Raw genomic sequence first — 447,264 nt, 5'->3', positions numbered from 1 at the left:
GCAAAAGATCCCGACAATTGCGCTGCCCGCGTCGCGGCCCCGGCATCGCTGACCATGCCGGTCAGCAGCACATTGCCGTTGGAAAGCTGGACATCGATCTGTTCGCCAGGAAGCAATTGCTCAAGCTGGCGGCGCAGGCCCCCGATGTCCGGACCAACCGAGACGTCCATCACTGCGATGACACTCTCCTGCCGGTCGTAAAGCGTCAGGCTGGTGGTGCCGAACTGGCGGCCCAGCACGTAGATCTGGCGTTCGGAAATCGGCATCACATCGGCAATATCGGCGTTGCCTATCATGGCGCGTGCGATGGGCACGTCAGCACTTACCACCAGGCTGTGATCAACCGGCACTTCGAGAGTGCCAGCATGGACCGAGGCCTGAACCTGTTGCGCCATCGCCGTGGCGGCAAGCGCAATGGGCGAGATCGTTGCGAGGGCTATCGCGCAGGCTTTGCTGAACTTCATCTCATTCACCCCTTGCTCGACCGACCGGATAGCTGGTCGGCTGTGTACCGCGCACGATTTCCATGCGCGGGCCTTGCGGCACCGACACTGCGACCGGGGCCGATGCGGAACCGGCGCGCTTCGAACTGTCATCGTCGCGGCTGATATAGGTCGTCTGGGTCACCGGTGGCGGTGCCAGTGCGGTGGCGGGGATGTACATCGCCCGTGAACCGAGGTTGGCAGCGGTGACAGTGGCCATGCCAGAAGCCTGGCCATCCGGGCCAATACTCGCCAACTCAGTGATGCTGCGCAAGGCAAGGCTTACCGTGCCAACCCCCTGCGCCACCGCCAGACGCTGGGCATCGACCAGCGATACCGCGACTGTCGCCGTCTGGCTGACGCGTGGCTCGCCTTCGGTATCGTCAACAGTCTGATCGACTGCGAGAACCTGCACGTTTTCAAGGATCACGTCGGAGCGCAAATCCTCGTTGCGTGCTCCGCCGCCGGCGATGCGGCGCGTGAGGATCACATCAACCGAACTGCCGGGGACGACGAAGCCGGCGACGCCGCGGATCGCGTCAACGGGCAAGGATACGGCACGCATGCCAGCAGGCACCAGGGCAGCCAGTGTGGCCCTCCCGTCGGCGCCGCTCACCTTGCTGGCCAGCACTGGCTCGCCAGGAACAATCGGGCGTATTGCGACTCGGCGGTCCTGCAGGGCCGCGTCTACAGTGAGAAAAGCACCTTGCGGCACGGAGGCAGCAGGCCAGTATTGCAGGCGCAGGTTTTGATCCGACAGGGCAGTGCCGTATTCGAGCGGCTGGGTTGCCACTACGATCTGGACAGTCTCCTGTTCGCGCAGCGTTATCTGCGCCTCGTCCTGTCGCTGCTCCATGCCCGAGAACCAGGCATTGGCGATGATCACCGCGACTATGCCCACTACTGCTGCTATTACCAGCAAGACCCAATTGCGCCCCTGCACAACACCTCTCCCGATTATTGCATTCTTATGGGTGGGTTACCCGCAGCCGCATTGGCCGCGAGTAACCCGCATCTTGCTGCGGTATGCGGCATTAATTAGAGGGGAGAGGTTCTGAACCTTCGCCCTTTGCGTCGATCGTGTCCGCAGCATCGTCCATCGCATTCTGAATCGACACGGCAAGGCCCAGCGCCGCTGCGGCGATGCCAATGCCAACGATCGCCAGAATCAGCGCATATTCGGCCGCCGAGGCGCCTGATTCATCGCGCATGAAGGTCTGAAGAAAGGCTTTCATGGTAACCACTCCTGTTAATGCGAGCGAAGTCACCAGACATCCCCCGCCTATTGAAATCCGCCACGGCCAAAGCTGGCCGGACACAGGGAATGTCGGGCCACAACCGATGGGAAGCAATTAAGAGGATCACCGTGCTTTTCGGCGGAATTCCGGCGAGAACAGCGCCGAAACTAAGGAGGTTTACTAAGACTAATGACGTCAGCGGTCTGATGATCGGAGCAAATGGCGTGGTCGCTAATCGTCCATCTCACCCGCGCGAAAGGCCAAATGCAGCAGTTCGGGTAGCGAACGCACATTGAGCTTTCTCATCGCGTTGGAGCGGTGAATTTCCACCGTGCGTGGACTTATACCCAGATCGAAGGCGATGTTCTTGTTCGCCTTGCCGCGAGCAAGACCTTTTAACACCTGCCGCTCGCGCGGGCTAAGCTGTTCCATCAGGTGGCGGGCGTTGTCCCTTTCGATGTCCCCCTTCTGCTCCCGCGCCAGCCTCTCGCACGCGCTCCGCAGCGCAGTGAGCAGGTCAGCCTTGGAAAAAGGCTTCTCCAGGAAATCGACTGCGCCCTCCTTCATCGCGGCGACAGCGCTCGACACGTCGGCCTGCCCGGTCATGATGACAACCGGCATAACAGACCCGTTCTCGTGCAGCCGACGTTGCAGGTCGATCCCATTTGCATCACCCAGCCGAAGGTCGAGCAATAGGCAGCCTTCTTCGAGCTCGGGCAGCGCGGCCAGAAATGATGCGGCGCTGTCATGCTGCGTGGTCTGAAGACCTTCCGATGCCAGCATGAAGGCCAGCGATCTGCGGACCATCTCATCATCATCAACAATATGCACAAAGCGCCCGCCCATCAGGCAACCTGCGGCTTGTCAGTCGGCTGGGCAGGAAGTTGCAGCCGGAAGAGCGCCCCGCCCAACGCAGTGCTATTGTCAGCATCGATACTGCCGCCATGGGCCTCCACGATCTGGCGGCAGATGGTCAGGCCCACACCCATGCCGCGCGGCTTGGTGGTCACGAAGCTGTCAAACACACGCCCCTGCACCGAAGGGTCGATACCCGGCCCTGAATCCTCGATCGCAATCTCGATCATGCCAGCATCCAGCGCCCTCGCAGTAATGCGGACCTTGTGTGGTCGTTCATGATCGTCCTGCATCGCCTCGAAAGCATTGCGCACGATGTTGAACAACACCTGTTCGGCCTGCACATGATCGATCATCAGTAGCGGCAGATTACCGGGAACATCCACGTCGAGTTCGATAGTGCGGCGATAGCCATTGATGAGCGCGAGCGAAATCGTCGCATCAACCAGCGCTTCGACCGACACCAGTTCGGCCCCGGCTTCTGCGGGGCGCAGAAAATCCCGCAGTTGGTGCAGCAGGTGCCCGGCACGGACCGCCTGGCGGCTGCAGATATCCAGGACGTCAGTCACTTCGGCCAGTTCTTCGGCATCATCCCGGGCAAGCAACCTTTCGCGCGCGCCCGCGGCGAAATTGGCGATGCTTGTCAGCGGTTGATTCAACTCGTGCGCAATGGCGGCTGCCAAGGCGCCCATTGCCGATACCCGCGAGACGTGCGCCAACTCGGAAAGCATGGTCTGGATCTGCTGGCGGTCGGTCGCGTCAGCTTCGATCAGCCGCAGGAATCCCAGGAAATAGGGCTGACCTTCGATCATCGTCTCGCCAACATTCACTTCGACCGCGATGGCGTGGCCATTCTTGTGTCGCGCATTCTCGATCCGTGGGTTGCCGATAATGCGCCGTTCGCCGGTCTCATGATAGCGGGCGATATAGCCGTCGTGCCGCTCGCGGTGAGGTGATGCCATAAGGATCTTGAGGTTCTGCCCCACCAGTTCCTTGGGCGCATAGCCTATGTGGTTCTCGACTGCACGGCCCGCTGCGCGGATGATACCCTGCTGGTCGGCCAGAATGATCGCAATCGGCATAATATCCATGAACGAGCTCATCTGCGCGCTATCGAGCGCAAGCGGCAGATCGTCATCGATGAAAACTGTCATACTCCCCCAGTGCCACGGTTTTGTTATTGTGTGTGCCGCCAGAACACGTTTGTGGCCCGCCTGTGAATAGAACGCTGCCAGACTAATCGCAACTCGCCTCCGATTGACGGAGCTGTGTCTTTATGTCGCGTTGATCGGGCCATGAGGAACTGCCACTCAGCCAAGGCGATTGAGCGGCAGGGTGCTGTCAGTCCAATCGCAACGGTGCTGTCAGTCTAATCGCAACTCGTCTCCGATCGACATAACCGTGTCTTGATGGCGCGTCGATCAGGCCATGAGGTTCTGCCACTCGGCCAGGGCGGCCGAGCGGCGGGTCTTGTATGTCTGTCGGTCGATCAGGTGGCGTTCTTGATTGAAATGGTTGTGGACGTTGGCGTGAACCGAGGCGAACTTCTGTAAGCTCTTCATCTGTCGAAATCTCAGCATGGCCCGCTCTCGTCGTCGGAACGGCAGATGGCTGTTCTCCACCCGGTTGTTGGCCCAGCGTCCCACCTCCTGCTTGTCGGTGTTGCCGAGGTCGCTCATTGCCGCCCGGTACGAGCGCAGACCGTCGGTGGTGATCTCCGCCGGCGAGCCGTGGCGCTTCAGCGCCTTCTTCATGAACCGCAGCGCAGCTTTCTTGTCGCGGGTCTTCGTGACGTAGCTCTCGAGGATCTCGCCCTCCTGGTCGACCGCGCGCCACAGGTAATGCATCTCGCCGTTGATCTTCACGTAGACCTCATCGAGGTGCCACTTCCATTGCCGAAACCCTCGCATCCGGCTTACCCGCTGGCGCTGCACATCGGCTGCGAACAGCGGACCGAACCGGTTCCACCAGTGACGCACGGTCTCATGGCAGATGTCGATACCCCGCTCGAACAGCAGGTCTTCAACGTTCCGCAAGCTGAGCGGAAAGCGCACGTACATCATCACGACCAGGCGGATCACCTCAGGTGAAGAGTTGAAATAGCGAAACGGACTGGCTGCTTTCTTGGGTCTGGGCATCACCCTGCCCTACCCGATCACGCGCATTTCGCTAGCCGGTGCATTTGCTCTGACAGGACCAGAGCGCCTGCTCCATGAGGCCAGGGACAGCGCGACCATCCTCCTTCCTCTAGCGCTGCCGCTGCGCGGTGGGCGGCGCATGATCGCGCGCGGCGCTACGCCTGCCGCGCAGCCCGATCGGGTGCTGATTGCTGCCTTGCGCAAGGCGCACGCCATGCTCCGCACCGAGCGGGGTCTGCCGATACTCGGTGCCAGCCCGAGCTCTCCCTACGATCGCGGCATCCTGCGGCTTGCCTTCCTCGCCCCCGATATCCAGCAGGCGATCCTCGACGGACGCCAGCCGTATCATCTCAACCTTGAGGTGCTCAGGAACATCGCGCTGCCGCTGAGCTGGTCGCGGCAGCGCGAGGTGCTGCGGTTCGGGCAATAACAAAACGCCTGTTCCGGCGAGCAAACACCCTGATAGTGGCGATTGAGGCACCTGTTCGGGGGGTTTAAATACCCTGTTCGGGCGATTAACAGGAAAACGGCTTTTCGTGCCCTTTAAGCTACCGAAAAGGCGTTATTTTCTCAGGTAGAATCTTGCGCAAATTGCTGCAGATGGCCTGTATTCGGGCTCAAATTCACGTTTTTCCCTGTTCTGCCCTGTTTAACAGGCAAACCGGACCGATGCAGGTACGGCCGGAGACGGGCCGCGCAAATGCCGGCTGATATCGTCCAGGAGACGGCCACAATGATGTCGCTGTTACGGAATGGCCCACGCAAAGCCGCCTGTTCCGCGGGCTTGCGCGCCCTCCCTGAAACCAGAGACGAGTGCTGGGGGTGGGTGGCGGAGCGGGTGGGATTCGAACCCACGATACGCTTTTGACGTATACACACTTTCCAGGCGTGCGCCTTCGACCACTCGGCCACCGCTCCGCATGCCTGTTTTGGCAGAGGCAGGCCACTAGCCGCAGTATGAGCGGATGACAAGCGGGATAGGCCTTGCCTTCGCGCATACCGGTGGCACACTCCAGGCCATGAGCCGCCTTGCCCTTCTCTCCGCCGTTTCGCTGGCCTTTGCCACACCGCTGGCAGCACAGGAAAATGCCGCGCCAATTACGCCTGCCAACCCGGTAACGCCCGACAGCATCGTGGCGGCATCCACGCCGGAGGAATGGACCGAGATTGATCCCGGCGATCTGCTGGTGATGGTTCTGGCCCCCGGTGATGACGAGAGCCCGCGCTTCGTGGTGATCCAGCTGATTCCCGCGCCGTTCAGCCAGCCGTGGGTGGAGAACATCCGCACCCTCGCCCGCGCCCATTGGTGGGATGGCACCAGCGTCTATCGCGTGGTCGATAACTGGGTGGCGCAATGGGGTGATGTGAGCGAGGACAGGCCGCTGCCGGAGGGCGTGGTGTCGCCAGAAAGCGAGTATGCTTCTGTGCTTCCTCCAGCGCCAGAGTTCGATCAAGCGGTCTTTCCGCTCACTGCTATGCTCCGATCGATGTGGATCGAAGAATTTGTTACTGGTGAGATTGTCGAGGCACCAAATGCCGACGCTATCAAGCAAGCGATCGCACGCCAGAAGGGCGACAGCTATGCATTGGAAACCGCTTTTGTTGGTGGATGGCCCATGGGGTCGGGGCCCGATACCCAGCGCAGCACCACGGCTTGGCCCGTCCACTGCTATGCATCCGTCGGCGTCGCCCGCGATCTTGCGCCAGACACCGGCACCGGCTCCGAACTCTACGCCGTGATCGGCCATGCGCCGCGCCAGCTTGATCGCAACATCGCCGTGGTCGGCCGGGTGATCGACGGGATCGAGCATCTTTCCACGCTCAGGCGCGGCACGGGGGATGCTGGCGTGTATGAAAGCCGCGATCAGGATACGCCGATCCTCTCGGTCCGGCTTGCCAGCGAGACGGAGGAGGCCGAGCATTGGCGCTACCAGTATCTGTCCACCCAAAGCGAAAGCTTCGCCCGTTATGTGGCAGTGCGCGCCAATCGCAATGACGCCTTCTACACCGTGCCCGCGAGCGGCGTGGACATCTGCAACGTGCCGGTGCCGATCCGCCACATCGACCCCCTGACGGAGTAGAAGTGATGCAGAGCGGCGACCAGATCACCGTATCGGGCACATTGCTGGGCTGGCGCAACGATAGCGGCGTTCTGGCAACCTATATCCGCATCGAAGGCAAGGCGGCGGAGGAGATTTCCGGCCATGAACTGCTGCGCCGGATCGAAAGCGGCAAGCGCCGCGGCTTCGGATCGGTGAAGGTGGAGGTGAAGCTGGGCGACAGCGAGTGGAGCACTTCCGTCTTCCCGCAGGACTATGGCTGGTTCCTGCCGATCAAGGCGGTGGCCCGGCGGGCACAGGGTGTGGCGGAAGGTGACGAGATTACGGCGCAGCTGACCTTGTTATAAGCCCAGCAGGCGGGCAGGCAGCGCGAGGGGGAGAGGGATATGATGGACGGACGCGGCGGCCCCAAGGGCTGGCACACAAGGCGCGCCATGCTGCGCCGCACGGCGGGCGCGGGACTGGCGCTGACCGCATTGCCATTGGCCGGTTGCACCTCCGCCGCCGGCAGCGCGCCGATGAGCGCCGATGACTGGCCTTACCTGTCCGCAATGGTGGCGCGCTACCGCAGCCGGGGCATGATCGCCAATATGCTGGCAATGATCGGCAAGGGCGAGGAAAGCCTGCTGATCGGTGGCGGAACAGACCGTCTGGGCGGCCAGCGGCAAAGCGATGCTGACAGTATCTATCGCCTCTATTCGATGACCAAGCCGATTGTCGGCATGGCCGCCATGCTGCTGGTGGAAGAGGGCAGGCTGTCGCTCGACCAGCCGCTGGCCGAGATATTGCCCGCCTTTGCCAACATGCAGGTGCAGAAGGAATATGACGGCCCGATCACCGCCGATAATCTGGAGCCCGCCGCACGGCCGATCACCATCCGCCACTTGCTCACCCACACCTCCGGCCTGGGATACAGCTTTGTGGAGCAGGGGCCGCTGTCGCAGGCGATGAAGGCCGCAGGCGTGGTGACCGGGCTGGTTGGCCCCTACCCGCCAGCGGAACTGGCGCGGGGCACGCCGGTGACCAGCCTGACCGAATTCGCCGATCGCCTGGCCACTTTTCCGCTGACGCACCAGCCGGGCACGCAGTGGAGCTATTCCACCGGACTGGACGTGATCGGGCGGGTGATCGAAGTGGTCAGCGGGCAGGATTTCGAGAGCTTCCTGGCTGACAAGATTTTCGCCCCCTGCGGGATGAACAGCACGTTCTTCCGCGTGCCGGAAGACGCGCGCAGCCGGTTGACCGAAAGTTATGACGTGCGCGGGGAAAGCCCGGTCCTGCTCGATCCTGCGCAGGGCACGGTGTTTGCCGGGGATGACTATTTCCCCATGGGCGGCACCGGGCTGGTGTCCTCTCCGCATGATTATGACCGCTTCCTGCACATGGTCGCCAATCTGGGCGAGCTGGATGGAACGCGCATCCTGCCCGCAGCGGCGGTACAGCTGGGCACATCGGACCTGCGGCCCGATCCATCGGTTTCGCTGGGATCATGGGTGGAAGGATTTGCATTCGGCGCCGCTGGAAGGCTGGGCTGGGCTGGAATGGACAGCGCCTATGGCTGGGCCGGAAGCGCCGGGACGGTTGGTTTTGTGGACATGGTCAGCGGCCGGCGCTGCGCCATCTACACCCAGTACATGCCCGCCAGCACATGGCCCATCGCCGCCGATTTCGAGGAGGCGATTGCCGCCGACCTGTCACTGCAGGCAGGCTAGAGCCGCTGCATCAGTTCGATCCGGTTGCCGAAGGGATCGGAAATGTCGCCGCGCACATAGCCATCCAGCGGCTTGCCCGGCGCAAAGGACACTCCGGCACTTTCCAGTCGCTCGGCATAGGCCGGCAGATCGTGCACCAGCAGCGCGGGATGCGCCTTGCGCGCTGGCGCAAAGCCATGCTCCACGCCCAGATGAATATGCGCATCGCCGCTGGTGAACCAGCAGCCGCCATTCACCGCCAGATGGGCAGGTTTGGGTAACTCCGCCATGCCCAGCACGCCGACATAGAATGCCCGCGCACGCGCCTCACCACCAGCAGGCATGGCCAGCTGGACATGATCGAGCCCGGTAATGTGAGACATCAGACCCGGTCTGCCTGTGCCACGCTGTCGCTCGCCCGCAGGCTGCTGACAATGCGGGTGAGATGCGCCAGGTCCTGCACTTCCAGATCCACCTCATAGGTGTGAAACGGATCGTCGCGCTGGGTCAGTTCCAGGTTCATCACATTGGCATTGCTCTTGGCGAACACGCCGGCCATTTCAGCCAGAGTGCCGGGGCGGTTATACAGCACGACATGCAGCCGTCCGACCGCACCGTGAGAGCGTTCGCCCCATGACAGATCGACCCAGTCGACATCCTCGCCATTGGCCAGCTCAAGGCAATCGATGGCGTGCACTTCCACCCCCTGCCCCTTGCGCCTGAGGCCGACAATGCGGTCGCCGGGAACAGGATGGCAGCAGTCTGCCAGGCTGAAACCCATGCCCGCCGTCAGCCCCTTGATGCTGATGGCGCGCCCTTGTTCGGGCGGGGCTGGCAAATCGCTGGTGCTGCCGGGAACAAGCGCTTCCATCACTTCCCGGTCGGTCAGCTTGGCGGACCCGATGGCGAACATCAGGTCTTCCTTGTGATCCAGCTCCAGCCGTTCAAGCGCGGCGGAAATTGCCTTCTTTCCCACCTTGGCAGGCAGACGCTCGACAATTTCTTCGAACAGCTTGGTGCCGATTTCGGCAATCTCTCCGCGTTCCTTCAGCCGCACCGCGCGGCGAATGGCGGCGCGAGCCTTGCCGGTGACGACAAACCCCAGCCAGCTGAGCTGCGGCTGGGCGTGTGATCCCTTGATGATCTCCACCACATCGCCATTGTTGAGCGGTGTGCGCAAAGGCATGTGCCGGCCATTGATCTTGGCGCCCACGGTCTGCGCGCCAAGATCGGTGTGGACGGCGAATGCAAAATCCACCGCTGTCGATCCCTTGGGCAGCTGGAACAGCGCGCCCTTGGGCGTGAAGGCGAAGATGCGGTTCTGGTAAACCGCCAGCTTGGTGTGTTCGAGCAGTTCTTCGGCATCATGGCTGGCATCGACAATCTCGATCAGGTCGCGCAGCCAGCCCACTTCGCCATCGGGCCGGTCTTCCTGCTTGTACGCCCAGTGCGCCGCCAGGCCGAATTCATTGGTGCGGTGCATCTCGCGCGTGCGGATCTGCACTTCCACACGCATCGATCCGGCATGGATCAGCGTGGTGTGGAGCGAGCGATAGCCATTGGTCTTGGGGGTGGAGATGAAGTCCTTGAACCGTCCGGGCACCATCTTCCAGGTCTGGTGCAGCACGCCCAGCGCGCGGTAGCAATCATCGGTATCGCGCGTCAGCACGCGGAAGGCCATGATATCGGTGACCTGTTCAAAGCTCACATGGCGCTCGGCCATCTTTTTCCAGATCGAATAGGGGTGTTTTTCGCGCCCCCACACTTCCACATCCAGCCCGGATTCAGCCAGCGCCTGCTTGATCTTGAGCGCGATGGCATCAACCTGCCCGCCTTCGGTGGAACGGATCTGCTCCAGCCGGGCGTTGATGGTGGCATAGGCTTCTGGCTCCAGCTGCTCGAACGCCAGCAGCTGCATTTCGCGCATATATTCATACATGCCCACACGCTCTGCCAGCGGGGCATAGATATCCATCGTCTCCCGCGCGATGCGGTGGCGCTTTTCCGGGTTCTTGATGAAATGCAGCGTGCGCATGTTGTGCAGCCGGTCCGCCAGCTTCACCAGCAGCACGCGCAGGTCCTCGCTCATCGCCAGCAGGAACTTGCGCAGGTTTTCCGCCGCGCGCTCATTCTCCGGCATCTGCTCGATCTTGGAGAGCTTGGTCACGCCGTCCACCAGCCGCGCCACTTCGCTGCCGAAATTCAGCTCGATATCCTCGATCGTGGCCAGCGTGTCCTCCACCGTATCGTGGAGCAGCGCGGTCATGATGGTTGCCTGATCCAGCTTCAGGTCGGTCATCAACCCGGCAACTTCTACCGGGTGGCTGAAATAGGGATCGCCGCTGGCGCGCTTCTGGCTGCCGTGCTTCTGCACCGTATAGACGTAGGCACGGTTGAGCAGCGCCGCATCGGCATCGGGGTCATATTCAAGGACCCGTTCAACAAGTTCGTACTGGCGCAGCATATATTCAAGATAGTGCGCCATCGGGCAGAAAACAGGCAAGGGAAATCGCGGAGATGGGCGAGATTTCCACGGGCGCTTGACTGAATTGTAACTTAGAGGTTACATGTAACCCGTGGGTTACACGGAGATTCACGATGCGTATGAAAAACTTGCCAGCGAGCGATCAGGAAGCCGCCGAAATGGTTGGGCGCAGGCGCGCCCGCGCGCTGCTCTTGCTGGTGATTGCTTATGTGGCGATCCAGATCAACTTTTCTACCATTCTTGCCGATGTCGGATGGGCTGCCAAACCGGTCCAAGTGGTCGCGTGGATCATTCTTTCCAGTTCGTTTGTAATCGTCCTCTATACCGGCGGTAAATTCCCCAAATCCCGCCCCGGGTTGCTGCCCCTGATCGATGACGAGGTGACCCGGCAAAACCGCAGCAAAGCGATCGCCGCCGGCTTCCTGGCATCGGTTCTGACAACGCTCGCCCTCTTCATTTACAGCAATTTTGGTGAACTGATGTTGCGGCAGGCAACCCATCTGATCCTCACCTCAACGGTCAGCGTCGCCGCACTGCGCTTCGCTCTGCTTGAGCGCAAATCCTACCAGCAATGACCGAGGCGCTTACCAACACCATCCGCGATGCCCGCACTGCGCGTGGCTGGACTCAGGCTCAGCTGGCAGACCAGATCGGGGTCAGCCGCAAGACCATCAACACGGTGGAGAACGGGGTTTTCGTGCCCTCCACCATCGTCGCGCTCAAAATCGCCCGCGCACTTGAAGTGCCGGTGGAGGATCTGTTCGATCTGGAAGAGCAGCAAAGATCATGACCGCGCCGCAAAGCGCTCCGTTCACGATTGTGGATCTTGTGCAGGGCACCGAAAGCTGGCGGCAATGGCGCGCAGGCGGCATCGGGGCGTCCGATGCACCGGCCATCATGGGCGAAAACCCGTGGAAGTCCGCAAAGGACCTGCTGTTTGAGCGGCGCAATCCAGAACTTGCCCGGCGGCGGCAGACAGTCACCAGTGCCATGACCAGAGGGGTGATGCTGGAGCCAAGGGCACGCGCGGCCTATTGCACAATTCGCGGCGTGAATGTCCGGCCGCTATGCGCTCAAAGCCGCGCTCATGAATGGATGCGCTGCAGTCTCGACGGAATATGCGTGGACACGATGCAGGCGGTCGAGATCAAATGCGGTCCTGCCATTCATGCGCGCACCGGCCGCAGCCGCACAGTACCGCGCGCCCTGTACGGTCAGCTCCAGCACACGATGGCGGTGACCGGCCTCCTGAAAATGGACTTCTTCTGCTATCTGCCAGACCGGCCACCGATCCTTTTCAGCGTACCCAGAGACGCGAGCTATATTGAACGGCTGATCGAAAAAGAGGCGGCTTTCTGGAACGAGCTCTGCGCCTGACTGATCCCCTCGTTGCATCCTGGCCGCTGCTGGAACCACAGAAGGTTTCGACCATTTATCATGGACATGCAGCGCAAGAGGCCAACCATGTTCACGCAGCTCAATCCCAGTCTACCGGTTCAGGTTCTTGATCGCGGCCGCGGGCAGGCCGTCGGAATTATCGATTATGGCCCGGAACATCACCTGATCTGGGTCACCGCGCTGGACGAGAATGGCGAGATCTGGTGCGCCCCCAATCCGCAGGTTCGCTTTCAGAACAACTGGACCATGGGCCGCCGTACCGCACATTCTGCAACCAGTGTTGCGCAGGCCTGCACCTGCCACAATGACCACGCAATTGCAGGAGCGTCACCATGCTGAAGGAACAGGTCCGTGAGGATCATGACCGTAGCGAGCAGTTGCGCGGTGAACTGGAAGAATGGATTGGCAGCCGTGAATTCCCCTGTGTGGGGGCCAAATCGGCCATGGCGCGCGGCACGCTCAAGGTCGTGGCCGCGCGCGATATCACCAGTGCATGGAACGATGTGAAGCTGCACGATGAATTGCTGCAATGGGCCTACTCCTATCGCGATGATCCGGGCGGCCTGCGCAGCCTTGCAGTGGTGTTCCAAGGGCCCCGCGACCTGACCGAAGAACATTTCGAAACCGCGATGTGGGAACGCATCCAGTCATTGGCCGACAAGGATCACTGGCGCGGCCAGCCCTATGATCCCGGAGTCAGTGCCGATCCTGCCAACCCCCATTTCTCGCTCAGCTTTGGCGGTGAGGCGTATTTCGTGGTTGGCCTGCACCCCCATGCCTCACGCCCGGCGCGGCGCTTTGGACGGCCGACGCTGGTGTTCAACCTGCACGATCAATTCGAAAAACTGCGCGAGGAAGGACGCTATGAAGGCATGCGCAAGAAGATCCTCGCACGCGACGAACAACTGGCAGGCGATATCAACCCGATGCTCGCCCGCCACGGCGAAAGCAGCGAGGCGCGGCAATATTCAGGCCGCAATGTAGGTGAAGACTGGATTCCGCCTTTCGAGGACAAGCGCGCATGATGGACATGCAGATCATTCCCCCGCGCAGTGGCACAGCTTTCCTGCTCGCCCGCGGCCAGATGCTGGACGTGGTGGATGTCATGGGCTGCCAGGTTGCCGACCTGCTCGCCTTCAATGCGCAAGACACGCGCGAAGTCATCTCCAACGGGCGCACGTTCGATTATGAGGAAACGCTCAAGCTGACCACGGGCAATACGCTGTGGTCAAACCGTTCCAATCCCATGCTCAAGATCACCCGCGACGATGTTGGCTGCCACGATTTCCTGCTGACGCCTTGTAGTGAGGCGACGTTCACGCATTTCTATCCCGACAAGCCCGTGCACCGTGGCTGTTTCGGCAATCTGGCAGAAGCGCTGGAACCCTTCGGCGTGTCGCAAGACGCGATCCCCACCGCTTTCAATGTGTTCATGAACGTGCCGTTTGACGGCGAAAGCGGAAAGCTGTCGGTCGAGCCTCCGCCTTCGAAGAAGGGTGATATCCTGCGGCTGGAAGCGATGATGGACCTGGTAATTGGCCTCACCGCTTGTTCAGCCTATGCCTCCAATGGCGGCAACTTCAAACCGATCGGATACCGGGTTCTGTAAGCGCAAAAGTTGCAGATCACCCTGCCTCAGACAAATCCGGCCCGGGCTCATTCGTCGAGCGAAAAGCGCGCTTGGACTGGTCTGTGCTGGCGCCAGCTGCGCTTGTCGGACATGGACGAAAATGGATGAATCAGGTCCTGGAACGTGCAGTTCAATCAACCACACGGCGGGCAACCATGCATAGATATAGTCTTACAAGATGCCTGTTCGCCGCCAGCATCCTGGCGCTTGCCGCGCCGATCGCGGCGCAGGACACGCCGGACGGTGACAACTCCATCATTGTGACCGGGCGGCTGGATCGCACCGTCGACGGCAGCGAGGTTCGCGCCCAGGCGCGGGCGATCACGCCGCGCAGCCAGGCATTCGGCGATCCGCTGGCCCGCTTTCAACAGCCGATCTGCGCGGGCGTGTGGGGTCTCAACCCCGAAAGCGCGCAGCTGATCATCGACCGGATTTACTCCAACGCGGAAGAAATCGGCGTGGATCTGGAAGAGGAACCGGGTTGCCCGCCCAATGTGCTGGTGCTGTTCGTTGCCGATCCGCGCGATGAGCTGGATCAACTGCGCGAGGCGAGGCATTATCTCGTCTCCGGACTGTCCTTCTGGGAGAGCAAGCGTCTTTCCGAGCAGGAAGGACCCGTTCGCGCATGGAACGTGGTGACCACCCGGACGCGCGATGGCCAGGCCCGCATGGGTCGCCCACCCGTGTTCGACTCCACCGAAATCTCGCGCCTCAATTCCGGCACGCGGACCGATCTGGAACTGTCCGTGGTGATGATCGACAGCGGCGCAATCGCGCAATTGGACGGCGTGGCCGTGGCCGATTACGTGACCATGCGCACGCTGGCCCGCACCAGTCCGCCGCACGCAGATGCCGCCTATGGCACCATCCTGGCGCTGTTCGACAATCCCGCACAAGCACCCGAGCGGATCACCAGCTTCGACCTGGCCTACCTGCGCAGCCTTTATCGCAGCCGCGCCAACACACCTGGCAACAGGGCTCTTGGCGGCATTGGCGACCTGATGGACAGGGATGCCACGCGGGAAGAATAAGCCGCAGCCAGCAGAGCAGCAGGATTCACCTGCCCCGCGACACCCACCACACGGTAAGTTCTAGCTCCACGTCACCTCTGGCGGCAGGCTCATCAGGATCGCATCGATATTGCCGCCGGTTTTCAGACCGAACAGCGTGCCCCGGTCATAGACCAGATTGAATTCGACATAGCGTCCGCGCCATTCGAGCTGCTGGCGCTTTTCTTCTTCTGAGAACTCCTGCCCCATGCGCTTGCGCACGATATGCGGGAAGCTGTCGAGGAAGGCCTCACCCACATCCCTGGTGAAGGCGAAATTGCGCTGGAACTGGGCGTCATCGGCGCATTCCAGGTGATCGTAGAAAATGCCGCCCACACCGCGCGCCACATTGCGGTGGGGGATGAAGAAATAGTCGTCCGCCCACTTCTTGAACCGGTCATAATAGGTGGGATTATGCGCCGCACAGGCCGCCCGGAAACGGGCGTGGAAAGCTTCGGTGTCCTCATCATATTCAATCGGCGGGTTGAGGTCCGCTCCGCCGCCGAACCATGCGGACTGCGTGGTCAGGAAGCGGGTGTTCATATGCACGGCGGGGACATGCGGATTGGCCATGTGGGCAACCAGCGAAATGCCGGTGGCGGTAAAGCCCGGCTGCTCAACGCTTGCACCGTTGATCGTGCCGGCGAACTGCGGGGCAAACTCGCCCGATACGGTGGAGACGTTGACGCCCACCTTCTCGAACACCTTGCCCTTCATCACCCCGCGCACACCGCCGCCGCCTTCGGTGCCATCGTCGGTATCGCGGTCCCACGGCGTGAACTCGAAGCTGGCATCGCTGCCTGCCTCGCGCTCGATCGCTTCAAATTCTGCGCAGATGCGGTCACGCAGGGTTTCGAACCAGTTGCGCGCCTGATCGGTATAAGGTTTCCATTCCATGGAAGCGCTCTTGCCAAAGCAGGTGGCGCGCGGCAAGTGGTGCGCATGGTTCTTGTTTCGTTCGCCTTTGATTTTTGCGGGGAGGAGTTCCGCCTGGTGCCGGGCGAAACGGGCAGCCCCAAAGGCGGCCGCGCGCTGTTCTGGCCGCGCGAAAATGCCTTGCTGGTGGCAGATCTGCACCTTGAGAAATCGAGCTTTTTCGCCGGGCATGGGCAGATGCTGCCCCCCTATGACAGCCGCGAAACGCTGGAACGGCTGGCGCTGGCGGTGAAGGAAACGGGTGCACGGCGGGTCTATACGCTGGGCGATAATTTCCATGATGCGGCGGGCGCTTCCCGGCTGGAGCCGCATGCGGCGGGCATGCTCAGCGCGCTGACAACCGCGCTCGACTGGGTGTGGATCACCGGCAATCATGACGAAGGGCAGGATGCACAAGGACGGGCCGCGTGCGGCGGCACCTTTGTGGAGGAGCTGGATCTGGCGGGAATGGTCCTGCGCCATCAGGCCATGAAGGGGGAGACACGGCCAGAACTTTCCGGCCATTTCCACCCACGCCTGCAGGTGAAGGTGCACCATCGCCATATTCGCCGCCCGTGCACCGTGATCAGCAGCGATGGCGAAGGGTCCGGACGGATGATCCTGCCGGCATTTGGCGCGCTGACAGGCGGAATGAATGCAGCCGATCCGGCGATACTTTCCGCGATGCAGCCCGCCAGTGCCATCGATGCCGTGGTGCCTGCGGGAAGCAGGCTGGCCCGCTTCGCGCTGTGGCGCAAGGAGGCCTAGCTTTCACCCCTAGCGCGCCGCCGTGTTTGCCACTACATGGGGGCCAGAAATAACCTACAGGAGCATAGCCCATACCACGTCCACCCCGCCGCACGATGGCGCCGCCGGTCAAGTCCGGCCCCCGTTTCGACCATCTCATCCAATCCGAAAAAGTTCGCGTCATTGACGAAAATGGCGAGAACATCGGCGTCATGTACACTGAAGAAGCGATCGAACAGGCTGCCGAAGTCGGCATGAACCTGGTCGAAGTCTCGCCCAACGCAGACCCGCCCGTGTGCAAGTTCCTCGATGTCGGCAAGTATCGGTATGAGGCCCAGAAAAAGGCCAATGCCGCGCGCAAGACGCAAAAGACGCAGGACATCAAGGAAATCAAGATGCGTCCCAACATCGACGATCATGATTATGATGTGAAGATGCGGGCGATGAACAAGTTCATCGACAATGGCGACAAGGTGAAGGTCACGCTGCGCTTCCGTGGACGCGAAATGGCGCACCAGCACCTGGGCATGGACCTGCTCAAGCGGGTACAGGAAGACATGGCGGAAACCGCCAAGATCGAAGCCTATCCGCGCCTCGAAGGCCGGCAGATGCTGATGGTGCTGTCGCCCAAGTAACGGCGCGCACTTATTTGAAATCACCAGAGGGGCGCGGTCGCAAGATCGCGCCCCGTTCATTTTCGGCTCAGGCATGGCAGACCATTTTCGCTGGCCTTGCCGGGGAGGGTTTCATGAGGTGTCTATCTGCACTTGCAGCGATTGGCGTGCTTGGCGCAGCGCTGAGCTTGCTGTTTCAACCAGCAGCTGCACAGCAGGACCCATTTGCCGATAAAACCTTCCAGCGCATCTCCAGCGAACTCAGCCCCGCATATGGCAAAGGCGATTACCTTGCCGCACTGGCCATATTCGGTGATCCCGATGCCATAGCTGCAGACAGTCCGGCACGGTCCATCTGGCAGCAGTTCCGCCCCTCGCTAGACGGCTTTGTGGCGGACCGTGACATTCCCCGCTCCCGCCGTGACCCGCTGACAGCAGAAGTTGCCGCACGCTTTGCTGCGCTGGAGCGGCGCGAAGCCATTGCAGCCATCGTCGAGCACGCAGCCCGCACCCGCATCGTCATCATCAACGAAGCACATGACAACCCGCGTGACCGGGCCTTCGTCATGGATGTGGCCGAAGCGCTGCGCCCGCTGGGCTATACGCATTATGCCGCCGAGGCGCTGACCAACTGCTGCTATTCGCCGGAACAGGCCAAGGCACCGATCGATGCGGTGCGGCAACGCGATTATGCCGCCTTTGGCGATGGCTACTATCTGGCCGACCCGGCCTTTGCCTATTTGCTGCACCGCGTGCTGGTCGCCGGGTATGAGCCGGTCGCCTATGAATATGTCCCGCAAGCGGGTGAGCGCCCGGAAAACCCGAACGAGAGCATCGCCCTGCGTGAAGCAGCGCAGGCGCGCAACCTTGCCGCCGCGCTGGAAGCGGCAGGTCCGGACGCAAAATTCCTGATTCATGTCGGCTATAGCCATGCAGCCGAACGGCCTTTCTCCAAAGAGCAGGAATGGATGGCGTCGCGACTGAAGGCGCTGACGGGCATCGACCCGCTGACCATCAACCAGACCGACCTGTCCGAATATAACATGCCGCAGGAATATGCCGCGATCGGCATGGAGCAGGGCACTGCGCCGGTGGTGATCTTCGAGGGCGGCGAGCCCGCGCATGTCGGCTTCAACGCGGAATTGATGGACCTGCAGGTTGTCCATCCGCCCATCGCCGTGCTGGGCGGCCGGCCAGACTGGCTGGCGCGCACGGGTCGCGTGGCCTTTCAGCTTGGAGCAGACATGGTGCCCGATGAAGGCGTGCGGCTGGTGCAGGTGTTCCTGGCGCAGAGCGGAGCAGACGCCGTGCCGATCGATCAGGTGCTGATCAGACCGGGCGACGAGCCGCCGGTGCTCTATGTCCCGCGTGACTCACAATACCGGATCGTTACGCAGCAGGGTTAGCGATCGGCGCGCTCAGGCCGGTTCCCACAACTCCACCGGATTGCCGTCACAATCGTGGATACGGGCAAAGCATCCCACGCCGTCCATCTGTTCGCGGTGGGTGGCCTCTATGCCGGCTGCGGCCAGGCTCTCCACCAGATCGTCCAGTCCAGCAACGCGCAGGTTCAGCATCATCTGACGGTCCGTTTGCCAGTAATCTGTGTCTGCATTGAAAGCGGCGAAGACGGTGTGGCCGGCCTGCTGCTGCCATGTCCATTCGCCATCGGGCGTGGGACTGCCGCTGACCGTGGCGTTGAAACCAAGGTTGTCACGGTACCATGCGGCCAGCCGCGCCGGGTCTGCCGAACGCAGGAAGACACCGCCAATCCCCAGAACCTTGCCTTTGCTCATCACCCGCTCCTTGCCCGCGCCAATCAGTGCGGTAGGATGATAAGCCACTGCAACGGGAGGGCAAGCGCTAGCCATGACGGCCAGCCGTATCGGATTCTGGATCGGGCTGGCTGGCTTTGCCGCCACGCTGGTGCTGCCCGCGCCTGCCACCATGCCGACAGAGGCGTGGCATGTGGCAGGGCTGGTGGTGTGGATGGCCGCCTGGTGGATGACCGAAGCGATCCCGCTGACGGCCACCGCCCTGCTGCCTTTCGTGGTCCTGCCTTTTCGCGGCGGGGGAACCGCGCGCGAGGTGGCGGGCGATTATTACTCACCCATCCTGTTCCTGCTGCTGGGCGGGGCCTTCATTGCGCTGGCGATAGAGCGCACCGGGCTGCACCGGCGGCTGGCGATGTTCATCCTCAAGCTGGTGGGCGATCGCGGCGGCGCATCGGGCATATTGCTGGCCTTCATGATTGCCGCGGCGATCCTTTCCAACATCATCTCCAACACCTCCACCACGCTGATCATGATGCCGATGGCGCTGGCCGTGCTGGCTGGCGGCGGGGCATCGGGATTTGACGAAAACAAGATGGGTCTATCGGGCGCCCTGCCCATGGGCATCGCCTTTGCCGCCAGCATCGGCGGGCTTGGCACGATCATCGGATCGCCCACCAATGCCATTGGCGTGGCGCTGCTGAGGCAGACCATCGGGCTGGATGTCAGCTTTGCCCTGTGGGCGCTGTTCGGCGTGCCCATCGTGCTGCTGGGCATACCCCTGGCCGCCTTCATCATCAGCAAGGTACAGCAGGTTGCGCTGCATCCCTTCGATGCAGCTTCGGCGCGCCAGTCCATCGATCCGCACGGGCCGTGGACAATCGCGGAACGGCGTCTGGTACCGATCATCGCGATCACCTTTGTCGCCTGGATGACCCGTCAGTGGGTGGCCGAATATCTGCCCGAAGATTCCTATACCGACGGCACTATTGCCATTTTGGCCAGCTTCGCGCTGTTCATCCTGCCCGATGGCACCGGACGCCGCCTGCTGGTGTGGAGAGAGGCCGACCGCGCGCCGTGGGGCGTGATCATGATGTTCGGCGGCGGACTGGCTCTGGCCGGAGCCATGACCCGCACGGGTCTGGCGGAATGGCTGGGCAATGCCCTGCTGCCACTGGCGGGCGTCCCGCTGATCGTGGTGGCGCTGGCGCTGGTTGCCATGGTGGTGCTGGTCACCGAATTTGCCAGCAACGTCGCCACCGCCAGCGGGATCATGCCGGTGGTGGCCAGCCTTGCTGCGGCGCTTGGCGGAGATCCCCTGCTGCTGGCCCTGCCCGCCGCCCTTGCCGCCAGCTGGGGCTTCATGCTGCCCGCAGGCACCGGTCCCAATGCCATCGCCTGGGCTACCGGCAGGATCGCTTTGCCGCGCATGGTGGGCGCGGGAGTCATGCTGGATATCGCCGGGATTTTCCTGATCGTGGGCGTGTGCTGGGTGGTGGCGGGCCTGCTATAAGCGTGAACGCGCAGGGCAGTTCTGCCCCGCCGCTATTGCGCGTGGCAAATGCCACCTGCCTTGATGCTTGTTCTTTTCCCGCTCGCCAGTGCTGACCCTTGGGGACATTCAGGCGAAACTCCTTGCCCATGATTGTCCAGTGCAGCTATCAACCCGTTCATTCCGAAAAATCCGGATCAATCAGTCAGTCGAAGAAGGATAGGTGTCTCGTGCTCCGCAAATTCACATTGGTATTGGGCGTCGCAGCCTGCAGCGCGATGGTCGCATCCTGCGGCGGCAAGACCACGCCAACACCCACGCCTACTCCGACCAGCACTCCCACACCTTCGCCCACGCCAACGCCGACAACGGCACCAACGCTGATTGATTTCGCGCAGGATTTCACCTCGATCAGTAACCTAGTCTATATCTACGGCAATTTCACGCCCACCACTGGCGGTGCGGAAGTGTTCGCCGATGCCTCACGCCTCAGCGGCGGAGCAGGCGCGGTGAATTATGTCTTCTCGCCGGAATCGATTGGCTACGCGTTCACCGATCTCAACCCCGCAGCCAGTTTTGCAGGCGTTGACCGGACCACCACATCAGCCACCCTGCGCACCTATGTTAAGGGTGATGAAGCGCTGTTCCTGGAATTGCCTTTCCAGCACGTTCTGCGCGCAAGTTATGAGCGCAAGGATTCGATCATCAGCGGAACCACGCCGGGTATCCTGCGCAGCCGCCGCGTATCACTGTTCGCCAATCGCATCACCACCACCAATGCCATTTCCAGCGTACTGACATACACCGGCCTGGCCCATGCCGTTGGCGGTATACGCGGCACCACGCCAGCCGACATCGTGGTCTCCCAGAGCACAACTTTCACCGTCACGCCGACGGCGACCGACCCGACCCTGGCCGGTACAATCAAGCTGTTTGAGGACGTCAACAGTGTGCTGACGCAGAAGGCGGCACTGGCCTTTACCGGCACGGTGGCGGCCAACGGATCGTTCAGCGGCACAATCACCGACACCACCTACAACTTCACCGGCAATTTCGCGGGCGAGCTGGCAGGACCCAATCGCGAGGAAGTGATCATCGTGTTCTCGGCATCGCACACCGATGGCCGCAGATATGTGGGCAGCTATATCGGCGGTTAAGGGCAACAGGCCTGCGCAGGGAAACACCGAAACCGGCGCTGAGCCGGGAGGTTGCTGCGTTTCCAGCATGCGAACGCCTGTCGCGCGCCGGGCTGGCGGCAGAAATCCCTAGCGCCCGTCCAGACCGTGACGAGCGAGGAAGTCGTCGAGCAAGGCGGCGACTTCCCGGTTGTTGAGATCGGCGAAGGGCATGTGCGTGTTGCCGGTCAGCCCTTCATCCTCCAGCATCACGATCTCCGCCTTGCCCCCGCGCGCATTGATCAGCGCCACGAACTGGCGGCATTCCTCCAGCTTGGCGGACCACACGGGGGAGGCTTCGATATTGTCGCCCCAGACAAACTGCATGGGGATGGTGAGCAGGCGGGCGAACTCCTCCTCACTCACCTGCATCGGCCCAAACGGGCTGTCGGCCGTGCCCGGCCCCTCGCCCGGCGGGAACAGGAAGCCGGGGTTCTCATAGGCGACGATAGCGGCGATTTGCCCATCGTGTGCGGCGGCCAGCAAGGCGCGCATGCCGCCTGCCGATGATGTGACGACGATGGACGGGCCAATAATCCCGAACGCCTCAACCGCCGCGGCGGCCTCCAGCCGGATATTCTCCAGCCGGTCAAATTCATCGTAGCGCGCGCGCATCGCCTGATCGAAGGCGCTGCGGTTGTGGGTGGGGAACTGCACGCCGTCGAACCATTCCATCCACGCCGGACCAAAACGCCAGGAGGTGAAGTTCTGCTGATCGCGCCCGGCCATGGCGTTATATGTCTGGCTGTCACAACCCCAGTTCGCGCGGCCCACGCGCGGGCCATCCCACAACATCACCGGGTAACCGCGGCGCAGGAACAGGCTCTGGAAACCTTCCCCCATATCCCAGCGGTTCTGCCACACGAAGGTGCTGGAGGAATGCCAGAAGAACAGCGGCAGGGCCCGCGCATCCGCCGGTATCTGATACTCAACATAGCCGTGGTCACACGACTGGGTCGCCCCGCCCTCGTCCGAAACATCGGCGCCACCAACGCTGAAACTGCCCTGCCTCTCCAGCAGGATCGGGGCTCCTGCATCCTGTGCCTGTGCCTGTGCCTGTGCCTGTGCCTGGGCCTGAACCTGAGCGACCACCGCGAACAGCGAGAAGGCCGTCGCGGCTAGCACCAGCGAGCGGGCTTTCACCCTTTCCACTCGCGCCTTTCCTCGGCCGCGCGCAGCACTTCATAGGCGAGTTGGAAGGCCTGGAAGGCCTTGGCCGCCTCCTCATCGCCGGGGCGCACGTCGGGATGCACTTCCTTGGCCTTGGCGCGCCATGCCTTCTTCACCGCCTCAAATTCGACGTCGCTGTCCAGCTCCAGCACTTCCAGCGCGCGCATTTCATCCTTGCTGCGCGTGCCATCTCCGCTGCCGCCCCAGCCATAGTGCTGGGCCTCGGCATAGCCGGCGCTTTCCTGCTGTTCGGCCCGGGCACGCTTGTCCGCCTCTTCCTTGTCGAGACCTTCGAAATAGTCCCAGCCCTTGTTGTATTCCGCCGCGTGCTTCTGGCAGAAATACCACCGGTCGGGGCTGTTGGGGCTTTTGGGCGCGGGGCAATCGCCCCGTTCATTGCAATTGTGCCTGTCGCATATCCGCACATTCACAGCCTCTCGGCTGCCGGCATAGCCGCCCCAGCGGGGGAAACCCCAATTGTCTTTGCGGCGCGAACCGGCCATCAGATTAACCCTGTTTTGAGCATTGCGGGACTATAGGGGGCGCAAGGCAGCGTTGGAACCGCAAGTTCACAATCAACTGCATCCGTTACAAATACGTACAAAATGCTGCATTGCAATACGGTCTCTTGCGCCTATCTGCCAGTTACCAAGATACTATGCGAGGATCGACATGAGCAAGCAACTGGCCATTTCTGCTGCCTTTTCCATCCTTGCTATGTCGGCTTTCGCCCTGTTTGGCACGGCGCAACCCGCTGCGGCTGGTGACCATGGCCAGATGGTTGGCGGACAAATGACGGGCGCGAAAGCCCAAGCCTCCGCGCCCGCCATCGGACACTATGTCCCGGCCCAAGCATTCTTCGGGCCTCTTATCAGCGAATGATCAGTTGATCATGACCGTAACCGCGCGGCGGTTGCGGGCCCATGCACCTTCGTTCGATCCGGTTGCAGCCGGACGTTCCTCACCATAGCTGACCGTGCGCAGGCGGTTGTCCGCAACACCCAGGCTGACCAGGTAATTCTTGGCCGCATTGGCGCGGCGCTCACCCAGAGCAAGGTTGTAATCACGCGTCCCGCGTTCGTCGGCATGGCCTTCAACGGTGGCGCGCGCGTTGGTGTATTGCAGCAGATATTCGGCCTGGGCGCGAAGAGCCACTGCATCCTCACTATCGATATTGAAGCGATCGGTATCGAACAGGATCACGTCGCGGCCAGCCATGGCCTGCGAGAAATGCGCCTGGCTTCCGGCAACGGGGCCGGTGGGAGCAGGTGCGGGTGCGGGTGCCGGAGCGGGTGCCGGGGCGGTGGCTACGGGCGGCGGTGGAAGTTCCTCCGGAGCCTTCTTCGAACAGGCAGACAGAGCCAGAATACTGGTAGCTGCGAGAATGACGGCATGACGTTGCATTTCAGACTCCTCCAAAAAAGGATGTGGTGATTTTTGGACCCTACAGGGAAACAACGAAGTTACGGCAAAACCGGTCCCCAAGCCGGATCTGACGCTCCCACTGGGGTTTGCAGGCGGCGCTCATTCTCGCCGGTCAGATCGACCTGCCAGATGGAGGTTTCGCCTGAGCCCCGCTCAGTACGGAAGAACTGGATGATGCGTCCGTTGGGAGCCCATGTGGGGGCCTCGTCCTGCCAGCCATTGGTCAGGGTGCGCATGTTACGCCCGTCGGTATTCATCACCGCAATATGAAAATCGCCAACGATGTGGGTGAAGGCAATCTGGTCCCCGCGCGGGCTCCATTCAGGAGTGCCGGCGCGGCCAGAGAAGAAGGTGATGCGGCGCGCATTGCGGCCGTCAGCGTCCATTATATAGACCTGCTGCGTGCCCGAACGATCGCTTTCGAACACGATCTTGCTGCCATCGGGCGAATAGGAACCGCCCACATCGATGCCCGGTGAATCGGTCAGCCGCAAAGGCGTGCCGCCGGTGGCAGGAACGCGGTAGATATCGGTATTGCCCGCCACCGCCATCGAATAGAGAATATAGCGCCCGTCCGGGCTCCAGCGCGGCGCGAAGGTCGGATTGCTGCTCTGCGTCACCAGCGTCTGCCGCCCGCTGTCCACATCATACACATAGATGCGCGGATTGCCGTCCTGGTAGGAGAGATAGGCGATCTTCGAATAATCGGGCGAATAGCGCGGCGTCAGCGCGGTGGACTGGCCATTGGTGATGAAGCGGTGGTTGGCCCCGTCACTATCCATGATGGCGAGCCGCTTGGTGCGGTTATCCTTGGGTCCGGTTTCGGCGATATAGGCGATGCGGCTGTCAAAGAAGGGGCTTTCCCCCGACAGGCGTGAATAGATCAGATCTGCGCATTTATGCGCGGCGCGGCGCCATTCTGCGGGCTGGACCACCCAGCCCTCGCGCACCAGCTCATCCTGCAGGATCACATCGTACAGATAGCAGCCAACCGTCAGCCGCCCGTCGGCATTTGCGCGCACATAGCCATGCACCAGCATTTCTGCCGAGCGTCCGCGCCATGTGGCATAGGCCGGTGCAGTAATCTGCGGATAGGTGGGGCGCGGCAGGGCATCGGGGCCAACCGGACGGAACAGGCCATTGTTGCGCAGATCGTTGAAGACAACGCGCGCCAGTTCCTGACCCAGCGCGCCCGTGCCATTGGCATTGGCGGGGGTGGATACGTCCTCATTGGTGGCAAAGGCGGGGATGGCAATGCCCAGGTCCTGCCATGCGTCCGCAGTGACGGTGACAGAGATACCTTCCTCGGCATCGAACCCCTCTGCCTGCTCCACAGGAGGCAGGCTCAGTTCCTGAGCAACGACTGGCGCGGCGACAGACAGGCCAAGGCCGGAGACGAGAAAGGCGAGAGCGAATCTGAGCATTATTGGGCCAACCTGTTGTCGAAATTCGATGTCACAACCCGCCAGCCGGAATAATATTCCTCCGGCAAACGGAAGGGCGATGCCAGGCGTACGGCGCGAACAGCCTGTTCAGCATGGCGACCGGCCTGCGCCCGATTGCTGTCTGTCACGCCGGTCTGGCGTACAACTTCGGGATTGCCTGCAAGGCTCCCGTCTTCATTAAGCCGGAAACGCAGCACGGTGACAAGTCGTTCCACATCCACGCCAGAAGGCGGATTCCAGTGCGGCTTGAGCTGGCGGATGATCGCCTGACCGATCGAAGCCTGCTCTGCCGGTCCCACCGTGCGCGCTGGCGAGCCGCTGTCGCCGCTGGCATCGCTCATGCCCTGCAGGAACTGATCGTTCATCCGTGTCGCCTGGCTTGTGGGCTGAGGGCGCGGCTGAGGGCGCGGCGCCTGTGTCTGCGTGGCGCGCGGCGTGGGCGTGGGGGTCGGGCGTGTCACCGTGCGCTCTGTGCGCTGCGGCGTGGTACGCTGGACGGGCGGCGGCTTTGGCGGATCGGGGACGGGGCGCGGCGGGGTCACTTCCATGATCGGCGCAGGATCGGGAACCGGCTGGTCGGATATTTCGGGCGCCATCGATGCGGCCGGTTCGGCACTGGGATCGGGGGCTGTGGATGTCAGGCTGACATCAGTTGCCAGGCTCACATCGATGCGCTGCGGCGGTTCATAGGGCGCGCGGCTATCATCCTGCAGCATCAGCGCCACGGCCAGGGCAACGTGCGCTGCGCCTGCGACCAGAAGGCCGAGTTTCTCTTCACGGGAAAGATTGGCGAGAGTGGCCATACAAATCGTCGCCTATGGCGCGTTTGCTGAACCGCTGGTGACCAGCGATATCGTATTGAAACCCGCGCGGTTCAACTCGCCCATCACAGCCATCACCCTGCCGTAATCGAGCTGGCGGTCGGCGCGCAGGGTCACCAGCGGCGGCTCCCCGGCAACGCTGGCCATCACCGAGTCGAGCGCATCGGGCAGACCGCCGCGCTCCACCGGCACATCATCGATATAGATGAAGCCGGCCTCATCGATTGCGATGGTCACCTGATCGGGTTCCTGATCCAGCGGATTGGCCCGGCTTTCGGGCAATTCCACCGGGACGCCGCTGGCCAGTAGCGGGGCAGTGACCATGAAGATGATCAGCAGCACCAGCATCACGTCCACAAACGGGGTGACGTTGATTTCCGCCATCGGTGCGCGGCGGCTGGAGCGCCCGCGCCGGGAAGAGGCGTGCAGACCCATCGCCATCAGCTGTTTTCCATCTCGCGGCCAATGTTGGCATGCACACGGTCGGCAAAGCGCTGCAGACGGGCTTCAAAGCCGTTCACAACGTTGGAGAAACGGTTGTAGGCGATCACTGCGGGAATGGCGGCGAACAGGCCGATGGCGGTGGCGAACAGCGCCTCCGAAATGCCCGGCGCCACCACGGCGAGCGAGCTGTTCTGCTGCATGCCGATCTGGAAGAAGCTGTTCATGATGCCCCAGACGGTGCCGAACAGGCCGATGAAGGGCGCGACCGATCCGGTGGTCGCAAGGAAATTCAGCCGCTCCGCCAGCTTGTCTGCCTCAACCGCGGCCTGACCTTCCATCGCCTGCGCAATGCGGCCCATCGCGGCAGGGCGATCCTTCAGCCCTGACTTGGTCGAGCGGCGCAGTTCGGAAAGTCCTGCGGCAGCCACGCGGCCCGATGCATTGTCTGCCTTGGCGCGCGAAATCAGGTTCTCTGGCTCGTCAGAGGTCCAGAATTCCTGCTCGAATTTGGCTGACGAGCGCTTGAGCCGCCCGATCCGCAGCGAGAAGGAAAAAATGATCGTCCACACCCAGACGGAGGCCAGCACGAGGCCAAGAATCACCAGCCGGACGACAATATCGGCATCAAGAAACAGTTGCAGCGGATCAAGCCGCGTGGGGGCAATTGCACTGCCGGCAGCAAGGAGATCGAGCGTGGTCATGCATTATCTTTCGCAAAGAATTGATCGAAGGCAGCGCGCCAGCCATCGGGCTGGCGGCGCGGACGGCCGGTGGGGGAAACAAAGCCGACACGAATATTGATTTGCACCAGCAGATCCTCCCCCCGCAGAACATCCTGCGCCAAACGCACGCTGGCGGCCCGCAGTTCCACACATCGCGTTTGAACGACAAGTGAATCATCCAGCCGGGCGGGCGCGAAATAGCGAATATTGGCCTCTGCCACGGCATAGTTGCCCTCACCCGCATCCGCCGCCGCGCGCTGGTCTATCCCCAGCAGGCGCAACAGGCTGGACCGGGCCCGTTCGCAGAATTTCAGATAGTTGGCGTGATAAACCACGCCGGACAGGTCCGTGTCTTCATAATAGACACGCACCGGAAACAGGTGCTGCTGGCCACGAAAGCAGCCATCATCGGGTTGCGGATACTTTTCCATCTCCGCTGGCCGCATTAGCGGCGGGCGGAGTCATGCGGCAAGCGGCAATTGCCCTGCCCACCACTTCCCGGGGGCTGATTCAGCCCGAAATCATCCGGCCCAGCGGCCTGCCGCCAAACAGGTGCACATGCAGATGCGGCACTTCCTGCCCGCCGTTTGCGCCCACATTGGCCAGCAGGCGATAGCCCGGCTGCACCAGGTCCAGATCGCGCGCCACCGTGGCCACCGCGCGGATGAAACCGGCAATTTCCCGGTCGGAGGCCGTGGCGGCAAAATCGTCCCAGCTGACATAGGCGCCCTTGGGGATCACCAGCACATGGACCGGCGCCTGCGGGGCAATATCGTGAAAGGCGAGCGCATGCTCATCCTCGAACACCTTGTTGCAGGTAATCTCCCCGCGCAGGATTTTCGCAAAGATATTCGCCGGATCGTAAGGCTGCGTGGGATCGATCGCCATCACTCGCTCCGTGATGCCTTTTCCGCCAGTCCCGACACCCCTTCGCGGCGTTCAAGCTCGGCGCGGACATCGGCCAGAGACAGGCCGCGGGCATTCAGCGCCACCAGCAGGTGGAAGATGATGTCGGCTGCCTCGCCCACCAGATCCTCGTCACTGCCGGAAAGCAGCGCGATGGCGGCTTCAACGCCTTCCTCACCCAGCTTGCGGGCGATGACCGGCAGGCCGCGCGCATTGAGGCTGGCGACATAGCTATCCTTGGGCGCGGCGGTGATGCGCTCAGCGATCACGGCTTCGAGATGGGTCAGTATATCCATGCTGGCGGGATGCGAGCTAGCCGCGCCGCAGTCAAGACAGACAGTCAAGACGCCCTACTGATCGGCGCCATCGTCCTTGTCGCGCTTCACCGCGAAACGGCGGCCGATGATCAGGCCTGCCAGACCCAGTGCGAACAAGGTGAGGCTCGATCCTTCGGGAACCTGCGCGCTGCCACTGGCAGCTGCCGCAGGCGCGCTGACGAGTACCAGGCACAGGGCCAGAACAAGGAGGATACGGGCAAGCATGCGAGTGCCCCTCTGCCCCGCGCCGCCCTGACGCAATCGGCAGTGTGTTAACGTCCCGCGATGGCACCGATGCCGCTAAAAGTCCTAGCTGCGTGCGGGCAGGCCCGCGGCACGCAAGGCTGCATGCGCCTCGGCAATGGAATGCGTGCCGAAGTGGAAGATCGACGCCGCCAATACCGCGCTGGCATGGCCCTGCGTCACGCCTTCCACCAGATGCTGCAAATTGCCCACCCCGCCACTGGCGATCACCGGCACGGAGACCGCATCGGCGATGGTGCGGGTGAGCTTGAGGTCATAGCCGCGCTGCGTGCCGTCGCCGTCCATCGATGTGACCAGCAGCTCGCCCGCGCCAAGTTCGGCCATGCGGATGGCGTGTTCCACCGCATCAATGCCAGTTTCGCGCCGGCCGCCATGGGTGAAGATTTCCCAGTGATCGTGCACCCAGCGCGCATCGACGCTGGCGACCACGCACTGGCTGCCCATCTTCTCGGCAATTTCGCCGATCACTTCGGGACGAGTAACGGCGGCGGAATTGACTGCCACCTTGTCCGCGCCCGCCAGCAGCAGCGCGCGCGCGTCCTCTACCGTGCGCACGCCGCCGCCCACGGTAACGGGCATGAAGCACACTTCCGCCGTGCGCCGGACGATATCCAGCAGCGTGCCGCGCCCTTCGTGGCTGGCGGAGATATCCAGAAAACACAGCTCATCCGCACCGGCGGCATCATAGGCCTGCGCCTGCTCCACCGGATCTCCAGCATCCTTGAGGTCTACGAAATTGACGCCCTTGACCACGCGGCCATCGGCCACGTCGAGACAGGGGATCACGCGGATGCGGACGGTCACAGGATCGACACCAGAAACAGCGGCAAGGCGCGCGCGCCCATCAGCAGGGCCACGATCAGCACTGCCATCATCAGAAAATACACCCACGGATGCTCATCCAGTGTGATCGTCTTGCCGAAATAGTTGAACCGCCGGTCCCGCGCGCCGGTGAACACCGAATACAGCGCATAGAGCATCACGCCGGCCAAGATGATTGCGCCAAGATATGCCATTATGCCCGCTTCCTCATGCTCTTTGCGCCATGGCGATCGCTGTTGCCAGGTCCAGCCGCCCTTCAAACAATGCGCGGCCGGTAATCACCCCTTCGATCCCGTCATTGGCATGAAGCGCCAGCATGCGGATATCATCCAGCCCCTTCACGCCGCCGCTGGCGATAACCGGAATATCCACGCTGCGCGCCAGATCCACCGTGGCCTCTACGTTGCAGCCCTTCAGCATGCCGTCGCGGCCAATGTCGGTGAACAGCAGGCTGGCAACGCCGGCATCTTCAAAGCGGCGGGCCATATCGACCACGGGCACGTTGGACACTTCGGCCCAGCCCTCGGTCGCCACCATGCCATCGCGCGCATCAACGGCGACAACGATGCCATCTTCCCATTCGCGCGCCATGGCCTTGACGAAATCGGGGTCCTTCAGTGCTGCCGTGCCCATCACCACGCGGGCAACGCCAAGGTTGAACCAGCCCTCCACGGCCTCAGGCGTACGAATGCCGCCGCCCAGTTGCACGTATCCGGGAAAAGTCTCGATAATCGCTTCCACGGCCTCACGGTTTTCCGCCCGCCCGGCAAAGCTGCCGTCCAGATCGACCACGTGCAGGTGCTGCGCGCCCGCCTCGGCAAAGATCAGCGACTGCGCGGCGGGATTGTCACCATAGACGGTGGCGCGGTTCATATCGCCTTCGGCAAGACGCACGACCTGGCCGCCTTTCAGATCGATGGCAGGGAAAACGATCATTGCGGGTCCCATTCAAGAAAGCGGGCGAGCAGTGCCAGCCCGTATGCCTGGCTTTTTTCCGGGTGGAATTGCACGCCCAGCAAGTTGTCTCGCGCCACTGCGGCCACGATGCCGCCGCCGTGATCGGTCATGGCAGCCACGTGATGGCCGTCATCGGGCACGAAGTGATAGGAATGGAGGAAATAGGCCTCGCCCTCCTCGATCAGGTCCGCCGCACCCTTGTGCGCGGTCAGGGCGACATCGTTCCACCCCATATGCGGCACCTTGATGCGCGGATCGGTGCGTTCGATCCGTTTCACGTCACCAGGAATCCAGCCCAGACCCGGCGTTTCGCCATGTTCCAGACCGCGCGTGGCGAGCAATTGCATGCCCACGCAAATGCCCAGGAACGGCACGCCGCCGCGGATCACCCGCTCCTCCAGCGCCTCGACCATGCCGGGAATGGACCACAGGCCGTTCCTGCATGCCGAGAAAGCGCCCACGCCGGGCAGCACGATGCGCCGCGCACCGCGCACGATATCGGGATCGGCGGTAACGGCGATATGCCCGGCCCCCGCAGCTTTCAGCGCATTATGGACCGAGTGCAGATTGCCAGCGCCGTAATCGATCAGCGCAATTGCTTCAGACATATTGGTTTTGCGCACGCCCATCCGGGCGCGCGGTCCTCACTTTGCGGGCAGGCCAGCTGCCCCCGTTGCGGGCGGCCGGTCGGCCTTGCGACTGCAGGGCAGCCGGTTGGTAATACCTAGCCACCCAGCTGCCCCTTGGTGCTCGGCACCGCGCCGCCCTTGCGCGCATCAAGCTCCACTGCCTGACGCATGGCGCGGGCAAAGCCCTTGAAGATGGCTTCGCAGATGTGGTGGTTGTTCTGGCCATACAGGATCTGGATATGCAGCGTGATCCCGGCAGCCTGCGCCACCGAATGAAACCAGTGGTCGATCAGTTCGGTATCCAGCTCGCCCAGCTTTTCCTGCGTGAAACGTGCTTTCCACACCAGAAATGGCCGGCCGGAGATATCCAGCACAACGCGGGCCAGCGTTTCGTCCATGGGCGAATGCGCTTCACCATATCGGCCGATTCCGGCCTTGTCGCCCATCGCCTGAGCCAGCGCCTGGCCCAGCGCAATGGCGCTGTCTTCGGTGGTGTGATGCTGGTCCACATGCAGGTCACCGTTGACCTTCAGGGTGACATCTATCAGCGAATGGCGCGAAAACTGCTCCACCATATGATCGAGAAACCCGATCCCGGTGGATATGTCATACGCCCCCGTCCCATCGAGATTCACCTCGACGAGAATGTCGGTTTCGGCTGTTTTTCGCTCTATACGGCCTGTTCTCATGCAAAATGCCTATAGGCTGCGGGCCGTCTTTCGCAAGTAATCGCAGTGGATCAACTTGCCTTTGCGGCTTGACCAAGCGCCTTTCGATAGTCACCTAGCGGCAGTTATGAGCGACGATACGCCCGAAAGCCTGATCCCCTATGACGAGATCGTGCAGGAGGCCCTGCGCGCCGTAGTCGGCCGTGTGCTGGGTGAAGTGGAGCGTACGGGCGGCGTGCTGCCCGGCGATCACCATTTCTACATCACCTTCAAGACCGGCGCGCCGGGGGTAACCATCCGCAAGGATCTGCGCGAGCGGTTCCCCGATGAGATGACCATCGTCCTGCAGAACAAGTTCTGGGACCTGAACGTGACCGATCACGGCTTTTCCGTAGGCCTCAGCTTCAACCAGCGTCCGGCAGACCTGGTGATTCCCTTCGCCGCGATCACTGCATTTGTTGATCCGGCGGTCGATTTCGGCCTGCAATTCCAGGCCGCGGCCAGCGATATCGAACCCACCGATCATGACGAGCCTGAAAATGACGGCGGTGAAATCGTCGAAGACAAGCCCGATGGCGCCACTGCGGAAGACGGGTCCAACGTCGTGACGGTCGATTTCGGCCGGAAGAAGTAGGCGCGGTCGGCATGGTCCTGCGCAGCACAAGGCGAAAAGCAGGGCGCGGTGCCGCCGCCAGAACCGATACCATCAATCGTGATGAGACGGATCAGGCCGCAACGGTTCCCGGCCTGACTGCCAATCCGGCCACCAATCTGTTGATGGCCGATATCGTGATGCGCGCGGGCTCCTATGTCCTGCGCCGGTTTGTGGAACGCAGCTTCCTCAAGGGCCGCTATGGCACCGATGCAGCCCGCCAGATTGTCCGCAACAAATCGCTGTCCAGCACGCTGACATCGGTGGTGATCGCCAGGGTGGCCACGCGCTCTGTTCCCGGGGCAGCGCTGGTGGGCACCGGCATATTGGCAAAAACGCTGTATGAGCGCGGCAAGCGCCGCCGCGATGCGCGCATGCAGGGTAATAACGAGCTGCTTGATCGCACCGATACTTGATCAAACAGGCCCGCTTGCGGCAAGAGCGCATATGGCCGATTTCAAAAACCTCGCCCGCCGCGGGCTGATGTTCATCCTTTCCTCGCCGTCGGGCGCTGGCAAGACCACCATTGCAAAGAAGCTGCTGGCGCAAGTCGATGGGCTTGGCATGTCGGTGTCTGTCACCACCCGCCCGATCAGGCCGGGCGAAGTCGAGGGCAAGGACTACCACTTTGTCGACCGGGATACCTTCAGCCAGATGGTCGAGAACGGCGAGTTCCTGGAATGGGCGGAGGTGTTCGGCAATTGCTACGGCACGCCCAAGGCGCAGATCAAGGCTGGGCTGAAAGCGGGGCAGGATTACCTGTTCGATATCGACTGGCAGGGCACGCAGCAGCTGTACCAGCGGATGGAAGTGGATGTGGTGCGCGTATTCCTGCTGCCCCCCAGCATTGCCGAACTGGAAGATCGCCTGCGCTCTCGCGGGACCGACAGTGACGAGGTCATCCGCAGCCGGATGGACCGCGCCAAGGCCGAGATCAGCCATTGGGACGGCTATGACTATGTGGTCATCAATGACGACATAGAGAGCTGCTACGACAGCGTGCTGCACATATTGGAAGCCGAACGACTGCGCCGCGCACGCCAGACCGGACTGGTCGATTTTACCCGCAAGCTGATGGCTTAAAGGCCAGCATTAGAATCCGGCGTTAGAATCCGACGCTAAAATCCGGTACTCCACCGCAGGGCCAGGCCGCCATCGTCAGCCGTGCGGGCAAAATGGCCGGGGTCCTTGCGATAGAACAGGCTGGCGGTGGCATTGCCCAGCAGCAACGGCCCGCTCCACGCAATCTCCGCATCCAGCTCGCGTCCGCTGGGGGCCAGCGACAGGCTCCTGATGCCGTATTGTGCGGTCAGCGTCTCATAATCATAGGAGACCGGCAGGCTGAGGTTGAGCTGGCCATGTTCCACCCGCAGCGGCTGCGACAGGCGGATGGCCAGCGTATCTCCTGCGCTCAGCAGATTGCGCCGTGACAGGTCCAGCGCAAAGGCGCGGCTGGTCAGCTGAGAGCCGGGGCCCATGCTGCCGCCCATGCGAGCCTGCGTCCAGCCCTGGCGAATCTGACCGCCCAGCCGCCAGTTGTCCGCCAGTTGCCAGCCTGCGGAAAAGTCCACGAACAGGCTGTCTGCCCCGGCCAGCGCAAAACCTTCATGCAGGTGAGCGCCAAGGAAGGTCCGCTCCTCCCCCATCCAGTCCACGCCGAGCGCGGTTTCCAGATTGCCGAAGCGGCGATCGAACGACAGGCCTGCCCCCGCCACCGGCTGCTCGGCCCGGTAGCCGCGCATCTGTGCCGCGCGGCGCACCACCGCGCTGCTAAAGGACTTGCCGCTCTCGGCGCTGAGCGTGAGGCCCCATCCGCCAAGGTCCTGCCGAAGCGCGAAGGAGACATCGCTGCTGCGCGAGATGCCCGCATCGCCATTGCTCGATCCGGCGATCATGAATGCCGGTCCCTGGCGGGCCTGCAACTGGGAGACCAGTCCGTCCGCGCCCTGTGCATAGGCAAAACCAAACTGCGTGTTCTTGGCAATCTGCAATGTCGCCCTTGCGGCCAGCACGCGCGCCTGCGTCTCATCCTGCGGCGACAGGTCCAGCCTGCCCATGCGCAGCGGCCCATTACCGCGCGCATCGATGGAAAAGGCGACTGAACCGCGCTCATTACCGGCGGACAAATAGCGCTGCTGGCTGCCCAGCGCATCATGCAAGGGGCTGCGCAGGGCGGCGTTGCGCAATGTTCCGGCCAGATCGGTGGCATAGGCGCGGTCATATTCGTCAGTGATCACGGTGGGCAGTGATGCCGCGCTCAGCGCATCGCCCATGGCAGGGGACGCGGTGCCGCTGACATCCGCCAGCGCAATGGCGCTGACAGAGCCAGCCAGCGAGGTGGTGCCGATCGGCTGGAAGGCCGCGTTGATATCCAGAATACCCCGGCCATAAACGGCATCATCGCCTGTTGCCCCGGCATCGAATGCCGTGCGCAGGAGAATCTCGGCAATCTGCTGCCCGGTCAGATTGGGGAAGGCCTGTGCCAGCAGGGCCGCCGCGCCCGCCACTTGCGGGGAGGCAAAGCTGGTGCCGGAGTAGAGATAGACGAAGCCCTCGCTATCAACATAGAGCGTGCCATTGTCATAGGTGCAGCAAACGGCCTCCCCCCTGGCGGCGAGGTAGAACTGCGTGTCGGTTCCGGGCAGGTTGGAAAAATCCGACATCTGGTAATTTTCATCAACCGATCCCACCACGATCAGGCCGGAATTGCCCGCGCCGATCATCTGCCTGGCGAAATCATCCAGCTGGGCAAAGCCATCATTACCCGCCGCGATCACCACCAGCACGCCGGCGCTGGTTGCATCGCGCACTGACTGCTGAAGCGCGGCATTGGCTCCCCCCTCACCGCCCAGCGAGATGTTGATGATGCTGGCGCCATTGGCCACGGCATAGTCGATCGCCCTGGCGATGTCGGAATCGAGGAAGCCGCAGGTGGTGGCCGGGTCCTGCGGATTATCGCCTGCGCATGTCCCTGGCTCATCGGCCCTGATTGCCAGCAGGTTTGCGCCCCAGGCGATGCCCAGCACGCCGGTGTTATCGCGCGCGGCGGCGGCGACCATGGCGACATTGGTGCCGTGGTCGTCAGGACCGGACAGCGCATCGCGGCTGTCATACATATCCTTCGAAGTCGGCAGGATTCGTCCGGCAAATTCGGGGCTGTCGCTGTCTATGCCGGTGTCGATCACGGCAATGGTCACCCCGGCGCCATTGCTTCCGGCGTCCCATGCGGCATGGGCATTGTGTTGCTTCGGCCCGTCCGAACGGCGAAATTCGGCAGTGTTGTACAAGGTCGGCACGCTGATCTGGTTGAACCCGGATGGGGCGGGCGTGGGCGAAGGTGTTGGCGTTGGCGCTGGGGTTGGCGTCGGGGTCGGGGTCGGCGCGACCGGCGGTGCGACCACGGTGGTGCCGCTGCCACCGCCGCACGCAGCCAGCATGGTCACACCGGCAATCGTCAGACCGCGTCCGAAAGTCGCTGCAAATCCCGATTTGTGCTTCATGCCGACCTTTCCTGCGCTCGCACAACTTATGCGGACACATTCCTAATTCGCGCTGAACATGCGACTCCGCAGTTTCAATTGCAACGTTCTGCATCACACTTGCCCGCCGCGTCCATGCAAGCTAGCGGCGCTGGAACAGGATTTATTGCAGGGGAGATGGCCATGAGCGCCGATCTGGAAAATGCCATCGAACAGGCGTGGAATGCACGCGAGACCGTCACCACCGCCAGCCATGACGTGCGCGAACATGTCAACGCAGCGCTGGCCCTGCTCGACAGCGGCCAGGCCCGCGTTGCGCAGCCCGATGGCAATGGCGGCTGGCAGGTCAACCAGTGGCTGAAGAAGGCCGTGCTGCTATCCTTCCGCCTCAATGACAATACGGTTGTGGACTATGGCGCGGCGGGCGCTCCCGGCTTTGACAAGGTGCCCAGCAAGTTTGCCGGCTGGGATGCGAACCGCTTCCGCGATGCGGGCTTCCGCGTGGTGCCCGGCGCTGTGGCGCGGCAGGGCAGCTTCATCGGCAAGAATGTGGTGCTGATGCCCAGCTTCGTGAACATCGGCGCCTATGTCGATGAAGGAACGATGATCGATACGTGGGCCACGGTCGGCTCCTGCGCGCAGATCGGCAAGAATGTGCATATCTCCGGCGGCGCGGGTATTGGCGGCGTGCTGGAGCCATTGCAGGCAGGCCCGGTGGTGATCGAGGACGGTGCCTTCATCGGTGCCCGCAGCGAAGTGGCCGAAGGCGTGCGCGTGGGCCAGGGCGCTGTGCTGTCCATGGGCGTCTATCTGGGCGCATCGACCAAGATCGTCGATCGCGCCACGGGCGAAGTGCACCGCGGCGTAGTGCCTCCCTATGCAGTGGTCGTGCCCGGCGCGATGCCCGGCAAGCCGCTGCCCGATGGCTCTCCCGGTCCCTCGCTCTATTGCGCGGTGATCGTGAAAACCGTGGATGCGCAGACCCGGTCTAAAACCGGCATCAACGAGCTGCTCAGGGACTGAAACGGGCCGAATACCGTATAAGGTCCATGCCCCCAAAGCGGAACATCGCGCCTTCCCAACCGTAGAATCTGCAAGCAAATCGCAGAAATACGAAAGGGAAAACGCCATGAAACGCCAGGGAAACGAAGTCCGTATCGAGACCAATGAAGCGCGCGGCGGCTCGACCCCGCACGTGGTGCGCTGGGTGTTGGCCGCCAGCATGACGCTGGCGGTGATCGGCCTGTCCGCCGTGTGGATCATCCCCGCACTGAGCTGATGCACCGGTCGGGAGCGGCCGTCGTTGGCCTATCCCGCCGGTGTTTCAATAGGCGGCATGCCCGCCTGGCTGGCGGCATAGGCTTCCGCCGCGCGCATCACCCGCATCATGTTGCGGCTGGCGATCTTTTCCAGATCATTTTGTGAATAGCCGCGCCGGGCCAGTTCGGTGAACAGCGCGGGATAGCCGGAGACATCCTCCATCCCGGCAACCAGGCTGGGCCAGCCATCATAATCTCCGCCCACGCCGATGTGATCGATGCCGATCCTGCCGCGCAGGTAATCGATGTGGTCCGCCACTTCGGCAACAGAGGCGACCGGTTCGGGATGGTCCCGCAACCACTCCGCCATCGCCTGCGCAACCTTGCCCGGTTGCCCCTGCCACAGCCATTGCTGACGCGCGGTTTCGGCCGCCTGATCGGCAAGCCAGATGTTGCGCGTGGTGCTGACAAAGCCGCCGACAAAAGTGACCATCACGATACCGCCATTAACGGGCACCAGATCGAGCACATTGTCAGGCACATTGCGCGATTCCTGCGTCACGCTGCGGGCATTGGAATGGCTGAAGATGATCGGCGCGCGCGATTCCTCCAGCGCGTCCAGCATCGTCCCCTCGCTGACGTGGGCAAGATCGACGAGCATCCCCAGCCTGTTCATCTCGCGCACCACCTGCCTGCCGAAATCGGTCAGCCCGTCATGCGCGGGATCTTCATCCGCGCTATCCGCCCACTGCGTGTTTCGCGAATGGGTCAGCGTCACATAGCGCACGCCCAGCTCATCGAACTGGCGCAGCACGGCCAGGCTGTTGTTGATCATGTGCCCGCCTTCAACGCCCAGCAGGGAAGCGATCTTCCCCTCGGCCATTGCCGCCTCGACCTGGTCTGCCGTCAGCGCCAGCGCCATGGCATCGGCATTTTGGGCGATCAGCCGCTTGGTCACGTCAATCTGCTCGATCGCTGCCTGCACGGCCTCTGGTCCCGGTGTTGAGGCAGAGGTGAAGATGGACCAGAATTGCGCGCCGACATGACCTTGCCGAAGGCGCAGCAGGTCGGTGTTCATCATGCTGCCGCCGCCGTCCCCGGTGGAGCGCGTATCGGTGAAGTCGAACTCGGCAATCACATTGCCATAACGCCAGCGCAACTGGCCCGGCGTATCGTTGTGGCCATCCCACACCGGCGCAGCATCAAGCGCGGCTGCGGCGGTTTCTTCTGCGGTACGGGCATTGGCGGAACACGAAAGGCAGAGCGCCGCGAGAGCTGGCAGGGCATATTTCATCGGGAGCCTATCCTGTGTTTCCGATCGTCCCATTGCAGCTGGCAGCCGGCAGGAGGATCCGTGTTCATCGCCAGACAATACAAAACCGGCGGCCCTGTGGAAAGGACCGCCGGTCTTGTGTCTTGTACTTATCCGTTGGAGCGAATCAGAAAACGATGCTGGCTCCAACACCGCCGCCGACGGCATCTTCCGAGAAGCCGACGTTGGCGCCCAGACCGAAGCCACCTTCGGTGACGAACTGAGCGCGGACAGAGCCGGCATATTCGCCTTCAAAGGTACCGGCACCAAAGGCGATACCGCCCTGACCCGGCTCCAGGTTCATCGGAGCGGCATTCATGGCGAAGCCCATGGCCACACCCTGGAATGCCTGCTTGGAGCGATATTCCAGATTGCCTATGCGGCTATCGATCACATCGATGCGGGCATTCAGCGTGTTCACCGCGCTGGTGAGCTGGCCGAAGGTTGCCACATCGCTGGCAGCCACACCGTTCGAGACGCCCGTGATACGGCCATTGGCGCCGTTGAGGGTGATCGAACCGGCACTGACATTGCCATTGACGGTGACGATATCGCCATCGGTGGTGGTGATGTTACCATCCGAGGAGATATTGCCGCCTACCGCAAGGTCTGCACCGATCGTGGCGCCGCCGGTCACTGCCAGCGTACCTGCATTGACACTACCGGTGGTCGAGATCGTTCCCGAACCGGCATTGATCGAAGCGCCATTGGTGACGATGCCGCCATTGGCCGACGTGAGACCAGTGACGGTCAGCGTGCCAGCCATGGTGGAATTGCCAGCCACGGCAAGGTCAGCGCCGATGGTGGCATTGCCCGTGAGCGTGGCGTTGGTGGCAAACACGTCGCCGCCTGCAATCACATCGTTGACGGCGATCACATTGTTGAGCGCGCGCAGGTTGTTACCGGCGGTAACGTTGTTCCCGGCAGTCACGTTCACTGCTGCGTTTACGTTGTTGCCGGCATTCACATCGACGTCAGCGTTGACATCGTTGCCAGCGTTCACGTCGTTACCGGCGTTCACATCAACACCAGCATCCACGTCATTGACGGCGATCACGTTGTTGAGCGCCCGCACGTTGTTACCTGCGGTGATGTTGTTGCCAGCGGTCATGTTCACCGCAGCGTTCACGTTGTTGCCCGCGTTCACGTCGACCGCAGCGTTCACGTCATTGCCTGCATTCACATCGACATCGGCGTTCACATCATTGCCAGCGTTCACGTCGTTACCGGCGTTCACATCGACACCAGCATCCACGTCATTGACGGCGATCACGTTGTTGAGCGCCCGCACGTTGTTGCCTGCGGTGATGTTGTTGCCAGCGGTCATGTTCACCGCAGCGTTCACGTTGTTGCCTGCGTTCACGTCGACCGCAGCGTTCACGTCATTGCCCGCATTCACGTCGACCGCAGCGTTCACGTCGTTACCGGCGTTCACATCGACATCGGCGTTCACATCGTTGCCAGCGTTCACGTCATTGCCGGCGTTCACATCCACGCCAATTTCGGCGTTGTTCACGGCGATCACGTCATTGAGTGCGCGCAGATTGTTGCCAGCGGTAATGTTGTTGCCAGCGGTCATGTTGACCACTGCGTTGACATTGTTGCCGGCGTTCACATCGACAACGGCATTCACGTCATTGCCAGCGTTCAGGTCGTTACCGGCGTTCACGTCGACGACTGCGTTCACGTCATTGCCAGCGTTCAGGTCGTTTCCGGCATTCACATCGACGACTGCGTTCACGTCATTGCCAGCGTTCAGGTCGTTGCCTGCGGTGACATCGGCAACCGCGTTCACATCGTTGCCAGCATTCACATCGTTACCGGCGTTCACATCCACGCCAATTTCGGCGTTGTTCACGGCGATCACGTCATTGAGTGCGCGCAGATTGTTGCCAGCGGTAATGTTGTTGCCGGCGGCAACGTTGTTACCCGCAGTCATGTTGACCGCTGCGTTGACATTGTTGCCTGCGTTCACGTCGACAACGGCGTTCAGATCATTGCCCGCATTCACATCATTTCCGGCGTTCACATCCACGCCCGCAGACAAATCGACCACGGCGTCAACATTTTCGCCCTGTACGGTTGCCTGCGAGATGACCGAGCCATTCACGAGCACGTTATTGCCGACCACCACGGTATCCGTGACATAGGCGCTGGTGCCAACGAACAGATCGTTGGATGCCGCCACGTTGACCGCATTCACGTCACCGGTGAAGGTGCCGTTACCGGCATCATCCAGAGTGAAGGTGGTGCCGTTGACGGAATCGCTGACAGTCACGCCATCGTTGTTGACCACAACATTGGTTGAGGTGGTGCCACCGTGCAGGATGAGGTCGTCATTGGTGACCTCGATATAGCTGCCACCAGCCGCATTGTCGGCGTCGATTGTCAGCACGCCACCCACGCCCGACAGGCTGTTGGTTGCGATATTGCCGGTGTTGTTGATGCCGTTGGAGTTGCTGGCACCCGTCACGTTCAGATCGCCGCCCACGTTGGCGTTGTTGGTGATGTTGGCGTCATTGCCGGCGACCAGATTGTTGGTTGCACTGACATTGTTGCCTGCCGTCACATCAGTCGTGAAAGTGCCATTGGTGCCAGACACGTCGCCCGATGCGACCAGATTGGTGGCATTGACATCTCCGCCTGCATTCACGTCATTCACGGCGTTCACATCGTTGCCGGCATTGACGTCGACATCGGCGTTGACGTCATTGGCAGCGTTCACGTCATTGTCGGCGTTCACGTCGTTACCGGCATTGACATCGACATCGGCGTTGACGTCATTGCCTGCGTTCACGTCGTTACCGGCGTTCACGTCCACCACTGCGGACACATCGACAAGAGCGTCAACATTCTGGCCCTGGACCGTATTCTGGACGATGGCCGAACCATCGACGAGGACGTTCTGGCCCACCTGGACGCTGTTGGTCACATAGGCGCTGCTGCCAACAAACAGATCGTTGCCAGCACTCACATTGCCCGTCGTAGTGACAGAGCTGCCGCTCACGGCGCCGGTTGCACTGACAGTGGTCGCACTCACGGTGCCAAAGCTGCCCGATGCACCCGAAACGGTACCGATGGCCTGAACATTGGCACCCTGGACCAGATTGCCAGCGATAACATTGACGCCAGCGTTCACATCGTTGACCGCGTTGACATCGTCGCCCGCGTTCACGTCATTGGCGGCATACACAATGTTCTGTGCGTTCAAGTTGAGGGCATTGACGTCACCACCTTGGGTGAAGATGCTGCCGCTGCCGGTTTCGATATTGGCGCCGTTGGTATCAAGAGTGCCGCCGTTGTTGGGGCTGTCGCCAGCCGGGCTGGTCACTTCGACGGTCTGACCGCCAATCGTAACAATCTGCGCTTGGGCAGGAGCAGCAAAGGCAATTGCGGACAGTGCTGTACCGCAAAGTATCGATTTTCTGACGCTATTCATTTCAATCTCCAATACAAAAAGACACAGACCCTCGCTGGCTGGATTGCGTGATCCCACACCTTATTTTTCAACTGCTCTCATGCGGAAGCGCGTGCCCCAAAGCACCACGTCACCACAATCCGGCTGCTAGTTAACGATTGGTCTAGTCTCCCCCTGTTCCCCAGTTGCCTGCTTCAATAAGGCAAATCAACATAGTTCAAATCGAATCATATCATGAACCTGCTGTTATCCTCTAACTTTATCGTTCGGGTACGAGAGTCAAGGTTGGAGGGCAGAGAAGTCTTGAATCAAAACAGTTTGTTGCGATGGTGCTAACCAAGGCTTTGGCTCTGGGAAGAGGTCATCCTGAATTCAGGGTAAATGGGAATGGTAAACATGCGTAAAATAGGTGGCTTTGGAATTGCGCTGGCGGCATTTGGCCTGATGACTGCATTTCCTGCCCAGGCGGAAGGATTTGTGAACACACGCGGCGGCTGGCTGGCGCTGACACCCGAAGCGAAGGCGGCGTATGTGCAGGGCCTCAATGACAGCCTGAACTATTTCTTCGTCGACGATTCCCTGACCGAGGCACTGGCCAAGCGCGGGCGCACCCGCTGCCTGATCGAACAGCGGGTGAATGCTGCCGTTCTGGCCGCGCAGATCACCGCAGCCTATGATCAGGAACAATATGCGCGCTTCTCCCCGGTCGCAGTCTATATCCTGCAGATCGGGGATCTGTGCCGCCCCTACATCAACCGCGAACGGCAGGAATTCGGACTGGGGCCGCAATAGGCGCAAGGGAGGATAGCGATGGCGATCGAGGCAATCTGGAATGGCAAGGTAATCGCCCGCAGCGATGATACCGTGGTTGTGGAGGGCAATCACTATTTCCCGCCCGCGGCCGTTGATGCCGGGCTGCTCCATCCCAGCCAGACCACCAGCCACTGCCCGTGGAAGGGCGATGCCAGCTATTACTCGCTGGTGGTCGACGGCGCGCGCAACACCGATGCCGCGTGGTATTATGCCGACCCCAGACAGGCCGCGATCGAGATCAAGGACCGCATCGCCTTCTGGAAGGGCGTGGAAGTGCGTGAGGCATGAGTGAGGAGACTGATCAGATTCAGGCCGCCCCGGCGCTGATAGAGGCGCTGAACCTTGCCCCCCATCCCGAAGGCGGCTGGTACCGGGAGACATGGCGCGCCGATGCAGAGGCGGGAAAGCGGGCGCAGGCGACGGCGATCCATTTCCTGCTCGAAGCCGGACAACGCAGCCATTGGCACAAGGTCGATGCGGCGGAGATCTGGCTGTGGCACGCGGGCGATCCGCTGCTGCTGTCGCTGGCGGCAACCGATGCCGGACCGGTTCAGCAGGTCACTCTTGGCGCAGATATTCTGGCAGGCCACAGCCCGCAGCATGTGATCGCTCCGCATGAATGGCAGGCGGCCGAACCTGTGAATGGTCCGCATGGCTATACGCTGGTCAGCTGCGTGGTCGCCCCGGCCTTCGATTTCGCCGGGTTCACTCTGGCCGATGCCCATTGGCGGCCCGGCCAATGATCCGCACAAGCTTGTGATGCGTACGGCCCTGCGCTGGCTGCTGGCCATCTTCTATGCCTATACCGGCTATGCCCACATCGCCACGCCCGCTCCATTCCTGCAGATCATGCCGCCGATGATACCCTGGCCCGAGCAAGTTGTGCTGTGGACCGGTATTGCGGAATTGCTGGGTGCAGCGGCGCTGGCCCAGCCGATCTCCGCGCCATTGCGGCGGGCAGGAGCGATTGGCCTGGCGCTGTATGCGCTGTGCGTGTGGCCGGCCAATATCAATCACATGATGATGGACCTGGCTTCTGCCGATGGCGGCTTTGGCCTGGCCTATCATATCCCGCGGATGATCGCGCAGCCGCTGATCATCTGGCTGGCCTTGTGGACTGGCCGGGTGGTGGACTGGCCCTTCCGGCGCTGATCCACCGCTGATGTTCGAAGAATGAGAAGGAATTGCCGATGATCACCCTGCTGGCACCGATGCTCCTGGCCGCAGCTTCCGCGCAGGCAGCGCAGGGGGGAGAACCGGTTCAAACGGTCGATCCCTGCGAAATCGAGGGCATGTGCCGCACGATCACGCAATTCAGCTTCGAAACTCCCGATGGGGAAGTTGTGGAGGTTGATGCCGACATCACCCTGCCATTCCTGTCGCAGGGCAATGTGATGATCACACCGGGCGAAGCCATCACCATAGAACTTGTTGAGGTCGAAGGCCTGCTGGTCCCGTTCCTGATCAGCACGGGCGCTGCGTCACGCGATGGCAGTCTGGCCGAAAACCAGATCAGCTTTTCCTTGAGCGCAGTCGAGCGCGGGCAGATCATGCTCACCGTCCTGAGCAAATATCCCGCAGCGCTGGATTATGCGGCGCTGAAAGTCGCCATCGGCGCGGGGCCGGAGCGTACCAGCGTGTGCACGCTTCTGCCCGGTGTCGCGGTGTTCGAACAATGGCAGGAGCCGATCTACCAGATGGCCCTGTGGGGCTTTCGCAAGACCGATGATCATGGCTGCAAGATCATCGATCCCGAAGCAGAACCCAGCCAGACCGCATGATCCGAGGGCTGGCTGATCCAGAGCCCGGGCGCGCCTAGCCTTCCCAGCCGAACACATCTTCCACCCCCACGCCAAAGGTGCGGGCGATACGAAAGGCGCTTTCCAGACTGGGCGAATATTTGCCCAGCTCTATCGCAATCACCGTCTGGCGGGTGACGCCGATGGCATCGGCCAGCGCCTGCTGGCTCATCCCGCCATGCGCCTCGCGCAGGTCCCGCACGCGGTTGGTGATGGGGGGAGCCTTGCCCATCGATCACACCCCCCGGCGGAACAGGATGATCTGGAACACATATTCCGCCACCTGCGCCACGATCAGCGATCCGATGGCGAAGAAGAACAGGCGGTTGCCCTGCCCCCACCACAGATAATCGAGGATGCCGCACACCACGCCAACGCCCAGCACGATGCCCGACCAGTTGCCCGAAACCGCAATCGCCGCCCTCTCGCGCTCATCGGCAGGACGCTGCGCGTCGCGCGGCGAATAGATCGCCAGGACTACCTGCACCACGATTGAGCCGATGATCACCGCCGCCACGAACGGTACGAAAGCCACCAGCTGCACCTGCCCCGGCGCATCGGCCGGAATCAACCGGGCCAGACCGAGAAAAAGCAGGCCGTTGAGAGCCATGATCAGCGCCATCGCCCATGCGGATTTTTCCCTGAAGGACATTTGCGAACTCCTCTTTCCAATGTCGAATATCTTTAACATAGTCAAAAATATTCGACTGTCAAATTTTTTGTACATGGGGATTTGCAGTCGGGATGCTTCACATTGCGCTACAATTCTCGCTCCACCCCTGTTAGGGGCGCCGCCATGCTGACAATCAACGGCCTCACTGTGCGTCTTGGCGGACGTACCATCCTTGATCGCGCGACTGCCGCCGTGCCGCCCGGCGGGCGCGTGGGGCTGATCGGGCGCAATGGTGCGGGCAAGTCCACACTGATGAAAGCCATCATTGGCGAGATCGAGGGTGACGAAGGTTCCGTTGAGATGCCGCGCCGCACGCGGCTGGGATATATTGCGCAGGAAGCGCCCAACGGCAGCGCCACGCCGCTGGAAACCGTGCTGGCCGCCGATGTCGAGCGGCTGGAGCTTCTCGAAAAGAGCGAGAATTGCGAAGATCCTGAGCTTCTGGGCGACCTGTATGAGCGGCTGATCGCGATCGATGCCTACACCGCGCCTGCGCGCGCATCGCGCATCCTGATCGGCCTTGGTTTTGACGAGGAAATGCAGGAGCAGCCGCTCGACAGTTTCTCCGGCGGGTGGAAGATGCGCGTTGCGCTGGGCAGCCTGCTGTTCTCCCAGCCCGATGTGCTGCTGCTGGATGAGCCTTCCAACCACCTCGATCTGGAAGCCACGCTGTGGCTGGAGAACTTCCTCAAGTCCTATCCCGCCACGCTGCTGGTGATCAGCCATGAGCGCGACCTCCTCAACAATGTGGTCGATCACATCCTGCACCTGCAGGGCGGCAAGCTGACGCTGTATCCCGGCGCCTATGACAGTTTTGAGCGCCAGCGCGCCGAACGCGCCACCCAGCTGGCCGCCGCCAAGTCCGCTCAGGATGCGCAGATGGCCCGGCTGCAGGACTATGTGGCGCGCAACAGCGCTCGCGCCTCAACCGCGCGGCAGGCCCAGTCGCGCGCCAAGATGCTGGAGAAGATGCAGCCGATCACCGCGCTGATCGAGGACCCCAGCCTCAGCTTCGGCTTCCCCGATCCCGCCGAACTCAAGCCGCCATTGATCACGCTGGACCTGGCAGCCGTGGGCTACACGCAGGACAAGCCGATCCTGCAGCGTCTGAACCTGCGGATCGATCCCGATGACAGGATCGCGCTGCTGGGCCGCAACGGCAATGGCAAGACCACGCTGGCGCGCCTGCTGGCCGCGCAACTGCCGCCGATGGAAGGCGAGATCTTCACCTCGCGCCAGATGAAGGTCGGCTATTTCACGCAGTATCAGGTGGAGGAGCTTTCCAGCGACGATACTCCGTTGGAACATATGACCCGCACCATGAAGGGCCAGACACCCGGCGCTGTGCGCGCGCAACTGGGCCGCTTCGGCTTTTCCGGCGCCCGCGCCACGCAGATGGTCGGCAAGCTGTCAGGCGGCGAGCGGGCGCGGCTGGCGCTGGCGCTGATCACCTATGAAGCGCCGCATATCCTGATCCTGGACGAGCCGACAAACCACCTCGATGTGGATGCCAGGGAAGCGCTGGTGCAGGCGCTCAACGACTATTCGGGCGCGGTGATCCTGATCAGCCATGACCGCCATATGGTGGAGCTGACCGCAGACCGGCTGGTGCTGGTCGATGACGGCACCGCGCGCGATTATGACGGATCGATGGAGGATTACATCGACTTCGTGCTCGGCCGGAACCAGCCCAAGGGCGACGGCGCAGCGGGCGGCGCGGCCAAGCCTTCCAAGAAGGAACGCAAGGCCGCCGCGCAGGCAAAGGAACAGGCGTGGGAGCAGGCCAAGCAGGTCAAGGCGCAGATCACCTCTGCCGAGAAGGATCTTGCCCGCCTGACCGCCGAATGCGCCGCGCTGGATGCCGCGCTGATCGATCCCGCCGCGGCCACGGGCAGGCTCAGCGGCAAGTCAGCCGCAGAGCTGGCGAAGCTGCGCGCCCAGCTGGCCGCCCGGCTGGAAACTGCCGAAGCCGCCTGGCTGGAACTGGGCGAGCAGCTGGAAACGCTGACCTAGGTCGGCTCCGCCTCGACCGAGTAATTGATCGCGGCATTGCGGGTCTTCTGGAAGTCGGGGACGCTCATCCCCTTCATCGCCGCATAGACATCGATATTGCCCAGCCCGACCACCGGAGCGAGCTTCTCCAGATTGAAGAAGATCACGCCGTAATGGATCATGCCGATCCAATCGAGGTCGCGGATCATCGTCTTCTCCTCCTCGGTCAGCGCGTATTCCGCAGCCAGCGCCTCAAAATCATTCTTGAAGCGCTCCCGGAAGGCGGGCTCCACAATGCTGTGGAGGAAGTTGTTGATCCGCCACGCCTTGGCGCTGCGGGTGATGGTGAAGGGATAGGTTCCCTCCAGTTCCAGCGCCGGGGCGACATCCCAGTAGATGCGGCTGGCATATTCCTCCTTGCTCTCGGGGCTGGGATCAGGCTCTGCATCCTCGAACACCATGGAGGCGATGGAGGTCATCGAGGGGAGGAAGAAACTGCGGTGCAGTTCCTTCACCTTGGGTGCCAGCGCGCCGCGCATCAGCATCCACATCACGATTTCCGCGCCTTCCATGCCGCCCAGCCTGACCAGTTCGCCCACCGGCATGCGGGTCAGGCTTTCGGGATCATTGGCCAGCCGGTCCATGAACTCATGGTCCCATTCGACATTGTTGAAGCCGCAGCGCTCACCGTGCACCTGGTGGCTGAGCCCGCCCGTGCCGGCAATCGCCACCTTGATATCGGCGGGATAATTCTGGATCGCCCGGCGCAGACTGCGGCCAAAGTCCCAGAAGCGCCGCGCCTTGGGGATCGGCAGTTCCAGCACACCGCATTGCAGCGGCACGATCTTGCACGGCCAGCCCTCCTCATCCGAATGCGGCAACAGCACGGACAGCGGCGAGAATGCCCCGTGGTCCAGCCCCATGCCCTGCCAGTAGGACAGGTCGAAGTCATCGGCCACCATGCCGAAGGCCAGATGCTGGGCGAAATCGGGATCGCCCTTGATCGGCGGAATATGCCGCGGCCCGCCGCCCTCATCCGCCGCCGCATATTCCTCACCAATGCCGATGGCGAAATGCGAATAATGCTTCATCCAGAAGGAGGTCATGTGATCGTTGTAGACATAGACGATCACGTCCGGCTTCTTGTCCGCGAGCCACTGCTTGACCGGCTCGAACCCGTCGAAAATCGGCTTCCACACCGGATCGTTCTGTTTGCCCGCATCCTGCGCAAAGGCGATGGTGGGCGTGTGTGAAACGGCGAACCCGCCGACGATTTCAGCCATGATCTCTCTCCCCGATGAGCCGCCCTGGGGCGCTCGGAACTCTTGCTCATGCCCGGTTATGCCGGGCGGGGCTGGCAGTCTTTGCGCCGGGTCAATCACCCGCAACTGCGCGATCGCGACTTGACGGCCCCACCGCAAAGGCGCGATTTCATGGCCAGATTCAGGAGGAGCCCCAGATGAACAATCCCACACGTATCGCGCTCGACATTGCCCGGCGGGTGCTTGGCGAAGGTGGCCCGCGCGGTACACAGCATGAAAACATCCTGAGGCACATCGACGCGCGCCAGCCGCTCAGCCGCGATGCCAATGAGCTTTCCAGCGTGGCCGAATCGGGATGGGACCGGCTGGCCGACAGCGTTGCCAGGGTCGGCGGATCATGGCCCTTTATCGGCGGCTTTTTCCTGTTCCTGGCCCTGTGGGTGGGCGGCAACACCTTGTTGCTGGCAAGTGCGAAGCCGTTCGACCCCTACCCTTTCATCTTCCTCAACCTGATCCTGTCCATGCTCGCCGCAATCCAGGCGCCGATCATCATGATGAGCCAGAACCGGCAGGCGGAAAAGGACCGCGTGGCCGCCGCCCATGACTACGAGGTCAATCTGCGATCCGAGATCGAGATTCTGGCGATGCAGCAAAAGCTGGACCGGCTGCGCGGCGAACAGCACGAACTGATCCTGGCACGGCAGGCGCGCATGCTGGAAATGCTGGAGGCGCTGCTGGTTAAGTCAGAGCGCGGCTGAAGCTCAGCCGAAACTCCCGGACCTGGCCAGCATGACCGGCCTATTGGTGGATATAGACCGCCCGTTCGTGGCTGAACGCCTTGAAGCCGAAATAGCCGTGATAGCTGCCGGTGCCGCTCTGGTTCACGCCGCCGAAGGGCAGGTTGTTTTCCAGATAATGCGAGAACACGCCGTTGACGGTCACGCCGCCCGATGAGGTGCGGTCCAGAACCTTCTGCACATTGCCCTCGTCCGGGCTGAAAATATACAGCGCCAGCGGCTTGTCGCGCTCCTCGATATAACCGATCACCTGATCGAGCGTATCGTAGGTCATCACCGGGATAACCGGAGCGAAAATCTCTTCCTGCAGGATCTTCATCTGCGGGGTGACATTGGTCAGCATGGTGGGATGGATGGTCAGGTCGTCCTCATCCATCTGCCCGCCCACGGCCACGGTTGCACCTTGCGCCACCGCATCGTCGAACAGGCCCTTGACCCGGTCAAAGTTTGCCTTGTTGACGATCTGGGCGATGGCTTCCTTCTTGATCTGGCCATCTTCGGTGTAGAGGTTGTTCTGCACGTTGGCCTTGAAGCCTTTGACCAGCCGGGCCTGCTGATCTTCCTTCACGAAGACATAGTCCGGGCTGATGCAGGCCTGTCCGCCGTTGAACTGCTTGGCGCCCGCCAGCGCGGCGGCGATCTTGTCGATATCCGCGCCATCATCGACAATCACCGGCGACTTGCCGCCCAGTTCCAGCGTCACGCTGGCCAGATGTCTGGCGGCAGCGGCCATCACGATCTTGCCCACGCGCGTACTGCCGGTGAAGAAGATGTGGCTGAACGGCAGGTCGAGCAGGGCGGTGGCCACGCTGACATCGCCTTCGAACACGGCCACTTCGTTCTCGTCGAACACCTCGCGCACGATCTTCGCGGCGATGCTGGCGGTGGCCGGGCACAGATCGGTCAGCTTGAGCATGCAGCAATTGCCCGCCGCCACGGCGGCTGCCAGCGGACCGAAGGTGAGGCCGAGCGGAAAGTTCCACGGGCCCAGGATCAGGCACACGCCGCGCGCTTCATAGATGATCTGCGCCTTGTCATCGGGGTTGGTCGATGGCGTGACCTGCGTGGGCTTCATCCACTCATCGAGGTTGTCGATATTGCGCTGGATATTGGCGGTGACGTTGAGCACTTCGGTAACGCGAATTTCGCCCGCGGGCTTGCGCGTATCTTCCAGCACGGCAGCGACGATATCGTCCGCGTGGGCTTCCACTGCGGCTTTCAGCTTTTCCAGCTTGGCCTTGCGCGCCGCTGCCTTGGTCGCCTTCACATCCCATTGATGCGCCTGCTGCAGGGCGAAAACGCGGGCAATCTCAGCGGAGAGATCGGAAGCAGTCTGGGCGGTGCTGGACATGGGATTTCCTGTAGAAAAGTGAATTGAAACGGGCCGCATTGCCTATCCTCCGCTGCCCGGAACACAAGGTGGACCAAGTGCCCGGTGTCAGCGGATCGCCGGGAAAACGCCCCGGCAGACAGGCAATATAGGCAGCCTCAGTCTTCCTTGCCAGCCACGCCGTAATTGATCGCGGCATTGCGGGTCTTCTGGAAGTCCGGAACGCTCAACCCCTTCATCGCGGCATAGATATCGATATTGCCGATGCCGGTTACCGCGCCCAGCTTCTCCAGCATGAAGAAGATCACGCCGTAATGGATCAGGCCGATCCAGTCGCGCTCACGCACAAGGCGCTTCTCCTCATCGGTCAGCCCGGCGTCCGACATGCAGGCTTCCTCGTCCTCGCGGAACTGCTTGCGCACCACCGGATCGGTAAGCGAGTGGAGGAAGTGGTTGAGGCGGAAGCCGCGCACGCTGCGCTCGATAGTGAAGGGATAGGTGCCCTCCATCTTGTCCGCGCCTTCATAATCCCAGTTGATCCGCTTCAGCGTTTCGGCGGGAGCCTCCACCGGCGCATCGTTGGAAACCTCTTCCATGATCATCGTGGCGATGGGGCACATGGAGGGCAGGAAATAGGTCTTGTGCGTGCACTCCACCTCTGCCGAGAGCGCGCCGCGCATCATCAGCCACATCACGACTTCGGCGCCTTCCCAGCCGCCGCGGCGGGCCAGTTCGGCAATGGACAGGTCGAGCAGGCTTTCAGGGTCCTTCTCCAGCCGTTCCATGAACTCCATATCCCATTCGGGATTGTTGAAGCCGCAGCCTTCGCCGTGGACCTGGTGCGACAGGCCGCCGGTGCCGGCAATCGCCACCTTGATGTCTTCGGGATAGGACAGGATCGCCTGGCGCAGGCTCTTGCCGAATTTGTAGAACCGCCGAGCCGAAGGCAGCGGTACGGTCAGCACGCCGCACACCACGGGCAGGAGCTTGCAGGCCCAGCCATCCTGCTCGTTGTAATCGACCATCACCGACAGCGGGCTGAAGGCGCCATGATCGAGGCCCTTGCCCTGGAAATAGGACAGGTCGAATTCATTGGCGACCATCACCTTGGCCACGTGTTCGGCAAATTTGGGATCGCCCATGATGGCGGGAATATCGCGCGGACCACCGCCCTCGTCTGCCGCCTCGAACTTCGCGCCCACGCCCAGCGCAAAGTGGCTGTAATGGTCGAAGAAGGAGGTCATGTGGTCGTTGTAGATATAGACCAGCACATCGGGCTTCTTTTCGCGAAACCACTTCTGCACCGGCTCATAGCCTTCGAAGATCGGCTTCCAAACCGGATCATCCTGCTTGCCGCCATCCTTGGCGAAAGCGATGGTGGGAGTGTGCGATGTGGCGACGCCGCCGACGATAGTAGCCATTGTTCCGGGCCTTTCCTCTCGATCGCGCCGGTGTGCAGCGCTGATCCTGTCAATTTGTCCGTATAGTGCCATGTGGCCACGCCCGGCGACAAGTCAATTTTACGGATGCATGAAGTTTTCACATATCCGAAAGGAAACGGGCGGAGCGCCGTGAGACGCCCCGCCCGCAATTTTCCAGCTTGAGGCAACGGGCCACACAAGGCCCCCTGCCATCAGGCGATCAGCTCAGGTGCTTGGACACCGCAGCGGTCATCTTGAACATGGAGATCTGATCCTTGCCGATCACCGCGCCAAGCTTGGCATCGGGGTTGATCTGGCGCTTGTCCTTGGCGTCCTGCAGGTCGTTGGCCTTGATGTAGACCCACACCTTGGAGGTGACTTCAGCGCGGGTCATCGGACCCTTGCCAATCACGTTCTCCAGTTCGCCCGAGAGCGTTACCGGCTTGTTCAGCGCGTTGTTCTTTGCAGCCATAATACTTTCCTTCCCTTCAAAAAATCCTGCCGGGTGCAAGGGGAAATCAATCCTCGCCCTCGTCCTCGGCGTCCCAGTCATAATCACCGCCCTCTTCACGGGTGTAAGTCCCGGTCAGCAGCGTGACAGCGGTTACGTGGCCTTTCATGGCCGCTTCCAGTTCATCCCGGCTTGCACCCGGCATCAGTACCAGGGGCAGGTCAAGTGCGAAGAGCTGGAATACGTAATCATGCGGCTGGCTGCCCGTCGGTGGATCGGGCAGCAGCCATTCGGAATTGCCGAAGGAGTTCTTGCCCACGCGCGGCGGGACTTCCCCTTCAAGCAACATGCCTTTCTGGCCGGGCATGCCCCAGACCAGCCAATGGCAAAAAGGTTGTTCGCCCTTTGAATTAGGGCTGGGCGCATCGGGATCTTCCACCACCAGCACCAGTTCATGGCTTCCCGGCGGCGGCGCAGTCCATTCCAGCGGCGGAGCGACCGAATCTTCCTCGTCAGCGGTAAAGCTGGGATCCAGCGCCTCTCCATTGCGGAAGGCAGCCGACGACAAGGTGAAGCCGCCGCGGCCCAGCATGGCTTCATTGGCCAGCCGCGCCACCATAAGTTTTGCATGGCCTGCACGTGGCGAGTGCAGCGCCTTGCTCAGCCAGTCGGGCAGGTTGTCCGACATTATTCCTCCAGCATGCATCCGTTTGCGGATGCGGTAATTTACGCCCTGATACGGACAGTGAGTGCGCGATGTGCCGCCACACAAGCGCCTTGGCAAGGGCATCGGCCCCTTCTCCTGTAGAAGAATTGCGATTGTTCGTGATATTTCAAGCGTCTGGCGCGCGAACTTCACCCCTGCGGCCGTCCGCTTCATACTTGCCAGTGCGGCGGGGCGTCGATATCGTCGCAGCTGCAACTTCCCCGAGTGCGCGGCAAGACGGACAACCGAATCCATGAAAACTTCCAAGATCGCGTTGACCCTCGCCTGCGCAGCCATGGTGGCATCATGCGGGGGTACGTCCAGCGGCGGCGCGCCCACGGGCAATGTTCCCACGCCCACGCCTTCATCAACGCCCACGCCCACGCCCACATCGGGCACCTGCTCGCTGTCATCGCGGCAAAGCTGGACGCTGGCGCAGCTCAACGAATGGTACCTGTTCCCCGACCTGCTCGACACCACCGTCAACCCGGCGAACTATTCCAGCGTACAGAGCTATATCGATGCGCTGGTAAAGCCGGCGCGTGATGCATCGCGCGATCGTTACTTCACCTATCTGACCTCCATCGCGGAGGAGAACGCCTTCTTCCAGCAGGGGGCCAGCGCCGGTTTCGGCATCCGGCTGGGCTATGACACCGCTGCCCGCCGGGTCTATGTGATCGAAGCGTTCGAGAATGCGCCCGCACTGGGCCAGAACATGGATCGCGGCAGCGAACTGCTGGCCATCGGCACGAGCGAGGCGAATTTGCAGACGGTCAACTCGCTGATGGCCAATGGTGGACCATCTGCCGTGATCAACGCGCTGGGGCCGGATACGGCGGGCACCACGCGGGTGATCCGCATCCGCGATGCCAGCGGGATCGATCGCACCATATCGCTGTCAAAGGCCGAATATGCGCTGGACCCGGTATCCGATCGCTATGGCTTCAAGATCATCAACGATGGTGGCAAGAAGGTGGGCTATATCAACCTGCGCACCTTCATCGATACCGCCGGGCCGGACCTGCGCAGCGCCTATCAGTCCTTCCGCGCTGCCGGGGTGACCGAACTGGTGATTGACCTGCGCTATAACGGCGGCGGGCTGATCTCCATTGCCGAGTTCATGGGCGACATGATGGGGCGCGACAACGATAATCAGGTGTTCGATTACATCACCTTCCGCGCCTCCAAATCCGCCAATGATTCGACCTATCGCATAAATGCGCAGCCCGAATCCATCCAGCCGACCAAGATCGCCTTCATCACCACGCGCGGCACCGCATCGGCCAGCGAAATGGTCATCAACGGCATGCAGCCCTATCTTGGCAACACCAGCATCGCGCTGATCGGCGAGAACACCTTTGGCAAGCCGGTGGGGCAGATTGCCCTCGATCAGGCGGCCTGCGATGACCGGTTGCGGGTGATCGCGCTGCGGGTGGAAAATGCCAACCGCAATGGCGATTATTACACCGGCCTTGCCTCCACCATTCCCAACAGCTGCCGGGCGCAGGACGACCTCACCGCACAGCTGGGCGATCCGAATGAAGGCATGCTGTCGGTCGCGCTGGATTTCCTGGCCGGGCGCTCGTGCACACCGATATCGGGCGGCCCCGCCACCACGCAGGCGGTGGTCGATCGCGGCTTCCTGCAGCGCGAACAGCCCAATACCGCGCAGCGCAACGTTCCGGGCATCTTCTGACCGGACCGGCCGGCCTGGAAGGGGAACCCCTGATGGAACGGTCAGAAGGCACCGGACGAAGGATCGTCATCACCGGCTTTCGCGCCTTCCCCGGCGTGGCTGACAATCCCACCCAGCGGGTGATCGAATATTTCGGCGCGGTCAGGTCTGGCCTGCCGCACAGCACTTTGCTCAGCCTGCTGGATGTCGATTATCGCCGCGTGGTGCCGCAGATCGATGCGCTGCTGGCACAGCCGCCGCGCGCACTGATCCTGACCGGATACAGCAATGTCGCACGGGCGGTGACGCTGGAAAGCCGCGCCAGCGCCCGGTGCGCCGCGGACAAGCCCGACAATGCCGGATATGTCCCGCCCCCGGCCAATGCCGAGCAAGCTCCATTGATGACAGCCATAGATCTGGGCCGGCTGCAAAAAGTGCTGTCGCGGTCCAATGTCTCGGCCAGCATCTCCGCCGATGCGGGCGAATATCTGTGCAATTTTTCCTATCACTATGCGCTGCGGCAGATTGCCGACCGCGCTTTGTCCACGCAGGTGCTGTTCGTGCACCTGCCCGCCGTGCACGGGTCCGACCTTGCCGCCACCGCTGCCGGAACAATGCCGCTGGACCAGATGGCGCAGGCGATTGCCGTGATCGCCAATACGCTGACCGATTAGGCGGGAAGATCGATCGGGTGGGAGACTGATCTACCGGGCCGCTATTCGGCGGCCTCAAGCTCCTGCTCCGCGCCGCCGGAAAAGGGGTGCACATCGCTCCAGCCGCAGCCGATGCGCTGATCTTCGCCCCATTGCAGCGTGACGGTGAAGGGATAGGTCCGATCGCTCATCCCGTCCGAACAAGCGGCGGGCGTGATTGCCATGTCCACCGCCACCCCGTCAGCCTCTGCGCTGAAAGACAACCCGCCGCGCCCGGCAAAACGGGTCACCGGCAGGCGCTGGCCCTCGATGTTCTCGGGCGTGGTGTAGGTAAACAGGCCGCCTGAAATCTCTCCGCCCCAGAACGGCTCCGTGCCCGTCAGGCGGATCACCTCATCCTCACCGATACCGGCGAAGGGCTGATCGTCCTGCGCATTGCCGGGAATGGCCGCGTCATGGTCTGCCGAACAGGCCGCCAGCATCGCTGCCAGCAGGCAGGCTGCAATAATTCTCATGTCAGGTTCCACCTCAATGCAATGGCCCATACCAGCATGGCCATGGAAAGCGTGCAGGCCAAAGTGCGCACATGGTTCCACACCGTCCAGCGATCAAGATATTGCGTCCACATTGCCGCCCCCTGGGCCGTGCCGGGTGTCGCCGCATCCAGGGCATTGTTGAGCGGGACATTGCCGACGATCGTCACCAGCAGCATTCCCAGCAGGTAGATACCGGCCCCGGCTGTCATCTGCCATCCGCCCGCAGCCTTCAGATCGACAAGGCCCGCCACCGCCAGCACGGCGCACACAGCACTGCTGGCAAAGAACAGCGGCAGGAAGGGGGAGCGCAGGATGATCCGGTTGATGCTCTGCATCGCGGCCATGCCGCTATCGCCTGCCAGCGCGGCCAGCGACTGCATGAGGAAGGTGGAGAAGGCGAAATAAATTCCCGCCATCAGTCCGGCGGAAATGGCTGCTCCCCAAAGCAGCACGGTGATTGCCCCTTGCATGATTGATCCCCCTGTTCGCGTTTTGTGTCCCGGCACAAGCGTAGAGAGGGACGAAGCGGCCCACAAGCGCACGGCGCTTGCCATCCTCTTGCCAGCTTCGCGCCTCCCGCTATCGTCCCGGCTCTTTCAGGCAGAGGAACAGGGCATATGGCAAATTGGGGACGGCGCGTGGTCACGGGCCATGATGCGAGCGGCAAGTCGATCGTGCTGAGCGATGGCCGCCCGCCGCAAAACCACCCGATGAGCGGCCCCGACGTGGGCGCCGACTTCATCGAAATCTGGCACGAGGGCGATCCGGTGCCGCAACTGACCGCGCAGCCAGCAGCCGAACCGAACGAGCGCCCCTTCACCATCATGCCGCCATCGGGCCATCTGATGCGCTTCATCGAACTTTATCCCGCCAGTGCGGGCGGCCACAAAACGGTGATGCACCGCACCCGCACGCTGGATTATGCGCTGGTGATCGAAGGCGAAGTGGTGCTGCACCTCAGCGACAGCGAAGTGGTGATGCGTGCGGGGGATGTGGTGGTCCAGCGCGGCACCGATCATGCGTGGGAAAATCGCAGCGACGCGGTCACCCGCATGGCGTTCTTCCACATCGATGCACGGTTTTCAGAAGACTTGCTGGAGACATTGCCCCAGCCGCTTGAACTTATGGAATAGGGTTCCGGCCTGATCTGCCGAAACTTGTTTGCCGGATCTGGTAGTCGGGAGAGGCGGCGCTGGTGCGCTCAGCCGTCCTGCGCCAGGATCATCTGTTCGGCCTGTTCGCGCTTTTCGGCTTCGGCCTGCTTTTCCGCTTCGCGCCGTTCGGCACGGTCACGTTCGGCCTGGGCGCGATCTTCTTCGATCTTCAGCGCCTGATCGGCCATGCCCCGCCATGCCTTTTCAGACCGCAGAGCCCGTTCCCGGACATTGTCGAGCGTGGCAGAGGCAGCTTCGGCAGAAGCTTCATTCGCACGATCATCGTAGAATTGAAATGTCTGGGCCATGTTCGTCCTTAGGGCTGCAATCTGGGGCGGATAACGGGGTGGACGCGGCCTGTAGTACGTAAGCACTGTACCGGGCGCGCCGGAATGGGTGCCCCGGGCAGCGCATGGCGCCACCCGGGAAAGCCCGAATTCAATCAGTCGGCAGCCGACAGATTAACAGCCGATTCCTTGCCGTTACGGCCGGATTCGATTTCGTAGTTCAGGCGCTGCTCTTTATCGAGCGTGGTCATGCCTGCTGCCTGTACGGCAGAGATATGTACGAAGCTGTCAGCCGAACCGTCGTCAGGCTGGATGAAACCATAGCCCTTGTCGGTGTTGAAGAATTTTACGGTGCCAGTCTTTGACATGGGGTATTCCTTTCACGGAAACTAGTATCGGCAAGGACACGATTGTGTGATCCCGGCCATTCAAGGTTCAACCGGGCCGCTTTTGCGACCAGGAGGCGTCAAATCGTCCGATGAAAGGAAGTCGTCGTCTGGTTTACGCCGGGGCCGTGCGGTTGGAACCGGTGGGCAAGCGGCGGTCGTCAAATCTCGAAGTCCGTCGCAAATTTCGACGTCAGCACGGGGCTTCTAGCACGCATGGCCCGCTTTACCTAATTATCCTTGGAAACGCAGGTCAGGTCCGGCGGAAACGCGGGGTAAACGCCCCACATTTGCCGGAGATTTGCCGTAGATTTGCCGTAGATTTACTGGTCAAAGCGCCATCGCACTGCCATGCGCACTGCTGAACTTCAGGAGCAGAACAGATGGCCGGCGATGACGAGGACTATGTCTTTGATGAGGACAGCGGCGAATGGATGCCCGCTTCCCAGCTGGCCGCAAAGCAGGCGGCGGCAGGCCAGGTGGAGGTCCGCGATGCGGTGGGCAATCTGCTGGCCGATGGCGATCAGGTGACGCTGATCAAGGACCTTGATGTCAAGGGCGCGGGCCAGGTGCTGAAACAGGGCACGCTGATCAAGAGCATCCGCCTGACCGGCGACGCGCAGGAAATCGACTGCCGCTATCCGGGCATAAAGGGTCTGGTCCTGCGCGCCGAATTCGTCCGCAAGCGCTAGGCGCCGAAGTTACTGCCCGATTTACTGCCCGATTTACTGCCCGATCTACTGGGCGCGGCGCGCCTCCACTGCTGCCTTTGCTGCGGCTTCGAAGGCATCGCGTTCATCATCGGTCATCTTTTGCAGCACGCGCACCGAACAGCGCCCGGTGCCGGTGGGCGTGCGGGGGATCAGCAAGGTTTCCGTATTGCCGGTACACACGCTGCCCATGCCGCGCGTGTCGAGCGCAATCTGCATGGTGAAGTCCAGATCGTTGCAGGGTCCGATCGCTTCGAACAGCCAGTTATCGTTGGGGCCGGTTTCGATGTAGAAACGCTCTTCGCCATCCGGTCCGTCTTCCGCGTCGGAATAGGAATTGATCTGGCTGGTGAAGAAGCACTGGCGCGCCGAGCCATCGCCAGAAGCGCGCGTTTCCCCGTCCACCGGGGCGCAGCCAGCGCTCATCGCAATGGCGCCAAGGGCGATAAAGGACGCTACGGACTTGTTCATGGTTGTGGTTCCTCACACGATTGAAGCCAGAAGGTGCGCAGGGCTGCAATCTGCTTTCCATTCGGAAATATACGTAGAAATATGCCTGGAAATAGACTGGGAAAGTGACACAGGAACACTCTGATGATGCCAGGAAATGATCCCGCGATGACAGCCAGCCAGCTGCAGATCCTGGTCGATGCCGATGCCTGCCCGGTGAAGGAGGAAATCTACCGCGTCGCCCTGCGCCACAAGGTGCCGGTGAAGGTGGTCAGCAATTCGCCTTTCCGCATTCCCGAAAGCAAATGGGTCCAACGGGTGGTGGTGTCCGACGGGTTCGACGCCGCCGATGACTGGATTGCCGAGCAGGCCGACGCCCGCTGCATCGTCATCACGGCCGACATATTGCTGGCCGATCGCTGCCTGAAGGCGGGTGCGACCGTCATTGGCAACAATGGCAAGCCTTTCACCACAGGCTCCATCGGCGGGGCGATTGCCACGCGCGCGATCATGGCGGACCTGCGCGTGGGCGCAGACGGCATTGGCGGTGGCCCGCCCCCGTTCAGCAAGGCCGACCGCTCGCGCTTCCTGCAGGAGCTGGACAAGCAGCTGCACAGGATCGCCCGCCAGAACTGAACCTACGACCTGAACTTACGATTTGATGCCGGGTCCTGCCCGCATCAGGCGTATGGCGGGGCGAGGCATTCCGCCTCTATTGGAACAGTCATGGCCAAGAGCCAGAAGAAATCGAACCGCGAAGTGCGCAAGCCCAAGGCGGACAAGGGCCCCAAGAAGAACGCCTCTCAGCCCAGCACCAAGCCCGGTGGCATCAAGGGGCTGGAGAACATGAAGAACGGCTAGACCTTCTTCGCGCCTTCTTTCGTGCCGCCTTTGGCATCAGCCTTGGTATCAGCCTTGGTTCCGGCCTTGGCCTTGTGCTCGGCCAGCAGGCGGTCCAGCTCGGCGATGCGCAGGCGTTCCCTGGTGTCTTTCGCCAGGCCTTTGAGCCGGCAGGTCGCCCACAGCGCCTTGCGTTCGGATTCGAGCGCCTTGAGATAGAGATCGGCCATATACACTTCCTGATTGCGGGGTTGGCGGCGCCATAGCGCGCCCGGGAGCCGAGCGGTAGAGGCTGGTCGCTAGAGGCTGGGCGCTAGTTGAACCGGGCGTTGGTTGAACCGGGCAGCCCGCCCTGCCCGCTTCGCGATTGACCGGCGCCCGGCAAGCAGACAAGGTGACGCCATGTTTCCCGCCCTTGCCGTTGCCACCTTCATGGTCCTGCTCACCGTGATCATGCACGGGCTGGGCCTGCTCGGCCTGGCGCGCGTGTTGCGGATAGAGCGGGAGGAGGAGCAGCTCGAATCGATTTCCCCCGTCAGTGCGCGCGGAATTGCCTTCACCCTGGCGCTGGTGGTCGGCCTGTTCCTGCTGCACGGGGCGGAGATCTGGCTGTATGCGGCGGTGTACCTGGTGCTGGACGCGCTGCCCGATCTGCACACGGCGGTGTATTTCTCCACCATCACCTATTCCACCATCGGTTATGACGATGCCGGGCTGGCGCATGACTGGCAGCTGGTTGCCGCCATCGAAGGGATGAACGGTATCATCCTGATGGGCTGGTCCACCGCCTTCTTCGTCTCGCTGATCACCCGTCTTTCGCGCAAATAGGCGGGGCCATGATGACACGCTCACCGATCACCCACGCCGGTTTTGCCTCGCTCGCCGCGCTTGGCTCGCTGATCTCATTGGCCGCGATCACATCGTCCCCCGCCGTGGCGCAGCAACCGGGTGCCAGCTTCAGTCTGACGGTGACGCAGCTCAGCTCCACCAATGGCCAGCTGATCGTCTGCCTGTTCCGCGAAAAGGCCGATTTCCCCGAATGCGAAGAAGGCGACGGCACGTGGCGCCGCACCTATCCGATCACCGGAGCCACCACCCGCATCCAGGTGCCCCTGCCCGCTGCGGGCAACTATGCCGTGACGGTATTCCATGACGAAAACCGCAACGGCCGCCTTGGCCAGAACTTCATCGGCATGCCGACAGAGGGCGTGGGCGTTTCAGGCAATCCGGGCGGAATGCCGCGTTATGCCCGATCGCAGGTTCCGTTGGCCGCGGGCAGCACGATCACCATCCAGATGCGATACCTGTTTGATTGATCGGCCAAGAGACTGACACTCCGCAAGCGCGAGCAGACACACAGCCTGCCACGCGGGTGCAGATCGCAAAAGGGCGGGCCTCGTCAAAGACCCGCCCCTGCAGTGTAGCTCATGTAGCCTGGCAAATTCAGGGCCTGAAAGTCAGCCCCATGATCCACCCGCTAATCAAGCGGGCATCAGCACCGTGTCGATCACGTGGATCACGCCGTTGGAAGCATCGACATCGGTCGCAACGACGGTGGCGGTGTTGCCTGCGGCATCGGTCAGCACGACATTGCCATCCACCAGCGTGGCGGTGAGCGTGGCGCCATTGACGGTGGTGATGGCAAAGCCTGCATCGCCGGCACCTTCGATCGCGGCGAGCACGTCTGCCGCCAGCACTTCGCCTGCCACCACGTGATAGGTCAGGATGCTGGCGAGGGTTTCGGTGTCATTGGTGGTCAGCTCTTCCACCACGCCTTCGGGCAGCGCTGCGAAAGCTGCATTGGTCGGTGCGAACACGGTGAACGGTCCGGCGCCCGACAGCGTATCCACCAGGCCGGCGGCCTGAACGGCAGCGACAAGGGTGGAGAAATCTTCATTGCCGACTGCAACATCAACAATGGTTCCGGTGGCCTGCGAATTGGCGGTCTGATCCGCCATCGCGGCATCGTCTGCAACAGGCGCTTCAGCGGCTTCGCTGCATGCGGACAGACTGAAGGCGGCGCCTGCGAGCAGGGTCGTGAGGATATGTTTGGTCATTGTGGTCCTTTCCAATTGGGCCCCGAATGGATGAACCCAGCACAGGAAAGGTAAGAGCGCCCCGGCGCGTTTCGATATGGACAAAAGGACAGGGGCCAAAGGGCCGGGGTCAGCAGCGCCTCCCCCGCCCCTTATCGATGCCCCTATCAATGCGCGCTATCGATCAGATCACCTTATCGGGCGAGGGATCGTGCTTGTGCCGATCACCCTTGCCGAAATGACGTTCCAGCCGCTGGACCAGCGTGTTGGCTGCGATCCGTGCGGCGCTGTCCACATCGCCCGCATGGCCGGTTACGCCAATCGGCTTCTCGCCCTTGATCCGCGCCTCGATCATGCAGGCCTTGTCATCGCCGCCGCCCTTGGGGCCGTTCTCGTCGCGCACATGAACCTCAAGCCGCGAAAGCCTGTCCTCAAACCGCGCCAGCCGCTCACGCAACTGCGCCTCGATCCGCTCCGCCACGTTTTCAGTGCCCATGACCGAGCTATCGGAATTGAACTGGAACTGCATAGGTGGAAGTCCTCTCGGTTGTTTCTGTTGTTCACCCGAGATGGGGATTTCTGGGCGGGATGGAAGGGCTGGCGCACCCCGGACTTTGCAAAAATGCGCACCGCCACCTACGCCGCCCCCATGCTGACGCTCGATGGAATCATTTCCGACCGCGGATCGAAATACGCCGTATCCGGCGCGCCGTGCCGCTCGGGTGAAGAGGCCAAGGCGCTGATTGCCATGCTGTGCAAATCCAAGAAATTCGCCAAGGCCACGCACAACAGCTGGGGCCTGATTTGCGACGAAGGCCCGATCAAGAATGACGACGGCGAAAGCGGCGCGGGCATGATCATCCTGCGGATGCTGGAGCGCGAGGGGTTGCGCGATCATCTGGTGGTGGTGACGCGATGGTATGGTGGCAAGCATCTGGGCGGCGACAGGTTCCGCCATGTGCAGGCGTGTGTGGGGGTTTATTTTGAGGCGGTGCGGGAGGGGTGAGGTGGCTAGGGAGCAGGCGGGATTACTGCGACTTCTTCTTAGGCACCAAATTGCTAGTATGCCCTTGTTTTTCCTCGCGCGAGCCACGCCCTTTAGCGACTCTCGCATACATCCCTAAATCACTTATTTCACCTGCTGCGAAATCAAGCATTCTCCCCCTTATTTTCCTACTTGGCGCAATCTCTAACTGCTTGAGCAAAGAAAGAATCTCGGCGTTAGAAACCAAACGCTCAGTAAAATACCTTTTTAGCTCATCTCGAGATAATTCAAGCAGTTGATCGGTATTTTTATGGATACGCTGAATGCGCGACATAACGAGTTCAATCGTCAATTGCTTTCTTGAGGCCTTCGGCTCAAAATCAATTCCGTCACGGCGTGCGACCATCATCAGATCTGCGTTGGTAAGATCGCTTTTATCCAATCCCGCAACGGCTCCCTCTGGACCGAGCCATTCAACGAGTTTTTCAACTTTGATATCCGTCATGGGCACTCAACCAAAAACTCCACGGTCAAATTCTTAAACTGGCCGGACTGCTTGACTGCATTCGAGATGCCTATGTCATAAACTGGCACTCTCTGAGCTGCGGCTTGTCGAAGACCATCACCTTCGGTGACGTAATTTGTGTACATGCTGCCAGTTTGGCGAAGGCGATTAAATTCGGTCTGCTCAGACCCTTTCAAAGCCTCGCCCCACTCCCGACACATCATGCCAATCGCACCGGAAAATTCAGTAGGCGAGTAGTCAAAGCTTCCCACCGCTCCTTTTATCATCTCAACATCGTCATTCACATTGTTGATTTCGCCTTGTATCGTAGCCACACCGACCGATGATTGACGGTCTAACTTGACGGGCGACACGCAATAATCAGCTGCAAAAATGACTGACCTCAGAATGTCAGATACTTCTGGGTGACTATCTATCAAGATATAGTCATATTCATTATCGAGAGCCTTTAGCACATCATCCAAGACTCGAAGGTGCGCTAGAAGCGCCTTGTTATTCGCACGAATGTTGTTCGAGCTTGGAAGCTTGTCCACGGACACCGCAGACAAGCGCGGATCAGATGGAAGCAAATCTACTGAGAGGTTCCCGTGTTTCCACTCGTATAGATCAACGTTCGGCGTTAATTTAGACGCACTGTAGAGCTGCTGATATTTGTGAAAAAGAGTTTCACCGGACATAGAGCCATCATCGAACTGCTCAATCAGAGCAGGGAAAAACCGGCCAGTGATACCCCCCCTTTGATAATCAGCATCAACCACCAAGACTCTTTTCCCGTGGTAGCGAGCCAGAGCTGCTGCAATGTGATAGCAGCAGGTAGTCTTCCCCACACCGCCTTTCTCACTGATAAATGCCACGCGTCGCGCCACCTAAAATCTCCCAACTATCCACTCAAATCTAGCGCTTATCTTTCACGCCATCAGTTCCAATATTTAGACCACATATTTGCTAAATATCGCAATAACTATCGAAAATGGATCAGCTGTACTTCAGCCACTAATCCTCCGCCTTCACATACAATTCCCCGCCCTCATTAAACTTCGCACTCATCCGCTCCATCCCCGCTTTCGCCTCGGCCACCACGTCGCCCGCTGCGGCGATAAACGCATCGCTGGGCTGGTTCTGCTTGGCGGCGAAGTCGCGCACTTCCTGTGAGATCTGCATCGAGCAGAACTTGGGGCCGCACATGGAGCAGAAGTGGGCGGTCTTGGCGCCTTCTGCGGGCAGGGTCTGGTCGTGATATTGCTCGGCCGTATCGGGGTCGAGGCTGAGGTTGAACTGGTCGCGCCAGCGGAATTCGAAGCGGGCGCGGGACAGGGCGTCGTCGCGCACCTTGGCGGCCGGGTGGCCCTTGGCGAGGTCTGCCGCGTGGGCGGCCAGCTTGTAGGTCACCACGCCCACTTTAACGTCATCCCTGTCGGGCAGGCCCAGGTGTTCCTTGGGCGTGACGTAGCAAAGCATCGCCGTGCCATACCAGCCGATCTGCGCGGCGCCGATGCCGCTGGTGATGTGATCGTACCCCGGCGCAATATCGGTGACGAGCGGCCCGAGCGTGTAGAACGGCGCTTCACCGCATGCCTCCAGCTGCTTGTCCATGTTCTCCTTGATCTTGTGCATCGGCACGTGGCCGGGGCCTTCGATCATCACCTGCACGTCTTGCGCCCAGGCGCGCTTGGTCAGCTCTCCCAGCGTGTACAGCTCGGCAAATTGCGCTTCGTCATTGGCATCGGCGATGGAGCCGGGGCGCAGGCCGTCACCCAGTGAATAGGCGATGTCATAGGCTTTGCAGATCTCGGTGATCTCGTCGAAATGCTCGTACAGGAAGCTCTCCTTGTGGTGGGAGAGGCACCATTTCGCCATGATCGATCCGCCGCGGCTGACGATGCCGGTCACGCGCCTGGCGGCCAGCGGCACATAGGCAAGGCGCACGCCGGCATGGATGGTGAAGTAGTCCACGCCCTGCTCGGCCTGCTCGATCAGCGTATCGCGGAACACTTCCCACGTCAGGTCTTCCGCCACGCCGCCGACCTTTTCCAGCGCCTGATAGATGGGCACGGTGCCGATGGGCACGGGGCTGTTGCGGATGATCCATTCGCGCGTGTCATGAATGTTGCGGCCGGTGGAAAGGTCCATCACCGTGTCCGCGCCCCAGCGGATGGACCAGACCATCTTGTCCACCTCGTTCGCCACGTCGGACGCGACGGCGGAGTTGCCGATGTTGGCGTTGATCTTGACCAGGAAGTTGCGGCCGATGGCCATCGGCTCGGCTTCCGGGTGGTTGACGTTGCTGGGGATGATCGCCCGCCCGCGCGCCACTTCATCGCGCACGAATTCCGGCGTTACGTAGTCAGGGATTTCAGCGCCCCAGTCTTGCCCGTCCCGCACGTGGTTTCGCACCATTTCACGGCCGATGTTCTCACGGATGGCGACATATTCCATCTCCGGCGTGATGATGCCCTGGCGGGCGTAATGCATCTGCGAGAGGTTCTTGCCCGGCCTGGCGCGGTATACGGTCTTGGAGACATTGGGGAAGGCAGGCACGCCGCCGCTGCGATCAGGCCCAAGCTGGCCGTTATCCTCCGGCTTGATGTCGCGGGCGGTGTATTCCTCGATATCGCCGCGATCCAGCTGCCACTGGCGGCGCAGCTGCGGCAGGCCGGCGGCGATATCTATGCGCGCGGCGGTATCGGTATAGGGGCCGGAGGTGTCATACACGCGCAGCGGCGGCTCACCCGAGGAAGGCTCCAGCTCAATCTCGCGCATGGCCACTTTCAGCGGGCCGACATGGACCTTGCGGCTGCCCCGGATAGGTCCGGTGGTAACGCCGATTTCGAGGTGGGAGGGGATATCAGCCATGGGAAAAGTCTTTCTTGTACGAGGATATTGGCTTGTACGAGGATATTGGCTTGTACGAGGATATTGCGTGTGAAGCCGGAAGCTAGAAGCGCAGCATGGCCACGCAGATCAGCACGATGCCAATCCCGGCGGCCATCATCGCCCAGATGCGGTTGACCAGGCCCAGCAGCTTGCTGGCGAAATGGAGGTAGGAACGGCCCCAGCCGAGCAGGATGAACCCTTCAATCACCATGCCGCCACCCAGCACAGTAACCACCACGGACAGCCAGTCATCAGGCCGCAACGGATTGACGAGGTAGATCGCCGCGCCCAGTGCCAGCACCACGATGCCGGTCACGAAGCGCAAACCTTCGCGCTTCTCGAAATCTTCGAGCATGGCGGCCCAGCTGCCCGGAGATCGCAGCTCTCCAATGGCAGCGCCCAGCGCGTAAATCCCGGTAAACAGGGCAATCCAGGCGGAAATATCGGCAGTCTCGGCCATGCGCGCGTTCCTCTCCAGACAGGCAGGAGGATGGGCGGCCTTTGTCCCGGTTGCTGGCCGGGGCCACCCTTCCCTCCGCCCGTGCTAACGGGTTCAGGTTCAACGGGTCGGGCGGCGTTACACGCCCCTCTCAGTCACATGACTCCCCGGGGATGGGAGGGGTTTAGACGACTTTGACTTACTGCGGAAGTGCGCATTCGGCCATGCCTGTCCGAGTTTCACGCTAGCATTTCAGAATCGCGGGTAGATAAGAACTTCTAAACCTTGAAGAAATTTTGCGACTATGCGGTAACGTACCACCAAGTATCCTGCAAACCATTACAAACTTCAAGTATACGTTATCTACTTTACCCCAGCGAATAATATGTCATAATTCCGATTCTTCAGTTTTTGGAAACTTCATGATGGCAATCAATCAACTCTTGAAAAGACTTGCAACGATCTATGCTGGAGAGACTATTCGCTATCCCAATTTGCGCGCAGTCAGTTTCGCCCAATGGATGCTTGAGAGTGGGCGAGCAACATCACCGCTGGCCACAGATCATTACAATTTTGCCGGACTCAAATGGCGGCCAGAGATGGGATTGTTCGCGACCCGTGTGAACTATGCGGCGCATGATGGCACCGATGCATATTGCAAATTCGCGACTCTTGAGAACTTTATTCGCGGCTATTGGGCGTTCATTGATCGCGCTCCCTATTCAGGCTGGGAAAGCCACGTTGATACGCCAGAACAGTATATCCATTACATTGGCCCGATCTATACGCCCTCTGCTGGTTATGCTGACAAGGTCCTCGCGCTTGTCCCCGAGGCTCAGTCGATTCTGTTCGAGGCGGTGACCAGTGACGGTACGGTTGCAAATAGTGGCACCACCAAGCTGGGGACACTGGTGCTTGATCCTGGCCATGGCGGCACTGTAAAAATTGGCGGCAGCAGTCCGAACAATGCAACCAGCATCAGCGGCGTCAAAGAAAAGAAGCTGGCGCTCGAATTTTGCCTCTTGCTGCGCGATGAATTGATCAGGCAGGCTGGTGTGGCCAATGAAGAGATCAAAGTCGTGCTGACCCGCGAAACCGACGTGAACATCGGAATCAAGGATCGTGCTGCCGTTGCAGCAAAACATCAGGCGCAGGCATTTATCTGCATGCATTTCAATGGTGATAAAAAGCCAAGCGTGAGCGGCGTTGAGACCTACTATCGGGCAGCGGTCAACGGAAATGCCAATCTTGCAGACGATAAGGCCTTTGGCCGGATTGTTCAGGATGCCCTGTTCAAAGGATTGAAAGCGGTTAATCCGGGCACCAAGAATCGCGGCCTCAAGCCCGATACTGACACAGGTCCCGGTTCACTCGGGGTTTTGAGCGATGCCGCGCTCGGCAATAGCACGCGGACCGCCAAATGCGTTGCAGCCTATGTCGAACTTGAGTTCATCACCAATCCGGCGGTCGAAAAGACCCTGATTTCTGGTCCTTCGGCGGTCAGCAACCGCAAGTCGGTGATGGCCGAACTGGCTAAGGCAGTCCGGGGACATATGAGGAAGCTGGCCTAGGTCATCATCCTCGCATCTCGGCGAATTCCGAGAGGGTCCTGCTAGCCTGCTCCGCGGCCCAACTCTGTTAACTCCGCCGATGCCGGGGCGAACACGCCCCCGGCACCCTGCCCTCTATAACCCCAGCGCCTGCAGAAGCGGGGTCTTCCATTCCAGCGTGGCCGGATCGCGGAAGGCGAAGCTGTTGGTGTAGCCCCATACGCAGCCGTCCACCTGCGCGCCGGCGAAGGCGTCGTGCACCATCTTGTAGTAATGGGCGCGCTGGTCGAGCGGGATCTGGTCTATCGCGCCGAACTCACCCAGGAACAGCGGACGGCCCGTGGCGGAGATGAAACTGCGGGCCTTGGCGACATTGTCGTTCAGTTCGGCAAGGTCCGACGCGCTGCCGAAGGTGGTGCCCATCGGCGGAGGATTGTCGATCCAGCTGGCGCCCTGGTGGGTGAAGTTGAACGGGTCATAATAATGGAACGTCGCCACCAGATAGGCGTCATTGGGCAGCGGCAGGGTGGCGAGCGAGTTGATCCCGCTCCAGAACTCGCCGCCGATCACCACCGGGCGGGTGGGATTGGTGGCGCGCACTTCGGCCAGCGCAGGCTCCAGAACGGACAGCAGGTTGGTGTGGCGCAGCTGCTCATGCGGTTCATTCAGCAGTTCGAACCAGACCATGTCGCTCTCGCCCGCAAAGCGCTCCGCAATCTGCTTCCACATTCCTGCCAGCCGCGCGGTCTGCTGCGCCGGATCGGTAAAGATGTTGCCCTGCGGATCTTCATAATGATGCATGTTGAGGATCACCCGCAGACCCGCCGCGCGGGCCTGACCCACGACGGTGGCAACGCGCGCCATGAACGACGGATCGATCGTGTAGGGCGCGCTGTAACTGGCATGGTTGGACCAGCGCACGGGCAGGCGCACGGTTTCAAAGCCGGCCGCGGCGATATCGGCAAAATCGGTATCGAAGATGGCGCGGCCCCAGTCGCCTTCGTTTGGCGGTTCGAGCATGTTGGCCATGTTGACGCAGGCACCCAGCTGCGCGTCCGCCTGCGTCAGCGCGGAGGCAAGGGGCGTGGTGGTGCCAGAAGGAGTTGGCGTGGGCGTTGGCGTGGGCGTGGGTATGGGCGCGGCGCTGGGGGACGGCGTGGGCAGATTTGCGAGCAGGCCGCTGGCAGAAGAGGTGGTGCCCCCGCATCCGGCCAGTGCCAGTGCCAGTCCCACCGTGGCGGTTCGCAGGAATGCGGCAGTCATCGGTCCCTCCCATCTGTCTTGTTCTGTCTGCACTTGGTAGCGCTACCACAGGCGAACGTAAATGCTCTTTGCTTGCGGCGGGCGGCGGGGCGGTCCAACCAGTCCGGCGCATGACCATGCTCTATCACCTGCGTGCCGATGCGGCGGCGATTGCCCGGCATTTCGATTGCTGGGCGGGCAATGATCCGTGGCCGGGCGGCTATGTTTCGCCCGGGCAATTCGCGCCGGTGATTACGGCGGGGCGGGAATTCATTGCCGGACCAGGCAAGGGCCGCGGCCAGCACCGGATGATCCCGCGCATCTGGGGCGTGCCGCCTCCCCCCAATTCGGACGATCCGTCGCGCGGCATCCTGAGCGTGCGCAACACCCAAAGCCCGTTCTGGATCGGCAATCTGCGCAACAGCGAATTTCGCTGCCTGGTCCCTGCCACCAGCTTCATGGAATGGGGCAAGGGCAGGGATGCCAGCGGCAAGCGCATCCGCCTGACAGTGACTTGCAGCGACCAGGAACTGTTCGCCTTTGCCGGTGTGTGGAAGGACAGCGAGATCCCCACTTTCGCGCTGCTGACGTGCCAGCCCAATGCGTTGCTGCAGGCAGAGGGCAAGCAGTCCATGCCGGTAATCCTGCCCCCAGACCGCGCCGCACATGACCTGTGGCTGCACGGCGGCTGGGATGCGGCGCAGGCGCTGATCGCGCCCTACCCATCGGGCATGATGCGGAAAAATCGGGACATTTCCTGAAGCTTGCGGACTAATTGAGAATTATTCGCAAAAGCCGGTTGACCTGATCACGACTCCTATTAGTAATGCGACTCATTCGCATTTGCATCTAGGGGATCATGATGACATTCAATTTCACGCGCACACCGCAAGTCTGCACCCGCTGGTATCGCCCGCAGGCAGGATCGAAGCGCATCGCCCGGCCGCTGTGCGCATCGCTGGCCATGGCGATGGCGTTGCAGGCGCAATATGCGCACGGGGCCGATGTGGCAGAGGATCAGGCGGAGGCGCTGGCCACCGCCATGACCGCCACCGCCATCACCGTGACGGCCACGCGCATCCCGGTGGCGCAGGAGGAAGCGCCCGCCACGGTCAGCGTGATCGACGCGGAGGAAATCGCCGACAACTTCGTCACCGATATCAAGGACCTTGTCCGCTATGAGCCGGGCGTCAGCGTGCGCCGCGCGCCTGCCCGCTTTGGCGCCGCGCTGGGCACCACCGGGCGCGCCCGCAATGAGGATTTCACCATTCGCGGCATCGGCGGCAACCGCGTGCTGATCCAGGTGGATGGCATACGCACGCCGCAGGGATTCTCCTTCGGGGCGCAGGATGCAGGCCGCGGCGGCTATGCCGACGTGTCGCTGGTCAAGTCGGTGGAGATCCTGCGCGGTCCCGCCTCGGCGCTTTACGGCAGTGACGGGCTGGCCGGCGCGGTCAGCTTCACCACCAGCGATCCGGTGGACCTGCTGGACGGGGATGCGCCGGTGGGCGGCTTCGTCACCGCGCAATATTCCAGCGCCGACAATGAATTTGCCGAGACGCTGGCGGTGGCCGGCCGCAATGGCAATCTGTCCGCCATGCTGGCCTACTCGCGCCGCGATTTTGAGGAGCTGGACAATCAGGGCACCGTGGGCGGCCTTGGCGAGGGGCGCACCTTGCCCAACCCTCAGGACGGATCATCCGATGCGGTGCTGGGCAAGCTGGTGTGGGACAATGGCAGCCACCGCATCCGCCTGACCGGCGAGCTTCTGGAAAGCGACGTGTTCAGCCGCGTGCTTTCGGGCGAAGGCCCCGCCTTCCTGTTCGGCCCTTCGCCCAGCTGGATCGTCGACAGCCTCACCGCGCAGGACGATACGCGCCGCAGCCGTCTCTCGCTCGACTGGACGTGGGAGGGTGACGGGCTTGTCGATTACACCCACCTCGCCGCCTATTGGCAGGATGGCAGGGACGTGCAGTTCACCGATGAGGACCGCAGCCCGGTCAGCGCCACGCCGCGCCCCGACCGCGAACGGCGCAACACTTTCGAGAACGAGGTGTACGGCCTTGTCGCCGAAGCGCGCAGCGCCTTCGCCAGCGGTAATGTGAATCAGGTGCTGGCCTTTGGCGGTGATATCAGCTGGACCCGCCAGCAGGGCGTGCGCGACGGGACCGAGCCGCCAGCCGGTGAGGTCTTCCCCACCAGCGCCTTTCCGGCGACCGACTTCATGCTGGGCGGTGTCTATCTGGCCGATGAGATCAGCCTGCTGGACGGCGCGCTGACGATCTTTCCGGCGGTGCGGCTGGACTTTTACGAACTCGACCCCACCGATGATCCGCTGCTGCCCGCCTTCACCGGATCGGCGCAGAGCGGCAGCCGCCTGTCCCCCAAGCTGGGCGTAACCGGCAAGCTGGCACCGGGGGTGCTGTTGTTCGCCAATTACGCGCAGGGCTTCCGCGCGCCGACGCCGAGCCAGGTGAACAATTTCTTCGAGAACCTCGCCTTTGGCTACACCTCCGCCCCCAACCCGGACCTTGGCCCCGAACGCAGCGAAAGCTGGGAAGCGGGCATTCGCTATACTGATGACAATGCCCGCCTCAGCCTGGCAGCGTTCCGCGCGGACTATGAGGACTTCATCGATCAGCAGGTGGTGGGCGGCAGCTTCACCCCGTCCGATCCGGCGATCTACCAGTTCGTCAATCTGGATGCGGTGCGGGTCGAAGGGGTGGAGGCCAAGGCCAGCTACCTGCTGGACAACGGGCTTTATGGCCGCTTCGCCATTGCCTGGGCCGATGGGGAGACCACCAGCCCGGGCGGCGCGAAAAGCCCGCTCGGCTCTGTCGATCCGCTCAACCTGGTGGCCGGAATCGGCTGGCGCGGCGCGGATGACAGGCTGGGGCTGGAGCTGATCGCCACCCACCACGCGCGCAAGAAGGCGGCGGACGTGGCGGGGCTGTGCGCCACGGAATGCCTGCGCCCGGCCAGCTTCACCATCCTCGATGCCACCGCCTATTTCGAACTGACCGAGCGGCTGAAACTGCGCGCCGGCATCTTCAACCTGACTGACGAGACCTATGCCTACTGGTCCGATGTGCACGGGCTGGAGGCCAGCTCCACCATTACCGATGCCTATACGCGCCCCGGTCGCAACGGCTCGGTCTCGCTCTCCTATCGCTTCTGACAATCACGAGGGAACCACATCATGAAATATCTCAAGACAATCGCCGCCATGTCCCTGCTGGCGTTGTGCCTGCCTGCCGCTCCGGCGCTGGCCGATGGCCCGGTGGCGGCGCGCGAGGAGGCGCAGGAACAGGCCAGCTTCGCCGCCGACCGGGAAACCATTCTGGCGATGGCGGGCGATTACCGCGTGCGTTTCGACATGCAGGAATCGACCCCGTGGCGCGCGAGCTATGAACCGCTCGACCGCAAGATATCCGGCGGGTACGAATCCGTCCGCGTGATCGAGGATACCGGCAGCCGGATCGTGTTGCAGCACCTGCTGGTGGTGGACGCAGGCGGAGAGCCAATGGTGATCAAGCACTGGCGGCAGGACTGGGAATATGAGCCTGCGCGCATCCTCACCTATGACGGGCCGAACCGCTGGATCTGGTCCGACGTGCCCGAAAGAATGCGCGCCGGGCGCTGGTCGCAAACGGTGTTCCAGGTGGATGACAGCCCGCGCTATGCCGGCTGGGGCCAGTGGGAAACCACCAATGGCGTGCGCCGCTGGCGGTCCAACTGGACGCAGCGCCCGCTCGCCCGCCGCGATGCCGTGCGCCACCCGGTGTATGACCTGTACGCCTCCATCAACCGCCACCAGCTGACCCCCGATGGCTGGATTCACTGGCAGGACAACACCAAGATGGATCTGGTGGACGGCGAGCAGCAGCCGGTGGTGCAGGAATATGTTCTCAACACCTACACGCGCTTTGCCGATTACGATGTCGGCGCGGCGGATGCCTACTGGGCGGCCACGCAGGCATACTGGCAGGCCGTGCGCGCGGCATGGGCCGCCGCTTTTGATCGCAACGGCGGAATCGCGATTGAGGAGGAGGCCGAGACCGGCACGGTGATCAGCGGCGAGCTGCTGCAGATGGGCAGTGATATCGAAGCAGGCACACTGGCGCAAAGCGATGCCATTGCCCGCGCCGTGGCGCTGATAACTGCCAACACGTCGGCACCCTGACCGCGCCCTGACAGGCACCCGGAACGGGCCGATATTCTCCGCTCGCCCCTTTTGTGCTATTGTTGTGCAGAGGGAGCGAGCGAGGAGACTTGAAATGAAGAGACTCTACTGGGCAGGTCTGGCCGCTGCGGCAGGGCTGGCATTACCGGCAAGCCTGGCCGCGCATCATGGCTGGGGCTGGACGCAGGAAGAGGAGAGCCGGCTGGAGGGAGAGATCGTCTCCATCAGTTTCGGCAATCCGCACATGCACCTGCAATTGCGCACCAGCGGCGGCGTCTGGTCGGATGGAGCGATCTGGGAGGTTGACCTGTCCCCGCCCATCGTGGCGCAGGCATCGGGCTTCGGACCGGAACATGCTGCGCCGGGAGACACGGCAACGCTGACCGGCCACCGCGCGCGCGACATGGATGTGCGCGGGTTCAAGGGAGAGACGATCACCGTGCGCGGGCGCACTTTCGATGTCTATCCGCAGCGGCCCAAGAGCCTGCAACCGCAATAAATCAGGCGGAGGTTTCGCCCTCCGTCATCGCCATCACCAGCGCCGCGGCAAGCAACAGCGTGGCCGCCGTTCCCGCTGCGCCTGCGAAAAACACCAGCCCCATGCCAAACATCATGGCGGCGGCGTTCAGGCCCAGCGCGGCAAGACCGGTGACTGCGGCCAGCAATCCGATGATCTTTGCCGACCTGACCGCCGAACGCCACAGCTGGATGCCCAGCGCCAGCGCGGCCAGTCCAAACGCCGCCTTGGCCGCGAAATAGAGGTAGAAGGACATGCCCAGCACCGGGACGAACACCGGGTTGGGCGGTGTGTCCCCGCCATAGCCCAGCTGGTAGAACATGGTCAGTCCCATGCCTGTCTGGATCAGGTTGAAGATGCCGCCCACAGCAAGGCATCCGCCCACCAGCGCGTTGCGCGAGACAAGGGCAAATCCCAGCACCGCCACCACCAGCGCCATCAGCGCCTCGGTCCGCCAGATCGGATAGGCCAGATGCGACTGCCCGCCCGCGCCAACCATCATATAGACCACCTGCGTGATCACCGTCACGATCAGCGCCGCTGCGATAATCCGTGCCGCATGCCTGTTGCCCAATGTCATGTCACGTCCCCCTCGCCTGCTGTATGGCATGCATTCGCCGTGCTGTCGCCGCAGGTTACATCATCCGGGCGGGACCAGGGCGGGCGGGCGCGCGGGCGGGCGGGCGCAGGCGTGCCTTTGTCTCGCCTCCTGTCTGCGCTATGATTGTTGCAACCGAAACTGAAAATCAGGCTCACCCTCTCCATGAACGCCTTCAAGACCTTTCTGCTGGCCACCGCCGTGCTGGTGCCAGCTGCCCTGTCTGCCCGCCCGATGACGCCCGAAGACGTCGCGCGCATCGCCTATACCGGCACCATCGCCGTGTCGCGCGATGGCAGCCATATCGCCTACACCACCTATTCCCGCCCCGATGTAACGCGGGGGGAGGATAATGGCGGGGGTAGCCATGCCCTGATGCTGGCCGATGGTCCGATGCAGGCGCGCGCCTATCTCCCCGAAGATGTCAGCGCATCTTCCATCGGCTTTTTTCCCGACGGATCGATGATCACCTATCTGTGGGCGGCCAAGGATGATGACCGCGCCGTGTGGGGCGTGCCGGTGGATGGCGGCGCACCGCGCAAGCTGGCGGGCGTGGCCGATGCCAGCGTCAGCGCCTATCAGATCGCGCCCAGCGGGGAGAGCATCTACCTGCTGGTCTCCGCCGCCAGCGATGATGCGCGCAAGGATCAGCAACGCCTGGGCTTCGATGCCGTGGTGTTTGAGGAGGAGGAGCGCTTCAACCGCCTGTTCGTGGCTGCATCGGGCACTGCGGAGATCGATCCTTCGCCAGCCGAGATCGCCGTGCCCGGCCATGTCGACACCATCCGCCTTGCCCCCGATGGCACCTTCATGGTGGTGACATCCGCCCCCACCCCGCGGGTCGATGACAGCTATGTAGCGCGCAGGCCCTATATAATCGATTTCGCCAGCGGAGAGACGCGGGCGATCGAAACGTCGGGCAAGATCGGCGATATCGAAATTGCCCCCGGCAGCCGCACGCTGTCGATGATCGCGGCCACCGATGAGCACGATCCGGCGGCCACCACACTGTACATGGTCGACGTGGCCACCGCCCGGTTTACTGCCGTCAACGAAGGCGCGGCGGAAGCGGCGGTGGATACCGAATGGATGGCCGATGGCCGTCTGGCCGTGATCGTGGACATTGGCGCGCAAAGCGTGCTGCGCTTCTATTCCGACGATGGCGCCCTGCTGCGCGAGATCGATACTGGCGGCCTGATCCTGACCAGCCTGGAGCAGGGCGGCAACCGGCTGGCGGTGGAGGCCAATTCGCCCGCCCATCCCAATGAGCTGTTCCTTTATTCAGGCAGCAGTTTCGAGCGCTGGAGCGACCATAATCCGTGGCTGGCCGAGATCGATTTCGGCACCCAGCGTACGCTCACCTATACCGCGCGCGACGGGCAGGAGATCGAAGGCATATTGATCGAACCGGCCGGCGGCATTCCCTTCACCCGCGCGCCCACCATCCTGGATGTGCACGGCGGCCCGGAATCGCATGAAAGCAACGGCTGGGTGACCAGCTATGGCAATCCCGGACAGGTGGCGGCGGGTGCGGGCTATGCCGTGTTCCTGCCCAACTATCGCGGCTCCACCGCCTATGGCCCGGCCTTTTCAAAGCAGCATTCGGGCCATTATACCGATCCCGAATTCGCCGATCTGGTGGATGCCAAATATGCGCTGGCCGACATGGGCATCACCGATCCAGAGCGGGTGGGCGTGACCGGCAGCTCCTATGGCGGATATGCCACCGCATGGTCAGCCACCTATAACTCCGAAGAATTCGCAGCGGGCGTGGTGTTCGCAGGCATTTCCAACAATCTGAGCAAATGGGGCGAGACCGATATTCCGCAGGAAATGCGCATGGTCCATGCGCTGCAATACCCGTGGGAAAACTGGCAGAAGCTGCTGGAAACCAGCCCGATCTATTATGCCGATCTGGCCAGTACGCCGCTGCTGATCCTGCATGGTGAGGAAGACACGCGCGTCCACCCGTCGCAATCGCTGGAATTGTACCGGCACATCAAGGTCCAGCGCCCGGACACGCCGCTGCGGCTGGTGCTCTATCCCGGCGAAGGCCACGGCAATGCCAAGGCGGCCGCGCGCTATGACTATAATCTGCGGATGATGGAGTGGTTCGACACCTATCTGATGAGCGGAGACCGCAGCGCGCCAATGCCGCCGCCGCGTCCGGCGCTGAAGCTTGAGGAAGACGAATAGGCCCCCTCCTGCTGACTGGTTGCGGAGGCGATCACTCACTTTCCGAATTGGAAAGTTATTACTTGCCGAATCGGAAAGTCGAATCTAATTACTTTCCAACTTGGAAAGTGAGGTTCCCGTGAGCAACAATATTCCCACCCCTGATGAAGCCCGCGCGGTGCTTGCCAGCACCGACGATACCCGCAGAAAGCTCGCCGCCGCTGGGCATAATCCGCCAGTCAGGCATCTCGTTTTTGGCCTGATACTCGCCTTCCACAATGCACTGCCGCTGATGAACTGGCTCAATCCTCTGCTGGCTCTCCTGCTTTTCGGCCTGGCGATTTATGCAATCTACCGCTGGGACCTCAAGTCATATGGTGTGTTCGTCAATGGCCTGCGCCGAGGGGCGACATTGCCAGTGACAATCCTTGGAATTCTCGGCCTGATGGGACTGTTTTCAGCGCAATTGGCCCTGAAGGCCAATGGCGCGGACAGCTGGATCCACTATTCTCTTGTGGCCGCAGCCTTTGCGTTCGGAACTGGTTTCAGCGTCTTGTGGTCGCGGGCATTTAGGCGCGAGATGGGAGATGACAGCTAATGCCTCTCTCCCTTGATCCACACCTGCACCAGCCCGCCCGCCTGCAAATTGCGACCGTTCTGGGTACAGTCGACAAGGCCGAATTTGCCAAGCTTCGCGAGATTACCGCGGTCAGTGATTCCGTGCTGTCGAAGCATCTCGCCGCGCTTTCGGACGAAGGCTATGTCAGGCTCAGCAAATCACCCGTGAACGGTCGCTCCCGCACATGGGTGAGTTTTACCCGCGCCGGGCGCAAGGCATTTGCCGACCATATGAAGGTGCTGCAGGCCCTCGTTGCCAGTGCAGAAAGGGCTGCGGCGCAGGATAGCTGAACCTTTAGAACGTGTACCCCACGCCCAGCGCGCCGAAGAACTGGTTGGCCGATCCGCGCACGCTGGTGAACGGGCTGCGTTTGGCACCGCCCAGCATGCGGGAATATCCGGCTATGGTGACGATGCCCCAGCCGCCATCGGTCAGATCGCCATTGAGATCGAAGCCCAGCAACAGCGTGGCGCCCGCCTTGTTGAAGCCGCCGCCTGCGGGACTGAACACCGGAAGCTCGCCCAGTGTGGCGACATTCTGCGCCGGGCTGACGGCGTAGTAATAGTCGCGGAAATCGCCGTCGCCATATTCGGCGCCCAGCGTCAGCGATGCGGCAATCGCCTCGCTCAGCGGGGTGAAATAGGCGATTGAGGGATCGACCACCATGCCGCCATGCGCACCGGCCACGTCCCACCGCAGATCGGTGGTTACGGTCAGGCTGTCATAGGGATTGAACACGGCGGGAAAGCTGATCCCGGCGGTTGGTCCCACTTCGATGGCGCGGTCCAGCTTGCCCAGCGATTTGACCACCGGATCGGCGATCTGCATCGCCCGGTCGCTGCGCAGCCTTGCGGTGATGCCGAAATCGAAGCCCACGCCATTATCGGGATCGGGAATGAAATCCAGCGCCAGACCGGCTGCGCGCGGGTTGATATCCACCCCGCCAAGCGATCCCTGCACGATCGGCATGGGGGTGATCACATAATCGTCAGACCCGGCATAGGACGGGCTGACACCGGCGCCAAAGCCGATGGACAGGTAATCGCCCGAATAGACGGTGTCGGCGTAGGGATCGGCGGGAGCCACATCCTGCGCCTGCGCGGGCATAGCGAGCGCGGCGGCGGCCACGGCACTTGCGGCGGCGAGATGTCTGATCATGCTGGATGTCCTGTCAATGTCACACAATGAACGGATGGATGGCCCGCTGGTTCCTGTTTCACGCTGGTCCTACCCGCCCGCCTGCCACGCCGCCACAGCATCGACTGGCCACACCAGCATCAGCACGTTGAGTGTCAGATTATCGCGGATCACCGCCAGCGCCAGCAGTTCCAGAAACAGCCCCAGCGCTACGCTCGCCCATGCAGGCAGGCGCAGGGCGACCAGGAAGCCCAGCGTCATCCAGCCGATATCGGACGCCGAATTGACGATGGAATCGCCCGAATATCCCCAGCTGATCGTCACCTCGCGGTAGCGGTTGATGATCAGCGGCGTGTTCTCGGCAATTTCCCAGGCCGCCTCCACCAGCACGGCAATCGGCAGGGCAAAGCGTGCGGGCATGCCGCCAAACAGCCGCCACTTGCTCCACAGCAGCCATGCAACCCCTGCCATGATCAGCCCGTGAGTGAAGTGGCTGGGGGCGTACCAGTCGCTGATGTGCTGCGAATTTTCCGGCGATTCCACCACCCCGTGCCACAGCTTGATCGTGCCGCAATCGCACATCGGCGGGCGGCCCATCGCAAACAGCACCGCAACGGCGATGATGAAGACCGCCAGCGCCGCCATCCACGCCGACCGGTGCGGCCACAGTACTCTGGCTTGTCTCATCGAGTTTCCCAAATAGCGCCTGAATAAAACATCACCATCGCAGACACTTGTTTCTCTGGCCGAAGCATATAGCAAGAGGGGATGAAGACATTCCGCACGATAGCGCTCGGCGCGCTGGCCGCTCTTGCCTCTATGGCAACACTCACCCTCTCCCCCCTTACGGCTCAGGCGCAAGACACCTCGGCGCAGGCAGGGGCCGCTGTCGATGTGCACGGCGACCTGTATGATGCGATGAACGAGGGCATTGACGACGAGATGGTGCTCAACAGCCTGGTGCGTCAGGTGGCCGAACAGATCAGCCAGTCAAGCCCGCAACTGGCTACGATGGAAGCGCAGAACCCCGGCCTGGTGCTGGAACTGATACAGGCGCTGCGCCCGGTAATGCGCGATTTCCGTGACCGCGGGCAGCGCAAGTATGAGCCGCAGTTCGTGGATATATTGCGCGATCTGTTCAGCGATCAGGAGGCGGTGCAGCTGGCCGGTTTCTACCGCTCGGACCTTGGCCGCCGCCTGCTGATCAGCGTTTCCGCCAATGTTCAGGCGGAGCAGGCCATCGATCAGGCGCTGGCCGAGACGGACATCACCGCCGATGCGCTGGATGCGGGCGACCGGATAACGGTCAACCGGTCCGTGGGGGCCTTCATGGCGGGCCTGTCGGATGAGGAAATGGAGGAGATGGCATCGCTGGCGGTGCGCATGCCATCAATCAGCCGCATGCCCGAATTCCAGCAGCGATCGCTGCCCGTGCGCGTGGCGATGGAGAATGAACCGCTCTCCGCCGAGGAAACGCGCCTGATAGAACAGGCCGTGATCAGCGCGTTCGAAAAATACCGCGAACGCACGCAGGGTTGATCGCGGCGGGCAATTCGGGCCAGTTCAGGCCGCCCACCCTGACCTGAAGGCACCCTGACCTGAAGTCCGGTTGCGCGGCCATGCCCATGCGCTAAGGCAGAGGCCATGAGCGGGCGAACTTGCGATATTGCCATTGTCGGCGGCGGGCTTTCGGGCGGGCTGATTGCCCTGGCATTGACACGCCACCGGCCCGAGCTGACGCTGCGCCTGATCGAGGCCGGACCGGCGCTGGGCGGCAATCACCGCTGGAGCTGGTTTGCCAGCGATCTGGACCAGCGCGGCACTGCCCTGCTGGACAAGATCCGCCAGACCGTGTGGGAAAGCGGCAATCAGGTGGCCTTTCCCGGTCACCGCCGCCAGCTTTCAGCGCCCTATTTCTCCATGGCATCGGAAGATTTCTCCGCCGCGCTGGAGCGCGAACTGCCTGACGGGACGATCATGCTGAACCGGCGCATTTCCTCGCTCGATGCTGGCGGCGTGGACCTGCCTGACGGGCAGCGCATCACCGCGCGCTGCGTGGTGGATGCCAGGGGGTTTGCCCCCACACCCCACCTTTCCGGCGGCTGGCAGGTATTCATGGGGCGGCATTTGCGCTGCCCCGCCGCGCACGGGATGGACCGGCCGATGATCATGGACGCGCGCGTGCCGCAACTGGGCGGCTACCGCTTCGTCTATGTCCTGCCGCTGAGTTCGCACGAGCTGTTTATCGAGGACACTTATTACCAGGACAGTCCGCAGCTTGACCGCTCTGCCCTGTCCTCCCGCATTGACGAATATTGCGCTCTGCACGGCTGGAGCGGCGAGATCCTGGGCTTCGAAACCGGTGTGTTGCCGGTCATCACCGGCGGCAGTTTCGCTCGTTTTCAGGCGCAGCACCGCGCGCCGGGCGTGGCGGTGGCGGGAGCGCGCGGCGGCTTTGTCCACCCGCTCACCAGCTACACCCTGCCCTTCGCCGTGGAAGTGGCGCTGGCGATTGCCGATGATGCAGATCTGCCGGGCGATCAGCTGACCGCCAAGCTGGAGGCGCGCGCGCGCCGCCACTGGAAAACCACCGGCTTTTATCGCCTGCTTGGCTCCATGCTGTTTGGCGCGGCGCGGCCCGAGAAACGCTACCGCATATTCGAGCGCTTCTATCGCCTGCCCGAAGCCCTGATCGAGCGCTTTTATTCGGGCCGCTCCACCTTTGCCGACCGCGCACGCGTTCTGATCGGCAAGCCGCCCGTTCCCCTCCGCCGCGCCATGTCCGCCTTGCTCAGCGCGCGCCCTCCCCTGATCGACAGCCAGAAAAGAGACGTGTGATGAGTACTGCCAAGGGTCGCTCCGCAAACCGAGAAGCCAGTCCGAAAGCCAGTCCGAAAGCCTGTGTGATCGGCGCCGGTTTCGGCGGCATGGCGCTGGCCATCCGCCTGCAGAGCGCAGGCATTGCCACGACCGTGATCGAAAGCCGCGACAAGCCCGGTGGCCGCGCCTATTTCTGGCAGAAGGACGGCTTCACCTTCGATGCCGGTCCCACCGTGGTGACCGATCCCGATTGCCTGCGGGAGCTGTGGGCATTGTCTGGCCATGACATGGCCGAAGACGTGGAGCTGATGCCGGTGATGCCGTTCTACCGGCTCAACTGGCCCGACGGGACCAATTTCGATTATTCGAATGACGAGGCCGGGCTGCGCAAGGAAATCACCAAGCTCGATCCCGCCGATGTCGCCGGATATGAGGCGTTCCTGGACTATGCCGCCGGGGTTTACGAGGAAGGCTATGTCAAGCTGGGCACGGTGCCCTTCCTCAACTTCAAGAGCATGATCAAGGCCGCGCCCGCGCTGGCCAGATATGGCGCATGGCGCAGCGTCTATTCGGTGGTCAGCAAGTATATACGCAGCGAAAAACTGCGCGAGGCGCTCAGCTTCCACACGCTGCTGGTGGGCGGCAATCCGATGAAGACCAGTTCCATCTACGCGCTGATCCACAAGCTGGAAAAGGACGGCGGCGTGTGGTGGACACGGGGCGGCACCAACCGCCTGATCGCCGGAATGGTCCGTCATTTTGAGCGGCTGGGCGGCACCATGCGGCTGGGCGACGGGGTGGAACGGATCGAAACGATCGGCAAGCGCGCCAATGCCGTGCACACCAGATCGGGCTGGACAGACACCTTCGATGCGGTGGCCAGCAATGCCGATATCATGCACAGCTACCGCGATCTGCTGGGCACCAGCCAGCGTGGCAAATCGATGGCGAAATCGCTTTCACGCAAGAGCTTTTCACCCGGACTGTTCGTGGTCCATTTCGGCATAGAGGGCACGTGGCCGGGCATCCCCCATCACATGATCCTGTTCGGCCCGCGCTATAAGGGCCTGCTGGATGACATCTATGACAAGGGCGTGCTGCCGGCCGATTTCTCGATCTACCTGCACCACCCCACCGTGACCGATCCCAGCATGGCGCCAGAGGGCAAGAGCACCTTCTACGCGCTGGTGCCCGTGGCCCATATGGGCAAGCTGACGGTGGACTGGGACGTGATCGGCCCGCAGCTGGAAAAGCGCATCCTGGACGAGGTGGGCCGCCGCCTGATCCCCGATATCCATGACCGCATCGTCACCAGCTTCCATTATGCGCCAAAGGACTTTGCCCAGGACCTGAATGCCCATCTGGGCAGCGCCTTCAGCCTTGAACCGCTGCTGACGCAAAGCGCATGGTTCCGTGGCCACAACCGCGACGATGTGATCGACAATTTCTACCTCGTGGGCGCAGGCACGCACCCGGGCGCGGGCATTCCCGGCGTTGTTGGCAGTGCAAAAGCCACGGCGGGGCTTATGATCGAGGACTTGTCACGCTAAGGTTGCTCGCATGAGCACGAAATTCAAACGTCTGGCCGTATATTGCGGCTCCGCCACGCCAGCCGATCCGCGCTATATCCAGCTGGCCCATGACGTGGGCGAAACGCTGGCCCGGCGCGGCATTGGCGTGGTGTATGGCGGCGGCAAGGTGGGGCTGATGGGCGCGGTATCCGATGCCGCGCTGGCCGCTGGCGGCGAAGTGATCGGGGTGATCCCCGAAGCGCTGGAAAACCACGAACTGTCCAACCGCAACTGCACCCATCTGCACGTCGTTTCCGGCATGCATGAACGCAAGCGCATGTTCACCGATCTGTCCGATGGCTTCATCACCCTGCCCGGCGGCGTGGGCACGATGGACGAGCTGTGGGAAGCGGTCAGCTGGGCGCAGCTGGGCTATCACGCCAGTCCGGTGGGGCTGCTCAATGCCTTTGGCTATTATGACGGGCTGATGGAATTCAACCGGCAGATGGCCGAAACCGGCTTTGTCCGCGAAGCGCACCGGGACATCATCATCGAGGGTTCTACGCTTGATGATCTGCTGGACAGGATGGCGCGCTTCACCCCCACCACCAACGTGCTGCAAATACGCAGCGAGGATCTGTGAAGCCGCCCCGCGCCAAATCGCGCCCGCGCACGCTGGTGCCCTCGCGCCATATCAGGGAGACGCCGCGCCAGAGCGGCGGCGGACGCCAGCGCGACGCCTTGATCGAACGCGCGCGCGAATCGATAGAACAAGGCTCCAAAAGCTTCGCCGCCGCCTCCAAGCTGTTTGACCGCGACACGCGCGACCGGGCGCACCTGCTCTATGCCTGGTGCCGCCGGTGTGACGATATTGCCGACGGGCAGGACCATGGCGGCACGCTGAAACTGGACGGCAGCGATGCACGCAACCGGGTGGAGGCAATCCGCATCCTCACCCATCGCGCGCTGGACGGCCAGCCGACTGCGGAACTGGCTTTCGATGCGCTGGGGCAGGTCGCCGCCGAATGCGGCCTCACCCGCGAAATGGCCGATGACGTGGTGGATGGCTTTGCGCTGGATGCCGCCGACTGGCGGCCGCGCACGGAGGGTGACCTGATGCGCTATTGCTTCCACGTCGCAGGGGCGGTGGGGGTGATGATGGCGCGCGTCATGGGCGTGGACAAGGACGACCACGATACGCTGGACCGCGCCTGCGACCTGGGCCTTGCCTTCCAGCTCAACAATATCGCCCGCGACATCTGGGAAGACGATGCGGCGGGCCGCTGCTACCTGCCGGTGGAGTGGCTGGTGGAAATGGACATTCCGCCGGGCCAGCACATGAAGCCGCAATACCGGGCCGCTCTGGCGGAACTGGCAAGGCGGCTGGTGGACCTGGCCGAAACCCATGAGGCTGCCGCAAGACTGGGCGCGGCGCGGCTGCGTTTCCGCCACCGCTGGGCGGTGCTGTCCGCCTCCAATATCTATGGCGCGATCGGGCGCGAGGTGCGCGCACGCGGTGAGGCGGCGTGGGACCACCGCGTGCACACCTCCAGCATTGCCAAGATGGGCCATGTTGCCCGCGCCTTCACGCAGGCGCTGCGCAAGCCGGAACAGCCCGAGGCCATGCCCAAATGGACACGCGGCGCGCTGATGGTGATGGCGCGCATGGATGCTCCGCCTGCGCCCATGCCGATGACGCCGCTGCGCGATGAAGGGGTGCGCCCCGCCACACCGCCCGCCACACCCAGAAACCCGGCATGATCACCAGTCTCCTCATCGCCAACCGGGGGGAGATCGCCTGCCGCATCATCCGCACCGCGCGCGCCATGGGCATTCGCACGGTGGCAGTCTATTCGGATGCCGATGCCAGGGCGCTGCATGTGCGATCCGCCGACGAGGCAGTGCATATCGGCTCCTCCCCCGCCACCGAAAGCTATCTGCGCGGTGAGGTGATTATCGCCGCTGCCCTCCAGAGCGGCGCAAAGGCGATCCATCCGGGATATGGCTTCCTGTCGGAGAATGCGGATTTTGCCCGCGCGGTGGAGGAAGCGGGCCTGATCTGGGTCGGCCCGGCACCCGAAAGCATAGAGGCGATGGGCCTGAAAGATGCCGCCAAGCGCCTGATGCGCGCTGCCAATGTGCCGGTAACGCCGGGCTATGACGGGGCCAACCAGTCGGCAGATGTGCTGGCGGAAGAGGCGGACAAAATCGGCTATCCGGTGCTGATCAAGGCCGTGGCAGGCGGCGGCGGCAAGGGCATGCGCAAGGTGGATGCCGCAGCTGACTTCGCCGCATCGCTGGAAAGCTGCCGGCGCGAGGCGAAGGCCAGTTTCGGCAACACCGATGTCATTCTGGAGAAATGGATCACCAGCCCGCGCCATATCGAGGTGCAGGTGTTCGGCGACACGCACGGTAATGTCGTCCATCTGTTCGAACGCGACTGTTCGCTCCAGCGCCGCCACCAGAAGGTGATCGAGGAAGCGCCCGCTCCCGGCATGGATGCAGCCACGCGCGAAGCCATCTGCGCCGCCGCCGTGCGCGCCGCCAGGGCGGTGGATTATGTCGGCGCGGGCACGGTGGAATTCATCGCCGATGCCAGCGAGGGCCTGAACGCGGACCGCATTTTCTTCATGGAAATGAACACCCGCCTGCAAGTGGAACACCCGGTGACCGAGGAGATCACCGGCGTCGATCTGGTCGAATGGCAATTGCGGGTTGCAAGCGGGGAAGCACTGCCGCTGCGGCAGGATCAGTTGAGCTTCAACGGCCACGCGATAGAGGCGCGGCTGTACGCGGAGGACCCGGCGAAGGGGTTTTTGCCCAGTACGGGGCGGTTGGAATATTTTGCGCTTCCCTACCTCACACGCAAACGCCGCTATCGCATCGAGACAGGCGTCCAGCGCGGAGACGAGATTTCACCATTTTACGATCCGATGATCGCCAAGCTCATCGTTCATGCCGATACCCGCCAAGGTGCGATCGAGGCGATGAAAGAGATGACCGCGAATGTTCAATGTTGGCCGGTCAAGACAAATGCCGGGTTCCTCAATCTGCTCCTCTACGATCAGGAGTTCGAGCAAGGGACAATGGACACTGGCCTTATCGGAGACAATCTCAATGATTACATTCCAGATGTAGAGGCGTCCGAAAATGCTCTGCAATCAGTGGCGCATCTGGTCGTCGACAGGTCCATCGGCGGAAATGCGACGGATATTCGTTCTACATATCAAAATACTGACGATGGGCCGTGGAGCATGAAGGGCTTCCGCCTGAACCGTGCACCGGCTGAGGTTTCAATTCGCCTTTCCGACGGACAGACCGACTACGCATTCGCATTTGCCGACCAGTCCATCGACGATAGTCTGTGGGTTGAAGAAACACCGCATGGATTCATTGTCACAGATGACGGTGTGACCCGCATGCTCCACATCGCTCGTACAGGTTCGGAGGGTCCCACCTCCGCCCACGACGGCGACATCATCGCCCCCATGCCGGGCAAGGTCATTGCGGTGGATGTGGCCGAGGGCGATGTGGTGACAGCAGGCCAGCGGCTGCTGGTGCTGGAAGCGATGAAGATGGAACATGCGCTGACCGCTCCCTTTGCGGGCACGGTAGTGGAGCTGTCCGCCAGCGTCGGCGCGCAGGTTCAGGTGGAGGCGCTGCTGGCCAAGGTAGAGAAGGCTAAGACCCCAGAAACTGGGTGAGCGCGGCCTTTTCGCTATCGTCCATATGCAGGCCCAGCTTGGTGCGGCGCCACAGGATATCATCGGCGCTCACCGCCCATTCCTCCTCGCGCAGATAGGTGACTTCGGCCTCGCTCAGCCCGGCGCCGAAATTGCGGCCAAGGTCTGCCCAGCCCTTGGCATCGCCCAGCCACAGGATCGCATCGAGGCCGTAAGCACGCGCCAGTCTCTTGGCCTCGCCCTTGGAGAGGAAGGGATATTCGCGCAGCAATTCGCCCACCAGCAGGCTCTGTGCATCCTTGGGAAAATCGCCGCCGGGCAGCGCTGCATCCGCCGTCCATGCCGGGCCGGACAGCGCAGGCAGGCGCTTTGACAGCCGGTCCACCGCTTCCTCCGCCACATGGCGGTATGAGGTGATCTTGCCGCCATAAATGCCCAGCATCGGCGCGCCGTCCTCCGGCTCGCTCAGCACCAGCCGGTATCCGCGCGTGGCGGCTTCGGGACGATCAGTGCCGAAATCCACGAGCGCGCGCACGCCGGAATAGGACCAGACAATGTCAGCCTGCGTGATGTCCTTGAGGAAATAGCGGTTCGCCGCATCGCACAGGTAGCGCAGCTCCTCCGCGTCCGCATGGACATCGGTGAGCGATCCCTTGTGCTCGGCATCGGTGGTGCCGATCAGGGTAAAATCATCCTCATACGGGATGGCAAAGCAGATGCGCGTGTCGGGCTGCTGAAAGATATAGGCGTATTCGTGATCGAATATTCTGGGCACCACGATATGCGATCCGCGCACGCGGCGGATGCCGTATTTGGGCTTTGCCCCGGCCAGCCTGGCCAGATCGTCCACCGCCGGGCCTGCGGCATTGACCAGCGCATGGGCGGTAAAGCTCTCCCCGCCTGCCTCCACATGCCACAGATCGCCTTCGCGGCGGATCGCGGTGACGGGGCAATTGGTGCGGATATCCGCGCCGCGGCGCCGGGCATCCACGGCATTGAGCACCACCAGCCGCGCATCATCCACCCAGCCATCCGAATATTCGAAGCCGCTGGTATAGTCGCTCTCCAGCGGGCCGCCGGCGGGATGTTCGCTCAGATCAATGGCATCGGCATCGGGCAGGCTGCTCTTGCCGCCGATATGGTCATAGATGAACAGGCCCGCGCGCAGCTTCCAGTGGGCGCGCATGGCCTTGGACACCGGCAGCACAAAGCGCATCGGGCGGATGATATGCGGGGCGATGCTCCACAATGTCTCACGCTCCTTCAGCGCCTCCCTGACCAGGCCGAATTCGCGATATTCCAGATAACGCAGCCCGCCGTGCACCAGCTTGGTGGAATTGCCCGATGTGCCGCTGGCCAGGTCGCGCGCTTCCAGCAGCAGCACTTTTGCGCCGCGTCCCGCAGCATCGCGGGCAACACCTGCTCCATTCACTCCGCCGCCAATTACAACAAGATCAAAGGCGGCGGATGTGGTCACGGGACGGTATTCCTTCGTTGCGGAGCGTTCAGTCGGCGAAACAGTCTACCCTTCTCGCTGTAAAGCACCAGAGCCAGTGCCAGAACGCTGCAGATCAGCAGCGCATGGGCAAAGGGCTGCGCGGTGCCATCATAGGACTGGCCGATCACCAGCCCGACCACGGCAGCGCCGAACATGCGGAAGAAGGTCTGCACACTGCTGGCCGCACCGGCAATATGGCCGAAGGGTTGCAGCGCGATGGAACCGAAATTGGCACCCAGGAAGCCGAGCAGGGCTAGGTTGATCGCCATCAGCGGCAGGAACAGCGCCAGCGAATCCCCGTGGTAATGCGAAGCCCAGACCTGCAGGGCGCTGACAACGATGAACACCAGCACGCCGGTATGCGAAACCCGCCGCGCGCCAAATCTTTCCACGATGCGCGAATTGACGATGTTGGAGACCGCCATCATCGCCGCCGTACCGCCGAACACCACCGGGAATAACGTGCCCATCTTGAAATGCTCGCCGATCAGCTGCTGGGCGCTGTTCACATAGCCGAACACCGCACCCACCAGCAGGGTGACACCCAGGACATAGCCGATCGAGGCGCGCGTCATCAGCACGACCTTCATGTTGGCGGCGATCACCGGGACGTTGATCTCCTGGCGGTTTTCAGGCGCCAGCGTTTCCGGCAGACGCTTCCACGTCCAGACCATTGCCAGCGCGCCCATCAGCGCCAGGCCGATGAAGATCCAGCGCCAGCCGGCCACCAGCAGCACCGCCTGCCCCAGGCTGGGCGCGATCACCGGCACGATGATGAACACGGCAAAGACGATCGACAGCGTGCGCGCCATCTTGTCACCTTCGAACTTGTCACGAATGATCGCAGTGGGCGCCACCATCAGGCCGCCGCTGAGCAGGCCTTGCAACCCGCGCATGACCAGCAGCGTTTCGAAGTGGTGGACAAAGGCGATGATCAGCGAGGTCACGACATAGGACACCAGCGAGAACATCAGCACCGGCTTGCGCCCGAAGCGATCGGCAAAGGAGCCGGGCACAAGGCAGCCCGCGCCATTCGCCAGCAGGAACACCGCCACGATCAGCTGGCGCCGGTTGCCCTCCTCCGCACCCAGCTCGCGCGCGATTTCGTCGAGCGCGGGCAGCATGCCATCAATGGCCAGCGCATTCAGGCTCATCAGCAGGGCGATCAGCACCACCAGCTCGCGGCGGCCGATGGAACGGGGCGATTTGTGTTCAGGGATTGCAGACATGGCGCGCCCCTATACCGCAAGTGCGAAGGCCGGAAGTGTCAATTGTAAGTACCACTGACGATTTTGCCCGGTGGTGGCAGATTTCGCGCAGCACTGTAGATTGCACCAATGGCCGCATCCCCGCCCGATCCCGATGATGACGAAGCCCCCGGCGGCGATGAAATGGGCCTGCGCAAGATCATCCATATCGACATGGATGCCTTCTTCGCCAGTGTGGAGCAGCGTGACAATCCGCAATTGCGCGGAAAGCCCGTGGCGGTGGGCGGCGCTGGCGGGCGCGGCGTGGTGGCGGCAGCCAGTTATGAAGCGCGCAAGTTCGGTGTGCGCAGCGCCATGCCCAGCGTCACCGCCAAGCGCAAATGCCCGGAGCTGATCTTCTGCAACACCCGCTTTGACGTGTACCGCGAAGTGTCCGAGCAGATCCGCGCGATCTTTCGCCATCACACGCCGCACGTCGAACCGCTGAGTCTGGATGAGGCCTATCTGGATGTGACCGACGACCTGCACGGCATCGGCTCCGCCACGCGCATTGCCGAGCTGATCCGCGCGCAGATCAAGGAGGCAACGCAGCTGACCGCCAGCGCGGGCGTTTCCTACAACAAGTTCCTGGCCAAGCTGGCTAGCGACCAGAACAAGCCCGACGGCATGTGCGTGATCCGCCCCGGACAGGGCGCGCAATTCGTCCAGTCGCTGCCCGTCCGCCGGTTCCACGGGATCGGCCCGCGCGGGGCTGAGAAAATGGCGAAGCTGGGGATCGAAACCGGGGCAGACCTGGCGGCAAAGGATGCCGAATGGCTGCGCGCGCATTTCGGCAGTTTCGGCGAATATCTCTACCGCGCCGCACGCGGGATAGACCTGCGCCCGGTGCGCGCCAACCGCATCCGCAAATCCATCGGCGGGGAACGCACTTTCAGCGAAGACCGGTCCGACCCGGACGAATTGCGCGACACGCTGGAGCGGATCATCGACATCGTGTGGGACCGGATCGCCGAAAAGCAGGCGCGCGGACGCACGGTGACGCTGAAGCTGAAATACAACGATTTCCAGACCGCCACCCGCGCCCGGTCACAGGAGAAGGGCGTGGCGGACAAGCAGGCCTTCGCCAGAATCGCGCGGCAGATACTGGAGGACGAACTGCCCTTGCCGATGCCGATCCGCCTGATGGGCCTGACGCTGAGCAATCTGGAACGCGGCGACGGGGAAGCGCAGGACGAGCCGGCGCGCGACGATGCGCAGCTGTCACTGCTATAGCTGCCACCTGGAGCCAAAACCTGGATCCGACTTCCGCCTGGTCACCGCGCTTCCCATTGGCTCAGCAGCTGCATCCGCACGGTGACTGTGCGACTGATGTCCTGCGGCAGTTCGTGGTGGTGAAAGAAGCGCGCTTCCACAATCTCGCGCATGTCGGGGCGCGCCTCCCCGGCAATGCGCCCGGTGAAGATATGCGCCACGTTGCGGCCACCGTGATAATCTTCCGTCAGCGTGCCCAGATGCTGCGGATCGGCGATCGCCGCGCCCAGTTCCTCGGCAAATTCGCGCAAGGCGGCAAGCTGGGGGTCCTCACCCTTGCGCATGCCGCCGCCGGGAAAGGACCAGACGGCCGCGCCATAGGAATGGCGCACCAGCAGCACCCGGCCCTGTTCATCGCGCGCAATCATGGTGCAGCCGTGAATCTCGCCCCCTCTCCAGCGCAGCCAGCGCGTACGCAGGGCAAAGGCCATGCGATAGCCCGTGCGGTGCAGCGGCGGAGGTATCAGAGGGGTAATCAGGTGAAGCATGTCACCGGCAGGTCAGCCGCGCCCAGCAGCCGCGCCACGGGCAGGTCATGCGTTCCCGCCAGCGCCGCATCGAACACCGCGCGCTTATCCTCTCCACGGATCACGAACATCACCGCATCGCTATCCAGCAAGGCCGGAATGGAAAGGGTGATGCGATCGAACGGAGCTTCCGGCGGCAGCGGATCGGGTGTCAGGCGGCGCACCGCCACAGGATCGTCCACCTGTGGATCGGTATTGGGGAACAGGCTGGCGATGTGCCCGTCTGCCCCCATGCCCAGCCACACCAGCGCGAAATGCGGCGGCTGCGCGCCTTCTGCCAGCGCCACCACGCGCGCGCCGACAGGTTCCAGCAGGGCGCGGATCTTGCCGACATTGCTGGCCGCGTGATCCTCCGCCACCAGCCGGTCATCGCCCGGCCACACGGCAATACGCGACCAGTCCAGATCGGCCTTCACCAGCTCTGCCATGATCGGGAACGGGGTGGAGCCGCCGGGCACGGAAATAGCCACTTCGCCCTCCCGCGCATCCAGTGCAGCGGCAAGGACATCGCCCAGCCACGCGGCAATATCGCCAGCCGAAGCGTCATTGATGAAAGTGATGTCGGTCATGGCTACCGCCTTAAACCAAAGGCCGCCGGGACGCGATGGTCCGGCGGCCTTCTTTTTGCGCCCCTGCGGGAGGGGGGGGTAGCAGGGGCGCGGGGAATTTCCGTCCGGGAAATCAGTCGAGAATGCTGGTGAGGAACCAGACGCGCTCCTCCGCCATGTTGGTCCAGTCATCGATCAGGCCGTCGGTGGCGTTGTCACCCGCCTTGTCAGCCGGTTCCTTGAGCGCCTTGAGCCTCTCGACCAGCGCGGCATTGTCGTCGCGCAGTTCGGTGATCATGGCTTCTGCGCCCAGATCGCTGTCATCCTGATCGGCAATCTGCGTCGCCTTGGCGACCGCTCCGATCGAGGTGAGCGTTTTGGCGCCATTCTTGCGCACCCGCTCGGCAATCGCATCGATCTGACTCTGGATTTCCACCGCCTGCGCATCGAACAGCAGGTGCAGATCATGGAACCGCGGCCCGGTCACATGCCAATGGAAGTTCTTGGTCTTGAAATAGAGCGCCAGATGATCGGCGAGCAGTCCGTTGAGACCTTCGATCAGCGCGGTTTTCGAATTATCGCCAGTGTTGGCCATGATGTATCCCCTTTGATTGGATTTGCCTTTGCATATGTCCAACCAACGGCTGACCGGCCTGCGGGTTTCCGGCGATTTGGCAATCTTGGTGATCGCAAAAATCGATCAGAAAATGATACCGCGCGCGGTCATTCCGATCAGCAGCGCCGCCAGCAGCAAGATGCCGCCAGTGATGTTGGCCAGCAGGCGCAGCGGCACGCGCGCTTCCCATTCGGCCCCGGCCATCGCTGCCGCGCTCAGCGCAATGCCGCTGCCCAGCGCGCCGCCGATGGCCGCCAGCACCCACTCTCCCGTCATGATGCTGAGCGACAGCACCAGGAAGCGCGCCGCATCGGTGGCCTGCACCGCCAGCAGCACCAGCAGGATTGCGCCGGTCGACCGTGTGGGCTGCCGGGGCGCCTTGCCCGCGCGCAGAACAAACAGCTCCAGCGCGGCCAGCAGCACCGCCAGCGCCACGAACATCAGCTTGGCATCGCCGGTCATCATCGCCGCCAGCTGCGTGCCGATCCAGGCGGCCAGCGCGCAGGTGGCAATCGCGCTCAGCCAGATGGCCGCGAACAGTCCCGCGCCCGGCCCCAGCCTGGCCGACAGCCGCGCCACGCGCAGCTGGTCGCGCCCGGCAATGGTGACAAGGGCGCAGGCCAGCAGGCAAAGGAACAGGGCGGGCATGGACCGGCTTGTATGGCATGTGTGCTGCGCGGGGAAGTGGAGCGGGCAACTGTGCCCTCACGCCGCCTGACGCATGGCCGCCAGCACGCTCCCGGCCTTTTCGATAATGTCCAGCTCGGAGCTTTGTTCAGGCCAGGTTTTCAGCCCGACTTCGAGGATGCGGGCCTGCTTACCCAGTTCCTCCTCGCCAAACATGCCCGCCGTTCCCGCAAGCTTGTGCAGCAGGTCGGCCACTTCCTCCACCGTTGCATCGTCAAGGTCTCCGGCACTCACGAACGCCTCCACGCGCTCCAGCGTTGCTTTCTTGCGCTGATGATAGCGCCCCTGCAGGGCCGAGCCGGGCCGGGGCGCTTCGACGGCACTGGCCACGGGCGAGACCACATCGCCGGACTTGCGTGACCACTGCGCAATGGCGGATTCCAGATCTTGCAGGCCAATCGGCTTGGACAGATGCGCCTGCATGCCTGCCGCAAGACAATTGGCAATATCGTCTGCAAAGGCATTGGCGGTCAGTGCCACAATCGGCAGCGAAGCCGCATCATGGCCGGCGGCCCGGATGGCGCGGGTAGCCTCCACCCCGCTCATCACCGGCATGCTCATATCCATCAGCACCAGGTCAAAGCTGTTGTTCTCACTGGCCGCACGCGCGACAGCTTCGACGGCAATCGCTCCATTGTCGGCAATTTCGACATCCAGACCGATCCGGCTGAGCATATCCTTCATCAGGATCTGGTTGATGTCATGATCCTCCACCAGCAGGATTCGCTGGCAGCGCGGAACCCGCGCAAACCGGCGCAGCTGTGGTGCGGCAGCATCTGGCGGGAGCTGGTTCTGCGCGCCATTTTCCAGCACCTTTGCCGGCAGGGTCAGGCGGAACACGCTGCCTCTGCCCGGCTGGCTTTCCAGCGTGATCTCACCATCGATCAGCTGCGCCAGCTTCCTGCTGATGGCCAGGCCCAATCCGGTGCCGCCATGATCGCGGGCGATGGTGAAATCCGCCTGTACGAAATCGCTGAAAATGGCTGCCTGGCGCTCGGGAGCGATGCCGATGCCGGTGTCGGCGATTTCCACAATCGCCCGCTCGCCGTCATGCGGGTCAACACAGGCGCGCACCGTCACGGAACCCTTGCTGGTGAATTTGAGCGCGTTGCCCAGCAGATTGAGCAGGATCTGGCGAATGCGCAGGCCGTCACTGGATATCAGCGCGGGAACGGCGTCATCGATATCGCAGGTCAGCTCAAGCTGCTTTTCGGTTGCCAGCGCCTGCATCAAGGTGATGCAGCCGTGGATCACCTGACGCAGATTGGTCGGTTCGGAGGCGATGCGCATCTGTCCCGCTTCAAGTTTGGACAGGTCCAGAATATCGTTGAGCAGCCGCATCATGGCCTTGCCGGAATCCGCGATCAGCTGGGTCTGGCGGCGCTGTTCGTCATCCAGAGGGCTGGCCAGCAGCAATTCGGTAAAGCCGATGACGCCGTTCATGGGCGTGCGGATTTCGTGGCTCATATTGGCCAGGAAGCTGGACTTGGCCTCCACCGCCGCCTCTGCCCGCGCGCGCGCCGATTGCAGCGCGCCTTCCATCAGCATGCGCCGGGTCACGTCCATGGCCACGGCAATTGTGCCCCGCAGAATCCCGTCGTCGGTCAGTTCCGGCCGGCTGATCATGTCGACCCAGCGCACCGAGCCATCGCGGTGGACAAAGCGGAACGTGCCGCGATGCTCCGCCCGATCTTCAATCGCGCCCATCCATGCCGCATGAAATTCGGCGCGATCCTCGGGATGAATGGCGGCGATCCAGTCCGAGCTGAGGGCCGCCGGCTCATCAAGGCCCGATAGCTCCAGCCAGCTGTCATTGGCGTAAATGCAGGTGCCCGATGGATTGGTGCGGATGATTCCCGCCGGTGAAAGCCCCGCCAGATCGCTGAAGCGGCGCTCACTTTCGTACAGCGCGTCTGCGGCCTCCTTGTGCTTGCGGGTCTTTTCCATCACCTGCTCGTGAACCTGCGCCTCGCGGCGGGCATAGGATTGCAGCAGGCCACCGAAACACAGCGTCAGGAGAATTCCCCCCACCAGCACCAGCGGTGGCTCATTGTTGATCGAGCTGTGTTCGAATTGGGGTGTGCTTTTCCAGACCAGCGTCCAGTTCTGCCCCATCACCGGGATGGTCTTGCGGATGGTAAACGCCGGATTGGTGTCGGGCAATGACCCTGCAAAGATCTGGTGATCGGGATCGATAGAGGTGCCGTCGTAGACATCGATGGTGAACTGCTCGGCCTGGCTGGACGTCAGCCCGGAAAGGAAGCGCGAGGCGATGAAAGGGGCATAGACCCAGCCCCGCAGCGCGTGCTGCCTGTCGGCCGCCGTCTCCAGCGGCAGACCCCTGGTATAGACCGGCCGCAGCAGCAGGAATCCGGGTGTCTGGGCATCATCCTGCACCAGCGTGATGCGCCGGGTGATCCTCGCCTCCCCGCTATCGCGTGATTGTTCGGCGGCATCGCGGCGGTTGACCTCGAAGCTGATATCCAGGCCCAGCGCGGCCAGGTTGCCTTCAATCGGTTCGATATATTTGATGATGAACCTGGTGGGGCGGTCAGATGCGGGGTGCACCTGGAAAGGGGGCAGGCCATCTGCCATGCCGCGCCTGACAAAATTCTCCTCATCGCCATTGGCCATCGGCTGGATGAAGCCGATGCCGTTGATCCCGGGCAACTCCTCAATCCCGATGATGTCGATGTAATCGATCCAGTCCTGGCGCGAAATCTGATCGGACGCATCAATGATCGCAGCCCCGCCATCAAGACTTTGCCGATAGGACTGGAGCCGGTGACTGAGCGCCTCCTCACTGTCGGCGGCCATGGCGTTGAAGGTTGCCAGATTGCGCTCATAGACAACCTCGCTGGTAACGATCCATGCTGTAAGCGTGGCCCCCATCAGGCAGAACAGGCCAATGGTCATGGAGCGGGTCAGCGGGGTGATGGGCGTGCCGCGCCAGATCAGCTTGGGCTCGCGCCAGGCCGCGAACAGGGCAATGGGCACGATCAGCAACACGCCCGCCATGTCTCCGCACCACCAGGTCAGCCAGTTGCTCCAGACCATTGCGGTGGGCACAGCGCCGTTGAACCACAGGATGGCGGTGCCCACCGTGGCCGCGATCAGGCACGACAGCGGACCGCCCACCACGATCAGTGTGGCAACATCGCGGGCCCCCTTGATGTTGATGGGCTGCCCCAACAATCGCCTGAGAGCCGTGGTGGCAAACAGTGCCTGAACCGATGAACCTGCGGCAATTACCCCGGCATTCACCACCGCGATCCATTCGATTGTCCCGGATGTCATCGGCGAGCCATTGGCAAGGTTCACCGCAAATGACCCCAGCCAGATGCCCGGCCACAGATTGCGACCGAAGATGATCAGCCCGGCAATCGCCATGCCGGATGCGGGCCAGATGAATGTGGCATACCCCGGCGGAACGGCCAGCAGCAGCCCCAGCCAACCCGCCAGCCCATAGGCCAGCGCCATGGCGGCGATCCCCAGCATTTTCTGCCTCGTCGTGAGCGGTTCAGGATTTGTCCCGGTCAGGCTTGTCACTGCCACGACACCTTCACCTCTTGCCGGCGTGACGATACCCTCAGCAGGCCCCTCAAAAGGCTCGCCACCCGGCGTATCAGCACGCGTTGCAATCCTGCGCGCCCGGCAAGGCTGACAAAGTCGGCACTGCCGGAAACGGCGCTTTGCCACTGGCTGGCGTTGGTATGATCCATCACTCAACTTTCGCAGAAAGAGGGGCAAGATCATTCAACTAGGCCCGGAAGGCAGAATTCCGATGAATCGACATGTAGGTAAATTGCCGCATTCCGGCAGCCATCATCTGCCCAGACCTGCAATCACCGGGCAAAATATGCGGCTGGAGCGGGTGAAGGGAATCGAACCCTCGTCGTCAGCTTGGGAAGCTGCTGCTCTGCCATTGAGCTACACCCGCATATCGGCCTGGGGCCGCCCGCATTGCGGTCCGCTGCGGCGATGGGGTGGCCAATTGCCACGGGGGGGCTTGTCTCGTCAACAGATGTCGGCATGCGGGCAATAGATGGCCCGATCGGCGAGTTAGCGAAAAATTTGCACTTGGGGATTAGGCCGGACGGCAATCGATCATCCGGGCAGACAGGCGAGGTTATACCAATGGTCTTCAGCAGGCGATCCCACGCGATCATGTTCGTTGGCGGCGTTATGTTCCTGGCCGTGATGGTGACAGAGAACAACCGCGATGCCGCTTCGCCCGATGACGAAGAAGTTGCGGCCGTGCAGGACATGGACCAGGCCAATTCCATGAGCGCGCCGCATACCGTCACGCCCAGTCTGGCAGCAGATGAGGTGCTGGCGGCCGAGGATGAGGTGTTTGCCGAACCCGATGACGGGGCGACATGGGGCCAGCCGGTGGATAATGCCGAGCCGATGATCAGCTTCAGCTATGATGCCACTCCCGACAATCCGGGCCAGCCGGACTTCGATCCGGCCCCTGTGGCCGAGACATATCAGGACGAGGTCTGGATCGAGGACTAGCGGCAAGGCGGGCCGCACGGCGCGCGTCGGCATCTCCTTTACGTGCCGCCAGCCCCACATCAACGGCCCGAAATCCGCCATTTGTGCACGAAGCCGGTCAATTGCCGGACATTTTCAATCTCGAAACGTCAGTATTACGTAATGACGGGTGGCGAGCGCTCCTGACTCTGGTTATGGAGCCGATTCGAAACGCCCGCGCTGGGGAGCATTGAGCGGGCCGGTACAAACAAGGAGCAAACCGATGCCGCTGGTAAACATGAAACCGCTGCTGCGCGACGCGATGGACAATAACTATGCCGTCGCCGCCTTCAACCTCGTCGATTACGGCACAGTCAAGGCGATGGTCAAAGCCGCCGAGGAACTGAACGCCCCGGTGATCTGCCAGACCAGTTCCAAGACCATCGATTACTGGAGCCACGAGGAAATCGTCAGCTGGGTGCGCACCGCGGCTGAAAATTCGCCCGTGCCCGTGGTGCTGCATCTGGATCACTGCAAGGATATCGCAATGATCGAGAAATGCGCCCAGACCGGCTGGACATCGATCATGATCGACGCTTCGGAATTCCCGTTTGAAGAAAACCTCGAAATGTCCAAGCGCGTGCGCGACATTGCCGAGAAGTATAATGTCGGCATGGAAGCCGAACTGGGCCAGATCATGGGCGTGGAAGACGACATGGTGGTGGACGAGGCAGATTCGGTGCTGACCGATCCGGAAGACGCCAAGAAGTTCTGCGATGCGCTGGACCTTTCCGCCTTCGCTTGTGCCGTTGGCACCGCCCACGGCTTCTACCATGGTGAACCGGTGGTCGATTTCGATCGCATCGCGGCCATCAACGCCGCCACGAAGACGCCGATGGCGCTGCATGGCGGCACCGGCCTTTCCGACGAGACCTTCGCCAAGGCGATCGCGCGCGGCAGTGCCAAGATCAACATCTCCACCAACCTCAAGCACGTGTTCGTGCAGAGCTTTGTCGACTATCACAACGCCAAGCCCAAGGATTTCGAACCGCTGCGCCTGATCGATGCGCAGTACACTGCCTGCAAGGACCTGTTCTCCGGCTTCATCGAGAAGTTTGGCGGCAAGGACCGTGGCTCCGCTTTCCTCAGCAACATGAAATAATGATCTGAGGGAAACACACAGACCATGATCAAGGCACTGATTTTCGATTGCGACGGCGTTCTCGTCGATACTGAGCGTGACGCGCACCGCGTCGGCTTCAACCTCGCGTTCAAGGAATTCGGCATCGACGCCGAATGGAGCGTGGAGCTGTATGCCCGGCTGGTGCTGGTTGCCGGCGGCAAGGAGCGCATGAAGGCCTATTTCGATGAATTCGGCTGGCCCGAAGCGCAGGTGGGCAAGTTTGGCGGCAAGGACGATCTGATCGCCGAACTGCACAAGACCAAGACCCGCCTGACGTCCGAAATCGTCACCGACCTGCCGGTTCGCCCCGGTATCCTGCGCATCATTGACGAGGCGCTGGCAGCTGGCGTGCGGCTGGGCGTGTGCACCACCTCCAACCCCAAGTTCATCGACGCCGTGCTCGACCTGTTCGGGGCCGAGCGCAAGGATGCGTTCGAATTCGTCCATGCGGGCGATGTAGTGAAGGCCAAGAAGCCTGCGCCCGATATCTATCTGCTGGCTCTGGAAACGCTGGGCCTGCCCGCGTCCGATTGCCTGGTGATCGAGGACAGCCGCAACGGCCTGCTGGCCGCCACCGGCGCTGGCATTGCCACGCTGATCACCACCAGCACTTATACAGTGGACGAAGACTTTGCCGAAGCGGTAGAGGTAGTCCCCGAGCTGGGCGATGCGCCCAATATCAACATCACAATCGAAGACCTGGGGGCGCTGGCCGCACAAGCGGCAGCCTGAGGAGAGAAAACACATGTCTGCACTTGACCAAGCACAGATCGAAGAAGCGATCGACACCGCCTGCGACACGGTAATCCGCAACGAGCAGTATTTTTCGGACCTGGACGGCCTGGCCGGCGACGGTGACTTCGGCACCTCGCTCGCCACCGGCTTTCGCATCATCAAGAAGGACCTGCCGGAAATCGACAAGAGCGCCATCGGCGCCATGTTGCTGAAGATTTCCATGCTGTGTTCCAAGCATGTGGGCGGCTCCTCCGGTCCGATCTGGGGCACCGGCTTCATGAAGGCCGGCATGGCATCCAAGGGCAAGACCGAAGTCACCCTGCCCGAACTGGCCGAGATGATCGGCTCCGCAGTCGAAGGCATCATGGCGCGCGGCGGCGCCAAGCTGGGTGACAAGACCCTGCTCGACGCGCTGATCCCGATGGCCGAGACGATGAAGGCAATGGCCGACAGCGCCACCCCGGCAGAAATGCTGCGCGCCGTGACCGAAGTGGCCGACAACGCCATTGATGAAACCCGCAAGCTGGTGGCCCATCGCGGCCGCGCCAGCCAGGTGGGCGAGCGCAGCGCGAATACGCCCGATCCGGGCATCGTTGGCGTGGCCACCATCCTCAATGACTGGTGCAAGCATTATGGGGTGGATTACACACCCAAGGCTGCAGAACTGAATCGCTGATTTCTAAGGGAGAGGAATACTCATGAAAAAGTTCGTCAATGATCCGGCAAATTTCGTGCCTGAATTCATGGCTGGCGTGCTCGCCGCCAACCCCGACCTGCTGGAAGGCAATGTCGAGTTCCAGATGGTCAAGCGCAAGGACCGTCCGGTAGCGGACAAGGTCTCCATCGTGCAGGGCTCCGGCTCCGGCCACGAACCCGCGCACATGATGGCGGTTGGACCGGGCATGCTCGACGGCGCCTGCCAGGGCCCCGTGTTCGCCGCTCCGCCGGTGGATGCGTGTTATGAAACCATCAAGGCGCTGGCCACTCCGGCTGGCGTGCTGGTGCTGGTCAACAACTACCAGGGTGACCGCATGGCCTGGGACATGGCCTGCGAAATGGCCGAGGCCGAGGACATCAAGGTCAAGCAGTTCATCATCAATGATGACGTGGCCGTGAAGGACAGCCTGTACACCGTGGGTCGCCGCGGCGTGGCCGGCAACTTCTTCGTGATGAAGGCATGCGGCGCTGCTGCTGCTGCAGGCAAGAGCCTGGACGAGATCCTGGCCGTTGCCGAGAAGGTGAACAACAATGTCCGCACCATGGGCGTTGCTCTCACCAGCTGCACCCCGCCTGCCAAGGGCACGCCGATCTTCGAAATCGGTGATGACGAGATGGAAGTGGGCATCGGCATCCATGGTGAGCCGGGCCGCGAACGGACCAAGATCACCAATGCGGACGCCATCACCGAAACGCTGTTTGACGCTGTTGCCGTCGACCTGCCGTTCGCATCGGGTGACCGGATTGCGCTGATGATCAACGGCCTGGGCGGCACCACCCCGGCAGAGCTGTATCTGCTGTACGGCAAGGCCCACTCGCTGGCCGAGGGCAAGGGCATGACCGTGGCCAAGAACTATGTCGGCGAATATTGCACCAGCCTGGAAATGGCCGGCGCATCGCTGACCATGCTCAAGCTGGATGCCGAGATCGAGGGCTACCTCAACGCTCCGGCAGAGATCGCTGCCCGCGTTTTCTGATCCCCGCGATCAGCTGGCAAATTCAACGCGCCCGGTCCTGCCCATGCAGGGCCGGGCGTTTTGATTCGATCCATCGATTTCACCTGCAACCAACACGAAAAATTTACCAAGCTCCGACTAACTTACACGCATGTTACATGATTCAGTACTGGCGAGGGTTGCCCAGTCCGCCGAACGCAATGACGTTCTGCGCGAACTTGCCATCCTCGACACCAATCCCGAACCCGAATTTGACGCCATAACCCAGGCCGCCGCCCGTCTGCTCGGCTGTTCGATCTCGCTCGTCTCGCTGATCGATACCGACCGCCAATGGTTCAAGTCGCGGCACAATATCTCCATCGCGGAAACACCCATCGAATGGTCATTCTGCCGCTTTGCCGTGGAACGCGACGAGATACTGGTTGTCGAGGACGCAACGCAGGACCTGCAGTTTGCCAACAACCCGCTGGTGGTTCCAGGGGGTGCAGAATTCCGCTTCTACGCCGGTGTTCCGATCAGGCTGAGGCGCAATGCCGAAGGCGATTCGGTTGCACTTGGCACGCTTTGCGTGATCGATCACCAGCCGCAAAAGCCCACTGCAGAAGCGCTCGATGCACTCATCAAGCTTGCCCGGCTGACAGAGATGCTGCTGACTGCCCGGCTGAATGCCAACAAGGTTCAGCGCCAGGCCACCGCGCTGGCATCAGCCATGACCGAAAAGACCAGGCTGCATCGCCAGCTGCACCAGGCAGAACGCATGGCGGGCATTGGTTCGTGGCGGCTTTGCCTGGAGGAAAATACCGTCGAATGGTCACCGCAGGTTTATGCCATTCATGGTCTTTCTCCCAATGATCCCATACCAGTCAGCACCGCGCTCGACTTCTTTCCCGGAGACAACCGCCGCCAGATCTCCAATGCGATCAGCCGCTGTATCCGCAGCGGTCAATCCTATGACCTGGAACTGGATTTCATTACCGCAAAAGGCGACAAGCGCCGGGTCCGCGCCATCGGGGAGCTGGAACTGAAGAATGGCAAGCCCGAGGCCCTGATCGGTGTTTTCCAGGACATTACCGAACGTAATGTCCTCGAACAAAAACTGCGCGATGCAGCGGATACCGATTACCTGACCCAGCTTGCCAGCCGGCGCCGGTTCGAGCGGGAATTTGACCACATCATGTTCGAATGCGTGCGGGATGATCGCGACCTTGCGCTGGTGCTGATTGACCTCGACCATTTCAAGGCGATCAATGACACGCAGGGCCATGCCGCGGGTGACAAGGTCCTGCGCGAAGTGGCCCGGCGATTGCGCGCGCCCTGGCTGCAGCAAAGCTTTGCCGCGCGGCTGGGCGGTGACGAGTTCGTTCTGGTGCTGAGCGATGAGCAGCTGTTGGGCGATCTGGACGCAACCATGTCCCACCTGCTGCGAGAATTGCGGCTCAGCTTCACCGATGAAGCCAGCGATGACATCAGCTATTCGCTGTCAGCGACGATGGGCATCGCCATGCTGGATCGCGCACAGCCGAGTCGCACGCAAATGCTCAAGAACGCCGATGACGCGCTCTATCACGCAAAGCGCCACGGCCGCGGTACTGCCTGCCTGGAAGGCGCGCCCATCTCCTGATGGGGCCCGTTCGGGCGCGGCGGACGCGGCGACCGGCACCCGACCCGATTTGCAGATACAGGTGGCAGAGACACTTGCATGACTATAAGGTTTGTATTACAAACCGATTGTCAAAGCAGGAGATTCGCAATGAACTCACAAGGTGAACTCGGGACCCCGGAACTCAGGTCCCCGGAGCTCAGGTCCCAGGAACTCAAGACCCAGATCGATCAGCTGGGTGCAGCCATCAACGCCGGCCATCGCGGCCCGGCCATCGGCGGGGAGATGCTGGTGGCCTTTGCCGTGGCCTTCCTGCCGGCATCGGCCAGCGTGGCGGCGGCGGCATTCGGCCTCCTGCCGCCGACAGTGTTTCTTTCCCCGCTTGGCGCGCTTGCGGCCTTCCTCGCCTGTCTTTTCGCCGCTCCGGCCAGAGGTCTGGCGGTACGGCTGGGCATGGCGCTGGCCGCCGGTATTGGCGCAGAGGCCGTGTGGCGGATGATCCTGTCTGCCGCCACAGGGAACGGCACAAGCCTGACGGATTCCGCCGGGCAAGTGCTGGTGACGTCTGTCCCGCTCGCCATATTGGCCCTGGTGCTGGCATCGGGCGCACTGGCCCTGCACGCCTTGCGCCGGCAGCCCGGTGCATTGTCGAGCGCCAACAAGGCCATGATCGCGTGCTGGATGGCGATATTCGCAGGCGCAGCGGTGATGATCGCGGCCTTCACCCTCACCGGCATAAGGCTGAACAACTGGTTCGGCTTCATGCTCATGCCTGCGGTAATGCTCGGCCTGTGGGGCGCAGGCTGGATGGCCGGCGGGTGGATTTCGCAGCGCAAGTGGATGGGGCTGGTGGCTGCCGGGTCCTTTGTGCTGGCGCTCTATTATGCCTGGACCTTCGATTTCTTCGGATCGCTGATCATCGCCCTGCTGCTGCTGGTGCTTGCCCCCGGCGTGCAACTGATGCGTCAGGCAGGAACCGGCGATGAAGGCTGAGGCGCCCGCCCGCTTTGACGTGAACGAGATTGACGATGTTGTTCACGGGCGCATGCGGCTGGGCATACTGGCCTATCTGGCCGGCGCGGGAGAGGCGGATTTCATCGCCCTGCGCGATCATCTGGAAACCACCAATGGCAACCTGTCCACCCACCTCTCCAGGCTGGAGGAGGCAGGCTATGTCACGCAGGATCGCAGCATCGTGAACAAGCGCACGCGCACCGTGGTGAGCGCCACCCCTGCCGGGCGCGAGGCGCTGAAAGCCTATGTCGCGCGCATGGCCCGGCTGGTGGATGAACTGGGCGGCTGAGCGGCCAAGCCGCGCGGCGCAAGGTCCTTTCGCAGCTTCAGACCCTGATCTCACCCGTCACCTTCCAGCTGCGCTTGTAGCCGGGAAACATGCGCGATTTCCGCCTCTGCCCGGGCACGCCGGCTTCGCTGCCGCAGCCAGCAATAGGCCGCCCCGCCCAGCCAGAACGCAGCGATCACGGTGGCGCGCACCATGTCCACCTTGCCCGCAAGGCCATAGGCCAGCGCTATCGCTGCACAGACCGCCAGCAGCACCGCAGCGCCGAGCATGGCCTCGGTCAGTCGCAGGGCGACGCGTGCCTGCCGCTCTGCCCGGGCGAGCACCGATGGTGTGTCCTCCAGCAATTCCCCGCCCGTCGCCTGACGCAGGTAGAACAGGTCTGCCACGAACATCAGCATGGCGGCCAGAAATGCGACCGAACCGAGCTGGAACAGCGGGCTTTTCAGTGTCCAGCCAACCCATGCAAAGATGATCGCAAAACAGGCCATGCACGCTGTGCCGAAAATCCGCTGGCGCCTTTCCCTTCGCAGCCTTGCCTCACCAGCCTGCACGCGGGCCAGCACATCGCCCAGATCGGCGCTGCGGCTCTGCCAGTCGCCACGCAGGCGATCGAGGAAGTCATCCGTGCTCATGCGAGCATCTCCTTCAGCATCTGCTTGGCGCGCGTGATGCGCACGCCAACATTGGACAGTGAGATATCGAGCGCCTCGGCAATCTCGGCGTAGGACATTTCTTCAAGATAGAGCGTCACCACCTGGCGGTAAGACAGCGGCAGGCGGCGGATCGCCCGGGCCAGCCTCTCGGCCCGCTCGCTTTGCAGCAGCGCCTTTTCCGGCGAAGGCACATCTTCGTCCGCGCCTTCGACCATCACCTCGGCCTCACCCTTCCTGCGCCCGACGGCGCGCGCCACATGGCTGACCGCGCGATTATGGGCGATGCGATAGATATAGGGCGCCAGCCGCTCCTTCTCACGCAGCGAGGGCAGCGCCTGATGGATGGCGATCAGGATGTCCTGGAACAGGTCCTCCTGCAGCATCGCATCCGCCTCATAAGCTGCCGCGACCCGTCGCAGCCCCTGCCCATGATCGGAAATGATGCGCTCTATCGTGTTCATTACAAGAAAGTAGTCCCCTCCCCCCGGCACCTTCTTACAAAATCTTTTTCCCGCAAAATTAGTAAGAAAAATGTGCGCCAGCCGGACTGTTTCAGCGTCCTGACAATAAAGGAGACGCATGATGACCACCACTGTTCGCAACAAGAAGTTCTTCCTCATCACTGGCGCCAGCCTGATCGCCACCATCTGGGTGGGCGTGTTCGCCACGCTGGCGATCATGCAGCCCGCACTCAAGACCAGGCTGTTGATCCTGGCAGCAGGGGCCGGCGCGACCGAGCTGATCGCCTACGCCGGAGCCGCGTGGTTCGGGATCAACGTGTTCAAGCACATCCGCGGCAAGATCAGCCAGCGCGGCAAGTAACCACCACACAGCCCAAGGAGAAGTTCGATGTCCGTAATGACCAACCGCCTGTTCTCGCTGATCTGCGCCGTCGCCATCAGCAGCATGATGTTCAACGTCGCCATTTTCTGAACAGGCACCAGGCCGCTCCCGCCCGGTGCAACGGAACACCCGGTCCTTCCCACGAGGGCCGGGTGTTTCAATTCTGGCCGGATCTAGTCAGGGCGCATCTAGTCAGGGCGGGGGTGAAAAAGGATGATGAACCGCTCCAGCGTCGCGCTGGTGACATGGGGGTCCGCGCCATGCATGCCAGCACCATATTCCACCGTGATATGCCGTTCGCCAAAGTCCAGATGGTAACAGCCATCGGCGAGATGGGCATTGCACGGATCAACCGACTGCAGGCTCTCGACAGGCAGATCGGCGATTTCTTCCCTGCAGTCCGCCTCTGCTGCTGAAGCGGACTCACAAGCCAGCTTGAACTGGCGTCCCGCCGCAATATCCTGTTTCAGGCCGATCATCGCGAGATAGGCCTGCGCTGCTGTGCCGAGATCTGGTGCACGGTAGAAATGCTGGTCTTCGGGAAGGTCACTGCACAAGTCTGCGGCTTGTGGCTCCTCGCTCTGCCACGCCTGGCCAAATTGCGGAGGCTCGACAAAGCTCCACCAGGAAGATGCTAGGAACTGACGTGCGACCACCTGCGCATCCGGGCCTTCCGCGCCCTCGTCAAGCGGCACGAAACTGACCGCCAGCCTGTCATAGCTGCACAGGTTCCTGACGCGGGTAAGATAGGGCCGTGTATCAAAGGCAAGGACATCGAGCGGCCGTGTGGCCGGTTCATCGCGCCGGAAGTCGGTCACTTCGATCGCACCCCACACCACATCGCGCAGGCGCTCATGCGTCTGTTGTGGCGGGGCCGTCCTGATCTCGGTCCTGGAAATCGTCTCCTGCGCCTGCGCCCCGGTTGCTGTGCCAATTGCCAGGGCAGAAAAAGCAGCCAGCAGGAGAGGACTATCCGGCCAGCGCACTATCGGCCGGCATCCCTTGCGGCGTTGATATCGACCGTGCGGGGCGTGGCGGCGAACAGTTCGGTGAAGGGATCGTCGCCCGTGTCCATCGTGTGCGGTTCGGTGCCTTCGCGCACGGTGGTGCGGCGCATGTCGCGGCGATAGGCGGTGTAATCATATTCGCCGCCGCGGTGCATGGTGCACAGATTGTCCCAGATCACCAGGTCGCCCACGTTCCATTTCACGTTGAAGACATACTGCGGCTGGGTGGCATGGGCGATCAGCTGTTGCAGCAGCGCGCGCCCTTCGGCCTTGTCCATCCCTTCGATATCCATCGTGTGCGCGGCAATGAACAGCGACTTGCGGCCCGATCCCTTGTGCACATGCACCAGCGGATGGCGCGCCTTGGGGCGGGCGTCGATTTCCGCCTCGTCAATATCGGCGCCGGCCTGCTTGCGGCTCCACCACAGCGAATTAAGGCCGACCTTGTCCTCTATCAGCGCCTTCATTTCCGGCGACAGGTCGTGATAGGCGCTGCGCGTATCGGCAAACCATGTTTCACCTCCCACGCCGGGCGGCGGCACGGCATGGGCCAGCAGCATCGAATAGGACGTGCGCTTTTCCATATAGGCGCTGTCGGTGTGCCACAGCCGGTCACCCTTGCGATATTCGATGGCGGCCTTGTCCTGCGTGATCTGGCCGTCCAGATTGAGGTTGGAAGCATCGAACAACTCGCGGCACGACAGGCGGTATTTCGCGCCCTCGCGCAAAGGCACACGCTCCAGATAGCCGAAATTGCGGCTGAATTCGACGTGCTGCTCGTCAGTCAGGCCGGTGTTGCGCCACACGGTCACGCCATAGGTGTCCATCGCATCGGTGACCTGCTTCAGCTCATCGGCGCTCAGCGGCTTCGTCAGGTCCAGCCCCGAACATTCGGCGCCGAATTTGGGCAATATGGGTTCGACTTTCAGCGGCATTTCTCTCTCCGAAACTTCTATTCTTGCGGGCGCTTCTTCTGCAGGCTTGCGCGCTTGCAGTGGGCGACCAGTTCACCGGCCTGATTATAGGCGCGATGGGCAAATGTTACGATACCCTGAGTGGGTCTGGATTTGCTTTCGCGCAATTCCAGCACTTCTGTCTCGATCCGCAGCGTATCGCCCACGAAGATCGGCACCGGAAAGCGCACCTCGTCCCAGCCCAGATTGGCCACGGCGGTGCCCTGCGTGGTGTCGTTCACCGAAATGCCCACCATCAAGCCCAGCGTGAAGCAGGAATTGACCAGTATGCGGCCATATTCGGTGTCCTTCATATATTCCGCATCAAGGTGCAGCGGCGCGGGATTATGCGTCAGCGCGCTCACCAGCAGATTGTCGGTTTCGGTCACCGTGCGCCGCAGCGGATGATCGAATGTCTGCCCGACGCTGAATTCCTCGAACCACAGGCCAGCCATGGATTGTCTCCTCTCTGCTCACCTCCTAGCGTGTAGCCACTGCCCGCGCTAGGATGCTCGCCATGACACGATTGATCCTGCCGCTCATCGCCCCTGTTGCCGCACTGGCGCTGTTGCCGGCCTGCTCCACCGTCTCCGCGCAGGAGGAGGAATACCCCGCCCGCGAACCGCAAGGGCAATGCGATGCAGCCGGCGTGCAGGACCTGATTGGCCAGAGGGCGACGCAGGAACTGGGCGCGACCTTGCTCACCCAGACCGGCGCGCGCGTGCTGCGCTGGGTTCCGCCCGGCACCGCGGTGACGATGGATTACCGCCCCGACCGGCTGACCGTTTCCTATGACGCGACCATGATGATTGAGAGGATCTCCTGTGGCTGAAGCAAGCAATAATGGGCCTAACGCCAATAGTCCTAACGCCAATGGTCCGAATGATGGCCGCCAGCGCATCCCGCCGCTCTCGCCGTTTGAGGAAACGGCCAAGTTCACCCGCGCCATCCGCGTGGACAACCGCATCATCGTTTCGGGCAATATCGGCGTCGAGGCAGATGGCAGTATTTCGGATGATGCCGGACGGCAGGCGGAACGCTGCTTTGAACAGATCATCGACTATATCCAGCAGCTGGGCGGATCATCGGCAGACCTGGTGCGCGTGCGCATGTTCGTGACCGATATCGCCGATGCGCAAATTGTCACCAATGCCTTCACCGCCGCCTGCGGCCATGCGCGGCCAACGGGCACGCTGGTGGCCATATCCGCGCTCGCCGGTCCCGCCTTCAAGGTGGAGATCGAGGCCGAAGCGATCATCGGCGCGGGGCAGTAGCGCGCGGCATGACCGGCCAGTTCCAGCTTACCGAAGACCAGCTCGCCATTCAGGACATGGCGCGGCGCTTTACCGCCGACAACATCACGCCCCACGCCGCTAGGTGGGATGAGGAGCATATCTTCCCGCTCGACGTGATCCGGCAGGCGGCGCAGCTGGGCTTTGGCGCGATCTATGTCAGCCAGGACAATGGCGGGATCGGCCTGGGGCGGCTGGAATCGGCGCTGATCATGGAGGCGATGGCCTATGGCTGCCCGGCCACCAGCGCCTTCATCTCCATCCACAACATGGCCGCATGGATGCTCGACACCTACGGTTCTGACGATCTGAAAGCGCGCTTCCTGCCGCAGATGGTGGGGATGGACCTGTTCGCCTCATACTGCCTGACGGAACCGTCCAGCGGGTCCGATGCGGCGGCGCTGAGGACCACGGCGGTGCGCGAAGGCGATCACTACATCGTCAACGGCACCAAGCAGTTCATATCCGGCGCGGGCGTGAACGACCTGTATTTCACCATGGTGAGGACGGGGGTGCGCACGGGGATGAAAACAGGCGAGGACGGACCGAAAGGCATCTCCTGCCTGCTGATCGAGAAGGACATGGCGGGCGTTTCCTTCGGCGCGCCCGAGCGCAAGACCGGCTGGCACGCCCAGCCCACCGCCAGCGTGATTTTCGACAATGTAAAAGTGCCCGCCGCCAATCTGGTTGGCGCAGAAGGCACAGGCTTCTCCATCGCCATGGCCGGGCTGGATGGCGGGCGGCTGAACATCGGCGCCTGTTCGCTGGGCGGGGCGCAGCGCTGCCTGGACGAAGCCATCGCCTACACCAGGACCCGCCAGCAATTCGGCAAGCCCATTGCCGCCTTCCAGAACACCCAGTTCACGCTGGCCGACATGGCGACCGAACTGGAGGCGGCGCGCGCGCTGCTGTATCTGGCCGCCGCCAAGGTGACGGATGGCTCACCCGACAAGACCCGTTTTGCCGCCATGGCCAAGCGGCTGGCCACCGATACCGGCAGCGCGGTGGCGGACCGCGCGCTGCAATTGCACGGCGGCTATGGCTATCTGATGGATTATCCTGTTGAACGCTTCTGGCGCGATCTGCGCGTGCATTCGATCCTTGAAGGCACCAACCAGATCATGCGGATGATTATTGGACGGGACCTGCTGAAAGAATGACATCGGATATCATGGCCCGGCGCGAAGGGGCCATCGGCCATATATCGCTGAGCCGCGCCAAGGCGCTCAATTCGCTGACTCTGGAGATGTGCGAGGCGATGATCGCGGCGCTGCTGCAATGGCGCGGTGATGCCAGCGTGGCGGCGGTGGTGATCGACCATGCCCCGCACACGCGCGGCTTTTGTGCAGGCGGCGATGTGGCGATGGTGCGCAGTTCCGCGCTGGAGGATGGCGGCAAGGCGGGCCGCGCCTTCTTCATGGCCGAATATCGCCTCAACCACCTGCTGTTCACCTATCCCAGGCCGGTGATCAGCTTCATGGACGGGGTGACGATGGGCGGCGGTGTGGGCATTGCCCTGCCCGCCAGCCTGCGCGTGGCAACGGAAAATACCCTGTTCGCCATGCCCGAAGGGGCCATCGGCCTGTTCCCGGACGTGGGCGCGGGCTGGTATCTGCCGCGCCTGCCCGGCCAGATCGGCAAGTTCATGGCGCTGACCGGCGCAAGGCTGGACGGGGCGGAATGCCTGTGGGCGGGGATCGCCACCCATTACCTCGCCAGCGAGGACGTGGAGGAGGCCAAGGCGCTGATCGCGGCAGAGCCGGCCGCCGCTGCGGAAATACTGACTGACCTGTCCTCCCCATCGCCCCAGCCGCGGCTGGCGGGCAATGCCGAGCCTATCGAACGCCTGTTCGGCCCCGATACGCTGGAAGCCATCATCGCCGCGCTGAAGGCGGACACCTCCAGATGGGCGGGCAAGGAACTGGCCGCGGTCACCAGCAAATGCCCCACCAGCGCCAAGGTGGCGCTGCGGCAATTTGCCAGCGCGCCCGCTGATTTCGCTGGCGAGATGGCGCGCGAATACGCGCTGGCCGCGCGCATGATCATGCGGCATGACTTCATCGATGGCGTGCGCGCGGTGCTGGTGGACAAGGATAACCGCCCGAAATGGAAGCCCGGCCAGGCCGAAGCCGTGAGCGAGGAGATGCTGGATGCGATCTTTGCCCCGCTGCCGCCGGGGGAGGAATGGACCCCGCTTGCACTCGCAGATTGAAGGCTTGAAAGAAATTCTCGCCATCGCCAGCACTTGCGATGCGCCCGCACCACCGCCATTGCGCTTGGTGCAATGAAAAGCCTTACCCATCTCCAGCGGCTCGAAGCCGAAAGCATCCACATCATGCGTGAAGTGGCGGCAGAGGCGACCAAGCCGGTCATGCTCTATTCCATCGGCAAGGACAGTGCAGTGATGCTGCATCTGGCCAAGAAGGCGTTCTATCCCTCGCCCCCGCCCTTTCCGCTGATGCATGTCGACACCACGTGGAAGTTCAAGGACATGTATGCCCTGCGCGAAAAGAGCGCGGCGGATGCGGGAATGGAACTGATCGTCCATCAGAACCCCGAAGCGACCGAGCGCGGGATCAACCCGTTCGATCACGGTCCGCTGCACACCGATATGTGGAAGACAGAGGGGCTGAAGCAGGCGCTCAACCTGCACGGCTTCGATGCTGCCTTTGGCGGCGCGCGCCGCGATGAGGAAAAGAGCCGCGCGAAGGAGCGCATCTTCTCCTTCCGCACCGCCAGCCACGGCTGGGACCCGAAGAACCAGCGGCCCGAGCTGTGGAACCTGTACAACACGCGCAAGGCCAAGGGGGAGAGCATCCGCGTCTTCCCGCTGTCCAACTGGACCGAGCTGGACATCTGGCAATACATCATGGCCGAGAATATCGAGATCGTGCCGCTGTATTTTGCCGCGCAGCGCCCCACTTATGTGCACGACGGCGGCCTGTTCATGGCCGACGATCCGGAGCGGCTGGAAAAGGTCATGGGCAAATTGCCCGAAATCACCAATCGCTCGGTGCGCTTCCGCACGCTTGGCTGCTTCCCGCTGACCGGCGCGGTTGAAAGCACCGCCGCCACGCTGGCCGAAGTGGTGCAGGAAATGCTGCTGACCACTACCAGCGAACGCGAAGGACGGGTGATCGACAAGGATGGCGGTGACGCTTCGATGGAGAAGAAGAAGCAGGAGGGCTATTTCTGATGGCTGACCTTCCCGGTTCCGATCCCGTCTATCAGACCGATGCGCTGATCGCAGAGGATATCGAGGCCTATCTGGAAACGCACCAGAACAAGGGCCTGCTGCGGTTCATCACCTGCGGCAGCGTGGACGATGGCAAGAGCACGCTGATCGGGCGGCTGCTGTACGATTCCAAGATGATCTTCGAAGACCAGCTGGCCGCACTGGAAGCGGACAGCAAGCGCGTGGGCACGCAGGGGCAGGAGATCGATTTCGCCCTGCTGGTGGATGGCCTGGCGGCCGAGCGCGAACAGGGCATCACCATCGATGTCGCCTATCGCTTCTTCAGCACCGAAAAGCGCAAGTTCATCGTCGCCGATACGCCGGGGCATGAACAATATACCCGCAACATGGTGACCGGGGCCTCCACCGCCGATCTGGCGGTGATCCTGATCGATGCGCGCAAGGGCGTGCTGGTGCAGACCAAGCGCCACAGCTTCCTCGCCAATCTGGTGGGCATCAAGCATATCGTGCTGGCGGTGAACAAGATGGACTTGGTCGATTACGATCAGTCCACCTTCGATCGGATCGTGGCCGATTACCGCGATTTCGCCAGGGAAATCGGCATTGCCGAGTTCACCCCCATCCCGATTTCGGGCTTCAAGGGGGACAACATCACCGCCGCACCATCGGCCAACACGCCGTGGTATTCAGGCCCCAGCCTGATCGACCATCTGGAAAGCGTGGAGATCGCCAACACCGCGGCGCAGGCACGCCCGTTCCGCATGCCGGTGCAATGGGTCAACCGCCCCAACCTGGACTTCCGCGGCTTTTCCGGCCTGATCGCATCGGGCGCCGTAAAGCCGGGTGACGAAGTGCGGATCGTCCCTTCGGGCAAGACCAGCACGGTCAAGTCCATCATCACCATGCCGAAGCCGGGCAGCAAGGACAGCGGCGAAATGGCCGAGGCCGTGGCCGGCGAATCGGTCACCATCTGCCTGACGGACGAAGTCGATTGCTCACGCGGCAGCGTGATCGCGGCGGCGGGCGATCCTCCCGAAAGCGCCGACCAGTTCGAAGCCAATCTGGTGTGGATGAGCGAGGAGGACCTGATCCCCGGTCGCGGGTACTGGCTCAAGCTGGCATCGCAGCAGGTCAGCGCCACAATCCAGCAGCCCAAGTTCGAAATCGATATCAACTCGATGGAGCATCTGGCAGCCAAGACGCTGAAGCTGAACTCCATCGGCGTGGTGGAAGTCACCACCGACAAGCCGATCACCTTCGAAGCCTATGAAACCAGCCGCGCGCTGGGCGGCTTCATCCTGATCGACAAGATCACCAATGCCACCGTGGGTGCAGGCACGATCAATTTCAGCCTGCGCCGGGCGCAGAACGTGCACTGGCAATCGGTCGACATCACGCGTGACCAGCATGCGGCGATGAAGAACCAGCGGCCCGCCGTGCTGTGGTTCACCGGCCTGTCGGGATCGGGCAAATCGACCATCGCCAATCTGGTGGAGAAGAAGCTGTTCCGGATGAACCGGCACACTTTCCTGCTGGACGGGGACAATGTCCGCCACGGGCTGAACAAGGATCTGGGCTTTACCGAGAGCGACCGGATCGAGAATATCCGCCGCGTGGGCGAAGTGGCGCGGCTGATGGCCGATGCTGGGCTGATCGTGATCACCGCCTTCATCAGCCCGTTCCGCGCCGAGCGGCAGATGGTGCGCGACATGCTTCCGGGCGGCGAATTCATCGAGGTCTTCGTCGATACGCCGCTGGCCGTGGCCGAGGCGCGCGACGTGAAGGGCCTGTACAAGAAGGCGCGCGCAGGGCAGCTTAAGAACTTCACCGGGATCGACAGTCCCTATGAGGAACCGGAGAGCCCCGAAATCCGTATCGATACGACTGCCATGACCCCCGAAGAGGCCGCAGACCTGGTGATCGACCAGCTGCTCGGCTCGGGTTAGGCGCGGCAGCCATGTTCTTGTTCTCGGGCCGCGAAAAGCACAGCCGGTCACTGGTGAAAGCCATCAGCTGGCGCGTTCTGGGATCGATAGACACGTTCCTGCTCAGCTGGTTCTTCACCGGCAGCCCCAAGGCGGCAGGTGCCATCGCCACCACCGAAGTGCTGACCAAGATGATCCTCTATTACGTGCATGAACGCGCCTGGAGCTCGGTCGGCTGGGGATTTGCGAGTGAGGAAGAGGCGCTGGACGCCGGGCAGGTAAAGCCGACCATAGCCGAAGTGATCGAAGAAGGCGGACAATGACAGACGCACAACTCGCTGCCCATCTGGCCCAGGTGGCCGGACGCATTCTCTTGCAGGTGCGCGACAGCGGCATGTTCGAAGGCAAGGCGCTGGGCAAGGCGGGCGACCAGACCGCCAACCAGTTCCTGGTCCACGCCCTGCGCCAGCAGCGCCCCGATGACGGCCTGCTGTCAGAGGAAAGCAAGGATACCGCAGAGCGGCTGGGCAAGTCGCGCGTGTGGATTGTCGATCCGGTGGACGGCACGCGCGAATATGGCGAGGCGCGGTCTGACTGGGCGGTGCATGTGGGCCTGGCGATAGACGGCCTGGCCACTATCGGCGCAGTCGCCCTCCCCGGCCTTGATGACGGGATCGTCCTGCGCACGGACCAGACAAGCCCCCTGCCCCCTGCCGCCGCCACACCGCGGCTGGTGGTCAGCCGCACAAGGCCCGCCGCAGAAGCCGTGGCCGTGGCCGAGGCACTGGGTGGAGAGCTGGTTGCCATGGGCAGCGCCGGTGCCAAGGCGATGGCGGTGGTGCGCGGAGAGGCGGAAATCTACCTCCATTCCGGCGGGCAGTATGAATGGGACAGCTGCGCACCGGTGGCCGTGGCGCGCGCGCATGGCCTGCATTGCAGCCGGATCGATGGCAGCCCGATGGTCTATAACCAGCCGGATACGTGGATGCCCGACCTGCTGATCTGCCGCCCCGAATGGGCCGAAAAAGTGCTCGATCTGGTGGCGAAAATCTGACCGCATCGCAGGCGAAGGGGGGATTTTCCGGACATGACGATAGACCGCCGCCCGGTTTCCTTCATCGCCACGGCAAAGGCAGAACAGGCGCTGGCCTTCTACCGCGATGTCATCGGCCTGTCGCTGGTGGCCGAAACGCCCTTTGCCATCATCTTCAACGATTGCGGCCACCAGTTGCGCATCCAGAAGGTGCCGCGAATGGTGCCGGTGCCCTACACATCGTTCGGCTGGTTCGTGACCGATATCTATGCCGAGATCGAACGGCTGCGCGATTACGACGTGGAATTCGAGGAATTCGACATGGTCGAACAGGACGCAGCAATGGTGTGGACCGTTCCCGATGGCGCCAAGGTCGCCTGGTTCCGCGATCCTGACGGCAATTTGCTGTCGCTGACGCAGGAACCGCCGATCGGCTAGGTCATGCAAGGGTGGCGCTTACAGCATGTCGCTGTCCGGGCTCCATTTCACCGTCAGTTCCACGCCGCTTCCCATCATCAGCAGGCTGGTCTGCAGGTCGGGCTTGGCGGCAATCGCCTGGCGCAGCGCCCGCGTCGCCTCGCGCGCGCCTTCGGGATAGATCATGTTGTCGGACACCAGCACGCCGCCTTCGGGCAGGCGCGGATAGACCGCTTCGAAACAGGCGACGTACAGGTTCTTCCAGATGTCGAGCAGGACGACATCGAACTGCTCGTCAGACTGCTCGACCAGAGCCACCGCATCGCCGCAGCGAAATTCCACATATTCGGCAAGGCCTGCCTGTTCCAGCATGGCGCGGGCGTGGTCCTGCTTGTGCGCCTCGCTATCGATGGAGATCACCCGGCCCCCGCACTGGCGCGCGGCATCGGCCAGGAACAGGGTGGAAAAGCCATAGGATGTGCCCAGCTCCAGGATCGTCCTGGCCTCACGCCCGATTGCCAGCGCACGCAGGAAATTCCCCACCTCCGCACCCACGGGCAGCAGGAATTCGTCCCGCCGATCACCAAAGCTCGCGCGCGGCAGGTCGCTGGTCAGATCGCGTTCCTGCTGGAGCCGCGCCTGATATTGCTCGAACACCGCCTGAGCGGCGGGATTGGTGAATTGGGGATCGGTCATGTGTATATTGCCTGTCTGTCAGTTCAGCTGAGCCATTTCCACGGGCCGGTGATCGCCAGCGTGCGCGTGGGGGAATAGGCGTTGACGAAAAGTGTGCGGCCATCGGGCGAGAAGCAGGCGCCCGCCGGTTCTGTCTGCACCCGCAGGCGGGCAAAGGCATAGGCCTCGCCGTCCGGCGTCACGCCGCGCAGATGGTTGTCGACAATGGCGGTATATTGATCCTCGCACACGATCAGGTGGCCATCGGGAGCAATAGTGATGTTGTCGCCAAAGCTGAACACGTCGCTGTCCGTACTCTCGTAAAACAGCTCCAGCGTATCGATGCCGTGCATGGTCGGGCGCATGCGGAATATCTGCCCCTGGCGGGCCGTGCCGCCGCTGGTGCAGGTGAAGAAGAACTCCCCCTCGCCCATCCACATGCCTTCGCCGCGCGCGAAAAGGGCCGCGCCCATGGCGTGTGCGCGCGTGCGCAGATCGTCTTCGGGCGATTCCACATCGTCCAGCGTGATCCACCGGCCACCGGCTGTCTGGCCCGGCTGCATGTGCGCACCGTCCCAGTTGCGGGTGTCGGCGATGCCTTCCACCACCAGCGCCTGCAACGTACCGCCTTCAGCCAGCCGTCCCGGAAAGCGCGGGATGAAGCGATAGAGCACGCTGTCGTCGCGGTCCTCTGTCATATAGATGATGCCGCTGGCCGGATCGACGCAGGCAGCCTCATGGTTGAAGCGGCCCATCGCGGTGAGCGGAACCGGCTGCACCTGCCGCCCGGCATCGGCCGGCACTTCGAACACCCAGCCATGATCGCGGTTGATGCTGCCGTCGGCCTTCGAGGTGTTCTCCTCACAGCTGAGCCAGCTGCCCCACGGAGTGACGCCGCCCGCGCAATTGCGGATCGTTCCGGCGAGCGAGCGATATTGCTGCTGCACTTCCAGCGTGGCCGCATCCATCACGATGGTGGTGGTGCCGCCCGGCAGCGGGATCAGGCTGCGCGCCACGGTATCGAAGGCGGGGCCGGTGGCGCCGCCCGCATCGTTCTGCGGCTGCAATTCATGGTTGCGGACCAGCGCGATCTGGCCGTTGCCAAGGTCGAAACAGCCCATGCCATCGGCGCGGTCGGGCACGGTGCCGCCATCGTCCATCGCATCGCCCAGCGCGGAAACCACGCGGTAGGAAAAGCCGCGCGGCAGGTCCAGCAGGCCAGCGGGATCGGCGATCAGCCCGCCATAACTGTCTGCCGGGGCCAGCGCGGTGAGCGCGCCACCAGACCTGCCGGCGCAGCCTGCGGCGGCCAGTGCAGCAAAGGCGCTGCCGGTAACACGGAGGAATTGGCGGCGATCGGCGGACATAGCAGTTTCCCGGCTGGACATGTTGGGGCGGACGTTACCCTCCCTGCACGTCTTGGACCACACACTTTACGGCAAAATGTCATCCGCGCTGTTGATGACACCGCAGGCAAGCTGTGCTGATATGCCAGCCGGGAAGTGAGGATTTGATGATCGAGACGCGCATACTTCGTTCGCTCGGGCTGGCGCTGGGCACGTCGGCTCTGGCGCTGGCCGCACCGCTGGCCCCACCGTTGATGGCGCAGGACGCAGCCAGCCTGCCGATCATCATGGCAGCCGACACCAGCGGCACGCCGGACGAGCGCGCCGCCACCATGCTGGCGCAGATGACCCATGCGGAAAAGCTGGCCATGCTGATGGGCTATTTCGGAGAGGATTTTGGACCCGCGCGCTTTACTGCGGACCCCAATGCGCGCGATGGCTCTGCCGGATATGTTCCGGGGATCGAGAGGCTGGGCATTCCCGCACAGTGGCAGGCCGATGCCGGGCTGGGTGTCGCCACGCAGGGCGGCGCGCCGGTCAAGCGAGCGCGAACCGCCCTGCCATCGGGGCTGGCAACCGCCGCCACATGGGACCGCGACATCGCCTTTGCCGGCGGCGCGATGATCGGGCGGGAGGCGCGCGCCGATGGTTTCAACGTGCTGCTGGGCGGCAGCGTCAACCTGATGCGAGAGCCGCGCAATGGCCGCAATTTCGAATATGCGGGTGAGGACCCGCTGCTGGCCGGAACAATTGTGGGCGCACAGATTGCCGGTGTGCAATCGAACCGGATCATCTCCACCTCCAAGCATTTTGCCGTCAACGATCAGGAAACCGATCGCGGCAATGGCAATTCGGTGCTTGAAGAGGGCGCCATGCGGATGAGCGACCTGCTCGCCTTCCAGATCGCCCATGAGATCGGCCAGCCGGGATCGGTGATGTGCGCCTATAACCGCATCAACGGACCGCACGCCTGCGAACATCCCTTCCTGCTCACGCAGGTTCTGCGCGGTGAATGGAACTGGCCCGGATATGTCCTGTCGGACTGGGGCGCGGTGCATTCCACCGCGGCTTCCGCCAATGCCGGGCTGGATCAGGAATCTGGACTGGGCCTGCAACGCGCCGGCTGGTTCGCCGCCGACAAGTTGAAGGCCGCGCTGGATGCAGGCGAGATCGACATGACGCGGATAGACCTGATGGTCAGCCGTATCCTGCGCACCATGTTCGCCCACGGCCTGATCGACGATCCGGTGAGCGAGGGCAATTTCATCGATTTCGGCACCAATCGCGCAGTCAGCCAGTCCGATGCCGAAAGCGGGATCGTGCTGCTGAAGAATGACGGCAACATCCTGCCGCTGGCCGCCAGCGCGCAACGCATTGCGGTGATCGGCGGCCATGCCGATGCGGGCGTGCTGTCTGGCGGCGGGTCGAGCCAGGTCTATCCCGATGGCGAAAATGCCGTACCGGGGCTGGAGCCGACCGGCTGGCCGGGTCCGGTGGTCTATTACCCGTCCAGCCCGTTGGAGGAACTGCGCACCCTGCTGCCCCAGGCGCGCATCACCTATCACGACGGGCGCGATCACGAGGCGGCGGCGGCGGTCGCCAATCAGGCCGATGTGGTGATTGTTTTCGGTACCCAATGGGCCAGCGAAAGCATCGACGTGCCGCTGTATATCGAGGACGACACGCTGATCGAATCGGTGGCGCTGAACAATCGCAACACCATCGTGGTGCTGCAAACCGGCGGACCGGTGCTGATGCCGTGGGCCGACAATGTCGCCGCAATCGTGGAGGCCTGGTATCCCGGCCGCATGGGCGGCGCAGCGATTGCCAATATCCTGACCGGCGCGGTCAATCCGTCCGGCCACCTGCCCGCCACCTTCCCGCGCTCGCTTGACCAGTTGCCCCATCCAGACGCGCCCCACGCAGGCGACGTGGTCTATTCCGAAGGTGCGGCAGTGGGCTATAAATGGTTCGACCGTGAAGGGCTGGAGCCGCTGTTCCCCTTCGGTCACGGCCTTTCCTATACTGATTTCGAATACGGCAACCTCACCGTCACCCGCGCAGGCGAGGGACTGGTGGCGACATTCTCCATCACCAATTCAGGCGACGTGGCCGGGGCCGATGCGGCGCAGGTCTATGTCTCCGGGGATGGCTGGGAAGCGCCGCAAAGGCTGGGCGGATATGCCAAGATCAGGCTCGATCCGGGAGAGACGCAGCTGGTCAGCGTGGCGGTCGATCCGCGCCTGCTGGCGATGTGGGACAATGCCAATCCGGGCTGGAGCCGCGCGGCGGGCACGTACCGGGTTTCGGTGGGTGAGAGTTCGCGCGATATCGCAGCAAGCACACAGATCGCCCTGCCCGCCAGCCACCTGTCCCCGCAATGGCGCCCGAATTAGGCCCCAACTAGAGGGTGATGGCAGGCATTTGCTGGTCGGCCACGCCCCAGCCGGACAGCGCCCCGCCCTGCGCGCGGAGGAGCAATTGCGCGGCATCGCCAATCGCAAAAACCTGCGGTCCGGCAATGTCGGCCAGTTCCTCCCACGTCACCGGAGCCGCTACCGGAGCGCCGGCGCGCGCGCGGGCTGAATAGGGCGCGACTGCGGTATTGCCGCGCTGGTTGCGCAGGTAATCGATGAAGATGCGCCCCTGTCGGCCCGCCTTGCTGATGCTGGCGGTAAAGCGGTCCGGTTCCTGCGCACTCATGCCTGTGGCCAGATCCCTGGCGAATTGCCGGTGCCGGTCCCACGAATGGCCCGCACGCAGCGGCACCACCACATGCAGGCCCTTGCCGCCTGTCAGCATGGCAAAGCTGGCAAGGCTGCAGGACAACAGCCTTTCGCGAATGGCGAATGCGGCCTGCCGGACCTGCGCAAAGCCGATTCCCTCACCCGGATCGAGGTCGAAAACCAGCCTGTCGGGGGCCTCCAGATCGGCGCAGGTGCTGGGCCAGGGATGGAACTCGATCGTGCCCATCTGCACGCAGGCGAGCAGGCCCGCCGCATCCGGGACATAGAGGTAATCCTGCGTCTTGCCGCTCTTTTCCGTGATCGCGATGGTGTGCACATGCGGACCGAAACCGCCGCTGTCATGCTTCTGGTAGAAGCACTTCTTTGCCCGTCCCTGCGGACAGCGCACCAGGCTGATCGGGCGCAGGGCAACAAACGGCAGCATCAACGGGGCGATGGCCGCATAATAATCGGCCAGATCACCTTTGGTCTGCCCGCTATCGGGAAAAATCACCCGGTCGCGGCTAGTAATTCGCGGCTCCGCATCGGTCATGCGCGGATGATGCCACGCCGCGCGGCCTTGCGATAGGCGCGACCTGCCGTCAGGCGTGTGCTCAGGCGATCCAGCTGCGCAGGATGAAGGCCACCACGCCCAGCGCGGCCACGCTCACACCCCAGATCGCCGCCATCCACGCGAGGCGCTTCCACAAGGGTGACTGATCGGCGGGCGAAGGCTCCATCAGTGGTATCCGTCCTTGCCCACCTTGCCGCGAAACACCCAGTATGCCCATGCGGTATAGCCAATGATCAGCGGCATGGTGATGGCCACACCCACCAGCATGAAGACCTGGCTGCGATAGGGGGCGGCGGCATCCCAGATGGTGACATCGGGCGGGACGACATTGGGCCAGATCGTGACCCCCAGCCCCAGCATGCCGAGGAAGAACAGGCCGAGCGACAGCCAGAAAGGCGCGCTTTCCGCCTTGCCCTTCAGCGAACGCCACAGGAAGATCGCCACGATGGCGGTCAGGATCGGCACCGGCGCTGCCCAGTAGACTTCGGGTGCCGTCAGCCAGCGCTCCGCATATTCGGGCCGCAGCGCCAGATTATACAGGCTGACCGCGCCCATCAGCCCTGCGGTGGCAAGGCCGGCGCGCAGGGCCAGCCGCCGGGCCTTTTCCTGCAAATCGTCTTCCAGCCGCCACACCAGCCAGCACGCGCCGAGCAGCGCATAGCCAGCCACCGTGCCCAGCCCGGTCAGCAATGTGTAGGGGGTGAGCCAGTCAAACCAGCTGCCGGCATAGGCGCGGCCTTCCACGGTAATACCTTGCAGCAGCGCGCCCAGCACCATGCCCTGAGACAGGGCGGCGAGCAGCGATCCGCCCATGAAGGCCATGTCCCAGAACGGCCGGTGCGCCTCGTCACGCCAGCGATATTCAAACGCCACGCCGCGAAACACCAGGCCCAGCAGCATGGCGATGATCAGTGGATAGGTGGCGGGCAAGATGATCGCATAGGCCAGCGGAAAGGCTGCGAAAAGTCCGCCGCCGCCCAGCACCAGCCAGGTCTCGTTCCCGTCCCAGAAGGGCGCGATGCTGTTCATCGCCCGGTTACGGCCTTCGCCCGGCTGGAAGGCGGGGAACAATATGCCGATGCCAAGGTCGAACCCGTCCATCACCACATAGGCAAAAATGCCAAAAGCGATGATGAAGGCCCAGATGGTGGTCAGATCGATGCTCATCGGGCATCTCCCTCGTCGGCTGGCAGCACTTGCGACTGGCCCGGGTTCTGCGTTGGTCCCGGGGTGATACCGGCGGTGCGGATCGGCCCCTTGTCGCCGCGTTTGACACCCGTCTCATGCGCCTTGGGCGCAGCGCTCATCAGCCGCAGCAAATACCATGTGCCGACGGAGAAGACCGCGAAATAGACGACGACAAAGGCCAGCAGCGATGCGGCAATGGCGGGCGCTGCCAGCGGACTGGCGGCATCCGCCGTACGCAGCAGGCCATAGATCACATAAGGCTGGCGGCCCACTTCGGTGGTCGCCCAGCCGGCAATCACGGCAACGAAGCCGGACGGGCCCATCACCAGCGCGGCGCGGTGCAGCCAGCTCCAGTCATACAGCTTGCCGCGCATGCGGGCGAGCAGGCTCCACACCCCGATGCCCAGCATGGCCACACCGATCGCGACCATGATGCGGAAAGCCCAGAAGACGATGAACACGGGCGGCTGCTCGTCATCGGGAATAGTGTCCAGCCCGGCCAGCGGCGCATTCAGATCATGCTTGAGGATCAGGCTGGAAAGCTTGGGAATGCCCAGCGCCCAGTCCAGCCGCTGCTCCTCGTCATTGGGAATACCGAAGACGTAGAAGGGCGCACCGTCCGGGTGGCTGTCATAATGGCCTTCCATCGCCATCACCTTTTGCGGCTGGTGCTCCATCGTGTTGAGGCCGTGCATGTCGCCCACGAAAATCTGCACCGGGGCCACCAGCGCGGCCATCCACATCGCCATGGAGAACATGGTGCGCGCGTGCTGGCTGGTGCGATCTTTCAGCAGGTGGAACGCGCCCACCGCGCCGACAACGAAAGCGGTGGTGAGATATGCGGCGGTGACCGTGTGCACCAGCCGATAGAGAAAGCTGGGGTTGAAGATGATCGCCCACCAGCTCGGCCCCGGCAGGTACTGGCCATTGGCGGCCAGCTCAAAACCGGTCGGCGTCTGCATCCAGCTGTTGACCGAGAGGATCCAGAAGGCGGAGACGAATGTGCCCGCCGCCACCATCAGCGTGGCAAAGAAGTGCAGCTTCCTGCCCACCTTATCCATGCCGAACAGCATCACGCCCAGAAAGCCGGCCTCCAGGAAAAAGGCGGTCAGCACCTCGTAAGCCATCAGCGGCCCTATCACCGGCCCCGCCACGTCCGAGAAGACCGACCAGTTGGTGCCGAACTGGTACGACATCACGATGCCCGAGACGACGCCCATGGCAAAGGCGATGGCGAAGATCTTCAGCCAGTATTTGAACAGGTCGAGATAGACCGGTTTGCCGGTCTTCAGCCACAGGCCTTCCAGCACGGCAAGATAGCTTGCCACACCGATCGAAAAGGCCGGGAAGATGAAGTGGAAGCTGATCGTAAAGGCGAACTGGATACGCGCCAGTATCAGCGCATCAACGGACTCGATCATGAGTGATCCTCTTCGAGTGTAATCAGTTGGTGGCGGCCTTGCGCCAGCGGTACAGGGTCTTCTCCGATATGCCGAATTCGCGGCAGGCTTCGGTCACGCCCTTGCCCGCAGCAATCATCCGCTCGATCTGCTGGCACTTCTGATCCTTGTTTTCGATCCGCGCCATCAAATCATTCCTCTTGCAAGATACTGGTCTTTGGGTTCGGCCGGAGAGCCATCGTCACTGGCCAGCTGGGACCAGGCGCTGTCCTGTGACAGGAACACCTTGCCGTTCAGCTCCTCCAGGAAATGCGTGTCCTTCAGCCGGTCCATCACCGGTCCCTTGACCTCCGACAGGTGCAGGCCAATGCCGCCATCGCCCAGCCGGTGGTTGATCGCCTCCAGGCTTTCCAGCCCGGTGGCATCGATAGCGTTGACCGCGCTGCACATCAGGATGACGTGGCGCAGCTCCGGCTTTTCGGCCACGCGCTCCAGCACATATTCCTCCAGCCAGCGGGCATTGAGATAGGTGAGGCTTTCATCGATGCGGATGGACAGCAGATGCGGCAGGGTCAGCACCTTGTGCCGCTCCACGTTGCGGAAATGCTCGGTCTCCGGCACACGGCCAACGATGGCGGCATGCGGGCGCGAGGCCTTCCACAGATACAGCAGCAGGCCCACGCAAACGCCCGAGATCACACCCATTTCCACGCCGGCCAGCAAGGTCATGCCGATGGTGGCGACATGGGCGGCAAAATCGCCCTTGGAATAGCGCCACAGCCGCACCGGCGTCTTCACGTCGACCAGGCTGAGCACGGCGACAATGATGGTCGCGGCCAGCGTGGCAATGGGCAGGTTGAACAGCAGCGGCGTGAGGAACAGCGATGCCAGCGCAATGCCCACGGCGGTATAGGCCCCTGCGGCAGGCGTCTGCGCACCGGCATCGAAATTGACCACGGAGCGGGCGAAGCCGCCGGTCACCGGATAGCCGCCGGAAAAGGCCGCAGCGATATTGGCCGCGCCAAGGCCCACCAGTTCCTGATCGGGCGCGATGCGCTGGCGGCGCTTGGCGGCCAGTGTCTGGGCAACGGAGACGCTTTCAACAAAGCCGATGATGGAAATCAGCAGCGCGGGCACCCACAGCTGGGAAATCAGGCCCAGGTTCATGCTCGGCACGGAGAACGGCGGCATGCCTTGCGGGACAGCGCCCACCAGTTTCACGCCCTTGTCCGCCAGCCCCAGCACGATCACCGCAACGATCGTCAGCGCGACTGCGATCACCGGACCTGCCTTGGCGGCCATGACTGCGGTCTTTTCACTCATCCCGGTCTTTTGCAGCAAGGGCGCAAAGCCCTTTCGCACCCAGAACAGGAAAGCCACGGCCAGCCCGCCGATAACCAGCGTGGGCCAGTTCACCGTGGTGATATTCTGCGCCAGCGAGGTGAGCATGTCCGGCCAGTTCTCACCGCCGCCGGCAATGCCCAGCACATGGCGCAGCTGGCTGGTGGCGATCAGGATACCGCTGGCGGTGATGAAACCGGCGATCACCGGATGCGACAGCAGGTTGGCCAGGAAGCCCAGGCGCAGCAGGCCCAGCACCGCCAGCATCACGCCCGACAATGCCGCCAGCGTGATCGCCGCTTGCAGATATTCGGCCGAACCCTGCGCCGCCACCGCGCCCGCGGCAGATGCGGTCATCAGGCTGACCACCGCCACCGGTCCCACCGCCAGCGTGCGGCTGGTGCCGAAAATGGCATAGGCCACCAGCGGCAGGATGGAGGCATACAGGCCCACGACTGGCGGCAGACCCGCCAGCAGTGCATAGGCCAGGCTTTGCGGGATCAGCATGATGGTGACGATCACCGCCGCCAGCATGTCTGCGCTCAGGGTGGCGCGGCTATATTGCGCACCCCATTCCAGGATTGGAAAATATCTCTTCAGCATGATGCCCCTGACTTGAAGCTGCTTGCCCTCTCAGGCGATCACTTGCCGGGACCGGCCAGCCACTCGCGGCCCTTGAGCATGCCGTTCCAGTAAATCCACGGCAGCGCATCGGCCTTCAGTATCCACGACAGGCGAGAGGCCTTGGTGCCGTCAATCAGCCAGGTGGGGAAGCTGGGTTGCAGCACACCGCCATAGCCGAATTCAGCCAGCACGATCTTGCCGCGTTCCACCGTCAGCGGGCACGAGCCATATCCGTCATAGGCAGCGAAAGGCTTCTTGCCGTCGATCACCGCCAGCGCGTTCATCGCCACCACCGGAGCCTGCTTGCGCGCGGCTGCGGCGGTCTTGGCATTGGGCGCGCTGCACCCGTCGCCAAGGCCGAAGACATTGGGGAAGCGGGTGTGTTGCAGGCTGTACTGGTCGACCTCGACAAAGCCGTTCTCGGCCGCCAGCGGGCTGTTGCGGATGAAATCGGGCGCGACCTGCGGGGGGACGACATGGATCATGTCGAACTTCACCTTCTCCTCACCGTCCCTGGTGGCGAAAGTGGCGATCTGGTTCGGTCCATCGACCGCGATCAGATTGCTCTCCAGCTTCAGTTCAATGCCGTATTTGTCGACATATTCCATCAGCGCGGGGACATATTCCTTGATGCCGAACAGCGCGCCGCCAGCGTTGCGGAACTGCACCGTCATATTATCCAGAACGCCCGCCCTGCGCCACGCATCGCATGACAGGTACATGCTCTTTTGCGGAGCGCCAGCGCATTTGATCGGCATCGGCGGCTGGGTGAACAGCGCCGTTCCGCCTTTCAGCTTGCGCACCAGTTCCCACGTATAGGGGGCAAGGTCGAAACGGTAATTGGAGGTGACGCCGTTCTTGCCCAGCGTCTCCTCAACACCGGCGATCTGGCCCCAGTCGAGCTTGATGCCCGGTGCCGCGATCAGCAGATCATAGCTCAGCACATCGCCGTTTTCGGTGGTGAGCTGGTTGTTGGCAGGATCGAAACTGGCCACCGCCTGCTGGATCCAGGTCGTGCCCTTGGGGATTACGCTGGCCATCGTCCTGCGGGTAACGGGCGCTTCGAAAATGCCGCCACCCACCATCGTCCAGCCCGGCTGGTAGAAATGCTCGGTCGCGGCATCGACAATGGCGATGTCGAGACTGGGCCGGCGCCGCAACATGCTCGCGGCCACGGCAATGCCTGCCGAACCGCCGCCTACAACGACTATCTGGTGCTTGATCTCGGCCATTTTCCTGTCCTCTCATCCGGGCGCTGCGCAGATATTTGCGCTGCGTCAGCTCACATTCTGTCGATCGCCCAACTGTGCACCATCATGCCAGCAAGCATGGCGATCACGAACACCCCTGCGGCCAGCGGCGCCGTGCCGAGCGCGGCAACAGCCGGTCCCGGACACAATCCGCCCAGGCCCCAGCCAATGCCGAACAGGGCCGCGCCGCCAATCAGCTTGCCGTCGAGATTTTGCGTGCCCGGCAGGTGGAAGGCGCTGTCACCCAGCGGTTGGGCCATGCGGCGCTGGATCAGCCAGGCCGGGCCCATCACTAGAATGGCGCCGCCCATCACGAAGGCCAGCGTCGGGTCCCAATCACCAAACAGATCGAGGAAGCCGCGCACGCGCGAAGGGTCCGTCATGCCCGAAAGCGTCAGGCCGATGCCGAATATCAGTCCGGAGACAAGGCCGATCAGGTTCTTCATCACCAGCCACCTCCAAGCGCATTGACCACGGCCACGGTCACAATGCCGCTGACCATGAAAGTTGCGGTGGCGACCACCGAGCGGCGCGACAGGCGCGACAGTCCGCACACGCCGTGCCCGCTGGTGCAGCCACTGCCCAGGCGCGTGCCGATGCCAACGATCAGTCCGGCTGCGGCGAGCAGGGATAGGGAGGGGGGATAACTCGCCGCAACCGGACCGAAGGCCAATGCAAAGGCGAGACCGCCCAGCACCAAACCAACCACGAAATAGATGGACATGCTCCGGGGCATGGAGCTCTTGGCGATGCCTGTGGCACGCGCCAGCACGCCGCTGACGCCGGCAATCCGGCCGGCACCCAGCAGCATGATGGCCGCCGAAAGCCCGATCATCAGGCCACCGACAAGGCCCTGTATGGGCTGCGCATCTGGAAAGCCGGGGATGATCATACCGCGTTCACAGGGATCTTGATGTAGCTCACACCATTATCTTCCGGCTCCGGCAGATGGCCGCCGCGGATGTTCACCTGCACCGATGGCATGATCAGATCGGGCAGGTCCAGCGTGGCATCACGCGCAGTGCGCATGGCCACGAACTCATCCTCGCTCACGCCCTCATGGACGTGGACATTGCCGTCAATCTGCGCGCCCACCGTGGATTCCCACGCATAGGTATCGCGTCCCGGTGCCTTGTAATCATGGCACATGAACAGGCGCGTTTCGCGTGGAAGCTTCAGCAGGCGGCGGATCGACTGATACAGTTGCCGCGCATCGCCGCCGGGGAAATCCGCCCGGGCGGTGCCATAGTCAGGCATGAACATCGTATCGCCCAGGAACACCGCATCGCCGATGACATAGGCCATGTCTGCCGGCGTATGGCCGGGCACATGCAACGAGATTGCCGGGATGGAGCCGACCTTGAAGGTGTGGCCATCCTCGAACAGATGATCGAACTGCGAACCATCACGCTGAAAATCGCTACCGGCATTGAAAAGCTTGCCGAAGACGTTCTGCACATGGGTGATCTGCTGACCGATCGCCAGCTTGCCGCCCAGCTTCTCCTGCAGATAGGGTGCGGCGGAAAGATGATCGGCATGGGCATGTGTTTCCAGCAGCCACGTCACCTTCAGTTTATTCGAATTAACATATTCGATAATCTTGTCGGCGGAGGCGAAGGAGGTCCGGCCAGAGTTCGCCCGGTAATCGAGAACCGAGTCGATGATGGCCGCCTCGCTTGTGGCGGGATCACTCACTACATAGGTTATCGTATAGGTTGCCTCGTCAAAAAACCCCGCAATCGTGGGCTTCTTGGCGGAATCACTCAATGTCGATTCTATCTGCTCGACAGCCTGCTTCAGCACATGGTCGGTCATAATCGGAACCCCTTGGAACATATTTACATATATTATGTATGTGTATTGCCATGCGAATGTCAAGATGCTAGCCACAGTGTCATGGAAGATAACGAACACCGCCATTGCCTGCGCATTGGTGACGCCGCTCCGGATTTTACCGCACGCAGCACCGCTGGTCCGGTCAGCCTGTCTGACTTTCGCGGAAAATGGGTGCTGCTGTTCTCCCACCCGGCCGATTTCACGCCCGTGTGCACCAGCGAATTCGTCGCCCTCTCGCAGGCGTCCGACCGGTTCGCGGCGATGGATTGCGCGCTGCTGGCACTGTCGGTGGACAGTCTTTATTCGCACTTCGCCTGGGTCCGCGCGATCTATGACCGGTTCGGAGTGGAAGTGCGCTTTCCGATCATTGAAGATCCCACGCTGGTTGTCGGCAAGGCCTATGGAATGGTCTCACCCGATGCGCATGACAGCTCCACCGTGCGGACCAATTTCTTCATCGATCCCGAGGGGACAATCCGCGCACTTGCCTGCTATCCGCTCAATGTCGGGCGATCGGTTGAGGAGATGCTGCGCACACTCGCCGCCCTCAGGGCCGCAGACGAAACCGGCAAATTGGCACCGCAAGGCTGGAAGCCGGGTGACGCCCTGCTCGATCAGCCGGACGCCAATCTGGACACGCTGTTCAGCAAGGACAATCCAACGGACTGGTTCCTCGCCCGAGGCAATGACTCATGAGTGAGGCCCCGATCGAGGCCTTCAAGGCATTGGGCCATCCGGTACGCTACCGCATCCTGGCCGCACTTGCCGGCGGTGAGCGCAATGTCGGTGAGATCGAGGAGGCGAGCGGAATTGGCCAGCCCGCCTTGTCACAACAGCTGGCGGTTCTGCGCAAGGCAGACCTGGTCACCACAAGGCGCGAGGCCAAGCAGGTCTATTATGCGCTGGAACTGGAGCAGCTGGCACAGGTCCAGCAGGCAATCGCAATACTTGCGCCGCAAGACGGCGGAGCGCCTGCAAATCCCGCATCGCCGCACAAGCGCCGCTCCGGCGCCGCCGTGTTCGCCCGCTTGGGCCGATAACCAGCAAGCCTCGGATTCCGGCCCGCAGCCAGCTGCGCAGTTCCCGAACCGTCGGGGCAATTTCAAGAACCCGAACCCAAACGCAAAAAAGCCGCCCCATCGGGACGGCTTGCTGTTGTATTTGTATCTATTGGTGGTTGCGGGGGTTGGATTTGAACCAACGACCTTCAGGTTATGAGCCTGACGAGCTACCGGACTGCTCCACCCCGCGGCACCAAACTGGCCTGTCGGAACCGAATGGGTCCGGAGGCCTGAAAACGCCTCAAAATCGCAAAGGATAGAGACGCCAAAAGGGCCGTCCTTGAAGGACAGCCCTTTGACTTGTGAATGGGTTACCTTGCTGCCCACCGGCTACAATGCCTGGCGGCGTCCTACTCTTCCAGTGCTTGAGCACTAGTACCATCGGCGCTGTCTGGTTTCACGGCCGAGTTCGAGATGGGATCGGGTGGGTCACAGACGCTATGACCACCAAGCAATGAAGCCGGTGTGCGGGCAAGGTTTTAAATCGATGCTGTTGTTTCATTATGGGCGATCATCCGGCTTGGACAAATCCTCCGTTCAATGAGGCAAACCTTTGCAGGCCTGTCATTGATGGTGGGACTCACAAGCGCGAACAGAACTATTAGGACTGGTTAGCTACATGCATTACTGCACTTCCACACCCAGCCTATCAACGTGATGGTCTATCACGGTTCGATGATTGCTTATCTTGAGGGAGGCTTCCCGCTTAGATGCTTTCAGCGGTTATCCCTTCCGTACATAGCTACCCTGCGGCACTGCTGGCGCAATGACAGGTACACCAGAGGTACGTTCACCCCGGTCCTCTCGTACTAGGGGCAACTCCTCTCAACAATCGACGCCCACGGCAGATAGGGACCAAACTGTCTCGCGACGTTCTGAACCCAGCTCACGTACCACTTTAATTGGCGAACAGCCAAACCCTTGGGACCTGCTCCAGCCCCAGGATGTGATGAGCCGACATCGAGGTGCCAAACACTGCCGTCGATATGAGCTCTTGGGCAGTATCAGCCTGTTATCCCCGGCGTACCTTTTATCCGTTGAGCGATGGCCCTTCCACGAGGGACCACCGGATCACTATGACCGACTTTCGTCTCTGCTCGACTCGTCAGTCTCGCAGTCAGGCAGGCTTATGCCATTGCACTCTCGCAGCCGGTTTCCAACCGGCCTGAGCCTACCATCGCGCGCCTCCGTTACTCTTTAGGAGGCGACCGCCCCAGTCAAACTACCCGCCACAGAGGGTCCTACTACCGGATAACGGTAGTTAGTTAGACATCAGAAAACAGCAGGGTGGTATTTCACCTATGGCTCCACTCGGACTGGCGCCCAAGTTTCAAAGCCTCCCACCTATGCTACACAACTCTTTCCTAATGCCACTCTGAAGCTGCAGTAAAGGTGCACGGGGTCTTTCCGTCTAACCGCGGGTATCCCGCATCTTCACGGGAACTTCAATTTCGCTGAGCATATCCTGGAGACAGTGGGGAAGTCGTTACGCCATTCGTGCAGGTCGGAACTTACCCGACAAGGAATTTCGCTACCTTAGGACCGTTATAGTTACGGCCGCCGTTTACTGGGGCTTCAATTCGGAGCTTGCACTCCTCCTCTTAACCTTCCAGCACCGGGCAGGCGTCAGACCCTATACGTCGTCTTGAAGCCGACTTAGCAGAGTCCTGTGTTTTTGATAAACAGTCGCTACCCCCTGGCCTGTGCCCCCAACAATTGCTTGCGCAAAGGTTGGGCCTCCTTCTTCCGAAGGTACGGAGGCAATTTGCCGAGTTCCTTCAGGATACTTCACTCAAGCGCCTTGGTATACTCTACCTGACCACCTGTGTCGGTTTCGGGTACGGTCTATATGAAGAGGCTATTTCCTGGAACAGCTTGGCAGCCCGATCAATCCAATAAGATCGAACTACTTCCACCATCCGTCACACATCTTCAGGCCCACGAATATTAACGTGGTTCCCATCGACTACCCCCTTCGGGCTCGTCTTAGGGGCCGGCTCACCCTGCGCCGATTAGCGTTGCGCAGGAACCCTTGGTCTTTCGGCGAGAGGGCATCTCACCCTCTTTATCGCTACTCATGTCAGCATTCGCACTTCCGATATCTCCACCGTCGGTTACCCTTCGGCTTCATCAACTTACGGAACGCTCCGCTACCGCTCATAGTAAACTATGAACCCTAAGCTTCGGTGCATCACTTTAGCCCCGTTACATCTTCGCCGCAGGATCTCTTATTTAGACCAGTGAGCTGTTACGCTTTCTTTAAAGGATGGCTGCTTCTAAGCCAACCTCCTGGTTGTTTTGGAAATCCCACATGCTTTCCCACTTAGTGATGACTTGGGGACCTTAGCTGTAGGTTAGGGCTGTTTCCCTTTTGACGACGGACCTTAGCACCCGCCGTCTGTCTGCCGAACAAGACTCATCGGTATTCGGAGTTTGGTTAGGTTTGGTAGATCTCGCGACCCCCTAGCCCATCCAGTGCTCTACCCCCGATGGCATACATTCGACGCTCTACCTCAATAGATTTCGCGGAGAACCAGCTATTTCCCGGCTTGATTGGCCTTTCACCCCTAAACACAACTCATCCGAGCATTTTTCAACATACAACGGTTCGGTCCTCCAGTGCATGTTACTGCACCTTCAACCTGGTCATGCCTAGATCGCCGGGTTTCGGGTCTAATCCAACATACTATGTTCGCCCTATTCAGACTCGCTTTCGCTGCGCCTACACCTAACGGCTTAAGCTTGCATGTTAGATTAAGTCACTGACCCATTATGCAAGAGGTACGCTGTCACCCCCCAAAGGGGCTCCAACTGATTGTAAGCATTCGGTTTCAGGTACTTTTTCACTCCCCTAATCGGGGTGCTTTTCACCTTTCCCTCACGGTACTTGTTCACTATCGGTCATGTACGAGTATTTAGGCTTGGAGGGTGGTCCCCCCATGTTCAGACAGAATTTCACGTGTTCCGCCCTACTCGAGTCCTTCATCATCACTTTTGCATACGGGGCTGTCACCCGCTATGGCCACTCTTCCCAAAGTGTTCTGCTAGTTGAAATGAAGGCACTGGCCTGGTCCGCGTTCGCTCGCCACTACTAACGGAATCTCGGTTGATGTCTTTTCCTCCGGGTACTGAGATGTTTCAGTTCCCCGGGTTTGCTTCACCAAAGTTATTTTATTCACTAAGGTAATACCTTATCCACCTCGCCCGGATCCCTCGAAAGAGACCAGGAAGAAATGGTGAAGGTGGGTTTCCCCATTCGGAAATCGCCGGATCAAAGATTGCTCACATCTCCCCGACGCTTATCGCAGCGTGCCACGTCCTTCATCGCCTGTACATGCCAAGGCATCCACCAAATGCTCTTACCTCGCGCTTGAGAATCCACACCATCAACGACAAGCCTGCATAACGCTTGATCGCCTTGCAATGATGCGGAGGATTATCTCAGCCAGATAATCAATTTAAAATTGAATTTGTGATGATATCGCCTGACAAAGCTCAGCCCCGAAGGTCTGACCCTGTACGACGATACCGCCACGGCATCGATTTAAAAACCCATTCACAATGTCAAAGACGTACGGCCAATGCCGTACTACCGGGCCCTGGATTTGCATCCGGACCGGATTTCGTTTCTTCATCTCTGGATCTGTTTGGCTGGTGGAGCCTATCGGGATCGAACCGATGACCCCCTGCTTGCAAAGCAGGTGCTCTCCCAGCTGAGCTAAGGCCCCAATTGCAACCAAACGGATAGTGGTGGGCCTGGGTGGATTCGAACCACCGACCTCACCCTTATCAGGGGTGCGCTCTAACCAACTGAGCTACAGGCCCGCTGCCTTCGCTAGCCGCCAAATCCATAAAGGTTTGGGCGTGCCGCGGGCGGCGTTAGCCAGCTCAGGCATAAACACCACACGCCAAGGCGCCTGGTGTTTTTTCCAGAGATGAAGGGACATGAGGACGACGGCATGTTCTTTGGAAGAGGAGGAAGCACTTCCGGCAACAAGTGCCGGCGCTTTCCGCCAATATCCTTAGAAAGGAGGTGATCCAGCCGCAGGTTCCCCTACGGCTACCTTGTTACGACTTCACCCCAGTCGCTGATCCCACCGTGGTTGGCTGCCTCCTGTAAACAGGTTAGCGCACCACCTTCGGGTGAAACCAACTCCCATGGCGTGACGGGCGGTGTGTACAAGGCCTGGGAACGTATTCACCGCGGCATGCTGATCCGCGATTACTAGCGATTCCGCCTTCATGCTCTCGAGTTGCAGAGAACAATCCGAACTGAGACGGTTTTTGGAGATTAGCTAACCCTTGCGGGATCGCTGCTCACTGTCACCGCCATTGTAGCACGTGTGTAGCCCAGCGTGTAAGGGCCATGAGGACTTGACGTCATCCCCACCTTCCTCCGGCTTATCACCGGCGGTTTCCTTAGAGTTCCCAACTAAATGATGGCAACTAAGGACGAGGGTTGCGCTCGTTGCGGGACTTAACCCAACATCTCACGACACGAGCTGACGACAGCCATGCAGCACCTGTCACTTGTCCAGCCGAACTGAAGGAAATCATCTCTGAAATCCGCGACAAGGATGTCAAACGCTGGTAAGGTTCTGCGCGTTGCTTCGAATTAAACCACATGCTCCACCGCTTGTGCAGGCCCCCGTCAATTCCTTTGAGTTTTAATCTTGCGACCGTACTCCCCAGGCGGATAACTTAATGCGTTAGCTGCGCCACCCAAGCTCTATGAGCCCGGACAGCTAGTTATCATCGTTTACGGCGTGGACTACCAGGGTATCTAATCCTGTTTGCTCCCCACGCTTTCGAACCTCAGCGTCAATACCTGTCCAGCGAGTCGCCTTCGCCACTGGTGTTCTTCCGAATATCTACGAATTTCACCTCTACACTCGGAATTCCACTCGCCTCTCCAGGATTCTAGCCTAGCAGTTTCAAAGGCAGTTCCGGGGTTGAGCCCCGGGATTTCACCCCTGACTTACTTGGCCGCCTACGTTCGCTTTACGCCCAGTATTTCCGAACAACGCTAGCTCCCTCCGTATTACCGCGGCTGCTGGCACGGAGTTAGCCGGAGCTTATTCTCCAGGTACTGTCATTATCATCCCTGGTAAAAGAGCTTTACAACCCTAAGGCCTTCATCACTCACGCGGCATTGCTGGATCAGGCTTTCGCCCATTGTCCAATATTCCCCACTGCTGCCTCCCGTAGGAGTCTGGGCCGTGTCTCAGTCCCAGTGTGGCTGATCATCCTCTAAGACCAGCTATGGATCGTCGCCTTGGTGAGCCTTTACCCCACCAACTAGCTAATCCAACGCGGGCCCATCTAAAGGCGATAAATCTTTGGTCCGAAGACATTATTCGGTATTAGCAGTCATTTCTAACTGTTATTCCGAACCTAAAGGCAGGTTCCCACGCGTTACGCACCCGTGCGCCACTCACCCCGAAGGGTTCGTTCGACTTGCATGTGTTAGGCATGCCGCCAGCGTTCGTTCTGAGCCAGGATCAAACTCTCAAGTTTGTGTCACATACAAAACCGGCACGATCTGACGATCGCTAACCAGTCAAGCATGAGCTTCAAGGAGCCGATACCTGCACTATCTAACGTAATGGATACGAAGGACATGCATCATCACAACGCAGACGTGGTGTCCGCGAAGGATGTGGCAATCGGCTTAAGTTAACCGGTACCCGGAGCCTTGAGACCCCCGGACCGGGCGCCGTCGCCCACATGTCCCTTCATCTAAAATACGACAATGTCAAAGAGCCACTCAACAGAAAGAAGCGGACAGTTAGCGTTCCCCGATTTAATCTACCGGGGGACTTGCTGTCCGATCTATGTTGGCGACCAGTGCGAGGAGAAGGTTGAAACCGTCGTCTCCGCTCCGGTGAGAGGGCATATATGGGGGCCTTTGAGTCGGGTCAACGCCTTTCTGCAATTTTATTTCAAAAACGTCGTAATTGGCGGAAATCCGCGGTTTTCCGTGGGTCCAGCTGGGCATGGCACCCGGTTTACCCCCTTGATCGCCCCGTCTGGTGGCAGTCTGGCGGTAGTCTGTTACCGTCTGCTCCCCTCATCTGCCGGTCCAAATGCGATTCCACACCCTGGATCACGGCCATTGGCGGCAAAGCCTGGGTGGATTCGTGCCTGCGGGTGTTCGAATCGTGCTGATCGGCGTTCTTTTGATTCGGCGTGCCCGCAGCTGTGACAGCCAAGGCGTGTCGCACCAGTTGGCGGCAATGCCCGAAAAGAGGCCGTCACTTGCTCTATATGCAGGGTGGATAATGACCGCTGATCCGGGCCTCATCTGACGGCCTCTATATACGCCTCTATATAGGGGCCTGATCTGGGGCCTGATCTGGGGGCGTTCAAAATGCCCTGATCCGCGCGCTGTCATGCGGCGGATATTGCGGCTCTGCCCGCCGCCCTTCCCCCGTCCCTTTGAAAGCTTCGTTAACCAAAAACGGGCAAAGAAGGCACCGAGCGAAACGAGTTTGCGCACGTGCCCGGGATTTGGGCGCGCCGCGCAACATGCCTGGGCCCAACGATGACTGTGACCGAAGACCTGCCTGACACACCTCCCGCGCTGAGCGTGGCGATGAGCGTATATAATGGCGAGCGATTCCTGGCCGAGGCGATCGAGAGCATACTGGCGCAGAGCTTTACCGACTTCGAATTCCTGATCCTGGACGACGGATCGAGCGACGGCACCGCCGATATCATCCGCCGCTATGCCGGTCAGGACCAGCGCATCCGCCCGATCATCCGGGAGAACCGCGGCCTGATCGTCAGCCTCAACCAGTTGCTGGCCCTGGCACGCGCACCAATCGTGGCTCGCATGGATGCGGACGACAACAGCCGGCCCAGTCGATTCGAGACGCAGCTGCGCTTCCTGGCGGAGAACCCCGATCACGGGGTGGTCGGTAGCTGGAGCCAGGATATGGACGAGAACGGATCGCTGTTCCTGTCCAAGGGCCGCGAGCATCCTGTCACGCATGAGCAGTTCGAGCACAACATGGCGCATGGCGGGCCGTTGTTCTGCCACCCGGCGGTGATGTACCGGCGCGATCTGGTGCTGGCGCAGGGCGGTTATCATGCCGCCTTCCGCCATTGCGAGGATCTGGACCTGTGGCTGCGGCTGGCCTCCGTCACCAGGCTGGCCAATATTCCCGAGCGGCTGATCCAGTACCGCCATTATGCCGGACAGGTATCGAAGCGCCACGCGACCGAGCAGCAGATCGGCGCTGCGGTTGCCTATGAAGCCTATCACCAGCGCGCGGCGGGCAAGGATGATCCCACCGCCAGTCTGGACCAGCTGCCCCCCATCGATCAGCTGGATGCGCTGTTCGGCGAGCAGGGCATCGGTCAGCGCGTGCGGGAGAAAGTGGCGCGCGGCATATTGCATTCGCCCGTGGGCCTGCGCGATCAGGGTTTCGACATCATGCTCAGCCATATCCGCGAGGGTGGATCGCATGAAGGCATGTGGCGCACTGTGCTGCGTCTGGTGCGGCTGGGCGAGCCGCTGCGCGCGCTGCGCCTGACCACCGTGCTGGCAACGAACTGAGGCACGGCGTGGCCGAAGCGACCTCCCACCCCCCCGACGGCGATGATCCCGCCGCAAGGGAGCCTGCCACCAGAAGCGTGCGCAGCGCAGCGGTGTGGGCGATGGGCAGCCAGTACACCGGCTTCGTCATCCAGTTCATCACCTCCGTCATCATCTCGCGCTTTTTCCTCGCGCCCGATGAGGTAGGCCTGTTCTCCATCGCCCTGGCCGCCGCGATGATGGTGGCGGTGCTGCAGGACTTTGGCCTCACCCGATATATTACCGGTCTGGCCCGGCTGGATCATGAAGAAACGGCCCGCTGCTCCAGCGTGGCGGTGGTCTTTTCATGGACCGTGGGCCTGGCCATTGCCGCGGCATCGCCGGCAGTGGCATCCTTCTATGGCCATGCGGACCTGCTGCCGATCCTGCTGATCATCGCGCTCAGCTATGGCTTTTCCGCATTCTCGATCATGCCGGTCGCTCTGCTGTCGCGCGAAATGGCCTTTGGCCGTCTGTTCGTGGTCAATGTGTCGAGCGCCTTTGTGCAGGGCGGCGTGGCGATTGGCATGGCGATGGCGGGCTTTTCCGCCCTGTCGCTGGCCTGGGCGATGGTGGCATCGGCTGCCATCCGCGCCATTGCCGGGCAGGCCCTGCGCCCGGCCCTGCCCTTTCCACCGCGCTTTGACGGGCTGGCCGAGGTCCTGCGCTTCGGTTCGCAATCGAGCTATCTGTTCATCATCGGCGCGGTCGGCTCCCGCTCTGCCGACCTGATCGTCGGCAAGTTCCTCAGCCTTGCGGCCACCGGCATCTATACCAGATCGACCGGGCTTGCCTCGCAGCTGCGCACTCTGGTTTCTGGCGGTATAGGCAGCGTGGTCTATCCATCCTTTGCCCGCATCCAGCGGCGCGGAGGATCGCTGGCCGAACCCTATCTCAAGGTCGTCGCCTGTTTCACCGCCAGCACATGGCCGGTGATGGCAGGCCTTGCGATTGGCGCGGAGCCACTGGTGGAATCGCTGTTCGGCCCGCGCTGGATCGCCGTTGCCCCCATCCTGCAACTGATCGCCATCAGCGAGATGCTGTTCGAAGCGCTGCCGATGCAGATGGAAATCCCCATCCTGCATGGCGAGATGAAGAAGCTGACGCGGCGCAACATCCTCGATACCATCGTATCGGTGACGCTGCTGATCGCGGGCGCGATGGTCTCGGTGGAGATGGCCGCCGTCTCGCGCATTGCCTATGCGGCGATCTGGATCTTCATCTATGTGTTCTTCATCTGCGGGTTGATCGACCTTTCGCCGCTGCGGCTGGTGCGGATCTATGCCAAGGGGCTGGTCGCCACCGTTGCCGCCATCGTCCCGCTCAGCATCGCTGCCCTTGTCATGCCCGATTTTCGCTATTGCGGGATTGCCACGCTGGGCAGCTTTGCGCTGATGGGCGCGCCGCTCTGGCTCGCCGCCCTGTGGCTGCTGCGCCATCCGCTGTGGGATGAGATTGTCAGCATCGGGTCCGGCTTCGCCCTGCGGCTGCGCGCGCGGCAGGCCTGAGCAGCGCGATGCGTTTCGTCTTTGCCATCCTCGCCCATGCCAACGCCGACCAGCTGGCCCGGCTGATCGACACCTTGCTGGCGCCCGACAGCGACGATCTGGTGGTGCTGCATCTGGACAGGAGATCGGACCTGTGGCGCCATCAGCGTGATCGCTTTGCCGCCCATCCATCGGGGCGGCTGCGGCTGGTGATGCACCCGACGAAAGTCCTGTGGGCGCATCGCAGTCTGGTCGAGGCGCAGCAGCTGCTTGTGCGCGAGGCATTGCGCGCGGACTTCGACTATTTCCATTTGCTGAGCGGGGCGGACTGGCCGGTCTGTTCGCGCAGCCGGATGGTGGAGGACATCGCCAGCTTTGCCAACCGGAAGCCCGTTTTCGCTGACTTGTGGGGCGAGCTGCAGGAAAAGCGGATGGATGACTGGTGGTTTGATGAGCGCGGCCTATCCGTGCCTGGATGTAACCGGCTGACTGAAAACATCCAGCGCGCGCAGACCAGGCTGAGCTGGTCCTTCAGCAAGATCATGCGTGGTGCAGGCATTCATCGCCGACGCTATGCCGGTTCCCGCTGGCTGAAGGGCAGCGGCTGGTTCTCTGTCCCGCGCGACGCCGCCATCCGGATGGAGCGCGAGGTGACCCGCCTGCAAAAGTCCGGACGGCTGGTGTTTACCCAGTGCCCCGATGAGCATGTATGCCAGACAGTCCTTGGCCGCCTGTTCGCCGACCGGATCGAACCGGCGCGGCGCTTTATCGACTGGAGCGGCGGCGGATATCACCCCAAGCTGCTCAAGACGGAAGACACCAGCGCCATCACCGCTTCCAATGCGTGGTTCGCGCGCAAGGTGGATGCGGGCACCGATCCCTTTTTCTACCAGCTCGGTCGCTTCTGATCGCCGCGGCTGGCGCGCGGAGAATCTGCGCGCCCACCGCATCAGCCACCACGGACCAAGGGTCCGGTTTCTGTGTCACAACTGCGCATGCTATATAACCTGCCGAGACGCGGCGGTATTTCCCGCTGCGCAGGAGAATTGCCATGCAATGGCTCAAGAATGCTGCCGCCATATCGCTGATGGGATGGCTGGTTGCCGTCCCCGCAAAGGCACAGGAAGCAGAGGCGGACCTGGCCCCCGTAACGCAGGAACAGACACAGGTCCTGCCGCTGCTGGATGAGCGTTATCGCCGCATGACCGTGCCCGTCACCATCAATGGGCAAGGCCCGTTCCAGTTCATGATCGACACCGGCGCGCAGGCCACCGTCCTGTCGCACGCGCTGGCCGATCACTTGCAACTGACCGGGCGACAGGCGACGACACTGGTGGGCATGGCCAGCACGCGCGAGATCCAGACCACGCAAATTCCCGAACTGGGGTTTGGCACCAGCAGCCGCTTCGATGCGCTGGCCGCGCTGGTGGAAGCGGACAATATTGGCGGCGCGGATGGCATACTCGGGCTGGATTCTCTGCAGGACCAGCGCATCCTGCTCGATTTCGAGAACCGCCTGATCGAGATTGCCGACCTAGAGACCGCCATCGACCGCAATGACTATGACATCGTGGTGAAGGCCCGCCGCGTGGGTGACCAGATGATTATCGCCCGCGCGCGGCTGGACGGTGTGCGCACCGCGGTGATCGTCGATACCGGCGCGCAGGGCTCGATCGCCAATGACGCGCTCTCCCGCCGCCTGCGCCGATCGCGCCACAGCGGCGAGGCTGAAATGACCGACATCAACGGCGTGCAGCAGACCAGCCTGCTGCGCGTCGTGCGCTCGCTCGACCTTGGCCGCGCCCAGCTTTCCAATTTCCTGGTGACCTTTGTCGAATCGCCCACTTTCGCCATGCTCGGCCTGGCGGATGAGCCGGCGCTGATCCTGGGGATGAACGAATTGCGGGTTTTCGAACGGGTGGCGATCGATTTCCCCAGCCGCCGGGTGATGTTCGACCTGCCCGATGGATCGCGCCTGCCCACCCTGCCCACCTTCGGGCGTCTGGGCGAGCTGTAGAGAAAACATATTGCCGCAAGGCCCGCCAGACCCCACTTCATGACCATGGCGGACAAGCAGACAGACAAGACCGGTGAACTGAGCGAGCAGGCCGGATGGCCAACCGTGCGCCGGTTCCTGCCCTATCTGTGGCCGCGTGACCGCCCGGACTTGCGCTGGCGCATTGCCGTGGCCGCGCTGCTGGTGCTGGCCGCCAAGGTGGTCGTGCTCACACTGCCGCTGGCCTATGCCCGCGCGGTGGATACCATGTCCGCCGGGCAGGATTCCGCCGTGGACCAGGCCGTGTGGGTGGCGATGGCGCTGGTGATTGCCTATGCCGCCGGACGCTTTGCCACCACCGCCTTCGACCAGACGCGCAACATGGTGTTCAACCGCGTGGGGCAGGATGCCGTGCGCAGCCTGTCCGAAGATGTGTTCGAGCGATTGCACCGCCTGTCGCTGCGCTTCCACCTCTCCCGCCGCACGGGGGAAATCACCCGGGTGATAGAACGCGGCACGAAATCGATCAGCAACATGATCTATTTCCTGCTGTTCAACATCATGCCCACCGCCATCGAACTGGTGGTGGTGGCGGTGATTTTCTACACGCTGTTCGGCTGGGAAATCGTGGCCGCCACGGCCTTTGCCATCGTCGCCTTCATCTGGATTACCCAGGCGATTACCGAATGGCGCACCAAGCTGCGCGCCAGGATGAACTCGCTCGACGGGCAGGCGATGGCGCGCGCGGTGGATTCGCTGCTGAATTACGAGACGGTCAAATATTTCGGGGCGGAGCGGCGCGAGAAGGAACGCTATGCCACCACCGCCGCCGATTATGCCGAAGCCGCCATCAAGACCGACAATTCGCTGGCCCTGCTCAACATCGTGCAGGCGGCAATCCTGCAGCTGATGATGGGCGGCGCGATGGCGTGGACCGTGTGGGGCTGGAGCCAGGGGCGGCTGTCAGTGGGCGATCTGGTGCTGGTGAACACCTATATGATGCAGCTGTTCCGTCCGCTGGACATGCTCGGCTGGGTCTATCGCACGATCCGCCAGGGCCTGATCGACATGGCGGAGATGTTCCGCCTGATGGATACGGCGATGGAAGTGACCGATGTGCCCGGTGCGCCCGCGCTGCTGATCCACCGGCCCATGCTGACCTTCGACAATGTCGAATTCGGCTATGAGCGTGACCGGCAGATCCTCCACGGGCTCAGCTTCGAGGTTCCCGCCGGCGGCCACGTGGCACTGGTAGGTCCATCGGGCGCGGGCAAATCCACCATCGGGCGGCTGCTGTTCCGCTTCTACGATCCGTGGCAGGGCCGGATATTGATCGACGGGCAGGATATCGCCCAGGTGCAGCAGGAAAGCCTGCGCGCGCATATCGGCATCGTCCCGCAGGACAGCGTGCTGTTCAACGACACCATCGGCTATAACATCGGCTATGGCCGCGAAGGTGCGGGCGATGCGGAAATCATCCAGGCGGCGCGCGATGCGGCGATCTGGCCCTTCATAAAGAGCCTGCCGCAGCAGCTGGAAACCGAAGTGGGGGAGCGCGGGCTGAAGCTTTCAGGCGGCGAGAAGCAGCGCGTGGCGATTGCCCGAACCTTGCTCAAGAACCCGCCGATCCTGTTGCTGGACGAGGCGACCAGCGCGCTCGACACCCGCACGGAGCAGGATATCCTCGGCACGCTGAAGCGCGTGTCCGAAGGGCGCACCACCATTTCCATCGCGCACAGGCTTTCCACCATTGCCGACAGCGATTTGATCTACGTCATTCAGGACGGGCGCATTTGCGAGCAGGGTACGCATGGTCGGTTGCTGCGCCACGATGGGCTTTACGCCGAGATGTGGACGAGGCAATTGAATGAAGAGGCGGAACTGCCCGAAGCCGCCGAGTAGAAGGATCAAGATCATGCGCTTGCTTGTCGCGGTTGTTCCCCTTGCCCTGGCTGCCTGTGCCACGGCCTATGCCCAGGCCCCTGAATATTCGCAGGCCCCTGAATATTCGCAGGCCCCCGAATATGCGCAAGCCGAGGCGGAGGCCGAACCCTATTATGTCCGCCATGCCATGCAGACAGTGGTCAACCCGGCGATCGTGGCGATCTGGGATGTCGGCAATAATGCCATGAATGAAGATGGCGGGCTGGACCCGGAACTGATGGGCGACGAACAATGGTCCGCGCTGGCGACGGCGGCAGGCACCCTGGCCGCAGAGGGTGAGCGCATGGCCGCGGCGAAAGGCCCGATCCGCGCCGCCTCTCCCGGCAATATGACGACCGAGGAATTCGAGATTTCGATGGAGGACGTGCAGGGTTTCCTGGATGATGATCCGCAGGGTTTCCGCACCATGGGCGGCGAATTCGCCCAGTTGGCGCGGATGCTGGAAAGTGCCGCCGTCACGCGGGATATCGATACAGCCAGCGATCTGGTGGCGGGCATGGATGTTTCCTGCTCGGTCTGCCACGCGCAATTCTGGTATGCCGAGGCGCAGTAACGCCCCGGTGATTTGAGCCGCCTACCGCAAATCGGCGCTCGACAGGTCAAGCTCGGCCGCCGGGATCACTTCCACGCCGGGCCGGATCGCGCGCAGATCATCGATGAAGGCGGCGGCATTGCCGACGATCACGACAGAGATATTGTCCGGATCGAAATATTCCTGCGCCGCCGCCGATGCCGCCTGCGGCGTCACCGCGCCAAGCCGCGCGGCATATTGCGCCGCCTCATCAGGATCGATGCCCAGCGCCAGCAAATTGCTGACGATGCCGGAAAAGCCGGCGGAGGTTTCCATGCGGCGGGCGTGGCTGCCGGTCAGGTAAAGGCGGCGGCGGTCGATCAGGTCCTGCTCCAGCGGCTGTGTCCCGATGCGGGCGAATTCGTCCAGCATCACCTGCACCACCTCATCCACCGTCTCATTGGCAGTCTGTGAGGAGGCGGTCAGCAAAGGCTCGTCCGCCAGCGACCCAAGCGAGGACGACGCGCCATAGGACAGTGAGCGCCTGGTGCGGATTTCCTCGAACAGGCGCCCGCTCGACCCGCCGCCCAGCACCGCATTGGCCAGCGCCAGCGGATAATATGATGGCTCGCCTTGCGCCGGACCGCGCCCGGCCAGCACCACTGCCGCCTGGCCTGCCTCTGGCATGTCGATCACCACGGTGCGCACGGGCACGGAGGGACCGGCAGGATCATCGACAGCCGCAGGCGGGGGTGCCTCTGCCTGCCAGTCCCCGAACAGGTGCTGTGTCAGGGCAAAGGCCTCCGTCGGCGCAATACCGCCGCTGACCACCACTTGCGATGCCGCCGGGTGCCAGTATTGCGTGCGGTGCGCGGCCAGGTCTTCGCGGGTGAGCGCGGCCAGACTGGCCGGAATGCCGCTGGTCACATTGCCATAGGGCGCATCGCCATAGATCAGCGGACGCACCGCCATGCCCGCCAGCGATCCCGGATCGCTGAGCGCAATGCGCAGGCCATCCATCGTGCGCGCAAGCTCACGCTCCAGCTCGTCCTGCGGGAAGGATGCGTTGCGGATGATGTCGGCGAAGATCTCTCCTGCTGCGGGCAGGTTGGCGGTCGGCGCGGTCAGGGTGAAGACCGTGCCATCGCTGCGGGCAGAGGCGCCAAAGTCCGCCCCCAGGCTCTCCAGCGCCGCAGCGATTTCCTCCGCGCTGCGCGTGGCGGTGCCTCGGCTGGCCAGTCCGGCGGCGAAGTCGGCAAGGCCAGCCTTGGCGCGCGGATCACTCTTGCTGCCACCGGGGACCAGCACGGTCATGGTGGCCAGAGGCACATCGCCCGTCTGCGCGGCGATCACTTCCATGCCATTGGCCAGATCATGGCGGACGAATTGCGGCACGCTGACCACCGGCACCGGGCCGGGAGCGGGAGGGGCCTGTCGCTCGCCTTCGGGCAGCACCGCCAGCGGCTGGCCCACCGCAGGCGGAAGAATGCGGAACGCTGGCATGGGCACGGGATTGGCATAGGTGGCGGGATTGTCCTCCCCGCTCTGATACGTCAGGTCCACCCGGGCTTCGGGCGCAAGCCACACCCGCGCCGCGCGCTGAACATCCTGCGGTGTCACCGCGGCAATCGCCCGCAGCCGCAGGTCCGCCGCGCGCGGATCGCCGGTGGAAACCAGCGCCTCGCCCAGTTCAAAAGCGCGCCCGCTGGCGGTTTCGCGTGCGCGCAGGGAATCCGAAATCAGCTCATTCTTCGCCTCGGCCAGTTCGGCATCGCTCACCAGCCCGGTGCGGAAGCTCTCGGCCTCGGCAGCCATTATGCCCGCCACTTCGTCCATATCGGCGGCGGGATTGAGCACGGCGTAATATCCCAGCATGCCGCCTTCCTCGTTGAAATCGAGCAGCCGTTCGGCCTGCACCGCCTTGCCGGTGCGGATCAGCGAAGCATTGAAGCGGCTGTTCTGACCGCGCCCCATGATGGCGCTGAGCACTTCGAGCGCGGCGGAATCGGGATGCGCCCGTTCCGGCCCCTGCCAGACGGTGCCGATCAAAGGCAGCGGCACGCCCGGAGCATAGGCGGCAGCGGTGCGCGGCTGGGTGCGGCGCTCCGCGCGCGCGGTGATGGTCACGTCCAGCGGATTGGCGCGCGGCGGGATATCGGCGAAATACCGGTCCACAAGGCTGCGCAGACTGGCCATGTCGAAATTGCCGGCCACGATCAGCGTGGCGGTATCCGGCCCGTAATAGGCCTGATGAAAGGCGCGCGCATCGTCCAGCGTGGCCAGATCAAGGTCTGCCAGTGAACCAATCGTCGAACGGCGCTGGGGCAGCACGTCATAGGCGATTTCGGGCAGCACCTGGCGCGACAGCCGGCCATAGGGCGGCGCCAGCATGCGGGTGCGCAGCTCCTCCTTCACCACGTCGCGTTCGCTTTCGAACACTTGTTCGTCGATCACCGGAAAGGCCATCCGCTCCCGGTGGGTCCACAGCATGGTTTCCAGATATTGCGCCGGCACCTGCTCGTAATAATTGGTCCGGTCATCGCCGGTAGAGGCATTGCGCGTGCCGCCCACATCGGCGGTGAGGCCATAGATCATGTTGTATGGCATGTTCAGCGTCTTGCGGCTGAGGATATGTTCGAACAGATGGGCAAAGCCCGAGCGCCTGTCCGGATCGAGCTTGGACCCCACTTCATACCACAGCGAGGTGGTGACGGTGGCGGTGCTGTCATCCTGGATGGCAATCACCCGCAGGCCATTGTCCAGCGTCCATTGGGTGAATTCGATCTCCGGCGCGGTCAGCGGGGCGTTCTCACCAGCTGTTGCGAGGGTCTGGGCCTGTGTCGGCAATGCCAGAGTGGTGACGCCAATTGCAGCACATATTACGGCACAGATTGCGGTCCTGATTGCGGTACTGGAGGGCAGCAGCCTCGATGTCATGCGGCAAGTCCCCGGAGTTGAATTGATGGCCCGTTCTACTGCCACGGTGGGCCACCGGAAGTCGAATTCCATCGACGACAGGGTCACACATATCGATTGACGCCTTGGCCGGAAGGCCCATTGCTGTTGCGATAAATTCATGCCCCTGCCCTTGATTATGCTGCAATGGCGAAGGATAGGGCCTGCAATAGTATTCCCGCGCGCCGCCGAGTTACCGGGCCGCGCGCCAATCCACGGACTTGAACATGATCGACATGGCCGCGCTCAAGCGCGACTGGCTGGCAAATCCGCGCAATGACATTCTTGCCGGAATCGTGGTCGCCCTCGCGCTCATCCCCGAAGCCATCGGCTTCTCCATCATCGCCGGGGTAGACCCGCGCGTGGGGCTGTATGCCTCCATCACCATCGCCATGGTGATCGCCTTTACCGGTGGCCGCCCCGGCATGATCAGCGCGGCAACCGCCGCCGTGGCCGTGGTGGTGGTGCCGCTGGTGCGCGATCACGGCGTGGAATATCTGTTCGCCGCCACGATCCTGATGGGCATTTTCCAGGCCATTGCCGCCGTGCTGCGGCTGGACCTGCTGATGCAGTTCGTCTCGCGCTCGGTCATCACCGGCTTCGTCAACGCGCTGGCGATACTGATCTTCGTGGCGCAGCTGCCGCAGCTGACCGGCTTTGACTGGAACACCAGCATGCCGTGGATCACCTACGCCATGGTCATAGGCGGGCTGGCGATCATCTACCTGCTGCCGCGCCTGACCACTGCCGTGCCTTCGCCGCTGGTGGCGATCATCGTGCTGGGCGCGCTGTCCATCGGCCTGGACCTGGATGTGCACACGGTGGGCGACATGGGCAAACTGCCCGAAGGCCTGCCCTATTTCATCCTCCCCGATGTGCCGCTGAACTGGGAAACACTGCGCATCATCGCACCCTATGCGCTGACGATGGCGGCGGTGGGCCTGCTGGAATCGCTGCTGACCGCGCAGATCGTGGACGACATGACGCATACGGACAGCAACAAGAAGCGTGAGTGCGCGGGGCAAGGCGTGGCCAATGTGGTTGCCGCCTTCTTTGGCGGCATGGGCGGCTGCGCGATGATCGGCCAGTCGGTGATCAACGTGACATCGGGAGGCCGCGGGCGGCTTTCCACCTTTACTGCGGGCCTGACCTTGCTGGTGCTGCTGGCGGCGCTGGGTCCGATTGTGGGCCGCATCCCCATGGCATCGCTGGTGGCGGTGATGATCATGGTGTCGATCGGCACGTTCAGCTGGAACTCCATCCCCAATCTGCGCCACCATCCGTGGCCGTCCTCGGTCGTCATGCTGACCACGGTGGCGGTGGTTGTCGCCACGCATAACCTGGCCATCGGCGTGCTGGTGGGCGTGCTGCTGTCGGGCATATTCTTCACCGGCAAGGTGCGGCAGATGTTCTCCGTCGTGCGCACGCGTGAGGCTGACCAGGCGGTCTATACCGTCACCGGACAGATCTTCTTCGCCAGTGTCGACCTGTTCGAACGCCGGCTTGGCCCCGAAGGCGAGCAGCCCGATCCGTCAGACCATGTGATGATCGATGTGTCGGGCGCGCATTTCTGGGATATCTCGGCCACCGCCGCGCTGGACAAGGTGGTGGAGCGCATGCGCCGCCACGGCCGCAGCGTGCAGGTGCGCGGGCTCAACACCGCCAGCGCCGATCTGGTCGACAAGTTCGCCCTGACCGACAAGACCGGCGTGGAAATCGGGCTGGCTCCGCACCCATAAACGGCCATTTCGCAATCCACTCCCGGCATGTTAACCATGCGTCGGGATGATGGATATTCTCGCCTGGATTGAGCAGACGCGCATCAGCACTTTTGTGCGCGAGGACTTCTACGCCTATTTCGTCCTGCTGATCGTGCATGCCTGGGGCATGGCGTTCCTCGTCGGCGGCGGCTTTGCCGTATCGCTGCGGGTGATCGGCGTGGGCAAGCAGATCCAGCTGAGCAAGATCCGCAGGCTGTTCCCGCTGATGAAGCTGGGCGCGGTGCTGGCGATCATTTCCGGCCTGGGGCTGCTGGCGGGATATCCGGCCAAGGCGCTGACCAATCCGGTATTCGCGCTGAAATTCGCCTGCCTGATCGCCGCCGCCTTGCTGGTGCGGCACATCGCCCGGATCAGCTTTCGCAAGACGATGGAGCCGGTTCTGCTGGTCAAGCTGCAGGCTGCGCTGGCGATGGCGCTGTGGCTGGCCGCCGTGGCGAGCGGCAAGCTGCTGCTCTATACCAACACCATGCTGCTGACGAGCGACCTGACATGGTAGAGGCGCCCATCCCGCAAGACACCGTCCTTGACCCGGTGGCCATCGTCAACTGGTCCATCGACAGCGGGCTGTTCGATATCGCCTATTCCGCCTGGGGCTGGCCGATTGCAGAGATCGTCCACTTCACCGGCCTGTGCCTGCTGATGGGATCGGTGGGCATTTATGACCTGCGGATGATGGGCGCGTTCAAGGGCATATCGCTGGCGGGCCTGCACCGCTTGGTTCCCTTTGGCGTGCTGGGTTTTGTGCTGTGCGCGGCCTCGGGCGCGATCTTCGTTTCCAGTTCGCCCGACCAGTATCTGTATAATCCGGCATGGCAGATCAAGATGGCGCTGATCGCCATTGCCGGGATCAACATGGCAGGCTTCTACCTCACCACTGCGGGCGCGGTGCGCTCGCTCACCCCGTATCAGGACGCCCCGCGCCGGGCGCGCATCTTCGCCATTGTCAGCTTCGGCTGCTGGATGGGCGTGATCGCCGCAGGCCGCGTGATAACCGCCTTCCGCCCTCCGGCGTGGTTCTGGTGCGGATGGTGTTCGTAAGCCGCAATCCTGCGACAATTTTCTGGTGGCGACTCACCGTGGCGAGGCGTAATTTTCGTTCATGAAACATATCGCTATCGCCGCCGCCACCGCCCTGATCAGCCTCACCGCACTGTCAGCCTGCTCCTCCCCCGCGCCGGAGGAAAGCCAGGAGGCGGCTGCACCGGTGACCATGCATGAGGTGATGCTGAACCAGATCGACGCCAATGCCGATGCCCTGTGGGATGTCTCCAACATGGCGATCGGCACTGAAGGCGGACTGGACGGTTCGCTGATGGATGATGCGCAGTGGACCCAGCTGGCCGATCTGGCATCAGGAGTGGAGGCTGGCGCGCGCACGCTGGCGCAGATGGACCCCATCGTGGTGGCCGCACCGGGCGTGGCCATCAGCGATCAGGACATTCCCTACGGTCACAGCGCGCAGCAGGTGCAGGGCTTCGTGGATGCCAATCCGGACCAGTTCCGCGCCCTTGCCAGCGCGCTGGAACTGCATGTCGGCCAGATTGCCCAGGCCGCGCGCAGCCGCGATGCCGCAACTGCCGGCCCGCTGATCGATCAGCTCGATTCAGTGTGCGAGGATTGCCACCTGCAATACTGGTATCCCGAACAGCGCGAACTGGTCGAAAAATTCCGCAATGAGGGCAGCGACACAGCGGGTGAATAGGCCCGGCCCCAACCGCCCGCCCCAGCCTACAGGATATACTTGCTGAGGTCGGTATTGCCGGCCAGTTCTGACAGCTTGTCGCGCACATAGGCGCCGTCGATGGTGACGCTTTCGCCCTTGCGGTCCTCGGCTTCGAAGCTGAGTTCCTCGAACAGTTTTTCCATCATCGTCTGCAGGCGGCGGGCGCCGATATTCTCAACTCCTTCGTTGACCTGCGCGGCCAGCCGGGCGACTTCGGTCACCGCGTCCTGCGTCATCTCGACGGTCAGTTCCTCGGTGCCCAGCAGCGCCTTGTACTGGCTCACCAGATTGGCCTTGGTCTCGCTCAATATGCGGACGAAATCCTCTTCGGTCAGGCTGCGCAATTCCACCCGGATGGGCAGGCGGCCCTGCAATTCGGGCAGCATGTCGGACGGCTTGGCCACGTGGAACGCGCCGCTGGCGATGAACAGCACGTGGTCGGTTTTCATCGGGCCGTACTTGGTGGCTACGGTGGTGCCTTCGATCAGCGGCAGCAGATCGCGCTGAACGCCCTCACGCGAAACCGATCCGCCGCGCACATCGCTGACGGCGATCTTGTCGATCTCGTCCAGAAACACGATGCCATTGGTCTCCGCATTGGCCAGAGCCACGCGGGCAACGTCGTCCTGATCCATGCGCTTTTCGGCTTCTTCATCCACCAGCCGGTCCCACGCATCGGGCACCTTCAATTTCTGCTTCTTCTTGGGCGGGCCGCCAAAGGCCTTGCCCATCATTTCCGACAGGTTGATCATCGTCGCCCCGCCCATGCCTGGGCCCATACCGGGGAAGTCCATCTGCATGCCCGACTGTTCGGCAACCTCGATCTCGACCTCGGTATCGTTCATGGCATTTTCGACGATGCGCTGGCGGAAGCTCTCGCGCGTCGCCTCGCTGGCGCTGTCACCGACAAGGGCAGCCAGCAGCCGGTCCATCGCCGCCTTGCTGGCGGCTTCGCGCACGGCCTCGCGGCGGCGGTCCTTTTCCAGCCGGATGGCCTCTTCCACCAGATCGCGGGCGATCTGCTCCACATCGCGGCCGACATAGCCGACCTCGGTGAACTTGGTGGCTTCGACCTTCACGAAGGGCGCCTCGGCCAGCCGGGCCAGACGGCGGCTGATCTCTGTCTTGCCGCAGCCGGTGGGGCCGATCATCAGGATGTTCTTGGGGGTTACCTCGTCGCGCAATTCGGGCGACAGGCGCTGGCGCCGCCAGCGGTTGCGCAGCGCCACGGCCACGGCGCGCTTGGCGTCCTTCTGGCCGATGATGTGCTCATCCAGCGCGGCCACGATGGCCTTGGGAGTAAGGTGGTCAGTCATGGGTTTTCCGTGAAATCAGATGGTTTCAAGCGTCACGCGGTCATTGGTGAAGACGCATACGTCAGCGGCAACAGCCATGGCGCGGCGGGCGATCTTTTCGGGATCGTCCTCGTAATCTGCCAGTGCGCGGGCGGCGGCGAGCGCGTAATTGCCGCCAGAGCCGATCGCGGCGATCATCGTATCGCTGCTGGCTTCGGGCTCCAGCACATCACCATTGCCCGTCAGCACCAGCATCACCTCTTTATCGGCAACGATCATCAGCGCTTCCAGATTGCGCAGATACTTGTCGGTCCGCCAGTCCTTGGCCAGTTCCACTGCGGCGCGCAGCAATTGCCCGCTGTGCTGTTCCAGCTTGCGTTCCAGCCGTTCGAACAGGGTGAAGGCGTCGGCGGTGGCACCGGCAAAACCGGCGATGACTTTCTGCCCTTCGCCAATCCGGCGCACCTTGCGCGCGTTGGGCTTCATCACCGTATTGCCCATCGAAACCTGCCCGTCGCCGGCGATCACGGTGGTGTCGCCGCGTTTCACGCCGATGATGGTGGTGCCATGCCACTGGATCATGCCGTGGCTATTCCTGCTATCGTCCATGCCTGCGCATATGGGGCCAGATGGCGTGGGCTTCAAGGAATGGCGGGGAATGGCCCGCTTTGACGGCCACTGGTGGTCAATGGCGATCAGTGGCGACCAATGGCGGCGCGCAAGTACCGTCAATTGCGCGGCTTTCCCCCTTTTGTTGAACCATTTGGCATGTAAAGGTGCCTGCAAAATCAGGAGCATGAATCGCAATGAAGTTCGAAACCGTCGCGGAATTGATCAAGGGCATTCCCTTCACCAGCCCGGAACGCGGCCGTGAGCTTTATGATTTCGTGCTTCGCCACCAGCCGAAGAACTGCCTTGAGCTGGGCGTCGCCCACGGAGTGAGCCTGTGCTACATGGCCGCCGCTCTGGACGAGATCGGCGCAGGCCATATTGACGGGGTGGACCTGATCGATGTGCCCCGCGATCCTTCGCCCGAAGATCTGCTGAAGAAATGCGGGCTGGAGAAATACGCCACCATCCACCGCGAAAAGAGCAGCTACACCTGGTTCCTGAAAAAGAAGATCGAGGCCAGCACCGCCAATGGCGTGTGCCGTCCCGGCTATGACCTGTGCTTCATCGATGGACCCAAGAACTGGACCATCGATGGCGCGGCCTTCTTCATGGCGGACAAGTTGCTGAACCCTGGCGGCACCGTGCTGTTCGACGATTACAACTACGCCTATGGCGCCGCCGATATGGCGACCGATGGCATCAACCACCGCGACCTGGCAGATGACGAGCGGCTGGAGCCGCATGTGAAGAGCATCTTCCACCTGCTGGTGATGCAGCATCCCGATTACGGGAAGTTCGAAGTGGTGAACGAGCAATGGGCCTGGGCCACCAAGACCGGCGGCACAGAGCGGACGCTGCACGTGCATGAACGGCTGGGCCTGCAGTCCAAATTGCTGCGGGCCTTGCGTAAACTGCGTTCCAGAGTGGGGTGATCAGCCGACCGGGCTGATCGTCATCGCCGCGTGGCCCCGATCAGCCAGGGCCGCCGCCGCCGCCGCCAACACCGGGCGCGCCAACCGTGCCGATATTGCCGAACAGATCTTCCAGCAGGCTGCGATGGCGGCCCAGCGTGGGTGTCTTGCCGCTATCGGGATCGAGCAGGACGACCTTGTCCATCCCGGTGCGATCTGCCGAGATGACATTGCCAGCCTCGTCAAAGCGGACCGCGAGCACCGAATGGGTGGCGATCCGGGGGGTGGTGAAAGGCCTCTGATTCGTGCGGCTGGAGATATAATACCAAACCGGGTCGCCAAACTGGCTGGTCAGCGTGGGCCGTCCCAGCGTGCCGCGCACCGATTCCTGATTGTCCAGGCCGGGCTGCACTGCGGCAACAAGCACTTCATCGACCAGATAGCCGCGCGTATTCTGGATCGAGGAGCAGCCAGCGACCAGCGCAAAAGCGCCGATTGCCGCAGCGACCCGCAAACTGGAATGCCCAGTCTTGAAATGCATCTTTACCAAACCCTTCACTCGCCTGTGGCACGCACGATCATTGCGGGGCCGCGCGGCATACCTATATCAGTCAGCCAATATCAGTCGGCCAAAGTCACTTGCCCAGCATGATTTGCCATGCCTTACGGTCTGGCGCGCCAGCGTGCAATGCGCTTGACCACAGCCTCCTGAACCTTTGCCATTGAACCCCCGCCCATTGAACCGGCGCTTAACGATCAGGTCCCGAACACACCATGTCCTTTCTCTCCCGCCTTTTCGGCACTCAGTCCGACCCGCGCGACGGCTTGCGCCCCCTGTGGTTCCGCGTGGTCGAAATCAGCCGCCTGCCCGAATATTATGCCCGCAGCGGCGTGGCGGACAGTGTGGAGGGCCGGTTCGACATGGTGGTGAACGTGCTCACCCTGGTCATGCTGCGGATGGAAAAGAGCCGCTCGCTGGGCCCCAAGGCGGCATTGCTGACCGAATTGTTCGTGGAGGACATGGACGGCCAGCTGCGCGAAAGCGGCATTGGCGATGTGGTGGTCGGCAAGCACATGGGCCGCTTGATGAGCGCACTGGGCGGCAGACTGGGGGCTTTGCGCAAGGTGATGAAGGAGGGCGACATGGAACAGCTTGCCACCGTGCTGGAGCGCAATGTCACCTGGAGCGAGACGCCCGATCCGCAAGGCCTAGCAACGCGGCTGCGCGCCCTGCATGACGATCTGGCGGATCGCAGCGATGACGACGTACTGGCCGGAAGGATCGCCCGATGAGCGCTGGCCCTACCCCTGACCGCGCCCCCGATCGCGCCCCTGACCGCGCCCCCGATCGCACGCCCGCGCCCGAATTTTCGCACATGATCGACCGCCGCCAGCTGAAGGAAAAACCCGTCCGGCTGGTGGCCGATGCGCAGCAGCGAGAGGATCTGGCCCGGCGCTTTGCCATCCCCGCGATCCACTCCCTGACGGCCGAATTGCAGCTTACGCCCGATGGCGAGGCGGTGGTGGCTGCGGGCAGGCTGGAGGCCGATGTCGTGCAAAGCTGCGCCATTTCCGGCGATGATCTGGCCGTCGCCATTCGCGAGGATATTACCCTGCGATTCGTGCCCGAACGCGCGATAGAGGCCGAAGAGATCGAGCTGGAAGAGGAGGAGCTGGACGAGATTCCCTTTGCCGGGAACAGCTTTGATCTGGGAGAGGCCGTGGCGCAAAGCCTGGCGCTGGCCATCGACCCCTACCTGACCGGCCCCAATGCCGATCAGGTGCGCACGCAAGTGGGCCTGTCAGCCCCGCAGCCAGACGGCCCGTTGCAGCAGGCGCTGGCGAAACTGAAGAAGGATTAGCGCACAGGCGCAGTTCGTCAGAACGGGATATCGTCGTCCAGATCGTCACCGAAGCTGGAGCCGCCACCCGAACCGCCCGAGCTACCGCCCGCACCGCCAGAACTGCCGCCACCCTGGTTCCAGTTCGATCCGCCGCCGCCAGCACCGCCTGACGATCCGCCGCCGTAGCCGCCGCCACCCTGGCTGCCGCCACCACCGCCGCCGCCGCCCTGACTACCGCCAGCACCATCGAGCATGGTCAGCGTGCCGTTGAAGCCGCGCAGAACGATCTCCGTGCTGTAGCGATCCTGGCCGTTCTGGTCCTGCCACTTGCGGGTCTGCAACTGGCCTTCGACGTAAACCTTGGAACCCTTGCGCAGGTAATTCTCACACACGCGCACCAGCCCTTCGGAGAAGATCGCCACGGTGTGCCATTCGGTGCGTTCCTGGCGCTGGCCTTCCTTGTCCTTCCACGTCTCGGACGTGGCGATGCGCAGGTTGCACACCTTGCCGCCGTTCTGAAAGCTGCGGATTTCGGGGTCTGCACCCAGATTGCCGATCAGCATTACCTTGTTGAGTGAACCGGCCATCGAATCTCTTTCCTCTTTGCGCGTTTGCAGAGGACTTATCGAATGGACCGGCAGTTCGCTACCACTGGCGGCTGCGCTTTTTCCACAAGCAGCAGAATATTACGCGCGCGCCAGCCTTTGAAATACCGCCCTAGAGGCCCAGCGCGACCGCGCTCCAATAGGTGAGTCCGGCAAAGATGTAGGCCAGTCCGAACAGGTAGGCCAACATGAAGGCGGGCCATTTCCACCCGTTCGTTTCCCGCCGGGCAACCGCGATGGTGGAGAGGCACTGCGGCGCGAACACGAACCACGCCAGGAAGGCCAGCGCGGTGGGCAAGGTCCATTCGGCGCGCAATTGCGGGATCAGGCCTTCGGCGGCGGCATCGTCATCCTCGGCATTCACGGCATAGGTCGTTGCCAGGGCAGACACGGCCACCTCGCGCGCGGCCATCGCCGGGATCAGCGCCAGGCTGATCTCGCGATTGAAGCCGATCGGCTCCATCACAACGTGCAGGCCATCGGCGATCTTGCCCGCGAAAGAGGCATCGACCTGGCTCTCGCCAATCTCGGCCTTGGGGAAACTCAGCAGCAGCCACAGCACGATGGTGGCCATGAAGATGATCGTGCCGGCGCGGCGCAGGAACACCCAGGCGCGCTGCCACAGGCCAATCGCCAGATCGCGCAAGGGCGGCCACTGGTAACGCGGCATTTCCATGATGAAACCCGATGCAGCGCCCTTTGTGGCGGTGCGCCGCAGCACCAGCGCCACCACCATCGCGCCCACGATTCCGGCGATATAGAGCGCGAACATCACCAGCCCCTGCAAGCCAATGCCAGGGCCAACGCTGGTGGCGGGAATGAACGCGGCGATGATCACCGCATAGACCGGCAGGCGCGCCGAACAGGTCATCATCGGGGCGATCAGGATGGTGGTCAGCCGGTCCTTTGGATCGGAGATGGAGCGTGTGGCCATGATGCCCGGAATGGCGCAGGCAAAGCTGGACAGAAGCGGAATGAAACTGCGCCCGGACAGGCCGACATAGGCCATCAGCCGGTCCATGATGAAGGCGGCGCGCGCCATATATCCCGATTGCTCCATCGCCAGGATGAAGGCGAACAGGATCACGATCTGCGGCAGGAACACCACCACCGATCCCACGCCGGTGAGGATACCCTCTGTCACCAGATCGCGGATGATGCCCTCTGGCAGAATGGCCCGCGCCAGATCGATCAGCGCGGAAATGCCTGCGTCCAGCGCATCGGCAAAGGGCGTGGCCCAGGCGAACACCGCCTGGAAGATCACGAACAGCAGGCCAAACAGGATCACCGGGCCCAGCCACGGATGCAGCAGCACCTTGTCCAGCTTGGCGTGGAGCTGGTGCACCGAACTTTCCGAAACGATGGCACCCTTGGCGATGTTGCGCGCGGCGAGGCGCCGTTCCGGCATGGTCAGCCGGGCCACCTGATGGCGCGCGGACATGTCCTGCGAACCGGCCGTCTCCAGCTGATCCAGCAGCACCCCCAGCCCGCGCTTGCGGACCGCCACTGTGGGCACCACCGGCACGCCCAGCGCATCGGACAGCGCCGCCGGATCGATCACCAGCCCGTCGCGTTCGGCCAGGTCGATCATGTTGAGGGCGATCACGGTGGGACGCCCCAGCCCGATCAGCTCCTGCGCGAACACCAGATGCTGTTCCAGATTGGCCGCATCGATCACCACCACCAGCACATCGGGCACGGCCTCGCCGGCAAAATTGCCTTCGACCACGCTGCGGGTAACTTCCTCGTCCGGGCTGGACGGATCGAGCGAATAGGAGCCGGGCAGGTCGATCAGTTCGACCACCTCGCCAGAAGGCAGGACCAGTCGGCCCGCCTTTCGCTCCACCGTCACGCCGGGATAATTGGCGATCTTCTGGCGTGCACCGGTCAGCGCGTTGAACAGCGCGCTCTTGCCAGAATTGGGGTTGCCGACCAGCGCGGCCGTGCGCAGCGTACTCATATCTCGCGCACCGTCATCGCCTTGGCATGAACGCGGCGCAGGGCCACCGTCATGCGCCCGATCATCAGCGCGATCGGATCACGCCCTGCAAAAATCCCGCGATGCGAAATGGCCACGCGGGCACCCTGATCAATGCCAAGCGCGCGCAGGCGCTTGCCCTCTTCCGGGGCGAGCGCATCCCAGTCCACATGGACGATTTCCGCGCGGACAAGCGGCGGCAGTGAATCGAGTGTCATAATGGTCCGGCGCGGTGCCAGAGAGTCGCGCTAATTGCAACTGGTTCTCAATATAGTCTGAAGCGAAACAGACAAGCACGCGCGGATGGGCATGCGCAAATCAGCTGGATGGATACCGCAGCCGTCCAAGGAAGCGCGCCACATCGAAGTGCTCGCGGTCGCCAAAGGCTTTTGCCTTGGCTTTTTCGAACTTCATCACCCCGTCGATCCGGCGGTCCAGGAACGCGCGGCTGTCGGCCTTGTCCTCGCTCTCGTCATTGACGTAGATCGCCAGCGTCGCGGCATAGATCGAGGCCAGGATCACGCGTTTGGTATAGTGATTATAATCGGTGGAGGTATCGCCCGCCAGCCGCCACATCTTGTCTGCGCTGGACCAGCCCATGCGCATGGTGCGCAGGGCATTTTGCGGCATGGCCTGGATCGCCAGAGCGCGGCTCAGCGCCTCTTCAAGGCCCTTCACCTGCTCCAGCCGGAACCATACCAGCGTGCGAATACGCTCACGGATCTTCATCGTGTCGAGCGCGCCGCCGCCAAATGTGGCCATCATCGCGGCGTCCACGCTTTCCACCCAGGCGGCGATCATGTCCATCGGTCCACCGGGAAAGGCCAGCCGGGCAACCGCCGGATCGACCCCGGCCATTGACGCGGCGGCAAGCAGGGCTTCATCGCCCCAGCCATCGAACACGGCGCCCTTTGCCACCTGCGGGGCCAGCCCCAGACGGATTTCATCGAGCGTGGCGTCAGCGGCGATCGTCATCAGCGCGGCCCGTATGATGTGCCGGTCGTCTCACGCTCTGCAGGCGGGCGGGCATAACGGTTGAGCGTATCGTTGGTGATGTCATTCTCGCCCCGCAGCCGCGCATAATCGCGCGCCGAGCGGCCCGAATTGTCATACCGGTCAGGATCGGCACCGGCCTGCAGCAGAATGCGCATCAGTTCGGTATTGCGCGAATGCACGGCAGTCATCAGCGGCGTCTCGCCCGAGTTGTTGGTCACGTCCACCCGTGCACCATTGGCCACCAGCGCCTGCACGCCTTCCAGATGGCCCAGCTGCACCGCCAGCATCAGCGGGGTGACGCCGTTGTTGTCGCGAATATTCACGTTCGCGCCCTGCTGGTAGAGGAAGTTGATCCAGGTCACGTCGCGGCGCGCCACTACGATATGCAGGGCGGAGCGACCGGTCGAGACATCGCGCGCATTGACCACGGTGGAACCGGGCACGTCGAGCAGTTCGGTCACCTTGGTGCTGTCCTTCTCCTCAACCGCCTGGAGGAACTCATATCCATCGGAATAGAGCTGCGCCGCGGCAGGAACGGAAAGGCCCAGGCTGCCCATTACAGACAGCATGACGACAATTTTTCGAAGAGCGACCATGGTCACCCGTTCTCCTCAATCAAGATTCCTGCGGACATCCCGCATAATGTGCCGGATTCGTCCTTGCTGGGGTTGCGTTAGCAGAGCATGAACCCAATTGTCATGCCCATGCCCATATTAGCGCGCCCTGTCACTTTGCCGATCAAGCTTGCGGTGGCTTTTGCCCTGCTCGCGCCGCTGGCCGCGTGCAGTCAGCAGCCCGCCCCGCCCCCGCCGCTGGAAGGCGCCGCCATCGGCGGTCCGTTCGAACTGGTGGACACTGCGGGCAAAACCGTGCGGTGGAGCGATTTCGACGGCAAGTACCGGATGGTCTATTTCGGCTATGCATGGTGCCCGGACGTGTGCCCGTTCGATCTCAACCGCATGATGCTGGGCTATCGCCAGTGGTCGCAGGCCCATCCGGATCTGGCCGCGCAGGTGCAGCCGATCTTCATCACCATCGATCCCGAACGCGATACGCCGGAAAAAGTGGGTGAATATGTCGCCAATTTCGGGGACAATCTGATCGGTCTGACCGGCACGCCCGAAGCCATTGAAGAGGCGGCGCGCAATTTCTCCGTCTATTACCAGCGCGGGCCGGATGACGAGAACGTCGGCTATCTGATGGATCACAGCCGCGCAGGCTATCTGATGGGGCGCGAGGGGCAGCCGATTGCCCTGCTGCCGGTTGAAAGCTCGGCAGAGGAAGTCGCCGCGGAACTGGGCAAATGGGTGAGCTGAGGGACCGCTTCTGGGAGCTGGACCTGGACACGCTCAACCGCGCCGAGTGGGAGGCCTTGTGCGATGGCTGCGGGCGCTGCTGCCTGCACAAGCTGGAGGACGAGGACACCGGCGAAATTGCCGAGACCAATGTCGCCTGCAAGCTGCTGGACACCAATACCGCGCGCTGCAGCGATTATCGTCACCGCAAGGCCTTTGTGCCCGATTGCCTGCGGCTGACCCCGGCGCTGGTCAAGAAAGTGCCGTGGCTGCCCAAGACCTGCGCCTATATATTGCGCGCACGGGGCAAGCCGCTGCCGCACTGGCATTACCTGCTGACCGGCAGCCATGAGGCGATGGTGGAAGCTGGCGCCAGCGTGGCTGGCCGCGTGATCAGCGAGGTCGATGCCGGTCCGCTGGAACATCACCTGACCGACTGGGGCCGCAAATGAGAGGCCGGAATTGATGGGGACGCGGGCGTGATCGACTGGCTGCGCGAGGATCACCGCAATCCCAGCGTCGCGCTGGCCGACCGCACATTGCCCATCGCCATTCGCCGTCATGCGCGCGCCACAAGGCTGACCATGCGGATTGCGCCTGATGGCAGCGAATTGCGCATCACTCTGCCGCGCTGGGGCCGAACGCGAGACGCCCTGGTGTTCGCCCGCGCCCGCACCGACTGGATCGAGGCGCAGCTGGCCCGCCTGCCACAGAGAATAGAGATTGCTCCGGGCGTGACCCTGCCCTTCCGCGGTACGCACCTGCTGATCGACTGGCGCGAGAAGGAGCCGCGCAGGCCGCAGCTGGCCGAAGCCAGCCTGGTGCTGGGCGGGCCGCAGGACACGTTGCAGCCGCGCATCCGCCGCTGGATGGAGGCCGAAGCGCTGCGCCATCTGGCCGATGACCTGGCGTTCTATTGCGGGCGCGGCGGCCACCGGGACCTGCCGCAACTGCGCCTGTCGCGCGCGCAGCGGCGCTGGGGCAGCTGTTCGGGCCAGAAGGATGACGGCCGCTGCATCCGCATCAACTGGCGGCTGATCATGGCGCCCGACCATGTGCGCCGGTCGGTGGTGGCGCATGAGGTGGCTCACCTGACCCATTTCGACCATTCGCCATCGTTCCACGCCTTGCTGGGCGATCTGTACGATGGCGACCTTGCCCATGCCGACCGCTGGCTGAAGCACGAAGGCCGCAGCCTTTACGCCGCCTTCGGCTGAGCGCCCGAAACATCAGCGGCGGCATTGGCCGGAGCAATAGCCGGAGCATCAGCAACACTGGCGCAATCGCCATCTGCATCCTATCTTGCCGCGCATGAAACAATTCCTGCGCCGAATCTCTCCCAAACGGGCGGTGGTCGACCTTGCCGAACAGTGGCGCCAGCCGACCCCGCATCGCTGGCCGATCCTGGGCGTGGCGATTGCCGGGACGTTCGCCATGTTCATGCTGTTCATTCCTGACAGCCAGCGGATCGAACCGCGTCGCCCCGATGTGATCTTCATCAGCACCTGGGAAGATGGCCGCTCCGAAGCGGAGATCATCGCTTCCAACTGTGCCAACCAGCAGCTGAAGGATGAGCTGCAGGCCAAGCTGGACCAGCGCGCCGAGATTGGCCGCGACATGTATCGCGCCCTGGGCCGCGCCACCTTTATCGATGTGGACGCGATGGAAGCTGAAATAGCAGCCGAGCGCGCCGCCGAGGAAGCCGCCGCCGGGCCGCGCCCCAGCGATTCCGATGTTGGCCTGTCGGTGGAAGAATATTGCGCGCGGGCGGCAGGCTGACTTGCCGCCGACTGACGATGATCCGCGCTGGCTGGATGCCGCCGCCAGCCTGGCGATAAGGGCGCGTCCGCTCAGCACTCCCAACCCCTGCGTGGCGGCAATCATCGTCAATCGGGGCCGCGTTATCGCTCGCGGCTGGACCGGCGCAGGTGGCCGCCCCCATGCAGAGGCCATCGCCTTGCAGCAGGCGGGTAGCGCCGCACACGGCGGCACCATGCATGTGACGCTGGAGCCGTGCGCCCATCTCTCCGCGCGTGGCCCGGCCTGTGCCGATCTGCTGGCGGCATCGGGGCTGGCGAAGGTGGTCATCGGCTGCGGCGATCCCGATTCGCGCACCAATGGCCAGGGCATTGCCCGCCTGCGCGGCGCCGGGATCGCGGTGGAACTGGCCGATCACGCACCCAGCCGGACAAGTCTCGCCGGGTTCCTCACCCGCCAGACCAGGGGCCGACCGCATATCACGCTGAAGCTGGCGGTATCGCGCGATGGCTTCATCGGCCCGCTTTCGGGGGAGCCGGTGATGCTGACAGGCGCGGTGGCGCGCGCGCATGTGCACCGCCAGCGCGCTCTGGCAGAGGCAATACTGGTGGGCGGCGCGACGCTGCGAAACGATGCCCCGCGCCTCGACGTGCGCCTGCCGGGGCTTGAGGCGCGCAGCCCGCGCCGCATGGTGCTCACACGAGGGCCTGCGCCCGCCGGATGGGAGCAGTTGCCCTCCCCGCAGGCGGTGCATGACCTGCACGCCATGCAATTTCTCTATGTCGAAGGCGGCGCGGCCACGGCGCAGGCCTTCCTTGCCGCCGGTCTGGTCGACCAGCTGATTATCTACCGCGCGCCGGTGACGCTGGGCGCGGGCATTCCCGCCTATGGCGCGCTTGGTCCCGCAGTGGATGGCGCGCCGCCCGCCGGATTTGTGCGCGTTGACCAGCGGCGTTTAGGCAGCGATATGCTGTTCACCTACCAACCAGCCACCACAGGGGATTCTTGATGTTCACCGGCATCGTTACCGCCATCGGCACGATCCAGAGCATTGAGCAGCGCGGCGATATGCGCGTGCAGATCACCTGCCCGCTCGACCCTGCAAAAATCGCCATTGGTGCCTCCATCGCCTGTTCGGGCGTGTGCCTGACCGTGGTGAAACGCGGCGGCGAGAAGGGTGCAGCCCATGAGAACAAGGCGTGGTTTGCGGTGGATGTGTCGGCAGAAACAGTATCCCGCACCGCCAGGGGCATGTGGACCGAAGGTCGCAATATCAATCTGGAACCATCGCTGCGGCTGGGAGACGAGATGGGCGGCCACATCGTCACCGGCCATGTCGACGGCGTGGGCAGAGTGCATGACTGGCGGCCCGAAGGCGATTCCATGCGCGCCACCATCGCCGCGCCGGGCGATCTTGCGCCGTTCATCGCCGCCAAGGGATCGATCACCGTCGATGGCGTGTCGCTCACCGTCAATTCGGTCAACGACCGCCCCGACGGATCGGTCCATTTCGGCCTCAACATCATCCCCCACACCGCCGAAGTCACCACGCTGGGCGAACTGCGCCAGGGCGGCGAAGTGAACCTGGAGATCGATACGGTCGCGCGCTATTTGCAAAGGATGGCCAGCCTGCGGGGGTAATTCCCCCTTTCGTCATGCTGAACTCGTTTCAGCATCCATCCGGCCTCTCTGTCCGCTGTTCAAGGTTGAGAAATGGATCCTGAAACGAGTTCAGGATGACGACGAGGCTGACGACCCTGCCGCAGACCTTCGCCCTTTCCTACACGCTCCATCCCGGCCTAGCCCCGGAGCGGCTCTTTCCCACTGTCTGCACCCCCACATCCCACGCGCCACTCCGCGCCTGCTGTAGGAAATTTTCGCAAAGCGACGCGAACAAGGATTTTATTTTTTCCTACAGCTGTTTTCGCGCCGAAAACCCCCGCAAACCCGCTTCCACGGCGGGATTGCGCAGGGTCACGCCATCTCCAACAGGTGTAACTTGTGTAAACCCCGGCAGGACAGGATCAGGGCCGGATCAGCCTTGGGAGAGCGGTCCGCTGGCGAAGTCCGCGCGGCGAATCTCGTAGATCACATGGACGAGCTGCCGGCCTTCATGTTCGATCACTTCGACCTCATCGGTCAGCCGTCCGCCGATCTTCTCCACCGCCCGGCGTGATCGCAGATTGGTGTCTCCAACCCGAAAGACAACGCGCTCCACAAAGCCAAGCGCATGGGCCAGCATCAGCCGCTTCATTTCGGTGTTCAGACCGCTGCCCCACCTGTTGCGCGCGAGAAAGGTCCAGCCGATCTCTACCTCACCGCCATTGGCGGGCAGGTATCCCTGAAAGCGGGACGAAGAAACGACCGCGCCCGTCTCACGCTCAATGCCCACAAGCGCGCCGCCTTGGGCCAGCGCATCGGCAAAAAAGGCGCGGAAGACCGGCTCCTGCCAGCGATCGTGCATCGGGTGCAGCGCCCACAGCTCAGCGTCACTGGCGATGGCGAACAGCGCATCCCAGTCGTCTTCGCGCAGCGGCCGCATTTCCAGCCGCTCCCCGATGAGGATCGGCTGGCGATCCAATGTCAGGTACTCACTGCCGCCAGCGCGCTCACGAACTTGTCGATGTTGTCCATCGTCAGGCCCGCCACGTTGATGCGGCCGGAACCGGCCATGTACACGCCGTGATCGTCGCGCAGTGCCTGGATCTGCTCCTTGTTCAGCGGCAGCATGGCGAACATGCCCTGCTGCGTGCCCAGCGGGGCCAGGTTCACCGCGCCGGCATTGCTGGAAGCGGCCAGCTTCTGGCGCACCTGCAGGATGCGCGCACGCATGGAATCCAGTTCGGCCACCCATTGCGCGGTCATGCCCGCATCGGTCAGCACGATGCGCACCGCAGCCGCGCCGTGATCGGGCGGCATGGACCAGTTGGCGCGGGCCAGCGCATGGCCGTTGGACATCACGCGCGTGGTCTCTTCCGCGCTGCCGGTATAGGCGTAAAGCGCGCCCACACGGTCACGATAGAGGCCGAAGTTCTTGTCACAGCTGTATGCCACCAGCGCCTCCGGCACGGCGGAAAGCACCTTGCGCATGCCATAGGCATCCTCTTCCATGCCAAGGCCAAGGCCCTGATAGGCAAGATCGATGATCGGCAGCACGCCGGTTTCGGCCAGAATTTCGGCAATCTCGTCCCACTGATCGTTGGTGTAGTCGATCCCGGTGGGATTGTGGCAGCAGCCGTGCAGCAGCACCGCATCGCCCTTGCTCGCACCGCGCAGGACATTGCGCAGTTCAAACATGTTGGCACTGCCATCCGCCGCGGCATGATCGAAGGCGACCAGATTGACGCCGATATCGGCAAATATCTGCGCATGGTTGGGCCAGCTCGGCGTGCCCATCAAAATGTTCTCGACGCCCGCGCGCTTGGCCAGCGAAATGGCGAGGCGAACCGCGCCCGTGCCGCCCGGCGTCTGCATGCCTTCGATGCGGCCACCCTGCGCAGGATCATCGCCGCCAAAGATATGCGGCATCAGCGCATGGACAAAGCCCATGTCGCCCTCTGGCCCAAGGTAGGCTTTGGTGGGCTGCTCTGCCACCAGCTTTGCCTCTGCCGCCTTGATGCAGCCGAATACCGGCGTGCCGCCATCGGCGGTGCGATAGACGCCCACGCCAAGGTCAATCTTGTCGGCGCGGGTGTCCGCTTCATAGAGTTTGATCAGCGCAAGCAGCGCGTCGGGCGGTTGTTGTTCGAGTCTGTCCAGCATGATGGCGCGGTCAATGCCGCCGCAGCAACTCTATCGCAAGGTGGAAATCACGCTTTGTCCGGCATTTTTACGCCAGCGTCAGAAAGGCAACCAGCGCTGCTTGTGCGAAAAGCGCATGTAGCCGGCATTCACGCCCAGCCGCAGACCCGCACCCACGCGGATCGGGATCAGCACGATATTGCCCTTGCGCAGGTAGCTGGCAGTGAAACCGCCCACCAGATAGGCCTGCCCCTCGCCAGACGGGAAGCGCTCGTAAAGCTCCTCCGAATTGTCGAGATTATACACCAGCACGAAAGTGTTGCCGGCATTGGCCCCGGCATCGAAGCCGATCGACGGGCCGGTCCAGTAAACCGGGCGGTTGCCTTCTATCGCGTGGAACAATGTGCCCGAACCGTAACGCACGCCCAGCACAAATGCGCCGCCGCCCTCGCGGCCGACGATATAGCCATTGGGCTCACCCTGTTCGTCCAGCAGATCCTGGATCAGGCGCGCCAGCCCTTCGGCACCGCGGCCAAACAGGCCCTCTGCGGCACCGATCAGATCATCGCTGCCATAGGTGCTGGATGGCTGTTGCTGCACGGCCTGCGCGGCGTTGACGGGCGAGGCACCTTGCGCAGGGGCGGGATAGGTTTCGGGCGGAAGGTCCAGCGTGGCATCGGCATAGCGGTCAGAGATCGGGGTGGCCGGGCTTGGGGTGGTCTGGCTGTAACGCGCCGCCGGGGCTTGCGTATCATATGCGGGCCCTGCAGACGGCTGCACAAGATCGGCATCGATTGCCATATCGGGATCGACGGTTTCGATGGATTGCGCGGCAACCGGCGCAGCGGCAAGACCTGCCAGCACGGCAAGCGCTATCCCCAGCGCGCCGGTTCGGCAATTTTCAGCAATTCGGATCAACATGGTCATCCCCCTCTGTGGCAAGCGGACCTTTTCAATGTGCCAAGAGAATCCTTTGCGGGTGAAGCGGCAATGAACGCGCGCCGACCCGAGTCTCTTTTGCGATGAACCGAATCAATTCCCCGGCAAGCAGCCAAATTGCAGCCAAGTGCAGGCTATGCTTGCGGCCCGCAGAACCCCCGGTTATAGCGCGCCCGCATCGCCGCTGCGATCTGGAGACGTGGGTGAGTGGCTGAAACCAGTTCCCTGCTAAGGAACCATACCCATACCGGGTATCGAGGGTTCGAATCCCTCCGTCTCCGCCATAGCCCTGCAATTGCGATTGCCAGGGCAGCAGCGGGCTAGCTGCCGCAGACGGCGGGCAGCCGGGGCAGGTCCCCACGCGCGAGTTTCGGGGGGAATATCGTTTGACCGTCATGCACAAAGCGTTGTCGACTGCCGAACGATATGGACCCGCCCTGGTCGTTTGCAGCTGCCTGGTCATGGCGCTTTTCTCGGCATTTCAAGGTCCGCTGCTGTTCGAGGATGCCTCGGTCTTCCTGCACCGCGTGAACTATACCGATTTGCCGGTGCTGCATTATTACGTCGGCTATATTCCGGCGAGCATAGAGCTTTTCAGCGAGGCGGCAGGGATCTTCCCGCTGCCGGTGCAGGCGCTGCTATACCCTGCCTTTTCGGTCGCGCTGTTCATTCTTCTGCTGGCCTATCTCAGGCGGCTTTGCGGCAATCCCCATGCGGCGCTGCTAGTGGCGGCCTATGTCTTCCTGCTCGACCGCACCTATCTGACGCTCATCGCTTTCTCGCAATGGACCGCCGTGGTCGCCCTGATCGTGCTTGGCGCCATACTGTGTATCGAGCGGCGATCCGCCACCATCACCGAACTGATTGTGGTGGCGTTCCTGGCGGCGTTTTCTCCGCTGACGATCTGCGCGGTGCCGATCTTTGCGCTCTATATCTGGCAACAGCCGCGCAAGGCCGCACCCTATGTCGCCTTTGCCATCGTGCTGGTTCTGGCGATCGTGCTGCGCGATCCGCTGAACGATCGCGGAGACATTGCGCAGATCGTGACCAATCTGGCGCTCAATGTCGCGGGGCTGTTCACTGCTGCCGATCCGGTGGTGGATTTCAGCGGCGGATCGCTGCCCCTGTCCCCGAACAAGCTCATCTGGATGGCGTCACTGGTTGTGTCCATCGGCGGCTTTTTCTGGGCCGCATTGCACCGCCGCGATCCGGTCTTGTCGGCCTTCGCAGTCTGTCTGGTGGGCATCAATGTCCTGTCCTTTGCCAGCGTGCGCCATCACGACTTTCCGCTTGAGCCGCGCTATTATTTTTCGACCGTGGTGTGCGCCATCGTCTATCTGACGATCCGGCCCGGAACGCGCTGGGCACAGGCATTGCGCTGGATTGCGCCGGGTGTTTTTGCCCTCGGCCTGCTCGGCGGCGCAGCACGAATGGCGGATTGCCAGGATTGCACGAGCATGGCGGAGATCCTGGCATTTGACGGAACAGGCGATCCGGTGGTGATCGACAGGCTCAGCGGCGACTGGACTCTGGCCATCGGCAATTACCAGCTCGACAGCGCGCAATGCACCGAAGCTCCGCCGCCAGAGGGCGGGTATGGCTTTCGCGTCCACTGCAACCGGAATTCGTGGATTTACATCGAATCTGCACAGGATGCCGGTAACTGACATTGGCCCGGTTACTGACAGGAGCTGGTAATTGTGCTCAAGCTGCGCAGCGCAATGCCCGATGATGGGTCAGGTCTTGATGACAGAGCGGTTCTTGATGACAGGCCAGTTCTTGATGACAGGAAAGTGCGAGATTCGATGACTGCCACAACCCTGAGACCGGTGTGACTGGCGAGCTTCTGAGCTGGGGCCGCGCGCACCGCTTCCAGCAGGACAGATACGTCCTTTCTCCCGAACTGCTCGCGCGTGAGGGACTGGCGCGGGTGGTGGACGCGCAGCGCAGTGTCATCCCCTTCGGCCTTGGCCGCTCCTATGGCGATGTGGCCCTGAACGAGGGCGGCACGGTGCTGCAGACGCCCCGGCTCGATGCGCTGATCCACGCAGACTGGAACACCGGCATCGTGCGCGCCGAGGCCGGACTGAGCCTTGCGATGTTGCACAAGGTGAGCGTGCAGCGGGGCTATTTCGTCGCGGTGACACCGGGCACCAAGTTCGTTACTTTGGGCGGCGCGGTGGCCAATGACGTGCATGGCAAGAACCATCATCAGGCAGGCAGCTTCGGCGCGCATGTCCGGGCGCTGGGCCTGCTGCGATCCGATGGTACGCGGCTGACCTGCTCGCGCGAGCAGAACGGTGAAATGTTCGCGCTGACCATTGGCGGACTGGGCCTGACCGGCCTGATCGAATGGGTCGAACTGCAGCTCAAGCCGATTGGTTCTGCCTTCCTGACTGTCGAGAACATGGCCTGCACCAGTCTCGACGAGTTCTTCACACTCAGCCACGACAGTGCCGACTGGCCCTATACCGTCATGTGGGTCGATTGTTTCGCAAAGGGCAAGGCAGTGGGGCGCGGCATATTCTCGCGCGGGCGGGTGCTCGACGATGGAGCGCTGGAACCGCATGGCGACAAGGGCCTGTCGATGCCGATGACCATGCCGGCATTCGTCCTCAACAAGGCCTCCATCACGGCGTTCAACCGGCTGTACCGGATGCGCCCCGGCGCGCGCTTTGCAGGTCGCCAGCATTACGATCCGTTCTTCTATCCGCTCGATGCGATCGATGGATGGAACAAGCTCTACGGACCCTCCGGCTTCTACCAGCACCAATGCCTGATCCCGCCCGATGAAGCCCGCAAGGGCATTCGCGAAATGCTCGAAATCGTCGAGCAGGCGGGGCAGGGATCGTTCCTTGCCGTGCTCAAGGTTCACGGCCCGGAGACGTCTCCGGGGGTCATGTCATTCTGCCGCGAAGGCGTCTCGCTGGCGCTCGATTTCGCCAATAAGGGAGAGCGCACCTTGCGCCTGCTGGACCAGCTTGACCAGTGCGTGGCACGCCACGGCGGGCGCATCTATCCGGCCAAGGACGGACGCATGGCCGCCGCATTCTATCAGCAATCCTATCCACGCTGGCGTGAGCTGGAGGAGGCGCGCGATCCGGCGTTCTCGTCTTCGTTCTGGCGCCGGGTAACGCAAGAACAAGGGGCCAATTCGTGACCGAACAGACCATTCCGCGCGTCGCCATCATCGGTGCCACTTCCGCCGTGGCCCACGCCTATTGCCGCCGCCTGCTGCAATCTGGCCCGGTCTCTCTGGTGCTGGCCGGGCGCGACAGACCGGCGCTTGAGCGGATCGCCGCCGATGTGACCGCGCGCGGCGCCGTGGATGTGCAGATCGTGGCGGGCGAAATCGGCGATCCGGCGCAGGTGCCGCAATTGCTGGAACAGGTGCGCGGCCAGGGTCCGGTCTCGCTGGCGCTGATCGCTTACGGGGTTCTGGGTGACCAGAAGGCGCAGCAATCATCGGCGCAGGAACTGGTCCGCCTGTTCAACGTCAACCTTGTCTCGGCAGCGCTGTGGGCCGAAGGATTTGCCGCCGGTTTCGAGCAGGCCGGATCGGGCCGGCTGGTGATCATGGGATCGGTTGCAGGCGATCGGGGGCGTCAGTCCAATTACCTCTACGGTGCCAGCAAGGCGGCACTTGAACGCATCGCGCAAGGCATGTCTCACCGTTTCGCCGGCAATCCCGAAATCAGCGTGACGCTGGTCAAGCCGGGCTTCATCGATACGCCGATGACCGACCATATCGAAGGCAAGGGCGGCCCGATGTGGGCCACGCCGGACAAGATCGCGACCCTTGCAGACAAGGCCGCGACCGCGCGCCGCAACAGCCTTTACGCGCCCTTCTTCTGGCGCTGGATCATGCTGATTGTGCGGTCCCTGCCCGTGCCGATCTTCCACAAGACCAAGCTCTGACCCGCCCCGGCCAGATGCACTAACCCTCTGGTCAGGTGCACACGGGAAGGTTGGCGGCCTGTGATCCGGCCCAGGCGAAGAACAATGGCCGGACCCACCCGGCCAGCACGATGCCTGCATAAAACTGCCTGCGCCCGATCCCGAAATAGCTCGCCCCCAGCGAGGCGACGGCGCTTGGGATCACCGGAGCCACGCGCATCACTATGCAGAAGACCAGCCCGTACTGGCGCGCCAGCCGGGCGAAGCGGGAGAGCCTGCGCCACGGTGCCAGCGCCTGCTCCAGCTGTGCCGGGTCCGAGCCGTGCGATGCTTCGAACAGGATTATACTGGCCAGCACAAGGCCGGCAAACTGGACCAGGCCAGCTTCCACGCCAAAGAAGTAACCGGCCAGCAGGACCACCGTGGTGCCCAGCGGAATAACGGTGAGGAACAACAGGCTGCAAAAGACAAACAGGCCGATCATGAACGGCCAGTAATTGTCCTGCATCAGCGCGATGAATTGCAGGAAGCGCTCGCACGCGGGCGCGGAGTCCAGTGCCATCCAGAGCAGCGCAAGGATGACAGAGACAGCCAGCACCGCCAGACCTATCCACGCAGGCCGCGGCGCCAGGGCGACGGCGAGGAGCCGCACAATGCCGGTGTCACTCCTGCCAGTCACAGCGCCTGTATCCCCTCAGTCAGGCTTGCGGCCAGTAATCAGGAACTGCTTGCCCAGGAATTTCCAGGCGAAAGGCAGTTTGAGATAGGCGGCAATCAGCAATGATGTCTGCGGCAGGGCAGAGCGCGTCGAATAGGGGAGGAACCGGGGAATGATCTCCGCCACCTCGAAGCCGGACTGGATCAGCCCTTCTTCAAGCGAGAGATGCGACAACGGCAGGTAGTGATCGTAGAAATCCCAGTAATCCTGGCCGACATATTTGATATTTGGTCCCAGCACCACGAACCTGCCGCCTGGCTTGAGTACCTTCAGGACCTCGGCAAAAACAAGGTCCAGATCGGGCTTGGTCAGGAGATGTTCGAGGAAGTTGGAGGTGAACACCACATCGACCGAATTTTCCCCCACTGCGCTGCTGAACTGCGTCGCCGAAAGATTGTGAAATTCCACATGTTCGGGAAGCATGGCCCGCGCATCGGGGTTGAGATCGACCGCGATCTGGCGGCTGGCAGAAATGTTCTGCGAAAACTCGCCATATCCGCTGGCGAGGTCCAGCACGACCTTGTCGTGGCCAATCTTGTCCTGCAGGTAATAGTCGCAAATGGTTTTCCAGATGGCGATCTTGCCGACGCGGTCGGCTTCCTTGAAACGAAACTGATAAAGCTTGCTGAGTTCAGACATTACGCGCCCTTGAAAGTGAAAAACTTGTGCATCAGAAAGCTGATCGGCACCGGCGAAGCGACGGCAATCGCATGGGCAATCTCGCGCGGGAAAAAGGTCATGCCGATGCGCGGGAAAAGCGTTTCCGACAGGGCCCAGGAAATTGTGATCACCACCGGCATCATGCACAGGTTGAAACCCACGAAATAGATGACCTGCTGATGCCGCCTGGTAGATGACCGGGCGAAAACATAGCGTTCATTGAGCACGAAAGCGGTCGCAATGCCGATGGCATAGGCGAGGAACAGCGCGGCGATATATCCGGTGATCGGCGTCAGGGCGATGCGCGAGAGCCAGTTCGCCAGCGCCGAGGTCCCGCCCGCCATCAGGAAGCGGGCGAACTGGCCGGAAAGGAACAGGCCGATCCATTCCGACAACGAGCGGCGCGAGGCAGGCGCATCTCCGGCTCGGACCGGACCGTCTGGCTCCCGCTCAACCATTGCCAAGCCGCTTCATCGCCGTTTCGGCCAGCCGTGCACCCAGGCCGACACTTTCGGAAATGCCGCGGTCTTCCGGGTAGTAGTAGGATGTGTCGGCAATCTGCACTCCGGGCAGGCTGGTTTCGACAGGCGGCAGCTTGTCGAGGAAATTGGGGGTACAGATCGGCTGCGAATATTTCAGGCGACTGGCATTGCGGTCGATCACGTCACCCTCGCCAATCTGCGGATTGACCGCCTTGATGGCAGCGAATGCGTCATCCAGCAACGCCTCGTCGCTATAGTCCCAGCGCTCATTGTCATGCGGCATGTAATAGGGGGCATAAATGATCGTGTCGCCGCCGAAATCGCGCAGGGCGCTGAACTCGATCAGACCGGGAATGGGATGCGCCTTGTCCATGATGTTGACCCAGAAATGCCCGGTGACCGGCTTTTTCAGGCGGTAGACCAGGCATATCACGCCAATATTCTCGATCGCCGCCAGCTTTGCATGCTCATCGGGCGACAGGCCGGGAAAGATCCTGTCAGCCACTGGCGTGGGCACGGTCGAGATCACTTCCCGCGCCAGCAGCACTTCGCCATTACCCAGTTCCACGCGCTTGAGGTCATTCTCTGCCACCGTCACTGCGGCCACGGGCGCGCTGCAGCGCACTTCGCTGCCAGCCTGCGTGATGCCGGCGACCAGCGCATCGACCAGTGTCTGCGTCCCGCCCTCCAGATGGCCCAGCCGCTCCTCCATCAGGCTCTTGCGGGATCGGCCGATCCGGCTGATGCGGGTGCCGATCCAGGTGGCGCTGATGACGTCCGTATACTGGAAGAATTTCTGGTGCAGCAGGCGGTGCCACATCTTGTCATAGCCGGATTGCCCTAGCCATTCCTTCAGCCATTCGGGCGCGGTCATGTGTTCTGCCCCGTCCCAGTTGGGCCGTTTGGTGCACCACCATGCCAGCAGGCCATAGCGCAGCTTTTCTATCGGCCCGAGGTGCGGATATTTGAGCAGCGCCAGCGGATTGCCCCAGTCGTGCACTTTTCCGTGATCGAAATAGCCCATCGTGGTGCGCTTCCACACCAGAGTGTCCGCCAGGCCCAGCTCCTCCAGCAGCGCGAAAGTGTCATGATCGCTCTGGCAGATGAAGTGGTAGTAGCGCTCGAGCGAAATTCCGCCGAAGTCGAAATGCGCCGCCATCCCGCCCGCAACCGGCCCCGCTTCAAGCACCAAGCAGCCAATGCCGTTGTTCGCCGCGCGCCATGCAGCCGCCAGCCCCATCGCACCCGCGCCGATCACGACAAGGTCGTGGATGTCATCCGTGGCGGGGGTCATGGCTCAGAATTCCAGCAGCGTCTTGGAGTGGGCGGGATGGGTGAAAGTCTCGCGCACGGCATCGCGGAATCCGGTCGGCTGAATGTCGAACATGCCCGGCCAGTCCACGACCGGGAATTCCTCCGGGATCACCAGCGCTTCCAGCTGGCGGGTGGTGAAGGGAGGGTTGCGGCTTACCAATTCCGCCGCCCATAGCGAAAGCCAGAATGCCCAATAGGGAATATGCACGATCCGCGCCCGGGCGCCCGTCTCCTGCTTGATGGTGCGGATCAGGTCGACATAGGCGATCTTCTCATGGCCGGAGATATCGAGCACGGCCCCTGCGGGACGCTGCTGGATGCAGCCCATGATGACGCGGCAGAAATCCCCGGCATATAATGGCTGGCGGATGTAGCGGCCGTGCGATGGGATGGGAAATACCGGCACCTTGTCCATCAGCCGCCGCAGCCAGCCCAGATGCTTGCGGTCAAACCAGCCGAACATCAGCGTGGGTCGCAGCACGCACAGCGGCAGTCCGCTGGCCAGGACCATATCCTCCTGCGCGGACTTTGACCTGGTGTAGAAATCGTCCGCCTCGCTGTTCACCACCGATGACGAGATATGGACGATGAATGGCGGGTTTTCGCGGTCGATTGCGTCGAGGATATTGCGCGTTGCGGTGATGTTGTTGCGCTCAAAATCGGTCCAGTCCAGTCCGCCGATCTGCGCCTGATTGAGCACCAGCGTATGTGCCAGGGCAACCTCGCGCTGCCAGTCGCCCGGCTCGGCCAGATCGGCCTCTATCACCCGCACCCACGGCTGCCGCTCGCGCAGAATATTCGTGTTGTGCGGATGCTTGTCGATGCCGACGATGTTGGAATATCCCGCCTCGTGCAGGCGCAGGCACAGGTTCTGCCCCACCAGTCCGGCGGCGCCGGTAACAAGGATCGGGGCATTCTTGTCGGTCACTGGAATCTCCTGGCAGCCAAGGGGCCCGGTGCGACAGGCGCACTTGCCGCTGCCTGCGAACTCGCCGCCGCTTGGCATGGTTGCGCGCGCAATTCTACCCGTAATTCATCTATTTGAGGGCAATGGGCGGGGAGCCGGCCCCTGCCATGCCGGCACCTTCCCATGCCATGCCTATGGCGTTTCGGAGCATCAGGGGCGGCGGCATACAGGCGGCGATCCTTGCCAGCTTCAAGGCGGGGATCGCCAACCAAGGGAGTAGTCCAATGAAGAAGGCAATTGCCTTTACGGCCGGTATTGCGCTGGCCGCCTCGTGCAACATCGCCATGCCTGTTTCGGTCCATGCCGCAGGCAATGACGATGTGGCTTTGTGCAGGGTTCTGGTTGATTCAGAACTCTACTCCAGCCTTGGGGAATGCATGAGCATTGTCCGCACAGCGCCACCTGTGGTGTGCAAGAGTCTGAAGGAAGCAGGTTACCTGACTTTGTTCGGATGGCGAAACCTTGGAGACTGCGTTTCCGATCTTCGCAGCCTTAATTGATCCGTCTTGTCTTTTAGTCGACCCCTGTTCCAACTGGCCCGGAAACCCCATTCCGGGCCATTTTTTTGCGCCTGAGCAAAGGCGATCAGCCCATTTTCAACTGGCCCTGACGCACGGCGGCAAATACCGCCTCCCCGCGCGAGTGGACCGCCAGCTTGCGGTAGATCGACTTGACGTGATTGCCCACGGTCAGCGGTGATATGTCCAGCGCCCGGGCGGCTTCCTTGTAACTCATGCCGCGCGCGAACAGCTGGAGCAATTCCACCTCGCGCGCCGTCAGCGGTGCTGCATCGGGATTGTCCGGCTGGGCACGCTGGGGCACATCGCCCTGCAATCGTTCAAGCAGGTAGGACGCTGCCGACGGGCTGATCGGTGCGCCGCCAGCCAGCGTTGCGGCAATTCCGTCCAGGATCACCGCCGGGCTGGAATCCTTGAGCAGATAGCCATCCGCCCCTGCCTCCAGTGCGCTGACCACGGTTTCCCGGTCGCCAAAACTGGTGATCATCAGCACCCTTGCCCGGCTCTGCTGTTTGACGAAGCCGATGAAGTCCACTCCGCTGCCATCGGGCAGGCCGACATCGACCAGCACCAGATCCGGCTGCTTGCGCACCACCAGATCGCGCGCACGGGCGATGGTGGGCGCAGAGCCTGCAAGGTCATATTCAGGGCAGGAGGTCACGATCTCTGTCAGATGTTCGCGAATGGCCGGATCATCGTCCAGGATTGCTATGCGGCTGATGGTCACGCCGTGTCTGCCCCTTCATCATCGCCGGGCAATTGCAGCCGCGCCACAGTCATCTCACCAACCCGTTCAAGTTCGAAAATACCGCCGATGGAACCCGCCCGGGCGGCCATGTTGTCCAGCCCGCGCCCGCCGGTTCGCACCTTGCCCAGGGCATCGCCATTGTCACTGATGGTGATTTGGGCGGCGCTGACATGCACGCTGATCGAGTCTCCGCTGGAATGCTTGAGCGCATTGGTGACAGCTTCCTGCAGGATGCGGAACACCTGCAATACCGCGCGCGGTGGCAGCTGCGGCAATGGCGCCGATGGTTCCTGCTGCCAGTCAAAGGCAAAGCCTGCATCCAGCACGCGGGCCTGCGCCCGTTCGCGAAACAGCACCAGCGCGGCGGCGAGCGATTCGCCCACCGAATCCATCGAATCGATCATCAGCCGCATCTCGTCGATGGCAGACTGCAGGCCGGTGGCGTATTGCGCGGGATCGGCATTGCCGCGCCGGGCGGACAGCAGCATGGACATCAGCTGGGAACCCAGCCCGTCATGCATATCGGCCATGATCCGCCGGCGTTCATCCTGATGCGCCTGCTGCGACAGCAGGATTTTCTCACGATCATGCGCCACCGCCAGTTCCGCCGTCCGCTCATCCAGCTGGACCTGCAACAGCGCGTTGATCTCCTCCGCCGATCGGAACAGGCGGATATTGCGCGACAGAAAGCTGGCGGCCAGCGCAACCAGCAGGAACGGCAGGGCATAATCGGTCTGCGTGCCGATATTGAGATCGAAGATACGGCCGATGTAATCGCGCAGCGACATCACCGCCAGCAGCAGGAAAATCGCCGCTTCCCAGAACCGGTCGCGCGCAATCCAGTTCATCTTCCACAGGATCAGACCGGCAAAAAGCACGGCCATCGCGCCGCTGAATGCCCACAGCGCCATCGGTCCCGCATCGTTCTGCGGATCGAGGAAATTGCCGATCAGGAATATGGCGATGCACAACAGCCAGCCAGCCATCGACAGCGGCAGGACAAAGCGCAACGGCCGCCCCGCCCAGTTGTTGGACAGATTCACCCATGCCGCGGGGATCATCACCCCCAAAGGCACAACCGCATTCATGAACAAGCGCCCGCCAATCGGCGGATCGGCCCAGTCTTCGTGGAACAGCATCCCGGCCCAGCTGAAAGACAGCATGCCCAGCCAGAACAGGTAACCCTGCCGTCCGCTACGTGCCCAGGCGACAAAGGCCAGCAGCGCGACAAGAAAGCCCACCACCGTACATATCTGCAGGTAATCATTGAGCAGGAAGCGCCGCAGATTGAAGGTCGCCACCACCTGGTCATATTCGCCCAGCGTAGGCTCGGCGACCAGGAAGCCGCCGGTCCCTTCATGGCTGGCAAGGATATAGGTGATTTCATTGCGGCCGACATTCAGCACACCAGCGGGCAAACGGTGTATCCCGCGATAGGCCCGCCCGTGATAGGTCAGATCGGGCAGCACCATCCGCCCGGCCCCGTAATGCAGCGATCCGTTGATCCACGCCTGATAATTGTCCGCGCCGACAACGGGGACTTCGCCAATGCCTTCGCGCGGCACTGTATCCAGTTCGAATATCACGCGGAACGCGCGGTAGCCTTCCTCGCAGCAATCCTCCCACGGAACATCGGTGGCCTCGAACTGCGCGGCCTCCACCGCATCCCAATCGGGTGAGGCCAGTGTGGCAACTTCATAGGCAATGGGGAGAATGCGCTCCAGCGGGCGCGTCTGCGGATCGAAGACAGGTGTCAGAAACAGCCAGTACAGCGCCTGCAACACCAATATGGCGAAGAGCAGTTGCGGCCAGTCCTTGCGCCAGTGCAGCGCCATAGCATGTGATCCCCATCCCACAGGCAGATTTGTGCCTGCCCCATCTATGGCAGCTATCACGTGCCGGTCATGCCATAAACATGGCAAGTCGTTCGGGCATGAATTTCCCGCGTCCTCGCACGCCGGAGACTGCACGGTGCCAGGACGAAAACAGGCCAATCAACAATTGGCCCCGCCCAGCGCTGAAATCGTCATATCTGAGTCACATCCCGGTGGCAGGTCCTGCCTATCAGGCTGAGGGATCTTGCAATGAACCGGGTGAGTATTGTCACCACCGATGAAAACGCCGCGCGTTTCGATTCATTCTCCAATGGGGAAACCGAATTCGTATTTGGTCTGTTAACGTCACAGGGGCCGCAGAAACTGGTCGAGGGCCCGGTCTGGGCTTTTGTCGACTGGGTGATGGAAGACCTTTCGGGTCTGGAAATGTGTCGCCGCCTGCGGGCCGATCACCGGCTGAACGATGCCCATGTCACCATTGTGCTGGAAGCCGATGATGCCGATGACCGGCGCCGCGCGCTAAAGGCCGGGGCGGATGATTATGCAATCGGCCCGCTGGACCGCAAGAGCATGCTCGACCGCGTTCTGGCGCTCCATTCATCGGGCGGAAGGCCGGGTGCGGGCCAGGTGCTGGACCTTGGCGAATTGCACATCAACGTGGCGGGGGAGCAGGCGCGCTGGAAGAAGTCCCAGATTCCATTGCGTCCCAACGAATTTCGGGTGCTGCGCTTCATGGCCGAAAATCCCAACCGCATCCTCACCCGGCAGGAACTGGTCGATGCGCTGGGGAAAGCTGGCGATCCGGAATATCTGCGCACGGTGGATGTGTGGATCAAGCGGCTGCGCTTTGGCCTGCGAGAGGTCAACGCCGGGCATTTGCTGCGCACCGTTCACGGCAAGGGCTACGTCCTCGATCTGGCCTGAGTTTTACGGGGTCTGATATCTGTCGAGTATGAGCGCTCCCCAACTGCAATATAACTGCCGGACATAACATAAGGCCCCAGCCTTGCGGTTGGGGCCTTTGTTATTGTGCCGGTAATATTGTGCCAAAGAGTGGCTACCGGGCCGGCAACTGCCAGCCCGGTGCGCCGCTATCAGAACGTGACCGAGAGCGATGCCGAAAGCTCGGTTCCGACATCGTAGCTGTTGATCTCGATCTGCTGGGTTCCGTTGGTCTGGTACTCATGATTGCCGCGCCCGAAGATGTTGCGGGCCTGCAATTTCAGCTCCGTATCGGTGCCGAACAGCGGAATGCCCTGGCGGAACACCAGATCGACCGTCATGCCGGGATTTTCCACGATATCGGGCAGTCCGGCAGTGCCGCGGCTGGTCACGCGCTCGCTGGCGTAGTTCAGCAGGACGGTGAACTGCTGCAAGCGGTCGGTATCTTCCAGGCTGACCTGGAAATTGGCCAGATGGTCCGACTGGCCGGTCAGCGGCAAGCCGTCCAGGAACAGGTTGGACGCTGCCGTTGTCCCGCCGGGGAACAGCTGGGTAGTGTCACCCGCCTTCACCGAAATATTCGACTGGGTGTAGGTATAGTTGGTAAAGACGACCAGCTCCTTGGTTTCGAAGAAGCCGCCCATGTCATACAGGTCGAAGGTATATTGCAGGTCCACTTCGGCACCATAGAGCGTGGCCCGCGGCGCGTTGGCGAAGCTGGTAATCTGATCGTTGTCGGAGAAGCTGGAGAAGGCTTCAATCGGGCTCTTGAGGTTCTTGTAGAAGCCCGCAATCGAAACCCTGTCACCGCCGCCGAAGTAATATTCGCCGCGCACTTCGTAGTTGGTCAGCTCGCTGTCCGTCAGCAGCGGGTTACCCACGTACTGGCGGTTTGTTTCCGGATCGTAGAACGCCTGGAAGATCAGCTCGCGAAATTGCGGGCGGGCGATGGTGCGCGAGGCACTGGCACGCAGTTGCAGGCTGTCGATCGGTTCGATGGTCAGCGTTGCCGCCGGCAGCCAGTAGCTGTTCGAAAGCGCAGTTGTGCTTGTCGAAATGGTCGGCGTTGCGAACACTTCTGCGGGATCGACCGTCTGGGTGGCATCTTCGTAACGCACGCCCACGTCCAGCACCACGCCCAGCGTCGGTTCGATGCTGAGCTTGCCGTAACCAGCCTGCACTTCCAGCGCTGCCTGGAAGGCCGGATCGGACTGCGTCGATTCGATCAGGCCGATGTTGAAGGCATCGATGATCGCATCGCCCAGCAACAGGTCAGGCCGCAGCAGGCCTACACCATCGGGAAAATCCGATGGCGCCGTGAACAGGAACTGCCGGCGCTCCGAATAGCGATCCGTATCGCTATAGGCATAGCCGATGGTGGCCGTGGCAAAGTCCAGCACCGGATAGCTGACATCGATGCCGCCGAACCACAGCTGTTCCTTCAGGTTGGAGAACACCACATTGGCATCGCCATTCTGGCGATCGAGCACGTTGATGAACTGATCGCCCAGCGTGGCCGAAGTGTTGTCTCGAACATAGGTGAAGGTGTATTCATACGGCGCTTCACGCTGCGTCTGGGCATAGCCGCCGCGCAGATCCACACCCAGATCACCAAATTCCAGCTCGGCAACAAGCTGCGAATCGAGCAGCTGCCGTTCGTACCAGGCGGTCTGCTGCTGCTGGATATCGTCATCGTCCTGGAAGTCTGTGCCCTGTGACAGGCGCGACTGCTTCACCGTGTCGCGGATGAACAGATTGGTCCAGCGGATCACATGGTCGCCCACTTCCAGCCCAAAGCCCAGCAGGGCGTTGAACAGCATGCGGTTGTCGGTCACCAGATCGTTGAAATCCTGGTCCAGCGTGAAGTCAGCCAGAACCGATTGCGAAGTGATATCGCGCGTACGCCATTTGTTGCTGAGTGATACGGTGGCGATCACGCCCAGGCGGCCATCGTCAAACACATCGGTCGCCGTGCCGGCGGTGATGCCGCCGGACCAGTTGGCCGGAACATTGCCCAGCGTCTGCAGCACGATCAGGTTGGGATCGCCCAGGTCGCGCGCAATCGCCTGCTGGTTGACATTGGCATCAGTGAGGCGGGCGCCAGTATCGAAGAACGCCTGCAGGGCCGGAGACGCATCGCGCGTGCCGTTGTCGAATCCCGACCAATCGGTCTTGGAGCCGTAATAGGACAGGCCGTTGAAGAACGTCGTCTCCGTATCGCCGCTGACACTGCCGCTGACGGTAACGAATGTCTCATCGGGAATGGCGCGCGTGGTCAGGTTGATCACACCGCCGCCGAATTCACCGGGGAAGTTGGCGGAATAGGTCTTCTGCACCAGCGAGGAAGCGATGATGTTGGTGGGGAAGATGTCCAGCGGAACCACGCGGCTGAGCGGCTGCGGCGATGGCAGCGGCAGGCCGTTGAGCAGCGCCAGCGAATAGCGATCACCCAGGCCGCGGACATAGACAAAGCCCTGACCCTGCACAGAAAGGCCGGTAACCCGGCCAAGCGCGCCTGCGATATCGCCTTCACCCGTCCGCGCGATCTGTTCGGTCGAAAGCACGCTGACCACCTGGGTGGAAGTCTGCGTGGGATCGCGATTGATGCGTCCGGTCACGATGATCCGGTCGGTACCGCCGGGAATGGAAATATCCGGCTCTTCGTAATCGTCCTGTGGATCAACCCCCTCAACGGTGTCGAGCAATTCGTCAGCCGGAGCCGTATCGGCATCCTGAGCCAGGGCCGCGCCCGGAAATGTGAGCGCGGTGGTGAGCAAAAGCAGCCCCGCCAGCTGCTTGCCAGTGGTCATGATCTGGGACTCCCTCATGAGTCGATCCATAAAAATCGTGGGCCTCGCAGGGCCCGGCACAAGACGTAAGCGGGAGATGCACCGGCCCTTGCTGGACCGGTCACACCCCCCGCTGTCGTCATCTTAGTTGAAGACCGGCAGAGCCGAGCACGATCCGGTGTTTCCACCGAAGGTGATGGCCAGCGAATCGCAGGTCCAGCCCTGTGTCCAGTTGTCAGTCGCAGACACCGCACCAAGGAAGGTGGAGGCAACGAAGAAGTCCGACAGGCCGGTTACGTTGAACAGCGGCGTGAAGTTGTTCTCGTTGTCGCCGTTCAGGTAATTGGCGACCAGCGTGTTGACGAATGCCTTGTTGTTGCCAGTGCCAGCATCGAAGATGGCTTCAGCTTCGGCAGCCGTGGGGCCACCGTCGCTGCCATTGCGGAAGTTGGTGGCGCACTGCAGCGCAACCGACTGGAACACCGGAGGACCGGCTTCATCGCCGCCCGGATTGGTCAGGGCAGCCGTTTCAGCCTGATCGATGCGGATACAAGGCGTGGCCGTTGAACCCTGATCGATGATCACCGAGTTGAAGATGCCATAATCGGTACCGCCGCGGATGCGGACGACCTGATCGCGGGCATTGCGCTGGATCAGCGTGGCGTTGACCAGCTTCGTGTTCTGGCGCGGGGTCTGCTGATACAGGCCGTTGTTGGAGTCAGCTTCGATCGCGGTGTCACCCACGCCCGGACGCTGGGCAACCAGAACAAACTGCATGTTCAGCTTCACACCGGTGTCAGAGTCGAGGCCGTCATCTTCCGCACCGGCGATGATCAGGTTCTTGATGTTGACGTTACCGCCGAAGAATTCGACGCCATCGTCCGAAGAGTTGACCGACTGGATGTGGTGCAGGGTCGTGCCCGAACCCACGCCGCCGGTGGTCAGCGACTGAAGTTCGTCATCGCCCGAAAGCACGAAGCCCGAATAGCGGATCTGCATGTAGCTGACCGAACCGGAATTGTCGTTGTTGGTGATGCCGCCAAAGAACGTGTTCGGCGATGCGCCTTCAACGCGGCGTTCGCAATCAAGCGTGCCGGGTGTGGCCAGCGGCTGGAAGCAATCGGTAACCTTGGCGCGGCCCGACAGGACGAGACCGCCCCACTGACCCGACGAGTTGGCGTTGTTCAGGCCCAGCACGTTGTCGCGGCTGGTCATGATGATCGGCTTGGCGGCAGTGCCATTGGCGTTGATCTTGTTGCCACGCGTCACGTTCAGGAAGGCTGAACCGCTGGAATAGATGATCACGCCAGGCTGAACGGTCAGCGTCACGTTGGTGTCATTGCCGACATTGGCCGGACCACCGTCCACGCCAACGTCAACACGGCCCGGCAGGCGATACAGCAGACCGGGAACCTGTGTCAGGGTGGACGATGCCTGCACCACGGCCGGCAGTGCGCAAACGCGCCATGTGCCTTCGGGGCCGGTGATGGTGCCTTCATCGGTCAGGCCCTGCGAATCGGAGATCGTCGGGCAGCCATTGGCCGGGGTCACCAGCGTCTGGGTGGGAGTGGGCGTGGGTGTCGGCGTGGGCGCCGGGTTATTTACGATGTTGTCGCCTTCGTTGATGGTCACATTGCCACCGGTGCCGGGCGAAGCGATGCCTTCAGGGCCGCAGGCGGAAAGCGCCAGGATAGAGCAGCCAAGAACAAGCGAACGAGAAATGTGAGTCACAGCGAGCGGTCCCCTCAAAAAACCGAGAATCAGAAGATGCGAATTCGATGTCGCGAATCGCTCGCTAGGGGTGGCTTGTGACAGTTTGCGGTCTGTGTGACGGTAATCTGGCAGTTTCAGCAAACAAAGTTGATGACAGTTGTGTGGCAATGGGGAGTCCGCTGGACCAACCATGCGAAAACGCTGCACCATCGCCAAATATTGCACTTTGATGACAATGTTACAGTTTCGTTGCGAAAGCAGATTTCTCGTTCCATTATCGCTTCAGATAAAGACAAAGGGAGAATGGCAATGTTGGCCACACTGGCAATGGGCGCCCTGCTCATGACCCAAGCAAGTTCGCTGGCAATCATCGGTTCGCCTGCCGGCACCGAGACGAATGATGTCGCTTTTGAAACGCTCGCAGGTGGCAATGCCTCGCAGGCGGTGCACGATCTGGAAGCCCTGCGCGCACAGATGCCCAATGATCCGGCTCTGCTGATCAATCTGGGCAGTGCCTATGCCGAACTGGGCCAGGCCGACCGGGCCGAGCAATGCTATCGCGCCGCGATGGAAAGCGATGTCCGTTACGAACTGGAACTGGCAGACGGCAGCTGGGTGGATTCCCGCCGCGCCGCACGTCAGGCCCTGCGCGATCTGACCAGCGAGAACCTCGCCCTCAACTGAGCGGGTGCAAGGCCGCTATTTATGGCGCCATATATATAAGGTCCGGAAACAGGCCCGCTCACGTGGAGCGGCCCGCTGGCGAAATACCGGCAGGGGTGAGCGCACAGATGAGTGCACGAGCAACCACACAATGGCCTGGTGGCATGATGCCGCCGGGCCATTTTGCTTGGGCCACTGTCATGCCGCTGTCATTTGTTGTAAGCACATGACTGCGCTTGGAGGCCCCTTTTTAGTGATTCTGCATCGTGCTCTTTATGCCGCCCTGCTGGCTCCGGTTGCGCTTTACGCAAGCCCGGCCTGCGCAGACGTGCTGGAAGTGGGCGCAGAGGGAGAGGCGCGCTGGCTTTCCGGCCCCGCCGTGCAGATTGTCCAGACCGGCCTGCAGGCAGGCGGCGCGATCGAAGCGGTTGAAGCTCCGGCGCAGGCGCGGCTGGTGCCCGAACATGCGGTTGCCGATACAGTGCGCAATTCCGGCGCAATTCCTGAACGTTATTCCGCCGTGGTGGCCAATCTGTCCGCCCGCTACGATCTCAGCCCGGCGCTGATCGAAGCGGTTGTGTGGCAGGAGAGCCGCTGGCGTGAAAACGCCGTTTCGCCCGCCGGTGCGCGCGGCCTGGCGCAGCTGATGCCGGGCACGGCGCGCGATCTTGGCGTCAATGCCGATGATCCGGTTGCCAACCTTGAAGGCGGCGCGCGTTACCTGCGTGAACAGCTGGATCGCTTTGACGGTGATCTGGAGCGCGCCCTTGCCGCTTATAATGCCGGACCTGGCCGCGTGATCCGCGCCGGTGGCATTCCCCGTATTCGTGAAACTCAGGCCTATGTCACTTCGATCATGGGCCGCCTGTCCGACCATTCCCGGAGTTCCCAATAGACATGCGTTTGCTTAGCCGTCTTGCCGCTTTTGCCGCCCTGCTCGTTCCCGCCGCCGCCCAGGCGCAGGACCCCGCCGGGTCTGGCCCGATCAATGCCGCACTGTTCTGGATGCAGGGCACGCTGCTCGGCTCCGTCGCCACCGCCGTGGCGGTGATGGCGGTGGCCGCCGTGGGCTTCATGATGCTGACCGGGCGGATGAACTGGCGCTTTGGCGCAACCGTGATCATCGGCTGTTTCATCATCTTTGGCGCCGCCAGCATCGTTGCCGGCATCCAGAGCGCGGCAGGCTGATCCGGTGCAGCTGTCCCGCCAACCGGTGCACCGCGCGCTGACCCGCCCGCAGATGTTTGCCGGGGTCACATTCAATTATTTCGTGATCAATGCGCTGGTGACGACGGAGGCATTCCTGATCCTCAAGAGCCTGTGGATCCTGCCGATCCCGTTCGTGATGCATGCAGTCGGCTATTTCGCCTGCCTGCGCGAACCGCGGATTTTCGACCTGTGGATCACCAAGGTCTCCAAATGCCCGCGCGTGCGCAATTACAAGCGCTGGGGCTGCAACAGCTACGCCCCGTGAGGGTGCACCAATTGAACCGCCGCGATTTGCGGCAGGGAGCTAGACGATGACAACCAAGTGGCTCGGAGCCGCAGCATGGAGCGCCAAGGAGGCGCAGGCGGGTGACCGTCTGCCCTATGCGCAGCTGGTCGACGCGCAGACCCTGCTGCTGCGCGATGGCTCACTGATGGGCGCCTTGCAGGTGCCCGGCCTGCTGTTCGAAACCGAAGATACAGACGCGCTCAACGCCCACGCTTCCACCCGCGAAGTGATGCTGCGCAGCAATCTGGATGCGCGTTTCGTTCTCCATCACCACGTCATCCGCCGCCGCGTGACGGTGGAGCTGGAAGCCAGTTTCGATGATCCGCTTTCGGCCCATATCGATGCCCGCTGGCGGGAACGCCTGTCCAGCGGATCGCTGTTCGTGAATGACCAGTTCATCACGCTGGTGCGCCGCCCGGCGCGCGGCAAGGCCGGCTGGGGTGAGAAATTGTCCCGCATGGTCAAGGGCAAGGCGACCGAGGCGGAAGAGGTCGACCCGCGTGACCTGCGCTCGCTCCGCGCAGCATTGCAGGCGCTGGCCGCATCGCTGGGTGACTATGGCGCGCAGCCGCTGGGCGATTACACCGGCCCCAGCGGCCATGCGAATAATGAACTGCTGGAACTGCTGTCCGCACTCTACAATGGCGAAATGCGCCCCGTGCGCCGCCCTGACGATGGCACCGATATCGGCAATATGCTGCCCTATCGCCGGGCCAGCTTTGGCCTGGATGCGATGGAACTGCGCGGCGCTTCGGGTACCGACTTCTCGGCCATGCTCAGCCTCAAGGATTATCCTGACGCCACCAGCCCCGGCCTGCTCGATGCCATGCTGCGCCTGCCGTATGAAATGGTGGTGACCGAAAGCTTCGCCCCGCAGGAACGCCAGACCGCGCGCGAACGGATAGACCTGGCGCTGCGCCGCCTGCGCTCCGCCGATGAGGAAGCCCAGGCAGAGCGCAATGACATGCTGGCCGCACGCGACGAGCTGGGCGCGGGATCGGTCGCTTTCGGCGATCACCACCTGTCAGTTCAGGTGCGTGAGCGCGATCTTCAGCGGCTGGACGATGCCACCGCCTCTGTCGCTGCGGCGCTGGCCGATACCGGCGCGATCGCAGTGCGTGAGGACACCAATCTGGAGCCGGTTTTCTGGGGCCAGTTCCCCGGTAATGAGAGCTATCTGGTGCGGCGCGCCATGATCTCCACCGCCAATATGGCCAGCTTTGGCTCGCTCCACGGCTTTGCGCTGGGACAGGCCGAGGGCAATCACTGGGGCGATGCGGTCACGCTGCTGCAAACCACCAGCTCCACGCCGTTCTTCTTCAACTTCCACAATGGCGATCTGGGCAATTTCAGCGTCATCGGCCCGTCGGGTTCGGGCAAAACCGTAGTGATGAATTTCCTCGCCGCGCAGGCGCAGAAGTTCAGCCCGCGTACGATCCTGTTCGACAAGGATCGCGGTGCCGAGCTGTTCATTCGCGGCATTGGCGGCACTTATGACCGCGTGCGTTCGGGGGAGCCGACCGGCTTCAACCCGCTGGCGATGGCGGATACGCCCGTCAACCGCGCCTTCCTGCGTGACTGGCTGGGCGTGTTGCTCAGCGCGCAAGGCCCGGAAGAATTGCAGACCATCGCCCAGGCGGTGGATGCCGCCTATGCCAATGATGCCTCTCTGCGCCGTCTGCGTCATTTCAAGGAACTGGTGTCCGGTTCCCGCCGTCCGCAAGCTGGCGATCTGGCAGACCGCCTGTCCGCCTGGATAGAAGATGGCGAATTTGGCTGGCTGTTCGATAATGAAGTCGACAAGCTGGACCTGTCCACCCGGGTCATGGGTTTCGACATGACCGCGCTGCTGGACAATCCCAAGCTGCGCACGCCGTGTATGATGTATCTGTTTCACCGCATTGATGAGCGGCTGGATGGCCATCCCACGATGATCCTGATCGATGAGGGCTGGAAGGCGCTGGATGATGAGGTCTTTGCCGCCCGCATTCGCGACTGGCTGAAAACGCTGCGCAAGCGCAATGCTCTGGTCGGCTTTGCCACGCAGTCCGCGCGCGATGCGCTGGACAGCCGCATTTCCACCGCGCTGGTGGAACAGACCGCGACGATGATCTTCATGCCCAATGCCCGCGCCCGGGCGGAGGATTACTGCGAAGGCTTTGGCCTGACCGAGCATGAGTTGTCGCTGATCAAGAGCCTGCCCGCGCACAGCCGCTGCTTCCTGGTCCGCCAGCCCGATGCCAGCGTTGTGGTGCGGCTCGACCTGTCGAACGCGCCCGAAGTGCTGACCATTCTTTCCGGCCGCGAAAGCACCGTGCGCCGGCTCGACCTGCTGCGAGAAGCCGTGGGGGATGATCCCGCACAGTGGTATCCCGCGTTGACCAATCGCCGCTGGCCCGGTTCGGGCAAGGGCGATGCGCAGGACAGTGAACTGGATGCCTGGGAAGCCGCCGAATGACACCGGCTGCGATCAATCCGGCACAATGCCAGTCTGCGCTGGATGGCGTGGGCGCAGGCATCGGCGCATCGCTGCGCGCGATTGACTGCGCCGCCAGCGAGATGTCGCAGGCTGCCTTCAGCCGCATCTTCGGCCCTGACGGTGCATTCCTGCTGCCGTTGCAGGTGCTGCTGACGATCTTCGTCGCTTTCCTTGGCTATGGGCTGATTACCGGGCGGCTGCGGATTGGCCTGTCCTCGCTCGCCCCGCGGCTGATCACGCTGGTGCTGGTGATCACCTTTGCCACCAGCTGGATCGCTTTCCAGTCGGTGTTCTGGAACCTGGCTGTGGGTGGTCCCGATGAAATCGCCGGGGCATTGATGGGCACCGATGGCTCCGCCACCACCATTTTTGCCGACAAGCTGGACGTGGTGATGTTCTCCCTGATGGAAGCATCGGGCGGCGATGCGATGAGCGAGACCACCTCGATCTTCTCCCCCCCGGGCCTGTTGTGGTCGGGCGGAACCATGCTGCTGCTGGGCACCGTCGGCGTTCTTGCCACCTGCAAGATCGCGCTGGCCGTGCTGCTGGCACTGGGGCCGATCTTCATCGTGATGGCGCTGTTCAACGGCACGCGCGGCCTGTTCACCGGCTGGCTGAAGGCGGTGGTGATGATGGCGATGGCACCGCTGTTCGCCGTGCTGTCCGGTTCGCTGATGCTGGAACTGGCCACGCCCGTGCTTGCCTCGCTGATGTCCACGCCGGGCAAGATCGATGTGCGTCCGGCGATGGCCTTCTTCATGATCGGCGCGGTCCACCTGGCGCTGATGTTCATGGTGATGAAGGTTGCCACCACCATGGTCAGCGGCTGGAGCGTGTTCGGACTGGTCAAGGCAGACCGCAATGATGAGGCGCGCGGACGCGGCTTTTCTGCTGATCGCGCCCCGGCAACGGCGATCGCCAGCACCGCCGCGCGTGAGCGGATGGCCATTGCCACATCCGCCGCCCCGGCGCGTGACATTCGCGTCACCGCCTCCGCCCCGCTGGCAGCCAATGATACCGGCGGCACGCACAGCGTATCGCGAGAGACGAAGATCATATCCACCGCCGCTTCAGCGGGCAGTCAGGGTGACAAGCCCGGTTCTGTCTCGCGCGCACGCGGCATTGGCAGCCGCTTCAAATCAGCGCCTGTTCGTTCAACGGAGAAATTGTGAAATGACCCGCGCCCTTATTGCCGCGGCCCTGTTTGCCACCTGCACCCTGTCGCTGCCTGCCGCAGCCCAGCAGGACCCGCGTCTGGTTGACCGGCTTTACGATCCCGGTGAAGTTGTCCGCGTGGAAGGCCGCACCAATGTTCAGGCCACCATTCGCTTTGGCGAAGACGAGATGATCCAGAACGTTGCCATCGGCGATTCGCAGAAGTGGCAGGTGACCCCCAGCCGCAATGCCAACCTGCTGTTCGTGAAGCCACTGGCCGAACGCGCGACCACCAACATGACCGTGGTGACCAACGCCCGCGTCTATCTGTTCGATCTGGTGGCCAGCCCCAACCATCGCAATCCGCTGTATGTGATGACCTTCACCTATCCGGAGGAAATGCTGCCGGAAGAAGACGTGGAACTGGCAGAGGGCAGTGTGCCCGAAAGCGCCAATGCGACCGAAATGGCCGCCGCCCATGATGATCTGGCCGTGCTGGACCCTGCCACGCTGAACTTCGCCTGGTCGGGCGAGGGCGCGAGCGCGCTGCTGCCCGAGCAGATCTATGACAATGGTGAGGCGACATTCCTCGCCTGGCCGGTGGGTGAGGCGATGCCCGCCATTCTGGTGAAGGATGCGCAGGGCACCGAAGGCCCGGTCAATTTCGTCGTGCGCGGCGATGTGATCGTGCTCGACCTGGTGCCCACAGAAATCATCCTGCGATCGGGTGAAGCCTATGCCCGGCTGGTAAACAATGGTCCGGTTCAGACCCGTGGGGGCGCATCAGCCGCCCTCGCCGGGGCCTGAACGGAAGACGTGGAGGAAATCCGATGAAGCTTGCAATGCGCTTGCCCGAAAAGAATGCGCCCCGCGATACGGACCCGCGTGAGGATGCCTCTGCCGAGGTGATCGATCTCGCCAGCCGCACATCCTATCCCGTAGTGGCCAACCGCAGGGGCAAGTCCGATGCGCTGACCCTTGCCGCCGGTGTCGCCATTGTAGCGCTGATCGGTGGCGCGACATTTTACGGTTTCTATGCCAGCCGCATGAATGACGGCGGTGAAGCCGCTGCACCCGCCGCTGCGCAGCCTGCTGCCGCCATCGTGCCCGCGCCGGCGACCGATATCACCAGCCTGCCCAGCGCCAATGCCGGATCGGAGCAGGCACAGGTCGGCGTCGGTCCCGCGCCCGTGCTGGCGCAGCCGCCGCTGGAAGGTTACCAGCCCGCCATCAATCCCTATTCCTCGCCCACTCTGGTGTTCGATGCCGGTGTCGCTCCCAGCAATGTGTCCGCGCTGGCAGAAGCAGCAATATCCGCAACTGGTGAGGGCGGCACGATTCCCGGCTCCGGCTCGGCTGGCGATTTCGCCGCCCGGATCGGCGGCGTTGGCGGCGGACCGGCAATGGCGCGCAGCGATGTGAACCCCGCCACCACGGTGACGCAGGGCACGATGATCCCGGCCATTCTGGAAACCGCCATCGATACCGATGTGCCCGGCTATGTCCGCGCGGTGGTGAGCCAGGACGTGCGCAGCTTCGATGGCAGCCGCATCCTCGTGCCGCGCTCCAGCCGCCTTGTCGGCCAGTATCAGTCCGGCCTGCAAGCCGGGCAAAAGCGCGCCTATGTCATCTGGACCCGGCTGATCCGGCCCGATGGCGTTTCGGTCAACCTTGCCAGCCCGGCCACCGGCTTTGACGGCACCACCGGCCTTGCGGGCGACGTCAACAGCCACTTCTTCTCCCGCTTTGGGTCCGCCATGTTGCTGTCTGTCATCAGCGGGCTGACCACCATTGCCGGCGGCGGCGCTTCGATAGTTCTTGGCGGCGGAGAGAGCGCCGCCTCGACCGCGCTCCAGCAGGACGGCCAGCGCCCGCCCACGGTGCGCGTGCGGCAGGGTGAACCGATCCGCGTGTTCACCGCGCGCGATCTGGATTTCAGCCAGGCACCGCAGGTCTGACACCAGTCATGAGCGCCAGGATACACAAATTGGGTGAGATGTCGGAAGGCACTGCGCCGGTTGCACAGGACGGCGGCGCTGCACCCGCTGAGCCGCTTGTGGCCAGCGGCTCTGTCTATCTCGACGCCTATCTGGCACCGTTCCGTGAATGGCTGGACCGTGACACGGTGACTGAAATTCTGGTCAACCGGCCCGGAGAGATCTGGGTGGAAGATGCCGCGCGCCCCGGCATGCAGCGCGTGGAAGCACCGCAGGTGGATGACAAGCTGGTGCAGCGTCTGGCCGAACAGGTCGCGCGCGTCAGCCACCAGGGTATCAACCGCGAGCATCCATTGCTGGGGGCCACGCTTCCCGACGGCGCGCGCGTGCAGTTTTGCGGTCCGCCCGCCACGCGCAAGCACTGGGCGATGGCGATCCGTCGTCACCGCCGGCTGGACCTGCCGCTGGATGCCTATGATGCGGGGCCGCTGCACCAGCAGGCCGAGCATGACATGCCCGATCCCGTGGAGCAGCCGATCGCCTTCCTGCGCGCCGCCATTGCCGCGCGAAAGACCATTTTGATCTCCGGCGGCACCAGCACCGGCAAGACCACTTTCCTCAACGCCATGCTGGGCGAAATCCCGCGTGAAGAGCGCGTGGTGCTGGTGGAAGACACGCCCGAGCTCAAGCTGCCGGGCGCCAATGGCGTGGGACTGGTGGCCGTGAAGGGCGAACTGGGTGAGGCCAAGGTGACCGCCAACGAACTGCTGCAATCGGCCCTGCGCCTGCGCCCGGACCGCATCGTCCTGGGCGAATTGCGCGGCGCGGAGAGCGTATCCTTCCTGCGCGCCATCAACACCGGCCATCCCGGCAGTTTCTCCACCATTCACGCCAACAGCCTGCGCGGCGCGCTGGAACAGCTGAGCCTGATGGTGATGCAGACCGGTATCGGCCTGACCCGCAGCGACACCATCGCCTATGCCGCCAGCGTGATCGACGTGATCGTCCAGCTGGACCGCAGCAATGGCAAGCGCGGGATCAGCGCGATTGCCCGCTCCAGCGAAATCGCCTGAACCTTGAAGGCTCAAGACCTGAGCCAGAGGCTGTGACATGCGCGGCCAGTGTCTTGCGCGCGGCAGGCAAAAAGGCCACATCCTGATGACAACAGGCAGGCATGAATTGAACATCGGGCAATATTTGAAAATGAGGCGATGAGCACCGCCCCCCACACCACGGCAGCGGACCGGCTGAGCCCGGAAGACCGCTATTTCAACCGCGAGCTGAGCTGGCTTTCGTTCAATGAGCGCGTGCTGGCAGAGGCATGCAATCCCGCCTATCCGCTGCTGGAGCGGCTGCGCTTCCTGTCCATTTCGGGCAGCAATCTCGATGAATTCATGATGATCCGCGTGGCCGGACTGGCCGGACAGGTGCGATCCGGCGTGGGCCAGGTTTCGATCGACGGCAAGACCCCCAGCCAGCAACTGGCGGCGATCAACGCCAAGGTGCGCGAACTGGAAACGATGCAGCAGCGCACGCTTTCGGAATTGCGCCCGCTGCTGGAAGCCAACGGCATCCACATCAAGGGCGAAGACCGTATCGATACCGAGGCGGAGAACTGGCTGCGGCGCTATTTCCTCGATCACATCATGCCGGTGATCACGCCGCAGGCGATCGACCCGGCGCATCCCTTCCCGTTCGTTTCCAACCTCGGCATTGGCGCGCTGTTCAACCTTGTGCGTGAGGAAGATGGCAGCCAGTTGGTGGAAATGGTGCTGATCCCCTCTGCCCTGCCGCGTTTCATCCGCGTGCCGGGCGAGGAAGCGATCTATGTCGCCATAGAACGCCTGATCTGCCGTTTCGCCACACTGCTGTTCCCCGGCTTCCGGATAGAGGGAGACGGCGTTTTCCGCCTGCTGCGCGACAGCGATATCGAAGTGGAGGAAGAGGCAGAAGACCTGGTCCGCTATTTCCGCAGCGCCATCCAGCGCCGCCGCCGCGGACAGGTGATCATGCTGGAGATCGACGAAAGCTTCGATGCCGCCGCGGAGGAATTGCTGCGTGACAGGCTGGGGCTGGAACAGGCGCTGGTCACCAATACCGAAGGCATGCTGGGCATTGCCGGCCTTGCCAGCGTGGTCGACGAAGACCGCCCGGACCTGAAATTCACCCCCTACACACCCCGCTATCCCGAACGCGTGATGGAACATGACGGCGATTGCTTCGCCGCCATTCGCGAAAAGGACATCGTGGTCCACCACCCCTATGAAAGCTTCGAAGTGGTGGTCGATTTCCTGCGCCAGGCGGCCGCCGATCCGGCGGTGGTTTCGATCAAGCAGGCGCTTTATCGCGCCGGTCAGCAATCGCCCGTCATCAATGCGCTGTGCGCCGCTGCCGAGGCGGGCAAATCGGTCACTGCCGTGGTCGAACTGAAGGCCCGTTTTGACGAAGAACAGAACCTCAAATGGGCGGGCGAGCTGGAACGATCGGGCGTGCAGGTGATCTATGGCTTCGTGGACTGGAAAACCCACGCCAAGATTTCCATGGTCGTGCGCGCGGAAGACGGCGGATACCGCACATACTGCCATTTCGGCACCGGCAATTACCACCCGGTGACCACCAAGATTTACACCGACCTGTCGTATTTCACCGCCGATCCGGCATTCGGCCGCGATGCCTCGCGCCTGTTCAATTTCATCACCGGCTATGTCGAGCCTCCGGACCTTGAACGCATTGCCATCTCGCCGCTGAACCTGCGCGAGAAGCTTTATGAGAATATCGATAATGAGATCGCCAATGCACAGGCCGGACGGCCCGCCGCGATCTGGGTAAAGCTCAATTCGCTGACTGAAAAAGGCATCATAGACCGGTTTTACGAGGCCAGTCAGGCGGGGGTGCGGATTGTGCTGGTGGTGCGCGGCATCTGTTGCCTGCGTCCCGGTGTACCCGGCCTGTCTGACAATATCAGCGTGAAATCGATCATCGGGCGCTTTCTGGAACACAGCCGTATCTGGGCCTTTGCGGGCGGCGAGCCGCTGCCCAGCGATCAGGCGAAGATCTATATCTCCAGCGCCGACGCGATGAGCCGCAACCTCAACCGCCGGGTGGAAACGCTGGTGCCGATCACCAATCCCACCGTGCACGATCAGGTGCTGGAACAGGTGCTGCTGGCCAATTTGCTGGATACCGAGCAAAGCTGGCTGCTGGATGGGGAAACCGGGGAATATGAACGCGTGGAGGATGACGGCGAGCCGTTCAACTGCCACGAATATTTCATGGTCAATCCATCCCTCTCCGGTCGCGGCGGCGCTCTCAAGGACAGCCGCATTCCCAAACTGACGCTGCGCAAGGGCGGCATGTGACAGCTATCCGCAGGGGCACGCTGAATGGCGGGGTAGGTGACCGGCCCGATCGTGCAGTCATCGATATCGGTTCCAACACGGTGCGTCTGGTGATCTATTCCGGATCGCGCCGCGCACCCAACGTCTGGCTGAACGAAAAAGTCACCGCCAAGCTGGGCCGCGACCTGGCATCCACCGGCTCCATGCCGGACAAGGCGATGGATCTGGCGCTCTCGGGGCTGGCCCGCTTTGCCGCGATCCTTTCCGATATTGATGTGCGCGATGTGCAGGTGGTGGCAACCGCAGCGGTGCGCGATGCCCGCAACGGCCTCGAGTTTCTCGAACGGGTGCGCGCGCTTGGCCTGCAACCGCGCCTGCTGACGGGTGAGGAAGAGGCCACTATTTCAGCCTATGGCGTGATCGGTGCCTTTCCCGGCGCACAGGGCGTGGTGGCCGATCTTGGCGGTGGCAGCCTGGAACTGGTGGCCATCGGCGATGGCACCAGCCATGATGGCGTATCCCTGCCGCTGGGCACATTGCGCCTGCCTGCCCTGCGCGAAAAGGGTGAGGCAGCGTTCCGCAAGGCGGTGAACAAGGAGCTGGTCGGCGCGGACTGGGCCCGGCATCTGGATGGCCCGCTGTATCTGGTGGGCGGGACGTGGCGCGCCTTTGCCGCCTTTTCCATGTACCGCAGCAAATATCCGCTTTCCGATCCGCAAGCCTATTGCCTTTCCAACGAGGAGGCGGAGAAGGTCGCCCGCAAGCTGATGCAGATGCAGCCCGCGCAGCTCAGTTCGATCAGCGGAATATCCTCTTCACGCGCTGCGGGCCTGCCCGATGCCGCGGCCATGCTGCGGGTGATCCTCTCCACGCTCAAGCCCGATGGCATCGTGATTTCATCATGGGGCCTGCGCGAAGGCCTGCTGTTCCAACAGCTGGAACCCGCCGCGCGCGAGCAGGATCCGCTGCTGGCCGCTATCGCCCATTTCGTGGCTCCGCGCGGCGCCTCGCTCAGCGCTGCGGCGATGATCGCGGGTTGGACTTCGGGCGTGGTGGCGGGCAATGACAAGGCGCTGGAGCGGCTGCGCATGGCATCGATCATGCTGGCGATGGCGCAGGCGCGGCTGGAGCCGAACATGCGGCTGCGGCATTCGTTCGACTGGGCGATGGACAAGCGCTGGCTGGGCCTTGATCACAAGGGCCGCGCGATCATCGGCGCTGCCCTGCGCGGGGCTTGCGGCAAGCCCGAACCCACGCTGGAACTGCTGCAACTGGCGGAGGAGGAGGAACTGCGCGAGGCGGCGGGATGGGGGCTGGCGTTCCGCCTGTGCCGCCGGATCGGCGCGGGATCGCGTGCCTCCATGCTCACCAGCCGCCTCACCCGCGACGATGGCAGGTTGGTGCTGTGGCTGGACGAAAGCCGCGAACAGCTGGCATCGGACAGCGTGCAATCCGATCTCAAGACGCTGGCGCTGTGGCTCAATTGCGAACCTGAACTGCGCATCGGCCAGGCCTGACCGCTCCCCGCCGGAGTTGCGGGTGAGGACTCCTTGACATTTTTGTGACCATGTTACGCAATTGTTGCAGGGCCTGCGCAAAACAGGTCTGCTGTGCGACCACCTATTCATCGAGGACAGACATGGTTTCAAAGGCATCGACCCAGGCTCCACATGCAGCGAATGATACGCTGCCCCCCGCCCCTGAAGCCGCCCCTGAAGCCGCCCCCGCAGCCGCAGCCGCTACCGCCGTGGATCAGGATTCGCTGGATGTGAAAGCACTGGCCAAGGGCGTGCTGGCGCGCGATTTTCGCCCCAAGGTTTCCACGGTGCGCCGTCTGGCAGAGGCGGTGCTGGCAAAGTCTGCTGAAACCGGGAAGAAAAAGAAGAAGAAGAAGGCGTCCGCCTCCGGGAAATCAGGCGGCAAGAAGCGCAAGCTGGCCAGAATTCCGGGTCAGAAGGACAAGAAGTAAGGCGCGAACAGCCATATAGCCGGGCCGTCCGCGCTCCTTACCCTGCACCCCTAACCTTCAGGCGAACTTGTCCTGTGACTGTTCGTGAAAAGGCCGCGTGTCGGCAGGTTCGCTGCGGTAGGGCGGGCGCTGGGGCAAGGTGCGCTCCCCCTTCCACGGGATCTGGTCCACATCGGTCCATGCATTGACCGTCAGGCGCCAGAACTTCCAGCGCCCGTCTTCGCGGATCAGCCGATCGTCGCGCGTGCCGATGCCGAACACGAAATTGGTGCGGTAATCGGCGTTCCACTGGATGATCTGGAAAAAGCACCGCACCCGCGCGCCTTCTTCATGCGGGTCCATGATGAACTGGCTCATCAGGTGCTGGCGGCCATACCACCAGTGCTGGCGATCGTACCAAAGGCTGCGCAGATTCTCGCGAATGGCATCATGGCCCTTCACCTTGCCCTGCCACAGGTGATCGAATTCGGCATCGCGGGCGAAAGTGCCGATCGCCTGTTCCTCATCCGCCAGATCGATGCCCCAGGCATAGCGGGCATAAAGCTCCTCTATCTCCCCGCGGTCGTCCGCCGGCATGATCTGCGGCACCCCATCTGGCCAGCACGGCTGGTTCATCAATTTGCCTCCCGTCAAATGCGCGCTTGATTTGCGCGCCTAATGCTATTTGAATCACGGGCTATCACAAGGGAGAGAGCGATGCCGGAAGTATTTCAGGCCTTTCACAGTTTCGGCCTGCAAAAGCGCATGCCGATGCGTTTTGAAGCCGATGTCTTTGAATGCGAAGTGGAAGGCGAAATTCCGGCCGAGTTGCAGGGTGCCTATTATCGCACCGGCGGTGATCGCCAGTTCCCCACGCTGGAGGATGACATCATCCTCAACGGCGATGGCATGTTCTCCATGTTCCGCTTCGACAATGGCCATGTCAGCTATCGCAGCCGCTACGTGCAGACCCAGCGCCTGAAGGCGGAGCGGGAGGCGCGGCGGCGGCTGTACGGTGCCTATCGCAACAAGTATTCCGACGATGAAAGCGTCTCCAACCTCCCCAACCGTGACAACACCGGCAACACCTATGCCTTTGCTCACCACGGCGAGCTGTACGCCCTGCGCGAGGATTCGCGGCCCTACAGGCTCGATCCGCAAACGCTCGACACGCTGGAGATCGGCGAGTTCGGCACGCTGAAGTCGACCGCATTGACCGCCCATCCCAAGATCGATCCCAAGACCGGCGAATGGTGGAGCTACGGGGTTTTTGCCGGCGGAGAGCCGACCACCGATGCCAGCCTGCACGTGTTCGACAAGTCGGGCAGGCTGATCCGCGAGAACTGGTTCCACACCCCCTATCCCGGCCTGAGCCATGACTGGGGCGTGACGCGCGAGCACCTGATCTTCCCGATCATGCCGCTGACCGCCAGCGATGCGCGGCTGCGGGCGGGCGGCGATTATTACCAGTACGATCCTGACCTGCCGAGCAAATGGGGGATCATGCCGCGCGGTGGCACGCCCGATCAGATGCGCTGGTTCGATATTCCCGGCATCGTGATGGGCCATGTGATGAACGCCTATAGCGAGGGCACCAAAGTCATCATCGATACGCCGTGTTCGCCCGGAAACTGCTTCAGCTTCTTCAAGGACAAGCACGGCAACCAGCCTGCCCCGGCGGAAACCATCACCCAGATCACCCGCATCGTGTTCGATCTTTCCAAGCCCGATAGTGAGGCGGTTTCACTGCACCCGGTCAATGGCGCGCTGGGCGACATGCCCCGCATCGATGACCGCTTCGCGATGGAGAAATATCGCACCGGCTATTTTGCCCTGCGCGATTTCCCGCAGATGGGCATCGGCCAGATCGACTGGGAGACAGGCGAGGTCAAAGTGCATGAGCTGGAAGGCGCCGCATCGCAGGAACCGCTGTTCGTGCCGCGCTCTGCCTATAGCGCCGAAGGCGATGGTTTCGTGCTTGTCGCGGTTGACCGCATGGCGGAAAAGCGCATGGATCTGCTGATTCTGGATGGCAATGATGTCAGCCGTCCGCCACTCGCCACAATCAAACTGCCTTTTGCCCAGCCGATGGCGTTTCACGGCTGCTGGATGCCCGCATAGGAGAATATGGGAATGACTGATCTGACCAAGGCCAAGGCCGTGCTGGAAGCGCAGCTGGCCGAACTCGAAACGCGCCTGAGCCATATTGAGCGCGATCTGGCCGAACCGCTCGATCCCGATTCATCCGAACGCGCGGTGCAGATGGAAGATGACGAATCGCTGGAAGGCCAGGCGGCCATCGTCTCACGCGATGTCGCCTCGACCCGGCGCGCCCTGCTGCGGGTGGAAGACGGCAGCTATGGCACCTGCATGCAGTGCGGCGATGATATCTCCGCCAATCGCCTTGCCGCGCGGCCCGAAGCCGCCTTGTGCATAGACTGCGCGCGCAAGGTCTGATCGTTAGCGGGTTTCGGCCTAAATCTTGGGCAATTGATGCGTCTGGTCGAGCCGGTGGAGCACTTCATCCATCGGCTCGGTCACCGTGACGCTGCGCCCTTCGCCAAAGCGGATGCGCGTTCCGTCCTCGACCGAGGAGATGAAGGAGACCTGCGACGCGTTGACGACGACCGGGACCCTGTCGACGCTTACGAATTTTACGAACACATGCATTCTCCTGCCTTGTGGCCGGTCGGAATGTGCCGGCCTTGATTGCACCAGATTACGCCATCCGCCGCCGCTGTCCATGAAATGCTGCGGGCAAAATGCGCCCGCCGGGCCGGTTTAACCAAATGCTGACGGGAGTGCGCTAATGCTCGGCCCGGTAAGCAGATCGACCATGGCAATTGAGAACACACTTCCGGCCGCGCCGCAGCAGGGGACGCAGGACACGCAGGCCCCCGCCGCCGCGCCCGCAAGCGTGCGCCCCATGTTCGTGGTGCGCACCGTGCTGATCGTAATCTCGGTGGTGGCAATCATCGCCTCCGCACTGAACGCGGCCGGGGCCTGGTTCCCGTCCATCCCCTATCTGGGATCGCGCGGGTCGTCTGCCATCACCCATTATACGGTCTATATGGTCGCAGTTCCGCTGCTGGCCAGCATCGTGCTGGCATCGTTCGGCGGCTGGCGTCGCGGCGCCGGGAAAGTGCTGATAACGGCGGGCGCGGTCAGCACCGTGCTGTCGCTGGCAGGCGCGGCACGGATGGTGGCGGTCGCCTGGCAGAACGATGTTACCGTGTCTCTCCTGCCGCTGCTGGACCCTGTCGCCATTGTGCGAACGCCGGTTTCGACGATCCGGGATTCGGTCACCGACAACAACGGCAAGCAGCTGGACTTCGCCATTTACCCGCCTGCCGGTGGTGCCGGCGATGCACCAGTCCTCGCCTATATCCACGGCGGCGGCTTTACCGGCGGGAGTTATCTGACGCGCGGAGACGATCTGGGCTGGTTCGCCGATCAGGGCTTTCTGGTCATCTCGCTCGAATATGGCCTGTCCACGCAGGACGATCATCGCTGGGATCGCACTTTGGGCGAAATCGGCTGCGCCCTCGCATGGATCCGCTCCAATGCGCAGCGCTGGGGCGGCGATGGCAAGCGGATCGCGGTCCTGGGAGAATCGGCGGGCGGCAATCTCGCCCTCAACGCAGGTTATCGCCGTGCGGATGGCACATTGCCCGTGTCGTGCGATGGCGAAGCGGCGCAAGTGGCTGCAATCGGCGCCATCTATCCGGTGATCAGCGTGGCCGATTTCCACGACAATCCGCATTTCGAATATGCACCCGCATCCCGGCGCATGGCATCCTTCTATACCGGCGGCACACCGCGCGAATATCCTGAGCGCTATGCCAGCCTGGACCCGGTGCAATATCTGACGCCGGAAGCGCCGCCGGCATTGGTGCTGCACGGTACCAACGATTCAACGGTGCAGATCGATGCCGCCAATTACTGGTTTGAAAATGCCCGCAGGGTTGGCGCGCCCGCGCGGCTGATCACCCTGCCGCTGGCCGAACACGCTTTCGACAAGCGCGCATCGATCAGCAACCAGATCATGCGCCAGACCATGCGCGATCTGTTCCGCGACCAGCTGCGCTGAGATCAGGGCAGCTGCGTCCCGTGCGTTTCGCGCAGCGGGATTCCGGCGGGATCGAAATCATCCAGGCAGAAGACATTCACGCCATAGCTGTCTGGCATCATGCGCTTGCGGTGGAAGGTGTAGATGCCGCAGGTCCCGCAGAAGAAATGCCGCGCCGTGCCGGTGTGAAAGCGATATTCGCGCAGGCTTTCCTCACCCGAAAGCAGGCGGAAATCATCCTCATGCACGCGCACCATCAGCGCATTCTTCTTGCGGCAGATCGAACAGTCGCAGGTGGTCAGCTCAGGGAAATCGCTGGTGATGGCGAATTTCACCGCCCCGCAATGGCAGCTGCCCTGATAGTCCGCCCGCTCGCGCGTCACCGGGTAACGCGCCGCACGAAGTCTGCCACCATGGTCTCTGTCTCCAGCTGGTCGCTGCCGATGGAAAGCGCGGGCGAGAGGTGGTTGTGGCCGGAGAGGAAATGCATTTCCGGGTAGCGGCCCTGCGCCTGCGTGAACTGGGTCACCACTTGCGCTGCCTGGCGGTGAAAATCGTCCGGGTCGAATTCGGCGACTGAAAACTGCAACGGGATCGATGAATTGAGCATGCCCGCCATGCACGAAGCAGGCCCCCAGCCCTTGCGATCTTCGCCGTAATAGGCCTCTGCAAAGCTGTTGGGCTCGGCAGTCATGGTGTCGTAGATCCCGCTCATCAGAACGGCACCGGCAATGCCGCCGCCCTCCACCGCATGATGCTGACGGTGCGCGACATAGCCTGCCACATGCGTTGCCCCGGCGGACTGTCCGGCCAGCACGATCTTGTCCGGATTGCCGCCGTGGCTGGCGATATTCTCACGCAGCCATTCGACCACCAGCTTGAGGTCTTCAGGTCCGGCGGGGTATTTGTGCGCCGGGGCAAGCCGATAGGTGATCGTCACCCCCACCATGCCGTGCCGGGCAGCAAAATCGCCCATGTTGGAATAGAAGGGGGAGCCTTCGGTATGCTTGTCCCCCATCACGAAACCGCCACCGTGGACAAACACCAGAACCGGTGCATCCCTGGGGGACAGCATGGAGAAGATATCAAGCTTGTGCCGCTCATCCGGGCCATAGGACAGATCGCGCACGACCTTGGTCTCTGGGTGCAGGCCCTTGTTGATGGCCGCCATCATGGCTTGTGTCCCGCCGAGCATTTCTGGCGAGAGATCGGGACCAAATGCTTGCAGTCTTGCGCGCATATCTGGCGTCATTCAGGTGTCTCCATCAACAGCACGGGCTTGATTGCCTTGCCGCTGTGCGCATCGGCAAAGGCACGGGAAATATCGGCAAAGGGGTAGAAGCTGATCATGCGGTCAAACGGGAAGCGCCCCTGCCGCCAGTAATCGGCCAGCTTGGGCAGGAAAATGCCGGGATGGGCATCGCCGCCCAATATGCCGCGCAACTGCTTGCCGCCCGCCAGCATGCCGAACATCTGCGGCGCCCATTCGCCGCGCGGCGCGGCCACGAAGCCGGCGGTGCCGTTCATCGCCAGCACGTCCAGCGCCAGAGTGTGAACGCTCGGCACATTGGTGGTGTTGAAGGTGAAATCCACACCGCGCCCGGTGATGCCGCGGATCTTGGCGGCAAGATCATCTTCATCGCCGGGCAGGCAATCGGTCGCGCCAAATTCACGCGCCAGTTCCAGCCGGACGGGGTCAAGGTCCACCGCAACGATGCGCCTGGCGCCCACCAGCCTGGCCGCCATCACTGCCGAAAGGCCCACGCCTCCGGTCCCGAAGATGGCGATTGTGTCGCCATAGCCGACTTTCAACGCCTCTATGACCCCGCCAGCCCCGGTTATGATCCCGCAGCCAAGCGGTCCCAGCTTCTCCAGCGGCAGATCCTTGTCCATCTTCACCGCCGTGCGCTGGGGCACGATGGAGTGGGTGGCAAAGCTCGACTGGCCGAAGAAATGCGAGTGGATTGCAGCCCCGTCGCTGCACAGCGCAGTGGAGCCATCGAGGCGCTTTCCGCCAAAGCACAGCGGCATGGCCAGATCGCAATAGGTGGGACGATTATCGAGGCATGACGGGCATTTACCGCAGCTGTTACCGCTCAGGATCACGTGATCGCCCAGTGCGAAACCGGTCACCCCCTCACCCAGTTTCTCCACCACGCCTGCGCCTTCATGGCCCAGCACAATGGGTTGCGGCGAATGGCGTCCGGGATGTTCATGCAGATCGGTGTGGCAGATACCGGTGGCGACCAGGCGGATGCGCATCTCGCCAGCGCGCGGTTCCTCCTGCTCAAGCTCGGTCAATTGCGGCGCATCGCCGCCTCGTCCGCTGAGTGCGGCGGTGATTTTCATGCTTCCGGCCTCCCCGGGGGCGGTCCCAGATGATGATCGTTCTGGATATTGGCAACATCGCCATGCTGCACCATCAGGCTCTTGCGGCGCAGGAAGCGGCGCAGCGATTCCGGTCCGATGCGCGGGGCGCCGTGGCCCGACCAGCCGAAGCTGTCAGACCCGAAAGTGCGCAATTTGGCGAACGTCAGGAACGTGTCCTGCAGGAAGATTCCGCCCGCATTGATGCGCCTGCCGATGGCCTTGGCCTCCTCCGCATCGCCCGCGATCACGCTGGCGGTAAGGCCGAACTGCGTATCATTGGCCAGCCGGATCGCCTCCTCGGTGTCGGAATAGGCCATCACCGGGATACACGGCCCGAAAGTCTCATCGCGCATGATCTCCATGTCATGCGTCACGCCGGTCAGCACCGTGGGGCGCAGGTACAGCCCGCCGCCAATATTCTCCACCGCGCCGCCGGTCAGCACCATGGCGCCCTTGGCCACGGCATCGGCGATGTGGCGGGTGACGATCTCTGCCTGCGGGGCGAAGGTGAAGGGACCGATATGGCCGGCACGCGGATTATCGGAATTGAGGCGCACGGCCTGCGCCTGCTCCACCAGCTTCGCCACGAATGCATCGTGCACGCTCTCGTGCACATAGACCCGCTCAATCGAATAGCAGACCTGCCCCGTGGCATAGACCGCGCCGCGCAGCACCGAGGTTACCGCGCGGTCCAGATCGGCATTTTCGGTGACGATGCACGGGTCCTTGCCGCCCAGTTCCAGATTGCACGGGATCAGCCGTTCGGCGCAGGCAATCGCCACCTTGCGGCCCGTGGGGACGGAGCCGGTGAAGCAGATCGTATCGACCTCGGCAATCAGCGCCTGGCCAACGTCGGCCGCGCCGGAGACGTAATCGAACACCGCTGCCAGTTCGGGCACTTCGCGCACGGTTTCAAACAATGTCTCGATCACGCGCGGGGTCACTTCGCTGGGCTTCAGCAACACGGCGGAGCCGGCAAACAGTGCCGGCACCGCATCCAGCAACGCCAGCATCAGCGGGGCGTTCCACGGGCTGATCACCCCGGTCAGCGGCATGGCGACAACCTGCGATTCCAGCTCCACGCTGGGCATGGTGAAGCTTTTGCCTTCCCATTTCAGGTCGGCGAAAGCCTTTGGCGCATCCTGCAGCCAGCCGCCCACATTGGCCATGGTGATGAAGCCCTGGACGTATGACGTGTGGCAGCCGCCGGTATCGTGCGCATCGGCCTCGCCAATGTCGCCAGCGCGGGTTTTCACCACCTCCAGCCAGCGCGCCATGACGCCGCAGCGCGCATCCACGCCCATCGCCTCCCATGCGATCTGGTTTTCACGCAGGCGTGCAGCCTTGGCTGCTACCTCCTCCCGCGATGAAACCTGCAGCTGGAAATCGACTTCGCCACTGCGTGGATTGCGCACATTCAGCACGGCAGGCCGTGATGCCATTTGATCCTCCCTGTTTGCCAGTGAACCTAATCTCTCAGGCCAGCCGAGAATAGGGAAATTTCCCTATGCAACAGGATCAGAAGCCGTAGCGCAGGCCCAGCCAGACGGTCTGCGGCACGCCGATATCCATCGATCCGCCCTGGTTGCGCGTGACGATCGTCTCATCGAACAGGTTCTCCACCCGGGCGACAGCCGAAAGGCGGCCCGCGACCGGCATTTGCGCAAACAGATCCACCGTGGTGGCGGCAGGCAGAACGTCGGTTTCCTGATCGTCCTCGAACTGGCTGGAGACATGGCGCAGCGTGGCGGCAAAGTTCATCCCGTTGTCGGCGCGATAGCTGGCCGTGGCACTGGCGGAGAACTTGGGCGTCTGCGACGGCGTGAGGCCATCCAGACCGGCGGCAAAGCCGGTGCCGCGCACTTCGGAATTGGTAAGCGCCATGCTGGCATCAAATCCCCACGGTCCGCGCTGCACGGATGTGGCAAATTCCACCCCGAAGGCATCGATCGCATCCAGATTCTGCCGTTCACGCAGGTTGGTGGCGATGGTGACATTGGCGATGGCGTTCTTCACCTTGTTGTCGAACACGGTGACGGAAAAGCGCGTGCCGGGATCGACCGCGAAATCGGCCCCGACTTCATAGCCTTCCAGCTTTTCGGGAACGAGGTTCTCATTGGCATTGGTCGTCACCGGGAAGACCACGAACGGGCGGTACAGCTCATTCAGGGTGGGCAGGCGCAGGCCGGTATAGGCCGCCGCGCGGAAGGTGATCACATCATTGGCCTGAACCAGGGCGCCCGCGCGCCAAGTCACTTCCCAGTCGGAGCGATTGGCATAGCTGTCATTGCGCACCGGCGCGCCCGCACCGGTGAAGCTGCGGTAATAGCCATCCTTGATCGCATAGCGGTCTGCGCGCAGGCCGCCGGTCAGCGTGACCGGGCCAAGCTCGATATCGTTCTCTGCAAACAGGCCGAAGTTGGTGTTCACACCGCCGGCAAAGCGTTCCTCGGTCAAGTTGCCGGAGAAGGCGCTGTAGGCATCTTCGAACAGGTCGCCCGCGCTGCGGCGGAAATCGGCACCAAGGCGCAGCGTCATGTCATCACCCACGGGCGGGCGCACCTCGATCTTGCCGCCCTGCCCTTCCGCAGGCGTGTTCTTCTGGTCGAGAACGGGCACATAGCGGGTGGAGGACACGATGATATTGCTGAAATTGCGCCACTGGGCATAGGCCAGCGCGTCCACCTGCCATGATCCGCGGCTGACCAGTCGCAGGCTGACATCTTCACCTGATGTGGTGCTGTCCGCGCCTTCGAAACGCAGCGTGCGGCTGGTCTCGAAAGCCGAACCGCGCAGCTGCAATTCTACCGGGCCAAGGCTCTGCACAAGGCGTCCGCTGGCGGACCAGTCATCAAAATTGGCGCGGCTGGTGGCGGGCACACGGTCCGCCAGAGGCGTGGTGAAGAAGCCATCGCCGCGATCCCACCGACCGCTGAACACGGCATAACCATTGCCAAATTCCGGCGCGATGCTGGCGGACATTTCGGTGTCTTCACGCTGGTTGGCCAGCACCTGTCCGGTGAACAGGCCAAGCGCGGAAGCATCGGCGCTGTTGAGCTCTATCGTGCCAGCTAGAGCGCCCGAGCCGAACGGGCCGGAACCGCCGCCACGCGTGACGTGGATGAGGCCGAGCCGCTCAGGCGCAATGGCGCTGAACGGGATATGGCCGAAGAACGGATCGGTCATCGGCACGCCGTCCAGCAACACCAGCGCGCGGCTGGTGGCATTGCCGCCAAGCGCGCGCAGCGTGGCGCCCTGCGCCGTGGGATTGGCCGAACGGCTGTCCGAACGGCGGAATTGCTGGAAGCCGGCGACATTGCTCAGCACGTCTTCCAGACGGCCCGAACCAGAGCTGACGATCTGCTCACGCTCAATCTCGACATGCGAATAGGCGGGCGTGGCGGGCGTTTCTGCCAGGCCATCGCCCAGCACGACGATGACTGTCTCTTCTGCCGGATCCGCGGGCTCCTCCTGTGCGAAAGCGGGAGCGGCGATCAGCATGGTTGCAGTGCTGGCAAGGAGCAGGGTTTTCATGGTGGAAATCATCCCAAATTGATTTTGTCCGGCGCGCTTTAGCGTCTCATGCTTGCCGCGTCACCCCGGCAATGGCAGGAAGGCAATCGGAGAGGGGAATTGGATGCGCATTTTGACGCTTTGCATCGCCGCCGCCTTGCTGGCTGGCTGCTCTGACAACAAGCTGACAGACACTGAAGAAACCGCCGCAGCGCCCGCGCCTGCGAGCGAGGGAGAGACCGACATGACCGCCACGCCGCCCGCTGTGCCACAGGATCACACAGCGCTTCTTGCCAGCGACGATCCGCAGCTCGCGGCGAACAAGCGGCTGGTCTATGACATGTACCGCATCGTGTTGCAGGGCGGCTATGCCGACCGCGCGGGAGAGTTCATCGCCGACGATTACATCCAGCACAATCCCAACGCCGGACAGGGTCTGGCGGGTGTTCAGGAATACATCCGCAACACGCGGCCCGAACGCGCGCTTGAGGACAAGCTGGAACTGCCGCTGATCAACCTGCTAGCAGAGGGCGATTTTGTCACCACCGCCTTCGTGCGCACGGAAGCCGATGCGAACGGCGCGACCTATTATTCGACCTGGTTCGATCTCTACCGGATCGAGGACGGCAAGATCGCCGAACATTGGGACCCGATGCTGAAGAGCGATACGCCGATCGATCCCAATTCACAGCGTCTGGAAGAATAGCACTATAATCATGGGGAGAGCGGCATGGCCGTGACGAACTGGGCCGCAAAGGCCAGTCTGGGAGTTGCAATCGGGGTGCTGGCCATAGCGCAGGCCGGTGGCCAGACATTGAGCGATTTCACCCCCGTGACCGATGCGGACATCCAGAACCCCGATCCGGCTGACTGGCTCAGCTGGCGGCGCACGCTGGATAGCTGGGGCTATTCCCCGCTGGCGCAGATCACCCGCGACAATGTGGCCAGCCTGCGCATGGTGTGGGCGCGGCCGCTCAATACAGGATCGCAGGAAGGCACGCCGCTGGTGCATGACGGGGTGATGTATTTCCCCGCGCCGGGCGATGTGATCGAAGCGATCGATGCCCGCTCTGGCCAGCTGATCTGGCAGTACCGCCGCGACATTCCCGAGGACATCGGCAATTACCTGCCTGTCTGGGATACCAACCGCAATCTGGCGATCTATGGCAATCTGATCATCGCCAATGGCGCGGATGACTATATCTATGCGCTCGACGCCCGCACCGGGGAAATGGTGTGGGAAACCAGGATCATGGATTACCGCAACGGTGCCAAGCAAAGCTCCGGCCCGATCATTGCCGAAGGCCTCGCCATCACCGGGCGCAGTTGCGAGCCTGAGGGCGGGCCCGATGCCTGCGTCATCACCGCGCATAATGCGCTGACGGGCGAGGAAGTCTGGCGCACCAGCACCATCGCCCGCGGCGATGATCCCAACGATGCCACATGGGGCGGCGTGCCGCTGGAAGACCGCCAGCAGGTGGGTGCATGGATGGTGGCCAGCTATGATCCCGAACTGCGGCTGATCTATATGGGCACGTCAGTTTCCGCACCTGCGCCCAAGATATCGCTGGCGGGGCCGGATTACGATTACCTCTACCACAATTCCACCCTCGCGCTGGATGTGGAGACGGGGCGGATCGTGTGGCATTACCAGCATCTGGTGGATCACTGGGACCTGGATCATCCCTTCCCGCGCATGCTGGTGGATGAGGCGGTGGCACCCGATCCTTCCGAAGTCACCTGGATCAATCCCGCCATCGAGGCGGGCCGCACCTACAAGGTGCTGACCGGCGTACCCGGCAAGACCGGGGTGATCTACACGCTCGACCGCGAAACCGGGCAGTTCCTGTGGGCGCGCCCGACCATTCACCAGAACGTTGTCGGCGATATTGACGGGGCAACGGGCCGCGTGACCGTGAACCCGGAGACGATCTTCACTGCCTTTGGCGCAAAGCTGACCGTGTGCCCGGCCCCATCGGGCGGCACCAATTATCCGGCGGGGGCCTACAGCCCGCTCACCAGCACCATGTATCTCACCTCCAACAACAGCTGTGCGGAGATGGCCGCGCTCGACCCGGCGGATAATCCGGGCGTCTATGGCATGTCTTCGCGCCAGTATATCGCGCCGGGCGCCAACAATAATGTGGGCGTGATCCACGCGGTCAATGCCGTGACCGGCCGCACATTGTGGGAATTTTCCACCCGCACAGGAATGCAGTCGCTGATGACGACCGGCGGTGGGTTGCTGTTTGCAGGCGATGCCGACGGGCGCTTCCGCGCGATGGACCAACACGATGGCGCAGTGCTGTGGGAGATGAACCTTGGCTCCAGCGTCACCGGCTATCCGGCAACGTTCGAAGTCGATGGCCAGCAATATGTGGCGGTTTCAACCGGGCGCTGGCTGAATGACAGCTTCACCCCCGAACTGACGCATGGCACGCAGAACACGCTGTATGTGTTCGCCCTGCCGCAGGCGGGTATCGGTCATGCCGGTCCCTATCGCGCGCCGATCAATCCGGCAGGCCGCCTGTCCTCCGTCGATCCGGCCCTGAACAATCCGGCGCTGAACAATCCGGGTGGCGGCTTTGCCCGGCATACGGCGGATGGCGTGTATTCGGCTGCCCAGGCACGCGCGGGACAGGCGGTGTATGAACGCGCCTGCGCGGCCTGCCACGGGGTGGATTTCCAGCCCGCGCCAGGTTCACCCACGCTGAAAGGTGGCGCATTCATGGCCAACTGGCGCGGCAAGTCCGTGGGCGACCTGTTCGCCTATACGCGCGGCAACATGCCGGTGGCCGCAGGCGGATCGCTGCCCGACAGCCAGTATCTGGCCGTGATTGCCTATCTTCTGGAAGCCAACGATTTTCCTGCCGGCGCGGCGCTGGACCCCGATCAGGCCATGCTGGCCGCCATTGGCATAGGAGAATAACAGGAATTGCTAACCATTGGCGGCTAGCATCCGCCCAACAGCAAGAAAGCAAGGGACGCATAACTGGATGAGGACACCGATCGCCTGCGCCATCTTGCTCTTGGCCCTGTCTTCCTGTGGCAGGCAGGCGCCCGAACAGAACGCGGCCACCAATGCAGCCGAAGCGGCAACGCCCGGGTCCATACAGGGTGAGACGGCAAAAGCCGGAATCACGCTGGAACAGCATGCCGGGAGATGGGAATTCACCTATCCCGATGGCACGCAGAGCACGATTATCCTTCGCGCCGATGGCAGTTATGAACGCATTGCGGGAGTAGATAGCGCGGATCGCGGATTGTGGATCTTTGCCGAAGAACGGACCTGCCTGCTGTCGCTGAAGGCGGAAGACCGGCCGTGGTGCTATGTGATTGGCGAAGCCAATGAATACGGCTCACGCACTGCCATCATGGAAGACGGCTCGGTCGTTACAATCAGTCCGGTAAATTAGGTCTGGTGCCGCAAAGGCGGCTTACCCAGCGGGGTGGCAGGATTTCGCCCACCACCCCGTGGTGATGATTGTCAGTCGATCATGGCGGCGACGAGGCGCCGCAGTTCCCGTTCGCTCAGCGCGCTCGAGCAATGCTGCGGCGCGGTATGCGAAACGGGCTTCCGACCGCCAAAAGGCAGCGAAAGTGTGGTGCGCGGAGTGCGCACGCTGGTCTGGATTGTCATAATATTCCTCTGGAGGGCGGCGTCTGATGCGCCTTGCCCTTCGTAAATTGTAGTCTAGCGCCTGAATTTGCCGCGCTTGCCGCCGCCAGCACCACCCGTTGGGCCGGAGCCCGGAGTGCGTTCGCGGAAGATTATGCGGCCCTTGGAAAGATCATAGGGCGTCATTTCAACATGAACCCTGTCACCAGCCACCGAACGAATCCGGAAGCGGCGCATCTTGCCAGCGGTATAGGCGATGATCTCATGATCATTGTCGAGCTTTACGCGAAAGCGACCGTCGGGCAGAACCTCGTCGATATGGCCTTCCAGTGTAAGCAGCTCTTCCTTCGCCAAATTTCTAATCCTTCAGGCATGTGAGTTGTCGCTTCGCGAATCATTCCGCGTTGCGCAGCCAGGTAGCGTGATAAGGAAAGGTGAAAGCCGGTTCGACCGGCTGGCAAATTCCGTCGCAAGCGACGTCAGGCAAGAGCTATATAGGCTCACTTGCGTTTAATTACAATGCAACAAAGCGAACAGCGCAAACACGGCAAAGATTCGTTCAATTTGTATCGCGAAAACAGCCTGATGCTGCGCCATCGCTGCAAACAGGCCAGAAATGTCCCGCAAACCGGCCAAGTCTGTTTAGAATGCCCTCCTCAAAGACAGCTGAGGGGATAGTACCATGAAGAAATTGATCGCCTGCGCCGCATGCCTGGCCATTCTATCGGCCTGCTCCGAAACGTCGGACGACGCTGCACAAGAAAGCGCAGAAACAGTGCAACCGGTGAGCGACTTTACCTTCGAGGAACACCTGGGGGCCTGGGATGTCGTCTATCCCGACGAGACAACCGCCGTCACCACCAACCGGCCTGACGGCACCTTCACCACGCAGATGGCCGATGGCACCGTATCGGAAGGCACGTGGTCGATGCAGGATGACGGGTCTTCGTGCTGGATGCCAACGGGCGAGGATGAGCCACGCTGCTACACGATTGGCGCAGCGGACGAGAACGGCACACGCGCCCTGACCATGCCAGATGGCCAGATCGCCTATGTCACGCCCGTTCAGGAAGAAGACGCGGCGGCAGAATGACAAAAGGGGGCGGCCTTTCGGTCGCCCCCCTTCACTTCCCGGTAGCCGGAAATCAGGCCGGAGCGCCGTCCAGCAAGATGGTCTTGGTTTCGGTATAGGCCCAGATGCCTTCATCGCCGCCTTCGCGGCCGATGCCCGACTGCTTGAACCCGCCGAACGGCGCGGTCCATTCCATGCGCATTCCGTTCTGGCCGACCACGCCGGTGCGGATGCGCCGGGCAATGTCATAGGCGGCTTGCGGATCATTGGTCAGCACGCTGCCGTTGAGGCCGAAGTTGCTGTCATTGGCGATGCGAATGGCGTCTTCCTCATCCTCTGCCGGGATCAGGCACAGCACCGGTCCGAAGATCTCCTCCTGAGCGATGCGGCTGGAGTTATCGACGTTGGCGAACAATGTGGGCTCCATGTAATAGCCCTTGTTCATATGCGCCGGGCGGTTGCCGCCTGTCACCAGATCGGCGCCGGACTTCTTGCCTTCCTCGATATACATTTCCACCCGTTCCAGCTGGCGGCGCATGGCGAGCGGGCCAAGCTGCGTGTCAGCGTCTTCGGGATGGCCGATCTTCACGCCCTGCATGACCTTGGCGATCGCTTGTGCCAGTTCGTCATGCCGCGCGCGGGGAACGATGGCGCGGCTGAGCATGGCGCACACCTGCCCGCTCATCACGGTGATGGTGTTGCCAAGAATACCGGCTGCGGCCTCGATCGGGAAGTCGTCGCGGATGATGGCGGCGGACTTGCCGCCCAGTTCCAGCGTGCAGCGGGTCATGTTCGATCCGCAGACACTGGCGATATGCATGCCCGCAGCCGAGGAACCGGTGAAGGTCACCTTGTCGATCAGCCTGGAATGGACCAGGTGATCGGCCGCCTCGCGGTGCGCGGGAACAAGGTTCACCGTTCCGGCGGGCATGCCCACGGCCTCTGCCGCCTCGGCAATGATATAGGCTTCCAGCGGCGTTTCGGGCGATGGTTTCATGATCACCGTGCAGCCTGCGATCAGCGAATAGAACACCTTGTTCGCCATGATCGCGAACGGTCCGTTCCACGGCGCGATGGCGGCCACAACGCCCACCGGTTCACGCGTGATGATGACGGTATCCACCGCCATGCCGGGGCGGCGTTCTTCCCACTGGAAGCGCTCTCCCAGCGATGCGATGCCGCGCAGGCCGGCCACCCCGCCTGCATGCATCGGGCCTGACGCGCTGGACAGGCCGCCGATCTGCGCGGTCCATGCAGCCGCCAGTTCGGGCACGCGGGTTTCCAGATAGTCGACCATCTCCATCAACTTGGCCATGCGCTCCAGCGGAGGGGTGGTGGACCAGGGGCCATTGTCGAACGCCTCGCGCGCCGCAGCAGCCGCGCGGTCCATGTCCACCTCGTCCGCCTCGGCCACGCGGGCGACGATTTCCTCGCGGTCCGGGTTCTCGATCTCGATCTGGCCGGGGCCGTGCGGGGCCACCCATTCGCCGCCGATGAAAAGCTTGTCCGGGTGTTTGATGTTCACGCCTTCGGGGGTCATCATATCTCTCCGTATTCGGGCCACGTGCGGCCCATCATATCAATAATTGGACAGGATCGTCAGCGATTGCGTGTCCAGCGGCAGGCCGCGGCGCTGCAATTCCAGCTCTCTTGTCCGCAAAGCGGCTTGCGTATCGATCAGATAGGCGTGGATCGCCTTCACCTGATCGGGTGAAAGCCGGTCATCCCAGCGCGGCATGCCATTGGGCATCAGCAGCCCTTCCAGCACGATCTGGTTGAAGGCCCCGTGCACGCCGCTGTTCATCCGCCGCAGATCGGGCAGAGGAGCGCGCGGCTGGTTGGAATGGCAGATGCCGCAATTCTCGGTGAACAGGCCGCTGCCCATGGCGATCATGTCCGGCGTGGCATCGGCAAATTGCGCGGGCGGCTGGGGCGCGGGTTCCAGCGCCGGCAGATCATCGGGAACGGGCACGGCGCCGCCACCCAGCTTGAACACCAGCAGGCGGTTGCGATTGCCCTTGCTATAGGCCGCGGCATAGGGGGGCACGAAGCCCCAGCCACCGCCGCCCCAGCCGGTCTGCACGGCGACATATTGCACCCCGTCCACCGAATAGGTCATCGGCGCGGCCATGATGCTGGAGCCGGTGTCGATGTGCCACAATTCCTCGCCCGTATCGCTGTCGCGCGCGAACAGCTGGCCAGCAACATTGCCGTGGAAGATGATCCCGCTCTGCGTGGCCAGCACGCCGTTGCGGTCCTGCCAGCCGAGCGATTCAACCGCCCATTTGGTTTTGCCAGTCAGCGGGTCCATCGCGCGAAGTTCGCTGCGGAAAGGTTCATCCAGCACCCATTGCCATTGCGGCGTGGCCATCATCGCCTCGCGAATGAACGGCGGCAGGCTGGGCGCGGCGGCTTCCAGATCGGGCGTGAAGATGATCGCGGCCCCGGCATTGAGGAAGCTCTTCTGCCGCTCCACACCCTCGGTCGGGCCGGTCAGGAACAGCAGATTGCCCATATCGAGCACATGGGCAAAATAGGTGTTGCGGCCCGGATCATAGGCCGCCGGATACCAGTTGCGCGCGCCCGGTGAGCCGGGATAAACGACCTTTGGCCCATTGGTATAATCGGCCAGTTCCATCGTCATGTTGGGTTGGCCGGTTTCCAGGTTCCAGCTGTCTGCCCAGCTGGTGCGGACGATGGGGTTGGCGGCCAGCGGACGGCCCGTTTCGCGGTCCACCACAAAGAAAAAGCCGTTCTTGGGCGTGTGCAGGATCACCGGGCGCTGCTCGCCCGCCACTTCCATTTCGGCCAGCATCATCGGCTGGGTGGCGGTGAGGTCCCAGTTGTCCTGCGGCGTTTCCTGGAAATGCCATTTCATCCGCCCCGTTTCACGATCAAGCGCGACGAGCGAGTTCAGGTAGAGATTGTCGCCTCCGCCGGGCGAGCGGACTGCCTGCGGGTAAGGCCCGCCATTGCCGGTGCCGACGATGATCTGGTCAAATTGCGGATCGTAGGTGATCGCATCCCATGCGGTGCCGCCGCCGCCAATGTCCCAGCGTGTATCTTCGGACCATGTGGAAAGCGCGGCTTCCAGCTCCTCACTCTCCTGCGGGCCATCGGCCGGATCATGCGGGATGGTGTAGAAGCGCCAGGCTTCGCTGCCATCGGTGATATCATAGGCGGTGACATAGCCGCGCGTGTCATATTCCGCGCCGGCATTGCCGATAACCACCAGATTGCCCGCCACTTCGGGCGCGCCGGTGGAGGTATAGCCGCGGTCATGTTCGGCAATCGTATCGACGCTCCACGCAACCGACCCGTCTGTCATGTCGAGCGCATAGAGCATGCCGTCCAGCGCAGCGACCATCACCTTGCCCTGCGCAACCGCGATGCCGCGATTGGCCCAGTCACAACAGGCGGAGCGGACGATCTGCATGTCCATTTCGGGCACGAAGGTCCACAATTCCTCCCCCGTCACGGCATTGATGGCATAGACGCGGCCCAGATTGCCCGAGGTGTACATCACCCCGTCAATCACCACCGGAGTGGCTTCCTGCACGCGCGCCGTGCCCAGATCATATTCCCACGCCAGACCAAGTCCGGAGACATTCTCCTTCGTCAGCCCTTCCAGCCGGGAAAAATGACTTTCAGCCCAGTCACCGCCGGGATTGTCCCAGTTCTCACCCGCGCCATAGACGGAAGTGTCCACCTCGGGCACGTCGTCGCCGCAGGCGGTCAGCGCCAGTGCGGCCATGCCAATGAAAAGTGCGCGCCGCATCATGCCAGCCCCGATCATACCGGCCATGCTCCCTGATACTGTTCGAACACGCTGCGAAGCGTGCGCGGGGTCTTGCCGGTGATGCGTTCAACGCAGTCGCTCACCTCATCCATGAACCCGGCGCGGATGGCGGTGCCGAAGGTTACCATGTCATCGCTCGACCACGGAATCGGGCCATCAGGCACGATGTCGCTGGCGTGGCGCGGTACGCCCAGTGAATCGAAATATGCGAACATCCCTTCATCATCGACATGCTGAACCTCGATCGGCTTGCCGGCCATTTGCGAAACCATCGCCATCGCTTCGGGAATGGAGATCGCTTCAGGGCCTGTCACCGGATAGGCATGGTTGCCGTGCCCCTCCTGAGTCAGCACACCAACGGCCACGTTCACGCAATCATCGCGGCTGACAAAGCCCACCCGGCCCTGCCCGCAATTGTCGGGCTTCACACCCATCTGCAGCGCGGGGATCGCCATGGCGAGAGCGATGGCTTCCGAATACTGGTTGTCGCGCAGGAATGTGTATTCGACACCCGTCGCGCGGATGGCTTGCTCGGTCGCGAGGTGGTCGTTCTTGACGATCGCGGGATTATCAGGCCGGTCGCAATTGATGATGCTGGTATAGGCGATCTGCCTGACGCCTGCCGCGGCGGCTGCCCGCGCTGCATTGGTATGCTGGCCCACCCGCGTGCCCACACGCGCGGTGGAGATCAGCAGCATGCGCTCCCCACCTTCCATCGCAGCGGGCAGGCTGGCGGGATCGTCAAAATCGGCGCAACGAATATGCGCGCCCGTTTCGGCAAACTCGGCCAGTTTTTCCGGAGTGCGCGACAGGAACACCAGGTCCTCCGCCGGAACGATCTCCAGAAGCTGCTTTGCGGCCGCATTGCCAAATTGTCCCGATGCGCCGGTGACGATGATCTTGCCCACGATTTACCTCTCCTTCTTGCGGAGCGATCATAACGAGTGTTACGGTTGTGGCAACAATCGGGAGAGAGATTACGTGCCGAAATTGACTGTCGAGGACCGCCTCGCTTTGCAGGACCTGATCGCGGACTACAGCTGGGCGCTGGATACAGGCGATACCGAAGGGCTGGTCGCCTGCTTCACGCCTGACTGCCTGATGAGCGAGGAAGTGTTCGAAGATCCCGATATCTGGGAAGGGCATGACGGCATTCGCGGCCTGATGAAGCATTATGCCAATGCCCCTGGTTTCCCCGGCCGCCAGCATCACGTCACGCAGGTGAAGTATTTCCCGCAGGACGATGGCAGCGTGAAGCTGAAGAGCTTTGCCTTCGTGACCGAATGCCACGGCGAACCGCCTTATGAACTGCGCTTCTGCGGCTGGTATGATGACCATGCGGTCAAATGCGCGGATGGCCAATGGCGCTTTGCCCGGCGCATCGTACGGCTGTGGGATGGCGAGGTACTACAACGCTTCCCCGGCCACGGCGAGTGGAAGCCGCGCAAGCGACCGGACTCGCTGATCATCCGCAAGTGAGCTAAGAATATCTGCATCGGGGTTTGAGGGGAACGACCATGAATTTGAAGACCGCATTCGCCGCCACGGCATCGCTGGCGGCGCTGGCTATCGCCGCACCGGCACAGGCCGCGTGCGAGGATATGCTCTCGCTTGATCTGGAAAATGGCCGCGTCACATCGGCTGCCGTCGTGGCCGCTGGCGGGTTCGAGGCACCCGCCAGCGGCTTTGGTCCGCCGCCGGGCGTGGCTGCATCGCCCTTTGCCGATGTGCCCTCCTTCTGCCGCGTTCAGGTCACTCTGACCCCCAGCAGCGATTCGGACATCAAGACCGAGATCTGGCTGCCGATGGAAGGCTGGAACGGCAAATATGTCGGCATTGGCAATGGCATCTGGGCAGGATCGATCTCCTATGCCGAGATGGGCCGGTCACTCAGCCGCAACTATGCCACGGCAGCAACCGACACCGGCCATACCGGCAGCGGGATGACCGCTGAATGGGCCATCGGCCACCCGGAAAAGCTGGTCGATTTCGGCTACCGCGCGGTGCATGTCACCACGGTGGCGGCCAAGGCGGCGGTTGAGGCCTTCTATGGCCGCGGGCCGGAGCTGTCCTTCTGGAACAGCTGTTCCACCGGCGGACGGCAGGGCCTGATGGCGGCACACCGCTATCCTGATGATTTTGATGCGATTTCGGCCATGGCTCCGGCCAATCCGATGACCGACCTGATGACCCAGTCGATGTGGCAGGGCTGGCAGCCGCAACGCTTTGGCGTGCAGCTTGGGCCGCAGCAACTGGGCCTGGTGCATGCCGCCGCGATCGCCCAGTGCGATGCACAGGACGGTGTGGCAGACGGTGTGATCAGCCGCCCGCTGCAATGCAACTTCCAGCCCTCCAGCCTGCAATGCGCGCCCGGCCAGACCGAAGGCTGCCTGTCATCGGGACAGGTGCTGACGATGCAGAACATCTATGGCGGCACACGCGCTGCCGATGGCTCGCACCTCCTGCCCGGGTGGCCGGTTGGCTCCGAAGGGCAGATGGTGGCGCTCACCATGGGGGCAGAGCCCTTCCCCGTCGCCATGAGCTATTTCCGGGACCTGGCCTATGCCGGGCGCACAGGCTGGAACTGGCAGGAAACCGACTATCGCGACTACATGAACGATGCGCGCAGCTTTGGTGCCGAGATGCTCAACGTGCCGTCAGACGGGCTGACCGCCTTCTTCGCGCGCGGCGGCAAATTGCTGATGAGCCACGGCTGGTCCGACGGGCTGATCCCGGCAACCAACACGCTGGCCTTCTATCACGGCATGTATAATTCGCTGCCCGCCAGCGTGGCACAAAGCCAGACGCGGCTGTTCATGGCGCCGGGCATGGATCACTGCTCTGGCGGGGACGGCCCGAGCGATTTCGATACGCTGGGAACGATCGACGCATGGGCCACAAGCGGACGCGCGCCCAATCGCATCATCGCCACGCGGCCAGTGCAGGCTGGCGGCGGTTTTGGCGGACCTCCGCCGCCCCCGCGCGCGCCGATGGAACGCCCGCTGTGCCCCTATCCGATGGTGGCGAAATATGACGGGACGGGCGACACCGCCGTGGCCAGCAGTTTTACCTGCGAGGTAAGTTAGGAACCGCGCCCCAACTGCGCCCTAGCCGCGCGGCACCAGCAGCCAGCCCAGTGCCAGCTCGCGATCGGGCTGGCGACGGGCAGCGATGGACATCGCCTCGGCGGTGCCATCGGGCCTGGCCGCCCAGCCGGCAAACCGCTCCGCCCAGTCATGCCTTGCGCCCACCGCCATGCGGGCGAGCGGTAGCCAGGCGGAATCATGCGTGAAGCACTCGCAGCCTTCAGACTGTCCGCGAATCTCTGCGGCCAGCGTATAGCCTGCTTCCAGTGCCACTTCGCCGATCATCAGCGCATCGGCATGGCGCGATACGCCGGCGATCAGGGCAGGCCGGCTGGCGACCAGTTCCTGCGCGAAACGGATCGTATCGCCCTCGATGGCGCGCGATGACGTGCCCGCCGCGCGGCCAGCCGCCGCAAAGCGTTGGCCTGCATCCAATGACGGATCATGGACCAGACCGCTGTGCGCGCCATATTGCCAGCGCCAGCGCGCCAGCCCGGCCACTGTGGGGACAGCCAGCGCGCCCAGCAGCATGTTGCGGCGGGTGGTTTTCATTGTGCCCCTCCATGCGGTCCGGCGGCGAGATATTCGGCGATCTGCTGCAATTGTTCGTCCGACACTTCTCCGCGCGGAATGGCGGGCATGTTGCCAATGCCGTTGCGGGCAGACAGCACCACCAGTTCCACCGTTAGATCGTCACGCTCCTCCAGCAGGGAAACATCGGCGCGGCGCGCGATCAGCCCGGTGCCCATGCCGTTGGGCGCGTGGCACATGGCGCAAAATTCGACATACAGAGCCTCACCCCCGGTGGCATCGGGACGCTGCGCCATGGTGACCGGCTGCGGCATCGGCGGCGGGCCGCCTGTGGCAGCCTGTTCGGCTTCTCCGCCTGAGCAGGCAGAAAGCGCCAGCGAGGCGGCGACAAACGATGTTGCGGTCAGGATTCTCATTGTCCGCGCTCCTGTGCAAAGGCTCTGGGCCAGATGCCGCTCTTGCCCGGCGCGATGATTCCGTTGGGATCGAGCGCGTTCTTCACCTTCTCATTCAGGCGCAGCAAAGCGTTGTTATTGAAGTCATAACTTCCCGCCACCAGATCCATGTAATCAAGGTGCGTGCGGTATTCGCCGTAACCCTGTTCCTTAGCATCGGCCACCAGCGTGCGGAAGAACGGATCGACCTTGGCCATCATGGCGGGATCATCCTTGTTGAAGATCATCGCGTTGACATTGGTCAGGTGCCGCTCGCCAAAGGCAAAGCTGCCCTGATAGTCGACGCCGAATTCCCGGTACCTGGCATAGGTGCGCTGGAACTGCGCCAGCGCGGCATCGCCATCCTGCGGAATGATCGGGCTGAAACCGATGTGTCCGCCGCGCCCGCCATACCAGTTCACATTCTGCATCGGGAAGGTCATCGGCGTGCCGGTCCAGCCGGTGTATTCCAGCGGCTCGCCGCGTTTCCACACGGTCGGCTTGATCGCCATGGGGCCGGCATTGCCCATCGCCTCTTCCAGGATCTTGTAGGCCGCCTTGTTCACGTCCTCGCGGCCATACAGGCGCAGCGAAACGCCCCACCAGCCGATGTTGAACTGCTTGCGAATGGCATCGATTACCGCGTCCGAAACGGACCCTGGCTCATCGGTCCAGTCGGTCCGCCGGGTGAGCACGGCCGCCGCGCGCATCCAGTTGCCGATGGAGGGGCTCTGCGTCAGCACGCGTTCGCGCCGCAGCGGAGCGATGGTGTCGACCATCACCTTCAAATCCTCAGGCTTGTCGAATTCGACATCCATGCCCATCAGGCTTTCCGGCTCCGGCATCAGCCACATGCCCATCTTGGTCACGATGCCAAAGTTGGACTGGACGAACATCTGGTCCCACCCCGGGCCAAAGCCGAAGGGATAGGCCTGCCATGTCGGCGCATTGGAAAACGCGCCCATGCCCGTGCGCACCAGATCGCCATCGGGCAGCACCACTTCGAGGCCGCAGATGTTCTTGGTATGCTCGCCATAGGGAGTGTAGCCCACGCCGCGATCGAGCGCATTGCCCATGACAGATCCCCAGCTGTTGCCGGGGGTGGACAGCCAGAACGGCAGATTGTTGCGCTGGATGTAGTCGTACAGGTCATAGAACCCCACGCCCGGCTCGACGATCACCGTTCCCAGCTCCTCGTCGAACTCGATCTTCTTCATCCGCGACAGGTCCAGCACCACGCTGCCTGCCAGCACCGGCGCGGTGCCACCATAGCCCAGGTTCTTGCCCCGGCTGATGGGGTAGAGCGGCAGGCGGTACTGGTTGGCGATGCGCACCACCGCCTGCACTTCCTCGACGCTTTCACACGCCACCGCGCCCGAAGCATGATGCGCCTCGTCATTGACCGAGAATTTGTCCTGATAGGAAATGCGGTCGAGGTCCTCGAAGAACACCTTGCCGGCACCCAGCACGCTTTCGAAGGCGCGCTGCGCCTGCGCCAGCTTTTGCAGCGTAAAATCAGGGGGAAGCGGGATATCAGCCATAAGTTCCTACTTTCTCAGCTCACCAGACCTCAGGACGCAGACCATGCGGTGCGGGCAGGTGGGCGTGTCCCGGCATCAAGCCGGATAACCTCGCCATTGAGCAAGGCATTTTCGATAATGAAAAGTGCGGTGGAGGCAAATTCGTCTGCCCGCCCCGCGCGCTTGGGAAATTCACAGCCCTGCAGCAGTTCGGCGACGAAATCTTCGGGCAGGAAGGCCACCATCGGCGTGGCCATGAAGCCCGGCGCAATGCCCGCCACGCGGATGTGATGGGCGGAAAGGTCGCGCGTCCACACCAGCGTCAGGCCCGCAAGCGCAGCCTTGGCGGCGGTGTAGGCGCTCATGCCCTCCTGCCCTTCAAAGCTGGCGATGGAGCAGGCGTTGATGATCACGCCGCGCTCATCATCAGGGCCGACAGGATCATTGCCGATCATGCGGTGCGCCACTTCGGCGGTGACATTGATTGCGCCCATCAGATTGACATCGATGACCTTGCGGATCGCGGCCACATCGCCGGGACCATCGGCGCTGGCAATTGCGCCCATCCCGCCAATCCCGGCGCTGTTCACAAGGATATGGATCTGTCCGTGACGCCCGGCAATCTGCTGCACTGCGCCTTTCACCTGCGCCGGATCGGAAACATCACAGGCAATGAAGTCCGCCCCCGCAGGCGCTGTTCCGCCCAGATCGAGGCTCACCACTCTGGCGCCGCGCGCCAGCAGCGCGCGCGCAGTGGCTTCTCCCAATCCGGAATTGCCGCCAGTGATGACGGCCAGCCTGCCTTGCGGATCCATTCCCTCTCCATCCCCCGTTTCGGGCCCTGATTCAATCGCACGATTCAACCGCGACTTTAACGGACGTTACTTTTGAGCTAGCACGGCCTCAAGTCAAGCGAGGGGAGAAGGTCTTGGCATCCCGCGATCAATTATATGCAAGTCTCGATGCCTATCTGGCGGCGCTGTCTGCGCGCGATGTGGGCCGCGCGCCCCTGGCCGCGCAGGTCTTCAACACTGAGAACAACGTGCGCCTGTCACCGGGCGATGGCTGCTGGAACACCATCACCGCGCGCGATCCCTATGACCTGCGCTTCGCCGATCCCGAGCGCGGGCAGGTGGCGGTCTTCACCGCAATCGAGGAGACGGACGCGCTCAACCCGTGTTGCATCCGCCTGCAAGTGGGCGATGACGGCCTGATCACCGGTGTGGAAACCGTGGTCGCCCGCAACAAGGATGAGGGCTTTCCCTTCGGTCCGCAGAAATATGAGCGCAAGCCGGTGCTGGAAGAGGTGATCCCGGCAGCCGAGCGCATGACGCGCGAGGAGCTGGTGCGCATCGCCAATGGCTATTTCGAGACGATCGAGCGCAATGACGGTACCATCCGCACGAAATTCCATCCCGATTGCAACCGGGTGGAAAACGGCGTGCAAACCACCAATAACGCAGGCTTCCCGCTGGCGGTGGCGCGCATGGGGTGCGAGGCGCAGTTCGCGCTCGGCTGGTATCGCTATGACGATGACCTGCGCGCCCGCCGCTTCCCGCTGGTGGATATCGAGCGCGGGATTGTGCTGGCCTATGGCTTCATCGATCATTCGGGCAGGCTGGGCGAATATACGCTGACCAATGGCGAGCGCGCGGTCAGCCCCGTTCGCCGCCCGCACTCCTATTATCTTGCCGAAGCCTTTAAGATCAGGAACGGTATGATCCAGCAGGTGGAAGCCGACTTTCTGACCGTGCCATACCGAATGCCATCGCCGTGGGATGGACAATGAAAGGCCCACCCCACTAGACGTGGCAGGACAAGCCCGGGAATCGGGTGGGGGAGATTTACCGGATGACCAACAGCCGCATCGTGGCGCTGATATTCCTTGGCGGCGTGTTCATCATGGAAGGCTTCGATATTGCCGCCATGGGCATTGCCGTGCCGCGGCTGGAAGAAGCGCTGGGCATCGCGCCCGCCAGTTTCGGCTGGGTGCTGACCGGCATTCTGGTGGGCCTGGGCGTGGGTGGAGCCACATTGGCACCCCTGGGTGACCGCTTCGGGCGACGGGCGCTGATCGTTGCAGGTTGCCTTGCCACGGGCCTTTTCACCATCGCCACGGCAACCGCCGACGATACCACCATGTTCCTTGTCTGGCGCTTCCTTACCGGCTTTGCGCTGGGTGCCTGCCTGCCCAATGTCAGCGCCCTGTCGAGCGAGCTTGCACCGGAACGGCTGCGCGCCACGGTGATGGCGGTGGTTTCGGCGGGCATCCCGCTGGGGCTTTCAATCGCCGGCGTGCTGGCGCCCGAAGTGATCGCCGCATGGGGCTGGCAAGGCCTGTTCTATGTGCCCGGCGGCTTTGCGGTGTTGCTGGCAGGCGTGCTGTGGCTGGTGCTTGAAGGCGGCGCTCCGGCAAGCGCGGCAAGCAAGGAGGATGCCGCGCCGGCAGCGAAATTGCCGCAGCTGGTGCTGTTCGCGCGGCCGTGGGCTTTTCCCTTTGCCGTTTTTGCCACCATGCTGGGGCTGAACGCGCTCAATCTCTATCTGCTCAATTCCTGGCTGCCCACGGTGCTGCCACAGGCCGGCCTGTCGCTGGATGATGCCGCGCGTGTCGCTGGCGTGGCCAATCTGGCTGGCCTTGGCATCGGCATCGGCTTCAGCCTGCTGCTCGACAACTGGAAGAAGGGCCCGGCGCTGATGCTGATGTTCGGCGCGATGGCGGCCAGCTTTACCGCGATAGCACTGACCGCGCCCGATCAGACGCGCTGGACGCTGTTGCTGATGGTGGGAGTAGGCGGCGCCAATGCAGGCGGCATGGTGCTGCCGGGGCTGGCGGCGCATCTGTTCCCCGCAAGGCTGCTGTCCAGTGCGGTGGGCATGGGCGTGCTGGTGGCACGGCTGGGTGCCTTTGCCGGGCCGCCGCTGGGCGCTGCCATGCTGGCAGCCGAAGTGCCTGCACGGGTGTTCCTGGGCGTGGCCGCGATCCCGGCCTTCGCGTGCGTGGTGGTGGCGCTGCTGGTGGCACGCGCACTGCTGGTAAAAGAGCGCGTTGCCGCTGACGAGGCATAGGAGACACGCCATGAGCAGACTTCATCTCCACCGGGAATCGCACGCAGTCTCACGCATTGGCTGGCTGCGGGCCGCCGTGATGGGGGCCAATGACGGTATCGTCTCCACCGCCAGCCTGATTGTCGGCGTTGCATCGGCAGATGCAGGCAAATCCGCCGTGCTGGTGGCGGGCATGGCCGCGCTGATCGCCGGGGCGATGTCTATGGCGGCGGGCGAATATGTCTCCGTCAGCTCGCAATCCGATACGGAGAAGGCCGATCTCGCCCGCGAAAAGGCCGAACTGGCTGAATTGCCCGAGGCCGAGCGCGAGGAGCTGGCGCAAATCTATGAGCAGCGCGGGGTCAGCCGCGAAACCGCCTTGCAGGTTGCCGATCAGATGATGGCGCATGATGCGCTCGCCGCGCATGCCAGGGATGAACTGGGCATATCGGACACCACCGCCGCAAAGCCATTGCAGGCAGCACTGGCATCAGCGCTGACCTTCACCGCCGGTGCCGCTGCCCCGCTGATCGTGGTGCCCTTTGTCAGCGCGGCCATGCTGATTCCGGTGGTCAGCGTGGTGTCGCTGATCTGCCTCGCCATACTGGGCGCGCTGGGCGCCCGAGCAGGCGGCGCGCCGCTTGGCCCGTCCGTGCTGCGCGTCACCTTCTGGGGCGTGCTGGCGATGGTCGCCACGGCTCTGGTGGGGCAAGCGTTTGGCGCTGTGGTCGGTTAGAGGGGTGGCGTGTGTGTAGGAGCGAATGTCTGCTCTTGGATAGATGACCGCCTTTCAACCAACCACCCTTCCCGCCCAACACCAACACCGCAGCTTCAGGGCTTGCCGCCCGCCGCCAATCGCGCGCGGCGCTTGTCCTTTTCGACAAAGTGCATGGCTTCCAGCTTGAGTCCGTCAGGGTCGAGGAAGAAGACCGCATAATAGCCTTCGCCGTAACTGGGATAGGCTGCGGGCGGATCGATGATTTCAACCCCCTCACCAAGCAGGAAGGCATGGAGATCATCGACCTGGCTCGCGCTTTCCAGCTCGAAGGCGTAGTGATGGAAGCCGATATTGCCGGTGCGGTGCGGGTGGCGCATCCCTTCAGGGTCGGCCTGGGTGATCCAGAACATCGTGTCCCAATTGTTCCAGCCGACGACTTCGCCAAATTCCCATTCGCGCTCAAACCCCATGAAGCCGAGCAGCCGGTCATAGAACTGCCTGGAACGCGCGAGGTCGGAAACGCGGATGGCGAGATGATCGATGCCGACAACGCGAACCATCAGTTCAGCCTCCCGCCTGCGCCTATTCCCGGTGCCCGCCTAAGGGCGAAAGTCCAGCCCGCCCACGCGTTGCTTGAACCGCCAGCCATCGGGCGTGTTCACAATCAGATCGGTAAACGTGCCGATCAGCGGGCTTTTGGCATCCTGCACCGGCAGGCCGCCGCCTTCGGGCACATCGCCCATATACAGCACGATCACGCTGAAGGCGCGCGCGGTGGCGGGGCCTTCCACATCGACCACCGTATTGGCGATGACATGGCGCTGGGCGCGCGGAGGCCGTGCGGTGAAGCTGGCAAGAATGGCCTCGCGCCCCTCGATGAATTCATCGGGCTTGCTGGGCCGGGCAAAGCGCGCGTCGGGCGTGTACAACGCCGCCACGGCATGCCAGTCCTGCGCATCGTTGAGGTTCACATACTGATGGATCAGGCGGGTGCAGTCCCATTCGATCGCGCGGCGTTCATCCATATGCATCAGGCTTCGTCCTCGTCAGGCTTGGTTGCTTCCAGGAATACCGATCGGCCGCTGTCATCGCGTGCCTCCAGCCGGGAGATCAGCCGTTCGACCAGGCCTTCCAGCGCGGCCAGGTCACTGTCCACCATTTCGGAAAAGAGATAATCGGCCACCTTCTCACTCTGCGGGCGCATCACCTCATACAGGTGCTGGCCTTCGGTCGTCAGGGTCAGCCATTTGCGGCGGCGATTGGCCGGATCGCGCTCCACCTTCACGCGCCCGTGGCGTTGCAGCGTGGCCACCGCTCGGCTGACGCTCATCACGTTCACGCCGGTCATCTCCGCCACTTCATGGCTGGCGGTACGTCCCAGCGCGCCGATCGTCATCAGCAGGCGGAATTCGTTGAGGGAGATGCGATAGCGATGCGCCAGATGGGTCGAGAACGGCGCCATCAGCCGGTTGGTCAGCTTCAGCAAGCGGTGCAGCAGCGCACCCTTGCTGTCCATGCCTGCCGCCACCCGGTCTTCCATCTTTGCCTGCGCGCTGTCGTGCACCTTGTCCCCCGCTTGACCACAATCAATGTATGTTTGCGCCAACCGTAACACCTGTTAGCGTTGTTGACGAGTTAGCGTTGTAGATGAATCATCACATCGCGCAGGATCAGTTGGGAGGACCAGAGGCCATGAACGCCTTTCCGCAGACAATTCACTTCATCGGCACCAATACGCCGCGCCGCGTCGAGATGTCAGTACGCAACCTGGCGGTGGAAGGGGAAATCCCCGCCGAGATCGAGGGTGCCTTTTTCCGCGCCGTGCCGGACAACGCCCATGCGCCGATGTTCGAGGATGATATCGCGCTCAATGCCGATGGCATGATCGCCGCTTTCACCTTCACCGATGGCGCGGTGGATTTCGCCATCAGATATGTCGAGACGGAACGCTATCTGGCCGAGAAGAAGGCCCGCCACGCGCTGTTTGGCAAATATCGCAATCCCTTCACCGATGATCCCAGCGTCAAGGGCGTGGACCGCACGCTCGCCAACACCACGCCTGTATGGCACGCCGGGCGCCTGTTCATGACCAAGGAGGATGGCCGCGGGTACGAGATCAACCCGCACACGCTGGAGACAGTGGGCAAATGGGATTATTACGGCGCGCTGAAATCAGAGACCTTCACCGCCCATCCGCGCGTGGACAGTGAGACGGGCGAGTTGTTCTTCTTCGGTTACGAGGCAGGCGGCCTGTGCAGCGATGACATCGCCTATGGCATTGCCGACAAGGACGGCAATCTGGTGAGTGAGCAGTGGTTCAAGCAGCCCTATATCGCCACCATCCATGACTTCGTGATTACCGAGAAATACGCCATCTGGCCGATCTTCCCGACCACCGCCGATCTGGACCGGATCAAGGCCGGCGGCGCGCACTGGGCGCACCAGCAGGATCTGGAAAGCTGGATCGCCATCATGCCGCGCTATGGCAAGGTGGAGGACATGCAGTGGATCAAGGGGCCGGTCGGCGTCTCCTGCTTCCACGAGGTCAACGCCTATGACGATGGCGACCTTGTGCATATCGACCTGTGCCTGACGGACACGGTGGCCTTTTCCTTCATGCGCGAAGCGGGCGGCATCCACCGCGATCAGCAGTCCATCCAGGGTGCGCTGACCCGCTGGACCATCGACATGTCCAAGGCCGACCCGCAGATTGAGGAGCGCCCGCTTGGCCCTCCCGGTGATCTGCCGCGTCTTGCCGATGCCGATCAGGGCCGTCCGTATAACCGCGCATGGTATCTCTCCATGAACCCCGAAGCGCAGGGTCCACCCATGCTGGGTGGTCCGGTGGGTGCCAATTTCAACGCCCTGCTGCGAATCGAACCGGGTAATGGCCGCCTGACGATGATGGCTGTGCCGCCCGGCGCTGGCATCAGCGAACCGGCGCATGTCCCCTCTTCGCAGGAAGGCCACGGCGGCTGGCTGCTGACCGTGGTCGATATTCCCAATGGCCCGCCCGGAGGCAATCCGGCGGATTATTCCAGCGAGCTGTGGGTGGTGGAGGCCGACGCGGTGGAGAACGGCCCGATTGCCAAGATCAGGACCGGCCTTGCCCTGCGCAGCCAGGTCCACGGCGCATGGGTCAGCCGCGCAAGGCTTGATGCCAGCAAGGTGCGGTAATGCCCGCCGCGCGCTCCCTCTGGACGGGGCCTTTCACGACGGGACTTGTGTCATGGCAAAGCTAGGGCATACACTCCGTCCGAGGGGAGATATGCGATGAGGACCAAGGTTTTCGCCGCCGCACTGGCATTTGCATTCATCGGCGCGCCGGCAATGGCGCAGGACGCCGCGCAGATGGAGGCGCGCTTTGAAGCGCCGCCTGCTGGCTGGGAAGTGCCGCGCACGGACTGGGGCGATCCGGACCTGCGCGGCAAATGGCCGGTCGATTATCTGGGCCAGACCCCGCGCGAACGCCCCGCCCATTTCGGCACCCGCGCCTTCCTGACCGATGAGGAATACCGCGAGGCCTTCGCTGACGCGCAGGCCCAGCTGGACCGTTATGACGAGGAGGTTCAGGTCGGCGTGATGTCGATGGGCCATTGGGCGGAACGCGGCCATCCGCTGCGGCAGAATTCGATGGTGGTTGAACCCGAAAACGGCCGCTACCCGCAGCTGACCGCGCTGGGCCAGCAATTGCGCGCGAACGAGCACACGTCGTGGAACACAGAGGTGTTCGATTCGATGGATGATTTCGGAATTTTCGACCGCTGCCTGACGCGCGGATTGCCCAGTTCCATGCTGCCCGGCGCCTATAATGGCGGGATCGAGATCTTCCAGTCTCCCGGACTGGTCGCCATCAGCCTGGAGATGATCCACGAAACGCGCATGGTCTATCTGGATGGCCGGTCCCCGCCGCCAGCCAACATGCAATATGATCTGGGCTATTCGATCGGACACTGGGAAGGAGACACGCTGGTGATCGAAACCACCAACTTCCGCCCCGGCATGTCTGCCGGCCCTGCTCCCAACAGCGAACAACTGCATGTGACCGAGCATCTGACGATCAGGAATCCCGACCAGATCCATTACGAGGCGTGGGTGAGCGATCCGCTGGTGATGGAAGGCAGCTACAAGCTGGACCTGCCGTGGCTGCGCGATTCCGATTACGGCATGTTCGAATATGCCTGCCATGAGGGTAATGTGCAGGTGCGCGGCTATATCACCTCCACATCCCCCCGCTTTGCCGCCGAGCGCGAGGCCGCATGGGCCTCACGCGAGTCAGGAGGCGATGAGTGAACGAGGGGGCTGGCGCGGAGGTCGCGGCGCTGAGCGATGTTCGCGGGCCGGTGTTTCGCTGGGTCTATCATACCGCGCGGCTGATCTTCGGAGCGTGGTGGCTGTTTTCGGGGCTGATGCATTTCTTCTGGCCCGAATTGCAGCCGCTGGGGGATGAGCCTGCGGCGATCGATTTCACCCTTGCCCTGATGGCCAGCGGCCTGTTCGACTGGGTCAAGGTGCTGGAGATCGTGCTGGGCCTGACCCTGCTGGCCAACCGCGCCATGCCGCTGACCATCATCGCGCTGGTGCCGATCAACGTGGTGATCGTGTACTGGAATTTCGTGCTGGATGAAGGGATGGTCGAATGGACCTTCGGCATCCTCACCATCGTCTTCAACGCCATATTGGCATGGCCGTGGCGGCATTATTTCTGGGGCCTGTTTACCTGGCGCGGCCTTCCCGATTATTCGATGAACAGCCGCCTGCCCCGGCAGCAGGTGGACGAGCGCAGCGTATGATGCGCTGGCTCTATCACGGCGTTCGCCTGTTCACTGCGGCATGGTTCATCTATGCCGGTTTCAACTTCTTCCTGTACCCGGATAACCAGCGGCTGGGGCAGGTTCCGGCGTCGCATGATTTCACCGTCGCGCTGATCGACAGCGGCCTGTTCACCTGGGTCAAGGCCGCCGAATGCGTGCTGGGCATCACTCTGCTGTTCAACCGCTTCATGCCGTTGAGCGTGCTGGCGCTGGTGCCGATCAACTTCGTGGTGGTCTATTACAACTGGGTGCTCGAACCCGCGCGCGGAACCTTCATCGCCGGCGCGCTGACCTTCTTGTGCACCGCCTATCTGGCGTGGAGCTGGCGCCAGTATTTCTGGCCGCTGCTGACTTTCCGCGGGGAAGCGCAGCATAGCCTGCGCCCGCAATTTTCAGATGTCGTCATCAAGGGGGAGAAACAAGTATGACCAAGTTGATAGCCACGCTGCTGGCCGGGGCGGCGATGTCACTGGCCGCACCTGCTGCCGCACAGAATTGCGACCGTGACTGCCTGATCGCACTGGCCGATGCCTATGCCGATGCGCTGATCGCGGATGAGCCCGGCGCGGTGCAATGGGCACGCGGCGCGGTGGTGATGGAAAACCTCGCCCCCAGCAGCGCGGGCGAAGGCGCATTCGACACAATTACCGGCGATGGCGATGATGACTATGCCATCCACGTTGCCGATCCCATCAGCCAGCAGGTCGGCCTGCTCAAGATGATGGTGGAAGGCGATGAACCCGTGCTGGTCGGCATCCGCCTGAAGCTGAACGAGGCGGGTGTTATCTCGGAAGCGGAGCACCTGATCGCGCGCAATCTGTCAGAAGCCCAGCTGGCCAATCTGCAGGCCCCGCGGGCGCAGATCCTGATGCCGGTGCCAGAGGCCTATGTCGATTCGCGCAGCCGCCTGCTGTGGCTGGGCCGGTCCTATTACGATGCGCTGGATTCCAACAATTCGCGCTTCTCCAACATGGCCGATGACTGCGTGCGCCATGAAAATGGCTTCCAGACCGCGCGCAACAGCTTCACCCGGCCAGGGATGATGTTCAGTGACAGCGAGTTCACCTATCTGGGCGGCCTGGGCTGCGCCGCGCAGATGGACACCAACATGTGGGAATATATCGACACGATCGAAAACCGCCGTGTCGAGATTGCCGATCCGGTGACCGGCCTTGTCTGGGGCATGAGCCATTTCCACCATGACATGGCGGAAGATACCACTCCGCTGATCGGCGTGCCGTGGTTCACCGAGCGGGACATGAGCCGCTTCAACGAATTCGATATGCCCGCCATCCACATCTACAAGGTCTGGGGCGGCGCGATTCACGAGATCGAGGCGCTGGGCATCGTCATGCCCTATCAGTCCGCGCACAGCTTCGAACATTGAGTTTCGAAAACCAAGCTTCGGGCGCTGATACGCCGGCCATTGCCGGGCAATGAAAAGGGCGGGAAGGCACATGCCTCCCCGCCCTTTTTCATGTCCCTGGGGACGCTCTGGCCTATTCGGCGGCAGCGCCCTTCTTGGTCATCGCATTGGCGAAGGTTTCGGACAGATAGCCGAATGCCGCGCCAATCACGATGGCGCCGATAACCGGGAACAGCGCCTCTGTGGGAGAGCGGTCCTGCAACAGGATCGGGCCGGCAATGGAGGCAAAGCCATAGACGCTGGCCGGGATTGTGGAGAGGATGGATACGGCACTGGCAAGGCAGATAACCGCCGCGCCAACACCCACTGCAACAGGTGCCGCCAGACCGCCCAGAGCAGCCAGCGGGCCGCCTGCTGCCATGACTGCCGCCATGCCGACAACCGCGCCAAAGCTCATGCAGGCAAGCGTGGTGGCCGTGCCCTTGGTTCCGCCGCCGGAATGGAAGTGGCAACCCCAGGCGATGAAAGAAATCCAGACGAGTCCGGCCAGCGCCGTTGTCGCCAACGGGCTAACGAACAGCCAGGTGTCGAGTACGGCCAGAACACCGACAGACAAGGCAAGTGCGAGATATGCAGACATGAAAACTCCCTCCCCAAAACAATTCTTATTATAAAGCTGCCCCGGTCCCGCACTGTTGGCGGCGTTCCCCATCCGGACGCAGGCGGGGAAATCTACTGCATGCTTTCCAAGCCGTAAAGCTACCTAGTGGATAAGCCGCATGCTGGCGCTGGATTGGCAGCACCGCGGCGCATTGTCGCCCGGCGCGCGGCCATGTATTCGGATGGGTATTCCGATGGGCGAGGAGATACACAGATGAGCGATCTGACCGGCAAACGCATAGTGGTGACAGGCGGGACGCGCGGCGTGGGGCTGGAGACGGTCCGCCTGCTGGCGCAGCAAGTGGCGCAGGTGGCCTTCACCGGACGCACCGCGCAAGCCGTGGAGCGCGCGCTGGACCAGCTGGGCCACCCCGCCAATGTGACCGGCCACGCCTGCGACGTGCGCGACACCGCTGCGATGGCCGCGGTCATCGCCGAGGGCTGCGACGTGCTGGTGAACAACGCCGCCCTGGGCGGAGGCTTCGCCACGCTGCATGAAACACCGCCCGATGAGATCGCCGAGTGTATCGAGGTCAACCTGATCGCTGCGATCCAGACGGCGCAGCTGGCGATCACCCGGATGCTGGAAAGTGGCGGCGGGACGATCATCAATATCTCCTCCGGGCTGGCCATGCGTGCCTTCCCCCGGATGGGCAATTATTGCATCACCAAGGCTGGCCTCAACATGGCGACACGGGCGATTGACGTGGAATATCGCGACAGCGGCATTCGCACATTCGGTTTCCAGCCGGGTGTCGTGGACACAGACATGCAGGCCGGATTGCAGAACAGCGGCCTGCCCAGGGAAATGCTGCCACCGGCGGACAAGATGCTGCCGCCTGAAGATCCCGCGCAGGTGATTGCCTTCCTGTGCACATCAGGCGCCGATCCGTTCATCGGGCAGGAACTTGCGATCTATTCGCCCGAATTGCAGGACGCGATGGGCGTTTCCGGTAAATGGGTTTACTGATTTTCACCAATTTGGTTATAATGCGCGACGGATTGGCTTGCATTGTTTGCGCGCAGTGACATGATCCGCGCCGGGGAGGACTTGTTTCATGAAATTCCATGCCATTACCGCCACTGCCATTGCAGCACTGGCCCTATCCGCCTGCGCCGACATTGACGTCTCGGCCGACGTCGACAGCGAAACCCAGGCCGTGATGGACCGCGTCGCGATTGAGGATATGGTGATCGAATATTACGCCCATCTGGGCGGCGGCGAAGCGAGCGCATTTGGCGATTACTTCACCGAAGACGCGATCTTCGACGTCAACGGCCTTGTCGCCAATGGCCGCGAGGAGATCGAGGCGATCTATGCAGGCATAGGCGAGGACGAGACAAGCGCCTCCAACGGTGGCGGGCAGTTCCACATGATCCTGTCCAATCCGGTGATCAGGGTGGATGGCGACCACGCCACCGCCCAGTTCCTGTGGACCGGTATCCGCAACGCCGAAATCAGCGCCCCTCCGGTGCTGGTGGAACAGGGCCGGGAATATGACAAGTTGCAGAAGGTGGACGGCAAATGGCTGTTCACCCACCGCGTCGTCATCGCCGAAAGCGGCCTGCCCGAAGGCCAGTACGAAAACTGGACCCCGCGGCTGGATTTCAGCTTCTAGAGCGGTTTTTAGGCCGGGTTCTCGGGCTGGGTTCTTGGGCCGGGTTCTTGGGCCGGGTAGGCGATCTCCTCCCAGTCCGATCCCGGCCGCAACGCCCTCAGGTCAGCGCGTAATAGCGCAACCGGTTGCCGTCGCTCTTGCGCTCGCCCACGCCGATGAACACGTGCTTGGTCAGCCAGTCATGCTTGCCTGCCGCGCATTCGAAGGTGGTCTGGCTGCGCAGGTAATATTCGTCATGCGGAACGGGCTCGCCATCGTTGAAGGCCCAGTCGCGCAGGCGGGCCATAGTGTCTGGCTTGCGGCCCCACAGGAAGCCGCGGTTCTGCAACATGATGGTGGTGCCATCGTCCTCCTGCAGCAGATATCGCGCATCGAGGCAGGAGACATCGTCACCGCGCCAATAGGCATAATCGCCGCCCGATCCGGGGACCGCCTTGCCCTTCAGCAACGGCCCTTCAAACGTGCCGCCCTGCACCAGCACCGCCGTGCGCATACCGCCGCCGGGAAGAGGCGCCATCGAATAGACTTCCGGAAATTGCAGCCGCACTTCCATCACCAGCTCAAGGCGGGGATTGTCCAGCTCCGAGTAGGGCTTGGCGAAAGGCGTGGTGTCGGAAAAATTGCTCATCAACGTAACTCCAGTAATCCGCCATCGACGAAAAGATTGGCGGCGGTGATGAAGCTGGCGTCCTCGCTCGCCAGGAACAGCACGGCCTTGGCAACTTCGTCGCTCGTCCCCATGCGGTGCATCGGGATGTTGTCGATCATCATCTTTTTCAGGCCTTCGATCTGCTCATCGCTCATGCCCGGATTGCGATAGAGCAGCGGGGTGTCGATCGGGCCGGGGCTGACCATGTTGAGGCGGATGCCGCGCGGCACCAGCTCCTTGGCAAAAATCTTCATCGCCATCGCCAGGCCAGCCTTGGCCGCACCATAGGCACCATTGGCCTCTATCGCGCCATGTGCGCCGATGGAGCCGGTTACGACGATGGAGCCGCCCTTGCCCATGATCCGCACCGCCTTTTGCAGGGCGAATACGCAGCCTTTCAGATTGATCGAATGGATGTGGTCCCAGTCATCTTCGGTGATGGCTTCCAGCGGAGCGAAACCGCCCACGCCGGCATTGATATACAGCACATCGATCCGCCCGTCGGCAGCTTCGACCTTGGCCACAACATCCTGCGTCGCGGCGACATCGGCAATGTCGGAAGCATAGCCGGTAGAGCCGGGAATGGAGGCCACTGCCGCATCGATCGTATCCTGATTGCGGCCGGTCAGGTGAACCTTTGCACCCTCTGCCGCGAATGCCTGCGCAGCGGCCAGCCCCATGCCGCTGTTGCCGCCCAGCACCAGCACGATCTTGTTTTCGAAACGCATCAATCTCTCCTCAGAAGGGGGATGCCGGATTCGGCCCGCCCTCGATAACATCCTGCATCACGTCCCAGTGTTCGGCGATCATGCCGTCTTCGATGCGGAAGATGTCCATCACCGCCCAGCCCAGGTCATCCGGCCAGCGGCGCACATGGTAATGCACCGTCACATGGTCACCATCCACAAAGGCGCGCTTCACATCGTGCACCGCCTCGGGCGTGGCCTCGCGGATCATGTCGAGGAACTTCTTCAGCCCCTCCCGCCCCGGCTCGGCAGCCTGATTGTGCTGGATGTAGCCGGGCGCAATGAAGCGGTCGACCGCAGATGAATCCATCGGGTTGAGGACATGGGCGAACATGTCCAGCACCAGTTGCAGATTGGCAGCCTCGCCGGCAGTGCGGTTCATGCGGCTGCCCTTCCTTCCGGCTTTGTGGGCGGCAGTTCGGCAGCGGGCAGCGATTGCCCGCGCATCATGTCCGCCGCCTTTTCCGCCACCATGATGGTGGGCAGGTTGGTATTGCCGCCGGGCACGGTGGGCATGACGCTGGCATCGACCACGCGCAGGCCTTCCACCCCGATCACCCGGCAGGCTTCATCCACCACCGATTGCTCACCCATGCCCATGGCGCAGGTGCTGGTGGGATGCTGCGCGGTATAGCAGGTGGCGCGCACGAACGCGTCCAGCTCCTCATCGCTTTCCTTGCCGGCGCTCAGGCCACGCTCGTCCGCCAGCAGATTGCCCATCGGCGGCGTGGTATAGATCTTGCGGGCGGTGCGGATGGCGCGGCGCATCTGCTCGCGGTCGGCCTCCTCGGCCATGATGTTGAGCGTGATGGCCGCTTCCTGCATCGGGTCTGCGCTTTTCAGCTCCACCCAGCCCCTGCTCTGCGGATGCAATTGCACCAGCCCGGCCCAGAACACATGCTCCTGCTCGGCCTTGATGCCGGGGAACCACGGTGCGGCGTCGAAACGGATCGGGTTGACCATGATCTGCAGGTCGGGCCGCTCCAGATGCGGCGCGGTGCGGATCACCACGTTGCAGCTGTTCACCTGGCTGGCCATCGTGCCCTTGCCGGTCAGCATCCATTTGGCGGAGTTGAGCAGGATCCGGTCCCAGCGCAACTGCGTGAGGAAGGTGGTCTTGTCCTTCGCATTCCATTCCAGCGATGCGGTGGGATGTTCCTGCAGATTGCGGCCCACGCCGGGGCTGTCATGCAGCACATCGATCCCGTGCGCCTTCAAATGGGCGGCAGGCCCGATGCCCGACAGCATCAGCAGATGCGGCGAGTTATAGGTGCCGCCGCACAGGACCACCTCCCGCGCAGCGCGGACAAGCTGCGGGCCGCCGGGGGAATCGATCTCCACGCCAATCGCGCGCTTGCCTTCAAACACCACGCGTCGCACCTGCGCGCCCGAACGGACATCCAGATTGCGCCTGCCCAGCGCGGGTTTGATATAGGCGGTGGCCGCGCTGACCCTGCGTCCGCGCGCATCCACGGTCTGCTCACCGCGTGCGAACCCTTCGGGCACAGCGCCTGCCAAATCGTCGCTGGTGGCAAAGCCAGCCGCCTTGGCCGTGGCCATCATTTCTTCATGCAGCAAATGCGGGCTGACGATGGGCTGGATCGCCACCGGTCCGCCCGTGCCGTGATAGGCGCCATCGCCGCGCCAGCTGTCTTCCAGCTTACGGAAATAGGGCAGGCAGTCGGCATAGCTCCAGCCGCGTGCGCCCATTTGCGCCCACTGGTCATAATCCGCCGGATGGCCGCGCATGGCGAACATGCCGTTGATGGAGCCGGAACCACCCATCACCTTTCCGCGCGGCATGGGCATGCGGCGGCCATCCAGATGCGGCTCTTCCTCGGTCCAGTATTTCCAGTTGAAACGCGGATCGGGCATGGCTTTCAGGAAGGCCAGCGGCATCTTGAGATAGAGGTGATCGTCGCGCCCGCCGGCTTCCAGCAGCAGCACGTTGCTCTTGCCATCCTCGCTCAGCCGCGCGGCCATGACGCAGCCCGCGCTGCCCCCGCCAACGACAATGTAATCGAATTGCGCCTCGGCCATTCCTGTCTCCCTTGCCGCCTTGCTAACGCTCGTTACTATGGTGCGCAAGCACAGGGAGGGAAACCATGACGCGCGAAGATTACGAACGATATGCCGCGGCCTTCAATGCCCGCGATTATGATGGCGTGTTTGACTTCTACGCCGAGAATCCGCGCATGGAATTTTTCGGGATCAAGATCACCACGCGCGACCAGCTGCGCGAATTCTACAGCTTCCTCCACAGCTATGTGCATGAAACCATCGTGGTCGAGAAATTCGCCAGCAGCGATGAACTGGCTGCGGTGGAGGGGGTGATCCGGATAGAGGCCTACCGTGACCTGACCCGCGAGATCCTGGATGCACACGGAATGCAGCAGTTCTTCCCCATCGCCAACGGCGACGTGCAGGAGATGCGGCAGTATATCCATTACCATCTGGAGGACGGAAAGATTGCCAGCGTTGGGTGCGCCATCGTTCCCTGAGTGCATGGCGCTTGCCAAGCGCGCTCACCCCCGGCACATTCCGCACGGGGAATGGGAGGGAAGCGAATGAAATCCACATTGGTGATGGCCGCTGCTATGGCCGGGGCGAGCCTGCTGGCGCCGCAAAGCGCGGCTGCGCAGATTGGCGCGACATGCGACCGCGCCTGCCTGACAGGCATGATGGACCAGTATTTCGACGCCCTGATCGCGCATGATTCGGGCCAGCTGCCGCTCAGCAACGATATCAAATATACCGAGAACGGGGTGACTCTCGCGATCACCGACGGCCTGTGGCAGACCGTGCGCGCCGCGCCATCCTATCGTTTCGATATTGTCGATGTGGAAGCGGGTGAGATCGGCACGCTGGGCGTGGTTACCGAAGGCACGAATGAGAATTTCTTTTCCACCCGCATCAAGGTGGAGAATCGCCGGATTACCGAGATCGAGAACCTGGTGGTGCGCAGTATCTCCGGCCCCAGCGGCTTTGGCAGTCCTGAACCCAGGTCCGAGCCTTTCCCGATTTTCAACGAGATTGAGCCTGTTGAAACCCGCTCCAGCCGCAGCGAACTGATTGCGGCCGCCAATGCCTATTTCACCGGGCTGGACAGCGAAGTGACGGGCGCCAACGTGCCTTTCGATCCCGATTGCCAGCGGCTGGAGAACGGTGGCTACATGGCCAATTCGCCCACCGCTGAACCCGGATCGATGCAGGCACTCGGCTGCAAGGCGCAGTTCGATACTGGCTTTCAGGTGATCGTCACCAATATCCGCGCACGGCGCTTTCCCATTGTCGATGAGGAGCACGGGCTGGTCTATGCGCTTGGCTTCTTCGATCATGCCGGTGCAGTGCCCGAATATGGCCGCCCGGATGGCACGGTGCAGCCGGTCTCGGGTCCATTCAGCCAGCCATTCAGCTTCGTTATCGCGGAGGTGTTCAAGATCCGCGATGGCCGCATCCGCCAGATCGAGGCGGTGCTGACGACAGTGCCCTATGGCATGCCCAGCGGCTGGTAATGCGTCACATGAAATCTTGGGAGGGATGACAATGAGAAAGACACTTACATTCGCCGGTAGCCTGCTGCTTGCCACTGCACTGACCGCCTGCGGGGAAACCGCGACGGAAGAGGCCGCACCTGTTTGCGACCGCGCCTGCCTGATCGACCTGACAGCAAACTATGTGGCCGGAATCGAAGGCAATAATGCCGAGGGCATCACCTTTGCGGACGAGGCAAAGATCGTCGAGAACCTGCATCGCATTCACGCCGGTGAAGGCCTGTGGGCTGACACCACCGGAGCGGGCACCGATTTCGGCGTGACCGTGCCTGATGAGATCAACCAGACCGCCGGCTGGCTCGGCATGATCGAACGCGCGGGCGTGCCCACCGTGGTGGCCATCCGCCTCAAACTGGACGATCAGGGCAAGATCGCCGAAGCCGAGCATCTGTATGCCGAAGTTCCCGCCGACCGCGCGGAAGAACGGCTCACCACTCCGCGCCCCGGATTGCTGGCCGAAGTTCCCGCAGATGCGCGCATGGACCATGATGCGCTGATCACGCTCGGCGCCAGCTATTATGACGCGCTGGATGACAATGACGGTACGCTGATGCCATTTTCCGCCGATTGCCAGCGGCACGAAAACGGCATGGTCACCGCCGGTGCCGATGCCGGGGCGGGTCCGAACAACAACACATCGCCCATCGCGCGCGATTGTGCCGGACAGCTGAGCAGTAATGTGATGGCCTATATCACCCGCATCGATAACCGGCGGGTTTTCGCCGCAGATCCGGTTACCGGCCTGGTGATGGGCCTGTCGCACTTCCGCCATCCGATGGATTTCGAACCCTATGAGGTTACCGCGCTCGACGGTTCGAAGATCATGTATGACACCGCACGCCTGCCGTTCGATCCGTTCGATCTGCCCGCTGCGCATATCTTCAAGGTGGGCGCAGACGGCATGGTGCATGAGATCGAAGCCATGGGTTTCCGCGCCGATCTGAATGCCGCCACCGGCTGGGAAGACGATGCCGCAGCGCCCGCCGAAGGGGCCAGCGGGGAATAGAATTGTGCGCCCCTGTGCATGCAGGGGCGCCAACTGCCAGCGTTTCGCACTTGCGTTGATTTCGCATATCTGAAAGAACGTCGCTTCATTCAGGAGCGTATATTCAGTGATCGAAACCACCCATGTCGGCAGCCTTCCCCGCGGGCCCAAGCTCGTTCCGCTGTTGCTCGCCCGCGACAAGGGTGAGGCCTATGACGAAGCTGAATTTGACCGCGTGGTGCAGGCCGCCATTGATGAGGCTGTGCGGAACCAGGTCGAGGCCGGCGTGTCCATTGTAAGCGATGGCGAACTGGGCAAGGTCGGCTATTCCACCTATATTATCGAGCGCCTGTCCGGCTTTGGCGGCCATACGCCGCGCAAACCTGCAAAGGATCTGGCCGCCGTGCCCGAACTGGCAAAGAAGCTGGCGCATATCATGGGCGCGCAGGAATTCACCCGCGCCAGCGCGATAGACAAGGTGGAACTGGTCAACCTCCAGCCGCTGCATGACGATGTGCGCCGGTTCAAGCTGGCGCTGGAGCGGCATGGCAAGGGCACCAGGGCCTTTCTCAACACCGCATCTCCCGGCCTGATCACCGCGTTCCAGCCCAACCAGTATTATCCCAGCCACGAGGCCTATCTGGCCGATCTGGTTGCCGCCATGCGCCCGGAATATGAAGCGATCGCCGCAGCAGGATTCCAGGTCCAGTTCGATTGCCCCGATCTGGCGATGAGCCGGCACACCGGCTATCAGGACATGAGCGACGCGGAATTCATCGCCGCCATCCGCGCCAATGTTGCCGCGCTGAACGAGGCGACCAGCAATATCCCGCCCGAACAGATGCGCATGCACGTGTGCTGGGGCAATTACGAAGGCCCGCACGATTTTGATATCCCGCTGGAGGATATCATCGACGTGGTCCTCTCGGCCCGGCCCGCGACCATCTTGTTCGAACACGCCAACCCGCGTCACGAGCATGAATGGAAGGTCTGGCGCGATGCCGATACCAGCGGCAAGGTTCTGGCTCCCGGCTTCATCGACAGCTGTTCCAACTATATCGAAACGCCCGAACTGATAGCCCAACGGATTGAACGCTTTGCCGAATTTGCCGGCAAGGACCGTGTTATCGCCAGCAGCGATTGCGGCTTCGGCACCTTTGCAGGCTATGGCAAGATTGACCCGGCGGTGGCGTGGAAGAAGCTCGCCAACCTGCGCGCAGGCGCCGATATTGCCGACCAGCGGATCGGATAGATGGCCGACGCGCTCCCTCCATCCAGCCAGGTCAAATCGGCGATCCGCACGCTCGACATCATCGAGTATGTGGTGGCGCACGATCGCCCGCTGGTGGCGCAGGAGATCGCCACCGCGCTGGGCATTCCGGTGTCCAGCCTGTCCTATCTCCTGTCCACATTGGTGGAGCGGCAATATCTGGCGCGCGACGGGCGGCGCTATTCCGCCGGTCCGGGACTGGCCCGCCTGCAGGCCAGCAGCAACAGCTTCAGCCTGGCCGACCGCGCCGCGCCGCTGGTGCGCACGCTGCGCGTGCAGCTGGATGAAACGACCAGCTTCTTTGTGCGGCAGGATTGGGAGATCGAGGCGATCGTCACCGAAAGCAGCGAACAGGCGCTGCGTTATTCGGTGCCGCAGGGCCGCCGCCTGCCGATGCATGCTCTGGCAGCGGGCAAGGTGCTGCTGTCCGCCCTGTCCGATGAAGAGCTGGAACGCTATTTCGCCGAGACCGACAGGGTGAGCTTCACCGAGGCAACCGTGACCGATGAACCGCGCCTGCGCGCGCAGGTGGAAGAGGCCCGCAAGACCGGATACGCCATGACGGACGAGGAATTCTCGCTCGGCATCGTCGGTATTGGCAGGCTGGTGACAATCGGCGGGGAAGCGGTCGGCTCGCTTTCGGTAGCCGTACCCAAGGTCCGCTTCGACGATGACCTGCACGCCCGCGTGGCAGACCTGCTGGAACGCACAGCCTCTCTGCTGGAAGACAGCTAGGCCTCAGAACCCTTCGAGGAAATCGGATCCGATGCGCGTTTCGGGCTCTTCTACCTGCGGCGCTTCATCCTCTTGCTCGGCAGCGGCAACAGGCTCGTCTGCTGGCGGTGGAGGCGGCGCGGCGGATGGCCTTGCGCTGCGCAGTTCCAGAGCCGGCTGGTTGCTGCGCACCCTGATGTCGCCATCGGCCGCGCTGGCAGGCAGCGTCCGGCGATAGATGGCGGTGATATCCCAGTCACCCATTGGATCATTCTCGCCTGATCGCACCAGCAGATAAGGCTCCAGATCCGTGCCGACATAGGTCATGCGCACGTGGCCTTCATCGATCAGTTCAAAGCGGAAAATGTCGGGAATGGCTCCGGGCCGGGGGTCATCGAAGCTGAGCTCGACCCGTTCGAGAAACTCGATCCCGGTCATGCTGGGCACGTCCTCCACCCCGCCGCTGAGGCGGGCAAAGGCATTGCCATCGGTGTTGAAGCTGGCCGGGCGCTGCCAGGTGCCGCTCCACTCGCCGCCATCGCCTTCGGCAATGGTGAAGCGGAAGATCGTGGTGTCCCCGCTGCGCAGGTCCCAGTTGCCCTCAATCCCCTGCGCAAGGGCCGATACGGGCAGAAGCAATACGGCAAGGGCGAGCAGGAATTTGTGCAACATGATGATGGATTGTCTGCAGCAAAGCAGATGAATGCAAGCAAAAGCGGACGTCAAAGCCGGACAGCAAAAGGGCGGCCACTTCCGTGACCGCCCCAAAGCTTGCGTATCGGCAGGACCGATCAGGCGTTGGCACCAACACCTGTCTGACGCCAGCTGTCAGCATAGCTGTCACGCGCGACGTTCGAATAGGGAACCGGCGAGATGATCGCCTTGATCTCTACCTGCTCGTGCGGCTCGACAGTCGGCTTGGACGTGCCGCCATTGGGTTCGCCCCATACCAGCGTCACTTCCTTGCCCATTTCCACCTTGTCCGGATCAATCATGGCCAGCGAGAGCATCTTGCCTTCGTTGGAGGAGTAACCGATCCAGGTGGAAACGCCGATCACTTCGCCGTCCATCTTCACTTCGTCAAACGGGTGCATGGCATACACGGCGCTGGGGAATTCGAAGTACTTGGCACGGCCGCCTTCAGCAAACAGCGAAGACATCACACGGGTGACTTCTTCATTGTCCAGCGCCAGCGTAACCTTCTGCTTGTGCTTCTGGTCCTTCATTTTTTCGAGCGCTTCACGGCCCACGAAATCATGATCGAACTTTACGATGTGGCCATAACCAATGTCCCACGGCGTGAGGTAATAGCCCTCGATGCTGTCAGGAACATAGCTGCCGCCGATCGAGCACATGCCGGCATAGGAAGTGCCCGAAGCCCAGCTGCGGAAAGCCTTCATCATGTCGCAATCGTCAGTGTAGAACGAAGGCAACGGCGAAGGCAGCCAGCCGGATTCCAGCGTGTTGGACGAATAGGCGCGGCCGCCAACCAGCGTCAGACCATGGTCCTTGCCCGCTTCGACCAGTGCCGCATGCACAGCCTTGTAATCAGCCCATGGGCCGAACAGTTCGTAGCCCGGCTGGCCAGCCATGCCGTGACGCAGAGCGATCACGTCTTTGCCGCCAATGCCGACATGGGCCATGTTGAAGAACTTCAGATCTGGCGGGGTCTGGCCCATGGCCTTTTCCAGGATCTTCATGGCGTTGGGGCCCTGAAGCTGGAAGCGATAGTTCTTGCGGACACCGTCAGTACGCAGCGCGGTGCGTTCGTCACGCTCCACGGTCACGTCCCACTTGCTGCCGTCCGGCTTGGGATACTGGGCATGGAATTCGATCCAGTCCAGCGCGGGCGCACGGCCCACCAGGCTGAATTCATTCTCGGCCAGATAGAACAGGATTTCGTCACCGATGACATAGCCATTCGGGGTCACGGCCACATACTGCTTGGCCTTGTTGACGGCGAAATTCTTCATGCTGTTGATGGCGGTATATTCCAGCAGCGCCAGAGCTTCCGGACCGCGAACATACAGCTCAACCATGTGATAGGACTGGTTGAACAGCACGGCGCTGTCTGCCCATGCCTTCTGTTCATTGCGCCAGTTGGAATATTCTGCCGGAACACCGGGATAGGTGTTGGGGCCAACCTGCTGGTTACGCAGGAAGTCGACCACATTGGCCTGTGCGTCCAGCTTCTGCTGAAGGTTCTGTTCACTCATCGGTACTGTCCTCTCCATTGATAGGTTAAAGGGTTAGATCAGGATGCCGGGATTTCAAGCCAGCGTTTGATTGCTTCATTTACTGCGTCCGGCGCTTCCAGCTGGATCATGTGACCAGCCCCCGGAACGATAACGAGGCGGGAATTGGTGATGCGCGCGGCGATGGCTTCATGCTGCTGCGGCCCCGCCCATGCGTCCAGTTCGCCGGTCATGACCAGCGTCGGGCAGGCGATCTGCGGCAACAGGGTTTCCACTTCGGGGCGGGTGACCAAAGCATTGATCTGCGCGTCGAAAACCTCCTGCCCCATGGACAGGCACATGTCCCGCATCGGTGAGTAGATTGCCGGATCGGCCCGGTTTGCGTCTGCCACCATCGGCGGCAGCCACTGATCCACCAGCGCTTCAAAGCCATTGTCATGACCCACCGCCATCAATGCCTCTCGGCTGGCAGGCTCATTCGCGCCCAAGGGGTGAATGCCGGTGGAAACCAATGCCAGTCGGCGCACCCGCTCTGGTGCCTGGCGATAGACTTCCAGCGCCACACGTCCGCCCATGGAATGGCCGAACAGGTCGAAGCGCTGGGCACCGATACGGTCTGCATCGGCCAATGCGATTCGCGCCATTTCGGACAGGGAATCGGCCAGACCATAACTGTTGACCACGTGCGAATCCGCGAAAGCCGCAGATTGCGGCGCATAAATGCGTGAATCGCAGATCAGACCCGGCAGAAACAGCAGCATGACTAAGGTTGGAAATTCACCGTTATTCGCAGTTATGAAATTTTCGTCTATACGAATAAATCGCATTGCGCTAGGGGCTTTGTCATAAGAGTGGCTGACGCTAAGGCGCTGCTGCACGCGCTTTCGAGAGGAGAAGTTTTGATGTCCTATTCCGCCATTCATCCCAACTGGGAAAAGCCCGCCGACAATATGGTGGACGGCTATTCGCTGGAAATGACCGCGAAGGAGATCGAGGGCCTGAAGGAAGCAGCCCCGCTGATCCGCCCCGGCACACAGGTTGCCGTGACCTTCCTGCCCGGCGAAGAGCTGGAGCAGCGTGTTGAGGCCGCCGTGCTGGTGCGCGAACTCGGGTTCGAGCCGATTGTCCACCTGTCTGCCCGCCGCATCGAATCAGAACAGCAGCTGGACTGGTACCTGGGCGAAATCACCCAGAAGGCCGGCGTGAAGCGCGTTTTCATCATCGCTGGCGATCCGCCCGAAGCCGAAGGCCCCTATTCCGATTCGCTGCAGATCATCGAAACCGGCCTGCTGGAAAAGCACGGTATCGAAATCGTCGGCGTTGGCGGCCATCCTGAAGGCCACCCCAACAATACCGCCGCGCAATTGTGGGACTGGATGGAGCGCAAGATTGCCGCCGTCCGCGCCCATGGCATGACCCCGCTGGTGGTCACCCAGTTCGCTTTTGACGATGACGCAATCGTCGCCTGGCTGGCCGAGATGCGCGAACGCGGCATCGATGTGCCTGTGCGCCTTGGCGTGCCCGGCCCGGCCGGCATCAAGCGCCTGCTGGGCTTTGCCAAGCGCTGCGGCGTTGGCGCCTCTGCCAGCGTGATGAAGAAATACGGCGTATCGCTGACCAACCTGATCGGCCGCGCCGGTCCGGACAAGCTGGTCGATTCGCTCAACAGCAAGCTGGGCGAGGCTCATGGCCGCGTGCGCCTGCACTTCTATCCATTCGGCGCGCTGACCGCGTCTGCCGAGTGGATCAACGAATACCACGCCAAGCATAGCTGAGGGGGCCAGCACCATGGCCACCTGCACGCTCAGCCTGTCCTGCCCGATCCGCACGGGGATTTCCTCGCGCGTTTCCAGCTTCACGGCTGATCGTGACTGCGTGATCCTGGAAGCGCAGCAATTTGCCGATCGCAGGACGGGCCGCTTCTTCATGCGGCTTGTCCTCGATCCGCAGACCAATAACCCGGCCGACCTGCGGCGCGACTTTGCCGCGATTGCGGAAAACTTCCAGATGGAATGGAAGCTGCGCGATCCGGACTGGCTGCCCAAGGTGGTACTGATGGTCAGCAAGTTCGACCACTGCCTGGGCGACCTTCTGTATCGCAACCGCATTGGTGAGCTGGACATGGAGGTGGTGGCGATCATCTCCAACCATCCGCAGGAAGTGCTGACCACGTCGCTGATGGGCGATATCCCCTATCACCATCTGCCGATCACCAAGGACACCAAGCCGCAGCAGGAAGCGCAGATCCGCAAGATCATCACCGATACTGGTGCAGACCTGGTGGTGCTGGCGCGTTACATGCAGATATTGTCGGACGAGATGACGGCCTTCCTCAACGGGCGCTGCATCAACATCCACCACTCCTTCCTGCCCGGCTTCAAGGGCGCCAAGCCCTATCACCAGGCTTACAAGCGCGGCGTGAAGATGATCGGCGCGACCAGCCATTATGTGACGATGGATCTGGATGAAGGTCCGATCATCGCGCAGGATGTGGAGCCTTGCGGCCACAGCGAAAGCCCGGAAGACCTGGTGGCCAAGGGCCGCGACGTGGAACGCCGGGTGCTGGCCAGGGCGGTCAAGTCGCACTTGCAGGACCGCGTATTTCTCAATGGCGACCGCACGGTCGTATTTGACGCATAACGGACAAACCCAAAGGGATAACGATGGCTGAGAAGATCGATGGCCGCGCGATTGCACGCGCGCTGGACGAAAAGACCAAGGCACAGGTTGACGAGATGGTGGCAGCGGGCATGAAACGCCCGGGCCTGACCGTGATCCTGGTGGGCGAAGATGGCGCCAGCGAGGTCTATGTTCGCCGCAAGATCAAGGCTTGCGAAAAGGTCGGCATCAACAGTTCAGAACACCGCCTGCCGGCCGATACCTCGCAGGAAGACCTGCTGGCGCTGATCGAGAAGCTCAACAAGGACCCCGAAGTGCACGGCATCCTGTGCCAGGTGCCGCTGCCCGATCATATCGATACGCGGCTGGTGCTGCGCTCGATCAGCCCGGACAAGGATGTCGACGGCTTCCACCCGGTCAATGTGGGCCGCCTGTCCACCGGCACCGGCGGCATCGTCCCGTGCACTCCGCTGGGCGTGATGATCCTGCTCGGCAGCGTGATCGATGATTTCAAGGGCCTGGATGCTGTCGTGATCGGCAAGTCCAACATCGTCGGCAAGCCGGTGGCCAATCTGCTGCTGGATGCCGAATGCACGGTGACCGTGACCCATATCTATACCGAAAACCTGCCGGAGATCGCCCGCAAGGCCGATATCATCGTGGCCGCTGCCGGCGCTCCCGAACTGGTCAAGGGCAGCTGGGTCAAGCCCGGCGCTGTGCTGATCGACGTTGGCATCACCCGCATCAAGGGTGAAGACGGCAAGGAAAAGCTGGTTGGCGATATCGCCTTTGACGAAGTGCAGCACGCCAAGGCCGTCACCCCCGTTCCGGGCGGCGTGGGCCCGATGACGATTGCCTGCCTGCTGGCCAATACGGTGCAGGCAGCACGCGCGCTGCAGGGCGATAATTCGGCATCGAGCGATTATGCCGATGTTCCATCGCGCTCCATGTTTACCGAGGCTGCCGCAAGCAGCTGACCTTCAGCCCATGATTGCCAGCACGCGCAGAGCGTGACAGGATCATGCGGATGAGATCAAACGCGAGCGACTGTGATGTGCTGATCGTGGGTGCCGGTATTGCCGGTATTTCCATGGCAGCACATCTGCAGGACAAATGCGCCAATCTCAGCTTCATGATGGTTGAGCGGCGCGCACAACCGGGCGGCACGTGGGACCTGTTCCGCTATCCCGGCGTGCGCTCCGACAGCGACATGCAGACGCTGGGTTTTGCGTTCGAGCCGTGGGACGATGACCAGTCCATCGCGCCGGGCGGTTCGATCCTGGAATATTTGCGCGGCGTGATCCACAAGCGCGGAATTGCCGATCATATCCGCACCTCCACCACGGTGATTTCCGCCGACTGGCAAGGCGATCAGGCGTGCTGGCTGGTATCGGTCGAAGGCCCTGACGGCCCTGAGAAAGTCCGCGCCCGCTGGCTGTACATGTCCACCGGCTATTACGATTACGACCACCCCTATGACGCGCAGATCACCGGGCTGGAAAGTTTTGCGGGCACGCTCGTCCATCCGCAGTTCTGGCCCGAGAATCTCGATTATGCGGACAAGCGCGTGGTGGTGATCGGATCGGGTGCCACCGCGGTGACGCTGGTTCCTGCAATGGCAGAACAGGCCGGTCATGTGACCATGCTCCAGCGCACGCCCACGTGGATGTCCGTCGGCCCGTCGCGTGACAGGCTGGCGCGCGTGCTGCGCAGGATACTGCCGCGCAAGCTGGCCTATTGGCTGGTGCGCCAGCGCAATATCCGCCTGTTCGATTTCCTCTATCACGCGGCGCGGCGCAATCCGCACATGGCGGCCGAGAAACTGAGCGAAGGCGTGCGCAAGGAACTGGGCGATCTCTATTCGCCCGAAGACTTCACCCCGCCCTATAATCCGTGGGAACAGCGCCTGTGCCTGGTGCCAGACAGCGATCTGTTCAAATCGATCCGGCAGGGCAAGGCCAGCATCGTCACCGCCAAGATCGACACGGTGCAGACAGATGGCATTGCGCTGGAGGGCGGTGAAGTCCTGCCCGCCGATATCATCGTGACCGCCACCGGCCTCAAGCTCAGCCTGGGCGGCCATATCAAGGTCAGCATAGAGGGCCGCCCGGTCAACTGGGGTGAGGAATTCTTCTATCGCGGCTGCATGATCTCCAACGTGCCCAACCTGACCTTCGTGTTCGGCTATCTCAACGCCAGCTTCACGCTGCGGGCGGATAATACCGCGGCTTACAGCTGCCGCGTGCTCAATCACCTGCGCACCAGCGGAACGCAGATTGCCATCGCGCGTCCGCCCGCAGACGGGCTGGTGGAGGGGGAGCCATTCCCGTTCAGTTCCGGCTATCTGATGCGGGACCTGGCGCAGGTTCCCAAGAGCACCGATGCGCTGCCATGGCGGCTCAATCATGATTACCTTGCCGATTGCCGGGACTTTCGCCGCAATGGCGTGGATGACGGACATCTGCAGTTCGAACTGGCACCGCGCGTCACGGACCAAAGCCCAGTGGCGGACCAGCCGGAAATGGCCTAACCCTCGCTCGCATGAGCACATCAGACCGCATCTGGACCGCCGCCCTGGTCGTTATCGGGGACGAGATCCTCTCAGGCCGCACGCATGACAAGAATATCGCCCAGATTGCCAGCTGGCTGCAGGTGCAGGGCATCCGTCTGAAGGAAGTGCGCGTCGTCAGTGACGATATGGATGCCATTGTCGCGGCGGTGAATGCGCTGCGCCATCAATATGACTATCTCTTCACCACCGGCGGGATTGGCCCCACCCATGACGATATCACCGTCGATGCGGTGGCGCAGGCCCTGGGCGTTCCGGTGGTGATCCACCCCGAAGCGCGCGCCATTCTGGAGGAGTATTACAGGGATCGTCCAGGCGGGCTGACCGATGCGCGCCTGCGCATGGCGCGCGTTCCGCAAGGTGCCGACCTGATCCCCAACCGCATGTCCGGCGCGCCGGGCATCAAGCACGGCAATGTGCATCTGATGGCCGGTGTCCCCACCATCACCGCGCAGATGCTCGACGCGCTGACCGGCACGCTGGAAGGCGGCGCGCCGCTGCTGAGTGAAACCGTTGGCGGCTGGATCAAGGAAAGCGAAGTGGCGGACCTGCTGCGCGAGGTGGAGAAGGCCCATGCAGATTGCCAGATCGGCTCCTACCCGTTCTTCCGCGAAGGCCAGACCGGTGCCAATTTCGTGATCCGCTCCACAGACGCAGACGCGCTGGCGAGCTGCGTCGATACCTTGTGCGAAGGACTGGGCGAGATGGGCTTCGACTTCACGCCGGGCGGTATCTGAAGAGTTATCGTCCCGGATCAAGGGTGTGCGCAAACGCAGGCCGATGCATTCCAGCTGACAAAGAAAAAGGGCCGGAGGATCGCTCCCCCGGCCCTTTGCTTATCTGTTCTTCAGTGAAAGGTCGCTCAGGCGCCTTCGACTTCGGCCAAATCGACCTTCAGGCCGGGGCCCATGGTCGAGGTAATCGAGATCTTGCGGACGAACTTGCCCTTGGCACCCGAGGGCTTGGCCCGCACGATGGCATCGGTCAGTGCCTTGAAATTAGCCTTGATGTCCTCATCCTTGAACGACAATTTGCCGATACCGGTGTGGATGATGCCCATCTTCTCGACACGGAATTCAACCTGGCCGCCCTTGGCGTCCTTGACGGCCTGTTCCACGTTCGGAGTAACGGTGCCCAGCTTGGGGTTCGGCATCAGGCCCTTGGGGCCCAGCACCTTGCCCAGGCGGCCAACCACACCCATCATGTCCGGCGTGGCAATCACGCGGTCATAATCGAGGTTGCCGGCCTGCATGTCTTCCATCAGGTCCTCTGCACCAACCTTGTCGGCGCCAGCGGCCAGAGCCTTTTCAGCGTTGTCACCGCGCGCAAACACGGCAACCTTCACGTCCTTGCCGGTGCCCGAAGGCAGCGACACCATGCCGCGAACCATCTGATCGGCATGACGCGGGTCAACGCCCAGGTTCATGGCCACTTCGACGGTTTCGTCAAACTTCTTGGATGCGTGTTCACGCAGCAGGGCAATCGCCTCATCGACATTATAGGCCTTCTCGGCATCGAGAACGGCCAGAGTCTTCTGCTTCTTGGTCAGCTTTGCCATTGTGTCAGCCCTCCACCACTTCGAAGCCCATCGAACGGGCAGAGCCTTCGATGATCTTCATTGCCTGATCGATGTCATTTGCGTTGAGATCGACCATCTTGGTCTCGGCAATTTCCTTGACCTGTGACTTGGTGACCTTGCCGGCAACAACCTTGCCCGGCTCTTTCGAACCGGATTTCAGGTTGGCGGCCTTCTTCAGCAGGTAGCTGGCAGGCGGGGTCTTGGTGATGAAGGTAAAGCTGCGATCGGCATAGACGGTGATCTTCGTCGGGATCGGCATGCCCTTTTCAAGGCTGTCGGTCGAGGCGTTGAAAGCCTTGCAGAATTCCATGATGTTCACGCCGCGCTGACCCAGTGCAGGGCCAATCGGGGGTGAAGGGTTTGCAGCGCCCGCAGGCACCTGCAAATTGATATAGCCGGTAATCTTCTTGGCCATGTGACCATTCCTTTCTCACTGTCGGCCCCGGTTTCCCAGGGCCTCATGGTAAGCGGTACAAACGGCCCGCAAGCGAGCCTCCCGCATGGATTCCCTTTCGGGAAGGGGCGCGAATAGGCGCGCAATCTGTAAAAATCAACCGATCATGCGCATGTAGCGATGAGAAACATCGAAACACCAACAGTCCAACACAATATTTCCGCAGCAAGGTCCGGGAAAGCACTATCCTTGCAAATATCTGCCAATAATCTTAGTGCTTTAAAGAAAAGGAGTAGGGGACATTCGGAGATATTTTGCAAATTTGGCAGTCCTGTCGATGTTCTTTTCGGGGGCCGCACTGGCGGCGGAACCGAAGGTCCTGGAACCAACATCAGATTGGACTCTGGATTACGGGGAAGAAAGATGCAGTCTGATACGCGATTTCGGTCAGCTCAATGAAGAGGGACTCGGCCTGCGGATCGACTCTTATGGCTCGCTCGCCTCGTTTCGGATAAGCTTGATCGGCGATCTCGTACCGCGCAACCGGCGGCCAGTCAGCAACATTGCCTATTCACAGTCTCCTGACACCGAATTGCGAACCGACATCGGGGCTCTCAACGGCACAATCGGAGAGTTCCGCTCTATCCAATTCTCAGTGGCATTTCTTCCGGCACAAGTCGAAAAGGAACAGAATGTTGCAGTTCGGCCCACCGATAACGAGGCCCTTGGCGAAGCTGCCGCGCCCAATCAAATTGATCTGCAGTTCGAATCCCTGGTCGATTCCTTCACCGTTGAAATGCGGCGGGGTCGACCAATAAGGCTCGAAACCGGCCCGATCGGACCAGCGCTGGAGGCAATGCGTCATTGCGTGGACGACTTGCGAGCCAGTTGGGGCCTTAACCCTGAGCAACAAAGGTTGATCAGTCGGCGCGCATTTCCCAATGCCGATGCGGTGAGGGCGGTAACGGAGAGCTATCCGGACTCTCTCGCGTGGCGCGGCACCAACGGGTTCATCCCCTTGCGTGTGATGGTGCCGGCCAGCGGACTCGCGACACAATGTGTCGTCCAGCTGCCCAATGCCCCGGAAGCCTTCGCCGAAGCGGCATGCGACAGGCTTGGCAACAATTTCAATCCGGCCCTGGATGAAAATGGTGAGCCAATCGACAGCTTCTACCAGACCTCGGTTCTCTATCTGGTCAGGAACTAATAACCAGATATCAACAAGGCCAGCCGACGCTGGCCGCACGTTGGTTGCTGGTGGCCCCGGATCAAATCCGGGGTCACGCCTGCGCCGTTACTTGACCAGTTCGACCTGTTCGAATTCCAGCTCCACCGGGGTGGCGCGGCCGAAGATCGAAACGCTGACCTTGACCTTCTGCTTGTCGAAATCGAGTTCTTCCACCAGGCCGTTGAAGCTGGCAAAGGGACCTTCGAGCACCTTTACCTGATCGCCGATATCGTATTCGACCGTGACCTGCTTCTTGGGAGCGGACTTGGCATCCTCGACACCGCCGAAGTAGCGCGCGGCTTCCTTCTCGGTGATCGGCTGCGGCTTGTTGTTGGCGCCCAGGAAGCCGGTGACCTTGGGGGTGTTCTTGATGAGGTGATACACGTCATCGGTCATGTTCAGCTTGGCCAGCACATAGCCGGGCATGAACTTGCGTTCGACCTGAACCTTCTTGCCGCGCTTCACTTCGGTCACGGTTTCCGTGGGGACTTCCACTTCTTCCACGCCATCGGACAGACCCAGGCGCTCGGCCTCGGAAAGGATGGAATCGCGAACCTTGTTCTCGAAGCCGGAATAAGCGTGGATGATGTACCAGCGGGCCATCTGAAATCTCTTTCGTTACGAAATGTGTCGGGCCAGGAACGCTCGGGCGCTCAGACCAGCGAGAGCAGCCAGCGCACAAGCGCGCCGAACAGCGAATCAACGCCAAGGAAGAAGAGCGAGAGAATCAGCACCAGAATGCCGACGAAGATCGACGTGCGGATGGTCTCTTCGCGCGAAGGCCACACCACCTTGGATGTTTCCGAACGCACCTGCCGGATGAATTCACCCGGCGATGTCTTTCCGTCCTTGGCCATATTCGTGCCCTTCGCTTCCTTGCGATAAAACCAGATTTGCCTTTCGCCATAGGTCCATCGCCGCCCCGATTGTGGATCGGGAGGGGCTTTGATGCTCCGATGTCGGAAGACGTGGGGCTATTTAGGGTGCTGGCGCGCATATGGCAAGACACGCTTGTGGCAGCGTTAATGGCCCCGCCGATTGCATCGCCTGCGACCGGGTACGCCCCAGGCCAGCGGCGCTGGTTACAGCTGCAACATTAGGGCTGGCCACTCCTGCATCTTGCCTATAGCCTCTTGCGCTCAAACAGGGATTTCTTGAGGGGGTCGCCACCTTGGCACAAGCGCAGCAATCGGTCGGCATGATCGACCATGTCACCAATGTATCCGATTTCATCTGGGGTGGCACGTGGAACGGGGAAACCCTTGGCTGGCTTTCCATCGGCGGCCAGCCGCTGCCACCGATGACCATTATCCTGCTGGGCATTGGCCTGTATGTGATGATCGGGCTGCGGTTCTATCCCATCATCAAGCTGGGCAATGCCTTTGCCGGCCTGTTCAAGAGCCGCAAGAGCGCCGGTTCGGGTGAGATCAGCCCGTTCGCCGCGCTTTCCACCGCCCTTTCGGGCCAGGTGGGCACGGGCAATCTGGCGGGCGTTGCCACCGCCATCGCGCTGGGCGGACCCGGAGCGATCTTCTGGATGTGGATGACCGCGCTGATCGGCATGGCGTTGGCCTTTGCCGAAGGCTCGCTGGCCATCCGCTATCGTGAAAGGACCAGTGACGGCGTCTATCGCGGCGGTCCAATGAGCTACATCATGATCGGCCTCGGCCCGAAATGGACCTGGCTGGCGATCGTCTTTTGTATCGGCACGCTGTTTTCCGCGCTGGTTACCGGCAATTCGATTCAGGCCAATGCCGTTGCAGACGGCATGAACGAGTTGTTCGGAATTGAGGAATGGCTGGGCGGCCTGATCACTGCCGTGCTGGTTTTCGTGGTCATCATCGGCGGCATCAAGTCCATCGGCAATGTGGCGGAGAAGGTCGTCCCCTTCATGGCCGCAGCCTATATCGTGATGGCGGTGATCGCGCTGATCCTGAACTTCGGCGACCTGCCCGAAACATTCGCCCTGATCTTCAACGGCGCCTTCAACACGCAGGCGGCAAGCGGCGGCTTCATCGGCGCAGCGATCATGCTGGCGATCCGTGCGGGCGTGGCGCGCGGGCTGTTCTCCAACGAGGCGGGCCAGGGCTCCACCCCTATCGCCCATGCCGTGGCGCAGACCGACGATCCCGAACAGCAGGGCCGCATGGCCATGCTGGGCACGTTCATCGATACCATCGTGATCTGCACCATGACCGCGCTGGTCATGCTGACGGTGGAGGGCAATTTCACCGCCGGCGGTGAGGCTGTGCGCCACGCGTGGAATTCCGACCTTCAGGGCTTTGCCATGACCAGCGGCGCCTTTGCTGCGGCCTTCCCGTTCGAAATCGCCTCCATCCCGCTGGGCACGCTGATCGCCAGCATCGCGCTGATCCTGTTCGTGTTCACCACCTTGCTGACCTGGTCCTATTACGGTGAGCGGGCGATCACCTTCATTTATGACCGCGTGCCGGGATCGACCCGTCAGGGCGAAAAGGTGCTGCACATGGCCTGGCGCGTGCTGTGGTGCGTGGTGATCTATGTCGGCAGTTCGCAGGACCTGACGCTGGTCTGGCGGTTGGGAGATATCGCCAATGCGGCGATGGCCCTGCCCAACCTGCTGGCGCTGGCGCTGCTGTCTGGCGTGGTGTTCGCGCTGGCCCGCGGCGATCGCAAGGCCGGGCCGGACCATCTCGCCGATACACCTGAAGAACCGGACGAATACTGACCGGCAGCCCCGGCCAGGCAAGTCACCACAAACACGAAGGGCCGGTCATCATGACCGGCCCTTTGTACTTTGGCTGAGGTTTTCGGGTCAGCCCCCGACTGCTTCAGTGGCGGCGGAACAGCCGCGCGAAGAAGCCTGGTTCTTCCATCGGCAGGATCGGACCATGCGATGCGTGGGGAAAGGCCATGTCGACCTGAGCACGGGCGCGACGGGAAATATTTGCCCGCCCTGAGCCTAGCTGGCCTGAAACTGTCCGTGCTGAACGAAAAATCTTCGCCATGTGACTGCTCCTTATAGCACCCCCGCGGCATGAAATGCCGAAGGGCCGGCCAGGTTCCCGCGCAAAGCGAAATACCCGACCGTGCATGGCTATGCCCGCCATGGGTGATTCTCAAAGAGAGGCGGACCAATGATCCACAAGTAAATGGCGCCACAGGTAAATGGCACCACCGGTAAATGGCAGGGGTGTGCGGACTCGAACCGCAGGCCCTCGGTTTTGGAGACCGATGCTCTACCAACTGAGCTACACCCCTGCAGGCGGAGTGCGCCTCTATAGCGCCTTCTCATCAATGGCAAGCGACGGATGCGTTCCGAATTGCTAGAGCGCGGTTGATGCATGCACCGATACCCTTTGTTCTGCCCGCCGAACTGCTGTTGCTGGCCTATCGCAGCGGCGTGTTCCCCATGTCCGATGGACGTGAGGATCATGAGCTGTTCTGGGTGGAGCCGCGCGAACGGGCGGTGATCCCGCTCGATCATTTCAGGCTGTCCCGCTCGCTGGCCAAGGTGCTGCGACAGGACCGGTTTACCGTCACCTGCAACCAGGACTTTCCCGCCGTGATCCGCGCCTGCGCCCAGCCACGGCCCGACCATCCCGACACATGGATCAGCCAGCGGATCGAGGCGAGTTATATCCAGCTTCACGAGACCGGCCACGCCCATTCGCTGGAATGCTGGCAGGACGGCGCGCTGGTTGGCGGCCTTTACGGGGTGAGCTTTGACCGGGTGTTCTGCGGGGAAAGCATGTTCAGCAACGCTACCGATGCCTCCAAGGTGGCGATGGCGTGGCTGGTCGCGCTGATGCGGCTGGCCGGATACCGCCTGCTGGACTGCCAGTTCCTGACCGGGCACCTGGCATCGCTGGGCGCGCGCACGGTGACGCGCGACGAGTATCTGGAATTGCTGACAGATGCCTGCGCCGATCATTTCCCGGCAGACCTGCCCGCAGCGCACAGGGCGCTGCTGGAATTGGCCCGCTCGGGTCAGGAACGATCAGGTCAGGAAGGGGTGTCTTCCTCACCCGGGAAGCTCATCGCGCAGTCCTTGACCCAGACGTCATAGATCGGATGCTCGACCACGTTGACGGCAGGCGCTTCCTTGTAGAGCCAGCCTGAAAAGATCCGTTTCCATTCCGGATCGGACCCGGCCTCCTCCCGCTCCTGCACCAGCACCTGGACAAAGGCACCCGTCAGCGCTGGGGTTTCCCATGGGGCCGTGCGCTCACAGGCGGCAAGGCGGATGATGACATCATCGATGCGGCGCGATTCGCCCGGCTTCATCTCGATATCGCGAGAGATATTGTTGCGCTTGTTGATCAGACCGATCGTGGCGACCCGCTCTTCCAGCGGTGTGCCAAGGCCCGGATCAACCTCGACCGGGGGCAGATCGGATCCCGCCAGTTCCTCGGGAATTTCGGTCTGTTCGGCCTCGGGCTCCGGCGCGCCGCTGCCGCATGCCGCCAGGGACAGCAGCCCCGCCCCGGCCACAGCTACGGCCGCAGCGAGGCGCAATCGCTTCACGCCTCCGGTGTCCAGGCTTCGTAATCGCCCGTGGCCGGTGCCCGCTTGCCGCCGCGCTCCAGCGCGCCGGCGGGACGATAGGCGTCCTGCGTGCCGGTGGCATTGGGGGAGTAGTCCACTTCCCAGATCTTGGGTGCGGGCAGATGGCTTTCGGGCAGTTCGTCATAGGAACCATGCAGCCAGCCGTGCCATTCCGCCGGTACGCGGCTGGCATCGTTGGCGCCATTATAGATGACCCAGCGCCGCTCCCGCGCGCCGTCCTTGACCCGCTTTGATCGGTAATATCTGTTGCCCTGCCCATCCGTGCCGACCTGCTCGCCATTGCGCGCAGACCACAAGGATGTGCCGATGGTGGCACCGTCCCACCAGGTGAAGATTTTACCCAAGATGCTCATGATGTCGTTCCCATGGCCGCGCGCCTAGCCGTTTTTACCCGCGGGGCGCAAGCACATCCGAGTGCTTACCATTGCACCGTGTCGCCCGCTTCTATGCCCAGTTCGGCGGTCCGTCCCGCGTTCAGCTCCAGCACGGCTGCTGCCGGAGCATCGGACGGTATCGGCTGTTCGGAATAAGGCGTGGCATCGCGGGCGATATTGATGATGCGATTGTCCGGCCCGATGAAGATGATATCCAGCGGGATCACCGTGTTGCGCATCCAGAAACTGGCCATGCGAACCTGCGCCAGCGGGAAGATCATTCCCTCATTCGCGCCCATTTCCGTGCGGAACATCAGGCCCATCTGCTGCTCCCCGGGCGAAGCGGCCACTTCCACGCGAAATGCATGCGTCTGATCGCCGGAAGTTCCGGAAATTATCGTCAGCGGGATGACCGTAAGGCCCGAAACAGGATGGACACCGGCTTCCTGCGCCGCCGGACTGAGCGGCGCATCGGTTGCGGCCTGCGTCGAACAGGCGGCCAGCGCCAGGGCGAAAGCCGCCGCCGCCATGCCCAGCAGCCTGTCAGTCTTCATCATGCAATTCCTCGTCCAGTTCATGCGCCCATTCCAGCGCGGCCTGTTCGCTGGCTGCATCCACCATTTCGCGGGCGCTGTCGAGACTGTGGCCCGCCCGCAGCATGGCCGCGATGTGCTTTTCGCGCCGATCCCTGTCTGATGGGTCCCTGGCGAAGGGGCCAAAGCGCCGTTTGCGGGCCAGCGCCAGTGCGGCGTGGCGCTGCTCTGCCTCGCCCGCGCGCACATCTTCGCGTATTGTGCTGGAAATACCCGCCTGCCCCAGCTCCTGATCGACTCGGCGGTTGCCATATCCGCGCCGCATCAGACTGCCGCTTTTTGCCCGGGCAAAGGCCTCGTCATCGATATAACCCAGCTCGACATAACGATCGACCAGCGCAGAAATATCAGGCGGCGGTAAATTCTCTGCCCAGCCGCGCTCGCGCAGTTTGCGCGCCAGATATCGCTCCAGTTTGGCCGAAGAAGTGGCGTAACGCGCCACATAGGCGAGCGCCATCTCCTGCAATCGTGCCGCATCGAGAGGCTTTTTTACCCTCTTTTCCTGCTTACAGTCTTGTCTATAAGGAGCCATCGGCCTTATTCGTGCCACACTTCCTGACAAATGGGAAAGTTTGTTGCGGGGTCGACCATCCAGTCGGCTCCCTTTTTTCGATGAGGGAAGCGCCACCAGAGCGTGCAGAACGAGGGTCGCCGCAAGTTCCTATGACAGAATTGACACCTACCCCCAATGATTGCGCCCTGCCGCGAATCCGCGCAGATTTCGCCACGTTCAATGACGCGGTGGATTATGCCGCGAAGAGCGAAAAGGGCCTGAACTTTCACGACATGCGCGGCACGCTGCACCGCGTCTATCGCTATAGCGAGATGCGTGACGATGCCATGGCCATGGCCTATCGCCTGGTTGCCGCGGGCGTAACCAAGTCTGACCGGGTGGCGCTGATTGCCGAAACCGGACCGGAATTCGCAGCGCTGTTCTGCGCCTGCACCTTTGTGGGCGCATGGCCGGTGCCGCTGCCGCTGCCGACCACTTTTGGCGGCAAGGACAGCTACATCGATCAGCTTTCCGTGCAGCTGCAAAGCTCCGATCCCAAGATGCTGATCTACCCGCCGGAAATTGCCGAGATGGCGGCTGCGGCGGCTGAACGGCAAGGCTGCGAAGGCATCGACTGGGATGAGCTGGCCCAGCGCCCGGCGCCCGTGGTCGATCTGCCCAAGGCCGATCCTGAGGATATCTGCTACCTGCAATATTCCAGCGGATCGACCCGCTTCCCGCAAGGCGTGGCGGTCACCCACCGGGCTTTGCTGCACAATCTGTATGGCCACGCCGCCAGCATGGAAATCGGCAGCAATGACCGGGTGGTCAGCTGGCTGCCGTGGTATCATGACATGGGGCTGGTCGGCTGTTTCCTGTCGCTGATCGCCAACCAGGTCAGCGTGGATTACCTCAAGACCGAACATTTCGCGCGCCGCCCGCTGGCATGGCTGGACCTGATCAGCCGCAACAAGGGCACCACGCTCTCCTATTCACCCACGTTCGGCTATGACATCTGCGCGCGGCGCATTTCCAGCCAGAGCCATGTGGCCGACCGCTTCGACCTTTCGCGCTGGCGACTGGCCGGCAATGGTGCGGACATGATCCGCCCGGACGTGATGCAGAATTTCGTCAACGCCTTCTCCGATGCCGGGTTCAAGGCCAGCGCCTTCACCCCCAGCTATGGCCTGGCAGAGGCGACGCTGGCGGTCACCGTCATGCCGCCGGGCGAAGGCATTCGCGTTGAACTGGTGGAGGAAGAGCGCCTGTCCGGCTCTCCCCGCGATCTTTCGCGCCCCGCCCGCTACCGCGCCATCGTCAATTGCGGCAAGCCGCTGCCCGACATGGATGTCGAAATTCGCGGAGAGAACGACAAGCCGCGCAAGGATCACCAGATCGGCAAGGTCTGGTGCCGCGGCCCCAGCGTGATGCATTCCTATTTCCGCAACCCGGAAGCGACTGCCGAATGCCTGGTCGATGGCTGGCTGGATACCGGCGACATGGGCTATATGGCGAACGGCTATCTGTTCATCGTCGGCCGCGCCAAGGACATGATCATCATCAATGGCAAGAACCATTGGCCGCAGGATATCGAATGGGCGGTGGAACAACTGCCCGGCTTCAACCATGGCGACATCGCCGCCTTTGCGGTCGAGACTGAAAATGGCGAGGAAGCTCCCGCCGTGCTGGTCCATTGCCGCGTGTCCGATCCTGACGAACGGATAAAGCTGCGCAACGAAATCCGCGACAAGGTGCGTGCGATCACCGGCATGAACTGTGTGGTCGAACTGGTGCCCCCGCGCACTCTGCCGCGCACCAGCAGTGGCAAGCTGAGCCGCGCCAAGGCCAAGAAGCTCTACCTGTCGGGTGAAATCGCTCCGTTCGAACTGGCTGCCTGAGGCTGGTCGGGCGCGGGCGGTCGCGAACGGACGCGCTAGCCCAGCAGCAGAACGCCGATCAGCACCACCAGCGCCAGCAGGCTGACGCCCCACACCAGTGTGCGCACCACCGGAATGCCTGCCCAATAGAGCGGCAGGTAGATCACTCTTGCTCCCAGCCACACCCATGCCGCGATGGCGGTAAGGCCATCCGCCTTGCCTGCCACGAAGACGCCCAGCAGCAGGGCGATGGCGATGGGGTAGGTTTCCAGGAAATTTCCGCGCGCGCGGTCCAGCCGTCCGGCAATGTCATTCAGCGGCGGCAGATCCTCATCGCGCGCGCCCATGTTCCAGCCGGTGCCATATTGCTGCGTCTTGTAGCGTATGGCGATCATGATGTGCGCCAGTGCCAGCAGCGTGCTGAGCGCAAGGACGGTAAGTTCGGCTGGCATCTGCGTGGTTCCTATTCCTCAGGCGTGGACCAGACCACGCTGACATCGCCGTAACCCCCGCCGCTGGCCGCAGTCTGGGCCACGACGCCGCGTTCAGCCAGGGCGAGGCGGACAAGCTCCACGGCATCCCTGCGGCCTTCCAGCCGGACCGGTAAGCCAACCCGCTGCACCGCCCATTCGATCAGGCCAATGCCCTGCTGGGCCGATGGCGCCATCTCCTCACCATTGAAGGCAAGCCGCGGCAAGGCACGGGCGGGCGGGATCAGGCGAATGTTCCAGTCAGGCTCACGCGAAGCAATCCGGCGTTCCAGTTCCCTGTAAGCGCCCAGCGTGGCCCCTTCCAGCGGGCGCGCTGTTACCGTGGCCCGGCGGCGCTCGCGGTCCACCGTTACAGCCTCTGTGCTCACGCCGGCGATCAGCGCCAGACGATCCGCCAGAGTCTCGGCCTTGGCAAGATCTGCCTCCTGCCGGGCCAGCGTGGCCGAAAGCTGAGCCTGTTCCGCCGCCTGCGCGCTGGTGCCAACGCGGTATTGGGTCAATTGCACGTCGACCGGTTCACCCAGTGTCCGGCTCATCGCGCGGGCGGTGATACGCTCTGCATCGCTGTTGAGTTCGGGGGTCAGCACCGTGGCCGAAACCTGGATTGGCTCAGTGTTGAGATTGGTCTCGATCTGCGACAGCCGGGCCCGGTCATCGAAGGCTTCCAGCACCACCGAATTGATCTGCCGCGTGGCGTTGGTTTCCCACACAATCTGCCGCAGCGAGATGTACAGCGGGATTGCCAGCGTCACGAAGGCAAGAAGGATCAGGGCGGATTGCAGATGCGTCTGCTTTTCGGAAAGATTGGTGCGGAAGCCATACAGCCGCGCCATCACCGCAGCGGTCAGCGCAATAGTCATCAAGTTGGTGACGAATAGCAGCAGGGCGCCGGAAAAGACCGTCCAGTTGAAGGTTGCCAGACCATATCCCACCACCGCCAGCGGCGGCATCAGGGCGGTGGCGATGGCCACACCCACAATCGTGCCCTCACGGCCGCGAATGATTGCATACCCGCCAGCCACGGCGGAAAACAGCGCCACCAGAAGATCGAAGATATTGGGCCGGGTGCGCGCGGCAATTTCTGAAGTGAGCGTCTGCAACGGCGACATGAACACCACGATCGCGCAGAACAGCACCGCAAACAGCGTGCCGATCGCCAGCGAGCGGGCGGACTGCCGCAGCCACTGGAAATCACCGACAGCCAGGGCAAAGCCCACGCCCATGATCGGGTCCATCAGCGGAGACAGCAGCATAGCGCCGATCACCACCGCCGGAGAGGATAGCAGCAGGCCCAGGATGGCAATGCCCGCCGACATGGAAATCATCAGCAGATAGCGCGAGCTCAGCTCACATTCCGCCCGGCGCTTTTCGATAACGGCGGCCTGATCGACAGAGCTTGTGACCGAACTGCGCCACCAACGTTGCCAGCTTCTGACAACCCGCCCGAAATTTTCTGTCCGCCCCGCGGGCGCGTCACTTGCCATTACCATCGCCTCCAGAGGGAAAGCACGGTATATGCAGATGGATGGGAAAGTGGAACGCTTGAAATGCGTGTCTTGCCTTCCTAATACAGTAGATATGTTCCAGGAGGGATGAGGCAGGACATGGCAATCAGCACCGAAACAACGACCAAAGTGGCAAGCGATCTGGAGCTTACTCCCCCTGATCCGGTGCCCGCTGTCGCCCCTGAGAAGGCCGCCGGCCTTGTCCCGGTGGACCAGGAAAAGAAGAGCGCGCTGGACGAAAAGGTGGACGGCTTCGTTGCAGAACTGGTCGCGCTGGACGCCAAATCGCCCGATTTCGGCAAGAAGGTGGATCAGATCACCAACATGGGCCGCAAGGAAATCCAGGCAGCAGCCGGCATGTCCAACCGTTTCCTCGATCGCCCGGTGCGCGCGATGGATCAGGAAAGCGGCGTGGGCACCGATCTGGCCGAATTGCGGCGCACGGTTGAAGACCTCGATCCCGGTCGCAAGGGCAAGATGAGCGGCCGCAAGCTGTTCGGCATCATTCCGTTCGGCAACAAGCTGAAGAACTATTTTGACAGCTACACATCCGCGCAGGGCCATATTCAGGCGATCCTGGCGCGGCTTTCCAGCGGCAAGGACGAGCTGCTGATGGACAATGCCGCCATCGATGTGGAGCGGCAGAAGCTGTGGGAGGCGATGGGCAATCTGGAACAGATGATCCACATCGCCAAGACCCTGGATGAGCGGCTGGAGGACAAGGCCGCCGATCTGGACTCGAGCGATCCCGACAAGGCCCGCGCGATCCGTGAGACCGCGCTGTTCTATGTCCGCCAGCGCACGCAGGATCTGCTGACGCAGATGGCTGTCAGCGTGCAGGGCTATCTGGCGCTGGATCTGGTCAAGAAGAACAATGTCGAGCTGGTGAAGGGCGTCGATCGCGCCAGCACCACCACCGTGGGCGCATTGCGCACCGCCGTGACCGTGGCGCAGGCGATGACCAACCAGCGGCTGGTGCTGGGGCAGATAACCGCGCTGAACCAGACCACCGCCGGGATCATCGATTCCACCGGCCAGCTGCTGCGTGAAAACACCGCGCAGATCCACGAACAGGCCGCCAGCAGCACCATTCCGATGGAAACGCTGCAACGCGCCTTCCAGAACATCTATGACACGATGGATGAGGTCGACAGCTTCAAGCTGCGCGCGCTTTCCAGCATGAAGCAGACGGTGGAAGTATTGTCAGGCGAGGTTGAAAAGTCGAAAGGCTATATCGCCCGCGCCGAAGGACAGGCGCAGGCGCAGCTTTCTGCCAATGACAGCTCATTGCTGAGTCTCGACAGCTGATGGCAGAAGACCTCACCCGCCACAGCGAGCGCCTGATTACCGAGGGCCGCGCGCTGGTTCGGGATAACCAGCAGGGCGGCCGCCACCGGCTGGGTCCGGCCATTGGCGAGGGATCGCGGCGGCTGAGGCGCGGCACGATGATGAAGCGCATCAAGCTGATCGCCGCATCGCTGTTTGCCATTGTCCTGGCATCGTCGGTGGCAGGCATCGTGCTTGAGGGCATCGGCTTTATTGGCGTGATGATCACCTTCCTGGCGATTGTCGCGGCGGTGGTGATCTTCGGCAATTATCCCAGGACCAGCATGCCCAAGCGGGCCGATCTGACCAGGACACAGGATGCCCGCCAGCTGGTGGCCCGCACCGAACTGTGGCTGGAACATCAGCGCCCCGCCCTGCCCCCGCCCGCCGTCAGGATTGTCGAGGATATCGGCGTGCAGCTGGATGCGCTGGGCCTGCAGCTGGAACATGTCGACCCCGCCCATCCCGCCGCTGCCGAAACGCGCAAGCTGGTGGGCGAGGTGTTGCCCGAGATGATCGACAGCTATCGCCGGATCCCCGGGCACCTGCGCCGGGAGCAGCGCGCCGGCTCCACGCCCGATGCGCAACTGGTGGATAGCCTGGGCAAGATCAGCAAGGAAATTGACCACGTGACGCGGCAGCTGGCCGAAGGATCGCTGGACGATCTGGCCATCCGCACGCGCTATCTCGATTACAAATATGGCGATGCAGAAGCTTTGCCCGCTCCGGAGAAGACCTGATGCAAGTCGCCATTCCGCACCAGTTGGGCCGCGAGGAAGTGCGCCGCCGCCTGCGCGGTTCCAGCCATGAAATCGCCGATGCCATCCCCGGCGGCATGGCCGATGTGGAAACTGACTGGCCAAGCGAAGACCGGATGACGATGGCCATCAAGGTGATGGGCCAGCACCTGGCCGGCTATATCGATATTGCCGAGGATCAGGTGGTGTTCTTCATGGACCTGCCGCCCGCGCTCAGCTTCATCAAGCCGATCGTGGAAGGGGCCATCAGGCAGGGCGGACAGAAACTGCTGGCCCCGCCGCCAGCCGAATAACCTGACGCGCTAGAGCTTGCGGTCCAGTTCCAGATAGGATCGCGGAATGCGCAGCGCCTCCGCCGCCATGCGCGTTTCGCGCAGGAACAGGATCAGCGCGGACATCAGCAGTGCAATGGCCAGGATGAATGTGCCTGCCACCAGCGGCTGAATGCCGGTGTCGACGAATTCCTCGATAAACAGCAATGCGACGGTCAGGCCGATGAAAAGGCCGGAGATGACCAGCAGCAATATGGCCTTGCCGATCAGCGCAATGCGCCGGTCCGCCAGACGGATTTCGCGCACCACGGCATCGTGGTCCATGCCCTCGGTATCCGCGTGGCGGCGCTGCAATTCGCGCGATCGATCGACAATCCTGCCAAGCCGGGTGGACAGGATGTTCATGATATTGCCGATGGCCACCAGCACGAACACCGGGGCCAGAGCCAGCTGGATGGTTTGCGCGATCATGTGACTATACGCTCTTTCATTGGTTGGACGCACCGCCCAGCTTGCCCACTTTCTGGGCGCCTTGCATGGTGGTGACGAGTATCTCGTTGCCATCCACGATCACCGCGACATCTTCCAGCCCGATCACCGAAATGCGCGGTCCGTCGGTTTCCGCCAGCACGTTGCGGCAATCGACCAGTTCGGCATTGCCGCGCACGCGGTTGCCGTTCTCGTCAGCCTCTCGCGCATCGCGCAGGGCATGCCAATTGCCAATGTCGGACCAGCCCATCGCCACGGGCACCATCGCCGCGCGGTTGGTTCTTTCCATGACCGCATAGTCGACCGATTCCCCGTCTATCGCGGCGAAGGCCCCGGCAGCTGGGTGGAAGGCGTGGCCATCCTCGCGCCCGGCGGCCACGGCGCGCTCCACTGCTTCGGCGATATCGGGTCGATGGGCCCGCAATTCATCCATGAAAGCGCCCGCGCGGAAGGCAAAGATGCCGCCGTTCCAGCTGTATCCGCCATCATCCAGAAAGGCCTGCGCCCGTTCCAGATCGGGCTTTTCGACAAAGCGATCGACCTTGTAGCCGCCATCCAGGGCCTCGCCCCTCCTGATATAGCCGAAGCCCGTTTCGGGCGCTGTGGGGGTGATGCCAAAGCTGACCATCCAGTCCTGCCGGGCCAGCTGGGCGGCCGAGCGTGCGGCGCTGCAAAAGGCCGCCACATCGGCGATATGGTGGTCACTGGGACACACCAGCATCACCGCATCAGGGCTGAGGCGGACAGCGGCCAGCGCAATCGCGGCGGCGGTATTCTTTGCTTCCGGCTCCACTATCACTTGAACGCCGGCGATGCCCGCAGTCTGCGCCTCGACGTGCGGCAGGTGTGCTGCGCCGGTCACGATCACGGGGGCGGCAAACAGGCCGTTATCGCCGCACCGATCCAGCGTCGCCTCGAACAGGGTCCGGTCCCCCACCAGCGGCAGGAACGGCTTGGGCATGGCCTTGCGGCTGCGCGGCCACAGGCGCGTGCCGCTCCCTCCGCACAGGACAACCGGATGGATAGCGCTCATCTGCTTTATTCTCCTCTGGGTTGCCTTGCCTGTCGCGGCTCTTAGCGGGAATTATTGCCTGCGGAAGAAATCTTGTCGCCAGCCATAGCGTGCAGGCACCGCATTGCCGAGAGCGTCGGTTGCCGGATTGAACCTGATCCGCTCCACCACCAGCGGGCAGACCAGCGCATTGGTCTGCGGATCGGGACCGGGGCTGCTGACGCTGCAAGCAGACGCCCGGCCATCCACGCCCACGGTGAACACCACCGTCACAGACGTGCCCTCGCGCACGGATCGTCCACCTTCGGGTATCGGAAAATCGCGCGCTGAATCGATCGTGCCGGATCGAACGGACGGCCTGGTGACTGCAATACCTCCGCGGCCCTGGCCAAAGCGGCCACTGCCGGTGCCAATCCCCTCGCCCGCAGCGCCAGTCCCATCGCCCTGCGCGGTTGCACCTGCCGCATTGGCATTGCCGGTGGATGCCGTGCGCGGAAGCGGACTTGGGCTGGGCAGCGGGTTTTGCGGTGCCATCTGCTCGCGCGCCTGGGCATCGCGCCCTGCCGCAGCGGCAGCGCCCTCGTCAGGCTGGGGGTTCTGCACCGGCTCAGGCTCGTTCTCCGGCTGTTGAGGTGCGGTGATGATCACGGTAATCGTGGAAGTTGCACGCTCTATCATGCTGGCGGTGAAGTCCGGGGCCAGCAGCCGTGCCAGCAGCACCCCTGCCAGCAAGTGTCCCAGCACAATCAGCAACACCAGCCACCAGCGCGGCCGGCGGCGCGGCTGATAACCGCCCGCTGTGCCCAGGTCCTGCTGGCTGGAGTGCCGTATCATCGCTCGAAAATCGCCATAGATCACCTGCCCATGCCAAACCCTATCGCCTGCGGGCACATAATGGCAATTCTAACAGCATTCGTCATGACCTGAACAATGGCTGTCCCACACCGATGCCTGCCAAAGGGGTAAGGCGGGAGATGGCGCATTGACCAATATGCTTTGGCAATGCGCCGTGGGGCAATTACACAGGCTTTGGCGCAGGCCTCCAAGCTATGCAGGATCAGGGATTGAAGCTGCTCTATATTGAGGACAACGCCGATGCCGCGGCTGACCTTACGGCACTGCTGGCGCGGCAGGGCAGCCAGGTCGTGTGGGAAATGCGCGGGGCCGATGGCTTGCGCCGCGCCGCGCTGGAGCCATTCGATGCCATCATCCTGGACCGCATGCTGCCCGATATGGACGGGCTGGAAATTGTCGCCCGCCTGCGAACCAGCGGCGTGGATGCGCCGGTGCTGATGCTGTCCGCACTGGGACGCGCCGCCAACCGGGTTGAGGGCCTGGATGCCGGAGTGGATGATTACCTGGCCAAACCCTATGAACCTGATGAGCTGATGGCCCGGCTCAAGGCGCTGGTTCGCCGCGCCGAGGGACGCACCCATTCTGCCATCATCATCTATGGCCAGTTCGAATGCCATGTGAAGGCGCGCACCGCTTTCAGGCGTAATGTGCACATCCCGCTCAGCCCCAAGGAATTCGAACTGTTCCGCTATTTCATGGAGAACGCGGGGGAGACGGTGACGCGGGACATGTTGCTGCGCGATGTGTGGAAGATGAATTTCGATCCCCAGACCAATGTGGTGGACGTCAATATCGGTCGGCTGCGGCGCAAGCTGGAGGCTGGCTTTGATGCACCCGCGCTGGAAACGATCTGGGGCACCGGTTACCGGCTGACGCGCGGCGAATAGTCTGGCTGGCACAGTAACAATGCAAGAACCCCTGCCCAAACTCGAAACGACCATCGACAGGCCCGAATCCGGCAGGTCGATTTTCACGCGGCTGGTGCGCGGTGCCATCGGGCTGGCGCTGGTGTCGCTGTTGGTACTGTTCGGCGTGACCATGTGGGAAAGCTGGAACGCTACACAGCGATCGCTTTCCGCCACTGTAGATACCGACATTGCCGGCCTGGTTGATATCTATGCCAGCAGTGGCGAGGAGGAGCTGCTGGCGCGGCTGGAGGATCGATCCACGCTGGTAAGCCTGGAGGGGCGGCAGGCGCGCTATATGCTGGTTCGTCCTGACGGGACAATATTGGGGGGCAATATCAAGCAGTGGCCGACGCTGGGCGCGGGGCTGTCCGAACAGGGTTTTCTGACATTGGTGGACGGGACAAAGGTGTTTGCCCGGGCTACCCGGCTTTCCCCTGATCTCGATCTGCTGGTGGCCCGCACCTATGAGCGTGACAGCACTGCGCTGCTGCGGCTGGTGGCGGTGTTCCTGGGCACGGCAGCGGTCATCGTGCTGGCCGTATGGCTGATCGGCCGGAATGCCGTTGCCAAGCTGCGCCAGCGCATCATCGCCATTTCCAGCGCTTTTCGCGCGGCTGAGCATGGCCGCGATGTGGATCTGCCCGATAGCCAGTTTGATGATGAGGTCGGTGAACTGGCATATCTCAGCACGCGGGCCATTGGTCGCAGTGCCGGACTGGCGCGAACGCACCGGCACATGTCCGATCACATCGCCCATGAAATTCGCACCCCGCTGACCCATCTGGACAACCGACTGGTCAATGCCATGCGCAGCCTGCCCGAAGGGGTGGACCCGGCCATGATCGAACAGGGGCGACAGGACATCAAATCGGTCGTCACCATGCTCGATTCCCTGCTCGACATCGCCGCCAGCGAAAGCCGGGTGGGCGATCTTGTCGGGCTGGAGGATGTCGATCTCTCGGCCCTCGCCAGCAATCTGGTGGAGCTTTACGATGGCAGTGCGGAAGAAGCCGGCATCTCGCTGCGCAGCTTCATTGAACCCAAAGTGCATATTCTGGGCGAGCCGATGCAGCTCACCCGCCTGATCTCCAACCTGCTCGACAATGCGCTCAAATATGTGCCGCGCGGCGGGCAGGTTACCCTGTCCATCGCCGATGGGCCGGTGATCGAAGTGCGCGATGACGGGCCGGGGATCGATGAAGCGCTGCGCCCGCTGGTATTCGAACGTTTTCGCACCGGCCATCACGTGCAGGGCAAGAACAGCCACGGCCTGGGCTTGGCGCTGGCGCGTGCCATCGCCATGCGCCACGGCATGGGAATTGGCCTTGTCGCCAGCCAGAAAGGCGCTCATTTCGTAATCAAGCCTCACGCCATGTGGACCAGTGGAGAAGTGAAAGCATGAAACGGCCCTGTACGCTGCTGTTGATTGTGTCGCTGGCAGGCTGCGTTGGCGCGGGCGATCGCGATCTGGCCGCAGTCGAGCCGACCGGCGATGTGCTGAGCGATACCGCAGCGCTGCTGGTGGCTGCCGAATCCGCCCGGAACAAGCGTGAGCGCGCTCCGCTGGTGGACCGGCTCAACACCATGAATGTTGCGCTGATGGATGGCGCCACGGATGATCCGCTGAGTGAATGGCGGGCGCAGTACCAGCCATCTTCAGCCACTCCATTCCGTGGCCGCACGCTGGGCCCGGCCTATCGCCGCGCACGGCTGGAAGCGGGCGAGAGCGTGCGGATCGAACAGATATTCTACGCCGGTGAACGCGCCGATATTGCCGCGCAGGCAAGCAGCGGCAGCAATGTGGCGCTGGAGATCAGCAACCCGCGCGAAGAGGCCATTTGCGCCCGGCCACTGGCCCCGCGGGCAAATTGCAGCTGGCTGCCGATCTTTACCGAGCGCTTTTCCATAGAGCTGGAAAACCGCGGCACCGAAGCGACCAGCATCTACCTCGTCTTCCGCTGAGCGCGCGCTCCATCTCCTTCTGACATCGCTGTTCTATACAAGGCAATGGCCGGCCCGACCTGAATGGTCGGACCGGCCCTGATTGCGCGCGGCCAGCTTCCCCTTGCCGGTCCGCGCACGAAGCGTTTTGCTTTGCGCGCGGTCAGCGCATGGCGGCTGCCTGATAGGCCTCAAGCTGGGCCAGCTGCTCGGCCGAGAACTGGATGCCGCGCATCGCCAGCGCTTCCATTCCCGGTGCCAACATCGCCATGTCGCTGCCGGCGTTGATGCTGCCCGAATTGACTTCCCAGCGATCCCAGTCGGTGACGGAGGCAAGCGATGCCTGGGTGGTCCCGGTCGTGGATGGCGCAAGGCCGCCCGAGGCCGGAGCATCGGCGCTGAAGATCGCCAGGCCGCTGGCGGTTATCACACCATTGGTGACGCTGGAATCGGTCACGTTGACAGCGACCCCGGCAAAAGCGCCATTTGCACCATAGAGCGAACCGCCGACACTGACGGAACAACTCCCCGCGCATGCCCCGCCGGTAGCGGTAACTTGGCCTACCGTGTTCAGAAATTGCCCGGAGAATGTAGCAATTCCGGTTCCGGTTACGAGGTTCACCTGACTGGCTGAGGGATTGGCCACTCCGCCGGCCGTTTCCACGCCCCAGCTACGCCCACCAACGGCGATCTGCATATTATACCCGACCTTGGCAGTAGAACCGAAAGCAATAGCCAGGTCACCCGAAATTGTGCCCGGAGTTGAGCCCTTATTGTCAGTTGCCGAGGTGGTTGCGATCAGGGAGTAATTCACCGTGCCGCTGGCAGGCAGGCTGGTGGAAGTCTTGCCGGCAAACACATGATAGCCACCATTTGCGCCGATCACCGTCGATCCGCCCAAAACACCGGTTGCCACCACCGTGCCGCCCGTCCAGCGGGCCCAGGCCAGATCCCCGACATCGCCTGCTTCGACGATTTGTGCGCCATTGGACGAAATCGTGCCAAAGATCGAACTGAGGCCTGTCACCGCACCATTGGCAAAGGTTGCACTGCCGCCAAAGCCATTCGCCAGCGAGCCGTTGGTATAGGTGTAATAGACGATCCCGTCGCGCGTGCCGGTGAAGTTGGAGGTGGTGTTGCCACCGCCAGTTCCGCCACCGGTCCCGCTTCCTGTCGCACGGAAGGTCGCCGCGCCCTGAATGGCGTTGCTGGAACTCGTCTTGATCGAATAGGTCAGACCGGCGTGGCTTGCGCCGTCGCCGGCAAGGAAGCCCTGCACATATGTTCCGCGCGTGACACTGGTGGTGCCGTTGGCCGTGGTCGTCAGGTTCGAGCCAAATCGCCGCCCGCCAAAGCCATCATCGGTGAGCGACATGCTCGGCGCGGTGACCCCGCCTGCGCTTGCAAAGGCATAGGTGTTGCCGCCAAAGGCGACACTGGCATCAAGGCCAACCTTGAGCGTGCCGAAATCCACCGCCAACGCTCCGGTGAATGAGCCGAGCCCACCTTGCGCATTGGTTTGCGTGGCCTTGGTTGACCCGATGAGTTCGTAATTGATCAGGCCACTGGTGGGAAGATTGACCAGAGGCGTGCCCCAGACCGTGTGCCATGACTGGCCGGCAAAAGCGCTGGCTGACAGGCCCTGACCACTGGAGGAGCGATAGTCGACCCCCACATTCTCACTGCGCTGCCAGCCGATCACGCCCTGATCGCCATCGGTTTCAGTAACGCTATTGCCATTGGTGGTGATGCTGATCGCTGCGCCATTGCCAATGCCGGCAGCGGAAACAAACTTTCCGCTGGTCACCGTGACGCTGCTCACCGGCCCGTTATTGTCACCGCCAGCTCCCTGATAAGCGATGTACTTGCCGGTGGCGCTGGTCGGGACGACACCGTCCGCCGTGCCCGTCGCGCCGCCACCGCCGCCCAGATTAATCGCTGCGCCCGCAGCAAAGGCTGCGCTGCCGTCAATAAACTGGTTGGGCACGGTATTGGATCGGATCGAATAGGCGAGACCCATGTGGCTCGCCCCGTCGCCTGCCAGAAAACCCTCCACAAATGTGTTGCAGCCAGAGGTGCAGAACGCCGAAGCAGACGCGATTGAAACCGCTCCCTGACTTGCCCCGACCCCCAGCGTCTCGAATGAGCCATTGGCCCGGATCGCCAGCGTGCTTTGTGTCGGATCGGTCAGCTTGCCAGAGGTGAACAGGTTGAAGCTGTCCGATCCGCTGACCACAGTCAGATCAAGCGCCGCCACCGGATTTACGCCGAACACCACAGCCGCGCCGCCCGTTACAGAGCCTGTGCTGGTGCTTTCATTGTGGCGTGTGGGAGTGGTGAATCCGATCAGATCATACGCCACCGCGCCGCTCGCCGGCATATTGGTCAGCGCGGAGCCCGCGATCACGTGATAGCCGCCATTGGGACCAACAGGCTCAATGGCGCTGTTGTAATATTTGCCGCCCGGTGTGCCATTTGCCCAGCGCGCCCAGGAAATGACTCCGCCCGCCTTGCCGCTGTCGAGCAAGGTTGTGGTTCCGCTGGTCAGCCCCTCATCCGCCGAAGCCAGATAGCCAACCGGAAATCCGTTGGCGTCATAAGTCACCGGGATCAGCGAATAGACATCATCGCCGATCAGCGGGTTGGCATAGGCAAAGCTCTGGTTCTGAACCACGGTGGTTGTCACGGGCGGAGTGGGAGTAGTGCCGATCTGCGCCAGCTCGGTCCCGGTGGTGCCGAATATGGCCACGCCGTTGACGTTCTGGATGCCGCCGGTGGTGGAATCGGCGATGAAATACTCAATACCGACATTGCTTGCGCCATCGCCAAACAGACCGCCATGCGCACCGGATGTACAGCCGCTCAGCGCGCAGGCACCGCCGATCAGTCCGGTGGTCTGCAGGCTGGTGGTGAACCTGCCGTCTGAACCGACCTGCGCACCGCCATTGGTGGGGTCAGCCGCGCCGCCAGCGGTCTGGGCATGCCAGCCCAGCGTTCCGCTATAGACATCGAATGATATGCCGACCGTCGGCGTGGCACCAAAGGCGACAGCCAGCGATCCGCTGAAGGAACCGCTGGAACCTGCCGTGGCCAGCGCATCGGTAGGCGCGGTGCCGCCCACAAGGCGGTAGTTTACCTTGCCGCTGGCGGGCAGATTGGTCGCCGGAGCACCTACCAGCAAATGCTCGTTGAAGTTCGCATTGCCGCCCACAAGTCCGCGTTCATAGCGTGTCCAGGCCACGATATTGCCGACCCGGCCAAATTCTCGCAGAGTGCGGTTTCCGCCGGTAAAGTCATTCACCGTGGAACCGGTAACGGTCCGCGTGATCTGGCCATCTACCGTCACATCGGCAGTGGATGCCGTACCCCGGAAAGCGCGACCGACATCATACAGCCAGACATTGGCGCCCGCGAGCTGGGTTGCAGTGGACCCCGAACCGCCACCCGAACCTGCTCCCGGCAATCCGCCGAAATTGTCAGCCACGCCGCCGCCTGCAAGGTAAGCGAGATAGTTGGTGTAGAAGCTGAGGATGTCGCCGGAGAAGTTGATGGTCAGCAGCCCGGAATCGGCCAGTGCCTGCAGATAGGCCTGGATCTGCTGCTGGGTTAGCGCGGTGTAGGCGCTCGGCACGCCGCCGCCCGCCAAATAGGCGTAGTACTGGCTGATCGCCGTCAGATAATCTGCATAGACCGGCAGTCCGCTGAAATCAGCCGGATCGCCGCCACCCTGCACGAAGGCATAGTAAGAGGTGAAGAAGCCGTTGAGATTGGCAAAGGCGCCAAAACCGCCTGCTGAAGCAAGCGCGGCCAGATAGTTCGATATCTGCTGCTGTGTCAGCGCGGTATAGTCACCCGGAAGACCACCGCCTGCAAGGAAGGCGTAATAGGCATTCAACGCCGAAACATAATTGGCATAGAGCGGCAGCCCACTGAATTGTGCCGGGGTGCCGCCGGTTGAGACAAAGGCGTAATAGGCGGTGAAGAAGTCGCTCAGATCGCCCAGCTGCGTGGCAAATCCGCCCGCAGCCGAAAGTGCCGCAAGATAGTTGGTTATCTGCTGCTGCGTCAGTGCGGAATAATTGGCCGGCAGTCCGCCGCCTGCAAGATAGGTGTAATAGGCCTGCAGCGCCGCGCCATAACTGGCATAGATCGGCAAGCCGCCGAACAGATCGGCATTCGCGCCGCCCGCCAGATAGGTGAAATAGGCATCGAGCAGGCTGCTGTTGCCACCCAGCAGATTTGTCAGCTGTCCGGCATTATCAATGGCGGAGAGGTAGGAGGCGAGCAGCTCCAGCGTTGCTGCATCATAATTGCTGGGCAGGCCACCGCCCGCCAGAAACGCCGCATAGTCATTCAGCGCATCGGCAAAGGGCACCAGGTCGGCATTGGGAAGACCGGCAAACAAGTCCGGATTGCCGCCACCCTGCAGGAAGGCGAGGTAATTGGCATAGAACTGCGCCTGCTGGCCCAGCAACTGGTCAAACAGGCCCGATGCCTGCAGCGCTTCGAGATAGGCCTGCACCACGCCGGCATCCAGATCGGCATACTGGCTGGGCAGGTTGCCCTGCTGGAGGAAGGCGAAATAGGCTTCAAGCGCTGCGGCATATTGCGCGGCGAAGTTGAAACCGCCGCTGGTCAGGTAAGCCTGTATCAGCGTCTGGTTGTCTGCCGAAAGCTGCCCGGACAGGCCGCTTTGTGAAAGAAATGCGATATAGGCATCGACGACTTCCTGTGATGCGCCGGTAAACTCCAGCGGGTTTCCGCCGCCGCGAACGAAGGCGAAATAGGCCTCGATCAGATCGGTGAACTGGGCCGCGAACAGGTCCCCGTTGCCGCCCCCTTGCAGGAAGGCGAGATAGGCCTGCGCCAGCGCCTGATCCTGTGCCGAAAGGTTGGCCAGCGCACCCAGATTGCCCTGATAGGCAAGGAAGGCGTTGATATCGGTAAGCGCAGCAGCATCGAAGCTGGAAGGCAGGCCGCCCACGCGGACCAGATCCAGATATTGAGTCAGGAAGCCGGAATAGGCGGTCAGGAAGTTGGCACCCGATCCGCCATTCGCCAGAAAGCCCAGATAAGTGCGGATGATATCGGCCTGCGCCGCCTGGAAAGGCGCGCCGCCATAGGCATTCTGCAAATCGGCAGCCAGCGCCACCAGCAAGGCCAGATCGCCCACCGGATAGGTTTCCAGCTGCGGATTGCCATTGGCGGCCTCCACGCGCCGAGCCGCGCCGATGATATCTGCCGAAGCACCGGCGGATGCCAGCGCATCACCCAGCGAAACCGGCTGGCCATTCTGCGCCGCAGCCAGGGGTCCGCCAGTGTCCACATCCGCCACCTGCGGTTCACGCGCCTGCGGAGTATTCTGGGGCCCGCGCGCCATCACGCGGCGAATGCCGTTGCGGCCGGAACTGGCCCACATCTGCCCCTCGGAAAAGCTCCGGTCTTCCCGCCCGCGCATGATGGTGGAGGTGCCGGTCAGCGTATGGCCGCTGGTACTTCCGGTTTCTGAGACTTCGAATGTGGCGGCATTTCCCGTGCCGCCCACCGTGCCATTCACGCCCTCGGGCATGTGGATCGTCGTCTGGGAATTACCCGCGCCGGCAACCGTCACGCCGCCCTTGGCCAGGTTTACCGATCCATCGGAGTTGAGGGTGAACTCGGCACCTTGGGTAAAGGACAGCGTGGCGCCGTTCTCAAGCCTGATCTGCAGCACCTGCGCGCCATTGGTGAAGGGGCGGCCCTCTTCGACGGTGGTGGTGCCATTGCTGGCGAAGAGCACGTCCGCCGCTTCGGCAGGAACGCTGGCGATGGCCAGCACTGAAGCGGACAGGAGAAGCAGTTTCGCGGACTTGCTGGCGGAAATTGTGTGGCTGGCAATGCGGGTCATATCGGTAGCTCCCGGTTTCGCGAAAATCAGATCAGAACTCGAGCCGGATACCCGCGGTCAGCGTGTATCGGTCGTAGTCATAAAGGGCGATGTTGCTCCAGTTGCGCGTGTAGGTGGCGCGCGGCTGGAAATAGAGGTTGCCGGTCAGCGCCAGCTTGACGCCAAGCTGCGCATCAAGCCGTTCATCCGATCTTTCGACCAGGAACAGGGCATCGGCCGTGTCGTAGCGGCGCATATCGAAGGCCACCCCGCCCTGCACGGCCACGCGCTCACTCACCGGATATTCGCCGCCAACGGAAGCGCCTGCGAACCAGTGCGAAAAGGCATCGCCCGCCTGACGGACCGTCTCTTCCTTGCCGGCCTGAACGGTGGCGGAAAGATTGCTCGTCACATAGCCCAGCGCCACCGCATAGCGATCCGCGTCGAGCAGCGGCTGGCCATTGAAATCGAGGCGATTGTACTGGGCCGATATGGTGATCGCGCGGCCCTGCGCCATCATCGCGGTATATTGGGCAATGGCGCCGTAACTGTCGCGGTAGCCATCATCGTCGAGCCAGAAGCGCTGCACCTGTCCGGACAGCGAGATCACATCGCGGTTGGCGAAGCTGTGGGCGTATCCGGCAGTCCCGGTCAGGCTGGCCTGATCGAAGGCAGAACTGTCGAAGTTGTCGCGGTAATTGCCCAGCAATGATCCGAACAACCGGTCCTGCCGGCTGATCGCGGTCACGCCCGAGACGCCGCCGGTCAGCTCGTAAAACTCATCATCCTGCGCGCGTGCGCCCGGTCCCAGATTGCCCGCACCGAGGAAGGCGAACAACGGGATGGTGATCTGCGTCAGGTCGGTGGCGGCGTTGATATTGCTGTCATGTCCGGCGCGGGCATCGAAATAGCCCGAGACATCGCTGCCGCCGCCGGCGATCTGCCGGTCAAACTGGCGGACAAAGCCGGTGAAGCGCTGGCGCACGGGATCGGGCAGGCTGGGATCGTCCACCACAGTGGCGAATTCCGCACGAGCGGTATCGATATCACCTGCCATGGCATAGGCGCGGGCCAGCTCTGCACGGGCTTCGGCATTGTTCGGCTGCATCGCCAGCACACGCTGGAGCGCGATGATCGCCGCCCCATAATGCCCGCTGTCGATAGCCGCGATGGCCAGCGCATAATCAAAGTCCGGATCACCGGCACGATCAGCCTCTTGCGGGGCCAGCGACTGATAGAGCGCATCTGCCTGCCCGGGATCGGCCTGCTGGGCCAAAAGCGGCGCCGGGGCCTGCAGGACAAGCCCTGCTGCCAGGGCCATGTACAGGCGGCGGTGCCATTGCACGCGGTTCATTATCCGAATTCTCCCCAAGTCGCAGTTCGGTGGACCTGTGGAGTAGGGGAGGCATACTGCCATTACCGCTGACAAGCAGTGTTCATGACATGACAGGCGCTGTTATAAATCCAATATTTGCAATGATCTGGCGGCTTCTTGGCCAAGCGGGCAATATGCTTGCACTCAGGCATGGCCAGATGAACAAATCGCATTATAGTGCGCGCCACACCTTGGGAGGGGATGATTGATGTTCGACGTGAAGAAGGGTTTTACCCGCCGTACCGCTATTGGCAGTGCCCTGGGTAGTGCGGCACTTGCAGTAACCATTCCGGGCCTTGCCCACACACCCGGACGCAAGCCCAACTTCCTGTTCATCATGGCCGACGACCTGGGATATGCCGACCTGTCCTGTTACGGCCGGCAGGAATATCGCACCCCCGTGCTGGACAGCCTTGCCGCGCAGGGCATGAAGTTCACCCACGGCTATGCCAACAGCGCGGTCTGCTCGGCCACCCGCGTGGGACTGATCACCGGACGCTATCAATATCGCATCGCCGCCGGTCTGGAAGAACCGATTGGCCGCCCCGGCATCGGGCTGGACCCGGCGCACCCCACCCTGCCCTCACTGCTCAAGCAACAGGGTTATCACACCGCCCTGGTGGGCAAGTGGCATCTGGGCGGCCTGCCCGATTTTGGCCCGCTCAAGAGCGGCTATGACGAATTCTGGGGCAATCGCGGCGGCGGGGTGGATTACTTTCACCACGGCATCGTGCCCGATGTCACCGATCTGTGGGACGGCGACGTGCGGATCGACGAAGTCGGATATTACACCGACATGCTGGCCAACCGGTCGATCGAATTCCTTGATGCGCGCGCGCAGGAACCCGACAAGCCGTGGCTGCTGTCCCTCCACTTCACCGCGCCGCACTGGCCCTGGCAGGGGCCGAACGATCAGGCCGAAAGCGACCGACTGGCCAATCTGGAGGAACCGCTGGGCGGGCTCGCCATCGCCCACTACGACGGCGGCAGCATGGACACCTATGCCGAGATGGTCACCAGCCTCGATGCCAATATCGGCCGCGTGTTGGCCCGCCTAGCTGAACTGGGCATGGAACAGGATACGGTAGTGGTCTTCACCAGCGACAATGGCGGCGAGCGCTTCGCCCACAACTGGCCTTTCACCGGGATCAAGACCGATCTTCTGGAAGGCGGCATCCGCGTGCCCTTCATCGTCAAATGGCCGGGGCTGACCGCGCCGGGGTCCGAAAGCGACACGCCGGTGCTGTCGATGGATTTCCTGCCCACTTTCCTGCACGCAGCCGGCGGCGCACCGCATCCCGACTATCCCAGTGACGGCATGGATCTGCGCCCCGCCCTGATGGGTGCGCCCACGCCGGAGCGGACCTTGTTCTGGCGCTTCTGGAACAAGGACCAGAAGGCCACGCGGCGCGGCCGCTACAAATACCTCAAGATCAATGACTACGAATATCTGTTCGATATCGTGGCGGACCCGCTGGAACGCGGCAATCTGATCAATCGCATGCCGGAAAAATTTGCCGAATTGAAAGCCGCACATGACACCTGGAACGCCGACATGCTGAGTGATCCCAATGCAGCCAGTTTCGGCTGGGGGCCGCAATATCTGGCGGACCATTATGGCTGGAACGATTAGGCGCCGATCAGGCGCTCCACCAGCCAGTAACTGGCGACGATGCCCAGCGTATATCCGGCCATGCGCTGCAAGCCTGCCATCTCACCTTGCGCAGGTCGCAGCCGCGTGACCAGCCGCAGCAGTGCGAACAGCAGGCCAGCAAAGATCACCTGGCCGATCTCAATGCCGATGTTGAAGGCAAACAGCGCGGTCAGCAGGCCCTGATCGGGCAGGCCGACTTCGCGCAGGACCGACGCGAAGCCGAAACCGTGCAGCAGGCCGAAGGTTGATGCCACCGCCACCGGGCGGCGCCAGGTCAGGCTGTCTCGCGGGCCTTTGACGATCTCCACCGCCAGGAACACGATGGACAGTGCAATCACCGCCTCCACCGCGCGGATAGGCAGGCTGATCAGGTCCAGCGCCGCCAGACCCAGCGTGACCGAATGCGCCAATGTGAAGCCCGTCACCGTCACCAATATCCGCCGCCATGTGCCCGCAATGATGATCAGCCCGGTCACGAACAGCAGATGGTCGATCCCCAGCCAGATATGCTCGAAGCCCAGCTTGAGGAATTCGGCAAAAGTGCTCGCGCGCGCTTCCCCCTGCTGCGCAGCAGGGATTTGCAGCACAGTGTCACCGGGCTGGAGCAATATGGTTTGCACCGCCTGCCCCGGCTCATGCAGGCGGGCGATGGTGGCAAGACCCGGATTGGCCGATGGGTAGGCGATGGCGATGGCCTGCCCCTTGAGCGGCTGCTGGCAGACCCATTGCTGCTGGTGCCATGTGCCCACGGCATCGGACCAGCTGCGCAAATGACCCTCGGCAACGCAACCGCCGGGAGGCAGTAGATCGGGCATGAAGCCTGCCGCAACATTGGCCGGGATTTTCCACGTCACATCTGCGGCAAGCCCGTCCGGGGCCAGTTCGACAGTGATGGTCAGCGGTCGGTTGTCATCGGCATGGGCTGGCGCGGACAGCAGCGTCGCCAGCATGGCAAGGCAGGCCAGCCACAAGCGCATCAGCGCGCAATCCCGTTCTCGTCGCGAACCTCGTAATCCTCCATCAGCGCATCAATCGCCGCCATGCCGCGGCGGCTGCGCTCTTCGGCCAAGGCATCTTCAGCCACGCGGGCAGCGATTTCCTCGAACGGCGGAACGCGAGAGGACGTCAGCTCGCGCAGGCCGATGACATGCCAGCCATGCTGCGATTGCAGCGGCCCCTGCCATTCATCGGAAGGCTGCAACTGATAGAGCGCGCGGGTGAAATCCTCACCAAATTGCCCGGCAATCTCGCGCGCACCAGCCTCGGCATAGTTGAGCTGGTAGAGGAAGCGGTCACCATATTGGCCGGCCTGCGCAAAAGGCACATCGCCTGCCTGCATCTGCGCCAGCGCCGCGCGCGCGGCGGCCTCTGCGCCTGTGCCGCGCCGCTCTGCCGAGAAGAACACATGGGTGAAGCTGGCCCGCGCACCCTCAGCATAGCGTTGCGGGTTCTGATCGTAGAAGCTGCGGATGTCCTGGTCCGAAAGCTGCACATCGCTGGCCGCTTCCTCCATCAGCAACAGGCGCATCTGCTGGATCACGCGCTGGCGCACCAGCGGATCGGCATCGGCCAGCCCCAGCGCCTCACCCTCGCGGTAAAGCGCCTCTGCCACGGCGGCATCGCGCAGCAACTGGGCGCGATCCTGCTCGCTCATATCCTCCAGCAGCCGGGCAAAGCTCTCCTCGTCATACAGTTGCGCGCGCGCCTGCAGGTGATCGAGCAGCTGCGCCTCTCCAATGGTGATGACGCGGCCAGTTTCGGGTGCCGGCCAGATCCACGATGCGGCCAGAAACAAGGCGACACCAGCGGCAAGGAAATGGACCAGCGGCTCCCGCAGCCATGATTTCAGCGTCACGGAGTGTACCACACAGGCGATGACCAGGCGCGTTCCTGTATGGTGGGCACAATGTCTATCGTTGCCGGATCGATACCCAGCGCCAGCGCATCGAACAGGTGATGGCGCGGGGTGGGGATTTCCAGCACGCGGACATAATAGAACGTGCGCATGGAGGGATCGAATTCGGGATCGGTCCACACCGTTGCCAGCTCCGCCGCGCCAATAGTGTTGGTATAGCGCGCCGTCGTCAGGTCCACCGTATTGCCCACCGCCGGCAGAGATCCGTCGGCGCGCATGCTCCGGCCGCCGCTCCAGGCGACGTTGAAGATCTTCTCATGCGTCCGGCCACGTGCATCGACCCAGCCCTTGACCACCTGCACCCGGTCCAGATTGCCCGCTTCGGGATCCTTCACAGCCTGTATCATCAAGCGCGGTGCGCGGCCGTTGCTGGGGGCCAGAACCCCGCCCATCGGCACGCCGAGGCGATAGCCATGCGATGCAAAATCCCGTCGATCCTGATCCCCTGCGGCAAAATCATAGCCGGCAAACAGCCGCACCGACATGCGCGGCCCCGAAGTGCCAAACACCTCCCGCCTGCGGAAGGCATCGAACAGCGATTGCCGGTCATTGTGATCGGCCCACACGCCAGCAAGGCCGGAGGCGGACATTTGCGCGGCGGGGAAGATGATCGGCACCTTGTTATCCCCCAGCCGGTCCGCCGGAAGATAATCCTCCCCCAGCTTGCCGAGGAAATTATTCTCCAGCTGCGAGGAGAATCCTGTGTGGCTGTCACTCGCCCCGATAATGCCATAGCGGAACGGATTGGCGCCGATGCGCTGTTCCTCGGCCATGCCCATCAGCAAGGCGCTGCGGACGTAGGAGCCGCCCAGCGGATCGGTCGGAACGCCGGTGAGCAGCATGTTGCGCAGCTCGAAATCGGCAAATTCGTCATTGGAGGAAAGCGCCGGATGCGTTTCCGATGACCCTTTGTACTGGGTGATCTCCACCACCGGCTCCCACGCCGCGCGGGTCTGCGCATAGGCGGCATCGAAGGCATCACCGTTCTTGTCCACGAGTTCGAACATGCGCCCTTCGGACAGGTTGGAATTATGCGGGATGGCCACGAAATCGGCCCCGGTGCGGGCTCGGGTTTCCTCAAAGAAGGCGTAGAGGTCTTCCGGCCCGTCGGTCTGGTAATTGGCCAGCGGCAGGAACTGCCCGGCCTGATCGCCATCAACATTGGTGAAGACCACGCGGTGCATGTTGCGCAAATTGGGCGCGAAGGTCCATTCCCAGCCAATCAGCGCGGTGAAAGTGCCCGGACGGTTGTGCCGTTCGGCAGCATCGATCTGCCCCTGCCAGCTGCCCGCCAGCACCTCGTCAGAGCGCATGTCGCGGTTGAATGCCGCCAGCTCCTCCTCGGTCAGATTGCTGCCGCCCATGCCCGCCGTCGTCAGCGCACGTCCGCCTTCGGTTTCAAACAGTTCCCGCAGTCTGCGGGCGATGGGATATTGCATGATCGAGGGATCATTGCGGGCGATCCGGCTGGAGATACCCAGGCTGACCGCGTGATCGGCGATCACCACGAAATCCAGCGGACGGTCGATCTGCACGCGCTGGCCGGTGCGCGGGAAAATCACCGGCATGCCGCGCGCAAAGCGATAGGCGCTGTCGATATCGGCATTGGCCAGACCGCTGGAAAAGGCATCGACCGAATTGATCGTGTGGACATGCGTATCGCCCCACAAAAGCTGGCGATCAGCCTGCGGCATATCGGGCGCGGCCACCTCCGCAAGCGCGGGATCGAGCACGCCCGAAGACACATCGGACGGCGCCTGGTTGCAGGCAGTCAGCGCCAGTGCGGCGGCGGATGTGAGAAGAATACGGGCTGTCATGTCATACCCCCGATGCCGGCGTGTAATAGACCGGCGATGTCCAGGCGCGTTCCTGCAGCCATGGCTTCGTCTCTGGCGCCAGCGCGATCCCGCTGGCGACGGAAAGATAGGTGGCCCAGCGCGGCGTGGGGATTTCCAGCACACGGGCATAATAGAATGCCCGCTGGCCCGGATCGAAATCGGGATCGGTCCAGCTGCCGATCAGCTCCGCCGTGCCGATTGTGTTGGTGAAGGTCGCGGTGCCGGCGTCCACGGTGTTGCCCACGGCCGGAAGCCGGCCATCCTCACCTTGCAGACGGTCACCCGACCAGGCGACGTTGTAGATACGCTCGAGACTGCGCCCGTCCTCACGCCAGACCTTGACGATCTGGATGCGGTCCAGATTGCCCGATTCCGGGTCCCTGGCGGCCTGCACTATCAGCGTCGGCCCGGTGCTGCCTGCTGGCGGCGCGGCAAGGTTGCCGCCCATCGGCACGCCCCACTGATAGGCGCGCGTGGCCCAGTCCGCACTATCGGCAAACGATGAAGGGTCGCTCCATCCCGCAAACAGCCGCACCCGCATGCGCGGGCCGGACGTGGCGAATGTCTCGCGCCGCTGGAAGGCTGCGAACAGGCTCTCGCGCGTGTTCTCCTCCGCCCAGACGCCGGTCAGTCCCGATGCCGAAAGATTGGCCAGCGGGCTGCCGATCACGGGCGAGACATCGCCCAGGATGGCAGCGGCATTGGCATGGTCGTCGGACAGGCCCAGCGCGCCGGGGTAATTGTCCTCCTCGGTGCTCGAAATGCCAGAATGGAAGTCGGTTGCGCCGACAAAGCCCTGCTCGAACGGGTTCACCCCCAGCGCCTCTGCCAGCTCCATGCCGCGCGCAAGGCCGGTGCGGACATAGGCCCCCGCCAGGTCGCCATCGGAATTGATGATCTCGAAATCGGCGAATTCGTCATCGGGAGAAAGTTCGGGCCGTGTCTCGCTGGTGCCCTTGATCTGGGTGATTTCCACCAGCGGTTCATTGGCCGCACGGCGCGCGGCATAGTCCACGCTCATCGGCTGGCCGTACGTGTCGTTATAGGGGAAGGCGAGGCCATCGCTGAGATTGGCATTATGCGGGATCATCAGGCTCTCGATCCCGCGCGCCCGGTTGGTTTCGGCATAGGCCCACAAGGCCTCGTGGTTCATCGAATCGAGCGCGGAGAACGGCATGGCGGGATAATCCGGCCCGCGAAAAATCACATTGCGGTGCAGATGCGCGCCATTGGCCCGGTAGGTGGGCGAATATTCGAAGGCCACGAAGGCGGTGAATGTGCCGGGATTATTGTGCCGCTGCGCCGCGGCGATGGTATCCTGCCAGGCCTCATAACTGCGCGCCGGATCGACCAGCCCCTCGCGGCTTTCCCCGTATAGTCCAGCAACGGCCATACCGAACAGTTCGAACATGGTGGCGCCGCCATCATGGGCGAACAGGCGGTCCCATTCGTCCTGATCGCCCGGCAGCGGAATCTCGCCCGCCATCGCCGCCCTGACCGTGCCCAGATACTCCGCATGATCGGTCACCGCCAGAAAATCGAGCGGAGTATGCCGCTGGAGCATGCGGCCAAGGTAATCCACCTGCTCCCCCTTGGCGAACAGATAGGCATCGTCGGGCGTGGTGTTGGTCTTGGCTGCCGCAGCATCGAGCGAATAGGACGTGTGCAGATGCAGATCGCCGAAGAAGACTTGCCGTTCGCCGGTGTTGAGCAGGCTGGGCGCTTCGGCATCTGCGCCCGCAGTGCCATTGGTGCCTTGCCCGCACCCTGCCACAGCAATGGCCAATGCCACGGGCAAAAGCCGTCCCATGGCCCGCGATGATATTGTCCGAACTGCCATCTTTTCCCCTCCCAAGGTGCCCGAAAGCGGTGACGTGCGTCACCATCGGCAATTTGCCGACAAATGCCAAGGGAGAGAAACGTGGTGAACCCGGCGGGTCCGAACCAGCGATTTGCCGATTAAACGCTGGAATCAGCAGGCCGTCAAGAGTCGCCTGCGGCTGTCATTTTCACCCTGCATCAACAGGTCCCGGTCTGTGTTTCGACCGTCAGCGACACGCGCCGGGTCAGGCTTGCGGAGAGAATATCTGATCGCGTCAGTGTCCGGCCAGGGACGCATTCTCGCGTGCCGTGGCGGCAAGATAGTCCGCAATCGCCGCCAAATCCGCATCGCTCAATTCAGCCTTGCGGAACATCGGCATCGCACCGCTCCCGCGCCGCACGAACAGGTTCAGGACAGGAGCGGAAAGATCGCTGCGCAGTTCCAGCAATCCGGGCAGGCGGCCTTCGTATTTGGCCGTCAAAGCAGCGGTTCCCGGAAGCATGGGCGAGCCATCATCTCCCGGAGCGGTGCCGTGGCAAGGGGCACATTGCCGCGCGAAGATCACGCGGCCAGGCATGTCGGGACGTTCGATATTGCGGACGATCGGCTGGTTGGAGGATTGGCCCCAGGCCATCCCGCACAGCGCCGCAGACGCAGCCAGTACAATCGCGGGTCCGCGCAGGATTTTCATGATCGGAACCTCCTTGGCCACACACCGCCTCTGCCCGGTGCGATGATCCCGTCGGGGTCGATCGCGTCCTTCAGCTGCTCGTGGAAACGGCGCAGGATGTGGTTGTTGAAACCGTAAGTGTCCGACACGTCATCCTGATAGATGGGCGCTGCCCGGTAATCGCCCCAGCCGTGCTGGGCGGCCACCGCCACGCATTTCTTCATCGCGGCATGGGTGATGGCATTGTGCGCCGGATCATCATGCTTGATCGATGGCGCGAACACCATCTGGAAGGTGTGCGTGTGCCAGAACAGCGGCATGGTCAGGGCGTTGAAGAAGGGCGGCAGGGTCGGAAATTCCTTCATCGCATCGCCCAGCACGCGCTGCATCTCGAACACCGCCTCGGCAGTTCGCGGCAGCACCGGGAAAAAGCCGACATGGCCATCATCGCGCACGATTTTCCACGCGCCAAGGCTCGGCACGCCCAACGAACGGCGGCGCTTGATGCTGCTGCGATAGGGCTGCGTCTGATTGTCGAGCTGGTCGTCGGTCGCCGGCAAAGGGAAGTGATCGCCGGCAATCGCAATCGCGCCCGGAATATCGGACAGGATACGGTCACTGGCATAATTCCAATTGGCAAGCGTCGTCGCCTCTGGCCCGAAGATCTGCAATTCAACATGCCAGCTGTGCAGGCCCGCCGCTTCGGCTGCGGCATCCATTTCGGCATTCGAAGGCCCGCCGGTTTTGGTCGCCAGCGCGAGGAATTGCGGATCGCCCATCAACGCGCTCAAGGGTGAACCAAATTCCACTTCGCCGATCAGCCCGCTATCGGACAGGTAGTTCACATGGTCGACCAGCTTGGCGAAATCGGCGCGCCGGGGCACGCTGATCATTCCGCTGCGGTAATATTCGGGCAATGGCAGCAGGCGGAAACCCATCTTGGTGACGACACCAAAGGGCCCTTGTGCAAACAGCCCCGCCGGGTCCGGCCCGAAGCCATAGGGATATTCCTGCCAGGTATCGCTGCCTGGCAAAGCGCCCATGCCGGTGCGCATCACCTCACCATCGGGCAGCACGACTTCCATCCCGCAATGCGCGCCGAAATGGTCGCGGAAATGGGGCATGGTGTAGCCCACCCCGCGTTCCAGCGAATTGCCGATCGGCGAGCCCCAGCCGGGATCGGGGCAATCCACCATCAGCTTAAGGCCGCGCTCCTGTATCTCGCGGTACAGGTCGAAATAGGAAACGCCCGGTTCGACCAGAGCATAAGCGCGCGCTTCATTGATCTCGATCACCCGGTTCATGCGCTTGAGATCGAGCACGACGGAGCCGTTCACATTGGGCGATGGGCCGCCATAGCCAAAGTTCTTGCCGGTCGAGATCGGGAACAGCGGCACGCGGTGGCGGCGCGCGATGCGTACGATTTCAGAGACCTGTTCGACATCGGCCGGGGCGACTGCAGCAGAGGCGTGGCGTTCCTCTCCAGTGTTCCAGACCGGCGAGAAGCTGTCGCGATAGGGGAACATGTCCGCCTCGCCTGACCACACCCAGTCAGCGCCAACCGCGCCGCGTAGCTGTTCAAGGAAGGTCGCGAAACCGGCTTCGTCCAGATCGGGGGGAAGCACGCTCATGCCACGACACTGGGATGGACGGGTGCGATGATCCAGCTGACCGGAGCAATTCCGCGCGCATCGGCTGCGCCCACTTGCGAACGGCTGACAACACGGCGACCATGCTGCTGCGCCAGCGTTTCGAGCACGAACAGGGCATCGCTGCCGGTAATCCCGCCCAGCACATAGCCGCGTTGGCGCCATGCGGGATCAATGGTCTGATACCAGTGTCCGGTCACGTCGCCGTCAAAACGCATGACCGGTATGCCCCAATGGTTCTGCGGCACTTGTGCGGCAAATCTCTGATCGAGCAGGAAGGCGTCGCACCCCTGCACTCCGCTGGCGAACGCTGCGTGCGAACAGGCAGCGAAAGCTGGCGCGGCGGCTCCCCATTTGATCACTTCACGGCGAGAAATCATTGCTCACTCCCCCTTGCGCGCACCATCTCATCTGCCAGCAACGGTGCATGCGCACCGCGATCTGCCAATGGCGCGCTGAGATAGGCCGACAGGGCGGCGAGATCGTCGTCCGAGATTTCAGTTGGACGGAACGGCGGCATCCAGGCAACACCCGTGCGCACGAAATAGCCGATCACGGCAGGCTGCAGATCGGTGCGATCTTCCAGTGCGGCGGGAACGCTTCCGTCATATTTCGCCTCCAGTGACATGGTGCCCGCAAGGCCTGCACCAGTGGCATGGCATGGCGCGCACCAATGGGCAAAGACGGCCTTCCCCCGCTGCAGTTCGGGCGCGGTCTGGCCGGTGCGCGGGGCGGTGCGCGGGGCGGTTTCACCCTGCGCCTGCGCCGCATTCAACGCGAGCGCGGCGACGGCAGCAGCGCAAGCAAGCGCAAGATATCTCATGCCCCGCCTCCATCGCGCAGATGACGCGGCCATACACCATATCGTCCGGCGGAGAGAATGCCGCGGGGATCGAGCGCATCCTTGATCTGTTCGTTGACGCGGCGCAGCTTGTGGTCACCGAAGCTGTAAGCATCCATCGCCGCATCCATGAATGCGGGCGGGCAGCGATATTCGCCCCAGCCATGCGTGGCGCAGATCCTGATGATTTCCTTCACACTGTCGCGCAGATGCTGGTTTCTTGCGGCGTCTTTATAGACCGGCACAGCGGCAAACAGCACGAAGCTGCGCGACCAGCAGGTGACAGACGGCACGAACATGAACAGGTCCAGCCCCAGCCGCTCGCATTCGGTGCGCATCACGCGGTTCGCGTCGATAATGCCCTTGCCGCTGCGCGGGATGACGGCGGAAAACCAGATATGGCCGTCGCTGGGGTTGAAATCACCGTAACCCCGGCTGCCGACCGAAAAAATCTCCAGCGAGGGGATGCCGAACCGCGGTTTGTGAATCCGCTCCATATCATCGGGGCTGAGCGGTAGCTTGACGACGGGAGTCTCGTTAAACTTCACGCCTTCAAAATGGGCGAAGCGCTCCTGCACATAGTCCCACTGCGCCCTGATGACTTTCTCCGGGCCGTAGAAGTTGATCGAACCACGCCATGCAGGCAGGCCGGTTTCGCGCACCATGGCGTTCATGACTTCGGCTTCGGGCACGATCGACATGGCGATCGGGTTTTCCTGCGCCAGAACCGGTGATCCGATACCCGGCATGCCGTTGAAGACATGCCCGTATTCCAGCTCATTGAGCAGTTCCACCAGCGGCTCCAGATCCTCGAACCGGAACACATCGACCGAAACTGAAAGATAGGCTTCGGGTTGGGGAAACAGGTAGAAACCCATTTTTGTGACCACGCCCAGCGATGACTGGCGGAACAGTCCATCAAGGCACGGGCCGATCCCCATGCGATATTGCTGCCAGGTTTCCGACCCGGGAAGCGCGCCCATGCCGGTGCGCAGCAATTCCCCATCGGCCATCACTGCCTCGATCCCGCAGACCGCTTCCCAGTGCCCGCGATAGCCCGCCGCCGTGTAGCCGCCGCCCGAATCCAGCGCATTGCCGACCAGCGAGCCCCAGCCGGGATCGGGCACGTCGAGCCACAGCTTCGATCCGCTTTCCTGCAAATGCCGGTACATGTCGAAGTAGGATACGCCCGGCTCGACAAGGCAGGAACAATTGTTCTCGTTGACGTCCAGCACCCGGTCCATGCGCTTGAGATCGAGCACCACGCTGCCCGACAGGACGGGAGCGGAACCGCCATAACCCAGATTGCGTCCGGTCGAGATCGGGTAGAGCGGAATATTGCGTTCACTGGCCACGCGCACCACGGCCTGGACTTGCTCGACATTGGCAGGCGCTATCGCAGCAGAGGCCCGCTTCTCCTCCGGCTCGCCCCACAGGACCGAATAGAAATCGCGATATGTGTTGAGATCGGCCGGCTGATCGAAAACCCATTCGGTCCCCACGGCATCGCGCATCTCAGCGAGCCCATCAGCAAAGTCTGCTTCGCCCAAACCAGGGGGTACCGTCATGCAGGGATTCCTATCGCCAACCGGGATTCATACGAGTGTATAAATGCAAGATGGGGCCATTGGCAATCCGTGATTGACGCTGCTTGTTGGTGACGGCTTCGTTCTGTCGTTCATCCACGAAGGGCGGCACGCGCGAAGTTCAGCAGGCAATCCAGATCGTCCAGCGGGTTGCCAACTCCCGCAAGCGGGGAGCCATCGCCGCGCGGCGGCGGGCCGAGCGCGGCTCCTGAAATGAAACGGACACGTGCGCGCAATTCATCCTGATGCAAATGCGGGCAGAATGGCGCGAGAGCAGATCGTAACCGCTCGCTGAACTGTTCCATTGGTTCCAGCACGGATTGCCGCAGGCTGCCTTCCCCATGGGCAATAATCTCGTCCAGAACGACAAGCGCCCTTCCCTCGGCGGTAATGGCCGAAGGAAGAAGCAGGGCCTCAAGCCAGATTTCCAGAATGTCATCGAAATCCTGCGACGCATTCCCTGCGCCGCCAATTTGCGACCAACGGGCCAGGATCGGATCAAGATTGATCTGGCAAAGCTCCTCCAGCAGATTGGAGATGCTCTTGAAATGATAGGTGACGAGCGTGGCATTGACGCCCGCCTGTTCCCCGACCTTGCGAACGGACAGCCCCGTCAGGCCCTTTTCGACAAGAATCTTCTCGGCCGCAGCCAGCAGCCGGGTCTGCGTGTTCGAGCGTGTGGCGGCCACCATTTCCCTTCCAGCGATCCTGATCGCCGCCAGTCATCGTCGATTGTCGGAGCTTGAACAAGGCCCAGGCGCTGACGACGATGGCCCATCGCATAAAGCGAACCATTCTGCCCGATCCGACTTTCAGGCCAGCCCTGAAAATCCAGCGCAATGGCCTGGAAGCGAATTCAAGGAAAAAGGTGGTGAGCCCTGCTGGGTTCGAACCAGCGACCTACTGATTAAAAGTCAGTTGCTCTACCGACTGAGCTAAGGGCCCTTACCACGCGGGCGTCACCTAGGGACGGGTCGGTGGTGGGTCAAGCGTGCATATAGCTGGCGCAGCGTCAGGCCGGTGACAGGGTCGCGCCAGTCCGGGGCAATCGCGGCGGCGGGGCCGAGCACGAAATCCCGTTCCCGGAACAGCGGATGCGGAATGGCAAGGTCCGTTTGCGCCACAACCCCGCCGCTCCACAGCACGATGTCCAGATCGATCACCCGCGCCCGCCAGCGCGCGCCGCGCCGTTCGCGTCCCAGCTGCGCTTCTGCATGCTGGAGCGAATAGAGCATCTCATCTGGGCTGAGCCTGCTCTCCATCGCCAGCACGGCATTGGCATAAAGGCGCAGCGATGGTCCGACAGGCGCGCTGTCGATGATGGGCGAGCGGGCGACCACTTCGCCCAGCGTGCCATCGAGGAAGTCCATCGTCGCCGAGACCACCTCTCGCGGTGAGCCGAGCTGCGGATGGCGCTGGTTGGAACCGAGCGCGATGAGATAGACAGACGCGTTCAAATGTCCTCGCCAATCCGGCCATAGAGCTGCGGGCGGCGATCGCGGAAGAAGCCCCAGCTGGCGCGGTGGCGGCGCGCAGCATCCAGATCGAGCGTGGCTGTCAGCACGCCGGTTTCCTCCGCGCCGAATTGGGCCAGATAGTCACCCCATTCGTCACAGATGAAGCTGTGGCCATAGAAGTTGTTGCCCGCTTCCTGCGATCCTTCATGGCCGATCCGGTTGGCGGCGATCACCGGCATGCAATTGGACACCGCATGGCCGATCATGGCGCGCCGCCACATGCGGCTGGTGTCCATGTCGGCATCCTTGGGCTCAGATCCGATGGCGGTGGGATAGAACAGCACCTGCGCGCCCTGCAGCGCCAGGCAGCGCGCGGTTTCAGGATACCACTGGTCCCAGCAGATACCGATGCCGATGGTGGCCCCTGCCACGTTCCACACCTTGAAACCGTCATTACCGGGGCGGAAGTAGAACTTCTCCTCATATCCCGGCCCGTCTGGAATGTGGCTCTTGCGGTAAGTGCCCATGATCTCGCCATCGGCGCCGATCATTGCCAGCGTGTTGTAATAGTGATGTCCGTCCCGCTCAAAGAAGCTGGTGGGGATGGCGATGTTCAGCTTTGCCGCCAGCTTGCGCATTGCCACGACCGAGGGATGCTCGGCAGTGGGGCGTGCGAGGGCGAAGAACTCGTCCTTCTCCTCTCGGCAGAAATAGGGGCCTGAAAACAGCTCCGGCGGCTGGGCTATCTGCGCGCCAGCCTGTGCGGCCTCCTCCACCAGGGCGGAGACCGCATCGATGTTTTCCCGCTCATCGGCGGAACCAAGGGCAAGCTGCAGGGCAGAGACGGTTAGCGTGGTCATGCCGCGCCAGATAGTGCCCTGCCCCGGCTAAGTAAATCAGGCTCGCTTGCGAAACAGCAGCGTCATCCGGTCGCTTTCGCCAATGGCGGCGCGGCGGCGGCGTTCCCTGCTTCCTTCGGCGGCACCGGCGAAGCTGGGTGAAAGCGACCATACGCCGCCCTCCCAATTGGCCGGATCGAGCGCATTGGCGTTGATCTCGCTGCGGCCCACCAGCTCAAAACCATAAGCGCTGAGCAGGGCGATAACGTCCTCCTCGCGCTGATAGCCATTGTCGCCCAGCACATAGGATGCCGGAGCATCGGGATCGGCGCGGTGCTGCACCACGCCCAGCATGCCATCGGGCTTGAGCAGGGTGCGCGCGGCCACCAGGCTGTCATGCAGCCAGCCAAAGCGGCGCATGTTGTGGATCTCGCGGAAGATCAGCACCCGGTCTGCGCTTCCCGCATAGGCGGCAAGGTCATCATTGGTGTTGACCCCGACCACCCGCGCGCCTTCATTGCCCACCCATTGGCTGGCATCGGCGGGAATGCGTGTGGCCGCGTTCCGGTACATGTCCCAATAGCCGGTCAGCGATGCGTCGAGTTCGGGGTTCATGCCGATATAGGTGCCCTGCTGCCCCAGGAAGGGGATCAGGATGCGCGAATACCAGCCAGTGGCAGGCATGTAGTCGACCACGGTCATGCCGGGCCTGATGCCAAAGAAATCGAGCGTTTCTGCCGGGTGGCGATATTGATCGCGCACGCGGTCATCATTGCGGCGGGGATGCGCCAGCACCTGCGGCATTTGCGGAACGGCAACCGTGGTGGTCTGCGGCACCGGCTGCGCCTCTGGCTGCTGCGCCTGCGGCTGCGGACCCAGCACGGAATCGAGCACGCGGCCGAGGATTTCGCGCGTTCTGTCCTGTGCCGATGCCGGAGCGGCCAGACACAGGGCGGCGGTGGCGGTCGCAGTGGCGGCGGCGGCAAGAATGCCGGAAATACGCATCATAACTCTCCCAGATTTTCTTTGTCTGATACCTAGAGGGGCGTCAGAGGATGACAAGCTCGTTTCGACTCCCCATCTTGCGGGTCAGCAAAGGAGACGAGTTTGATGGCGAGCGAACAGGCAATCATTGCCGGCGGGTGTTTCTGGTGCACCGAAGCGGTGTTCAAGGACGTGATCGGCGTCCAGAGCGCCGAGAGCGGTTATATCGGCGGCCATGTCGACAATCCGACCTACAAGCAGGTCTGTTCGGGCAGCACCGGCCATGCAGAAGCGATCCGGGTGACCTTCGATACGGGCGTGGTCTCACTCGCGGAGATCTATGACATGTTCATGGGCACGCATGATCCCAGCCAGCTCAACCGGCAGGGCAATGACGTGGGCACGCAATATCGCAGCGCCATCTTCCCGTTGTCGGACGATCAGCGCGCCGAGGCTGAAGCCGCCATCGCGCGCTGGAATGCAGGCCATGATGCCACCGCCGTCACCACCATCGAAGCGATGGCAACGTGGTATCCGGCGGAGGATTACCACCAGGAATATTGGGCAGGCGAAGGCCAGCGCAATCCCTACTGCCTCGCCGTAATCCCGCCCAAGCTGATGAAGCTGCGCAAGAGCTTTGCCAATAAGGTGAAGGCCTAGGCCATCCGCCAGCGGGCGACGAAGAAACCGTCCATCCCGCCCTTGTCCGCCAGCATGCCGGGGTGCGTGCGCAGCCAGCCTTCGGGCGTGGGCTGAAGGCCCGCAGGCAGTTCCTGGGCGGTTATCGGATCGGGTTCCAGACCAATGCGCTCCGCATGCTCCTCGCCTTCCTCCTCCTCCAGCGAGCAGGTGGCATAGACCAGCCGCCCGCCCGGCTTGAGCCAGCCCGCTGCACGGGTGATCAGCGCTTCCTGAATCTCGACCATTTCTTCCAGCTGGCGCAGGCCGATGCGGTGGATCACGTCGGGATGGCGGCGGCAGGTGCCGGTGGCGGTGCACGGCGCATCGAGCAGGATGGCATCGAACTGTTCGGGCGCTTCCCATTCCAGCGCATCGGCGCACAGAACCTGCGCTTCCAGCCCGGTCCGCTCCAGGTTCTGGCGCAGGATTTCCAGCCGCCCGACGCTCTTGTCCAGCGCGGTGACTTTCCAGCCGGCGGCGGCCAGTTGCAGCGTCTTGCCACCCGGTGCCGCGCACAGATCGAGCACGCTGCGTCCCTCGCCCGCACCCAGCAGACGGGCGGGCAATGTTGCGGCCAGATCCTGCACCCACCAGGCACCTTCGCCATAGCCGGGCAGCTTGGCAATCGCCGCTCCGCGCGCAATGCGCACATGGCCGGGCGCAAGGCTTTCCCCTTCCAGCTCGGCCACCCATTTGTCGGTCTCGGCAGGATCGCGCAGCGTCAGGTCCAGCGGCGGGGGTTGGGCGATGGCGGCGGCGATGGCATCGGCATGTTCGCCCCAGCGCGCCGCCACTTCCTCTGGCAGGGTCGGCACGTCGGGCAGCTTCACCTCGCGCCGGGCGAGGGTGGAGAACACCCCGTGCGCCAGTCGTCTTGGTCCACCTGCCAGCAGCGGCAGGCCGGTGGCGATAACCGCATGGGGCGGCGTATCCAGCCGGAGCCATTGCACCAGCATCATGCGCAGCACCATGCGCGGCTTGGCATCATCGGCCAGGCGGTTGCGGGTGGCGCTGTCTATCAGCGCATCCAGATCGACCAGCCAGCGCAGCACGTCGCCGGCAATGGCGCGGGCCAGCGCGCGATCGGCAAATTCATGCACACCGCGCGTGGCGGAGCTTTCGGCCTGATCGAGCGTCTCGCCCCGGCGCAAAACGGCATCGAGCAATTTGAGCGCCGCGCGGCGGGCGGGCAGTCCGGGAGGATTCTTGGCGTGGCTATCGGTGGTCTGGTTCATGATGCCGCCCTTAGGAGGCATTGCATCGCCGCGCCAGTGCGCCCATGTCTGCACCCATGATCAAGCGCGCCACAAAACGCCCTGAAGGCTTCATAAAGCCTGCACACTGGAGCAATGACCCGCCGCCCAAGCCGCAGGCGGCCGTTGTGGACGAAGAGCTCAGCCCCACCCGCTATGGCGACTGGGTGAAGGACGGCATCGCGATCGATTTCTGATCGCTAATCCTTGGCTGGCGTTTCGGGGGCCTCTTCCGGGGGGCCGAAATATTTCGCCCAGTCCACCCGCGCCAGGGCCACCAGCCCTGCCAGCATCAACACCTGCAGGCCAATGCCGATCGGGCTGGTGAGCCCGTCCATGAAGGCATCGCTCAGCGTGTATTTCTCGATCACGGCAGCCGAACTGGCATAGATCGAATAGGAAACCAGCCGCCCGGAAAAGAACGCCAGCGTGAAAGGGAAGATGCGCACGCCGGCAAGGCCGATGGCGGCGAACAATTGCGCCGATGGCACGGGCGAGAGAGCGAACAGGCCCAGCGCCAGAATGCCGCGATGACTCCTGCGTTCAAATGCCGCGCGCGCGGCAGCGAGATTGGCCTTGGTCTTTTGCGACACATAATTTGCCAGCAGGCGGAAACCATGCGCCAGCAGGTAACGCCCCAGCGCGGCAGCGAAAGCGCCTGTCAGCACCAGCCCCACCAGGGGCAGGTTCGAACTGATGCCGAACATCACGATCACCGACCATGTCGGCGGTCCGAATGCGGGCATCAGATTGATCGCGAAAACGACTGCAAAGAGGAGGAGATATTCGTTCAAGGATAATTCCGGGAGGCAAGATGCCTCAAATCCAGCCCGCCAGTTCGCGCCTGATCAGCACCTCAAGCATATCCATGCCGGTCTCACCAGCGTTGAGGCAGGAAAGGGCGGCAAATTCCTCCCCGCCCGCCTCGGTAAACTGCTCCTTGCCCCGGATCGCCAGTTCTTCCAGCGTCTCAAGGCAATCGGCGGAGAAGCCCGGCGCGGCAATGGCGAGGCGCCGCGTGCCCCGGGCGGCCTCTTCCTCCAGCGTGGTGTCCGTGGCCGGCTCCAGCCATTTGGCGCGGCCAAAGCGGCTCTGGAATGTGGTCAGCACGCGCAATTGCGGCCGCGCCAGCGCCGCTTCCAGCAGGCGCGCGGTCTTGCGGCAATGGCAGTGATAGGGATCGCCAAGGTCCAGTGTCCGCGCCGGCATGCCGTGAAAGCTGAGCAGCAGCACTTCGGGCGCGAAGGCCAGCGCATCCAGTTGCGCGCCCAGATCCTTTGCCAGCGCATCGATATAGGCGGGTTCATCATGATAGGGCGGCAAGGTGCGCAAGGATGCCTGCCAGCGCATGGCTTTGAGCGTATCGGCTGCCTCATCCACCACGGTGGCGGTGGTGGCGGCGCAATATTGCGGATAGAGCGGAGCCAGCAAAATCCGCTCGCACCCGTCCGCCATCATCGCCTTCAGCCTGTCCGGGATTGATGGATTGCCATAGCGCATGGCCCATTCCACCTGCACGCCATCACCCAGGCGCGGCTGCAGTTTCTCCGCCTGCTCTGCCGTGATCGCCGCCAGGGGAGAGCCCTTTTCAGTCCACACCTGGCTATAGGCATGGGCGGACTTCTTGGGCCTTGTGTTGAGAATGATGCCGCGCAGGATCGGCTGCCAGACCAGTTTGGGAATTTCGATCACGCGCGGATCGGACAGGAACTGCGCCAGATAGCGCTTCACCGCGCCGGGTGTGGGCGCATCGGGCGTGCCCAGATTGACAAGCAGGACGCCAACGCGCCCGCTCTTGACGGGGGGATGGTCTGCGGGAAGCTGTTGTTTCTGCCAGGTCATGCGCAGCCTTTAACGCCAATCGCCATGTTTGCACTACCGCCTTGCGGCTATAGCCCGCCGGAGAGCAGGGGCAGGCGGCGCAGGCGCAGGCCGGTCGCCGAAAAAAGCGCATTGGCAATGGCCGGGGCGATGGCCGGAACGCCAATCTCGCCCGGATCGAATGGCTCGCCATTGCTTTCCACCAGGTCGATCGAAATTTCAGGCGTGTCTTCCAGCGTGGGCAGAGACAGGGCGGACAGGCGATTGGCCACCGGGCGCCCTTCGTCATATTCGGTGGCACTGCCCAGCGCCAGCGCGAGGCCGAACATCAGGCCGCCTTCTATCTGTTGCAGGGCAATGTCGCGATTGACCACGCGGCCGATATCGACAGCAGCGGCAATGCGGCTGACGCGCACGCCGCCTTCACCGGCAGTGGCGGTGGCGACCACGGCGATGCGCCCGGCATTGCCCAGCCGATCAATCCGGTGGCAGGCGATGCCCTGCCCGGTCCCGCGCGCGCCGCCATCCCACTGCGCCAGACGCGCGGCGCGTTGCAGGCATTCGGCCAGCCGCAGATCGCCGCCCAGCATGGAAATGCGGTAGGACATCGGCTCCTGCTCATGCCGCTGCGCCACTTCATCGATGAAGCTTTCGATCATGAAGCAGGTCAGGCCGTGAGCATTGCCGCGCATCCGCCCGCTGGGCAAAGGCAGCGTCACCGGCACGTGATAGACCGCCAGATCGGGGATAGCATAGGGCGGCACCGCGCCTTCCACCGCCATCGGATCGCCCATTCCGGCAACCGCCTCTATCGCGGCCCAGCTGGTCTGGTTGTCAAACAGCCGGCGACCGAATTCCTGCGCGGCAGGCGGCGTGGCAATTCGCAGGCGCATGGCGGTGATGCGGCCATCGGCGGAAATCTCCGCCCCCAGCAGGCCCGCTGCGGGCGGGCGCGGATTGAGCGCCAGCTGTTCCTCTTCGCGCGACCAGACCAGTTGCACCGGCAGATCGATCTCCCGCGCAATCAGCGCCGCCTCTATCGCCTGTTCATGCTCCAGCCGCCGGTCGAAACTGCCCCCGGCCGGCATCGGATAGAGCACCACATCGCCCCGCGATATGCCCAGCGCCTTGGCCGCCGCCGCGCGCGCGGCTTCGGGTGCCTGGCTGGCCATCCACAGTTCCAGCTTGCCATCGGCCAGCCGCGCAGTGACGCAGGTGGTCTCAATCGTGCCATGGACCGCCGGTTCGATATCATAGCGCAGGGCAAAATCGGGCCGATACCCCTCGTCACCCGCGCCGCTTTGCGCAATCAGCACGCCCGCGCCGCGCCGCACGCCATCATCCAGCGCGGCCACCAGCCGTTCAGTGCGGACGACATTCTCGGCAGCAAAGCGCGGGGCCATCGCTTCCAGCGCCTGTTCCGCCGCCCACCAGTTGCTGGCCGCGGCGGCGAGCCATCTCTTGCCGCGAATGACGCCGACGAGTTCGGTCATGCCGGCCACTTTTTCCAGGTCATAGCCGACCAGCTCCGCCTGATCGCGCGGACCGTGGCGGATGGCGGCATAGACCATGTCGGGCAGGCGGATGTCCCCGGCAAACAGATAGGAGCCATCGACCTTGGACGGCAGGTCGAGGCGGGGGAAAGGAATCTCGCGCCCGGCGTCATCATCGCCGCCAGCGGCCAGCGCAGATCCGATGGCCACGTCCCTTGGCGGTTCGCTACGCAGGGGCGGCGGATCGGGCGGGGAAAATTCACCCGCTTCCGCCGCCAGTTCGCCAAAGGACAGGCGATCCTCGCCGTGGATCACGAAGCCGGCGTTGGTGTCGCATTCTTCCCATGAGACATCCCATCGCTCCGCCGCCGCCATTTGCAGCATGGCGCGCGCGGCAGCGGCGGCCTTGCGGCAGGACAGTTCGAACGCGGCCAGCGATGTGCCATCGGCGGTGGCAGTGAAGCGATTGTCTTCTGCCCAGCGGCGCAGCAGGAAATCATCCGGCTCGTCTGCCAGGGCAGGAATGGCAGGATGCCACAGGGGGGACCAGTACGCCGCCAGCGGCATATTGGCATAGGCCCCGCTGACAGGGGCAGGCTCCACGCCCACCTGCCGCCAGTCCGCCCCCAGTTCCATCGCCACGATCTGCGGCAGCAGCGTGGTGATGCCCTGGCCCATTTCCAGCTGCGGCACGGCCACGGTGATGACCCCGTCCTCGGCAATTTTCAGCCACGCATCGAACGCCGTTTCCCCGCGCGCAGGTTCCAGCGGGCTGTCATAGCTGCGCGGCACCAGCGACCATGCAACCAGCAGGCCGCCGCCAATGGCAGAGCCAACCATGACAGAGCGTCTGGTAAGCTTCACGGGTTCCGCTTCATTGGGCTGACTTCATTGGGCTGACTTCATAGAGCTGGCATCCTCTTCGCGCGCAGCTTGCCTTCAAGCCGCGCTCGCGTCCAGCCATGCGGCGAGCTTGGCGGCAATCTCGATAAAGGCCTTGCCCTGTTCGCCATCATTGGCAGCGGGCGGCTGGCCAGTGTCGCTGGATACGCGAATGGCCATGTGCAGTGGCACGCGGCCAAGGAAATCATGCCCCATCGCCTGCGCCGCCACTTCGGCACCGCCTGCGCCGAACGGATCGGACAGCTCGCCGCAATGCGGGCAGATATAGCCGGCCATGTTCTCCACCAGACCGACTACCGGAATCTCCGACTGACGGAACAGATCCATCGCACGGGCGGCATCGATCAGCGCCAGATCCTGCGGGGTGGATACGATCACCGCGCCGGCCGGCTTGAACTTCTGCAGCATGGTCAGCTGCACGTCGCCCGTGCCCGGCGGCAAGTCGACCAGGATCAGTTCGGCATCGCCCCAGTCCGCTTCCATCATCTGTGTCAGCGCCTGACCGACCATCGGACCGCGCCAGGCAATCGCCTTTCCGCCTTCGACCAGCTGCGCCATCGACAGCAGCTTCACGCCAAATTCGCTCTCCACCGGAATCAGCGTGTTGCCTTCGGCCTTGGGCCGCTGGCGTGCGGGATCGAGCAGCATGACCTGGCTGGGGCCATAGATATCGGCATCGACGACGCCGACCTTGCGCCCCAGCCGCGCCAGCGCGACGGCAAGATTGGCGGTCAGCGTGGACTTGCCCACCCCGCCCTTGCCCGATCCCACGGCGATGATGCGGCGCTTCACCTTGTCCGCCATCAACGCCACGCGCACTTCGGATACGCCTTCGACAGCGCCCACGGCGGCCTCCAGTTCCTTTTGCAGATGGGCGGCGGCGGAACGGCCCAGCCCTCCGGCATCGGCGATGATCGTGGCCACGCCGTCGGTGAATTTGACCGAGCGGATCATGGGGGCGATCTGGGCGGGAATGGCTTTGGTGATTGTGTCAGTGTTGCTCATGGCGCCCCTGCTAGCGGCAGAACGCGCCGGGCGCAGCGAAAATTGCGCTCAGCCATGCGAATTTTCCGCGAACCCTGTTTTTTGCCGATTTGCTGCCTATAGAAGGGACTATGGAAAGATCGGGCGGGTTATTCGAGAGGATCGCATTGGCGATGGCTGGCAAGCGCAGCCCCTGGGGCAAGCCGGGTAGCGGCGATGATGGCAATGGCCAAAGCGGCAGTGGTGATGGCAGCAATGGCGGCGGCATTGGTGGAGAGCCAGGCGGCGGCGGGGACGATGCTCCGCGCGGCCCGCGCAATCCCTGGCTGCCCGGCGGTGGATCGGGTGATGGCGACACGCCCGACCGTCCGCGTCGTTCTGCATCGATAGAAGACCTGTTCCGCAATCGCGGCCCGGAAGGTCCGCGTCGTGGAGGTGGCTCTGGGGGACCCGGTTTCCGCATCCCGCAGCGCCCCGGCGGCAAGAGCTGGTTCCCGCTCGCCATCGCAGCCATCGTGCTGGTGTGGATTGGCGTATCCAGCATTCACTTCGTGCAGCCGCGCGAACAGGGTGTTGTCACCTGGTTCGGCGGCAAGTTCAGCGACACGCTGGACCCGGGCACAAACGCCACCATGCCGTGGCCGATCCAGATGGTCGATATCGAGAATGTAAGCCAGATCCGGTCCGAGGAAATTCCCGGCGACACCAATGAAAAGCTGATCCTGACGTCGGACCAGAATCTGGTCGACCTGTCCTATCTCATTCGCTGGAACATCAAGGACCTGTCGCTCTATCGCTATCAGCTGGCCGATCCCAATGACACGATGCGCGAAGTGGCAGAGGCCACCATGCGCGCCGCCGTGGCAGAGCATGAGCTGGACACGGTGCTGACCGGTGCCGGCCGTGCCGAGATTGAACAGCAGGTGCTCTCCAACATGCAGGCGATCCTCGATGCCTATCGCTCCGGCATTGCCGTGCAGGGTATCGAAATCAACAAGACCGATCCGCCAGCGCGGGTGGAAGAGGCGTTCAAGGACGTGTCCTCGGCCCAGCAGGATGCCGATGCGGCGATGAACCGCGCGCGCGCCGATGCGCAGCAATGGCTCAACCGTGCACAGGGCGACGCCGAGGAATTCATCCAGATCTATGACCAGTACCGACTGGCGCCCGAAGTGACGCGCCGCCGCCTTTATTACGAGACAATGGAAAGCGTGCTGTCAGGAACCGACAAGACGATTGTGGAGGCCGATGGCGTGACGCCATATCTGCCGCTGCCCGAATTGCGCCGCCGGACCAGAGAAGCGGCTGCCACACCGCCTGCAACGGGGGGTCAGTAACATGTGGGAAAATCACAAGCTGACCATCATCGCGGCAGTCGTGGCGGTCATCGCCGCGCTCAGCACCATGGTGATCGTGCCCGAAACGCATCAGGCGGTGGTGATCCGCACGGGTGAACCGGTGCGCGTGATCAACCGCTTCGATCCGACCAAGACCTTTGGCCAGACCGACGCCGGCGTATCATGGCGCCTGCCGATCCTGGAGCGGGTGCAGTTCGTTGACCGGCGCGTGCTCGATCTGGATATGGAGCGCCAGCAGGTGCTGTCCAACGATCAGCAGCGCTTGCAGGTGGATGCCTATGCCCGCTTCCGCATCATCGATCCGGTGGCCATGGTGCAAAGCGCCGGGACCGAGGAGCAGCTGCGTATCCAGCTCTCGCCGATCCTGACATCGGTGCTGCGCCAGGAACTTGGCCGCCGCCCCTTCGCCTCGCTGATCAATGCAGAGCGTGGCACGGCGATGGCCAATATCCGCGACGCGCTGGACCGCCAGGCCCGGCAATATGGTGCGCAGGTTCTCGACGTGCGGATCAAGCGCGCCGACCTGCCCGAGGGCCGTCCGCTCGATGCAGCCTTCACCCGCATGGAAACCGACCGTGCGGAAGAGGCGGCGACGATCCGCGCGCAGGGCGCCAGGGATGCGCAGATCATCCGCGCCGAAGCGCAGGCCAATGCCGCACGCATCTATGCCGACGCCTATGGCCGCGACCCCGATTTCTATGACTTCTACCGTGCGATGCAGTCCTATCGCCGGACGTTCGAAACCGGCGAAGGCGAAAGCTCCATCATCATGGACGGAGACAATGAATATCTGCGCCAGTTCCGCGGGCAACGTTAACGGGCAGGGACAGCTGGTTGGCCAGACGTTTTTGCCTTCGACTACACTTGTCGTTCAATGGCCGTTCAGCAGCAATGCGCTGAATGTGCCAAAAGGGACAGAATCAATTTCCTGCTGATGCAAAGAGGCAGGCGAGAAACAACCAAGAGGATCAAAAGGACGTGAAGTCAGTGCGATATTCTTACGGCATCACCGCGGCTCTGTTGCTCGGTGGAGCAACACTCAGCCTCGCTACCGGTTTTCCGGCTGGAGCCCAGGTGGCCCAGAATGAGCGTATCCGAATCGAAAATGCCGTGCCGGTGGCAGGTGCCCCGGCCAGCTTTGCCGATCTCACCGAAGTGCTGATGCCGGCGGTGGTCAATATCTCCACCCGCCAGCGCATTACGGTGGAAAGCACCAACCCCTTCCAGGGCACGCCCTTTGGCGAATTGTTCGGCAATCCCGGCGGCCCCACCACGCGTGAAGCGCAGTCGCTGGGTTCGGGCTTTCTGGTCAGCGCCGATGGCTATGTGGTCACCAATAACCACGTGATCAGCCCGCCCGGAACACAGGCGCAGCTGGAGGAGGTGACCGTCACCCTTCCCGATGGCGTGGAATATACCGCCGAAGTCGTGGGCACCGATGCACAGAGCGATCTGGCCGTGCTCAAGATCAGCCGCCCGGAACCATTCCCCTTCGTGCGCTTCGGCGATTCCGCCCAGGCCCGCGTGGGCGACTGGGTGCTGGCCATCGGCAACCCGTTTGGCCTGGATGGCACGGTGACCAGCGGCATTGTTTCCGCCGTCTATCGTTCCACCGGCAGCCGCGGCGCGTTCGACCGCTATATCCAGACCGATGCCAGCATCAACCGTGGCAATTCGGGTGGTCCGCTGTTCGACATGCGGGGCAATGTGATCGGCATCAACAATGCCATCCTGTCACCATCTGGCGGCAGCGTGGGCATTGGTCTGGCGATCCCGGCAGAAGATGCCGCCCCGATCGTGCAGCAACTGATCAACGGCGAGGAAATCCAGCGCGGATATCTGGGCGTACAGATCCAGCCGGTTGACGAAGACTTCGCCGAGGCTCTGGGCATTCCGGAAAACAGCGGTGAATTCATCCAGTCCGTGCAGCCGGGCGAAGCCGCCGAAAACGCAGGCCTGAAGGCCGGTGACGTGGTGGTCTCTGTCAACGGGCAGGACGTCACCCGTGACCGTTCGCTGTCCTTCCTGATCGCGCGCGTTGCACCCGGTGCACGTGTACCCGTGCAATATATCCGCGATGGCCAGCGCCGCACGACCACGGTCACCGTGGGCCGCCGCCCCAGCGAGGACGAGATCAACGCCCAGCGGTTCAACCCCGATGATGAGAGCCAGCAGGACCTCACCCCCGGCAAGAGCAGCGGCCTGATCGAGGAAGCACTGGGCTTGCAGGTGATCGAAATCACGCCGCAGATTGCCCGTCAGCTTGGCGTTGATGGCGATCAGACCGGCGTGGTCGTGACCGCCGTCGATCCCAATGCCGATGCTGGCCGCAAAGGCCTGCAGCGCGGCGTGATCATCAGCTCTGCCGATTATGCCGCGGTGACCAGCCCGGCCGACCTGGAAGCGAAGATCCAGGCTGCCCGTTCCGAAGGACGCGCGGCGATCCTGCTGCGGGTGCGCCTGCGCAACGGGCCGGAACAATCGATCCCGGTAAGGCTCAACGCCGAAGACTGACAAACTGATACACTGGCAAGGGCGCACGGTTAGCCCCGCTCCCTTTTCAGTGAAGCCCCGACAATGAAAAGGCCGCCCCTCACAGGGCGGCCTTTTCATGTTTGATGTTCCTGTCTCACGCGCTGCTGCCAATGCAGCAGGTTTGCATCAGGGCGGATCGCCGCCCCTCTGCACGGTCACGCCTGACTGGCCCTGCCTCCGGTTCTGGCCACTGGGCAAGGTGCCGCCGGTGGCCCGCTCCAGGAAATCGTCGCTCGCCGCCTGTGGCGGATCGGGCAGACCCATATCCTGAACCGAGGAGCCCGGAGCGACAGAACTGCCCTGCCGGGTGCCCTGACGTTCCCCGTCGACGTCAAACATCTCCTGATCGCCCGCGCCGCTGGGACGCCCCGGTTCGATCAGATTGCCCTGCTCGTCGATGTAATAATAGTCACCCGGTTCGCCGAAATAGAACTCGTCATCAGGCTCCAGCTGCCATTCGGGCAATTGCAGGTCGGTGTCGAACTCCTCCTCCGGCCGGTCGCGCACGGCATAGCGCATGTAAGAGGCAAAGGCGCGCGCGGGCGCGGTGCCGCCTTGCAGGCCGGGAACGGCGGCATTGTCATCGCGGCCCATCCACACGCCGGTGGTGATGCCGCTGGAAAAGCCGACGAACCAGCCATCCTTGTTGTCACTGGTGGTTCCGGTCTTGCCGGCCACGGGACGGCCGATCTGCGCGGCGCGGCCGGTGCCGGTGTTGACCGCGGTCTGCAGCAGGTCGGTGATGCCGGCAGCCACATAATCGGGCACCAGCGTGAAACTGCGCGTCTGTTCGTGCTTGTACAGCTCCTCCCCGTCAGCATTGGTCACGCGGATAATGCCATAGGGCTCAACCGACTGGCCGCGCGCGGCAACGGCGGCGAACGCCCGGGTCATGTCAATCACACGCACTTCGGACGATCCCAGCACCATCGCCGGGAAGGTGGAAATCGGGGTAGTTATGCCAAAGCGCCGGGCCATGCTGGCAACATTGGAAAAGCCCACTTCATTGCCCAGCTGCGCCGCCACCGTGTTGACCGAATAGGCAAAGGCGGTGCGCACATCGATATCGCCGGAGAAGCGCCCGGAGGAATTGCGCGGGCTCCACCCGTCAATCGTTACCGGCACATCGTGCACGCCCGAACTGGGAGTATAGCCCGCTTCCAGCGCAGTCAGATAGACGAACAGCTTCCACGCCGATCCGGGCTGGCGCACCGCGGTGGTGGCCCGGTTGTAATTGCTGGAGATGTAATCGGTGCCGCCAACCATCGCCAGAATCGCCCCGTCGCGGTCAAGGCTGACCAGCGCACCCTGCGCGCCGCCGGGCACATTGGCCTGAATGGCACTGGTGGCCGCCGCCTGCATGCCCACATCGATGGTGGTCCACACCTCAATCGGCTCAAAGCTGTCATTGGTCAGCAGCACATCGAGCTGGGGCAATACGTAATCGGTGAAATAGCGGATCGAGTTCTGGCCCGCTTCCTCGCGCAGATTGACTGCGGACACGTCAACCGCAGCAAGGTCCCGCTCATCCAGTCCGCCATATTTGCGCATCTGGTCCAGCACCACATTGGCGCGGCCGACTGCGGCCTGCACATCAGCGGTGGGGGAATAGCGGCTGGGCGCCTTCACCAGCCCGGCGATGATCGCAGCCTCTGCGGTGGAAAGCTCCCGCGCGGAATGGCTGAAGAACTTGCGGCTGGCCGAATCTACGCCATAGGCGCCGCCGCCGAAATAGACCTTGTTGAGATACAGCTCGAGGATCTGCTCCTTCGAGAATTTCCATTCCAGCGCCATCGCCAGCACCGCTTCGCGCAGCTTGCGGTCCCACGTGCGGTTGGAATTGAGGAAGACGTTGCGCGCCAGCTGTTGGGTGATGGTGGAAGTGGCGCTGACCCGCCGATCCTGCTGCATGGCGTTGAACACGGCGCGGGCCAGGCCCAGCGGATCGATGCCGAAATGGGAATAGAAGCGGCGATCTTCGACCGAGACCATCGCGATCTTCATGATCTCGGGGATTTCCTCGTCATGCAGCCATTCGCCGTAGGACGGGCCGAGGGCGACGATTTCCGACCCATCGCGTGCGCGCACGATGATGGTCTGGCCGTTCTGGCTGCTCATCAGCGAGGCAAAGGACGGCATGCCGCGCGCGGCGAAGAAGACCGACGTGCCCAGCGCAATTGCGCCCAGCAGCGCCAGCGCGCCGCCCCACATGCTCAGCCGCCTGACCCATGCCCACACGCGCGCTTTCCCGGTCAGCCGGGGAGCCTGCTTCCTGCTTCGCGATGATTTGGAGCGCGAGCCCCGCTTCCCTGCCATCTGGCCCAAACTACCTTGTAACCGGACGCCTATGGCCCGCGATCAAACCCTTGTACGGCTTGCATAGGCCATTCGTAACGTCGCGTGAACGCAAGCTGGCTTGCCTGCCGTCACTTTTCCTCTGACCCATCCCTTGGCCCATCCCTTGGCCCATCCTCCGGCTTGAAATCCAGCGATGCCGAATTGATGCAGTAGCGCAGGCCGTCCGCACCCGGACCATCGGGGAAAACATGGCCCAGATGACCCTGGCAGCGGGCGCAGGTGACTTCGGTGCGGACCATGCCGTGCGACATGTCGCGGTGTGCCACCACCGCATCGCTGGCGGCAGGTGCGGTGAAGCTGGGCCAGCCCGATCCGCTGTCATATTTCGTCTCGCTGACGAACAGCGGCAGGCCGCATCCGGCACATTTGTACATGCCCGCCTGCTTGTTCTTTTCATATTTGCCGGTGAAGGCGCGCTCGGTGCCGCCCTGGCGCAATATTGCATATTGTTCCGGGCTCAGCTTGGCGCGCCATTCCTCGTCGGTGAGGTCAATCTTGTCGGTCATAACACTCTCCTGGGCAGTTCAATTGCGGCCTCAGCTGTTCACATCGCCATAGTGGCGCGGGGGCGGCAGGCCTTCCATCTTCTCGGTCAGCAGCGGGCGGAAGCTGGGGCGACTTTTCATCACCCGGTACCAGCCGTGCGCCTCATCATGCCCGCCCCAGTCGATCCCGCCAAGATAGTCTGCGACCGATATCTGCGCCGCAGCGGCAAAATCCGCCAGGCTCATCTGCGAACCTGCCAGCCAGCGGCGATTGCCGACCAGCCAGTCAATATATTCCAGGTGTTCATGCGCCAGCCGCATCGCATTCCTGAGCATGCCCGAATCAGGAGCGGCGCGCAGGATCAGCCGCTTCTTCATCTTCTCATGCATCAGCGGATGGGTGACATCGGCGAAGAAGTTCTGATCGAACAGCGCCACCAGCCGGCGGATTTCGGCGCGCTGGGCGGCATTGCCCAGGATCAGCGGAGTCTTGTCGATCGTCTCTTCGAAGAATTCGCAGATCGCCTGACTGTCTATCAGCGTCACATCGCGGGCCGGATCGTGCAGCACGGGCGTGCGCCCCGCCGGATTGCGCGAATAGAATTCCTCGCTGCCGTCCCAGGGATATTCGCGCCTCAGTTCATAAGCCACGCCCTTCTCGCTCAGCGCGAGCCGGGTCTTGCGGCTGAAGGGACACAAAGAGAAATGGTAAAGTTGCCACATCGAGGTCACGCTATTGCAGCATGGCGGCCCGCATCACAATCCCGATTGATCGAGGAATCGCAGACATACGGGCATAATTTCATCCAGCACCTGTTGGTCCAGCAGAGCCTGCGCCTCCGTCCGCAGCATCTGCGCCAGATCATCTTCAGACAGCTGCGCCTCATCCATCAGCCGGGCGGAGGAAATGACGAAGAATTCCCGCCCGCGATCACCCATCGGCGGATAGGCCAGCGCCCAGTCCACTGCCCGCTGCTGCCGGTCGGCGACCAGCGCAAAGGCGGCCGAGCAGCGCAGCAGCATGCGCTGCTCCAGATTAACCGTTGGAGAAGCGGGCGCCTGAGCGGGCGCCGGAGTTGGCGGCGGAGCGGGCACTGTCTGGGCCGATGCAGCAAGAGGCAGGCACAGCAGGGCCAGAGCAACAGGGATTCGTTTCATGAAAAGGCCACTAGCCCCGTCAGGCTGAACGCAGGCTTCACCGCTTTTCAGCCTTGGCTTCCATCGCCAGCACCGGATTATCCGCACCGCTTTCGCGCCCGGTCAGGAATTCATTGCGGATGTTGCGGTAGGAGAATTTCCATTCGCCATCCACGCGCTCCAGCTCATCCTCGTAAATGCCGAAAGTGCCCAGCGTGGGGGTGAAACGTCCAGAGGCCTCACGCGGGCCGTCATTGGCCATTTCGAACCACATGCCGGTGTGCCACGCCTTGTCTCCCTCCACGCGGATGGTGGAATGGCACAGCACGTGGCGCAGCACGGCAGGGTTCCCGTCAACATCGGTATAAATGCCCGCCACCGCTTCCTTGAAGCCCTTGGCCGCGGCGCGGATATTGTCGCGCCCGGTCACTGCACCGCGGGCAAATTCCAGCGTGCCATCTTTGGTGAACGTATCCGCGTAAGTATCAAAATCATTGTAATCCATCGCGAACAGATAGCGCGACAGCAGGTCGTCAATCTCGGCGCGGTCCTGCGCATAACTGGCTGAATATCGGGTCATGTGGTCTCCTCTCCCATGCCGGGCATACTATGGACCGTCTGCCATTTGCGGCAAGGTGAAATGCGCGTGATCATTGCCCCGTTGACAGGCGCGCCGCGCTCCCACAATTGTAAGTGAAACATACTAATTGGGAGAGTCGTATGTCCGAAGACCGTATCGCCGCGCTTGAAGCCAAGCTGGCCGAAATGGACCACCGGCTGACCGTCCGTGAGGACGAGCTGGACGTCAAGAAGCTGCAATATCTGTATGGCTATCTGATCGACAAATGCATGTACGATCAGGTGGTGGACCTGTTCGCCGAAGATGGCGAAGTGCGCTTCTTTGGCGGCGTTTACAAAGGCAAGGCCGGCGTGGCGCGGCTGTATATCGACCGTTTCCGCAAGCGCTTTACCCATAACAACAACGGCCCGGTGGACGGCTTCCTGCTCGACCATCCGCAGATCCAGGCGATCGTCGACATCGATCCCGACGGCAAGACCGCGCGCCTGCGCGGCCGCAGCACGATGCAGGCCGGACGCCACAAGGACTTTGCCGATCCCGAAAAGGGCCTGGGCGTGCGCCAGTGGTGGGAAGGCGGCCTGTACGAAAACACCTATACCAAGGGCGAAGACGGCAAGTGGCGCATCCAGGTGCTCAACTACTTCCCGCACTGGCATGCCGATTTCGAAACCGGCTGGGCCTATACCGATCCGGAATATGTGCCCTTCCCCAAGACGCTGTATCCCGCAGACCCGGCCGGCCCGGACGAGCTGATCGAGGACCACTGGCTGTGGCCCACGCACAAGCTGCTGCCGTTCCACATGAAGCACCCGATCACGGGTGAGGACATGATTGCCGATCGCTGGGAAGGCGATGCCAGGCGCGATGCCGAACGCGCGGCCAAGGCTGCTGGCTGACGACTGACAGTGCGATGGCGGCCTCTGCACAGACAGGGGCCGCCATCCACCGCGCAGCGACAAGAAATTCCTGCAAGAAATCACGCAAGCCCGGTTCGTGGCCGGGATGACGGAGAACCGAGATGACCCAGTATCCCTCCCTCCACATGATTATCGATGGTGAGAAAGTTTCGGGCGGTGGCCGCCGCACTTTCCCCGTCGTCAATCCCGCCACTGGTGAGACGCTGGCCGAGCTGCCGCTGGCCGAAGCGGCCGATCTGGACCGCGCGCTGGAAGTGGCCGATCGCGGCTTTGCAATCTGGCGCAAGTCCACCCCGCAGGAACGCGCCAACGTGTTGCAGGGCGCCGCGCGCCTGATGGTGGAGCGGCAGGAAGACCTCGCTCGCATCGCCACGATGGAAGAGGGCAAGCCGCTGGCCGAAAGCCGCATCGAAGTGATGATGAATGTCGGCCTGTTCAATTTCTATGCCGGCGAATGTTTCCGCATCTATGGCCGCGAGCTGGTGCGGCCCGAAGGCACGCGCTCCACCATCCGGCATGAACCGGTTGGCCCGGTGGCCGCTTTCGCGCCGTGGAATTTCCCGCTCGGCAATCCCGGCCGCAAGCTGGGTGCGCCGGTGGCCGCAGGCTGTTCGGTAATCCTGAAAAGCGCCGAGGAAACTCCGGCTTCAGCGCTGGGCATCCTGCAATGCCTGCTGGACGCCGGACTGCCAAAGGAAGTGGCACAGGCGGTGTTTGGCGTGCCCGATGAGGTGAGCCGCCACCTGCTGGGCAGCCCCATCATCCGCAAGCTGTCCTTCACCGGATCGACCGTGGTGGGCAAGCACCTCGCCTGCCTGGCCACGCAGAACATGCAGCGCACCACCATGGAACTGGGCGGACACGGCCCGGTTCTGGTGTTCGATGATGCCGACGTCGAAAAGGCGCTGGCAACCGCCGTGGGCGGCAAATATCGCAACGCCGGGCAGGTCTGCGTCTCCCCCACGCGCTTCATCGTGCAGGAAGATGTGTTCGAGAAGTTCCGCGACGGCTTTATTGCCGGGGCCAAGGCGCAGGTCGTGGGCGATGGCCTGGTCGATGGCACCACCATGGGCCCGATGGCCAATCCGCGCCGTCCCGAAGCGATGGAACGGCTGATCGGCGATGCCGTGCAGCGCGGCGCGAAGCTGGGCGCTGGCGGTGAGCGCATCGGCAATCAGGGCTATTTCTATGCTCCGTCGGTCCTGTCCGAAATTCCGCTCGATGCAGACATCATGAATGAGGAGCCGTTCGGCCCCGTCGCCCTGATCAACCCCTATCGCAGCGAGGACGAGATGATCGCCGAGGCAAACCGCCTGCCCTATGGTCTGGCGGCCTATTGCTGGACCGGCGATTACAAGCGCCAGCAGCGGTTGGCGGCGCAGGTCCGCGCTGGCATGGTGGGCATCAACAGCCACATGATCGGCGGAGCGGATGCGCCCTTTGGCGGTGTCGGCTGGTCTGGCCACGGCAGCGAGGACGGCCCTGAGGGCGTGCTCGCCTGCATGGTGACCAAGGCCGTGCACGAGGGATAATAATCCCCGCGCAGCCAGCACGTGGCTGGCAAGTAACTGGCGTTTGATTGGGAGGACGCGATGGACGATTTCACCATGCCGGCAGGCAGCCTTGACGCTGCCATTCGCGATATGCAGCGCGTGCTGGGCACTGAAAATGTGATCGTCGATCCCGCTGGCATGGCCGACCACGGCGATCCCTTCGCCCCGCCCGGTGACTGGTACCAGCCCGGCGCGGTGCTGCTGCCGGACAATGTGGAGGAAGTGCAGGCCGTCCTGCGCATCGCCAATGAACATGGCACGCCGGTGTGGACCAGCAGCCAGGGCCGCAACAAGGGCTATGGCGGCGGCGCGCCGCGCGTTTCGGGCAGCTTCACCATGTCCCTGCGGCGGATGAACCGCGTGCTGGAAGTGGATGAGGAAAACTGCATGGCGCTGGTCGAACCCGGCGTGCGCTTCTTCGACCTGTACGATCATCTCAAGAGCACCGGATCGAAGCTGTGGATGTCCGTGCCCGATCTTGGCGCCGGCAGCATCATCGGCAATGCGCTGGAACACGGCGTGGGCTACACGCCGGTCGGCGAGCATTTCGGCCATCATTGCGGGATGGAAGTGGTGCTGGCCAATGGCGACATCATGCGCACCGGCATGGGCGGGATGAGCAATCCCAGAAGCTGGCTGGTCTATCCCAACAGCGCCGGACCGAGCATGGACGGCCTGTTCACCCAGTCCAATTACGGCGTGGTCACCAAGATGGGCGTCAGCCTGTTCCACGCGCCCGAAGTCTATGCGCCCGGCTGGTTCATGCTCGACAATGAGGAGCATTACCCGGCCTTTCTGGAAGCGCTGCGTCCGCTGATGATCGACGGCACGATTCCCAACCAGCCGATGATCATCAATGCGGTGTGCGCCGCTTCCGCTTTCTGGGGACGAGAGGACTGGTACACCGGCAAGGATGCCATCCCCGATGAAGTGCTGGACAGGATTGCCGCCACCCCCGGCTTTGGCCGCTGGGTGATGCGCTTTGCGCTGTATGGCGATGCCCCGGTGGTGGCGCATAACCGCGCCAAGATTGAGGCCGCGCTCACCGCCATTCCCGGCGGCAGCGTGATGTTCGAGGAGTTCGACGGCCGCAATTTGCCGGAGCTGGAAAACCCGCATCACAAGGTGCAGGCAGGCATTCCCTCAATGGCGCTGGACCGCATGACCCGCTGGTATGGCGGCGAGGAAGGCGGCCATATCGGCTTTTCCTGCGCCATGCCGATTTCCGGCAAGGATGGCTGCGCGATCCGGGATTTGACCAGAGGCGTGCTGGACACGCACGGCCTCGATTATTCAGCCGCCATCATCGTTGGCAAGCGGCACATGATCCACGTCGCGCTGGTGGTGTTCGACACCAAGGATGAGGCTCAGACACGCGGCGCCTATGCGGCCACAAAGGCCATGCTCGAGCCCGCCGCAAAGCTGGGTTACGGCGAATATCGCAGCCATGTGGACTTCATGGATGAAGTGGCGGCTCTGTATGACTTCAACAACAATGCGCAGCAGCGCTTCGCCCAGAAGATCAAGGATTGCCTTGATCCGAACGGCATTCTCTCCCCCGGCAAGCAGGGTATCTGGCCCGCTGCCTATCGCGACAAGGACTGACCGTGACCCATGAACTGAACACTGGCGGAGACCGCGGCTATCTGCGCATCGCCACCGAAGAAGCCTTTGCCACCAGGGAACAGCTGGATGCGATCCTGCGGCTGGTGAAGGAAGGCCGCGCGGACAAGGGCACGGTTTCGCTGTGGGGCTTTTACGGCACCAGCCCGTCCGAGCGCACCACCTTCATTCGTGAGCGCCTGCTCGATCTGGGAGAGCTGCGGATCGCGGCGATGAATGAGAGCGGCATCGACAAGGCGGTGCTGGCGCTGACCAGCCCCGGCGTGCAGTCGCTGCACGATGTGGAGGAAGCCAGGGGCATTGCCTCGCGTGCCAATGACCAGCTGGCCGCGGCCTGCGAGAAATACCCTGACCGTTTCTACGGCATGACCGCCATCTGCCCGCAGGACCCCGAATGGTCTGCCGCCGAGCTGAAACGCGGCAAGGAGGAGCTGGGCTTTCGCGGTGTGCAGGTGAACAGCCACACGCATGGGCACTATCTGGATGAGCCGCAGTTTGACCCGATCCTGCGCGCCTGCGCCGATATGGACATTCCGCTCTACATCCACCCGCAAGGCCCGCCTGATGACATGATCGGCACGATGGTGGATGCCGGCCTTGAAGGCGCGGTGTTCGGCTTTGCTGTGGAGACCAGCTTCCACGCCATGCGCCTGCTCACCACCGGCGTGTTTGACCGCTTCCCCAGCCTGCAACTGGCGCTGGGGCATGGCTGTGAGGGCCTGCCCTTCTGGATCGACCGGCTCAATTACATGCATCTCGCAGGCATCCGCTCCAAGCGGTACGAGCGCCTCAAGCCGCTGGAGCATGAGCTGCATTACTACATGCGCAACAATGTCTGGGGCACCAACTCCGGCCTGCCATCCCCCGCCTCGATCGAATTGATGATGAAGGTCATGGGTGAGGACCGGGTGATGTATGCGATGGATTATCCATACCAGTTCGTGCCTGCCGAAGTGGAGTTGCTGGACGACATGGAGATGAGCGCCGCAACCAAGAAGAAGTTCTTCCAGACCAATGCGGAAAAGCTGTTCGGCATATGAGTGACGCGGCAGCTGATCTGCGGGCGATGATCGCGGCCTATTGGAAGCCGCACGCAATCTGCGCGGCGGCCCGGCTGGGTCTGGCCGATGCGCTGGGCGATGCATCGCTGGATGCCGCCACGCTGGCCGCAAAGATAGACGCCGACGCGGCCAATCTGGAACGCTTCCTGCGCGCGCTCGCATCCATCGGCATCGTGCTCGACAAGGGTGACGGCACGTTTGCGCTGACCGAAATGGGCCAGCGCCTGCGCGCCGATCATGCAGAGAGCCTGCGCGGCATGGCGCGGCATGTCGGCACGCAACTGTCGCCCAGCTTCGCACAACTGACCGAGTGCGTGGCCAAGGGCCGCCCGCCCGAAGGCATCGCCTATGGCACGCAGGGTTTTGACGATCTGAATGATGATGCAAAGGCAGCGGCGATCTTCAACCAGGCCATGGTCGACAGCTCCCGCCGTTTCGCAGCGGAAGCGGTGCAGGCCTATGACGTGACCGGCTTTGCCAGCTTTGCCGATATTGGCGGCGGGCACGGCATGGTGCTGGCCGAACTGCTCAAAGCCGCGCCGGACGCAACCGGCTTCGTGCTCGACCTGCCGCATGCAGAGGAAGGCGCGAAGGCGCTGTTTGCCAGGCAGGGCGTGGCCGACCGCGCGCGCTTTGTGGGCGGCAGTTTCTTCGATCCGATCACCCATGCGGCAGACTGCTACATGCTCAAATATATCCTGCATGACTGGGATGATGAGCATGCCCGCCAGATCATCCGCCGGGTGGGCGCCGCGGCCCGCGATCATGGCGCCACCGTGCTGCTGATCGAGCGTATCCTGCCCGAGACAGTGCAGGAACGCGGCGATCATGCCATCGCGATGTACGGCGACATGACCATGATGCTGTGGAACGGCCGCGAGCGGACGAAGGCGCAATTTGAGCAATTGCTGGCCGAAGGCGATTTGGTTTTGACTCGCACGGCGGCTCTGTCAGACAACCATTATGTGATTGAAGCGCTAAGTAATTGAGGCCGGGCCTGCGCAGTGATCGCGGGCCGGTGTTGGGGAGTGAGATGATGACGACATATGGCGTGACCGGTGCCAGCGGACAGCTGGGCAAATTCGTGCTGAATGAGCTGCTGGAGAAAGTCGCCGCGAGCGACATCGTGGCGTTTGGCCGCGATACCTCCAAGCTGGCTGATTATGCTGCCAAGGGCGTCACCGTCAGAGCGATCGATTATGACAAGCCGGAGGAATTGCCCGCTGCGCTGGCAGGCGTTGATCGCCTGCTGCTGATTTCCGGCAGCGCGCTGGGTGAACGCCCGCGCCAGCATGCCAATGTGATCAACGCCGCAAAGGAAGCTGGCGTGGATTACATCGCCTATACCTCCATTCTCGAGGCCGAAACCACGCCGATCAAGCTGGGGCGCGAGCATCAGGCGACCGAGGAAACGCTGGCCGCCAGCGGCATCGATTACGATCTGTGCCGGATGGGCTGGTATAACGAAAATTACATCGGCTCGCTCGCTCCGCAGGTGGAACATGGCGTGATCACCGGGGCGCAGGGACAGGGGCGCATATCGTCCGCCAGCCGCGCCGATCTGGCCGCTGGCCTTGCCGTGGTTCTGGTCAAGGGCGAAGGCGGCACCACCTATGATCTGGCTGGAGACACCAGCTGGACGATGGAAGACTTCGCCGCCGAAGTCAGCAAGCAGGCAGGTAAGCCGATCAAATATGTCGACATGCCCGAAGCCGAATATGCCAAATCGCTGGAGCAGGTTGGCCTGCCCGGTTACATCGCCGCCGTCGTCGCCAACTCGGCAGCGGCAACGGCAAAGGGCGCGCTGGAGAATGACAGCCGCACGCTGAGCGGGCTGACCGGACGAGCGACAACACCAATTTCGCAGACAATTGCGAGCGCGTTGAAGAACTGACAACCGGCCTTTCGCAAGGCAGGTATCTCGGGTGGGAGAGGGCAATAATGGCGACAACCGCCAACGATAAGGCGCCGGTCACGAACAAGATCAGCAAGGCTGGCTGGTATGCGCTGACGCTGGTTTCGGCTGCGCAGGCGATGAGCCTGCTCGACCGGCAGATCCTGTCCATCCTCGCCAATGACATTCGTGAGGATCTGGGCATCGGCAATGCCGAGATCGGCCTGCTCTACGGCACCGTGTTCGCGCTGTTCTATGCGCTGTTCTCGCTGCCGCTGGGCCGTCTGGTCGATGGCTGGACGCGCACCAAGCTGCTGGCCATCTGTCTGGCCACATGGTCGTTCTTCGCCGGTCTTTCCGCCTTTGCCGGGGGCTTTGCGCTGCTGGCCATTTCGCGCCTTGGCGTGGGCATTGGTGAAGGCGCGACGCAGCCCGCTGCCAATTCGATCATATTCGACATGTTCCCCAAATCCCGCCGCGGCATCGGCATGGCCGGGCTGGGCGTGGGTCTGGCCATCGGCCTTGGCCTGTCGATGGCGCTGGGCGGTATCGTGGCGCAATGGTGGAACCAGATTTACCCCGATGGCAATGCACCGCTGGGCTTTTCCGGCTGGCAGTTCGCCTTCATCGTCGCCGCCCTGCCGGGCTTTCCGCTAGCCTATCTGATCTACCGCATGAAGGAGCCTGTTCGCGGGGCGATGGACGGGCTGGTCACGCCCGAAGACCCGCATCCCTTCAGGGCCAGCGCCGATGTTCTGGGATCGGTCACGCCGGGCACCAACTGGTATTACCTGTGGCGGCGCGATGCGAGCGCGAAGCAATGGGCGACCAATCTGATCGGCCTCGCCGTGATCCTGCTGTCCTGCCTTGCGCTGGTGCGGCTGACGCAGAGCTTCTCCCCGCGCCCGTCGCTGGATATTTACGGACTGGCGATCGATCCGCACTGGCTGCAATGGGGCGTGGCCGCGTTCGGCGCCTTCGTGGTGCTCAACCTGTTCCAGAGCTTCAAGCTCAAGGACTTGCCCGCCTACAAGGTGATCCTCAGCCCGTCGCTGATCATGCTGATGGTGGTGGGTGGATTGCAGACCGCGATCAATTACGGCGTGATGGCCTTTACCCCCACCATGCTGATCACCGATTTCGGCCTTTCGCAGGCGCAGGCTGGCGTGCAGTTCGGCTTGCTGGCGGCCGGACTTGGCATATTGGGGCCACTGGCCGCCGGGCCGATGTCGGATTTTCTGGCCAATAAGCTGGGCCAGCGCGGCATGGTGTTTCTGGTGCTGGGGTCGCTGGCGATTTCACCCTTCTTCGGCATCTGGGCCTATAACGCCGAAACAGTGAGCGATTTCTACCTGCGCTTCATCGTCTACAGCCTGATCCTGACACTGTGGCTGCCGCCTGCCTATGCACTGATGCTGGGGCTGGTGCTGCCGCGCATGCGGGGCATCACCTTCTCCACCTACATGATCATCCAGACGTTGCTGGGCCTTGGCCTCGGCCCGTATTTCGTGGGCATCGTGGCCGATCAGAACGGCGGCGACCTGGCGCAGGCGATCATCTCGGTCAACGTGGTGGTGCCATTCATTATCGTGCTGCTGCTGGCGGTACTGGTGCGCTTCCGCAGGGATGAGGCCAATATGGTCGAGCGTGCGCGCGCTGGCGGGGAACAGATCTGACCATGACCAATGTCCGTGAAGCATCCTTCGCCGTGTTCGCCCATTTCGGGGTGGACCGGCTGTTCGGCAATCCCGGCAGCACAGAGCTGCCCATGCTCAAGGCCATGCCTTTCCCCTATGTGATGGGCCTGAACGAGGCGGTGGTGATGGGCATGGCCGATGGCTATGCGCGGTCCAGCGGCAAGCCTGCGCTGGTCAACCTGCACTCATCCGCAGGCACCGGCCATAGCCTGGGCAATCTGTTCACCGCCTACAAGAACAACGCCCCGATCGTGGTGACGGCGGGGCAGCAGGCGCGCTCCATCCTGCCATACGATCCGTTCCTTGGGGCGGAGCGGCCGACCGAATTTCCGCGCCCCTACGTCAAGTTCGCGATTGAGCCTGCCCGCGCGCAGGATGTGCCGCTGGCCCTTGCGCGCGCCTTTGCCGTGGCGCTTACCCCGCCGATGGGGCCGGTGTTCGTGTCCATCCCGGTCGATGACTGGGAGCGGGAGTGCGACATGCCCGCCCTGCCCGACCTGTCGCTGCGCACTTTCCCCGATCCTGCCGGTATCGAGAAGATCGCCGCCATGATCGAAGGTGCGCGCAATCCGGCGCTGGTGATCGGCACGTCCGCAGCCAATTCCGGCGCGTGGGACAATGCGATCGCGCTGGCCGAAAAAGCCGGCCTGTCGGTCTGGTCCGCGCCCTATGCCGCGCGGGAGACTTTCCCCGAAGATCACCCGCAATTTGCCGGCTTCCTCAACGCCTGGCGCGATCAGATCCGCGATGCGCTGGCTCCGCATGATGCGATCCTGGTCGCTGGCGCGCCGGTGTTCACCTATCACGTGGAGGGCAGCGGTCCGCACTGGCCCGAAGGTGCGGCGCTGATGGCGCTGTCCGATGATCCGAAGCACCTGTCCAACCTGCCGGGCGGCGGCGGGGTACTGGGCGATATCAGCGCCGGACTTTCCATGCTGACGCAGCGCCTGCCCGCGCGCGCCTTTGCCGGCGCCACGCACCAGCTGATCGACCCTGCGCCGGAAATGACCTCATCCTACGTGCTCAAGCGTATTGCCGCTTTGCGCCCGAAGAATGCCGTGGTGGTGGAAGAAGCGCCCACATCGCGCGGGCCGGAGCATGTGACCCTGCCGATCACGCGCGAGGGCGGCTTCTATTCCTGCGCCAGCGGCGGGCTTGGCTATTCGCTGCCCGCAGCAGTGGGCGTGGCGCTGGGTCAGGATGACAAGGTCATCGCCATTCTGGGTGACGGCGCGGCCATGTACACGATCCAGGGCCTGTTCACCGCGCGGGATGAGGCGGCCAATGTCAGCTTCTGCATCATGAACAATTCGGCCTATGCCGCGCTGACCGGGTTTTCCGGCGAGTTTGGCATGAACCACGTGCCGGGCTGCGATCTGACCGGCCTCGATTTCGTCAAGCTGGCCGAGGCTCAAGGTCTGGCCGCAAGGCTGGTGGATAGCGTGGACGCGCTGGACGAGGCGCTGCAATGGAGTTTTGCGCAAGACCGCCCGACGCTGCTGGATATCCGCATCGCCTGAACGGTCAGGTCACCCGCCATACCCACAGCTTGATTGAATTGGCATAGCGCGCGCCGCTGCACACGAAGATTGACCGGTTCATCCAGTCATAGGGGCCTGTGGGGGCGATGAATTCTGGCACGGTGCGGAAGTAATATTCCGCCGGATCGACATCCTCCCCCCGGCGCAGGCGGTCCATCACTTCGGGCGGGCCGTGGCGCAGACCCTTGTTGCGGATCTGGATCAGCGCGCCGTCGTCGGTCTCTATGGCATAGATGGCATCGGCCACGGTCACACCGTCTGGCCGGGTCAGCTGCCAGTCGGCAGAATTGCCCATCAGCTTGCCGGAGATTTTGGGCCCCTTCACATATCCGCCGGGGCATATCGGGATGATCCGGCGGGTGCCGTCCACCACCGGCCCGATCTCTCGCGGGGCTTCCAGTTCGCCGCCCGCTTCATAAACGAATTCCAGTTCTGGCTTGATCATGAGCGCACTCCCCTCAGTATCCCCAATTCATTAACTGTATCGGTTATCGCTTGTAATCCATTATTACCAATCAGCGCGCATTTGCCACGCGGGCGAAATAGCCCAGAACCTCGCCATCCAGCCATTCAGGTTCCGCTGGCGGGTTATAGCTGAGCTTGACGATGACCGTGCCGCTGGCCGGGTGGACATAGATATATTGCCCCGCCAACCCGACAGCAGCAAAGGCACCCGGCTCATTATCAACCTGCCATGTCTGCAGGCCATAACCGGGCAAAGGCGCGCCGGTTGGCTTCATCACGGTCATCTGGTCCACCCAGCCTTCGGGCAGGATGCGCGTGTCACCCGCCATGCCACCAGCCAGCATCACCTGCCCCAGCCGGGCAAAATCGCGCAATGTCGCATTGAAGCCCATGCCATTGAGCGCGCGACCTTCACCCACAGGTCCATCTGCCAGGAAATGGCCGTCAAATTCTGCGCCCATCGGCTGCCAGATGCGGCTTTCCATCAGATCTTCCAGCTTCTGGCCGGTTGCCTCCTCCAGCATCCAGCCCAGCACGGCAGTATCGAGCGTGGCATAGTTGAACTGCGCCCCCGGCTCCGCCCTGTTTCCAAGATCAACGGCGAAATCGGCAAAGCGGGCTTTGTTCTCTACAATCGCAGTCTGGTGGATCAGCCCGGCAAGGCTGGGGTTTTCGCCGAAATCATAACGCTCCAGGATATCCGCGCCCGACCGCATTTCCAGAATGTTGCGGATGGTCGCCCGCCCGTAAGCGCCGCCCGCAAGCTCCGGCACATAGGTGCTGACCAGGTCATCCAGCGAGGCAATCTCGCCGCGGTCCAGCGCCTGCCCCACCAGCATGGCGGTGAGCGTCTTGGACATGGAAAAGGCAATATGCGGCGTTTCTGCCGTCATCCGGTTGCGGTAATCCTCAAACACCACGTCGCCATCGCGCAGGACGATAAAGCCATTGGTGAATGTGCGGTCCGCCCATGCAGCGTAATCCGCGTCCTCGCCCGCAACCGTGGCGGCGGGCATGGTGAAACCTTCGCGGCGCGACAATTCCCACGTATCCGCAGGCGCTTCCACCATGCGGAAGGCGAAGACATCCTGCGTATTGCGAAATGTGAAGCTGTTGACGTCCGGATTGAGCAATTGCCAGCGCATGGCGATGGTGGCGGCAGAGGGTGGCAGGCTGCCAAAGGCCTCGTCTGCGGCGGCTTCGACCGGGGCATTATCGATATCCTGCTGCGCTTCGCATCCCGAAACGGCCAGCAGCATTGCCAGACCAAACCCCAGCCGCCTTGCCCGCGGCATTCCAATTCCGATCATGTCATCCCCCCGTACGTGTTATTTTCGTCAGACTAGCTCCACCACGTCGGCAATGGAATTGAGAATGCGGCTGGGGCGATAGGGGAAGCGGGCGACGTCTTCCTTCCTTGTCGATCCGGTCAGCACCAGGATCGTCTCCAGCCCGGCCTCTATGCCGGCGACCACATCGGTATCCATCCGGTCCCCGATCATCATGGTGGCCCCGGCATGGGCATCGATCCGGTTCATGGCGGAGCGGAACATCATCGGGTTGGGCTTGCCCACAAAATATGGCTCCGCACCCGTCGCCTTGGTGATCATCGCCGCCGCTGCGCCGGTTGCAGGCAGCGGACCTTCGGGGGATGGACTGGTGACATCGGGATTGGTGGCGATGAAGCGCGCACCCTTCTGGATCAGCCGGATCGCCTTGGTGATCGCGGCGAAGGAATAGGACCGCAGTTCGCCGATCACCACGTAATCGGGGTTGGTATCGGTCATGGTGTAGCCGACATCGTGCAGCGCGGTGGTCAGCCCCGCCTCGCCGATCACATAGGCGCTGCCGCCGGGATGCTGCGCCGCCAGAAAGCCGGCAGTGGCCAGTGCGCTGGTCCAGATCGATTCCTCGGGCACATCCAGCCCGGCCTGCGCCAACCGCGCCGCCAGATCGCGCGGGGTGTAGATGGAATTATTGGTCAGCACGAGGAAGCGGCGCTGCTTCTCCTGCAATCTGGCGATGAATTCAGCCGCACCGGGAATAGCCTCGCCCTCTTTCACAAGGACGCCATCCATGTCGGTGAGCCAGAAGGTGGGCGGATCGCGGTCTGTTGTCATGCCCGCACAGGTGCAACCTGCGCGGGCACAAATCAATGACTCAATGGGTTACTCAAGCCGCTTCCAGCACCTTTGCCGTCAGCCCGATGTCTTCGCTGCGGGCGAAATTGCCGTGCAGGCCGAAGCGCAGGCGGATGGGGCACTGGATTGTCGCCAGCGGACCCTTCTCGATATCGAGCGCGTCGAACACCACCAGATCGGTGCGGTGTTCCTCCAGCCGGTTGACCAGCATCACGATCCAGCCGTCGCCTTCGGCGCTGTCCTTGGTGCGCGGCACGAAGCACGGTTCCTGCAGCGATGATACGGGTCCGCACCACCAATGCTGCTCGGCTCCGCTTTCAAGGTCTTTCAGGAACAGGCAATTCATCAGGAAGCCGCCGGCGCTGCCGCCTTTCAGCTCGCACGGGCGCTTCATGTCCATTTCCAGGCCCCAGGTGTAGCGGTTCTTGACCCCGGTGAAGCGGTCATCGATGCGCGGGAATTCGCTCGCGGTTTCGGTCAGCGGAGTGATCGAATCGAAATCCTCGCCATTGCTGGCCATGTCCACGGTCCAGCGGGTCAGCTTGCTCATCGCTTCCATGCCGTTGAACGGTTCGCCGTGCACATCGGGAAAGAAGGGGAACATGTTGTTCTTCGCTTCGGGCACGATGAAATGCACCTTGGTGCCATCCTGCCAGGCGTTGACCGTGTGGCTGGCGAAGCAGTTGTCGCGCTTGAACCAGCGGATATCCTCATCCTTCAGGTCATCGCGGCGCGGGATGATGCCCAGGTACACCGGCATGGTGGTGTCAAAGCCGAAATGCGGCTTCTTCTGTTCCAGCCGTTCCCACGATCCGATTGAAGGCACGATGTGCAGCACCAGGTAATCCTCGGTGATCGCGAAGTCGTGCATCATGCAGTAATAAGGCACCTTGAACCACTTCTCGCGCACCAGTTCACCGTCGGGGCTGACCTCCATGTAGGACACGTCGTCGCTGCACAGGCCTGACGCGGCATAGCCGATGGCGACCATGTTGCCGGTGTGCGGATCGATCTTGGGATGGGCGGTGAAGGTCTGGCTTTTCATCGCGCCTTCCCATGTCTCGAACGCCTCGGTCTCCATCGTCACCGGATCCATCACCAGCGCGGGCGAATCTTCCTTCATCGCCCACAACTTGCCGGCATAGATCCAGGCATTGGTGTTGGCGGTGGAGCGAATCATGCCCTTGACGCTGGGATCATCGGTCAGCGGGTTGCGATACATGCCGAACAGGCCGCGGCCCGCCTCCCGTTCCGCCTTCCACTTGTCCGTATGCGCCCAGCGCTGCTTGAAATCGCACTGGCCATCGTGGAAGTGAAAGCGGGTGATCATGCCGTCGCCATTGAAGGCGATATCGTCACCCAGCATGGGCGGAAACTGCGGATCGGGCTGCACGCGGAAGAATGCGCCATCCAGCTCGGCCGGGATCGTACCCGTGTGCTGAAGGTCGCGAATATCGGCCTCCACCCTGCTGGGCGTGTTGAAACCGGTGAAGCTCGGGGTATCTGGGAACTGCGCCATTTGGGTCCTCTCCTTGCGCATAATTGTATGCTCTACTAACAAATAGGCAATACGGCCATTGATCTGGCCTAAGGGGGGATGGGAACACCGTTTTGGCGCAGCCTGCATTGATCGATGACAATTCCGGAGGCGACGATACCCAGGGCAATGAGGCCCAGGGCAATGGTGTGGAGCTTGGTGCTCTGCACGGCATATTGGGTTTCCACATCCGTCTGGCGCATGGCGCCGTCTATCGCCATTTTACCGAGACCTTTGCCGATCTGGAGCTGACCCAGAAGCAGGTGAGCATGTTGTGGCTGGTGGGGGACCACCCGGGAATCGCCCAGATCGACGTGGGCAATCTGCTGCGGATGGACCGCGCCACCACCATGACCATCGTCAACCGCCTGCAGGACCGCGATTACCTGCGGCGGGAGCGGTCGAGCAGCGACGGGCGCAAGCAGGCGCTCTACCTCACAGCTGGCGGCGAAGCGGCGCTGGAACAGGCTAAACTGTGCATTGATGCGCATGAGGCATGGCTGAAAAGCCGCTTCACTGAGCAGGAAATCGAAAAACTGGTGGAAATGCTGGCGCGAATCCACGATTGAAGACCGCAAGGATTAGAGAGAGGACCAAACGAATGGCCGGAGCACCTGCCGGGGGCAACCCTGTAGCCGTGATGAATGATACGCCGATGGGGACGCGGCAAGTCATTGTCGTGTTCCTGATGGTGCTGCTTAACGCACTGGATGGGTTCGACGTGCTTTCCAGTGCCTTTGCGGCACCGGGCATCGCCGCAGACTGGGGCGTGGAGCGCGCAGAGCTGGGTATCATGCTGTCTGCAGAGCTGGTCGGCATGGGCTTCGGCTCGGTTATTCTGGGCGGCATGGCTGACAAGTTTGGCCGCAAGTTGACCATGCTCGCCTGCCTCGTGGTCATGGCCATCGGCATGTGGTTTGCGCATTCGTCCAACACCATTCTGGAAATCACCATCTGGCGCTTCATCACCGGGCTTGGCATCGGCGGCATGCTCGCCGCGACCAATGCTGTGGTGGCCGAAGTCACCAGCAAGACCGGTCGCAGCATGTCCATGGCGCTGTATGTCATCGGCTATCCGCTGGGCGGCGTGATCGGTGGCTTTGCCGCGCAAGGCTGGCTGCTGGTCGATTATGACTGGCGGGCGGTGTTCCTGTTCGGCTCGGTCGTAACCGCCGTGATGATCCCGCTGGTGATGCTGCTGGTGCCAGAAACGCCAGCGTATTTCGTCGCCAGCCGCCGCGAAGGCGCGCTGGAGAAGATGAACAAGTCGCTGGTGGCTTTCGGCAAGTCCGCAGTGGCGGCAATGCCGGTAATCAAGGACACTGGGACCAAGCCCAAGGTGACCGACATTCTGGCCAAGCCCAAGCTGCGCAAGATCACCCTGCTGCTGGCATTCGGCTATATGTTCCACACGCTGACCTTCTACTACATCCTGAAGTTTGCTCCCACGATTGTGGCGGGTGCTGGCTTCAGCCAGCCCGATGCGGCCAGCAGCCTGACCTATGCCAATATCGGCGGCGCGCTGGGCGGCTTCCTGTTCGGCTTCGTGATGCGTCAGTTTGACATCAAGGGACCGACTATTGCCGCCGCGCTGCTCGGCGTGGGTGCAGTGGCTTACTTCGGCCTTGGCCATGATTCACTGTGGGACTGGCGCGTCGCTGCCTTCCTGACGATGTTCTTCCTGAACGCCGCCATCGTGGGCTATTATGCAGCGTTCGCGCGCGGCTTCCCCGCCTACGCCCGCGGCACCGGCACCGGCTTCGTGCTGGGCGTTGGCCGTCTGGGCGCAGCGGGCTCGCCGATCATTGCCGGCTTCCTGTTTCAGGCGCTGGGCGATGAGGAACTGCTGACAGTCTCGCTGATCATGTGTTCAGGCGCAGTGCTGGGTGCCCTGCTGCTGTGGTTCCTGCCCAACGACGATGCCGATGCGGATATAGCAGCGGCCGAGCTGGCGCTGGACGAGGCGCAGGCCAAGGCTGCAGCGGCTGGCTAGAGAAATGCCCACCGCCGCCCCGCACACGGATGTGCGGGGCGGCGATGAGCGCCGGCTGACAACAGCCGGATCATATCAATGGCAATGCGCCAAAAAATGTAACGAAATGAGGTTCCGATAAATGAAAACCCGTGCAGCCGTAGCATTCGAAGCCAAGAAGCCGCTGGAGATCGTGGAGCTCGATCTTGAAGGGCCGAAGGATGGCGAAGTGCTGGTGGAAATCATGGCCACCGGCATCTGCCACACCGATGCCTACACGCTGGACGGGCTGGATTCCGAAGGCATCTTTCCGTCGGTGCTGGGCCATGAAGGCGCGGGCATCGTGCGCGAAGTTGGTCGCGGCGTAACCTCGGTAAAGCCGGGCGATCACGTGATCCCGCTGTACACGCCGGAATGTCGCCAGTGTAAGAGCTGCCTGTCGGGCAAGACCAACCTGTGCACCGCGATCCGCGCCACGCAGGGCAAGGGGCTTATGCCTGATGGCACCAGCCGCTTTTCCTACAAGGGCCAGACGATCTTCCACTACATGGGCTGTTCGACCTTCTCGAACTTCACCGTGCTGCCCGAAATCGCCGTGGCCAAGATCCGCGAAGACGCACCGTTCCAGTCCGCATGCTACATCGGCTGCGGCGTGACCACGGGCGTGGGCGCTGTCACCAACACCGCCAAGGTGCAGGTGGGTGACAATGTGGTGGTGTTCGGCCTGGGCGGGATCGGCCTCAACGTGATCCAGGGCGCGCGGCTTGCCGGTGCCAACAAGATCATCGGCGTGGACATCAACCCCGACCGTGAGGAATGGGGCCGCAAGTTCGGCATGACCGACTTCCTCAACACCAAGGGCATGAGCCGTGAGGACACGATCGCGCATATCGTCGCCATGACCGATGGCGGCGCGGATTACACCTTCGATGCCACCGGCAATACCGAAGTGATGCGCACCGCGCTGGAAGCCTGCCACCGCGGCTGGGGCACCAGCATCATCATCGGCGTGGCCGAGGCGGGCAAGGAAATCAGCACCCGCCCGTTCCAGCTGGTGACCGGGCGCAACTGGCGCGGCACGGCATTCGGCGGGGCCAAGGGCCGCACCGATGTGCCCAAGATCGTCGACATGTACATGACCGGCAAGATCGAGATCGATCCCATGATCACCCACGTGATGGGCCTGGAGGAGATCAACACCGCCTTCGACCTGATGCACGCGGGCGAGAGCATCCGCTCGGTCGTGGTCTTTTGAGTTGCAGGGCGGGACAGGCGCAATGGCCCTGTCCCGCCCGCACTGCTCCTGACAAACAGGGGCAAGGAAAAGATTTGTAACTAGATTATTTCACAAGGCCGAAGTTTTCGGCTATGTGATAAACCGAGTCCTGCGCATGGCGTGGGATGACAATTGAGGAGAGCCCCCGAAATGATCAACCATGTCTTCCTTGGCACCAACGATATCGAGAAATCGCGCGCTTTTTATACCGCGACAATGAAGGAACTGGGCGCGGAAGGTCATCCGCTGCCGCATGGTACGGTTTTCCCCACGGCCGAAAGCACGCTGGTGGTGGCCAAGCCCGCCAATGGCGAAGCGGCCTGCGTTTCCAACGGCGCGACCCTTGGCCTCAAGGCTGCGTCCTACGATGCGGTTGATGCCTGGCATGCTGCCGGCCTCGCCAATGGCGGAACCGACGATGGCGCACCGGGCTTCCGTGAGAACAGCCCGGGCAACATGTATGGCGCCTATCTGCGCGATACCGATGGCAACAAGATCTGCGCCTTCACCGCCAACGTCGGCCCGCGCTGATTCATGAGCATCTTCACCCATCTGGTGGTCGGGACCAATGATCCAGAGGCGTCTTGCGCATTCTACGATGCCACCTTCGGCGCGCTGGGCATTGTGGGCAACCGGATGGGTGAACGCGCCTATTACGGCGATTATGCCAATGGCTTTTTCTCTGTCGGCCCGCCGCGCGATGGTAAGCCGGCCACATTTGCCAATGGCGGGACGATCGGGCTCGGCGCGAAGAACCAGGCCGAAGTCGACGCATGGCATGCCGCGGGCCTTGCCCATGGCGGAACGTGCGATGGCCCTCCCGGTCGCCGCGACATGGCCGAGAACAAGCTCTACGGCGCTTATCTGCGCGATCCCACCGGTAACAAGCTGTGTGCTTTCACCACCAATGTGGAGGATTGATTCCAATGTATAGTCACCACATGATCGGCACCAACGATCTGGCCAGGGCCAAGGCGTTCTATGACGCCACCTTCACCGCCCTGGGCGGCAGCGAAGGCATGCTGGACGAGGTCAAGGGCCGCGTTGCCTATCGCCACAATGGCGGCGTGTTCATCGTCACCCGTCCGCGCAATGGCGAACCCGCCACCGCCGCGAATGGCAGCACCATCGGCTTTGCCGTGGACACGCCAGAGCAGGCCGATGCCTGGCATGCAGCCGGCGTAGTCGCTGGCGGCACCGCCATCGAAGACCCGCCCGGCGTGCGCGATCTGGGCGATCGCAAGCTTTACCTCGCCTATTTGCGCGACCCGGACGGCCACAAGCTGTGCGTCTTGAAGCAGGTTGATTGAAGGCATCGCAATGACACTCGAAACGGTCAGTGAAGCACGGTCATTCGGCGGCACGCAGGGCGTCTATTCGCATGACAGCGAAGCGACCGGCACGCCGATGACCTTTGCCGTCTATGTGCCCGAACATGTGGCAGGCACGAAACTGCCCGTGCTGTGGTATCTTTCCGGCCTCACCTGCACCCATGCCAACGTGATGGATAAGGGCGAATATCGTCGTTATTGCGCCGAGCACGGGATCATCCTTGTTGCGCCGGACACGTCCCCGCGCGGTGACGATGTGCCCGACGACGAAGGCTATGATTTCGGCAAGGGCGCGGGCTTTTACGTCAACGCCGTGCAGGAGCCGTGGGCCAAGAATTTCCAGATGCGCCAGTATGTCGAGCACGAACTGCCGCAGGTCATCGCGAAGCACTTCCCGGTCGATATGGACCGGCAGGGCATCACCGGCCATTCCATGGGCGGACACGGCGCGCTGACCATTTCGCTGCGCAATCCGGGTAAATACAGGTCCACCAGCGCCTTTTCTCCCATCGTCAGCCCGATCCACTGCCCGTGGGGCCAGAAGGCGCTTGGCGGCTATATCGGTGACGACAAGTCCGCATGGCGCGAATATGATGCCTGCGCGCTGATCGAAGACGGTGCGCGCCTGCCTGAACTGCTGGTCGATCAGGGTCACGCCGACAATTTCCTTGAGGAACAGCTCAAGACCCACCTGCTGGAGGAGGCCGTCCGCAAGGCGGGCATGAACGCCACCATCCGCCTGCAGGAAGGCTATGACCATTCCTATTTCTTCGTCTCTACATTCATCGGCGATCATATCGCCTGGCATGCTGAAAGGCTCAAAGCGTGAGCAGCAAAGAACACAAGATCGGTGAGATCATTGCCGAACATCATCGCCGCGAAGGCCCGCTTCTGCCGATCTTGCACGATGTGCAGGAAGAATTCGGCTGCGTTGATACGGAATCCGAAGCGATCATCGCCAAGGGGCTGAACCTGTCGCGCGCCGATGTGCACGGCGTGGTCAGCTTCTATCACGATTATTCGCCCACAGCCGATCCGCGCCCGGTGGTTCAGATCTGCCGTGCAGAGGCGTGCAAGGCGCGCGGCGTCGAGCAGATTATCGATGCCGCCAAGGCCGCCGCGGGTGAGCGGGTGGCGATCAAGACCGTCTATTGCCTCGGCCTGTGCAGCGCCGGCCCCGCCGCGCGCGTGGGCGATGACCTCCATATCCGGCTGGACAACCAGTCGGTCAGCAAACTGATCGAAAACGCATGACCATTATCAAGATTTCCGACGATGCCCTCGCCCGCGCTGGCGGCGCCGATGCGCTGGCCTCCGCTTTCGAGAAGAAGGGCTTTGAAGTGCACCGCACGTCCAGCTGGGGCATGCACTGGCTTGAGCCTCTGGTAGAGATCAACGGCATCGGCTGGGGCCCTGTCACGCTCAGCCGTGTTGACGAGATTGCCGATGGCGGCGCGGATGATATCTGCGTCGGCCCGATCGCCGCCCATCCCTTCATCACCGGCCAGACGCGGCTGACCTTTGCCCGCGCGGGCAAGACCCGTCCGCTTTCGCTGGAAGATTACGAAGCCAGCGGCGGCTGGAGCGGCCTGACGCGCGCCCGCCAGATCGGCGCCGAAAGGATCGTCGAGGAAGTGACCGCATCGGGCCTGCGTGGCCGTGGCGGTGCGGGCTTCCCCACCGGCATCAAGTGGAAGACCGTTCTGGGCGCACCGGGACCCAAGAAATACATCGTCTGCAATGCCGACGAAGGCGACAGCGGCACCTTTGCCGATCGCATGGCGATGGAAGGCGATCCGTTCGCCCTGATCGAAGGCATGGCGATTGCCGGTGAAGCCGTCGGCGCGGACCAGGGCTATATCTACCTGCGCAGCGAATATCCCGACGCGATCCGCAAGCTGAATGCGGCGCTGAAGCTGTGTGCTGACATCATCGCCCCGTTCAAATGCGAAGTGCGCGTGGGCGCGGGTGCCTATGTCTGCGGTGAGGAAACCTCGCTGCTCAACTCGCTGGAAGGCAAGCGCGGCGAAGTGCGCGCCAAGCCGCCACTGCCCGCGCTGGAAGGCTTCCTTGGCCGCCCGACCGTGGTCAACAACGTGCTCAGCCTGGCTGCCGTGCCGCATATCCTGATGCAGGGCGGCGCTGCCTCTTATGCGGAGCGCGGGATGGGCCGGTCAAAGGGCACCATGCCGATCCAGCTGGCCGGTAACATCAAGCATGGCGGCCTGTACGAAGTGGCGTTCGGCATCACCCTGGGCGAGCTCGTCAACGATATTGGCGGCGGCACGGCCAGTGGCCGCCCGGTCAAGGCGGTGCAGGTTGGCGGCCCGCTGGGCGCGTATATCCACCCTGACCAGTTCGACATTCCCTTCGATTACGAGGCCTTTACCGCAGCCGACGCGCTGATCGGCCATGCCGGTGTGACCGTGTTCGATGACACCGCAGACATGGGCGAGATGGCCCATTTCGCGATGGAATTCTGTTCTGCCGAAAGCTGCGGCAAGTGCACGCCGTGCCGCATTGGCGCAGTGCGCGGGCAGGAAATCATCGAGCGTATCCGCTCCGGCGGGCGCAAGCGCGACGGTGTCGAGATGACCCCGCAGATCCACAATGCACCCAAGAACGAAGGCCGCAGCGCTGCTGAGGAAATCGGCCTGCTGACCGATCTGTGCGAGACGATGAAGTTCGGCTCTCTGTGTGCACTGGGCGGCTTCACCCCCTATCCGGTGATGTCCGCGCTGCGCAACTGGCCGGAAGACTTCGTGGGCGATCCCGCGGCCATCGCCAACGCGCTGGACGCGGCCAAGTAATGATCCTGGGCGTTGTCCTTGCAGGTGGCTTGTCCACCCGTTTCGGCAGCGACAAGGCCGTGGCGCATCTGGATGGCCGCACGCTGATCGCCCGCGCGGTGGATGCGCTGTCCGCATGGTGCGACAAGGTGGTGATCGCCGGGCGCGACTCAGGCCCGGAAACGGGCAATACCGCATGCATCCCGGACTGGCCGCGCGCCGGAATGGGGCCGTTGGGCGGTATTGCCGCAGGCCTGAGACACGCGCACAAGCATGATTATGATGGAATCCTCACCTGCGGGGTTGATTCTGTCGCATTACCGCAAGATTTGTTGTCGGATCTTTCACCGGCTCCGGCATATCTTGAAACACAACCGGTTATCGGCCATTGGAAGACTGATAACGCAGGCGCAGTCGAGGCCATCCTCCAGAGTGAAGGACGCCATTCGATGATTGCCTTCGCAAAGTCCGTGAACGCGCGGGCCGTGAAGACCGCGTCAACACCGGCAAATATAAACACCCCGGCCGATTTGGCCGCGATGGAGCAGAACGATGGGATTTGAACGCCAGAAGGATTTCGGGACACCCGAGGTCAAGTCCGACGAAACGGTTACGCTGACCATTGATGGCCGCGAGATCACCGTTCCTGCCGGTACCAGCGTGATGCGCGCGGCTGCCGAATCGGGCGGCGACATTCCCAAACTGTGCGCCACGGACAATGTGAAGAGCTTCGGCTCGTGCCGTCTGTGCCTGGTGGAAATCGAAGGTGCGCGCGGAACTCCCGCCAGCTGCACCACCCCCGCCGCCCAGGGCATGGTCGTCAAGACCCAGACCCCGCGCCTGCAGAAGCTGCGCAAGGGCGTGATGGAGCTGTATATCTCCGATCACCCGCTCGATTGCCTGACCTGCTCGGCCAACAATGATTGCGAACTGCAGGACCAGGCCGCCAATGTCGGCCTGCGCGATGTGCGTTATGGCTATGAAGGGGCGAACCACCTTTCCAAGAAGGCGGACACGTCCAACCCCTATTTCACCTTCGATCCCAGCAAGTGCATCGTCTGCTCACGCTGCGTTCGCGCGTGTGACGAGGTGCAGGGCACTTTCGCACTGACCGTGGACGGCCGCGGCTTTGCCAGCATGATTTCCGCCGGCCAGACCACCGATGATTTCCTGTCCAGCGAATGCGTCAGCTGCGGTGCCTGCGTGCAGGCCTGCCCCACCGCCACGCTGCAGGAAAAGAGCGTCAAGGAAATCGGCACGCCGGAACGCGCCGTCGTCACCACCTGCGCCTATTGCGGCGTTGGCTGCACGTTCCGCGCCGAAATGCGCGGTGAGCAGCTGGTGCGCATGGTTCCGTGGAAGGACGGCAAGGCCAACCACGGCCATTCCTGCGTGAAGGGCCGTTTCGCTTGGGGCTATGCCAACCACAAGGACCGCATCACCAAGCCGATGATCCGTGAGAATATCTCGGACCCGTGGCAGGAAGTCAGCTGGGAAGAGGCGATCCAGTTCTCTGCCGACAAGATCACGGCCATCAAGGCCGAGCACGGCGCGCGCGCGCTGGGCGGCATCACCTCCAGCCGTTGCACCAATGAAGAAACCTTCCTGGTGCAGAAGCTGATCCGCGCCGGTTTTGGCGCAAACAACGTCGATACCTGCGCCCGTGTGTGCCACTCGCCCACCGGCTATGGCCTGTCGACGACGTTCGGCACCAGCGCCGGAACGCAGGATTTCGATTCCGCGATGGACACCGATGTGTTTCTGGTGATCGGCGCCAACCCCACGGATGCACATCCCGTGTTCGGCAGCCGCATCAAGAAGCGCCTGCGTCAGGGTGCCAAGATGATCGTGGTCGATCCGCGCCGCATCGATCTGGTGAAGAGCCCGCATATTGAAGCGGCGCACCATCTGCCGCTGCAGCCGGGCACCAATGTCGCCGTGCTGACCAGCATCGCGCATGTGATCGTGACCGAAGGCCTCGCCGCAGAAGACTTCATCCGCGAGCGCTGCGACTGGGACGAATATCAGGACTGGGCGCGTTTCGTTGCTGACGAAAAGCACAGCCCCGAATTCCTCGAGGCGGTGACCAAGGTTCCCGCACACATCGTGCGCGAAGCCGCCCGCCTGTTCGCCACCGGCGGCAATGGCGCGATCTATTACGGCCTGGGCGTGACCGAGCATTCGCAAGGCTCTTCCACCGTGATGGCGATTGCCAATCTTGCCATGGTGACCGGCAATATCGGCCGGTCCGGCGTGGGCGTGAACCCGCTGCGCGGCCAGAACAACGTGCAGGGCGCCTGCGACATGGGCAGCTTCCCGCACGAACTGCCCGGCTATCGCCACATCGCCGGCCAGGAAGTGCGTGAGCTGTTCGAGAACGATTGGGGCGTAATCCTCGATCCCGAGCCCGGCCTGCGCATTCCCAACATGCTGGATGCTGCGGTCGATGGCAGCTTCAAGGCGATCTACATCCAGGGTGAGGACATCTTGCAGTCCGATCCCGATACGCATCACGTGTCCGCCGGCCTTGCCGCGATGGATTGCGTGATCGTGCACGACCTTTTCCTGAACGAGACAGCCAATTACGCGCATGTCTTCCTGCCGGGTTCCACCTTCCTGGAAAAGGAAGGCACCTTCACCAATGCCGAACGTCGCATCCAGCCGGTGCGAAAGGTGATGGAACCGGCCAATGGCTATGAGGACTGGGAAGTGACCCAGCTGCTCGCCAATGCCATTGGCTGTGACTGGACTTACACCCACGCCAGCCAGATTCTGGACGAGATTGCCCGCCTTACGCCCACGTTTGCAGGTGTGAACTGGGCACGCGTCACCAGTGGAGAGCCGCTGCAGTGGCCGGTCAATGACAAGGCGCCGCAGGGCAGCCCGATCATGCATGTGGACGGCTTCGTGCGCGGCAAGGGCAAGTTCGTCGTCACCGAATATGTGCCGACTGATGAGAAGACCGGCCCGCGCTTCCCGCTGCTGCTGACTACCGGCCGCATCCTGTCCCAGTACAACGTCGGCGCGCAGACACGGCGCACCGGCAACAATATCTGGCACAGCGAAGATGTGCTGGAAATTCACCCCACCGATGCCGAAAATCGCGGGCTTGCCGATGGCAGCTTTGCGCGCCTGGCCAGCCGTGCGGGTGAAACCACACTGCGCGTGCAGGTGACGGATCGCGTGGCACCGGGCGTGGTCTATACCACCTTCCACCACCCCGATACGCAGGCCAACGTGGTGACCACGGACAATTCCGACTGGGCCACCAACTGCCCTGAATACAAAGTCACCGCCGTACAGGTCACGCCGTCCAACGGCCCCAGCGAATGGCAGGAAGAGTATGCCGATCTGACCGCGATGGCGCGCCGGATAGCGAATGAACCGGGCCGCGAAGAACTGGAGCCAGCCGAGTAATGGACATCAACAAGCTGCGCCGCATGGCCGACCAGATCGCGACGAATTTCGCCGCCATCGGCCATGACAATGCCGTGCTGGCCACCGCCGATCACATCAACAAGTTCTGGGACCCCCGGATGAAGGCGCAGATCTTCGCCGATGATCGCAGCGCGCTGTCCGCCATTGCCGGTCTTGCGATCGAGAAGCTGGCACGCGGAGCCGATCCGGCACCGCAGACCCGCGCGACCCAGTTCAACAAGGTTGACGAGGTTGGCCATTCCGACGCCGGCTGAGCCGGTTGAATACACCAGGGATGGCCATTGCCACCCCGTCGCGCGCAGCTTTGTGCCCGAAGTGCCGGTGGCGCTGGAATATAACGGCCTGTCCTATGCGGTGATGATGGCCAGCCCGAGTGACCTGGCCGATTTCGCGCTGGGCTTCGCGCTGACCGAAGGGCTGGCGCAGTCCGCCGCAGACGTAACCGATCTTGACGTGGTGGAAGTGGACGCAGGCTGGATCTGCCGCGCGCAATTGTCCGGCCTCGGCATCGAAAAGCTCACCGAACGCGTGCGCACCCGTGTGGCGGAAAGCAGCTGCGGCCTGTGCGGGATTGAGAACCTGGAGGCGGTGGGCAGGCCACTGCCCCAGGTCCCCGCACACAAGGCGCTCGACCCGCAGGCGATCTTCGCCGCGCTATCCAAATTGCGCGATCACCAGCCACTGACCAAGGCCACCGGCGCCGCCCATGCGGCTGCCTTCTGCACGCCCGATGGCACCATCCTGACAGCGCGCGAGGACGTGGGCCGCCACAATGCGATGGACAAGCTGATCGGCGCTCTGGCCACGGCGGGACAAAGCGCGGCAGACGGCTTCATCCTTTCCAGCGCCCGCTGCTCCTACGAAATCGTCGAAAAGGCCGTCCGCGCCGGAGCGCACACGCTGGTCACCATCTCGCTGCCCACCAGCATGGCGGCGGAGCGGGCCAAGGCGGCGGGACTGAGCCTGTGGTGCCTGGCGCGCGATGACAGTGTGATTTGTGTGAATGAGGTTGGCTAGCAGCGTACTCCCGCACTTCGTCATGTTGAACTCGTTTCAGCATGACGTTCGGTCAGCGGCTACCGGCTCAACTGAAAAACCGCATGTTCCGCGCGCCAGTTCGCATTACCGCCGCCAATCTCTCGCCCTCCGGCGAAGAACCAGCATCCTTCCACCGTCACACCCTTGTCGGCGATCAGCTGGCGGAAATCGTCGACGGTCACGTGGTGGATGTTCTGCGTTTCATACCAGCTGACGGGCAGGTGACGCGTCACCGGCATGCGGCCGTGGAACAATAGCGCGAAGCGCATCCGCCAATAGGCGAAATTGGGGAAGCTGACGAAGGCCGTCTGGCCGATGCGCAGCAGCTGGTCGAGCAGGTAATCGGGCCGCTCCGCCGTCTGCAAGGTCTGGCTCAGGATCGCCACGTCAAAGGCGTGATCGGGATAGTCGGCCAGATCGCGATCGGCATCGCCCTGCACCACGCTGAGGCCGCGGCTGACGCATTTCTCCACCAGCTCGCCATCGATCTCCATGCCGCGCGCGTCCACCTGGCGTTGCAGGCGCAGCACATCCATCAGGTCTCCCTCACCGCAGCCGACATCGAGCACGCGCGCGCCCGGCGGAACCAGGCTGGCAATCTTGGCGAGGTCCGGGCGCAGTTCGCTCATGCCGGCACCGGATACAGATCGGTGAAGACCCGTTCCATCATGCGGCCCGGGTTCGCCTGCAAGCGCCAGCCAAGCTGCGCATACAGGTCTTGCGCATCCAGCGTGTGCAGGCCCCAGCGGCGCAGGCCCTGCAACAGCGGATGGTCCTGCAAGGCTGTCACCATCACCTTTGACAGGCCCCGCCCACGATGGTCTTCCAGCACATGGACATCGGCCAGCCAGGCGAAAGTTGCATAATCGGTGATGACCCGGGCAAAGCCCACCTGCGCATCCGCGTGCCGCACCGCCACGCACAGGCTGTTGGCCAGCGCGCGGCGAACGGTTTCCAGCGGAATCCCCTTCGCCCAATAGGAGCGCGCGAGATAGGCATGGGTTGCCTCCACATCGATGCGCGACTGGTCATCGGTCAATTCATAGCCAGCAGGCAGTTCGCTCATCCGATAAAGCCCTTCACCACGCGGTCCAGCGCCGGACATTCCAGCAGGAAGCTGTCATGCCCGTATGGCGCGGACAGCTCCACAAAGCTGACCGGCGCGGCCACGGCGTTGAGCGCGTGGACGATGTTGCGGCTTTCGGACGTGGGGTACAGCCAGTCCGTATCGAAGCTGACCACGCAGAAGCGCGTGTCGCCTGCGCCCCTGAAGGCATCGGCCAGGCTGCCTGAAGAACTTGCGCCGCCGTGCTCCTCCGCCAGGTCGAAATAATCCATCGCGCGGGTGATATACAGATAGCTGTTGGCGTCGAAGCGATCGGTGAAGGAAAGGCCCTGATAGCGCAGGTAGCTTTCCACCTGGAAATCGGCATCGAAGCCAAAGCTCTTGGCCTCACGGTCCTGCAGGCGGCGGCCGAACTTGTCGGTCAGGCCGGCTTCGGAAAGATAGGTGATATGCGCGGCCATGCGGGCGACGGACAGGCCCTTGTCCGGGCTGGCGCCGGTGCCGTAATAATCGCCCGCGTTCCAGTTGGGATCGGCCATGATTGCCTGCCGCCCCACCTCATGAAAGGCGATGTTTTGCGCGGAATGGCGCGCGGTGGTGGCAATCGCCAGTACGCGGTCGGTGCGCTCCGGGAAATTGGCCGCCAGGCTGAGCGCCTGCATCCCGCCCATCGATCCGCCGACAACGGCGTGCAGTCTTTCAATCCCCAGCGCATCGAGCAGCGCCACCTGCGCGCGCACCATGTCGCGGATGGTGATGACCGGGAAACGCATGGCATAGGGCCGGCCATCAGGCGCGAGCGAGGCAGGCCCGGTGGAGCCGATGCACGATCCGATCACATTGGCACAGATCACGTGATAGCGATTGGTGTCGATAGGCTTGCCGGGGCCGACCATGATTTCCCACCAGCCGGGCTTGCCGGTCAGCGGATTGGTCTTGGCCACAAACTGGTCACCCGTCAGCGCGTGGAAGATCAGGATGGCATTGGACTTGTCCGCCGCCAGCTCGCCATAGGTTTCATAGGCGATCTCGACATTGTCGAGCGCCTTGCCGCTATCGAGTGCCAACTGACGGTCCAGCGTGATGCTGGTCAAGTTCGATGCCGTTGCCATGGTCGGTGCGGACTTGGGACTTGTCGCCGATGCTGTCAATCTGCCTCTCAATCTACCTGTCAATTGCGGGCGCAAGGCGCTAATGGCGCTGCCGTGACTCGGGACAGTAAACAGCATGGCGCCAGCAGCGCCCCGGCCATGAAGCCATGGATCGCGGGCATCCATGCCTACGTGCCTGGCAAATCGCGCAGCGCGGACGGGCGCTCGCTGGTGAAACTCTCTGCCAATGAGAACCCGCTGGGTTGCAGCCCGGTGGCACTGGCCGCGCGGGCGGACGCGCAGGTGCCGTGGCTTTACCCCGATCCCGATTCCACCGCCTTGCGCGAGGCGTTGGGCGCGCTGCACGGCATGGACCCGGCGCAGATCGTGTGCGGCACCGGGTCGGGTGAATTGCTGACCCTGTCGGCCAGCGCCTTTGCCGGGCCGGGCGATGAAGTGCTGTATGTCCGCTATGGCTTTTCGCTGTATGAAATTGCCGCGCGGCGTTGCGGGGCGACCCCGGTGGAAGCGCCCGATGCCGATTTCGGCACCGATGTCGATGCGCTGCTGGGCTGCGTGAATGATCGCACAAAGGTGGTCTTCATCGCCAATCCCAACAATCCCACCGGCACCTATCTGCCGCGTGCGGAACTGGCGCGTCTGCACGCCGGCCTGCCTGCCGATGTGCTGCTGGTGATCGATCAGGCCTATGCCGAATATGTCGATCCGGCGCACGATGACGGGGGCATGGAACTGGCGGGCCAATATCCCAACGTGCTGGTCACGCGCACCTTTGCCAAGGCCTATGGGCTGGCGGGCGAGCGTGTGGGCTGGGGCTATGGCGCAGCGGATCTGATCGGCGCGCTGGGCCGCATTCGCGGACCGTTCAACATCAATAATGGCGCACAGGCGGTGACCACGGCTGCCGTGGCCGATCAGGATTTCGTGACCTCCACCCGCATTCACAACACGGCGGAGCGTGCCCGCTTTGCCACCGCGATAGAGGCCATGGGGAACTACGGATTGCGCGCCGTGCCCAGCGAGGCCAATTTCCTGCTGGTGCTGTTCGAAGGCAATCTGACCGCAGAAGCTGCGCACGATGGGCTGGCCCAGCGCGGCTATGCCGTGCGCTGGCTGCCCGGACAGGGCCTGCCGCAAGCCTTGCGCATAACCATCGGGACAGCGCAGCAAATGGATGATATTGCACGCGCCTTGCGTGAAATGGCAGAGGCCGCCCAATGAGCTTTTCGCACGTTGCCATTATCGGTCTTGGCCTGCTGGGCGGTTCCATCGGCCTGGCCGTCCGTGCCGAACTGCCGGGCACGAAGACCACCGGCTACGATGCCGATCCCGATGTCCGCGCCAGGGCGCGCGAACGCGGGCTGGCCGATACTGTCCTTGACGATCCCGCAGAGGCTGTGCGCGGGGCCGATCTTGTAATCCTGTGCGTGCCGGTGGGCGCAATGGGCGAAGCGGCACGCGCGATTGAACCCGGCCTTTCCGCCGATACGGTGATCAGCGATGTCGGTTCCTCCAAACGCAGCATTACCGATGCACTGGTGGCCGCGCTGCCGAACCACCAGATCATTCCCGCCCATCCGGTTGCGGGTACGGAAAACTCCGGGCCGGATGCGGGTTTTGCCACATTGTTCCACCAGCGCTGGTGCATCGTCACTCCGCCCGCCGGAGCAGACGCGGAAAAGGTCGCCTCGCTGGTCGATTTCTGGGAAAGCCTGGGCGCGCTGGTGGAGACGATGGATGCCGAGCATCACGATCTCGTGCTCGCCGTGACCAGCCATATCCCGCATCTGATCGCCTATACCATCGTTGGTACGGCGTCCGATCTGGAAGATGTGACGCGCAGCGAAGTGATCAAATATTCAGCCGGCGGCTTCAGGGATTTCACCCGCATTGCCGCCAGCGATCCCACCATGTGGCGCGACGTGTTCCTCAACAACAAGGACGCGGTGCTGGAAATGCTCGACCGCTTCCTGACCGACCTTGCCCTGATGCGCGAAGCAATCCGCGCCGGTGATGGCGAGATGATGCACGACACCTTCAGCCGCACCCGCGCCATCCGCCGCTCCATCGTGGCGCTGGGCCAGGACGACCCCCGCCCAGACTTCGGACGCGCCGATCACGAATAGGGTTGCGCGCTGTCAATGACCTGCAGGATTCGATAGAAACCAGCCCGGGGAGCGGAGAGATCGCCATGACCAGCCAGATTGCCACAATCGTTGCCTGCCCATCCTGCGCCGGGCTCAACCGCGTTCCAGCGGCGAAACTGGGTGCGGGCGGGAAATGCGGCAAGTGCCACTCCGCGCTGTTCACCGGCCATCCGGTCACGCTGACTTCTGCCAATTTCGCGGCGCACAGCGTGAAAAGCGACATTCCCCTGCTGATCGATTTCTGGGCCAGCTGGTGCGGCCCGTGCCGCCAGATGGCCCCGGCATTCGAGGCGGCGGCGGCGCAGCTGGAGCCGCATGTCAGGCTGGGCAAGCTGGATACGGAGGCCGAACAGGCCATTGCCGGGCGCTACCAGATCCGCTCAATCCCGACCCTGGCGATCATCTCCAAGGGCAAGGAAATTGCCCGCCAATCGGGCGCAATGCCCCAAGGCGCAATTGTCAGCTGGGCAAGGCAGGCGCTGAAAATCTGATCGCAGCATTGGGACGTGAACCGGGCCGACCTGTGCGCACGACCTGTGCGCACGGGCACCAGGGCGACGCCCTCTAGGTATTAACCGAGAGGGCCGGTTTAGGGAGACGTTTCAGCCGGTTGTCGCAATCCCCGCACACAGGTGCGGAGGATCGTATTTCATTCCCAGGCTTCAAGAACCGCTCACCGCGCAAGAAGGTTCGCCTCCACGGACGGCTGCGCGGTGAGAGCGAGTGGACCGACGTGCAGATCAAGGATCTGTCCGCCAGAGGACTTATGGCGGAAAGCGAGCACCCGCCTCCACGCGGCCATTACATCGAAATCCGCCGCCATAACCACATTCTGATTGGCGTGGTGGCATGGTCGAAAGGCAACCGCTTTGGCGTGGCACTGGCCGAAGAGACGGATATTGAGAGCCTGATTTCCGGCGTGCCGACCTGTCTCAACGGCGAGCGGCGCGATCTGGTGAAACGTGACAGGAAACCACGCGTCCTGCTGGTGCTGTCGACACCCAGTGACTGGAAATGGGCAGGGCGGGCATTGGAGCGCCTCGCGCTGATCGCTTTCGGCGTGATTGGCACCCTGTTCGTTGGCGAACTTGTTTATGAGGCGCTGGCAACCCCGATGGAGGCGATAGTCGAAGGCCTGCGGCTCTAGCGGCAATCCGTGAGGCGCTGAGCAAGGCGATTACCGGCGGCCAGCCTACTCCGCTGCCACTGCTTCCTTGTCCGCAAATGCGCGCGAGGCGAGGAAGCGCTCGGCATCCAGCGCGGCCATGCAGCCTGTTCCCGCCGCCGTCACGGCCTGGCGATAGGTGTGGTCCATCACGTCTCCGCAGGCGAACACGCCGGGGATATTGGTCTTGGGCGTGCCGGGCTGGGTGACGATGTAACCGCCCGCGTCGATCTCCAATTTACCCTTGAACAGCTCGGTCGCGGGCGCGTGGCCGATGGCAACGAAAGCGCCGTCCACTTCCAGCGTGCTGCGCTCTCCGGTCACGGTGTCGACCAGCTCGATATGGCCCAGAGTACCGTTTTCGGCAGGCACGAAACGCTCGACAGACTTGTTCCACAGCGCGGTGATCTTCTCGTTCGCGAACAGCCGGTCCTGCAGGATCTTCTCGCTGCGCAGCTCGTCACGGCGGTGGATCAGCGTGACATCGTCGGAATGGTTGGTGAGGTAGAGCGCTTCCTCCACAGCGGTATTGCCGCCGCCGATGACTGCCACTTTCTTGCCGCGATAGAAAAACCCGTCGCAGGTGGCGCAGGCGGAAACGCCCTTGCCGCCCAGCTCTTCCTCTCCCGGAACACCCAGCCACTTGGCCTGCGCGCCGGTGGCGATCACCAGCACATCGCCGATAAATTCATCGCCGCTGTCACCGATCGCCTTGAAGGGTGACCCATTGGCGAGGTCCACGTCCACGATCGTATCCCACATCATCCGCGTGCCGACATGCTCGGCCTGCTTCTGCATCTGTTCCATCAGCCACGGGCCCTGGATCACATCGGCAAAGCCGGGGTAATTCTCCACGTCGGTGGTGATGGTCAGCTGGCCGCCGGGCTGGATGCCCTGCACCACAATCGGCTCCATCCCCGCGCGCGCGCCATAGATGGCGGCGGAATAGCCTGCCGGGCCCGAACCGATGATGAGCATGCGGGTTTTATGGGTGGTCATGGAATCGCCTGTGTTTCTGGGTAGGCAATCGAGGTAAGCTGCGTGGCAATCCATTTCAACCGGACCGTGCCGGGTCTGTGGATAGGCGGCGGCTTTACAGGCACCGGCTTTGCGATAGTGTACCTGCAAAAAGCAGGATCAAGGGGAGAGAACGCGATGAAGCCGTTCGCAAAAATGGCGCTGGCCGCCTTGCTGCTGGCTCCTGTGCCGGCGCTGGCACAGCAAACCGAAGCCGAAGTGGGTGTGCCGCCCGCCGCGCCCGCGGATTGGCAGGCCCCGCGCACGCCTTGGGGCGATCCCGATCTGCGCGGCACCTATCCGCTGGAAAGCATGGGCTCCACCCCGATGCAGCGCCCTGCCCGCTTCGGCTCTCGCAAGCTGCTGAACGATGAGGAATACGCCCAGTCGCTGGATGCTGCGCGCGAACTGGCGGGCCTTGCCGACGTGGAGGACGAGGCCGGCGTACTGGGCAGCGGCAACTGGTTTGAACGCGGTGTTCCGCTGCGCCAGACATCGCTGATCGTGGAGCCTGCCGATGGCCGCGTGCCGCCGCTTACGCCTGCGGGCGAGGCGTTGCGCGCACAGATGCGCGACAGCTGGAACAACGAAGTTTTTGAAGGCCCGCAGGATTTCAATTCGCTGGACCGGTGCCTGTCGCGCGGGCTGCCCGCCACCATGATCCCCTTCCCCTACAATAACGGACTGCGAGTATTCCAGGCACCCGGCGTGGTGGTGATCAATCTGGAGATGATTCACGAGACGCGGGTGATCCACCTTGGTGAAGCCGCGCCGCCGCCGGGCACCCTGCGCACCTATCTGGGCCATTCGCGCGGTCATTGGGAAGGCAATACGCTGGTTGTGGAAACGACCCATTTCAACGGCCTTTCTCCCATGGTGATCGTGGGACCAAGCAACCGCCCCATCCCCACCAGCGAACAGTTGCAGGTGACCGAACACTTCACCATGACCGGGCCGGGCCAGGTCTATTACGAGGCATGGATCACGGACCCCGTGGTGTTGACCGATGGGTTCAAGATGGCTTTCCCGTGGACGCGGGACGACGAGTACCAGCCGTTCGAATATGCCTGCCACGAAGGCAACACCATCGTGCCTGCCTATGTGCGTGCAACCAGCCCGCGCTTTGCCGACTGGCGCGTGGCCAATGGCGGAACGCGCGAACCTGCCCCGGTAAACTGAAGCAGAAGCAGGCAGAGACGTCCCGAGACAGGCGAGGTACGGGGCAGAGAAAGACAGAAACCCCGGAAAGCCGCACAAAGGCGGCATTTGCGCTTGTCAAACCGGCGCTGGCGGGCGATTTTGGCGCAGCGCGAGGGAATGGACGCGCGGGAGGGATTTTCATGAGCGATATTATCAAAGGGCCGCAGCTGGACCGGCGCGGTTTCATGGGCGCAACGACGCTGGGCACGGGCGCGGCCTTGATCGGGCTTGGCGCGGGCAGCACGGCACTGGCGCAGGAAGCGCCCTCGGCAGCTCCGCAAGTGGACTTTCCCGATGAACGCGGTGCCTTTGGCGGCGGCGGCAGCGCGGCAGGAGCGGTCAACCGCACCGAGATGGACCTGTTCGATTGCGAAGTCGAAGGCCACCTGCCCACCGATCTGGACGGCGTGTTCTACCGTGTCGGGCCTGACCCGCAATATCCCAAGTCCCCTGAATACGCGGGCGACATTCCCTTCGATGGTGAGGGGCATGTGTCGATGTTCCGCATCAATAATGGCCATGTCGATTATCGCACGCGCTATGCCAGGAATGCTCGCTGGAAGGCGCAGCACGCGGCGCGCCGCAGCCTGTTCGGCATGTACCGCAACCCGTCGACGGACGATCCATCGGTGGCTGGCCTCAACCGCGGCACCGCCAACACCCAATTGTTCCTGCATCACGGCAAGCTGCTGGTGTTCAAGGAAGACAGCCCGCCTGTCTATATGGACCCGCTGACGCTGGACACGATGGACGAGGAATATACCTTCGGCGGCAAGCTGGAGAGCCAGACCCACACCGCCCATCCCAAGGTTGACCCGATGACCGGCGGACTGATTGGCTTTGGCTATGAAGCGACCGGCTTCCTGTCCAAGGACATCAACGTTTACGAAGCTGACCGCGCGGGCAACATCTTCTGGTCGGTGACGGTGGCAGCGCCCTATGCCGGCATGATGCATGATTTTTGCGTCACGCAGGATTACATCGTGCTGTACCTGACCAACATGGCCGCCGACGCTGCGCAGATCGCGGCCGGCGGGGTGCATTTCCGCTATGACAGCAGCCTGCCCACATATCTGGGCGTGATGCGGCGCGGCGGTGACGGGCGGGATCTGAAGTGGTTCACCGGCCCCAACCTGTTCTGTACCCACGTGATGGGCGGCTGGAACGAAGGCACGAAGATCACCGTCGACTGGGACGGCGGCGAGGGCAACCAGTTCCCCTTCTTCCCCAGCCTGCATGAACCGTGGGACCCGGTGAAGGGCACCGGCTATATCCGCCGCTTCACCGTGGACGTGGGCAGCCGCACCAATGACCGCTTCCAGTCCGAAACGATCTTCCCGGAAATCCAGGGCGTGCTCAGCCGTCAGGATGACCGGTTCCACACACTGCCCTATCGCTGGGGATATTTGCAGGTGACCGGCCCCAATGGCGGCTGGGCACTGATCGACCACCGCGAAGGCACCAGCAAGATCGCCAGCGTGGCGGGCTATTCACTGTCCGAAATGACCTTCGTGCCGCGCAGCAAGAATGCCGAGGAAGGCGATGGCTACCTGATCGGTCTTGGCTCCAGCATGGCAGAGGCCGGCCGATCCGACCTGATGCTGTTCGACACGTCAGACGTGGATGCGGGGCCGGTCGCACGGGTGAAGATGCCGTTCAGATGCGTGGGTCAGGTGCACGGCTTCTGGGCCGATGCGTCCGACATTCCAGGAGCAAATGCTGCATGATTTCGGGGATGCGCGCTGCCATTGCGGCGGGGCTGATGGGTTTGCTGGCCAGCTGCACGCTGGCCGATGCGCAAACCGACATAGAGCCGGGCCAGTGGGTTTCCACCGGGCGCACGTGGGATGAACAGCATTTCAGCCCGATGGACCAGATCAATGCCGATAATGTCGGCGATCTGGGCCTCGCCTGGTATGCCGATCTCACCACCGACCGGGGGCAGGAAGCCACTCCGCTGGTGCTGGACGGCGTGCTCTACAACACCGAACCGTGGAACATCACCACCGCTTATGATGCCGCCACGGGTGAGCAATTGTGGCGCTATGATCCGCAAGTTCCCTTGCGCTTCGGGCGGCTGGCCTGCTGCGATATCGTGACGCGCGGGCTTGGCGCCTGGCATGACAAGATATTGCTCGCCACGCTGGACGGGCGGCTGATCGCGCTGGATGCCAAAACCGGCGACGTGGTGTGGTCTGTCCTCACTGTCAACAATGCCATGAACTACACCATCACCGGTGCGCCGCGCGTCTATGATGGCAAGGTGCTGATCGGCAATGGCGGCGCGGAAATGGGCGCGCGCGGCTATATTTCCGCCTATGATGTCGAGACCGGCGACATGTTGTGGCGCTGGCACACCGTGCCCGGCAACCCGGCGGACGGGTTCGAGAATGAAGCGATGGAAACCGCGGCTGAAACATGGAGCGGCGAATGGTGGAAATCGGGCGGCGGCGGCACGGTCTGGGACTCGATGTCCTATGATCCGGCGCTGGGCCTGATCTACATCGGCACCGGCAATGGATCGCCGTGGACGCGCAAATACCGCAGCCCCGAAGGCGGCGACAATCTCTACCTCGCCAGCATCGTGGCGCTGGATGCCGAGACGGGCGAGTACCGCTGGCACTACCAGACCACTCCGGGCGAGGAATGGGATTATACCGCCACGCAGAACATGGTGCTGGCCGATCTGGAGATCGAGGGACGCCTGCGCCACGTGATCATGCAAGCACCCAAGAACGGCTTCTTCTACGTGCTGGACCGGGAAACGGGGGAGCTGATCAGTGCCGAAACCATCGCCCCGATCACCTGGGCCACCGGCATCGACATGGAAACTGGCCGCCCGATTGAAAACCCGGAGGCGCGCTATGGCACTATCCCGGTGATGGTCGGGCCGGGAGCTGGCGGGGCGCATAACTGGAACCCGATGGCGTTCAGCCCCGATACCGGCCTGGTCTATGTGCCGGTGACGGAAACCTACATGGCCTATGCTGCGGCAGAGACCTACACGCCGGGCCAGGGCCTGGGCACGGCCTTTTCCGGCCATGACGATATCCGCCGCCAGATCGCCGAATATGCCGATGCCCATTCCACCGGCTGGCTTTCCGCGTGGGACCCGGTGACGCAGACCGAGCGCTGGCGCGTTCCCTATGCCCAGAAGGGCAGCGGCGGCGTGCTCGCCACCGCAGGCAATCTGGTGTTCCAGGGCACCATCGGCACCACCTTTGCCGCCTATCGCGCCGATACGGGTGAGAAGGTATGGGAGATGCCGGTACAGAACGTGCCGATTGCCGCGCCCATCACCTATATGGTCGACGGCGTGCAATATATCGCCGTCAATGCCGGCTGGGGCGGCGGGCTTGCGCATGTGGAACGGGCACAGTTTTCACAGCTGTTCCTGGGCCGTCCGCGCCTGCTGGTGTTCAAGCTGGGCGGCACGGTGGAGCTTCCCCCGATGCCGGAGGAAAGCTTCGTCGTGCCCGAACTCAGCCCGCCGCCGCCGCTGGAAGGCGATGCCGCCAGCGTGGCCCTGGGCGAGCAGCTGTACGGCGCCAATTGCGCGATCTGCCACGGCAATAGCGCGCGCGGCGGGGTGAAGGACCTGCGGCACATGTCGCCCGCCACCCACGCCGCCTTCCTCGATATCGTTCGCGGGGGCAGCCGGGCGGCAAACGGCATGGCCAGCTTTGCCGACGTCCTGAGCGACGAACAGGCAGGCGCCATCCATAATTATCTGATCGCCCGCGCCAATGAGGACTGGGAAGCCAGCCACTAACAGCGGGATCGCAAATACGGGTCCACCGATGCAGGACCGGCAAATTCAAGGGAGAGGGTGACATGACAATCTGGAGAAACAGCCTGCTGGCGCTAGCCGCAACGGGCATGACCGCAACGGGCCTCGGCGCCATTGCCGCGCCTGCCGCCGCACAGGAATACCAGCGCTCCTACGCCGAGGACCGGGCCGAGATAGAGGACCTGATGGCGCGCTACCTGTTCGCCATCGATTACTTCGACTGGGATGCCTATATCGCCACATTCGCGCCCGATGGGGAGCTGGAATTTGCCAGCGGCGTCTCGCGCGGGCGCGATGCCATCCGCACGGCGGTGAGCAATTTCTCCGAAGGGATCGGGCGGTTCTACCACACCGAAGACGGCGAAGCGGCCAAGCTGCGCCATGTGATCCTGCAATCCTCCATTCGCGTGGAGGGTGACCGCGCCTGGGCCAGATCGCTGTGGGTGGAAATGGCCAACCACGGCCCCGGTGACGAGATGAAGATGGGCACATACGGCCTGTATGAGGACGAAATGGCGCGCATCGACGGGCGCTGGATGTTCACCCGCCGCAATGTCCTCAACGAATTCATCCCCGGCCGCAATTCCGGACCGGAAAACCCCGTGCGGGTGATGGACCGCCTGGCAGAGGCCTCGCGCGCGGCGCAATAGGCTTCAGGGCCGGATTCAGGGCCAAGTACAGGCCCGGCTTCAGGCCCGGATTCAGGGTCAGTTTCAGGGACGAATCGCAACTTTCAGCACGCCGTCACGCTGGTGCGCGAACAGCTCATAGGCATCCTCGATTGAATCGAGGGGGTAGTGGTGCGTCACCAGCTGGGCGGTATCGACCCGGCCGGATGCCACCGATTCCATCAGGCGGCGCATCCGCTCCTTGCCGCCGGGACACAGGGTAGTGACGATCCGGTTGTCTCCCAGCCCGGCGGAAAAGGCATCCAGCGGTATCGACAGGTCCGATGAATAGACTCCCAGCGATGACAGCGTGCCGCCCGGACGCAGCACCCGCAGCGCGCCTTCGAATGTCTGTTGCAGGCCCAGCGCCTCGATGGAAACGTCCACCCCGCGGCCATCGGTAATCCGGCGGATCTCGTCCACCGGATCGACCTTGCTGAAATCCACCACATGGGTGGCGCCCATCTTGCGCGCCATTGCCATGCGCGCGGGCACGCTTTCCACCGCGATGATCGTGGTTGCCCCCATCATGAAGGCACCAGCCGTGGCGCACAGGCCGATCGGACCCTGCGCGAAGACCGCCACAGTATCGCCTATGCGGACCTTGCCCGATTCCGCACCGCTGAAGCCGGTGGACATGATATCCGGACACATCAGCACCTGCTCGTCGCTCAGCCCATCGGGCACGGGGGCCAGATTGGCCATGGCATCGGGGACCAGCAGATATTCCGCCTGCGCGCCGTCAATCGTGTTGCCGAAACGCCAGCCGCCCATCGGCTTGAAGCCGTGACCGACCTGCCCGCCGCATTGGGCGTGAAAGCCGCAGAGCGAAGCATAGGACGTGCCCGAAGGCGTAATCGCCCCGGCAATAACGCGCTGGCCTTCCTTATATCCGCTCACCGCAGAGCCGAGCTTTTCGATCACGCCCACGGGTTCATGACCCACGGTCAGGCCCTTTTCGACCGGATATTCACCCTTGAGGATATGCACATCGGTGCCACAGATGGTGGTGGTGGTTACGCGGATCAGCGCATCGAGCGGCCCAACATCGGGTACCGGCTTTTCGCCCAGGACAATGCGCCCTGGCTCAATGAAGATGGCGGCTTTCATAAGCTGTGGCATGGTGATCTTCCCGCAAATACGTTGTCACGGGCCAATCTGGCCTGATCAGCCTACGGTGTAATTACGCAAACTCGCTTAATGCGGAACGGCCCGCATGACGGGGTGAACAGCTTGCGGCGGGTGGCCTAGTCGGTCAGGCGATCCATGGGGGCCGTACTCTCGATCCTGACCTGCGGGTCCATCGGGCTGTCCAGTCTCGCCATCATCTTGTCGAGCAGGACGTGCATCGCCTCCATGTCCTCGATGCCCAGATCGGTCAGGATATGCCCGCGCATGGCGTCATAGATGCCGAAGATCTGTTCCAGCGCCTGCTCGCCCTTGGGGGTCACCAGCAGCAGGTTGACCCGACGATCATGCGGATCGGCGGTCCGTTCCACCAACCCGTCCTTGCTCAGCATATCCACCATCCGCGTGACGGTGGCGCCTTCGATCCGCAGCCGCTTGGCAAGGTCGCTCTGGGATTTGGGTCCCTGCATGTTCACGATTGCGCCCAGCACTTCCATGCGCGTCGCGCTCTGCCCGATCTTGCGCAACTTCTCGTCAAGCTGACTCCGAAAACCGCGGACGATCAAGACCATCTTGATCATCAGGCTGATATCGCGAGTCATCTCTCCCTCACGATAAAGGTCAAAACTGCTGCGCGACGATGGGTAGGGCAAATTTTCCTCGGATCTTCGGCTGTTGTGGCAACGAAACCGGCAGTTCCCCGCCTTGCGATCGCAGTCGGCCCGGTCCGGCCAGGTGAGCGGCTTGCTTGTGCGTTGCGCCATCGTCAAGCGGATTTTGTCAACCAGAGGCCCGCCGAGCACCACTGACAGCCCCGCCCCAATCGCGGAAAACCTCGCATTTTCGCCATTTGCGGCGTGATCGCGGCGGCATCCGCCTGCGATCACAAAACCGATATTTAGAAGAATCATATTTCGAAGTTTTGTCATGCGTTGGCCAATTTCCGCGCAGCGCGGGGACCAGTCTGTTATCGGTCTTTGGGGAGAAGATATTTTTTATCACTTATTTTCAGATATCTAGAAATTTATGAGCGCAAAAACTGCATATGCAAACGTTGTTGTATAAAGGATTACTTGACGTATCTATTTTCCATACATACGATTTTGATCTGAACTAAAATCAGGGCTTCCACCATGCTCTCAAGGGCATGCCGGGTGGCACCTGTGGGAGGGCGAGCAGAGGCAATTGGAACCACGCCAGATCAGTCCGGGCCAGACCAGTCCGGCGCAGGGCTGATCGTTCAGGTTCCGGTTCAAAACATAATTCATCGCGATTCCTAGGTGGGAGCATCGCGAATTGAATGGGGGATGGAATAATGAGAAATCTGGATTTGAAGGCGCTCAAGTTGTGCCTTTTGGCGGGAACCGCAGGCGTATTCATGGCGCCCGGCCTGGCAATGGCGCAGAGCCCGTCGGCAACGGCAACGGCGCAATCGGACGAGGACGAGGATGACGACGGTCTGCCGGTCCAGACGCCAGCCGCACCGGGCCGGGCATCGTCGGCAACAGGCAGTGACCGCATCGTGGTGACCGGATCGCGCATTTCGCGCCGTGACTATTCCGCCACCAGCCCGATCGTGACCGTAGATGCGGACCTGCTGGAGGAATCCGCGGCGGTCAACCTGGAGGCAAATCTCAACAAATTGCCGCAGTTCACTCCGGCGCTGACCCAGTTCGACGCACAGGGCCTGCAGGCCAATGCCAACAACACGCTGGGCATTTCGACCGTCAGCCTGCGGTCGCTCGGCTCCAACCGCAACCTGGTGCTGATCGACGGACGCCGCGGCACCCCGATCAACGGCTCTGGCGTGATCGACATCAACTCGATCCCGTCTGCCGCCGTGCAGCGCGTCGAGGTCATCACCGGCGGCGCTTCCTCCACCTATGGCGCAGACGCCGTGGGCGGTGTGGTGAACTTCATCCTCAAGGACAATTTCGATGGTGTTGCGCTCGACGCGCAAGGCTCCATCACCGAGGAAGGCGACGGTTTCGAATATACCATCTCCGCCCTGGTGGGTGCCACGCTGAACGACGGGCGCGGCAACGTGATCCTGGGCATCGAACATTATGATCGCAACCCGGTGCAGCGCCTGGCGCGCAGCTGGTACAACGATCTGGCCACCAGCCCGCTAACCGGCGGCACGGATATCCGCGTCACGCAGAACTTCATCGATTTCCCGAACCGGAGACTGCCCAGCCAGGCTGCCTACAACAGCGTCTATGGCATTCCCGATGGTCTGACCAATGTTCCACAGTCCAGCTCGCTCTATCTCAACGATGACAATTCGCTGTGGCTGAACGGCTATGATGCCGCGTCCGACCGCTTCGTGGTGGTCAATTACAACGATGAGCTGGACGGCTTCTTCCGCAAGATCTCGGACGATGGCAGGCTGTACGAAAACTTCACCGATCAATTGCTCTCCAGCCCGCAGGATCGCTGGTCGATCTATTCCAAGGGCGAGTATGAGATTACCGACAATGTGCGCTTCATCTCGCAAGGCTATTACGCCATTACCGAGACCGTTTCGCGCAGCTTCTACAACTCCATGTCGGGCAGTGTCGGCGTGGAAATCCCCTACAACGATGCGATTTACACCGGCAATGCCACCTTCGGCATTCCATCGTCACTGCTGGGCAATGGCAATACCCATCCCGATTTCCTTGCCGGCGGAGCCTATGGCCTGGATTGCCCGGCCACGGGTGGCTGTTCCAACCGTCTGGTCTATCCGCTGACGCCGGACCTGACGACCTTGCTGAACAGCCGTTCCACGCCAACCGCCAATTACCGGGTAAACACCATCCCCACCGCCTTTGGCCGGCGCCGCACCGAAGGCCGCAACCAGACCTTCAACGTGTTGGCCGGTTTCGAAGGCACGATACCCGGTACCGACATGAACTGGGACATCGTTGGCTCGCACGGCGAAACCACTGCCAAGACCGATCAGTACGGCTTCGTCTCGGTCGAGCGCTGGCGGACGATCATGCTGGCGCCGAACTTCGGCCGCAACTTCGCGGTCACGGCAAACAACGTCTATGGCGCGACGGCCACCTGCACCAGCGGCCTCAGCCCGCTGACCAACCCCGATGCCTATTCGGACGATTGCCGCCTGGCCACATCTGTAGACCTGCAGCTGGAAAACCGGGTGGTGCAGGAATATGTCGAAGCCAATCTGGAGGGCGGACTATACGATCTCCCCTATGGCCAGGTGCGCTTCGCAATCGGCGCCCAGTATCGCGAAAACTCGATCGATTTCCATGCCGACGCCACGTCCGTGGAAGGTGCGACATTCTATGAAACGACTGCCGGCATTTTCCCGCAGGCGAGCACCCAGGGCAAGACCAACGTCAAGGAAATCTATGGCGAATTGCTGATCCCGATCCTCAACGACATTCCCTTTGCGGAGGCCCTGAACCTTGAGCTGGGCTATCGCATGTCGGACTATCGTTCGGTCGGCACGGTGCACACCTACAAGATCAACGGTGAATATGCTCCGTTTGACTGGCTGCGGTTCCGCGGCGGCTATCAGGTGGCCAGCCGTGCGCCAAACCTTGGCGAACTGTTTACCGCACGCACGCAGGCCCTGCGGTCATCAGCCGACGGCGATCCGTGTTCGCCCGCGCTGCTGACCGAACCGTTCGGCTATGGCAATTACTCGGCCAACACCGATCTCAACCCCGATGCCAGCCAGGTGCTCGCGCTGTGCCAGCAGACCATGACGTCCGAGGCGGTCAATGCCTATTACAACGATCCGGATCGCGTGTTCCCGGAACGCGGCTTCAGCGTCCCGACGCTGGAAACGGGCGCCCGCCAGTTGCAGGAGGAAACCGCCAAGTCCTACACCATTGGCGGCGTGATCCAGTCGCCATCGCAGGACCCCTGGCTCAGCCGTCTGAACCTGGCGATCGACTATTACAACGTGACCATCACCGATGGCATCGATCTGCAGGGTGCGGATTCGGTTCTGCGCCAGTGCTTCTCGCCCATCTTCAACCCGGGCTATGAAGTGACCGACGCCTGCCAGCGCATTCGCCGCGACGAAGCGAACGGCAATATCGAGCTGATCGAGGTGAACTATGCCAACCTTGGCCGGGTGGAGACTTCGGGCATCGATGCCAACATCACCTGGGGCCTGAGGTTCGACGAGGTCGGCATCCCCATACCGGGCCGCCTCAACCTCAATGTCAACGCCACCTATGTCATCAACTTCAAGACCACGCCTGACCAGTTCGTGATCCCGTTGATCGATTACACCGGCACCACCGGCGGCGGCGATGTCGGCACGCAGTCCAGCCCGTTCGAATGGAAGCTGCTGGCCCGCGCCAGCTATTCCGTTGGTCCGGCAACGATCGGCATCCAGTGGCAGCATTATCCCTCGCTGCTGGATTCCTCGACTGTCCAGAATGCAGGCCCGGCCACGCGCGCGGGTGTGCCGGCCTACGATCTGTTCAACCTCAACGCCCGCGTGGTGCTGGCGGACAATCTGAACGTGCGCTTCGGCATCGACAATCTGTTCAACCGGGCGCCGCCGCTGGCCGGCTATCTGCTGAACGATGTCGCCGGGGACCGGACGCTGCCGGGTGGCTATTACAGCTCCTATCACAACACCATCGGTCGCCGGTTCTACATGGGTGTGAACGTCGACTTCTAGGACAGCAAACGGGACCAAATCAGGCTCTCCTGGTCCTGTAAAACATGTGGCGGTGGGGTACTCTCCCAATCACGGTGCTGACACCGCCACATGCCTCCCTTCACCGCAACTCGATCGAAGAGAAGGTCCCCGGGAATGAAAGCGGCATCCAGTCAAGCTCTCCTGGCCTGTGCCATCGCCGCGGCGAGCCTGCTGGCGGGGTCCGCCACACAGGTTCAGGCGCAGGTTCAGGAAGAAAACTACCGCCAGATCGTCATCATCATGCGGGCCTGCGCGCAGATCGAGGATATCGGCGCGCGCGTCACCTGTTACGACAATAATATCCAGCCCGGCGGGGCGGCGGCCCAGCCTGCATCGCCGGTATCGCCCATGCGCCAGATTCAGGCGCGGGGCTTCGGCGCCGAGGCCTTGACCCAGGTGCAACAGGAGCGCCGCGACAGCCGCCCTGAGGAACTGGAGGCGCGGGTCAGCGCGGCGGAGCGCGTGCTGCCCGGCATCTACCTCGTCACGCTGGAAGACGGCGCGCAGTGGCAGTTCATCGATGCGGCGCCGATATCCTACGAACCGCCGCGTGCAGGATCGCAGATCCGCATCTATCGCGGATCGCTGGGAAGCTTCCTGATGCGCTTCGACGGGCAGCAGGGGCTGCGCGTTCGCCGCGTTCGCTAGGCCAGTTTTCGGTCAGGTCGGGCCACCGATTTCCTGCGCCCGATTTCCTGCTGACAAAAAGAAGGCCCGGACCACCTTGCGTGATCCGGGCCTTTCAGTTGGTTCCAAGCGCACCATGCGCTGGGAGGATTACCTCATGATCGCGGCGGAGGGCCTAGTTGCCGACCGTTCCCGCGCGTGATGCGGTGATGTAGTTGCGCAGTTGGACATTGCCCTCGTGGCAGGCGTATTCGAAGAATTGATATTCATCGTCGCGCTGCCAATCCAGCCGCGTGCCCCAGGGCTGAGTGAAGATCACCGGATCGGAATAATGCGTCTCGTAAACGATCGAGTCAGGCCCGGTCATGGTGAAGCGCTCCACCAGTTTTGCCTGCGTGCTGATCGGCGTATTGTTCTCCGGCGGGGAGCCTGAGGTGACAATGCTGGTGGCCGAAGGGCCGGGGCGGAAATTGCCGGTTTCCACCACCAGCGTGTTCGCATCCTCCCAATGGCCGCGGCTTTCGCCAAGCCAGTTTTCGATCTGCACGGGAACCGTCGCCCGGCCATCGACCGGGATGATGCGCACTTCGTGGATCATCTCCATCTGGATGGCCACGATGCCGGGCGCCTGAAAGATGCGCAGGCCGTTATTGTACATCATCGGCATCATCGATGCGGGCAGGCCGCGGGTGATGCAGCGATCCCAGTTATCGAAATCGGATACCCAGTTGAACGTCTGCCCGCGCGCCCAGCTCGACCGCATCTGCGCGGACCGGCGCAGGCCCTCTTCGGTCATCGCCGGCAGGCGGCCATCCTGCGGCAGAACCAGCAGCGAGGTCCGCCTGCTGCCATCGCCCATCTCCACCCAGTGGCCCTGTCCGATCGAATCCGCCGCCTCCTCGTTGTCATAGCGGCTGGCAAGGCTGTCTATGCGCGACTGGCGCTCGGCATATTCCGCCTCGGTCAGGAAATGGCGATTTCCCTGCTCGGCGGAGCGCTGCAGCGGCAGGCCGTTGAGATGATCGATCGGCCAGGTGCCGCGCAGATCGGGATCTCCCCAGGCGGTGGTGGCGGGCGTGTAGTCATCGGGAACAGGCGGCAGGATGGTCAGCGGATCGACAGCGGCGACAGGTGCCGCCTCGGCCCCGCGCGGACGGCCCACCTGGGCGAAATAATTCGTCACGCCATCGGGATCGTAGAACCACACGGTCACCAGCCCAAAGCCGGCAAGGCGGTTGAGCGGGGTCTGAACGTCAATGCCGCGGTGCTCCCCCTTGGCGGCGGCCATCGGCGCATCGCTGATCACATACTGGATGCCCGCGCTGCCGGTGTCCTTTGGCAGGCCCTCGCCCACGTCATACAGGTAGAGCGTGGTTTCGCCGTGGCGATAGGGATATTTGGTCACCCCCAGCAGCTGGTCCTGGACAGGGTCCAGCTCATCCAGGCCCACGAATTCGCGGTAATAGGCACGGCTTCGCGCCAGGTCGGAAACACCGATGCCCACGCCCACGCCATCGTCGGAATTATCCTGCTTGGCCGGATCGACAATCACCTGCACGGCAAATCCGCCCGGGTCCACGGTCATGGCGGCATGGGTGCCATCGGCCATAAGGGTAAAGTCGGGAACGGGGAAACCGGCCTGAGCAAAGCGCTGCGACACGGTTGCCATGTCGGGATAGGTGAGCGTGAAAAAGCGAATACCGGTGCCGCCCAGCGGTCCACCGTCGAGGGCATATTCGCGGCCACCCTGCTGGCCCGCCGACAGCTTGATCTGGCCGCTGCCGACACCTGTCAGGATCATCTGCTGCGTGCTGGTGAGCTGGATCGGATTGAGCGAGCGCAGCGCCAGCGCCTGAGTATAGAAGCGCACCATGTCGGCGGTCACTTCACGCGGGAAGCGCCGGAAGACGTTCATCGAATCCTGCACGAACAGGTCGCGGGTCGAGCTTTCCAGCTGCTGCTGCGTCAGCGATCCCGGCGGATAGTGCAGGTCATCGCTCACTTCCAGCTGCGCGCCTTCGGGCGTGCTGACCGTGGTCTGGGTGGTCTGGGCATAAGCGGTGGATGCGAGCAGCGCCGCGCCCAGGGCGATAGCGGTCTTGGATAACATCAGAAACTCTCCACAGGTCGATTGGTTTGCGCCCGCCCCTATTCGGGCACGGCAAAGGCAATGAGGGCTTCGCCATTGACCGGGCGCCCGTCCTCGCCGCGCGGCGGCGGTCCGGCGATCGACGATCCGGCAGCAATCACCGCCACGTACTGGCGGCCGTCGCTGCCCAGGAAGGACATCGGCACGGTCAGCGGCGCATAGGGAAGCTTCTCGCTCCACAATTGCTGGCCGTTGGCTGCATCGAAGGCGCGGAAATAGGCATCGCTGGTGGCGCCGATGAACACCAGGCCGCCCGCTGTCGCCATCGGGCCGCCAAAGGTGTTGTTGGACCCGGTATCCTGCTTGCCTTCCGGCAGCATCGGCGTGGTGCCGAGCGGGGTGGACCACAGGATGTTGCCGGTGTTCGCATCCACCGCGTGCAGGCGGCCCCAAGGCGGACGAATGCAGGGCAGGCTGGTGCGGCTGCCATCCTCGGCCACGAAGTTCGCGCTGAAGGATGAATAGGCGCCCGGCCCGACCAGGCTGCCCCGGTCGTAACGCTGCGAGGAATCGGCGGTGCCGCGGCCATAGTCGCCGCCCGGATTGCGGCCCTCGATCCAGCCGATCGATCCGCTCTCGCTGGTGTTGATATAGACGATGCCATGCTGCGGATCGGCGGCGCTGCCGCCCCAGTTCGATCCGCCATTGTGCGGCAGATTGATCGAGGCGCGCGGCTCGTCGCCTTCCTCATGCAGGAAGAACGGCGTGAACGGCCCGGAATTGAAGAAACTGCCGCCATAGGAATCAAGCAGCGCACGGCAGGCCGCCGCATGATCGGCATTGGTGTCTTGCGCCGTCACCACATCGCTGGGGTCCCACCACATGCGGCTGAGGGCAGCGGGACGCACCGGGATCGGCTGGATGGGAGAATACCACTCACCCGGCACATCGCCGGCGGCCACGCGCATCTCGTTCACGCCGTGGATCGGTTCACCCGTCTCGCGGTTGAGGATATACATCAGGCCCGGCTTGCCGGTCTGGGCCAGCGCCGGGATCGTGCGGCCATCGACGTGGGCATCGAACAGCACCGGCGGGGCCGGCAGGTCCCAGTCCCACAGATCGTGATGAATGGTCTGGAAGTGCCATTTGTAGGCGCCCGTATCCAGATCGACCGCCACCACCGAATTGCCGAACAGGTTGTTGCCGGGCCGGTCACCGCCATAATAGTTGGGGCTGGGGCCGCCGATGGTCATGTACACGGTGTTGGTCGCCAGATCGGCGGTGGTGTACCAGATCCACATATTGGTGCCGGACCGGCCCTGCCAGCCATCGTCCAGCCAGGTTTCATGGCCCACTTCGCCCGGCTGGGGCACGGTGTTGAATTCCCACAGCTTGCGCCCGGTCCGCGCATCATAGGCGCGTGAATTGCCCGAAGGTCCGCGCGGCATTTCCGCCGTGTTGGCGCCGATCACCATGACATTGCCAAAGATGCTGGGCGGATAGGAATATGGCGTGCCGCCGAACAGGATCTCGCCATTGTCGCCAAAGGTCCGGTCCACTTCGCCGGTGCGCGCATCCAGCGCGCGGATTCCCGATCCGAAGGAATAGAATATGCGCGGGCCGGTTGCGCCATCGCCCGGCCACCAGGATACAGCCCGGCGGATCAGCGCCCCATCGGGCACATGGTGCCAGAGCTCGCGGCCCGTATGCGCCTCCAGCGCGATCACGCCATTGCCCGTGGGCAGGTACATGATCCCGTCCACCACAATCGGCACGGTCCCGCCAAGCAGCCCGCCGCCGCCATCCGGGCGCAAGCGGACGCTCCAGGCCTGCTGCAGGTCCCCGACATTGGCGACATTGATCTGGTCGAGCGGGGAGAAACGCGTGCCGCTGGCATCGCGGGCATAGCGGACCCAGTTCCCCGGCGCCGCTTCGGCATCATTGGCTTGCGCAGGCAGAACCGGCGTCAGCAGGGCGGCACACGCTGCCAAGAGCAAATAGGCTCGCATTGGGTCGATCTCCCGAGTCAATCAGCATCGATTGCACGAACAGACAGACTCATTCGCTCGTGCGCAGGCCAAAGTCCTTACACATTGAATGATTATATTGGCAAATGAATATTGAGACTAAGCGAATTTCGATCGCACGGCCCCGCGCAGCCGTGGGCGGTTGCACTCCGCTTCACACTGCAAGAGCGGGCTTGTACGGCAGGTTGTGATGAATCGGGCAGCGGCAGAGCGCCAGCCGGGCGCTGGTCCGGGGAGTTGGTTCGGGGAGCGGTTCGGGCGGGTCCGTCGTTCGGGCTTCAGCCCTCACCCTCTGTCAGGGCGACCAGCGTGCGCTCGATATAATCGATGAATTTCGCCAGATCCTCATCGCCCAGTTCCTCGCGAATAGGTGCCTCGATCTTGGAGACTTCGGCGAACAGCGTGTGCATCGTGCGCTCGCCCTTTTCGCTCAGCAGCACCATGTTGCGTCGCCGGTCGACACTGGACCGTTCGCGGGTCACCAGATCGCGCCGTTCAAGCTCGTCGATTATGCCCACCACATTGGGGCCGGTAATGCCGGCCTGGGCGGCAAGCTCTGCCTGCGAGCTGTGCGGATTGGCGGAGATCAGCGCCAGCAGGGTCAGCGACCCGGTTGGCAGGCCAAAGGGTTCACTGACCGCGATCGAGCGCGCCTGCAGCAGGTTTCGCAGCAGGCGCATACGCGGCCCGATCGAATTTTCCAGGATACCCCAGTCCAGCTTGCGACCCTCCGCCAGTGTTCAAAAAAGCCAGTGCTTAAAAACAGAATGATTATCTCTAATGGGTTTACCTGCGCCCTGTCAAAGCGTTGTGTCAAAGTGGTGTCCCGCAATTGCATGTGCAGGGCGGCGGCGGCGGCCGCACTGACGGGGTGTTGGCAGGGCAAGGCGACCACTCATCAGGAACAATCCCTATTCCGCCTGGATAGCCAAGCCGCCATTTCCGCCACCGATAGGGAGTTGGCACTTTCAAACCGTGCCAGAACAAGGAGCAAGATTGTGCGAACTACTCTTCGGAATGCATGCCTGACACTGGCAATTGCGACGATGGCCACGTCCCCGGCCTATGCGCAGGGCGGCGGCGGTGGCGGTGGCGGTAGCCAGCAAAGCGGCCCTCCGGCCAGTGTGCCCGGTACAGGGACGATGGATCAGGACAGGACGCGGGACAGGCTGGATGTGCCCGATCAGGACCGTGACCGGCTGCGCGACCGCGACCGTCTGGATACGCCAGACCGTGACCGGGATCGTGACCGTGACCAACTCTATCTCGGCACGCGCGACAGACTGCGCGATCAGGACCGCGACCATGACGGCTTTATCGATCAGACGGAATTCCGCAGCTGGCATGGCCAGACCTTCACCGCGATGGACAGCGACAACAGCGGCGGTTTCACGCTTCAGGAATTTCTGAGAGCCCGCCTCGGGCCGGGTCCCGGCAGCGGAGATTCGGCAAATCGCCGCCAGCGCATGGAAGAGCGTGCCCAGGCCCGCAAGACCGAGCGTTTCCGCCTGATGGACGGCAATGGTGACGGCATGGTCACGCGCACCGAATACATGAACTTCGGTGAGCTCAACTATCTCGACGCCGATGCCAATGACGATGGTCGGCTCACCGTCCGGGAATTGCAGCAATTCCATCGCGGCTGGTGATGCCCCGCGTGCCGCGCAGCCACCCCGGGCTGCGCGGCACTGCACTTGCGGAAGGCACTGCACTTGCGGAAGGCAGGGCTCTGCGGAAGGCAGGGCGGCAGCCGCCTATCCAGCAGGGCTGACCGGACGCACAGCGTTCAAGTGCAGGGATAACCCAGAGCGATTGGGAAAGTGCCAAATGCCCTTGGGTGAAGTGATGGTGCGCGACGCAGTCCGGAGCGGACCGGTCTCTCCCTCGACTTCCCTGTTATGCAGGGAATTAACAGGGAAAGATGCAAATTTCAGGGCCAAAGCAGGCACTTTGAAGTCAGTTTTTGCGCCAGCGGGAAGAATTTATGATGATATTTCGGTGCCCTAAAGGCTAGATGTCCGCTTTCCCTGTTATTCGTCATAACAGGGTATTTAATCGACCGTAACAGGACGGTTAATCAGCATAACAGGCCTGTTAATTGGCAAAACAGGCTTAAATTCAAGACAGCAGAAATGCTGGCTTGATACCTGGCGAATTCGAGCAGGTGCTGTCAGTCTAATCGCAACTCGTCTCCGATCGACATATCATCACCACAAGTCGAATGATCTCGGGCGAGGAGTTGAAATAGCGGAACGGATTGGCCGGTTTGCGAGGTCTGGGCATGACGAATGCCCTACCCTCGTCCGCTCACTTTTCAATCAGGTGCATTTGCTTTGACAGGACCAAGCCAGCTAGCAGCCGTCGCCCGCCGCTGCCACGTTAGCCTGACAATGCCGGTTTGACAGTGCCCCCTCAGGACTAGTCTCCCGCGGTTCTGACACCTGCCAATTCGTCAAACGCAGCCTGGATCTCAGCCATCTTCGCTTCGGTCAGCACTGCAGATTCGTACTGGGCGGCGACGCGCAGGGTATTGGGGCGGCCCATGGTCTGAAACATGTCGTTGGCGTAGACCGTAGGGATCAGCCGTTCGAGGATCTCCGCAGATGCGGGATCGTCAAGCAGTGTGGCGATCGTTGTCGTTTCTACCGAATAGTGCAGGTGCGCTTCGGCTTCTTCATCATCCTGAGCTAGGGCCGGGGTGACGGCCAGGCCAGACAAGCCGACTGCAAGTGCTGCTGCGTAGATTAGTCTCATAATCGCTTCTCTCCCAATGGTGTGGACGTAGTAAAATCTGTTGGTCAGGGCCGGCAGACCACCTGCTGGTCGATTGCGCCGAAGGGCTTGCCGCCCGCAGCATCGACACCGGCCATACGGATGTGGTCGCCGAAGGACATGAACCCGGTCGTCGGCTTGCCGTCGGCAATGATCTCGATCGCGCGGCGTTCGGAAATACAGCTGGAGCCGACCTCGGCATAGCCGGCATTGGCAACCGTACCCGAGCCGATGATGGTGCCTGCCACCAGGTCGCGCGTGGTTGCGGCTTGGGCAACCAGTTCGTGGAAGCCGACATCCATCTCGCGCCCGTTGGCCGAGCCGAACCGCTTGCCGTTCCAGTCGATCTGCAGATCGAGACACACCCGTCCGTCGCGCCAGCCATCGTGCAGTTCGTCCGGCGTCACCGCAAAGGGAGCAACTGAGCAGGCAGGCTTGGCGAGAATGAAGCCGAAGCCAGTCTTCATCTCGGGCACGGCGTAGGCACGCAGTGACCAGTCGTTGATCTGCACCAACAGGCGGATGCGCTCCATTGCTTCGGCAGGCGTACAGCCCATCGGCACGTGATCGACAATGACGCCGAATTCGCCTTCGAAGTCGATCCCGTCGGCTTCCGAGCCGAAGGGCACGTCCTCGGTCGGTCCGTAGAAGCGATCCGATTGTCCCTGGTACATCAGCGGGCGCTGGTTCTCGATCGGGTCGGTGTTGAAGGCGACCTCCATCAGTCGCGCGTGGGTGGAGAAGACAGAGCCATCGAGCCATTGCCAGGCGCGCGGCATGGGAGCGCGAAATGCAGTCTGTGCGGTGATTTTACCGCCTGCCCCCTGCTCCACCTCATCGACCGTGGCCCGAAGTGCGGGTTCGGCCTTCTGCCAATCGGTGAAAGCTGCCAGCAGGTTCGGCCAGCGTTCCCCGGCAGCAAGAAAACGCTTGCCGTCCGCCGACACCACCACCAGCTCGCCGTCGGGAGTGCCGTTTGCAAGGGTCGCCAGCCGCATCAGAGGCCCTCCTTGAATGTGCCGTCGATCAGGATGAAGGCGATACGGCAGTTGCGGTCCGAGCGGTTGGCCCAGCCGTGGTTGGTGCCGCGCTGGATAATGATGTCGCCGGGGCGGCAGATGGTCTCGCCTTCGTCGAGGATCAGCACCAGCTCGCCTTCGAGCACGATGCCGTAGTCGATAGTCTCCGTCCGGTGCATGTGCGCGTGGCGCGAGCCGCGGCTGCTGTGCGACGATGCATCGCCTGCGCCCACTTCGGCAAAATGCGCCTGCGCTTCCTCTGTCGTGACGTAGTCCAGCCTATCCCCGTCCGGCGGGATGTCGAGCACGCGGATGCGGGTGCCGTTCTTCGGCGGGGTCAGCTGGATGCCGCTCTCTTCCGGTTCGCCCGATGCACGGTCAATCGGCGCTGGCGTCGCGCGGGTATTCCAGACTTCGAAGAACAGCGGGCCATGCTCGCCGCCGATTTGTTGGACGCGCGGCACCGGGCCGTCCTCGAGGAAGACAGCACGCCCCTCGGCATCGTGACCCGTGACGATACGCCTTACTGGCTGTTCGCTCATGGCTTGGCTCCCTTGTCGAATTGCGGACGGAACAGCAGGCCGCGCGCATCGAGTTCCTGCTCGGCCTCCGCCTCGCGGGCGAGCGCCGCTTGCGCGCTTGGCCGGGCGATGGCCCACGCATAATGCGCGGAAATGGCCGGAAAGTCAGAAGCATCGAACCCGTTGCCCGTCAGGCGGAACCAGATCCACGCGACATAGGCATCCAGCACCGACCAGTACGCGCCGAAATACCATTCGCTGGCGGCCAGCCTGGCCTCGACCGGGGCCAACTGCTGGGTGACCAGCTCGCGTGCCTTTTCGCGGATTTGCGGCACCTGTTGCGGGTCAGTCGAAACGGTCACCGGCATGACGAAGCGGGTCACCAGCGGGTGGAGATCGCTGGAACAGCGGAACAGTTCGGCCCGCACCCTGGCGCGCTTGAAAGGTTCGTCGCTGAGCGGGAGCAAATTGGCATGCGGGTAAGCTTCGGAGAGATAGGTGAGCATGGCGCCGTTCTGCACCAACACCCCGTCAGGGGTTTCCAGCGCGGGCACCTTGCCCGATGGATTGACGGCGAGATAGGCGGGCTGGCGATGCTCGCCCGCCATGAAGGCAACCAGCCCTGTCTCGAAAGGCTCGCCGATCTCCTCGAGGGCAGTCATAGTCACCCGGGCGCAGGTATTGGGGGCGAACCACAGCTTCATCATTGGGTTTGCCCTCCCAGTGTGTCGGCAAACCAGTCGGCGATATAGTCGCGGGCATAGGACATGTTGTCCGCCCCGACGTGCTCCACCCCGCCTTCGCGCGGCGTGAAAATCTTGAGTTCGCGGCGCGGCGCGTTGACCAGTTGCTCGTAGGCCTGGTGCGCGTAGTCGACCGAGATCTGCCGGTCCTGCGCTCCGTGGGTAATCAGGAAGGGAACGGCAATCCGGTCCATGTGGCCGTTCAGGTTCATCCCCGCTGACCGGGCGAGGAAATCGTCCATGTCATTCGCCCCGAAAGTCCAGAACACATGCGCCCAGTAGTGCGGGACGGGGTTCTCGCCCTCGCGCCGGATGCGCGCATCCTGCACCTCACGCCAGTTGTGGTTGGCGCCCCAGACGGCGCCCGAGGCAAAGCGCGGTTCGTAAGCGACCGCACGCGGCGCAAAATGGCCGCCCAGCGAGATCCCGGTCATGCCGATGCGCGCGGGATCGACATTGTCGCGCGCCTCCAGCCAGTCGACTGCCTTGCTCGCCCAGTTTTCCGAATGCGGATCAACCGGCAGGCCCTGCAGACGAATGGCTTCACCGGTTCCGGGTTGGTCTACGCAGAGAGTGGAGATGCCGCGTCTGGCCAGCGCCTCGGGCAAGCGCGACCAGTAGAGCAGTTCCTTGGTGCTATCGAGCCCATTGCAATATATCACCACCGGGCGCGGCCCTTCGCCGGCTCCGCGGGTGAACAGCGCGGGCATTACGCCTTGCGCCAGCGGCACTTCCACCCGTTCACGGTTGAGCGAACCGAGCACGGTCGAGCGTTCGACGCTAGCGAGTGCCTTGGCATAGGTCACCTCCCGCCCCGCTGATCCTTGCTGCTGCATCCTTTCGGCAACCAAGAGGTACAAGGCCGCGCGTTCGAGCTTGTCCGAGGCCGAGAAGCCGCGACCGCGCTGCTCGTCTTCTGCGGCGAGTTCGAGCAGCGTCTCGGCCTTGGCGACCCATTGGCGCATGAAGTCGGGCGTTCCTGCGTCTCCGCTTTCCGCAGCCGCACGGATTGGCTCGCACATGTCGATCAGCTCGCCGATCTGGCCACCGCTCTCCAGCGCCATGGCGACCGAGAGATTCCAGATGTAGTTGGGGAAGTATTCGAACAGAGCCATGGGTCAGGCCTCCGCCGGTTGGAACAGGCGCGGGTCGGGTTCGGTGTGCGGCATGGTCTGCGGGCCGCCGATGCCGATGCCCCACTGGTCCATGATCCGCGGACCAGGCGCGTGCACCTGAGCCTCGTGCGTTTCGAAATCGACCTCCTCCAGCTCGGCGGTATATTCGACCACAAAGCCGCCGGGGCTGACGAAATAGCTGAAGGTATTGTCGCCCGCAGTGTGCCGTCCGGGGCCCCAGCGGATATCGATATCCGCCTGTTTCAGGCGCGATACGCCGCGCAACATCCCATCGGCATTGGTCATGTCATAGGCCACGTGGTTGAGGCATGGCGGCCCCGGCAGCACGGCCAGCCGGTGATGCGCGGAGTTGCACCGCAGGAAACACATGAAGTCGCCCAGCCAATCCGATACGCGGAAGCCCAGTAAATCGCAGAAAAACCGCACCGCCGCCTGATGGTCGGGCGAATGCAGAACTATATGGCTGATCCGCACGGGCAGGCCTTCCCAGCGGTCGATCGCGCGCTTTTCGCCTTTTGCCACGTCCGCCGAAATCTCGAACGGCAGGCCGTCGGGTGAAAAGAAGCGGAAGCCGAAACCGCCGCCCGGTGCATCAAGGTCGCGCGGTTCGTGGATCACCTTGCAGCCGGCCGCAGCGACCTTGTCATGCAAGGCGTCAACATCCGTGCGGCTGTCGGCTGCCAGTGCGATCACCTCAACATGGTTGGCGTCGGACCGGTGCAAGCGCACCACGTGGTGTTCGTCATCACCCTGCGCAGCGAACCAGGCCATGCCGTCCTGTGCAGCAACTTCGACCAAGCCCCATTTGTCGGCATAGAACGCTCGTTCGCTGTCGAATTCCTCGACCCCATAACCGACGTAGCGGATATCGGTGACCCGGCTCATGATTGTGCTCCTTAAATTGGTTGTGCGACCAGGCCGAACATCTCGGCGGTCGCCTTGGCGTTGTCGACGGGCGGGCCCTTGCCCAATTGGCCCATGCAGATCGCCAGCGATGTGTCGACGATCCAGGCGCAGCGCTCGTATCGGCGATTGTGATAGGCGGTGAAAGCGGTCGAAGGCGTGTCGGCCAGCGTCAATTCCTCGGCCAGCACCAGCGCATCCTCGATTGCGAGTCCGGCGCCCTGCCCGAGGTGCGGCGTCGTCGCGTGAACGGCATCACCCAGCAGGACGACGCGCCCCTTGTGCCAGGCGCCGCGCACCATCAGCCCGTCGAGCGGGCGGTAGACCACGCCCTCGTCCTCGGTAATATACTGGGCGAGCCCGGCCAGCGGTGCGGGCACCTTGCCGCGCATCACCTCGGCTAGTCCTTCGGTCGGATACCACGGGTTCTCCGGTTCGGGCGTGGTCAGGTACATGTACATCAAATCATCGCTGATCGGCACTAGGCCTGCACCAATCGGGCCGTTGTAAACGTGCAGCGCATCGAGCCCCTCGCTGCGCGGCACGTTGTAGCGCCACACCGCCTGCCCGGTGAATTCCGGCCCAGCCAGGTCCGGAAACAGCATGCCGCGGGTCTGCGAATGGACACCATCGGCGCCGACTACTATGTCGAACCGCCCATTGCTGTCATCGGACAAAGCGACCGCCACGCCCTCACCGTCGTCATCCAGCCGGTCGATCGTCACACCAAGGCGAATCTGGGCGCCGGCAACCTGTGCTTCGTCAGCCAGCACCTTTTGCAGCGCGCGGCGGCTGATACCGACATTGGCCGGACAGTTCTCCACCAGCCGCGGCGAAGGCACGCGCGCCACCATGGTGCCGTCTGGCGCGTGGACCGCCACGGCATCGAAACCGACCGAGGCGGAAAGATAGGCATCAAGTAGGCCCAGCTGCTTCATCGCGCGCAAGACATTGCCTTGCTGGATGATGCCAACACCGTAGACCGACCAGTCGGGATCACGTTCGATCACGGTGACCTGGTGCCCGTCGCGGCACAGCGCGATGGCCGCTGTCAGGCCGCCAATTCCGCCGCCAACGATAAGGATGTCTAGCTGCTGCATCGTTCAGAACCCGTCCAGATCTTGTGCGATGGTGACCACGCCATCGTAATGCTCGCCGATCTCGGCCTCGTAGCGGCGCCAGGCTTCGCGCCCGGCGTTGCCGATCACCAGGTGCGTCACGACCACCTCGCCCACTTCCATGAATGCTGCCATTTCGCCAATTTGGGCAGGCGTGATGTGGTGGGTGCGCAGGTGCTCCAGCAGAATTGACGGTGGGCCGCCGGGGCTGTCACCGCGGGTCGGGCCCATGGCACTCAGGAGGCCATCAAGGTCGATCATCTCGGCCACCAGCAAGTCGGCACCCTGCCCCAGCTGGTCCACCGCTGCGCTGGGCGCTGTATCGCCGGTGTAGAGGATCGACCGGTCAGGTAGGTCGAAGCGAAACGACAGCGAAGCGTAACGGCCATATTGCGGGCTATCCGCCGTGAAGCTGTAGTGGGTGTTTTCTACATTGCGGACGGTCATCCCGCCAACCACAGCAGTTTCCCCGCCGCGCCATTCTACAACCGCGATACCCGCCGCCGGATCATGGACGGCCTCGCCCGGCACGCCGTAACCGGCTTCTCCGCCGGGCCGCATCGAGGCGATCAAACCATCGACAAGCTGACGCGTGCCCGGAGGGCCGTAGATCGTAAGGGTGTTCTGCGCCTCGGTCTGGAAACGCAGCCCCAGCACCGCGCCCAGCCCGCCAGTATGATCGAAGTGAAGGTGGCTGATGAACACGCCGCTCAGCCGTGCCAGCGGAACACCTGCCCGCGCCATCTGGTTTGCTGCCCCGTCGCCAACGTCAACCAGGTATACCTCGTTGCTTGTCAACAGCAGGTTCGCCGGCTCGGCGCGATCAGGATGCGGCACGGGGCCGCCATGAGTACCAAGCGTGATCCACTGGCTGGCGGGCGTCACTGCCGGGGCAGCCTCCTGCGCGGCGACCGGCTGCAGGCCGAGGACCGCGCCAGCCGCCATCACCGCCAAAAACTTGTGCATCGATTCCTCTCCATCTGCACCGCGGAGATGGCATGCGCCTGCATATTGTTCAAATTTTTTGAATTAGTCACTACTCATAGATATAATTAATGGATGCGATTCGACAATTTCGACCTGAACCTTCTCGTGGCGCTCGATGCCTTGCTCGACCATCGCAGCGTCACACGTGCGGCTGCACAGCTCAATGTCACCCAATCGGCGATGAGTTCTTCGCTCAAGCGGCTCCGCCTTGCGCTGGGCGACGAATTGCTCGTGCAATCGGGGCGAGGTATGGTGCCTACGGCCGGCGCCGAGCAACTGGCCCCCCTCGTGCGCGAACAACTCCTGCGGATTCGCAGCCTGATATCGTCAGCTACTGCCTTCGATCCGGCCACTTCGACTCGCCGCTTCCGCCTCGCTGCGTCGGATTACATATCCACCGTCCTGCTCGTGCCGGCCCAGCGACGTCTCGCGCAGCTCGCTCCAGGTGTCGGGCTGGAGATTGCCATGCCAACGACTGGAACCTCGGAGCGGCTCGGCAAGGGAGAATTCGACTTACTCCTCACCCCGCGTGAATTTGCCGCCAAGGGCCATCCCTACGACCGGATCTTTGAAGAACGGCAAGTGGTGGTCGGCTGCAGCACAAACCCGCTGCTGCAAGGGCCGGTAACACTGGAGGCATTCACTGATGCCGGCCACGTCGCGGTCCGTTTCGACGGGCGCAATACGTTCATCGAGAACGCGCTGGAGGAGCTGGGCCTTTCTGTCCGCATCGAGGTGATCGCCCCGTCTTTCGTCCAAGTACCCTACTTCCTTCCCGGAACCCGGCGCCTGGCTTTGATGCACGAGCGGCTCGCCCATCAGATGGCTCAAATCCTGCCGCTGGCAATTGCTGAATCACCGGTCGCCGTTCCTCTAATGCAAGAGGTGGCGCAGTATCATTCGGCGCGGAGCGGAGACGCCGGACTTGCTTGGCTGCGTGGGCTGATCCAGCAAGTCGTTCGGGAGCTGGAAGACGTCTGACTTCAGGCAGGCTGCCGGCCAGCCTTGCCGCTGCGCACTTTGGCCACCAGTCCTATCACCAGGATCACCAAGCCCTGCTCTCAACCACACACTTTTCAATCAGGTACGTTTGGTTTGACAGCACCACCTCAGGTGATGAGTTGAAACGACGGAAGGGACTTGGTGGTTTGGCTCGCGATTTCCGGCTCATCAAAGGGTGCTGTCAGTCTAATCGCAACTCGTCTCCGATCGGCGCAGCCGTGTCTTGATGGCGCTTCGATCAGGCCATGAGCGACTGCCACTCAGCCAGTGCGTCCGAGCGGCAGGTCTTGTAAGTTTGGCTGTCGACAAGATGGCGCTGCAAGTTGAAGTGGTTGTGGACATTGGCATGAACCGAGGCGAACTTCTGAAGCGATTTCATCTGTCGAAATCGTAACATCGCTCGCTCTCGTCGTCGGAATGGAAGGTGTGCATTCTCGGCCCTGTTGTTGAGCCACCGCCCCATCTCCCGGCGATCGAGATTGCCAAGATCGCGCATGGCAGCTGGATAGGATTTCAATCCGTCGGTGACGATTACCTCAGTCTTGCCATGACGTTTCAGCGCCTTCTTCAGGAACGCCAACGCCGCGGATTTATCACGTTTTCTGGTAACGTAGCTCTCCAGGATCTCACCCTCGTGATCCACGGCGCGCCACAGGTAGGACGCTCCCCATTGATCTTTACGAACACCTCATCGAGGTGCCAGCGCCACTGCCGGAACCCCTTCATCCGGCTTACTCGCTGGCGGCGGATGTCCGCCGCAAACAGCGGACCGAAGCGGTTCCACCACAGACGTACCGTCTCGTGGCAAATGTCGATCCCGCGTTCGAACAGCAGATCTTCCACGTTCCGCAAGCTCAGCGGAAAGCGGACGTACATCATCACCACAAGTCGAATGATCTCGGGCGAGGAGTTGAAATAGCGGAACGGATTGGCCGGTTTGCGAGGTCTGGGCATGACGAATGCCCTACCCTCGCCCGCTCACTCTTCAATCAGGTGCATTTGCTTTGACAGGACCGTTCGGGCCGTCGCACCTAGCTCAAGGCCGACGAGCGGTCGGCCATCGTCGCTGAGGCTCACCAAGACGGCGCGAATCTGCGCAATAGAAAATTGACGGCGAAGTCTAATCCAGGCTTAAGTCGTCGCCATGAACCCATTGGAGCTAGCAAAGTCGGCACCTTGGAATAGTGTCCTTTTTACGACCTATTCTCTGAGCCTCTCGTTCTTTGAGGCAGTGGTGATCGATGCCCTCATTCGCGGCGGAGCGCGAAATCCTACAATATTGTCTGACCCGGAAGGTGTGCGTGCCGGATTATCCGAGCTTGGCGCCCGTCTAGTTGGCCGCGACTATGAATTGCTTCCTGTCGAGCGGGTTGGCGGCGTATTCCACCCCAAACTCTCTGTTTTCCTCAATGACAGTGACGCCCACCTCCTAGTCGGATCGGGCAACCTCACCTTTGGTGGTTGGGGCGGAAACTTTGAATTGGTCGAACATTTGCATCCCAGCTTTGCCCCTGAGGCGATCGCCGATGCTGCCGAGTTCTTAGAACTACTCGAAATCGATGAACGCATCCGATTGCCGGCGACGAATAGGATTGCGCAGACGGCAGATGGCTTGCGTCGCGCATCTCAAGGTAAGACGGGATCCGGCCGAATTCGGCTTGTCCACAACGCTGCCGGAACGATCGCCGAGAGGCTTCAGCAAGAAGCGGACGAACTGGGCGGAGCAGAGCGTATCTGTTTCATGTCGCCATTCTACGATGTGAAGGGAGCAGGAGTTACGCGGCTCAGCAAGCTGCTGAATTGCTTCGATGTCTCGGGGTATGTCCATGATGCAGGGACGGTAAGAGGGTTTGCCGGGGGCAATTGGTCAATTCTGAATGAAGAAGTATTGGCGCCAGTCGAGATAGATCAGAAGTTTGCTGCGGACAGCCGCCTGCTGCATGCAAAGTCGATTGAGATCCTTTGCCGGAATGGTCGTTTGCTTTTGTCAGGAAGCGCGAACGCAACGTCCGCAGCCTTATTTGGCTCAAACATGGAGGCAGGAATCCTAAGGATCGAGCCCAACCGTCATGGGGCTTGGTCAATTGCTCACTGCCCTGCTCCCGTTCGTTCGGCGATCGAGGACGATGACCAAAATGTCGACGAAGAGCAGGTACAGATTCTAACAGCCGAACTCGTTGGCACAACAATCCAGGGATCCGTCCTAACAAGCTGGACCTCTGGCCCAGCGAGTATGACCTGCGAGATCGAGGGTGAACTCATCGATCTCGGGGAAATTGAAGTCGATAAGAACATGGCTTTTTCGCAGCGTGCTGAGCAGCTCGCTGAACGAGTCTGGAGCAGGGGCCGCGTCGTCATAAGATTGAAAGCCGACGATAAGGTTGCTGAAGGCTTTTTGATGATTACCGCAGTGGCCGCACTCATGCAGCGCGCTGGTCAAGCTGCATCGAGGATCTTGTCGGTTCTGGCTGGGACTGAGACGCCTGAGGATGTCGCGGCAATAATGGCATGGTTCCACGAGGACCCTTCACGCATGCCGCGAGCACAGTTCAAGGCGGCAGGAACGAAGGGTGAGGCCCTTGTAGCGCCGGACGAGATTGTGACTGCCGATATGATTGAGCGGGCCCATTTCCTTGAAAAGGGATCATCGGGAAGCGGCGAGCGATCAGCTGGATGGCAATCGGCAATGGCTGCTTTGCTCAAGGCCTTTCGCTCTAGCCGTGGCCCCTTCCGTTCCGAGGCAATGGCTTCCGATGATACTGGCGAGAGCCTGTCTGAGGACGCCACAAGAGATATGACGCGCGACGAGCGCGCAAACGAGAAGGCAATCGATTCCTTTTCGAAGCTTCTCGATGCAGCGCTTGAAAAGAAAAATGAGGGCCGCTTTGCTGAAATGATGTTGGGTATCGCCCATTATCTGGTCGACAGAATTCGGCCACCGAACGACCGGGTAAAAATCTGGCTTGATAAGATTCTGCGCGATCTACCTGAGATTGTTGAAGGCGATTTGGCCGAAGATGTATTGGCACTCGAGCTGGTCCGCGTCGCCCATTCACCGAGTGCGGATACTGCACGTAAGGCGCGGCGCTTGCTGCGCAGGAACGGGTTATTGTCTCAGCTTGAGAACGCTGATGCTGATAGGCTGCCTGCGTTTCATGTGTACTTTCCGCCAGGCATTGATTTCGAAAAGGCACGCGAAATGTTGGCGAGCGTGCGAACTCACCGTGAAGAGATTCACACCTTGTTGGAATGTCCGGGCGACCGCGAATTGCCCGCCCTGCCCCTCCTTGAAGGCAGCGAACATTGGCCCGTCTTTCAACGCTTGCACGAAGATCCTGAAGCGCGAGAGCGTATCGAATTCGTAGATGACCCTGTCACTGGATGCCCCAAGTGTCATTTGGTTCTGCCAACGGGGAACGCGCAGGAATTGCTGCAATTTGGCTTTACCCGCTGTGCAAACCGTTGCCGCAGACTGATCATTTCGAGGGAGCTCTGACATGGCGAGCACGCTTGAAGAAGTCATCGACAATGCGAGCAAGGCACCTGAGGCGCAGGTCGTCGATGAGTGCGATGTCCAAATCGGCGGCGTTGATCCATTAGGATTGCGCCAGATTAACTTTGACATGATGGATCAGGTGTTGCCGGGCCTGAATAATGTGGCGCGGCATGTTCGTCCCTACTTGCTGATGAGTTGGGCCTGGCGGCGCTGCAACCAGTTGGTCCGCAAACATAAGCGGGTCTCGGTCAAGGATATGCGCGACTTCGTCGATCGTATCGAGACAATTTATGCTTGGTCACAGTTCGCAGTTGACCGAGAAACAGACTTGCCGGGCAGTTCGGCGTTGGCATTCCTCGTCCAGACAGAGAGCTACACCTTCTCAGGCAAGGCCTGGGAGAAATTTCGCGATACCAGGCGCTACTCGACAGGCCTCATTGCCGCTGTGAATTATGGGCCGGGTTTGAGAAACATGCGGTGGATCGCCGACCTGAGCTCTCTTGAAGGAAATCCGATCACGGAACCCGGCGCATATAAGACAAATCCCGAGGGAGATCCTGCGCTTGAGGAAGCGCTAGATGCATTCGAAGAATGCATGGCAGCAGAGCTGGATCACCCTGCATTCAATGTGTTTGGGAAAGTCACTGTCGAGCTCGAGGATGTGAAGCGGTGGGGTGAACTATGGCAAATGGATCAGCTCACCGAGCAAGGGAGAACAGCGGCTTGGCGCAGGATCAATGCGGGCGAAGGAAGATCTGTGCGGAGCAAGGGTCTCGAGCTTGTTCGATATGCAGCTCTCCATGATACCGATGGAGTGAATGACACAAACGATGTCCGCCGCTTAATGGCCAATCCCGATGGAATAGGGTTTCCTGAAGACTTGCTGCCATTCGCCGCGCGGTGGCGCCGGATGCAGGTGCGACAGGTTCTTCGCCTGGCACTCGAGGGACTCCTCTATTGGTGCCAAGGCGAACTTCAGGAAGCTCCGCTTACTACCCGCCAATTGGCATTGAGGTTTCTCGATGAGGCCGGTGGCTATTCTGGACAACATGATGCGCTCGCCTGGATTGAGCAATTCGAACCTGGAAGTGATCCGATCGAACATCTCGACCGAATCTCGGCCTGCTTCGGCAATGGGGAAGGTCTCGCTACAGCCCTCATCAGCGCACTGCGCTTTTGCATTGCTGAGGCGCCAGACGAACCTCAACCATTCGAGAGGCCAGACCGGCTTCCGCTAGTGAAAGCGGCGCGCGAGTGGAAAGCTTGGGCTGATCTGCTGCCGGCCGCATTCATTTCCCGACTGCTAGAAGGCTGGATCTTTGCACAGCACACCTATTGGAGTGTTGGCCGCGGCCTTCAAGATGCGAGAGGGAACGGGAAAATGATCCTGCGCTTGAGGCTGTTTATTGACGAGGGCGGCTGGCGCCTTGCTCAAGGCATCGGACAAGGAACTTCACCAAATGCTACGCCGGATCGTCTTGAGACAGCGCTTAGCCTTTTGCATGAATGTGATCAGCTTCAGTCTACTGACACATGAAAAATGAAGCATCCTCTCTTGCCATTCGGGGGAGGTGTATCCCTTCCGTCGCAGTAATTTCCCTACCCTATCCTAGTTCATCCAGGCCACGCTTCGGAGATCGCTGGCTATATTTAATGGTTTTTGATCAATGATTTTCGTGATTCTTTAGTATCCGGCAGGCTCGACAAGCCTTCGGATTTGTAGTCTTTAGCCAACGACGTTGTCGGGAAAGTGGGGCCGGGTGAACAATGAACGTATTTGATCTGGATCGCTCACTCGTTGATCAATATGCTGCCTTTGCCCGATCATTCTCATCTATAAGAGCGCCCGAGATCAGCGATCAGATCGCGGCGCTTTACGAGCAGGGCAAGTTCTGGCCGGATCCTCTCATCACCATCAATCCGCGGTTTGAACAAGGCAAGACTATGTCCGAGCTGTCGGTGGAGGGCGTTGTCGACCCCGCGCTCCAGGATATCTTCGCCTTCGGAAGCGAGCGCACGCCAATCCGGCTTCATCGTCATCAGGAACGCTCGGTCGTAAAGGCCAGAAACCGCGAGAGCTTTGTCGTCACAACCGGCACCGGTTCGGGCAAGTCGCTCTGTTTCTTTGTCCCGATCGTTGACGCAATTGTTCGGGCGAAGCGTGCTGGCGAGGCTCCGAGGACAAGGGCAATCATCATCTATCCGATGAATGCGCTGGCAAACAGTCAGCTCTCGGAAATCCGCAAGTTTGTCGCTGAAGCAAATGTCGAGGACGAGCTCAAGCCGACAGTCGCTCGCTATACGGGCCAGGAAACTGCGGAAGAACGCGAGGCGATTGCGCAGAGCAAGCCCGACATTCTGCTTACCAACTTCATGATGCTTGAGCTCTTGATGACCCGCCAGGGCCAGCTTGACCAGTCGGTGATCGGAAATGCCCAGGGGCTCGAATTTCTCGTCCTTGACGAGCTGCATACCTATCGCGGCAGGCAGGGGGCCGACGTCGCCATGCTGGTTCGCAGGGTGAAGGAGCGTCTAAGCCCGTCATCAGAGATGATCTGCATCGGGACATCGGCAACGATGTCGAGTTCCTCCGACGATCAGAAGAGGGCCGAAGCTGTCGCGGAGGTAGCCACGAAGCTGTTCGGCCAGCCGATCGCACCGGCCAATGTGATCGACGAACTGCTAGAACGAGCAACCTCAACGGCTATGAAGGCTACCAATCTGGGTCAGAAGCTGAATGACGCGGTTCTGGCGCCGCTCCCGGCCGATTTGACCGACGAAGAGCTGAAGCAGCATCCGCTTGCATGCTGGATAGAGACCGAAGTTGGCCTAGAAGAGGGAGAAAAGCTCAGGCGCCGCATACCGATGACCCTGCCGGACGCTTCCGCCAAGATTGCCGAGCAAACGGGGCTCGCTCTCGATCTATGCGAAACCGCCATTGCCAATATGCTCGCGATGATGGGGCGCCCTGAAATCGAGCGCGGTGGATCGGGCGCCCGTGCATTTCTGGCCTTCAAGCTGCACCGCTTCATTTCTGGCGCGGGGCAGGCCTATGTGACCTTGGAAACTGCCAAGGATCGAAGGGTCTGTCTCGAAGGTCAGAAATTCCACCCCGATGATGGGACGGCGCGTCTCTATCCGGTCTTCTTTTGCCGGGAATGCGGACAGGAACACCTGAGCGTCACTCTCACCCACGAGGACGGCCAGCGCATGGTCCTGGCTCGCTCGATTGATGAGCCCGTTGGCGATGATGTCGAGCTCGACGGTGCAGAAACGGGGTATCTGGTCCCCGCGGTCAACGCGGACTTTCATTTCTCCGGAGAGGTGACCGACTATCCCGATGACTGGCAGGAGCTGAGTGCATCAGGGCAGGAGCGATTGAAATCTACCCACAGGGGGAAGCACGAAGGTATTCCTCTAAGGCTAACGAGTGATGGCTCTTTCGATGACGAGGGTGTCCTTGGCTGGTTCTTCAGGGGCAAGTATCGCTTTTGCGCGCATTGCGGACATCAGCCCTCGCAGCAGGCCCGTGAGATCAACAAGCTTGCCGGTCTTTCAGCCGAGGGGCGAAGTTCTGCGACCACCCTGATTGTTTCAACTGTGCTGGCATGGATGGAACGAGACGGATCGCTCGATGAATACACACGCAAATTGCTCGGCTTTACCGATAACAGGCAGGATGCGGCGCTTCAGGCCGGTCACTTCAATGACTTCATATTTGTTACGCTGCTGCGCGGGGCTGTTCTTCGGGCGGTTCGCGATGCCGGACCCAAAGGGCTGGCGCCTGCCAAGTTTGGCGAAGCGGTGCGGGAAGCGCTTGGCTTTGATCTCGAGGAACCGGGCCGTCTAGGCGATTGGATGCTCGACCCGAACGTCAAGGGTTATGCGAACCGCCAGCAGGCTGAGGAGACGCTCTCCGAAATTCTCGCTCACCGCCTGTGGGCGGATCTCCGGCGAGGATGGCGGTATACCAATCCGAATCTTGAAGAAGTGGGTCTCATCAGCGCTGCGTTCCCGGGACTGGATGACTTGGCGGGTGATGATGAAGAGTTTGCCGAGAATGCCCTGCTCGCTGGACTGAGCGCCGAACAGCGGAAGAAGCTTTTCGAGATCCTCTTCAATCAGATGCGACAGGGCCTGGCCGTCTCTACTGATGCGCTCGACCGTATGCGGGTCCGGCAGACGGCGGAATCCTCGCGCAGTCATCTCAAGCTCCCCTGGGCCATCGACAGAGAAGAAGAGGAAGGCCTGCGCGAAAGCGGCATGTTGATGATTGATCCGCCGCGCCAGGCCAAGGTGCGGGCGGCTGAGGCAGACCTGATCCTGCGTGCTGGCAGCCGAACCAAACTGGCCAAGGCGCTGCGCGACAAGTCAATCTGGGGAGAACAGCTTCCGCCCAAGGATTACGATGAGGTGATCCAAACGCTGATCAAAGCAGCGGAGGCGCACCAGTTCGTCAGACGCATCAATTCTGGTTTCGATGCGCCAGCTTGGCGCGTGTCTCCGACAGCGCTGAGACTCTTTCCCGCGGAGCAACGCGATGACGGAAAGCGCGAAAATCGCTTCTTCCGCGCGCTCTATCTGCAGGTGAGTCAAATGCTCGCAGAAAGCGGACCTCTTCCGCATGCCTTTGAGGCACGCGAACATACTGCGCAGGTTGACCAGGAGGTTCGTGAATGGCGCGAAGAGCGTTTCCGCTACGAGAAGGCGGATCAGGAGCTCATCCAGGAAGATCGTGAACGCATGATCGACCAGGGGGAATCGACCGATTTTCTCCCAGCCATGTTCTGTTCGCCGACCATGGAACTGGGCGTCGATATCAGCGCGCTCAACGTCGTGTTTCTCCGTAACGTGCCGCCGACCCCAGCAAACTATGCGCAGCGCTCGGGCCGTGCTGGCAGGAGCGGCCAGGCAGCATTGGTGGTTACCTACTGCGCAGCCATGTCCCCCCATGATCAGTATTACTTCGCAGATCGGGCAGCGTTGGTCGCAGGTGTGGTTAGGCCGCCTGCGCTCGATCTTGCGAACGAGGATCTGCTCAAGTCGCATTTGCAGGCCGAGTGGCTGGCCAAGGCCAAGGTACCTCTGCAGCCGTCGATTCCTGAGAATCTCGACATGACCAAGCCTGGTATGCCGATTGCGCTCGAAATTCGCGAAGGCATGGAAGCGATCTCGGCTTCCCATGCCGCGCGCCCGACCATGCGCCGGTTGATTGAAGCGATGCTGACCTCGATCGATATCAAGGATGCGCCATGGCTTGAGGATGTAGATGCCTTTGTCGCTGAAACCGACGAGGAGGCGCTGTCTGTCTTTGACGCGAGCTTTGACCGCTGGCGCAATCTTCACAATGGCGCCCGCGAAGAACAGGAGCGGGCCCACAAGATTCAGCAAAAGAGTGGGCTCAGGCCAGGTGAGCGCACGGCTGCAGCAGGTCGTTACAGGAATGCCTCTCGTGAGCTGGAGATTCTCGAGCGGGGCCAGTCGTCCAGTGGCTCAGACTTCTATGCCTACCGTTACCTTGCGACCGAGGGTTTCCTGCCTGGATACAATTTTCCGAGACTGCCGCTTTATGCCTTTGTGCCAGCAGCGCGAAGCTCGGTTCTCCAGCGGCCCCGGTTTTTGGCCATTGCTGAATTCGGGCCCAACAGCCTTATCTATCACGAAGGCCGAGCTTACCGGGTGACCAAGGCAAAGCTTCCGGCAGAAGGACGGCTGGACAGCGGCAAGCTGGCGACGTCGATCCTCATTCTGTGCGGGGAGTGCGGCGCAGCGCATACCGATGAGCTGCAGGAACGCTGTCATGCTTGTAACAGCTCCCTGGGCGGCGTTGAGCGGATCGAGACGGTTTTCCGGATCGACAATGTCGAGACTTCTCCTTCGCTCCGGATAACGGCCAATGACGAGGACCGGCAGCGGCGGGGTTTTGAAATCCAGACTGTCTTCCAATGGCCGATGCATAACGGAAAGGCCCAGCTGCGATCGGTGGTGCTCGGCTCTCAGAATGGCGGCCTGCTGCATCTGGACTATGGGCCGGCAACGCGGCTGATCCGGATCAACAAGGGGCTTCGCAGGAGAAAGTCGAAATCGATCTTCGGCTTCTTCATAGATCCGCAGACCGGCCGATGGCTCAAGGATCCGGCGAACGGCGATGATGATAACGGTATGGGAGATCCGACCAAAGCGGGCCCGCAGCGGATCGTTCCGATTGTCGAGGACCGGAAGAATGCACTGCTGCTTCGGCCTCTGATGAATTTCGATGAGGGACAGATGGCGACGTTCCAGCATGCGCTTATTCGCGCCGTGCAGATCGAATTCGAACTTGAAGAGGGTGAACTGCTCGGCGAGCCCCTGCCGACGCGGGAATTGCGCAATGCAATCCTGCTTTATGAAGCGACAGAAGGCGGAGCCGGAGTACTGAACCGGCTGGTTTCTAATCCGGAAAACATGTCAGCGGTCGCGCAGCGGGCGCTCAAGCTCATGCATTACGCGGCGCCGTATGAACCGGACAAGATCAGCGAGGCCGAGGACGCATGTGTCGCAGGCTGCTATCGCTGCATTCTTTCCTATTTCAACCAGCCGGATCATGAATTGATCGATCGCCGCAATGCCGAAGTGGTCGCCTATTTCTGCGATCTGGCCGGAGCAAAACCGTCGAGCAGTTCAAACGAAGACAACGAAGATCCGTGGAACGATGCGCTCAGGCGTTGGGGCCTGCCGGAACCAAAATCCCTGCAATTGGCCGGCGCCACCTACCCCTTCTATTGGCCAGCGCGCGATGTGCTGGCCGTGGTGGGCGAACCGACCGAAGAGCTCGGCCAAGAGGCGACCGCCTATGGAATTCTTGATCTGGTCATTCTGCCAGCCGCTCCCGGCGATGCGCCACCGGCCGAGCTCATGAAAGCACTTGGAGCAGATTGATGGAGAGTTTCGCCTTTACCCCTGGGGACCTTGTGAAGGCGCGGGGCCGCGAGTGGATTGTCATGCCTTCACCTTCGGAAGGCTTGCTGAAGATCCGCCCTCTATCCGGCTCGGACGCGGATGCTCAGGTCATTGCGCCCTCACTTGAAGCAATGCCAATCACGCCGGCAAGTTTCGCTGCGCCAACTTCGGAGAGGCTCGACACCCAGGAAGGGGCTCAACTTCTAGCTGATGCGCTGCGCCTTTCTCTAAGGCGCGGCGCGGGTCCGTTCAGAAGCGCTGCGCACCTCGGGGTCGAACCGCGCGCCTATCAGCTGGTCCCCCTGATGGTGGCGCTCAAGCAATCGGTTGCGCGCCTACTTATTGCCGATGATGTGGGGATCGGAAAGACGATCGAAGCGGGATTGATCCTGAGAGAATGGCTCGACCGCGGGACAGTCGATAGTTTTGCGGTCCTGTGTCCGCCGCATCTGGTCGACCAATGGGTGACAGAGCTGGCTGAGAAGTTTGATGTGGATGCGGTCGCGGTGACATCAGCGCGAGCGCGCAGTCTCGAGCGCGGACTTCCCACTTCCCAGAGCCTGTTCGAGGCCTATCCATTCACGGTAGTCAGCCTAGACTATATCAAGGCTGATAGCCGCCGCGATGATTTCGCTCGCGCGTGCCCTCCGCTCGTTATCGTCGATGAAGCACATACATGCGTTGGGGGAGAGCGCGGCAAACACCAGCGCTTCGAACTTCTCCAGTCTCTCGCCTCTGATCCGGACCGCCATCTGCTTTTGCTGACAGCAACCCCGCATAGCGGTGATGTTGCAGCTTACGACCGCCTTCTCGGGCTGATCCATGCGGATCTGACTGGCGGACCAGAGGCAGGGGATGCCAATGCCCGCGAGCGTTATGCCAGGCGCTTGGCGCAGCACTTCGTCCAACGCCGCAGGCCGGACATTCAGGACAGCTGGGAAGAGAAGCGTGCCTTCGCTCGTCACGAAACCAAGGAGGCTCCATATGCCCTTTCAGGGGACTTCGCAACCTTTCAGGAGGACGTGCTCGACTACTGTCTTGAAGTGACCGAACGTGCTGGCGCGGACAAAAAGACGCGGCGGCTAGCTTTCTGGGGCACTCTTGCTCTGATGCGCTGCGTGGGCTCATCTCCGGCTGCTGCGGCCAGTGCACTGACCAATCGGTTGAGCGGAACCTCAGATGCCACAGCGATTGAACCGGTTGTGTTCGATGCGGAAGACGGTGTGATGGACGAAGGCGACATTGAGCCGGCTACGGCGATCGAGGCGAGTGAGGAGCAGACGGTTCTCAGCCGACTCATCGATACAGCTCATCGGCTTGATGGAAGGCGCGATGAAGATCCGAAGGTCCGCGCTCTTTTGGCAGAACTTACGCCCTTGCTGAAGCAGGGCGCAAATCCGGTCATCTTTTGCAGATTCATTGCCACGGCCGAAGCTCTCGGCGAGGTTCTGCGCGAGACATATCCCAAGTTCGAAGTGGCTGTGGTGACCGGGACTCTGACCCCCGACGAGCGGCGTGAACGGGTGGCCGCACTGGAGGCCCATGACAAGCGCATCCTGGTTGCGACCGATTGCCTTTCAGAAGGGATCAATCTGCAGAGCGCATTCGATACTGTGGTCCATTATGATCTGAGCTGGAACCCGACGCGTCACCAACAGCGCGAAGGTCGGGTTGACCGGTTCGGTCAACAAGCGGAAATTGTCCGCTCAGTCATGATGTATGGAGAGAACAGCGCAATCGATGGCGCGGTCCTCAATGTAATCATCCGCAAGGCCAAGGAGATCGAGAAGGCAACCGGCGTCAATGTGCCGATGCCTGAGGACCAGGATAGTGTGACTTCTGCGCTCATGCAGGCTGTGCTGCTGCGCAATGATGGCTCGCGAACCCAGTACGTCTTTGACTTCGATACATCGGCTGAGCGCTTCGAGATGGCGTGGCGCGACACGGCGGAGGGCGCCAAGGCCAGCCGAGCTCGTTATGCTCAGGGTGCGCTCAAGCCCGACGAAGTGATCCCCGAATGGCGCAGGATGCGGGCACTGAACGGCGGGCCGGAAGAGGTCGCGCGATTCACTGATCGGGCGCTGAGAAGAGTGCAGGCTCCGCTGGAACGCAAAGGAGATTTCACGCTGGCGCATCTGGATTCGCTGCCCGAAACAATGCGGGATCAGCTGTCCGTTCGCGGGCTGAAGGGCACCAGGAAGATAAGTTTTGCTGATGACCTCAGACCGAATGTCACACATGTCGGCAGAGTTCATCCGATAGTGGCCGTTCTTGCCGAAACATTGGCCGAAGGCGCGCTCGATCCGATCGGCGCAGAAGGCAATCCGCTAGGACGTGCGGGCGTCTGGCGCACACCTGATGTCAGCCAAATGACCACGCTCTTGCTACTGCGGCTGCGTTTTCAGCTGGTAACAAGTGGCCGCACGAACCGCCTGCTTTTGGCAGAGGAAGCGGTGGGAATCGCGTTCACTGGCATTAGCAATGAGGCCACAGCTGAGGGCGTTGAAGCGCTTGAGCTGCTCGAGGCGCAGGCCAGCAGCGATATCGACCCGGCAGCCAGAACGCGGCAGATCGAAAACGCTCTGGGGAGGTTGGAAACCTATCAGCAGGCAATCCGCAAGCTTGCAGTGGAAAGAGCTGCGACGCTGTCCGACGATCACCTTCGATTGACCGAGGCGGCGGGTGGCGGCGCAACCGTAAAGGTCACGCCGGTTCTGCCTGCCGACATAATTGGTCTCTATGTCCTTCTGCCGGAGGCGAATTGATGAGCAGGCCGGGCAAACGGGCAGCCGATCTTGGCTTTGCCGCGATCACGATCGAAGGCGGGCTTATCTCGCCGGAGCAGATCACAGCCATCGCTTCTGCCACACCTGATCAGAAAACTGCCGCCGAGTATGGGTGTCCCAAGGGGACATCGCTGCGGGACGAGATCACGCGCTATTTTCGGATCGGCCAGGCGCACTGGCAATCTTTCAGTACAATCGACGAGCCTACGGTCACCCAGACGGCTGGCTTCGTGCGAGTGCTGCTCGAAGAAGCCTTCGGATTCTCGCTCGCCGGCCCAGTCACGCATGATCGGGAAGGCCGACGTTTCCGTATCGCGTGGGAAGCCAAAGCTGGGAAGGTCCCGATCGTTGTCGCAGCACCAGCGACAGGCGAAGACGGCAAGCTTGCCGATGGCTTCACACGGGCTCAGCCGGAATTCGGCGATGGGCCCGATGGCCGCATAGCGCGCCGTTCTCCGGCGGTCCTTCTGCAGGACTGGCTGAACGCCAACCCGGATTTCTACTGGGGCCTCGTCTTTGCCGGAGACCGCGTCCGCCTCATGCGCGACAATGCCAGTTTCACACGGCCTGCCTACATCGAGGCAGATCTGGGAGCGATCTTCCGCGACGAAATGTTCGCCGACTTCACCGCGCTCTGGTTGCTTATTCACAACAGCCGATTCGGGGCTGAAGGTGCGCCCGCCAGTGACTGTGCTTTGGAGCGTTGGCGTGAGGCGGGAATGCGTGCCGGAACCGCTGCGCGTGACCGGCTGCGCGGCAATGTTGAAGACGCCCTGCTCTCCCTTGGTCAGGGTTTTCTCGATGCCAACCCTGCCCTGCGTCAGAAACTCGACGAAGGCGCATTGTCGATGTCCGGCTACTTCGAACAGCTGCTGCGGACCGTCTATCGGTTGATCTTTCTCGCAGTCGCAGAAGACCGAAACCTGCTGCATGCGCCGGGCGCATCGCGTGCTGTCCGCGCGCTCTACGGCGAAAATTACGGCTTTGCCTACCTTCGGGATCGGTCCGCACAGCGCGGCGCTCACGACCACCACCAGGATGCATGGGAAGGCGTAAAGATCGTCTTCAATGCACTGGAACGCGGTGAGGGCCTGCTAGGACTTCCGGCCTTGGGAAGTCTGTTTTCGCGCGGCCTTACGCCGGATCTGGGGCAAGCAAGCCTGCCCAACCGCGCATTGCTGGCTGCAATCTACAAACTTGGCTGGCTGATTGATGACAAGCGCCGGGTCCGGATCAACTGGCGCGATATGGCGACCGAGGAACTGGGCAGCGTCTATGAAGGCCTGCTGGAACTCGTTCCCATGCGCGAAGATGAGGGGCGCACCTTTACCTTGGATTCGGGGCTCAAGGGCAACACGCGCAAGACCAGCGGAAGCTATTATACCCCTGACAGTCTGGTGCAGACGCTGCTCGATAGCGCGCTGGATCCGGTTCTGGATCGGGCTGAGGCGGAAGGCGGCGTCGAGGCAATTCTGGCCCTCAGGGTGATAGATCCTGCCAGTGGCTCGGGGCATTTCCTGCTTGGCGCGGCGCGGCGCATGGCAACCAGAGTGGCCCAGCTTCGCGATAGCGATGCGCCCGATTATCACCGTGCACTGCGCGATGTCGTTTCAAGCTGCATCTACGGGGTGGATCGCAACCCGATGGCGGTGGAGTTGGCCAAGGTGGCGCTGTGGATCGAGAGTGTTTCTCCAGGACAACCGCTGGGCTTTCTTGATGCCAATATCCGCTGCGGCGACGCGCTGCTCGGCGTGTTCGACCTTGAGGCACTGGAGCAGGGTATTCCCGACGATGCCTACAAACCGCTGACGGGCGACAGCGAAGATGCGGCCAAATACTGGAACATAAAGAACAAGAACGAAAAGAAAGGCCAGGGTGCTTTCGATTTCGATAGCGGTGGCGGGGCCATGCCGCCGCGCAAATTGGCCGCGAACCTTTCCACGATCCGCCGGATGAGCGAAGACACGGTGAGCCAAGTGGAAAAGAAGCGCGAGGCGTTCGAGGCGTGGCGGCGCGATCCCGATCGCTATGCTACCAAGGTCGCCTGCGATCTCTATACTGCCGCCTACCTACTCCCCAAGCTGGAGGTGCCGGAAAACTATCAGCGCGGCCAAGTGCCAACCACCGCAGACGTTTGGAAGAAGCTGGGCGGCGGGCAGATTTATGGCCCGTTGGAAGCCGCCAGCGTGGATGCCGCCGAATTCGCCCGCGCTTTCCATTGGCCGCTCGCCTTTCCCGATGTGCTGATCGGAAAGGGTGGCTTCGACGTTGTTCTGGGTAACCCACCGTGGGAAAAATTTACGATCCTTGAGCGCGAATTTTTTGCCGCGTACTCAGAAATCGCCGAAGAAGCCAATGCATCGAAGCGTAAACGACTGATTTCTGCCGCCTTCGAAAAATCTCCAGAACTTGCAAAGATTTGGGGCAAAGAGCAGCGGCTTGTTTCAGCTTTCGGCAAGTTCTTGCGTAGCTCGAACCGGTTCAAATTATCCGCTGTGGGCGAATTGAACCTCTATCCCCTTTTCGCCGAACTATCGCTAAGTTTATTAAGTGCGACCGGGAAAAGCGGGCTTATAGTGAAGTCTATGATGTTCACTGGCTCCACTTGGAAGGGTTTCACCGATTATCTCATTACTAGTGGACGATTGGAATCGGTATTCGACTTCAAGAACTGGGAGATGCTATTTCCTACAGTAGGTTATCATGAGCGCTATTCTCTGGCGACATTCACGGGAGCTGTCACTGAAACGGTGTTAAAGCTTGCAGTTGGACTGACTCACTCCCGAAACCTAGTTCAAGAAGGCGTGATAATCAAAATCAACAGGGAGATACCTCGGCAACTTAATCCAGATACGGGGACTTTGCCGCAATGCGAGAGTTCTGAAGATTTGCGCATTCTGACCCGTGTCGCAACTGCATTTCCCACGCTCGGAGTATCACCGTGGCATGCTCATTACACAAGCGGACTGCATATGACTTCCGATGCTGCCGAGCTGCGCGACTTAGAGGAGTTGCAAGGCGCGGGTTATAAGCTCGTAGGCTCTTGGTTTGCTTTGGGGGAAGAAGTTTTTGCTCCAGTTTACGAGGGCAAACTAATTCATCAATTTGACCACCGATTTGCAACCTTTGACGGCATCCCTCCTGAAAAGCGGTTTGGAATTAAGGCGGCAACGATCACACCAACCCTCGAGGTAAAAGGGCAGCGGGACTTCGAGATTTTGCCGCGTTATTGGGTGCGTGGAGCTTTCCAAGAAGCCAACCTGGCCGCTAGGGGTTTGCGTGATAACTGGAATATCGCTTTCCGCGATACGACAAACGTTATCAGCAATTTCCGCACAGCGGTTGGATGTGTTGTTGGCCCAGCGGCTTTTAACTACAAGGCCCCAAATATCGTGATAAGTAAGGGCGACCCACGACAGTCTGCACTATTTTTGTCCATGTTCAATTCAACGCCATTTGATTACCTAATCAGACAAAAATTTTATGGCGCAAACTTCACTAAATCGCTGCTTTTGCAATCGTTTGTGGTCCCTCCAGAGGCGGTCGCTCAACACCATGATAGTCTTATAGATGCGGTGGTGGCATTGACGAACACATCGGATAGCGTGATTTTCTTCGCCAAAGATCTTGACCGCACTCATCTAAGCACGACTAACCCCGAGGAGAGGTTAATGCTGAGGGCGTGGATTGACGCAGTGTATTTCACTGCGTTTGGTTTTGCTCGATCTGAAGTCGAATATGTCTTCGGCACGTTTCCGATTTGGAAAGAGAAATCCGAAAATGTTTGGGGCCGCTTTCGAGAAAGAGACGAGGCGTTACGCTTTTTTGAGAATATGGAATGAGTACGACGGCGTCGCGTTCGATACCTCTCTTCGCGCGCGACCATGGGCATGAGGGGACTACGTTTGGCTGCGCCGAGGACTCCCGCGCCCCCCGTTGCGCTGAGCTCGATCTCAAGGACGTGATGGGCGAAGACTGCCCAAGCGAAACTTTCCGCGACTTCCAGAGGAACGAAATCGCCAGACACGGCGAATACCGCACCCAACGCATCGTCCTCGCCACCTATGATGATACGCTGGTGGCCGGCGGCATGCGGCCACGGACGGAGGGATATCGGTGACCAAGTTCGATCCGGAAACCTTCTCGGATAACGTGCAGCTTGCCGGTTTCCATATGGAGGCGGGGCAACGCAATTTCATGGAGCTCGTAAGAATCATTGCGGCCGATCTGGATACCAGCATGACAGCCTTGCGCCCCTACCTCCGCGCTTGGTTCAACGGCGCCCGTGATGCGCTGGAAGATTTTGGTATTGATGTTAGCGATGCGAGTTCCGCTGATGAAGTTGCGGCTGCTATGCGCTGTTTTGCGATGTGGGCCGATCAGCCGGTTGAAGCAGAATGATCGACGCGAAGAACCGCCTCTCGGAATATCCATTCCTACTCCAATCAGAGCTACGCGATGCAGCTAACGAACACGGTTATCGGGTCGGCCCGGAACAGTCGGCCGGCTGGCTGTTCTTTCGTTCTGCTTCGGCTCCTGGCGAAATAGCACTTGCGGCCACTCCTGCGGGTATGTCCGGTCCATTCTTCCTCTCAATCTCTCATCCAGGCGCTGCGCGGGAATTGATGGCAGAAGTGGCCAGCCCTTGTGCCAAGGGCCACGTGGCAGCCTTTGCATTTGAGAGGCGGGAAGCACTTTTCGCCGCGGTGGGTGAAGTCTACCGCTTGTCTATCAGTCTTCCGACGCTGCCCTTCGAAGATTTCGTTCGTGAGACCGCGCATCTCGGAAACACCGAAGCCGAGCAGATGCAGAAAGTTCGCATCGGGCAGGCCCGTTTTCGTGATGCCTTGATGAACTATTGGAATGGCACGTGTCCGCTGACAGGGATATCCAATCCGGAATTGCTGCGCGCATCGCATATCATCGGCTGGGCCAAGTGCGACAGCGACCAGGAACGATTGAATGTCTATAACGGCTTCTTGCTCTCATCGCTTTGGGATGCGGCGTTCGACAGTGGACTCGTGACCTTCGATGATCATGGGCGTGCAGTACCCTCGCCGTTGCTCGACGACAAAGCGGCGAGAGAAATGAGCGTCGGCAGCGTTCCACCGCTGGTACTGACGGACGACCACAGATCGCGCCTTGCGTGGCATCGCATCCATTGCTGGCAGGGTGACATGCCAGGAGCTTAAGAATCCCGATTAGCGCCGATTAGGTTCGCCAAAGTCATTCGCTGCCGCAAGGGATCTTGCGCTAAACGACAGGAATTGGGCCGTTTGCGGACTGACTGCTTTTAGGCTCCTTGAGTTCCAAGCCGACATTCAGCCAACGATGCAATAGCGCTCGTTAGAGGCTCTTTCGACTAGCTTTGTATCGGCTGGCCTCTATCATCGACAGCATGGCTGGGATGATGAGTACGAAACCTTGGAAGGATCTAAACGGTAGGATCCATGCCGCCACAGATCGAGACTTTGAAAGGGCAGTACTGCCCCTAATGAGAGCGATATGGCCTAGTCTGGTCCAGGTGCCAGCGATGAAGGCGTATGATCGCAGCGGCGTTGATCTTCTCAGCTTGACTAGCGACGATGAGATCGAATGCGCAGTCCAGTGCAAAGGGTTTTTCAAGGTCGAGGGATTGGCTGATGATCAGTTTGATCCAATCGCTAAGTCGATCAAGAAGTTTCGAGATTCTGGCCTTGAGACCAAAACATATGTTTTGGTCCATAATCAGGATGGGCGTAACCGTGACGTAGCAGAAAAGATTGATCAGCTTCTAGCCGACCTAGTGGCAAGCGGCCGTGCCGACCGAGCGCTTCAGTGGGATAGGCATAAGTTATTCTCTGCTCTGCAGGACGCTCTTTGGAAGATGATTGAAGAGCGAATTAGTCAGCAAGCTGACTTTATGATCAGGCAAGCGGGCATGAATTTTAGCCAGCCTGCTGACATAGTTTCGAAAGTTCCAATACAGCTGTCTTCATTGCACCTGATCCGAGGGTCACGAGCCAGAATTGTCGATGTGGATGAAACATCAACAGAATCCGATCTCGCTGGCATGCTAGATAGAGGAGGTGACCGGTGGGCCGTGTTGACCGGGCTTTTTGGAAGCGGGAAATCCACTTCGTGCCTCAATATCGCCAGGCATGCTCCAAGCCGAGTAATCTACGTTCCTGCTGCAGACATTGAGCCCGAAAAGGGTGGAGTCGGCACACACGTCTTGATGCAAGATATTTTGAAGGCTCTCTCAATTTTCGCAGATTTTGACGAAGATGAGAAAGGCATTTTTGAGCGACTTGCCTCTGCGATGCTTCGCAAGGAACTTTCAGCAAATGATAGCTCTGCGACGCTCATAATTGATGGTTTGGATGAGAACCGATCCCTCGCCGGCCCGTCTGAAATAACAAGATTCGCTAGTGCCTTAGCTGAACTAAGATGCAGGATTCTTTTGAGTACCCGGTCTGAGCATTTCAATGCGTCTTTCGGGAATTATGATCATCTCTTCAATGAACTATCAATGAAAGGAGTCCCGAAGAGAATCCCGGTTCTACATCTTGCCCCCTGGGGCTGGCAGCAAATTATTGCGCTGGTCGAGCAGGTATCAATTCAAGATCCTGAAAACCAGAATTTCTCGGTTTTCCTCGAAGCGGTCCGACAGAGGCAATCGGGAGGATGGGACGCTGAGTTTTTGAGGCACCCTCTTTTTCTTCGCATGACCCTAGACCTAATCGGTGAGGGGATGCACCCTGCCAAGAACAGCTCAGAATTGATCTCCCTCTGGACCGACCAGAAGCTTATCAGAGATTTGAAAGCAGCCCGGGAAACGCCCGTCCCTATTACCGATAGGGACGAGTTTCTGCACTCGATCAGAAATCTAATGGCGGAGGCGGCTGGACTGATGGTCGACACTGACGACAGTGGCCGCATCCAACTCGCCGAAACCATCGATTCGGGCGAAGTGGTTTCAATAGCCCAGCGTATATTCAATACCGCAAGAGTTTCATTGCATTCAATTGCGTCGACTAGTCTTATAGTTCCAGTCGCAGTACGTTACCGAATGAGCGTACCGATGCGCTTCTCGCATCGAGCATTCCAAGAGTACTTTCTTGCTGAGTACTTACAAGGCAAAGGGCTGGATGGCGATGAGTATCCTTTAGCCGTGCAAGAGTATCTGAAAGGGCTGTAGCAAGCGCACAGATTTGAGTTTTCCTTCTGGGATTTGAAATCTGACAGTCAGCCAGAAGATATTAGATTCTCGACACTCGACTAGAGCAGGGACGGGCTGGGCTTGGGCCGATCGCGGACCGTCTGCAATTTTGGCTGACAGCTAGAAACCGGACATTAAGGCGTATGGGGAGAAACTCACGGCAGGAGGTCCAGCATGCCTTTCACCGACGAAGAGAAGCGCGCTTGGCATGAGGAAAAGCGCCGACGTGAAATCAAATCCCAGACAACTTCACGCCCCACCCCCGTGACGGAGTGCATTCATTGCGGTCAGCCCGTCGGCTATGGTGAGGGCTACATATCTGACGATATTTCGCTCTGCGATATATGCGACTGCGACTGATGGGCCGAAAGCGGCTTGACCGCTATGTGGACTCTAGCCTCGAAAGCAGACACATCGTCGTAGGCGGCTGGAATTGGTAGTGAAGCGGCCGTCGCGGCCGTTCGCATGATGTGGTAATTGTCGGGACGAAATGAACCTGCCGCGACGGAAATAGCTGAAAGAGGCCACGCCCAGGCCATAGCGCTCGTTGGTCAACATTCAGTTGGAGAAGCCTGCGGATCGTCGACCGTGTATATCCCTAAAGTTTCTAGCTGCGTGGGCAGAATCGGGCAGATTAATTCGGACCAATCAGCGGGCAGGGATTGCAACGCAGAATGGAGAGCATCAGTCATGCGCCCCGAACGTACTAAGGCCGAAGCTCACTTCGTCACGAAATTTCTGGAGTTTGTTAGGTCTAAGTTCGATGCCAATGCTCACGAGATCGATGGCATCACGGACAAGCCGGATTTGGGCATCTCGTCCGCGGGCCGCGTCATAGGCGTCGAGCTGTCGCAACTCCCCAGCAGTAACATCATGCGTGTGATTAACCGGCAGCTCCCACCCGCACGGGTATCACCCGGAGGCTTGAGGGGCGATCTCGCAATCTACCCACTCGAACCGCACAGGCGGGTTCATGAGGTGGTGAAAAGCAAGAGCGCGAAGGCGTCAGGCTACCGCGCTGCGATCCACGCCGATGAGATTTGGCTCCTTTTGCACAATCACTCGACGATTGATGCATGGCCAATGTCAGGGCCTACAAGACGCCAGTCTCGTGAGGCTGAAGATCTGCTAATGCGGTTCGGCCTCAAGGGACAGAAACACAATTTTGATCGCATATTTTTCATTTATTCAGATGGCGAGACGGTCGAGCTCACAGACGATCGAGCGATACCAAGATCTGTCTCGCTAGCTCACGGCGAAGGATATCCAGCAGTCACCACCTGGCGCTTCTCATTCGGGTTTGAAGTGCCGCGACCAGGCCTTGGCACAAGAGTATATGATTTTCCTGAGATCGAGTTCGCTGAACACCTTGTTGTGCCGAAAGACGATTGGATGGCAGCAAGGCCGGCGCATTATGAACATCTCAATCCAACGGTTTCCGCGTCGGTCAGCGGCCAAGAGGCGACTGTGACTATCCTCATCAATGGCCATCCCCATACACACTCATGGAGTACCTCAGAATGGGTCGGCCAAACGCTCTATGACCATGTGCTTCTGCAGTTCGGAATTCCCAAGTCGACGTTCAATTGGACGGTCTAACGCCATTGTCTGCGCAAACGCTCCGCCTCTCCGATGCTTGAATAAACCAAATCCTGTCGCCGCGTTCCCCCCGCATAGGGGCCCCAACCACACCTGTTGCGCCATGTCCTGAGCGGTGCCCCGAGCGGAACGGCTATCAGCGAATGCAGCGGAAGAAGCCCTATGCCAGCGCCATCAAAAAGGCACTCGGTGAAGTCAGATAGCGGCTGCTTTCGGAATCGCGTTTTGCTTGCGCGAACGGCCGAAATTAGGGCGCAAAGCTGTCATTGGTCGAACGTCGTGCCAAGATCTCCCGTACCCCGACAATCCATTGGACTTCCCTGTCACCGCAAGCATTGGTGCCGTCAGTGAAACGCGGCCCTGAACCAAGGCTGCTGCCCTGACCGATGCGATCGGCAGGGCCTTGGGTGCTGGGAGCAGCGAGGTGCTGCTTCGTCACGGAGTACCACCCGATGATCGATACCGTTGAGAACAAGCCCGCTACGAAGCGCGCTCGCCGCATGGCCCGCGAGCCAAAACCAGCGGGCGAAGTCGCAGATTCTGCGCCCATCCGAACTGCTCAGGTTGAACCGAAGCCTGCCAAGCCGTCCAGCAAGTCCAGCTTGGTGCTTGGAATGCTCCAACGCCCTCAGGGCGCCACGATCGCGCAGATCGTGGCTGCTACCGGTTGGTTGCCGCACACTACCCGAGCCGCACTGACCGGCCTGAAGAAGAAGGGCCATGAGATCACTAGCGAGAAGGCAGAAGGCGAGGAGCGCGTATATCGCGTGGTGGCAGGCTGATGGGACGCCGCGCCTACATTACCCTCGACCGGCTCGCAGAGATGCCAACCGAAGAACTGAAAGCGGAGTGGGCGCGGCGATATGCCGCGCATGCTCCCAGTCTGTCGCCAGACCTGCTGCGACTGGGGATCGCCTATCGGCTGCAGGAGCAAAAGCTCGGCGGCGTGAGCCGCTCGACCAGATCATTACTGCGTGAGCTGGCTGCGCAACCCAAGGATAGGGGACGCAACGGCCTGCCCCCACGCAAGCTTACCATCGGAACCCGGCTGGTGCGCGACTGGCACGGCGCCCGCCACACCGTGACCGTCCTGGAAAATGGCTTTGAGTACGATGGCAAGAAATGGCGATCACTCACCGCGATCGCCAAGGCCATCAGCGGTTCGCATTGCAGCGGCCCGGGGTTCTTCGGCCTGACGGATCCGAAACGATGAAGCTGCTGCGCTGCGCGGTCTACACCCGCAAGTCGACCGAGGACGGGTTGAAGCAGGAGTTCAACAGCCTCGATGCCCAGCGCGAGGCCTGCGAAGCCTACATCCTGAGTCAGCGGCATGAGGGCTGGTCGCTGGTCCCGAACCGTTACGACGATGGCGGGTTCTCGGGCGGAAGCATGCTTCGCCCGGGACTCAAGGCGCTGCTGGCCGATATCGAGGCTGGCCTGGTCGATGTCATCGTCGTGTATAAGGTCGACCGCCTTACTCGCAGCCTCGCCGACTTTGCCAAGATCGTCGAGCAGCTGGATTCCAGGCAGGCGAGCTTCGTATCGGTTACGCAGGCGTTCAATACCACCACCAGCATGGGGAGACTAACGCTCAATGTGCTGCTGTCATTTGCCCAGTTCGAGCGCGAGGTCACCGGCGAGCGGATCCGCGACAAGATCGCCGCTTCCAAAAAGAAGGGTATCTGGATGGGCGGGCCCGTGCCGCTGGGATACGAAGTGATCGATCGTAAGCTGGTTCCAGTGCCCGAAGAGGCCGAGCGGGTGCGCAGGATCATGCGCCGCTATCTCGAGGTCAGATCGGTCCCGGCCCTGATCGGGGTTCTGCACCGTGAGGGTATCGTCACAAAGATCCAGCAGCGTACAAGCGGCCCCCATCGTGGCGGCGTTCCCTTTGGGCGTGGCAGCCTGTTCCACCTGCTCAAGAACCCGATCTACCGCGGCAAGATCGTGCACAAGGGCCATATCCACGAAGGCGAGCAGGAAGCCATCGTGGACGAGCACCTCTGGGATGCGGTGCAGGCGCAGCTCAGTGAGAAAGCACCGCCGAGGAAGCGCCCTACCAATGATCCGCAAAAGGCCATGCTGCGCGGCCTCCTGACCGATCCACATGGACGCCCGATGGTTCCGACTTATGCCACCAAGCGCAGCCGTCGTTATGCCTACTACGAGACCCGCAAGGATTTGGCCCGGCCTGCCGATCCGCCAGCTACCCGGTTCGTGCAGGGCCAACTCGAGCGACATTTGATCGTGCATCTCACCGAGCTGCTCGAAGATGAGCATGCACTGCGCCGACTGTCAGGTATCGAAGAAGCGGGTCACCTGCGGACCATTTTCGAGACTGGTCGGTTGCTTGCCTGTCGGCTCGCGTTCCAAAGTTCGCGCGAAGCAATTTTGCAAGATCTGATCACCGCGTTGCAGGTTCGCGCCGAGCGGATCGAGATCGAGTTGAACTCGGATGCACTTGGGGCCGAGACAGGTGGTAAGCTCGCCTGGAGCATCCCGCTACCAAATCGAAAACCATTCCGCGAGGCCAAGCTCAGGATTGATGCCGAACACCGGGGAAGTATGCCGAATGACAAACTGGTCCAGCTAATCGCCGACGCGCTTGAGGCTCGGCAGCTCGTCATTAACAACCCGAAACTCAGCATCAATCAGGTTGCAAACCAAGAGGGTCGCTGCCGCAAGCAGCTGGCCAAGCTGGTGAGCGTGAGTTGGCTTAGCCCACGTATTGTTGAGTCCATTGCTGCAGGCACCCAGCCCAAAGCGATCAACCGTACCGTGCTGCTCGAGACAGCGCTGCCTGCCGATTGGGCCGATCAGGAAGCTTTGCTCGGCTTTCAAGCCTGAGCGCGATCCACCGCATCTTCCTGAATCCGGGTGGGCGGGGAATTTCCAGACAGAGAATTGGGCTGATGTTGACCGCCCTAAGGCCAAGGCAGCGACGTCTCTCGCCCACGGCTCAGAATTTCATGGCACCAAACCGCGCAGAACTGCGCCACTTCCGCGCTGCAGGATGCCCGAAGGCAAAATCATGTCTGCTTGTCTGACTGTTTGGTGCGGTCGAGAAGACTCGAACTTCCACGGGCTTTCGCCCACAACGACCTCAACGTTGCGCGTCTACCAGTTCCGCCACGACCGCACATCGATAAACAAGCGGCCAAATCGCGCGCTCGTCTGGTAGGAGCGCGCCCTTAGCAAAGGCCCCCCGAACCTGCAAGCGCCCTGCAAGCCCGGTGAAAACTAGTTTTCGTGCAGGGTGGCCTACTCGGCCTTCCAGCCGATTTCGGCCATGCGGGCGGAGCGCGGAACATCGGTGACCGCCTGCGTCACGCTGACGCTTTCCCCCGGCCCCAGGCTGCTTTGCGGAGAGCGCACTTCCAGCTCGAAAACCTTGCGGTCGCGCGCATCGCGCAGCACCACCAGCACCGGCGGCACGCTGCGCGCGACATTGCCGATATTGGTGATCGTGCCGTTGATGGCGAAATATTCGATGCCGCTGGGCATTTCGCGCTTTTCCTGCTGGTCGATCGGGAAATCGAGCTGCAGGTCCGGCTCTCCCACCGCGAAATCGGGCCGTGTCACCGGCACCCAGTCCGGCAGGCCCCAGTAACTCACGGCAAAGATCAGCGCGGCTGCGAAGATGGCAAAGATGGCCGCGGCCCAGGTCCACACTTTCAGCCAGTTGCGGCGGCGGCGGAACGGCGGCTGGGCATCGAAGGCGGAACCCGGCAGATCATCGTGCGCGGGGATGTGCACCTGCTCTATCGGCGGCGGCGGCACATCGTCACGGCCCAACGGAGGCTCACCCTCGTCGCGGGCCGTCTCGTCGGCAAAAGGAGCACGTGCGGCGGGAGGCGGCGGTGCTGCTCGCTGTGCGGGCGGCGGGGGAGCAGGTTCGGGCTTAGGTTCCGGCCTTGGTTCCGGCTCCTGCTCTGGCGGGGCAGCTGCCGTCGATGCGCCTTCTGCCAGTTCCAGCGCCGGCCCATCCTGGAACCAGCTGTGCCGGCATTTGGCGCAGCGTACCGTCCGCCCGTCAACACCTATGGCACTGTCGGGAACAACGTAGCGCGTTGCGCAGGCGGGACACTCGATAATCATCGTCGCGTTGATTCCTAGGGAAGCGCGAGACAACCAACAAGCTGTGGAGCAAGTTTGTTGCGGCGGTCCGTGGCTTTTTTCCACATCGAACACCAGCTATAGGCTGTGCCGATGATCGCTTCGCGCCTAGTTTGCCTCCAAATCCGGGTTCATGACGTCAATTTCGAAAGGGCTGGAAGGCCGGCATGAGCGCGGAAACAGACAGCATCGTCCAGTTTGACAATGTCGGGCTGCGTTACGGCACCGACCGGGAAGTGCTGAGCGACATCAGTTTCACGCTCTATCCCGGCAGCTTCTATTTCCTGACCGGCGCCAGCGGCGCGGGCAAGACCTCCATGCTCAAGCTGCTGTATCTGGCGCAGCGCCCATCGCGCGGAATGATCCGCATGTTCGGGCATGATGTGATCACCCTGCCGCGCAGCCGCCTGCCCGCCTTCCGCCGCAGGATCGGCACGGTGTTCCAGGATTTCCGCCTCGTCCCGCATCTTTCCGCCTTTGACAATGTGGCGCTGCCGCTGCGCATTTCGGGCATGAGCGAGGGCGAGATTCGCAAGCCGGTGACCGACATGCTCAATTGGGTGGGCCTGGAGCACCGGTCCCATGCGCGGCCAGAAACGCTTTCCGGCGGGGAGCAGCAGCGCGTGGCCATTGCCCGCGCGGTGATCGCCCGGCCTGAAATACTGGTGGCGGATGAGCCGACGGGCAACGTCGATCCGGAAATGGCGCTCAAGCTGCTGCGCCTGTTCGAAGCGCTCAACCGGCTGGGCACCACCGTGGTGGTGGCGACCCACGATGTGCATCTGCTGCGCAAGGTCCCCGATTCGCTGATCATGCGGCTGGACAAGGGGCGGCTGTCCGATCCCACCGGCGCGCTGCGCTATCCGCCCCGGCGGGAGGCGGCCGCGCCATGAGTTCACCTTCCTTCCTCCACCGCCGCAGCGGCGGCAAGCTGGGTGGCAGCGCGCGAATCCTGCCGCAAGCGCGGCTGGCGGGGCCGATGCCGTGGGTCATCGCCATCATGATCGCGCTGACGGTGATCGCGGCGGCGGCAGGGCTGGCGCTGAGCAATCTGGCAGACAATGCGCGTTCGGAGATTTCCGGCGGGCTGACCGTGCAGATTGTCGAAGGCGCCCCGGCAGACCGCGACCGTCAGGCTGAAACCGCCGTGGCCATGCTGTCCAACAGGGACGATGTGGACGAGGTCCGCCGCGTGCCCGATGCGGAGCTGGCCGCCCTGCTGGAACCCTGGCTGGGTGAGGCGGCGGGTGCTGATGAAGACAATGCCATTCCCACGCCCGCGCTGATCGACGTGCGGCTGAAAGGCGCAGTCACGCCAGAGCGGCTGGCAGGCATTGCCCGCGCGCTGGAGGCCGGCGTGCCATCGGCGCGGGTCGATGCCCAGGCCAGCTGGCTTGGCCCGGTATTCGAAGCGATCAGCTCGCTGCAATATCTCGCCATCGGGCTGGTGGTGTTGCTGGCTGCGACCAGCGCCGCAGCCGTGTGGCTGGCGGCGCGCAGCGCATTGGGCTCCAACCGGGAGGTGATCGAGGTCATCCACCATCTGGGCGGTTCGGACGGACAGATCGCCGGGATCTTCCAGCGCTCCATCGGTATGGACGCGCTGACAGGCGGACTTGCCGGACTGGCAATGGGCCTGGCCGCGGTATTGCTGCTGGGCCAGCAATTCTCCGGTCTTGGTTCGGGCCTTGTTGCAGGGGGCGGACTGGAAGTGACCGACTGGGCCATGATCGCCGCCATTCCGCTGATCGGCACGGTGCTGGCCATCGTCACCGCGCGCCTTACCGTGACCTCCGCGCTCAAGGGCATGTTGTGATCCGCCGGGTCCTGTCTGTGGTGCTGCTCGGCTGGGCTCTGGGCTTTGTGTGGTTTGCCATGGCGCTGCCCCAGCCGGCGGGGAATGAGCGGACAGATGCTATCGTGGTGCCCACCGGCAGTGGTGGGCGCATCCAGCGCGGGCTGGAGCTGCTGCGGCTTGGTGCGGCAGAGCGGATGCTGGTGACCGGCGTGGATATCGATGTGCGCCCGGCTGAATTTGCCGCCCAGTTCAATGTCGAGGACCGGCTGATGGATTGCTGCATCACGCTGGGGTTCAGCGCGCTCGACACACGCGGCAATGCGCGCGAGACGGCGAAGTGGATGGCCGATCAGGGATATGTCTCGCTGCGGCTGGTCACCAGCGACTGGCATATGCAGCGCACGGCGGTGGAGCTGAAAGATCGTCTGCCGGACAATGTCAGCGTATTGCGCGATGCGGTGCATACCGAACCGTCGCTGAAAACGCTGTTTCTGGAATATCACAAGCTGGCAGCCGCCTGGCTGCTGTCACTTACCTGAGGTATTGGCGCGCAATGCATGTTCTCCGCAGCCTGATCTTCTACGTCGCCTTTTACGGCGGATCGGTGTTCCACGTGCTGGGCGCAATGATAGCGCTGCGTGTGGCGCCGCGTTGGCTGCGGCCGATCTGCGACGCATGGTCCGGGTGGCATCACTGGTGCGTGGAGAACCTGCTGGGCATCCGGATAGAGATCACCGGCATCAACCCAAAGGGCGTGGCGCTGTTCGCGATCAAGCACGAATCCTTCTTCGAAGCGATCGAAGTGCCGCATCTGTTCAACCATCCCGCAGGCTTCGCCAAGCAGGAGCTGTTCGACATTCCGGGATGGGGCAAGGTGGCGGCGGCCTATGGCGCGATCCCTGTCGCCCGGGACGAAGGCGCCAAGGCCCTGCGCACCATGTTGAAGGATGCGCGCATGCATATTGCGGCGGGCCGCCCGATGATCATCTTTCCCGAAGGCACGCGCGTGCCGCCGGGGCAGCGCCCTGAATTGCAGGCGGGATTTGCCGCCTTGTACAAGATGCTGAAACTGCCGGTGATCCCGGTGGCGGTGGAGAGCGGGCGAGTATATGAAACGATGTGGAAGAGGCCCGGCGTGATCCGCGTCCATTTTGGCGAACCGATCGAGACCGGCCTCTCGCGCGAGGAGATTGAGGACCGCACCCGCGCGGCGATCAATATCTTCAACGGGCCGCAGGAAACCCCCGACGCCTAGCTCTCTCGCTAGCTCATCAGCGCAAGCATCCGGTGCGCCCATTCATGCGCGTCCGCATCGCCTGCATCGCCGACCCCGATATCGGCCACGAATTCCTGCCCGCGCGACACGCTCTGCAAAATGCCGTCGCCGTGCCAGCGATCTGCCCGGCCATGATAGCTGAGGCCGCTGCGCTCCATCCATGCGGGAACACGCCACAGGCTCGGCGGTCCATCCTCCACGCTCAGGCGCAGTTCGGCGTGGCTGCTGCGGGCCGTTCCTCCCGGCCCGCAATAGATCGCATCGTTGGCGCCATGGGCGGCCAGTGCATGGGGATGACCCAGCGCGCGCAGATCCTCCATCGCAGGCTCCCCGCTGCGGACCACGTCGTCCACCCACAGCCAGCCGAAGATGCGGTGGTGCGCCCTTTCCCTGCCCTGCCTGAAGAGCCCGAAGAAGATGAACAGGTCGCCCGCCCCCACGCCGCAGTTTTCAAGGTGGCTTTGGGCCGCGCCGCATTGGCCGAACAGGCAGGTGCCATCGGGCAGGAACATCGGATCGTGATGGGCCAGGTCCGCCGCGCCCAGTCTTCCGCGGCTCGCCAGCGCGGCGTGATCCGCCAGCCCCAGATCGCCATAGGGAACGCCCGGCCTGCCCTCACCAGCGGGAATCGGCAGGCTGACCGGAATGCCCTCCACAATCGGGGACGGTCCACCACCGGAAGCGGAATCGAAGCCCTTGCGAGAGAGGATGATCTTCATGTCGCAAACACGCCTAGCGCGGCTGCGGCTTGCGCACTAGGATCACTTCCCGAGGGAGAGACAAATGAAGCCGATCCAGCTTGGCCGGATGACGGTCCACAAGATCCATGAGATGGATTCGCCAACCCCGATGCTGGCGCAGTTGCCCGGCGCAACGGCGGCGGATCTGGCACGGTTGAAAACCTGGTACACGCCCAGCGATGACGAGCTGACCGACGATCCGGAAACCAGCTGCATGACCTTTGGCCTGCACAGCTTCGTGATCGAGGTGGATGGCAAGCGCATATTGGTGGACAGCTGCTGCGGCAATCACAAGAATCGCTCGCTGCCCGAAGTGCACCAGCTGGACACACGATATCTGGAAAACCTGCGCACGGCGGGTTTCGCGCCCGAAGATATCGACATGGTCATGTGCACGCACCTGCACTTCGATCATGTCGGCTGGAACACGAAGCTGGAGAACGGCAAATGGGTGCCGACCTTCCCCAATGCCCGCTATCTGTTCGGCAAGAAGGATTACGATTACTTCGTCACCAATCCTGAAGGGGAGGAAATCCACCAGGAAGCCTTCCTCGATTCGATCGTGCCGATCATGGATGCCGGCAAGGGCGAGCTGGTGGACGAGGATTTCATCGCCCACCGCGAGATTGGCGACGGCGTGTGGCTGGAGCCTGCTTTTGGCCATTCGCCGGGCTGCTGCACCATCAATGCCGAGGCTGGCGGCCCGCCTGCGATCTTCTGGGGCGATGTGATCCACCACCCGTTGCAGATGATCCGCTATGACCTGCCCTTCGCCTTCGATGCCGATCCGCCGCAGGCCAGCGCCACGCGCCAGCGGGTGATGAAGCGCGCCGCCGAAGGGGACCTGTTGTGCTTCCCCGCCCATTTCCGCCTCAATTCCGCAGGCCGGGTGAAGGTAGACGGCGATGCCTATCGCTATGAATGGGTGGCGGAATAAGCCCCGCATTCGTCATTCCCGATCCGGCGCGAATGACGGTATGATGCGCGAATGACGATCGACCGTTCAGCCCTGCGCGCCGCCTATCGCATGGAAGAGGCGTCCTGCCTGTTCCAGCGCATGGATCAGGCGGCGCAGGCATCGGCGCTGCACGGTGAGGCTGCCGCAATGGCCGCGCGGCTGATCGAAGGCGCCCGCGCACGCACCAGCGGCGGGCTGGACGCATTCCTCCATTCCTATGGCCTCGGCACGCAGGAGGGGATCGCGCTGATGTGTCTGGCAGAGGCGCTGCTGCGTGTGCCCGATGCCGAAACCGCCGATGCGCTGATCCGCGACAAACTGGCCGGGATCGACTGGGCCGAGCATCTGGGGGAGAGCAGTTCCACCTTCGTCAATGCCGCCACATTCTCGCTCATGCTGTCAGGCGAAGTGCTGCGCGGCGGATCGCGGGAGGAGGCAGGCCTTGCCAATGCGCTGCGCCGCGCGGCGGGCCGTCTGGGTGAGCCGGTCATCCGCCAGGCAGTGTTGCAGGCGATGAAGATACTGGGCGGGCAATTCGTGTTCGGGCGGACCATGGACGAGGCGCTGAAACGCGCCGCGCCCGAACGCGCGCAGGGCCTGTCCCACAGCTTCGACATGCTGGGTGAGGCGGCCATGACCTTCGCCGATGCCAGCCGTTACCGCGATGCCTATGCCACGGCGATTGCGCGGCTGGCGAAGGAGCCGGGCGGCGTGCGGGGCGGGCCGGGAATATCGGTGAAGCTCTCCGCGCTCTATCCGCGCTATGATTTCCTTCACGGCGATGCAGCCAAGGCCGCACTGGTGCCGATCCTGACCGATCTGGCCCGTGCCGCGCGCGATGCCGATATCCACCTCACCGTGGATGCGGAGGAGGCCGACCGGCTAGAACTCTCGCTCGACATCATCGAGGCTGTGGTCGGCAATGACGAGCTGTTCTCCGGCGGCTGGGATGGTTTTGGACTGGCGCTGCAGGCCTATCAGAAACGCGCCGTCCCGCTGTGTGACTGGGTGGCACAACTGGGGCGCCAGCACAGCCGCCGCCTCATGGTGCGGCTGGTCAAGGGTGCCTATTGGGACAGTGAAATCAAGGCTTCGCAGGTGGGCGGATTTGCCGATTACCCGGTGTTCACCCGCAAGCTGGCGACCGATGTCTCCTACCTCGCCTGCGCGGAGCAGCTGTTTGCGGCCAGCGATGCGATCTATCCCGCTTTCGCCACGCATAATGCCTACACAATCGGCGCGGTGAAGGCGCTCTCTGCCGGACGTGATTTCGAATTCCAGCGCCTCCACGGCATGGGCGAGGATGTCTATGCAGAGCTGGCCGCAGCGGAAGACCAGCCGACGCCGGTGCGCATCTATGCCCCTGTTGGCGGTCACAAGGACCTGCTCGCCTATCTGGTCCGGCGCCTGCTGGAAAACGGGGCCAACTCCAGCTTCGTCAACCGCATGGCCGATGCCGATGTTCCGGTGGCGGAGCTGACGCGCGATCCGGTGAGCCAGCTTGCAGCCACGCAGCCCATGCGCAATCCAGCCATCCCGCTGCCCGCGCATATCTATCCCAACCGGCGCAACAGCGCGGGCGTCGATCTGGCCGATCCGCTGGTGTGCGAGGATTTGCAGGCCAGGCTGGAGCAATTGGCAGGCGCGCAATGGGGCGATGACGGCGAGCCTGTTCGATCACCGCAGGATGGCAGCCTTGTGGGCCGGGCGCAGACCGCCTCCCCGGATGAGATCGACAGTGCCCTCACTCAGGCGCGCGCTGCCCAGCCGGCGTGGGATGCGCTGGGCGGCATTGAGCGCGCCGCCATGCTCGACCGTGCGGCAGACCTGTTCGAAGCACACACCGCCGAATTCATCAGCTTGTGCCAGCGCGAGGCGGGCAAGACGCTGGCAGACAGCGTGCTGGAACTGCGCGAGGCGGTGGATTTCCTGCGCTATTATGCGTGCGAGGCGCGGATGCTGTTTGCCGCCCCGCAGCCCTTGCCCGGCCCGACCGGAGAGGAGAATTTGCTGCGCCTGCATGGCCGGGGGGTGTTTGCCACCATCGCCCCGTGGAATTTCCCGCTGGCGATCTTCATCGGCATGGCCAGCGCGGCGATGGCGGCAGGCAATACGGTGATCGCCAAGCCAGCCGAGCAGACCCCGCTGATCGCCAGGCTGGCGGTGAAGCTGTGCCATCAGGCGGGCATTCCGGCGGATGTGCTGCAACTGGCCATCGGCGATGGCCGTGTGGGCGCGGCGCTCACCTCCGATCCGCGCATTTCAGGTGTCGCCTTCACCGGCTCCACCGTCACGGCGCAGGCGATCAACCGCGCCATGGCCGCGCGCGAAGGTCCGATTGGCAGGCTGATTGCCGAAACCGGCGGTCAGAACGCCATGATCGTCGACAGCTCCGCCCTGCCCGAACAGGTGACGCGCGATGTCATGTCGTCCGCCTTCCAGAGCGCGGGCCAGCGCTGCTCCGCCCTGCGCGTGCTCTACCTGCAGGAGGATGTGGCAGACACCATGCTGGCGATGATCCGGGGCGCGTTCGAAGCGCTGGTGATCGGCGATCCCGCACAGCTGGCAACCGATGTCGGCCCGGTGATCGATGCCGAGGCCAGGCAGGCGCTCGACGTGCATGTCGAAGCCATGCGCACAGCTGGTTTTGCCATGTGGCAGCGCGACTTGCCGCCGCAAACCGCGCAGGGCCATTTCGTCCCGCCCACCATCATCGAAGTTGGTTCCATCACGGATGTGGGCGAGGAGCACTTCGGCCCCGTCCTGCACATCGCGCGCTTTCCTTCAGGCGGGCTGGAGCAGGTGATCGCCGATATCAACGCCACCGGATTTGGCCTGACGCTGGCCCTGCACAGCCGCATCGAAGCCGCTCGAAAGCTGGTGGAGAACAAGGCGCGGGTGGGCAATATCTACGTCAATCGCAACCAGATCGGCGCGGTGGTGGGCAGCCAGCCGTTCGGCGGCGAAGGCCTGTCAGGCACCGGCCCCAAGGCAGGCGGCCCGCATTACATCACCGCCTTTGCCACGGAACGGGTGACCTGCGTGGATACGACCGCAGCGGGAGGCAATGCCAGCCTGCTGGCGGGGGGTTAGCCCGCCAGCCTGCAACTTCAGCCTGCCGTCAGCGGCGAATGCCGAGACCGCCGATTATATAGCTGCGTTCCGCACCACCACTGACCGGATCGATTTCGCTCAGGACCATGACGAACCCGGTCTCGATACCTTGCGGACCATAGAAGCCGCCCGAAAGCGTGATCCCGTAGACCCCTGTGGGATCATTGGAGGCTGCATAGCCTGCGGCATCGTCTCCCACGGCCGGAAAGGCCGGGAACTCGATCGGCCCGATCGTGGTCTCGGCACCAGTCGCATCACGACGAGTGATGAACAGCGAAATGTTGACTTCACCGGTCTGCACATTGCCGGTGATCGTGCCTGAACCACCCACAATCTCACCGGTGACAAAGCCTGATTGTGCCGGGTTGTTCTCAATGAAAACTCCCCCAATACCCACTTGGTCATACACGACCGTCGTGGTCGCCGGCTCGTCATCGGGATCCGTCTGCACGCCGAAACTGCAAAGCCCGTTTTCGCCGACCACATAGCGCGCACCGCGCGCATATGTTGCCGCCGTACCGTTTATCATCGGCGTAAGTGTAGTGAAGCTCCTCAACTGCCCTGTTGTTCCAACTTCATATAGCGTTTCTTCGCTTGATTGCTGGACAATATCAGCTGGTGTGAAGGTCTGCATGAATGCGTTGTCGATCGACTTGACTGTCCAGCTATCGGTGGCGGCGCTGTAGTTGATAGTACCGGGCAGGTCGAAACGGTTCGACAGCAAGCCAATCGGCGGACGCCCGCCGGAAGGACCAAACTCGACACAGGCGGTGAAGAAATCCTGATCGCCGGTTAGTTGGTCATAGGTGTCGTAGCTGAAAGTCGGTGTCGGGCTAGGCGTCGGCGTGCTCGTCGCGGTCGGGCTGGGGGTTGGCGTTCCCCCTGTCGGGCCCGATGGACCATCCTCCCCACCGCAGGAAGACAACACCAAAAGCGCGGCAATCGCCGTCGCAGAAGCACTCCGGTTCCTCATATACCCCCCATATTCCATATACTTAGAAAGAGGGTGTAACCAGCGATCCCGCAATTGGGAAGACCCCTGCCCTGATTGTCATTATTTCACGTCGCTTGGCATACCGGTGGATAAGCCCCAAGCGCGCTTGCCCTTCCGGTGCCACTCGGGAATCCCTCTTCCATGACAATTCTTTCCGACAAGTGGATTCGCGAAAAGGCCCGCAGCGAAGGTATGATCGAGCCGTTCGTGGAAGCGCAGCGGCGCGATGGCTGCATCTCCTACGGTCTGAGTTCATTCGGCTATGACGCGCGCGTGGCGCCGGAGTTCAAGATCTTCACCAATGTGAACTCCGCCGTGGTCGATCCCAAGGATTTCGATGGCGACAGCCTAGTGGACCGCGAGACCGACGTCTGCATCATCCCGCCCAACTCCTTCGCCCTCGCCCGCACGGTCGAATATTTCCGTATCCCGGAAGATGTGCTGGTGATCTGCCTGGGCAAGAGCACCTATGCTCGCTGTGGCATCATCGTGAACGTCACCCCGCTGGAGCCGGGCTGGGAAGGCCATGTGACGCTGGAATTTTCCAACACCACGCCGCTGCCCGCCAAGATCTATGCCAACGAGGGGGCCTGCCAGTTCCTGTTCCTGCAGGGCAATGAGCGGCCTGAGGTTACCTATGCTGACCGCGCAGGCAAATATATGGGCCAGCGCGGCGTTACCCTGCCCAAGCTCTAGGCAATTGATGCAGGCATTTTAGTAATGACGGGCCGGGAGGGGAAACGGATGACCACCACCAAGGAATTGTGCGAGCGGCTCGATGCGCTCGAAAAGAAGGCGCGCATTGCCGAGGACTATGTCGCAATCGCCAATCTGCAGGCCGCCTATGGCTATTACGTGGACAAGGGATTGTGGGACAAGGCGGCGGACCTGTTTGCCAGCGATGGCACGCTGGAGATCGCCGGGCGCGGTGTTTATGTCGGGCAGGACCGGGTGCGGCAATATCTGCACCAGCTGCCCGAATATGGCGACGGCACCATCTTCAACCACATGCAGTTGCAGCCGGTGATCCATATCGACAGCGAGGCGGGCACAGCCAAGGGCCGCTGGCGCACGCTGATGATGGTGGGGTTCCTGAACAAGGAAGGCCGCTGGGGCGAAGCGACCTATGAAAACGCCTATGTTCGCGAAGGCGAGAAATGGCGCATCGCATCGCTGCACGGCATCATCAATTTCTACTGCGAGTATGATGAAGGCTGGCATCGCGGCGGCGTGCCCCTGCTGCGGTCGACTGCCGGAATCGCGCCCGATCTGCCGCAGAGCTTCGAGTATGAAGCGCATCCCAAGGCCGTGATCGCGCCCTTCCATTATGACGAAGTATAGGCTGGCCTGAGACCGCAGAATTTCGGGAAGAAACCCCCTGGGCGCAAGGCGATTGCCAGCGCATTCGGGAACCGCACGCCTCCATCGGCAGTTTAAGGCCAATAATGGAGGATCGCATGACTGAAGAACGCATTACCGAAACCCACGATCAGGCTGGCAATACCCACACCACCATCGTTCGCGACACGCCGCAAAGCAGCAGCGGCGGAGCGGGCAAGTGGATCGTCATTCTCATTGTTCTGATGGCCGTTGTCGCAGCGGCCTATTTCATTGCGCAGGGTTCTGGCGCGGAAATAGCCAAGGATAACGCCATCGGCGAAGCGGCCGGCCAGGTGGGCGAGGCAGCCCAGCAGGTTGGCAATGCCGTGGAAGACGTGGCCGACAACGTTACCGGCGACGAATAGAGCGGCAAACGGGGCGGCCTGTAAACCGCCCCGCAAGCCTCAGGACCTGCGCATGACCGTCACAGGCTCATCCGCAGGCTCAGCTTGAAATTGCGTCCGGCCAGCGGCACGAAATCCTTGGTGAAGCTGGCCGCACGGCGTCCCTCGACATCGAACACATTGTCCACCTGCGCCAGCAGCGTCACATTATTGCTGCCTTCCAGCGGGTGCCACGCCAGCGACAGGTTCACGAAAGTGAAGGCGTCTGTCGGCGTTTCCAGCGGCGATATACGGTTTTGCTTGGCTGACCACTGCACTTCGGCGCGCCCGTCAAAATGGCCCATCTGCGCTTCCAGTGCGCCCAGCAAGCTGACCGGCGGCATGCGCGGCACCGGCGTTCCATCGCCCAGCGTTGCGCGCACATAATCACCGCGCAGATCAGCCAGCAGGGTCAGGTCATCTGATTCGTAGAAGGGCATGGTCACCTCGCCCTCCACCCCGAACTGCTTGGCGTCCTGTTGCAGGAACTGATAAACCGGCAGTCCGGCCATTTCCGTGCCCGTTTCGGCCAGGAAGATAAATCCGCTGAAATCATTGCGATAGATGCTGGCCGATAGTCTGGCAGGGCCGATGTCGCCGCGAAGATAGGCTTCCATCCCCCACGAACTTTCCGTGCCGAGCGCGGGATTGCCGACTTCATATTGCTGGGTGGCGACATGCGGCCCGTCGGCGAACAGTTCCTGCGACGATGGCGCCCGCTCGGCCCGCGACAGGTTAATGCCAACCCGCAGCCTGTCGACCACTTCATAGGATGCGCCCACAGCGCCCGAAAGCGTATCGAAATCGCTGCTTTGTCCGGTGGTCGTCACATCGATGGTCGTGCGCTCATACCGACCGCCCAGTTCCACTTCGATGGGATCGAAGTCGAGTTCCTGGACCGCAAACAGGGCGAATGTGTCGGTCTGGTTCGGCGGCACGAAGGCCTCCGCTCCGGTAGCCACGAAATCGGTGTGCGAATATTGCCCGCCGACAGAGCCCTGCCATGCGCCCCGGCGCGACTGGACCAGTTCGACCCGGCCCTCCACGCCCTCGACATCGAACACGGTGCCAATCTCGTCGCCTTCGAATTCGGTGTGAGTATAATTGCTGTATCCCCAGCGCGTGCGCACTTCATCAAAGAAGCCATCGCCCAGATCGAGCACGCCGCGCAGATCGCCGCGATATTGCTTCATGCCGATGGTGACGGGGCCCTCCTCCTCCACCACAGGTTCAGCGTCCATCTCGTCCGCGCCATGTGCGTGGCCGCCGCCGGGGCGCTCTGGCACGCCGTAACTGGTGTCATAATAGCCGAAGGACACGCCCAGCTCACTGTTGCCGGAAAAGAACGCGATGCCGGTGCCAAGGCTGGTGGTCTTGGTGGCGCTGTTGGGCAGGGTGCCGCTTTCATTGGCGGTATCGCGCAGCTCTGCCGCCTCATCCAGATGGCCTTCCTCCTCCTCTTCATCCGCGCTGGCCAGCAATTCGCTGCGCAGGGCGGGGGCAAGGACATAGTCGGCGATGTCGACATCGCCGGTGCGGTGATGCGATGCGTCGACATGGAAGGCGACGTTCTGGCCCAGCGGCACGTCGAGCGACAGGCCGCCCTCGCGCCGGTTATAGGCGCTGTCCACGCCGATCAGCGCATCGACATGCACAGGCTCATCGGGCACGCGCGGGGGAATGCGCTTGGTGATCACATTGACCGCGCCGCCAATCGCCTGACTGCCGTATAGCAGCACGGCTGGCCCGCGCAGAACCTCTATCCGCTCGGCGATCAGCGGATCCGTGGTCACGGCATGATCGGCAGAAGTGCTGGAAGCATCGATCGAGCCGACGCCATCGGTCAGCACGCGCACCCGCTCTCCGCCAAAACCGCGCAGGATCGGACGCGAGGCGCCGGGCGAGAAGCTTGATGCGGTGACGCCCGGCAGCTTGGCCAGCACTTCACCCACCTGCGAATCCAGATTGCGCTGGAGTTCCACGCCATCAAGGACCGACGTGCCGGCCAGCAGATCCAGCCTGTCCAGGCCGGCCGCGGTCACCACGATGGTGTCATGAAAGTCATCGCCGCCGGGCTCCACGCGACCAGTGCCCGCTTGCGCGCCATCATCCTGCGCCGATTGGGCATGCGCAGGAAGGGCGACGAGCATGGCTGCCGAAAGAAGCAGCGAAGTCTTCATACGATTCATTGATTTGCTATCCCGAAGTCTGAGTTGTGAGGCCCGAAGTTTTGGTTATGGGATAACATATCATAATGTTGCACTGCAAAATCAAGCGGCATTTATGCTTGTGAGATGAAACACCCCGGTTCTGCGATGAGCCGATTTCTGTGTCCGATTCCGGTCAGGTCCGGAGGTCGCCCGCGCTAGCTGGCCGCCAGTTGCAGGCGCTTTCTTGCCTCTTCCTCGCCGATCAGCGGCAGCAGGCTGGCCATGTCCGGCCCGTGCTCCATGCCGGTCAGCGCCTGGCGCAGCGGCAGGAACAGCGCCTTGCCCTTGCGGCCCGTGCTTTCCTTCAGCGCATTGGTCAGGTCCTTCCACACAGTGTCAGACCAGGTCAGCGCCTGCGCCGCCTGTGCCAGGAACGCCTTGTCCTCATCATCGAAAGCGGGCCGGGTGATCGGCCCGGTGACGATGGCCCACCAAGCCCCGGCATCGCCCACAACTTGCAGATTGGGACGGATCGCCAGCCATGCGACCTCATCCATTCCATCCGGCAGGCGATCGGAGACTGCGGCATAGGGCAGCTGGTGCACGATGGCGGTGTTCACGCGCGCCAGCTCGTCATCATCGAAACGGGCCGGGGCGCGGCCAAATACAGAAAGGTCGAATGAGGCCACCAGCGCCGAACGCTCGGCAATCGGCTCCACCGGCAAAGACGTGCCCAGCCGCGCCAGCAGCGCCACCAGCGCCTGCGGCTCTATATCGCGCTCACGAAACGCATCGCATCCCAGCGAGCCGAGCCGCTTGGACAATTTGCCCTCGCTACCCACCAGCAGTGCCTCATGCGCGAAGCGCGGAAAGGGATCGCCCCCGCTCGTGGCCTTCGCTGAAAATTGTGCAGCATGAAGTGCGGTAAACATCTGTATTTGCACGGCAGTATTGGAAACATGGTCCTCACCGCGCAGCACGTCCGTCACCCCCATGTCGATGTCGTCGACGGCGCTGGGCAGCATGTACAGCCACGATCCATCGGCGCGCCGGATCACCGGGTCGGACAATTGCGCGGGGTCGAATTTCTGCTGTCCGCGAATGCCGTCCACCCAGGTGATCGGCTCATCATGGTCAAGCTTGAAGCGCCAGTGCGGTGCAATGCCCTGTGCCTCCTTTGTGCTGCGCTCTGCCTCGCTCAGCATCAGGGCGCCGCGGTCATAGATCGGCGGCAGGCCGCGCCCCAGCTGGATCTTGCGCTTCAGGTCCAGTTCCTGAGCGGTTTCATAGGCGGGGTAGACCCGCCCGGATGCCTTCAATTTTTCGAATGCCTCATCATACAGCGCCAGCCGCGCCGACTGCCGCTCCTCGCCATCGATATCCAGGCCAAGCCAGACCAGATCGGCGCGGATGGCATCGACATATTCCTCCCGGCTGCGCTCTGCATCGGTATCATCGATACGCAGCAGGAACCGCCCACCGTGCTTGCGGGCGAGCAGCCAGTTATGCAGCGCCGTGCGGATATTGCCGACATGCAGGCGGCCCGTGGGCGAAGGAGCGAAGCGGGTGGTGGTGGTCATGGGGAGCAGGTAGCGCCCTGCCCCCCGCGCCACAAGTCAGACCAGTTCAGCCATCGCCGCCGGATTGAAATCTTCCAGCTCGCCGGTGCGTCCGTCGCGGACCTTGGCCGCCCATGCGGGATCGGACAGAAGTGCGCGGCCAACCGCGATCAGATCGAACTCGCCGCGTTCCATCCGCTCGATCAGCGGGTCCAGCCCTGCCGTTCCCGCCGTCTCTCCCGAGAAGGCGGAGAAGAAGTCCGAAGACAGGCCGACCGAGCCGACACTGATGGTGGGCAGGCCGGTAATCTTCTTGGCCCATCCGGCGAAGTTGAGGCCCTTGTCGCCATCAATTTCCGGAAATTCCGGGTCCCAGAAGCGGCGCTGTGAGCAATGGAAAATGTCGACCCCGGCATCGGCCAGCGGCCGCAACCATTGTTCCATCTCGGCGGGCGTTTCCGCCAGCCGGGCAGAGTAATCCTGCTGCTTCCACTGGCTCAGGCGCAACAGGATCGGATAGTCCGGCCCCACCGCGGCGCGCATGGCGGTAACCACTTCGACGGCAAAGCGCGAACGCTCGGCAATGGTGGCACCGCCATAGCGATCTGCGCGCAGATTGGTGCCTCCCCAGAAGAATTCGTCAATCAGATAGCCATGGGCGCCGTGAATCTCGAACGTGTCGAAGCCCAGGCGCTGGCTGTCTGCGGCGGCACGGGCAAAGGCATCGATGGTATCGGCAATGTCGGCATCGCTCATCGGTTCACCGCGCGGAACGTCCGGTGCGAAGATGCCCGATGGCGTGTCTATCGGGCCTTCATCCGGGTCCTTGCTGGGCGAAGGCGCGCCCCCAACATGCCACAGCTGCGGCCCCATCTTGCCGCCTGCATCGTGCACGGCGTCAATCACGCCCTGCCAGCCCGCCAGTGCCTCGTCGCCATAGAAATGCGGAATGGCGGCCTGATTGCGCGAGGCGGGGCGGTCGATCACCGTGCCTTCCGAAAGGATCAGGCCGACCGCATTTTCCGCGCGCCGCCGGTAATATTCGGCGTTGGCAGGACCGGGAATGCCGCCCGGCGCCATATTGCGCGTCATCGGTGCCATCACGATGCGGTTGGGCAGGGAGAGCTTGGCGGATGTGAAAGGCTGGAACAGGATCGATGCGTCGGTCATGAGCGGGAACTCCGGTGAATCGGGTTGTGCAATGCAACCTAACTGGGGTTTGCCGCCAGCCGATCAAGGTGACTTTGGGGGGCTAAAGAAAGGCTTTGGCTGGCGGCGGTGGCACCAGCGATGAGCACGCAGCAGATGGACGACGGACAAACAAAACCCCGCCGGAATCGCTTCCGGCGGGGCCTGTAGTGATGTCTGTCAGCAATCAGGCTCAGTCTTCGCTGGCTTCGCCTTCATCGGCCTGCACCGGTGCTTCAGCCTCGGCTTCAACCGGAGCTTCGGTGGCGGCCTCAACCTTGACCTCTACCGCGTCGGAAGCGGCTTCGGCTGCGGCTGCAACCTTGGCATCTTCTGCTTCGGAGGCTTCTGCGGCGGCAGCCACATCGGCGGCAACCAGCGCATCCTGCATCTTCTTGTACTGCGCACGAAGCGCGGCATCGCGGCTGTTGGCGGTCACGCGGATACGGTTCATGCCCGCGCCGGTACCGGCGGGGATGAGACGGCCCACGATCACGTTTTCCTTCAGACCGATCAGCGTGTCCTTCTTCCCTTCAACCGCCGCCTGCGTCAGCACGCGGGTGGTTTCCTGGAAGGAAGCGGCAGAGATGAAGCTGCGCGTCTGCAGGCTGGCCTTGGTGATGCCCAGCAGGATCGGCGTGCCTTCTGCCGGCTGCTTGTTGCGGCCGAGCTTGGCATTCGCCTCGTCCATTTCATCACGATCGACCTGCTCACCCGGCAGCAGCGTGGTGTCGCCGCCATTGGTGATTTCAACCTTCTGCAACATCTGGCGAACAATCGTTTCGATGTGCTTGTCGTTGATGCGCACGCCCTGAAGACGATAGACTTCCTGGATCTCGGTCACGAGATATTCGGCCAGCGCTTCCACGCCGAGCACTTCCAGAATGTCATGCGGGTTGGGCGAACCTGAGATGAGCGTATCGCCCTTCTTCACGAAATCGCCTTCCTGCACGTCGATCACCTTGGTCTTGGGGATCAGGTATTCGACTGCATCACCTTCTTCCGGGACAATCGCGATCTTGCGCTTGGCCTTGTAGTCGCGGACGAATTCAACACGGCCACTGATCTTGGCGATCACCGCATTGTCCTTCGGCACGCGCGCTTCGAACAGCTCGGCAACACGCGGCAGACCGCCGGTGATGTCGCGCGTCTTGGCGGCTTCACGCGAAGCACGGGCAAGAATGTCACCCGCCTGGATTTCCTGGCCATCCTCGACAGAAAGCGTGGTGCCCGGTGCCAGCATGTAGCGCTGGGCCTCGGTTTCATCATCGACGCCTTCGTTGAGCAGGGTCATGCGCGGACGCAGGTCTTCCTTCTTGGAACGGCCTGCGGCACGATATTCGGTGACCACGCGCTGAGCGATGCCGGTGGCTTCGTCGACGCGTTCCTCCATGGTCTTGCCTTCGACAAGATCCTGGTACTTCACCACACCCGACTGCTCGGTGATGATCGGCAGCGTGAACGGATCCCACTCTGCCAGACGATCGCCTTCGGATACCTTGGCACCGTCCTCGAACATCAGCACCGTACCATAAGGCACACGGTGGATGGCGCGTTCACGGCCTTCCTTGTCGATCACCACCATCTCACCCGAACGGGCGAGCGACAGGCGGCGGTTCCGCTTGTCGGTGATGGTCGGCATGTCACGGTAGACAACCGTACCGTCGGAGATCGATTCCAGATGGCTGGTTTCGTTCACCTGTGCGGCACCGCCGATGTGGAAGGTACGCATGGTCAGCTGCGTGCCGGGCTCACCGATGGACTGTGCGGCGATAACGCCGACAGCTTCACCGATGTTGACCGGCGTACCGCGAGCAAGGTCACGGCCATAGCAGGTGGCGCAAACGCCCTGGTCGGCTTCGCAAACCAGTGGCGAGCGAATCTTGGCAACCATGGTTTCGGCTGCTTCGATCTCGACCACCATCGGCTCGTCAACCAGTGTACCGGCCTTGACGATCACTTCGCCGGTTGCGGCGTTGACGATATCCTCGGCCAGCGTGCGGCCCAGGATACGCTCACCGATGGAGGCGATGACGCTGCCGCCCTGGACGATGGCGCGCATCTCCAGTGCATTCTGCGTCTTGCAGTCTTCCTGCACGATCACGCAATCCTGCGACACGTCCACCAGTCGGCGGGTCAGGTAACCCGAGTTTGCCGTCTTCAGAGCGGTGTCGGCCAGACCCTTGCGGGCGCCGTGGGTGGAGTTGAAGTATTCAAGGACGGTCAGGCCTTCCTTGAAGTTCGAGATGATCGGCGTTTCGATGATCTCGCCCGAAGGCTTGGCCATCAGGCCGCGCATACCGGCAAGCTGCTTCATCTGCGCTGGCGAACCACGCGCGCCCGAATGGCTCATCATGTAGATCGAGTTGATCGCGGCTTCGCGGCCATGCTCGTCCTTCGGCGTTGCGCGGATCTCGTCCATCATGGCGTTGGCCAGCTGGTCACCGCAACGCGACCATGCATCGATCACCTTGTTGTACTTTTCCTGCTGGGTGATGAAGCCGTCCTGGTACTGCTGCTCGTAATCGGCAACCAGCGCCTTGCTCTCTTCAATCATCGCCTGCTTGGTTTCCGGAATGATCATGTCATCCTTGCCAAACGAGATACCGGCCTTGCACGCGTGCTTGAAGCCCAGCGCCATGATCGCATCGGCGAACAGCACCGTGTCCTTCTGGCCGGTGTGACGATAGACCTGATCGATCACGTCCTCGATCTGCTTCTTGGTCAGCAGCTTGTTGATCACCTCGAAAGGCACGGTGTGCTTCTTGGGCAGGCACTCACCGATCAGCATGCGACCCGGCGTGGTTTCCACGCGCATCATGTAGGTCTTGCCGGCCTCGTCCGTCTGCGGAACGCGGGTGGTGATCTTGGAGTGCAAGGTCACGGCACCAACGTGCAGCGCCTGATGCACCTCGTCGATATCGGACAGGATCTTGCCCTCGCCCGGCTCGCCTTCGCGGTCCATCGAGAGGTAATAGATACCCAGCACCATGTCCTGCGAAGGCACGATGATCGGCTTGCCGTTGGCGGGCGAGAGGATGTTGTTGGTGGACATCATCAGCACGCGCGCTTCCAACTGGGCTTCCAGCGAAAGCGGCACGTGGACGGCCATCTGGTCACCGTCGAAGTCGGCGTTGAAGGCCGAACACACGAGCGGGTGCAGCTGGATCGCCTTGCCTTCGATCAGCACGGGCTCAAACGCCTGGATGCCGAGACGGTGAAGCGTGGGCGCGCGGTTCAGCAGCACCGGATGTTCGCGGATCACCTCGTCGAGGATATCCCAGACTTCCTTGCGCTCCTTCTCGACCCACTTCTTCGCCTGCTTCAGGGTCATCGACAGACCCTTTGCATCGAGGCGCGCGTAGATGAACGGCTTGAACAGTTCGAGCGCCATCTTCTTGGGCAGGCCGCACTGGTGCAGCTTGAGTTCCGGACCGGTCACGATGACCGAACGGCCAGAGTAATCGACGCGCTTGCCCAGAAGGTTCTGGCGGAAGCGGCCCTGCTTGCCCTTGAGCATGTCGGACAGCGACTTCAGCGGACGCTTGTTGGCGCCGGTGATCACGCGGCCACGGCGACCGTTGTCGAACAGGGCGTCGACCGATTCCTGCAGCATGCGCTTTTCGTTACGCACGATGATGTCAGGCGCGCGAAGTTCCATCAGGCGCTTCAGGCGGTTGTTGCGGTTGATCACGCGGCGATACAGATCGTTGAGATCGGACGTCGCGAAACGGCCACCATCCAGCGGCACCAGCGGGCGCAGCTCTGGCGGGATCACGGGCACGACTTCCAGGATCATCCATTCCGGACGGTTGCCCGAATCGATGAAGCTTTCGACGACCTTGAGGCGCTTGATGATCTTCTTGGGCTTGAGCGTGGACTTGGTGGTTGCCAGGTCTTCCAGCAGATCGTCACGTTCCTGCTCCAGATCGAGATCCATGAGCATGATCTTCACCGCTTCGGCACCGATGCCGGCAGTGAAGGCATCTTCGCCATATTCGTCCTGCGCTTCGAGCAGTTCGTCCTCGGTCAGCAGCTGGAACTTCTCCAGCGGCGTCAGGCCGGGTTCGGTGACGATGTAGCTTTCGAAATACAGCACGCGCTCAAGCTGCTTGAGCTGCATGTCGAGCAGCAGGCCGATGCGCGAAGGCAGCGACTTGAGGAACCAGATATGCGCAACCGGCGCGGCCAGTTCGATATGGCCCATACGCTCGCGGCGAACCTTGGTGACGGTGACTTCAACGCCGCACTTTTCGCAGACGACGCCCTTGTACTTCATGCGCTTGTACTTGCCGCACAGGCACTCGTAATCCTTCACCGGGCCAAAGATGCGCGCGCAGAACAACCCGTCACGCTCTGGCTTGAACGTGCGGTAGTTGATGGTCTCGGGCTTCTTGATCTCGCCGAAGGACCACGACCGGATGCGCTCTGGCGAGGCAATGCCGATCTGGATCTGGTCAAAGGTTTCCGGCTTGGCCAGCTGATTGGTGAATTTCGTAAGTTCGTTCATTTTTCAAATCCCTTGAGGGAAAAGTTCCAGGGGCGAGAGGAGGCGGGCGGCTTTGCCGGTTTCCCGGTGGCCGCCCGTGCCCCTGTTATTCAGCCGCGATCGAGAGGCCGTCCGCATCGTCATCGCCATCTGTCAGCGATGAGAGTTCGACGTTGAGGCCCAGCGAGCGCATTTCCTTGACGAGCACGTTGAAGCTTTCCGGAATGCCGGCCTCGAACGTATCGTCACCCTTGACGATCGCTTCGTAGACCTTGGTGCGGCCGACCACGTCGTCCGATTTCACCGTCAGCATTTCCTGCAAGGTATAGGCAGCGCCATATGCCTGCAGGGCCCAGACTTCCATTTCGCCGAAACGCTGGCCACCGAACTGCGCCTTACCACCCAGCGGCTGCTGGGTAACGAGCGAGTACGGGCCGATCGAACGGGCGTGGATCTTGTCGTCAACAAGGTGGTGCAGCTTGAGCATGTAGATGTAGCCCACTGTTACCTTGCGGTCGAACACTTCACCGGTACGGCCATCATACAGATCGACCTGACCGGAGCTGTCGAAGCCGGCCTTGATCAGCATGTCGGTGACATCCTGCTCCTTGGCACCATCGAACACCGGAGTGCCCATCGGCACGCCGTTCTTCAGATTGGTTGCCAGTTCGACAACTTCCTCCACCGAACGGCCTTCGATATCGTCATGATAGCGCTCGCCGTAAACGTCCTTGAGCTTCTCGACCACGGCCTCTGGCGGCTTGGCGGTCAGCGGATCGGGATTGGCTTCACGCCATTCCTCCAGCGCCCGCGTTACCTGCTGGCCAAGACCGCGCGCAGCGAGGCCCAGATGGGTCTCGAAGATCTGCCCCACGTTCATGCGCGAAGGCACGCCCAGCGGGTTGAGCACGATATCGACCGGCGTACCGTCGGCCATGAAAGGCATATCCTCGGCGGGCAGGATGCGAGAGATCACACCCTTGTTGCCGTGACGGCCGGCCATCTTGTCGCCCGGCTGCAGCTTGCGCTTCACCGCCACGAACACCTTGACCATCTTGAGCACGCCAGGAGCCAGCTCATCACCGCGTTCGAGCTTCTCCTTGCGGTCCTCGAACTTGTCCTTGATGGCCTTGACCGCCTCGTCATACTGGGACTTCACAGCCTCCAGCTGCGCCTGCATGTTGTCATCGGCAACTGCGAACTTGAACCATTCGTAGCGCTCGATGGATTCGAGCAGGTCGGCGTCGATCTTCACACCCTTCTTCACGCCCTTGGGAGCAGCGGAGACCGTCTGCCCGTCAAGCATTTCGGCAAGGCGGTTGTAGGTTGCGCGGTTGAGGATGTTGCGCTCGTCCTCGCTATCCTTCTTGAGGCGTTCGATTTCCTCGTTCTGGATGGCGCGGGTACGATCGTCGATCTCGATACCGTGACGGTTGAACACGCGCACTTCGACCACGGTGCCGGCCACGCCCGGCGGCAGGCGCAGCGAGGTATCGCGTACGTCCGATGCCTTTTCGCCAAAGATGGCGCGCAGCAGCTTTTCTTCCGGGGTCATCGGGCTTTCGCCCTTTGGCGTGATCTTGCCGCACAGGATATCGCCCGGATGCACTTCGGCACCGATGTAGACGATGCCCGCCTCGTCGAGGCTGCGCAGGGCTTCCTCACCGACGTTGGGAATGTCGCGGGTGATGTCCTCCGGACCAAGCTTGGTATCGCGGGCCATGACTTCGAATTCCTCGATATGGATCGAGGTGAAGACGTCATCCTTCACGATGCGTTCGGAAATGAGGATACTGTCCTCATAGTTGTAGCCGTTCCAGGGCATGAAGGCGACGAGGCTGTTCTTGCCCAGTGCCAGCTCACCCAGATCGGTGGAGGGGCCATCGGCGATGATGTCGCCCTTCTCCACCACTTCGCCTACCTTCACCAGCGGACGCTGGTTGATGCAGGTGTTCTGGTTGGAGCGCTGGAACTTCTGCAGCGAGTAGATGTCCACGCCGGGGTTGCCGGCGTCCACATCACCCGATGCACGGATCACGATGCGCGTGGCGTCGACCTGATCGATCACGCCGGCGCGGATGGCGGAAATGGCCGCACCCGAATCGCGGGCCACGGTCTCTTCCATGCCGGTACCGACGAAAGGCGCTTCAGCCTTTACCAGCGGCACAGCCTGACGCTGCATGTTCGACCCCATCAACGCGCGGTTGGCGTCATCGTTTTCCAGGAACGGGATCAGCGATGCGGCAACCGACACCAGCTGCTTGGGCGAAACGTCCATCAGGGTAACCTGCGCGGACGGGCTCATCACGAACTCGCCGTTCTGGCGCGCCGAGATCAGGTCCTCGATGAACTTGCCGTTCTCGTCGATGTCAGCCGAAGCCTGCGCCACTGTGTGCTTCTGCTCTTCCATTGCGGAAAGGTAGCGCACTTCGCCCGACACCACGCCATCGGAGACGAGGCGATAGGGCGTTTCGATGAAGCCATACTTGTTCACGCGGGCGAAGGTCGACAGCGAGTTGATCAGGCCGATGTTCGGGCCTTCCGGCGTTTCAATCGGGCAGATACGGCCATAGTGGGTGGGATGAACGTCGCGCACTTCAAAGCCCGCGCGCTCACGCGTCAGGCCGCCCGGCCCGAGTGCCGAAACGCGGCGCTTGTGGGTCACTTCGGACAGCGGATTGGTCTGATCCATGAACTGCGACAGCTGGCTGGAGCCGAAGAATTCGCGCACTGCGGCAACAGCCGGCTTGGCGTTGATCAGGTCGTTCGGCATCACGGTCGACACGTCTACGCTGGACATGCGTTCCTTGACCGCACGTTCCATGCGCAGCAGGCCGACGCGGTACTGGTTTTCCAGCAGCTCGCCCACCGAACGCACACGGCGGTTGCCGAGGTTATCGATATCGTCGACTTCGCCCTTGCCGTCCTTCAGGTCGACCAGTTCCTTGACCACGGCCAGGATGTCTTCCTTGCGCAGCGTGGTCACGGTGTCCTCGGCATCGAGGCCAAGGCGCATGTTCAGCTTCACGCGGCCAACGGCAGAAAGGTCATAACGCTCGCTGTCGAAGAACAGGCCTTCGAACAGGGCTTCTGCAGTTTCCTTCGTCGGCGGCTCGCCGGGACGCATCACCTTGTAGATGGCTTCCAGGCCTTCTTCGCGGTTCTCCGACTTGTCGGCTTTCAGCGTGTTGCGCATCCAGGCGCCGGTGGAAACGTGATCGATATCGAGCAGGTCGAGCTGGTCGATACCGGCAGCGTCGATCTTTTCCAGGTTCTCCGGAGAAACCTCGTCACCCGCTTCGATGTAGATGCGGCCGGTGGTCTCGTCGATCAGGTCCACGCTGGCATAACGGCCGAAAATTTCCTCGGTCGGGATCAGCAGGGTCTTGAGGCCATCCTTTTCCGCCTTGTTGGCGGCGCGCGGAGAGACCTTCTGGCCAGCGGGGAAGATTTCCTCGCCGGTCTTGGCGTCAACCAGTGCAAAGGCGGGCTTCTGGCCGCGCCATGCTTCGGGCACGAAAGGAATTTCCCAGCCTTCGCCAACCTTGCCCGAAACGCGCTTCCACGTGACCTTGTCATAGAAGTGATCGAGGATCGCTTCTTCATCCAGGCCCAGGGCGTACAGCAGCGAGGTAACCGGCAGCTTGCGCTTGCGGTCGATACGCACGTTGACGATGTCCTTGGCGTCGAATTCGAAATCGAGCCACGAACCGCGATAGGGGATCACGCGGGCGGCAAACAGGAACTTGCCGCTGGAATGGGTCTTGCCGCGGTCATGGTCGAACAGCACACCGGGCGAACGGTGCATCTGGCTGACGATAACGCGTTCTGTACCATTGATGCAGAAGGTGCCGTTCTCGGTCATGAGCGGCATATCGCCCATGTACACGTCCTGCTCCTTGATATCGAGCACGGAGCGGGTTTCGGTCTCCTGATCGACTTCGAACACGATCAGGCGCAGCGTGACCTTCATCGGGGCGGCATAGGTGATGCCGCGCTGGCGACACTCGGTGGTGTCGTACTTGGGGTCTTCCAGTTCGTAATGAACGAAGTCGAGCTCGGCAGAACCGGCGAAGTCGCGAATCGGGAACACCGAACGCAGCGTCTTCTCAAGGCCCGAGACATAGTCGATCTTGGGATCGGAGCGGAGGAACTGCTCATAGCTCTCACGCTGCACCTCGATCAGGTTCGGCATCTGCACCACTTCGTGGATGTCGCCGAAAATCTTGCGGATGCGCTTCTTCTTGGTGCCGGTCGCAACCGGTGCCTTCGACTTGCTCGCCATAGGAGGAATATGCCTCTTGCCTTGGGCCGGACCGAGATGGTTCCGGCGGAATTTCTGTGCAGACGGGAGGAGCCGTGAGACGCGCAAAAAGCCGTAGTCACCGGGCGCCCCTTGGGGAGCCGGACCACAGCCTTGACTAATCATCTCACGGAAACCGGGCTTCCTTCCCTGGCGTGCCCCCGCGTATGGCGCGCCTTGCTCGAAGCTGTCCGGTTGGCTTGCTACATAGGTAACGGGGGTGCGTGAGTCAAACATTGCCTTCTTTGCGCACGCCCGGATGGGCGTGCTTGTTTGTTTTCCGCACGCCCATCCGGGCGCGCGTCCTCGCCGCTATTCCCTTCGTTTCGCTTTGCTCCACTGCGGGGCGGCTGCGGGCGGCCTTTGGCCTTGCGGTCGGCTGGTCGCCGACCGAGCCAGAGCGATACGGAAATGGCCGGGAATGGTTCGGGCTGCGTCCAGCAACCCGCAAGCGCGAACGCGCGCCGGGCGTTAGCCCGAAAGCCTGAGGCCCCGGATGGGGCCGCCGGCGTTTGAGGCCAAACAAACAAATCCGAATGCGCGTGCGGAAAACAAACAACCCCCCACCCCAATCCCCTACATATCGTTTATCGATATTATCGATTGACAATAAATCCGACTCGCCTTATTGAATATCGATATCGACCATATTGGAGAACGATCAATGACACGTATTTTTAAGAACGGCCTCGCCGCGATTGCCGCCATCGCCCTGTTCGCGGGAAGCTTTGGTGCGGTGATCAATATCCCCGCCGATCCGGTCCTTTCGGGCGTTTCGGTATCCGCGCCCACTATCGCCTGAAGGAGGCAGACATGAACAAGCTTACAACAGACCCGCTGATGGGATCGGCCCGCATCCTGCTGGTGATCCTGATCGGCCTGACCATTCTTGGAATGGCCTTGCTTGCCATCGTCGCGGGCGCTTTGCCTACCGTGCTGCGTGAGCAGGCCATTATCTCGCTGACAGAGGTCGGTGCGCCCGCCAGTGCAATCTGGGCGCTTGTTGCGGCCGTCGTCATGCTGGTTGGCCTGCTGTTCCTGGCCTACCGGTTCTTTCGTGAGCTCTATGCGATCGTGGCGACCGTCAATGAAGGCGACCCCTTCCAGCCCGAGAACGGCAATCGCCTGGCAAAGATGGGCTGGCTGGCTCTGGCGGCGCAGATATTGGGCGTACCGATCATGATAATTGGCGGCTGGTTCAGCCAATTCACCCCGGAGGATGGCAGCGTCGATTTGAACGTGGGAATTTCCGGCGGAGGAATATTGCTGGTGCTGACCCTGTTCATCCTCGCCCGGGTGTTCCGCAAAGGCGCAGAAATGCGCGAAGAGCTGGAAGGAGTGGTCTGATGCCGATCAACGTAAGACTGGACGACCTGCTGCACGAACGCCGCATGACGCTGACCGAACTGGCCGAACGTGTGGGTCTGACACTGGCCAATCTCTCGATCCTGAAAACCGGCAAGGCCAAGGCGATGCGCTTTTCCACGCTGGAGGCCATCTGCCGCGAGCTGGAATGCCAGCCGGGTGACCTGCTGGGCTATGAAGAGAAGCGCACAGACGGAGTGGTTGACGCCTAAATGGCTTGACTCATCCACCCCGAAAGCTAAAGGCCCGCCCTCGACCGGCGGGTCTTTTTGCTTTGGCAGGAAGTTTGCCGGTCATCCGTCCGAGACAGTTGGTGGAGGCAATTGGGCCTTCTTAATTTCCAGCCTAGACGGGGACAGAGATTTCCGGCGATGCCATTTGCGTATCGCCCTTGTGCTGCCACTTGCTGGTTCGCACGCCTCCTTCCCCCTCAACGGACTCGCCCGTGTCGCATGTGCGGCATGGACAAACATGAGCCGGTCGCGCGGGTTTTCAAAACCATCGCGGCCATAGTGAAGGAGTACGGCATGGATCGTTCGCAAAAAACCGATGCGGTCGCTCAGCTGAATGCAGTCTTCAACGAGGTTAGCGTGGTGGTTGTCACCCGTAATCTCGGCCTGACGGTGGACCAGTCCACCGCCTTGCGCACGAAGATGCGTGACGCCGGTGCGTCCTACAAGGTTGCGAAGAACCGCCTCGCCAAGCTCGCCCTCAAGGATACCGATTACGTCGGCCTGGAAGAATTTCTCTCCGGTCCGACCGCACTGGCCTGGTCTGTTGACCCGGTCGCGGCCGCCAAGGCCGCTGTCGATTTCGCGAAAACGAACGACAAGCTGGAAATCGTCGGTGGTTCCATGGGGACGGTGGTGCTCGACGAAGCAGGGATCAGGGCGCTTGCCTCGATGCCTTCTCTCGACGAGCTGCGTGGCAAGATCGTGGGTCTCATCAACGCCCCGGCAACGAAAATTGCCCAGGTTGTCAATGCGCCCGCGGCCAAGCTTGCACGTGTATTCGGGGCCTATGCGGCCAAGGACGCAGCGTAAGCGGTTTAACGCATCAGCGAATTACCCGGACGCACAACGCATCCGGACCAGTCAATTTTATTGGAGTGAAGCACAATGGCCGATATTGCCAAGCTTGTAGAAGACCTGTCGCAGCTCACCGTTATGGAAGCTGCCGAACTCGCCAAGGCGCTTGAAGAAGCGTGGGGCGTTTCCGCCGCTGCAGCTGTTGCTGTTGCTGGCCCTGCAGCTGGTGGCGGCGATGCCGCTGCTGCTGAAGAGCAGACCGAATTCGACGTCATCCTGACGGGCGACGGTGGCAAGAAGATCCAGGTGATCAAGGAAGTCCGCGCCATTACCGGCCTGGGTCTGACCGAAGCCAAGGGTCTTGTTGAAAGCGCGCCGAAGCCGCTGAAGGAAGGCGTCAACAAGGCTGAAGCCGAAGAAATCAAGGGCAAGATTGAAGCAGCCGGCGGCACCGTCGAACTGAAGTAATCTGGTCCTGCCATTTCGGCAGACAAGAACAGGACAAGGGCGGTGCTTCCATCTGGAGGCGCCGCCCTTTTCTTTTGCGCCGCATTTGCTTGCGCCAGATTGCGCCGGTCGGCGTGCAAGGCACAGCTTTCGCTTGCTCACGCCGATATTGCGCGGCACCTGAGGCGGTGCGATGGCGGATGAAAGTGGCAATAGCGGCGCAGAAGTGGTGGCAGTGGCCGCCAGCATCGACCATCGTTTTTCCAAGCAGGCCGCGCCCGGCATCACCATTATCGCCGGTCTGGGCGTGCAGGGCGATGCCCATGCCGGAGAGCGGGTTCAGCACCGCTCTCGCGTGGCGGCCAATCCGGACCAGCCCAATCTGCGCCAGCTCCACCTGATCCACGCGGAATTGTTCGACTGGCTGGAGACTCATGGCTTTGCCATCGGGCCGGGAATGCTGGGCGAGAATATAGCCACGCGCGGTATCGCCCTGCTGGACCTGCCGCTGGGAACATTGCTGCACATTGGCGATGATGTTGTGCTGGAGGTGACGGGCCTGCGCAATCCCTGTGCCCAGATCGAAGCTTTCCGCCCCGGCCTGCTAAGTCATCTTGCGCGCAAGCAGCCGGACGGAGCGATCGAACGCCTGGCCGGGATCATGTGCGTCGCCATTGCAGGCGGGACGGTACAGCCCGGCGACGCGATCGTCACCGGGCTGCCCGAAAAGCCTCACATGAAGCTGGGGCCGGTGTGACCCGGCCTGCCCGCGCCTTACTTGGTCTTCAGATAAGCGATAATCGCCGAGCGATCGGCGGCGGGAATACCCGGCAGCGCCATGGTGGTGCCCGGAACAACGCCAGCCGGATCACCCAGATAGCGTTGCAGAGTCGCTTCGTTCCACGTCAGGCCTGCTTCGCGCATGGCCGGGCTGTAGGAGAAGCCGGCAACGCTGCCCGAACGGCGGCCGACAACACCCGCGAGCGAGGGACCGATACCGCTCTTGCCGGGCTCCACCGAGTGGCAAATGGCGCATTGCGTGAATGCTGCGGGCGCAGCCATCGCCACGGCCGGCGCAGGTGCCACGGCGGCAGAAGGCGTGGGGGTTGGCGTGGCGCTCGGCTCGGCAGCAGGTTCTTCTGCGCCGTCTTCGGCTTCACCGTCCGCGACTTCACCGGCCATGTCGCCTTCGCCTTCAACGGCGGCGAGTTCATCCTGGGTCACGACTTCCGCGGCGTCGTCACCGGCGGATGCTTCGTCCTGATCGGGCGAGGAGCAGGCGGCAAGCGCCAGACAGAGAGCCGAAGCGGTGACAAGACTACGATAGTTGCGCATGGAATTCCCATTCCTGTTTGAAATACGAAGCCCGCTCCTATCGCCAGTGCACGGCCATCCGCAAGTACCAACGCACGAACACGTGCCAACGCCCGGATTTGTGTCCAAGCTGCCGCAGTGAAGTGGTAAATTTCATCTGCAACCGGTTCGGCGCTTTCGTCCTGCTGGCCGCCCGCCTATCCGGGCCGGCTTTTTGCAAGACACGCCATGAGACCCATTGCTCACCCCGAACCGCTCGGCTGGAAGGCCGAATGCATCGAGACCCTGCGCATCGCGGGGCCGCTGGCGCTCGCCAATCTGCTGCAGATGCTGACCTATGCGATCGACGTGGTGTTCATTGCCCGGCTGGGCGCGGCGGAGCTGGCCGCGGCATCGCTGTCGGTTTCCATGTTCGGCCTGCTGGTGTGGGCGTTGCAGGGGCTGACAGGATCGGTCGCCCCGGTAGCGGCGGCAGAGCTGGGCGCACGCGCACCCGCCCTGCGCCCGATCAGGCGCGCTGTGCGCATGGCCATGTGGCTGGCCGTGGCGGGCGGCGTGGCGGTCATGATAATGTGTGCGCAGGCAGAACGCTTCATGCTGCTGACAGGGCAGGACGCCCATATTGCCGCGCTTGCGGGCGATTACATGGCCGTGCTGATCTGGGCCGTGGTGCCGATGGTCATGTCCGGCGTGATGCGCAATTTCGTCTCCACGCTGGGCCGGCCGATCTTTGCCACCCTGATCACCGCGCTGGGCATTTTCGTGAATGCGCTGGGCAATTACGCGCTGATCTTCGGCAATCTGGGCGCCCCTGCGCTGGGCCTGGAGGGTGCGGCGATTGCCACGGTCATCACCTCGCTGGCGATCCTTGCAGCCTATGTGATTGCGATCAGGATCGATCCGCGCCTGCACCGCTATCACGTGTTCGGCTTCTTCTGGCGGCCGGACTGGAAGCGGCTGATGGAGCTGGTGCGCATCGGCACGCCGATTGCCCTGACTATCGTGGCCGAGGCCGGTGTGTTTGGCGGCGCCGCCTTCCTGATGGGGCTGATCGGCGCGCAGCAACTGGCCGCCCATGCGCTGGCCATGCAGATCGCCGCCATGGCGTTCCAGGTTCCGCAGGGCGTGGGGCAGGCGACGACCATCAGGGTCGGCTATTATGCCGGCGCGCGCGAGAATACCGGCGTGCGCCGCGCCGGCTGGGCTGGCATCGCCATGGGCACGTGCTTCATGGTGCTGACCGCATCGGCCATGCTGCTGGTGCCCGAATATCTGCTGATCATCTATATCGACCCTTTCAGTGCCGAGAATGCGGCGCTGGTCGGCTTTGCCACCTCGTTCCTGGTGGTGGGCGCCTGCTTCCAGCTGTTCGATGGATTGCAGGTTGTGGCGCTGGGTGCGCTGCGCGGCCTGAAGGACACGCGCGTGCCGATGTGGATCGCGCTGTTCTCCTACTGGGTGCCCGGATACGGGCTGGCGATCGGGCTGGGCTTCTTTACCCCGCTTGGCGGCGTGGGCGTGTGGATCGGCCTGGCCGCCGGACTTGTCTTCGCATCGGGCCTGTTGCTGCGCCGCTGGCATCAGCGCGAAGTGCTCGGTCTGATCTCGCGCTGATCTCAACGCGCCGGGCTCAACACGCTGGCTCGATTCAAAAAAATGTCCCCGGCGGTGGTTGACGGTGCTGCCCGGCCCAACCATATGCGACCCCGTTGGCACTCTTGATAGGAGAGTGCCAAGAGAAACAACCATTCAATCCAAGGAAGAGGTCATCACTATGGCATTCCGTCCGTTGCACGACCGCGTTCTGGTTCGTCGTATCGAAGCAGAAGAGAAGACCGCTGGCGGCATTATCATCCCCGACAGCGCCAAGGAAAAGCCCAGCGAAGGCGAAGTCGTCGCCGTTGGCACCGGCTCCAGGGCCGAAGACGGCACCGTCACCCCGCTCGACGTCAAGGCTGGCGACCGCGTGCTGTTCGGCAAGTGGTCCGGCACCGAGGTCAAGCTGGATGGCGAAGACCTGCTGATCATGAAGGAAAGCGACATCATGGGCGTGCTCGGCTGATCGCCGCCATTCCCCGCTTACCTTGTAAACAACCCAATTCAGGAGAAACATCATGGCTGCCAAGGACGTAAAGTTCGGCCGCGACGCGCGCGAACGCATTCTCAAGGGCGTTGATACGCTCGCCAATGCCGTAAAGGTTACGCTCGGCCCCAAGGGCCGCAACGTCGTGATCGACAAGAGCTTCGGCGCACCGCGCATCACCAAGGACGGCGTTACCGTCGCCAAGGAAATCGAGCTCAAGGACAAGTTCGAGAACATGGGCGCACAGATGCTGCGCGAAGTGGCTTCCAAGGCCAATGACGCTGCTGGCGATGGCACCACCACCGCCACCGTGCTGGCTCAGGCCATCGTGCGTGAAGGCATGACTGCGGTTGCCGCGGGCATGAACCCGATGGACCTCAAGCGCGGCATCGATCTCGCCGTGCTCAAGGTTGTCGAAAACCTCAAGAGCCGTTCGAAGGAAGTCTCCGGCTCCTCCGAAATCGCCCAGGTCGGCATCATCTCCGCCAATGGCGACCGCGAAGTAGGCGAGAAGATCGCCGAAGCGATGGAGAAGGTCGGCAAGGAAGGCGTGATCACCGTCGACGAATCCAAGGGCCTCGAATTCGAGCTCGAAGTTGTCGAAGGCATGCAGTTCGATCGCGGCTATCTGTCGCCCTACTTCGTCACTAATCCTGAGAAGATGACGGTTGAACTGGATAACCCCTACATCCTGATCCACGAAAAGAAGCTGTCCAACCTGCAGCCGATGCTGCCGGTTCTGGAAGCCGTGGTGCAGGCCGGGCGTCCGCTGCTGATCATTGCCGAAGACATCGAAGGCGAAGCTCTCGCTACGCTGGTGGTCAACAAGCTGCGTGGCGGCCTGAAGATCGCTGCCGTGAAGGCTCCCGGCTTTGGCGATCGCCGCAAGGCAATGCTGCAGGATATCTCCATCCTGACGAAGGGTGAGATGATCTCCGAAGACCTCGGCATCAAGCTGGAAAGCGTTACGCTGGGCATGCTGGGTGAAGCCAAGACCGTCACCATCGACAAGGACAACACCACCATCGTTGATGGCGCCGGTGCTCCTGCCGATATCAAGGCCCGGGTCGAGCAGATCCGCGCCCAGATCGAGACCACCACGTCCGATTACGACAAGGAAAAGCTGCAGGAACGTCTGGCCAAGCTGGCCGGCGGTGTTGCCGTGATCAAGGTCGGCGGCGCGTCTGAAGTCGAAGTGAAGGAACGCAAGGACCGCGTCGATGATGCGCTCCACGCTACCCGCGCTGCGGTTGAAGAAGGCATCGTCCCCGGTGGCGGTACGGCTCTGCTGTATGCCACCAAAGCACTGGAAGGCCTGAAGGGCGATAATGACGACCAGACCCGCGGTATCGATATCGTGCGCAAGGCGATCCTCGCCCCGATCCGTCAGATTGCGTCGAATGCGGGCCATGATGGCGCCGTGGTTTCGGGCAACCTCCTGCGTGAAGGTGACGAAACGCAGGGCTTCAACGCGGCAACCGACGTGTATGAGAACCTGGTGGCTGCCGGCGTGATCGATCCGACCAAGGTCGTTCGCATCGCGCTGCAGGATGCAGCTTCTGTATCCGGCCTGCTGATCACCACCGAAGCGGCCATTTCCGAAGTCCCTGAGGACAAGGGTGCCGGTGGCGGCATGCCCGATATGGGCGGAATGGGCGGAATGGGCGGCATGGGCTTCTAAGCCCTGTCACCATACAAACACCGAAACGGGGCCGGGGGAGAGATCCTTCGGCCCTTTTTTCATGCCGATTGCGCATTGGGTGCTTTGCGCTAGTCTGCGCCCCAATAATAATGTGGGGAGAGACAGACATGCGCAAGATCATAGCATTGGCACTGGCCGCCAGCCTTATGGCCGGCTGCACCCAGGAAGCCCCGGTTGAGGCCGAACCGGAATATTCGGCGCATCAGTATAATTCCGCCATCGTCGACATTGCCCGGCCCGATGCCGACAAGGAACGCGATGCCGCCCGCAAGCCGGGTGAACTGCTCGCCTTTGCGCAGATCGATCGCGGCGACGTGGTGGGCGATTACATCATGGGCGGCGGCTATGTGACACGGCTGCTGGCCATGTCCGTTGGCAGCGAAGGCAAGGTCTATGCCTTCCAGCCTGCCGAGTTCATCGCCTATCGCCCGGAATATGCGACCGAGCAGGATGCGGCGGTAGAGCCTTATCCCGATCAGGTGGTGGCATTGCGCGGCCCGATTGCGGAACCGGCTTTCCCGGAACCGCTCGACACCATCATCACGGTGATGAACCTGCATGACCTGTTCATTTCGCAAATGCCCGAAGGCACCGCTGAAAAGGCGATTGCGGCGCTTTATGCCGCGCTCAAGCCCGGCGGATCGCTGATCGTGGTGGACCACCTGGCCGCGCAGGGCGGCGGAGTGGAAGCAGCGGACACACTGCACCGGATGGATGCCGACCTTGCGCTGAACGCGCTGACCGCCGCCGGCTTTGTGCTGGAGGAGGAAAGCGACCTCTATTCGCGCCCCGAAGACCCGCGTGATGCCAATGTGTTCGACGAGTCGATTCGCGGCCAGACGGATCAATTGATGTGGCGCCTGCGCAAGCCGGCGTGATCGTCAAAGGCCTGACCGTGAAAGGCCCGATCGTGAAAGCGCAGTTCGCGGGCGCACTTATCCGCTCCGTTCGGTTCCCTGGCAGGGCCGGACGGAACAGATTCGCGAGCATTCAAGCCCCTAATTCATGAAATCCACGGAATTCTGTTCGTCTGGCCGAACGCAGGAGTCGCTTCGTCGCTAGATCGATTGCCGAAGGCGGTTGCGCCGTTAATCCTTTGCAAAGTGTGTTTTTGATACATTCGGGATCATGAGATTGAAACTGGCAGTCAAATTTCTGACAGCGATCGCAATGGTGGCGGCACCGCTGTCGCCTGCGCTGGCGGACGGGGTCGACCTTGAATCGAATTTCGATTCCTACTTCGGGACCGAACTGCGCGCGCCCCGCGATTATTCGCCGCAATATGCCAATCCGCTTGAACAGCAGATCGCCTCGCTTGCCGATGGCAGCAATGGCCGTATCGGCGTGGCGGCGGTGGACCTTTCAACCGGACAGCGGATTTCAGTGCTGGGGGACCAGCCCTTCCCCATGGCCAGCACCAGCAAGATCGCCATCGCGGCCACATATCTGGACATGGTCGATCAGGGCAAGTTGAGCCTCAGCAGCGAATTTCCGCTGATGCTGGCGGTACGATCCACCCCCTTCTCCACTGCCGCAGCGCCCGTTCGCCAGGGCCAGTACATGCCCGCGATCGAGCTGATAGACCTGATGATCACGCGCAGCTCCAATCCCGCCACCGATGCCCTGCTGGCTGCCGTGGGCGGCGTGGATGCCGTCAACGCCTGGGCGCGCCGCGCGCAGATAGAGGAATTCCGCCTCACCCGCGATATCGCCACGCTGGTGCGCGATGACGGGGAATTCGATCCGGCGGTGCATATTGACCTGCGCGACAGTTCAACCCCGGCGGCGATGGTGGAATTGCTCAGCGGAATTTACCAGGGCCGCTGGCTCACCCCCGCAAGCCGTTCCGTCATCATCGATGCGATGGAACGCTGCCGCACCGGCACCCGCCGCATTCCCGCGCTGATGCCGCAGGACGTAACCGTGGCGCACAAGACCGGATCGCTGAACAACACCTCCAGCGATATCGGCATTCTGACCGCGCCCGATGGCCGGTCCATCGCCGTGGCGATTTATGTCACGGGGCAAGGCAGCCGCAGCAACCGGGAAGCGCGCATCGCTTCCATCGCGCGGGCGATCTATGACGGCTACACCCAGCCGAGCAGGCATTATGCCAACGCCGAATATGGTGAGAGCGCTCCCGGCACCTGAGCAGGGATACGGGTTTCAGGCTCCAGAGGCTGAAAGCTGGACCATAACCGGGGCCGCAACAAAGGCCACAGCCACGCGCACGGCGGGCAAAGAAAAAGGGCGCAGCCTTTCGGCCACGCCCCAATTCAGTTGAACAGTCGCGAAGACTTATTCAGCAGCAGCTTCAACAGCGTCGCCAGCATCTTCCATGGCGGTGTCGACAGCTTCAGCAGCCGTATCAACAGCAGCAGCAGCATCGTCCATAGCGGTGTCAGCGGCTTCGCCCATGGCTTCTACGTTAGCTTCGGCATCGGCCATTGCAGCGTCTGCAACGTCAGCAGATTCATCAGCAGTTTCCGAGCAAGCAACGAGGGTCAAAGCAGCGCCGGCAGCGGCGGCAGCGAGAATGATCTTGCGCATGTATAAATTCCTTACACATCAAAATTACTGGGCCAGGCAAAATTCCCAAACCCAGAGCAGGCCTGATGACCAGCTCGCCGCCTAATTACTGCCACAATTGATCCAGCGCAAGCGGAATATGGCATAAATGGGGCGGAAACATTTCCGGCCCTTCGGCTGAGCGCACACGCCACAAGGGCAATGACCGGCGCGAATTAGGCTGCTAGCACCCGTGTCATGAGCGACAAAAACCATCTCTATCTGGTCGACGGGTCGGCCTATATCTTCCGCGCCTACCACCGTCTGCCGCCGCTCACCAATCCGCAGGGAACGCCTGTGGGCGCAGTCTATGGCTACACCACCATGCTGTGGAAGCTGGCCGAGGATCTGGACAAGGCGGTAGGCCCCACGCATCTGGCCGTCATACTCGACAAGGCGAGCCATTCGTTCCGCAACGATATTTACGATCAGTACAAGGCCAATCGCCCGCCTGCGCCGGAGGATCTGGTGCCGCAATTCCCGCTGATTCGCGATGCCACGCGCGCCTTTTCGCTCCCCTGTATCGAGGAGGAAGGGCTGGAGGCGGACGATATCATCGCCTCATATGCGCGCGCCGCCGCACTTCAGGGTTGGGACGTGACCATTGTTTCCAGCGACAAGGACCTGATGCAGCTGGTCAGCGAAGGCGGCAACGGCACCGGCGCGATCGACATGCTCGATACGATGAAGAACCAGCGGATCGGGCGCGAGGAGGTGATCGAGAAGTTCGGCGTCGGCCCCGAACTGGTGGGCGACGTGCTGGCGCTGATGGGCGATTCGGCAGACAACATCCCCGGCATTTTCGGCGTTGGCCCCAAAACCGCTACCAAGCTGATCCAGGAACATGGCAATCTGACCGCCGCGCTCGACTCAGCCGAGGCCATGAAGACCAGCAAGCTGAAGGAACGCCTGATCGAGCATCGCGCCGATGCGGAGATGAGCCGCATATTGGTGACGCTGAAGGAAGATGCCCCGCTGCCCCAGCCGCTGGAGGAATTCAGGCTGGATGGCGTGCCGAAGGAACCGCTCGCCGCTTTCCTGCAGGACCACGGTTTCACCAGCCTGCTGCGGCGGCTCGATGCCGGAAATGGCAGCCCGTCACGCAGCACCGATCTCAATCCCGCAAAGCAGGACAATGCTGGCGCCGATGCCGCGCCGCAGGGCAACCGGCAGGACATGCCGGAAATGCCCGCGGTGGACCGCGATGCCTATGAATGCGTGCAGACGCTGGACCGGCTGGAACACTGGGTTGCCCGCGCCCTGGCCGCGCGACTGGTGGCGGTGGACACGGAAACCAGCGCACTGGATGCGATCTCCGCCGATCTGGTGGGCATCAGTCTCGCTCTGGGTCCCAATGATGCCTGTTATATCCCGCTGGCCCACGGCGGCACGGACATGTTCGCCGAAAAGCCCGATCAGGTGGAACTCGCCGCCGCCATTGCCGCGCTGAAACCGCTGCTGGAAAGCGATGCGGTGCTCAAGATCGGGCAGAATATCAAATATGACATCAACGTCCTGGCGCGCCACGGCATTGCCGTTGCCCCGGTGGACGATACGATGATCATCAGTTTCGACCTGGACGCAGGCCGGTCTGAAGATGGCATCGGCGGCGGTCACGGCATGGACGAGCTGGCCCAGCGCCACCTTGGCCACAGCTGCCTCAGCTTCAAGGACGTGTGCGGAACCGGCAAGAAACAGATCCCCTTTGGCGAGGTGCCGCTGGAAAAGGCCACGCATTATGCGGCCGAGGATGCGGACGTCACCTGGCGGCTGCACCGTCTGCTCAGGCCACGGCTGGCCATTGAAGGCGGTACGCGTGTGTATGAGCAGGTGGACCGTCCGCTGATCGGCGTGGTGGCCGCAATGGAGCGTGAGGGCATCAAGGTGGACCGCGCCGCGCTGGCCCGCCTGTCCGAACAATTCGCCACCACCACCGCCCGGATCGAAACCGAGATTCATGAAATCGCCGGGCAGGCATTCACCATCGGCAGCCCCAAGCAGCTGGGTGACATCCTGTTCGACAAGCTCGGCTATAAAGGCGGGCGCAAGGGCAAGAGCGGGCAATATTCAACCGATCAGGCAATCCTGGAACGGCTGGCCGGTGAAGGCGCGCCCATCGCCAACAAAGTGCTGGAATATCGCCAGCTGACCAAGCTGAAATCCACCTATACCGATGCGCTGCAGGACAAGATCAACCGCGATACGGGCCGTGTGCACACGTCCTATTCGCTGGTCGGCGCGCAGACCGGGCGGCTGTCCTCCACCGATCCCAACCTGCAGAACATCCCCATTCGCACCGAGATCGGGCGCGAGATCCGCAAGGCCTTCGTGCCCGAAGCCGGCAATGTCCTGCTGGCCGCCGACTACAGCCAGATCGAGCTGCGGCTGGCCGCCCACATGGCCGATGTCGATACGCTGAAGGAAGCTTTTGCCGCGGGCGAGGACATCCATTCCCGCACCGCACGCGAGATGTATGGCGAGGTGACACGCGACACGCGCGCGCAGGCCAAGACCATCAATTTCGCCATCCTCTATGGTATTTCGCGCTGGGGGCTGGCGGGCCGTCTGGGGGTGGAAGCGGATGAGGCGCAGGCGATGATCGACCGCTATTTCGAGCGGTTTCCCGGCATCCAGCGCTATATCGTCCACACGCTGGAGCAGGTGCGGGAGCGTGGGTATTCCGAAACCCTGTTCGGTCGCAAGACGTGGTTCCCGCGCATCAATTCCAAGAACCAGGCGGAGCGGCAGGGCAGTGAGCGCGCCGCCATCAACGCGCCGATCCAGGGCACCAGCGCCGATATCATCAAGCGGGCGATGGCGCGCATGATGCCCGCGCTGCACGATGCGGGCCTGGCACCGAAAGACGGCTCGGGCGTGCGCATGCTGTTGCAGGTGCACGATGAACTGGTGTTCGAGCTGCCCGAAGGCGATGTTGCCGCGGCGGCCCCCGTGATTGAGCGGGTGATGGCCGAAGCCGCCCTGCCATCGGTCATCCTCGATGTCCCGCTGGGGATAGAGATTGGCACCGGGGACAGCTGGGATGCCGCGCATTAAGGCACCGCAAGCCTTGCAACCATGGGGCCGAGTCCATACTTGCCGCATCCATGTTTGATATCAATTCCCTGAGACTTCCCCCGATTGCGTGGAATGAAGTGGTCGTGGCCGCTTCCCTGCTGGGTCTGGCGGTGGTTGGCGGCCTGATCCTGCACAAGCTGATCTTCGGCCTGCTGCTGCGCCTGACCAGACTTTCGGCCTCCTCCATCGACGAGATGATTGTGCGCAAGCTTTACCGGCCCATGCGGCTGGCGATGGTCGCCATCGCGGTGGCCGTGGTGGCGCAGATCGATGCCAATATCGGCGCGGTGTGGCAGGCGGTGGATGTCTTCGCCTTCCCGATCATCGTCGGCTGGCTGACGCTGAGCATAGCGCGCGCGCTGGCCGGGGCGATGCAGATGAAGGTGGACCAATCCACCGACATTGCCGCTGCCCGCAGCCGCCGCACACGCATTTCGCTGGTATCGCGCGTCGTATCCTTCGTGATCATCCTGCTGACCATCGGCTGGGTAATGCTGGGCATTCCCGGCGTGCGCGAAATCGGCGTGACGCTGATGGCATCCGCCGGTCTTGCCGCCCTGGCCGTGGGCGCCGCAGCGCAGCCCGCGCTCAAATCGCTGATCGCAGGCCTGCAGATGGCGATTACCGAACCCTTGCGGATCGGCGATCTGGTGGTGGTGGATGGCCATACCGGACGGGTCGAGGAAATCCGCATGAGCTTTGTGATCGTGCGCACGTGGGATGAGCGCGCGGTGGTGGTGCCCACCGCCAACTTCCTGGACACAAGTTTTGAAAACTGGTCCCGCAAGAGCGAGGCGCTGACCGGCCCGGTATTCCTCCATCTCGATCCGGCGACCGAGATCGAGCCTATCCGCGAAGAGTTCCTGCGCTTCCTTGGCACGCAGGAATTGTGGGATCAGCGCACCGGCACGCTGCTGATGACAGAAGCCCACCCCGAAAGCGTGGAATTGCGCCTGGCAATGAGCGCCGACACGATTGGCGATCTGTTCAACCTGCGATGCGCCGTGCGCGAACACATGATCGAATGGCTGCGCAGCGAAATGCCTGGCGCACTGATCCGTCACCGGCTGGAAGTGGAAGCCGCCAACGCCCGGGTGGCGGGCAAGTAGCACCGCAGGCAGGCGCGACGGCGGCAAGAGCGGGGGCTGGCAAGGCCCCGCGCACCTTCGCCCATTCTAATCGTGCTTATTGTCGCGCGTTGATTCCAGCATGCCTTCGTGGATGAAGCCGATCGGTTTCACTTCCATCGCCTTGCGCTTCAGTTCGCCCTTCATGCGGCCATATTCGGCTTCCATCTGCTCGGTCACGGTCGGGCGGCTGTCCTCCAGCGCTTCGGCAAAATTGGCCGCCGTCACATTTTCAGGCGGGGTTTCTGCGCTGCGGATCGCCACCATGCCTGCACGGCGCACCACGTCTTCCAGATCGGCACCGGTATAACGCGGCGTGAGCGCGGCAAGTGCCGCCAGATCGACGTCATCGGCCAGCGGCATCTTCTGCGTATGGATCTTGAGAATATGCTCGCGGCCTGCCTGATCGGGCGCGCCGACATAGATCAACTCGTCGAAACGACCGGGACGCAGCAGCGCCGGATCGATCAGCGCGGGGCGGTTTGTGGCACCGATCACCACGATGGAGCTCAATTCCTCCATCCCGTCCATTTCAGACAGGATGGTGTTGACCACGCGGGCGGTGACCTGCGGCTCATTACCGCTTGATCCGCGCGCGGGAACCAGGCTGTCGATCTCGTCAATGAAGATCACGCAAGGCGCCACGGATCGGGCGCGGGCGAACATGCGGGATATCTGCTGCTCGCTCTCGCCATACCATTTGGACAACAGGTCGGAGCTTTTGATGGAGATGAAATTGGCTTCGGATTCCTTGGCCACGGCCTTTGCCAGCAAAGTCTTGCCGGTGCCGGGAGGGCCATAGAGCAGGAAGCCCTTGGCCGGACGGATGCCCAGCCGTTCGAACGCCTTGGGATTCTTCAGCGGCAGTTCCACGCCTTCGCGCAGCTTCTCTTCCGCCTCGTCCACGCCGCCGATATCGTCCCAGCCGATTGTGGGCGTCTGGACCATCACTTCGCGCATGGCGGAAGGCTGGACGCGTTTCAGCGCTGCGCGGAAGTCCTCCTTCTCGACGCACAGGTCCTCCAGTACATCGGCGGGAATCTCACGCGCTTCCAGATCGATGCGCGGCATCATCCGGCGCACCGCCTCGATTGCGGCCTCGCGGGCCAGCGCGGCAATATCCGCCCCCACAAAGCCGTGGGTGGAGCGTGCCAGTTCCTGCAAGTCCACGCCCTCGCCCAGCGGCATGCCGCGGGTGTGAATGGCAAGGATTTCGCGGCGGCCATTTTCGTCCGGCACACCGATCACGATTTCGCGGTCGAACCGGCCGGGGCGGCGCAGGGCCTCATCGATTGCATCGGGCCGGTTGGTGGCGGCAATCACCACCAGATTGGCGCGTGCCTGCAACCCGTCCATCAGCGTCAGCAATTGGGCGACAAGACGCTTTTCCGCCTCGCCGCTGACATTCTGGCGCTTGGGCGCAATCGAATCGATCTCGTCTATGAAGATGATCGCCGGCTGGGCGCGCTCGGCCTCCTCGAACACTTCGCGCAGGCGCTTTTCGCTTTCGCCATAGGCACTGCCCATGATCTCCGGCCCGTTGATGGTGAAGAATTCGGCATCGCTTTCATTGGCGACGGCCTGTGCCAGCCGGGTCTTGCCGGTTCCGGGCGGGCCGTGCAGCAACACGCCCTTGGGCGGATCAACGCCAAGGCGGGTGAACAATTCGGGGTAGCGCAGCGGCAGTTCCACCATCTCGCGCAATTGCTTGATGGTATCTTCCATCCCGCCGACATCGTCATAGTTCACCGTGCCGCGGCCATCGCGCGGCTCTTCGAATTCGGCGCGCAGTTCGACTTCGGTATTCTCGTCAATGCGCACGATGCCCTTGGGCACGGTGGAGATCACCTGCAGGCGTATCTGCGTGAGCGCATAGGCCGGCGCGTTGAACATGCGGCGCACTTCGGGCGGAACGTTCTGCACCGGCTGCTGCCCGTGGGTGGCGACCAGATCGCCAGCCGCCAGCGGATGGCCGAAGAACACGCGCTTCAACGCCTCTGTCGGGCCTTGCAGACGCATTTCACGCCGGGCCGGGGCGAATACCACACGCGTTGCCGCCTTGGGCTGCGCCTTGCGGATGGTGACATGCTCGCCCGACGATGTTTCGGCATTGGCGCGTTGCAGGCCATCCAGCCTGATGACTTCCAGCGCCTCATCCTCCTCATAGGCCTGCATGGCCAGCGCCGAGGTGACACGCTTGCCGACGATCTCTACCGGGTCGCCTTCGGTAATGCCCAGCGCCTGAAAAGCGCTACGCGGCATGCGCGCTACGCCGCGGCCGGATTCCTCCTGCCGTGCGGCGGCGACTTGCAGCCTGACCGTACCTTCCTCAACCTCGACCTCAACTGTGTCAGCATCTGCCATTTCGGTTCCCGTCCTGCCTTTTTCTCTCGATTGAAAGCTAGGTAGCGCGACTGCGGATTGCAAACGGGCATTTCGATCATGTGCGGCAGTGTCAGCGTCAATATGGTCAACATGCGTCTGGAAGGTGGGGTCTGGCGCAGGACAAGGCTGCGTTGATCGGGCATTTGCCATCCGGTGGAGCGCTGCACGGCGCGCAGGACATGGGCGAATTGCTGGATCAACAGGTCCGTCCGGGCCTTCCATTCCAACCGGCCAGCAAGCGGACCTGACCAGAGCGGTCCAAAAACAGCACAAAAAAAGGCCCGGTTGTTGCCAACCGGGCCTGGGAAGTTTTTGGGAGAGGATGCCTGAAAGGCAAGATTGATATGGTTTAGGGGGGCAGATTCCGCAAGTGCGAAAAGCGCAACTCGTATTGCAAAATATGCAACTCAAGCCATCATGCTGTTTTATAGCCTTTAATGCTCTTGTCTTCAGCGCTGTCGGTTGCAGAAGGCAATGCTTTTCTCCCCTTGCCGAGGCTGGATGTTGCGATGCAATATCCATCTGAGCGGGGTGACAGGGGGCGGCGCAGCTTCTATTCCTGCCAGAACTTCAATGCGCCGGAGACGCTACGCTGATGCAGAAACTATTTCCCGATGCCGCCGCCGCTCTCGATGGCCTGCTGCATGATGGCATGCTGATCGCTTCTGGCGGCTTTGGCCTGTGCGGCGTTCCCGAACGTCTGCTGAAGGCAATTCAGGACAGCGGCGTGAAGGAACTGACCTTCGCCTCCAACAATGCCGGGATCGACAATGAAGGCATCGGCATGTTGCTGCGCAGCCGCCAGGTGAAGAAGATGATCTCGTCCTATGTGGGTGAGAACAAGGAGTTTGAACGGCAATATCTGTCTGGCGAACTGGAGGTGGAATTCTGCCCGCAGGGCACGCTGGCGGAGCGCATGCGCGCTGGCGGGGCGGGCATTCCCGGCTTCTATACCAAGACCGGTGTCGGCACGCAGGTGGCAGAGGGCAAGGAGGTCAAAAGCTTCGATGGCCCGAACGGCACCGAAGACTTCATCCTCGAACACGGCATTTTCGCCGATCTTGCCATCGTCAAGGCATGGAAGGCGGATGAAACCGGCAATCTGATGTTCCGCAAGACCGCGCGCAACTTCAACCTGCCCGCCGCCACATGCGGAAAATTCTGCGTGGTGGAGGTGGAGGAAGTGGTGCCCGCAGGTGCGCTGGAGCCGGACTGCATCCATCTGCCCGGTGTCTATGTCCAGCGCATGATCGTGGGCGCGCCCTATGACAAGAAGATCGAATTTGTCACCACGCGGGAACGCGAGGCCGCCTGAATGGGCCCTGGTCGTTCCCGTACAAGGCATCTGCTTGGCGTGATGCTGGCGGCCACCATGCTTCAGGGCTGCCAGTCCCTGAACGTGCTTGCCGCCATCGATGGCCCCTATGTTCCGCCCGGTGAGAGGGCGGCGCAACCGGCTTCGCGCGCAGAAACAGCAGCAGATCTGGCGGTAGAGACGGTGCCTGCTCAGCAGATCGCCATAGAGGCGGACCCTGCTGGCGAAGCTGAGCCAGTGATCGCTGCGCCAGTGCCGACCCCGCTCCCGACCCCGGCACCTGCCCCGGCGGCGGCTGTGGTTGCAACTCCAGAACCTGCGGCCCCCGAACCCGCCGCACGCGCGCGTCCGGAACCGGTCATTGTGCTCACCCTGGAGGACGCGGACCCCGCGCTCGCCCGCTCGCTTGCGCGCGAAGAAGCGGCACAAATCGCCGCAGCACCTGAAATTGCACCTGAAATTGCGCCACAGGCGGAGCTGTTGCCGGAACCAGAGCCAGAGCCGGAACCAGTGCCCGCTCCTGCTGCAACACCGGAAGTCGCAATCGCCGCAGTGGTGCCCGAGCCGGTTGGCGCGGAGCCTGATGCCGAACTGATCGGGCCGCCGCCGCCAGAGAACCCGCGCGAGGATGAGTTCGCTTCCGCCTTCGATTTCATTGCCGATGACAGCGCTGAACCGGGCCGGACCGAACGCGAAGGCGTGATGCTGGCAGAAGCGCCGGTGGAGGAAGAGGCGGAGCAAACACTGGCGGTGCAGGAGGACCCACAGCTGGCCAGCGCGGCGATTGTGAATCTGCCGCCACCCGCCACGGCGACACCAAATCCAGATCCAGTTCCCGAACCATTACTTCCGGAACGCGTGGAGCAGGAGCCCGCGCCAGCCGCGCTGGCAGTGGCTGTTCCGGTTGCAGCGCCAGCGCCAGCACCAGCCGCCATCACTCCCGCAATCGCTCCCGCGCCCAGACCGGCCACCAGACCCACACCGACCCCGCCGCCATCATCGCAGCTTGAGCGCGCCGCAGAAACGCTGGGCCTGAGCGTGGTCACATCCATGCCTTCCCCGGCCAGTTCGCCATTCGACCTGGCACCGGGCACTGGATCAGAAGCCTACCAGCCGTTCTTTGACCACGTGATGGCCAAGCTCACCGCCCAGCCCAACGGCGGCGGACGGGAGAGCATGCTGCTGCTCGATCCGCCCAGCCTCGATCCCGCCTTGCAGATCTGCGGCAATCGCCCGCCCGCCGTCCTGATCGATCTGGACCCTGCCAATGGCCTGATGCCGCTGGTGGGCCAGAACAGGCCGAACGATTCGCTGGCCGCGCAGCTTGCGAACCTGCGCCAGCGCGGTGTCACCATCTACTGGATCAGCGGGCACGGTCCCGGACAGGCCAGCGCGATCCGCCGGCGGCTGGCGGACAGCGGGCTGGACCCGGACGGTGTCGATCCGCTGATCGTCACCCGCTTTGCCGGAGAGAGCAAGCAGGAGCGCCGCTATGGCCTGGGCGACAGCAATTGCCTGCTGGCGATCATGGGCGATCAACGCGCCGATTTTGATGAATTGTATGATTTCGTGCTCGATCCGATCATGGCAGCCCCGCTTGAAGGGCTGATCGGCGAAGGCTGGTTCCTTGCCCCTCCCCCACTCGATTGAAGGACACATACCGCATGCCTCAGGACTCAGCCGGCTGGACCCGCGATGAAATGGCCGCCCGCGCGGCGCGCGAATTGCAGGACGGGTATTATGTGAACCTTGGCATTGGCATCCCCACGCTGGTCGCCAACCATATTCCGGCAGGCATGCAGGTGACCTTGCAGAGCGAGAACGGAATGCTGGGCATTGGCCCCTTCCCCTATCCCGATGAGGTGGACGCGGACCTGATCAACGCCGGCAAGCAGACCATCAGCGAGCTGCCGCACACCGCCTATTTCGACAGTGCGGCCAGCTTTGCCATGATCCGCGGCGGGCATATCGACCTGACCGTGCTGGGCGCGATGGAAGTATCCGAAGGCGGCGACATCGCCAACTGGATGATCCCGGGCAAGATGGTGAAGGGCATGGGCGGCGCGATGGACCTGGTGGCGGGCGTGAAGAAGATCATCGTGGTGATGGAACATGTCTCCAAGCACGGCGAGCCCAAGTTCATCCCCCAATGCACATTGCCACTGACCGGCCGCAATGTGGTGGACATGATCATCACCGATCTGGCCGTGTTCCAGCGCCCGGACCATGACAGCCCGTTCAAACTGGTGGAGCTGGCCCCCGGCGTCAGCGCCGAAGAGGTGGCAGCCAAGACCACCGCCCAATATGTCAGCTGACGGCGTGGCCTACACGCTCATCACCGCAAACCGGAATTACTCCAGCTGGTCGCTGCGGCCGTGGCTGCTGATGAAGGCGCTGGATATCGCGTTCGAGGACCGGATTGAGCCGTTCACAAAGCCGGTGAATTACGATGAATTCCGCGCTTTCTCTCCCACCGGGCAAGTGCCGGTGCTGATCCACGGCAATCGCACAGTGTGGGATTCGCTGGGCATCGCGCTCTATCTGGCGGATCGCCATTTCGGTGTCTGGCCCAAGAATGAGGCCGCCTGCGCCTTTGCCCAATGCGCGGTCGCGGAGATGCACGGCGGCTTCTCCGCTCTGCGCAACCAGTGCACCATGAATGTCGGCGTGCGCGTGGCCATGGGGCCGCTCGATGCGGCGCTGGCAAAGGACGTGGCACGCATTCGCGAGCTGTTTGAACAGGGGCTGGAACAGTTCGGCGGCCCGTGGCTGGCAGGGCCGGCGTTCAGCGTGGCTGACGCCTTTTTTGCCCCGGTCGCTTTCCGCATCCGCACCTTCGGGCTGGATGTCGGCAAGGGGCAGGCATGGGTCGATCACATCCTCGCCCACCCGGCCATGCGTGAATGGGAAGAGGCCGCGCTGGCGGAAGACTGGCGCGAGCAGAGCCATGAGGAAGAGCTGGTCGCAACGGGCCAGATCACCGCCGACTACCGGCAGCAATAGGCGCGCCATGCCGCCCGCCAGACCGCAGCCCCCGCGCCCCTCACCCGCTGGCATGAAGGCCATGCAGGCCCTGCAGGCAGACCGGCTGGCGGATGCCGCGGCGGCGCTGGAGGATTTGCGCCGACTGGAACCGGGCGAAGGGCGCTGGCCGCGGATGCTGGTGATGGTGCTGACGGAAATGAATCGGCACGGTGATGCGGCGCAGCTGTGCCGCGCCCTGATCGCTAGGGACGGTGCGGACCCGGTGCTGCACCTGATCCTGGGCGATCTGGAGCGCGCAATCGGCAATTCGGATGCCGCCCGCCACGCCTATCGCGGCGCGCTGGATATCCATCCCGGTCAGGGCCGCGCCTGGTGGAGCCTGGCCTTCTATCACGGCGAGCAGGTTGAGACCGAGGTCCGCGCGGCGTTTGGCAGGCCGGGTGCAAGTCCGCTCGATCAGGCGCTGCTGCACTTCGCGCTGGGCGAAGCTGCCCATGCGCAGGCCGAACATGAGGTGGCATTTGGCCATTTTGGCACCGGCAATGACATGCTCGCCCGTATCGAACCGTTTGATCCGCGCGGCTTCGGGCAGGAGATCGCGGCGCTGCTATCCGACATGCCGCAGCTGGACGAAAGCGAGGCCAGCGCAGATAGGCCCGCGCCGATCTTCCTGGTGGGAATGCCGCGATCGGGTTCGACCTTGCTGGAACGCATGCTGGGCGCGCACTCGCAGGTGGAGGCGCTGGGCGAATCGCGATCAATGGCGCGACTGGCCGGGCTGCATATGCAGCGCGGCGGTGCGGAGAGCGCGGTCATGTCGGCCCTTGGCAGCGATTACCTCAGCCTCAGCGCAGCGCGCCGCCACGGTGCGGAACCCTTCTTCATCGACAAGATGCACCTCAACTGGCGCTTTGTCCCGGTCATCCTCAAGGCCATGCCTGCCGCCCGCATCATCGATCTGCGGCGCGGCGCGATGGATTGCTGCTGGTCCAACTATCGCTTCCCCTTTCAGGGCGGCCACCCGTCGTCGTGCGACCAGAGGAATATTGCCAGCTTCTATCGCGGATATGCGCGCGTCATGGATGAGGCGAATACCCGCGCGCCGGGCCGCGTGCTGCGGCTGGACTATGAAGACCTGGTGGCGGATGCCGACTTCTGCCTGCGCGCCATCTGCGACTGGATCGGCATCTCGTTCGAGCCATCGATGCTGGATCTGGGCAAGGCCTCGGGGCCAACCGGGACAGCCAGCAGCGAGCAGGTCCGCCGCCCGCTCAACCGCAAGGGCATTGGCGTGCATGAGCCTTACCGCGAATGGCTGGAGCCGATGGCGGCGGCGCTGCGCGGCTGACCGGCTCAGGCCTGCCCATACTCCAACTGCCCGACCACGCCGGCCGTTTCCGGCAGACAGAATTCCGCTTCCCCTTTGCCGTTTGCCCTCTATCCTCACCGGCCGGGAGTGGAGGAAGCATAGACATGGACATGCGCCGCAATTCGCCGTGGCTGGCACTGGTGATCCTCACCGCGATCAGCACGGTGGGCTTTGTTGACCGGATTGTGGTCAACGTACTGGTGGAACCGATCAAGGCCGAGTTTTCGCTGACCGACCAGCAGGTGTCGCTGATGGGCGTGGCCTTCACCATACTCAACGTGGGCGTGGGACTGGTCATCGCCCGTTATGCCGAGCGTGTACGCCGCCTCTCGCTGATATCGGTGGGCACATTATTGTGGTCTGGCGCGACGGCGATATGCGGCTGGGCCGGGGGCTGGGTCCATCTGCTGGCCGCGCGCATGGGCGTGGGTCTGGGTGAGGCGATCGGCCTGCCCAGCCTGCAATCGGTGATCTCCGACTATTTCCCCGCCAACAAGCGCGGCCTTGCCATATCGGTGCTGATGCTGGCGCCGCCGGTCGGGGCATTCATCGGCTTTGTCGGCGGTGGCTGGATCGCGCAGGAATTCAGCTGGCGCTTCACCTTCCTGATCGCTGCCATACCCGGCGTGTTCCTTGCTGCCTTTGCGTGGTTCCTGGTGAAGGAGCCGACACGCGGCGCGCATGATCCGGGTGCGGGCGACGACGTGCCGCCCATCACTCAGGTGCTGGCCCGCCTGTTCGCCCTCCCCAGTGCGCGCAATCTGGTGATCGGATCGGCGCTGGCGGCCATGCTCGGCTTTGGCCTCAATTACTTCTTCACCTCGCTGATGATCCGCCAGTTCGAAGTGGGGCTGGCCGAGGCGGGCCTGTATTCCGGACTGATCGCCAGCCTGCCCGCCGCCGTCTCCGTCATCGTCAGCGGCATGCTGGGTGACAGGCTGGGAGAGAAAAACCCCGCCGCCTATGCGCTGGTCCCGGCTTTCTGCCTGATCCTGGGCGGGCCAATCTATGCGCTGGCCATCACGCGGGACGATCTGGGCCTGTTGCTGGGTCTGGTGAGCGTGGCGACCTTCCTCAACTTCGGCTATCTGGGCATCACCTTTGCAGCGCTGCAGAACCTGATGCATCCGCGCATGCGGGCGACCTGCACCGCCGTGCTCAACGTGGTCTATGGCATCGCCAGCGCACTCGGCCCGTTCCTGCTTGGCAGTCTGAGCGATCATTTTGCGCTCGGCTATGGAGAGGTCAGAGGCCTGACCATCGCCATGGCCATCACCGGCGCTCTGTATGTGTGGGCGGGGCTGCATTACCTGCTGGCCGCGCGCAACTACCGCGCAGATCTGGCCAGCACGAAGGGTGGCGGCGAGGGGGAAATCAGCGCCTGAACGGCAGCAGGTGCAGGCCTGCGATGCTGCGCCACAACCATTCTGCCGGGCCTTGCCTGAAGACTGACAGCCATAGCGGCGAAAGGATCAGCATCAGGCTGATCGGCAGGCTGCACAGCACATAGGCCTCCACCCGGTCGACCTTGCCGAACATGCCAAGCCCCCAGCTGGCAAACAGCATGGAGAACACAAAGCTGGTGAGCAGGTAATTGGTCAGCGCCATGCGGCCCGCCTGCGCCCACAGCCAGGTCAATGCGCCGCCGCGACGGAAACTGGCCATCGCCAGCGCCGCCCAGCCAATCGCCAGCAGCAGGTCGAACGGCGCGGACCACACCAGCCCGTTGGACGCGGTGACAACGGCGTCAAAGCCGCTGGCAAAGCTGATCCAGGCCATCAGTGCCAGCGCTGGCAGCGCAATCACCGCCATGCGCCGGAACAGGCGCATCAGCCGGTCATGCTCCCATTCACCCGCCAGCAGGCCATTCTTCCACAGGCCGATCCCCACCAGCATGGCGGCGAGCGAGGAAGGCAGGCCGCTCATCACCGCAGCAATCGGCCCCAGCAGATCATCGAAGCGGCGGTCCATGCGCTGGCCGAAGGTCTCCGCCCCCTGTGCAAGTCCGGCGGCAATCACCTGCGGATCGGCGCCAAAGCGCTGTTCTGCGGGCAGCAGCGGACCGGGATCGGAAACCACCCCGGTGACAAACCGATACCAGTAATCCAGCCATCCCCACGCCACATAGCCCGACACCGCCAGCTGCGCGGCAATGATGGCCGCAGCCAGCCAGAACAAGGTGCGCACGTGAAGCCGCACCGCAAAGGGCAGCAGCAGTCCCGCCACCGCATAGACGCGCAAGATGTCATTATTGGCCAGCAGCAGCGCATGGGCAAAGCCGATGGCGAACAGCACCGCCATGCGGGAATAATGGCCCGCCAGCCGGTGCGGCCCCTCCCGGCCCAGCAATATCGCCACGCCAGCACCAAACAGCATGGCGAACAGCGCGCGGAACTTGTCTTCCACCACCACGAACACCAGCGCCCACAGCGCGCTTTCCAGCGGCCCCGTGCCGCCAAAGCTGCGCGGATTGACATAGGCAGCGGCAGGCATGGAAAAGGCGATGACATTCATCAGCGCAATGCCCGCCACGGCCAACCCGCGAAGCGCATCAAGCGCAGTGACGCGCCCGCCGGTGACGGCCAACGATACTGTCAGGGATGTGTCGGCGGGACCGGCCATGGCAGCTGCCCCGCCGCGCTGATCAGGCCAGTGCCGCCTTCAGATCGTCCACCAGATCGGTCCGTTCCCAAGGGAAGAAATCGCCCTCTGCCTTGCGGCCGAAATGGCCATAGGCAGCGGCCGGACGATAGATCGGCTTGTTGAGGCCCAGATGGGTGCGAATGCCGCGCGGGGTCAGTCCGCCCAGCTTCTCTATGCTGTTGATGGCTGCTTCCAGCACATCATCGCCAACCGTGCCGGTGCCGTGCGTATCCACATACAGCGACAGCGGCTTTGACACGCCAATGGCATAGGCCAGCTGGATGGTGCAGCGTTGGGCCAGACCGGCGGCAACGATGTTCTTGGCCAGGTAGCGAGTGATGTAGGCGGCCGAACGGTCAACCTTGGTCGGGTCCTTGCCGCTGAATGCGCCGCCGCCGTGCGGGGCCGCACCGCCATAGGTATCGACGATGATCTTGCGGCCGGTAAGACCGGCATCGCCATCGGGGCCGCCAATCTCGAAACTGCCGGTCGGGTTGATGTGATAGACGGTTTCGTCGCTCAGCAACTCAGCCGGAATGACATCGGCCACGACCGATTTCACATAAGCGTGCAGCTCGGCTTCCTTGGCGCCTGTGTCATAACCGGGTGCATGCTGGGTGGAGACCACCACAGCCGTGCAGGCCACCGGCTTGCTGCCTTCGTAACGCAGCGTCACCTGGCTCTTGGTATCAGGCTCCAGAAATGGGGCCTTCCCTGAATGGCGATCTGCCGCCATCTGCTCCAGGATCTTGTGGCTGTAATACAGCGTGGCCGGCATCAGGTCAGGCGTATCATTGGCGGCATAGCCGAACATGATGCCCTGATCGCCGGCACCTTCATCCTTGTTGCCGGCAGCATCGACGCCCTGCGCAATATGGGCGGACTGGCCGTGAAGGTGGTTTTCAAAGGTCAGCGTTTCCCAGTGGAAGCCGTCCTGCTCATAGCCGATATCCTTGACCACGCCGCGCACGGTGCGCTCAATCTCGTCCAGCGCGCCGGGGGCCCACTCACCATTCTCGAACACGCCCTTGCAGCGGATTTCGCCCGCCAGCACCACCAGCTGGGTGGTGGTGAGCGTTTCGCAAGCCACGCGCGCTTCGGGATCCTTCGACAGGAACAGGTCGACGATCGCATCGGAAATCTGGTCCGACACCTTGTCGGGATGACCTTCAGAGACGCTTTCGGACGTGAAGAGATAGGATTGGCGCATGGATTGTCTGGTCCTTTGGCAGGAAGAAACTGTTTTCGTGAATATCGTCTAACCAGCGGTCTTCCGCATTGCAACAGAAGCTGTCAGCAGAAATACCAGTGCCCAGCATAGCGCCAATATATTGCCCAGGCGGGCAAACAACGTCGGCGCGGCGGCGGCCGGAATTCTGGTATCGATGCGGCCCATCTCGTGCGCGCCGAGGTATTGACGAACCACCCCGTGCGCATCGATCACGCCGCTGATGCCGGTGGTTGTCGAACGCAGTACCGGCAGTCCCTCCTCTATCGCGCGCAGGCGGGCCTGGGCAAAATGCTGCGGCGGCCCGAAAGACCCGAACCAGCCGTCATTGGAGGGGTTGAAGATGTAATCGGGCCGGGCCGCACGGTCGACCACCTGACCCGAGAAGATGATCTCGTAACAGATCTGCACCCCGGCCAGACCGTGCGCGCCAAGGTCCAGCGTGGCGGGACCGGTTCCGGGCAGGAAATCGATTGATCCTGGCACCAGACGGCTGAGGCCAAGCGGCTCCAGCAGCCAGCGCATCGGCAGATATTCGCCAAACGGCACCAGATGCTCTTTGGAGAACACGCCTTCCACCGTCCCGCCGCCACTGACCGCCATCACCGAATTATACGCAGCAGAGGCGCGGCCATCCTCGATCACCAGCCGCTGTGCGCCGGTCAGCAGCATGCCGCGGCTGCCGATGATCTGGCCGATCCGGGCGCGGGCATATTCCGGGCTGCCAAGTGCGGTGGTGCGGTTGTAATAGGCCTGCGGATAGCCCTCCTCCAGATAATCCGACATGCCCGATTCGGGCCACAGCACCAGCCGCGTATCGCCCTGATCAAGGGCGCCGGAAAGCTGGGCCAGACGGACGAAATTGCTTTCATAGAACAGCGCATCGTTCAGCCGTTCCTGGCGGATATCGGGCTGGACCACGGTGACGCTGACCGGCCCGTCCTCGGCGGGAGCGGCGGGCCAGTACATGCCCGCTGCAATCAGCACCGCAGAAAAGGCTGCAGCCAGCCAGCGCCGCTGCACCAGCGCGGTCATCAGCGCAGCAGCGATCAGCACTGCAAGGCCGGACAGGGCATAGGTCCCCATCCACGGCAGGATCGCGGCAAGGCCGGGGCGGTCAAACGGGCCCAGCAGAACCACGCCAAACGGGTTCCACGCGTATCCGGTGAAGACCCAGCTCCTGAGCCATTCGGCCACGATCCAGCTGCCCGCCAGTGCCAGCGCCATCACCGCGCCGCCACGCCTGCCGGCAATGGCGCGCGCCGCCCCCGCGGCCAGCGCGGGATAGACGGCCAGATAGAGCGCAATCAGCGGCACCGCCGGCCAGCCCAGGATCGGCGGCAGATTGGCCTGATAGGTGAAGGCGGTGGCAATCCAGCTGTTGCCGAGTGTGAAATGGCCCACGCCGAACAGCCAGCCGAGCCATGCGGCCTGCCGCCAGCCAATGGTGAGCGAGAGTTGCAGGGCAAACAGGCCCATCGCGATCAGTGCCAGCGGCCACAGGCCCAACGGCTGGAACCCGCAAGCGGCGATCACGCCCAGCACCAGCGCATGCAGCCATGCGCGGCGCGGCAGGTGGTCAGGCCATTTGTCTGGCCATTTGTTGTCTGGCCATTTGCCGGAAAAGGCGCGAGCGAGCGTCATCGCTGCCGCGATGGACGTTCAGCAATCGGCTTTCAAGCCCCGTGAACGTGGGGCTGTGAAGCATGCAGCTGTGAAGCATGCGACCATGAAGAGCGGCGCATCAATGCATGCGCACGGTGCCGGTCAGTTGACGACCTGCAATTCCTCTTCATCGCCATCCTTGCTGCGGCGCGGACGACGGGCGCGAGGGCGACGGGGCTTTTCTTCTTCCCCATCATTGCCAGCGTCATTGCTTTCATTCTCGCTGTCATTCTCGTCGTCACTGTCGCTGGCGTTGGCACTGCGCGCGATGGATGGCGGCAACATGCCGGGATCTATGCCCGAATCATTGGCATCGGAGCGCGGGCTCTTGCGCTTGCGGCGGGTATCGCGGGTGAAGGGATTGGCGCCCTCATCACTGTCACCATCGTCATCAGAGCTTTCGCTCCGGCTGTCGCGGTCACCGTCATCGCGGCCGTCATCGCGCCTGCCATCACGATCATCGCTGCCCTTGCGAGGGCGCGGGCGCGGCTTGCGGCTGCGCTCTTCCTCACGGTCATCATCGTCCGAATCGCTATCGTCCTGATCGCCGCGTTCGTGATCGCGCTTGCCGCGTTGCTGCTGCTCGTCCTTCTGCGCCTTGATATCGGCAATCACGCGAAAGTAATGATCGGCGAATTGCAGGTAATATTCGGTCTGCACCCGGTCATCATTCAAAGCGGCGTCATTGGCCAGCTTCTTGTATTTCTCGAGCATCTGCGGCGCGTTTCCGCGCGCGCGATTGTCGATTCGATTGGACTGGCTGCCTCCGCTGGAGCCACGGCTACTTCCGCGGCCGCGCCGGCGATTGTTATTGCGTTGATTATTCAAGGGAAATCCGCTTCCTCATTGGGACCGGCATAGATTATCTCTCCGGTCGCATGACCCCTCGACACAGCGCCTCATGGCGTATGTGCCGTCTCCGAGTTTGCGCAGGCAAATGGCGCGTACCGCCGCTCACAGAGCAAATTTAGGAGTTAGACCGCGGTACGGCGTAAAAGCCCCCTTACCACTGGTCTGCACTAGAGGTAGCTACTGCAAAATCATTTGCCAAGCCCTAATCGCAGGACGAGGGCGCGCGGCCTGCCACCAAGATCTTCGTGGCATTGAACAGTAAAACCGCTTTGGGTGGCAATTTGCGTCACCGCACCCGCCTGCGTGGCACCTATTTCAAGCACCGCCACGCCGCCCGGTTCCAGCAATGCAGGCAGTTGCGGAATCAGCGCGCGGTAATCATCCAGCCCGTCTGGCCCTGCAAACAGCGCCTGCGCCGGTTCGAAATCCCGCACAGAAGAATCGAGCTGCGCATCGGCTTCCACATAAGGCGGATTGGACAGGATCAGGTCGAAGCGGCCCAGTTGCTCCGCCCAGCCAGGCTGGTTCCAGTCGCGCACGAAAAACTGCGCGCGGCCGGTGAGCCCCAGGCTCTCGCAATTGCACGCCGCCACGCCCAGCGCCTGCGCCGAGGCATCGATGCCGATCCCGCTGCTTCCCGGCCGTTCGTGGAGGAAAGACAGCAGCAAGGCTCCGGACCCGGTGCCGCAATCGAGCACGCGGGCCGAACCGGGCGCTGCATCGAGTGCGGCCTGCAAGGTCGTTTCGCTATCGGCGCGGGGAATCAGCACATGGGCGTTGACGGCAAAGTTCAGGTCCCGAAATTCCTGATACCCCAGAATATAGGCGACAGGTTCGGACCGCAGGCGCCGATCCAGCAGATGGTTGAACCGGTCGAGCAGTGCCGGGCTGATTGCGCCCATATGCCGCAGCAACAGGTCCGAGCGTGAAACGCCCAGCGCATGCGCCATCAGCAATTCGGCATCGAGGCGGGCCGTATCCGAAGTGCCGGCCAGCTGCTGTGCCGCCGCGCGCAGGACACCGGCAACCGTGGACGTACCCGCCACCTCAGTCCTCCATGGCGGAGAGGCGTTTGGCTTCATCCTCGGCAGTGAGCGCATCGACCAGCTCGCCCAGCGCCGTGCCGGCCAGCACTTCTGGCAGCTTGTGCAGGGTCAGGCCGATGCGGTGATCGGTCACGCGGCCCTGCGGGAAATTATAGGTGCGGATGCGTTCGGACCGGTCGCCCGATCCCACCATGGCCTTGCGCGCCTCTGCCTCCACGCCCTGCGCCTCATCGCGCATCTTTTCATACAGGCGCGCACGCAGCACCTGCATGGCCTTGGCGCGGTTCTTGTGCTGGCTGCGTTCGTCCTGGCAGATCACCACCAGCCCGCTGGGCAGATGGGTGATACGCACCGCGCTATCGGTGGTGTTGACGTGCTGGCCGCCTGCACCAGAGGCGCGGTAAATGTCTATTTTCAAATCATTATCATTGATCTGGACATCAACCTCGGTCGGCTCCGGCAGGACCGCCACGGTTGCAGCGGAAGTGTGAATGCGGCCGCCGCTCTCGGTAACGGGAACGCGCTGCACACGGTGCACGCCGCTTTCCCATTTCAGCTTGGCGAACACGCCCACGCCGGTGATATTGGCGACGATTTCCTTGAAGCCACCGGCATCGGAGGCGTTCATGCTGACAGGCTCCACCCGCCAGCCCTGCTCTGCGGCAAAGCGTTCGTACATGCGGTAAAGATCGCCCGCGAACAGCGCCGCCTCGTCCCCGCCGGTGCCTGCGCGGATTTCCAGCATGGCGGACCGCGCATCGGCCTCATCGCGCGGCAGCATGGCGATGGCCAGGTCCCGCTCGGCCTGTGGCAGGCGGCGCTTGAGGACGGACAGTTCCTCCTCCGCCATCGCCTTCATTTCAGGATCGGCGAGCATTTGGGTCAGCTCGGCAACTTCATCGCGCATCGCCTGCACTTCGCCAGCCACCTTGGCGACCGGCTCCAGCTCGGCATAGTCGCGGCTGGCGGTCACGAATTCCTCACCCTCCAGCTGGCCGGAGGCCATGCGCGCCTCAAGCTCGGCAAAGCGATGGGTGATCTGGCGCAGGCGCTCGGCGGGGATGGTCATCGAACAGGAATGCTCCGGCCCTGCCGCGAAAGCAGGCCAAACACGTGATCGCAGATATCGACCAGCGGTGCTTCGGCCTGATCGCCGCCGATCAGATCCTTCACATTGGCAACGCCCTTGGCCAGTTCGTCATCGCCGATGATCACCGCCACGCTGGCGCCGGAATTATTGGCGCGCTGCATGCGTTTTTTCATATTGCCGCGAAAATCCATGTCCGCGCAGATGCCGTGACCGCGCAGCGTGGCAAGAATGCCCGCGCCGTGCAGTTCGGCTGCCGAGCCCAGCGGTATGATCGCCACATCCAGAGGGGCCGCATCGCGCTCCCCCACCAGCATGGCCAGCCGCTCAATCCCGGCAGCCCAGCCGACGGCCGGCGTGGGCGCGCCGCCCAGCGATTCCATCAACCCGTCATAGCGGCCGCCGCCCAGCACGGTGCCTTGTGCGCCCAGCCGGTCGGTGATGAATTCAAACGCGGTGTGGCGATAATAGTCGAGGCCGCGCACCAGCTTGTCCATGCGGGTATATTCCACGCCCGCGGCGTCCAGACCGG

At 62.3% G+C, this 447,264-nt stretch carries 432 protein-coding genes, 9 tRNA genes, 3 rRNA genes, 2 pseudogenes and 1 riboswitch (2 of these 447 only partly in view); of the genes and pseudogenes, 231 read left to right on the top strand and 215 right to left on the bottom strand.

Annotated features, from left to right (window positions below; genetic code table 11):
* From ABDZ98_RS06190 to ABDZ98_RS06165, 6 genes are all read right to left on the bottom strand, one after another.
* A protein-coding gene (locus ABDZ98_RS06190) for a type II and III secretion system protein family protein (RefSeq protein WP_160589526.1) crosses the window boundary here: on the bottom strand, positions 1-464 show its 5' portion. 946 nt of this gene lie to the left of the window's left edge; only the first 464 of its 1,410 coding nucleotides appear in the window; it begins with the start codon at positions 462-464; its stop codon lies beyond the left edge, outside the window.
* Position 465: 1 nt separating this feature from the next.
* A complete protein-coding gene (gene cpaB, locus ABDZ98_RS06185; protein ID WP_337190134.1) occupies positions 466-1,425 on the bottom strand; it encodes a Flp pilus assembly protein CpaB in 960 nt (319 codons plus the stop codon).
* A gap of 91 nt (positions 1,426-1,516) precedes the next feature.
* On the bottom strand, positions 1,517-1,750 hold the full coding sequence (locus ABDZ98_RS06180; protein WP_337190133.1) for a Flp family type IVb pilin: 234 nt from the start codon (positions 1,748-1,750) through the stop codon (positions 1,517-1,519).
* 201 nt (positions 1,751-1,951) lie between these two features.
* Positions 1,952-2,566: a response regulator transcription factor gene (locus ABDZ98_RS06175; RefSeq protein WP_160589524.1), complete on the bottom strand. Its 615-nt coding sequence runs from the start codon at positions 2,564-2,566 to the stop codon at positions 1,952-1,954.
* Positions 2,566-3,729 (bottom strand): two-component system sensor histidine kinase NtrB, encoded by a 1,164-nt coding sequence (locus ABDZ98_RS06170; RefSeq protein WP_160589523.1) that lies wholly within the window; start codon positions 3,727-3,729, stop codon positions 2,566-2,568. The genes ABDZ98_RS06175 and ABDZ98_RS06170 overlap by 1 nt, the downstream gene beginning before the upstream one ends.
* A 267-nt stretch (positions 3,730-3,996) precedes the next feature.
* The gene (locus ABDZ98_RS06165) at positions 3,997-4,713 is read right to left on the bottom strand and encodes an IS6 family transposase (protein WP_343806221.1); all 717 of its coding nucleotides are present in this window, start codon (positions 4,711-4,713) and stop codon (positions 3,997-3,999) included.
* On the opposite strand from ABDZ98_RS06165, the gene ABDZ98_RS06160 reads away from it, so the two are divergent.
* Positions 4,700-5,143 (top strand): hypothetical protein, encoded by a 444-nt coding sequence (locus tag ABDZ98_RS06160; RefSeq protein ID WP_160589521.1) that lies wholly within the window; start codon positions 4,700-4,702, stop codon positions 5,141-5,143. The genes ABDZ98_RS06165 and ABDZ98_RS06160 overlap by 14 nt on opposite strands.
* A gap of 397 nt (positions 5,144-5,540) precedes the next feature.
* Here ABDZ98_RS06160 and ABDZ98_RS06155 read toward each other — a convergent pair.
* Positions 5,541-5,631 (bottom strand) — tRNA-Ser (locus tag ABDZ98_RS06155).
* A gap of 101 nt (positions 5,632-5,732) precedes the next feature.
* Here ABDZ98_RS06155 and ABDZ98_RS06150 point away from each other — a divergent pair.
* Genes ABDZ98_RS06150 through ABDZ98_RS06140 form a run of 3 tightly spaced genes read left to right on the top strand, consistent with a single transcriptional unit; the run spans position 5,733 to position 8,485 of the window.
* Positions 5,733-6,794 (top strand): peptidylprolyl isomerase, encoded by a 1,062-nt coding sequence (locus tag ABDZ98_RS06150; protein WP_160589520.1) that lies wholly within the window; start codon positions 5,733-5,735, stop codon positions 6,792-6,794.
* A 5-nt stretch (positions 6,795-6,799) separates the two neighbouring features.
* Positions 6,800-7,120 carry a DUF1905 domain-containing protein gene (locus ABDZ98_RS06145; protein ID WP_160589519.1) on the top strand — a complete coding sequence of 107 codons (321 nt, stop codon included), beginning with the start codon at positions 6,800-6,802 and terminating at the stop codon, positions 7,118-7,120.
* Positions 7,121-7,159: 39 nt separating this feature from the next.
* Positions 7,160-8,485, top strand: coding sequence for a serine hydrolase domain-containing protein (locus ABDZ98_RS06140; protein WP_237437323.1), 1,326 nt, complete (start codon positions 7,160-7,162; stop codon positions 8,483-8,485).
* Here the strand turns inward: ABDZ98_RS06140 and ABDZ98_RS06135 are convergent.
* Both ABDZ98_RS06135 and ABDZ98_RS06130 read right to left on the bottom strand, forming a co-directional pair.
* Complete coding sequence (locus ABDZ98_RS06135) at positions 8,482-8,847, bottom strand: VOC family protein (protein WP_160589518.1); 366 nt, start codon at positions 8,845-8,847, stop codon at positions 8,482-8,484. The two genes, ABDZ98_RS06140 and ABDZ98_RS06135, sit on opposite strands and share 4 nt — an antisense overlap.
* Positions 8,847-10,928 carry a RelA/SpoT family protein gene (locus ABDZ98_RS06130; protein ID WP_160589587.1) on the bottom strand — a complete coding sequence of 694 codons (2,082 nt, stop codon included), beginning with the start codon at positions 10,926-10,928 and terminating at the stop codon, positions 8,847-8,849. Before ABDZ98_RS06130 ends, ABDZ98_RS06135 begins: the two co-directional genes overlap by 1 nt.
* Positions 10,929-11,062: 134 nt before the next feature.
* On the opposite strand from ABDZ98_RS06130, the gene ABDZ98_RS06125 reads away from it, so the two are divergent.
* From ABDZ98_RS06125 to ABDZ98_RS06095, 7 genes are all read left to right on the top strand, one after another.
* Positions 11,063-11,524 carry a hypothetical protein gene (locus tag ABDZ98_RS06125; protein WP_160589517.1) on the top strand — a complete coding sequence of 154 codons (462 nt, stop codon included), beginning with the start codon at positions 11,063-11,065 and terminating at the stop codon, positions 11,522-11,524.
* The gene (locus ABDZ98_RS06120; RefSeq protein WP_160589516.1) at positions 11,521-11,739 is read left to right on the top strand and encodes a helix-turn-helix transcriptional regulator; all 219 of its coding nucleotides are present in this window, start codon (positions 11,521-11,523) and stop codon (positions 11,737-11,739) included. Before ABDZ98_RS06125 ends, ABDZ98_RS06120 begins: the two co-directional genes overlap by 4 nt.
* A complete protein-coding gene (locus ABDZ98_RS06115; protein ID WP_160589515.1) occupies positions 11,736-12,326 on the top strand; it encodes a lambda-exonuclease family protein in 591 nt (196 codons plus the stop codon). The genes ABDZ98_RS06120 and ABDZ98_RS06115 overlap by 4 nt, the downstream gene beginning before the upstream one ends.
* Before the next feature lie 66 nt (positions 12,327-12,392).
* Positions 12,393-12,686, top strand: coding sequence for a hypothetical protein (locus tag ABDZ98_RS06110; RefSeq protein ID WP_337190131.1), 294 nt, complete (start codon positions 12,393-12,395; stop codon positions 12,684-12,686).
* Positions 12,680-13,372, top strand: a complete 693-nt coding sequence (gene gntA / locus ABDZ98_RS06105) for a guanitoxin biosynthesis heme-dependent pre-guanitoxin N-hydroxylase GntA (RefSeq protein WP_160589514.1) — start codon at positions 12,680-12,682, stop codon at positions 13,370-13,372. The genes ABDZ98_RS06110 and gntA overlap by 7 nt, the downstream gene beginning before the upstream one ends.
* Positions 13,369-13,956, top strand: coding sequence for a DUF1989 domain-containing protein (locus ABDZ98_RS06100; protein WP_160589513.1), 588 nt, complete (start codon positions 13,369-13,371; stop codon positions 13,954-13,956). The genes gntA and ABDZ98_RS06100 overlap by 4 nt, the downstream gene beginning before the upstream one ends.
* Before the next feature lie 176 nt (positions 13,957-14,132).
* The gene (locus tag ABDZ98_RS06095; protein ID WP_160589512.1) at positions 14,133-15,008 is read left to right on the top strand and encodes a hypothetical protein; all 876 of its coding nucleotides are present in this window, start codon (positions 14,133-14,135) and stop codon (positions 15,006-15,008) included.
* 60 nt (positions 15,009-15,068) lie between these two features.
* Here ABDZ98_RS06095 and hemF read toward each other — a convergent pair whose 3' ends face one another.
* Positions 15,069-15,923 (bottom strand): oxygen-dependent coproporphyrinogen oxidase, encoded by an 855-nt coding sequence (hemF, locus tag ABDZ98_RS06090; RefSeq protein WP_160589511.1) that lies wholly within the window; start codon positions 15,921-15,923, stop codon positions 15,069-15,071.
* Between the two features lie 45 nt (positions 15,924-15,968).
* Between hemF and pdeM the strand changes: the two genes are divergently transcribed.
* From pdeM to ABDZ98_RS06075, 3 genes are all read left to right on the top strand, one after another.
* Entirely contained in the window at positions 15,969-16,709 is a 741-nt protein-coding gene (gene pdeM, locus ABDZ98_RS06085; RefSeq protein ID WP_160589510.1) for a ligase-associated DNA damage response endonuclease PdeM, read from the top strand.
* 95 nt (positions 16,710-16,804) lie between these two features.
* Entirely contained in the window at positions 16,805-17,323 is a 519-nt protein-coding gene (infC, locus tag ABDZ98_RS06080) for a translation initiation factor IF-3 (RefSeq protein ID WP_160589509.1), read from the top strand.
* A 167-nt stretch (positions 17,324-17,490) separates the two neighbouring features.
* Positions 17,491-18,708 (top strand): hypothetical protein, encoded by a 1,218-nt coding sequence (locus ABDZ98_RS06075; protein ID WP_343806207.1) that lies wholly within the window; start codon positions 17,491-17,493, stop codon positions 18,706-18,708.
* Between the two features lie 12 nt (positions 18,709-18,720).
* On the opposite strand, the gene ABDZ98_RS06070 is transcribed toward ABDZ98_RS06075, so the two are convergent.
* The gene (locus ABDZ98_RS06070) at positions 18,721-19,146 is read right to left on the bottom strand and encodes a VOC family protein (RefSeq protein ID WP_337190130.1); all 426 of its coding nucleotides are present in this window, start codon (positions 19,144-19,146) and stop codon (positions 18,721-18,723) included.
* A gap of 25 nt (positions 19,147-19,171) precedes the next feature.
* Here ABDZ98_RS06070 and ABDZ98_RS06065 point away from each other — a divergent pair, with 25 nt between their 5' ends.
* A complete protein-coding gene (locus ABDZ98_RS06065; RefSeq protein ID WP_160589507.1) occupies positions 19,172-20,587 on the top strand; it encodes an SLC13 family permease in 1,416 nt (471 codons plus the stop codon).
* Between the two features lie 209 nt (positions 20,588-20,796).
* A complete protein-coding gene (locus ABDZ98_RS06060) occupies positions 20,797-21,723 on the top strand; it encodes a hypothetical protein (protein WP_202385897.1) in 927 nt (308 codons plus the stop codon).
* Between the two features lie 108 nt (positions 21,724-21,831).
* Here the strand turns inward: ABDZ98_RS06060 and ABDZ98_RS06055 are convergent, their stop codons facing one another.
* On the bottom strand, positions 21,832-22,893 hold the full coding sequence (locus tag ABDZ98_RS06055) for an alpha/beta hydrolase family protein (RefSeq protein ID WP_160589506.1): 1,062 nt from the start codon (positions 22,891-22,893) through the stop codon (positions 21,832-21,834).
* Entirely contained in the window at positions 22,881-23,414 is a 534-nt protein-coding gene (locus tag ABDZ98_RS06050; RefSeq protein WP_160589505.1) for a J domain-containing protein, read from the bottom strand. The genes ABDZ98_RS06055 and ABDZ98_RS06050 overlap by 13 nt, the downstream gene beginning before the upstream one ends.
* Before the next feature lie 169 nt (positions 23,415-23,583).
* Between ABDZ98_RS06050 and ABDZ98_RS06045 the strand changes: the two genes are divergently transcribed.
* Positions 23,584-23,793: a hypothetical protein gene (locus ABDZ98_RS06045; protein ID WP_160589504.1), complete on the top strand. Its 210-nt coding sequence runs from the start codon at positions 23,584-23,586 to the stop codon at positions 23,791-23,793.
* Here ABDZ98_RS06045 and pal read toward each other — a convergent pair whose 3' ends face one another.
* From pal to hisB, 14 genes are all read right to left on the bottom strand, one after another.
* Positions 23,794-24,315, bottom strand: coding sequence for a peptidoglycan-associated lipoprotein Pal (gene pal / locus ABDZ98_RS06040; RefSeq protein WP_160589503.1), 522 nt, complete (start codon positions 24,313-24,315; stop codon positions 23,794-23,796).
* A 59-nt stretch (positions 24,316-24,374) separates the two neighbouring features.
* Positions 24,375-25,760 carry a Tol-Pal system beta propeller repeat protein TolB gene (tolB, locus tag ABDZ98_RS06035; protein WP_160589502.1) on the bottom strand — a complete coding sequence of 462 codons (1,386 nt, stop codon included), beginning with the start codon at positions 25,758-25,760 and terminating at the stop codon, positions 24,375-24,377.
* The gene (locus tag ABDZ98_RS06030; RefSeq protein WP_160589501.1) at positions 25,760-26,584 is read right to left on the bottom strand and encodes a TonB C-terminal domain-containing protein; all 825 of its coding nucleotides are present in this window, start codon (positions 26,582-26,584) and stop codon (positions 25,760-25,762) included. Before ABDZ98_RS06030 ends, tolB begins: the two co-directional genes overlap by 1 nt.
* 12 nt (positions 26,585-26,596) lie before the next feature.
* A complete protein-coding gene (locus ABDZ98_RS06025; protein ID WP_160589500.1) occupies positions 26,597-27,043 on the bottom strand; it encodes an ExbD/TolR family protein in 447 nt (148 codons plus the stop codon).
* Positions 27,043-27,747, bottom strand: a complete 705-nt coding sequence (gene tolQ / locus ABDZ98_RS06020; RefSeq protein WP_160589499.1) for a protein TolQ — start codon at positions 27,745-27,747, stop codon at positions 27,043-27,045. The genes ABDZ98_RS06025 and tolQ overlap by 1 nt, the downstream gene beginning before the upstream one ends.
* Entirely contained in the window at positions 27,744-28,199 is a 456-nt protein-coding gene (locus tag ABDZ98_RS06015) for a YbgC/FadM family acyl-CoA thioesterase (protein ID WP_160589498.1), read from the bottom strand. The genes tolQ and ABDZ98_RS06015 overlap by 4 nt, the downstream gene beginning before the upstream one ends.
* Before the next feature lie 79 nt (positions 28,200-28,278).
* Complete coding sequence (locus ABDZ98_RS06010) at positions 28,279-28,656, bottom strand: histidine triad nucleotide-binding protein (RefSeq protein ID WP_160589497.1); 378 nt, start codon at positions 28,654-28,656, stop codon at positions 28,279-28,281.
* Positions 28,656-28,970, bottom strand: coding sequence for a phosphoribosyl-ATP diphosphatase (locus ABDZ98_RS06005; RefSeq protein WP_160589496.1), 315 nt, complete (start codon positions 28,968-28,970; stop codon positions 28,656-28,658). Before ABDZ98_RS06005 ends, ABDZ98_RS06010 begins: the two co-directional genes overlap by 1 nt.
* A 54-nt stretch (positions 28,971-29,024) precedes the next feature.
* The gene (locus ABDZ98_RS06000; protein ID WP_160589495.1) at positions 29,025-29,216 is read right to left on the bottom strand and encodes a PEP-CTERM sorting domain-containing protein; all 192 of its coding nucleotides are present in this window, start codon (positions 29,214-29,216) and stop codon (positions 29,025-29,027) included.
* An 84-nt stretch (positions 29,217-29,300) separates the two neighbouring features.
* Complete coding sequence (gene hisF, locus ABDZ98_RS05995) at positions 29,301-30,059, bottom strand: imidazole glycerol phosphate synthase subunit HisF (protein ID WP_160589494.1); 759 nt, start codon at positions 30,057-30,059, stop codon at positions 29,301-29,303.
* The gene (locus ABDZ98_RS05990; RefSeq protein ID WP_160589493.1) at positions 30,056-30,271 is read right to left on the bottom strand and encodes a hypothetical protein; all 216 of its coding nucleotides are present in this window, start codon (positions 30,269-30,271) and stop codon (positions 30,056-30,058) included. Before ABDZ98_RS05990 ends, hisF begins: the two co-directional genes overlap by 4 nt.
* Before the next feature lie 13 nt (positions 30,272-30,284).
* Positions 30,285-31,013, bottom strand: coding sequence for a 1-(5-phosphoribosyl)-5-[(5-phosphoribosylamino)methylideneamino]imidazole-4-carboxamide isomerase (hisA, locus tag ABDZ98_RS05985; RefSeq protein ID WP_160589492.1), 729 nt, complete (start codon positions 31,011-31,013; stop codon positions 30,285-30,287).
* Positions 31,010-31,642, bottom strand: coding sequence for an imidazole glycerol phosphate synthase subunit HisH (gene hisH / locus ABDZ98_RS05980; RefSeq protein ID WP_160589491.1), 633 nt, complete (start codon positions 31,640-31,642; stop codon positions 31,010-31,012). The genes hisA and hisH overlap by 4 nt, the downstream gene beginning before the upstream one ends.
* A 116-nt stretch (positions 31,643-31,758) precedes the next feature.
* Entirely contained in the window at positions 31,759-32,352 is a 594-nt protein-coding gene (gene hisB, locus ABDZ98_RS05975) for an imidazoleglycerol-phosphate dehydratase HisB (RefSeq protein ID WP_160589490.1), read from the bottom strand.
* Between the two features lie 106 nt (positions 32,353-32,458).
* Here hisB and ABDZ98_RS05970 point away from each other — a divergent pair, with 106 nt between their 5' ends.
* From ABDZ98_RS05970 to gmk, 3 genes are read left to right on the top strand one after another with little or no spacing between them, the layout of a single operon-like run.
* Positions 32,459-32,965, top strand: a complete 507-nt coding sequence (locus tag ABDZ98_RS05970; RefSeq protein WP_160589489.1) for an SspB family protein — start codon at positions 32,459-32,461, stop codon at positions 32,963-32,965.
* An 11-nt stretch (positions 32,966-32,976) separates the two neighbouring features.
* Entirely contained in the window at positions 32,977-33,399 is a 423-nt protein-coding gene (locus ABDZ98_RS05965; protein WP_160589488.1) for a hypothetical protein, read from the top strand.
* 31 nt (positions 33,400-33,430) lie between these two features.
* Positions 33,431-34,066 carry a guanylate kinase gene (gene gmk, locus ABDZ98_RS05960; protein WP_237437321.1) on the top strand — a complete coding sequence of 212 codons (636 nt, stop codon included), beginning with the start codon at positions 33,431-33,433 and terminating at the stop codon, positions 34,064-34,066.
* Between the two features lie 35 nt (positions 34,067-34,101).
* On the opposite strand, the gene ABDZ98_RS05955 is transcribed toward gmk, so the two are convergent.
* Entirely contained in the window at positions 34,102-36,483 is a 2,382-nt protein-coding gene (locus ABDZ98_RS05955) for a S8 family peptidase (protein WP_237437320.1), read from the bottom strand.
* Between the two features lie 162 nt (positions 36,484-36,645).
* Here ABDZ98_RS05955 and dapD point away from each other — a divergent pair, with 162 nt between their 5' ends.
* A complete protein-coding gene (gene dapD / locus ABDZ98_RS05950) occupies positions 36,646-37,485 on the top strand; it encodes a 2,3,4,5-tetrahydropyridine-2,6-dicarboxylate N-succinyltransferase (RefSeq protein ID WP_160589487.1) in 840 nt (279 codons plus the stop codon).
* 106 nt (positions 37,486-37,591) lie between these two features.
* A complete protein-coding gene (locus ABDZ98_RS05945) occupies positions 37,592-37,741 on the top strand; it encodes a hypothetical protein (RefSeq protein ID WP_202385896.1) in 150 nt (49 codons plus the stop codon).
* 29 nt (positions 37,742-37,770) lie between these two features.
* Here the strand turns inward: ABDZ98_RS05945 and ABDZ98_RS05940 are convergent, their stop codons facing one another.
* Both ABDZ98_RS05940 and ABDZ98_RS05935 read right to left on the bottom strand, forming a co-directional pair.
* Positions 37,771-39,015: a dipeptidase gene (locus tag ABDZ98_RS05940; RefSeq protein WP_160589486.1), complete on the bottom strand. Its 1,245-nt coding sequence runs from the start codon at positions 39,013-39,015 to the stop codon at positions 37,771-37,773.
* A gap of 145 nt (positions 39,016-39,160) precedes the next feature.
* Entirely contained in the window at positions 39,161-42,472 is a 3,312-nt protein-coding gene (locus ABDZ98_RS05935; protein WP_160589485.1) for a beta strand repeat-containing protein, read from the bottom strand.
* Positions 42,473-42,895: 423 nt separating this feature from the next.
* On the opposite strand from ABDZ98_RS05935, the gene ABDZ98_RS05930 reads away from it, so the two are divergent.
* Genes ABDZ98_RS05930 through ABDZ98_RS05910 form a run of 5 tightly spaced genes read left to right on the top strand, consistent with a single transcriptional unit; the run spans position 42,896 to position 45,045 of the window.
* Positions 42,896-43,243: a hypothetical protein gene (locus tag ABDZ98_RS05930; protein ID WP_237437319.1), complete on the top strand. Its 348-nt coding sequence runs from the start codon at positions 42,896-42,898 to the stop codon at positions 43,241-43,243.
* Between the two features lie 18 nt (positions 43,244-43,261).
* Positions 43,262-43,552 (top strand): DUF427 domain-containing protein, encoded by a 291-nt coding sequence (locus ABDZ98_RS05925; protein ID WP_160589483.1) that lies wholly within the window; start codon positions 43,262-43,264, stop codon positions 43,550-43,552.
* The gene (locus ABDZ98_RS05920; protein ID WP_160589482.1) at positions 43,549-44,007 is read left to right on the top strand and encodes a cupin domain-containing protein; all 459 of its coding nucleotides are present in this window, start codon (positions 43,549-43,551) and stop codon (positions 44,005-44,007) included. Before ABDZ98_RS05925 ends, ABDZ98_RS05920 begins: the two co-directional genes overlap by 4 nt.
* Positions 44,008-44,023: 16 nt before the next feature.
* Entirely contained in the window at positions 44,024-44,416 is a 393-nt protein-coding gene (locus tag ABDZ98_RS05915) for a DoxX family protein (protein WP_160589481.1), read from the top strand.
* Positions 44,417-44,454: 38 nt separating this feature from the next.
* Positions 44,455-45,045 carry a hypothetical protein gene (locus ABDZ98_RS05910; protein WP_160589480.1) on the top strand — a complete coding sequence of 197 codons (591 nt, stop codon included), beginning with the start codon at positions 44,455-44,457 and terminating at the stop codon, positions 45,043-45,045.
* A 34-nt stretch (positions 45,046-45,079) separates the two neighbouring features.
* Here ABDZ98_RS05910 and ABDZ98_RS05905 read toward each other — a convergent pair whose 3' ends face one another.
* Positions 45,080-45,295 carry a helix-turn-helix transcriptional regulator gene (locus ABDZ98_RS05905; RefSeq protein ID WP_160589479.1) on the bottom strand — a complete coding sequence of 72 codons (216 nt, stop codon included), beginning with the start codon at positions 45,293-45,295 and terminating at the stop codon, positions 45,080-45,082.
* A gap of 3 nt (positions 45,296-45,298) precedes the next feature.
* Positions 45,299-45,715 (bottom strand): hypothetical protein, encoded by a 417-nt coding sequence (locus ABDZ98_RS05900; RefSeq protein ID WP_160589478.1) that lies wholly within the window; start codon positions 45,713-45,715, stop codon positions 45,299-45,301.
* Between the two features lie 144 nt (positions 45,716-45,859).
* Between ABDZ98_RS05900 and ABDZ98_RS05895 the strand changes: the two genes are divergently transcribed.
* Entirely contained in the window at positions 45,860-47,749 is a 1,890-nt protein-coding gene (locus tag ABDZ98_RS05895) for an ABC-F family ATP-binding cassette domain-containing protein (protein ID WP_160589477.1), read from the top strand.
* Here the strand turns inward: ABDZ98_RS05895 and ABDZ98_RS05890 are convergent.
* Complete coding sequence (locus tag ABDZ98_RS05890) at positions 47,746-49,011, bottom strand: gallate dioxygenase (RefSeq protein ID WP_160589476.1); 1,266 nt, start codon at positions 49,009-49,011, stop codon at positions 47,746-47,748. The genes ABDZ98_RS05895 and ABDZ98_RS05890 overlap by 4 nt on opposite strands.
* Positions 49,012-49,187: 176 nt before the next feature.
* On the opposite strand from ABDZ98_RS05890, the gene ABDZ98_RS05885 reads away from it, so the two are divergent.
* Positions 49,188-49,748, top strand: coding sequence for a DUF1003 domain-containing protein (locus ABDZ98_RS05885; protein ID WP_160589475.1), 561 nt, complete (start codon positions 49,188-49,190; stop codon positions 49,746-49,748).
* Between the two features lie 40 nt (positions 49,749-49,788).
* Here ABDZ98_RS05885 and ABDZ98_RS05880 read toward each other — a convergent pair whose 3' ends face one another.
* From ABDZ98_RS05880 to ABDZ98_RS05865, 4 genes are all read right to left on the bottom strand, one after another.
* Entirely contained in the window at positions 49,789-51,138 is a 1,350-nt protein-coding gene (locus tag ABDZ98_RS05880) for an aldehyde dehydrogenase family protein (protein WP_160589474.1), read from the bottom strand.
* Between the two features lie 137 nt (positions 51,139-51,275).
* Positions 51,276-52,538: a gallate dioxygenase gene (locus tag ABDZ98_RS05875; RefSeq protein ID WP_160589473.1), complete on the bottom strand. Its 1,263-nt coding sequence runs from the start codon at positions 52,536-52,538 to the stop codon at positions 51,276-51,278.
* Positions 52,539-52,758: 220 nt separating this feature from the next.
* Positions 52,759-53,010, bottom strand: coding sequence for an SWIB/MDM2 domain-containing protein (locus tag ABDZ98_RS05870; RefSeq protein WP_160589472.1), 252 nt, complete (start codon positions 53,008-53,010; stop codon positions 52,759-52,761).
* A gap of 46 nt (positions 53,011-53,056) precedes the next feature.
* A complete protein-coding gene (locus tag ABDZ98_RS05865; RefSeq protein WP_160589471.1) occupies positions 53,057-53,677 on the bottom strand; it encodes a YbhB/YbcL family Raf kinase inhibitor-like protein in 621 nt (206 codons plus the stop codon).
* Between the two features lie 271 nt (positions 53,678-53,948).
* On the opposite strand from ABDZ98_RS05865, the gene ABDZ98_RS05860 reads away from it, so the two are divergent.
* Positions 53,949-55,391 carry a S41 family peptidase gene (locus tag ABDZ98_RS05860; RefSeq protein WP_160589470.1) on the top strand — a complete coding sequence of 481 codons (1,443 nt, stop codon included), beginning with the start codon at positions 53,949-53,951 and terminating at the stop codon, positions 55,389-55,391.
* Between the two features lie 32 nt (positions 55,392-55,423).
* Positions 55,424-56,044: a pyroglutamyl-peptidase I family protein gene (locus ABDZ98_RS05855; RefSeq protein ID WP_160589469.1), complete on the top strand. Its 621-nt coding sequence runs from the start codon at positions 55,424-55,426 to the stop codon at positions 56,042-56,044.
* A 41-nt stretch (positions 56,045-56,085) separates the two neighbouring features.
* Here the strand turns inward: ABDZ98_RS05855 and ABDZ98_RS05850 are convergent, their stop codons facing one another.
* The gene (locus tag ABDZ98_RS05850; RefSeq protein WP_160589468.1) at positions 56,086-56,538 is read right to left on the bottom strand and encodes a COG3650 family protein; all 453 of its coding nucleotides are present in this window, start codon (positions 56,536-56,538) and stop codon (positions 56,086-56,088) included.
* Positions 56,535-57,029 (bottom strand): anthrone oxygenase family protein, encoded by a 495-nt coding sequence (locus ABDZ98_RS05845; RefSeq protein ID WP_160589467.1) that lies wholly within the window; start codon positions 57,027-57,029, stop codon positions 56,535-56,537. The genes ABDZ98_RS05850 and ABDZ98_RS05845 overlap by 4 nt, the downstream gene beginning before the upstream one ends.
* Positions 57,030-57,176: 147 nt before the next feature.
* Here ABDZ98_RS05845 and ABDZ98_RS05840 point away from each other — a divergent pair, with 147 nt between their 5' ends.
* A complete protein-coding gene (locus ABDZ98_RS05840) occupies positions 57,177-57,692 on the top strand; it encodes a cupin domain-containing protein (protein WP_160589466.1) in 516 nt (171 codons plus the stop codon).
* Between the two features lie 68 nt (positions 57,693-57,760).
* Here ABDZ98_RS05840 and ABDZ98_RS05835 read toward each other — a convergent pair whose 3' ends face one another.
* Complete coding sequence (locus ABDZ98_RS05835) at positions 57,761-58,021, bottom strand: hypothetical protein (RefSeq protein ID WP_160589465.1); 261 nt, start codon at positions 58,019-58,021, stop codon at positions 57,761-57,763.
* 134 nt (positions 58,022-58,155) lie between these two features.
* Positions 58,156-58,368, bottom strand: a complete 213-nt coding sequence (locus tag ABDZ98_RS05830) for a cold-shock protein (protein WP_160589464.1) — start codon at positions 58,366-58,368, stop codon at positions 58,156-58,158.
* Between the two features lie 401 nt (positions 58,369-58,769).
* Here ABDZ98_RS05830 and ABDZ98_RS05825 point away from each other — a divergent pair, with 401 nt between their 5' ends.
* Positions 58,770-59,078: an alkylphosphonate utilization protein gene (locus tag ABDZ98_RS05825; RefSeq protein ID WP_160589463.1), complete on the top strand. Its 309-nt coding sequence runs from the start codon at positions 58,770-58,772 to the stop codon at positions 59,076-59,078.
* 45 nt (positions 59,079-59,123) lie between these two features.
* Here the strand turns inward: ABDZ98_RS05825 and ABDZ98_RS05820 are convergent, their stop codons facing one another.
* A complete protein-coding gene (locus ABDZ98_RS05820) occupies positions 59,124-59,567 on the bottom strand; it encodes a DUF6491 family protein (protein WP_160589462.1) in 444 nt (147 codons plus the stop codon).
* A 123-nt stretch (positions 59,568-59,690) separates the two neighbouring features.
* Here ABDZ98_RS05820 and ABDZ98_RS05815 point away from each other — a divergent pair, with 123 nt between their 5' ends.
* Together ABDZ98_RS05815 and ABDZ98_RS05810 are read left to right on the top strand one after the other, a co-directional pair.
* Positions 59,691-60,182: a YaiI/YqxD family protein gene (locus tag ABDZ98_RS05815; protein WP_237437318.1), complete on the top strand. Its 492-nt coding sequence runs from the start codon at positions 59,691-59,693 to the stop codon at positions 60,180-60,182.
* A gap of 90 nt (positions 60,183-60,272) precedes the next feature.
* Positions 60,273-60,407, top strand: coding sequence for a hypothetical protein (locus ABDZ98_RS05810; protein ID WP_272916768.1), 135 nt, complete (start codon positions 60,273-60,275; stop codon positions 60,405-60,407).
* Here ABDZ98_RS05810 and ABDZ98_RS05805 read toward each other — a convergent pair.
* Complete coding sequence (locus tag ABDZ98_RS05805) at positions 60,404-60,616, bottom strand: hypothetical protein (RefSeq protein ID WP_160589461.1); 213 nt, start codon at positions 60,614-60,616, stop codon at positions 60,404-60,406. The genes ABDZ98_RS05810 and ABDZ98_RS05805 overlap by 4 nt on opposite strands.
* A 172-nt stretch (positions 60,617-60,788) precedes the next feature.
* On the opposite strand from ABDZ98_RS05805, the gene ABDZ98_RS05800 reads away from it, so the two are divergent.
* Entirely contained in the window at positions 60,789-61,214 is a 426-nt protein-coding gene (locus ABDZ98_RS05800; RefSeq protein WP_160589460.1) for an ion channel, read from the top strand.
* An 8-nt stretch (positions 61,215-61,222) separates the two neighbouring features.
* Entirely contained in the window at positions 61,223-61,702 is a 480-nt protein-coding gene (locus tag ABDZ98_RS05795) for a DUF2141 domain-containing protein (RefSeq protein ID WP_160589459.1), read from the top strand.
* Positions 61,703-61,867: 165 nt separating this feature from the next.
* Here the strand turns inward: ABDZ98_RS05795 and ABDZ98_RS05790 are convergent, their stop codons facing one another.
* Together ABDZ98_RS05790 and ABDZ98_RS05785 are read right to left on the bottom strand one after the other, a co-directional pair.
* A complete protein-coding gene (locus ABDZ98_RS05790) occupies positions 61,868-62,443 on the bottom strand; it encodes a fasciclin domain-containing protein (RefSeq protein ID WP_160589458.1) in 576 nt (191 codons plus the stop codon).
* A 163-nt stretch (positions 62,444-62,606) separates the two neighbouring features.
* A complete protein-coding gene (locus ABDZ98_RS05785) occupies positions 62,607-62,951 on the bottom strand; it encodes an HPF/RaiA family ribosome-associated protein (protein WP_160589457.1) in 345 nt (114 codons plus the stop codon).
* A 93-nt stretch (positions 62,952-63,044) separates the two neighbouring features.
* On the opposite strand from ABDZ98_RS05785, the gene ABDZ98_RS05780 reads away from it, so the two are divergent.
* Positions 63,045-63,428, top strand: a complete 384-nt coding sequence (locus ABDZ98_RS05780; protein ID WP_237437317.1) for a YigZ family protein — start codon at positions 63,045-63,047, stop codon at positions 63,426-63,428.
* A gap of 22 nt (positions 63,429-63,450) precedes the next feature.
* On the opposite strand, the gene ABDZ98_RS05775 is transcribed toward ABDZ98_RS05780, so the two are convergent.
* The 4 genes from ABDZ98_RS05775 to ABDZ98_RS05760 form a co-directional block, all read right to left on the bottom strand.
* On the bottom strand, positions 63,451-63,912 hold the full coding sequence (locus ABDZ98_RS05775) for a hypothetical protein (RefSeq protein WP_160589456.1): 462 nt from the start codon (positions 63,910-63,912) through the stop codon (positions 63,451-63,453).
* On the bottom strand, positions 63,909-64,799 hold the full coding sequence (locus tag ABDZ98_RS05770) for an AAA family ATPase (RefSeq protein ID WP_160589455.1): 891 nt from the start codon (positions 64,797-64,799) through the stop codon (positions 63,909-63,911). The genes ABDZ98_RS05775 and ABDZ98_RS05770 overlap by 4 nt, the downstream gene beginning before the upstream one ends.
* Positions 64,800-64,926: 127 nt before the next feature.
* The gene (thiC, locus tag ABDZ98_RS05765; protein WP_160589454.1) at positions 64,927-66,786 is read right to left on the bottom strand and encodes a phosphomethylpyrimidine synthase ThiC; all 1,860 of its coding nucleotides are present in this window, start codon (positions 66,784-66,786) and stop codon (positions 64,927-64,929) included.
* Between the two features lie 82 nt (positions 66,787-66,868).
* The gene (locus ABDZ98_RS05760) at positions 66,869-67,267 is read right to left on the bottom strand and encodes a hypothetical protein (protein WP_160589453.1); all 399 of its coding nucleotides are present in this window, start codon (positions 67,265-67,267) and stop codon (positions 66,869-66,871) included.
* 53 nt (positions 67,268-67,320) lie between these two features.
* Positions 67,321-67,426, bottom strand: a riboswitch (TPP riboswitch).
* 242 nt (positions 67,427-67,668) lie between these two features.
* Between ABDZ98_RS05760 and ABDZ98_RS05755 the strand changes: the two genes are divergently transcribed.
* Entirely contained in the window at positions 67,669-68,817 is a 1,149-nt protein-coding gene (locus tag ABDZ98_RS05755; protein ID WP_160589452.1) for an N-acetylmuramoyl-L-alanine amidase, read from the top strand.
* 114 nt (positions 68,818-68,931) lie between these two features.
* Here ABDZ98_RS05755 and ABDZ98_RS05750 read toward each other — a convergent pair whose 3' ends face one another.
* A complete protein-coding gene (locus ABDZ98_RS05750; protein ID WP_237437316.1) occupies positions 68,932-70,059 on the bottom strand; it encodes a glycoside hydrolase family 5 protein in 1,128 nt (375 codons plus the stop codon).
* Positions 70,060-70,169: 110 nt separating this feature from the next.
* On the opposite strand from ABDZ98_RS05750, the gene ABDZ98_RS05745 reads away from it, so the two are divergent.
* The 4 genes from ABDZ98_RS05745 (at position 70,170) to ABDZ98_RS05730 (ending at position 74,720) form a co-directional block, all read left to right on the top strand.
* Positions 70,170-70,799, top strand: a complete 630-nt coding sequence (locus ABDZ98_RS05745; protein WP_237437315.1) for an SOS response-associated peptidase family protein — start codon at positions 70,170-70,172, stop codon at positions 70,797-70,799.
* A gap of 98 nt (positions 70,800-70,897) precedes the next feature.
* Positions 70,898-73,216 (top strand): TonB-dependent hemoglobin/transferrin/lactoferrin family receptor, encoded by a 2,319-nt coding sequence (locus ABDZ98_RS05740; RefSeq protein WP_237437314.1) that lies wholly within the window; start codon positions 70,898-70,900, stop codon positions 73,214-73,216.
* Between the two features lie 21 nt (positions 73,217-73,237).
* Positions 73,238-74,221 (top strand): DUF6607 family protein, encoded by a 984-nt coding sequence (locus tag ABDZ98_RS05735; RefSeq protein ID WP_160589451.1) that lies wholly within the window; start codon positions 73,238-73,240, stop codon positions 74,219-74,221.
* Between the two features lie 94 nt (positions 74,222-74,315).
* Positions 74,316-74,720, top strand: coding sequence for a DUF6152 family protein (locus ABDZ98_RS05730; RefSeq protein ID WP_160589450.1), 405 nt, complete (start codon positions 74,316-74,318; stop codon positions 74,718-74,720).
* A 1-nt stretch (position 74,721) separates the two neighbouring features.
* Here the strand turns inward: ABDZ98_RS05730 and ABDZ98_RS05725 are convergent, their stop codons facing one another.
* Positions 74,722-75,318 (bottom strand): hypothetical protein, encoded by a 597-nt coding sequence (locus ABDZ98_RS05725; RefSeq protein ID WP_160589449.1) that lies wholly within the window; start codon positions 75,316-75,318, stop codon positions 74,722-74,724.
* A gap of 183 nt (positions 75,319-75,501) precedes the next feature.
* Between ABDZ98_RS05725 and ABDZ98_RS05720 the strand changes: the two genes are divergently transcribed.
* The 3 genes from ABDZ98_RS05720 (at position 75,502) to ABDZ98_RS05710 (ending at position 78,420) form a co-directional block, all read left to right on the top strand.
* Positions 75,502-77,532, top strand: coding sequence for an alpha/beta hydrolase family protein (locus tag ABDZ98_RS05720; RefSeq protein ID WP_160589448.1), 2,031 nt, complete (start codon positions 75,502-75,504; stop codon positions 77,530-77,532).
* A gap of 118 nt (positions 77,533-77,650) precedes the next feature.
* A complete protein-coding gene (locus tag ABDZ98_RS05715) occupies positions 77,651-78,109 on the top strand; it encodes a hypothetical protein (protein ID WP_160589447.1) in 459 nt (152 codons plus the stop codon).
* Positions 78,109-78,420 (top strand): transcriptional regulator, encoded by a 312-nt coding sequence (locus tag ABDZ98_RS05710; protein WP_160589446.1) that lies wholly within the window; start codon positions 78,109-78,111, stop codon positions 78,418-78,420. Before ABDZ98_RS05715 ends, ABDZ98_RS05710 begins: the two co-directional genes overlap by 1 nt.
* Before the next feature lie 4 nt (positions 78,421-78,424).
* On the opposite strand, the gene ABDZ98_RS05705 is transcribed toward ABDZ98_RS05710, so the two are convergent.
* Positions 78,425-79,288, bottom strand: a complete 864-nt coding sequence (locus ABDZ98_RS05705) for a MipA/OmpV family protein (RefSeq protein ID WP_237437313.1) — start codon at positions 79,286-79,288, stop codon at positions 78,425-78,427.
* Between the two features lie 69 nt (positions 79,289-79,357).
* On the bottom strand, positions 79,358-79,954 hold the full coding sequence (locus ABDZ98_RS05700) for a DUF2585 family protein (protein WP_202385895.1): 597 nt from the start codon (positions 79,952-79,954) through the stop codon (positions 79,358-79,360).
* Positions 79,955-80,035: 81 nt separating this feature from the next.
* Between ABDZ98_RS05700 and ABDZ98_RS05695 the strand changes: the two genes are divergently transcribed.
* The 6 genes from ABDZ98_RS05695 (at position 80,036) to ABDZ98_RS05670 (ending at position 87,302) form a co-directional block, all read left to right on the top strand.
* Positions 80,036-80,806: a DUF2059 domain-containing protein gene (locus tag ABDZ98_RS05695; protein WP_160589445.1), complete on the top strand. Its 771-nt coding sequence runs from the start codon at positions 80,036-80,038 to the stop codon at positions 80,804-80,806.
* 105 nt (positions 80,807-80,911) lie between these two features.
* The gene (gene crtY, locus ABDZ98_RS05690; protein ID WP_160589444.1) at positions 80,912-82,105 is read left to right on the top strand and encodes a lycopene beta-cyclase CrtY; all 1,194 of its coding nucleotides are present in this window, start codon (positions 80,912-80,914) and stop codon (positions 82,103-82,105) included.
* Positions 82,105-83,637 (top strand): phytoene desaturase, encoded by a 1,533-nt coding sequence (locus tag ABDZ98_RS05685; protein WP_160589443.1) that lies wholly within the window; start codon positions 82,105-82,107, stop codon positions 83,635-83,637. The genes crtY and ABDZ98_RS05685 overlap by 1 nt, the downstream gene beginning before the upstream one ends.
* A gap of 10 nt (positions 83,638-83,647) precedes the next feature.
* On the top strand, positions 83,648-84,241 hold the full coding sequence (locus tag ABDZ98_RS05680; RefSeq protein ID WP_160589442.1) for an LOG family protein: 594 nt from the start codon (positions 83,648-83,650) through the stop codon (positions 84,239-84,241).
* 50 nt (positions 84,242-84,291) lie between these two features.
* Positions 84,292-85,359: a phytoene/squalene synthase family protein gene (locus ABDZ98_RS05675; protein ID WP_337190139.1), complete on the top strand. Its 1,068-nt coding sequence runs from the start codon at positions 84,292-84,294 to the stop codon at positions 85,357-85,359.
* On the top strand, positions 85,356-87,302 hold the full coding sequence (locus tag ABDZ98_RS05670) for an acetyl/propionyl/methylcrotonyl-CoA carboxylase subunit alpha (RefSeq protein ID WP_160589440.1): 1,947 nt from the start codon (positions 85,356-85,358) through the stop codon (positions 87,300-87,302). Before ABDZ98_RS05675 ends, ABDZ98_RS05670 begins: the two co-directional genes overlap by 4 nt.
* Here ABDZ98_RS05670 and ABDZ98_RS05665 read toward each other — a convergent pair.
* Positions 87,280-88,758: a glycerol-3-phosphate dehydrogenase gene (locus ABDZ98_RS05665; RefSeq protein WP_160589439.1), complete on the bottom strand. Its 1,479-nt coding sequence runs from the start codon at positions 88,756-88,758 to the stop codon at positions 87,280-87,282. The two genes, ABDZ98_RS05670 and ABDZ98_RS05665, sit on opposite strands and share 23 nt — an antisense overlap.
* Positions 88,755-90,008: a multidrug effflux MFS transporter gene (locus ABDZ98_RS05660; protein WP_160589438.1), complete on the bottom strand. Its 1,254-nt coding sequence runs from the start codon at positions 90,006-90,008 to the stop codon at positions 88,755-88,757. Before ABDZ98_RS05660 ends, ABDZ98_RS05665 begins: the two co-directional genes overlap by 4 nt.
* 108 nt (positions 90,009-90,116) lie before the next feature.
* On the opposite strand from ABDZ98_RS05660, the gene dinB reads away from it, so the two are divergent.
* Complete coding sequence (gene dinB, locus ABDZ98_RS05655; RefSeq protein WP_160589437.1) at positions 90,117-91,259, top strand: DNA polymerase IV; 1,143 nt, start codon at positions 90,117-90,119, stop codon at positions 91,257-91,259.
* A gap of 41 nt (positions 91,260-91,300) precedes the next feature.
* Here the strand turns inward: dinB and ABDZ98_RS05650 are convergent, their stop codons facing one another.
* The 7 genes from ABDZ98_RS05650 to ABDZ98_RS05620 all read right to left on the bottom strand — a co-directional run bounded on the left by ABDZ98_RS05650 (position 91,301) and on the right by ABDZ98_RS05620 (position 97,616).
* Positions 91,301-91,786 (bottom strand): NUDIX hydrolase, encoded by a 486-nt coding sequence (locus ABDZ98_RS05650; RefSeq protein WP_160589436.1) that lies wholly within the window; start codon positions 91,784-91,786, stop codon positions 91,301-91,303.
* The gene (locus ABDZ98_RS05645) at positions 91,774-92,394 is read right to left on the bottom strand and encodes a 6-phosphogluconolactonase (RefSeq protein ID WP_160589435.1); all 621 of its coding nucleotides are present in this window, start codon (positions 92,392-92,394) and stop codon (positions 91,774-91,776) included. Before ABDZ98_RS05645 ends, ABDZ98_RS05650 begins: the two co-directional genes overlap by 13 nt.
* A gap of 112 nt (positions 92,395-92,506) precedes the next feature.
* A complete protein-coding gene (locus tag ABDZ98_RS05640) occupies positions 92,507-92,968 on the bottom strand; it encodes a Dps family protein (protein ID WP_160589434.1) in 462 nt (153 codons plus the stop codon).
* A 105-nt stretch (positions 92,969-93,073) separates the two neighbouring features.
* Positions 93,074-93,637 carry a hypothetical protein gene (locus tag ABDZ98_RS05635; RefSeq protein ID WP_160589433.1) on the bottom strand — a complete coding sequence of 188 codons (564 nt, stop codon included), beginning with the start codon at positions 93,635-93,637 and terminating at the stop codon, positions 93,074-93,076.
* Positions 93,638-93,694: 57 nt separating this feature from the next.
* Positions 93,695-97,231 (bottom strand): CHASE domain-containing protein, encoded by a 3,537-nt coding sequence (locus ABDZ98_RS05630; RefSeq protein ID WP_337190129.1) that lies wholly within the window; start codon positions 97,229-97,231, stop codon positions 93,695-93,697.
* The gene (locus tag ABDZ98_RS05625; RefSeq protein ID WP_160589431.1) at positions 97,222-97,398 is read right to left on the bottom strand and encodes a hypothetical protein; all 177 of its coding nucleotides are present in this window, start codon (positions 97,396-97,398) and stop codon (positions 97,222-97,224) included. The genes ABDZ98_RS05630 and ABDZ98_RS05625 overlap by 10 nt, the downstream gene beginning before the upstream one ends.
* Before the next feature lie 144 nt (positions 97,399-97,542).
* Positions 97,543-97,616 (bottom strand) — tRNA-Gly (locus ABDZ98_RS05620).
* 197 nt (positions 97,617-97,813) lie between these two features.
* Between ABDZ98_RS05620 and ABDZ98_RS05615 the strand changes: the two genes are divergently transcribed.
* The 8 genes from ABDZ98_RS05615 (at position 97,814) to ABDZ98_RS05580 (ending at position 104,646) form a co-directional block, all read left to right on the top strand.
* Positions 97,814-98,194, top strand: coding sequence for a hypothetical protein (locus ABDZ98_RS05615; RefSeq protein WP_160589430.1), 381 nt, complete (start codon positions 97,814-97,816; stop codon positions 98,192-98,194).
* A 241-nt stretch (positions 98,195-98,435) separates the two neighbouring features.
* Positions 98,436-99,314 (top strand): class II fructose-bisphosphate aldolase, encoded by an 879-nt coding sequence (locus tag ABDZ98_RS05610; protein ID WP_160589429.1) that lies wholly within the window; start codon positions 98,436-98,438, stop codon positions 99,312-99,314.
* 24 nt (positions 99,315-99,338) lie between these two features.
* Positions 99,339-100,067, top strand: coding sequence for an HAD-IA family hydrolase (locus tag ABDZ98_RS05605; RefSeq protein WP_160589428.1), 729 nt, complete (start codon positions 99,339-99,341; stop codon positions 100,065-100,067).
* A gap of 13 nt (positions 100,068-100,080) precedes the next feature.
* A complete protein-coding gene (dhaL, locus tag ABDZ98_RS05600; RefSeq protein WP_160589427.1) occupies positions 100,081-100,746 on the top strand; it encodes a dihydroxyacetone kinase subunit DhaL in 666 nt (221 codons plus the stop codon).
* Positions 100,747-100,768: 22 nt separating this feature from the next.
* Positions 100,769-101,764, top strand: a complete 996-nt coding sequence (locus ABDZ98_RS05595; RefSeq protein WP_160589426.1) for a dihydroxyacetone kinase subunit DhaK — start codon at positions 100,769-100,771, stop codon at positions 101,762-101,764.
* Between the two features lie 130 nt (positions 101,765-101,894).
* On the top strand, positions 101,895-103,364 hold the full coding sequence (locus tag ABDZ98_RS05590; protein WP_160589425.1) for a sensor domain-containing diguanylate cyclase: 1,470 nt from the start codon (positions 101,895-101,897) through the stop codon (positions 103,362-103,364).
* Positions 103,365-103,493: 129 nt separating this feature from the next.
* Positions 103,494-104,336, top strand: a complete 843-nt coding sequence (locus ABDZ98_RS05585; protein ID WP_160589424.1) for a hypothetical protein — start codon at positions 103,494-103,496, stop codon at positions 104,334-104,336.
* Positions 104,326-104,646, top strand: coding sequence for a winged helix-turn-helix domain-containing protein (locus tag ABDZ98_RS05580; protein WP_160589423.1), 321 nt, complete (start codon positions 104,326-104,328; stop codon positions 104,644-104,646). The genes ABDZ98_RS05585 and ABDZ98_RS05580 overlap by 11 nt, the downstream gene beginning before the upstream one ends.
* Before the next feature lie 50 nt (positions 104,647-104,696).
* On the opposite strand, the gene ABDZ98_RS05575 is transcribed toward ABDZ98_RS05580, so the two are convergent.
* Together ABDZ98_RS05575 and ABDZ98_RS05570 are read right to left on the bottom strand one after the other, a co-directional pair.
* Positions 104,697-105,278 (bottom strand): hypothetical protein, encoded by a 582-nt coding sequence (locus tag ABDZ98_RS05575; RefSeq protein WP_160589422.1) that lies wholly within the window; start codon positions 105,276-105,278, stop codon positions 104,697-104,699.
* Positions 105,275-105,760, bottom strand: a complete 486-nt coding sequence (locus ABDZ98_RS05570) for an RNA polymerase sigma factor (RefSeq protein ID WP_160589421.1) — start codon at positions 105,758-105,760, stop codon at positions 105,275-105,277. Before ABDZ98_RS05570 ends, ABDZ98_RS05575 begins: the two co-directional genes overlap by 4 nt.
* A gap of 121 nt (positions 105,761-105,881) precedes the next feature.
* On the opposite strand from ABDZ98_RS05570, the gene ABDZ98_RS05565 reads away from it, so the two are divergent.
* Positions 105,882-106,121, top strand: a complete 240-nt coding sequence (locus ABDZ98_RS05565) for a hypothetical protein (protein ID WP_160589420.1) — start codon at positions 105,882-105,884, stop codon at positions 106,119-106,121.
* A gap of 209 nt (positions 106,122-106,330) precedes the next feature.
* Here the strand turns inward: ABDZ98_RS05565 and ABDZ98_RS05560 are convergent, their stop codons facing one another.
* The 3 genes from ABDZ98_RS05560 to ABDZ98_RS05550 are packed head-to-tail and all read right to left on the bottom strand — an operon-like array spanning position 106,331 to position 108,557.
* Positions 106,331-107,128, bottom strand: coding sequence for a hypothetical protein (locus tag ABDZ98_RS05560; RefSeq protein WP_160589419.1), 798 nt, complete (start codon positions 107,126-107,128; stop codon positions 106,331-106,333).
* Positions 107,128-108,084: a TauD/TfdA dioxygenase family protein gene (locus ABDZ98_RS05555; RefSeq protein WP_160589418.1), complete on the bottom strand. Its 957-nt coding sequence runs from the start codon at positions 108,082-108,084 to the stop codon at positions 107,128-107,130. Before ABDZ98_RS05555 ends, ABDZ98_RS05560 begins: the two co-directional genes overlap by 1 nt.
* A gap of 17 nt (positions 108,085-108,101) precedes the next feature.
* Positions 108,102-108,557, bottom strand: a complete 456-nt coding sequence (locus ABDZ98_RS05550; protein ID WP_160589417.1) for a MaoC family dehydratase — start codon at positions 108,555-108,557, stop codon at positions 108,102-108,104.
* Positions 108,558-108,619: 62 nt separating this feature from the next.
* Here ABDZ98_RS05550 and ABDZ98_RS05545 point away from each other — a divergent pair, with 62 nt between their 5' ends.
* The 9 genes from ABDZ98_RS05545 to ABDZ98_RS05505 are packed head-to-tail and all read left to right on the top strand — an operon-like array spanning position 108,620 to position 115,986.
* Positions 108,620-108,934, top strand: a complete 315-nt coding sequence (locus ABDZ98_RS05545) for an I78 family peptidase inhibitor (RefSeq protein ID WP_160589416.1) — start codon at positions 108,620-108,622, stop codon at positions 108,932-108,934.
* The gene (locus ABDZ98_RS05540) at positions 108,927-109,376 is read left to right on the top strand and encodes a Rid family hydrolase (RefSeq protein WP_337190128.1); all 450 of its coding nucleotides are present in this window, start codon (positions 108,927-108,929) and stop codon (positions 109,374-109,376) included. The genes ABDZ98_RS05545 and ABDZ98_RS05540 overlap by 8 nt, the downstream gene beginning before the upstream one ends.
* 8 nt (positions 109,377-109,384) lie before the next feature.
* Positions 109,385-110,554, top strand: a complete 1,170-nt coding sequence (locus ABDZ98_RS05535; protein WP_160589415.1) for an acyl-CoA dehydrogenase family protein — start codon at positions 109,385-109,387, stop codon at positions 110,552-110,554.
* Positions 110,551-111,606 carry an enoyl-CoA hydratase/isomerase family protein gene (locus tag ABDZ98_RS05530; protein ID WP_160589414.1) on the top strand — a complete coding sequence of 352 codons (1,056 nt, stop codon included), beginning with the start codon at positions 110,551-110,553 and terminating at the stop codon, positions 111,604-111,606. Before ABDZ98_RS05535 ends, ABDZ98_RS05530 begins: the two co-directional genes overlap by 4 nt.
* Positions 111,607-111,663: 57 nt before the next feature.
* On the top strand, positions 111,664-112,590 hold the full coding sequence (gene cysD / locus ABDZ98_RS05525) for a sulfate adenylyltransferase subunit CysD (protein ID WP_337190138.1): 927 nt from the start codon (positions 111,664-111,666) through the stop codon (positions 112,588-112,590).
* Positions 112,590-114,536, top strand: coding sequence for a sulfate adenylyltransferase subunit CysN (cysN, locus tag ABDZ98_RS05520; protein ID WP_160589412.1), 1,947 nt, complete (start codon positions 112,590-112,592; stop codon positions 114,534-114,536). The genes cysD and cysN overlap by 1 nt, the downstream gene beginning before the upstream one ends.
* Before the next feature lie 11 nt (positions 114,537-114,547).
* Positions 114,548-114,838, top strand: coding sequence for a DUF2061 domain-containing protein (locus ABDZ98_RS05515; RefSeq protein ID WP_160589411.1), 291 nt, complete (start codon positions 114,548-114,550; stop codon positions 114,836-114,838).
* Positions 114,835-115,569, top strand: a complete 735-nt coding sequence (locus ABDZ98_RS05510) for a 3'(2'),5'-bisphosphate nucleotidase CysQ (protein ID WP_160589410.1) — start codon at positions 114,835-114,837, stop codon at positions 115,567-115,569. The genes ABDZ98_RS05515 and ABDZ98_RS05510 overlap by 4 nt, the downstream gene beginning before the upstream one ends.
* Positions 115,570-115,602: 33 nt before the next feature.
* Positions 115,603-115,986 (top strand): VOC family protein, encoded by a 384-nt coding sequence (locus ABDZ98_RS05505; protein ID WP_160589409.1) that lies wholly within the window; start codon positions 115,603-115,605, stop codon positions 115,984-115,986.
* Between the two features lie 18 nt (positions 115,987-116,004).
* Here ABDZ98_RS05505 and ABDZ98_RS05500 read toward each other — a convergent pair whose 3' ends face one another.
* Both ABDZ98_RS05500 and ABDZ98_RS05495 read right to left on the bottom strand, forming a co-directional pair.
* Entirely contained in the window at positions 116,005-116,661 is a 657-nt protein-coding gene (locus ABDZ98_RS05500; RefSeq protein WP_160589408.1) for an O-methyltransferase, read from the bottom strand.
* A 23-nt stretch (positions 116,662-116,684) separates the two neighbouring features.
* Complete coding sequence (locus ABDZ98_RS05495) at positions 116,685-118,007, bottom strand: alkaline phosphatase PhoX (RefSeq protein ID WP_160589407.1); 1,323 nt, start codon at positions 118,005-118,007, stop codon at positions 116,685-116,687.
* A gap of 146 nt (positions 118,008-118,153) precedes the next feature.
* On the opposite strand from ABDZ98_RS05495, the gene ABDZ98_RS05490 reads away from it, so the two are divergent.
* On the top strand, positions 118,154-120,382 hold the full coding sequence (locus ABDZ98_RS05490; protein WP_160589406.1) for a beta-glucosidase family protein: 2,229 nt from the start codon (positions 118,154-118,156) through the stop codon (positions 120,380-120,382).
* A gap of 7 nt (positions 120,383-120,389) precedes the next feature.
* On the opposite strand, the pseudogene ligD reads toward ABDZ98_RS05490, so the two are convergent.
* From ligD to ABDZ98_RS05440, 10 genes and pseudogenes are all read right to left on the bottom strand, one after another.
* A pseudogene (gene ligD, locus ABDZ98_RS05485) lies at positions 120,390-121,247 on the bottom strand (non-homologous end-joining DNA ligase); the annotation flags it as partial.
* A 79-nt stretch (positions 121,248-121,326) separates the two neighbouring features.
* Complete coding sequence (locus ABDZ98_RS05480; RefSeq protein WP_160589404.1) at positions 121,327-121,452, bottom strand: DUF2474 domain-containing protein; 126 nt, start codon at positions 121,450-121,452, stop codon at positions 121,327-121,329.
* Entirely contained in the window at positions 121,452-122,453 is a 1,002-nt protein-coding gene (cydB, locus tag ABDZ98_RS05475; RefSeq protein WP_160589403.1) for a cytochrome d ubiquinol oxidase subunit II, read from the bottom strand. Before cydB ends, ABDZ98_RS05480 begins: the two co-directional genes overlap by 1 nt.
* Positions 122,450-123,895, bottom strand: coding sequence for a cytochrome ubiquinol oxidase subunit I (locus tag ABDZ98_RS05470; RefSeq protein ID WP_160589402.1), 1,446 nt, complete (start codon positions 123,893-123,895; stop codon positions 122,450-122,452). The genes cydB and ABDZ98_RS05470 overlap by 4 nt, the downstream gene beginning before the upstream one ends.
* Before the next feature lie 22 nt (positions 123,896-123,917).
* Complete coding sequence (locus tag ABDZ98_RS05465; RefSeq protein ID WP_160589401.1) at positions 123,918-124,061, bottom strand: transposase; 144 nt, start codon at positions 124,059-124,061, stop codon at positions 123,918-123,920.
* Positions 124,061-125,818 (bottom strand): SulP family inorganic anion transporter, encoded by a 1,758-nt coding sequence (locus ABDZ98_RS05460; protein WP_160589400.1) that lies wholly within the window; start codon positions 125,816-125,818, stop codon positions 124,061-124,063. Before ABDZ98_RS05460 ends, ABDZ98_RS05465 begins: the two co-directional genes overlap by 1 nt.
* Before the next feature lie 38 nt (positions 125,819-125,856).
* Positions 125,857-127,071: an NAD(P)/FAD-dependent oxidoreductase gene (locus ABDZ98_RS05455; RefSeq protein WP_160589399.1), complete on the bottom strand. Its 1,215-nt coding sequence runs from the start codon at positions 127,069-127,071 to the stop codon at positions 125,857-125,859.
* 50 nt (positions 127,072-127,121) lie between these two features.
* Positions 127,122-127,535, bottom strand: coding sequence for a DUF6691 family protein (locus ABDZ98_RS05450; protein ID WP_202385893.1), 414 nt, complete (start codon positions 127,533-127,535; stop codon positions 127,122-127,124).
* Positions 127,535-127,981, bottom strand: a complete 447-nt coding sequence (locus tag ABDZ98_RS05445) for a YeeE/YedE family protein (RefSeq protein WP_160589397.1) — start codon at positions 127,979-127,981, stop codon at positions 127,535-127,537. The genes ABDZ98_RS05450 and ABDZ98_RS05445 overlap by 1 nt, the downstream gene beginning before the upstream one ends.
* Complete coding sequence (locus tag ABDZ98_RS05440; RefSeq protein WP_160589396.1) at positions 127,978-128,904, bottom strand: MBL fold metallo-hydrolase; 927 nt, start codon at positions 128,902-128,904, stop codon at positions 127,978-127,980. Before ABDZ98_RS05440 ends, ABDZ98_RS05445 begins: the two co-directional genes overlap by 4 nt.
* A gap of 81 nt (positions 128,905-128,985) precedes the next feature.
* Here ABDZ98_RS05440 and ABDZ98_RS05435 point away from each other — a divergent pair, with 81 nt between their 5' ends.
* Positions 128,986-129,621, top strand: a complete 636-nt coding sequence (locus ABDZ98_RS05435; RefSeq protein ID WP_160589395.1) for a peroxiredoxin — start codon at positions 128,986-128,988, stop codon at positions 129,619-129,621.
* Positions 129,618-129,965, top strand: a complete 348-nt coding sequence (locus tag ABDZ98_RS05430; RefSeq protein ID WP_160589394.1) for an ArsR/SmtB family transcription factor — start codon at positions 129,618-129,620, stop codon at positions 129,963-129,965. The genes ABDZ98_RS05435 and ABDZ98_RS05430 overlap by 4 nt, the downstream gene beginning before the upstream one ends.
* Positions 129,966-130,099: 134 nt before the next feature.
* Here the strand turns inward: ABDZ98_RS05430 and ABDZ98_RS05425 are convergent.
* From ABDZ98_RS05425 to ABDZ98_RS05400, 6 genes are all read right to left on the bottom strand, one after another.
* Positions 130,100-130,176 (bottom strand) — tRNA-Met (locus ABDZ98_RS05425).
* 147 nt (positions 130,177-130,323) lie between these two features.
* Positions 130,324-130,438 (bottom strand): 5S ribosomal RNA (gene rrf, locus ABDZ98_RS05420).
* 129 nt (positions 130,439-130,567) lie between these two features.
* Positions 130,568-133,359 (bottom strand): 23S ribosomal RNA (locus ABDZ98_RS05415).
* A 279-nt stretch (positions 133,360-133,638) separates the two neighbouring features.
* A tRNA-Ala gene (locus ABDZ98_RS05410) sits at positions 133,639-133,714 on the bottom strand.
* A 20-nt stretch (positions 133,715-133,734) separates the two neighbouring features.
* A tRNA-Ile gene (locus ABDZ98_RS05405) sits at positions 133,735-133,811 on the bottom strand.
* 201 nt (positions 133,812-134,012) lie between these two features.
* A 16S ribosomal RNA gene (locus tag ABDZ98_RS05400) occupies positions 134,013-135,503 on the bottom strand.
* Together the 16S, 23S and 5S rRNA genes with 3 tRNA genes alongside form the textbook arrangement of a ribosomal RNA operon.
* Before the next feature lie 1,027 nt (positions 135,504-136,530).
* Here ABDZ98_RS05400 and ABDZ98_RS05395 point away from each other — a divergent pair.
* The 6 genes from ABDZ98_RS05395 to ABDZ98_RS05370 all read left to right on the top strand — a co-directional run bounded on the left by ABDZ98_RS05395 (position 136,531) and on the right by ABDZ98_RS05370 (position 143,545).
* Positions 136,531-137,547, top strand: coding sequence for a glycosyltransferase (locus ABDZ98_RS05395; RefSeq protein ID WP_202385892.1), 1,017 nt, complete (start codon positions 136,531-136,533; stop codon positions 137,545-137,547).
* A gap of 8 nt (positions 137,548-137,555) precedes the next feature.
* On the top strand, positions 137,556-139,073 hold the full coding sequence (locus ABDZ98_RS05390) for an oligosaccharide flippase family protein (protein WP_160589393.1): 1,518 nt from the start codon (positions 137,556-137,558) through the stop codon (positions 139,071-139,073).
* Positions 139,074-139,081: 8 nt separating this feature from the next.
* Positions 139,082-139,960 carry a beta-1,6-N-acetylglucosaminyltransferase gene (locus tag ABDZ98_RS05385; RefSeq protein ID WP_160589392.1) on the top strand — a complete coding sequence of 293 codons (879 nt, stop codon included), beginning with the start codon at positions 139,082-139,084 and terminating at the stop codon, positions 139,958-139,960.
* Between the two features lie 143 nt (positions 139,961-140,103).
* Positions 140,104-141,069 (top strand): retroviral-like aspartic protease family protein, encoded by a 966-nt coding sequence (locus tag ABDZ98_RS05380; RefSeq protein ID WP_160589391.1) that lies wholly within the window; start codon positions 140,104-140,106, stop codon positions 141,067-141,069.
* A 45-nt stretch (positions 141,070-141,114) separates the two neighbouring features.
* Positions 141,115-142,950, top strand: a complete 1,836-nt coding sequence (locus ABDZ98_RS05375; protein ID WP_160589573.1) for an ABC transporter transmembrane domain-containing protein — start codon at positions 141,115-141,117, stop codon at positions 142,948-142,950.
* Between the two features lie 13 nt (positions 142,951-142,963).
* The gene (locus tag ABDZ98_RS05370) at positions 142,964-143,545 is read left to right on the top strand and encodes a hypothetical protein (RefSeq protein ID WP_160589390.1); all 582 of its coding nucleotides are present in this window, start codon (positions 142,964-142,966) and stop codon (positions 143,543-143,545) included.
* Between the two features lie 21 nt (positions 143,546-143,566).
* Here ABDZ98_RS05370 and ABDZ98_RS05365 read toward each other — a convergent pair whose 3' ends face one another.
* Positions 143,567-146,350, bottom strand: a complete 2,784-nt coding sequence (locus ABDZ98_RS05365) for a M16 family metallopeptidase (RefSeq protein ID WP_237437311.1) — start codon at positions 146,348-146,350, stop codon at positions 143,567-143,569.
* 335 nt (positions 146,351-146,685) lie between these two features.
* Between ABDZ98_RS05365 and ABDZ98_RS05360 the strand changes: the two genes are divergently transcribed.
* From ABDZ98_RS05360 to ABDZ98_RS05345, 4 genes are all read left to right on the top strand, one after another.
* Complete coding sequence (locus ABDZ98_RS05360) at positions 146,686-148,197, top strand: SulP family inorganic anion transporter (RefSeq protein ID WP_160589388.1); 1,512 nt, start codon at positions 146,686-146,688, stop codon at positions 148,195-148,197.
* A gap of 46 nt (positions 148,198-148,243) precedes the next feature.
* The gene (locus tag ABDZ98_RS05355; protein ID WP_160589387.1) at positions 148,244-148,735 is read left to right on the top strand and encodes a hypothetical protein; all 492 of its coding nucleotides are present in this window, start codon (positions 148,244-148,246) and stop codon (positions 148,733-148,735) included.
* The gene (locus tag ABDZ98_RS05350) at positions 148,729-149,277 is read left to right on the top strand and encodes a hypothetical protein (RefSeq protein ID WP_160589386.1); all 549 of its coding nucleotides are present in this window, start codon (positions 148,729-148,731) and stop codon (positions 149,275-149,277) included. The genes ABDZ98_RS05355 and ABDZ98_RS05350 overlap by 7 nt, the downstream gene beginning before the upstream one ends.
* Positions 149,278-149,338: 61 nt before the next feature.
* Positions 149,339-149,941, top strand: a complete 603-nt coding sequence (locus ABDZ98_RS05345) for a cytochrome c (protein ID WP_160589385.1) — start codon at positions 149,339-149,341, stop codon at positions 149,939-149,941.
* Positions 149,942-149,967: 26 nt separating this feature from the next.
* Here ABDZ98_RS05345 and hslU read toward each other — a convergent pair whose 3' ends face one another.
* The gene (hslU, locus tag ABDZ98_RS05340) at positions 149,968-151,278 is read right to left on the bottom strand and encodes an ATP-dependent protease ATPase subunit HslU (RefSeq protein WP_160589384.1); all 1,311 of its coding nucleotides are present in this window, start codon (positions 151,276-151,278) and stop codon (positions 149,968-149,970) included.
* A 15-nt stretch (positions 151,279-151,293) separates the two neighbouring features.
* A complete protein-coding gene (gene hslV / locus ABDZ98_RS05335; RefSeq protein ID WP_160589383.1) occupies positions 151,294-151,866 on the bottom strand; it encodes an ATP-dependent protease subunit HslV in 573 nt (190 codons plus the stop codon).
* Between the two features lie 197 nt (positions 151,867-152,063).
* Between hslV and ABDZ98_RS05330 the strand changes: the two genes are divergently transcribed.
* On the top strand, positions 152,064-152,801 hold the full coding sequence (locus ABDZ98_RS05330; RefSeq protein WP_160589382.1) for an O-methyltransferase: 738 nt from the start codon (positions 152,064-152,066) through the stop codon (positions 152,799-152,801).
* 40 nt (positions 152,802-152,841) lie between these two features.
* Here the strand turns inward: ABDZ98_RS05330 and ABDZ98_RS05325 are convergent, their stop codons facing one another.
* Entirely contained in the window at positions 152,842-153,321 is a 480-nt protein-coding gene (locus ABDZ98_RS05325; protein ID WP_160589381.1) for an outer membrane protein assembly factor BamE, read from the bottom strand.
* Positions 153,322-153,554: 233 nt separating this feature from the next.
* Between ABDZ98_RS05325 and ABDZ98_RS05320 the strand changes: the two genes are divergently transcribed.
* Both ABDZ98_RS05320 and ABDZ98_RS05315 read left to right on the top strand, forming a co-directional pair.
* Positions 153,555-154,073 carry a ubiquinol-cytochrome C chaperone family protein gene (locus ABDZ98_RS05320; protein WP_160589380.1) on the top strand — a complete coding sequence of 173 codons (519 nt, stop codon included), beginning with the start codon at positions 153,555-153,557 and terminating at the stop codon, positions 154,071-154,073.
* On the top strand, positions 154,070-154,642 hold the full coding sequence (locus tag ABDZ98_RS05315) for a YceD family protein (RefSeq protein ID WP_160589379.1): 573 nt from the start codon (positions 154,070-154,072) through the stop codon (positions 154,640-154,642). The genes ABDZ98_RS05320 and ABDZ98_RS05315 overlap by 4 nt, the downstream gene beginning before the upstream one ends.
* 17 nt (positions 154,643-154,659) lie before the next feature.
* Here the strand turns inward: ABDZ98_RS05315 and ssb are convergent, their stop codons facing one another.
* From ssb to ABDZ98_RS05290, 5 genes are all read right to left on the bottom strand, one after another.
* Positions 154,660-155,211 carry a single-stranded DNA-binding protein gene (gene ssb, locus ABDZ98_RS05310; protein ID WP_160589378.1) on the bottom strand — a complete coding sequence of 184 codons (552 nt, stop codon included), beginning with the start codon at positions 155,209-155,211 and terminating at the stop codon, positions 154,660-154,662.
* Between the two features lie 130 nt (positions 155,212-155,341).
* Positions 155,342-157,189, bottom strand: coding sequence for a ferrous iron transporter B (gene feoB, locus ABDZ98_RS05305; protein WP_160589377.1), 1,848 nt, complete (start codon positions 157,187-157,189; stop codon positions 155,342-155,344).
* Positions 157,186-157,425 (bottom strand): FeoA family protein, encoded by a 240-nt coding sequence (locus ABDZ98_RS05300; RefSeq protein ID WP_160589376.1) that lies wholly within the window; start codon positions 157,423-157,425, stop codon positions 157,186-157,188. Before ABDZ98_RS05300 ends, feoB begins: the two co-directional genes overlap by 4 nt.
* 100 nt (positions 157,426-157,525) lie before the next feature.
* On the bottom strand, positions 157,526-158,182 hold the full coding sequence (locus tag ABDZ98_RS05295) for a COQ9 family protein (RefSeq protein ID WP_160589375.1): 657 nt from the start codon (positions 158,180-158,182) through the stop codon (positions 157,526-157,528).
* Positions 158,182-158,799 (bottom strand): ankyrin repeat domain-containing protein, encoded by a 618-nt coding sequence (locus tag ABDZ98_RS05290; RefSeq protein WP_160589374.1) that lies wholly within the window; start codon positions 158,797-158,799, stop codon positions 158,182-158,184. Before ABDZ98_RS05290 ends, ABDZ98_RS05295 begins: the two co-directional genes overlap by 1 nt.
* Positions 158,800-158,934: 135 nt before the next feature.
* Here ABDZ98_RS05290 and ABDZ98_RS05285 point away from each other — a divergent pair, with 135 nt between their 5' ends.
* The 6 genes from ABDZ98_RS05285 (at position 158,935) to ABDZ98_RS05260 (ending at position 162,897) form a co-directional block, all read left to right on the top strand.
* A complete protein-coding gene (locus ABDZ98_RS05285; protein ID WP_237437310.1) occupies positions 158,935-159,519 on the top strand; it encodes an SCO family protein in 585 nt (194 codons plus the stop codon).
* The gene (locus tag ABDZ98_RS05280) at positions 159,507-159,950 is read left to right on the top strand and encodes a YcgN family cysteine cluster protein (RefSeq protein ID WP_160589373.1); all 444 of its coding nucleotides are present in this window, start codon (positions 159,507-159,509) and stop codon (positions 159,948-159,950) included. Before ABDZ98_RS05285 ends, ABDZ98_RS05280 begins: the two co-directional genes overlap by 13 nt.
* A gap of 27 nt (positions 159,951-159,977) precedes the next feature.
* Positions 159,978-160,715: a YgjP-like metallopeptidase domain-containing protein gene (locus tag ABDZ98_RS05275; protein ID WP_160589372.1), complete on the top strand. Its 738-nt coding sequence runs from the start codon at positions 159,978-159,980 to the stop codon at positions 160,713-160,715.
* A 94-nt stretch (positions 160,716-160,809) separates the two neighbouring features.
* Entirely contained in the window at positions 160,810-161,277 is a 468-nt protein-coding gene (locus ABDZ98_RS05270; RefSeq protein ID WP_160589371.1) for a hypothetical protein, read from the top strand.
* 1 nt (position 161,278) lies between these two features.
* Positions 161,279-162,265, top strand: coding sequence for a bifunctional diaminohydroxyphosphoribosylaminopyrimidine deaminase/5-amino-6-(5-phosphoribosylamino)uracil reductase RibD (gene ribD, locus ABDZ98_RS05265; RefSeq protein WP_237437309.1), 987 nt, complete (start codon positions 161,279-161,281; stop codon positions 162,263-162,265).
* Entirely contained in the window at positions 162,265-162,897 is a 633-nt protein-coding gene (locus ABDZ98_RS05260) for a riboflavin synthase (protein ID WP_160589369.1), read from the top strand. The genes ribD and ABDZ98_RS05260 overlap by 1 nt, the downstream gene beginning before the upstream one ends.
* A gap of 394 nt (positions 162,898-163,291) precedes the next feature.
* Here the strand turns inward: ABDZ98_RS05260 and ABDZ98_RS05255 are convergent, their stop codons facing one another.
* From ABDZ98_RS05255 to ABDZ98_RS05245, 3 genes are all read right to left on the bottom strand, one after another.
* Positions 163,292-163,837: a GNAT family N-acetyltransferase gene (locus ABDZ98_RS05255; RefSeq protein ID WP_160589368.1), complete on the bottom strand. Its 546-nt coding sequence runs from the start codon at positions 163,835-163,837 to the stop codon at positions 163,292-163,294.
* A gap of 2 nt (positions 163,838-163,839) precedes the next feature.
* Positions 163,840-165,018 (bottom strand): amino acid aminotransferase, encoded by a 1,179-nt coding sequence (locus ABDZ98_RS05250; protein WP_160589367.1) that lies wholly within the window; start codon positions 165,016-165,018, stop codon positions 163,840-163,842.
* 78 nt (positions 165,019-165,096) lie between these two features.
* Positions 165,097-165,924 (bottom strand): DUF1134 domain-containing protein, encoded by an 828-nt coding sequence (locus tag ABDZ98_RS05245; RefSeq protein WP_160589366.1) that lies wholly within the window; start codon positions 165,922-165,924, stop codon positions 165,097-165,099.
* A 205-nt stretch (positions 165,925-166,129) separates the two neighbouring features.
* Between ABDZ98_RS05245 and ABDZ98_RS05240 the strand changes: the two genes are divergently transcribed.
* The 4 genes from ABDZ98_RS05240 (at position 166,130) to ABDZ98_RS05225 (ending at position 169,854) form a co-directional block, all read left to right on the top strand.
* Positions 166,130-166,220, top strand: a tRNA-Ser gene (locus tag ABDZ98_RS05240).
* A 177-nt stretch (positions 166,221-166,397) separates the two neighbouring features.
* Positions 166,398-167,603 carry a hypothetical protein gene (locus tag ABDZ98_RS05235; RefSeq protein WP_160589365.1) on the top strand — a complete coding sequence of 402 codons (1,206 nt, stop codon included), beginning with the start codon at positions 166,398-166,400 and terminating at the stop codon, positions 167,601-167,603.
* Between the two features lie 164 nt (positions 167,604-167,767).
* A complete protein-coding gene (locus ABDZ98_RS05230; RefSeq protein WP_202385891.1) occupies positions 167,768-169,096 on the top strand; it encodes an FAD-binding protein in 1,329 nt (442 codons plus the stop codon).
* Entirely contained in the window at positions 169,093-169,854 is a 762-nt protein-coding gene (locus ABDZ98_RS05225; RefSeq protein ID WP_160589364.1) for an SDR family NAD(P)-dependent oxidoreductase, read from the top strand. The genes ABDZ98_RS05230 and ABDZ98_RS05225 overlap by 4 nt, the downstream gene beginning before the upstream one ends.
* 31 nt (positions 169,855-169,885) lie before the next feature.
* Here the strand turns inward: ABDZ98_RS05225 and ABDZ98_RS05220 are convergent, their stop codons facing one another.
* The 5 genes from ABDZ98_RS05220 to ABDZ98_RS05200 form a co-directional block, all read right to left on the bottom strand.
* A complete protein-coding gene (locus ABDZ98_RS05220; RefSeq protein ID WP_160589363.1) occupies positions 169,886-170,395 on the bottom strand; it encodes a VTT domain-containing protein in 510 nt (169 codons plus the stop codon).
* Positions 170,396-170,527: 132 nt separating this feature from the next.
* Positions 170,528-171,190, bottom strand: a complete 663-nt coding sequence (locus tag ABDZ98_RS05215) for a class I SAM-dependent methyltransferase (protein ID WP_160589362.1) — start codon at positions 171,188-171,190, stop codon at positions 170,528-170,530.
* On the bottom strand, positions 171,190-171,606 hold the full coding sequence (locus ABDZ98_RS05210) for a GtrA family protein (RefSeq protein WP_160589361.1): 417 nt from the start codon (positions 171,604-171,606) through the stop codon (positions 171,190-171,192). Before ABDZ98_RS05210 ends, ABDZ98_RS05215 begins: the two co-directional genes overlap by 1 nt.
* A gap of 55 nt (positions 171,607-171,661) precedes the next feature.
* Positions 171,662-172,987, bottom strand: coding sequence for an NAD(P)/FAD-dependent oxidoreductase (locus ABDZ98_RS05205; RefSeq protein ID WP_202385890.1), 1,326 nt, complete (start codon positions 172,985-172,987; stop codon positions 171,662-171,664).
* Between the two features lie 3 nt (positions 172,988-172,990).
* Positions 172,991-173,935: an NAD-dependent epimerase/dehydratase family protein gene (locus ABDZ98_RS05200; protein WP_337190127.1), complete on the bottom strand. Its 945-nt coding sequence runs from the start codon at positions 173,933-173,935 to the stop codon at positions 172,991-172,993.
* 146 nt (positions 173,936-174,081) lie between these two features.
* On the opposite strand from ABDZ98_RS05200, the gene ABDZ98_RS05195 reads away from it, so the two are divergent.
* Complete coding sequence (locus ABDZ98_RS05195) at positions 174,082-174,474, top strand: hypothetical protein (protein WP_160589359.1); 393 nt, start codon at positions 174,082-174,084, stop codon at positions 174,472-174,474.
* An 85-nt stretch (positions 174,475-174,559) separates the two neighbouring features.
* Here the strand turns inward: ABDZ98_RS05195 and ABDZ98_RS05190 are convergent, their stop codons facing one another.
* Positions 174,560-175,219 (bottom strand): response regulator, encoded by a 660-nt coding sequence (locus tag ABDZ98_RS05190; protein ID WP_202385889.1) that lies wholly within the window; start codon positions 175,217-175,219, stop codon positions 174,560-174,562.
* Positions 175,216-177,075: a sensor histidine kinase gene (locus ABDZ98_RS05185; protein ID WP_160589358.1), complete on the bottom strand. Its 1,860-nt coding sequence runs from the start codon at positions 177,073-177,075 to the stop codon at positions 175,216-175,218. The genes ABDZ98_RS05190 and ABDZ98_RS05185 overlap by 4 nt, the downstream gene beginning before the upstream one ends.
* Positions 177,076-177,324: 249 nt before the next feature.
* On the opposite strand from ABDZ98_RS05185, the gene ABDZ98_RS05180 reads away from it, so the two are divergent.
* Complete coding sequence (locus ABDZ98_RS05180; protein ID WP_160589357.1) at positions 177,325-177,999, top strand: response regulator transcription factor; 675 nt, start codon at positions 177,325-177,327, stop codon at positions 177,997-177,999.
* A 170-nt stretch (positions 178,000-178,169) separates the two neighbouring features.
* On the opposite strand, the gene ABDZ98_RS05175 is transcribed toward ABDZ98_RS05180, so the two are convergent.
* Positions 178,170-180,827 (bottom strand): TonB-dependent receptor domain-containing protein, encoded by a 2,658-nt coding sequence (locus tag ABDZ98_RS05175; RefSeq protein ID WP_160589568.1) that lies wholly within the window; start codon positions 180,825-180,827, stop codon positions 178,170-178,172.
* 123 nt (positions 180,828-180,950) lie between these two features.
* Positions 180,951-182,537 carry a hypothetical protein gene (locus ABDZ98_RS05170; protein ID WP_160589356.1) on the bottom strand — a complete coding sequence of 529 codons (1,587 nt, stop codon included), beginning with the start codon at positions 182,535-182,537 and terminating at the stop codon, positions 180,951-180,953.
* 324 nt (positions 182,538-182,861) lie between these two features.
* Between ABDZ98_RS05170 and ABDZ98_RS05165 the strand changes: the two genes are divergently transcribed.
* From ABDZ98_RS05165 to ABDZ98_RS05110, 12 genes are all read left to right on the top strand, one after another.
* The gene (locus tag ABDZ98_RS05165; RefSeq protein ID WP_237437308.1) at positions 182,862-183,203 is read left to right on the top strand and encodes a tetratricopeptide repeat protein; all 342 of its coding nucleotides are present in this window, start codon (positions 182,862-182,864) and stop codon (positions 183,201-183,203) included.
* Positions 183,204-183,441: 238 nt separating this feature from the next.
* The gene (locus ABDZ98_RS05160; RefSeq protein ID WP_237437340.1) at positions 183,442-184,077 is read left to right on the top strand and encodes a lytic transglycosylase domain-containing protein; all 636 of its coding nucleotides are present in this window, start codon (positions 183,442-183,444) and stop codon (positions 184,075-184,077) included.
* A 2-nt stretch (positions 184,078-184,079) separates the two neighbouring features.
* Entirely contained in the window at positions 184,080-184,370 is a 291-nt protein-coding gene (locus tag ABDZ98_RS05155) for a TrbC/VirB2 family protein (protein ID WP_202385887.1), read from the top strand.
* Positions 184,371-184,374: 4 nt separating this feature from the next.
* The gene (locus ABDZ98_RS05150) at positions 184,375-184,656 is read left to right on the top strand and encodes a VirB3 family type IV secretion system protein (RefSeq protein ID WP_160589354.1); all 282 of its coding nucleotides are present in this window, start codon (positions 184,375-184,377) and stop codon (positions 184,654-184,656) included.
* A 46-nt stretch (positions 184,657-184,702) separates the two neighbouring features.
* Complete coding sequence (locus ABDZ98_RS05145; protein ID WP_160589353.1) at positions 184,703-187,135, top strand: VirB4 family type IV secretion/conjugal transfer ATPase; 2,433 nt, start codon at positions 184,703-184,705, stop codon at positions 187,133-187,135.
* Positions 187,132-188,328, top strand: coding sequence for a TrbL/VirB6 family protein (locus ABDZ98_RS05140; protein ID WP_160589352.1), 1,197 nt, complete (start codon positions 187,132-187,134; stop codon positions 188,326-188,328). Before ABDZ98_RS05145 ends, ABDZ98_RS05140 begins: the two co-directional genes overlap by 4 nt.
* Position 188,329: 1 nt before the next feature.
* The gene (locus ABDZ98_RS05135) at positions 188,330-189,118 is read left to right on the top strand and encodes a TrbG/VirB9 family P-type conjugative transfer protein (protein WP_160589351.1); all 789 of its coding nucleotides are present in this window, start codon (positions 188,330-188,332) and stop codon (positions 189,116-189,118) included.
* A 23-nt stretch (positions 189,119-189,141) separates the two neighbouring features.
* Positions 189,142-190,269, top strand: a complete 1,128-nt coding sequence (locus ABDZ98_RS05130) for a TrbI/VirB10 family protein (protein WP_237437307.1) — start codon at positions 189,142-189,144, stop codon at positions 190,267-190,269.
* A gap of 8 nt (positions 190,270-190,277) precedes the next feature.
* Positions 190,278-191,321, top strand: a complete 1,044-nt coding sequence (gene virB11 / locus ABDZ98_RS05125) for a P-type DNA transfer ATPase VirB11 (protein WP_202385886.1) — start codon at positions 190,278-190,280, stop codon at positions 191,319-191,321.
* Between the two features lie 138 nt (positions 191,322-191,459).
* The gene (locus tag ABDZ98_RS05120) at positions 191,460-193,607 is read left to right on the top strand and encodes an RNA degradosome polyphosphate kinase (RefSeq protein WP_160589350.1); all 2,148 of its coding nucleotides are present in this window, start codon (positions 191,460-191,462) and stop codon (positions 193,605-193,607) included.
* Positions 193,604-195,103 (top strand): Ppx/GppA phosphatase family protein, encoded by a 1,500-nt coding sequence (locus ABDZ98_RS05115; RefSeq protein ID WP_160589349.1) that lies wholly within the window; start codon positions 193,604-193,606, stop codon positions 195,101-195,103. The genes ABDZ98_RS05120 and ABDZ98_RS05115 overlap by 4 nt, the downstream gene beginning before the upstream one ends.
* Before the next feature lie 122 nt (positions 195,104-195,225).
* Positions 195,226-195,555: a hypothetical protein gene (locus tag ABDZ98_RS05110; protein WP_160589348.1), complete on the top strand. Its 330-nt coding sequence runs from the start codon at positions 195,226-195,228 to the stop codon at positions 195,553-195,555.
* A 57-nt stretch (positions 195,556-195,612) separates the two neighbouring features.
* Here the strand turns inward: ABDZ98_RS05110 and ABDZ98_RS05105 are convergent, their stop codons facing one another.
* Positions 195,613-196,170 (bottom strand): nuclear transport factor 2 family protein, encoded by a 558-nt coding sequence (locus ABDZ98_RS05105; protein WP_160589347.1) that lies wholly within the window; start codon positions 196,168-196,170, stop codon positions 195,613-195,615.
* 81 nt (positions 196,171-196,251) lie between these two features.
* Here ABDZ98_RS05105 and ABDZ98_RS05100 point away from each other — a divergent pair, with 81 nt between their 5' ends.
* Together ABDZ98_RS05100 and ABDZ98_RS05095 are read left to right on the top strand one after the other, a co-directional pair.
* A complete protein-coding gene (locus ABDZ98_RS05100; protein ID WP_160589346.1) occupies positions 196,252-197,655 on the top strand; it encodes a carotenoid oxygenase family protein in 1,404 nt (467 codons plus the stop codon).
* A gap of 12 nt (positions 197,656-197,667) precedes the next feature.
* Complete coding sequence (locus ABDZ98_RS05095; protein WP_160589345.1) at positions 197,668-197,991, top strand: TraR/DksA family transcriptional regulator; 324 nt, start codon at positions 197,668-197,670, stop codon at positions 197,989-197,991.
* Positions 197,992-198,009: 18 nt separating this feature from the next.
* Here the strand turns inward: ABDZ98_RS05095 and ABDZ98_RS05090 are convergent, their stop codons facing one another.
* The gene (locus ABDZ98_RS05090) at positions 198,010-198,198 is read right to left on the bottom strand and encodes a hypothetical protein (RefSeq protein WP_237437351.1); all 189 of its coding nucleotides are present in this window, start codon (positions 198,196-198,198) and stop codon (positions 198,010-198,012) included.
* A gap of 172 nt (positions 198,199-198,370) precedes the next feature.
* Here ABDZ98_RS05090 and ABDZ98_RS05085 point away from each other — a divergent pair, with 172 nt between their 5' ends.
* Positions 198,371-199,624, top strand: coding sequence for an alpha/beta hydrolase (locus ABDZ98_RS05085; RefSeq protein ID WP_160589343.1), 1,254 nt, complete (start codon positions 198,371-198,373; stop codon positions 199,622-199,624).
* A gap of 2 nt (positions 199,625-199,626) precedes the next feature.
* Here the strand turns inward: ABDZ98_RS05085 and ABDZ98_RS05080 are convergent, their stop codons facing one another.
* The 5 genes from ABDZ98_RS05080 to ABDZ98_RS05060 all read right to left on the bottom strand — a co-directional run bounded on the left by ABDZ98_RS05080 (position 199,627) and on the right by ABDZ98_RS05060 (position 205,507).
* Positions 199,627-199,986, bottom strand: a complete 360-nt coding sequence (locus ABDZ98_RS05080; RefSeq protein ID WP_160589342.1) for a GFA family protein — start codon at positions 199,984-199,986, stop codon at positions 199,627-199,629.
* Positions 199,983-200,855 (bottom strand): alpha/beta hydrolase, encoded by an 873-nt coding sequence (locus ABDZ98_RS05075; RefSeq protein WP_160589341.1) that lies wholly within the window; start codon positions 200,853-200,855, stop codon positions 199,983-199,985. Before ABDZ98_RS05075 ends, ABDZ98_RS05080 begins: the two co-directional genes overlap by 4 nt.
* Positions 200,852-201,952 (bottom strand): NAD(P)-dependent alcohol dehydrogenase, encoded by a 1,101-nt coding sequence (locus tag ABDZ98_RS05070; protein WP_160589340.1) that lies wholly within the window; start codon positions 201,950-201,952, stop codon positions 200,852-200,854. Before ABDZ98_RS05070 ends, ABDZ98_RS05075 begins: the two co-directional genes overlap by 4 nt.
* On the bottom strand, positions 201,949-203,415 hold the full coding sequence (locus ABDZ98_RS05065; protein WP_160589339.1) for an aldehyde dehydrogenase family protein: 1,467 nt from the start codon (positions 203,413-203,415) through the stop codon (positions 201,949-201,951). The genes ABDZ98_RS05070 and ABDZ98_RS05065 overlap by 4 nt, the downstream gene beginning before the upstream one ends.
* 76 nt (positions 203,416-203,491) lie before the next feature.
* Positions 203,492-205,507, bottom strand: coding sequence for a TonB-dependent receptor domain-containing protein (locus ABDZ98_RS05060; protein ID WP_160589338.1), 2,016 nt, complete (start codon positions 205,505-205,507; stop codon positions 203,492-203,494).
* Between the two features lie 103 nt (positions 205,508-205,610).
* On the opposite strand from ABDZ98_RS05060, the gene ABDZ98_RS05055 reads away from it, so the two are divergent.
* The 3 genes from ABDZ98_RS05055 to ABDZ98_RS05045 all read left to right on the top strand — a co-directional run bounded on the left by ABDZ98_RS05055 (position 205,611) and on the right by ABDZ98_RS05045 (position 208,902).
* Complete coding sequence (locus ABDZ98_RS05055; protein ID WP_237437306.1) at positions 205,611-206,192, top strand: nuclear transport factor 2 family protein; 582 nt, start codon at positions 205,611-205,613, stop codon at positions 206,190-206,192.
* Between the two features lie 24 nt (positions 206,193-206,216).
* A complete protein-coding gene (locus tag ABDZ98_RS05050; protein ID WP_160589337.1) occupies positions 206,217-208,415 on the top strand; it encodes an outer membrane protein assembly factor BamB family protein in 2,199 nt (732 codons plus the stop codon).
* A 100-nt stretch (positions 208,416-208,515) separates the two neighbouring features.
* Complete coding sequence (locus ABDZ98_RS05045) at positions 208,516-208,902, top strand: hypothetical protein (protein WP_343806061.1); 387 nt, start codon at positions 208,516-208,518, stop codon at positions 208,900-208,902.
* A 71-nt stretch (positions 208,903-208,973) separates the two neighbouring features.
* Here ABDZ98_RS05045 and ABDZ98_RS05040 read toward each other — a convergent pair whose 3' ends face one another.
* Positions 208,974-209,126, bottom strand: coding sequence for a hypothetical protein (locus tag ABDZ98_RS05040; protein ID WP_160589335.1), 153 nt, complete (start codon positions 209,124-209,126; stop codon positions 208,974-208,976).
* 54 nt (positions 209,127-209,180) lie between these two features.
* Positions 209,181-209,459 (bottom strand): translation initiation factor IF-1, encoded by a 279-nt coding sequence (infA, locus tag ABDZ98_RS05035; protein ID WP_160589334.1) that lies wholly within the window; start codon positions 209,457-209,459, stop codon positions 209,181-209,183.
* 328 nt (positions 209,460-209,787) lie between these two features.
* Here infA and ABDZ98_RS05030 point away from each other — a divergent pair, with 328 nt between their 5' ends.
* Positions 209,788-210,198, top strand: a complete 411-nt coding sequence (locus ABDZ98_RS05030) for a hypothetical protein (protein ID WP_160589333.1) — start codon at positions 209,788-209,790, stop codon at positions 210,196-210,198.
* Between the two features lie 52 nt (positions 210,199-210,250).
* Here ABDZ98_RS05030 and ABDZ98_RS05025 read toward each other — a convergent pair whose 3' ends face one another.
* Genes ABDZ98_RS05025 through ABDZ98_RS05015 form a run of 3 tightly spaced genes read right to left on the bottom strand, consistent with a single transcriptional unit; the run spans position 210,251 to position 214,884 of the window.
* Entirely contained in the window at positions 210,251-211,717 is a 1,467-nt protein-coding gene (locus tag ABDZ98_RS05025; RefSeq protein ID WP_160589562.1) for an aldehyde dehydrogenase, read from the bottom strand.
* Positions 211,718-211,756: 39 nt separating this feature from the next.
* Positions 211,757-213,982: a PQQ-dependent dehydrogenase, methanol/ethanol family gene (locus ABDZ98_RS05020; protein ID WP_237437305.1), complete on the bottom strand. Its 2,226-nt coding sequence runs from the start codon at positions 213,980-213,982 to the stop codon at positions 211,757-211,759.
* Complete coding sequence (locus ABDZ98_RS05015) at positions 213,970-214,884, bottom strand: NAD(P)H-binding protein (protein ID WP_160589332.1); 915 nt, start codon at positions 214,882-214,884, stop codon at positions 213,970-213,972. Before ABDZ98_RS05015 ends, ABDZ98_RS05020 begins: the two co-directional genes overlap by 13 nt.
* Before the next feature lie 73 nt (positions 214,885-214,957).
* Between ABDZ98_RS05015 and ABDZ98_RS05010 the strand changes: the two genes are divergently transcribed.
* Together ABDZ98_RS05010 and ABDZ98_RS05005 are read left to right on the top strand one after the other, a co-directional pair.
* Positions 214,958-215,455 (top strand): nuclear transport factor 2 family protein, encoded by a 498-nt coding sequence (locus tag ABDZ98_RS05010; RefSeq protein WP_337190123.1) that lies wholly within the window; start codon positions 214,958-214,960, stop codon positions 215,453-215,455.
* Positions 215,456-215,493: 38 nt separating this feature from the next.
* On the top strand, positions 215,494-217,062 hold the full coding sequence (locus tag ABDZ98_RS05005; protein WP_160589331.1) for a tannase/feruloyl esterase family alpha/beta hydrolase: 1,569 nt from the start codon (positions 215,494-215,496) through the stop codon (positions 217,060-217,062).
* A 21-nt stretch (positions 217,063-217,083) separates the two neighbouring features.
* Here ABDZ98_RS05005 and ABDZ98_RS05000 read toward each other — a convergent pair whose 3' ends face one another.
* Genes ABDZ98_RS05000 through ABDZ98_RS04985 form a run of 4 tightly spaced genes read right to left on the bottom strand, consistent with a single transcriptional unit; the run spans position 217,084 to position 220,362 of the window.
* A complete protein-coding gene (locus ABDZ98_RS05000; protein ID WP_160589330.1) occupies positions 217,084-217,614 on the bottom strand; it encodes a hypothetical protein in 531 nt (176 codons plus the stop codon).
* A complete protein-coding gene (locus tag ABDZ98_RS04995; protein ID WP_160589329.1) occupies positions 217,611-218,009 on the bottom strand; it encodes a c-type cytochrome in 399 nt (132 codons plus the stop codon). The genes ABDZ98_RS05000 and ABDZ98_RS04995 overlap by 4 nt, the downstream gene beginning before the upstream one ends.
* Positions 218,006-219,568 (bottom strand): FAD-binding oxidoreductase, encoded by a 1,563-nt coding sequence (locus ABDZ98_RS04990; RefSeq protein WP_160589328.1) that lies wholly within the window; start codon positions 219,566-219,568, stop codon positions 218,006-218,008. Before ABDZ98_RS04990 ends, ABDZ98_RS04995 begins: the two co-directional genes overlap by 4 nt.
* Before the next feature lie 29 nt (positions 219,569-219,597).
* Complete coding sequence (locus tag ABDZ98_RS04985) at positions 219,598-220,362, bottom strand: SDR family NAD(P)-dependent oxidoreductase (RefSeq protein WP_160589327.1); 765 nt, start codon at positions 220,360-220,362, stop codon at positions 219,598-219,600.
* A 113-nt stretch (positions 220,363-220,475) separates the two neighbouring features.
* On the opposite strand from ABDZ98_RS04985, the gene ABDZ98_RS04980 reads away from it, so the two are divergent.
* The 3 genes from ABDZ98_RS04980 (at position 220,476) to ABDZ98_RS04970 (ending at position 223,331) form a co-directional block, all read left to right on the top strand.
* Positions 220,476-221,336, top strand: coding sequence for a DUF8021 domain-containing protein (locus tag ABDZ98_RS04980; protein ID WP_160589326.1), 861 nt, complete (start codon positions 220,476-220,478; stop codon positions 221,334-221,336).
* 62 nt (positions 221,337-221,398) lie between these two features.
* Positions 221,399-222,616: an MFS transporter gene (locus ABDZ98_RS04975; protein WP_160589325.1), complete on the top strand. Its 1,218-nt coding sequence runs from the start codon at positions 221,399-221,401 to the stop codon at positions 222,614-222,616.
* Positions 222,617-222,626: 10 nt separating this feature from the next.
* Positions 222,627-223,331, top strand: coding sequence for a VIT1/CCC1 transporter family protein (locus ABDZ98_RS04970; protein WP_160589324.1), 705 nt, complete (start codon positions 222,627-222,629; stop codon positions 223,329-223,331).
* A gap of 95 nt (positions 223,332-223,426) precedes the next feature.
* Here the strand turns inward: ABDZ98_RS04970 and ABDZ98_RS04965 are convergent, their stop codons facing one another.
* The 3 genes from ABDZ98_RS04965 to ABDZ98_RS04955 are packed head-to-tail and all read right to left on the bottom strand — an operon-like array spanning position 223,427 to position 224,877.
* The gene (locus tag ABDZ98_RS04965; protein ID WP_160589323.1) at positions 223,427-223,873 is read right to left on the bottom strand and encodes a VOC family protein; all 447 of its coding nucleotides are present in this window, start codon (positions 223,871-223,873) and stop codon (positions 223,427-223,429) included.
* A gap of 39 nt (positions 223,874-223,912) precedes the next feature.
* Complete coding sequence (locus ABDZ98_RS04960; RefSeq protein ID WP_160589322.1) at positions 223,913-224,344, bottom strand: nuclear transport factor 2 family protein; 432 nt, start codon at positions 224,342-224,344, stop codon at positions 223,913-223,915.
* Complete coding sequence (locus tag ABDZ98_RS04955) at positions 224,344-224,877, bottom strand: MarR family winged helix-turn-helix transcriptional regulator (protein ID WP_337190122.1); 534 nt, start codon at positions 224,875-224,877, stop codon at positions 224,344-224,346. The genes ABDZ98_RS04960 and ABDZ98_RS04955 overlap by 1 nt, the downstream gene beginning before the upstream one ends.
* Before the next feature lie 128 nt (positions 224,878-225,005).
* Between ABDZ98_RS04955 and nov2 the strand changes: the two genes are divergently transcribed.
* From nov2 to ABDZ98_RS04930, 5 genes are all read left to right on the top strand, one after another.
* Positions 225,006-226,490, top strand: coding sequence for a lignostilbene-alpha,beta-dioxygenase NOV2 (nov2, locus tag ABDZ98_RS04950; protein ID WP_160589321.1), 1,485 nt, complete (start codon positions 225,006-225,008; stop codon positions 226,488-226,490).
* Between the two features lie 96 nt (positions 226,491-226,586).
* Positions 226,587-227,606: a hypothetical protein gene (locus ABDZ98_RS04945; protein ID WP_160589320.1), complete on the top strand. Its 1,020-nt coding sequence runs from the start codon at positions 226,587-226,589 to the stop codon at positions 227,604-227,606.
* Positions 227,603-228,106 carry a hypothetical protein gene (locus ABDZ98_RS04940; protein WP_202385885.1) on the top strand — a complete coding sequence of 168 codons (504 nt, stop codon included), beginning with the start codon at positions 227,603-227,605 and terminating at the stop codon, positions 228,104-228,106. Before ABDZ98_RS04945 ends, ABDZ98_RS04940 begins: the two co-directional genes overlap by 4 nt.
* Positions 228,103-228,555: a hypothetical protein gene (locus ABDZ98_RS04935; RefSeq protein WP_160589319.1), complete on the top strand. Its 453-nt coding sequence runs from the start codon at positions 228,103-228,105 to the stop codon at positions 228,553-228,555. The genes ABDZ98_RS04940 and ABDZ98_RS04935 overlap by 4 nt, the downstream gene beginning before the upstream one ends.
* Positions 228,552-229,514, top strand: coding sequence for a DUF8021 domain-containing protein (locus ABDZ98_RS04930; protein WP_160589318.1), 963 nt, complete (start codon positions 228,552-228,554; stop codon positions 229,512-229,514). Before ABDZ98_RS04935 ends, ABDZ98_RS04930 begins: the two co-directional genes overlap by 4 nt.
* 112 nt (positions 229,515-229,626) lie before the next feature.
* Here the strand turns inward: ABDZ98_RS04930 and ABDZ98_RS04925 are convergent, their stop codons facing one another.
* Complete coding sequence (locus ABDZ98_RS04925; RefSeq protein WP_160589317.1) at positions 229,627-230,133, bottom strand: DUF1097 domain-containing protein; 507 nt, start codon at positions 230,131-230,133, stop codon at positions 229,627-229,629.
* A 234-nt stretch (positions 230,134-230,367) separates the two neighbouring features.
* Here ABDZ98_RS04925 and ABDZ98_RS04920 point away from each other — a divergent pair, with 234 nt between their 5' ends.
* A complete protein-coding gene (locus ABDZ98_RS04920; RefSeq protein WP_160589316.1) occupies positions 230,368-231,123 on the top strand; it encodes an SDR family NAD(P)-dependent oxidoreductase in 756 nt (251 codons plus the stop codon).
* Positions 231,124-231,211: 88 nt separating this feature from the next.
* Positions 231,212-231,772 (top strand): nuclear transport factor 2 family protein, encoded by a 561-nt coding sequence (locus tag ABDZ98_RS04915; protein ID WP_160589315.1) that lies wholly within the window; start codon positions 231,212-231,214, stop codon positions 231,770-231,772.
* A gap of 97 nt (positions 231,773-231,869) precedes the next feature.
* Here the strand turns inward: ABDZ98_RS04915 and ABDZ98_RS04910 are convergent, their stop codons facing one another.
* Genes ABDZ98_RS04910 through ABDZ98_RS04895 form a run of 4 tightly spaced genes read right to left on the bottom strand, consistent with a single transcriptional unit; the run spans position 231,870 to position 235,207 of the window.
* Positions 231,870-232,400 carry a DUF3237 domain-containing protein gene (locus ABDZ98_RS04910; protein ID WP_160589314.1) on the bottom strand — a complete coding sequence of 177 codons (531 nt, stop codon included), beginning with the start codon at positions 232,398-232,400 and terminating at the stop codon, positions 231,870-231,872.
* Positions 232,400-233,149, bottom strand: coding sequence for an SDR family oxidoreductase (locus ABDZ98_RS04905; RefSeq protein WP_160589313.1), 750 nt, complete (start codon positions 233,147-233,149; stop codon positions 232,400-232,402). The genes ABDZ98_RS04910 and ABDZ98_RS04905 overlap by 1 nt, the downstream gene beginning before the upstream one ends.
* A gap of 10 nt (positions 233,150-233,159) precedes the next feature.
* A complete protein-coding gene (locus ABDZ98_RS04900; RefSeq protein WP_160589312.1) occupies positions 233,160-233,549 on the bottom strand; it encodes a nuclear transport factor 2 family protein in 390 nt (129 codons plus the stop codon).
* Positions 233,546-235,207, bottom strand: a complete 1,662-nt coding sequence (locus ABDZ98_RS04895; RefSeq protein ID WP_160589311.1) for a GMC family oxidoreductase — start codon at positions 235,205-235,207, stop codon at positions 233,546-233,548. The genes ABDZ98_RS04900 and ABDZ98_RS04895 overlap by 4 nt, the downstream gene beginning before the upstream one ends.
* Before the next feature lie 65 nt (positions 235,208-235,272).
* On the opposite strand from ABDZ98_RS04895, the gene ABDZ98_RS04890 reads away from it, so the two are divergent.
* From ABDZ98_RS04890 to ABDZ98_RS04870, 5 genes are all read left to right on the top strand, one after another.
* Complete coding sequence (locus ABDZ98_RS04890; RefSeq protein ID WP_160589310.1) at positions 235,273-235,668, top strand: nuclear transport factor 2 family protein; 396 nt, start codon at positions 235,273-235,275, stop codon at positions 235,666-235,668.
* A 66-nt stretch (positions 235,669-235,734) separates the two neighbouring features.
* Entirely contained in the window at positions 235,735-236,682 is a 948-nt protein-coding gene (locus ABDZ98_RS04885) for a DUF8021 domain-containing protein (RefSeq protein WP_160589309.1), read from the top strand.
* A 31-nt stretch (positions 236,683-236,713) separates the two neighbouring features.
* Positions 236,714-237,727: a DUF8021 domain-containing protein gene (locus ABDZ98_RS04880; protein ID WP_160589308.1), complete on the top strand. Its 1,014-nt coding sequence runs from the start codon at positions 236,714-236,716 to the stop codon at positions 237,725-237,727.
* A 106-nt stretch (positions 237,728-237,833) separates the two neighbouring features.
* A complete protein-coding gene (locus ABDZ98_RS04875; protein WP_160589307.1) occupies positions 237,834-238,958 on the top strand; it encodes a uroporphyrinogen decarboxylase/cobalamine-independent methonine synthase family protein in 1,125 nt (374 codons plus the stop codon).
* Entirely contained in the window at positions 238,959-239,711 is a 753-nt protein-coding gene (locus ABDZ98_RS04870) for an IclR family transcriptional regulator (RefSeq protein ID WP_160589306.1), read from the top strand.
* A gap of 3 nt (positions 239,712-239,714) precedes the next feature.
* On the opposite strand, the gene ABDZ98_RS04865 is transcribed toward ABDZ98_RS04870, so the two are convergent.
* The 3 genes from ABDZ98_RS04865 to ABDZ98_RS04855 form a co-directional block, all read right to left on the bottom strand.
* On the bottom strand, positions 239,715-240,362 hold the full coding sequence (locus ABDZ98_RS04865; protein WP_160589305.1) for a hypothetical protein: 648 nt from the start codon (positions 240,360-240,362) through the stop codon (positions 239,715-239,717).
* 119 nt (positions 240,363-240,481) lie between these two features.
* Positions 240,482-241,906, bottom strand: a complete 1,425-nt coding sequence (gene desA / locus ABDZ98_RS04860) for a syringate O-demethylase (protein WP_160589304.1) — start codon at positions 241,904-241,906, stop codon at positions 240,482-240,484.
* A 38-nt stretch (positions 241,907-241,944) separates the two neighbouring features.
* Positions 241,945-242,646 (bottom strand): alpha/beta fold hydrolase, encoded by a 702-nt coding sequence (locus ABDZ98_RS04855; RefSeq protein WP_160589303.1) that lies wholly within the window; start codon positions 242,644-242,646, stop codon positions 241,945-241,947.
* 141 nt (positions 242,647-242,787) lie between these two features.
* Here ABDZ98_RS04855 and ABDZ98_RS04850 point away from each other — a divergent pair, with 141 nt between their 5' ends.
* Genes ABDZ98_RS04850 through ABDZ98_RS04830 form a run of 5 tightly spaced genes read left to right on the top strand, consistent with a single transcriptional unit; the run spans position 242,788 to position 247,810 of the window.
* On the top strand, positions 242,788-243,660 hold the full coding sequence (locus ABDZ98_RS04850) for a methylenetetrahydrofolate reductase (RefSeq protein WP_160589302.1): 873 nt from the start codon (positions 242,788-242,790) through the stop codon (positions 243,658-243,660).
* A gap of 13 nt (positions 243,661-243,673) precedes the next feature.
* Positions 243,674-244,525, top strand: coding sequence for a formyltetrahydrofolate deformylase (purU, locus tag ABDZ98_RS04845; protein ID WP_160589301.1), 852 nt, complete (start codon positions 243,674-243,676; stop codon positions 244,523-244,525).
* A 23-nt stretch (positions 244,526-244,548) separates the two neighbouring features.
* Positions 244,549-245,481, top strand: coding sequence for a bifunctional methylenetetrahydrofolate dehydrogenase/methenyltetrahydrofolate cyclohydrolase FolD (gene folD / locus ABDZ98_RS04840; RefSeq protein WP_160589300.1), 933 nt, complete (start codon positions 244,549-244,551; stop codon positions 245,479-245,481).
* Positions 245,482-245,531: 50 nt separating this feature from the next.
* The gene (locus ABDZ98_RS04835; protein ID WP_160589299.1) at positions 245,532-247,034 is read left to right on the top strand and encodes a flavin-containing monooxygenase; all 1,503 of its coding nucleotides are present in this window, start codon (positions 245,532-245,534) and stop codon (positions 247,032-247,034) included.
* Between the two features lie 11 nt (positions 247,035-247,045).
* Entirely contained in the window at positions 247,046-247,810 is a 765-nt protein-coding gene (locus tag ABDZ98_RS04830) for a competence/damage-inducible protein A (protein ID WP_160589298.1), read from the top strand.
* A gap of 125 nt (positions 247,811-247,935) precedes the next feature.
* Here the strand turns inward: ABDZ98_RS04830 and rplA are convergent, their stop codons facing one another.
* Together rplA and rplK are read right to left on the bottom strand one after the other, a co-directional pair.
* Positions 247,936-248,631, bottom strand: a complete 696-nt coding sequence (gene rplA, locus ABDZ98_RS04825; protein WP_160589297.1) for a 50S ribosomal protein L1 — start codon at positions 248,629-248,631, stop codon at positions 247,936-247,938.
* Between the two features lie 4 nt (positions 248,632-248,635).
* A complete protein-coding gene (gene rplK, locus ABDZ98_RS04820; RefSeq protein WP_160589296.1) occupies positions 248,636-249,067 on the bottom strand; it encodes a 50S ribosomal protein L11 in 432 nt (143 codons plus the stop codon).
* Between the two features lie 316 nt (positions 249,068-249,383).
* Between rplK and ABDZ98_RS04815 the strand changes: the two genes are divergently transcribed.
* Positions 249,384-250,253, top strand: a complete 870-nt coding sequence (locus ABDZ98_RS04815; protein ID WP_160589295.1) for a hypothetical protein — start codon at positions 249,384-249,386, stop codon at positions 250,251-250,253.
* An 87-nt stretch (positions 250,254-250,340) separates the two neighbouring features.
* Here the strand turns inward: ABDZ98_RS04815 and nusG are convergent, their stop codons facing one another.
* The gene (gene nusG, locus ABDZ98_RS04810) at positions 250,341-250,877 is read right to left on the bottom strand and encodes a transcription termination/antitermination protein NusG (protein WP_160589294.1); all 537 of its coding nucleotides are present in this window, start codon (positions 250,875-250,877) and stop codon (positions 250,341-250,343) included.
* A gap of 50 nt (positions 250,878-250,927) precedes the next feature.
* Positions 250,928-251,131 carry a preprotein translocase subunit SecE gene (gene secE / locus ABDZ98_RS04805; RefSeq protein ID WP_160589293.1) on the bottom strand — a complete coding sequence of 68 codons (204 nt, stop codon included), beginning with the start codon at positions 251,129-251,131 and terminating at the stop codon, positions 250,928-250,930.
* Between the two features lie 341 nt (positions 251,132-251,472).
* Between secE and ABDZ98_RS04800 the strand changes: the two genes are divergently transcribed.
* Positions 251,473-252,981 (top strand): amino acid carrier protein, encoded by a 1,509-nt coding sequence (locus ABDZ98_RS04800; protein WP_160589558.1) that lies wholly within the window; start codon positions 251,473-251,475, stop codon positions 252,979-252,981.
* 103 nt (positions 252,982-253,084) lie between these two features.
* Here the strand turns inward: ABDZ98_RS04800 and ABDZ98_RS04795 are convergent, their stop codons facing one another.
* Together ABDZ98_RS04795 and ABDZ98_RS04790 are read right to left on the bottom strand one after the other, a co-directional pair.
* Positions 253,085-253,261, bottom strand: a complete 177-nt coding sequence (locus tag ABDZ98_RS04795) for a hypothetical protein (protein WP_160589292.1) — start codon at positions 253,259-253,261, stop codon at positions 253,085-253,087.
* A gap of 177 nt (positions 253,262-253,438) precedes the next feature.
* A tRNA-Trp gene (locus tag ABDZ98_RS04790) sits at positions 253,439-253,514 on the bottom strand.
* Between the two features lie 79 nt (positions 253,515-253,593).
* Between ABDZ98_RS04790 and aat the strand changes: the two genes are divergently transcribed.
* The gene (gene aat, locus ABDZ98_RS04785) at positions 253,594-254,322 is read left to right on the top strand and encodes a leucyl/phenylalanyl-tRNA--protein transferase (RefSeq protein ID WP_160589291.1); all 729 of its coding nucleotides are present in this window, start codon (positions 253,594-253,596) and stop codon (positions 254,320-254,322) included.
* Here the strand turns inward: aat and ABDZ98_RS04780 are convergent.
* The 4 genes from ABDZ98_RS04780 to ABDZ98_RS04765 all read right to left on the bottom strand — a co-directional run bounded on the left by ABDZ98_RS04780 (position 254,259) and on the right by ABDZ98_RS04765 (position 256,246).
* The gene (locus ABDZ98_RS04780) at positions 254,259-254,780 is read right to left on the bottom strand and encodes a DUF2155 domain-containing protein (RefSeq protein WP_337190121.1); all 522 of its coding nucleotides are present in this window, start codon (positions 254,778-254,780) and stop codon (positions 254,259-254,261) included. The two genes, aat and ABDZ98_RS04780, sit on opposite strands and share 64 nt — an antisense overlap.
* Positions 254,777-255,175 (bottom strand): NADH:ubiquinone oxidoreductase subunit NDUFA12, encoded by a 399-nt coding sequence (locus ABDZ98_RS04775; RefSeq protein ID WP_160589290.1) that lies wholly within the window; start codon positions 255,173-255,175, stop codon positions 254,777-254,779. Before ABDZ98_RS04775 ends, ABDZ98_RS04780 begins: the two co-directional genes overlap by 4 nt.
* A gap of 65 nt (positions 255,176-255,240) precedes the next feature.
* Positions 255,241-255,750 carry a DUF192 domain-containing protein gene (locus ABDZ98_RS04770; protein WP_343806018.1) on the bottom strand — a complete coding sequence of 170 codons (510 nt, stop codon included), beginning with the start codon at positions 255,748-255,750 and terminating at the stop codon, positions 255,241-255,243.
* Positions 255,740-256,246 carry a regulatory protein RecX gene (locus tag ABDZ98_RS04765; RefSeq protein ID WP_237437302.1) on the bottom strand — a complete coding sequence of 169 codons (507 nt, stop codon included), beginning with the start codon at positions 256,244-256,246 and terminating at the stop codon, positions 255,740-255,742. Before ABDZ98_RS04765 ends, ABDZ98_RS04770 begins: the two co-directional genes overlap by 11 nt.
* 206 nt (positions 256,247-256,452) lie before the next feature.
* Between ABDZ98_RS04765 and ABDZ98_RS04760 the strand changes: the two genes are divergently transcribed.
* Positions 256,453-258,180: a fatty acyl-AMP ligase gene (locus ABDZ98_RS04760; RefSeq protein ID WP_160589288.1), complete on the top strand. Its 1,728-nt coding sequence runs from the start codon at positions 256,453-256,455 to the stop codon at positions 258,178-258,180.
* Positions 258,181-258,215: 35 nt separating this feature from the next.
* Here ABDZ98_RS04760 and ABDZ98_RS04755 read toward each other — a convergent pair whose 3' ends face one another.
* On the bottom strand, positions 258,216-258,611 hold the full coding sequence (locus ABDZ98_RS04755; protein WP_160589287.1) for an MAPEG family protein: 396 nt from the start codon (positions 258,609-258,611) through the stop codon (positions 258,216-258,218).
* A gap of 11 nt (positions 258,612-258,622) precedes the next feature.
* Entirely contained in the window at positions 258,623-260,134 is a 1,512-nt protein-coding gene (locus ABDZ98_RS04750; protein WP_160589286.1) for a TIGR00341 family protein, read from the bottom strand.
* Positions 260,135-260,260: 126 nt separating this feature from the next.
* Here ABDZ98_RS04750 and ABDZ98_RS04745 point away from each other — a divergent pair, with 126 nt between their 5' ends.
* Genes ABDZ98_RS04745 through ABDZ98_RS04735 form a run of 3 tightly spaced genes read left to right on the top strand, consistent with a single transcriptional unit; the run spans position 260,261 to position 262,532 of the window.
* Positions 260,261-261,463 carry a toxic anion resistance protein gene (locus ABDZ98_RS04745; protein ID WP_419866754.1) on the top strand — a complete coding sequence of 401 codons (1,203 nt, stop codon included), beginning with the start codon at positions 260,261-260,263 and terminating at the stop codon, positions 261,461-261,463.
* Positions 261,463-262,221: a hypothetical protein gene (locus ABDZ98_RS04740; RefSeq protein ID WP_160589284.1), complete on the top strand. Its 759-nt coding sequence runs from the start codon at positions 261,463-261,465 to the stop codon at positions 262,219-262,221. The genes ABDZ98_RS04745 and ABDZ98_RS04740 overlap by 1 nt, the downstream gene beginning before the upstream one ends.
* Positions 262,221-262,532: a polyhydroxyalkanoic acid system family protein gene (locus ABDZ98_RS04735; protein ID WP_160589283.1), complete on the top strand. Its 312-nt coding sequence runs from the start codon at positions 262,221-262,223 to the stop codon at positions 262,530-262,532. Before ABDZ98_RS04740 ends, ABDZ98_RS04735 begins: the two co-directional genes overlap by 1 nt.
* A 9-nt stretch (positions 262,533-262,541) precedes the next feature.
* Here the strand turns inward: ABDZ98_RS04735 and ABDZ98_RS04730 are convergent, their stop codons facing one another.
* Genes ABDZ98_RS04730 through ABDZ98_RS04720 form a run of 3 tightly spaced genes read right to left on the bottom strand, consistent with a single transcriptional unit; the run spans position 262,542 to position 264,846 of the window.
* A complete protein-coding gene (locus ABDZ98_RS04730) occupies positions 262,542-262,982 on the bottom strand; it encodes a DUF2721 domain-containing protein (RefSeq protein ID WP_160589282.1) in 441 nt (146 codons plus the stop codon).
* Positions 262,983-262,998: 16 nt separating this feature from the next.
* On the bottom strand, positions 262,999-264,033 hold the full coding sequence (locus ABDZ98_RS04725; RefSeq protein WP_160589281.1) for a mannose-1-phosphate guanylyltransferase: 1,035 nt from the start codon (positions 264,031-264,033) through the stop codon (positions 262,999-263,001).
* A gap of 51 nt (positions 264,034-264,084) precedes the next feature.
* On the bottom strand, positions 264,085-264,846 hold the full coding sequence (locus ABDZ98_RS04720; RefSeq protein ID WP_160589280.1) for a hypothetical protein: 762 nt from the start codon (positions 264,844-264,846) through the stop codon (positions 264,085-264,087).
* 215 nt (positions 264,847-265,061) lie between these two features.
* On the opposite strand from ABDZ98_RS04720, the gene ABDZ98_RS04715 reads away from it, so the two are divergent.
* The 3 genes from ABDZ98_RS04715 to ABDZ98_RS04705 are packed head-to-tail and all read left to right on the top strand — an operon-like array spanning position 265,062 to position 267,737.
* Entirely contained in the window at positions 265,062-265,754 is a 693-nt protein-coding gene (locus tag ABDZ98_RS04715; RefSeq protein WP_160589279.1) for a response regulator transcription factor, read from the top strand.
* A gap of 19 nt (positions 265,755-265,773) precedes the next feature.
* Positions 265,774-267,177 carry a sensor histidine kinase gene (locus tag ABDZ98_RS04710; protein ID WP_160589278.1) on the top strand — a complete coding sequence of 468 codons (1,404 nt, stop codon included), beginning with the start codon at positions 265,774-265,776 and terminating at the stop codon, positions 267,175-267,177.
* Positions 267,174-267,737, top strand: a complete 564-nt coding sequence (locus ABDZ98_RS04705) for a hypothetical protein (protein ID WP_160589277.1) — start codon at positions 267,174-267,176, stop codon at positions 267,735-267,737. The genes ABDZ98_RS04710 and ABDZ98_RS04705 overlap by 4 nt, the downstream gene beginning before the upstream one ends.
* Positions 267,738-267,879: 142 nt before the next feature.
* Here the strand turns inward: ABDZ98_RS04705 and ABDZ98_RS04700 are convergent, their stop codons facing one another.
* Complete coding sequence (locus tag ABDZ98_RS04700) at positions 267,880-273,603, bottom strand: beta strand repeat-containing protein (protein ID WP_160589276.1); 5,724 nt, start codon at positions 273,601-273,603, stop codon at positions 267,880-267,882.
* Positions 273,604-273,634: 31 nt separating this feature from the next.
* Positions 273,635-274,936: a surface lipoprotein assembly modifier gene (locus ABDZ98_RS04695; protein WP_237437301.1), complete on the bottom strand. Its 1,302-nt coding sequence runs from the start codon at positions 274,934-274,936 to the stop codon at positions 273,635-273,637.
* Between the two features lie 229 nt (positions 274,937-275,165).
* Between ABDZ98_RS04695 and ABDZ98_RS04690 the strand changes: the two genes are divergently transcribed.
* The gene (locus tag ABDZ98_RS04690; protein WP_160589275.1) at positions 275,166-276,590 is read left to right on the top strand and encodes a sulfatase family protein; all 1,425 of its coding nucleotides are present in this window, start codon (positions 275,166-275,168) and stop codon (positions 276,588-276,590) included.
* Here ABDZ98_RS04690 and ABDZ98_RS04685 read toward each other — a convergent pair.
* The 14 genes from ABDZ98_RS04685 to ABDZ98_RS04620 form a co-directional block, all read right to left on the bottom strand.
* Positions 276,587-277,588 carry a HupE/UreJ family protein gene (locus ABDZ98_RS04685; protein WP_202385883.1) on the bottom strand — a complete coding sequence of 334 codons (1,002 nt, stop codon included), beginning with the start codon at positions 277,586-277,588 and terminating at the stop codon, positions 276,587-276,589. The two genes, ABDZ98_RS04690 and ABDZ98_RS04685, sit on opposite strands and share 4 nt — an antisense overlap.
* Positions 277,588-278,466, bottom strand: a complete 879-nt coding sequence (locus ABDZ98_RS04680; RefSeq protein WP_160589274.1) for a peptidyl-prolyl cis-trans isomerase — start codon at positions 278,464-278,466, stop codon at positions 277,588-277,590. The genes ABDZ98_RS04685 and ABDZ98_RS04680 overlap by 1 nt, the downstream gene beginning before the upstream one ends.
* Positions 278,463-280,343: a DUF3604 domain-containing protein gene (locus ABDZ98_RS04675; protein ID WP_160589273.1), complete on the bottom strand. Its 1,881-nt coding sequence runs from the start codon at positions 280,341-280,343 to the stop codon at positions 278,463-278,465. The genes ABDZ98_RS04680 and ABDZ98_RS04675 overlap by 4 nt, the downstream gene beginning before the upstream one ends.
* Position 280,344: 1 nt before the next feature.
* A complete protein-coding gene (locus ABDZ98_RS04670) occupies positions 280,345-282,174 on the bottom strand; it encodes a DUF3604 domain-containing protein (RefSeq protein WP_160589272.1) in 1,830 nt (609 codons plus the stop codon).
* Between the two features lie 286 nt (positions 282,175-282,460).
* A complete protein-coding gene (locus tag ABDZ98_RS04665) occupies positions 282,461-282,877 on the bottom strand; it encodes a c-type cytochrome (RefSeq protein ID WP_202385882.1) in 417 nt (138 codons plus the stop codon).
* Entirely contained in the window at positions 282,874-284,487 is a 1,614-nt protein-coding gene (locus ABDZ98_RS04660; RefSeq protein WP_160589271.1) for an FAD-binding oxidoreductase, read from the bottom strand. Before ABDZ98_RS04660 ends, ABDZ98_RS04665 begins: the two co-directional genes overlap by 4 nt.
* Positions 284,484-284,885: a hypothetical protein gene (locus ABDZ98_RS04655; RefSeq protein WP_160589270.1), complete on the bottom strand. Its 402-nt coding sequence runs from the start codon at positions 284,883-284,885 to the stop codon at positions 284,484-284,486. The genes ABDZ98_RS04660 and ABDZ98_RS04655 overlap by 4 nt, the downstream gene beginning before the upstream one ends.
* Complete coding sequence (locus tag ABDZ98_RS04650) at positions 284,882-285,328, bottom strand: c-type cytochrome (protein WP_160589269.1); 447 nt, start codon at positions 285,326-285,328, stop codon at positions 284,882-284,884. Before ABDZ98_RS04650 ends, ABDZ98_RS04655 begins: the two co-directional genes overlap by 4 nt.
* Positions 285,325-286,914: an FAD-binding oxidoreductase gene (locus ABDZ98_RS04645; RefSeq protein WP_160589268.1), complete on the bottom strand. Its 1,590-nt coding sequence runs from the start codon at positions 286,912-286,914 to the stop codon at positions 285,325-285,327. The genes ABDZ98_RS04650 and ABDZ98_RS04645 overlap by 4 nt, the downstream gene beginning before the upstream one ends.
* Before the next feature lie 110 nt (positions 286,915-287,024).
* Positions 287,025-287,624 (bottom strand): TetR/AcrR family transcriptional regulator, encoded by a 600-nt coding sequence (locus ABDZ98_RS04640; RefSeq protein ID WP_160589267.1) that lies wholly within the window; start codon positions 287,622-287,624, stop codon positions 287,025-287,027.
* Between the two features lie 177 nt (positions 287,625-287,801).
* Positions 287,802-287,877: transfer RNA gene (locus ABDZ98_RS04635), tRNA-Lys, on the bottom strand.
* A gap of 14 nt (positions 287,878-287,891) precedes the next feature.
* Positions 287,892-288,389 (bottom strand): 2-amino-4-hydroxy-6-hydroxymethyldihydropteridine diphosphokinase, encoded by a 498-nt coding sequence (gene folK / locus ABDZ98_RS04630; protein WP_160589266.1) that lies wholly within the window; start codon positions 288,387-288,389, stop codon positions 287,892-287,894.
* Positions 288,386-289,249, bottom strand: a complete 864-nt coding sequence (aguB, locus tag ABDZ98_RS04625; RefSeq protein ID WP_160589265.1) for an N-carbamoylputrescine amidase — start codon at positions 289,247-289,249, stop codon at positions 288,386-288,388. Before aguB ends, folK begins: the two co-directional genes overlap by 4 nt.
* 36 nt (positions 289,250-289,285) lie before the next feature.
* Entirely contained in the window at positions 289,286-290,236 is a 951-nt protein-coding gene (locus tag ABDZ98_RS04620) for a class I SAM-dependent methyltransferase (protein WP_160589264.1), read from the bottom strand.
* A 102-nt stretch (positions 290,237-290,338) separates the two neighbouring features.
* On the opposite strand from ABDZ98_RS04620, the gene msrA reads away from it, so the two are divergent.
* On the top strand, positions 290,339-290,872 hold the full coding sequence (msrA, locus tag ABDZ98_RS04615; RefSeq protein WP_160589263.1) for a peptide-methionine (S)-S-oxide reductase MsrA: 534 nt from the start codon (positions 290,339-290,341) through the stop codon (positions 290,870-290,872).
* Here the strand turns inward: msrA and ABDZ98_RS04610 are convergent.
* Complete coding sequence (locus ABDZ98_RS04610; protein ID WP_160589262.1) at positions 290,869-292,128, bottom strand: RsmB/NOP family class I SAM-dependent RNA methyltransferase; 1,260 nt, start codon at positions 292,126-292,128, stop codon at positions 290,869-290,871. The genes msrA and ABDZ98_RS04610 overlap by 4 nt on opposite strands.
* 56 nt (positions 292,129-292,184) lie before the next feature.
* Between ABDZ98_RS04610 and ABDZ98_RS04605 the strand changes: the two genes are divergently transcribed.
* Entirely contained in the window at positions 292,185-292,343 is a 159-nt protein-coding gene (locus tag ABDZ98_RS04605; protein WP_160589261.1) for a DUF1674 domain-containing protein, read from the top strand.
* Positions 292,344-292,346: 3 nt separating this feature from the next.
* Here ABDZ98_RS04605 and ABDZ98_RS04600 read toward each other — a convergent pair whose 3' ends face one another.
* From ABDZ98_RS04600 to ABDZ98_RS04585, 4 genes are all read right to left on the bottom strand, one after another.
* A complete protein-coding gene (locus tag ABDZ98_RS04600) occupies positions 292,347-292,940 on the bottom strand; it encodes a hypothetical protein (RefSeq protein WP_160589260.1) in 594 nt (197 codons plus the stop codon).
* A gap of 25 nt (positions 292,941-292,965) precedes the next feature.
* On the bottom strand, positions 292,966-293,988 hold the full coding sequence (gene hemH, locus ABDZ98_RS04595) for a ferrochelatase (RefSeq protein WP_160589259.1): 1,023 nt from the start codon (positions 293,986-293,988) through the stop codon (positions 292,966-292,968).
* Positions 293,989-294,035: 47 nt separating this feature from the next.
* On the bottom strand, positions 294,036-296,324 hold the full coding sequence (locus ABDZ98_RS04590) for a molybdopterin cofactor-binding domain-containing protein (RefSeq protein WP_160589258.1): 2,289 nt from the start codon (positions 296,322-296,324) through the stop codon (positions 294,036-294,038).
* Between the two features lie 75 nt (positions 296,325-296,399).
* Positions 296,400-297,368: an Mrp/NBP35 family ATP-binding protein gene (locus ABDZ98_RS04585; RefSeq protein WP_160589257.1), complete on the bottom strand. Its 969-nt coding sequence runs from the start codon at positions 297,366-297,368 to the stop codon at positions 296,400-296,402.
* 152 nt (positions 297,369-297,520) lie between these two features.
* Here ABDZ98_RS04585 and hflK point away from each other — a divergent pair, with 152 nt between their 5' ends.
* The 3 genes from hflK (at position 297,521) to ABDZ98_RS04570 (ending at position 301,219) form a co-directional block, all read left to right on the top strand.
* Positions 297,521-298,684 carry a protease modulator HflK gene (hflK, locus tag ABDZ98_RS04580; protein WP_160589256.1) on the top strand — a complete coding sequence of 388 codons (1,164 nt, stop codon included), beginning with the start codon at positions 297,521-297,523 and terminating at the stop codon, positions 298,682-298,684.
* Position 298,685: 1 nt separating this feature from the next.
* A complete protein-coding gene (gene hflC, locus ABDZ98_RS04575) occupies positions 298,686-299,522 on the top strand; it encodes a protease modulator HflC (protein WP_160589255.1) in 837 nt (278 codons plus the stop codon).
* A 170-nt stretch (positions 299,523-299,692) separates the two neighbouring features.
* Entirely contained in the window at positions 299,693-301,219 is a 1,527-nt protein-coding gene (locus ABDZ98_RS04570) for a Do family serine endopeptidase (protein WP_160589254.1), read from the top strand.
* A gap of 147 nt (positions 301,220-301,366) precedes the next feature.
* Here ABDZ98_RS04570 and ABDZ98_RS04565 read toward each other — a convergent pair whose 3' ends face one another.
* From ABDZ98_RS04565 to ABDZ98_RS04545, 5 genes are all read right to left on the bottom strand, one after another.
* Positions 301,367-303,556 carry a transglycosylase domain-containing protein gene (locus ABDZ98_RS04565; protein WP_160589253.1) on the bottom strand — a complete coding sequence of 730 codons (2,190 nt, stop codon included), beginning with the start codon at positions 303,554-303,556 and terminating at the stop codon, positions 301,367-301,369.
* Between the two features lie 110 nt (positions 303,557-303,666).
* Positions 303,667-304,104 carry a peptide-methionine (R)-S-oxide reductase MsrB gene (msrB, locus tag ABDZ98_RS04560; RefSeq protein ID WP_160589252.1) on the bottom strand — a complete coding sequence of 146 codons (438 nt, stop codon included), beginning with the start codon at positions 304,102-304,104 and terminating at the stop codon, positions 303,667-303,669.
* Between the two features lie 30 nt (positions 304,105-304,134).
* Entirely contained in the window at positions 304,135-304,806 is a 672-nt protein-coding gene (locus ABDZ98_RS04555) for a glutathione S-transferase family protein (protein ID WP_160589251.1), read from the bottom strand.
* Between the two features lie 33 nt (positions 304,807-304,839).
* Positions 304,840-305,241 carry a hypothetical protein gene (locus tag ABDZ98_RS04550; protein WP_237437300.1) on the bottom strand — a complete coding sequence of 134 codons (402 nt, stop codon included), beginning with the start codon at positions 305,239-305,241 and terminating at the stop codon, positions 304,840-304,842.
* Positions 305,242-305,278: 37 nt separating this feature from the next.
* Entirely contained in the window at positions 305,279-305,800 is a 522-nt protein-coding gene (locus tag ABDZ98_RS04545) for a nuclear transport factor 2 family protein (protein WP_160589250.1), read from the bottom strand.
* A 140-nt stretch (positions 305,801-305,940) separates the two neighbouring features.
* Here ABDZ98_RS04545 and ABDZ98_RS04540 point away from each other — a divergent pair, with 140 nt between their 5' ends.
* The 8 genes from ABDZ98_RS04540 to mdlC all read left to right on the top strand — a co-directional run bounded on the left by ABDZ98_RS04540 (position 305,941) and on the right by mdlC (position 316,065).
* Positions 305,941-306,696, top strand: a complete 756-nt coding sequence (locus tag ABDZ98_RS04540) for a nuclear transport factor 2 family protein (protein ID WP_160589249.1) — start codon at positions 305,941-305,943, stop codon at positions 306,694-306,696.
* 122 nt (positions 306,697-306,818) lie between these two features.
* The gene (locus tag ABDZ98_RS04535) at positions 306,819-308,249 is read left to right on the top strand and encodes an NAD-dependent succinate-semialdehyde dehydrogenase (RefSeq protein ID WP_160589248.1); all 1,431 of its coding nucleotides are present in this window, start codon (positions 306,819-306,821) and stop codon (positions 308,247-308,249) included.
* A 60-nt stretch (positions 308,250-308,309) separates the two neighbouring features.
* On the top strand, positions 308,310-309,875 hold the full coding sequence (locus ABDZ98_RS04530; protein WP_160589247.1) for an FAD-binding oxidoreductase: 1,566 nt from the start codon (positions 308,310-308,312) through the stop codon (positions 309,873-309,875).
* 2 nt (positions 309,876-309,877) lie between these two features.
* Positions 309,878-310,933 (top strand): amidohydrolase family protein, encoded by a 1,056-nt coding sequence (locus tag ABDZ98_RS04525; protein ID WP_160589246.1) that lies wholly within the window; start codon positions 309,878-309,880, stop codon positions 310,931-310,933.
* Positions 310,930-311,943 carry a methyltransferase gene (locus tag ABDZ98_RS04520; protein ID WP_160589245.1) on the top strand — a complete coding sequence of 338 codons (1,014 nt, stop codon included), beginning with the start codon at positions 310,930-310,932 and terminating at the stop codon, positions 311,941-311,943. Before ABDZ98_RS04525 ends, ABDZ98_RS04520 begins: the two co-directional genes overlap by 4 nt.
* A gap of 47 nt (positions 311,944-311,990) precedes the next feature.
* Positions 311,991-312,848, top strand: coding sequence for an NAD(P)H-binding protein (locus ABDZ98_RS04515; protein ID WP_160589551.1), 858 nt, complete (start codon positions 311,991-311,993; stop codon positions 312,846-312,848).
* Between the two features lie 47 nt (positions 312,849-312,895).
* Complete coding sequence (locus tag ABDZ98_RS04510) at positions 312,896-314,524, top strand: MFS transporter (protein WP_160589244.1); 1,629 nt, start codon at positions 312,896-312,898, stop codon at positions 314,522-314,524.
* A gap of 2 nt (positions 314,525-314,526) precedes the next feature.
* A complete protein-coding gene (gene mdlC / locus ABDZ98_RS04505) occupies positions 314,527-316,065 on the top strand; it encodes a benzoylformate decarboxylase (RefSeq protein WP_160589243.1) in 1,539 nt (512 codons plus the stop codon).
* A 4-nt stretch (positions 316,066-316,069) separates the two neighbouring features.
* On the opposite strand, the gene ABDZ98_RS04500 is transcribed toward mdlC, so the two are convergent.
* The 4 genes from ABDZ98_RS04500 to ABDZ98_RS04485 all read right to left on the bottom strand — a co-directional run bounded on the left by ABDZ98_RS04500 (position 316,070) and on the right by ABDZ98_RS04485 (position 320,211).
* Entirely contained in the window at positions 316,070-316,531 is a 462-nt protein-coding gene (locus tag ABDZ98_RS04500) for a DUF3237 domain-containing protein (RefSeq protein ID WP_160589242.1), read from the bottom strand.
* Positions 316,532-316,601: 70 nt separating this feature from the next.
* Entirely contained in the window at positions 316,602-317,861 is a 1,260-nt protein-coding gene (locus tag ABDZ98_RS04495; RefSeq protein ID WP_160589241.1) for a serine hydrolase domain-containing protein, read from the bottom strand.
* Positions 317,862-317,888: 27 nt separating this feature from the next.
* Positions 317,889-318,671 carry an HAD-IIA family hydrolase gene (locus ABDZ98_RS04490; protein WP_160589240.1) on the bottom strand — a complete coding sequence of 261 codons (783 nt, stop codon included), beginning with the start codon at positions 318,669-318,671 and terminating at the stop codon, positions 317,889-317,891.
* 52 nt (positions 318,672-318,723) lie between these two features.
* Complete coding sequence (locus tag ABDZ98_RS04485; protein ID WP_160589239.1) at positions 318,724-320,211, bottom strand: lignostilbene-alpha,beta-dioxygenase; 1,488 nt, start codon at positions 320,209-320,211, stop codon at positions 318,724-318,726.
* 107 nt (positions 320,212-320,318) lie between these two features.
* Between ABDZ98_RS04485 and ABDZ98_RS04480 the strand changes: the two genes are divergently transcribed.
* The 13 genes from ABDZ98_RS04480 (at position 320,319) to fdhD (ending at position 332,052) form a co-directional block, all read left to right on the top strand.
* Positions 320,319-320,798, top strand: coding sequence for a Saro_0803 family transcriptional regulator (locus ABDZ98_RS04480; protein ID WP_202385880.1), 480 nt, complete (start codon positions 320,319-320,321; stop codon positions 320,796-320,798).
* Between the two features lie 32 nt (positions 320,799-320,830).
* Positions 320,831-322,222: an MFS transporter gene (locus tag ABDZ98_RS04475; RefSeq protein ID WP_202385879.1), complete on the top strand. Its 1,392-nt coding sequence runs from the start codon at positions 320,831-320,833 to the stop codon at positions 322,220-322,222.
* Positions 322,223-322,343: 121 nt separating this feature from the next.
* Positions 322,344-323,456, top strand: coding sequence for an S-(hydroxymethyl)glutathione dehydrogenase/class III alcohol dehydrogenase (locus tag ABDZ98_RS04470; RefSeq protein ID WP_160589238.1), 1,113 nt, complete (start codon positions 322,344-322,346; stop codon positions 323,454-323,456).
* Between the two features lie 171 nt (positions 323,457-323,627).
* Positions 323,628-324,008: a VOC family protein gene (locus tag ABDZ98_RS04465; protein ID WP_160589237.1), complete on the top strand. Its 381-nt coding sequence runs from the start codon at positions 323,628-323,630 to the stop codon at positions 324,006-324,008.
* Positions 324,009-324,011: 3 nt separating this feature from the next.
* Positions 324,012-324,398: a VOC family protein gene (locus ABDZ98_RS04460; protein WP_202385878.1), complete on the top strand. Its 387-nt coding sequence runs from the start codon at positions 324,012-324,014 to the stop codon at positions 324,396-324,398.
* A gap of 5 nt (positions 324,399-324,403) precedes the next feature.
* Positions 324,404-324,787 carry a VOC family protein gene (locus ABDZ98_RS04455; protein WP_160589236.1) on the top strand — a complete coding sequence of 128 codons (384 nt, stop codon included), beginning with the start codon at positions 324,404-324,406 and terminating at the stop codon, positions 324,785-324,787.
* A 10-nt stretch (positions 324,788-324,797) separates the two neighbouring features.
* The gene (fghA, locus tag ABDZ98_RS04450) at positions 324,798-325,637 is read left to right on the top strand and encodes an S-formylglutathione hydrolase (protein WP_160589235.1); all 840 of its coding nucleotides are present in this window, start codon (positions 324,798-324,800) and stop codon (positions 325,635-325,637) included.
* On the top strand, positions 325,634-326,062 hold the full coding sequence (locus tag ABDZ98_RS04445; protein ID WP_160589234.1) for an NAD(P)H-dependent oxidoreductase subunit E: 429 nt from the start codon (positions 325,634-325,636) through the stop codon (positions 326,060-326,062). Before fghA ends, ABDZ98_RS04445 begins: the two co-directional genes overlap by 4 nt.
* A complete protein-coding gene (locus tag ABDZ98_RS04440; RefSeq protein ID WP_160589233.1) occupies positions 326,059-327,618 on the top strand; it encodes an NADH-ubiquinone oxidoreductase-F iron-sulfur binding region domain-containing protein in 1,560 nt (519 codons plus the stop codon). Before ABDZ98_RS04445 ends, ABDZ98_RS04440 begins: the two co-directional genes overlap by 4 nt.
* Positions 327,618-328,160 (top strand): molybdenum cofactor guanylyltransferase, encoded by a 543-nt coding sequence (mobA, locus tag ABDZ98_RS04435; RefSeq protein ID WP_160589232.1) that lies wholly within the window; start codon positions 327,618-327,620, stop codon positions 328,158-328,160. Before ABDZ98_RS04440 ends, mobA begins: the two co-directional genes overlap by 1 nt.
* Positions 328,150-331,014, top strand: coding sequence for a formate dehydrogenase subunit alpha (fdhF, locus tag ABDZ98_RS04430; protein WP_160589231.1), 2,865 nt, complete (start codon positions 328,150-328,152; stop codon positions 331,012-331,014). Before mobA ends, fdhF begins: the two co-directional genes overlap by 11 nt.
* Entirely contained in the window at positions 331,014-331,289 is a 276-nt protein-coding gene (locus tag ABDZ98_RS04425) for a formate dehydrogenase subunit delta (RefSeq protein ID WP_237437298.1), read from the top strand. Before fdhF ends, ABDZ98_RS04425 begins: the two co-directional genes overlap by 1 nt.
* Positions 331,267-332,052, top strand: a complete 786-nt coding sequence (fdhD, locus tag ABDZ98_RS04420; RefSeq protein ID WP_202385913.1) for a formate dehydrogenase accessory sulfurtransferase FdhD — start codon at positions 331,267-331,269, stop codon at positions 332,050-332,052. Before ABDZ98_RS04425 ends, fdhD begins: the two co-directional genes overlap by 23 nt.
* Before the next feature lie 59 nt (positions 332,053-332,111).
* On the opposite strand, the gene metW is transcribed toward fdhD, so the two are convergent.
* Genes metW through metX form a run of 3 tightly spaced genes read right to left on the bottom strand, consistent with a single transcriptional unit; the run spans position 332,112 to position 334,251 of the window.
* Complete coding sequence (gene metW, locus ABDZ98_RS04415; RefSeq protein ID WP_160589229.1) at positions 332,112-332,702, bottom strand: methionine biosynthesis protein MetW; 591 nt, start codon at positions 332,700-332,702, stop codon at positions 332,112-332,114.
* Positions 332,699-333,139 (bottom strand): GNAT family N-acetyltransferase, encoded by a 441-nt coding sequence (locus ABDZ98_RS04410; RefSeq protein ID WP_202385877.1) that lies wholly within the window; start codon positions 333,137-333,139, stop codon positions 332,699-332,701. Before ABDZ98_RS04410 ends, metW begins: the two co-directional genes overlap by 4 nt.
* Positions 333,136-334,251 (bottom strand): homoserine O-acetyltransferase MetX, encoded by a 1,116-nt coding sequence (metX, locus tag ABDZ98_RS04405; protein WP_160589228.1) that lies wholly within the window; start codon positions 334,249-334,251, stop codon positions 333,136-333,138. The genes ABDZ98_RS04410 and metX overlap by 4 nt, the downstream gene beginning before the upstream one ends.
* On the opposite strand from metX, the gene ABDZ98_RS04400 reads away from it, so the two are divergent.
* The 5 genes from ABDZ98_RS04400 (at position 334,223) to ABDZ98_RS04380 (ending at position 337,545) form a co-directional block, all read left to right on the top strand.
* Complete coding sequence (locus ABDZ98_RS04400; protein WP_272916776.1) at positions 334,223-334,348, top strand: hypothetical protein; 126 nt, start codon at positions 334,223-334,225, stop codon at positions 334,346-334,348. The genes metX and ABDZ98_RS04400 overlap by 29 nt on opposite strands.
* Before the next feature lie 41 nt (positions 334,349-334,389).
* Entirely contained in the window at positions 334,390-335,472 is a 1,083-nt protein-coding gene (locus tag ABDZ98_RS04395) for a pyridoxal phosphate-dependent aminotransferase (protein ID WP_160589227.1), read from the top strand.
* Complete coding sequence (locus tag ABDZ98_RS04390) at positions 335,469-336,377, top strand: prephenate/arogenate dehydrogenase family protein (RefSeq protein WP_160589226.1); 909 nt, start codon at positions 335,469-335,471, stop codon at positions 336,375-336,377. The genes ABDZ98_RS04395 and ABDZ98_RS04390 overlap by 4 nt, the downstream gene beginning before the upstream one ends.
* 65 nt (positions 336,378-336,442) lie before the next feature.
* Positions 336,443-336,889 (top strand): thioredoxin TrxC, encoded by a 447-nt coding sequence (trxC, locus tag ABDZ98_RS04385; protein ID WP_160589225.1) that lies wholly within the window; start codon positions 336,443-336,445, stop codon positions 336,887-336,889.
* Positions 336,890-337,008: 119 nt separating this feature from the next.
* Positions 337,009-337,545 (top strand): PilZ domain-containing protein, encoded by a 537-nt coding sequence (locus ABDZ98_RS04380; protein ID WP_160589224.1) that lies wholly within the window; start codon positions 337,009-337,011, stop codon positions 337,543-337,545.
* A gap of 45 nt (positions 337,546-337,590) precedes the next feature.
* Here ABDZ98_RS04380 and trxB read toward each other — a convergent pair whose 3' ends face one another.
* Entirely contained in the window at positions 337,591-338,562 is a 972-nt protein-coding gene (gene trxB, locus ABDZ98_RS04375; RefSeq protein ID WP_160589223.1) for a thioredoxin-disulfide reductase, read from the bottom strand.
* Between the two features lie 156 nt (positions 338,563-338,718).
* On the opposite strand from trxB, the gene ABDZ98_RS04370 reads away from it, so the two are divergent.
* From ABDZ98_RS04370 to ABDZ98_RS04355, 4 genes are all read left to right on the top strand, one after another.
* Positions 338,719-339,759 carry a hypothetical protein gene (locus tag ABDZ98_RS04370; RefSeq protein WP_160589222.1) on the top strand — a complete coding sequence of 347 codons (1,041 nt, stop codon included), beginning with the start codon at positions 338,719-338,721 and terminating at the stop codon, positions 339,757-339,759.
* Positions 339,760-339,920: 161 nt separating this feature from the next.
* Entirely contained in the window at positions 339,921-341,507 is a 1,587-nt protein-coding gene (locus ABDZ98_RS04365) for a carotenoid oxygenase family protein (RefSeq protein ID WP_160589221.1), read from the top strand.
* The gene (locus ABDZ98_RS04360; RefSeq protein ID WP_160589220.1) at positions 341,504-343,552 is read left to right on the top strand and encodes a PQQ-dependent dehydrogenase, methanol/ethanol family; all 2,049 of its coding nucleotides are present in this window, start codon (positions 341,504-341,506) and stop codon (positions 343,550-343,552) included. Before ABDZ98_RS04365 ends, ABDZ98_RS04360 begins: the two co-directional genes overlap by 4 nt.
* A gap of 62 nt (positions 343,553-343,614) precedes the next feature.
* Positions 343,615-344,220, top strand: coding sequence for a nuclear transport factor 2 family protein (locus ABDZ98_RS04355; protein ID WP_160589219.1), 606 nt, complete (start codon positions 343,615-343,617; stop codon positions 344,218-344,220).
* A gap of 63 nt (positions 344,221-344,283) precedes the next feature.
* On the opposite strand, the gene ABDZ98_RS04350 is transcribed toward ABDZ98_RS04355, so the two are convergent.
* Both ABDZ98_RS04350 and ABDZ98_RS04345 read right to left on the bottom strand, forming a co-directional pair.
* The gene (locus ABDZ98_RS04350) at positions 344,284-345,360 is read right to left on the bottom strand and encodes an NAD(P)-dependent alcohol dehydrogenase (RefSeq protein WP_160589218.1); all 1,077 of its coding nucleotides are present in this window, start codon (positions 345,358-345,360) and stop codon (positions 344,284-344,286) included.
* Positions 345,361-345,485: 125 nt separating this feature from the next.
* Positions 345,486-345,968, bottom strand: a complete 483-nt coding sequence (locus ABDZ98_RS04345) for a MarR family winged helix-turn-helix transcriptional regulator (RefSeq protein ID WP_160589217.1) — start codon at positions 345,966-345,968, stop codon at positions 345,486-345,488.
* A 713-nt stretch (positions 345,969-346,681) separates the two neighbouring features.
* On the opposite strand from ABDZ98_RS04345, the gene ABDZ98_RS04340 reads away from it, so the two are divergent.
* Together ABDZ98_RS04340 and ABDZ98_RS04335 are read left to right on the top strand one after the other, a co-directional pair.
* A complete protein-coding gene (locus ABDZ98_RS04340; protein WP_160589216.1) occupies positions 346,682-350,014 on the top strand; it encodes a TonB-dependent receptor domain-containing protein in 3,333 nt (1,110 codons plus the stop codon).
* 135 nt (positions 350,015-350,149) lie between these two features.
* Entirely contained in the window at positions 350,150-350,683 is a 534-nt protein-coding gene (locus ABDZ98_RS04335; protein WP_160589215.1) for a hypothetical protein, read from the top strand.
* Positions 350,684-350,837: 154 nt separating this feature from the next.
* Here the strand turns inward: ABDZ98_RS04335 and ABDZ98_RS04330 are convergent, their stop codons facing one another.
* The 3 genes from ABDZ98_RS04330 to ABDZ98_RS04320 all read right to left on the bottom strand — a co-directional run bounded on the left by ABDZ98_RS04330 (position 350,838) and on the right by ABDZ98_RS04320 (position 355,458).
* Complete coding sequence (locus ABDZ98_RS04330; RefSeq protein ID WP_160589214.1) at positions 350,838-352,772, bottom strand: VOC family protein; 1,935 nt, start codon at positions 352,770-352,772, stop codon at positions 350,838-350,840.
* A 38-nt stretch (positions 352,773-352,810) separates the two neighbouring features.
* Positions 352,811-354,760, bottom strand: coding sequence for an outer membrane protein assembly factor BamB family protein (locus ABDZ98_RS04325; protein WP_160589213.1), 1,950 nt, complete (start codon positions 354,758-354,760; stop codon positions 352,811-352,813).
* Positions 354,761-355,056: 296 nt separating this feature from the next.
* Positions 355,057-355,458, bottom strand: a complete 402-nt coding sequence (locus ABDZ98_RS04320) for a MarR family winged helix-turn-helix transcriptional regulator (RefSeq protein ID WP_160589212.1) — start codon at positions 355,456-355,458, stop codon at positions 355,057-355,059.
* A gap of 366 nt (positions 355,459-355,824) precedes the next feature.
* On the opposite strand from ABDZ98_RS04320, the gene ABDZ98_RS04315 reads away from it, so the two are divergent.
* Positions 355,825-356,427, top strand: a complete 603-nt coding sequence (locus tag ABDZ98_RS04315; RefSeq protein WP_160589211.1) for an EF-hand domain-containing protein — start codon at positions 355,825-355,827, stop codon at positions 356,425-356,427.
* A gap of 769 nt (positions 356,428-357,196) precedes the next feature.
* Here ABDZ98_RS04315 and ABDZ98_RS04310 read toward each other — a convergent pair.
* From ABDZ98_RS04310 to ABDZ98_RS04275, 8 genes are read right to left on the bottom strand one after another with little or no spacing between them, the layout of a single operon-like run.
* Positions 357,197-357,532, bottom strand: a complete 336-nt coding sequence (locus ABDZ98_RS04310) for a hypothetical protein (protein WP_160589210.1) — start codon at positions 357,530-357,532, stop codon at positions 357,197-357,199.
* A 44-nt stretch (positions 357,533-357,576) separates the two neighbouring features.
* Positions 357,577-358,548 carry a fumarylacetoacetate hydrolase family protein gene (locus tag ABDZ98_RS04305; RefSeq protein WP_160589209.1) on the bottom strand — a complete coding sequence of 324 codons (972 nt, stop codon included), beginning with the start codon at positions 358,546-358,548 and terminating at the stop codon, positions 357,577-357,579.
* Positions 358,548-359,111: a cupin domain-containing protein gene (locus ABDZ98_RS04300; protein ID WP_160589208.1), complete on the bottom strand. Its 564-nt coding sequence runs from the start codon at positions 359,109-359,111 to the stop codon at positions 358,548-358,550. Before ABDZ98_RS04300 ends, ABDZ98_RS04305 begins: the two co-directional genes overlap by 1 nt.
* The gene (locus ABDZ98_RS04295; protein ID WP_272916770.1) at positions 359,108-359,794 is read right to left on the bottom strand and encodes a glutathione S-transferase family protein; all 687 of its coding nucleotides are present in this window, start codon (positions 359,792-359,794) and stop codon (positions 359,108-359,110) included. Before ABDZ98_RS04295 ends, ABDZ98_RS04300 begins: the two co-directional genes overlap by 4 nt.
* Positions 359,794-360,948, bottom strand: a complete 1,155-nt coding sequence (locus ABDZ98_RS04290; protein ID WP_160589206.1) for an alpha/beta hydrolase family protein — start codon at positions 360,946-360,948, stop codon at positions 359,794-359,796. Before ABDZ98_RS04290 ends, ABDZ98_RS04295 begins: the two co-directional genes overlap by 1 nt.
* Positions 360,949-360,951: 3 nt before the next feature.
* Positions 360,952-361,854 (bottom strand): VOC family protein, encoded by a 903-nt coding sequence (locus ABDZ98_RS04285; RefSeq protein ID WP_160589205.1) that lies wholly within the window; start codon positions 361,852-361,854, stop codon positions 360,952-360,954.
* Positions 361,855-361,865: 11 nt separating this feature from the next.
* Entirely contained in the window at positions 361,866-362,972 is a 1,107-nt protein-coding gene (locus ABDZ98_RS04280) for an FAD-dependent oxidoreductase (protein WP_160589204.1), read from the bottom strand.
* A 3-nt stretch (positions 362,973-362,975) separates the two neighbouring features.
* Positions 362,976-363,956 (bottom strand): MBL fold metallo-hydrolase, encoded by a 981-nt coding sequence (locus ABDZ98_RS04275; protein WP_237437296.1) that lies wholly within the window; start codon positions 363,954-363,956, stop codon positions 362,976-362,978.
* Between the two features lie 93 nt (positions 363,957-364,049).
* Here ABDZ98_RS04275 and ABDZ98_RS04270 point away from each other — a divergent pair, with 93 nt between their 5' ends.
* The gene (locus tag ABDZ98_RS04270; protein ID WP_160589203.1) at positions 364,050-364,958 is read left to right on the top strand and encodes a LysR family transcriptional regulator; all 909 of its coding nucleotides are present in this window, start codon (positions 364,050-364,052) and stop codon (positions 364,956-364,958) included.
* A 259-nt stretch (positions 364,959-365,217) separates the two neighbouring features.
* On the opposite strand, the pseudogene ABDZ98_RS04265 reads toward ABDZ98_RS04270, so the two are convergent.
* Positions 365,218-365,933: pseudogene (locus ABDZ98_RS04265) on the bottom strand (IS6 family transposase).
* 190 nt (positions 365,934-366,123) lie between these two features.
* On the opposite strand from ABDZ98_RS04265, the gene ABDZ98_RS04260 reads away from it, so the two are divergent.
* From ABDZ98_RS04260 to ABDZ98_RS04200, 13 genes are all read left to right on the top strand, one after another.
* Complete coding sequence (locus ABDZ98_RS04260) at positions 366,124-368,475, top strand: phospholipase D-like domain-containing protein (protein WP_160589202.1); 2,352 nt, start codon at positions 366,124-366,126, stop codon at positions 368,473-368,475.
* Between the two features lies 1 nt (position 368,476).
* Positions 368,477-370,012: a septum formation inhibitor-activating ATPase gene (locus ABDZ98_RS04255; protein WP_160589201.1), complete on the top strand. Its 1,536-nt coding sequence runs from the start codon at positions 368,477-368,479 to the stop codon at positions 370,010-370,012.
* Between the two features lie 230 nt (positions 370,013-370,242).
* Entirely contained in the window at positions 370,243-375,393 is a 5,151-nt protein-coding gene (locus ABDZ98_RS04250) for a DEAD/DEAH box helicase (protein WP_160589200.1), read from the top strand.
* Positions 375,393-378,179, top strand: a complete 2,787-nt coding sequence (locus ABDZ98_RS04245; RefSeq protein WP_202385876.1) for a DEAD/DEAH box helicase — start codon at positions 375,393-375,395, stop codon at positions 378,177-378,179. Before ABDZ98_RS04250 ends, ABDZ98_RS04245 begins: the two co-directional genes overlap by 1 nt.
* On the top strand, positions 378,179-382,042 hold the full coding sequence (locus ABDZ98_RS04240; RefSeq protein ID WP_160589199.1) for an Eco57I restriction-modification methylase domain-containing protein: 3,864 nt from the start codon (positions 378,179-378,181) through the stop codon (positions 382,040-382,042). The genes ABDZ98_RS04245 and ABDZ98_RS04240 overlap by 1 nt, the downstream gene beginning before the upstream one ends.
* Positions 382,039-382,320 carry a hypothetical protein gene (locus ABDZ98_RS04235; protein ID WP_160589198.1) on the top strand — a complete coding sequence of 94 codons (282 nt, stop codon included), beginning with the start codon at positions 382,039-382,041 and terminating at the stop codon, positions 382,318-382,320. The genes ABDZ98_RS04240 and ABDZ98_RS04235 overlap by 4 nt, the downstream gene beginning before the upstream one ends.
* A complete protein-coding gene (locus ABDZ98_RS04230; RefSeq protein WP_160589197.1) occupies positions 382,317-382,601 on the top strand; it encodes a hypothetical protein in 285 nt (94 codons plus the stop codon). Before ABDZ98_RS04235 ends, ABDZ98_RS04230 begins: the two co-directional genes overlap by 4 nt.
* Complete coding sequence (locus ABDZ98_RS04225; protein WP_160589196.1) at positions 382,598-383,392, top strand: HNH endonuclease; 795 nt, start codon at positions 382,598-382,600, stop codon at positions 383,390-383,392. Before ABDZ98_RS04230 ends, ABDZ98_RS04225 begins: the two co-directional genes overlap by 4 nt.
* Positions 383,393-383,733: 341 nt before the next feature.
* Complete coding sequence (locus ABDZ98_RS04220) at positions 383,734-385,380, top strand: NACHT domain-containing protein (protein ID WP_160589195.1); 1,647 nt, start codon at positions 383,734-383,736, stop codon at positions 385,378-385,380.
* Between the two features lie 711 nt (positions 385,381-386,091).
* Positions 386,092-387,000, top strand: a complete 909-nt coding sequence (locus tag ABDZ98_RS04215) for a hypothetical protein (RefSeq protein WP_160589194.1) — start codon at positions 386,092-386,094, stop codon at positions 386,998-387,000.
* Positions 387,001-387,452: 452 nt separating this feature from the next.
* Positions 387,453-387,782: a DUF3489 domain-containing protein gene (locus tag ABDZ98_RS04210; protein WP_237437295.1), complete on the top strand. Its 330-nt coding sequence runs from the start codon at positions 387,453-387,455 to the stop codon at positions 387,780-387,782.
* Positions 387,782-388,213: a DUF2924 domain-containing protein gene (locus ABDZ98_RS04205; RefSeq protein ID WP_160589192.1), complete on the top strand. Its 432-nt coding sequence runs from the start codon at positions 387,782-387,784 to the stop codon at positions 388,211-388,213. The genes ABDZ98_RS04210 and ABDZ98_RS04205 overlap by 1 nt, the downstream gene beginning before the upstream one ends.
* Positions 388,210-389,847 (top strand): recombinase family protein, encoded by a 1,638-nt coding sequence (locus ABDZ98_RS04200; protein ID WP_160589191.1) that lies wholly within the window; start codon positions 388,210-388,212, stop codon positions 389,845-389,847. Before ABDZ98_RS04205 ends, ABDZ98_RS04200 begins: the two co-directional genes overlap by 4 nt.
* Before the next feature lie 205 nt (positions 389,848-390,052).
* Here ABDZ98_RS04200 and ABDZ98_RS04195 read toward each other — a convergent pair.
* Together ABDZ98_RS04195 and ABDZ98_RS04190 are read right to left on the bottom strand one after the other, a co-directional pair.
* Positions 390,053-390,139 (bottom strand) — tRNA-Leu (locus ABDZ98_RS04195).
* A 122-nt stretch (positions 390,140-390,261) separates the two neighbouring features.
* Positions 390,262-391,098 (bottom strand): MJ0042-type zinc finger domain-containing protein, encoded by an 837-nt coding sequence (locus ABDZ98_RS04190; protein WP_160589190.1) that lies wholly within the window; start codon positions 391,096-391,098, stop codon positions 390,262-390,264.
* Between the two features lie 185 nt (positions 391,099-391,283).
* On the opposite strand from ABDZ98_RS04190, the gene ftsE reads away from it, so the two are divergent.
* The 4 genes from ftsE to ABDZ98_RS04170 are packed head-to-tail and all read left to right on the top strand — an operon-like array spanning position 391,284 to position 394,169.
* A complete protein-coding gene (ftsE, locus tag ABDZ98_RS04185) occupies positions 391,284-392,009 on the top strand; it encodes a cell division ATP-binding protein FtsE (protein WP_160589189.1) in 726 nt (241 codons plus the stop codon).
* On the top strand, positions 392,006-392,932 hold the full coding sequence (locus tag ABDZ98_RS04180; RefSeq protein WP_160589188.1) for a cell division protein FtsX: 927 nt from the start codon (positions 392,006-392,008) through the stop codon (positions 392,930-392,932). The genes ftsE and ABDZ98_RS04180 overlap by 4 nt, the downstream gene beginning before the upstream one ends.
* Positions 392,929-393,453, top strand: a complete 525-nt coding sequence (locus ABDZ98_RS04175; protein WP_160589187.1) for an ElyC/SanA/YdcF family protein — start codon at positions 392,929-392,931, stop codon at positions 393,451-393,453. Before ABDZ98_RS04180 ends, ABDZ98_RS04175 begins: the two co-directional genes overlap by 4 nt.
* Before the next feature lie 14 nt (positions 393,454-393,467).
* Positions 393,468-394,169, top strand: a complete 702-nt coding sequence (locus tag ABDZ98_RS04170; protein ID WP_160589186.1) for a lysophospholipid acyltransferase family protein — start codon at positions 393,468-393,470, stop codon at positions 394,167-394,169.
* 8 nt (positions 394,170-394,177) lie between these two features.
* Here ABDZ98_RS04170 and ABDZ98_RS04165 read toward each other — a convergent pair whose 3' ends face one another.
* Entirely contained in the window at positions 394,178-394,909 is a 732-nt protein-coding gene (locus ABDZ98_RS04165) for an Nmad3 family putative nucleotide modification protein (protein WP_160589185.1), read from the bottom strand.
* A gap of 64 nt (positions 394,910-394,973) precedes the next feature.
* On the opposite strand from ABDZ98_RS04165, the gene ABDZ98_RS04160 reads away from it, so the two are divergent.
* Positions 394,974-395,867 carry an MBL fold metallo-hydrolase gene (locus ABDZ98_RS04160; protein ID WP_160589184.1) on the top strand — a complete coding sequence of 298 codons (894 nt, stop codon included), beginning with the start codon at positions 394,974-394,976 and terminating at the stop codon, positions 395,865-395,867.
* 51 nt (positions 395,868-395,918) lie between these two features.
* Positions 395,919-398,981, top strand: coding sequence for a bifunctional proline dehydrogenase/L-glutamate gamma-semialdehyde dehydrogenase PutA (putA, locus tag ABDZ98_RS04155; RefSeq protein ID WP_160589183.1), 3,063 nt, complete (start codon positions 395,919-395,921; stop codon positions 398,979-398,981).
* A gap of 28 nt (positions 398,982-399,009) precedes the next feature.
* Here putA and ABDZ98_RS04150 read toward each other — a convergent pair whose 3' ends face one another.
* The gene (locus ABDZ98_RS04150; protein WP_160589182.1) at positions 399,010-399,993 is read right to left on the bottom strand and encodes a hypothetical protein; all 984 of its coding nucleotides are present in this window, start codon (positions 399,991-399,993) and stop codon (positions 399,010-399,012) included.
* Positions 399,994-400,137: 144 nt separating this feature from the next.
* Between ABDZ98_RS04150 and dcd the strand changes: the two genes are divergently transcribed.
* The 3 genes from dcd to ABDZ98_RS04135 all read left to right on the top strand — a co-directional run bounded on the left by dcd (position 400,138) and on the right by ABDZ98_RS04135 (position 401,741).
* On the top strand, positions 400,138-400,692 hold the full coding sequence (gene dcd / locus ABDZ98_RS04145) for a dCTP deaminase (protein ID WP_160589181.1): 555 nt from the start codon (positions 400,138-400,140) through the stop codon (positions 400,690-400,692).
* 48 nt (positions 400,693-400,740) lie between these two features.
* Complete coding sequence (locus tag ABDZ98_RS04140; protein ID WP_237437294.1) at positions 400,741-401,337, top strand: nuclear transport factor 2 family protein; 597 nt, start codon at positions 400,741-400,743, stop codon at positions 401,335-401,337.
* Positions 401,338-401,453: 116 nt separating this feature from the next.
* Complete coding sequence (locus ABDZ98_RS04135; protein WP_160589179.1) at positions 401,454-401,741, top strand: hypothetical protein; 288 nt, start codon at positions 401,454-401,456, stop codon at positions 401,739-401,741.
* Positions 401,742-401,800: 59 nt separating this feature from the next.
* Here ABDZ98_RS04135 and ABDZ98_RS04130 read toward each other — a convergent pair whose 3' ends face one another.
* The 5 genes from ABDZ98_RS04130 to rpoB all read right to left on the bottom strand — a co-directional run bounded on the left by ABDZ98_RS04130 (position 401,801) and on the right by rpoB (position 415,430).
* A complete protein-coding gene (locus ABDZ98_RS04130) occupies positions 401,801-403,948 on the bottom strand; it encodes a TonB-dependent receptor (protein WP_202385875.1) in 2,148 nt (715 codons plus the stop codon).
* Positions 403,949-404,124: 176 nt separating this feature from the next.
* Positions 404,125-405,489 carry a glutamate--tRNA ligase gene (locus ABDZ98_RS04125; protein WP_160589178.1) on the bottom strand — a complete coding sequence of 455 codons (1,365 nt, stop codon included), beginning with the start codon at positions 405,487-405,489 and terminating at the stop codon, positions 404,125-404,127.
* A 36-nt stretch (positions 405,490-405,525) separates the two neighbouring features.
* Positions 405,526-406,638: an NADH:flavin oxidoreductase gene (locus tag ABDZ98_RS04120; RefSeq protein WP_160589177.1), complete on the bottom strand. Its 1,113-nt coding sequence runs from the start codon at positions 406,636-406,638 to the stop codon at positions 405,526-405,528.
* Between the two features lie 211 nt (positions 406,639-406,849).
* The gene (gene rpoC / locus ABDZ98_RS04115) at positions 406,850-411,166 is read right to left on the bottom strand and encodes a DNA-directed RNA polymerase subunit beta' (protein WP_160589176.1); all 4,317 of its coding nucleotides are present in this window, start codon (positions 411,164-411,166) and stop codon (positions 406,850-406,852) included.
* Positions 411,167-411,251: 85 nt separating this feature from the next.
* Positions 411,252-415,430, bottom strand: a complete 4,179-nt coding sequence (gene rpoB, locus ABDZ98_RS04110; RefSeq protein ID WP_160589175.1) for a DNA-directed RNA polymerase subunit beta — start codon at positions 415,428-415,430, stop codon at positions 411,252-411,254.
* A gap of 682 nt (positions 415,431-416,112) precedes the next feature.
* Here rpoB and ABDZ98_RS04105 point away from each other — a divergent pair.
* The 6 genes from ABDZ98_RS04105 (at position 416,113) to ABDZ98_RS04080 (ending at position 419,045) form a co-directional block, all read left to right on the top strand.
* Positions 416,113-416,250: a hypothetical protein gene (locus ABDZ98_RS04105; protein WP_160589174.1), complete on the top strand. Its 138-nt coding sequence runs from the start codon at positions 416,113-416,115 to the stop codon at positions 416,248-416,250.
* An 11-nt stretch (positions 416,251-416,261) separates the two neighbouring features.
* Positions 416,262-416,795 carry a DUF2975 domain-containing protein gene (locus ABDZ98_RS04100; RefSeq protein WP_160589173.1) on the top strand — a complete coding sequence of 178 codons (534 nt, stop codon included), beginning with the start codon at positions 416,262-416,264 and terminating at the stop codon, positions 416,793-416,795.
* Positions 416,795-417,025, top strand: a complete 231-nt coding sequence (locus ABDZ98_RS04095) for a helix-turn-helix domain-containing protein (protein ID WP_160589172.1) — start codon at positions 416,795-416,797, stop codon at positions 417,023-417,025. Before ABDZ98_RS04100 ends, ABDZ98_RS04095 begins: the two co-directional genes overlap by 1 nt.
* 315 nt (positions 417,026-417,340) lie before the next feature.
* The gene (gene rplJ / locus ABDZ98_RS04090) at positions 417,341-417,856 is read left to right on the top strand and encodes a 50S ribosomal protein L10 (RefSeq protein ID WP_160589542.1); all 516 of its coding nucleotides are present in this window, start codon (positions 417,341-417,343) and stop codon (positions 417,854-417,856) included.
* A 75-nt stretch (positions 417,857-417,931) separates the two neighbouring features.
* Entirely contained in the window at positions 417,932-418,309 is a 378-nt protein-coding gene (gene rplL, locus ABDZ98_RS04085) for a 50S ribosomal protein L7/L12 (protein ID WP_160589171.1), read from the top strand.
* 172 nt (positions 418,310-418,481) lie between these two features.
* Entirely contained in the window at positions 418,482-419,045 is a 564-nt protein-coding gene (locus ABDZ98_RS04080) for an MOSC domain-containing protein (RefSeq protein ID WP_160589170.1), read from the top strand.
* A gap of 17 nt (positions 419,046-419,062) precedes the next feature.
* Here the strand turns inward: ABDZ98_RS04080 and ABDZ98_RS04075 are convergent, their stop codons facing one another.
* Positions 419,063-419,623 carry a c-type cytochrome gene (locus ABDZ98_RS04075; protein ID WP_237437293.1) on the bottom strand — a complete coding sequence of 187 codons (561 nt, stop codon included), beginning with the start codon at positions 419,621-419,623 and terminating at the stop codon, positions 419,063-419,065.
* A 207-nt stretch (positions 419,624-419,830) separates the two neighbouring features.
* Here ABDZ98_RS04075 and ABDZ98_RS04070 point away from each other — a divergent pair, with 207 nt between their 5' ends.
* From ABDZ98_RS04070 to ABDZ98_RS04050, 5 genes are all read left to right on the top strand, one after another.
* Positions 419,831-421,216, top strand: coding sequence for an MATE family efflux transporter (locus tag ABDZ98_RS04070; protein WP_160589169.1), 1,386 nt, complete (start codon positions 419,831-419,833; stop codon positions 421,214-421,216).
* A 160-nt stretch (positions 421,217-421,376) separates the two neighbouring features.
* A complete protein-coding gene (gene groES / locus ABDZ98_RS04065) occupies positions 421,377-421,664 on the top strand; it encodes a co-chaperone GroES (RefSeq protein ID WP_160589168.1) in 288 nt (95 codons plus the stop codon).
* Between the two features lie 52 nt (positions 421,665-421,716).
* On the top strand, positions 421,717-423,366 hold the full coding sequence (gene groL, locus ABDZ98_RS04060) for a chaperonin GroEL (RefSeq protein ID WP_160589167.1): 1,650 nt from the start codon (positions 421,717-421,719) through the stop codon (positions 423,364-423,366).
* 128 nt (positions 423,367-423,494) lie between these two features.
* Complete coding sequence (locus ABDZ98_RS04055; RefSeq protein ID WP_160589166.1) at positions 423,495-424,265, top strand: class I SAM-dependent methyltransferase; 771 nt, start codon at positions 423,495-423,497, stop codon at positions 424,263-424,265.
* A gap of 292 nt (positions 424,266-424,557) precedes the next feature.
* Entirely contained in the window at positions 424,558-425,538 is a 981-nt protein-coding gene (locus ABDZ98_RS04050) for a serine hydrolase (protein WP_237437292.1), read from the top strand.
* Positions 425,539-425,685: 147 nt separating this feature from the next.
* Here the strand turns inward: ABDZ98_RS04050 and ABDZ98_RS04045 are convergent, their stop codons facing one another.
* The gene (locus ABDZ98_RS04045; protein ID WP_160589164.1) at positions 425,686-425,937 is read right to left on the bottom strand and encodes a hypothetical protein; all 252 of its coding nucleotides are present in this window, start codon (positions 425,935-425,937) and stop codon (positions 425,686-425,688) included.
* 216 nt (positions 425,938-426,153) lie between these two features.
* Here ABDZ98_RS04045 and polA point away from each other — a divergent pair, with 216 nt between their 5' ends.
* Both polA and ABDZ98_RS04035 read left to right on the top strand, forming a co-directional pair.
* Positions 426,154-429,009 (top strand): DNA polymerase I, encoded by a 2,856-nt coding sequence (gene polA / locus ABDZ98_RS04040; RefSeq protein WP_160589163.1) that lies wholly within the window; start codon positions 426,154-426,156, stop codon positions 429,007-429,009.
* Positions 429,010-429,059: 50 nt separating this feature from the next.
* A complete protein-coding gene (locus tag ABDZ98_RS04035; RefSeq protein WP_160589162.1) occupies positions 429,060-430,139 on the top strand; it encodes a mechanosensitive ion channel family protein in 1,080 nt (359 codons plus the stop codon).
* Positions 430,140-430,205: 66 nt separating this feature from the next.
* On the opposite strand, the gene ABDZ98_RS04030 is transcribed toward ABDZ98_RS04035, so the two are convergent.
* Complete coding sequence (locus ABDZ98_RS04030; RefSeq protein ID WP_160589161.1) at positions 430,206-432,521, bottom strand: CDC48 family AAA ATPase; 2,316 nt, start codon at positions 432,519-432,521, stop codon at positions 430,206-430,208.
* A gap of 616 nt (positions 432,522-433,137) precedes the next feature.
* Here ABDZ98_RS04030 and ABDZ98_RS04025 point away from each other — a divergent pair.
* The 6 genes from ABDZ98_RS04025 (at position 433,138) to ABDZ98_RS04000 (ending at position 439,596) form a co-directional block, all read left to right on the top strand.
* Positions 433,138-433,857 carry a CoA transferase subunit A gene (locus ABDZ98_RS04025; RefSeq protein WP_160589160.1) on the top strand — a complete coding sequence of 240 codons (720 nt, stop codon included), beginning with the start codon at positions 433,138-433,140 and terminating at the stop codon, positions 433,855-433,857.
* A complete protein-coding gene (locus ABDZ98_RS04020) occupies positions 433,858-435,507 on the top strand; it encodes a hypothetical protein (RefSeq protein ID WP_160589159.1) in 1,650 nt (549 codons plus the stop codon).
* A 14-nt stretch (positions 435,508-435,521) separates the two neighbouring features.
* The gene (locus tag ABDZ98_RS04015) at positions 435,522-436,172 is read left to right on the top strand and encodes a CoA transferase subunit B (protein WP_160589158.1); all 651 of its coding nucleotides are present in this window, start codon (positions 435,522-435,524) and stop codon (positions 436,170-436,172) included.
* A 4-nt stretch (positions 436,173-436,176) separates the two neighbouring features.
* Positions 436,177-436,860 carry a glutathione S-transferase family protein gene (locus tag ABDZ98_RS04010; RefSeq protein WP_337190136.1) on the top strand — a complete coding sequence of 228 codons (684 nt, stop codon included), beginning with the start codon at positions 436,177-436,179 and terminating at the stop codon, positions 436,858-436,860.
* 7 nt (positions 436,861-436,867) lie between these two features.
* Positions 436,868-438,190 carry a tetratricopeptide repeat-containing sulfotransferase family protein gene (locus tag ABDZ98_RS04005; RefSeq protein ID WP_160589156.1) on the top strand — a complete coding sequence of 441 codons (1,323 nt, stop codon included), beginning with the start codon at positions 436,868-436,870 and terminating at the stop codon, positions 438,188-438,190.
* Between the two features lie 125 nt (positions 438,191-438,315).
* Positions 438,316-439,596 carry a spinster family MFS transporter gene (locus ABDZ98_RS04000; RefSeq protein WP_343805896.1) on the top strand — a complete coding sequence of 427 codons (1,281 nt, stop codon included), beginning with the start codon at positions 438,316-438,318 and terminating at the stop codon, positions 439,594-439,596.
* Here ABDZ98_RS04000 and ABDZ98_RS03995 read toward each other — a convergent pair.
* From ABDZ98_RS03995 to hisS, 7 genes are all read right to left on the bottom strand, one after another.
* Entirely contained in the window at positions 439,586-440,833 is a 1,248-nt protein-coding gene (locus ABDZ98_RS03995) for a DUF418 domain-containing protein (RefSeq protein WP_160589154.1), read from the bottom strand. The two genes, ABDZ98_RS04000 and ABDZ98_RS03995, sit on opposite strands and share 11 nt — an antisense overlap.
* A 22-nt stretch (positions 440,834-440,855) precedes the next feature.
* Positions 440,856-442,064: a methionine adenosyltransferase gene (gene metK / locus ABDZ98_RS03990; RefSeq protein ID WP_160589153.1), complete on the bottom strand. Its 1,209-nt coding sequence runs from the start codon at positions 442,062-442,064 to the stop codon at positions 440,856-440,858.
* Positions 442,065-442,112: 48 nt separating this feature from the next.
* Positions 442,113-443,726: an apolipoprotein N-acyltransferase gene (gene lnt, locus ABDZ98_RS03985; RefSeq protein ID WP_160589152.1), complete on the bottom strand. Its 1,614-nt coding sequence runs from the start codon at positions 443,724-443,726 to the stop codon at positions 442,113-442,115.
* Positions 443,727-443,849: 123 nt separating this feature from the next.
* Positions 443,850-444,575, bottom strand: coding sequence for a DUF4167 domain-containing protein (locus tag ABDZ98_RS03980; RefSeq protein ID WP_160589151.1), 726 nt, complete (start codon positions 444,573-444,575; stop codon positions 443,850-443,852).
* A gap of 212 nt (positions 444,576-444,787) precedes the next feature.
* A complete protein-coding gene (gene prmC / locus ABDZ98_RS03975) occupies positions 444,788-445,681 on the bottom strand; it encodes a peptide chain release factor N(5)-glutamine methyltransferase (RefSeq protein WP_160589150.1) in 894 nt (297 codons plus the stop codon).
* On the bottom strand, positions 445,647-446,714 hold the full coding sequence (gene prfA / locus ABDZ98_RS03970) for a peptide chain release factor 1 (protein ID WP_160589149.1): 1,068 nt from the start codon (positions 446,712-446,714) through the stop codon (positions 445,647-445,649). The genes prmC and prfA overlap by 35 nt, the downstream gene beginning before the upstream one ends.
* Positions 446,711-447,264: the end of a histidine--tRNA ligase gene (gene hisS / locus ABDZ98_RS03965; protein ID WP_160589148.1), read on the bottom strand. The gene runs 730 nt beyond the window's last position; 554 of the gene's 1,284 nt are visible here — the last part of the coding sequence; the start codon falls outside the window, past its right edge; the stop codon is at positions 446,711-446,713. Before hisS ends, prfA begins: the two co-directional genes overlap by 4 nt.

Origin of the sequence: Alteraurantiacibacter aestuarii (assembly GCF_039523595.1) — a bacterium.
GTDB lineage: Bacteria > Pseudomonadota > Alphaproteobacteria > Sphingomonadales > Sphingomonadaceae > Alteraurantiacibacter > Alteraurantiacibacter aestuarii.
Note: the sequence above shows the minus strand (reverse complement) of the source record. Positions and strands in the feature narration are given on the sequence as shown.

Excerpts from the sequence above, each read along its gene's own strand:
- ABDZ98_RS06175 (WP_160589524.1), bottom strand. The coding sequence starts at position 2,566 with ATGGGCGGGCGCTTTGTGCATATTGTTGATGATGATGAGATGGTCCGC.
- ABDZ98_RS06170 (WP_160589523.1), bottom strand. The coding sequence starts at position 3,729 with ATGACAGTTTTCATCGATGACGATCTGCCGCTTGCGCTCGATAGCGCG.
- ABDZ98_RS06165 (WP_343806221.1), bottom strand. The coding sequence starts at position 4,713 with ATGCCCAGACCCAAGAAAGCAGCCAGTCCGTTTCGCTATTTCAACTCT.
- ABDZ98_RS06150 (WP_160589520.1), top strand. The coding sequence starts at position 5,733 with ATGAGCCGCCTTGCCCTTCTCTCCGCCGTTTCGCTGGCCTTTGCCACA.
- ABDZ98_RS06145 (WP_160589519.1), top strand. The coding sequence starts at position 6,800 with ATGCAGAGCGGCGACCAGATCACCGTATCGGGCACATTGCTGGGCTGG.
- ABDZ98_RS06140 (WP_237437323.1), top strand. The coding sequence starts at position 7,160 with ATGATGGACGGACGCGGCGGCCCCAAGGGCTGGCACACAAGGCGCGCC.
- ABDZ98_RS06135 (WP_160589518.1), bottom strand. The coding sequence starts at position 8,847 with ATGTCTCACATTACCGGGCTCGATCATGTCCAGCTGGCCATGCCTGCT.
- ABDZ98_RS06130 (WP_160589587.1), bottom strand. The coding sequence starts at position 10,928 with ATGCTGCGCCAGTACGAACTTGTTGAACGGGTCCTTGAATATGACCCC.
- ABDZ98_RS06125 (WP_160589517.1), top strand. The coding sequence starts at position 11,063 with ATGCGTATGAAAAACTTGCCAGCGAGCGATCAGGAAGCCGCCGAAATG.
- ABDZ98_RS06120 (WP_160589516.1), top strand. The coding sequence starts at position 11,521 with ATGACCGAGGCGCTTACCAACACCATCCGCGATGCCCGCACTGCGCGT.
- ABDZ98_RS06115 (WP_160589515.1), top strand. The coding sequence starts at position 11,736 with ATGACCGCGCCGCAAAGCGCTCCGTTCACGATTGTGGATCTTGTGCAG.
- ABDZ98_RS06110 (WP_337190131.1), top strand. The coding sequence starts at position 12,393 with ATGCAGCGCAAGAGGCCAACCATGTTCACGCAGCTCAATCCCAGTCTA.
- gntA (WP_160589514.1), top strand. The coding sequence starts at position 12,680 with ATGCTGAAGGAACAGGTCCGTGAGGATCATGACCGTAGCGAGCAGTTG.
- ABDZ98_RS06100 (WP_160589513.1), top strand. The coding sequence starts at position 13,369 with ATGATGGACATGCAGATCATTCCCCCGCGCAGTGGCACAGCTTTCCTG.
- ABDZ98_RS06095 (WP_160589512.1), top strand. The coding sequence starts at position 14,133 with ATGCATAGATATAGTCTTACAAGATGCCTGTTCGCCGCCAGCATCCTG.
- hemF (WP_160589511.1), bottom strand. The coding sequence starts at position 15,923 with ATGGAATGGAAACCTTATACCGATCAGGCGCGCAACTGGTTCGAAACC.
- pdeM (WP_160589510.1), top strand. The coding sequence starts at position 15,969 with ATGGTTCTTGTTTCGTTCGCCTTTGATTTTTGCGGGGAGGAGTTCCGC.
- infC (WP_160589509.1), top strand. The coding sequence starts at position 16,805 with ATGGCGCCGCCGGTCAAGTCCGGCCCCCGTTTCGACCATCTCATCCAA.
- ABDZ98_RS06065 (WP_160589507.1), top strand. The coding sequence starts at position 19,172 with ATGACGGCCAGCCGTATCGGATTCTGGATCGGGCTGGCTGGCTTTGCC.
- ABDZ98_RS06050 (WP_160589505.1), bottom strand. The coding sequence starts at position 23,414 with ATGGCCGGTTCGCGCCGCAAAGACAATTGGGGTTTCCCCCGCTGGGGC.
- ABDZ98_RS06045 (WP_160589504.1), top strand. The coding sequence starts at position 23,584 with ATGAGCAAGCAACTGGCCATTTCTGCTGCCTTTTCCATCCTTGCTATG.
- pal (WP_160589503.1), bottom strand. The coding sequence starts at position 24,315 with ATGCAACGTCATGCCGTCATTCTCGCAGCTACCAGTATTCTGGCTCTG.
- tolB (WP_160589502.1), bottom strand. The coding sequence starts at position 25,760 with ATGCTCAGATTCGCTCTCGCCTTTCTCGTCTCCGGCCTTGGCCTGTCT.
- ABDZ98_RS06030 (WP_160589501.1), bottom strand. The coding sequence starts at position 26,584 with ATGGCCACTCTCGCCAATCTTTCCCGTGAAGAGAAACTCGGCCTTCTG.
- ABDZ98_RS06025 (WP_160589500.1), bottom strand. The coding sequence starts at position 27,043 with ATGGCGATGGGTCTGCACGCCTCTTCCCGGCGCGGGCGCTCCAGCCGC.
- tolQ (WP_160589499.1), bottom strand. The coding sequence starts at position 27,747 with ATGACCACGCTCGATCTCCTTGCTGCCGGCAGTGCAATTGCCCCCACG.
- ABDZ98_RS06015 (WP_160589498.1), bottom strand. The coding sequence starts at position 28,199 with ATGGAAAAGTATCCGCAACCCGATGATGGCTGCTTTCGTGGCCAGCAG.
- ABDZ98_RS06010 (WP_160589497.1), bottom strand. The coding sequence starts at position 28,656 with ATGGCGATCGATCCCACGCAGCCTTACGATCCGGCGAATATCTTTGCG.
- ABDZ98_RS06005 (WP_160589496.1), bottom strand. The coding sequence starts at position 28,970 with ATGGATATACTGACCCATCTCGAAGCCGTGATCGCTGAGCGCATCACC.
- ABDZ98_RS06000 (WP_160589495.1), bottom strand. The coding sequence starts at position 29,216 with ATGCTTGCCCGTATCCTCCTTGTTCTGGCCCTGTGCCTGGTACTCGTC.
- ABDZ98_RS05990 (WP_160589493.1), bottom strand. The coding sequence starts at position 30,271 with ATGGCATATCTTGGCGCAATCATCTTGGCCGGCGTGATGCTCTATGCG.
- hisA (WP_160589492.1), bottom strand. The coding sequence starts at position 31,013 with ATGATCGTTTTCCCTGCCATCGATCTGAAAGGCGGCCAGGTCGTGCGT.
- hisH (WP_160589491.1), bottom strand. The coding sequence starts at position 31,642 with ATGTCTGAAGCAATTGCGCTGATCGATTACGGCGCTGGCAATCTGCAC.
- hisB (WP_160589490.1), bottom strand. The coding sequence starts at position 32,352 with ATGAGAACAGGCCGTATAGAGCGAAAAACAGCCGAAACCGACATTCTC.
- ABDZ98_RS05970 (WP_160589489.1), top strand. The coding sequence starts at position 32,459 with ATGAGCGACGATACGCCCGAAAGCCTGATCCCCTATGACGAGATCGTG.
- ABDZ98_RS05965 (WP_160589488.1), top strand. The coding sequence starts at position 32,977 with ATGGTCCTGCGCAGCACAAGGCGAAAAGCAGGGCGCGGTGCCGCCGCC.
- gmk (WP_237437321.1), top strand. The coding sequence starts at position 33,431 with ATGGCCGATTTCAAAAACCTCGCCCGCCGCGGGCTGATGTTCATCCTT.
- ABDZ98_RS05955 (WP_237437320.1), bottom strand. The coding sequence starts at position 36,483 with ATGAAGCACAAATCGGGATTTGCAGCGACTTTCGGACGCGGTCTGACG.
- dapD (WP_160589487.1), top strand. The coding sequence starts at position 36,646 with ATGAGCGCCGATCTGGAAAATGCCATCGAACAGGCGTGGAATGCACGC.
- ABDZ98_RS05945 (WP_202385896.1), top strand. The coding sequence starts at position 37,592 with ATGAAACGCCAGGGAAACGAAGTCCGTATCGAGACCAATGAAGCGCGC.
- ABDZ98_RS05940 (WP_160589486.1), bottom strand. The coding sequence starts at position 39,015 with ATGAAATATGCCCTGCCAGCTCTCGCGGCGCTCTGCCTTTCGTGTTCC.
- ABDZ98_RS05935 (WP_160589485.1), bottom strand. The coding sequence starts at position 42,472 with ATGAATAGCGTCAGAAAATCGATACTTTGCGGTACAGCACTGTCCGCA.
- ABDZ98_RS05930 (WP_237437319.1), top strand. The coding sequence starts at position 42,896 with ATGACTGCATTTCCTGCCCAGGCGGAAGGATTTGTGAACACACGCGGC.
- ABDZ98_RS05925 (WP_160589483.1), top strand. The coding sequence starts at position 43,262 with ATGGCGATCGAGGCAATCTGGAATGGCAAGGTAATCGCCCGCAGCGAT.
- ABDZ98_RS05920 (WP_160589482.1), top strand. The coding sequence starts at position 43,549 with ATGAGTGAGGAGACTGATCAGATTCAGGCCGCCCCGGCGCTGATAGAG.
- ABDZ98_RS05915 (WP_160589481.1), top strand. The coding sequence starts at position 44,024 with ATGCGTACGGCCCTGCGCTGGCTGCTGGCCATCTTCTATGCCTATACC.
- ABDZ98_RS05910 (WP_160589480.1), top strand. The coding sequence starts at position 44,455 with ATGATCACCCTGCTGGCACCGATGCTCCTGGCCGCAGCTTCCGCGCAG.
- ABDZ98_RS05905 (WP_160589479.1), bottom strand. The coding sequence starts at position 45,295 with ATGGGCAAGGCTCCCCCCATCACCAACCGCGTGCGGGACCTGCGCGAG.
- ABDZ98_RS05900 (WP_160589478.1), bottom strand. The coding sequence starts at position 45,715 with ATGTCCTTCAGGGAAAAATCCGCATGGGCGATGGCGCTGATCATGGCT.
- ABDZ98_RS05895 (WP_160589477.1), top strand. The coding sequence starts at position 45,860 with ATGCTGACAATCAACGGCCTCACTGTGCGTCTTGGCGGACGTACCATC.
- ABDZ98_RS05890 (WP_160589476.1), bottom strand. The coding sequence starts at position 49,011 with ATGGCTGAAATCGTCGGCGGGTTCGCCGTTTCACACACGCCCACCATC.
- ABDZ98_RS05885 (WP_160589475.1), top strand. The coding sequence starts at position 49,188 with ATGAACAATCCCACACGTATCGCGCTCGACATTGCCCGGCGGGTGCTT.
- ABDZ98_RS05880 (WP_160589474.1), bottom strand. The coding sequence starts at position 51,138 with ATGTCCAGCACCGCCCAGACTGCTTCCGATCTCTCCGCTGAGATTGCC.
- ABDZ98_RS05875 (WP_160589473.1), bottom strand. The coding sequence starts at position 52,538 with ATGGCTACTATCGTCGGCGGCGTCGCCACATCGCACACTCCCACCATC.
- ABDZ98_RS05870 (WP_160589472.1), bottom strand. The coding sequence starts at position 53,010 with ATGGCTGCAAAGAACAACGCGCTGAACAAGCCGGTAACGCTCTCGGGC.
- ABDZ98_RS05865 (WP_160589471.1), bottom strand. The coding sequence starts at position 53,677 with ATGTCGGACAACCTGCCCGACTGGCTGAGCAAGGCGCTGCACTCGCCA.
- ABDZ98_RS05860 (WP_160589470.1), top strand. The coding sequence starts at position 53,949 with ATGAAAACTTCCAAGATCGCGTTGACCCTCGCCTGCGCAGCCATGGTG.
- ABDZ98_RS05855 (WP_160589469.1), top strand. The coding sequence starts at position 55,424 with ATGGAACGGTCAGAAGGCACCGGACGAAGGATCGTCATCACCGGCTTT.
- ABDZ98_RS05850 (WP_160589468.1), bottom strand. The coding sequence starts at position 56,538 with ATGAGAATTATTGCAGCCTGCCTGCTGGCAGCGATGCTGGCGGCCTGT.
- ABDZ98_RS05845 (WP_160589467.1), bottom strand. The coding sequence starts at position 57,029 with ATGCAAGGGGCAATCACCGTGCTGCTTTGGGGAGCAGCCATTTCCGCC.
- ABDZ98_RS05840 (WP_160589466.1), top strand. The coding sequence starts at position 57,177 with ATGGCAAATTGGGGACGGCGCGTGGTCACGGGCCATGATGCGAGCGGC.
- ABDZ98_RS05835 (WP_160589465.1), bottom strand. The coding sequence starts at position 58,021 with ATGGCCCAGACATTTCAATTCTACGATGATCGTGCGAATGAAGCTTCT.
- ABDZ98_RS05830 (WP_160589464.1), bottom strand. The coding sequence starts at position 58,368 with ATGTCAAAGACTGGCACCGTAAAATTCTTCAACACCGACAAGGGCTAT.
- ABDZ98_RS05825 (WP_160589463.1), top strand. The coding sequence starts at position 58,770 with ATGGCCGGCGATGACGAGGACTATGTCTTTGATGAGGACAGCGGCGAA.
- ABDZ98_RS05820 (WP_160589462.1), bottom strand. The coding sequence starts at position 59,567 with ATGAACAAGTCCGTAGCGTCCTTTATCGCCCTTGGCGCCATTGCGATG.
- ABDZ98_RS05815 (WP_237437318.1), top strand. The coding sequence starts at position 59,691 with ATGATGCCAGGAAATGATCCCGCGATGACAGCCAGCCAGCTGCAGATC.
- ABDZ98_RS05810 (WP_272916768.1), top strand. The coding sequence starts at position 60,273 with ATGGCCAAGAGCCAGAAGAAATCGAACCGCGAAGTGCGCAAGCCCAAG.
- ABDZ98_RS05805 (WP_160589461.1), bottom strand. The coding sequence starts at position 60,616 with ATGGCCGATCTCTATCTCAAGGCGCTCGAATCCGAACGCAAGGCGCTG.
- ABDZ98_RS05800 (WP_160589460.1), top strand. The coding sequence starts at position 60,789 with ATGTTTCCCGCCCTTGCCGTTGCCACCTTCATGGTCCTGCTCACCGTG.
- ABDZ98_RS05795 (WP_160589459.1), top strand. The coding sequence starts at position 61,223 with ATGATGACACGCTCACCGATCACCCACGCCGGTTTTGCCTCGCTCGCC.
- ABDZ98_RS05790 (WP_160589458.1), bottom strand. The coding sequence starts at position 62,443 with ATGACCAAACATATCCTCACGACCCTGCTCGCAGGCGCCGCCTTCAGT.
- ABDZ98_RS05785 (WP_160589457.1), bottom strand. The coding sequence starts at position 62,951 with ATGCAGTTCCAGTTCAATTCCGATAGCTCGGTCATGGGCACTGAAAAC.
- ABDZ98_RS05780 (WP_237437317.1), top strand. The coding sequence starts at position 63,045 with ATGCGCACCGCCACCTACGCCGCCCCCATGCTGACGCTCGATGGAATC.
- ABDZ98_RS05775 (WP_160589456.1), bottom strand. The coding sequence starts at position 63,912 with ATGACGGATATCAAAGTTGAAAAACTCGTTGAATGGCTCGGTCCAGAG.
- thiC (WP_160589454.1), bottom strand. The coding sequence starts at position 66,786 with ATGGCTGATATCCCCTCCCACCTCGAAATCGGCGTTACCACCGGACCT.
- ABDZ98_RS05760 (WP_160589453.1), bottom strand. The coding sequence starts at position 67,267 with ATGGCCGAGACTGCCGATATTTCCGCCTGGATTGCCCTGTTTACCGGG.
- ABDZ98_RS05755 (WP_160589452.1), top strand. The coding sequence starts at position 67,669 with ATGATGGCAATCAATCAACTCTTGAAAAGACTTGCAACGATCTATGCT.
- ABDZ98_RS05750 (WP_237437316.1), bottom strand. The coding sequence starts at position 70,059 with ATGACTGCCGCATTCCTGCGAACCGCCACGGTGGGACTGGCACTGGCA.
- ABDZ98_RS05745 (WP_237437315.1), top strand. The coding sequence starts at position 70,170 with ATGACCATGCTCTATCACCTGCGTGCCGATGCGGCGGCGATTGCCCGG.
- ABDZ98_RS05740 (WP_237437314.1), top strand. The coding sequence starts at position 70,898 with ATGATGACATTCAATTTCACGCGCACACCGCAAGTCTGCACCCGCTGG.
- ABDZ98_RS05735 (WP_160589451.1), top strand. The coding sequence starts at position 73,238 with ATGAAATATCTCAAGACAATCGCCGCCATGTCCCTGCTGGCGTTGTGC.
- ABDZ98_RS05730 (WP_160589450.1), top strand. The coding sequence starts at position 74,316 with ATGAAGAGACTCTACTGGGCAGGTCTGGCCGCTGCGGCAGGGCTGGCA.
- ABDZ98_RS05725 (WP_160589449.1), bottom strand. The coding sequence starts at position 75,318 with ATGACATTGGGCAACAGGCATGCGGCACGGATTATCGCAGCGGCGCTG.
- ABDZ98_RS05720 (WP_160589448.1), top strand. The coding sequence starts at position 75,502 with ATGAACGCCTTCAAGACCTTTCTGCTGGCCACCGCCGTGCTGGTGCCA.
- ABDZ98_RS05710 (WP_160589446.1), top strand. The coding sequence starts at position 78,109 with ATGCCTCTCTCCCTTGATCCACACCTGCACCAGCCCGCCCGCCTGCAA.
- ABDZ98_RS05705 (WP_237437313.1), bottom strand. The coding sequence starts at position 79,288 with ATGATCAGACATCTCGCCGCCGCAAGTGCCGTGGCCGCCGCCGCGCTC.
- ABDZ98_RS05700 (WP_202385895.1), bottom strand. The coding sequence starts at position 79,954 with ATGAGACAAGCCAGAGTACTGTGGCCGCACCGGTCGGCGTGGATGGCG.
- ABDZ98_RS05695 (WP_160589445.1), top strand. The coding sequence starts at position 80,036 with ATGAAGACATTCCGCACGATAGCGCTCGGCGCGCTGGCCGCTCTTGCC.
- crtY (WP_160589444.1), top strand. The coding sequence starts at position 80,912 with ATGAGCGGGCGAACTTGCGATATTGCCATTGTCGGCGGCGGGCTTTCG.
- ABDZ98_RS05685 (WP_160589443.1), top strand. The coding sequence starts at position 82,105 with ATGAGTACTGCCAAGGGTCGCTCCGCAAACCGAGAAGCCAGTCCGAAA.
- ABDZ98_RS05680 (WP_160589442.1), top strand. The coding sequence starts at position 83,648 with ATGAGCACGAAATTCAAACGTCTGGCCGTATATTGCGGCTCCGCCACG.
- ABDZ98_RS05670 (WP_160589440.1), top strand. The coding sequence starts at position 85,356 with ATGATCACCAGTCTCCTCATCGCCAACCGGGGGGAGATCGCCTGCCGC.
- ABDZ98_RS05660 (WP_160589438.1), bottom strand. The coding sequence starts at position 90,008 with ATGTCTGCAATCCCTGAACACAAATCGCCCCGTTCCATCGGCCGCCGC.
- dinB (WP_160589437.1), top strand. The coding sequence starts at position 90,117 with ATGGCCGCATCCCCGCCCGATCCCGATGATGACGAAGCCCCCGGCGGC.
- ABDZ98_RS05650 (WP_160589436.1), bottom strand. The coding sequence starts at position 91,786 with ATGCTTCACCTGATTACCCCTCTGATACCTCCGCCGCTGCACCGCACG.
- ABDZ98_RS05645 (WP_160589435.1), bottom strand. The coding sequence starts at position 92,394 with ATGACCGACATCACTTTCATCAATGACGCTTCGGCTGGCGATATTGCC.
- ABDZ98_RS05640 (WP_160589434.1), bottom strand. The coding sequence starts at position 92,968 with ATGGCCAACACTGGCGATAATTCGAAAACCGCGCTGATCGAAGGTCTC.
- ABDZ98_RS05635 (WP_160589433.1), bottom strand. The coding sequence starts at position 93,637 with ATGCCCGCCCTGTTCCTTTGCCTGCTGGCCTGCGCCCTTGTCACCATT.
- ABDZ98_RS05625 (WP_160589431.1), bottom strand. The coding sequence starts at position 97,398 with ATGGATCATACCAACGCCAGCCAGTGGCAAAGCGCCGTTTCCGGCAGT.
- ABDZ98_RS05615 (WP_160589430.1), top strand. The coding sequence starts at position 97,814 with ATGGTCTTCAGCAGGCGATCCCACGCGATCATGTTCGTTGGCGGCGTT.
- ABDZ98_RS05610 (WP_160589429.1), top strand. The coding sequence starts at position 98,436 with ATGCCGCTGGTAAACATGAAACCGCTGCTGCGCGACGCGATGGACAAT.
- ABDZ98_RS05605 (WP_160589428.1), top strand. The coding sequence starts at position 99,339 with ATGATCAAGGCACTGATTTTCGATTGCGACGGCGTTCTCGTCGATACT.
- dhaL (WP_160589427.1), top strand. The coding sequence starts at position 100,081 with ATGTCTGCACTTGACCAAGCACAGATCGAAGAAGCGATCGACACCGCC.
- ABDZ98_RS05595 (WP_160589426.1), top strand. The coding sequence starts at position 100,769 with ATGAAAAAGTTCGTCAATGATCCGGCAAATTTCGTGCCTGAATTCATG.
- ABDZ98_RS05590 (WP_160589425.1), top strand. The coding sequence starts at position 101,895 with ATGTTACATGATTCAGTACTGGCGAGGGTTGCCCAGTCCGCCGAACGC.
- ABDZ98_RS05585 (WP_160589424.1), top strand. The coding sequence starts at position 103,494 with ATGAACTCACAAGGTGAACTCGGGACCCCGGAACTCAGGTCCCCGGAG.
- ABDZ98_RS05580 (WP_160589423.1), top strand. The coding sequence starts at position 104,326 with ATGAAGGCTGAGGCGCCCGCCCGCTTTGACGTGAACGAGATTGACGAT.
- ABDZ98_RS05575 (WP_160589422.1), bottom strand. The coding sequence starts at position 105,278 with ATGAGCACGGATGACTTCCTCGATCGCCTGCGTGGCGACTGGCAGAGC.
- ABDZ98_RS05570 (WP_160589421.1), bottom strand. The coding sequence starts at position 105,760 with ATGAACACGATAGAGCGCATCATTTCCGATCATGGGCAGGGGCTGCGA.
- ABDZ98_RS05565 (WP_160589420.1), top strand. The coding sequence starts at position 105,882 with ATGACCACCACTGTTCGCAACAAGAAGTTCTTCCTCATCACTGGCGCC.
- ABDZ98_RS05555 (WP_160589418.1), bottom strand. The coding sequence starts at position 108,084 with ATGCCGCTGAAAGTCGAACCCATATTGCCCAAATTCGGCGCCGAATGT.
- ABDZ98_RS05550 (WP_160589417.1), bottom strand. The coding sequence starts at position 108,557 with ATGGCTGGCCTGTGGTTCGAGGAATTCAGCGTCGGGCAGACATTCGAT.
- ABDZ98_RS05545 (WP_160589416.1), top strand. The coding sequence starts at position 108,620 with ATGACACGATTGATCCTGCCGCTCATCGCCCCTGTTGCCGCACTGGCG.
- ABDZ98_RS05535 (WP_160589415.1), top strand. The coding sequence starts at position 109,385 with ATGACCGGCCAGTTCCAGCTTACCGAAGACCAGCTCGCCATTCAGGAC.
- ABDZ98_RS05530 (WP_160589414.1), top strand. The coding sequence starts at position 110,551 with ATGACATCGGATATCATGGCCCGGCGCGAAGGGGCCATCGGCCATATA.
- cysN (WP_160589412.1), top strand. The coding sequence starts at position 112,590 with ATGGCTGACCTTCCCGGTTCCGATCCCGTCTATCAGACCGATGCGCTG.
- ABDZ98_RS05515 (WP_160589411.1), top strand. The coding sequence starts at position 114,548 with ATGTTCTTGTTCTCGGGCCGCGAAAAGCACAGCCGGTCACTGGTGAAA.
- ABDZ98_RS05510 (WP_160589410.1), top strand. The coding sequence starts at position 114,835 with ATGACAGACGCACAACTCGCTGCCCATCTGGCCCAGGTGGCCGGACGC.
- ABDZ98_RS05505 (WP_160589409.1), top strand. The coding sequence starts at position 115,603 with ATGACGATAGACCGCCGCCCGGTTTCCTTCATCGCCACGGCAAAGGCA.
- ABDZ98_RS05500 (WP_160589408.1), bottom strand. The coding sequence starts at position 116,661 with ATGACCGATCCCCAATTCACCAATCCCGCCGCTCAGGCGGTGTTCGAG.
- ABDZ98_RS05495 (WP_160589407.1), bottom strand. The coding sequence starts at position 118,007 with ATGTCCGCCGATCGCCGCCAATTCCTCCGTGTTACCGGCAGCGCCTTT.
- ABDZ98_RS05490 (WP_160589406.1), top strand. The coding sequence starts at position 118,154 with ATGATCGAGACGCGCATACTTCGTTCGCTCGGGCTGGCGCTGGGCACG.
- ABDZ98_RS05480 (WP_160589404.1), bottom strand. The coding sequence starts at position 121,452 with ATGGAGCCTTCGCCCGCCGATCAGTCACCCTTGTGGAAGCGCCTCGCG.
- cydB (WP_160589403.1), bottom strand. The coding sequence starts at position 122,453 with ATGAGCATCGATCTGACCACCATCTGGGCCTTCATCATCGCTTTTGGC.
- ABDZ98_RS05470 (WP_160589402.1), bottom strand. The coding sequence starts at position 123,895 with ATGATCGAGTCCGTTGATGCGCTGATACTGGCGCGTATCCAGTTCGCC.
- ABDZ98_RS05465 (WP_160589401.1), bottom strand. The coding sequence starts at position 124,061 with ATGGCGCGGATCGAAAACAAGGATCAGAAGTGCCAGCAGATCGAGCGG.
- ABDZ98_RS05460 (WP_160589400.1), bottom strand. The coding sequence starts at position 125,818 with ATGCTGAAGAGATATTTTCCAATCCTGGAATGGGGTGCGCAATATAGC.
- ABDZ98_RS05455 (WP_160589399.1), bottom strand. The coding sequence starts at position 127,071 with ATGGCCGAGATCAAGCACCAGATAGTCGTTGTAGGCGGCGGTTCGGCA.
- ABDZ98_RS05450 (WP_202385893.1), bottom strand. The coding sequence starts at position 127,535 with ATGAAGAACCTGATCGGCCTTGTCTCCGGACTGATATTCGGCATCGGC.
- ABDZ98_RS05445 (WP_160589397.1), bottom strand. The coding sequence starts at position 127,981 with ATGATCATCCCCGGCTTTCCAGATGCGCAGCCCATACAGGGCCTTGTC.
- ABDZ98_RS05440 (WP_160589396.1), bottom strand. The coding sequence starts at position 128,904 with ATGACCGACCATGTGCTGAAGCAGGCTGTCGAGCAGATAGAATCGACA.
- ABDZ98_RS05435 (WP_160589395.1), top strand. The coding sequence starts at position 128,986 with ATGGAAGATAACGAACACCGCCATTGCCTGCGCATTGGTGACGCCGCT.
- ABDZ98_RS05430 (WP_160589394.1), top strand. The coding sequence starts at position 129,618 with ATGAGTGAGGCCCCGATCGAGGCCTTCAAGGCATTGGGCCATCCGGTA.
- ABDZ98_RS05395 (WP_202385892.1), top strand. The coding sequence starts at position 136,531 with ATGACTGTGACCGAAGACCTGCCTGACACACCTCCCGCGCTGAGCGTG.
- ABDZ98_RS05385 (WP_160589392.1), top strand. The coding sequence starts at position 139,082 with ATGCGTTTCGTCTTTGCCATCCTCGCCCATGCCAACGCCGACCAGCTG.
- ABDZ98_RS05380 (WP_160589391.1), top strand. The coding sequence starts at position 140,104 with ATGCAATGGCTCAAGAATGCTGCCGCCATATCGCTGATGGGATGGCTG.
- ABDZ98_RS05375 (WP_160589573.1), top strand. The coding sequence starts at position 141,115 with ATGGCGGACAAGCAGACAGACAAGACCGGTGAACTGAGCGAGCAGGCC.
- ABDZ98_RS05370 (WP_160589390.1), top strand. The coding sequence starts at position 142,964 with ATGCGCTTGCTTGTCGCGGTTGTTCCCCTTGCCCTGGCTGCCTGTGCC.
- ABDZ98_RS05360 (WP_160589388.1), top strand. The coding sequence starts at position 146,686 with ATGATCGACATGGCCGCGCTCAAGCGCGACTGGCTGGCAAATCCGCGC.
- ABDZ98_RS05355 (WP_160589387.1), top strand. The coding sequence starts at position 148,244 with ATGATGGATATTCTCGCCTGGATTGAGCAGACGCGCATCAGCACTTTT.
- ABDZ98_RS05350 (WP_160589386.1), top strand. The coding sequence starts at position 148,729 with ATGGTAGAGGCGCCCATCCCGCAAGACACCGTCCTTGACCCGGTGGCC.
- ABDZ98_RS05345 (WP_160589385.1), top strand. The coding sequence starts at position 149,339 with ATGAAACATATCGCTATCGCCGCCGCCACCGCCCTGATCAGCCTCACC.
- hslU (WP_160589384.1), bottom strand. The coding sequence starts at position 151,278 with ATGACTGACCACCTTACTCCCAAGGCCATCGTGGCCGCGCTGGATGAG.
- hslV (WP_160589383.1), bottom strand. The coding sequence starts at position 151,866 with ATGGACGATAGCAGGAATAGCCACGGCATGATCCAGTGGCATGGCACC.
- ABDZ98_RS05330 (WP_160589382.1), top strand. The coding sequence starts at position 152,064 with ATGAAGTTCGAAACCGTCGCGGAATTGATCAAGGGCATTCCCTTCACC.
- ABDZ98_RS05325 (WP_160589381.1), bottom strand. The coding sequence starts at position 153,321 with ATGCATTTCAAGACTGGGCATTCCAGTTTGCGGGTCGCTGCGGCAATC.
- ABDZ98_RS05320 (WP_160589380.1), top strand. The coding sequence starts at position 153,555 with ATGTCCTTTCTCTCCCGCCTTTTCGGCACTCAGTCCGACCCGCGCGAC.
- ABDZ98_RS05315 (WP_160589379.1), top strand. The coding sequence starts at position 154,070 with ATGAGCGCTGGCCCTACCCCTGACCGCGCCCCCGATCGCGCCCCTGAC.
- ssb (WP_160589378.1), bottom strand. The coding sequence starts at position 155,211 with ATGGCCGGTTCACTCAACAAGGTAATGCTGATCGGCAATCTGGGTGCA.
- feoB (WP_160589377.1), bottom strand. The coding sequence starts at position 157,189 with ATGAGTACGCTGCGCACGGCCGCGCTGGTCGGCAACCCCAATTCTGGC.
- ABDZ98_RS05300 (WP_160589376.1), bottom strand. The coding sequence starts at position 157,425 with ATGACACTCGATTCACTGCCGCCGCTTGTCCGCGCGGAAATCGTCCAT.
- ABDZ98_RS05295 (WP_160589375.1), bottom strand. The coding sequence starts at position 158,182 with ATGACGATCGCCGCTGACGCCACGCTCGATGAAATCCGTCTGGGGCTG.
- ABDZ98_RS05290 (WP_160589374.1), bottom strand. The coding sequence starts at position 158,799 with ATGGTCGCTCTTCGAAAAATTGTCGTCATGCTGTCTGTAATGGGCAGC.
- ABDZ98_RS05280 (WP_160589373.1), top strand. The coding sequence starts at position 159,507 with ATGGGTGAGCTGAGGGACCGCTTCTGGGAGCTGGACCTGGACACGCTC.
- ABDZ98_RS05270 (WP_160589371.1), top strand. The coding sequence starts at position 160,810 with ATGAAACAATTCCTGCGCCGAATCTCTCCCAAACGGGCGGTGGTCGAC.
- ABDZ98_RS05260 (WP_160589369.1), top strand. The coding sequence starts at position 162,265 with ATGTTCACCGGCATCGTTACCGCCATCGGCACGATCCAGAGCATTGAG.
- ABDZ98_RS05250 (WP_160589367.1), bottom strand. The coding sequence starts at position 165,018 with ATGCTGGACAGACTCGAACAACAACCGCCCGACGCGCTGCTTGCGCTG.
- ABDZ98_RS05245 (WP_160589366.1), bottom strand. The coding sequence starts at position 165,924 with ATGACCATGTTGATCCGAATTGCTGAAAATTGCCGAACCGGCGCGCTG.
- ABDZ98_RS05235 (WP_160589365.1), top strand. The coding sequence starts at position 166,398 with ATGGCGCTTTTCTCGGCATTTCAAGGTCCGCTGCTGTTCGAGGATGCC.
- ABDZ98_RS05220 (WP_160589363.1), bottom strand. The coding sequence starts at position 170,395 with ATGGCACTGGACTCCGCGCCCGCGTGCGAGCGCTTCCTGCAATTCATC.
- ABDZ98_RS05215 (WP_160589362.1), bottom strand. The coding sequence starts at position 171,190 with ATGTCTGAACTCAGCAAGCTTTATCAGTTTCGTTTCAAGGAAGCCGAC.
- ABDZ98_RS05205 (WP_202385890.1), bottom strand. The coding sequence starts at position 172,987 with ATGACCCCCGCCACGGATGACATCCACGACCTTGTCGTGATCGGCGCG.
- ABDZ98_RS05195 (WP_160589359.1), top strand. The coding sequence starts at position 174,082 with ATGCCGGCACCTTCCCATGCCATGCCTATGGCGTTTCGGAGCATCAGG.
- ABDZ98_RS05185 (WP_160589358.1), bottom strand. The coding sequence starts at position 177,075 with ATGGCGCTGCACTGGCGCAAGGACTGGCCGCAACTGCTCTTCGCCATA.
- ABDZ98_RS05180 (WP_160589357.1), top strand. The coding sequence starts at position 177,325 with ATGAACCGGGTGAGTATTGTCACCACCGATGAAAACGCCGCGCGTTTC.
- ABDZ98_RS05175 (WP_160589568.1), bottom strand. The coding sequence starts at position 180,827 with ATGACCACTGGCAAGCAGCTGGCGGGGCTGCTTTTGCTCACCACCGCG.
- ABDZ98_RS05165 (WP_237437308.1), top strand. The coding sequence starts at position 182,862 with ATGACCCAAGCAAGTTCGCTGGCAATCATCGGTTCGCCTGCCGGCACC.
- ABDZ98_RS05155 (WP_202385887.1), top strand. The coding sequence starts at position 184,080 with ATGCGTTTGCTTAGCCGTCTTGCCGCTTTTGCCGCCCTGCTCGTTCCC.
- ABDZ98_RS05145 (WP_160589353.1), top strand. The coding sequence starts at position 184,703 with ATGACAACCAAGTGGCTCGGAGCCGCAGCATGGAGCGCCAAGGAGGCG.
- ABDZ98_RS05140 (WP_160589352.1), top strand. The coding sequence starts at position 187,132 with ATGACACCGGCTGCGATCAATCCGGCACAATGCCAGTCTGCGCTGGAT.
- ABDZ98_RS05135 (WP_160589351.1), top strand. The coding sequence starts at position 188,330 with ATGACCCGCGCCCTTATTGCCGCGGCCCTGTTTGCCACCTGCACCCTG.
- ABDZ98_RS05130 (WP_237437307.1), top strand. The coding sequence starts at position 189,142 with ATGAAGCTTGCAATGCGCTTGCCCGAAAAGAATGCGCCCCGCGATACG.
- virB11 (WP_202385886.1), top strand. The coding sequence starts at position 190,278 with ATGAGCGCCAGGATACACAAATTGGGTGAGATGTCGGAAGGCACTGCG.
- ABDZ98_RS05120 (WP_160589350.1), top strand. The coding sequence starts at position 191,460 with ATGAGCACCGCCCCCCACACCACGGCAGCGGACCGGCTGAGCCCGGAA.
- ABDZ98_RS05110 (WP_160589348.1), top strand. The coding sequence starts at position 195,226 with ATGGTTTCAAAGGCATCGACCCAGGCTCCACATGCAGCGAATGATACG.
- ABDZ98_RS05105 (WP_160589347.1), bottom strand. The coding sequence starts at position 196,170 with ATGAACCAGCCGTGCTGGCCAGATGGGGTGCCGCAGATCATGCCGGCG.
- ABDZ98_RS05100 (WP_160589346.1), top strand. The coding sequence starts at position 196,252 with ATGCCGGAAGTATTTCAGGCCTTTCACAGTTTCGGCCTGCAAAAGCGC.
- ABDZ98_RS05095 (WP_160589345.1), top strand. The coding sequence starts at position 197,668 with ATGACTGATCTGACCAAGGCCAAGGCCGTGCTGGAAGCGCAGCTGGCC.
- ABDZ98_RS05085 (WP_160589343.1), top strand. The coding sequence starts at position 198,371 with ATGGCAATTGAGAACACACTTCCGGCCGCGCCGCAGCAGGGGACGCAG.
- ABDZ98_RS05075 (WP_160589341.1), bottom strand. The coding sequence starts at position 200,855 with ATGACGCCAGATATGCGCGCAAGACTGCAAGCATTTGGTCCCGATCTC.
- ABDZ98_RS05070 (WP_160589340.1), bottom strand. The coding sequence starts at position 201,952 with ATGAAAATCACCGCCGCACTCAGCGGACGAGGCGGCGATGCGCCGCAA.
- ABDZ98_RS05065 (WP_160589339.1), bottom strand. The coding sequence starts at position 203,415 with ATGGCATCACGGCCTGCCGTGCTGAATGTGCGCAATCCACGCAGTGGC.
- ABDZ98_RS05060 (WP_160589338.1), bottom strand. The coding sequence starts at position 205,507 with ATGAAAACCCTGCTCCTTGCCAGCACTGCAACCATGCTGATCGCCGCT.
- ABDZ98_RS05055 (WP_237437306.1), top strand. The coding sequence starts at position 205,611 with ATGCGCATTTTGACGCTTTGCATCGCCGCCGCCTTGCTGGCTGGCTGC.
- ABDZ98_RS05050 (WP_160589337.1), top strand. The coding sequence starts at position 206,217 with ATGGCCGTGACGAACTGGGCCGCAAAGGCCAGTCTGGGAGTTGCAATC.
- ABDZ98_RS05040 (WP_160589335.1), bottom strand. The coding sequence starts at position 209,126 with ATGACAATCCAGACCAGCGTGCGCACTCCGCGCACCACACTTTCGCTG.
- ABDZ98_RS05030 (WP_160589333.1), top strand. The coding sequence starts at position 209,788 with ATGAAGAAATTGATCGCCTGCGCCGCATGCCTGGCCATTCTATCGGCC.
- ABDZ98_RS05025 (WP_160589562.1), bottom strand. The coding sequence starts at position 211,717 with ATGACCCCCGAAGGCGTGAACATCAAACACCCGGACAAGCTTTTCATC.
- ABDZ98_RS05020 (WP_237437305.1), bottom strand. The coding sequence starts at position 213,982 with ATGGCCGGTATGATCGGGGCTGGCATGATGCGGCGCGCACTTTTCATT.
- ABDZ98_RS05005 (WP_160589331.1), top strand. The coding sequence starts at position 215,494 with ATGAATTTGAAGACCGCATTCGCCGCCACGGCATCGCTGGCGGCGCTG.
- ABDZ98_RS05000 (WP_160589330.1), bottom strand. The coding sequence starts at position 217,614 with ATGAAAACCACCCGCCGCAACATGCTGCTGGGCGCGCTGGCTGTCCCC.
- ABDZ98_RS04995 (WP_160589329.1), bottom strand. The coding sequence starts at position 218,009 with ATGAGAATCCTGACCGCAACATCGTTTGTCGCCGCCTCGCTGGCGCTT.
- ABDZ98_RS04990 (WP_160589328.1), bottom strand. The coding sequence starts at position 219,568 with ATGGCTGATATCCCGCTTCCCCCTGATTTTACGCTGCAAAAGCTGGCG.
- ABDZ98_RS04985 (WP_160589327.1), bottom strand. The coding sequence starts at position 220,362 with ATGGATCCGCAAGGCAGGCTGGCCGTCATCACTGGCGGCAATTCCGGA.
- ABDZ98_RS04975 (WP_160589325.1), top strand. The coding sequence starts at position 221,399 with ATGACCAACAGCCGCATCGTGGCGCTGATATTCCTTGGCGGCGTGTTC.
- ABDZ98_RS04970 (WP_160589324.1), top strand. The coding sequence starts at position 222,627 with ATGAGCAGACTTCATCTCCACCGGGAATCGCACGCAGTCTCACGCATT.
- ABDZ98_RS04965 (WP_160589323.1), bottom strand. The coding sequence starts at position 223,873 with ATGGTTCGCGTTGTCGGCATCGATCATCTCGCCATCCGCGTTTCCGAC.
- ABDZ98_RS04960 (WP_160589322.1), bottom strand. The coding sequence starts at position 224,344 with ATGCATATGGATGAACGCCGCGCGATCGAATGGGACTGCACCCGCCTG.
- nov2 (WP_160589321.1), top strand. The coding sequence starts at position 225,006 with ATGAACGCCTTTCCGCAGACAATTCACTTCATCGGCACCAATACGCCG.
- ABDZ98_RS04945 (WP_160589320.1), top strand. The coding sequence starts at position 226,587 with ATGAGGACCAAGGTTTTCGCCGCCGCACTGGCATTTGCATTCATCGGC.
- ABDZ98_RS04935 (WP_160589319.1), top strand. The coding sequence starts at position 228,103 with ATGATGCGCTGGCTCTATCACGGCGTTCGCCTGTTCACTGCGGCATGG.
- ABDZ98_RS04930 (WP_160589318.1), top strand. The coding sequence starts at position 228,552 with ATGACCAAGTTGATAGCCACGCTGCTGGCCGGGGCGGCGATGTCACTG.
- ABDZ98_RS04925 (WP_160589317.1), bottom strand. The coding sequence starts at position 230,133 with ATGTCTGCATATCTCGCACTTGCCTTGTCTGTCGGTGTTCTGGCCGTA.
- ABDZ98_RS04920 (WP_160589316.1), top strand. The coding sequence starts at position 230,368 with ATGAGCGATCTGACCGGCAAACGCATAGTGGTGACAGGCGGGACGCGC.
- ABDZ98_RS04915 (WP_160589315.1), top strand. The coding sequence starts at position 231,212 with ATGAAATTCCATGCCATTACCGCCACTGCCATTGCAGCACTGGCCCTA.
- ABDZ98_RS04910 (WP_160589314.1), bottom strand. The coding sequence starts at position 232,400 with ATGAGCAATTTTTCCGACACCACGCCTTTCGCCAAGCCCTACTCGGAG.
- ABDZ98_RS04905 (WP_160589313.1), bottom strand. The coding sequence starts at position 233,149 with ATGCGTTTCGAAAACAAGATCGTGCTGGTGCTGGGCGGCAACAGCGGC.
- ABDZ98_RS04900 (WP_160589312.1), bottom strand. The coding sequence starts at position 233,549 with ATGAACCGCACTGCCGGCGAGGCTGCCAATCTGCAACTGGTGCTGGAC.
- ABDZ98_RS04895 (WP_160589311.1), bottom strand. The coding sequence starts at position 235,207 with ATGGCCGAGGCGCAATTCGATTACATTGTCGTTGGCGGGGGCAGCGCG.
- ABDZ98_RS04890 (WP_160589310.1), top strand. The coding sequence starts at position 235,273 with ATGACGCGCGAAGATTACGAACGATATGCCGCGGCCTTCAATGCCCGC.
- ABDZ98_RS04885 (WP_160589309.1), top strand. The coding sequence starts at position 235,735 with ATGAAATCCACATTGGTGATGGCCGCTGCTATGGCCGGGGCGAGCCTG.
- ABDZ98_RS04880 (WP_160589308.1), top strand. The coding sequence starts at position 236,714 with ATGAGAAAGACACTTACATTCGCCGGTAGCCTGCTGCTTGCCACTGCA.
- ABDZ98_RS04870 (WP_160589306.1), top strand. The coding sequence starts at position 238,959 with ATGGCCGACGCGCTCCCTCCATCCAGCCAGGTCAAATCGGCGATCCGC.
- ABDZ98_RS04865 (WP_160589305.1), bottom strand. The coding sequence starts at position 240,362 with ATGTTGCACAAATTCCTGCTCGCCCTTGCCGTATTGCTTCTGCCCGTA.
- desA (WP_160589304.1), bottom strand. The coding sequence starts at position 241,906 with ATGAGTGAACAGAACCTTCAGCAGAAGCTGGACGCACAGGCCAATGTG.
- ABDZ98_RS04855 (WP_160589303.1), bottom strand. The coding sequence starts at position 242,646 with ATGCTGCTGTTTCTGCCGGGTCTGATCTGCGATTCACGCATTTATGCG.
- ABDZ98_RS04850 (WP_160589302.1), top strand. The coding sequence starts at position 242,788 with ATGTCCTATTCCGCCATTCATCCCAACTGGGAAAAGCCCGCCGACAAT.
- purU (WP_160589301.1), top strand. The coding sequence starts at position 243,674 with ATGGCCACCTGCACGCTCAGCCTGTCCTGCCCGATCCGCACGGGGATT.
- folD (WP_160589300.1), top strand. The coding sequence starts at position 244,549 with ATGGCTGAGAAGATCGATGGCCGCGCGATTGCACGCGCGCTGGACGAA.
- ABDZ98_RS04835 (WP_160589299.1), top strand. The coding sequence starts at position 245,532 with ATGAGATCAAACGCGAGCGACTGTGATGTGCTGATCGTGGGTGCCGGT.
- ABDZ98_RS04830 (WP_160589298.1), top strand. The coding sequence starts at position 247,046 with ATGAGCACATCAGACCGCATCTGGACCGCCGCCCTGGTCGTTATCGGG.
- rplA (WP_160589297.1), bottom strand. The coding sequence starts at position 248,631 with ATGGCAAAGCTGACCAAGAAGCAGAAGACTCTGGCCGTTCTCGATGCC.
- rplK (WP_160589296.1), bottom strand. The coding sequence starts at position 249,067 with ATGGCCAAGAAGATTACCGGCTATATCAATTTGCAGGTGCCTGCGGGC.
- ABDZ98_RS04815 (WP_160589295.1), top strand. The coding sequence starts at position 249,384 with ATGTTCTTTTCGGGGGCCGCACTGGCGGCGGAACCGAAGGTCCTGGAA.
- nusG (WP_160589294.1), bottom strand. The coding sequence starts at position 250,877 with ATGGCCCGCTGGTACATCATCCACGCTTATTCCGGCTTCGAGAACAAG.
- secE (WP_160589293.1), bottom strand. The coding sequence starts at position 251,131 with ATGGCCAAGGACGGAAAGACATCGCCGGGTGAATTCATCCGGCAGGTG.
- ABDZ98_RS04800 (WP_160589558.1), top strand. The coding sequence starts at position 251,473 with ATGATCGACCATGTCACCAATGTATCCGATTTCATCTGGGGTGGCACG.
- ABDZ98_RS04795 (WP_160589292.1), bottom strand. The coding sequence starts at position 253,261 with ATGGCGAAGATTTTTCGTTCAGCACGGACAGTTTCAGGCCAGCTAGGC.
- aat (WP_160589291.1), top strand. The coding sequence starts at position 253,594 with ATGCATGCACCGATACCCTTTGTTCTGCCCGCCGAACTGCTGTTGCTG.
- ABDZ98_RS04775 (WP_160589290.1), bottom strand. The coding sequence starts at position 255,175 with ATGAGCATCTTGGGTAAAATCTTCACCTGGTGGGACGGTGCCACCATC.
- ABDZ98_RS04770 (WP_343806018.1), bottom strand. The coding sequence starts at position 255,750 with ATGAAGACTGACAGGCTGCTGGGCATGGCGGCGGCGGCTTTCGCCCTG.
- ABDZ98_RS04765 (WP_237437302.1), bottom strand. The coding sequence starts at position 256,246 with ATGGCGCTCGCCTATGTGGCGCGTTACGCCACTTCTTCGGCCAAACTG.
- ABDZ98_RS04760 (WP_160589288.1), top strand. The coding sequence starts at position 256,453 with ATGACAGAATTGACACCTACCCCCAATGATTGCGCCCTGCCGCGAATC.
- ABDZ98_RS04755 (WP_160589287.1), bottom strand. The coding sequence starts at position 258,611 with ATGCCAGCCGAACTTACCGTCCTTGCGCTCAGCACGCTGCTGGCACTG.
- ABDZ98_RS04750 (WP_160589286.1), bottom strand. The coding sequence starts at position 260,134 with ATGGCAAGTGACGCGCCCGCGGGGCGGACAGAAAATTTCGGGCGGGTT.
- ABDZ98_RS04740 (WP_160589284.1), top strand. The coding sequence starts at position 261,463 with ATGGCAGAAGACCTCACCCGCCACAGCGAGCGCCTGATTACCGAGGGC.
- ABDZ98_RS04735 (WP_160589283.1), top strand. The coding sequence starts at position 262,221 with ATGCAAGTCGCCATTCCGCACCAGTTGGGCCGCGAGGAAGTGCGCCGC.
- ABDZ98_RS04730 (WP_160589282.1), bottom strand. The coding sequence starts at position 262,982 with ATGATCGCGCAAACCATCCAGCTGGCTCTGGCCCCGGTGTTCGTGCTG.
- ABDZ98_RS04725 (WP_160589281.1), bottom strand. The coding sequence starts at position 264,033 with ATGAGCGCTATCCATCCGGTTGTCCTGTGCGGAGGGAGCGGCACGCGC.
- ABDZ98_RS04720 (WP_160589280.1), bottom strand. The coding sequence starts at position 264,846 with ATGATACGGCACTCCAGCCAGCAGGACCTGGGCACAGCGGGCGGTTAT.
- ABDZ98_RS04715 (WP_160589279.1), top strand. The coding sequence starts at position 265,062 with ATGCAGGATCAGGGATTGAAGCTGCTCTATATTGAGGACAACGCCGAT.
- ABDZ98_RS04710 (WP_160589278.1), top strand. The coding sequence starts at position 265,774 with ATGCAAGAACCCCTGCCCAAACTCGAAACGACCATCGACAGGCCCGAA.
- ABDZ98_RS04705 (WP_160589277.1), top strand. The coding sequence starts at position 267,174 with ATGAAACGGCCCTGTACGCTGCTGTTGATTGTGTCGCTGGCAGGCTGC.
- ABDZ98_RS04700 (WP_160589276.1), bottom strand. The coding sequence starts at position 273,603 with ATGACCCGCATTGCCAGCCACACAATTTCCGCCAGCAAGTCCGCGAAA.
- ABDZ98_RS04695 (WP_237437301.1), bottom strand. The coding sequence starts at position 274,936 with ATGAACCGCGTGCAATGGCACCGCCGCCTGTACATGGCCCTGGCAGCA.
- ABDZ98_RS04690 (WP_160589275.1), top strand. The coding sequence starts at position 275,166 with ATGTTCGACGTGAAGAAGGGTTTTACCCGCCGTACCGCTATTGGCAGT.
- ABDZ98_RS04685 (WP_202385883.1), bottom strand. The coding sequence starts at position 277,588 with ATGCGCTTGTGGCTGGCCTGCCTTGCCATGCTGGCGACGCTGCTGTCC.
- ABDZ98_RS04675 (WP_160589273.1), bottom strand. The coding sequence starts at position 280,343 with ATGACAGCCCGTATTCTTCTCACATCCGCCGCCGCACTGGCGCTGACT.
- ABDZ98_RS04670 (WP_160589272.1), bottom strand. The coding sequence starts at position 282,174 with ATGGGACGGCTTTTGCCCGTGGCATTGGCCATTGCTGTGGCAGGGTGC.
- ABDZ98_RS04665 (WP_202385882.1), bottom strand. The coding sequence starts at position 282,877 with ATGAAAATCCTGCGCGGACCCGCGATTGTACTGGCTGCGTCTGCGGCG.
- ABDZ98_RS04660 (WP_160589271.1), bottom strand. The coding sequence starts at position 284,487 with ATGAGCGTGCTTCCCCCCGATCTGGACGAAGCCGGTTTCGCGACCTTC.
- ABDZ98_RS04655 (WP_160589270.1), bottom strand. The coding sequence starts at position 284,885 with ATGATTTCTCGCCGTGAAGTGATCAAATGGGGAGCCGCCGCGCCAGCT.
- ABDZ98_RS04650 (WP_160589269.1), bottom strand. The coding sequence starts at position 285,328 with ATGAGATATCTTGCGCTTGCTTGCGCTGCTGCCGTCGCCGCGCTCGCG.
- ABDZ98_RS04645 (WP_160589268.1), bottom strand. The coding sequence starts at position 286,914 with ATGACGGTACCCCCTGGTTTGGGCGAAGCAGACTTTGCTGATGGGCTC.
- ABDZ98_RS04640 (WP_160589267.1), bottom strand. The coding sequence starts at position 287,624 with ATGGTGGCCGCCACACGCTCGAACACGCAGACCCGGCTGCTGGCTGCG.
- aguB (WP_160589265.1), bottom strand. The coding sequence starts at position 289,249 with ATGACCACGCTAACCGTCTCTGCCCTGCAGCTTGCCCTTGGTTCCGCC.
- ABDZ98_RS04620 (WP_160589264.1), bottom strand. The coding sequence starts at position 290,236 with ATGATGCGTATTTCCGGCATTCTTGCCGCCGCCGCCACTGCGACCGCC.
- msrA (WP_160589263.1), top strand. The coding sequence starts at position 290,339 with ATGGCGAGCGAACAGGCAATCATTGCCGGCGGGTGTTTCTGGTGCACC.
- ABDZ98_RS04610 (WP_160589262.1), bottom strand. The coding sequence starts at position 292,128 with ATGAACCAGACCACCGATAGCCACGCCAAGAATCCTCCCGGACTGCCC.
- ABDZ98_RS04605 (WP_160589261.1), top strand. The coding sequence starts at position 292,185 with ATGATCAAGCGCGCCACAAAACGCCCTGAAGGCTTCATAAAGCCTGCA.
- hemH (WP_160589259.1), bottom strand. The coding sequence starts at position 293,988 with ATGACCTGGCAGAAACAACAGCTTCCCGCAGACCATCCCCCCGTCAAG.
- ABDZ98_RS04585 (WP_160589257.1), bottom strand. The coding sequence starts at position 297,368 with ATGAGCAACACTGACACAATCACCAAAGCCATTCCCGCCCAGATCGCC.
- hflK (WP_160589256.1), top strand. The coding sequence starts at position 297,521 with ATGGCTGGCAAGCGCAGCCCCTGGGGCAAGCCGGGTAGCGGCGATGAT.
- hflC (WP_160589255.1), top strand. The coding sequence starts at position 298,686 with ATGTGGGAAAATCACAAGCTGACCATCATCGCGGCAGTCGTGGCGGTC.
- ABDZ98_RS04565 (WP_160589253.1), bottom strand. The coding sequence starts at position 303,556 with ATGGCAGGGAAGCGGGGCTCGCGCTCCAAATCATCGCGAAGCAGGAAG.
- msrB (WP_160589252.1), bottom strand. The coding sequence starts at position 304,104 with ATGACCGACAAGATTGACCTCACCGACGAGGAATGGCGCGCCAAGCTG.
- ABDZ98_RS04555 (WP_160589251.1), bottom strand. The coding sequence starts at position 304,806 with ATGTGGCAACTTTACCATTTCTCTTTGTGTCCCTTCAGCCGCAAGACC.
- ABDZ98_RS04550 (WP_237437300.1), bottom strand. The coding sequence starts at position 305,241 with ATGAAACGAATCCCTGTTGCTCTGGCCCTGCTGTGCCTGCCTCTTGCT.
- ABDZ98_RS04545 (WP_160589250.1), bottom strand. The coding sequence starts at position 305,800 with ATGACCCGATATTCAGCCAGTTATGCGCAGGACCGCGCCGAGATTGAC.
- ABDZ98_RS04540 (WP_160589249.1), top strand. The coding sequence starts at position 305,941 with ATGTCCGAAGACCGTATCGCCGCGCTTGAAGCCAAGCTGGCCGAAATG.
- ABDZ98_RS04535 (WP_160589248.1), top strand. The coding sequence starts at position 306,819 with ATGACCCAGTATCCCTCCCTCCACATGATTATCGATGGTGAGAAAGTT.
- ABDZ98_RS04530 (WP_160589247.1), top strand. The coding sequence starts at position 308,310 with ATGGACGATTTCACCATGCCGGCAGGCAGCCTTGACGCTGCCATTCGC.
- ABDZ98_RS04520 (WP_160589245.1), top strand. The coding sequence starts at position 310,930 with ATGAGTGACGCGGCAGCTGATCTGCGGGCGATGATCGCGGCCTATTGG.
- ABDZ98_RS04515 (WP_160589551.1), top strand. The coding sequence starts at position 311,991 with ATGACGACATATGGCGTGACCGGTGCCAGCGGACAGCTGGGCAAATTC.
- ABDZ98_RS04510 (WP_160589244.1), top strand. The coding sequence starts at position 312,896 with ATGGCGACAACCGCCAACGATAAGGCGCCGGTCACGAACAAGATCAGC.
- mdlC (WP_160589243.1), top strand. The coding sequence starts at position 314,527 with ATGACCAATGTCCGTGAAGCATCCTTCGCCGTGTTCGCCCATTTCGGG.
- ABDZ98_RS04500 (WP_160589242.1), bottom strand. The coding sequence starts at position 316,531 with ATGATCAAGCCAGAACTGGAATTCGTTTATGAAGCGGGCGGCGAACTG.
- ABDZ98_RS04495 (WP_160589241.1), bottom strand. The coding sequence starts at position 317,861 with ATGATCGGAATTGGAATGCCGCGGGCAAGGCGGCTGGGGTTTGGTCTG.
- ABDZ98_RS04490 (WP_160589240.1), bottom strand. The coding sequence starts at position 318,671 with ATGACAACAGACCGCGATCCGCCCACCTTCTGGCTCACCGACATGGAT.
- ABDZ98_RS04485 (WP_160589239.1), bottom strand. The coding sequence starts at position 320,211 with ATGGCGCAGTTCCCAGATACCCCGAGCTTCACCGGTTTCAACACGCCC.
- ABDZ98_RS04475 (WP_202385879.1), top strand. The coding sequence starts at position 320,831 with ATGGCCGGAGCACCTGCCGGGGGCAACCCTGTAGCCGTGATGAATGAT.
- ABDZ98_RS04470 (WP_160589238.1), top strand. The coding sequence starts at position 322,344 with ATGAAAACCCGTGCAGCCGTAGCATTCGAAGCCAAGAAGCCGCTGGAG.
- ABDZ98_RS04465 (WP_160589237.1), top strand. The coding sequence starts at position 323,628 with ATGATCAACCATGTCTTCCTTGGCACCAACGATATCGAGAAATCGCGC.
- ABDZ98_RS04460 (WP_202385878.1), top strand. The coding sequence starts at position 324,012 with ATGAGCATCTTCACCCATCTGGTGGTCGGGACCAATGATCCAGAGGCG.
- ABDZ98_RS04455 (WP_160589236.1), top strand. The coding sequence starts at position 324,404 with ATGTATAGTCACCACATGATCGGCACCAACGATCTGGCCAGGGCCAAG.
- fghA (WP_160589235.1), top strand. The coding sequence starts at position 324,798 with ATGACACTCGAAACGGTCAGTGAAGCACGGTCATTCGGCGGCACGCAG.
- ABDZ98_RS04440 (WP_160589233.1), top strand. The coding sequence starts at position 326,059 with ATGACCATTATCAAGATTTCCGACGATGCCCTCGCCCGCGCTGGCGGC.
- mobA (WP_160589232.1), top strand. The coding sequence starts at position 327,618 with ATGATCCTGGGCGTTGTCCTTGCAGGTGGCTTGTCCACCCGTTTCGGC.
- fdhF (WP_160589231.1), top strand. The coding sequence starts at position 328,150 with ATGGGATTTGAACGCCAGAAGGATTTCGGGACACCCGAGGTCAAGTCC.
- ABDZ98_RS04425 (WP_237437298.1), top strand. The coding sequence starts at position 331,014 with ATGGACATCAACAAGCTGCGCCGCATGGCCGACCAGATCGCGACGAAT.
- metW (WP_160589229.1), bottom strand. The coding sequence starts at position 332,702 with ATGAGCGAACTGCGCCCGGACCTCGCCAAGATTGCCAGCCTGGTTCCG.
- ABDZ98_RS04410 (WP_202385877.1), bottom strand. The coding sequence starts at position 333,139 with ATGAGCGAACTGCCTGCTGGCTATGAATTGACCGATGACCAGTCGCGC.
- ABDZ98_RS04400 (WP_272916776.1), top strand. The coding sequence starts at position 334,223 with ATGCTGGTCAAGTTCGATGCCGTTGCCATGGTCGGTGCGGACTTGGGA.
- metX (WP_160589228.1), bottom strand. The coding sequence starts at position 334,251 with ATGGCAACGGCATCGAACTTGACCAGCATCACGCTGGACCGTCAGTTG.
- ABDZ98_RS04395 (WP_160589227.1), top strand. The coding sequence starts at position 334,390 with ATGAAGCCATGGATCGCGGGCATCCATGCCTACGTGCCTGGCAAATCG.
- ABDZ98_RS04390 (WP_160589226.1), top strand. The coding sequence starts at position 335,469 with ATGAGCTTTTCGCACGTTGCCATTATCGGTCTTGGCCTGCTGGGCGGT.
- trxC (WP_160589225.1), top strand. The coding sequence starts at position 336,443 with ATGACCAGCCAGATTGCCACAATCGTTGCCTGCCCATCCTGCGCCGGG.
- trxB (WP_160589223.1), bottom strand. The coding sequence starts at position 338,562 with ATGACCACCCATAAAACCCGCATGCTCATCATCGGTTCGGGCCCGGCA.
- ABDZ98_RS04370 (WP_160589222.1), top strand. The coding sequence starts at position 338,719 with ATGAAGCCGTTCGCAAAAATGGCGCTGGCCGCCTTGCTGCTGGCTCCT.
- ABDZ98_RS04365 (WP_160589221.1), top strand. The coding sequence starts at position 339,921 with ATGAGCGATATTATCAAAGGGCCGCAGCTGGACCGGCGCGGTTTCATG.
- ABDZ98_RS04360 (WP_160589220.1), top strand. The coding sequence starts at position 341,504 with ATGATTTCGGGGATGCGCGCTGCCATTGCGGCGGGGCTGATGGGTTTG.
- ABDZ98_RS04355 (WP_160589219.1), top strand. The coding sequence starts at position 343,615 with ATGACAATCTGGAGAAACAGCCTGCTGGCGCTAGCCGCAACGGGCATG.
- ABDZ98_RS04350 (WP_160589218.1), bottom strand. The coding sequence starts at position 345,360 with ATGCCACAGCTTATGAAAGCCGCCATCTTCATTGAGCCAGGGCGCATT.
- ABDZ98_RS04345 (WP_160589217.1), bottom strand. The coding sequence starts at position 345,968 with ATGACTCGCGATATCAGCCTGATGATCAAGATGGTCTTGATCGTCCGC.
- ABDZ98_RS04340 (WP_160589216.1), top strand. The coding sequence starts at position 346,682 with ATGAGAAATCTGGATTTGAAGGCGCTCAAGTTGTGCCTTTTGGCGGGA.
- ABDZ98_RS04335 (WP_160589215.1), top strand. The coding sequence starts at position 350,150 with ATGAAAGCGGCATCCAGTCAAGCTCTCCTGGCCTGTGCCATCGCCGCG.
- ABDZ98_RS04330 (WP_160589214.1), bottom strand. The coding sequence starts at position 352,772 with ATGTTATCCAAGACCGCTATCGCCCTGGGCGCGGCGCTGCTCGCATCC.
- ABDZ98_RS04325 (WP_160589213.1), bottom strand. The coding sequence starts at position 354,760 with ATGCGAGCCTATTTGCTCTTGGCAGCGTGTGCCGCCCTGCTGACGCCG.
- ABDZ98_RS04320 (WP_160589212.1), bottom strand. The coding sequence starts at position 355,458 with ATGCGCCTGCTGCGAAACCTGCTGCAGGCGCGCTCGATCGCGGTCAGT.
- ABDZ98_RS04315 (WP_160589211.1), top strand. The coding sequence starts at position 355,825 with ATGGCCACGTCCCCGGCCTATGCGCAGGGCGGCGGCGGTGGCGGTGGC.
- ABDZ98_RS04310 (WP_160589210.1), bottom strand. The coding sequence starts at position 357,532 with ATGAGACTAATCTACGCAGCAGCACTTGCAGTCGGCTTGTCTGGCCTG.
- ABDZ98_RS04305 (WP_160589209.1), bottom strand. The coding sequence starts at position 358,548 with ATGCGGCTGGCGACCCTTGCAAACGGCACTCCCGACGGCGAGCTGGTG.
- ABDZ98_RS04300 (WP_160589208.1), bottom strand. The coding sequence starts at position 359,111 with ATGAGCGAACAGCCAGTAAGGCGTATCGTCACGGGTCACGATGCCGAG.
- ABDZ98_RS04295 (WP_272916770.1), bottom strand. The coding sequence starts at position 359,794 with ATGAAGCTGTGGTTCGCCCCCAATACCTGCGCCCGGGTGACTATGACT.
- ABDZ98_RS04290 (WP_160589206.1), bottom strand. The coding sequence starts at position 360,948 with ATGGCTCTGTTCGAATACTTCCCCAACTACATCTGGAATCTCTCGGTC.
- ABDZ98_RS04285 (WP_160589205.1), bottom strand. The coding sequence starts at position 361,854 with ATGAGCCGGGTCACCGATATCCGCTACGTCGGTTATGGGGTCGAGGAA.
- ABDZ98_RS04280 (WP_160589204.1), bottom strand. The coding sequence starts at position 362,972 with ATGCAGCAGCTAGACATCCTTATCGTTGGCGGCGGAATTGGCGGCCTG.
- ABDZ98_RS04275 (WP_237437296.1), bottom strand. The coding sequence starts at position 363,956 with ATGCACAAGTTTTTGGCGGTGATGGCGGCTGGCGCGGTCCTCGGCCTG.
- ABDZ98_RS04270 (WP_160589203.1), top strand. The coding sequence starts at position 364,050 with ATGCGATTCGACAATTTCGACCTGAACCTTCTCGTGGCGCTCGATGCC.
- ABDZ98_RS04260 (WP_160589202.1), top strand. The coding sequence starts at position 366,124 with ATGAACCCATTGGAGCTAGCAAAGTCGGCACCTTGGAATAGTGTCCTT.
- ABDZ98_RS04255 (WP_160589201.1), top strand. The coding sequence starts at position 368,477 with ATGGCGAGCACGCTTGAAGAAGTCATCGACAATGCGAGCAAGGCACCT.
- ABDZ98_RS04250 (WP_160589200.1), top strand. The coding sequence starts at position 370,243 with ATGAACGTATTTGATCTGGATCGCTCACTCGTTGATCAATATGCTGCC.
- ABDZ98_RS04245 (WP_202385876.1), top strand. The coding sequence starts at position 375,393 with ATGGAGAGTTTCGCCTTTACCCCTGGGGACCTTGTGAAGGCGCGGGGC.
- ABDZ98_RS04240 (WP_160589199.1), top strand. The coding sequence starts at position 378,179 with ATGAGCAGGCCGGGCAAACGGGCAGCCGATCTTGGCTTTGCCGCGATC.
- ABDZ98_RS04235 (WP_160589198.1), top strand. The coding sequence starts at position 382,039 with ATGAGTACGACGGCGTCGCGTTCGATACCTCTCTTCGCGCGCGACCAT.
- ABDZ98_RS04225 (WP_160589196.1), top strand. The coding sequence starts at position 382,598 with ATGATCGACGCGAAGAACCGCCTCTCGGAATATCCATTCCTACTCCAA.
- ABDZ98_RS04220 (WP_160589195.1), top strand. The coding sequence starts at position 383,734 with ATGAAGGCGTATGATCGCAGCGGCGTTGATCTTCTCAGCTTGACTAGC.
- ABDZ98_RS04215 (WP_160589194.1), top strand. The coding sequence starts at position 386,092 with ATGCGCCCCGAACGTACTAAGGCCGAAGCTCACTTCGTCACGAAATTT.
- ABDZ98_RS04210 (WP_237437295.1), top strand. The coding sequence starts at position 387,453 with ATGATCGATACCGTTGAGAACAAGCCCGCTACGAAGCGCGCTCGCCGC.
- ABDZ98_RS04205 (WP_160589192.1), top strand. The coding sequence starts at position 387,782 with ATGGGACGCCGCGCCTACATTACCCTCGACCGGCTCGCAGAGATGCCA.
- ABDZ98_RS04200 (WP_160589191.1), top strand. The coding sequence starts at position 388,210 with ATGAAGCTGCTGCGCTGCGCGGTCTACACCCGCAAGTCGACCGAGGAC.
- ABDZ98_RS04190 (WP_160589190.1), bottom strand. The coding sequence starts at position 391,098 with ATGATTATCGAGTGTCCCGCCTGCGCAACGCGCTACGTTGTTCCCGAC.
- ftsE (WP_160589189.1), top strand. The coding sequence starts at position 391,284 with ATGAGCGCGGAAACAGACAGCATCGTCCAGTTTGACAATGTCGGGCTG.
- ABDZ98_RS04180 (WP_160589188.1), top strand. The coding sequence starts at position 392,006 with ATGAGTTCACCTTCCTTCCTCCACCGCCGCAGCGGCGGCAAGCTGGGT.
- ABDZ98_RS04170 (WP_160589186.1), top strand. The coding sequence starts at position 393,468 with ATGCATGTTCTCCGCAGCCTGATCTTCTACGTCGCCTTTTACGGCGGA.
- ABDZ98_RS04165 (WP_160589185.1), bottom strand. The coding sequence starts at position 394,909 with ATGAAGATCATCCTCTCTCGCAAGGGCTTCGATTCCGCTTCCGGTGGT.
- ABDZ98_RS04160 (WP_160589184.1), top strand. The coding sequence starts at position 394,974 with ATGAAGCCGATCCAGCTTGGCCGGATGACGGTCCACAAGATCCATGAG.
- putA (WP_160589183.1), top strand. The coding sequence starts at position 395,919 with ATGACGATCGACCGTTCAGCCCTGCGCGCCGCCTATCGCATGGAAGAG.
- ABDZ98_RS04150 (WP_160589182.1), bottom strand. The coding sequence starts at position 399,993 with ATGGAATATGGGGGGTATATGAGGAACCGGAGTGCTTCTGCGACGGCG.
- dcd (WP_160589181.1), top strand. The coding sequence starts at position 400,138 with ATGACAATTCTTTCCGACAAGTGGATTCGCGAAAAGGCCCGCAGCGAA.
- ABDZ98_RS04140 (WP_237437294.1), top strand. The coding sequence starts at position 400,741 with ATGACCACCACCAAGGAATTGTGCGAGCGGCTCGATGCGCTCGAAAAG.
- ABDZ98_RS04135 (WP_160589179.1), top strand. The coding sequence starts at position 401,454 with ATGACTGAAGAACGCATTACCGAAACCCACGATCAGGCTGGCAATACC.
- ABDZ98_RS04130 (WP_202385875.1), bottom strand. The coding sequence starts at position 403,948 with ATGAATCGTATGAAGACTTCGCTGCTTCTTTCGGCAGCCATGCTCGTC.
- ABDZ98_RS04125 (WP_160589178.1), bottom strand. The coding sequence starts at position 405,489 with ATGACCACCACCACCCGCTTCGCTCCTTCGCCCACGGGCCGCCTGCAT.
- ABDZ98_RS04120 (WP_160589177.1), bottom strand. The coding sequence starts at position 406,638 with ATGACCGACGCATCGATCCTGTTCCAGCCTTTCACATCCGCCAAGCTC.
- rpoC (WP_160589176.1), bottom strand. The coding sequence starts at position 411,166 with ATGAACGAACTTACGAAATTCACCAATCAGCTGGCCAAGCCGGAAACC.
- rpoB (WP_160589175.1), bottom strand. The coding sequence starts at position 415,430 with ATGGCGAGCAAGTCGAAGGCACCGGTTGCGACCGGCACCAAGAAGAAG.
- ABDZ98_RS04105 (WP_160589174.1), top strand. The coding sequence starts at position 416,113 with ATGACACGTATTTTTAAGAACGGCCTCGCCGCGATTGCCGCCATCGCC.
- ABDZ98_RS04100 (WP_160589173.1), top strand. The coding sequence starts at position 416,262 with ATGAACAAGCTTACAACAGACCCGCTGATGGGATCGGCCCGCATCCTG.
- ABDZ98_RS04095 (WP_160589172.1), top strand. The coding sequence starts at position 416,795 with ATGCCGATCAACGTAAGACTGGACGACCTGCTGCACGAACGCCGCATG.
- rplJ (WP_160589542.1), top strand. The coding sequence starts at position 417,341 with ATGGATCGTTCGCAAAAAACCGATGCGGTCGCTCAGCTGAATGCAGTC.
- rplL (WP_160589171.1), top strand. The coding sequence starts at position 417,932 with ATGGCCGATATTGCCAAGCTTGTAGAAGACCTGTCGCAGCTCACCGTT.
- ABDZ98_RS04080 (WP_160589170.1), top strand. The coding sequence starts at position 418,482 with ATGGCGGATGAAAGTGGCAATAGCGGCGCAGAAGTGGTGGCAGTGGCC.
- ABDZ98_RS04075 (WP_237437293.1), bottom strand. The coding sequence starts at position 419,623 with ATGCGCAACTATCGTAGTCTTGTCACCGCTTCGGCTCTCTGTCTGGCG.
- ABDZ98_RS04070 (WP_160589169.1), top strand. The coding sequence starts at position 419,831 with ATGAGACCCATTGCTCACCCCGAACCGCTCGGCTGGAAGGCCGAATGC.
- groES (WP_160589168.1), top strand. The coding sequence starts at position 421,377 with ATGGCATTCCGTCCGTTGCACGACCGCGTTCTGGTTCGTCGTATCGAA.
- groL (WP_160589167.1), top strand. The coding sequence starts at position 421,717 with ATGGCTGCCAAGGACGTAAAGTTCGGCCGCGACGCGCGCGAACGCATT.
- ABDZ98_RS04055 (WP_160589166.1), top strand. The coding sequence starts at position 423,495 with ATGCGCAAGATCATAGCATTGGCACTGGCCGCCAGCCTTATGGCCGGC.
- ABDZ98_RS04050 (WP_237437292.1), top strand. The coding sequence starts at position 424,558 with ATGGTGGCGGCACCGCTGTCGCCTGCGCTGGCGGACGGGGTCGACCTT.
- ABDZ98_RS04045 (WP_160589164.1), bottom strand. The coding sequence starts at position 425,937 with ATGCGCAAGATCATTCTCGCTGCCGCCGCTGCCGGCGCTGCTTTGACC.
- polA (WP_160589163.1), top strand. The coding sequence starts at position 426,154 with ATGAGCGACAAAAACCATCTCTATCTGGTCGACGGGTCGGCCTATATC.
- ABDZ98_RS04035 (WP_160589162.1), top strand. The coding sequence starts at position 429,060 with ATGTTTGATATCAATTCCCTGAGACTTCCCCCGATTGCGTGGAATGAA.
- ABDZ98_RS04030 (WP_160589161.1), bottom strand. The coding sequence starts at position 432,521 with ATGGCAGATGCTGACACAGTTGAGGTCGAGGTTGAGGAAGGTACGGTC.
- ABDZ98_RS04025 (WP_160589160.1), top strand. The coding sequence starts at position 433,138 with ATGCAGAAACTATTTCCCGATGCCGCCGCCGCTCTCGATGGCCTGCTG.
- ABDZ98_RS04020 (WP_160589159.1), top strand. The coding sequence starts at position 433,858 with ATGGGCCCTGGTCGTTCCCGTACAAGGCATCTGCTTGGCGTGATGCTG.
- ABDZ98_RS04015 (WP_160589158.1), top strand. The coding sequence starts at position 435,522 with ATGCCTCAGGACTCAGCCGGCTGGACCCGCGATGAAATGGCCGCCCGC.
- ABDZ98_RS04005 (WP_160589156.1), top strand. The coding sequence starts at position 436,868 with ATGCCGCCCGCCAGACCGCAGCCCCCGCGCCCCTCACCCGCTGGCATG.
- ABDZ98_RS04000 (WP_343805896.1), top strand. The coding sequence starts at position 438,316 with ATGGACATGCGCCGCAATTCGCCGTGGCTGGCACTGGTGATCCTCACC.
- ABDZ98_RS03995 (WP_160589154.1), bottom strand. The coding sequence starts at position 440,833 with ATGGCCGGTCCCGCCGACACATCCCTGACAGTATCGTTGGCCGTCACC.
- metK (WP_160589153.1), bottom strand. The coding sequence starts at position 442,064 with ATGCGCCAATCCTATCTCTTCACGTCCGAAAGCGTCTCTGAAGGTCAT.
- lnt (WP_160589152.1), bottom strand. The coding sequence starts at position 443,726 with ATGACGCTCGCTCGCGCCTTTTCCGGCAAATGGCCAGACAACAAATGG.
- prmC (WP_160589150.1), bottom strand. The coding sequence starts at position 445,681 with ATGAAGCCAAACGCCTCTCCGCCATGGAGGACTGAGGTGGCGGGTACG.
- prfA (WP_160589149.1), bottom strand. The coding sequence starts at position 446,714 with ATGACCATCCCCGCCGAGCGCCTGCGCCAGATCACCCATCGCTTTGCC.